Below are 461,373 nucleotides of genomic sequence, written 5' to 3'. Positions count from 1 at the left end.
CGGCCCGCTTTGATCCGACGGGCCCCGTGCCCCGCGGGTCGGGCGCCGTCGCGCGCGCGTTCTCGACATTCGCCGCGAATGTCGTGACCTCGAAGCCGGCGGGCACGACCCACTGTGCAGCCGGCCGGACGGCAGGCCGCGCGGGAGACTGCGCGTGCAAACGCCCCAATGTGCCCAGCGGGGAAACGAGCGCGAGCCCCAGTAGTGCCGGGAGCACGGCGGATGTTGTAGTCGACGTCGTGCGCATCATGGGCACAAGAGATGTGGAGGTGCAACAGGAAGGAGCAGCCGCGTGCCGGCGTCTTCATCGGTCGATCATCCGTTGCGAGGCCTCGGAGTACCGGTCACCCTGCACCCGGATCGTCGCGGTGGCCGCGTCGATCTCGCGCAGCTCGTCCAGCGTCAGCGCGACGTCCGCCGCGCCCGGGTTTTCCTCGAGCCGATGACGCTTCGTGGTTCCGGGGATCGGCACGATCCACGCGCGCTGCGCCAGGACCCAGGCGAGGGCGAGCTGGGCGGGGGTCACCCCCTTCCGAGCCGCCAGGGCACGCACCACGTCGACCACCGCCTGATTCGCCTTCCGGTTTTCGGGGGCGAAGCGCGGCACCGTGTTGCGGAAGTCGCCGGCGTCGAACGCGGTTGTCTCGTCGATCTTTCCGGTGAGAAAGCCCTTGCCTAACGGCGAGAACGGGACGAAGCCGATCCCCAGCTCCTCGAGCACGGGAAGGACCTCCTGCTCGGGCTCGCGCCACCAGAGCGAATATTCGCTCTGCAGCGCGGCGACAGGCTGCACCGCGTGGGCGCGCCGGATGGTCCGCACCCCCGCCTCGGAGAGGCCGAAGTGCTGCACCTTCCCCTCCGCGATCAGCGCCCGCACGGTGCCTGCCACGTCCTCGATGGGAACCGCGGGATCGACACGGTGCTGATAGAGCAGGTCGATGCGCTCGACGCCCAGGCGCCGGAGCGACCCCTCAGTCGTTAGGCGGATCGATTCGGGGCGGCTGTTCAGTGCACCGGTCGGCTTCCCGTCCGCATCGAAGTCGAAGCCGAACTTGGTGGCGATCACGACCCGGTCCCGGAAGGGGGCGAGCGCCTCACCGACGACCTCCTCGTTGGTGAATGGACCGTAGATCTGTGCGGTGTCGAAGAAGGTCACACCGCGCTCCGGCGCGCGCGGAGGCGCACCGCGTCGCCGCGGTCGGTGGCGGGGCCCAAGCCGAAGCTGAGTCCCATGCAGCCGAGTCCGAGGGAGGATACGTCGGGGCCGAAGCGACCCAGCGTTCGGGTCTTCATCTCGTACGCTCCTGCTCGTCGTTAGGCCCGCGCCGGTCGATGTGCGCCGTCCAGAACCGGACGGCGTCGGCGAGCCACCCTTCCGCGCTCGTGCCTACGCCAAGTCCGAAGCCGTGTCCGACACCGGGATACCGGTGGAACACCACGTCGGTCCCGGACTGCCGCAGCAGCTCGACGCGGCGTGCCTGGCCGCCGGCGGCGCAATCCCGTCGTCCTCGCCGACGGCGACGAGAGTCGGCGGCTCCTGAGGCGCGACGTCCGCGTGGCCCGTGTAGAGCAGCACGACGGCAGCAGGCCGCGGCATCGCCGCCCCGCCGAATCGGGCCGCACCGTGCGACGCGACGGCGGCCGCCATCCGCGCTCCAGCGGAGCTCCCCCAGAGCGAATAGCCGGCGGTCGACACGTCGAGCGCGCCGGCGTTCCTGTCGATGTACGTCAGCGCCGCCGCCAGGTCCTCCGTCGCGACGCCCGCCCTGCCCGGCGCGGTACTTCAGCACGAACGCGTGGTAGCCGCGCTTGGTGATCTCGTCCGCGTACGGGAAGCCCTCGTGCACCGACCCGACATAGGCGAAGCCGCCGCCGGGTGCGATCACCGCGAACGGCGCGCCGGGTTTGCCGCGGAAGTGGAAGAGCCCCGCGTTCCCGGCGCGATGGCTCCGCTTCCTTCTCGGCAGCGGTGTAGAAGTCATGGAACACCACCCGCCCCGCGGCCGCGTCGTCGACCATACGGTTGAGGGACGACACGACGGCCGCTGGATCGTTGTGGGTATGGTATGGAGGGAGTGCGCCGATGTTGCGAAGCCGCATCGTCGGGTCGGCGCGGCGGTCGTCCCACGGCAGGAGCAGGCGCCCGAACCCGGCGAATGCGGGGTGTCGAGAGGTCGCCGACGGTGTCGTCCACGCGGAGCTGCCGCCCCTGCGCCGCGGGCTTCTGGCGCGCCTCGGCCACCGACGCCGATGCCTCGGCCCCGACGCCGCACGCCGCCGCGACCACGCACACGGTGACCTCTCGGCCGACCCGCGACGCGAGCGAACGCCCGACCGTTCGGACCGTCCTGCTCATCGCTTCGGCGGCGCCTCACGCCCGAGAAGACCAGCACGGCATCCGGCAGGCGCTGCCCACGGACCTCGACGGCGCGCACGGCCGCGTTCAGCTCTGTCAGCTCACCCGGCGTGAACCGCACGTCCGCGGCGCCCGCGTTCTCGACCATGTGGGCCATCTGCGTCGTCCCCGGGATCGGGACGATCCACGGCTTCTGGGCGAGCAGCCATGCGAGCGCGATCTGGGCAGGAGTGGCCTGCTTGCGCTCGGCCCACCGCCGCAGCAGCGCGACGAGCTGCAGGTTGTGCGGCAGGTTCTCGGGTGCGAAACGACCCTCGATCCCGCGGATGTCACCCGGCGCGAAGCGCGTCCCGGCGTCGATGGCGCCGGTGAGGAACCCGACGCCTAACGGGCTCCACGGCACGAAGCCGATGCCGAGTTCCTCGCACGTCGGAATCACCTCCCGCTCCGGGCCGCGCCACAGCATCGAATACTCGCTCTGCACGGCGGTGACCGGCTGCACGGCGTGCGCGCGGCGGAGCGTCCCTCGCCCCATTTCCGAGAGCCCCCAATGCAGCACCTTCCCCTGCTGCTTCAGCGCCTGCACGGCGCCGGCGACGTCCTCGATGGGGACTTCGGGATCGACCCGGTGCTGGTAGAGCAGATCGATGCGGTCGGTGCGGAGCCGCTTGAGCATCCCGTCGACGACGCGCGTGATGTGCGCCGGCTTGCTGTTGAGCCCGGGCCGTCGCGCGCCGGTGTCCTGGTCGATGTTCCAGCCGAACTTCGACGTGAGGACCACCTTGTCGCGGAACGGCGCGACGCCCTCGCCGAGGATGCGCTCGCACTCGTGCGGGCCGTAGGCCTCGGCGGTGTCGAAGAACGTCACGCCCCGGTCGTAGGCGGCGCGGAGGATGCGGATCATCTCCGGGCGGTACGGCACCGTGGTCTCGTATCGGCGGGCCATGTTCTGCACGCCGATCCCGATGCTCGACACCTCCAGCGTGCCGGGAGCGCCGACGCCGGCCGGGGCCACGGCCGCCGCCGTCCCGCCCGGGTTCGTCGGCTGGGCGAGCGCAGGCAACGCGATCCCGCCAAGGAGGGTGTGGCGGCAGGCGCGCTCGCTGACTGGAGGAAGCGGCGTCGGTCGATTTCGTGTCGCGTATGGTCGCTCATAGCAGCTCCTGGCGTGTAGGCGGAAAGGGGCCGGAAATGGTCCGCACGTCGTTCATGCTTCCGGAATGGGAATGCCGAACGCATCGAGCGTGATGACGTCCGGCTCCGGCCCGCCGCGCACGCCGGTCTCCAGCGCGTCGATGGCCGCCATCTGCTCAGTCGTTAGGGTAAAGTCGAACACGTCGAAGTTCTCCGCGATGCGCGCGGGCTGGACCGACTTCGGAATCGCCGAGCGCCCCTGCTGCACGTGCCAGCGCAGCATGACCTGCGCGGCGGACTTGCCGTGCTGCCGCGCAATCGCAAGGAGCGTCGGATCGTCGAAGCTTCGCTTCTCCATCCCGCGGTACGACGTGATGCCGCCGATGGGCGACCACGCCTGCGTGGCAACTCCGTGCGCGGCGTGCGGGCGCTGCAGTGCCGCCTGCTGGAAGTAGGGGTGCACCTCGATCTGGTTCACGGCCGGAACGACCTTGGCCACGGCGAGCAGGCGCTCCAGGTGCTCGGGCATGAAGTTGCTCACGCCGATGGCGCGCACGCGGCCGTCGACGAGCAAGGTCTCGAGCGCGCGATACGCCGCGAGCGTCGGTCGAACGCCGAGGAGCGGCTGGTGCAGGCAGGAGGAGATCGAGCTGCTCGACGCCCAGCTTGCGCGCGCACTCTTGTCGAAGGCGTGCAGCGTCTGGTCGTAGCCGTAGTCGCTGATCCAGACCTTCGTCTCGACGAAGACCTCGTCGCGTGCGACGCCCGCGCGGCGGATCCCTTCCCCCACCTCGCGCTCGTTGGCGTACGCGGCCGCCGTATCGATGAGGCGGTAACCGCTACGCAGCGCCGCTTCGACCGCGGCAGCGGTCTCCGCCGGCGGGCTCTGGAAGACACCGAGCCCGAGGATCGGGAGCTCGACGCCGTTGTTCAGGGTGACGTGCGGTAGGACAGTGAACACGGCGACACCTGCGCGCTGGGTTGCATCGCAAGGTGCCCCGGCGTCGCCGAGCCATCTACTTGCCATCGGCGTCCACCTGGTCACCATTCCGTCCAATGAGCGACGAACTGGACGGGATGGCGACCTTCATTGCCGTTGCCGAGGCGAAGGGATTCCGCGCCGCCGGCGAGCGGCTCGGCATGAGTCACTCGGCGGTCAGTCAGGCGTTGCGACGCCTCGAGACGCGCCTCGGCGTGGCGCTCGTGCGCCGCACCACGCGCAGCGTGCACCTGACGGATGCCGGCGAGCGGCTGTACGTCCTGGTGCGTCCGGCGCTCGACGAGGTGCGTTCGGCGGCGGCGGCCGTGGGCGAGCTGGGCGACCAGCCGCGCGGCACGCTGCGCATCCACACCTCGAGCGCAGCCCTCACCATGATGGGGGAGTCATTGCTCCCCACCTTCCTCGCCGCGCATCCGCACGTGCGCCTCGATCTCACCGTCAGCGAGTCGCCCGTCGACATCGTGGCCGCGGGCTTCGACGCCGGTATCCAGCTCGGCGAGACCATCGACAAGGACATGATCGCCGTTCCCGTCACGGGCGATCTCCGGATGGCGGTCGTGGGAGCGCCGGCCTACTTCAATCGGCGGGGTGTGCCGCAGCACCGAAGGAGCTCGTGGACTACGGAGTGCCTGAACTGGCACCCGGCGACCGATGCCCCGCCGTATCGCTGGGAGTTCACCGAGAAGGGGCGGCACATTTCACGGTGGCGGTGCCCGCGCGTGCTCTCGACCGCCTCAGCGATCAACCGGCGCCTCGCCGCCGCGGGGTTGGGCGTGACGATGGCCATGGACGCGTACATCCTCGAGGAGCTGGCGAGCGGTGTGCTCGTGCGCGTGCTGGAGGAGTTCTGCGAACCGTTCCCCGGCTACTACCTGTATTACCCGCAGAGGCAGCACGCGTCGCGCGCGCTGCGGGCGCTGATCGAGCAACTGCAGCAGTCGCGAAACGTGCGGCGGGGGCGACGCGCGAAGCGTTAGGCGCCGTGCGGGAGCGGGCTCCTTGTCATCGCATTGACGAGTATCGTCGATCCCGATGGCACGGGCAGACGCTCGCGCAGCATCATGTTTTTGCGCGAGAACGCGGGGATGGCGTACGACCTGAGTCCGTGAGGGGGATCTACTTGGTGCGGGCGTCGGGGGCGGGAATCGCATTCGAGCGCGTCGCGCTGAGGGAACGCGCGCGGAGGAGAGCGAAGCCACAGGTTGGGAAGCGGCACGTACTCCCCCGCCTCGTGTGTGTGGCCGCAGGGCACGAGGACCTCCCGGTTCGGGCAACGCGTAGCGATATCGAGCAGGACCTCGCCTGTCACCTGAACGCGAGGAATGGCCGCCACGCCGGCGCCGATGACTGCCCATGGAAGACGCTCCGTACGCGCATCGGCGGATGGGGCGCCGTTCTGGTTCGCCGACCGGACGTCCACGATCTGCAGCAAGAGTCGCTATGCCGTCGCGCGCCCACGGAGAACCTAGTCGTCGAGCGGACTCTCCACCCAGGGCCCTCCCACGGCGATGCGTTCAGCTTGGCGACGTTCCGCGAGCCGCGGCAGACTCGCGAGCGTTGGGTCGTGCTCGACTAGGTGATTGAAGCCCGCGACGCGACAGGAGTCTGCAGTGTCGGGTGCACGGCACCGCAAAGGCACATCAGCTCGCCGTCCTCCACGAACGCGAAGAGGACGGGACGGCTGCGCTCGTATACGTGCACGCAGATGATTGCGCGAGACTCGAAGACTGTCACAGAACGTGGCTCAGTTCGGCATCACTGTGTCTCGGCAGTCTGCCAAACGTTTGTTCGCCCTGCAAGTCGGCTTTGCCAGTCTCGCGAGCACGATTTCGCCATGCTCGCGCGTGCGGCGGCCCCGCCCGCTGGGAACGCCGGTGGTGCCCCCGGCGGGCGGGGTGGTGCCATGGACCGCGACCACCCCCCTGCCCCGCATCCAAACCGGGTGACACCCGCCCCCGAGGCGCAAGCGCGCACGGGGCTCCTGCGCCCGACCCCAGAACGCCAGAACGGCCCCATGAGGTGGGGCCGTTCGGTCAGCGTCTCAGTGTCGAGCTGTCGGTGGAGCGTCGGAGATTGTCGAGGGTCCGCGAAAGCCTGTCGGAGCGTCGGACCCAACATTTACCTGTGGGAGGAGGGCGGGAGCAAAAAAAAAAATTCCCCCTCCCCTCCCGCCACCCTGCACGCGTTGATCATGTCGAAGATCGGCAGGTACATCGCGACCACCATGCCGCCGACGACCACACCCAGGAAGACGATCATGATCGGCTCGAGCAGCGCCAGCAACCCGCCCACCGCCGCGTCCACTTCCTCATCGTAGAAGTCGGCGATCTTGCTCAGCATCTCGTCCAGGCCGCCCGTCTGCTCACCGACCGCGATCATCGAGATGACCATCGGGGGGAAGACGGCCGACTTCTGGAGCGGCGCCGCGATCGTGTCGCCGCCGGCGATCGAGGCGCGCGACTGCATGATGGCGTCCTGGATCACGCGGTTGCCCGCGGTCTTGGCGGTGATCTCGAGGCCGTCGAGGATGCTGACGCCCGACGAGATGAGCGTGCCGAGCGTGCGGGTGAAGCGCGACACCGCCGACTTGCGCAGCACGTCGCCCAACACGGGGAAGCGCAGCATCATCCGGTCGATCACCAGCTTGCCGTTCGGCGTCGCATAGTACCGCTTGCCCAGCACGCTCAACCCGAAGATGCCGGCGCCCAGCAGCCACCAGTACGCCTTCAGGAACTGCGACATCGCGATGACGACGCGCGTGGGGAGCGGGAGCGGCAGGCCAACCGAGGCGAACATCTCCTCGAACACCGGGATGACGAAGATCAGGAGGACGATGATCGCGATGCCGGCCACGCTCATGATGACGCCCGGGTAGATCATCGCCCCCTTCACCTTGCGCACGAGGGCGTCGTTCTTTTCCATGAACGTCGCCAGGCGCATCAGGATGGTATCGAGAATACCACCCGCCTCACCGGCCGCGACCATGTTCACATAGAGTTCGCTGAACGCATTCGGGTGCCGCGCCAGCGCATCGGCGACGGTGTGCCCCGACTCGACGTCGAAGACGACCGCGCGCGTGACCTCGGAGAGCACCTTGTTCTCGGACTGCTTGGCCAGGATGTCCAGCGCCTGCACGAGCGGCAAGCCGGCGTTGATCATCGTCGAGAACTGCCGCGTGAAGATGACGATGTCGCGCATCTTCACGGAGCCCTTGGCCTTCTTGGGCTTCGCGTCCTCGTCGACCTTGACCACCGACAGGCGCTGCCGGCGGAGCTGCGCGACGACGTCCTCACGCGACGGTGCATCGATCGTCGCGGTCTTCAGTTCGCCGTTGGCGGCGCGCGCGGTGTACGTAAATGCAGGCATTGTACTCTACGGGAAGACGAGAGGACGAGAAGACGGGAAAACGAGATGTAGACCCTTCATCTCGGGCACTCGGTGATGAGCGCGTGCCAGCCCCGGCCAACCGCCCGTTCTTGCTGTCCGACGAATCGTCGTCCAGCGGCGAGCGGCCGATCATGCGCAGGAACTCGTTGGGGTCGCTCGAGGTGCGGAGGCACTCGTCCTCGGTCACCTCGCGCGCCACGTACAACTGGTACAGGGCGTCGTTCAGCGTCTGCATGCCGAACTTCTTCCCCGACTGCATCAACGAATAGATCTGGTGCACCTTGTCGTCGCGGATGAGCGCGCGAATGGCCGGGGTGATCACGAGGATCTCCGCCGCCATCACACGACCACGCCCGCGGGCCCGCGGCAGCAGCGTCTGCGTCACGATCCCCTCCAGCACGAAGGCGAGCTGTGCGCGCACCTGCGACTGCTGGTGACTCGGGAACACGTCAATAATACGATTGATCGCCTCGGCCGCCGAGTTGGTGTGCAACGTGGCGAAGACGAGGTGCCCGGTTTCGGCGATGGTCAGCGCCGCCTGGATGGTCTCCAGGTCGCGCATTTCGCCGACGAGGATCACATCGGGATCCTCGCGCAGGGCGTACTTCAAGGCGTTCGCGAAGGTCTTGGTGTCGGTCCCGACCTCGCGCTGGTTGACGATGCACCCCTGGTGCCGGTGGATGAACTCGATGGGGTCTTCCACCGTGATGATGTGCCCCTTTCGCTCGCGATTGATCTTGTCGATCATCGCCGCCAGCGTCGTCGACTTGCCCGACCCGGTGGGGCCGGTGACGAGCACGAGCCCGCGCGGCTTGTCGCTCATGCGCGCGATCACCGGAGGGAGCCCAAGGTCCGCAAACGTCTTGATGGTGAACGGAATCTGCCGGATCACCATCGACACACAGCCGCGCTGCTTGAAGCAGTTGCCGCGGAAGCGCGCCAGGTTCTGGATGCCGAACGAGAAGTCGAGCTCATCCTCCATCTCGAAGCGCTTCTTCTGGTTCTCGGTGAGGACCGAGTAGGCCAGCTGCAGCGTGTCCTTGGGGGAGAGGACGTACTCCACGTTGGAATTGACGATGTCACCGTCGACGCGGAGCTTGGCGCGCTCTCCCGCCGTGACGTGCAAGTCCGACGCTTCCCGCTCGATCATCTCTTCGAGCAGGGCGCGGAGGTTCACGTTGGGTGGTGCGGCGGGACGCGTCATGCGATTCGAGAGGACGGGAAGACGGGAAGACGGGAAGACGAGATGGGGGGGCGCAGCATACGGCGTGTCACCTGCGGTGCTCTCATGTACTCATCCCCTCCCTTCCCCGATGGGAATTACCAGTATGTAGACGTCCGCCGAAGCGGCAGCGTCACTATGTAATGCTGCGCACATTCGTCGTGCGCGTCGAACCTCGTCTTCCCGTCTTCTCGTCTTCCCGTCTTCCTGAGCGAGACGGCCGTTACACGGCCGTCTCGCGAATGACCTGTTCCAACGTCGTGATCCCCTTCAGCACCTTGAGCCACCCGTCCATGCGCAGCGTCAGCATCCCTTCCTCGATGGCGGCGTCGCGGATTTCCTGGGCGCCGACGTTCATCAGGATCAGCTTGCGCAGGTGCGGGGTCATGAACATGACCTCGTAGAGACCTTGCCGCCCCTTGAGCCCCGTCCCGTTGCAATCGTCGCAGCCGCGCCCCTTGAAGAACGGGATGTCGCCGATGCACGAGTCGAGCGAGAGGTTGGCCAGGTGCGGCAGCGCGTCGGGGAGGGCACGCGACTTCGCATTCTCCAGCGCTTCGGTCGTGAAGCGAAGCTCGCGAAACGTCGTCTCCGCCTTGACCTTGGCACCGCCGAGTTCGACCTCGTCGGGGATGTACTTGTGCCGGCAGCGCGAGCAGATGCGCCGCACAAGTCGCTGCGCCAGCACCAGGTTGAGCGCCGACGCCACGTTGAAGGGCTCGAGCCCCATGTCGAGCAGACGGGTGACCGTCTCAGGGGCCGAGTTGGTGTGCAAGGTCGAGAGCACCAAGTGACCGGTGAGCGCCGCCTTGATGGCGATGCCGCCGGTCTCGAGGTCTCGCACCTCGCCGACCATGATGATGTTCGGGTCCTGGCGCAGGAAGGCCTTCAGCGCCGCGGCGAAGGTCATCCCGATCTCGGTGCGCACCTGCACCTGGTTGATCCCGAACAGGTTGTACTCGACGGGATCTTCGGCGGTCATGATGTTGACGTCGATGTTGTTGACCTTTGACAAGGCCGAATACAACGTCGTCGTCTTGCCCGACCCGGTCGGGCCGGTGACGAGCACCATGCCGTACGGATTGGACACCGCCTCCATCAGTTCGCGCTCGGCGCGCGGTTCGATGCCGAACTTCTCCAGGTCGAGCGTCAGGTTCCCCTTGTCGAGGATTCGGAGCACGACCTTTTCGCCGAACAGCGTGGGGAGGGTCGAGACGCGATAGTCGATGACCTTGTTCCCCATCTTGAGCTTGATGCGCCCGTCCTGCGGGACGCGTCGCTCGGCGATGTTGAGCTGCGCCATGATCTTGAAGCGCGAGATCAGGGCGGCCTTGAGCTTGAGCGGCGGCTTCATCACTTCCTGCAGCGCACCGTCGATGCGGTAGCGCACGCGCAGTTCGTGCTCGAAGCACTCGAAGTGAATGTCGGAGGCGCCGCGCTTGACCGCGTCGGTGAGGACGGCGTTGATCAGCTTGACGACCGGAGCGTCGTCGACCTGCGCCGCGAGTGCGGCGGCCGAGACGTCTTCTTCCCGCTCCTCCACCACCTCGACGTCGCCCATCTCGGCGATGTCGTCGAGCAGCGTCGACATGGCGGAGTCGCCGGCGTCGTACTGCTTCTCGATGACGGTCCGCAACGTGACTTCACCCGCCAGGACGGGGAAGATGTCGTAGCGGGTGATGAACTTGAGGTCTTCGAGGATCCCGAGGTTGGTGGGATCGGCGATGGCCACCGTCAGCGTGCGTCCGTCGCGCTTGAGCGGGAGGACGAGGTGCTTGGTGGCGATGTCGGCGGGGACGAGCTTGATGATGCGGGTGTCGACCTCGAACTTCGAGAGGTCGACCGCCGGCATGCGCGCAACCCGAGCGATGATCTTCGTCAGCTCGAGCTCGTCGATCGCCCCGGTCTTGATGAGGTTGTACGTGACCCCAAGGTTGTTCGACTTTCCCTCGCGAACGGCGCGTTCGAGCTGCTCACGCGTGACGTAACCTTCGCGCAGGAGGAGCTCGGGGATTCGTTCGGTCTGCGGGGCGGGAGGCGCGGCCATTCGGGTAGAAAGCGGCGAGGTCTTCGGCGCCTCAGCGTAGCCAAGGCTTGGCATGTCAGGGACGCCCTGTAGGACCAAACGTCACGTGCCCTTGCAGTTGCCTAGCGACGCCGGGGCCAACCCCTCGCACCCGCTGCAGCCCCTCGAGCGAGCCGAACGGCCCGTGCGCGGCGCGGTCCTCGACGATCCGGCGGGCGAGCGCCGGACCGATCCGCGGCAACCGCTCGATTTCCCGCGCGGAGGCCGTCTCGAGATCCACGAGTTCGGCAGCCCGACCGTCGCCTGCGAGCGGGGCCGACGAGGGGCGCCGCGCCCGCCGCGAGCCTCCCTCTCCCCCGCTCCCGCCGCCGCCCTCGCGCCTGGCCCTGCCGGCACGCCCCTTCGACTCCTCGGCGGCCAGCTCCGCCTCCCGTCGAGCGAGGAAGCCCGGGGAGACGGCCCCGATGGGGGTCCTTTCCGAACGAATGGCGCGAGGCAGGGACGAATCGGACTGCGCCGGCCGCCGCGCCGCCCCTCCGGTCCCGGCCGACGGGTTGCCTCCGTTGCCCCCCTTTGCCCGGCGCCGAGGCACCGCTGGTCCGGCCCCCTTCTGGCGTCCCCGCCCCCTTCCCGCCCCGCCTGGCCCTCCCGCCCGCTCTACCTGGGCGAGCTGCGAGTCGAGGGCGACCCGGGCGAGCGGGGTGTCGCCTGGCGGCGCCTGCTCCCCACGCAGCCAGCGCCCCCCAACCCCGAGCAGGATGACCAGCGCCAGGAGGAGCGGCGCACGATTGGCGGAGGCGTTGGACATGGACGGATGCTACCCGCCGCCCGCCCCCTGATCGTCATCATTCCACGTCGGACCGTACCAAAAGTGCGATCGACCGGCGGTTCACCGCTGCAACAACGCCCACGCCACGTCGCCCACGATCTTGAGCGATCCCGCCGAGACCTTGTCGATGGTGTCGTCCGGGGTGTGGTGCCAGGGGTACTCGAGGTCGATGACGTCGATCACGCGGAGCCCGCGCTCGAGGAGCGGGATGTGATCGTCGGTGATGGCCAGCCCCTCGACATTGACGAAGGTCTTCCCGTAGCCGAGGGCGCGCGCCGTCTCCCAGACGAGCGTGACCACTTCCGGCGCCTGCCGCAGCGAGTTGGACTCCTGGTCGATCCTGAGGTCCCGATCGCCCACCATGTCCCACAGCACGCCGAACAGGGGCTGATAGTTGGGGACCAACAGGTGCTCGGCGAAGTAGCGCGAGCCGAGCAGGACGTCGACCTCCGGTGGCCCAAACTCGCCGTAGTCTTCCCCGTCGACAAAGAGGAAGTCGACCCCGATGCGCGGCGGCGTCGCCTTGAGCAGGTCGCCTAACGCCACCAACATGGCCGTCCCGCTCGCCCCATCGTTGGCCCCGGGAACCGGGAGGCGCCGCCGCGCCGTGTCGCTGGCACTCTCGGACCTGGGGCGCGAGTCCCAGTGCGTCACGTAGAGCACGCGCTCGGTGGCCTCGGGGCGAAAACGGGCGAAGATGTTGCGCAGCGGGAGGACCGTGCCGTTTGCGGTGCGGTGTTCCCACTGCTGCTCGATGACGGTGTCGGCACGCGCGCGCATCATGCGCACGATCCAGTCGCCCCCGGCGCGATGCTCCGCGGTTCCCGGGACGCGCGCGCCGAGGGCGAGCTGTTCGCGCACGTAGCCCATCGCCACCTCGCCATCGAACGGCCCTGGGGCGAGCGTGGTGGTCGCGGGCTCCTCCTTTCCTGCGCACGCGGCGAGCCCGACGAGCATGGCGACGACAAGGGAGGTCCTCACTTTCCCACTCCGGCGAAGAATTGCAGCTGGAAGACGGCGGTGATCACCGTCTGCACGAACCGTCGGTTGAAGTTGCGATCGAAGGTCACGACCCGCGATCCCTGCAGGCTGAAGGTCATGTTCTCGGCCACGTCGGTATCGGCGTTGAAGTTGAAGGCGCGGCGCCCGTTGTCGGTCAGGCGGCTGCGCGCCCCCTCGGCCTGCGAGTTGGCGATGAAGCTCTGCGTGAGCGTCTCCTGCCATGAGACCCGCGTGCGCACCGGGTTCTTCACGCGCCAGGATTCGGGGAGCGTGAAGCTCTTGCTGATGTCGGCGGCCAGGTCGCTGGCGCGGCGGCGCGCCACGCTCCCCGGGAGCGAATCGACGCGGCGGGTGATGGCGTAGGTGGCCGACAGCGCCACCTCGCCGTACGCGGTCACGGCGGTCGCGGTGAAGGGATACGAGGCCTGCCGCGACTCGCGCATCTCGGTGAGCAGGGCGGCGGCATCGCCGGGGATCGTCCATGCCTGACGAGACTGCAGCGCGCGCGCGGTGGCGCCGAGCTGGCTGAACAGGAGGCGCACGAGCGACGGGCGCCCGCTCCAGCGCAGCGCCACGTCGGGATAGACCAGCGCCTCGCCGGTCACCTGCGCCAGCCCCGCCGCCTCACGACGGCTCCAGTGCCGCGCATCGGTTCGCTGCACGCGGTTTGTCACGGTGAGCCCGCCGGGGAGGGCGAGCGCGTTGGCGACCACCAGGTCGCTGCTCGCCCCCGCGCTCGAGGCGTTCTCTCCCCCGACCGACCGGAAGTCGTCGATCCCGCCCACGCCGAACTGGAAGCCGATCCCGGGGGTGAGGGCTATCCCGTCGAAGGAGGCCAGCTGGTTGCGGCTGAACGAGACGTCGATGGGGCGCAGGACGCCGATCACGCGCCGCCAGCGCGAGCCGTCGCTGGTGATCGCCGAGATCCCCTGCAGCGGGTCGAGCGTGGTCGCGGCGGTGAGGACCTGCGTGTTGCCGACGCGTCGACTCAGGCGCGGGTCGATCGCCCCCAGGTCGTCCTCGGTGACGACGGCGCGATTGTTCGGGTCGCGCAGCATGCTGTAGGTCGAGGCGAGGGCGACGCGCGGGCGGAACCACCCCTGCGCGACCGGCGCATAGGTGAGCGTCGCCGCCATCGAGCGCTCGCGCTCGAGCCCGATGTCCATCCCGGCGAGCGCCGAGCGCTCGTTGGTCGCCGCGAGCGCGTTGGCGGTGGAGTCGCCGTAGTGGCGCAGGTCGTGCACCGTGCTCGCATCCCAGCGGGCGGTCACGTTAGGCAACGGCTGGAACTCGAGCGTGCTCACCGTGCGCCAGACGTGCTGCAACCCGTTGACGATCTTGACCGAGTCGCTCGCCGCAAAGGCCGGCTTGAGGTACGATGCGCGCGAGTCCTCCGTGCGCACCATCGCGCTGGTGACCCGCAACATCGTCGGCGCCAGCTGCAAAGCCGTCCCGCCCTCGGTCGTCCACGGAAGCGCGAGGCTCCACCCGCGGCGCGACGACGGCGCGGCCGCATCGCGCATCGGCAGCCCGCCGAGCAGGCCGGCGGAGGAGAAGTCGATCCCGACGTTGAGGTCGCGCACCGTGCCGTTCTGGAACTCGGTGCGATTGCCGAAGGCGCTCACCGCCCCGTCGACGACGAGGTTGTTGACGATCGGCGCGTACCAGTGCCCGGTGAGCGGCGACGCACGCCGGGCGGTGAGCGTGTAGGTCGTCTGCTCGGCCTTGGGGGCGCGCAGCCCCGGCACCGACGCCCCGGGGATGTCGGAGCGCGAGAGGAACTCGGGGGCGGCGCCGCTGGCGCGATGCGACACCGTCAGCGGGAGGGCGTACCCCCACGACGCCGGGAGGAAGCGGTCCAGGCGCCACGTCGCACTCATCTCCAGGTCGTCGTTGGTCAGGAACGACGGCGCCTCGTTGATCTGCCGGAAGTTGGGGTCGCGCCGCCGCACGCCGATGTGCACGCTCCCGAAATCGCCGGCGTTGAGCGTGGCCGACACCTCGCCGGCGAAGCCGGTGGTATTCACCACGTCGGCGAGGCGGATGTCGTCGACCCACAGCTCGAGCGTGTCGCCGCTGATGGGCGGGTCGATCCCCTTGAGCGAGTCCACGCGCACCATCCCCACCGCGAGTTCCTGCACCGCCGCCAGGTTGGGCGGGGTGACGCTGGGGTCGATGGTGTAGACGATGTAGCCGTCCTCGCAGGCCGCATAACGGTCGATGCGCCCGCCCACCGGGAGCCCGCTGCGCACGATGAGCGCGGAGTCGAGCGCCGTGCAGCCGAGCAGGCTGCGCCGGTTCTGCAGGAAGGCGTTCTGCAGGCGGGAGCGCAGTTCGTAGAAGCGGTCGAAGCGCACGCGGACCTCGGGATCCCAGGCGTCGCGCGTGTTGCCGCTGCGCGCCTCGCGGCGGTACAGGTAGAAGTTGTCGACGTCGCGCCCGATCTTGACGAAGACCTGCAGGTCGCCGCCCGGCCCCCACCCGCGACCGCGCCCGCGCGCCCACAGGCGCAGCTCGCGGTATCCCATCACGTTCCGCTGCCCTTCGGGGAAGCGGAAGTACGCCTCGGCACGCGCGCCTAACGGGAGCGCGGTGGCCAGCAGGCGGAGCGAGCGCTCATTGATTTGCACCTGCTGGCCGCCGAAGACCGACGACGCCTGGTCCGGCACCTCGACGACCCCCGGCGGTGGATCGTAGAAGACGCCGCGCGTGGAGTCGCGATCCTGCGTCCCGATGAGCGAGGCGATGACCGTGCCGCCGCCGAGCGACGGCTGCGCCCCGGCGATCCCGTCGATGGTCCGGTCGGAGCGCTTGAGCCACGACGCCCCCACCACGCGCAATCGCGCGACCGGGGTGAGCGAGAAGGCCTGGTCACCGAGCGTGACGCCGGAGACGACCGTCAGGCGCAATGCGCGCACACGCCGGATGAGCGGGCCGCCACCGGTGGAGTCGTCGGGGGCGTTGAAGGGGAGGCGCACCTGCACCCAGCACAGGCGCGACGTGGCCGGGACGGCGCCGTTCACGTCGGGGACGGTGATCCCGCACTTCCCCACGCGCGCGTAGCTGCGCTTGTCGGAGAGGTCGACGACGAAGCGCCGCACGCGCTCCAGTTCGCGCTCCCGCGAGGTGAAGTTGAGCGCGTTGTCCTGGTCGATGTCCTCTTCGTCCAGCCGTCCGTTGCGCACCGTGCAGTCGTCCTGCGCATCACCCAGCGCCCGGCTGAAGCCCCGCCCGAGCGAGCAGATCGGGACCGCATAGTCGGTGAACGGCGGCGTGCCGCCAAAGACGGTGAGCGAGTCGACGACGTCGCCGGGGAGCCCCTGGTCGTTGACGTCGGCGTTGAAGGCGCGCGAGAAGGGGTCGCGTTCACTCCCCAACCGGTTGAACCCCTGCACCTTCTTGCCGCGATAGGTCGAGTCGCCGCTCGCCACCGAGAGCGTCTCGGGGGCAAAGGTGACCGAGTTCTCGGAGACGTCGCCGAAGTCGAGGACAAGGGTCGGGTTGCGCTGGCGCCGGATCCCTGCGGTGTCGACCAGCGTCCAGAACTCGAGCTGCTCGCCGCGCGACAGGTCGATCCCCGCCCCGCCGCTCGTCGACCCCAACACCGTGTGGATCGAGCGCCAGCGGCGCCCGGCGATGCGCTTGCCCGTCTGCCAGCGGTAGCGATCGCCCGCGGCGTCGTACAGCCCCCCGATGCCTAACGGGTACAGGGTGAGCCAGAGCATCGGCTCGGCGGAGGCAAAGCCGACCCCGGCGAGGGTGGCCTGCGGGTCCATGTCTCGAAAGGTGAACTGCACCAGCTTGCCGTCGCGCCCGAGGCCAGCGTTCTGGTAGGCCATCGTCGTCGCGCGCGTGGTGTCGAAGGTGGACGGTTCGAAGCGGGCGGCGAGCGCCTTCCCCAGCGCGGGCTGCGACGAGAACTGCCACTGCGCCTGCAGCAGGTTGATGTTCGTCCCGCCGTCCCCCTCGAAGCTCTCCACGTACGCCTGCTGCGACGAACTCTGCCGGGGCCGGCTCACCGCGAACTCGGCCTGCACGTCGAGTCGCGCCGGCGCGCCGTTAGGCACGGCGCGCGGGGAGCCGCGGTTGGCCGGGAGCCCATCCAGCGCCCGCGAGAGCGAGGGGAGTGCCCAGCCGAAGTTGGCCGACATCCCCGCCACCACCGACGCCTGCGGCTCGAAGCCGAGCGGAGGGCGGTTGAAGGTGCTGCGCTGCGTCTGCGAGATGGCGATGAGGTTCACCTGGCCGTCGCGCAGCTTCCACTGGGAGCTGAGGCCGACGACCGAGGTGGGGACGGTCGCAAACAGCGGAGTCTCCTCGTACCGCGCCACCACGCGTCGCTCGCGGGCGATCAGCGTGTCGGCCGAGAGGAGCTGCACCCGCCCGAGTTCGTAGTCGATGTCGTAGTCGACCCCCTTCACCAGGGGGCGCCCATCCATCGTCAGGCGCTCGCTCCCCGGACGGATCTGCACCGCGTTGAGGGCGATGGTCCCCATCGCCCCGCCGCCGTCGGTCTGGTACTTCACGCGCAGCCGATAGTACGACTGCGGTCGCTGCGGCGAGTACAGGTACTCCGACGGGGTGCGATAGATCGTGTCGTTGGCGGCGACCTCGCCGGGGCGAGCGAGCCCGCGGCGCGAGAACGGCTCCAACGACGGAAAGACGATGAACTGGTCGCGGAAGATCCGGGCGCCCGGGAGGTTGGCGACCAGAAAGTTCGGGTCGTTGGGACGCGGCCAGATCCGGTTTTCCCAGTCGAACGTCGTCGCGTTGGCCAGCTGCGCGAGGCCGAAGAGCTGCAGGTAGCTCCCCGCGCTCCCGCCGGGGGGCTTCTCCTGGTCGGCGCTCGTCCCGGCAACAATGCGCACCTGCACGCTCTCGCGCCGCACGTCCTCGCCGCCTAACCGGTAGACGCTGCGGATCTCCTGGCGAAAGGCCGGGTGCTGCGGCGTGACCTGCGGATCCCAGAGGAGGTTGGCGTACTGCGGGCGCTCGTTGGTGAACTCGAGGTCGGGGGTCCCGCCGAGGTTGGCGATGACCGTGTCGCGCCCGCCCACCTTGAGCGAGTAGGCCACCACCAGCCGCTCGTTGTTGAGCGCCAACGGGCGGACGAGGGCGATCCAGAGCAGCGACGGATCGACGTAGTAGTCGATGTTCTCCCGCAGCAGTTCATACACTTGCCCCGGCCGCGACAGCGGGTCCCCGAGCAGCTGGAAACGCGGCCCGTTGGGGTTGGGAGGCTGCCCGCCCAGGATGAGGCGGTAGACGAGGAGGCGGGCCGGGCGCTGCGTCTCGGGGAGGGCGGCCGCCAGCGATTGCATCTGGCGGGCATTCAGGATGTCGATGTTGGGGTAGGCCAGCCCGAAGCGCTGCGGGTCGACGGTGAAGAAGAAGCGCCGCGGCTCGACCTGGTAGTCCTCGATCTCCCGCTCCTGCGCCTGCGTGGTGCGCCGCCCGATGGAGAAGACCTGGTCACGCACCACGTTCCCCTTCTGCTGCGCGGCGATCGCCGTCAGCTGCATGTTGCCGAACTTCCCCACCGCCTGCACGCCGAAGTTGCCGCTGGGGATGCCGGCCGAGATGAAGCGCGACGCCGGTGGCTCGAAGAAGACGTTCCCCACCTCCAGCTTCTGCAGCCGCGACGTGGGGGTGCCGCGATACGCGATCGAGATCTGGTTGGAGCCGTCGAACTCGCGCTGCGTGTCGTAGTCGACGTCGAGCTTGACCCGGTCGGCGATCCCCCCGTTGGTCCGGAGTCCGAACTGGGCGTCGAACGCCGGGGTGAAGGCCGAGCGACAGGTGAAACCCACCGAGAAGAGCTGGCTCGCCGAGCAGCGGTCATTCTGTGTTCGCTCGGCCTTGGTCTCGAGGCGGGCGGTGAGGGCGATGTTGAGGTCGGCCGCCGACTTGAGGAAGGGACGCATCCGCGCCGCCAGCGAATCGAGCCGGGCGAGGGAGTCGCGCCGGGCCTTGGCCTGGGCCAGGGTGTCGCCCGGGGCGCCGCGACCACCGCGCAGCGTATCCCGCTCCGGGACCGCCACCCGCGCCGAATCGCGCCGGGGCGACTGGGCGTGCCCCGGCCTTCCCCAGCCCGCGAGGGTGAGGAGGAGGAGGATCGCACCGCGCACCATTGCAGGGCGGGAGGGTATCAGCCGGTCGTTCCTCGTTCGGAAGCCAAGCTCTGCCGGGTGGGCGAGGGGCTATATTACGCCGACTTTTGCGATGACGGGAACCGGAGGAATCCCCCTCGGGATCTGACGGCAAGCCATCGCACCGATGGTCGCCGATTCGTCGGCGCCGAGCGCCGCCGGGAGCCGTCGACCATTCGCAAGATCGCCTGTAGTACGGGGGCCCACGTCCCGGGTTCCGTTCATCGACCGGAGAACCAGCCGCGCGCGTGAAGATAATCCACAAGTACGTCCTTCGAGAGCACGTCGGCCCCCTGGTCTTCGCCCTCTCGGCGCTCACCTCCCTGATGCTGCTGAACTATGTGGCCAAGCAGCTCGGGAATCTCGTGGGCAAGGGACTTCCGTGGACGGTGATCATGGAGTTCTTCCTCCTGTCGCTGCCGTTCACGGTCGCCATGACGCTCCCGATGGCGGTGCTGGTGGCGGTGCTCTACGCCTTCTCGCGCCTGGCGTCGGAGAACGAGATCACGGCGCTCAAGGCCAACGGGGTGAGCATGGGGCGGCTCTTGGTCCCCGTCGTCATCGGCGGGGCCCTGCTGTCGATCTCGATGATCGTCTTCAACGACCAGGTCCTCCCGCGTACCAACCACCGGCTTCGCACGCTGCAGGGCGACATCGCCCGCAAGAAGCCGACGTTCGCCATCAAGGAACAGATCATCAACGAAGTCGCGCCCAACAGCTACTTCCTGCGAACCAACCACCTCAATCGCGAGACCAACGGGATGCGCGAGGTCACGATCTACGACCTCAGCGACCCGATGCGCCGCCGGACCATCTACGCCGACAGCGGGATGATGGCCTTCACCGAGGATGGCTCGGACCTGCAGCTCAAGCTGTACTCGGGCTTCATGCAGGAAGTGCCGAAGGACACCCCCTCACAGCTGCAACGCCTGTATTTCAAGGTCGACCTCATTCGCGTCCCGGGGGTGGCCAACGCCTTCGAGCGCGACTCGAGCGACACGTACAAGAGCGATCGCGAGATGTCGGTGTGCGAACTGCAGAGCGAAGTGGCGCGCTTCGAGCGTGACTACTTCCGCTCGTTCGACGACTTCAAGCGCGCCGCCGATGCGGCCAAGAAGGACCCGCGCGCGACGGTCATGCTCACCAACTCGTACCCGACCGACGCCCCCGGCGGCTCGGCGGGGCGCTCGCGGGTACGCTCGCTCGGCCGTTCGTACTGCGACGCGATCGCCTACGTGCGCCGCGTGGCGGCTGGCGGCGCCGTGATGGCGCAGCAGTCCGGGGTGATTCCGGCGGCGCTGGCGTTGGTGACGCCGCGCGAAGCCCAGGCGGCGCCGGTCCGCCAGATGCAACAGGCGCAGCAGGCGCAGCAGGCGCAGCAAGGGCAGCAGGCACCGCCGCAGAAGGGGGCGGCGCCCCCCGTGCAGAAGGCCCCCGAGCAGAAGGCGCAGGACCCGAAGCCGCCCGTGCAGAAGGTCGACACCGTCCGAACCGGGGCGGCGCGCGACACGGTCAAGCGCGACAGCGCGGTGGCGCCGGTGCCGCAACCCGCGCTCCCGGCGCTCGACTCGCTGGGCCGGGTGACGGCCGACAGCGCGCGTCGTCGCGATGAGGCGATGCTGCGCGCTGCGGCCGGCGGTCCTCCCCCAGGCGACAGCGCCGCGGCGGCCGCGGCGGGGACCAACCCGGCGATCGTCGATCCGGGGCGCATCGCCCCCTCGGCCGGTGGCGGACTGGCGCAGCCCGCCAACGTCGTCATGGAGACGGCGCGCAGCCAGATGCTCACGGCGCGCTCGCAGATGAACCAGTTCGCCGTGGAGATCCAGAAGAAGTTCGCGATCTCGATGGCGTGCGTGATCTTCGTCCTGTTGGGGGCGCCGATCGCGCTGCGCTTTCCGCGCGGCGGCGTGGGGCTCGTGATCGGCGTGAGCCTTGGTGTCTTCGGGCTGTACTACGTGGGCCTGATCGCCGGCGAGTCGCTGGCCGATCGCACGATCCTCACCCCGTTCTGGGCCATGTGGTCGGCCAACATCCTCTTCACGCTCGTGGCGATCGTCCTCCTGTCGCGCATGGGGCGCGAGACGGCGACATCGCGTGGCGGCGACCTCTCCGAGATCGTCGATGCGCTCAAGGGGCTCTTCCGGCGCCGCCGGGGCGGGGCCGCATGATGCGCTGGCTCCTGCGCCCGCTCGACCGCTATGTCGCGGGCGAGTGGACGAAGATCTTCTTCAGCACCGCGTTAGGCTTCCCGCTGATCGTCACGATCTTCGACCTCACCGACAACATCGACAAGTACTTCAACCGCAATCTGACCCCCAAGGCGATTGCGATGAGCTACCGTACTGGATCCCCGACTCGATGTTCATGGTGATGCCGGCGGCCGTGCTCTTCGCCACCGTCTTCTCCATCGGTGCCTTCACGCGCCACGCCGAGATCACGGCGGCCAAGGCGTCGGGGATCTCGTTTCACCGCCTGACCCTCCCGATCTTCTTCGGCGCGCTGGTCGCGACGGGGCTCGCCCTCGCCCTGGGCGAGGTGGCCCCCTCGACCAACAAGCGACGGAGCGAGTTGCTGCAGGAGACGCGCTTCACCAGCGGCAACGAGCGCTTCAACTTCACCTTCGCCGCCGAGTTGGGGCGCGTGTACAAGGCGTCGCTCCTCAACGTGGAGCGGCGGTACATGGAGGGGATCGAGGTCGAACGGAAGGGGAACGAGGGGTCCGACAAGTACCCCACGTACGTCATCGCCGGGCGCGAGGCCTCGTTCACGCCGACCGGGTGGAAGATCACCGACGGGACGCTGCACGTGATCCCGGGCGCGGGGCGCGACGTCGCCTTCAAGTTCGAGTCGATGCAGGACAAGCACATGGTCGAGACGCCGGTGCAGCTCATGGCGTCGTCCAAGGCACCGGGCGACATGGGCTATGAGGAGCTGGGACGCTACATCACCGCGCTCGAGCGCTCGGGGAGCGACGTGAACGTCCTGCGCGTCGACCGCGCGCTCAAGATCGCGATCCCGGTCACCTGCCTCATCATCGCCCTGTTCGGCGCGCCGCTCGCCACCAGCAACCACCGCGGCGGCGCGGCCTACGGCATCGGGCTCTCGCTCGGCACGACCGTCGTCTTCCTCATCATGATCCAGCTGACCAAGGCGGTCGGCGGCAAGGGCGTCTTCTCGCCCGAGATGGCGGCCTGGGTCCCGAACGTCGTCTTCGGCATCATCGGATTCATCATGCTCATGCGAGTGCGCACGTGATCACCTCCCCGATGCACGGCACGCATCGCCCCACCGAGGAGTTCCCGGTGGTGCAGCGGACGGGGATTCGCGTCTTCCGCTCGATCGGGCACCTGGGGCAGGGCCTGCTCGCCGACGTCGGCGAGCGCACCTACTTCCTGCGCGACATGCTGCGCGCCTTCGCGACCGAGTGGCGCACCTACTTGCCGCTGACGTTCGCGCAGATGCGGCGCATTGGCGTCGACTCGCTCCCGCTCACGGTGATCGTCGCGGCCTTCATCGGGTCGGTCATCGCGCTGCAGACGCGCTACCAGCTCTTCCCCGGCGTGCAGCTGTCGGTGGTCGGGCTGATCTCGCGCCAGATGATCATCCTCGAGTTGGGGCCGCTCCTCACGGGGCTGGTGCTCACCGGGCGCGTGGGGGCGCGCATGACCGCCGAGATCGGGACGATGCGCGTGACCGAGCAGATCGATGCGCTGGAGACGCTGTCGTACGATCCGGTGGCGTATCTCATCGTCCCGCGCTTCATCGCCGCGACGCTGATGCTCCCGTTGCTCGTCATCTTTGCCAACGCGGTCGGCGTGACGATGGCGGGCTTCACCTCGCTCACCGCGACCGACGTGTCGTGGCAGCAGTTCTCCGAAGGGCTGCGCATGTCGTACACGTTCTTCCAGATCGCCTACTCGTTGATCAAGGCCACGATCTTCGGGGCGGCCATCGCCTTTCTTTGTTCGTATGAGGGCTTCGTGACCGATGTCGGCGCCGAAGGCGTCGGGCGCTCCACCGCAAAGGCGGTGGTCGTCACCTCGGTTGCGATTCTCGTGCTCGACGCCCTCACGGCCTCACTCCTCGCCAACCAGCTCCAGGGATGAAACGGCGCGACGAAGTACTCGTGGGCATCTTCACCACGGCGGCCATCGCCGTGATCATCGTGGGCGCCCTGTGGCTGGCGCGCGGGGGGCTGACGTCGGGCTACCCGCTGTACTCGCGATTCCCGTGGGGATCGGGGCTCAAGCAAGGGCAGCCGGTCTGGCTCGCCGGCGTCACCGCCGGCTTCGTCGACGATGTCTCGCTCGACCCCAAGGGGACGGTCGTGGTGACGTATCGCCTGCGCGACGAGTACAAGGTGCCGCGCGGGACGACGGCCACTGTCGTCCCGAACGGCTTCTTCGGCGACATGGCCATCGCCCTCACCCCCACCGGGGCGACGTCGGAGTCCTATGCCCCGGGCGATACCGTCCCGTTAGGCATCCCGGCCGCCGGCCTGGCGATGCTCACCGCCCGCGCCGACACCATCACGCAAGGGGTCAACGCCATCCTCGGCTCGGCCAAGCAGCAGTTCGTCGACTCGGGCGGCATTCGCGAGATGCGGCAGACACTGATGTCGACCAACAAGCTCGTGTTGCAGCTGGCCGAGATCGCCGCGCTGCAGTCGCGCGAGCTGCAGGCGACGCTCGTCACGGTGCGCTCGCGCGCCTCCGCCATCGACTCGCTGCAGGTGGACTCAACCGTGCGCTCGCTGCGCACCGCCAGCGCCAACATGGCCACCTTCACCGGTGAGCTCAAGGCGACGACTGACCGCCTCAACGCGGTGCTGGCCAAGGTCGAGAAGGGAGACGGGAGCGTCGCCCTCCTGCTCAACGATCCGGGACTGTACAACGACCTGCGCAGGGTCCTGACGCGCGTCGATTCGCTGACGGCCGACTTCAAGAAGAACCCGAAGCGGTACATCAACCTCGAGATCTTCTAGGCCGAGCGCAGCCTCAGCGGCTTCGTGCTCGAGACGACGATGGGCCGCCCCCCATACGGGAGGCGGCCCATCGTCGGTGCGGGGGATGCCTAGTTGAAGTTGTACCGCAGCCCGAGCTGGAACCGATACACATCACCGATCCCCACCGTCTGCTCGTACGTCTTCGAGATCAGGTTCGTCCCGATGTTGCGCAGGCGATAGAGCGCCTTGCCATCGGAACCCACCGGACGCGCGATGAGCGGGGTGTTGGTCACCAGGCGCTCACCAAGCCCCCAGTCCTTGTTGAGCAGGTTCCCCACGTTGAGGATGTCCATGCGCAGCTGCAACGTATTGCGCTTGCCCCCGAGGTCGCGGAAGAGGTCCTGCGTGATGCTCATGTCGGCGCGCAGCGCCTGCGGGAGGAAGACCGCCCCACGCTCGGCGTACTTGCCGCGACGGGTCTTGAGGTACGGATCCTGGGCGATGAACTGGTCCCAGGCCGCCGCCTGCTCGGCCGCCGTGAAGGTGCGCGTCCCTGAGGTGAACTGCTCGAAGTTCATCTCGCTCACGCCGCGGGGAACGTAGATCAGGTCGTTCGACGTCCCGCCGTCGCCGTTGAGGTCACCCGAGAAGGTGTAGCTCGTGTTGCCTAACGTGAAGCGTTCGGCGAAGATGGAGATCGCCGTCGCCCCCATCTTGAAGTACTCGCGACGGTAGGTCGCGGCCAGGAACGAGCGGTGCCCCGGCGAGGTGAAGGCGTAGCCGACGCCCGGGTTGTTCGGGTCGCCCGCCATGGCGTTGCCGGTGTACGAGCCGCCGGCAATGGAGCCCGGGTCGATCGTGTTGCGCGCCACGCCGTAGTTGTAGCCGGCCTTCATGAAGAAGCCGCCGCTGAACGACCGCTCGAGCGAACCGCCGATGCTGTACGAGTAGCCGACGTCCTGGTTCTTGAGGACGTACGCGGCGGTGATGTTCGGGTTGATGCGCGCGTTGGTCCACCGCGGACGCGTGTCGGCGCCGGTGAAGGCGGCCTGCGCGGCGGGGAGGTTGGCGTTGATGTAGTACGCGCCGTTCACGTCCTTGCCGTACAGGAACTCCAGCGTCCCCGTGAAGCCGTACGGGAGCTTCTGGTCGACGGCGACGTTGGTGCGCCACAGCTGCGGGAACTTGTAGTCCGCGTCGGTGAAGTTGAGCTCGTACGAAGCCGCGGGCGTCCCGTTGACGCTCTTGGGCATGTACGTCGTCGGGTTCGGATTGAACGGGCGGGCCGTGGTGTTGTTGAGCTGCTCGAAGCCCGTCAGGATCCCGTTCTGACCGATCTGGTTGGAGATCCAGACGTACGGCGGGCTCCCCGTGAAGATCCCGGTGCCGCCACGCACCTGCGTCGAGCGGTCGCCGAACACGTCCCAGTTGAAGCCGAAGCGCGGCGACCAGAGGAGGTTCGCGTCGGGGAGCTTCTGCGTCTGGTACTTCACCGACGCGCCGCTCTCGTCGCGGAAGGACAGCGCATTCGCCTGCGGATTGGTGTAGCCCGTCTCCTTGAACATCGGGACGTCGAAGCGGAGCCCGAAGGTGAGCTTGAGCCGGCTCGTCGCGCGCCACTCATCCTGCGCATAGGCGCCGGCGTACGTGACCTCGAGCGGCTGCATCGGTTCGGTGAGCCCCTGGATGTTCATGTAGCGCACCTCAAAGCGCCGCAGCGAGACCGGCGACGTGGTGCGGTTGGGGTTGGCCACGTAGCCCTGCGCGTCGGCATAGAAGTCGGCGAGCGAGTTGTACACGTACACGCTCTGCGACCCCGGATAGAAGACGTTCTCCGAGCGATAGTGCTGCGCCGCGGCCCCGAAGGTGAGGTCGTGGTTCGCCGTGTAGATGGAGAAGTTGTCCTGCACCTGGAACGTCTTGTAGCGCAGCTGGTTGGCCGGCGTGAACGGCTCGAAGCCGAACGACATGTAGGTCACGCCATCCTTGAGGATGTCGACCGTCGGGAAGATGTCGCCCTTGTACTCGCGGCTCTCGTCGTTGGTGGTGTAGCCGATGATGAAGTTGTTGGACTTGTTGACGCCCAACTGCGAGTTCACCTCGCCCACGATGGAGCGGATGTTCTCCTTGATGGCATACGCCGAGTTGGCGAACGCCATCGAGTTGGTGTTGTCACGACGATTTCCGAAGCCGAGCGATCCCGAGTTGGACATCGGCTGGTCCGACTTGGAGTCGAGCTGGATGTAGCGCAGGCTCACCTTGTTGTTCGCGTTCGCGTTCCAGTCGAACTTGGTGATGAGGCGCTGCGACGGGACCTTGAGGTTCCACCCCGTGTAGCCGCCGGCGTCGTACTGCAGCGAGTTCTTGAGGAAGGCCTGCATCGCGTCCATGTCCGACTTGAGGACGCGCGTCGTGGTCCCCTGCACCGCCTGCGACCCGGTGTTGGCGAGGAAGGTCGTCCCCGGCTGCTCCAGCCCGTCGTTCTCGTAGTTGACGAAGAAGAAGAGCTTGTTCCTGAGGATCGGGCCCCCCAGCCGTCCGCCAAACTGGCCGAAGCTGAACGTCCCCGGGTTGAAGGGGAGCGCCCCCGCCTTGGTCCCCACGTAGTCCTCGTTGCGGCGCACGCCGTACAGCGACCCGGAGAACTCGTTGGTCCCGCTCTTGGTCACCGCGTTGATCCCGGCGCCCACGAAGTTCCCCTGCCGCACGTCGAACGGGGCGATGTTGACCTGCACCTGCTCGATCGCGTCGAGCGGGATCGGCGCCACGCCGGTGCGCGCCCCCGGCTGCCCCTGCAGGCCGAAGGAGTTGTTGAAGAACGAACCGTCGACCGTCAGGTTGTTCAGGCGATTGTCCTGGCCGCCGAACGAACTCCCCACCGATTGCGGCGTGAGGCGCGTAAAGTCGCCGATGGTGCGCGTGATCGTCGGCAGCGACTCCAGCGCATCCTTCCCCACCGCCGTGGAGGCGCCGGTGCGCGTGGAGCTGAACGGACCGGCGGTCGCCGTCACCGCCACCGCCTCGAGCTGCGTCGCCGCCTGCTCGAGCGTGAACTGCAGGTCGGTCGAGACGCCGAGCGACAACGTCAGGTCTTCGCGCGTGCGGGGCTGGAAGCCGAGCGCGCGCACCGTCACGCGATACGGCCCGCCTACACGCATGCCCGGAATCGTGAATCGGCCGTCCGAGCGCGTGGTCGCGCGATAGGCGGTGCCCGATGGAACGTGCAGGGCAGAGACGGTACCGCCAGCAACCGCCACGCCGTTGCTGGCGACGACGGTCCCTGTCATGGATGCCGTCGTCACGCCCTGTGCCGCGGCGCGCGACGGGGCCACCCCAGCCGCCACGGCAATCGCGGCGAACAAGGCGGCGAGGGAACGCAGGACTTTCATGAGAATCGATCGGGTGTGAGGGAAGGACAGCAGCGCCCGCTTCGGGAAGCAGCCACTGCGGCTCATGGACGGCCCCGCCGCCACGAGGCGCCTCAACCTGCCCGCTCAGGTGCAACGGGTCAAGCAGACTTTGCACCAAGTTCCCATCGCGAAACGCGCGCGTGACCGGACGGTGGTACGGTGCTTCGCGGCCGCCCTGTCCCGCGTGCATCCGGCGTGCATCCGGCGTGCATCCCTCCTCCCGCCGCGTCGCCCGCCCTCGGCGCCTCCGGCGCTACCGCGCCGGCGTGATCCCCAACCAGCGCGTCACGGCGCGCGCAATGTCGGGTTGGCGCTGTACTCCCGCGCGCGCTGCACCGGTCGCGCCCGGCAACCAGCTGCACGACGCGGAGTGCATGTCGCTCGAGGTCGAGGGAAAGCCGTGGCCGCCCGTTGCATGCGACGCATCCCCGACGACCGCCCCCTCGGCGTCCGACAGCCAGGCGTACCCGTCCGCCAGATCGTAGTACACATCCCCGCCCGTGGCCCCGCCAATGCCGAGCGCGTGTGCCTGCGGGTCGCGTCGGTCGATGACGCGCGTCACCACGGCGCGCCCCCACTCGTCGCGCACCGCGAGGAGCGCGCGCCGCACCTCATCCATCACGGCGCCAACCTGCGTCTCGGGGACGATCCCGCCACGCCTCCCCCTGCGATTCACCGAGATCCAGTACCCGTTCGCCGACGCCGCCCGGCTCTGCGACAGGTCGATGTGCCCCGCTCGGTCGAGCACGAGGAGCCCGGCCTCGCGCAGCGCCGCGTTGGGACGAAAGGTCCGCCACTCCGCGCGCATCCCATGGTCCCCCGCCACGTACAACCGCGTGCGGCCCTGCTGTCGTGCCAGCGCCATCAGCCCCGCCAGCCGCAAATCCACGAGTTCCCACATCCGGTCGCGCACCGCGCGTGCGCGCGCGGCCACCGTGGTGTCGTACCCCGGGGCACGCGAGTCCAGCAATCCCCACAGCGCATGATCGGTGTCGTCGCCCAGCGGGAAGTAGTCGAGCATGAGGTCCGGCGACATGGTGCGCCACCCCCACGCCGACCCCTCCAGGTAACCGCGCGCCAGGAGTTCCGCGCTCTCCAGCCACCGCCACTCGGCCACCCCATCGCCTCCCTGCATCAGCGTGCGCCCCAGCCCCCCCGTTTCCCAGAGAGAGATCGCCGAATTGCCGACCCACCCCGGGACCGCCGCGTCGTAGTCGCCGGTGAGCGTGGCGCGGTTCGCGTCCGCCAGCTGCATGCCGGGGACGAACAGCGTGAACGACGTGTCGCGCGCCGACAGGGCAAACAGGCGCAACCGCATCGAGGCGCGCCGGCCGTCGGCAAGCGGGACCACGACCGGCGCCGAGAACCAGCGCGCCAACGCACGCCCGCGCACCGGCGCACGCTCCTCCGCGTGTGGCAGCACGCGCACCGCCGTCGTCAGGTCGCGCTCGGCCCCCACGAAGAACTGGGCGCTATCGCCCGACGGCCAGCGCCGGATCAACGCATACAGGGCCCCACCCCGCACCAGCGAATCGCTGGACAGGTCGATCGTGAACTGCAGCGCCTCGCTCCCCGGCACGGGCGACAGGCCACGCCAAGCACCGGGAGCCGTCAGCTGCACATCGCCCCGCGTGAGCAGGCGCGGGGCCAGCAGCACGCGGTTGTATCCGTTGAGCACCGACAGTCTCGGGAGCGCGAGCGCCTCGCCCGCGCGACGACGCGCCACCGCGAAGGTGTCGGCGGGTTCGCCGTCGTCGACCGGATATCCGGGGGGCTGCGGCGCCTGCGTGACATGGTGGGCGAAGACCGTGCGCCCCGCGAGCGCCGCCGTGATCCAGATCGGCTCCGCACGCAGCGCCGGCGCGCGGAAACCGTCCGTCGTCTCGAGGATCGTGAAGCGCGAGGCGGGGAGGCGCAGCACCGTGTTGGCGGCGATCCCGTTCTCGTTGCCGTACGCCCCCGTCCAGATGGCCGCGTGGCCCGCCGCCGTCACGCTGGGGAACGCCGGCTGCAACGAGGCCGCACACTCCCCCTCCGCAAAGAGGGCGCGAATCGCCGGGATGCGCGCCGGATCGACCGTCTCCACCACGCGCCGCTCGTTGAAGGCGTCGAACGAGACGACGATGGCTCGCGGGCGATCGGGGAACGACGCACTCGCCGGATCACCGACGCGCGGCGTCGCGGCGCGACAGCCGACGACGGCCAGCACACCGGCCAGCGCGACGATCGGGAGGCGAACGCTGGTCGACCTGAGGTAGCGTGTCATGCGTGGGAGCGGTCGGATCGTGGGACGACGGGCGGACGGATGTGAAACGGGCCCGGTCTCGCGACCGGGCCCGCCTCATGTCTCAGACCGCGCGGGACATCAGAACGAGTACCGGAGCTGCGCCTGCAGCTGGTAGTTCGAGCGGATGTTCTGCGCGTTCCACTTCTGGAAGTTCGGGTCGAACTTGAAGATCGGGATCGCGCCGGCGTTGAGGTTGCCGGTGGTCTTCGTGCGATACGTGATCAGGTTCTGCGAACCGAACGCCGCCGTGTTGACCTGCCCCCAGTCCTTGTTCAGGAAGTTGGCGAAGTTGAAGATGTCGAGCTGGAACGACACGTTCTGCGCGCCGATCGTCTTGAGCGACTGGCGGAGCGACAGGTTGATCGTGTTGGACCACGGCGCGTTGCACTGATTACGCGGGGCGAACGAACCGCGATTGTCGTTGAGGCAATCGAGCCCGTTGATGAACTTGTCGAACGCCGCCGCCTGCTCGGCTGCCGTCACCACCGTGGTGGTCCCGGCGCGCGTGAAGTTCTGGAACTGGATCTCGTTCGGATCGGTCGCCGACTTCGGGATGTAGATCGGGTCGTTGCTCGCGAAGCCGTCGCCGTTGACGTCGCCGCTCACCGTGTACGTGAAGGCCGCGCCCGTCTCGCCGACGTAGGTCAGCGTGAGGTCCGTCTTGGTCTTGAACGCGTACGAGAACTGCCCCACGAGCCGGTGCGGCTGGCGGAAGACCGAGTAGCCGAGCGTCGGATCGTCCTGGCGCGTGGCCACCGGGCGACCGAACTGGTACTGCGAGTTGGCCGTCGAGGAGGTCAGGCTCTGCACGTCACGCGCATCCGAGTAGGTGTAGAACAGCGACCCCTCGAAGTTGTTGCGCCAACGGCGCGCCAGGCCGGCGGTGAGCGAGTACGAGTAGTCCTTCGACTGGTTCTGCACGTCGAGGACCGCCGTACGACCGGTCACCTTGAGCACCGGGGCGTTCACGTTCGGGCCGTACATGACGCGCCCCTTGTAGTCCACACCCTGCGGGCCGGCCAGCGCGATGTTCTGGTAGAACAGGTTGTTCACGCCCTTGGTGTACATCGCCTCGAGCGTCCCCACGAAGCCGCCCATGAGCTGGCGGTCATAGCCTAACGTGGCGCGCATGTTCTGGGGGAACTTGAGGTCCTTGTCGAGCAGGTTGATCTCGGCGCCGGCCGCCGCCGTCGTCCCGTTGGCGCAGGCCGTGGCAGGTCGCGACGGCGCCGGTCGTCATGCGCGGAGCCGCGAGGGCGTTGCACGTGAGCTGCGCGACGCCGGAGAGCCCCGAGTTCTGGAAGGCATTGGCCAGCCAGACAAACGCCGGACGGCCGGTGAAGAGGCCGAGGCCGCCGCGGAGCTGGTTCTTCTGGTTCCCCGTCACGTCCCAGTTGAAGCCGAGGCGCGGCGACCACTGGATGTTCCCGCTCGGCACTTCGGACGTGTTGCGGGCAAAGCCGCACGTCGCCGAGGGCTGCCCGGTGCCGGCGCAGATCGGGTTGGCGATGAGCGGGTTCTGCGGCGGCTTGTCGCCGAAGACCGGCATGTCCATGCGAAGGCCGGCCGCCAGGTTGAACGTCGGCGAGACGGTCCACTCGTCCTGCACGTAGAAGGCGTGCTGGCGCGCGTTGAAGCGCACAGCGCCGTCACCCGACACCGGGACGCCCACCGCAAACTGCCGCGGCGCGCCGAGTTCGAGCGAGTCGAGCGATCCGAAGATCCAGCGCCCAAAGCCCTGCTGCTGAAACAGGTTGCGGACATCGTAGAACTGGTTCTGCGTCCCGATCGTCAGGCGGTGCGCCGTCCCGATCGGCATCGAGAAGTTGTCCGAGATCTCGAGCACATCCTGGTCGAGCTCATTGCGGTGAGACGAACGCTCACCGCCGCCGACCAGCAGGCCGACCGGCGTGTTCACCTCGACCTGCGCGAAGCTGATGTTCGGCTTGCGGCGGTCGCGGATGCTGTTGCGGCTGACGAGCAACTCGTTGAAGGCGCCGCTCGCGAAGTTCGTGCGGAGCTGCGCCGCAGTCGATTGCGACTTCGACGTGAAGAAATAGCCGTTGTTGTCGAGGTTGAACGTCGACGTCGAGCGGCTGAAGATGTTGTCCTCGGCCTGCGCATAGTTGTGGCGCAGCACCAGCGACGTGTTGTCGGTCAGGTTGAAGTCGAGGCGGGCAAAGACGTTGGTGAGCGGGTTGTCGTTGTTCACCGCTGCCCCGGACCCCGACGGGATCCCGTACTTGTTGAGCGCCGCATTGAAGCGGTCCACCAGCGCCTGCGACACGTTGGACGACGACGTCCCCGAGCTCCCGATGAACGGGCCGCCCGCAGGAACGGTGCGCTGCTGGAATTCCGGGTTCAGGAAGAACAGCACCTTGTTCTTCACGATCGGGCCGCCGACGGCAAAGCCGTACTGCGACTGCTTGAAGTCCGTGAGGTACGGCTGGCTGCGCGTGAAGTCCTGGTTGCGCGTCACGCCGTACACCGAACCATGGAACTCGTTGGTCCCGCCCTTGGTCACCGCATTGATCAGCGCACCGGAGAAGTTCCCCTGGCGCACGTCGTACGGGGAGAGCAGCACCTGGTACTCCTTCACCGCCTCGATCGAGATCGACTTGCCCCCCGCCTGGCCGCCCGGCTGCCCGGTCGAGCCGAGGCCGAAGAGGTCGGAGGAGACGGCGCCGTCGATCTGGATGTTGTTGAAGCGGTTGTTCGTGCCACCGCCGGAGAGGCCGGGGCCGGAGTTCGAGACCTGCGGCGTGAGCGCCACGAAGTCGGTGAAGTTGCGGTTGAGCGACGGCAGGCGGCGCAGCGCCGAGTCACCCACCGTGGTCGATGCGCCCGTGCGCGTGGGCGAGATGATCGCGTTGGTCTCCGAGACCACCGTGACCGCTTCCAGCTGCGTGGCCTGGCGCTCGATCTTGATGTCGGCGCGCGTCGTCTGGCCTAACGAGACGACGACGTTGTCGACCGTGGTGGGGCGGAAGCCGATGCGGCGCGCCGTCACCGAGTACTGGGCCCCGACTTCGAGCCCCTGGATCACGTAGCGCCCGCTGGCACTCGTGAGGGCGCCGCGCGTGAGCCCGGTCGCCTTGTTGATCATCTGGATCTGGGCCGCCTCGACCGGCTGCCCCTGTTCGTCGGTCACCGTTCCGGTGATGGCACCGGTCGTGACCTGGGCGCTCACTCGCCCCGAGACCGCGCTCAGCGCGGCGACGAGGGCGAGCCCGAGGGCCCGTGTCAGACGAGTCATGCGCATGGTTCGCCTTGTGAGATGTGATACAAGCGGATCGGCACCGTGCGTCGTTGGTGCCGGGGGACACACACTCCCGAGTTGGATCGGGAAGCGGAGGGTTGATGCCCTGGCGTCACCCGCGCGCAAGCTAGGAGCGCACGCGCCTGTGACGCACGCAACAAATGTAAACGCTAAGTCACGTTGGCTCGCCCCTCTCCGTGCCCTCGCGACGGGTGCCCAGTGATCGCGATTGGCCCGCCGGCCAGCAGTCGGGGGAGGCCCGGCAGAAAGGGGAGGAATCTGCCGCTGGCAACCGTGGCGTCGACGCGACGCCCCCGCATCGAAACGATGCGACCGGTCACGCGCGCCACCCCGCTGACGGCCGGGGCGGGCCCCGACGAGCGCCGTCCACACGCCGCAGCACGACCCCGGCCCGGCCCCCACCTCCGCCCCGAGCCCCGCCCGAGGGGGCGAGGCGGGGCTACTTCCGCTTCACGAAGAGCAGGTACACCGGGATGCCGGCCAGCAGCACCGCAAAGATTCCCGCCGTCCACACGCGACTCCCCTCGTCCATCAGCGCATTCACCAGCAGAATCACGACGGAGAGCAGGAAGATCATCGGCACCACCGGGTAGCCCGGCGTCCGGAACTTGGGCACGTAGCCCGGCCGCGCGCGCAGGCGATAGACCGCCGCCACGCCCAGCGCGTAGAACGGCAGCATCGCGATCACGAAGGTGTCGGCCAGCTTCTCGAAGGTCAGGAAGAGGACGTACACCAAGCCGAGGAATGCCACCAGCGAGATCGCCACATACGGCGTCTTGAACTTCGGGTGGACGGCCGCCACCGGCTTGAAGAGCATCCCGTCGTCGGCCATGGCGAACAGCACCCGCGGTGACGTCAGCAGCACGGCGCTCAACGTGCCGAACGTCGACAGCATGACGGTCACCGAGACGAAGATCACCCCGGGGCGCCCGAGCACGATCTCGGCCACGTCGGCCGCCACCAGCTTCGAGGTCCGGATCTTCTCCACCGGGAGCACGGCGAGGTACGCCAGGTTGGCCAGGCAGTAGATCGTGATCACCGCCAGCGTCCCGCCGATCAGGGCACGGGGGAGGTTGCGTTGCGGGTCGGTGACCTCGCCCGCGACATAACTCACGTCGCCCCATCCATCGTACGCCCACAGCACCGAGACCAGCGCCAGCCCGGCGCTCCCCAGCGCAAAGCTCCCCTCGGGGACGAGCGGGGAGAAGTTGCCGCCCGTCTTCGGCATGCCTAACGCCAGCGCGGCCACGATGATGAAGGCCAACCCGCCGAACTTGGCGACCGTGGTGATGTTGGTGATCAGCGTCCCCCAGCGCACGCCGACGATGTTGAAGACCGCCGTGATCGCGATGGCCCCGGCCGCCACGTAGCGCGCGTACTGGTCATAGGGCGCGATCGTCGGATCGAAGCCGATCACCCGCATGAAGTACTCGGCGAAGGTGATCGCGATCGCGCCTAACGCGGCGGCGCGCACGATCGTCAGCTGCCCCCACCCGAAGAGGAAGGCGTAGAGACGCCCCCACCCCTCGCGCAGGAAGGCGTAGAAGCCCCCGGTCTGCGGCAGGTACGAGGCGACCTCGGCCAGCGTGAGCGCTCCGCACAGCGCAAACGCCCCCCCCACCACCCAAATCGCGAGCAGCGGGAGCGGGCCGGGGATCTTGTCGGCGATCCCGGCCGGCGAACGGAAGATCCCGGACCCGATCGTCGATCCGATGCACACCGCAACGGCGCTCCAGAGGCCGATGCGTCGCGGCAGGGCACCGCCGCCTGCGGCGGAGGCGGAGTCAGAAGCGGGAGAAGAAGAGGGGGGTGTCGGCATGGTCGGCAATGCTACCCCCGGGGGGATGTTTCGGGGAGTGGGAGCGATGTCCGCCCCCACCGCGTTCATGGGTCAGGGAAATGCGAGGGAGCCATCGACTCCAGACGCCGGGACTCCCCCTTCCATATAGTTGAATCCCCGCCCCCCGCCGTACACCTTTCCCGCCGGGGCGCCGCCCCCACTTCCCAAGCCGGTCCGTTCGTGTCCCCTGCGTCCATCTCCGAGCTCTTCTTCTGGCTCGCGACCGCCCTGTGTGCCGTCGCCCAGGTGGCCGTGGTGCGCGCGGCCCTCGCCGGTAGGACCCCCGGAGCCTCCCTCTCGCCGGTCTCCAAGGCCCGAGAGCTCTTCTGGGTCGTCCTCCCCGCCGCCCTCCTCGCGCTCCTCCTTGTCTGGACGTGGCGCTCCCTTCCCGGTCGCGCCGCCACCGGCAATGCCTCCTCGAACGCCCCGCCACGGGCGACCGTCGCCGCAGAGTTCCGGATCACCACGTGAGCACCACCACGATGAACGATCGCGAGGTGAGCCCGATGCGTGACTTCGTCTCCCTGACGAAGCCCCGCATCATCTCGCTTCTGCTCGTGACCACCATCGCACCGATGTACGTCGCCGGCTCCCCCTCCTGGCTCGACGTCCTCATCGTGTCGATCGGCGGCTACATGATGGCCGGCGGGGCCAACGCGGTGAACATGTACATGGACCGCGACATCGACGACGTCATGTCGCGCACGCGCCTGCGCCCCATCCCGTCCGGGCGCATGCACGCGATCTCCGTCCTCGCCTTCGGCGTCGCCCTCGCCGTCTTCGCCACGTGGCTGCTCGGACACTTCGTCAACGTGCTCACCGCGGCGCTGGCGTTAGGCGGCTTCTACTTCTACGTCTTCATCTACACGCGCTGGCTCAAGCGCACGTCGCCCCAGAACATCGTCATTGGCGGCGCCGCCGGTGCCTTCCCCCCGCTGGTGGGGTGGGCCGCCGTCACCGGGCGCGTCGACCTCCCCGCGCTGTATCTCTTCCTCATCGTCTTCTACTGGACCCCGCCGCACTTCTGGGCGCTGGCCCTCCTCAAGCAGAAGGACTACGGCAAGGCCGGCGTCCCCATGGCCCCGCTTCTCTGGGGCGAGCGCGAGACGATGAACCAGATGCTCTGGTACACGCTGATCCTCCTCCCGCTCACCCTGCTCCCGGTCGCCTTCGGCGCCTTCGGGCTCGTCTACCTCGCCTCGGCCACCGTGCTCGGCGCACTCCTCCTGCATGGCGTGCTGCGCGTGCGGCGCGAGACGATCTGGACCAAGGCGGCCTGGTGGACGTACAAGTACTCCCTGCTGTACCTCGCGCTCCTGTTCGTCGCCATGGTGGTCGACCGACAGTTCAGGACCTGACCTGGAGCCCGACGTGGACCTGCCTGACGATTTCCCGGTCGAGACCGACGAGTTCCTCTCGGTGCAGATCGCTGGTGGTTCGGGAACAGCCGAACGCTTTCTCCTGATCGGGCGACCGAGCGAGGGTCGGGTGCGGGTGCGTGAGTGGAGCACGCACACGTACAACTCGGTCGGTGCCGACTTCGACATCTCGCCGGCCGAACTGCTGGAGGACATCGAGACGTCGTATGCGGCCGGACTCGGGGTCCGTCCGGAGCTCTACCGCATCCGGCTCTGGCTCGCCTGACCGCTGCCGGAACGCACGTCGATCTGGCGGTAATCGAGACGGGCGTCGGCGCCTAAGCGAAAGGTGTCGGCATCGACCGCCGCCTTCCCTCACGCGACCGGAACCATCATGCGCCGCTCCCTCTCATTGGCCGCTCCGGCTATCGCAGCCCTCCTCATTGCCGCGGGCTCGGCAACGGCGCTCTCGGCGCAGGCGGCGCGAAACGTGGCGCGCCCCTCGGGATGGCGCGTTGTCATGGATCGCCAATCGTCCGACACCGTCGCGCACGAAGCCATGCCGCCAGGATGGCACATGACGACGGGACCGGGGGCCCTGCTCTTCGACCCGGCCTATCACGCGGTCGGCCGCTACTCCGTGGAGGCCGAGCTCTTCCTCTTCCCGGGGACCAGTCAGTCAGGATACGGACTCTTTGCCGGCGGTCACTCCCTGGATGGCTCGGCGGCGAGTTACCTGGCGTTCCTCGTCCGGCGTGACGGTCAAGCCTCGCTGGAGTACGTCGCCGGGGACAACCGCACGGCTCTCATCCCGTGGAAGACGTCACCGGCGGTGAAAGCGCACCCGGGAGGCGATGAGACCGTGCTCAACGCTCTCACCCTCACCGTCGATCGGGATTCGATTCTCGTCGAGGCGAACGGCCAGCGAGTTGGCGCAGTGGCGCGAGGGGCGTGGGATCTCGACGGTACGTTCGGATTCCGCGCGGGACCCGACGTGAACCTGCACGCCAGCCGGCTCGACCTTCGAACGCGTTTCGCGCCGGTTCCCGAGCCGAAGAAGAAGTAGGATTCGTTACTGATCGAACGAACAGCTTCGAACGAAACAGGGGGCGATCCGTCGGATCGCCCCCTGTTCATATGGACAGCATGCTTGCTGACCGATCGGATTTAGAATCGCCCGCAGCCGCAGTTGCCGGGACCACAACCAGGGCCGGCCTGCGGCAGTGTCGCAGTTCCTCCCGACTTGGACATCAGCCCGAAGCCTCCGGAGATGACTCGTCGAACCGGCGCGCCCGTGGTCGGGTGGCGCTCCAGCGGCGGGTCATTGAACCCCTGTCGCAGTTCAAACTGCTCCGCAGTCTCGCCTTGCGAGCTCGGGACGGTCTCGTAGAGGTATGTCGGCATCGATACTCCTTGCGGTTGATTCTCTCGCTCGTACCCTACGAAACCAACGAGTGGTTTTTCAAGAGCCATTTCCCCGACCGTACGGTCCGCACAATCGATAACCGTTCGATCAGTTGACGGCCGGCTATCGCGAGTCGCGATCGATCCTGTTGCTGAACCATCGGTGAACGAATACCCCGATCACCAGCATGGCGGTCCCCGCGAGCGAGGTGACCGGCGCGGCGACGTAGGCGCTCAACACGCCGCCTGCGGCCGCGACGACGAAGATCGCCGGGACGATCGGGTAGCCCCATGCCCTGTAGGGACGACGCGCGTTCGGCATCTGTCGCCTCAACGCGAAGACCGATGCCGCCCCGAGGCCGAAGAAGATCCAGTCGGCGAAGACGACCCCGCTCAGTAGCGAGCCGATTGCCCCCTTTGTCGCGAAGAGCAGGACCAGCGCCCACCCGCCGCACAACAGGATGGCCACGTGAGGGGTCCCGAAGCGCGGATGCACTCGCCCCACCGCCTCGAAAAAGACGCCGTCGCGAGCCAGCGCATACGGGAGGCGCGAGTTCGCCAGGATCGCGACGTTGACGAAGCCGAGGATCGAGATCATCGCCGAGATGCTGATGAAGGTCGCCCCAGCGGGACCGACCATTCGGGACGCGGCATCCGCCGCCACCGCCGCGCTCGCCGCCAGGCCGTCTCGCCCCAACGCGCGCAGGTAGACGGCGTTCGCTCCGAGATAGATCGCGACGACGATCAGGATCCCGATCAGCAGCGCCCGCGGGATGGTCCGCTCCGGGTCGCGAATCTCCCCGGCCACCATGTTCATCTGCTGCCACCCTCCGATGGTGAAGAGGACGGCGACGAAGGCAGCGGCAAATCCCGCAACCAGCGACTCTCGTGGCGGCGGCGCGTCCGGGACCGGAAGAGGGGCCCCCATTCGTACCCAGAGCGCCAACCCGCCCACGACGAGCGCCGAAAGCGCCAGGATCTTGGCGCCGGTCAGCAGGTTCTGGAGCGCGGCCCCCGGTCTGATCCCGAGCACGTTCGTGAGCGACAGCAGGACGATCGTCGCGGCCGCGACCCCTATGGGCCCACCGACCGGCGCGAGGTCGACGAAACGCGCGAGGTAGCCCGCGAAGCCCATCGCCACGGCAGCGATCGCGCCTGAGGCGATGCTGAGCAGCGCCATCCACCCATACAGGAAGGCGGGGAGCGAGCCAAAGGCGTGGCGGATGTAGACGTACGGCCCCCCGGCATCGGGGAGCATCGCGCCGAGTTCGGCATAGGTGAGCGCCCCCGCCAGGGCGAGGAAGCCGCCGAGCACCCAGACGGCGATGATCGTGGCCGCATTGGGGAGGGCGCGCGCAACCTCCGCGGGGGTGAAGAAGATCCCGCTCCCGATGATCCCCCCGACCACGAGGAGGGCCGCCGAAAAAACGCCGAGCTCGCGTCGGAGCTCGTGCGTCGCCTCAGGCAACGATCAGGTCCCGCTGGATGTCGACCGGGGTGATGATCAGTGCGCCATCGCCGATGTAGCCGTTGACCTCGGTGCGGAGCCCGATCTCGCCCGGGAAGTAGATCCCGGGCTCGATGGAGAAGCCGACACCGGGGATGAGGAGGCGTTCGTCGCGCGTCTCGAGATTGTCGAGATTGGGGCCCGACCCGTGGATCTCGCGCGCGTCGATGGAGTGGCCCGTCCGGTGCGTGAAGAACTCGCCGTAGCCTGCCTTTTCGATGACCGCGCGCGACGCGTCGTCGACGTCGGCGCCGCGCACGTCGTGCCCGGCGGCGATCCGGTGCTCCAGGAAGTCGATGGCCGCGTCGCGCGCGTCCCGCACGACGTTCCAGAGCTCGACCGCCCGCGCGCTCGGCGCGCCGATGATGGCCATCCAGGTCTGGTCGGCGTACGGGCGCCCGGGCTCGCGGGCCCACAGGTCGATGAGCACCAGGTTGCCGACGGTGATGACCTGCGCATGGTCGGCGGAGGGGACGTAGTGCGGATCGGCGGCATTGGCCCCGACCGACACGTTAGGCGGCGAGTACGTCTCCAGCCCGGCGCGGGCGAAGGCCTCCATCATGCGCTGCTGCAGCAGGTGCTCGGCGATCGGCGTCCCGGCACGCGCCTGTGACCCGGCGTGCAGGAAGGCCTCGTGCGCGATGCCGGCGATGTGTTCGGCCGCGCGCCGGTGCGCGAGGAGGTCATCGTTGCTCCAGGTGGCGTAGAAGCGCGACACGAGTTCCCCCGACGACACGACGGTGGCGCCGGTGGCGCGGACCATCTCCAGCATCCCGGCCGGGATGCGATCGAGGTACGGCACCGCATCACCCGCCGAGTACTCCATGGCGATGCGCTTGCCGCCAACGATCTCCTGCAGGTATGCCTCGAGCGCACGCCACGACGAGTAGCGCTCACGTCGCCAGCTGCTCGGCCAGCCCCGCCAGGCCCCCTGTTCGATGTTGTGCGTGATGGCGACCGGGGGGCCGACGCGCGGGATGAGGACGAAGATCCGCCGCGAGAGGTGCACGTCCTCGAAGCCGAGGAAGTCGCGGGCGATCGGGTTGGTCCCGCGAAAGTCGTACAGGAGCCAGCCGTCGAGCCCTGCGTCCGCGATCGCGCGCTGAATGTCGGGCAGCGACTGGGGGCTGAGGCGGGGCATGGCTACTCCTGCTGTGCGGAGGTGGGCTTCCATTCGGCGCGCCAGGCGCACGTCCCTTCGCCGCGCGTGGCGCAGCGAACGTGCTCGACGGCGCCAACGCTGTTGACGAGGAGGCGCAACAGTTCCTTGAGGCTTGCCTCATAGTACGTGCACCCGACGGAGCGCGGCGCCGTGTCGAGCGTGACCGATCGTTCGACTTCGAGGTAGACCTGCGCCCCTACACGGGAAATGCGCCCTCGCAGGTAGCGCCGGGCGATGCGGCGCGAGTGCGACAGCGCGAGCGGTCGGGCCATGAAGGCGGGGAGGAGGCGCATCATGCGCCGGGCCACCACGCCGATGGTGCGATACGACTCGGTCGCCATGTGGCGGCCAGCGGCACGAAAGACCGCCTCGGCGTCCGGACGACGGCCCAGGAGCCGCGCGAGTCCGACGGATTCGTCGAACGTCGCCCGCTGTCCACGCTTCACCGCGTCATTGAAGCGCCGGATCTGCATGTACACGGTGTCGCTGAGCCCGAGGCGCTTGTTGCGCAGGTCGCCGACGAGTTCCGCCTCGAAATCCTCGACGGGGCTGTCGACGTTGCGGACGGCTTCGAGGAAGGAGAGCGGGAGGAGGGCGTCGACCGTGTCGGACATATGGATCGAGCGAAGCTAACGGCCGCTGTGACCCCATTCAAGTAATTCCTGTGTCTTGCGGCACGCCTTGCGTCGATCACGCGCACGCGCACATTGCCTCTCGCGTCCATGACCCTCCCCCTGCGCACCCTGACCGGACTGGCGCTCGCCGTCGCGATCGCGCTGGTGGCGCGGCGTGCACGCTCGCTCGCCCCCTCGGGGACGTGGGGAGCCATCGCAGTCGGCACCGCCGCCACCAGCGCGGGGTGGGGATGGTGTGGGGTCCTCCTCGCCTTCTTCTTTTCTTCCACGCTCCTGTCGCGCTGGCGCCGCGAGCGCAAGGAACGCGTGACCCGCGCGATCGTCGACAAGGGTGGCGAGCGCGACGCGTGGCAGGTGATGGCGAACGGCGGCGTCTTCACGCTGTGCGCGCTTGGGGCGATCGTCGCCCCCTCGCCCCTGTGGGCCGTCGCCGGCGTCGGCGCCCTTGCCGCCGCGACCGCCGACACCTGGGCCACGGAGATCGGCACCGCCCTCGGCGGCGTCCCGCGCAGTATTGTTGGATGGCGCCCCGTCCCCATCGGGACGTCGGGGGCGGTCACCGTCGCCGGCACGGTGGCGATGTGCGCCGGCGCCCTCTGCATCGGAACCGTCGCGCGTGCCACCGGCTTCGATCAAGGAGTGATGTGGCCGGCGGTGGTCGGTGGCATCGGCGGCGCGATGGCCGACACCTGGCTCGGGGCCACGCTGCAGGAGCGACGCTGGTGCGGTCACTGTCGCGAAGCGACGGAGCGGCGGCTGCACGACTGCGGGCGCGAGACGGCGCGTCGCAGCGGATGGGCGGGGTTGGACAACGACGTCGTGAACCTAACGAGCTGCGTGGTGGGCGGGGCCGCTGCCCTGCTCTGGCGCGTGGTGACGGCGCGCGTCGCCTCGTGATGCGACACACCGCGCCCTGATGTGCGATGACACAACGGCACGCGAACACGGAGTGGACGATGTCGCAGATGCAACCGATGCACGAGCCGAGGGCCGCACGCGGGGAGACGGCGCACGTTGATGCGCCGCTGCCGGTGCGCGCGCGGTGCTTCGCGCGACGCGTCGCGCGGCGCCAGGCCCCGTGGTGCGTGGCCGCCCTGCTGCTTGCGGTCGGCTGTGACGGTCCCGGCGTCGTCTCGCCCGGGCGAGTCCGGATCGCCACGACCGGCGGCGTCTCGGCGTCGCAGGCCATTGTCGGGACCTGGCGGCGCACGGTCTATTTTGTCGATGACTTCGGCTTCTCCCGCTCCACGGAGACCTCGTGGCAGTTCGGCGCGGATGGCACGGCCGCCCGCGCACAGATTGCACGCAACTACACCGTCGGCCTGGTCGACGTCCTGGTGAGTGCCGGACGGTACCGTGTGGAAGGGACGCGCGTGGTCATCGACCTCGTCTCGCCCACCCCAACGCAGCTCGCCTACGAAGTGCGTCGCACCGGGAACGAGCTCGAACTCGCGGGGCAGGTCTACGTCCTGGTGGGCGGGTGATCCGGTGAGCGCCCCGCGCGACGCCGAGGTCCTGGTGATCGGTGGCGGCCCCGCCGGGGCGGCCAGCGCGTTCTTCCTCGCGCGCGCCGGCCTCGACGTCTGTATCGTCGACCGCGCCCGCTTCCCCCGCGACAAGCCCTGCGCCGAGTACCTGAGCCCGCAGGCCTCGCGCATCCTGCACGAGATGGGGGCGCTCGGGGCGATCGAGCGCGCGGGGGCGGCGCAGCTGACGGGGATGCGCGTGCGCGCGCCTAACGGCGCCATCATCCACGGCGAGTTCGCCTCGACGCACGGCTTCCGCGGCTTTCGGGACCGCGGGCTCGCCCTCCCCCGGCGCGTGCTCGACGCCCTCCTCCTCGACCGGGCGCGCGACGCCGGGGCGCGCGTGCTGGAGGGGGCGACCGTCCGCGACCTCGTGCGGGCCGGCGATGGGCGCGTCACGGGGGTCGAGGTCGACGTCGACGGCATGCGCCGCACGCTCCGGGCCCCGCTCGTGGTGGGGGCCGACGGGCTGCGCACCGTCATCGGACGACGGCTCGGCCTAACGAGCACCGGGCGCTTCCCGCGCCGCGTGGCCATCGTCGCCCACTATGGGGGCGTCGAGGGGATGGGTCGCTGCGGCGAGATGCACGTCGACGCCGACGGGTACCTCGGCCTCGCCGACGTGGGACACGGGATGACCAACGTCGCCGTGGTCGTGCCGGCGCGCGAGGCACACCGCATCGGGGGCGATCCCGCCGCGTTCCTCCAGCGGTGGCTGGCGACGCGGGCGCACCTCGCCCCGCGCTTCGCCCACGCCGAGCGCCTAACGACCGCCCGCGCGACGGGACCCTTCAACGCCCGCGCCCGGCGCGCCTGGGCCCCCGGCGCCGCCCTCGTGGGTGACGCGGCCGACTTCTTCGACCCGTTCACCGGCGAGGGGATCTACGCCGCGCTGCGCGGTGGCGAACTCCTGACGAGCTACGCCTTCGAGGCGGCGCGCGCCACCACCACGCGCCGCCAGGACATCGCCCTCGCCGCCTACGATCGCTGCCTGCGCGACGCGTTCCGCGGCAAGCGCCTCGTGGAGCGCGCGGTGGGCACCGCCGTCGCGTTTCCGGCGTTACTCAACCGGGCAGCGTCGGTCCTGGCACGACAGCGCGACATGGCCGACCTCCTCGTCGGGGTCACCGGCGACTTTGTCCCACCCCGCGAGGTCCTGCGCCCGAGCTTCCTCTGGCGCCTCCTCACCGCACGACACGCCCCGCTCCCCGCCGACCCACCCGCCCCCGCCGTCGACCCGGCGAGGGGGCAGGCCGGCGGACGCGCCTAACGCCTCACGCCCGCGCCCCACCAACGCTCCAGCATGCCCCTCGACTCCGACCTCTATCGCAGCGTCCTCGGCCGCTTCGCCTCCGGCGTCACCGTGGTGACGGCCCAGGGCGCCGATGGCCGCGACCATGGCATGACGGTCAGCGCCTTCTCGTCGCTCTCGCTCGCCCCCCCGCTGATCCTCGTGTGCATCGATCGCGGCGCGTCGGTCTACGCCGCCCTGCGCGACGCCGAGTGGATCGTGGTCAACATCCTCAGCGCCTCGCAGGAGGCCCTGTCGCGGCGCTTCTCGCACAGCGACGCCGAAGCGCGCTTCGACGGGATCGGCTTTACCCGCGCCCCGCACGGCGCCCCGATCCTCGACGACGTCCTCGCCCACCTCGAGTGCCGCATCACCGCACGCCATGACGAAGGCGACCACACCATCCTCGTCGCCGAGGTGGAGATGGGTGCCGCACGCGACGAGCGTCCGCTCCTGTACTATCGGGGGGGCTACGCGCAACTCGAGCGGTAGGGGCCACGCGTGCTGACCCCCCGCCGCCACCGCGGACACGAGATCCTCGACGGGGACGACGTCCCGTTGCAGCTGCGGGCCCGCTCGCACCGGGACATCGCCGTCGCCAACACGGTCTTCGGCGGGACGCGCGCCCTGCTCGCGGCGCTGGGCGAGTGCACCGAGCGCCTCCCCCGTGAGGCCACCTTCCTCGACGTGGGGACGGGGACGGGCGAAGCGACCGCGCACGTCGCGCGCTTTTGCGCCCGGCGGGGGATCGCGATGCGCACCCTGGCCCTCGATCTCGATCCCGCCCTCGCCGCCGGTGCCCGGCGCCACGCCGATCACGGGATCTGCGCCTCGGCGTTGCAGCTCCCTCTGGCCGATCGCAGTGTCGACGTGGTCGCGTGTGCGCAGGTCGCCCATCACTTCGAGGGGGCGGCGCTCGCCGGGCTCCTGCGCGAAATGCACCGCGTCGCCCGCCACCGCGTGATCGTGAGCGACCTGCGACGCAGCTGGCTGGCCGTCGCCGGGCTCTGGCTCGCCTCGTTCCCGCTGGGATTTCACGCCGTGAGCCGGCACGACGGGATCGTGTCGATCCTCCGCGGCTTCACGGTGGCGGAACTGGAGGCGCTGGTGTATGACAGCGTCGGTGCACGCGCCGACGTGCGCCGGCGCGCCGGCTTCCGCCTGACCGCCGCGTGGGATGCCCCTCCCCTCGCCGACACGACCTTCTCCCGCCCCACGCCACACGCCGCATGCGCGAACCGTTCTCGTTAGGCCCCCTCCCGGTCGGCACGGCCATGGAAACCGTCGACGAACGTGTCGTGCGCGCCAGCGTCGCCGACATCTTCGCCCTCGTGCGCACCGTCGAGCACTGGCCCGCCTACCTGCCGCACTATCGCTTCGTACGCTTTCGCGAGCGGGCGCGTGACGGCGGCGGCATCGTCGAGATGAGCGCCAACCGTCCGTTCGGCCTCGTCAACTGGCCCACCTGGTGGCTCTCGGAGATGCAGGTGGATCCCGATCGCCCCGCCGTCCGCTTCCGGCACATCGGAGGCATCACGACGCGCATGGACGTGGAATGGGCCTTCGAGGCGCTCCCCAACAACCAGGGGACGCACGTGCGCCTCGTCCACGTGTGGGACGGGCCGCGCTGGCCGCTCATCGGCGTCTTTGCTGCCACGATCGTCATCGGCCCGATCTTCGTGCACGGGATCGCCTCGCGCACGCTCGAAGGGCTGGCACGCGTGGCCGAAGGCACCGCCGGTGCCCTCGCCGCACGCGTCGCCCCGTCGCACTCCCCCTCGCACCCCCCGTCCGCATGAGCAGGCGTCGTGTCGTCATCACCGGGATCGGAGCCATCACCCCGATCGGAGTCACCCGCGACGGCCTCTGGTCGGGGCTGCAGGCGCGCCAGTCGGCCGTCCGCGCGCTCACGCGCTTCGACCCGTCCATCTTTCGCTCGCATAACGCGGCCGAGGTCCCCGACTTCATCGCCACCGACCACGTCGACGCCAAGCGCGCCAAGCGACTCGATCGCTTCGGGCAGTTCTCGGTCGCTGCGGCCCGCATGGCGGTGGAGGATTCGGGGCTCGACCTCGCTCGGGAGGATCGCGAGCGCGTGGGGGCCATGATGGGAACGGCCCTCGGCGGCGTGGGCTATGCCGAGGAACAGCTCGGCGTCTTCCTGCGCGAGGGGCTGCGCGCCGTGGACGCCACGCTCGCCCTCGCCGTCTTCGGCGGTGCGTCCAGCTGCAACATCGCCATCGAGTTCGGCGTGCAGGGCCCCAACAGCACCAACGCGATGAGCTGCGCCTCGGGGACGATCGCCATCGGCGACGCCTTCCGGCAGATTCGCGACGGATATGCCGACGTCATGATCGCCGGCGGTGCCGAGGCCCCGCTCGCCCCGCTGTGCTTCGGCGCCTTTGCCCTCATTCGCGCGATGTCCACGCGCAACGACGACCCGCGTCGCGCCTCACGCCCGTTCGATCGCGACCGCGACGGCTTCGTGATGGGCGAGGGCGCGGCGGTGCTGATCCTCGAGGAGCACGAGCGCGCCGTGTCGCGTGGCGCCCCCATCTACGCGGAACTCCTGGGGTTCGGCCAGACCAACGACGCGTTCCACATGACCGCCCCACGCCCCGACGGAAGCCAGGCGGCGCGCGCGATGAGGCTTGCCCTGTCCGACGCGCGGCTCGGGGCCCACGAGTTGGGCTACGTGAATGCGCACGCCTCGTCGACCCCGCTCAACGACCCCACCGAGACGCTGGCCATCAAGGAGGTCCTGGGGGAACGAGCGTCGACGATCCCGGTGAGCGGCACCAAGGGTTACTACGGGCATGCGTTAGGCGCATCTGGCGCGATCGAGGCCGCCATCTGCGCGCTCGCGCTGCAGCGGGAGTGGCTCCCCCCGACCGTGAACCTCGATGCCGCCGACGACGCCTGCGACCTCGCACACATCGCACGCGAGGGGAGCGCGATGCGCGTCGACCACCTCATCAGCAACTCCTTCGGCTTCGGTGGGATCAACGCCGCCCTCGTCATGCGGCGCTGGCACTAGGCCGCGACGACGCACGTCTCGCCCTCGGCGCGGCGCAACAACCACGCACCATGTCTCCGTGGTGCGCTGGCCGGGCCGGCGGTGCGATCGACCGGTCGAGCGGGTGGAGGGGACGTGTACCGCGAGGCCAGGAGGACGACCGGCTCCCGAGGACTCGTCAGGCGAGGGCGCCGCGGAGGGCAGGCCACGGAGGAAGGACCTCCGTCACGTCCGGCCAGCTGCGTCGCCAGCGCGCCGACGCCTCACGCGCCGCCTCGGCCAGTGTATGCAGGGCGGTGTCGCCGGTGCAGCGTACGGCGAGGCGATCCAGGGTGCTAAGGACCGCCTGGCGCGCACTCCACGCGTCCACCCACGGACAGTCCCGCTCGCGCGCCTCGCGCGGGAGCCACGCCAGCAAGGCAAGGGCGCGGTAGGCCACGACGGCGACGTACGAGTCGTCGTCGGTCGACACGGGCCAACCGAGCGCGGCGCGCGCCGCGGCATACTCCCGGGTCAGCCCCTGCACGAAGTCGTTGGGGAGTGGACAGAGGACGTCCCATGCCGCGAGGTCGTACGCCGGATGACGCGCCGCACCGTACTCGAAGTCGACCAGGCGGGCCTCGCCGCTCTCCGGAAGGAAGAGCACGTTGCTCGGCGCCGGATCGCCGTGCGTGAGCGTGAGGGCCCCGCGGTCGGCATACCAGGCGGTGACGATGCGCGTGAGCGCCCGCCGCACGCGCGAGTCCTCGTCCGACAGCTGCAACCATTCGAGGGCCCGCGGCAGACCGTCGGTCCAGTCGCCGAGTTCACGGGTGAGGCCACCGGAGCGCAGCGCCTCGGTCCTGGCGACGAGGGCGCGCCCCTCCACGTGAAGGCGGGCATACGCGCGGGCCATGCGGGCCAGGCCCTGCTGTACCTCCCCCGGGGTCCCCTGCTCGAGCACGCGCGTGAGCGTGTCGTCGCCGGCGTCCACCATCGCGAAGCCGCGCGCCTCGCCGTGTTCGGCCACGACGTCCGGCACGACGCCGAGCCCGGATAGCGCCAGCATGTGCCGCAGGTCGGCATCGGCGAGGTCGGCCTCGTCTCCCGCCAGCTTGAGCACCAGCGTCGGCGAGCCGTCGACGGCGACGCGCGCGCGCACCACGACGTTCCGGTGGCCGCGCCGCAGCACGGTGAACGGATGCACACCACGCCACGCCTCGCCGACCGACGCGAGCCCATCGACGAAGTCGCGCGCCTGGCGCAGCAGCGCGGTGGCGTGGACCGGAAGAGGGGGCGTCGTCTCCTGTCGTCCGGGCAGGTACGGATGCTCCATATCGTTGGTCGGCAGGAGGCCGTACCGGCGGAGCACACCACGGTTAGGGGTGGCGCTCACGGGCGCGGCCTCGGTCCTCGTGCGACGGGGTCCCCGATGGCGCGATCATCTTCGCCCTCGCCGCGCGGATGGGCAAGCCCATCTGAACGAATGGGGACCGACCTCGGCTTCGCCAACGAAAAAGGCGGCGCTCGCTAGGACCTCGGTCCTATTGAACGCCGCGTCTCGAACCTTTTGCCTAACGGGTTTTGTTATCGGTCGCCGAGCGCCGCGCCAGCCCCGGACCGGGGCGGGTTACGGCCCCTCCGTCAGGTACCGCGCCGCATAACGGGCGATCGACTCCTGGATCACGCGCATGGCAACCTCGCTCTTTTCCCATCCGACGATCTGCATGCGCTTCCCCTCCAGATCCTTGTAGATCTGGAAGAAGTGCTCGATCTCGGCCAGGTAGTGCCGCGGGAGGTCGGCGATGTCGTAGTATTCGTGATGCAGCGGGTCGTGCGACGGGACGGCGAGGATCTTGTCGTCCGGCTCCCCGCGGTCGAGCATCTTGAGCACGCCGATGGGGCGCGACTGGATCTGGCACCCGGGAAAGGTCGGCTCGTCGATCCGCACGATGATGTCGAGCGGGTCGTTGTCCTCGTGCAGGGTGCGCGGGATGAAGCCATAGTCACCCGGGTAGTGCACCGCCGAGTAGAGCACGCGGTCGAGCTTGAACAGCCCCGACTCCTTGTCCAGCTCGTACTTGTTGCGGCTCCCCTTGGGGATCTCGATAACCGCCGTGACCTCGTCTGGCGGGTGGGGGCCAGGCGGGAGATCGCGCCAAGGATGAATCATGCCGGAGGGCTTCGGTCGCTAGGGTGTCGTGGACGGAGGCGCCGATGTGCGCCCCTCTGCCAAACATAACGACGACCGTCCGGTCGGTGTAACGGAGTCGCCCCAAAGCCGCGCAGTGTCCCGCTCGATCGTGCCCCCGAGAGCAACGCCCGAGGTGCTCCGGGGCGCGTCGTGGCGCCGCCCCGATCAGCGCCCCGATGAACGCTCCGTCAGCCGCTCGGCAGCGCCCTCCGCCGGGCGCTGGGCGAGACGCTCCACGGGACGCTCGGCAGGCCGTTCGGCCAGAAGGCGAGCGGTGAAGCGCTGCCCCTCGGAGATACGCTCCACTTCGATCGCCATCGAGTCGATGGCCTGCTCCATCCGCGCCAGGCGATCGTCGAGCTGGCCGAGCTGGCCACTCCCCAGCGCCGATGGCTCTCGCTTCGACGACAGATAGCGCAGGACGCTCACGATCAGGGTGACCGTGATGCCGCCTCCGGTGAGAATGGCGGTCATCGCGAGTATGAATTCAGACTGGTCCATGCGGTCGCTCCGACGAGAGAGGGTAGGCGTCGTCCCCGTACGCCGAGACGCAGCCGCGAGTGTCAGCGAGGGATCCGGGCGCAGCAAGGCCTCCGCCGAGGCGACGAGCGCCGCCCTGCTACTCTCGCGGAGGAGCCGCGCACGAGGAGCGCACCACGAGCCGCGTCGGCAGGCGCTCGTGTCGCCGCTCCGACACGGGTTCCCCCTTGAGCGCCGCAATCAGGCGCGTGACGGCACGCTCACCCATCTCGAAGACGGGAACGTGCACCGACGACAGCGGCGGCGACATGTAGTGCGCCAACGGAATGTCGTCGAAGCCCACCACCGTCATGTCCTCGGGAACGCGAAGCCCGGCGTCGTGCACCGCGGCAAGCCCACCGATCGCCATCGAGTCGTTGGCGCAGAAGATCGCCGTCGGTCGATCGGGGAGGGCCAGCAATTCCTGCACGGCGCGGTGGCCAGAGGCCTCGCTGAAATCGCCCTGTGCCTCGTAGCGCTCGTCGGGGGTGATTCCCGCCTCGACCAGCGCATGCCGATACCCCTGCAGGCGCTCGGCGGTGTCGAAGTGCCCCTTCTCTCTCCCATGACCATCGCGATGCGTCGGTGCCCGAGCTTCACGAGATGACGCACCATGGCCTCGGCACCGCCCACGTTGTCGATCGCGATCACCTGATAGTCCTCGTCGCGCGCTTCGCACGAGAGCAGGATCACTGGGAGCGACGGTGGCAGGTTCTCGACCAGGGTCGCCGCGTCGAAGTGCGGGGACATCGCGATGACACCGTCGGTGCGACCGCGCATCGCGCGCATCGCGGCCTCCATCTCTGCCTTCCTGTTGTGTGATCCCGAGAGGAGGAGATGGTAGCCGTGATGTTGCGCCGTCTGGTCGATGCCGCGGATCATCTCGGAGAAGAAGCCACCGTAGAGATCCGGGAGGAGGACGCCGATGGTGCTCGTCTTCGACGTGATGAGCGACCGTGCTCCGCCGTGCGGAACGTAGTGCAGCGCGTTCGCCGCCTCGTGAATGCGCTCGGCGGCTTCCGGACTGACCGGACCGCTCTTGTTGAGCACACGTGATACCGTTGCCACCGACACACCCGCCCGCTTCGCGACGTCCTTGATCGTGACCATCTGAGGGGAAGAAGTACCTCGAAACTGGGTGCCGGCCATTCGCCGGACACGGGGGAAGCGATCGAATAGGAATTTGGTCCGTTTACCAGCAGATGAGAACCCGGAACAAAAAGAACGGGTAAGAGCGACGCGCCCGACCCTGGAGTGGGGCGGGCGCGTCTGGGGCACCTGACGGCGCCGGACCTGCAAGATCGGTCAGACGAATTCGAACAGCCCTTCCAGCTTGGTCAGGGCGAGGAGCGACCGGATGTTGTGCTGCGTGTTGAGCAGTCGGGTCGACAGCCCGCGCTCGCGCGCGCGCTTCTGGACCAGGACGAGGATGCCAAGGCCGCTGGCGTCGACGTCGCGTGTCTCCCCCATGTCGATGGCCAGAAGCGGTGAGCCCTCGTCTCCCGCCCGTTCGAGAGAATCGAGCGCCGCGCAGCGAAAGTCGACTCTCGTTTCGGCAACGAGGCGTATGGGCGCCTGGATCATGTTCGCTTCGGCGACTGCAGGCATGGCGTCGATTGAAAGAGAGAGGGAATTCGCCGCGGACCGCGTGGCGTTGGCACCGACGGTCGGTCTGGTCGACGATGACTATGGCGAACGGCGTGCCAGCGCGCAGCGGCGTGGGTGAAGTCGTTGCCCCACCGTGACTTGGTCGTTGGCAGGCGGTCGTTGGCGGCCGGCGGGCTGGCGGCATTTCGCGGCACGCTCCCCACTCTGCCGCACCAGCGGGTCGCGCAGCTGCCGGCACGCATTCCGGGGTCAATCTCCGGTTGCAGAACGTCGCGCGACGCCGCAGACTCGGGGCGCCCCGGGGGCGCCAGGTGCTGCGTGCGTCCCCGCCGCGCGCCGCGGCCACCGGCCGATCGGTCGCATGCTCACCGCCTTCGCCACTCCGCCGTCATGTCCGACATCGACGTCCTGCTGCAGGAGAATCGCAAGTTCCCGCCGAGCGATGCCTTCGCCCGCGCCTCTCACGTCAACTCCACGGAGATGTACGAGCGCGCAGCGCGCGACTACGAGGGGTTTTGGGCTGAGCAGGCCGGATCGCTCGACTGGTTCACCCGCTGGCACACGGTGCTCGACTGGCAGGCCCCGCGCGCGAAGTGGTTCGAGGGAGGCACACTCAACGTCGCGTACAACTGCGTCGACCGGCACATCAACACGGCGCGGCGCAACAAGGCGGCCATCATCTTCGAAGGCGAGCCGGGTGATCGTCGCACCCTGACCTACTGGGACCTGCACATCGAGGTTCAGAAGTTCGCCAACGTCCTCAAGAAGCTCGGCGTCACGCGCGGCGACCGCGTGGGGATCTACCTCCCACTCGTTCCCGAAGCCGCCATCGCCATGCTCGCCTGTGCGCGCATCGGCGCCATCCACTCCGTCGTCTTCGGCGGCTTCTCGCCCGAGTCGCTGCGCGACCGGATGAACGACGCGCAGGCGAAGGTGGTCATCACGGCCGACGGTGGCTATCGCCGCGGGCAGATCATTCCACTCAAGCGCAACACCGACAAGGCGCTGGAAGACGCCCCCTCGGTCAAGCACGTGGTCGTGGTGCAACGCCGCACGTCGGGACCCATCGGCGAGGCATACGTCGAGATGCAGGAGGGGCGCGACCATTGGTGGCACCGCCTCATGCAGCAGGCGGACGCCTCCTGCCCGCCGGAGCCGATGGAGTCCGAGGACGTGCTGTTCATCCTCTACACATCCGGAACGACCGGCAAGCCCAAGGGGATCGTCCATACCACGGGAGGCTACCTCACCGCGGTGGCCTATACCACCAAGTACGTCTTCGACCTTCGCGACGAGGACGTCTTCTGGTGCACCGCCGACGTGGGGTGGGTGACCGGTCACTCGTACCTGGTCTATGGCCCGTTGGCCAACGGCGCCACCTGCGTGATGTACGAAGGGGCCCCCGATTGGCCGGAGAAGGACCGCATGTGGGAGATGTGCGCGCGGCACGGCGTCACGGTCTTCTACACGGCGCCGACCGCCATTCGCGCCTTCATGAAGTGGGGGCACGACTGGCCGGACGGCCATGACCTGTCCCGCTTGCGACTGTTAGGGAGTGTCGGAGAGCCGATCAACCCCGAGGCGTGGATGTGGTACCACACCCACATCGGCCAGGGGCGCTGCCCGATCGTTGATACGTGGTGGCAGACCGAGACCGGGGCCATCGTCATCTCACCGCTCCCCGGCGTGACGCACACCAAGCCCGGCTCGGCCACGCAACCACTGCCGGGCTACTCGGCCGAACTGGTCGACTCGGCCGCCAAGCCGATCCCCGTCGGCGGTGGGCTGCTCACCCTGACGCGCCCGTGGCCCTCGATGCTGCGGACGATTTGGGGCGACGACCAGCGCTACGTCGACACGTACTTCTCCAAGTGGCCCGGGCGTCCCGACCTCTATTTCGCGGGAGACGGCGCCAAGCGCGACGACGAAGGCTACTACTGGATCCTCGGACGCGTGGACGACGTCCTCAACGTCGCGGGGCACCGCATCGGGACGATGGAGGTGGAGAGCGCCCTGGTCGAACATCCCTCGGTGGCCGAAGCGGCCGTGGTGGGCAAGCATCACGAGCTCAAGGGTCAGGCAATCGCTGCCTTCGTCACGCTGCGCACGGGATTTCACCAGAGCGGCGAATTGCGCGACGAGCTGCGCGACTTCGTGGCCCAGAAGATCGGGGCCATCGCCCGCCCGGACGACATCCTGTTCAGCGCCGACCTGCCCAAGACGCGTTCGGGGAAGATCATGCGCCGTCTGCTGCGCGACATCGCGGAGGGGCGTGCGTTAGGCGACACGACGACCCTGGCCGATCCCCATGTGGTCGCGAGCCTCAAGGACCAGTACGAGTCGCAGGAGTCGTAACTGCGGACGGGAGACGGGAGACGGGAGTGTGCCCTGCGGGTACGGTGTGCGTTCTGGCAGGGGGCGGCTGGTGCTGCTTGGCGCGATGGCGCCGAGCGGGCATTCGCCCGGCGTGAGACGCGCGCTCGCCTGCTGCGGGACCCAGCGCACAGACGTTATCGTTGTGACGTGACAAGATGACGCGCACGACCGACGACGAGTTCGCTTCCGGACTCGCGTCTTCCGTCTCCCGTCTCCCGTCCCTCCATGCCCTCCCTCCTGCGTCGCATCTTCCCTGAGTCGCTCTTCCCGCGTCGTCTGGACGAGGGGGCGGAGCGGCGCATGCGGTTGGCGCAGGCGAGAGCCGAAGAGGCGATCATCGAGACGCACGTGCGGAACGCGTTGATGTTCATCGACACGCTGTCCGAGGACATGGCGTTCGACCGAGCCATCGACACCTACGTGCGAGTGATGGGGGTGCCGGAGCCGCTGGCTTCGCTGGTGGCGACGCGCGTGCTGGTCGAACTCGGCGAAGAGCTGGTCCCGCGTCGGGCGCTCCGCCCGAAGGCCTCGCGCGACGTCTCCGTGGAGATCGAGGGTGACGGTGCCGACGCCCCGACGTTGGTGGACCGCCCGGCCCTGCGGCTCAGCGACTCGAGCGCGGCGATCGATCGATAGCGCGCGTTCGCGGGGTGCCGGCGCTCCTCGCGCGGCGAGTCCTGCTGGGTGGTTGGCGCCCGGGCGTCTCTCGAAGGTCGACGGCGTTCACCGTGGCGACGGGACCGGATGGAATCTGGGTATTTGGGGTCCCCGCAACGGCGAAACCCCCGGACCCTATCGGGGCCGGGGGCGAAAGACAAATCTCGCGTGATTTACTCGGACGGACGCGGCTTCTGCCGGGCGCGGCGACGCGCCGCAGCCGACTTGAGCTGACGCGCTTCGCTGGGCTTCACATAGTGACGCTTGCGGCGCAGCTCCTTCAGGATGCCGGACTTCAGGACTTTCTTCTTGAAAGCCTTGAGGGCCCACTCCAACCGATCGCCTTCGTCGAGCTTGACTTCAATCATTTTGGATTACTCGATGGGGACGCCGCAGCTGCGGCGACGGATGAGTCGTCTTTCGCGAAACGACGGGTCGGCCTACTCTCGAGGCCGACCCGTCGCCGTGGAGTCGCAGTATAACCGCGACTCCGGGCCGTGCTAGCGGCCGAGCTTCACGACGTTCTCGGCGGCGGGGCCCTTCTGGCCCTGCACAACCTCGAACTCCACGCGCTCACCCTCGGCGAGGGACTTGAAGCCCTTGCCCTGGATGGCGGAGTGGTGCACGAAGCAGTCCTTCTGCCCGTTCTCAGGGGTGATGAAGCCAAAGCCCTTGGCGTCATTGAACCACTTCACGGTGCCGGTGATACGCATTGCCGTACTCCTAAGTGTTGTTGTGGTCGGAGTCCGGTGATGCCGTACGTCCCGACACGCAGGTGATTCGTGGACCTACGCCCCCACGACGGGCCGCATCTCGGGACCGAGGGACACGCCATCGATTCCGGGGATACGCCAAACTGAAAAGGGACCACCGCGAGAGCGAGGTCCCATGGTCTTTACAAACTACACGCAAAATCGCGTTACAACGGAAGGGTGAAGGTACGATACGAACCCCGATCTGTCAATAACGCCGATTGCGACTACCTTCCGTCATGACCCCACGCTCCCATTCTACTCCACCGACTCCCCCCGACGCGGGCGACTCGGCTGATATAAACGCACTTGGCGGCTTCTCCGACCTCGGCCTCGACGAGCGGATCCTCTCCGCGCTCACGGCCCTCGGCTACGAAGAGCCGACCCCCATCCAGCGCGCTGCCATCCCCGCCCTGCTGGCCGGCGGTGACGTGCTCGCGCAGGCCGCCACGGGGACCGGCAAGACCGCTGCCTTTGCCCTCCCCCTCCTGCACCGGCTCTCCCCCGACGCCCCGGCGCGGCAGCGCACCGCCGCCCTGATCCTCGTCCCCACGCGTGAGCTGGCGATGCAGGTGGCGGAGGCGGTGCACCGGTACGGGAAGGTCATGCACGTCGTGGCCCTCCCCATCTACGGCGGCGCCTCCATGGAGACGCAGATCCGCGCGCTCAAGCGTGGCGTCGACGTGGTCGTCGCCACCCCCGGGCGCGCGCTCGACCACATTCGCCGCGGAACGCTGCAGCTCGACTCGGTGCGCACCGTCGTCCTCGACGAGGCCGACGAGATGCTCGACATGGGCTTCGCCGAGGACCTGGAAGCGATCCTCGAGGCCACGCCCGAGGAGCGCCAGACGGCGCTCTTCTCCGCCACGCTCCCGCCGCGTATCGCCGCGATCGCCGGCAAGCACCTGCGCGACCCGGAAACGATCAAGATCGATCGTGAGCCGGTCGCCGCCGGCAAGTCGGCCAAGGTCCGTCAGGTCGCCTACATCGTGCCGCGCGCCCACAAGATGGCGGCCCTGGCGCGCGTGCTCGACATCGAGCACCCGACGTCGGTCATCGTCTTCTGCCGCACCCGCACCGAGGTCGACGAACTCACCGAAACGCTCAACGCGCGCGGGCACCGCGCCGAGGCGTTGCACGGCGGGCTCTCGCAGGACCAGCGCGACCGCGTGATGAAGAAGTTCCGCGCCAACAAGGCCGACCTGCTCGTCGCCACCGACGTTGCAGCTCGCGGCCTCGACGTGCAGCACGTCTCGCACGTGGTGAACTACGACGTGCCGTCGGCGTCGGAATCGTACGTGCATCGCATCGGGCGCACGGGGCGCGCCGGGCGCGAGGGCGTGGCCATCACGCTGGCCGAGCCGCGCGAGCATCGCCTGCTGCGGAACATCGAGTTCCTCACGAAGCAGAAGATCGAAATCGCGCAGGTCCCGACGGTGGCCGACCTGCGCTCACGACGCCTCGAGTTGACGCGCGCCTCGCTGCGCGAGACGATCCTCGCAGGGGAGCTCGACACCTTCCGCGGGATCGTGGAGGCGCTGGCCGACGAGTTCGACCTCATGGACATCGCCGCCGCCGCGGTGAAGCAGATCGAGTCGCGCGAGGGGACGCCGGACGAGGAAGAGGAAATCCCGACCGCGCCCACCCGCCGCGAGCGCACCGCCGACAATCGCGCCAAGCGCGAGGGGAGCTACGAGCGTCGAGAGGAGACGACGCGCGAGCGCCCGCCGCGCCGGTCGGCTGGCGACGAGGAGCGTCCGTCGCGCAGCGCACGCACCACCGAGCGTCCGTCGCGCAGTGCGCGCACGACTGAGCGACCGGAGCGCGCGACGCGCCCCGTGTCCGACGAGGTGCCCGCTCGTCGCGCCCCGCGGCGTGAGGAGGGGATCGCCGAGAGCGAGTCGAAGCGTCCCGCGTTCGCCCCGTTGCGGGACAAACGCCCCCGTGCGCAAGGCCCGGCCTGGGACGTGGCGCGGCTGTACATCGGCGCCGGCCGTACCGCCAAGGTGCGTCCCGGTGACCTGGTCGGGGCGATCGCCAACGAAGCCGGGATCGACGCGCGCGCGATCGGTGCAATCCAGATCGCCGACCGATTCTCGATCGTCGAGGTCCCCGAGGAGATCGCCGACGATGTGGTCGATGCCCTGCGCAACAGCACCATCAAGGGGAAGAAAGTGCTGGTGCGACGCGATCGCGCGTAGGGCGCGCGCCCGACGCGGGGACGACGGGAAAACGCGTGAACTCGTGCACGGGGATGGAGCGTTGAGCAGTAATGGCTCCTGACCCGTCGTCCCCACTCGTCCTCGTCACCGGCGCCACCGGCTACATCGGCGGACGGCTGGTGCCGCGATTGCTGGCGGCGGGGTATCGCGTGCGCTGCATGGTGCGCGATCCGTCGCGGCTCGAGGGGCGACGGTGGCGGCGTGAGGTCGAGGTCGTCGCCGGGGATGTGTTGCACCCCGAGACGCTCGCCTCCGCCCTCGCCGGCGTGGACACCGCGTTCTACCTCGTGCACAGCATGGCGGGCGGGCACGAGTTCCACGAGAAGGACATGCAGGGGGCGCGCAACTTCTCGCGTGCCCTGCGTGACGCGGGCGGGAGGCGAATCATCTACCTCGGCGGACTGGGAGATCCCGCGGCGGAGCTCTCCGTCCACTTGCGTTCACGCCAGGACACGGGCGATGCCCTGCGCGAGGCCGGACTCCCGGTCACGGAGTTCCGCGCCGCGGTGATCGTCGGGTCGGGGAGCCTGTCGTTCGAACTCGTCCGCTATCTCACCGAGCGCGTCCCGGTGCTCATCTGCCCGCGGTGGGTCTTCACCCGCGTGCAGCCCATCTCGACCCGCAACGTGCTCGAGTATCTCGTCGCGTCGTTGTCGACGCCGGCGAGCATCGGCCAGACAATCGAGATCGGTGGGGCCGACATCCTCACCTACGCCGACATGATGACGGGCTATGCGCGCGTGCGCGGGCTGTCGCGGCGGGTCGTCTCCGTACCGTTTCTCACCCCGGGGTACTCGGCGGGGTGGGTGCACCTGGTCACGCCGGTCCCGAGCCAGATCGCCAAGGCGTTGATCGAGGGGCTGCGCAACGAGGTGGTGATGCACAGCGACGCGGCGCGCCGGATCTTCCCCGCCATGCGCCTGCTGAGCTACGAGGAGTCCGTGAAGCTGGCGCTGGAACGGCTCGACGCGGGCAAGGTGGAGACGATCTGGAGCGACGCCCTGTCGACATCGGTGGGGGACGCCGCGCCGGTGTTGCTGACGACGCGTGAGGGGATGGAGATCGAGCGGCGGCAGCGCGTCGTCCGCGCCTCGCCGGCGGCCGTGTTCCGGGCCTTTACGTCGTTAGGCGGCGAGCGCGGGTGGCTGTCGATGAACTGGGCCTGGCAGGTGCGCGGCATCCTGGATCGCATGGTGGGCGGCGTCGGGATGCGGCGCGGGCGACGTCACCCCAGCGAGGTGCGCGCGGGCGACGCCATCGATTTCTGGCGCGTGGAACGGGTGGAAGACGAACAGCTGCTGCGCTTGCGCGCCGAGATGAAGGTCCCGGGGCGCGCGTGGCTGGAGTTCACCGTCACGCCGCACGAGTCCGGCGGATCGTTGTTGTCGCAGTCGGCGCTCTTTGCGCCCAAGGGGCTCCTGGGCTGGGCGTACTGGTACGCCATGTCGCCATTCCACGCGTGGATCTTCAGCGCCATGATCCGCCAGATCGGGGGGATCGCGGAGCGCGACGGCCGCTGAACGCGGCGGCCGCTGCGCGCGACGGCCGCTGCATGTGACGGCCGCCCGGCGGGGGCGCGTGTCTTTCGCAGCAGGTGGAGGGGGCGAACGCAAACGCCCGGCGGCGCCAGGATCGGCACCGCCGGGCGGCGGCCAGGGAGGAGCGGCCGCGTGAGGGCTACTTCTTCGCGGCGGGGACGTGCCCGATGTCGTAGAGCATCATCGTCTTGTCGTCCCAGCCAAACTTCATGCTGCCGGATTCCTCGAGGTCGGCAATCATCTCCTTCGACGAGTCCAGCGAGGCATCGATCGAGACCTTGCGCTCCATCAGCGCCTGATCCGACGGCACGAGGGCGATGCCGTACCAGCGCCGAGTCTGCTCGAGCGCCTGGCGCAGCGTGCGATTGACCACCACGAGGCGACCGCTCGTCCAGGCGAGCGCTTCATCCTGCGCGCTCTTGTCGGCCTCGCTGAAGGCCCCCTTGGCATCCACCATCATCGCCTGACCGGCGGCGACCGGCTTCACCACCTCGCCAAAGCGGAAGTTGACCGAACCTTCCTCCACCCGCACGAGGGAGACGTGGGTCGCCGTGTCGTAGTTGACGGCGAACTTGGTCCCCGTCGCCACGACCGACGCCTCACCGACGCGCACCTCGAAGGCCATGAGGTCCTGCTTGGCGATCTCAAACGACGCGGTGCCGGTCACCCGCACGGCGCGCACTTCCTTGTTGAAGCCCGGAGGAATCAGGAGCTTGGAGTCGGCACCGATGGTCGCCTTGGTCCCGTCGTCCAGCGTCATCGAGCCGATCTGTCCGAACTTGGACATGATCTCCTGCGAGTCGGGATGCTTGAGGAAGCGCGTCACCTTCTCATCGGGCGATTCCCGGAAGATCGTGAAGAGGAGCCCGGCCACGACGGCGACGGCGGCCAGCAGGTACGCCAGCGTGATCAGCGGCGACCGACGCTTGCCGACGGCCGCCATGTGCTCCGCGGCGTTGTGGCGCGACATCTCGGCCTTGGCCGCCATGCTGGCGGCATCGGGCGGCGGCGCATGCAGGGTGTTGGCGATGTGCTGCCAGGCCTCGTCGACCGTCGCGGCGGCGTGGCCGTTGGCGCGATTGACGTGCACCCCCTCGTGCGACTCGAACCGATGCAACGCCGCGCGCCGCGACTTCTCGCGAATGGCCCCTTCGTGAACCGCATGGTGCAGGAACTCCTCCAGCGACGCGGTCGTCTCGAACGACTCGTGCTTCTCCCACGCCCGCAGGACCGCCGTTTCCACGACGCGCGGGGCAAGGGTGGCATCATCGAGGTGTGCTTTCGCTTCCTCGACGAGTGCATCGAAGTGACTCCGGAAGAGACGTTCGAGTGTCTTCTCGTCTCCCCGGCGTACACCGTCCAGCACGTCGTTCGTGAGAGGGGTAAACGTCGCGGGCATGGCGACCTCCGTTCGCAGGTATGTGGAAATGCTGTTACTAGGGTCCGTCTTTGCGCCAGAGGGTGCAACACGGGTTTCTCCCCTGCTGGGCTCGGGTGATCCCTGACGGGGCCTCCTGAGCGCGGGGGTAGCTCGCCGCTGTCGGCCCGGGGGGTAGATTGGCCCGGATGTTCGTTGCCCTCGCTCCGTGTCCCGCCGATGCCCACTGACCGCGTCCGCTCCGAGTCGGCCGCCGCCGTGCTGGCGGGGGATCCCGACTTCCTCGTCCTGCGGCGCCTGCCGCGCGTGGATCGGTACGCGGGGCCCGACGGCGAGACGCTCAAGCGCGCCTTCTTCGTGGACGTGGAGACGACGGGACTCGAGGCGTCGTCCGACGCGATCATCCAGTTCTGCGGCGTCCCCTTCGACTATGCCCCTGCGAGCGGTCGTGTCTACGGCATCCATCCGGCCATCACCTGCTACGAGGATCCGGGGCGCCCGATTCCGCCATTCGTGGTGGAGAAGACGGGGATCACCGATGCGATGGTGGCCGGACAACGCCTGGACGAGGCGGCCATCGGCGCCGCGTTAGGCAGTGCGGTGCTGGTGATCGCCCACAATGCCGCCTTCGACCGTGGCTTCCTCGATCGTCGGCTCCCCGCGTTTGCGGAGAAGCACTGGGCCTGCTCGCAGGTCGATGTCCCGTGGGCCAGCCACGGCTACGACTCGGCCAAGCTCGAGTTCCTGCTCTACAAGCATGCGCGCACGTTTTACGAGGCACACCGCGCCGACGAGGATTGTTACGCGGGGATCCACCTGCTGGCGACCCCGCTTGCCGACGGCGACCTCCCGATGCGCCTCCTCCTGGCGAGCGCGCGCCGCACGATGTGGCGTGTAGCGGCGACCGCGGCCCCCTTCGAGTCGAAGGACCTCCTCAAGGGGCGCAGCTATCGCTGGAACGCGCAGAAATCGGTGTGGTGGCGCGACGTCGCGGATGGCGAGAAGGAGGAGGAGTTGCGCTGGCTCCGCGAGACGGTGTACCGCCGCGCCGACGCGACGCCGCTGGTGGAAAAGATCGACCCCAAGCGTCGCTTCGCGAACGATCGCGGGTAGGTCCGGCCGGGGGACGCGTGCCCGATGCTCCAACGACAGGCCCCGTCGCACAAACGCGCCGCCCCCTGTGAAGGGAGCGGCGCGCAGGACACACTCGGAGCGCAGGTCGAGGCGCTACGGCTTCGCGGCGGTATCGGCGGCCGGTGCGGCGGCGGCCGGCGGCAGTTCGGCCTTGGCGCTGTCGACGTACGCCTTGAACTTGTCAAACGAGATGCTGCCGGGGACCATGCGCGACCCGATGATGAAGGTCGGCGTGGAGCCGACCATGCGACGCTCGGCCTCGGCGCGGTGCGACTGGATGTTGCGCAGGAACTTCTGGTCGTCGAAGCACTGCTCCCACTTGCCGACGTCGAGACCGATCGTCTCGGCGTAGCCCTTGAAGACCCCCTTCGGGCGCGACGTCGCTTCGCCGTTCCACTGGTCCTGTCCCTGGAAGATCAGGTCGTGCATCTGCCAGAACTTCCCCTGCTCGTTGGCGCAGGCGGCGGCGTGCGAGGCCGGCCAAGTGTTCTTGTGCCCGGGAAGCGGATAGTCGAAGAAGCGGTAGCTGATCTCTCCCGTCTCGATGAGGCGCTGCCGGACATCGGGCTCGGTGAGGACGTAGAACTGCCCACACGCGGGGCATTCGAAGTCGGCGAATTCGAGGACCTGCACCGGTGCATCCTCGCGTCCGAGCAGGTATCCCGACGCCGTGGGGAGCGGGATCGACGGATCGACGCGCGTGCTATCGGGGGTCGCGGACGGCTGCGTGACGCGATAGATGATGAACACGCCGACGAGGGCGGCGACGAGCCCCAGGATGGCGTAGAAGTTCCCCTGGCGACCCTTGGCGCTCTTCTTCACCACGTTGGGTCCGCGTCCTCGTCCGGCATCCACTGGTTGCTTGGCCATTGCTCCTCTGTCGGCTCCTTCGCATCGGCGACGATGCGTTTGTGTTCGGCGATCTCGGGGGTGTCGTACGTGCAGCGCACTTCGTAGTGGAACAGCTCGCTGCGGATGTCCCCGAGGAGCTTCTGCAACTCTGCCGCATTGTCGAGCAGTGCTCCGCGCTGGTCGAGAAAATGAATCCGCTCGGCCAGCGCGCGCAGCAATTCCTGCAGGTTCCTCGACCGCCCCTCGTCGTACGTCTGCTCGGACATGGGTTCCTGCCTCGGTCGATGGGACTCCGTGCGCGTATGCTGGTGACCGGCGCGCGCGCAACGAGGGAATTCTAGGAGCAGGAGCGAGTTCGAGGGAGTAGGGCGCGCCTGCGATTACCGGGCGATTCGCCGCGGCGCGCCGTTGCACACCGCCGGGGTGGACCGCGGTGCTTAGATTCCCCCTCGCCTGCTCGAGCTGATGGCGGGCGACCGTCCTGTCCGCTGCCCTCACTTTCCCCGGCGTGAGCGTCCCCTCCGATCCCGACATCTTTCGCGTCCCGGTTGGCCCCGGGGCGATGCACGTGGAGCGGTTCGGCTTCGGGGGGACCCCGGTGGTCCTCCTGCACGGATTCGGGACGTCCGCCTTCCTCTGGCGGCACGTCGCGCCGATGCTGGCGGTTCGACAGATGACGGCGTACGCGGTCGACCTCTTTGGCTATGGGGAGTCCGATCGCCCGTTCGACGCCGACTTCGGGGTGCGGGCGCAGGCCGACTACCTGGACCGCGCCCTGACGGCGCTGCAGCTCCCCACGGTCACCGTGGTGGGGGTCGACGTCGGCGCGATCGTGGCGATGACGCTGGCGACGGTTCGTCGTGACCGCGTGGCCAAGCTGGTGCTGATCGGGGCGCCGCCGCTCGGCGACATTCAGGGGCCGGCGATTCGCGAGCTGCAGCGTGACACCGCCAAGCACGCCCTGCGGCTGTCGCGCGGGCTCTTTGGCGCCTCGTCGCTGCTGACTCCATTCCTCGAGGAATCGGTGGATGCGCCGCGGCACATGCCGGCGGTCCTGATCGGACGCTACCTCGCCCCGTACCTCGGGCGCGACGGCGCCAATCACCTGCTCGCACTGGCCGGGGCGCTGGAGGAGGAGGAGCTGGAGGAGCTGTCGCCGCCCGGGATTCGGCAGGAGACGCTGGTGGTGAGGGGGACGCGGGACCGCTGGTGCACCAAGGCGATAGCGGAAAACCTTGCCGATCAGCTCCCGAGCGGCCGATACGAGACTGTAGATGAGGTCGGCCACCTGGTCCCGGAGGAGGCTCCCGAAGTCCTGGCCGAGCTGGTGTGGCGGTTCGTGCACGGGGGTTCGGCCGCGCGAGAACGTTCACCAGATGCTGCGCGTAACTTTGGCGGACGCAGCTGATCGATTAGCTTTCCATCCTGTACACACCTTTCAACCCGAGGACATGGCGAAGAAACCCGTCCGTCGTCACACGCCGTCGGCCTTGCCGACACCGTTCGATGAAGCCCGTGACGAGCTGTTCCAGCACATCATGCAATGCGGAGTCATCGGTTCCGAGCCCGATCATCAGGGCGAGTGGTTCGCGGAAACGATGAAGTACCTCGCCGAGCGTTTTCACGAGCTGTCGCCTGAGCAGTTGCAGCAGATTCGCCTGCTTGGTGAGCGCTTTGTGCAACCGCCGAAGCAGAGCCGGAGCAACGAAGCGATCACCGCGGCGTAGCACGATCGACCCCCTCGACCTTGAGGGGGTTTTGCTTTTCGTGCGGTAGCCGGTCGGGGGTGCCTAACGCCCATCGGCGCGGGCGTGCCTAACGCCCGCTGCGCCGCGCGCGTCGAACGGCCACGCCCATCCGCACGCCGCCACCGAGCGAGAGCTCGGCCGCGATGGCGCGTCCGCTCCGCACGCGCGACTCGACGCCGACGCCGACCATCACGCGCGGGCGCCACCCTTCGAACGGGTCATGCATCGCACTGAGTCCCCCCAGGCCATACAGGCCGAGGGGGAACTCGCGATACGGGTCGAGCAGGAAGCGCGCGACGAGGTCAGCGCGTGCGGCGCCGTGGGTGACGTCATCGCGGTGCGCGACCCCTCCGGCGACGATGGCGGCCACGCGCACGTAGATCCCCGCGGGGATGTTGAGCCCCAGGCCGAGCTGCAACGAGGGGGTGTCCGCGGCGACGAGGTCGACGCGCCCTTCGAATTGCCGGCCGGTCGGGCGCTGCGCCGCCAGGGGCGCCGCGACGGCCACGATCGCGAGCGTGGCGAGCCACCCGCGGTGCATCAGGTTCATGCGGTGCGCGCGCGCTCCCGCCAGAGCATGAGCGTGTAGTCGACGATGGCCCAGAGCGAGGCAACGCCGACGAGGTTGATGAAGAGGGTGGCGCGATGGGGTTGCATGAGGAGCGCAATGAGCGCCGCCAGCTGCAGCGTGGTCGCGACCTTCCCCGACAGGCGAGCGCGGAAGGTGATGGGCCGCAGCCACGAGACGGAGCGGGCGACGAGGAAGCCGACCGCAGTCATGAAGTCGCGCGAGATGAGCGTGAAGTACTGCGCCGTGTTGATCATCCCCTCGAACAGGAAGACGCAGACCGCGGTGAAGACGAACATGCGGTCGGCGATCGGGTCGATCAGCGCCCCCCAGCGGGTGGTGAGGTTGGCGCGGCGTGCGAGCCAGCCATCGAGGAAGTCGGTGAGCGTCGCGGCCAGGACGAGCCAGACGCGGACGGCCGGGGATGGGACCATGACGAACGCCGCCGCCATCACGAGTCGCGTCAGCGAGATGAGGCTGGGGATGTAGAGCAGGGGGCGTCGGTCCATGGCGAAGAAGCTAATTCTGGGGATGCGGAGCGGGGATAGGCGCGGCCCGTGCCGGTGCGGGAGCTCCGCCGCGCGCCGCTCCTCGCTTCCCTTCCGCCGTGGGTCGCGCTTGCTTGTGCGGGTGGACCGCCCGATGGGAGATTTCTGCGCGATCGCGCGACCGGCGATCCCCCGTCACTTCTCGCTCCCTCCCCCGCCGTGCCCCTCTCGACTCGTTATGCGCCGCGGCGCGGCACGCCCGCCTTGCGGGAGGGCTGACCCATGGTGTGGCGTACGGAGTGGACGCTGGCCGCCTATGCGGCGCTGTCAGCGGCGGTCCTGCTCTGGGACGTCCTGCTCGCAGGCCAGATCGCCAAGGCGCGTCGGCAGTCTCGCCTCTTCCTCGCCCTCACCTCGATCTGCGGACTGTTCATCGTCCCGGGGGCGCTCATCGTGCTCGCGGCGAACACGACGCTCACGGGACGCGTGGTGCACTTCGTGGCCGGGCTCTGGCCGCTCGTGCTCCTGTTCTTCGTGGCCCAGAGCGGCTACGCGCTGCTGCGCGGGCTCGTGACCCCGCTGTTCGCAATTCCGATCTTCGTCTTCAACTGCACGTTGTTTGTCGCCGCCCTCGCGCGATTCGCCGCCGAGTGGGTGGCGGAGCTCCCGTCCCCGCTCATCGGGGCGGCGGTCGCGCAGACCGGGGCGCTCGGCCTCGTCTTCGGGCGCGCCGCGCTGGCCTCGCCGTGGCTCGTCGTCCTCCCTCTCCTGTCGCCCGCCTACCCGGCGCGCTGGAAGGTGAGCAAGTCGGTGCGCGCGGTGCTGGCGCTCTGCGCAGCCGCATCCGTGGTGGTGACGGCCACGGAGTTCCCGCGCGCCGTCTACGCGGCCGAGTCGTTTTCCGGCTTCGGCGATGAGCGCCTGCAGGAACGCCCACGCGGCGACTTCACGCTCGGGCTGCACATCTTTCCAACGCTCGACGCCCCACCCCCGCCGTTGCCGCTGGCGCGCGACCTCGCGCTGGCCGATACGCTCGACGCGGGGGTGGTCAGTGTCACGCTGGCCACCGACGGGGTTCGGGCGCTGGTACTCGACTCGCTGGCCTCGTCACTGGAAGACATCCGGCGCGACTCCGTCTTGCTCGTGGTCACGCTCGGCTACAGCGTGCGCGACGCGGAACGCTACCAGCGCAGCCCGAGCGACTACATGGCCCAGCGCCTGGCGTTGATCGAGCAGATTGTGCGGCGCGTTCGCCCCGACATTCTCGTCCCGGCGCTCGACCCAGGCGAGGCCGGTACGATGGCGCTGGGGCGCGTGAAGCCCGCGTGGTGGCACGACTACCTCGAACGGTCGGCCGCGCTCGCGCACCGCCTGCGCCCGCGCACACGCGTCGCGCTCAGCGCGTCGTCGTTCACCGCCGGTGACTCGGCGCTCTACTTCTGGGGCGATCGCCGCCGGGACATCGACCTGCTCGGCTTCTCGCTGGCGCCGTCGTTCGGCGGCGGGGCATCACTGTCGGCGCGTTTGCGGCTGGCGGATCGCTGGATGCGCCGGTCGACCAAGGAGCAATGGATCTTCTCGGCGCGCGCCTTTCCGCGGACCTTCGGCGAGGGGAACCAGGAACGGGCCATCTGGGGAATCGTCGCCTGGGCGACGAGTCAAGCCAAGGTCCGCGCCGTCATCGTCGACGGGGCGGGCGACTACGAAGCGGTGGTCGGGCTGCGGGCGCCGGGAGGGCGCCTGCGCCCCGCCGCCACCACCGTGGCCCGCGCCCGAGCGGCACTGGCCGAGACCACCGAAGGACGATAGGAGCGCCATGACGATCTTTCCCGGCTTTGCGCCCGAGGCGTTGAAGTTCCTCAAGCAGCTCAAGCGCCACAACGAGCGCGAGTGGTTCAAGGCGCGGAAGGAACAGTTTGACGAGCTGCTGCTCGAACCGATGAAGCTGTTCGTGGAGGAGATGGACGTGCGGTTGGCGCGCACGGTCCCGGAAATCTCCGGCAGCCCCAAGCGTGCGATCTTCCGCATTTACCGCGACACGCGGTTCTCCAAGGACAAGTCGCCATACAAAACCCACGTGGCCTGCTGGTTTTCGCACGTTCGTGCGTCTCACGGAGTAGGAGGCGAAACGCACGGTGCCGGGGCCGGGTACTACTTCCACCTGGAGCCGGGGGAGTCGATCGTTGCTGGCGGCATCTGGATGCCGGCGCGTCCGACGCTCGCGGCGATTCGCGACGGGATCGCCGAACGTGGCGGAGAGTTGAAGAAGCTGCTGAAGGGACGAGCACTGGCGAGCCGCTTCGGCGCGCTGAGCGAGGAGGGGAAGTTGACGCGCACGCCGCGCGGCTACGATCCCGCGCACGAACACGCCGAGCTGTTGCGGCACGCCTCGTTCACGGTCTCGGCGCCGCTGGACGATGCCATGGTGGTATCGGGCAAGCTTGCGCAGCAGGTCGAAAAGGACTTCAAGGCGATGGCGCCCCTGGTGCGGTGGATCAATGACACGCTGGGGTACCCGCCGTCAGCGCAGCGTTAGGGGCTAGCCCGACCGGGACCACACGGACACAAGAGAGCGCACCATGAGCACGAGATACGCGGCGGTCGTCGGAACCCTTCTGCTCCTTGCCACGGCGTGCAGCGATCCGTCGGCGCCGGGAAAGACGCCGCAGGAGATCAAGGCGCTGCCGCGCGCGCTCTCGCCGGCCGAACAGGGGATCATCACGGCCGCCAACAGCTTCGGCTTCCGGTTGCTGGCCAGGGTGAACGCCGACACGCCGGCGGAAAACATCTTCATGTCGCCGCTGTCGGCGTCGATGGCGCTGGGGATGGCGATGAACGGGACAGCCGGGGCGACGCAGGATGAGATGCGTACGACGCTCGGCGTCGGCGCGATGGCGCGCCCCGACGTGCTGGCGGCATACCGCGACCTGATCGCCATGCTGCGCGGCCTCGACGCGCGCGTCGACTTCCGCATCGCCAACTCGATCTTCTACCGCAACTCGTTTGGTCCGGCGATCGAGCCGACGTTCCTCAGCGAGTCGAAGTCGTTCTTCGACGCCACGACGGCGCCACTCGACTTCGCCGCGCCCTCGGCGTTGGCAACGATCAACGGGTGGGCGAAGACGGCGACCAACGGCAAGATCGAGAAGGTGCTCGACGCGCTGAGCCCCGAGCTCGTGATGCTCCTCATGAATGCGATCTACTTCAAGGGCGACTGGCGCGAAGCCTTCGACCCGAAGCAGACGGTCCAGATGCCGTTCAGGCTGGAGTCCGGCTCAACGGTGCAGGTGCCGATGATGCGCCGGACGGACACGATGCGCGTGGCGGCCGTGGACGGCCGCACGTTGGTCGATCTCGGCTACGGCGGTGATGCGTTCTCGATGACGGTGATCCTGCCACGTGAGGGGGAGACGGCGCAGGCGCTGGTGAACTCGCTCAACGCCGCCACCTGGTCGACGGCGATCGCCGCGTTCGCGACCTCGGAGGTGGAGCTGAGTCTCCCGCGATTCAAGATGTCGTGGGAGCGGACGCTCAACGCTCCGCTGCAATCGATGGGGATGAAGCTCCCCTTCGCCGCCGGGCAGGCCGACTTCACGCGCCTCTCCTCGTCGATGGGACGCGAGCTGTACATCTCGTTCGTGAAGCAGAACAGCTTCGTGGACGTGAACGAGGTGGGGACCGAGGCGGCGGCGGTGACGACGATCGGCATCGGTGTGACCTCGCTCCCGCAGCGCACGATGGTACGCGTCGACCGCCCGTTCGTGTTCGCACTGCGCGAGCGGCTGAGCGGGACGATCCTGTTCGTGGGGAAGATCATGAACCCGCCGGCGTCGTGAGAAGACGGGAAGACGGGAAGACGGGAAGACGAGTTGGGTGTGTCGCGGCGCCGAGTCTGGCGCTCCAGCGTCGCTTTCTCGTCTTCTCGTCTTCTCGTCTTCTCGTCTTCTCGTCTTCTCGTCTTCCTCCTCAATCCTTCCGTCTCCCTCGCACGATCCCTTCGACGCGTCGTTCGGGCACGAAGTACTCCCGCGCGAGCTGCTGCATCGATTGCGGGGTGACGGCGAGCAGCTGGTCGGCGAAGCGGTCGAGTTCTTCCAGTCCGGTCCCGTACATCCAGGCATCGACCAGCTCGGCCAGGACGTTGCCCCCCGACTGCTGGGCGATGGCATGCGTGCCTAACGCATAGGTGCGGGCGCGCGCCAGTTCGGCGTCGGTGACGGGCGTCTCGCACAGCTTGGCGAACTCGCGCAGGAGGCCGGCGCGCGCGACCTCTTCCTTCTCCGGCGAGCACGCGATGTACGAGAGAAACATGCCGGCGGCGAGCCGGTCGCTCGACGTGGCGTGCACGGTGTACCCCAACGACTGCTTGTCGCGCAGCTCGTCGAAGAAGCGCCCCCCGAGCCCGCTGGCCACCCCCGCGATGAGGTGCGCGGCAATGCGCGCGTCGTCGCGGCGTGAGGGACTCGGGAAGGCGAGGGCGAGCCCCGTCTGCGACTTGTCGCGCGTGTCGGCGCGCTGCTGCACGCCGTCGGGCCACGTGGGGTACACGAGGGGGGAAGCGTCCCGGTACTCCAGCGACGCAAAGGCGGAGCCGAGCACCTCGGCGATCTGCGCCGGATCCACGTCGCCAACGACCGCCAGGACACACGGTGATTGCCGCACGTTGGCCCGATGCCATCCGAGGGCGTCGTCGACCGTGACGGCGCGCAGCGTCTCCTCGTTCCCGAGGATGCCACGGCCATACGGATGCGCGCCGAAGGCCGCCTCGGTCGCCAGCCGCACGGGATAGCGCATCATGTCGTCCCGAAGCTGCGCGAGCTGCGACAGAGCCACGCTTCGCTCCGTCTCGAACGCCGCCGCCGGACACGTGGGGGTGAGCACAACGTCGGCGAGGAGGTCGATGCCGGCCGCCAGGTGCCGGGGGGTGACGGAGAGTGTCCACCCGATGCCGTCGCTCGTGACGGTCGGTGCGATGCTCCCGCCCAGCAGCTCGGTCTCGAGGGCGATGACATCGGAGGATCGGCGCGCAGTGCCCTTGAGCGTGGTGCGGGCGAGGAGCGTGGCGATGCCGGCGTGTGTCGCCGTCTCATCCAGCGCCCCGCCGAGCGCGTAGAGCCCGAGATGCACGATCGGTGTCCCGGCCTTGCGTCTGACGAGAATCGGCACGCCACGCGCGGTGCGGAAGACACTCACCTGGCCGTGCGTGCGTTCGGGCGCCGTCCCCTGGACGAGCGCTGGCGCCGAGGGCGCGGTGGGGAGGGCGATGGCCTCGAGCGTCGAGGTGGGGGCGTTGTCGAGCGCGGCGAAGGCCTCGACCACGCCCGAGGCGAAGACGGGGGCCGACGATGGGCGATAGACCATCATCGAGGCCTGCGCGGGGTCGAGGTAGCGGCGCGCCGCCTCGGTCACCTCGGCGGGGGTCGCGGCGAGCATGCGCGCGGCGTATTCGTCGGCCCAGCGCCAGTCGCCTAACGCCTCCCACTCGGCGAGGAAGTTGGCCTGCCCCTCCATCGTCTCGAGCCGGCGCAGCCAGCGCGATTCGAAGAGGCGCTTGGCGCGCTCCAGGTCGCCGCTGGCGACGCCGCCGTCGAGCAGCGCCTGCAGCTCGCTCCACATCGCGCGCGCGGCCTCGGGGGCGCGCTCGGCGGGGCCGTCGGCGTGCAGGACGAAGACGCCCAGGCTGGTGGGGGTGTAGTTGTAGGCTGAGACGCTCGAGGCGAGGCGCTGCTCGCGCACCGCGCGATACAGGCGCGACGAGCGACCCGAGGCAAGCACCGCGGCAGCGAGGTCGAGCAGCGGCGTATCGGCGTGTCGCGTCCCGGGGGTGCGCCATCCGATCGCGACCTGCGTCTCGGCGATGTCGCCGTCGCGCTCGCGATAGCGTCGCCCGGCAGGTGCAGTCTCCTCGTCGCCGGGGACGCGCGCAATCTCGCCGTCGGGAAGCGCGCCATAGAGCTCGGCGACGCGCGGGATCACGGCGGCGGGGGTGACGTCGCCGGCAATGACCAGCACCGTATTGGAGGGGCGATAGAAGTTGCGATAGAAGCGCACGAGCTGGTCGCGCCGCAGCGCGCGCAGCGGCTCCTCGCGGCCGATGCGCCAGCGGCGGATGCGATGGCGATCGTGGAGGAGTTCGTAGAGCGTCTCCGTCGTCACGGCCCCCGGGTTGTCTTCCTTGCGCTTGGCCTCCTCGATGATGACCTCGAGTTCGCGGCGCAGTTCCTCCGCGTCGATGAGCGAGTTGGCGTAGGCATCGGCCTGGATGGCGAGCCCGGTGTCGAAGCCTTCGATGGGGAGGACGGCGTAGTACGACGTGTGGTCGTAGATGGTCGCTGCGTTGAGGTAGCCCCCGCTGGCCTTCGTTTGTCGAGCGATCTGTCCGACGCCTCGCGTCGGCGTTCCCTTGAAGAACATGTGCTCGAGGACGTGGGCAATCCCCACGACGTCATCGGTCTCGTCGAAGTAGCCGGCCTTGACGTAGGTGACGACCGCGGCCACGGGGGCCGAGTGGTCCTCGTGTACGAGGACGGTGAGTCCGTTGGACAGGACGGTGCGGTGCACTCTCTCGGGGGCGAGCGAGCGAATCATGACGAAACCTGGCACAGGTGAGGCGGCGGGGACGGCTGGATGGCGTCCCCGCGACGGTCAGCGCGGCGGCGCCGAGGGGCCCGGCGCTGCAGCTGCCGGGAGTGGGAGCGGGCCGGGCGGGGTGGCCTTGCAGCTGTCCCACTCGCCCGGGCCGGCGCGCTGGAAGAAGCGCACGGCGAGGTCGGTGCGCCCAAGGCGATGGAGCGCGCAGGCCATGTACCCCAGCGACACCTTGTCGGCAGGGTTGAGCTCGATGGCCCGCTGGTAGAACGACCGGGCGAGCTCGGCCTGTCCGGTCGACAGGAGGTAGGCGGCGAGCTCGCGGTGGGCGAGGTAGTTCGCGGGCTCGAGTTCGACGGCGCGCCGCAGCTCGGCGCTCGCCGTGGCGCGATCGCCCTCGTCACGCGCGATGCGCCCGAGGTAGATGTGCGGCTCGGCGAGTGCGGGCGCCTCGCCCGCGGCCGAGGCGAAGGCGTTGCGGGCGGTGAGGCGGTCGCCAGCCGCAAAGGCGGCGCGTCCGGTACGCAGCGCCGACGACTCGCGATTGAAGGTGAGGGCGTAGTAGCCGACGGCACCGAGCACGGCGAGGACGGCCACGAGCACGAGCGCCGCGGCCAGCGTGTTGCTCCTGGCGGACGGCGGGATGGGGGGCGGCGGCGGGAGCGGGTCGACGGCGGGGCGCGGCGTGACCGGGGTGGAGATGGGGCCGGAGTACGGCGCCTGCCTCGGCGCTTCGCCCCCGGCGTCGCGTGCCAGCACGCGCGTGAGGTGCTCCCGCGCGGCGCGCGCCGACTCGACGTCGGCGGCGGAGGCGACGTACCCCTCGCTCGCCGCGCGCTCGGCGGCGGCATGAAAATCGACGAGGGCGTGCGCATCGTCGAGGGCGAGCAGGTTGCGCTGGCGCAGCTCGCGCACCAGGGCGACCCCGCCGAGCACCTGCGAGCCGGCGAGGGCACGCAGCGCGTCCTCCGTGCCGGCCCACGCCTCGGTGAGCGCACCGCCGATCTCGCCCGGCTCGACCGCCCTCGCGAGGCGGTCGAACGAAACGCGGGCCGCGTCGAACGCGGCCCGCGCCGTCCGCTGGCCATCTGTCGCCATGTGATCGCGGTGGTCTACGTGAGAATGCGCAGGAGCCCGGCGTCGGCACTGCCGCGAATGAAGCTCTCGGCGTCGCCGGTCGGGATCACGATCCCGGTGAGCGAGTAGCCGCGCCGGGCCTCGTTGAGCATGAAGTCCTGCACCGAGCGGCCGGTGAACGTGGCGTTGCCGTCACGCATCTGCCGCACGATCTCGTCCCAGCTGCCGTTGAAGGCGCGTCCATCGCGCGTCATCACGCGGTGTTCGCGCCCTTCGCCCTTCTGGTCCACGAGACCGCTCAGCATAGACCCGAACAGCTCGAGCTGCTGCTTGACGTCGTGCTGGTCCTGTTCCATCGCGCGCTGCTCGATCTCGGCGAGCATCTCGTCGATGTCGTCGGGCTCGCCGGCCAGCTCCGCCAGGCGCTCCTCCCACTTCTTGAGTTCCGGATCGTCGTCGGGGAGGCGGTGGATGGTCCGCTTGAGCTCCATCAGGCGCCAGATCCCGAGCTCGTCCCAGTGATCCTCGGGCTTGGAGCGATCGAGGTGGTACAGCGCGGCCTCGTACTCGCCGCGGTCGTACAGGATGTTGCCGAGGTAGATGCGCGCCTCGGTGTGGTCGGGGTCGAGCTGGAGCGAGCGTCGCAGCGTGGTGATGGCCGCCTCGTCGTCGCCGAGGCGATGTTGCGAGTAGCCCACGAGGGCCACGGCCTCGGCCGAGTCGGGGGCCTGCCGCATCGCGACCTCGAAGAACTCCTTGGCGTCCTCGATGAGTCCTTCGCGGAAGAGGGCGCGCCCGATCTGGAGCATGAGCTCCAGGTCATCCTCGTAGCCTAACGCGAGCGTCGTCTGGAACGCCTTCCGGGCCGCGTCCTCCTGCCCGAGCTTGAGCAGGACCTCGCCGAGCCCGGCGAGCGCGTCCTCGTGCTCGGGATCGAGGATGAGCGCTTCCTCGAAGCTGCGGCGCGCCCACGCGAACTCGTCGCGGGCGAGCCGGGCATAGCCGACGCCAACGTGCAGCTCTACCGCGTGCGGATAGAGCGCGAGCCCCTCGCGAAGGACGTCGAGCGCCTCATCATAGTGCCCCTCGTTATAGAGCTGATGGGCGCGCTCATCGTACTCCTCGGAACTCAGGAATGGAGTCGGCATCTCTCGCACTACCTCCCGTTCGAGCGTGCTGGCCTATTGTACCATTCCGAACGCGGGTGGTTCAATACTTCCCGCCGTGACGCGTGTTGCAGCGGGCAGGACGACGCGCCGGCACTCGCTCCAAAGCTAGCCACTGACATGGCGCCGTGCCCGTTGGCGCCCACGCTCAAGACGCGTGGATGCGCCCCGACGGCACGGGCGGGATGTCGTCCCGAACGAGCGCGGCGGCGATCTGCCCGGCGAGCAGCGCGTTGGCCTCGAGCAGCGCCAGGTTGGTGCGACGGGACCGCCCCGCTGTCGCCCGCTCAACCGCCGCCAGGAGGAACGGGGTGACGGCGGCGCCACGCACGTGCTGCGCAGCCGCCTCTCGTAAGGCACCCTCGACCGCCGCCTCGATCTCGTCGCGCGGAATGGCGGCATCGATCGGCGGTGGCTGTACGATGAGGAGCGCCTCATCCCGACCGAGCCGTCGGTGCGCCCGCTCGATGGCCGCGATCTCCTCCGGCGACTCGGCGACGGCGGTGACCGGGAGCCCGCTGGAGGTGGAGAAGAAGGCGGGGAACTCGCGGCAGCGATACCCGATCACGGGAACGCCCAGCGTCTCGAGGCGCTCGAGCGTCGCCGGGAGGTCGAGGATCGACTTGGCACCGGCGCAGACGACCACGCGGGGGGTGCGCGCCAGTTCGACGAGGTCGGCCGACTCGTCGAACGCCGGCTCGCGGTGCACGCCGCCGATGCCGCCAGTGGCAAAGACTCGGATGTCGCTGCGCGCGATTAGGGCCAGCGTGGCCGCCACCGTCGTCGCCCCCGACTGGCGCTGCGCCACGGCGACCGCCAGGTCACGCGATGACACCTTGCGGATCCCATCGCGCGCCAGGAAGCGCTCGAGCTCGTCGTGCGTCAGTCCGAGCGTTGGCGTCCCGTCGATCACCCCTGTGATGGCCGCCACCGCCCCGCCCCGCGCCACGGCGAGCGTCATGCGCTCCGCCGCCTCGCGATTGGCCGGGATCGGGAGCCCCTGCGCCAACACGGAACTCTCGAGCGCCACGACGGGGCGCCCGTTCAGGAGGGCGTCGGCGACCTTTGGCGTGATGCGGATCATGGCGTCTTGGGCGGGAGTCCCCACGCCATCACGATCGCCTCGCCCATCCGGGCCATCGTGAGCTGTGGTTCGGAGTCGAGGACCCACCGCTGATCGACGTTGTCCCGGGTCAGGACACACGCCACCACCCGGTGGCGCAGGGAGAAGAGCGCGCACTCGGTACGCACCGCATCGGTCGCCCCGGTCTTGTGCGGCGCATGCACCCCGTTCGCATAGCGCTGCAGCAGCTGGCCGTCCTCGTTATGCGCGAGGATGTCGAGCATGACCGAGTCGGCCGCGGGCGACACCGCCTTCCCCTGCGCCAGGAGTTCGAAGAGGCGCGCCATCTCGGCCGGGGTGGTGACGCCGAGCCCATACTTCACCGACGAGTCCATCGCAACGCTCGAGCTGCGCAGGAACGTCTTGGAATGGACCTTGGTGTGCATCAGCCCCAGCGACTCCATCTTGTCCCAGACGCGCCGGATGATGATCCGGTCGAGGAGGACGTTGGTCGCGGTGTTGTCGCTGATGGTGGTCATCAGCCAGGCCGCGTCGCGCACGGTGATCTCGATCCCGTCGTGCATGAACTGCAGCGTCCCGGCCCCGGGCACCTTGTCGATCTTGAGGACGGTCAGGCGATCGTCGAGCGACAGCATCCCCTTCTCCACCAGGTCGAACACGGTGACGAGGATGGGGACCTTGATGAGCGATGCCGTGGGAAACGTCTCGTCGCCGCGGCGTGCGATCGTCGCGCCGGTCTCGAGGTCGCGCACCAAATAGCCGACGATCCCGTGATGGGCGTCGGCCAGGGCATTCAGCGATGTGCGAAGGGCCGCGGTGTCGGCGCGGACGGGGGCACCGGCCGGCGACTGGGCGCGGAGCGCCCCAGCCGCCAGCACCAACGGAAGCAGGGCTGCCGTAGCCGCCCTGCGGATCACGCCACTGCGTCCGGGAACTGCTCGGCGCGCAACGTGTCGACCTTCTCGCGCTCCGCCGACGTGGGATCGTACTTCGCGAGGATCTTGATCCGCTCGCCCTCGTAGCAGTCGAACGACTTGGTATGCCCCTTGGGCACGTGGATCTCGTGGCCGTCCTCGAAGCGCAGGAGGACCTCGGGATACTCGGTGTTGCTGTACTGCTTGCGGATCTTCTTCGGCGGGGTCGGCATTCCGTCTCTCGTCAGGCGTTGAGGGGACTAAAATAGCGCGCGGTCGCTCGGGGCCGCCAGCGACCGCGCCGCGGGAAAGGTGCACCGTTGGGGCGCGTTGGAGCGGGGAGGTCGACCGGGCGCGCCAGAAGCGGATCGGACACGCAACCCTCGAGGGGACGGGGGGGCTGGATCGGCCACGAGGCCGTGGCGCGAGGGAGGCCACCGACGGCGGACCGGACGCGTTGGTGGCAAGGTATCACCGCCGTAGCTTTCCTGCCCATCCAGTCGACTCGGCCGTCGAAACTCCTCACCCCGATCTGTCATGACCGCGCGCACCCTGTTGCTCCAGCTCGCCCTCGGCGCCTCGATCGTGGCCGCCGCCCCCAGCGTCTCCGCCGCCCAGTCGGGGGGGACCTCCCTTCGTCAGCCCGCCACGACGCTGCCGGCGGCCCCTGCGGTCGGCCCGCGACGAGACGCCGCCGTCTCCGGCGTCCGATTGCAGGTGACGGATGCGCCGCTGACGCCGGCAGTCGTCGCCCCGAGAGCGCGCGGTCGCGGCCAGACGCTGGCGATCGTCGGTGGTGCCGCCTTCCTCGGCGGGCTGATCATCGGCGACGACGTCGGGACGGTGATCGCGGTTGGCGGACTCGGGGTCGGGATCTACGGGCTCTGGCTCTGGCTGAGTAACTAGCGCCCGAGCCCCTCGCGCTCGAGCGCTCCGATCGCGATTCGTTCGTACGCCGACACGGCCTCGGCGAGTTCCTTGATCGAGACGTGCTCGTGCGCGGTGTGGGCCACGTGAATCGAGCCCGGACCGAAGAGGTACGGTGTCCCCCAGTTCGTGAGGGCGGGGATATCGGTGGCAAAGGCGGCCACGCTCGTCGGGAAGCCGTCGAGCGTGCCGAGCCGCACGGGGGGAACGGTCACGCCGCGTTCGACCGCCGCGCGTCCCGCCGCCCATCGCTCGAGGATCGGCCACACCTCTTCCACCGGCGTCACGAGGCGCAGCATCAGGCGCGCCTCGGCCGACGGCGCCATCACGTTGTCGGCGACGCCGCCGCTCAGCATCCCGATGTTGACGGTCGTCGCCCCAAGCACCGGATCGCTGGGCCACTCCACGGCGTCGAGCGTCGCGAGCAGGTTGACCAGGTCGCGCGTCGCCGAGTGCCCCAACTCGGGATAGGCGGAGTGGGCGGCGCGCCCCTGCGTGCGGACGAAGGCGCGCATCGCCCCCTTGGTCCCGACGGCGAGGGTGCTCTCGGTGGGTTCGCCATTGATGAGAATGCGCGACGTCGTGGGGCGCGCATTGGCCGCGTGCGCCCCGTCGTGCGTCGTTTCCTCGCCGACGACCAAGAGCAGGGCCACGGGGACGTCGCGATCGCGCAGCCGGTCCGCGGCGAGGATCATGGAGGCAGCGATCCCCTTGGCGTCGCAGGCGCCACGCCCGTGCAGCGTGTCACCGTCGAGGTGGGGCGGCATGTAGGGTGGCACCGTATCGAGGTGCGTCGACAGCGTCACGAGCGGAGCGGGGGCCGACGTCGCGAGGATCGCATCGCGACCGTCGCCGACCGGAATGCGCTCGGTGTTCCAGCGTCGGTCGGCGAGGAGCTGTTCGGCGACCGTGATCACCGCCGCTTCATGCCCGCTCGTCGACTCGACTTCCATGAGGCGGATGGCGAGCTCCGCGACCTGCCGTTCGATCGACATCGTGAGGCCAGGGTGAGGGGACCGAGGCCGCACGGACAGAACGCCAGGCCGTCGGGACCCAATTCGGAGCGCGGAGCGGGCCGCGCGTCCGCGTCGCGTCCCGAGGACCGAATCTACCGCCGCGGGCGAGGCGCGGCGCGGGCTCCCCCTTTCCCCCTGCCCCCCGGCGGGGGGGGTCCCGGCGTCAGCGCACTCGAAGGCGGCCGTCACGCTGGTCGGCGACGAGGTCGTCGACGCCTCGACGATCCGACCGTCGAGCGAAGGCGCGGTGCGTGGCCAGCCCGGCCAAGCCCCTCGCCGACGGTGCCCCGCGGGCGCGGCCCCTATTCGGGCACCTGGGACCAGTCCACTTCGTGGCCACGCGTCGGACAGGAGTTGGCCCGCGTTTGCCGAAACGCCAGCCCCCGCACTGGGGTGCCCGTGAGGCAGGAGGGCCCGCGGGTGACGGCGCCAGAGTCCGAGCAGTGGACGGCGTGGTGCGGGGGTCGGAGTGCGGGAACGGGTGCGTCTGCTCCGATACTTGGGGGACTGTCACTACATTAGGCGCAGCCTGGCGGGGGCCGTGAGCCGCCGCCAGTGGCTCCGCGACTCACTGCGCCGCGGCCTGCGGCGCCCTCATCTGCGTGATGAGCTCATGACCCATCCGAATTCCTTCGGCAGCAAGGCCACCCTCACCGTTGGCCCCCGGTCGTACACCATGTTCCGACTCGACGCGCTGCGCGCGCTGTCGGGCGGGAAGGTCGACCGCCTCCCCTTCTCCCTCAAGGTTCTGCTCGAGAACCTGCTCCGTGGCGAGGACGGCGCGTTCGTGAAGAAGGGGGACATCGAGACGCTGGCCACGTGGGACGTGAAGCACCCGGTGGACAAGGAGATTGCCTTCCGCACGGCGCGCGTGCTGTTGCAGGACTTCACCGGCGTGCCCTGCGTGGTGGACCTGGCGGCGATGCGTGACGCGATCGCCACGCTGGGGGGCGATCCGACGAAGATCAACCCGTTGCAGCCGGTGGACCTCGTCATCGATCACTCGGTGCAGGTCGACGAGTACGGGACCGAGGCGGCGTTCCTGCTCAACGTGAACCTCGAGTACGAGCGCAACCTGGAGCGCTACCAGTTCCTGCGCTGGGGGCAGGAGGCGCTGCGCAACTTCCGCGTGGTGCCGCCGGGGACGGGGATCTGCCACCAGGTGAACCTCGAGTACCTCGGGCAGGTGGTCTTCACGGCGACGAGCGACGGCGAGACGGTGGCGTATTGCGACTCGCTGGTGGGGACGGACTCGCACACCACGATGATCAACGGCTTGGGGGTGCTGGGCTGGGGCGTCGGCGGGATCGAGGCCGAGGCGGCGATGCTGGGGCAGCCGGTGTCGATGCTGATTCCCGAGGTGATCGGCTTCAAGCTGACGGGGAAACTTCCGCCAGGCGCAACGGCGACCGACCTGGTGCTCACCTGCACCGAGATGCTGCGCAAGAAGAAGGTCGTGGGGAAGTTCGTCGAGTACTATGGTGACGGGCTGTCGTCGCTCGCCCTCGCCGACCGCGCGACGATCGCCAACATGGCGCCGGAGTACGGCGCCACGATGGGCTTCTTCCCGGTGGACCACGAGACGCTCAAGTACCTGCGCCTCTCGGGGCGCAGCGAAGAGCAGGTGCAACTGGTCGAAGCGTACACGAAGTCGCAGGGGCTCTTCCGCGAAGACGGGATGGCCGACCCCGAGTACACCGACACGCTCGAGCTCGACCTGTCGACGGTGGTCCCGTCGCTGGCCGGCCCCAAGCGTCCGCAGGATCGCATCCCGCTTACCGCGGTCAAGGCCAACTACACCGAGTCGCTGCGGGCGCACCATGAGCAGCAGCAGGCGGCGGCGAAGGCCAAGGCGGAAAAGTCCGCGGTCGCGGTGATGGAGAACGAGGGGCCGACGCACGAGAGCGCCGGCATCGCGTGCGAGTGGCGCGGCCAGTCGTTCACCCTCAAGGACGGCGCGGTCGTCATCGCCGCCATCACGTCGTGCACCAACACGTCCAACCCGAGCGTGATGCTCGCGGCCGGCCTGCTCGCCCAGAAGGCGACGGCCAAGGGGCTCACGAGCAAGCCGTGGGTCAAGACGTCGCTGGCGCCGGGCTCCAAGGTGGTGCGCGACTACTTCGACAAGGCCGGCGTGCAGCCGGCGCTCGACGCGTTAGGCTTCCAGATCGTCGGGTACGGCTGCACCACGTGCATCGGCAACTCCGGCCCGCTCCCCGACCCGATCGTCAAGGCGATCGACGACGGCAAGCTGACGGTGGCGGCCGTCCTCTCGGGGAACCGCAACTTCGAAGGGCGCGTCAATCCGCAGACCCGCTTCAACTACCTCGCCTCGCCGCCGCTGGTCGTGGCCTACGCCCTGGCCGGGCGCATGGACATCGACTTCGATCGCGAGCCGATCGGCGTTGGGGCTGACGGCCCGGTCTTCCTCCGCGACATCTGGCCGACGGCGCAGGAAGTGGCCGATGTCGTGCTCTCGTCCGTCAAGCGCGAGCAGTTCGAGGCCGAGTACGGCGACGTGTTCGCCGGCGACGCGCAGTGGCAGGCGATCCGCATCCCCACGGGATCGCGCTACGCCTGGGACGACGCCTCGACGTACGTGAAGCACCCGCCGTACTTCACCGGGATGACGATGACGCCGCCGGGGGTGCAGCCGATTGCCGGGGCCCGCGTCCTCGGGATGTTCGGCGACTCGATCACCACCGACCACATCTCGCCGGCCGGTTCGATCGCCGAGAAGAGCCCGGCCGGGCAGTGGCTCCTGTCGTTAGGTGTTCCCAAGAAGGACTTCAACTCGTACGGTGCCCGTCGCGGCAACCACGAAGTGATGATGCGCGGCACGTTCGCCAACATCCGCCTCAAGAATGAACTGACGGCGGGGATGGAAGGGTGGTGGACGCGCACGTCGCCCGACGCGCCGCCGACCTCGTTCTACGAGGCGAGCGAGTCGTACAAGGCGGCGGGGACGCCGCTGATCATCATCGCCGGCAAGGAGTACGGGACCGGGTCGTCGCGCGACTGGGCGGCCAAGGGGACGATGCTGCTCGGCGTACGCGCGGTGATCGCCGAATCGTTCGAGCGCATCCATCGCTCGAACCTGGTCGGGATGGGGGTGATCCCGCTGGAGTTCGCCGACGGGGCCACGCGCCAGTCGCTGGGGCTCACCGGCTTCGAGACGTACACCCTCGAGGGGCTGTCGGACGCGATGACGCCGCGCGCCACGCTCACCGTGGTGGCCCGTGCCGCGGACGGTACGGAGACGCGCTTTGCGGCACGTTCCCGCATCGACACGCCGGAAGAGATGCAGTACTACCGCAACGGGGGGATCCTCCCGTACGTCCTGCGGCAGCTGGTGGGCGGGCGGTAGCGCCGGCGCGGGTTCCACGCGCGCGGCGGCGGCGCCATTCCCTCGGGAGTGGCGCCGCCGTTTCTTTGGGGGCGCATGTCCACCCCATCGCCCCTCCCCCTCGCGATCATCGCCAACCCCGCCGCCGGGCGCGGGCGGGCGTCGCGCCTCATCCCGCGGCTCGAGCAGGCGCTGGGACGCGGGCATCCGCACACGTTGCATCTGACGACACGCGCCGGCGAGGAAACGGCGCTGGCCCGCGCGGCGGCCGAGGCCGGCGCCGGGACGATCCTGGCGTTAGGCGGCGACGGCACCTGGGGCAACGTGGTGCGCGGGATCATCGCCAGCGCCCGGCGCCCGCGACTGGCCCTGTTGGCCGCTGGGACCGGCAACGACCTCGCCTTCGCCACCGGCGTCCCTGCGCACGACCTCGACGCGGCGCTCGCCATTGCCCTCGGCGCGCGGGAGCGCGCCATCGACGTAGGCGAAGTCGACGGGGTGCACTTCGTGAACTGCGCCGGCTTCGGTTTCGACGCCGAGGTGCTGCGCGGAACGCAGGGCGTGACGTGGCTGCGCGGGCACGCCGTGTACCTCCTGACCGCCGCGCGCAAGCTGTTCGCCTACCGCGGCTTCGAGGCAGCGCTGACGTACCCGGCCGAGGGCGAGGGGGCGCCGGCGGTCTTTCCGCGCGCGCATCACCTCGCGGTCGTCGTCTCCAACGGCCCGCGTTTTGGCGGGGGCTTCCTCATCGCGCCGGGGGCGACGGTGGAGGACGGGCTGCTGGATGTGGTGCGCGTGGCCGATGGCCCGGCCTGGCGGCGCATCGCTGTCTTTGCGGGGGCCACGCGCGGGACGCACATCGGCGCGCCCGAGGTGAGCCGGCGCACCGTGCGCGAGGTGACGCTCACCTTCGACGCCCCTCCCCTGTTCGATGCCGACGGGGAGCTGCACCAGGCGCGGGAGTCGACCCTCACGGTGCGCTGCCACCAGGGGGCGTTGCGGCTGGCGGTGGGCACCTGAGCGCCGGGATCGGGTGGTGGCGAGGGGGGACGCACGACGGCGGGGGCCACGATGGCCCCCGCCGCCCCGGTCGCTCGTACGCCCGGTCCGTGCCGCGAGCCTAACGCGGACGTCGCACGTCGATCTTCTCGCCGACCACGGCGCCGAGCAATCCGCCAGCCGCCGCGCCGATGATCGCCCCCTTGAGCGTGTTGCGCGTGCTGGCCACTCCAATGGCCGCCCCGGCCGCCGCGCCGATGATGGCGTCACGCTTGGTATTCTTGATGACCGGTTCCTCGCCACCGTACACCCCGCCCGCACTCGACCCACTGTAGACGGGCTCGCTCGCCGGCGCGCGGCGAATCACGCGCGGTGCAGGTGCCTGACGATAGACCACCGGCTGCGGACGCGGCTGGTAGTACGGCTGCGGGTAGTACTGCGGCGGGTATTGCGGCTGCGGGTAGTAGCCCTGCGCACCGTACGCATACCCCTGCTCCTGCGGCGAGACGTACATCTGCGGCTGGTAGGGCTGCGCCTGCGAGGCGAGGGAGAGGTCGTTGCGAAGCGCGGTGTCGAGCGCCGGTGTCTCTGCCTTCTGGCACGCGGCGAGCGTGGCGAGCGACGCGACTACGACGACAAACAGGGAAGCACGCGAGATCGTCATGGGGCCCTCCAATGGGGGTGGTGCGGGTGTCCCCATGCAGGGCACGCGTCGTGCCGAACTCCGTCGCGATGCAGCGCAACGACTTACGCGATGGGTGCCGGCCCGGGTGTCCCCGTCACGGACAGCGCAGTGTCCATTCGCGATTGCGCGGAGCCGGTGGGGGGTACGCCTCGCGCCCGCGGCGCGTGTTGCGAAAGTCGACACCGCGCTCGCACTTTTCGCGCACACCTGCCAGGACAATGGACATGCGATTCACGTCGGTCAGGCTCGGGACGATGGCAGCGGCCGTCGCACTGGCCATCGGGGTGCCGTCGACTGGTGGCGCACAGCAGGCGGAGACGGGGCCCAAGGTTGGCGACATGGCCCCGGACTTCACGCTGCGAGGCGTCACCCGGGACGGCCCGATGCGCGAGGCGATCAAGCTCTCGTCGTACAAGGGCAACACGGTGGTGCTCGCCTTCTTCTTCAAGGCGCGGACCAAGGGTTGAACGATCCAAATGGAGGCGTACCGTGATCAGTACGCCACGCTCTTCAATGGGGGGAAGAAGGTGACCCTCATCGGGATCAGCGTCGATCCCGACACCGCGCTCGTGGCGTGGATGAAGGACGCGAACTTCCCCTTCACGTTCGCATCGGACGGGGACGGGGCAGTGGGAACGCTCTACGGGGCCTACCTGCCCGCCAACAAGCTGGACAACCGGTCGCTGTACGTGATCGGTCCCGATGGCAGGATCGCCTACAAGGCGCAGCCCTTCCGGCAGTCATCCGCGGAGGCCTACACCGAGTTGGGCGAAGTGATCGACAAGCTGTCGCCGCCCGCGGGCGGTACGCCCTGACAGGTGCAACGCCCCGGCAACCACCGCCGGGGCGTTGTACGTTTCTCCCATGACCGCTACGCGACAAATCGCCGAGCAACTCTTCGCGGCCGCCGTGCGCAGCGCCGATCCACGCGCCGCGACCCGGGCTGCGCTCGAGGGCATCACGTTAGGCGCCCGCCCCTGGATCATCGCCGCGGGCAAGGCCGCCGTCCCGATGGCGCACGCGGCCCTCGACACCCTCGCCGCCGCGACGCGGACCCCGGAGGGCGGGGTCGTCGTGACGGCCAGTCGTGACGAAGCGGTCGATCCGCTCCTCGTCGTGACGGGCGACCACCCGGTCCCCGGCCCCGGCTCGCTGGCCGCGGCCGACGCCGTGGGCGACGTGGTGCGCCTCATCCAGCCGGGTGATGACGTGATCGTCCTCATCTCCGGCGGCGCCTCCTCGCTGATGGCCGCCCCAACCGAAGGGATCTCGGTCGACGGCATGCTCGAGCTCTTTCAGGGGCTGCACCGCGCCGGCGCCCCGATCGAGGTGATGAACGCCTTTCGCAAGCGCGTCATGCGCTGGGGGGCCGGGCGGCTCGCGGTCGCCCTTCAGGGGGCACAGGTCACGGCGCTGATCGCCTCCGACGTCATCGGCGACGATCCGTCGGCGATCGCCTCCGGACCGTGCAGCGGTGATCACTGGCACGTCGCCGACCTCGTGGAGCTGGCGCAGGCGCAACGCCTGTGGCCGCACATCCCCGACGAGGTGCGCCAGTACATCGACCGCACCCTGCTCGGCGAGGTGGCGGAGACGCCCAAGCCCGGGAGCGCGCTGCTGCACGGCGTGACGCCGCGCATCATCCTCGGCAATGGCGACGCACTCGCGGGAGTGGCGCAAGAAGCCGCCTCGCTCGGGATCGATGCGCGGGTCGCCCCGACGCCGATCCGGGGTGGGGCGCGTTCCACGGGCGAGGCCATCGCCCGCGCCGCGATCGCGGCGCGCAGCGACCGTGGGCCGCGCGCGAGGACGCCCACACCTCTAACCACGCCCTGCCGCTTTGCCCTGGTGTGGGGCGGCGAGACGACCGTCTCGCTCGGTGGCCACCCCGGGCTCGGCGGGCGGGCGCAGGAACTCGCACTCGCCGCCGCGCAGGCGTTGCACGAGGCGGGGGCGGCGGGGCGCGGCATCACGATCCTCTCCGCCGGGACCGACGGACGCGACGGACCGACCGACGCGGCTGGCGCGATCGTCGATGGCCACACGTGGTCACGCATCGCGCTCGCGGGTCGCGACCCGCAGCGCGACCTCGATGCGCACGACGCGTACCCCGCGCTCGACGCCGCCGGGGCGCTGCTGCGCACCGGGATGACGGGGACCAACGTCAACGACGTGGTGGTCGCGCTGCTCGAGTAGCGGGGCGCGACGCCAACGGCGGCGGCGCGCCCTCGTCGCGGGACGTTGGAGGTTCGCGCCGTGGCCAGTAGTTTCCGCGCATGCCAAACGCCCCGTTCACCGTCGGTCTCGTGCAGGAGATCGCCGGCTCGCGCGACCTCGAGGAGAACGTCGCCCGCGCCATCGCCGGCGTCCGCAGCGCACACGCGCGCGGCGCGCAGGTGATCTGCCTGCAGGAGCTGTTCAACGCCCCGTACTTCTGCAAGTCGCTCGACATCAACTGGTTCGACCTGGCGGAGCCGATTCCGGGCCCCACCACCGAGCGCATGCAGGCGCTCGCGCGTGAGCTCGCAGTAGTCCTCGTCGTGCCGATCTACGAGCGGCAGGCCGCCGGGCTCTATCGCAACTCCGCCGCCGTGATCGACGCCGACGGCTCGCTGCTGGGCGTGTATCGCAAGATGCACATCCCGCACGACCCGCTCTTCGAGGAGAAGTACTACTTCACCCCGGGTGACGCCGCCGACACCGCGATGCGCGATCCCGCGCGCTCGGCCGATTCGAACGGCTTCCGCGTGTGGAAGACGCGCTACGGCACCATCGGCGTCCTGATCTGCTGGGACCAGTGGTACCCCGAGGGAGCGCGCATCACCGCGTTGTTAGGCGCCGACGTCCTGTTCTACCCCACGGCCATCGGCTGGCATCCGGGCGAGAAGGCGACGTTCGGCGACGCGCAGGTCACGGCGTGGCGCACGATCCAGCGATCGCACGCGATCGCCAACGGCGTCTTCGTGGCGGCCCCCAATCGCGCCGGCTTCGAGGCGCACCCCGGGACCGAGGGCATCGAGTTCTTCGGGCAGTCGGTCATCTACGATCCGTTTGGTCGCGTGCTCGCCGAGGCGGGGACCGACCCGTCGGTGCTCGTGGCGCGCTGCGACCCGGCGCTGATCGAGGAGACGCGGCGCAACTGGCCGTTCCTGCGCGATCGACGGGTGGATGCGTATGGCGGAATCCTCTCGCGATACCTGGGAGCGTAGCGCCATGATCACTCCCGACTCCCGTCTCCCGTCTCCCGTCCCCCCGTACCGCATGCCCGCGGAGTGGGAGCCGCACCGCGCCACCTGGATCGCCTGGCCGCACCACGAGCCGGATTGGCCGGGCAAGCTCGAACCCATTCCGTGGGTCTACGCGGAGATCGTGCGCGCGCTGCACACGCACGAGCGCGTGGAGATCCTGTGCCACAACGAGGACGTGCGCGAGGACGCGCGCGCCAAGCTCGCGGCACACCACTGCGACCCCGCCGGGTACGGCCTGCACGTCGTGCCTAACGACCGTGTCTGGCTGCGCGACTCGGCCCCCACCGCGGTGCACGACGCCAACGGCAACGTCGCCCTGGCCAACTGGCAGTTCAACGCCTGGGCCAAGTACGACAACTACGCCCTCGATGCCAAGGTCGGAGCGGCGGTCCAGTCCATCACCGGGCTTGCTCGCTTCGAGCCGCAGCGCCCCGACGGCGCGGGACGCGTCGTGCTCGAGGGCGGGGCGATCGAGACCAATGGTGCCGGGCTGTTCCTGGTGACCGAGGAGTGCCTGCTCTCACCCGTGCAGGAGCGCAACCCGGGGCTCACGCGCGAAGGCTACGAGCAGGTCTTTCGCGAGACGCTCGGGGTGCGGGAGACGATCTGGCTGGGCGAGGGGTGCGTCGGCGACGATACGCACGGGCACGTGGACGACATCGCGCGTTTCATCGACGAGGGGACGGTCCTGCTCGCCTACGAGACCGACCCGGCGGACGACAACCACCTCCGCTCGTCGGACAACCTGCGGCGGCTGTCCTTGGCGGCCGGCGGCGAGCTGCGCGTGGTGACACTCCCCTACCCACGCGCGGTCGTGATGGACGGGCAACGCCTCCCGGCGAGCTACGCCAACTTCTACGTCGGGAACGGGGTCGTCCTGGTCCCCACCTTCAACGACGTCAACGACCGGGTGGCGCTCAATATCCTGTCCGAGTGTTTCCCCGACCGGGCCATCGTCGGGATACACGCGGTCGACCTCGTGTGGGGGCTCGGCACCCTGCACTGCCTCAGCCAGCAGGAGCCGGCGCCGGCCCGGTAACGCAGGTCACAATCGCACGGGGGGCGAGGCGTTGCCCGCACCCCCATGGGGGCGTCCATCGCATGTGGGACGCCCTCTGCATTTTTCCGGATCGCTCCGCCGGGTCTTCGCGACCGCGGCGCTCACGGCATTGACTGCCTGTGCCTCGTCGGCCGACGGGGTGCTGATTGCAGCTGCCGGCAATTGGGACGCCGCCTACGGCGAGATGAACAAGCGAGGGATCGACCTCGCCATCGAGCAGATCAACCAGGAAGGCGGGGTGCGTGGGCGACCGCTGCGCATCGTGCTGCGCAACGACAAGGGCGACGGGACGCGCGCCGTGGCGATCGCGTCCGAGTTCGTGGGCGACCCGAAGGTCGTCGCCGTGGTCGGGCACGTGAACTCGGGGACGATGATCGCCGCCGCCCGCGTGTACGATGGCGGGCTCCCCGCCGTCTCGACGACGGCATCCACCCCGGACCTCACCGGCGTCTCGCCGTGGGTCTTTCGCGTCATCTCCAGCGACTCGGTCAACGGGCTCGACCTCGCGCGGCACGCGCGTGCGCAGGGCTTCCGAAAAGCGGCGATCCTCTACGAGAACAATGCGTACGGACGCGGGCTCGCCGAGTCGTTCGAACGCAACTTCGGCGGACTCATCGTCGCGAACGACCCGATCCCCTCGGAGGCCAGCAGCAACGTGGAGCCGTTCCTCGCGTGGATCGCCCAACGCTCCCCTGACGTGGTCTTCGTCGCCGGAACCGAAGCCTCGGGGCTCGCCGTCCTGCGCGAGGCGCGCCGACAGCAGGTGAAGGCGGCCTTCCTGGGGAGCGACGGCTGGACGGGGATCGTGCGCGACACCGCGCTCGCCGAAGGGGCGATGGTGGGGGCGCCGTTCACGGCACAGGACCCGCGCCCCGAGGTTCAACAGTTCGCCGCGACGTTCCATCGCCGCTTCGGGGTCGCCCCGGACGGCAATGCTGCGTTGGCCTACGATGCCACGCGCCTGGTCGCGCGCGCGATTGCCGAGGGCGGAGCCTCCCGTCGCGAGGTGCGGCAGTGGCTCGCCTCGCGGACGCGTGAGACGGCCTTTCCCGGCGTCACCGGGCCGATCTCGTTCTTCCCCACCGGCGATGTGGTCGGCAAGGGTTACGTGATGACGCGCGTGCGCAGGGGCACGCTCGTCATCGACGGAGGGAGCGGCGCATGATCGATCGCGTGGTGCGCTTCCAGAGCATTCGCCAGCGACTGCTGGTGAGCTTCTCGCTGCTCGTCGCGCTGTTCTGCGCCGCCGGCCTCGCCGGGCGCGCCGCCATCATGCGCATGTCCGACGTGATCGGCGAGACGCTGGAGACGGTGCAGCAGGACGCGCAGCTGTCGTCGCGACTGTCGGGAGCGGTGACCCAGGAGCTCGCGGCCGCGCAGCGTTACCTCGAGACGCGCGACACCCTGGCTCGCGGTGACTTCCTGCGCCTCTCCCGCGAATCGCACGCTGCGCAGCGCGCCATGAACCTGCTGCACGGACAGGGAGCGCGCGAGATGTCGCTTGTGGCGTCGATCGATGCGCGGCTGTCCGACATCGAGGTGCGCTATGCCCGCGCCCATCGACTGGCCGATCTTGGGCGCCGCGACGCGGCGTTCGCCGAGGGGAATGCGGCGCGTGCCGGCGTCGATCCGCTGCTCGCGGACGTGCGACAGCTGGCCACGCTCAAGGCACGCGGCGTCGATGCGGCGTCGCTCAAGCTGCGTCGCGATGCGCAGCAACGAGGGACGTGGGTCTTGCTGATCATGGGCGTGGCGGTGCTGCTGGGGCTCCTCGTGGTGTTCAGCACGGTCACCTGGATCGCGCGTCCGCTTCGGCAGCTCGCGCAGCAGGCGCGGGCGCTGAGCGCGGGGGACTTTGCCAATCGCGTGGATGGCGACCTTCCGGGCGAGTTCCGCGAGCTCGCGGACGCGATGAACTCGACGTCGGCCTCACTGTCGCGCGTGGTCTCCGTCACGACGAACACGGCCAACGACGTCGCCCACTCGGCGCGCGACCTGGCCAACGTTTCGGAGCAGATTTCGGCGTCGTCCAACCAGATGGCGTCGTCGATGACCGAGATCTCGACTGGCGCCGAGAGTCAGGTGCGGCAGCTACGCGCCATCGATGATGCGTTGCGTGCCATTCGCACCAACGCCGACGACGTCGTGCTCAGCGCCGAGGAACTGACGGCGCTCGCCGCCGCGATCGAGGAGACCGCGCGCGCCAAGCGGCTCGAGCTCGCCCGCTCGTTAGGGATCCTGACGACGGTGCGCGAGACGGTGCGCGAGGCGGCGTCGGAAGTGGATGCGCTCAACGCGACGGCGGAGGACATCAACAAGCTGGTCGCCTCGGTGGGACGCATCGCCGAACAGACCGACTTGCTGGCGCTGAACGCGGCCATCGAGGCGGCGCGCGCCGGCGAGGCGGGGCGCGGCTTTGGGGTCGTGGCCGACGAGGTGCGCAAGCTGGCCGAGCAGGCGCAGGTGGCGGCCGACGACGTGGTGCGCCTCACGCGCGTGGTCACCGCGCGCGTCGGGTCGACGACGCGCGCCATGGAGGCCGGCGTGTCGCAGGTGGAGGAGATCGAGGGCGTCTCGCGCAACGTCGACGCCGCGCTGGACAGCATCACCGACGCGGCCGGACGCACGCGCACCGCGGCGGGCGGCGCCGCCGAGAAGGCGGAGCGCAACGCGCACATCGTGGCCTCGGCCGCGCGCAGCGTGCAGTCGGTGGCCCGCACGGCCGAGGGGTATGCGGCCGCCGCGCAGCAGGTGAGTGCCTCGACGCAGGAGCAGAGCGCGGCGTGCGAGCAGATGAGTTCCGCCTCGACGCAGCTCTTGCAGGGAAGCATGCAGCTGCGCGAGCTGGTGGGCGCGCTGCGCGCCGACGCGGCGTAGGTAGACGCAGCCCAGCCAGACGCCGCGCACGCAGGCGCGGCCTGGGCGAACGGGCGTGGCGAGTGCGCGGGGCGAGTGCGCCCCGCCGTCGCGTGGGGCGACTGCCTAACGCTTGAGCTGCGAGGTGGCCCAGCTCTGGGGTTCGAAGAGCTCCACCGGGAGCCGCTCGCCTTCCCGCACGTTGCTCGATTCACCGCGGAAGTAGAGGCGGCCGTCGCGATAGGCGCGCATGCTGTGGGCCACCGGGTAGCCGGCGACGGCCTTGAAGTTGAGGTAGCGCGTCTCGTTGACGGTGGTGCGTCCGGCGCGCGTCTCGCGCACGAGGATGCGGCGCACGAGGAGCGAATCGGTATCGACCCAGAACTGCGAGCGGGTGCTGTCGCCCGCCGCGGCGCCGACGACCCACATCTCGCGCCCCTCCCATCGATCCTTGCGGGCGATGGAGAGGTCGAAGCCCAACGAGTCGAGCTGCATCGCCGTCGTGTCGACCATCTGCGTGTAGGCATCGCCGGTGAGGACGAGGAGCGGATGCCACCCGGGCTGCGTATTGGCCGGCTTGCCGTTGGTGAACGAGTAGAGCCGGCCGTCGGCGTACAGCACGCCGCTTTTGGAGGTGAGCGGGACGTAGTCGATGCGCTGCCGGCCCGGCAGGGTGACGTACTGGTTCCACACCTGCCGCGTCTCACGCCCGTTCTGGCCGATGATGCTGACGTTCTGCTTGTACGTGAGCGTCATGTACCACTTGCCGATGTAGCGATCGTTCATCGCCTTGAGCACGGTACGCCCATCGGGGGCAGCGGGGGGGCGACGACGGGGGCGGCGGGGGGGGCGACCGCTGGCTTGGCGCAGCCGGTGCCGACGACCGCGGCGAGGAGCGAGAGGGCGGCGAGGGCGAGCGAGGTGTGGCGGCGGGGTCGGTGCACGATCAGGCTCTCGCGGCGTGGAGACGGAGGGGACGAGCAATGGCGGGGATCGCACGAACGGTCGTCGGCGCGTCGGGGTCCTGCGCCGATCACGCGCCGTCGACTATTCGTGAGATGGCTTCTAGCTTCGAGAGATTAACACCGCCGTCATCACGTGCCTAGCCAATCCTCGCCTCGCGCCGTCCTCCTGTTGAGTGGCGGCCTCGACTCCACCACCCTGCTCGCCCTGGCGCAACGCGAGGGGTACGCCGTGCATGCGCTCTCGTTCCGCTACGGGCAGCGGCACGGCGCGGAGATCGCCGCGGCGCAGCGCGTGGCGCAGCAGTACGGCGTGGCCGAGCACGTGATCGCCGAGATCGACCTGCGCATGTTCGGCGGCTCGGCGCTGACGTCCAACGTGGCGGTCCCGAAGGATCGTCCGCTCGACGACGGCGGCGCCGACATCCCCATCACCTATGTCCCGGCGCGCAACACGATCTTCCTCTCGTTTGCGCTGGCGTGGGCCGAGGTGCTGGAGGCCGGGGAGATCTTCATCGGGGTGAACGCACTGGACTACAGCGGCTATCCCGACTGTCGCCCGGCGTACATCGCGGCGTACGAGCGCATGGCCAACCTGGCAACGCGCGCCGGCGTGGAAGGGACGCGCCCGGTCACGATCCGCACGCCGCTGATCGACCTCACGAAGCGGCAGATCATCGAGCTGGGAAAGTCGTTAGGCGTGGACTATGCGCTCACGACCAGCTGCTACGATCCCTCGCCCGACGGCGCCGCCTGCGCCCATTGCGACGCCTGCCAGCTGCGGATGAAGGGCTTTGCCGAAGCGGGGATCCCCGACCCCACCCGCTACGCCGATGGTCGCGCGGAAACATCGCCGCCCGACGACCCGTCCGCGCTCTCCCGCATCCCGTCCTGAGCGCTCATGTACACCGTCAAGGAGATCTTCTACACCCTGCAGGGCGAGGGGGTGCACGCCGGGCGACCGGCCGTCTTCTGCCGGTTCGCCGGCTGCAACCTGTGGACCGGGCGCGAGGAGGACCGTGCGACGGCGGCCTGCCGCTTCTGCGACACCGACTTCGTGGGGGTGGGCCCGGACGGCGGCAAGTTCGCGACGGCGGCCGCGCTGGCCGAGGCGGTGCGCCGCCACTGGCCGGCGGGGAGTGGCGGGCGCCCGTACGTGGTGTGCACGGGCGGCGAGCCGTTGTTGCAGCTGGACGAGGCGGCGGTGCGCGCCTTTCACGGCGCCGGCTTCGAGGTGGGCGTGGAGACGAACGGCACACAGCCCGCGCCGCCGGGGGTCGACTGGATCTGCGTCAGCCCCAAGGGCGAAACGCCGTTGCTCCTGGCGGCAGGGAACGAGCTCAAGCTTGTCTACCCGCAGCCGGATGCCCCGCCCGATCGGTTCATCCACTACCCCTTCCGCCACTTCTCGCTGCAACCGATGGACGGCCCCGCCGTGCAGGAGAACACCGCCGCGGCGATCGCCTACTGCCTCGCGCACCCGCAGTGGCACCTGAGCATGCAAACGCACAAGTCCCTGGGCCTGCGGTAGCGAGACGCGCAGGGTTTCTCGGACGTCTGATGTGGTGTCCGGTGTGGTGTTTGGTGCGGTGTCCGGCGTAGTGTCCGGTGCAGTGCGTGGTTTCCACCAGGGCGTGCGCCGGCTGAATCGTCGAACCCCTCCGACGTCGAGCTCCCCGCCTGCACGTCTTCCCGTCTTCCCGTCTTCCCGTCTTCCCGTCTTCCCGTCTTCCCAAGATGCTGGTCTTCAAGGAATTCAGCTTCGAGTCCGCGCACCGGCTTCCCAACGTCCCGCCGGGGCACAAGTGCGCTCGGCTGCACGGGCATTCGTTCCTCGTGCGCGTGACGGTCGAGGGGGCCATCGGCGACGAGTCGGGGTGGGTCATGGACTTCGCCGACATCAAGCAAGCGTTCTCCCCTATCCACGACCGGCTCGATCATCGCTATCTCAACGACGTCCCGGGGCTGGAGAATCCGACCAGCGAGGTGCTCGCCCGGTGGATCTGGCGTGCGCTCGTCCCGACATTGCCCGGCTTGGCCGAAATTCAGGTCCGGGAGACCTGTACCTCGGGGTGCATCTACCGCGGGGAAGACGAAGTGCGCCCCTGACGCACGCGCGCTGACCACAAGGCCAGCGCGACGAGGGGTGGTGTGACTTGGGTCCTCTTACGCTCGCGGGACACAGGGGTAGTTTCCGCTTCCGCCTCATCCGGAATTCACTCAGAGGAACCCGCGCCGCCGCATGCATCGCTTCCTTCGCCTGATCGCCCTCACGCTTACGCTCTCGCTCGTGCTCTCGCACGAGGCGTCGGCGCAGCGGGGACGACGGACGCGAAAGAAGCCGTTTGCGGCCTTCAGCGAGTCGGCGCAGCGCCTGCGGGATTCGCTCACCGCGCGCACCTCGGCGCCGAGCGCGTTCGCCCGCACGCCGGTCCTCACGGCGGCGACGACGTTCGACCAGTCGCTCCTGCGTGACTCGGTGCTCACGATCGCCCGCTCGCAGATCGGGGCGCGGTATCGGCTGGGGGCCGAGACCCCGGGTAAGGCCTTCGACTGCAGCGGGCTGATTCGCTACGTCATGGGGGCGCTGAGCTTCTCGCTCCCCCGCACGGCACACGAGCAGTCCAAGTTCGGGCGTGAGGTTGCGCGCGATACCTCACAGCTGCGTCCGGGCGACCTGCTCACCTTCGGTACCTCGCGCCGGATCACGCACATCGGGATCTACGCGGGCGACGGCAAGGTCATTCACGCCAGCACCTCCAAGCGCCAGGTCATCGAGACCTCGCTGGCTTCGCTGGGGCCGTCACTCCTTCGCAAGTGGCAGAGCGCGCGGCGCCTCATCACACTGGCCGACAGCGCGGGCGAATCGCAGTAGCGCAGAGTCCCGGGAGTCATCGTTCACCAGCACGTCGTCAGCGGCCCGATCGGCCGCTTTTTTGTTGCCCGGCGTGATCTCCGCGGTACTCGTTCCACGCGCGGCGTTCCGACCGCCGCCCTGTTCGTTTTCGGACACCGCGTCCCACGATCGCACAACCGCGGCGGGGACCGAGCGCTCGGTGCAGCGCCTAACGCCTTCCTGTGCAACGACTTGGAGAAGTCGACCAGACGGCACGGGTCTTCCCTAGGATTCGAGTGAAACGCCGCATCGCATCGCGGCTGTCCAATCCGCCGAACACCCCGACGATCGAGCTTTCGTGGACATCAAGCGAGAACCTCCCAAGAAGACCAAGCGCAACGTGCTCATCGCTGGCGGCGTGGTGGCCGTGGTGGCGACGACGATCGCGCTGAGCAACCTCGAGGCACGCCCCCCCGGCGTGTCGCGCAGCGAACTGTGGGTCGATTCGGTGCAGCGCGGAACGATGATCCGCCAGGTGCGGGCACCGGGAACGCTCGTCCCCGAGAACATCCGCTACGTGGCGGCGGTGACGGCGGGGCGCGTGGAAGCGCGCCCGCTGCGCCCGGGGTCGCGCGTGACGGCCGCGACGATCCTCCTCGAGCTCTCCAACCCGGAAGTGCAGCTCCAGGCGCTCGAAGCGCAGCGCCAGCTCACGCAGGCCGAGCAGGACCTCGTCACGTTGCGCACGACGCTGGAGACCAACCGCCTCAACCAGGCGTCGCAGGTGGCGCAGATCCGGACGCTGCGCGCCAACGCGATGCGTGACGCGTCGGTGACCGAGGGGCTCGATGCCAAGGGGCTGTCGTCGAAGAACGAGGTGGACCGGGCCAAGGACGTGAGCAAGGAGTTGGAGACGCGCCTGGAGCTGGAGATTCAGCGCCTCGACATCATGACCTCGGCGATGTCGGAGCAGCTGTCCAAGGCGAGGGCCAACCTCGAGCAGATGCGCGCGGTCGCTCGCTTCCAACAGGAGCGGGTCGCCTCGATGCGCGTGGCGTCCGGACTCGATGGCGAGCTGCAGACGTTGCCGCTGGAGCTGGGGCAGTGGGTGGTGCCGGGGCAGACGCTGGCAACGGTGGCACAGCCCGGTCGGCTCAAGGCGGTGCTGCGCGTTCCCGAGACGCAGGCCAAGGACGTCGTGCTGGGGCAGAAGACGACGGTCGACACGCGCAACGGGGTCATCAATGGCAAGGTGATGCGCGTCGATCCGATCTCGACCAACGGGACGGTGACGGTGGAGGTCGCGCTCGAGGGGGAGCTCCCCAAGGGGGCGCGCGCCGATCTCTCGGTCGACGGCATCATCGAGTTGGAACGGCTGGACAGCGTGCTGTACGTGGGGCGCCCGGCGTATGGGCAACCGGAACAGGCGATCGGCTTGTTCCGTATTGAGGCCGACGGCAAGAGCGCCACGCGCATCAGCGTGAAGCTGGGGCGCGCGTCGGTGAGCACGATCGAGGTCCTGCAAGGCCTCCAGACCCGCGACAGCGTCATCATCTCCGACATGTCGCGCTTCGACAACGTCAACCGGGTGAGAATCGAGCGATGACCATGCCTAACGACCTGCCGGCGGCCGAGCCCCTCATTCGCATGACGGGGATCCAGAAGATCTTCTACACCGACGAGGTGGAGACGCATGCCCTGGCCGACATCCACCTCGACATCCGTCCGGGCGAGTACGTGGCGATCAACGGCCCCTCGGGGTGCGGCAAGACGACGCTGCTGTCGATCCTGGGGCTGCTCGACACGCCCACGGGCGGCACGTACATCCTCAGCAACGAGGACGTCTCGAACCTCTCGGCGGCCGACCGCGCGCGCATTCGCAACCGGCAGATCGGCTTCATCTTCCAGGCGTTCAACCTCATCGGCGACCTCACGGTCTACGAGAACGTCGAGCTCCCGCTGACGTATCGCGGGATGGGGGCGGCCGAGCGCAAGAAGCGCGTGCACGACGCGCTGGAGCGCGTGGGGATGTCGCACCGCGTGAAGCACTATCCGTCGCAGCTCTCCGGCGGTCAGCAGCAGCGCGTGGCCGTGGCGCGTGCGGTGGCCGGCGACCCGGCGATCCTGCTGGCCGACGAGCCGACGGGGAACCTCGACTCGACGAACGGCGAGGCGGTGATGGAGCTGCTGCGCGAGCTGCATCGCGGCGGGGCGACGATCTGCATGGTGACGCACGATCCGCGCTACGCGCGCCATGCCGACCGTTCGATCCACATCTTCGACGGGCGGGTGGTCGACGAGATGGCGGGCTCCCCCACATGAGCCCATCGGCCCGCGTCGCGCGCGCGGCGGGACGCACGCCGCCGGCGACGCGCCACCTGGCGCTGGTGGCCCCCGAGTCGGGGGCCCCGGGGCACGCGCCGCGCGTGCCGAGTGCGCGCGGGGCGGTCGTGCTCATCCTGGCGTTAGGCATGCTGAGCCTCGTCGCCCTCGTGGCCACGCTCCTGGCGGTGCTTCCCCTGGCGTCCCTGCCGGCGCGCTGACCGGTCGCAGCGGCCGGGTGGCATCGATCCGCGCCTGATCGCGACCCGTCGTTCCCCGAGTTTCCCCGACTGCCCCCGACGGCCCTCACTGCCATGGATACGCTCCGACAGGATGTAGCCTTCGCGCTGCGCGCCCTGGCCAAGTCGCCGGGGTTCAGCGCCATCGCCATCGCCTGTATCGCGTTAGGCATCGGCGCCAACGTCTTCGTCTGGTCGCCGATCAACGCGATCCTGCTGCGCCCGCTCCCTTACCACGAGTCGGAGCGGGTGATGCAGTTGAGTGGGTACGTGACGACGGAGCAGCGGGGGACCTACGGGTCGTGGTCATTTCCCGACTACGTGGACGCGAGCACGGAGCTGCGCGACGTCTTTGCCAGCGTGGCCGTGCATACCACGCGCAGCTTCAATGTCGGCGGCGGTACGGAGCCCGAGCGACTGCGGGGGGCGCGCGTCTCGCCGTCCCTGTTTCCGCTGCTCGGCGTGCGCCCGGCGCTCGGCCGCTTCTTCCGTCCCGACGAGGATGGCGATGCGCGCGTGGCGGTGATCGGGTATGGCGTGTGGGAGCGCAAGTTCGGTCGCGCCCCCGACATCATCGGCCGCACGATCCCGATCGATGGGGCGCCGTACGAGGTCATCGGGGTCATGGCGCGCGGGATGCGCATTCCCGAGCGCGAGGACCTCTGGCTCCCGCTGCATCCTGGAGAGGCGCGCGCGCACCGGGACTGGCGCTTCTACCAGGTGTCGGCGCGGCTCGCCCCCGGTGTGAGCGTGGAACAGGCCGACGCGCGCCTGTCGACCTTCATGCGCGGACTGGAGCAGCGGCATGGCGACACCAACCGCAGCCAGTCGGCGTGGGTCGTTCCCATGAACGACCTCATCGCACGCGAGGTCCGTCCGGTCTTCCTCACGATGCTGGGCGCCGTGGGCTTCGTGTTGCTGATCGCCTGCGCCAACGTGGCCAACCTGCTGCTGGCGCGTGGCTCGGCGCGGCAGCGCGAGGTGGCGGTGCGGCTGGCGATGGGGGCCTCGCGGCTTCGCATCGTGCGGCAGTTCCTGACGGAGAGCTTCCTGCTCGCGGTGGCCGGCGGCACGCTGGGACTCCTGCTCGGGACGTGGACGATCGAGCTGTTCATGACGCGCATGATCCCGACGACGGTGCCCTACTGGATGACGTTCGACGTCGACCGGACGATCGTCCTGATCACGATCGGCACGACGCTGATAACCGGCCTCGTGTTCGGCGCCGTGCCGGCGTTGCAGCTGTCGCGACCGTCGCTCACGGAGACGCTGAAGGACGGGGGGACGCGCGGGGCGAGCGCCGGCACCGCGACCGGACGCACGCGGCATGCGCTGGTGGTCACCGAGCTTGCGATGTCGATGGTGCTGCTCGTCGGGGCCGGCCTCATGGTGCGGAGCTTCCTGGCCACGCAAGACGCGCCGCTGGGCTACGGCACGCGTGACGTGCTCGGCTTCGAACTGGCGCTGGCGGGCGACCGCTACGGCAGCGACACGGCGCGTGCCGCCTTCTCGCAGCGCCTGGCCGAGCGCCTCACGGCGATTCCCGGTGTGCGTCGTGTCGGGATGACCACCCAGCTTCCGGTCGCCAGCTGCTGCCGGACCGACGTGTATTTCCCCGAGGGCAAGACGTATCCGCAATCGTCGGGACCGTACGCCTGGTACACCGCGGCCGACCCCGGCTTCCTGCCGGCGATGCAGATCCCGCTGCTCGACGGGCGCGGCTTCGAGCCCAACGACGCGCTGCCGACTGCGGCACCGGTCGTCATCGTCGACTCGGTGCTCGCGGCGCGCGAGTGGCCGGGGGAGCGCGCCGTGGGCAAGCGCGTGCGCCTGGGGACCGAAGGGAGCCCGCTGGCGACGGTGGTCGGGGTGATCCCGCACGTCATCATGCGCGACGTGGCGGAGATCACGCAGCCCCAGGCCGTCGTCCCGATGCCCGCCGGCACCGGCGGCACGCGCTGGTATGCCGTGCACGTGAACGGAGACCCGGCCGCGTTGATCCCGGCGGTGCGCGCCGCGGTGCGCACGCTCGATCCCGACCTCCCGCTGGCGCAGGTGGCGTCGATGGAGGCGGTGGTCAAGGATCGCATGTTCCAGCCGCGCGTCTACGGCACCATGTTCGCCCTGTTTGCCGCGATCGCGTTGCTGCTGGCGATGATCGGGCTGTACGGGGTGATGTCGTACCTGGTGGCGCAGCGCACGAGTGAGCTGGGGATCCGCATGGCGCTGGGGGCGACGGCGCGCGACGTCACGCGCCTGGTGCTGGGCGGCGCCGTCCGGCTCCTGGTCGTTGGACTCGGGCTCGGCATCCCCGCTGCGCTGGGGCTCGCCCAGCTGTTGCGCGGGGTGTTGTACGGCGTGAGCGCCACCGACCCGCTCACCATGCTGGGGATCCCGCTCTTCCTGTCGCTCGTCGCGCTGCTCGCCAGCGCCATCCCCGCGCGGCGCGCCGCGCGGGTCGACCCTGCCATTGCCCTGCGCCGCGAATAGCCGCGACGCCTCGTCGCCGGTGCGACCACCCTGCCGCCCTCACGGCCCATGTCCTCCCCCCTGTCCGTTGCCCTGCGGTCGCTGCGGCGATCGCCCCTCACCGCTGCCGCGGCCATCCTCACCATCGCGTTAGGCGTCGGGGCGACCACGACCATCTATGGCGTGGTCGACGCCACGATGCTGCAACCGCTGCCGTGGGCCGAGGCGGCACGCCTGATGGAGCCGGTCATCACCGTGCAGGAGGCGGGCGAGGCCACGTCGCGGGAGATGACCTGGTCGTACCCCAAGTTCGAGACGCTGCGCGAGCAGCAGCGGTCGTTCTCCGACCTCGCCGGGTACACCTCGTTCGACGTCCTGCTGGACGGCGGCGACGGGAACGAACGGGTGGAGGCGGAGATGGTGACGGGGAACTACTTCCGCCTTTTGCAGCTGCCGATGGCCCTCGGGCGCGGACTGCAGCCGACGGACGATGCCGCGGGAGCCCCCCCGGTCACCGTGTTGAGCCACGCCACCTGGATGCGACGCTTCGGCGGCGATGCCGGTGTGGTGGGACGCACCCTCTCCGTCGGGGCCGTGCGCGCCGAGGTCGTCGGGGTGGCGGCCGAGCCGGCGCGCGCACTCAGCGGACGTGCCGCGCTCTGGGTGCCGATGTCCGTTGGCGTGATCCTTTCGTATCCCGAGCTGCTGCAGGAGCGCTGGAATCACTGGTTCGATGCCGTGGGTCGCCTGCGCCCGGGGGTCACGCCCGAGGCGGCGGTCCGTGAGCTGCAACTGCTGGGACCGCGCATCGACGCCGCCCATCCCTTCCCCGAGGCCGGCGGCGGCCGCTACGGCGCCACGGGACACACGCTGCGCGAGGCCCGCCACGATCCGGCGCTCGCGCGGGCGGTGCTCATCCTCCTGGGCGCCGTCTGCTGCGTCCTCCTCATCGCCTGCGTCAACGTCGCCAACCTGCTCCTGGCGCGCGCCAGCGCGCGCGACCGGGAGTTCGCCGTGCGCATGGCCATCGGCGCGCGCCGCGGACAGCTGGTTCGGCAGATGCTCGCCGAGACGATGCTGCTATCGCTGGTGGGGGGGGTGCTGGGCGTGGTGATCGCCGCCTGGTCAGTCGACGCGCTGCACGGGCTCGAGGCGATGACGTCGGGCGCACGCGGGACCCAGGCCGCCCAGTTCCTCGACTTCGGCGACATCCGCCTGCATCCCGGCGTGCTCGCCTTCGGGCTGGCGCTGTCGTTAGGTACGGGGCTCCTGTGCGGGATCCTCCCCGCCTGGCGCGCCTCGCGCCCCGTGCTCACCGAATCGCTCAAGGACGGCGCCGGCTCGACGACCGAGGGGAGCCTCTCACTGCGCCGCGGACGGTCGCGTGCACTCTTGATCGTCGGCAACGTCGCCCTCTCGCTCCTCCTGCTGGTGGGCGCCGGGCTGTTCACCCGGAGCTTCGCCAAGGCGCGCGGCATCGATGGCGGCTTCACGCCAGCACACGTGCTCACCTTTCGCGTGCAAGCGCCAGATGATTCCGCGTACGCGGGGGCCAGTCGCGCGATGATGAAGGAGGCGATCCTCACTCGCCTCACCGCACTCCCCGGCGTGGAGGCGGCGGCGATCGGCAACTGCGCGCCGCTGGCTCAGGCGTGCGACGGCACGATCGTGCTCAGTGTCGACGGCGTCGCGCTTCCGGAGTCGGGCGAGCGCCCGGAGATCGGGGTGCACCTGGCCAGCGCCGGCTACCTCAAGGCCATCGGGGCCCGCCTCATCGCCGGTCGGTTCATCGAGGATACGGATGACGCCAGCGCCCCGACGGTCGGGGTGATCAGCGAGACGACGGCCAAGCGCCTCTTCCCCAACCAGAACCCGCTCGGCAAGCGCATGGGCATCGGCTTCAGCCGTTGGAAGGACGCGGAAATCGTCGGCGTGGTGTCGGATGTGAACTACGGCGCGGTGGGTGCGCCGCCGGCGCTGGCGTTCTATGGGTCCTACAAGCTGGCCCCGCGACCGTCGGCGCTCGTCTTCGTGCGCGCGGACGCGGCCCCGTCGACGTTCTTCGTGGCTGCCAGACAAATCGTCCGAAGCGTGGGTCCGGCGCTCGCGGTGTACGACGAGCGTACGCTCGAGGAGCGCGTGGGTTCGGCGCTGGCCCGCCTGCGGTTCGGTGCGGTCCTGCTCGGGGCTTTTGCCGGGCTGGGGCTCCTGCTCGCGGTCATCGGCATCTATGGCGTGCTCGCCTATTCCGTGGAGCAGCGGACGCGTGAGCTCGGCATTCGCCTGGCCCTCGGCGCCCTGCAGCGCGAAGTCGTCGCGGCCGTGATGCGCCGCGCCATGCTCCTGGCCGGCATCGGGGTCGCGGTGGGACTGGCCGCCGCCTGGGGCGCGTCGCGCTTCGTGCGCGGACTCGTCTTCGGGATCTCCCCGACCGATCCCGTCACCTTCGTGGGGCAGACGCTGGCCCTCGTGCTCGTCTGCGCCGTGGCGAGCTACATTCCGGCGCGACGTGCCGCCCGCCTCGACCCGGTGCGCGCGTTGCGCAACGAGTAGTCCGCCGCTCCTACCCGCCACTCGTCCCAGCCCCGGTTTCCACACCGATGTCCTTCTTTCGCGCCAGCAAGCCCGCGCCCCCGCTCGAAGACGAGGTCCTCACCGGCCCGCTGGTCTCGATGCGCGGCGTGGAGAAGTCGTTCGACCTGCCGATGGGGAAGTCGTACGTGCTGCGTCGCGTGACGCTCGACATCAAGGCCGGCGAATTCGTCACGATCATGGGGCCGTCGGGGGCGGGCAAGTCGACGCTCCTCTCCATTCTCGGGATGTTCGACGGCGCGTGGCAGGGGGAGTACCTCTTCCGCAACACGCCCGTGCACGCGCTGGCCAACAAGGACCGCCTAACGCTCAACCGGAAGTACATCGGCTTCGTCTTCCAGCAGTACCACCTGCTCGACGACCTGACGGTAGCCGAGAACCTCGACGTGCCGTTGTCGTACCGGGACGTCCCGCGCGACCGGCGGGCGGCGATCGTCGCCGACACGCTCGACCGCTTCCAGATCGTGGGCAAGAAGGACCTGTACCCGCGCCAGCTCTCGGGCGGCCAGCAGCAACTCGTCGGCGTCGCACGCGCCGTGATCGCAAAGCCGGCGCTCCTGCTGGCCGACGAGCCCACGGGGAACCTGCACTCGTCGCAGGCGCGCGACATCATGGAGCTCTTCGTCGCGCTCAACCAGGCGGGGACGACGATCGTGCAGGTGACGCACTCCGAGGAGAATGCGCAGTACGGCAGCCGGATCGTGACGGTGCGCGATGGCTGGGTGGTCTCGGACGAGCAGACGGGCGAGGGGCGACGAGACGGGCGGGGCGTGTAGCCCTTTCCCCCTCCGCGCGCACATCTTCCACGGGAGCCGATCGACGCTTCCGTCTCCTACCTCCCGTCTCACGTGTCCCGCCCCTCCCGCCTCCTCCTGGCCGACGACCAGCCCGACGTCCTCGAGGCGTTGCGCCTGCTGCTCAAGGGTGAGGGCTACCAGGTCGAGACGGCCCGTTCGCCGATGGAGGTGCTCGAGGCGGTGCGGTCGCGCGAGTTCGACGCCGTCCTCGCCGACCTGAACTACACGCGCGACACGACGTCGGGGCGCGAGGGGCTCGACCTCCTGCAACAACTCGTTGGGCTCGACGCCACCCTCCCCATCATCGTGATGACGGCATGGGCGAGCATCGACACGGCGGTGGAGGCGATGCGCCGCGGGGCGCACGACTACGTCGAGAAGCCGTGGGACAACGCGCGCCTGGTCGCCATCGTCCGGAACGCGGTGGAGCTCGGGCGCGCGCTGCGCCGCGCACAGCACCTCGAGCACGAGAACTCGGCGCTGCGTTCGGCGGCCGCGACGCTCCCCACGCTCATCGCCGAGTCGCCGGTGATGCGCCCGGTATTGCAGCTGATGGCCCGCGTGGGCCCCAGCGATGCCAACGTCCTCATTACCGGGGAGCACGGGACGGGGAAGGAGCTGGTCGCCACCTGGCTGCACGCCTCCTCGCCGCGGGCCCAGCGCGGCTTCGTGGCGGTGAACATGGGCGGGCTCTCCGACGGCGTCTTCGAGAGCGAACTGTTTGGCCACGTGAAGGGGGCCTTCACCGATGCGCGCAGCGATCGCGTGGGGCGATTCGAGCTCGCCGATTCGGGGACGATCTTCCTCGACGAGATCGCCAACATCTCGATGGGACAGCAGAGCAAGCTGCTGCGGGTGCTGCAGGGGGGCGAACTGGAGCGCGTGGGGTCGTCCAAGGTGCGGCGCGTCGACGTGCGCGTGCTCTCGGCGACCAACGCCGACCTGCAGGAGGACGTGCGCGCCGGGCGCTTCCGCGAGGACCTCCTCTTCCGCCTCAACACGATCGAGATCCACCTCCCGGCGCTGCGCGAGCGACGCGACGACATCGCCCCGCTGGCGCGCGCCTTCCTGCAACGCCACGCGCACCGCTATCGCAAGGCGCTCGAGGGCTTCGAGCCCGGCGCCATGCAGGCGCTGCTCGAGCACGCGTGGCCCGGCAACATTCGCGAGTTGGGGCATGCGGTCGAGCGCGCGGTGCTGATGGCGCAGGGGCCGGCGATTCGCGCGGTCGACCTGGGGCTGCGCGTGACCGGACCGTCATCGCCGCGCTACGAGGACCTGTCGCTCGAAGAGGTCGAGCAGATCCTCATCCGGAAGGCGTTGGCCCGACACGGCGGCAACGTCTCACAGGCGGCCAAGGCGCTGGGGCTGAGCCGCAGCGCCCTCTATCGGCGACTCGAGCACTTCCGCATCGAACCGGGGAGTGCCTCGTGACCTCCACGGGCGTGAGGGGGCGGTGACCGACCCCGGGTGGCCTGTCGAACCCGAGCAGCGCCGCCGCTTTTCGCTCACCCACGAGCGTCGCGTCTTCCTGCTCGCGCTCGGCGCCGGGCTCCCCGGCGTGGTGGCCACGCTCGTCCTCCTGTGGACCGGGAGCTACTCTGCCCGCGCCGCCTGGACGCTCGGCGGGTTGGTGGCCGGTGTGTGGCTCATCATCGCGATCGCCCTGCGCGAGCGCGTGGTGCGCCCGCTGCAGACGCTGTCCAACATGCTGGCGGCGCTGCGCGAAGGCGACTTCTCGCTGCGGGCGCGGCTGGGGCGCTCCGACGACGCGTTAGGCCTGGCGCTGCTCGAGATCAACATGCTGGGCGACACGCTGCGCACGCAGCGGCAGGGGGCGATGGAGGCGACCTCGCTGCTGCGGGCGGTGATGGCCGAGATCGACGTCGCCATCTTCACCTTCGACGACCACGATGCGTTGCGGCTGGTGAACCGCGCCGGCGAGCGGCTCCTGGACCAGGGGGCCGAGCGCCTGGTCGGCAAGCAGGCCGCCGCGCTGGGGTTGGGGGCGCTGCTGCGCGGGGGATCACCGCAGGTGTACGACCTCACCTTTCCCGAGCGCGCGGGGCGATGGGAGGTGCGGCGCACGACGTTTCGCCAGGACGCGCGCCCACACACGCTGTTGGTGATTGCCGACGTGACCAAGAGCCTTCGCGAGGAGGAGCTGCAGGCATGGCAGCGCATCGTGCGCGTCTTGAGCCACGAGATCAACAACTCACTTGCCCCCATCAAGTCGCTGGCCGGGTCGCTGCAGGTGATGGTCGAACGCGGGGTGACCGGGAGCGACGGGAGCGAGGCGAGTGACGACATGCAGCGCGGGCTGGGGATCATCGCCAGCCGCGCCGATGCGTTGTCGCGCTTCATGAGCGCCTATGCGCGCCTGGCGCGCCTCCCCGCCCCGCAGCGCACGCAGGTGCGCGTGGAGGAGCTCGTGCGGCGCGTCGCCGCCATCGAGCAGCGCCTCGCCGTGCGCGTGGCCCCCGGCCCGGACATCACGATGCACGCCGATCGCGACCAGCTCGAGCAGGCGTTGATCAACCTCGTGCGCAACGCCGTCGATGCGGCGCTGGAGACCGGCGGGAGCGTCGACGTCACCTGGCGCCTCGATGGCGCGCGCGTCGAACTCGTGGTGCGTGACGAGGGGCTCGGCCTGCCGGCGACGGCCAACCTCTTCGTCCCGTTCTTCACCACCAAGCCGCAGGGCACGGGGATCGGGCTCGTCCTCTCGCGACAGATCGCCGAGGCGCACGGCGGGATGCTGTCGCTGGAGAACCGGCGTGACGTGCGCGGGTGCGTGGCGTCGCTGACGATCCCGCTGGCCGACCGTTAGGCGAGGGGCGCGAGGCCCCACGCGCCTGTCGTCAGTCCCGCGGCGGTGCCTCGATGCGCCGCAGCTGCCGCAGCGCCGGCACCCGCCACGCCGTTGCCGCCACCACGCCTAACGTCATGGTCCCGCCGATCACGACGGAGGCCACGGTACCGAAGAGGCGCGCCGCAACCCCGGACTCGAAGGCGCCCAGTTCGTTGCTGCTCCCGATGAAGATCGCGTTGACCGCCGAGATGCGCCCCAGCATGTGGGCGGGGACGAGGACCTGGATGAGCGTCGCGCGAATGACGGCGCTCACATTGTCGGCGGCGCCGCTGATGACGAGGAGCGCGAGCGAGAGCGGGAACGACGTGGAGAGCGCGAAGCCGATCGTGGCCACGCCGAAGATGGTGACCGCGACCAGCAGCGCACGCCCCGCGCGCTGGAAGGGGGGGCGGTGCGCGACGACGATCGCCATGAGCACGGCGCCCACCCCGGGGGCGGCCTGCAGCATCCCGACCCCGCGCGGACCGACGCCGAGGATCTCGGTGGCAAAGACCGGCATCAGCGCCACCGCGCCGCCGAAGAAGACGGCCAGCATGTCGAGCGTGAGCGCCGCCAGGATGATGCGCTGCGATCGCACGAAGCGCACGCCGTCGGCCAACGTCTTGCGAATCGACTCCGCCCCCACCGACAGGCGCGTGGGGGTGTGCCGAATCCCCACCATCGCCCACAACGCCACCAGGTTGAGCGCGACATTGACGGCAAAGGTGACCTTGGCCCCGACCGCCGCGAAGGCCACACCGCCTAACGCCGGACCGAGGACCGTGCCGAGCTGCCAGGTGGAACTGCGCCAGGTGGCGGCGTTGGCGAAGTGCTCGCGGGGGACGATCTCGGAGACGAGCGCCGAGCGCGAGGACTGCAGGAACGACCGGGCCACTCCGCAGGTGGCGATGACGGCGTAGTACGGCCAGATGCGCCCGGGAACCGACGACAGCAGGGTGAAGGTGAGGAGTGAGGCCGAGGCGAGCGCCAGGACCACGAGCGCCAGGACCGAGATGCGCTTCCGGTCGTTGCGGTCGACGACGTAGCCGGCCACCAGGGCGACGCCGATGTAGGGGATGACCTCGGCGAGGCCGATGAGGCCGAGGGCCAGCGGGTCGCGCGTGGACTGGTAGATGAGCCACCCGACCACGACCGCCTGCACCTGCGTGGCGACGGTCATGGTCAGGAGCGAGACCACGAAGCGGCGGAACGCGGGGATGGCGAGGGCGGCGTACGGGTCGTGTCGCGGCGCGGCGGGGGGCGCGGCGGGCGAGGGGGTCATGACCGGGAGAATGTAACGGCCGGGGGGCGTCGCGGCCCTGCCCCCCCTCGCGCAGCGGCGCGCGGCGGCACAGCGTATGGCGACATGGCCCCGCACGACGCGTCGGGCGCCGTCAGTTGCACCCTCGCCCCCGGAGGTCCGCATGCCCCACTCGCGCTACGCGCGCCGTGCGCTCGTCCTGTCAGTGCTCATGGCCGCACCGGCGCTGGCCCAGCCGGCCCGCGACCGCATCACGCTCGACCAGTACCTCGACTGGGAGGACGTGCAGACGCCGCGCCTCTCCCCCGACGGCAAGCAGGTGATCTACACGCGACGGTGGGTCGACAAGCTCAACGACCGGTGGGAATCGTCGCTCTGGATCATGGGCGTCGATGGGGCGAAGAACCGCTTCCTGGTCAACGGCGGCGCGGTCGAGTGGTCGCCCGACGGTCAACGCATCGCGTACATCGCCCGAGGCGAACCGGCCGGGGCGCAGATTTTCGTTAGGTGGATGGACGCCGAAGGGTCGATCTCGCAGGTCACCCGGCTTACCGAAGCGCCGAGCGACCTCCAGTGGTCCCCCGACGGCAAGTCGATTGCCTTCCGTATGGCGGTCCCGTATCGCGAGTCGTGGAGCATCCCGGTCCCGGCGGCGCCCAAGGGGGCCAAGTGGGTCGAGCCGCCACGCATCGTCACCAAGCTCGATTACCGCCAGGACCGGTTGGGCTTCAACGACGACGCCTACCAGCACATCTTCGTCGTCTCGGCCGAGGGGGGGACGCCCCGCCAGATCACGAGCGGCAGCTGGGATCACGGCGCGCCGCAGTGGATGCCGGACGGCAAGACCATCGTCTTTGCCGCCAACCGCGTCGCCGACGCCGAGTACTCCTGGCGACAGAGCGATGTGTACGCGGTCGACGTGACCGGCGGGGCCATCAAGCAGCTGACGACACGCAGCGGCCCCGATGGGCAGCCCGCGCCGTCGCCGGACGGCAAGCTGATCGCCTACACCGGCTTCGACCACACGACCGATACGTGGCGCGACCAGCAGCTCTACGTGATGAATGCCGACGGCTCGAATGCGCGGTCGTTGACGCCACAGCTCGACCGTTCGCCGTCCGGGCTCATCTGGGCCGCCGACGGGAGCGGGATCTACTTCAACGTGGAGAACGAAGGGGCGCGCAACCTGTACTTCGCCCCGCTCACCGGCGCGGTGCGCCAGGTGACGAAGGGGGCGCAGGTCCTCACGGTCACCGACATCGGCAAGACGGGGATCGCGATCGGGACCTCGAGCACAGCCTCGCGCCCTAACGACGTGGTGACGTTCGCCCTGCTCAAGCCGGAGCCCCGCGCGCTGACGGCCGTCAACGACGACGTGCTCACGGGGAAGAAGATCGGCGAGCAGGAAGAGCTGTGGTACACCTCGGTCGATGGCTACAAGATCCAGGGATGGATCGTGAAGCCCCCCGATTTCGACCCCAAGAAGAAGTACCCGCTGATGCTCGAGATCCACGGCGGACCGCACTCGATGTACAACGTCGGCTTCAACTTCTCGCGTCAGAACCACGTGGCCGAGGGGTACCTCCTGCTGTACACCAACCCGCGCGGTTCCACGGGCTACGGCAGTGCCTTCGGGAACGCGATCAAGAACGCGTATCCCGGCAAGGACTTCGACGACCTGATGGCCGGTGTGGACACGGTCATCAACCGCGGATACGTCGACACCAATCGCATGTACGTGTTCGGGTGCTCCGGCGGCGGCGTGCTCACGGCGTGGATCGTCGGGCACACGAATCGATTTGCGGCCGCCAGCTCCAACTGCCCGGTGACGAACTGGATGAGCTTCGTGGGCACCACCGACAGCCCGGGGTGGTACCGCAACTTCGAGAAGCCCTTCTGGGAGGATCCCAGCGAGCACCTCAAGCGCTCGCCGATCATGTACGTGGGCAACGTGAAGACGCCGACGATGCTGATGACCGGGGTGCAGGACCTGCGCACGCCGATGCCGCAGACGGAGGAGTTCTACTCGGCGCTCAAGTACCGCAAGGTTCCCACCGCGATGATCCGCTTCAACAACGAGTGGCACGGGACGTCGTCGACGCCGTCGAACTTCCTGCGGACGCAGCTCTACCTGCGCAGCTGGTTCGAGCGGTGGCCGCAGAAGGTTGCGGCGCAGTAGTGGCGGCGAACTGAGGACGCCCCGATGAGCTTTCGTACGCTCGACGCCACGCACATCATCGCGACGATCGAGCGATTGGGGCAGCGGATCGAGGAACGCTTTCCCGGCGCCGGGCTCTCCGGCGTCGGGCGCGACCTGCTTGGCCTCGCGCGCGACTGTGCGCGTGAGGCCGAGTCGTTAGGTCGCCCGCACTGGCCCATCCGGGCCGGGGTCGGGCTGGCGATCGTGCTGATGGTGGTCGCGGTGATCGCCGCCGTCGTCGGCGTGGTGCAACGCCTGTCGTCGCCCACGCAGGTTTCGGGGTTGGCGGAGTTCGTCCAGGGCGTCGAGTCAGGGGTCAACGATCTCGTCTTCCTCGGGATCGCCGTCTACTTCCTGATCTCCATCGAGACCCGGCTCAAGCGGCGGGTCGCGCTCCGGCGCATCCACCAGCTGCGCAGCATCGCCCACATCGTGGACATGCACCAGCTCACCAAGGATCCGGAGCGCCTGCTGGCCACGCACCAGGACACGGCGTCATCGCCCCAGCGCACGATGACGCGCGCGGAGCTGTGGCGCTACCTGGACTATTGCAGCGAGCTGTTGTCGCTGACGGGGAAGATCGGCGCGCTCTTCGTGCAGCGGATGGACGACGCGGTCGTGCTGCAAGCCGTCAACGAGATCGAAGATCTGACCAACGGCCTGTCGCGCAAGATCTGGCAGAAGATCACCCTGCTGGAGCGCACCGGGGACGCCGGGGGCACGTCGTAGCGCCGGGTCGGACGCCCTAGCCGGACTTCATCCCGGCGACGGCGCCGGCCAGGAACTCTCCCTTCCACTTCTCCAGCACGGTCGAGGCGATCCCCAGCTCCGACGAGACGGTGGCCACCGCCTCGCCGCGCAGGAGTCGGAGGACGGTGTCGCTCTTGAAGGTCACCGAGTACGCCGGCGTCGCGCGCAGCACCGCCTGCACCCCGGTTGCCGTCTGCCGCCCGGGGGTCGGCGCCGCCTGCCGCGCCTCGATCCCCTTCACCGCCCCTTCGCACAGCTTGCGCACGTAGGCCAGCGTGGTGCGGTCGGGGAGGCGGGAGTTCCAGGGACGATCGCAGTAGACGCAGCCCACCAGGCGCGTCCCGACCACCACCGGGAAGACGCCGAAGCACGACGCCCCTAACGATTGGGCGAAGCGCAGCTCCTGCGCGGTGAAGTCGCGCTCCACCGGGACGCAGACACTCTGGCGGCGGAGCATCGCCACCGCCACCGGCCCTTCGCGCGGGCTCAGCTCGAAGGTGAACTTCTCCAGGAGCTGCTCCACGCCGGTGCCGAGCCCGTAGCGTGCCTTCACGCCGCTGCGGTCGGGGGTGATCATGCAGAAGACGACGCGATCGAACGGCCCCCCGCGGAAGATCCCCTCCAGCACCATCAGGATCACGCGGTTGAGGTCCTCGCCCGACGTCGGCTGGGCGATGCGGATGACCTCCGACGCCAGCTCCTCACGCAGGCGCGCCTGCGCGATCGCCGCCTCCACTTCGGCCACCTGCTCCGGCGTTGCGCCTGCCGACGTGCCTTCGGCCGGGAGCTCGTCCGCCGGCGGTCCCCACGAGCCCAGCTGCGCCATCGCGGCCTTTTGCAGCCGGCGGAGCTTGAGGTCGTCGAGCGTGACCTTCGCGCTCGCGAAGACCTCCTTCGTCTCCGAGAGCGAGGCCTCGAGGACGCCGGCCACCTCTTCCCGCGTCAGGTTGAGGCGGCGCGCATAGCGCGTGAGCACCTCGGCCACGCCATCGCGCTTGGGATCGAACTCGCGACGGTAGACCGCGGCCGTGAGGTCGTGCGCGAACGCCGTGATGACCCCCACCTCGGAGACCGCGAGCGGCCCATCGGCGCGAATGCCGATGATCACCGATTCGGGCATCCCCCAGTGCCGGGCCATCGACTCGCCCAGGTCCTCGAAGCGGAAGCCCAGCACCTCGAACGCCGCGATCCCCTCACCGCGCGCCTTGGTCTCCAGGTGCTGCAGGATGCGGGCGTACTCCTTGGGGAAGTAGCCGGCGATGAGCACCTCGCCGAGGTTGCGGAACATCCCGCACAGGTGCGCCTCCTCGGGGTCGGGGAGGTTGCGCCGCATCGCGATCTCGCGCGCATGGTTCGCCGTCAGCAGCGAGAGGAGCATCAGCTCCTTGAGCCCGGGCGAGCGCTTGCGATAGTGCTCGAAGACGAGGAGCGAGGCCGCCAGGTGCCGCACCGTCCGCGCCCCCAGGAGGAGCATCGCGTGCGTCGCGCTCTGGATGGTCTTGTCGGAGCGCTTGTAGTAGGCGCTGTTCGCGGTGCGCAACACCTTGAGCGTGAGCGCATACTCGCGGAGCACGATGTTCGCCAATCGCTGGATCGACGCATCGTCCTCGGGCATGTGCTTCAATGCGTCGAGGGCGTCCTTCGAGATCGCGGGAAAATCGGCCTCGGACAGGATCATCCGCATCTTGATCTCGAGCGGCGACCGGTCGTCCGTATTGTGTTGCTCGCGTTTGCCCGGGTATTCTTTGGCGTGATTCTGCACGATAGGGCGCGTCGATGAAGGCAGGACCATCGCTAGGAGTATCGGCCGGGTGACGCAGTTCCTTCTGCTTCTCCTGCTGGTCCCCCCAGCGGCATCGCGCATGCGCGCCACTGAGGCCGAGTCGAGGGTGACGGGGCGCACTTCCGGGCCTCTGGCGCGTGCGATCGCCCCCGCTCCAGCGACCTCGGCCGGGCGCCGTGAGCCGGTGCCGGAGCCGCTCACCCCGGCCGCCACGCGGAAGGCCGAGCTCCTGCTGCGAGATCACCTCCCCTGCCTCGGCTGTCACACGCTCAACGGCTCCGGGGGGAAGGTCGGCCCCGACCTGACCACCGTCCGCACCCGCCGATCGGCCGACTACGTCGCCGCGATCGTCGCCGATCCGGCACGCGTGGTCCCGGCAGCCGCAATGCCGCGCACCCTCATGCTCCCGGCCACGCGCGACCTGATCATTCGCTATCTCCAGACGCGCCCGGGCAACGCGGCGGGAGGAGTGCCGGCCCCCGCGTCGGCCCCCGTACCCGCCCCTCCCGCCACTGCGGACGGCGCGGCGCTCTACGCCAGGTGGTGCGCCAGCTGCCATGGAGCCAAGGGACAGGGCGACGGCCCCAACGCCGCTGCCCTCCCCATCAAACCGGCGGCGCACGCCGACAAGGCGACGATGTCTCAGCGCCCCGACGACACGCTGTACGACACCATCGCCGGCGGCGGTGCGATCATGAACCGCTCGGCGCGCATGCCGGCCTTCGGGGCCTCGCTCAGCGCGGGCGAAATCCGCGCGCTCGTGGCGCACATCCGCTCGCTCTGCCGCTGCGAGGGGCCGGCGTGGTCGCGCGACCCCAAGGGAGGGGCGTAGCCGATGGCGCGCCCGCCCAAGGGAAAGGGGAGCGGAAAGGGGGGGCGGAGCGGCCCTCCGTCCGAGACGCCGGTCACCCCGCTCCCCCCCCGATTCCCCCGCTCGCGCCTCTGGCTCCTGCTGGCGATCGTGGTGGCGCTGGCGATCGCCGCGCTCCTCGTCGTCTTCCGGCCGTGGTCTGGGGACGTGGGCGACGCGGAGGGGGCCGGCGCCTCGCGCGAGGCGCTCCCTCCCCCGACCGCCCGCCTCACCGCCGCCAGCGTCACCTCCGACGACTTCCTCGGCTCTGACGCCTGCGCCGACTGCCACCGTGCCGAGTTCGACGTCTGGCGCCGCTCGACGCACGGCACCGCAGGGGGAGCGCCGTCACCCGCGACGATCATCGCGGCCTTCAACGGGGCGCCGATCCGCTTTCGCGACGCCGAGGTGCTGGCCACGGCGTCGGCGGGGGCATATCGCTTCGTGGTGCGTCAGCAGGGGCGTGCCGAGCGGGTCTTCACCGTGGACGGCGTCATCGGGCGCGGGCACATGGTGGGGGGCGGCACGCAGGGCTTCGTCTCGAAGTTCCCCGATGGAACGTGGCGCTTTCTCCCGTTTGACTTCCATCGCATCGACGGGAAGTGGTTCTGCAACACCGAGGCGCGCGGCGGGAAGGGGTGGCAACCGATCACGCCATCGATGTCGCTCGCCGAGTGCGGGGACTGGCCCCCGATCCGTGTCCTGGGCGACGAGGTGCGCTACACCAACTGCCAGTCGTGCCACGGGAGCCAGATCGCGGTCTCGCTGGACTCGGCGGCGTCGCGGGTGCGCACGCGCTTCACCGCGCTGTCGATCAACTGCGAATCGTGCCACGGGCCCGGCCGGCGCCATGTGGCGCTGGTGAAGGATGCGGCCGCGATTGCATCTGGCGAGACGGGAATGTCCGCGCTGGCCACGCGCTCCAAGGACGGCTCGCTCGAGACCTGCTGGAGCTGCCACGCGCTCAAGGACCGGCTGCGCGGTGGGTATCTCCCGGGAGAGTCGCTGGAGGCGTATTACGCGCTACGCACGCCGCAGTTGGGGGATCGGGCGCACCTGGCCGACGGCCGCGTGCGGACCTTCGCCTACCAGCAGGGGCACCTGTACTCCGACTGCTATGTGAACGGGGGGATGACCTGCACCTCGTGTCACGACCCGCACTCGCAGGGGTATCGTACCGTGACGGGGGAAGCGATCCCCGGGCGGTTCGACGACCGGCAGTGCACGTCGTGCCACCAGGCCAAGGCGGCCGCTCCCACGCTCCACACGCGACACGCCCCCGCCTCGGAGGGGAGCCGCTGCGTGAGCTGTCACATGCCCTACCTGCAGGAACCCGAGGTGGGGACGACGCTCCGCTACGCTCGCTCCGACCACGCCATCCCGATCCCCCGCCCCGCCGCCGACGGCGCCGCGGGGATCACCAGCGCGTGCAAGGGGTGCCACACAGACCAGAGCGAGGACGCGCTCGACCAGCAGGTGCGGCGCTGGTACGGGGAGCTCAAGCCCGTTGCGCCGGCCATCGCCGCCGCGCAACGCCTCCCCGGCATGACCAGCCGCACGGAGGCGGCGGCGCTGGTGCTGCGGCCCGGCGAACGGCACACCGCGGCCCTCTACGCCGGCATCGCACAGTTTGCCGAGCAGTTCCTCGCGGCCGACATGCCCGACCTGGAGCGCGGGGTGATCGACCGGCTCGACGCGCTCGGCCGCCATCCCGACCTCGACGTGCGCGCCACGGCGCTGGCATCGTTGCACCTGGCCGCCGGCGACCGCTCCGGTGTGCGCCGTCGACTGGCGACGCAGCTGCGCACCCTCGGCGCCGACGAGGCGCGTGTGCGCGCGCGCTGGACGCTCGTGTTGGGATGGTTTGCCGACGTGGCGCGCACGCGTGGCGACGCCGGGACCGCGGTGCGCATCTACCGCAAGGCGCTCGAGATCGAGCCGGAAAACCCGCGCCTGCACCTCAACCTCGGGGTCTCGCAGTCCCAGTCGGGCGGATTCGCCGACGCGGTGGTCAGCCTGCGCCGAAGCCTCGAGCTCGAGCCGCGACAGCCCCTGGCGCAGGTGAACCTCGGGATCGCGCTCTCGTCGCAGGGGGACAAGGCGGGGGCCGAAGCGGCGTACCGTCGGGCGTTGCAGCTGAACGCGCACGAACCGCTCGCCTGGTTCAACCTGGGCAACATCTACTTCGAACAAGGGAAGGCGGCGGAGGCCCAGGACGCGTACGAGCGGGCGGTGGCGAGCGATCCGTCACTTCCCGTCGCGCACTTCTACCTGGCGCGCATCCTCGCCTCGCGCGGGGAGCTCACGCGCGCGCTGGAGGAGGTCAACGCCGGACTGGAATTCGCCCCGGGCGATCCCGACGCGCTGGAGGCGCGCGAGAAGCTGCGGCAGGTCATGGGCGCGCGGGGCGCGTCGGGAGGGGGCGAGCGGTAGCGCCCGCCCCCGGCTTCGTTGCGGCTGGTGATTTCGCCTTCGCCGTCTTCTTTGCAGCCTTCGACGGTTTGGCTTTCACAGCCTTGGGCGGCGTCGCCGCCTTCCGCACGAGGCGTACGAGCGTGGAGGCCTCCGACGGCTCCAGCAGCTGACGCAGCGGATCGAGTTCGGCGTCGTCGATGAAGAGCAGGAAGGAGCGCGTCCCTGCGCTATCGACGCGGGTGAGGACGAAGCTCCCTGCCCCGACGCCAGGCTCCTCGAGGATGGCGCGCGCCCGTTGCACGGACGGCACACTGTCCTTAGGGGTCGTGCCCCGCCCGCGGCGCGGGCGCGGTGGCGGCACGAGCAATCGCGCGGCCGAATCGGCCCACCGACGTGCGTCGGAGGCCCGCACGCTGAGCGAGAGCGTTCGCCGGGGCCCGGCGGCACCAAGGGCGAGCGTCCCCTCCCCATCGAGGCGCATGACGAGGGCGATGTCGCCCATCAGCGTCCGGACCACGGGTGAAGGCGCCGGAGCGCTCGACTGCTGCGCCCGCGCGGCCGAAGAAAGCGGGAGCACGCAGGCAGCAATCGCGAGCAGCCGCCCGACGACACGTGTCACCGCCCGCCGGGGGAGGTCGACAGGCGCATGGCGCGGACGCAGTCCTCGCGAGGGGAGTCGGTGCGAACGCTTCATGCGTGGATGAGTCGCCTAGGTGCGACCGGTTCGCAAGGCTCCCCCTCGTGCGAATGGCAGGGCGTGGCGGGCCAAGAGGCGCGGCGCCACGCGGGGACGCGTGCGAGGCGATCCATGCGAAATCAGGGGGAATGGGATATGGCGAACGGTCGAGGTCGAGCCCTATCTTCGGGGCGTCTTGACAGACCATTTACACCAACCCCACCGAGGTGTTGATGTTCGCTACTCGAGTTCGTCGATTCGCCGTCCTGTGTTGCCTGGCCCTCGCGGCGCGCCCCGCGCTTGCGCAGGGCGGCTCCATCGGCGGCAAGGTGACCAACGACGGCGGCGCGCCGCTCAGCGGAGTGCGCGTGCAAGCCATCAATGCCAGCGGGCAGATGGCGGCGTCGGTGCTCTCGCGCGAAGACGGGACGTACCGCGTCGCCAACGTGGCGGCGGGGACGTACGCCGTCGTCGCGACGCGCATCGGCTACCAGTTGGTTCGCACCGAAGGGGTGACGGTCACGGCCGGCGGCAGCGCCACCGTCGACGTCACCATGAAGGAATTCGCCACCGAGCTCAATCCGGTGGTCACGACCGCCTCGCGTCGTCCCGAGAAGGTGCTGGCGGCGCCAGCGTCGGTCTCCGTCGTGGACGTGCGCGACATCCAGGAGCGCACATCGGTCACGGTGACCGATCACGTGCGCGGCGTCCCCGGGGTCGACGTGAACCAGGGCGGCATCGCCCAGAGCAACGTCGTGGCGCGCGGCTTCAACAACGCGTTCTCGGGCTCGATCCTGATGCTGCAGGACTACAAGTTCGCCGGCGTCCCGTCGCTGCGCGTGAACGTTCCCTTCCTGATGACGGGGACCAACGAGGACGTCGAGCGCATCGAAGTGCTGCTCGGCCCCGCCTCGGCGCTCTACGGCCCCAACTCGGCAAACGGCGTGTTGCATGTCATCACCAAGTCGCCGTTTTCCTCGCAGGGGACGACGATGACGGTCGATGGCGGGACGCGCAACCTGTGGCGCGGCTCGCTGCGTCACGCGGGCGTCATCACCCCGAAGGTCGCCTACAAGCTCTCGGGCGAGTACTTCAGCGCCACCGACTGGAGCAGCGCCTCGGCGCGCGACACGCTGGGGAACATCCTCCCCAACTTCGATCCGGGTGAGCCCGACGTCTTCCCCGCCCAGGCCCCGGCCGCGCGCGCGGGAAAGCCGAACATCCGTGACTTCAACCTGCGCCGCTTCACCTCCGAGGCGCGCCTCGACGTTCGTCCGTCGGAGAACGCCGAGTTCGTGACGACGCTCGGGTATACCGACGTGGGCAGCGGTCTCGAACTCACCGGCGCCAACGGCACGTCGCAGATCAAGAACTGGACGTACAAGAGCCTCCAGCAGCGCGCGCGCATCGGGCGCCTGTTCGGACAGGTCTTCGCCAACCTGAGCGACGCCGGCAACGACGACTCGCTCTCCACGACCGGCACGTACCTCCTGCGTTCCGGCCAGCCGATCGTCGATCAGTCGCGCGTCTTTGCCGCCCAGCTGCAGCACGGGCTGTCGCTCGGCAAGAAGCAGGACTTCGTGTATGGGCTCGACTGGATCAAGACCAACCCGCGCACCGGCGGCACGATCAACGGGCGCAACGAGGAGATCGATGACGTGACGGAGGTGGGCGGCTACATCCAGTCCACCACCAACCTCACGAGCAAGTTCGACCTCATCGCGGCGCTGCGCCTCGACCACAACTCGCTCATCGACGGCTACCAGACGTCGCCGCGCGTCGCGGTCGTCTTCAAGCCGAGCGAGACGCACAATTTCCGTGCGACGTACAACCGCGCGTTCTCGACGCCGGCCAACTTCTCGTACTTCCTGGACCTCATCCAGGCGCGCAACATCGGCAACTCGGGCTACAACATCCGCGCGCTGGGCAACCCGCCCAAGTCGGGGTGGAACTTCAATCGTTCGTGCGGCACGCTCAACGGCGGGCTGTGCATGAAGTCGCGCTTCACCGGCGGCAACGACTGGGTCGCCTCGTCGTCGGCCGGCGTGTATCGCGGCGTCATCGCCGGGCTCCGCCCGAACCTCATCGCGCTGCTCACGCCGTCGCTCGGCGCCCAGCTGGCCACGGCGCTGGTGAACGGGCTTGGCAACTTGCAGCCGACGGACAACCAGGTGGGAAGCCGCGTCGCCTACCTCAACCAGGCCACCAACCCTGCCCGCGACATCCAGGGGGGGAACCTGGCCGACATCGGCGCGCTCGACGCGTCGTACAACAAGACGTACGAGATCGGCTACAAGGGGATCATCGGCAACAAGCTGCGCCTGGCGGTCGACGGCTGGGTGCAGAAGCGCGGTGACGTCGGGAACCCCGCCGGCATCGCCACGCCGAACGTCTTCTTCAACGGCCAGCAGCTGGGCGCCTTCCTCGGCCCCAACATCGCGCAGATCCTGATCCAGGCCGGCGTCCCGGCGGCGCAGGCCGCGGCGGCCGCGCAGCAGATCGCCCCGCAGATCGCGACGGCGGCGGCCTCACTCCCCGTCGGCATCGTGCAGTTCAACAACGGCACGTTCGCCAACGGCACCGACGTCTACGCGACCTACACCTCCAGCACCAACAAGGAGATCACGGTCAAGGGCGTCGACATGGCGGTGGACTACGTCGCCAACGAGTACATCACCCTCGCTGGCACGTACAGCTGGGTGAGCGACCTGATCTTCAGCGACATCGTGAGCTCCAACTCGTCGCCGCTCATGCTCAACGCGCCGGACGGCAAGGCGTCGCTGACCATGAAGCTCCGCGATGAGCCCAACAAGTACGGGATGGAGTTCCGCTGGCGCTACATGGCCGCGTACCCGGTCAACTCGGGCGTGTACGCCTCGGGTCCCGACGTCTCCGGCCGCGACATTCGCTTCCAGCGCCCCGGGTCGACGCAGTTCTACGTGTACGACGGTGTGCCGACCAGCAATCTCTTCGACATCGGCTTCAACTACCGCCTCCCGTTCGGCGCCAAGGAAGTCCTCTGGTCGGTGAACGGCACCAACATCCTGGACAAGAAGATCCGCTCCTTCCCCGGCTCCCCGCAGATCGGGCGCATGGTGGTGACGCGGTTGCAGTACAGCTTCTAGAAGGGCAGACCATCGCGAACGCCCGGGGGCCTCTGGCTCCCGGGCGTTCGTGTCTTAGGGGGAAGACGGGAAGACGGGAAGACGTGAGAACGGGTAAGGGGGGCGCGGTGGACGGCGAAGGAGGCCCGCACCTGCGTGCCCGCGATTGCGGTAGCTTTCACTCGTATTCTCGTCTTCCCGTCTTCCCGTCTTCCGCCCCTTGAACCCCCTCCTCGACCTGCGCGCCCGCCCCGTCATCGGGCATCGCGGCAACTGCGCGCATGCCCCGGAAAACACGCTGGAGTCGTTCCGGCAGGCCGTCGCCCTCGGCGTCGACGCGCTGGAGTTCGACGTGCGACGCACGCGTGATGGGGCGATCGTCGTCTTTCATGACGCCACGGTCGCGCGCACGACGGGCAGCGCGGGAGAAGTCGCCGCGCTCACGCTCGCCGAACTGCGCGCGTTCGATGCAGGGGCGACGTTCACGACCGATGGCGGGCGCACCTTTCCGTATCGTGGGCGCGGGATCGGGATCTCGACGCTCGAAGAGGTCCTGCTCGCCCTCCCCGACATACCGGTGCTCATCGAGATCAAGACCGTCGAGGCATCGGCCGGGACACGGGCGGTGATCGAACGGCTGCAGGCTACTGGGCGCTGCGTCGTGGCGTCGTTCGACCAGCGTGCCGTCGCGCCCTTTTCCGGAAGCCGCATCGCGACCGGGGCGTCGACCGCAGCGATCGCGCGGCGATGCCTCCCCGCCCTGCTGGGTTGGCGCTTCCGAGCGCTCCCGTTTCAGCTCATGTCGCTGCCGCAAGTGCATGAGCACATTCCGGTCCCGTTAGGCGCGCTCGTCAGGGCGGCGCGCCCCGCCGGAGTTCCGCTCCACGTCTGGACGGTGAACGACGCCCCCACCGCGCACGCGCTCTGGCAACTCGGGGCGCGCGGCATCATCTCCGATGATCCGGCCGTGATCCTCCGGGCACGCGACGCGTGGGACGCGCGCGCGGGGACGTCGGCGTGACCCGCTGAAAGCAGCACGGGCGCGCCACAAGGCGCGCCCGTGCATGGTTCCGGTGCGAGCAGAACCGCGGTGGGCTATTGCCCCACCGCCAGCATCGACAGCGGCTGCAGCGAGCCGCTGGACACCGCGAGCGTGTTGGTTCCGGCGGTGCCACCCAGCGTCCAGCGCGCCGTGACCTCACCGAGCGCGTTGGTGAGCCCGGACTGCGGCGAGATGAGTCCGCCGCCGCTGACGACCTGGAAGGCGACGGCGATCCCCTTCATTGGGACGTTGCCGGGCCCCACGATGCGTATCACGATCGGGTTGGGGAGCGCCGCCCCGGCCTTGGCGATCTGGTTGTTCCCCTGCGCCACGATGATGTCCGATGGAAGGAGGGCGAGGGCGATGACGTTCACCGCCTCGACGCCGGGGACCGTGGCGCGCAGCATCTGCGCGACTTCGTTGGGCCCCACCGTCCACTTCACCTTCACTTCGCCGTTCTCGTCGCTGGGGGCACTCCCGGGACTCACCGATCCACCGCCCTGCACCACCGAGAAGCCGACCGGAATCTTGGCCACCGGATTGCCGTCGGTCCCGAGCACCCGAATGATGACCGGGTTGGGAAGCTCGGCACCGCCCTGCACCTGCTGGTTGTTCCCCTGCACGAGCACGAGGGAGCCCGGTGACGGGGCCTCGACGACCTCCTTCTTCCCGCAGCCGGTCAGGGCAAGCGGGGCGAGGAACGCCACGAAGGCGAGCACGGCGCGGGGCGCGTGCGCGCGCCCTCTCGAGTGGGAGTGTGGAGGCATGTCTGGATCGACCAAGGGCATTCCGAACCCCGGCGTCCGGGACGCATCGCGCGCCCCGACGGGGTTCTCCACTGAGGAGTATCGGCGCGTCGCGCCCAACCCTGAGCACCCCCGACGCTCCGCCGTGCGCTCCGGGGTCCGCTCGTGGCCCCGCCGACGGCGCCCCCCCGCAACGCGAACGGGCGCAGCCAGTTGGCTGCGCCCGTCCGTTGGCGAGTTGCCGTTCTTTCTACCCTACGTACTGCCGATCGAACTGCCGATCGAACAGCCGGTGCGACGTTACGCCTTGCGACGGCGCCGCGCCCGGATGCCGCCGAGTCCGGCCAGTCCGAGACCGAGCAGCGTCATCGTAGCCGGCTCCGGGGTGACCGTCGCCTGACTGGTGGTGAACAGGACTTCCGAGAACTGTCCCTTCCCCAGTTCCGCTCTCCACGCGTAGGCATCGCCCCCGGCATACTGCCCCGCGAACGCGCTGGGTACTGCCCCGTTCACCGCCTGAAGCCCGATAGCCTGCGGCCTGGCGACGGCGCCCGAGTAGTACCAGGTGTTATTCGGGAGCAGCATCCCAAAGATGAGCGGCTGTCCCGCCTTGAAGAGCCCGAGCGTCGTGGAGTTGCTGCCGGCGACCCAGGTCGCCGACCCATCCCCGAACGCCGACGGTCCGATCGCCACGCGCTTGTGCGGGGCAAACTGACCGGTCACCGGGTCGAACGGATCGGGGAAGAAGTAGAGCTGCGTGCCGGTGAGCGCCTGCAAGGCGCCGAGCACCGTCACGGTCACTCGCTGCAGCCCGTTCCCGTTCCCGACCTTCACGGTCGTGGAAGCGGGGAGGTTCTTGGCTGCCTTCCCCTTGTTCTGTGCCGACGCCACTGCCGGGGTGCTCGCGAGGCTACCGACTGCCAGCGAGAGCACGAGCGACGTCATGGCGAACTTCTTCATCGCTTTCACGTTCTCCTTCCCAGGCCAGGGATGGTGACCTCGTCTAGGTGACTGGACCGGCCCACCGCGGGAGCGCCTGCTCCACGACGGGAACCAACCCGGCCGCCACACGCGACGCGAGGTCGTCGGCGTGTGCCTGTCTCTCCTTCCATTCCGTTGCATTGAACTGCTTCGATGGCGGGATCGGTACCATGATCCGCACCAGCGCCTCCTCTGTCCGCCCACGCGTTGCCGCGTCGCGCAACAGGTCCCACTTGACGGCGTACTCGTTCCAGGCCACGCGACCGCGCCCCTGATACCAGTAGTACACCATCGCCTGCATCGGACCGTTTGCCAGGATGTACCGGTTCACGGTCACCGACTTGCCTTGCACCTGCACAATGCGCGTCCCCGACTCGACCGTCTGCCACCCGGCCCCCGGGAGGCAGTTCTTGGGCGAGTGGATCGTTCGCCCGGTCGCCTGCGACTCGTAGTATCCAACGTAGATCGAGAACGCCTTGGTGGAGTCGTCCGGTGCCCCGAAAATGCGGAAGACATAGTCCGACATCCCCGCGACCCGACGCTCATCCTCGCCGATCGTCCGACTCTCGCCTGCAAATCCCGCAAACTCGAGCGGGATCTTCTCCAGCGGTCCCGGAAGCGTGGCGACCTCCTGTCGCCGTGCCCCCGCCAGCAACACCGCACCGACCGCGAGAATCATGGCCGGTAGATACACACGCCATCCACGCCACGCGCGCTCACTCATGGGCCACGCTCGCCGTTGCACGGCTCACCGCCCGCTCCTCGATCGCCAGCACCACCCAAGTGATCGCCCCCAGGATGGCAAAGGCCACGAGAAAGAGGAGCCACCCCTCCGTCATGTGCGAGAATCCCTCGGCGAGCTTCGGATCGACGAAGGCGACCAGAAACCCGGTGATGAACACCCGCACCCCGTTCACCACCACCGCCACTGGAATCGACAACGCCACGATGGCGACGCGCGACGCCGGCTTCTTCAGGAGCAGCCCGCCTAACAAGACCCCGAGACTCAGGAGCGCCGTCAGCGAGCGAAGTCCACTGCATGCCTCGGTCACGAACAGGTCGTGCCCGGGCAGACGAATCACGTTGCCGTCGAGATGCACGGGGATGCCCCGAGTGGCGAGCATCGCCGCGCCCATCTGTGATGCCTTGAACTGCAGCGGGAGGGCCAGCGCGCCCATCACCATGTCAGGGAGCGGCACCGACAGCGCCAGAAGCGCCACGGGCAGCCACCAATGCATGAGTTGGCGAACTCCCCACCCCCACACCACCAGCCCCGCGAGCGCCAGGAACATCGACGCCCGGCCCACAAAGGCCTCCGCCGCCAGTGCCGACACGTATCGGAACACGACGGCCATCACCAGCATTGCCACGCCTACCAGCGGGAGCGGCTTGGCGTTCGCCGCTCGACCGCGCTGCCATGCCAGCCAGAGGGCCAGCGGCGCCAACAGCAGACCATGCCCGGCCTCGGGATCCGACCACCAGGTCCGCATCGTGTTGATGAGCGGATCGGCGAACACGACCAGAAACGCCACCGACGTCGCCAGCGCGACCGTCGTTCGTTCCTTGGCCGGTAAGTCGGAGATCGTACCGGACGACGGAGTCATCACGTTGCCTGCGAGAGCCATTCTAGTACGTCACCGTGTTCACCACAAACGGAAAATTCTGCCCAAATGAGATCGCGCAAGCCTCAGTCTGGCAAGGAGATCGGCAGAGTCCGCCTCCCACAATCGCCTTCTCGACCGTACCGCATTTCGCCTCGCGACCGCCCACGTCGCCGCATGCTCGGACGAAGGCGAAATCGCTGCACGGTGTTCGGGGGCGAAGTGCCGATACTCACCCCCGACCTTCCAGCTGTCGGATGTGAGCATACTTCGGTCCAACACCTCAAACATCTCGCCGCGCCCTTCGGGTCCCGGTGATGACTCCTTGCCAAAGCCCAACGGCACACCCCCGTTCGTCGTTGGGGTGCCGTCAGGACGTGAGGCGTCGCACCCCGGCGTTCGTGGTACCCGCGGCACGGGTGCACGGCTCGGCGTAGCCCTCCTCGCCTACATGATGGGGGTGACGCTGATCATCACCCTCCTCCCGTTCCAGTTCGACTGGCCGTCGCGCTGGCGCATCATGTTCACAGGCGGCGCGGTCGACATCGTCGCCAACGTCCTCCTCTTCCTCCCCCTGGGCTTCCTCTTCCAGCTGGCTCGGCGGGAGGGGTTCCGGCACTCCACGCTCACCGTCCTGTGGGTGGGGGCGCTGTTGAGCATGGCGATCGAATCGGCGCAGCTGTTCGAAATGGAGCGCTACACCTCGGTGCTCGACGTGGCGACCAACGCGGTCGGGGCCTGGCTGGGCGCCATCGCCTTCGAGCGCGTGGCCCCGAAGGCCAAGGTCGACGGGGCGCTCATCGGTCGGCTCTCGCTCGAACTGCCGCTGATGGGGCTCGTCTACCTGCTCGTGCCGCTTCTCTGGCTCAACTCGCTCGCCTCGGGGAGTGAGATCGAGCGGGGAATCCTCGCGCTGCTACTCGGCGTCTTCGGCGCGTCGCTGCTGGGGGGGATGCAACGGTATCACTTCGGCCCGGCGCGAGCGCTGGGGGCGCGGGCCACCGCCGTGGGGGCCGCGATCTGGTTCATGGCCGGGACCTTTCCGTCGCTGCCGATGCGGCCGGCGATCGTGATCGGCGGCTCGGTAGTGGTCGCGGCGCTGGCGTTGATCCAGGGGACGCGTGAGTTCATCCCCACCTCGGCCAACCGTCGATTCGAGGTACCGCTGCTGATGTCGGCGGCTCCTGCCTATGCCGCGTACATGGTGCTGCTCACGCTCGCGCCGCTGTTGGGCGGAACCGCATCGTGGCAGATCGGAGCCGGATTCCCAGGGGTCGCGTCGGAGTGGACCAAGGTCGAGATCCTGCGCTTCCTCGAGCAGGTCGCCTCGTTCACGCTGCTGGGCTACATGGTGGCCGAGTTCCGCGGTCGTATCGTGCCGAGCTATCGGCGGGCGCTCCCGCGACTGCTGTCGTGGGGGAGCACGGCCGCCCTGTTGGGCGAGGGGGTCCGTGGCTTCCATGCGGGGCACGGTGCCTCGGTCGCGCGCGGCGTCGTGTTGCTCACCGCCGCGCTGTACGGCGGGTGGCTCTATTACCTGCAACGCGCGCACGTGATGCGCCTCATCGCCGAGCCTTCGGCCGATCGCCTCCCGGGTCGGGCCGAAGCAGCCGACCGCGTGACGCGCGTCGACGCCGCCTAGCGAGTCGCGCGACCGCGCATGGGGAGTCGGGCCGGTTCGCGCTGGCTCCCCTCGATGACGCCACGTACATTCGCCGCCGTTCGTACGCTTTCCACCTGAACGGCCGACGGCAAGGAACGACGTGGCAGCACAGAGCAACGATTCCGCGCGCACCGTGCGCGTGGCAGTCCTCGGCGCCGGCGCATGGGCGCGACTCGCGCACATCCCCGGCTTCAAGCGCGATGCGCGGTGCGAGGTCGTCGCCATCTGCGACCCGCAGCGCCACATGGCCGAGGCGCTGGCGGCGGAGTTCGGGATCCCGAGCGTGTACAGCGATCATCGCGAGGTGCTGGCGCGCGAGGATATCGACCTGATCGACGTGTGCACGCCATCGGCGACGCACTTCGAGCTGTCGTGGGCCGCGCTGGAGGCGGGGAAGCACGTGCTGTGCGAGAAGCCGGTGGCCTTCGACTTCCGCGACACGATCCGCGCGGCCGAGCTGGCGAAGTCCAAGGGGCTCAAGACGAAGCTCGGCTTCACGTTTCGTTATGCGCCGGCCATGCGGTACATGAAGCACCTCATCGACACGGGGTTCATCGGGACGCCGTTCATCTTCAACGGCTACGAGCAGAACTCGCAGTGGCTCGATCCGATGAACCCGCTGCGCCAGGTGGACGTGGACGCCGACCAGTCGGTGCTGCAGGTGTCGTCGCTCGAGGGGTACGGCGCGCCGATCATCGACATCGGGGCCTGGGCCGTGGGCGCCGACTACAAGGAAGTGGTCGGGACGATGCGCAACTTCATCCCCGAGCGGATGGTGCGCGCCACGGGGCGCGTGATGCGGATGAACATCGACGACGGCGACATCTTCATCGGCGAGTTTGCCAATGGCGCGTTAGGCTCCATCCAGACCTCATTCGTGACCGTGGGGAACTATCCCGGGATCGAGGCGCGCATCTACGGGAGCGAGGGGGCCTTGATCTGCCGCCTGGTCGAGGAGTTCGGCGTGTGCGAGTCGCTCAAGGCCGCCAAGCCGAACGACGTGGAGTTCAAGGAGATCCCGGTCCCGCCCGAGTTCTACCCGCCGGGCGGGACGAAGGAGGAGTCGTGGCGCACGCTCTTCTACGCCAACCTCACGGCGTCGTTCATCGGGGAGATCCTCTCCGACGGCGATGAGAACGAAGGGAGCTTCATGGATGGGGCGCGGGTGCAGGAAGTGATCAACGGCGTGGAAGCGTCATTTCGCGAGCGTCGGTGGGTGTCGTTGCCGCTGCCGCGGTAGGTCCACGTATCGTGGGAGAAGACGAGAAGACGAGAAGACGGGAAGACGAATACGCGCGCGGCGAGGCCGCGCGCGTCACCCCGTTACAGGCGGCTCCCGTCACGCCGCCACCGGGGGAGGCGATGGCGGCCTTTCTCGACGCGTACTACGCCGCCCGGCCGGTGAATGCGACGTTCACCGGCATGCACGCGCATGACCATCGGTTGCCGGATTGGTCGCCGGCGGGAGTGGCGCGGCTACAGTCGCAGATGCGCTCACAGCGGGTGCAGCTGACGGCGCCCGTCGGGGAGGCGCTCGAGGGCGCGATCGCCGCGCGCGATTGGGACGCGATCGATCGGGCGCTGGCCGATTCCTTTCTCGAGATCCAGCTCGCGGAGCTCGACGGGCGGCAGTTCCAACGGGGGAATCCGTCGCTGGTGATCGGGGAGGCGACGTTCGCGATCATCGCACTGATGATCCGCGACTTTGCGCCGGTGGAGCAGCGCGCGCGCATGGTGCGCGCCCGGCTGTCGCAGCTCCCGCGCTTCCTGGCGACGGCGCTGGCCGTGGTGGCCGAAGCGCCGGTGCCGTCGACGTGGGCCGACAAGGCGCTCAAGGAGTGCGACGGCGCGCGGTCGCTGCTCGGCGCCGGGCTCGACCAGTGGCGCGCCGCACCCGAGCTCCCCGAGGAGCTGCGCGACGCGCTGCGGCGTGAGGCGGACATGGCGTTAGGCGCCGTCGAGGCGTTCGCCGCCGAAGTGGCGGGGCTGGCGCGCGATGCCGTGCCCGCGCGCGCGTGCGGGCGTGACCTGCTCGACCTGCTGGTGCGGCGCGGCCACTGGTGCACGCGCTCCGTCGACGACCTGCTCGCCGAGGTGCGCGACGCGTTCGCCGCCGAGCGCCAGAGGCTGGACGAGATGGCGCGGGCGATCGACCCGGCTGGGCTCGTCGCCGTGCAGGAGCGCCTGGCCGCCGCGCACCCGACGCCTGACGAGTACTACGGCGCCTTCCAGCGGACGTGGGACGCGTGCTACGCGCTCTCCGCCGGACGAGGGCTCGTGACCTGGCCCGAGGCGCCCATCCGCTTCGTCCCCTACCCCGAGGCGACTCGTCAGGCGGCCCCGTCGCTCTACTACCTGTTCTACCGATCGCCGGCGCCGCTGGAGTGGCCGGCGGTGCACGACTACGTCGTGGCGCCTATCGAGGGGCTGGCGGGTGAGGCGCTGGAGCGTCACCTGCGGGGGTGGAACGACAGCGTGATCAAGCTCAACCATGTCGTGCATCACGGCGCGCTTGGGCATCACGTGCAGAACCGGAAGGGGGCGCGCGCCCCGCTTCAGGTCGGGCGCATTGCCGCCGTCGACTGCGCCTCACGCATTGCGATGTTCCTTGGCGGGACGATGGCCGAGGGGTGGGCGTGCTACGCGACCGACCTCATGGACGAGTGCGGCTTCCTGACGCCGGAAGAGCGGGTGTCGGAGCAGCAGACGCGGGTGCGCATGTTGGCGCGCGCGCTGGTGGACCTGGAGTTCCATTGCGGGATGCGCAGCTTCGAGGAGGCGGTGTCGCTGTACGTCGACCAGGTGGGGATGCCCGCCGCGGCGGCGCACGGCGAGGCGGTGAAGAACTCGATGTTCCCCGGGACGGCGCTGATGTACTGGTTAGGCACGTCGCAGATCCACGCCCTGCGCCAGCGGGAGCATGCACGACGCGGGGAATCGTTCGCGCTCCGCGCGTTCCACGACACGTTCCTTTCGTACGGCGCGATCCCCGTGGCGCTGGTGGCCCGGCTGATGGCGGCCGCGCCGCACTCCTGATCGATTGCGGGGGGCGCCAGACGGTGCCGTCCGCTTGTCCCTTCCTTTCGGTGCAGAACTCGATGTCGCGATTCGTCCGGTTCCGGTCGTCCCTCCAGCGCCGTGTCGTGGCGCCTATTCGTGCGGCGTCGCTGATGATGCTCACAGTCGCCGCGTGCGCGCGAGACGGCGGACCAGGCGGCACGGCCGGCGGCCCGTCGAACGACCTGCTGATCATCGCCTACGACCGCGAACCCGACACGCTCAATCGCTTCAGCACGCACATCCTCGAGGACGTGCAGACCTGCGTAGTGGAGGGGCTGGTGACGACCGACGAGAAGATGAACGTCGTCCCGCTCCTGGCGACCGAGGTGCCGACGCCGGAGAACGGCGGAGTCGTCATGCGCCCCGACGGTGGGATGGACGTGACGTGGAAGATCCGTCCCGGCGTGACGTGGCATGACGGCGTCCCGTTCACCTCGGCCGACGTCAAGTTCACGGTCGACGCGATCAACTCGCCCAACTACAACCCGGAGAGCACCGACGGCTTCGACCGCATCACCTCGGTCGATACCCCCGACTCGCTCACCGCCGTCGTGCACTACAAGGAGGCGTACGCGCCGTACGAGATCCAGTTCATCCGTGGTGCGCTCCCGAAGCACGTGCTGGAGGGGAAGGACATCGACACGGCCACCGAGTACAACCGGAGCCCGTTAGGCACGGGGCCGTACAAGGTGACCGAGTGGAAGACGGGTGAGTACATCCTGCTCGACAAGGTCGACCGCTACTGGCGCGGCGCCGAGTACCCGAAGATCAAGCGCATCCTCTTCAAGTTCATCGCCAACACCACCACCCGCATCAACCAGCTCAAGAGCGGTGAGGCGCACGTGGCCGCCCTCGTCCCGTGGGACAAGTACCGCGAACTGAAGGAGGTCCCCGGACTCACGATCCACCAGATGATGGGGAACTCGTACGAGCACATCACGCTCAACCAGCGCAGTGTCGCCGCGTTCAAGGACGTGCGGGTGCGGCGGGCGCTGATCCATGCGATCGACCGCGAGTTGCTCACCCGGACCGTGCTCGACGGATTGGCGCCGGTGATCGACGGGGCGATCCAGCCGCTGTCGTGGGCCTACACCGACAGTGTGCGGAAGTACCCGTACGACGTGGCGACGGCCAAGTCACTGCTCGACGAGGCGGGGTGGACGGATGCGAACAACGATGGCCTGCGCGAGAAGGACGGAACCCCGCTCGCGTTCACGTTGATGACGCAGGCCGGCTTTGCGATCCGCGAGAACATTGCACAGGCGGTGCAGAAGCAACTCAAGGACGTGGGGGTCGACGTGAAGATCCAACTGGTCGACGGCACCTCCATCTCCTCGCTCTGGTTCGAAGGGAAGTTCGACGCGATGCTGCACTGGTGGCACATGCCGAGCGATCCGGAGATCACGCTGTTCTTCGCCTCGGACCGAACGCCGCCCGCCGGGCGCAACATCAACTACGTCGCCGACGACTCGCTCGACACGCTGCTCTACGCCTCCGACCGGACGGTGGCGCAGGGGCCGCGGCGGGCGTTGCTCGTGGCGGCGCAGCAGCGGCTCGCGGAGCTCGCGCCCGAGATCCCGCTGTACAACGTGACGCGGCTGGACGCGGTGCCGGCAACGCTCAAGCACTTCAAGGGGAACCCGACGAACACGGGGATCTTCTGGAACGTGTGGGAGTGGGAGGTGGAGGGCGGGGCGAAGCAGTAGGCGGAGGTCCGCGGGCCCCGCGCGGCCGCCGCGCGGCGCGGCGGGGCGGGGAGCGGGCAACCCCGCCCCCCCGACGCGCCCCGGGGGAGGTTCGGGGGGGGTCCTGTGGGCCTCCGCTGATCTTCGCCCCCGCCCTCGACTTCGGCCAGGGCACCCCCCGAAACGTGGGGCGCGCGCCCGCGGGGCAACACGGTCGGCAACGGTCGACTTGCACCACCTGACACCTCACCCATGGCGGCGCACGCATCACCGCGGTGAGCGGGGGCGATCGGGCGCATCACCACGCCGCCGGACGGGTCGCGACTCCCCTTCATCGTCGTCTTCCCCTTCGGCGGAGCGCCGAGCCTGAGCATCAGCTTCACCTTCGAGGGGACGCTCACCGGCGACGCGGGGACGTCGTGCACCTTCAGGCGCAACTTCATCGTCACGGCGGTCCCGGGTTCGGCCACCATCGCCCAGGTGGTGCTCGATACGCTGCCGCTCCCCGCGCGACAGCGCGCCGAGATCGTGCTGGTGCAGCACGTCGGGCGACAGGCGCTGCTGCAGGCGCACACGCCGTATCGCGGCGCGCATTCGCGGAGCTGGGACGTGAGCGCGGGAACGCTGTCGGACTCGTCGTCGTCCTCCGTGACGTGGACGCTCCCCGCCGAGCCAGGGATCTACGCCGCGGAGCTGGCGCTCGACTACGGGGACGACGGGCTGGCGTTCGACACGCTCATGCTCGAGGTGCTGCCGGAGTCGCCGGAGTAGACGCTTCAGGAAGGGTCGGCGGCGCGGTGACGTGCCGCTCATCCGCTTTCCCACTCGCGCCTCCCCGAGCCACGGCGGTAAGATCCTCGCGTGCTGACCGCCGTCGCCCGCCGCCTTGCCCAGGCGCTCCCGCTCCTGCTCGTCATCTCGGTCCTCGTCTTCGCGCTGCTGCACGCGGCGCCCGGGGGGCCGCTCGCGATCTACCTGGAGAATCCCAACGTCCGCCCCGAGGACATCGAGCGACTCAAGCGCTCGTTAGGGCTCGATCGTTCGCTCCCGGTCCAGTACCTGGCCTGGCTCCGGGGATTCGTGGTGGGCGACTGGGGCTTCTCCTTCGCCGACGGACGCCCGGTCACGGTGCGACTGGCGGAACGCATCCCGGCGACGCTGGAGCTCATCCTGGCGTCGCTCGTCCTGGCCTTCGTCGCCGCCCTCCCCATCGGGGTGCTCGCGGCCGCGCGCCAGCGCAGCCTGTTCGACCGCACGGTCACGACGCTCACGCTCGCCGGGATCTCGCTCCCGACGTTCTGGTTCGGGCTCCTGTTGCAGCTCCTGTTCGCCGTTTCGTTAGGCTGGCTCCCGTCGTCGGGTCGGAGCTCGATCCTCGGCGGCGACCTGCTCGACCGCCTGCGGCACATCATCCTCCCGGCCACGGTGCTGGCGACGGTGCATGCGGCCGTGTGGACGCGCTACCTGCGCAGCGGGATGCTCGCGGTCCTGGCGCAGCGCTTCATCCTCTCTGCACACGGACGCGGCGTGCCGGAGCGCCAGGTGGTCTTCGTGCATGCCCTGCGCAACGCCCTCCTCCCCTTCGTCACCATCGTCCTGCTCGACGCAGCGATCATGGTGTCGGGCGCGGTGGTGACCGAGAGCGTCTTCGCCTGGCCGGGGCTAGGCGGGCTCTTCACGGAAGCGCTCGCGCGTCGCGACTATACGGTGCTCATGGCGTTCCTGATGGTCTCGTCGACCGCCGTGATCGTGCTCAACCTCGTCGCCGACCTGAGCTATCGATGGCTCGATCCTCGGGTACGTGGATGACGGCGCCCGCCGCATCGCTCTCCACGTCGCCGCCCGGCCGGTGGCGGGCACTCCCGCCGGGAGTGCGCGCGGCGCTGGTCGTACTCGCGGCCATCGCACTGGCCGCGGTGCTCGCCCCGTGGCTGGCCGCGACCGCGAGCGAAGCGATGGACCTCACGGCGCGCCGAGCCGCCCCCTCGATGGCGCACTGGTTCGGGACCGACGAACTCGGGCGCGACGTCCTGGCGCGCGTCCTTTCGGGCGCCCGCGTCTCCCTCGCCATTGGCTTCCTCTCGGCCCTGCTCTCTGTCGCGTTAGGCTCGGCGGTCGGGGCGGTGGGCGGTTTCGTGGGGGGATGGGTCGACGCGTCGCTCATGCGCCTCACCGACGCGATGCTGGCGATCCCGCGACTCCCGTTCCTGATGATCGTCGCCGCCATCCTGCAGCCGTCCATTCCGCTGCTCATCGTGCTGGTGGGCGTGGCGGGGTGGATGGAGACGGCGCGAGTCGTCCGCGCCGAGGTGCTCTCGCTCGCGCAGCGCGGCTTCGTGGAGGCGGCGCAGGCCACGGGCGTGGGTGCCGTGCGCATCCTCGCCGGCCATATCCTCCCCAACGTGCTGGGGACGATCGCCGTCTCGGCGACGCTGTCGGTCGGACGCGGCATCCTCCTCGAATCCGCGCTCTCCTTCTTTGGCGTGGGCGTGCAGCCCCCGGCGGCAAGCTGGGGGAACATGCTGTACCAGGCGCAAACCACGCTGACCTCCGAACCCTGGCTCGCCGTCTTTCCCGGCATGGCGATCTTCGTGACCGTGCTCTCGGTCAACGTGCTGGGGGAGCACCTCGCGCGCGTGGGCGGCGGCCAGCGCGACTAGTCTCCTCGGGCGGTCTCGAGGGCGGTCGCGCCGTGCGCACGCCGCGCCGCCGCGTCAGGCTTCGCCCTCCCCCGCTGTCGGGGAGAAGGGACTGGGTTCGAGGGCGTACCGGGTGAAGGTTGCATCGGGCGGCCAGCATTGGCGCCGCACCGCACGAGCAGTGACGGCGTCGTACCGCGACGCCGATACTGTGGTATGTCCCAGCTCCCCACTTCGGCACACGTCATGAGCGCCAAACGCAAGAAGACCACCCCCGCGAAGGCTGCCACGTCCACCGCCACGCCGTCCGAGCGGGCGACGTCGCGTGACAACGCACCGTCAGCTGCGACGAGCGGCGCGAGCGCCCGCGGAAAGGCCGCGGGGAAGTCCCGCGGGACACCTCGCGAGACGCCACGCAGGAAGTCACGCGGGACATCGGCCAGTGCGGCGCGCCGCCGTCGCGCCGTGTCCACCAAGCGTGGAGGCGATCGCGCCATGACAGCGGGCGACATCGCCCCCAGCCTGTCATCGCCCGAGGCGATCGAACAGTTCTCCGTGGGCGAAGCGGTGGTGGCCGCGCGCACGTCGAAGGAGACGGCGGTGAGGGACATCATCGCCTCCTCGCCCCCGGGGAAGATCGCCACGCTGATCGACTCGCTCGACGCGATCATGCACGGCGCCTCGCCCGATGACGTGACCGCCCTGCGCGATGCGATTCTCGCGCACGGGCGGCAGGCCGAGCGCACGCACTCCGAGCACGCCGACGCCTTGCTGGCCGACGACTGGCGCTCCGGGGGCTATCCGTACAAGAACCTGATGTCGCGCAAGAACTACGAGCGGCACAAGTACGGATTGCAGGTGGAGCTGCTCAAGCTGCAGCAGTGGGTGAAGGCCACGGGGCAAAAGGTGATCATCCTCTTCGAGGGGCGCGATGCCGCCGGCAAGGGCGGAGCGATCAAGCGCTTCATGGAGCACCTCAATCCCCGCGGTGCGCGTGTCGTCGCCCTCGAGAAGCCGAGCGAGGTGGAGCGCGGCCAGTGGTACTTCCAGCGCTACGTGCAGCACCTCCCCACGGCGGGGGAGATCGTGATGTTCGATCGCTCGTGGTACAACCGCGCCGGCGTGGAGCGGGTGATGAGCTTCTGCTCGCCTGACGAGTACACGGAGTTCATGCGCCAGTGTCCCGAGTTCGAGCGCAACCTCGTGCGCAGCGGCGTGCACCTGATCAAGTTCTGGTTCTCGGTGAGCCGCGAGGAGCAGAAGCGCCGGTTCAAGGAGCGCAAGTCGCACCCGCTCAAGCAGTGGAAGCTCTCCCCCGTCGACATGGCCTCGATCGACAAGTGGAGCGAGTACACGAAGGCGAAGGAAGCGATGTTCTTCTACACCGACACCGCCGACTCGCCGTGGACGGTGATCAAGTCCGACTGTAAGAAGCGCGCGCGCCTGAATGCGATGCGCTACGTGCTTCACAAGCTCCCCTACAAGAGCAAGGTGCTCGAGGCGATCGGTCCGCTCGATCCGCTCCTGGTGGGGCGCGCGAGCGTGGTGTACGAGCGCGGTGAGCACCAGGTGATGGTCCCCGCGATCTGATCACCGGCGGGCCGGCGAGCGCCGGCCCGCGGGCGGACGAAGGGAAGGCGGTGCACGCGCGTTGAACTGGCGGCGCGCCGTGCAGGCGCTAGGTTAGCGCCGCCATGCAACTTCTCGACCTGTTCGACCTCTCGCTCCTCGGGCGCCGCGACGTCCCCGCGCTCGAGCACGAGCGCGCCGATGGCACCGTCGAGACGCTGACCTTCGGTGCGCTCGACGCGCGCAGCAACCGCCTGGCGCGCCTCCTCGAGCGTCGCGGCGTGCAGCCGGGAGATCGCCTCGCGCTCTACCTCCCCAATCGCGCCGAGTTCATCGATCTCTTCCTGGCCTGCGTGAAGCTCGGGGTGATTGTCGTCCCGATCAACATCCTGTACCGGGAGCGCGAAATCGCCCACATCGTGAGCGACGCCGAACCCGTGGCGGTGGTGGTGGCCGGCGACGAGGGGGCCTCGCTCTTCCCCGCCTCGACGGCGGTGTGGGAGATCGCGGCCCTCGTGCGCGATGCCGCAGGGGAAGAGGACTCGACCGTCCGCCGGGCGATCGATGGCGACGCGGCGGCGGCCATCGTCTACACGTCGGGAACGACCGGGCGCTCGAAGGGGGCAGTCCTCTCGCACAACAACTTCCTCGCCAACGGAGTCTCGCTCGCCGCGTGCTGGCGCATAACGAGTGACGATCGCTACCTCGCCGTCCTCCCGCTCTTCCACGTGCACGGGTTGGGCAACGGGATCATCGCGTGGCTCATCACCGGGTGCCGGATGCGGCTGGCGGAGCGCTTCGACGTGGCGCGTGCGGCGGCGCTGTTCGAGGCGTTCCAGCCGACGCTCTTCTTCGGCGTGCCGACCGTGTACGTGCGCCTGCTCGAGCTTCCCGCCGACGTGGCGGCGCGCATCGGCCGGCGCATGCGACTCTTCGTCTGCGGCTCGGCGCCGCTCTCGGCGGCGACGCTGGAGGCGTTCCGCACGCGCTACGGGCACACGATCCTCGAGCGCTACGGGATGAGCGAGACGCTCATGAACATCGGCAACCCGTATGAAGGGGAGCGGCGCCCCGGGGCGGTGGGGCTGCCGTTTCCCGGGGTGTCGGCGCGCATCGTCGCGGCCGACGGAGGCGAGGTTGCGGTCGACGACGTCGGCGAGTTGCTCGTGCGCGGCCCGAACGTCATTCGGCACTACTGGCGCCGCCCCGATGCCGACGCCGAGGCGTTCGTCGACGGCTGGTTCCGGACCGGCGACCTCGCCCGGCGCTCCGCCGATGGCTACTACACGCTGTGCGGGCGCCGTTCGGACCTCATCATCTCCGGCGGCTTCAACATCTACCCGCGCGAGATCGAGGAGCTGCTCCTGGAGTGCGCGGGGGTTCGCGAGGCCGTCGTGGTCGGCGTGCCGGACGAGCGCCGCGGCGAGCTCCCCGTGGCCTACGTCGTCGCTGACGACGAGGGGGCGCTCGCGGGGCTGGGTGAGCAGTGCCGCCGGCAGCTGGCGAGCTTCAAGGTTCCGCGCGCCTTCGTGCGGGTGGACGCGCTCCCGCGCACGGCGTTAGGCAAGGTGCAGCGGCACCTGCTCCCGCCGTGGACGCCAGGCGCGCCGTGACCCCGGCCATCCTGTCGCTCCTCGCACTCGTCGTCGCGCTGGCGCTGTCGATGACGTCGCGCATCAACGTGGGGCTGCTGGCGGTCGCCCTCGCGTGGGTCATCGGCGTGTACGCCGCCGGGCTCAAGCCCGACGTGGTCATGGCGGGCTTCCCGATCACGCTCTTTCTCACGCTCACCGGCGTCACCCTGCTGTTCGCGATCGCCGACACCAACGGGACGCTGGAGCGACTCGCGCAGCACGCGGTGCGCGCCGCGCGCGGCAATGCGCGGGTGCTCCCGGTCCTCTTCTTCCTCATCGCCTTCGCCATTTCCACGGTGGGGCCCGGCGCCATCTCCAGCGTGGCGCTGGTGATTCCGCTGGCGATGGCCATCAGCGAGCGCACGGGCGTGTCGCACTTCCTGACCGCGCTGATGGTGGCCAACGGGGCGAACGCCGGGAACCTCTCCCCCATCTCGTCGGTGGGCGTGATTGCCAACAACGCGATGGCGAAGGGCGGGTTGGGGGGACACGAGTGGCGGGTATGGGCGGCCAACTTCGCCGCGCACGCGCTCGTGGCACTGGCGGCGTACCTCGTGCTCAGCGGCCGGCGCGAGGTCGCGCCCGCTGGCGAGTCGCGCGCGGCGACGGCGGTGGCCGCGACCGATGTGGCGCTCAGCGGACACCAGCGCCTGACGAGTCTCCTGATCCTCGCGTGGATCGTCGGCGTCGTGGGGTTCAAGCTCAACCTCGGGATGTCGGCCTTCGGGACGGCGGCGCTCCTCCTTCTGGCGCGGGCGGGCGATGAACAGGCCGCGATCCGGAAGGTGCCGTGGGGGGTGATCCTGATGGTGTGCGGCGTCTCGCTCCTGATCGCCCTCCTGGAGAAGACCGGGGGGATGGACCTCTTCACGACGCTGCTCGCGCGCCTGGCGACGCCGGTCACCCTCAACGGCGTGATCGCCTTCGTGACCGGGGCCATCTCGACATACAGCAGCACCTCGGGGGTCGTCCTTCCCGCCTTCCTTCCGACAGCCGCAACGTTGGTGGAAAAGGTCGGCGGCGGCGACCCGCTCGCGGTCGCGCTGTCGATCAACGTGGGCTCGGCACTGGTGGACGTGTCGCCGCTGTCGACGCTTGGGGCACTGTGTGTCGCCGCGGTGTCGAGCCCGCTGGCCTCGCGCGCCCTCTTCAACAAGCTCCTGGCCTGGGGGCTGGCGATGACGGTGGTGGGGGCGGTGCTCTGCCAACTGATGGCCGGCCTCTTCGCCCGAGCCTAACGGCCGGAGCGCACGCATCGCGAGCGCACGCATCGCGAGGTCTCCGCTGGCACGCCGCGATACAGCACTGCATCGCGTCACGGCACCGCTCGATGCGGTGCCGTTTTCGCAACTCCTTGCGGGACCGCCACTTGGGTTGCTGCGCACGCGGGCGCCGCACTTGCCATTCCTCGGGGCACGCCCGGCGATGCTGCAGACGCCGGCGTCGCACCACTCCGGATGCGAACCCTTCAGGCGCATCGTCGCGCCGCCATCACCCGAGGATGCCCCCATGACGTTCCGCCACGCCGCCCTTCTGCTCATCGCCACCAGCGCCCTCACCGCCTGCAGCACCGACAGCACCGGCCCTGCCTCGCCGCAGGCGATCGCGTCCTCGTCATCGGACAGCGCGGCGTCCAGTGCTTCGGGCTCGTCGAGCAGTTCGTCGAGCAGCTCGTCCAGCGCCAATCGCGTGCGCCTCGAGATCGCCCTCAAGGGAGTGTCGCCGTACGCCAACGCCAAGGGGAAGGCGAAGTGGTCGTCGAAGCCGAGCGAGCGTGAGCTGCAGATCGAGATCGAGAACGTCGCGGCCGGGACGTCGGTGAACTTCTTCGTGGGCGGGGCGAAGGTGGGGTCGACGCAGGTGACCAATACGCTGCGCCAGGCGAGCATCAACCTCAACTCCACGCTGGGCCAGTCGGTCCCGATGAGCGTGACGGGGCAGGTGGTCGAGGTGAAGACGGCGGCCGGCGTCCTGGTCGCCAGCGGCAAGTTCTAGCGGACGTCGTCAGGCGGCGCGGCGTTCGGGCGCGCGATCCGGGGAGGGATCGCAGCATTCGCCCGGACGCCGCGCCACGCGCGCCTCGCCGCTTCGCGCGACTCGCCGCTTCGCGCTATGGGGTGATCGGGCGCAGGTACTTGTCGTACCAGCCGAGATAGCGCTGGTATCGGTCGAGCACGAACGACGGGCGCGAGATGCCGTGGAACTGCCCGGGATAGACGACCAGCTGGGCATCCACGCCTAACGACTTGAGCGCCATGTACATCTGCTCGCTGCCGGTGATGGGCACGTTGGCGTCCTTCTCGCCCCCCATGAACAGCGTCGGCGTCTTGATCCGGTCGGCCTTGTAGAAGGGATACGAGAGCTTCTCCCACAGCTTCGGGTTCTTCCACGGAGCGCCGAGTTCGTTCTCGTACTGATAGATGTACTGGTCAGTACCGTACATCGTCGTCTGCAGTGCACTCCCCGCCCCACTGCTCGCCGCCTTGAAGCGCGTGGTGGTGGCGATGATGTAGTCGGTCAGGATCCCGCCGTAGCTCCAGCCGCCGATGCCCAGGCGCTCCGGATCGGCGATCCCTAACGAGATGACGTGGTCGACGCCGGCCAGGAGGTCCTGCACCTCCTTGTTGCCCCAGTCGGCGAAGATCGCCTTCTTCCACGCCTGCCCACGCCCGCTGCTCCCGCGGTAGTTCACCGCGAGCACCAGGTAGCCGTTGGCCGCGTAGAGCTCCCGCTGGAAGGCGAAGGCATGCTGGTCCTGCCCGTTGGGGCCGCCGTGAATCCAGAGGAGCAGTGGATACTTCTTCCCGACCTGGAACCCGGCTGGCTTGACGAGGAGCGCGCCAACGGTCAGCCCGTCCTTGTTCTTGAAGTCGACGTCTTCGGTGGTGCCGAGGGCGAGTTGCGCGAGGAGGGAGTCGTTGACGTGGGTGAGCGCGCGCAGCGCCCCTTTCTCGACGGCGAAGAGCTCCGGTGTCGTCGTCGCGGTGGCGGCGCGCGCGACGAGGCGCCCGTCGGGCGCGGCATCGTACGTCCAGATGACGCGCCGTCCGTCGATCAGGCGCGTCACCGCCCCGCCCTCGGCGGGGACGGTCGCCAGGTGCACGGCACGGTCATCCCCCAGAATGAAACGAATCGTGCGGCCGTCGGGGGTCCAGGAGAGGTCGCCGACATCGCGGTCGAGCGTGGCGGCGAGGAGGCGCGGCGTCCCGCCGGTGCTGGGGATCACCGCGATGGTCTCCTGCGCATACGCCGAGAGCTGCGGCTCGCCGGACTGCAGGTAGGCGATCCACGCCCCGTCGGGGCTCCACACGGGCTCCGCGTCGTCGCCCCGCCAACTCGTCAGGCGCTGCGGCGTCGACCCGGCGACGGCATCGACGACGTACACGTCGCTGTTGTTCTCGCGGTCCGGGTCCTTGCCCTCACGCCGGGAGACGAAGGCGATGCGCCGTCCGTCCGGCGACCAGCGCGGCATGCGGTCGTCGAAGTCTCCGGTCGTCAGCTGCACGCCCTTCTTCGTCGCGACGTCGACGATCCAGAGGTGATCGCGCTGCCGGTTGAGGTAGCCGGCATAGTCGCGCTTGAACGCGTACCGGTCGACGACGATCGGCTTGGGGTTCTTGTCCTTCAGCGAGTCGGGCTTGGCCTCCTCGGGGTCGGGGTCGTGCGAGGTGACGACGATGCGCGTCCCGTCGGGGGACCACTCGTAGTCGGCGACCCCACCCTTGAGGTCCGTCAGCCGCACCGCCTCGCCACCGGCACGATCGAGCAACCAGAGCTGCCCCCCCTTGCTCTCGAATCGTCCCGAGACAAATGAGAGATAGCGATTGTCGGGCGACCAGCGCGGGTTCGACTCGCCCTCGGGAGAGCTCGTCAGGCGCAGTGTCCGCGTCCCGTCCCAGCTCACCATCCAGACGTCGCTATCGGACTTGTCCTTGGCCGAGTCGGTGGTGGCGACGGTGTAGGCGACCCAGGCCCCGTCCGGGGAGATGCGTGGGGCGCCGACATCGCGCAGGTGGTAGAAGTCGCTCGCCTTGAGCGGGCGGGTCCCCTGCGCCGCAGCGGCGGCGGCGAAGCACGACGTGAGCGTGACGGCACTCGCGAGAACGAGACGGAGGCGCATGCGGGCAGGAGCGAAGGGATGACGGGAACAGTCGAGCGAAGGTCCGCTCACATTAGCCCGCCGGAGTGCACCATGCCAAGCACCCGGGACCGCCCTCGGCGCTCCCGCCCCCGGGGGGCGAGCGCAACGCGCCAGCCGGAATCCCATCCACCGGCCAGTGGCGCGGTGGCGGCTAGGCCGCCTCGGCGAGCGTCACGCGATTGCGCCCGCCCTGCTTGGACCGGTAGAGCGCGCGATCGGCGTGCTCCAGCAGTTCGGTCACGACGGTGGTGTGCGACGTGGCCGTGGCCGCGCCGACGCTGATCGTGATCGCACGCTCGGCCCACGGCGCCTCCTCGATCGCGAGGCGCAACCGCTCTCCCATCATCGCCGCGCCCTCGGGGTCGGTGTTCGGGAGCACGATCGCGAACTCCTCGCCGCCGTAGCGGACGGCGATGTCGGTGTCGCGGATGGCCCGGCTCAGGAGTCGGGCGACTGACCGCAGGACCTCGTCGCCGCGCGGATGGCCGAAGGAGTCGTTGAACGCCTTGAAGTGGTCGATGTCGAGCAGGAGCAACGAGACCGGCTGCCCGCTGCGCCGGATGCGTGCGAGTTCCTCGACCAGGCGCTCCTCGAAGGCGCGCCGGTTCTTGAGCCCCGTGAGGCCATCGTGCGAGGCGAGCGCCGCCAAGCGGGCATTCGCCTCGAGCAGGCTCTCCTGGTGCGTCTGCAGCTTGCGCCGCGCGTCCTCGAGCTGGCGCTCGTAGTCCTTGCGTTCGGTCACGTCGCGCGACGACGCCTGCAGCCTAACGACGCGCCCTTCGCCGTCGGCCACCGAGCGCCACATCATCTCCAGCCAGAGGTGCTTCCCCGTCTTGTGCAGCATGCGACAGGAGATCGCCGTCACGGGTGCCCCGCGCAGGAGGTCGTCGAAGTGCCGGCGCAGCCGGTCGCCGTCGTCCGGATGCACCATGGCGAACGGGCTCATGCGCATCACCTCGTCCGGTGTGAAGCCGAGGACGCGTTCGCACGAGGGGGAGATGTACGCCACCCGTCCCGACGGATCGTGCAGCGAGACGACGTCGCTCCCGTTCTCGGCGAGCAGCCGGAATCGCACTTCGCTGTCGCGCAGCGCGGCCTCGGCCCGGGTGCGGTCCACGTGCGTGTGATGCACCTGGGTCGCGTTCCACGCGATGAGCCCCACGAACACCAGGATCATCGCCACGACGAAGAGCATGATGACGAGATCGGGCTGCTCCGCGCGCGACGAGCTGCGCAGCCCCCAGATCGCGATCCAGCCGAATACGGCCGGCGCGAGGAAGCCGGCGGGGAGCAGGCCGCGCGCCATGGTCCCGCCAGGGCCATCGCTCAGCACCACCGCGAGGACTCCCGACTCGCGGCGCAGCGAGAGCACCCCGAGCGCCATCAGCGAGAACGCCACGCTCGTCGGCACGGCCATGCGATTGAAGTGCCCGATGGTCTCGAACCATCCACTGCGATAGGCGTGCGCGAGCAAGGCCACCTGCGACAGCGCGAGCACGACGATGGCGAGCACCTGCGCCAGCGCTTCGCGCGCCTGCACTCGGTGCGCGAGCAGGAGAATCGACGTCCCAAGCAGCGTGAAGTTGACGGCCGCGGCGACGGCCATGCGATTCGACCGCCCGTCGCCGGTTGCGGCCATCGCATCGTGGAAGAGGACCGTGTCGATACCGCCCGCCTGTCCCACCACGGCGCCGAAGAGTCGCACGCCCCCCGCCACGATGACCGCCGCGGCGAGCGCGCGCGCCACGAGCCAGCCACGACTTCGTTCGATCGAGGTTGCCATGAGCCACAGCGCCGCGCCGAGTCCAACGAAGCACAGCGCCGCGGTGGGATTGGTGGACGCGTTCGTCGCCGGCCCGAGCGCGCGCATCTCCGGGACGCGCATCGTCCAGCCCACCAGGATCAGGATCCCGATCGACGTCGTGATCCCGGCGCTGACGTGCGGAAAGACCGCGCCTCGGGTTGCCGATGCGCGCGAGGCGCCGGCGCCCAGGGCGGGCATCGGAACGGGAGGAGTCGGGCGGGTCAGGGATGTCATGTCGAACTCTGTCCAAGGACGTCACGAGCCGGAGGGGGGTCACGACCCGCGTGGTCGCTCGCCGCGATGCGCAGCGCCCGCGCCTTGCGCCTCCCTGATGCCGCACGCTGCGAAGGTGACGAGCGGCACAATCGGCCGCCGTGCACCGAAACGTCCCCGTGCGATCGGCAAGAAGTGCCTCGATCCGATCGCGACGGCGGGGAGCAGGGGCGATGGACGCGACGGGTGCGTGCCCCCGTCAGCTGCTCTAACCCGCCAGCGACGCACGACTTAGCACGGGACGACACGACGCCGGCAGCCCGCCGTTGCCGGGTGGCCCCCGGCTTGCCTTTCCCTCGTCGATGCGGCCCGGGTTCGCGAGCTCGGCATGCCGCCATCACCCAGGGGAACGTTCGTGCACGAGGCACCGATTCTCGTCACTGGCGGGGCAGGCTTCATCGGCTCCGCGCTCGTCAGGCACCTCGTCCTGGAGCGCGGCATCCCGGTCGTGACCGTGGACGCCCTGACCTATGCGGGTCACCTGACCTCGCTCGGTCACGCCGCCCGGTCGCCGCTGCACACGTTCGAGCACGGCGACATCGCCAATGCGGCGTCGGTCGAGGGCCTTTTCGTTCGGCACCGTCCACGCGCGGTGATTCACCTCGCGGCCGAGTCGCACGTGGACCGGTCGATCGACGGACCGGCCGCCTTCGTGCACAGCAACGTCGTGGGGACGTTCACCCTCCTCGAGCAGGCGACGCGCTACTGGAACGCTCGCCCGTCGGACGGGCGCCGCGACTTCCGCTTCGTGCACGTCTCCACCGATGAGGTCTTCGGCGCACTCGACGCCGCGGGGACCTTCACCACGGCCTCACCCTACCGCCCCACCTCACCCTACGCCGCGTCGAAGGCCGCCAGCGATCACTTCGCGCGCGCCTGGCGGCAGACGTACGGGCTCCCGGTCATTGTCACCAACTGCTCCAACAACTACGGGCCGTATCAGTACCCGGACAAGCTGATCCCCCTCGTGATCCGGAAGGCGTTGGCTGGCGACGCCATCCCGGTGTACGGGACCGGGCGGCAGGTGCGTGATTGGGTGCACGTGGAGGACCACGTGCGCGGCCTCGTGGCGGCGCTCGAGCGTGGGACGCCCGGGGCGACCTACCTGTTCGGTGGCGCGACCGAGCGCACGAATCTCGACGTGGTGCACGCCATCTGCGACGCCGTGGACGCGATTGCATCTGACGGCGGTACCCGGCGCCGCCTGGTGACGCACGTCGCCGACCGCCCCGGCCACGATTTCCGCTACGCCGTCGACGCCTCGCGCACGACCGCCGCCCTCGACTGGACGCCCCAGCGCGCCTTCGCGCAGGCACTCCCCGAAACGGTAGCCTGGTACGCGGCCAACCGCGCGTGGGTCACGGAGGTGATGGGCGATCGATACGACGAATCACGCCTCGGCCTGGGAGCGGCGGCATGACGGCGGGGGCCAGCGTCGGAGACTGCCGCCTGATCGGGCTCCCGCAGCACAGCGATGCATGCGGAAGCCTCACGGTGCTCGAGCGCGTCTCGGAACTCCCCTTCGACGTGCGTCGTGCCCTCGTGATCACCAACGTCCCGACGGGTGGCTCGCGCGGGCACCATGCCAACATGCTGACCTCCGAACTCATCGTCTGCGTCGCCGGGGCGCTGACGATTCGTGTAGAGGACGGACGGTCGTCGCGGAGCATCCCGATTTCGTCCATCACCGGCGCCGTCCTCGTGCCGGCGACGCTCTGGGTGGAACTGCGCGACTTCGCGCTCGGCACCGTGGTGCTCGTGCTGGCCGACACCGACAGTCGCGATGCACGGCACGCCTACATCCGTGAGCATGCGTCGTGGCTCGAGGCGCGCGGGGTGATTCATGCTGCCTAACGCGCCGTCCCGTGAGCGCACCCCCGCGCCGCCCCCTCCCCGGACCGCGCGGCACTTCGCGACGACGCGGGACCTTCCACACTCGCCCATCATGACATCCCACGACGTCGACCGGGTGATCGACGACGTGCTGTCCGACGCCAGACGCCCCGCGCATGCCTGAGCACGATACCATTGCCTCCTCGCCGCTGGCCCCCGCGATTCGTCGTCCCTCGGCGGACACGTCACTCGACGTCGCACTGTTGCAGGACCCGGGCGATCGCCTGGCCCCGGCGGCCGACATCTGCCGCTCGCCGGCCTTCTTTCGCTTGCACGCGGCGTCGTTCAACCGGGCGTGGTACGCCACCGCGTTGGATGCGTCGAACGGCGCCGTCCTCGCCACGGCCTGGTTTGCCGAGACGGCGCCGGGTGAGGCCCGCTCCGGGGCGCACGGCCCATACGGCGCCTACTACACGCCGTTCTCACCGCTTCCGCTCTCGCTCGCCACGCGCCTGATCGCGGTGACCGAGGCAGAACTGCGGGCGCGCGACATCCGCCACCTCCAGATCACGCTTCCGCCAGCTGCACACGAGGAAGCGGCCCACGCCGAGTGGATGAATGCCTACCTGCGCCTCGGCTACCGACCGTCAGCCCCTGATCTCAACTTCCATGTGTGGGTCGGCGACGAACCGCTCGCCAGCCGCATGACCGGCGCCAACCGTTCGATCGTGAAAGGCGCCGATCGGCTGGGGATGTTTGCCCGTGCGCTCCGCCCCAACGAGCGCGCCGATGCCTACAGCGTCAACGTGCAGAATCGCACGCGACTCGGCCGCCCGATGACCATGACGCTCGAGGCACTCCTCGAGTTGAGTACCGTGATCCCGGGGTCGGTGCATTGGTTCGGCGTCTTCCGCGGAGAGGAGATGATCGCCGCCAGCGTCTGCATCCGGCTCTCGGCGGAGGCACTCTACATCTTCTATCTGGGCGAGGTCGACGGCGTGGAGCGACTGAGCCCGGTCACGCTGCTCGTCGCGCACATCCACGACTGGTGCCGCGATCACGGCATCGCGCTGCTCGACTTCGGGATCGCGAGCCAGAGCGGTGTGCCCAACGAGCGAAAGATGTCCTTCAAGCGCAGCCTCGGCTTCGACGTCTCACCCAAGTACACCTTGGCCAAGGGACTCGACGCGTGACCACCATCGTCTACGGCGGCTCACTGGCGGCGCTCGTCGCGTGCGACCAGCTGACGGGGGCAGGTCACCCCGTCACGCTCGTCACGCCCACGTCGCGGCTCGGCGGGCACTTCGCCGGCGAACGACTCGGCGACGCGCGATTCGACCGTGGGCTGGTGGTCTTCGACTTCGGCGAGCCGAACGCCACCGGCTTCCCCGATCCCGTCACGTACGATCCCGACGCGAGGAACGACGGCGGGCGCTTCGGAAACCTGCTCGCCAGCTACACGGTGTCGCTCGGCATCTCGATCGGGCGCGCCCCGGGTTTCGTCATGTGGTCGGACGGTCGCTTGATTCCCGACTTCGTGTGCGATGCGCGCCTCGAAGGCGTTCGCGCCCTCCCCTCGTGGCTGCGCGCGCACGCGCGCGCCGAGCTGGAGGCGATGCTCGCCACCGACCAGCACGCGCAGCACGTCCAGCGTCAGCACCTCGCGCCGCGCGACGACAGCGCCTCGTACGAAGTGGCCTCCATCGCCAACCACGGCGCGGTGCTGCACCACAGCTGCTTCGAGCCGTTTGCGCGAAAGGTCACCGGCAGCCCGAGTTCCGAACTCCTCGCACGGCACGCGCGGTCGGCGTGGCTCCCGCTGTTCGGGACCGAAACGCTCGCCGCCGCCTTCGCGGGAGGCGACGAGCTGCTCTCCGAGATCCCGTTCCATGTCGTGCGCGGCGGCGCCGTCGCCGACCTGGTGCCAGCCATTGTCCGACGCCTCGAGGGATCACCGCTCCTGACGCATATCGTTCGACGGGCCTGTGGTGTGCACGCGGACTCGGCGGGGATCCGCGTAGAACTCGACGATGGCGCCGTGCGCGGGACGCGCCTCATCTGGGGGCACGACCTCGAAGACCTCGCGACGATCACGGGGAACGCCCCCGTCGCCCCGGTGGTGCGAACCCCGGTCGTCATCGTCCTCGCCCTGGTGTCGCGTGCCGAGATGGCTGCGCCCGACGTGGGGACGGTGATCGTCCCGGACGACCAGGCCATGCCATTCCGGATCACCAACCAGAGCGCCAACGCCGGCGTGCCGGACGAGGCGCTGGTGCGCCTCAGCGTCGAATGGGGTGGCGCCGACGCCCCGGCCGACGACGACGCGCTCCTGGCGCTCACGCAGGCCGCGCTCGCGCGGGTCGGGATAACCACCGGCGATGCCGGCTTCGTGGCGCACCGGATCATCAGGATTCGCCGCGCGCTCGTCTTGCCGAGCGCCGACAATCGCGACACCATCCATGACATGCGGCAGCGCATCGACGCGTGCGGTCTCCCGATCGTCCCGGTTGCACCTGCCGCGGGCTTCGGGGTGGCCTCACTCAATGACCAGATCGTGCAGGGGATGAAGGCGGCGCGTCTCGTCTTCGCGGCGACCGGACGGACGGTCTCTCAGGCCGACGGCGCCGACGGCGCCGGTGCGGTCGCGGCCTGACACGCCATGCTCACCGTCCGCCTCATCGTACCGCCTCGCGCCACCCGCGTGTCCGCTCGCGGCCCCCTCACCACCCTTTCCGCCGCGCGTTCCGCATGACCGCCGCTCCTCGCTTCCCCACACCGCCCAGCGCCCCGATCGCCCCTGCCGATGCGCTCGTGGCCCACGCCGAGGCGTTGCGCTTCGCCGGTCGCGTACCCGAGGCCGAAGCGGCGCTCCGCGATGCGATCACGATCGCCCCCGAGAACCTTGGCGCGCACCGGGCGCTCGCCCTGCTGCTCGCCAACGAGTATCGCGACCTCGAGGCCTTCGCCGCCTGCGCCACCATGCTCGCCCGCGCCGGGCACGGCGACGCCGAGACGTTGCGGCTGGCGGCGGAGCTCCTCCTCTTCCTGCACATTCGGCACGCCGCGCTCGTGAGCCGGCAGGACGAGCCGGTGCGCCTCGACTTCCGCGCGATCGGCGTCCCCGACGTCGCGCCGATGATGCTCGCCCCCGAGCTGCTGGGACGGGCGCGTGCCCTGGCACAGACCGCCGTCGCCCTCGCCCCGCACGACGCCGTGGCCGAGGCCACGCTCGCCGAATGCGACCTGCGCGCCGGCCACGCCAGCGCCGCCCGCAAGTTCGCCGAGCGCGCGGTGGCGTGCGAGGCAACCGCCGGCACGCTCATCACACGGGCGCTCGCCACCTTCGCCGACCAGGACGAAGCGGCCGCCCTCGACCTCCTCCGCCAGCCGCAACTCACCGAACTCGTCCCCGCGCTCGGGACGGGTCGGCAGGGCATCCTCACCGTCGACCCCGGCTTCGCCCCGGCCACGTCTGCCGCCGACCCAGCGCGGCGCGAGTGGTCGATCGCGTATCACGTGCACCACGCCGGCACCGCGCACGCGCGTCGCGTCACGGTGCGCACCGGCCCCTCAGAGGTGCGCATCATCACGGGGGCCCGGGTCGTGGGCGACCTCTTCTTCCCCGTCGATCGACGCGACCGCGCGTACGTGCATGGTGTGGTCGACGAGCCCGACGTGCAGTTCGGTGTCCCCCGCTGCCACGACCTCCCCACCGTCCTGTCGCAGGGACGAAACAGCGTCCTGTGGGCGACCGACGACCGGCGCCTCCTCCTGCACTCTCCGACCGCCGAGCGGGTGCGCGGCGGACGCGCCTTCCTGCTCGCGTCGAACTTCTCCGCCAACTACTACCACTGGATTGCCGATTGCCTGGGGCGCATCGCCGCGGTCCCGGAGGTCCTGACCGACCCGGACATCCGCTTCATCGTCCCGGCGCCGTTGCAGCCGTTCCAGGTGGAGACGATGGCGTGGCTGGGGATCACGCTCGATCGTGTGGTGCAGGTGGCGCCTGACGAGGTGGCGGAGTTCGATGAGGTCACGGCGGTGCACCACCGCAAGGACGGCGGCTGCACCGACGCCGGCACGTGGCAGTGGTTGTGTGGCCAGCTGACGATCCCCACCCTGGCCCCCACGCCGGCCCCCACGCGACGGCTCTACCTGCGGCGCCGATCGGGTGCCACCATGCGACGCCTCCTCAACGAGCCGGAGGTCGAGGCCGTCTGCCGGGAGTTCGGCTTTGAAGGCGTGGAGCCCAGCGCCCTGACCGTCTCGCAGCAACGCGACCTCTTCTCGGAGGCGGCACTGGTGGTCTCCCCGGTCGGGGCGTCGCTCACCAACCTCCTCTTCACCCCGTCAGGCGCACGCACGGTGCTGTTCGGGCAGCGGGGCTACATCGTCCCCTGCTACAACGCCCTTGCCGATGCGATGGGGCACTCGGTGCGCTACGTCCTCGGGACCGAGCAGCAATCGCCATCCGTCTATCCGCACTGGGACTTCCAGCTCGATACCAGCGAACTACGCCAGGCGCTGCACGCGGAACTCGCCTGACGACGCGACGCGGGCCGGACGCGTGAGCGCGTAGGCCGCGCACGCGCGGAGGCGGGCACGCGCCGACGTGCGCGCTACACCACGTCGGTGTCGGCCTGCCCCGTGATGCGCCGCGAGAAGTGCGACCACGACATCCCGACGCCGAGCACGATCGAGACGGCGATGAGGACGACGTTGGTGATCCCGCGTGAGCTGGTGGCGCTCACCAGGTGGCGATCGATGAGGAGCCAGATCACGCCGCCCGCGATCGCCGTGACGAGCAGTGCCCCCATCCAGCCGATGGAGCGGCGCGTCGCCTGGATGTAGACGACCCACCCGGCGAGCAGGACGGTCCCCGCGAGGAATTTCACCGCGCCGAACGACTTGATGTCCTGCAGCAGCGGGGCGACCGCCCAGTGATAGAAGGAGTAGCCTTCGGGGTTGTAGGTCGCGAAGACCAGGACGGCCGCGGCGACGACACGCGCGGCGACGCCGCCCCAGGAGACCGACTCGGCAGCCATGACGTATTGCGGGTAAAGGTGAGGGAACGAGCGCGGGGCGCGCGTCGCACGACACGGCCCGGCGCCGCCTGCGTCCCCGGGGCGAAACTACCCCGCTCGCCACAGCGGCACCAGCCGGACGGACGCCTTTCCTACGGGGCCAGCTCAGCCGTGGCCAGGAAACGCGGGGCGCGCCGGGCGCGCGTCGCCTGCTCGTAGGCGTACGCGAGCCTAACGAGCTTCCCCTCCTCCCACGCACCGCCGATGAACGACAGTCCCACCGGGAGGCCGAAGATCCGCCCGGCCGGCACCGTGATCGTGGGGTAGCCGGCGACCGCCGCCAGCTGCGAACTCCCACCACCGAAATGATCGCCGTTCACCAGGTCGATCAGCCAGGCCGGCCCCCCTGTGGGGGCGATGAGCGCGTCGAGGCGATGGGTGCGCAGCGCCAGGTCGATGCCGCGGACGCGTGACTGCTGTCGGCAGGTCGCGAGCGCCTTGCGATAGGCCGGCGCGTCGAGCCCGCCCTTCGCCTGCGCCTGCAGAAGGATCTCCTGGCCGAAGTAGGGCATGCTCTCGGCGCGATGGGCGTCGTTGAAGCGGATGACGTCGGCGATCGACCGGGGCAGTCCCTCACCCGACAGCCCGGCGAGATACGCATTGATCCCGGCCTTGGACTCGGTGAGCAGGACCTCGTACTCCGCGTCGCCGTACGACCCTAACGAGGGGATCTTGAGCGGATCGACGAGGATCGCCCCCGCCTCCCGGAGGGCCGCGAGCGCTTCCTCCATCACCGCGTCGACCGCCGGCCCGGCATTGAACAGTTGGCGCACCACGCCAAGGCGCGCGCCCTTGAGCCCCGCCGCGTCGCAGAACGCCGTGTAGTCCGGGGCGATATGTCCCGCGGCCGCTGCCGTCGCCCGGTCGCGCGCGTCGACGCCGGCCATGACCGTCAGCAGCGCCGCCGCATCGCGCACCGTGCGGCACATCGGCCCCGCCGTGTCCTGCGTGTGCGAGATGGGGATGATCCCCGCCCGCGACACCAGCCCCACCGTGGGCTTGATCCCCACCAGGCCGTTCGCGTTCGCCGGACAGACGATCGATCCGTCGGTCTCGGTCCCGATCCCCACGGCCGCCAGATTGGCGGCGATCGCCGCCCCCGTCCCGGCAGACGAACCACAGGCGTTGCGATCCAGCGCATACGGATTGCGCGTCAGGCGCCCGCGCCCGCTCCAGCCGCTGATGGAGCGCGTCGACCGCCAATTGGCCCACTCCGACAGGTTGGTCTTCCCGAGGAGCACCATCCCCGCCGCGCGCAGTCGTTCGGCAACCCCGGCGTCGCGAGCGGCGCGCGAGTTGGCCAGCGCCAGCGCGCCCGCGGTCGTGTGCATGCGGTCGGCGGTATCGATGTTGTCCTTGATCAGGATCGGGATGCCGTGCATCGGACCGCGCACCGTGCCGGCCGCACGCTCGGCGTCGAGGCGCTCGGCAATCGCCAGCGCCTCGGGGTTCACCTCGATGACGGAGTTGACCGAGGGACCGGTTCGATCGATGGCCTGAATGCGATCGAGATAGGCCTGCGTGATCGCCACGGCGGTGAAGCGCCCGCTCGCCATGCCGGACTGCAGTTCGGCGACCGTGATCTCGTCGAAGCGGAACTGCGCCGGCGTCGCGTGGGCGCCCGGCGCAGCGTTCGCGACGCGTGGACGGGCGACCGATGCCAGGCCCACGGCGCCAGCCACGCCGAGCGTCAACCCCCGCCTAACGAACTCACGGCGGTCGGGCGTGGAGGCGGCAGGGGTGACGGACGACGGTGCGGAATCGGACAGACCGGGGCGGACCATGGAAGCCTCTCACGCGCGGGGCGCGGACGTCGGTGGGGAGCGGAGCGGCCCATCGGGGCGAGCGAACGGCGGGATGGTACCTTGCCGAGCGGCGAAGGGGTAGGCGTCGATGGGCCGGCGGAGCATGTGCGCGGGACGGTCCGCCGACGGTGGCGATGCGGGGTGCCGCGCCGCCGTCGGCGGGTCGGCGCTCGGAGGCCTCGGCGATCGCGCGCGCCCCCTCGCGGCCGAGCGTGCACCGGAGTAACATCGCGCGGCTTCGCACCGGCGCTCCACCGCCACACGGATGTGGTGCGCCGGACGAAGGTGCGGCCCGCGAGTGCCCAGCGCCGACACGGGTACCGCCGTGCGCTGTGGCCTTGCTCCCCCGGCCTTTCCCCCTCACCGTCCCTCCGGAGGGTTCGTGTCCCAACCGCAAGGATTCTCCTCGCGCCTAACCATGATGCTGGCCATGCTGAGCATGGCCGTCGGCACCGGCAACATCTGGCGCTTTCCCCGCATCGCCGCCAGCAACGGCGGAGGCGAGTTCCTCGTCGCCTGGCTCGTCTGCCTGTTCAGCTGGTCGATTCCCCTCATCCTGATCGAGTTGGGGATGGGGCGCATGACCCGGCGCGGGTCGGTGGGCGCCTTCGTGATGACGCAGGGGAAGTCGTCGGCGTGGAAGGGGGGCTTCATCGCGCTCGTCGCCGCCGCCATCATGTGCTACTACTCGGTGGTGTGTGGTTGGACGCTGCGGTACTTCATTGCCTCCGCAGGCGGGGCGCTCACCGGCGACAATTCGGTGAGTTACTGGCGTGACTTCTCGACCTCGCTGGCCCCGGTGCTCCCGCACATCATCGCGATCCTGGGGGCCACATGGATCGTGGCACGCGGGGTCAAGGGGATCGAGCGCGCGACCACAATCATGATGCCGATCCTCATCGCCATCATCCTGCTGCTCACCGGACGCGCGCTGATGCTCCCGGGAGCGAAGGACGGACTCGCGTACCTGTACTCGGTCGACTGGCACCGCTTGAGCGACGCCAACATCTGGCTGCAGGCGCTCACGCAGAACGCCTGGGATACCGGTGCCGGCTGGGGGTTGGTGATCTGTTACGCTGCCTACATGCGGCACAACGAGGACACCGCACTCAACGGCTTCATCCTCCCGGCGGCGAACAACATCGTCTCGTTATGCGCGGGGATGATGGTCTTCTCGACGGTCTTCACGGTCGTCCCGCAGTTGGCCTCGCAGCTGGCCAGCAACCCGCAGGCGCTGGCCGACTTCCCTGCCCTGCAGGAGGCGGTGCAGCAGGGGCAAGTGCTCAACGCCGACCTCGTGCAGCGCACCATCTTCGGTGCCGGCAACGAGGGGGTGACGTTCATCTGGATCCCCAAGCTCTTCGCCACCCTCCCGGCGGGGCGGCTCCTGATGTCGTTCTTCTTCCTGGCGCTCTTCTTCGCCGCCTTCACCTCGCTCATCTCGATGGTGGAGCTCGGGACGCGCGTCTTCCTCGACATGGGTTGGCCGCGGGAGAAGGCGGTCTGGGTCGTCGGCGTGGCGGGACTCGTCCTCGGCCTCCCGTCGGCCTACTCGCTCGACTTCCTGCACAACCAGGACTGGGTGTGGGGGATCGGGCTCATGATGTCCGGGCTGCTCTTTGCGCTCGCCGTGATCCGGATTGGGGTGACCAAGTTCCGTGAGGAGCAACTCAACCACGAGCACTCCGACATCCGCATCGGGGCGTGGTGGGACATCCTGGTGAAGTACCTCGTCCCCTTCCAGGCCATCGCGCTCATGCTCTGGTGGAGCTGGCAGGTGCGCGGCCCCGGATCGATGAACCCGTTCGGGATCGAGAACATCGGGACGATCCTCTTCCAGTGGGCCATCGCGCTCTTCATCCTCTTCCTGTTCAACAAGAAGTTGGGCGTGCTCAAGGACGTCAGCGCGCCGGATCTCGAGGCCAACAGGATGCCGCCCAGCATCCCCTGATCGGCACGTTGCGCCCTGGCGCACCCGCCAGATGCACACGCGCCCGGCCAGCTGGCCGGGCGCGTGTGTTTCAGGCGTCGGGACGGCGCCATGAGGCGGCGCTCCGTTCCGTGGCAGGCGCCGCGTTAGGCGCCGCGGCCAAACTCGCGGTCGAGTGGCTCGAAGTAGCGCACCAGCATGTCACGCAACTCGCGCAGCAGCTGCGCGCGCGCCGCTGGCGGGAGCGCCCCCGACCGCTCACACGTGACCCCGACCGCCACCACCGACAGGCGCGTCGCGGCCATGCGCCGCTCGGCGCTCATGCGCGGCAGGCGCAGCTCCAGGAAGTGGCGCACCTGGTCGATGATCGCCTCGTCGAGCTCCTCTTGCACCGAGCAGCCGCCGAAGCGGCGATGGATCACGGCCTCCACCAGGGCGAACGATGGCGTGTCGTTCACGAAGCTCGCATGGGTCCCGATGATGCGATCGAAGAGTTCGGGAAGCGGCGCATCCAGCGACTCGAGCGACATCGCATGGGCGTTGCGCTCGCGAATGCGCTCGGCGAAGCGATGCCCGACGGCGAGGACGATCGCGTCCTTGTCGCGGAAGAAGTGGTAGAGCGACCCCATCGAGGCACTGGCGCGCTCCGCGATCGCGTTCGTCGTCGCGGCATCGACACCCACGTCGGCAAAGACCGCTTCGGCGGCATCGAGGATCTGCTCCACGCGACGGTGCCCGCGATCCTGCTGCGGCGCGCGCACCGGGTCGACGCCGTCGACGTGCGCGGGCTCCGCCGGCGAGACCGCCGGCGACCTCAACCGCTTCTTCGCGCCGGCCGCAGCCGTGGCCTTGCGCGGAGCCCCCTTGGCTTGTGCCGCGTCTCGGGCGCGCGGTCGTGCGTTGGTCTTGGCCATGTGTCCTCCGGTGCAGCGGGGGATGATACCGTCCGGCGACCTCGCCCGCATGGCTCCCGTATGCTCGTCCTCGTTACAAACTAGAGATGTTCGACTAGTATTGACAAGTGGAGCAAACCCTCTACTTTTATCGTCAAAGTAGAGGAGTTGCTCTAAAATGCCCGGTTCGTCTCGTCGTCCCCGTCCGACCCTTCCCGCGCAGCCCGGCGCGCACCGGCCTGCGCGCGGCCGCGTCGCAGCACTCGCGCGGCCGCGTGCCGCCGGCCGCACCGGTGCCCGCATGGCGCGCGCTGTCGCGTTCGTCGCGGGCCTCGCGGTCGCCCCGGCGCTGCTCGCGCAGGACGGCGCTCCAAAAAGCACCCCACTCGACGCACTGGTCGAGACGGGGCTGCGTCAGAACCTTTCGCGCCGCCAACAGCTGCTCGCGGTCGAGCAGGCCGATGCCGCGGTGCGCGAGGCGCGCGGACTCTATCTCCCATCGGCCACGCTCAACGCCCGCTATACCGAGCTGGCCGGCAACACCGTGGACCTCGGGACGCTCATCAATCCGGCGTTCGGTGCGCTCAACCAGCTCCTGCAGCGTCCGGCCTTCCCCACCAACATCGACATGCGGCTCCCGCTGCGGCAGGAGACGACGGTGCGCCTGGCGCAACCGATCTTCCAGCCGTCGATCATCGCGGCCAACCGCGTGCAGTCGGCGCTGGCCGATGCCCAGGGGGCACAGCGCGATGTGCAGGCGCGCCAGCTCACCGCCGACATCAAGTCGGGCTACCTCACGTTCGCCAAGGTGCAGCAGGTGGTCGCGCTGTACGACAGCACCCTCCCACTGCTCGATGAGCAGGTGCGCGTGAGCGAGCGCCTCGTGCAGGCCGGCAAGGCGACCCCCGACATGATCCTGCGCGCGCGCGCCGAGCGCAGCGACGTGCAGCAGCGGCGCGACGAAAGCGTGCAGCTGGCGGAGGCGTCACGCGAAGTGCTGAACCTCCTCCTCAACCGCCCGCTCGACACCGAGGTCGCCATCATTCCCGACTCGGCCCTCGGCTTCGACTCGCTCCCGGCGCTCGACGTGCTGCGGCGTGAGGCCGCGAGCGGGCGGGAGGAGCTGCGGCAGGTGGCGCATGCGCGACGCGCCGTCTCGGCGCAGGAGCGGCTGGCCCAGGGGAGCTTCCTCCCCAGCCTCTCCGTGGCGGTCGACTACGGCGTGCAGGGGAAGGACTACCGGCTGGACCGCTCGCGCGACTTTGCCGCGCTCACCGTGGCCGTCAGCTGGAACCTCTTCAACGGCGGGCAGGACGCGGCGCGCATCCAGCAGGCGTCGCTCGACGGGCGTCGGCTCGAGCTGCAACGCCAGGAGCTGGAACAGCGCATCGCGCTCGACGTCACCACCGCGTGGCAGGGGGCGGCGGTGGCGCGCAGCGCCATCCGCACCGCCGATGACCGCTTGCAGAGCGCGAAGCGCACCTTCGAGCTCGTCAGGCGCAAGCAGGAGGAAGGGGCCGCCTCGCAGCTCGAGTTCCTCGACGCCCGCACCGCGTTCACGAGCGCCGCCCTCAACCGCGTCATCACCCGCTACGACTACTACCTGCGCCGCGTCGCGCTCGAGCGTGCCGCCGCCAGCTACAACCTCACGCGCGGCGCGGGAGGGGTGGGACGGCGGTGATGCCGGGCGATGGCGCGTCCGTTCACGCGCCGGTCCCTCGCTCGCGCATCACCCCGCCCACCTCGCGCCGCTCGCCCCCTCGACGCCCTCTCCAGCACGCTCCGGAGTCCGACATGCCGACCGCCCCCCACCTGCTCCACCCGCCCATGTCACCCGCGCACGCGGGGCGTCGCCCCCTGCAGGCCGTCGTCGCCCTGCTCGCACTCGTCGGGGCGGCCGCCTGCGGCCGGAGCGATGCCTCGGCGGCCGACACCACGCCGCGCGCCATCCCGGTGGAGCTCGCACAGGTGCAACTCCGCGAGCTCGCCCCACCGGTCGTCGCCACCGGGGCGTTAGGCGGCAAGGAAGAGGTCGACCTCGCCTTCACCACGGGAGGGGTGATTGCCCGCATCCTCGTCGAGGAAGGGGCCACGGTCCGGGCCGGGCAGCTCCTGGCCGAGCTCTCGTCCGACCCGGTCTCGTCGGAGGTGGCCAAGGCCGAGCAGGGGACGCTCAAGGCGGCGCGCGACCTGGCGCGCGTGCGCGCCCTGCACGCCGACTCGATTGCCACGACCGAGCAGCTGCAAGACGCCACGACGGCGCTGGCCGTCGCCGAGCAGAACCTGCGCGGTGCGCGCTTCAGCCTCGCGCACGCCGTCGTCCGCGCGCCGTCGACCGGCGTGGTCCTGCGCCGCATGGCCGAGCCCAACCAGGTGATCGCCGGCGGGACCCCCGTCCTCACGGTGCGCACGGCGCAGCGCGGCGTGGTCCTGCGCGCCGGCCTCCCCGACCGCGACGCCGTGCGCGTGCGCCTGGGCGATTCGGCATCGGTCTCCTTCGACGCCCTCCCCGGCGAACGCTTCCGCGCCCGCGTCACGCAACGCGCCTCGGCCGCGTCGCCGATGAACGGGACGTACGCCGTTGAACTCGCCCTCGAGCCGAGGGCCGAGTCGCTGGCGTCGGGCCTCATCGGGCGCGCCGAGATCCGCACGCGCGCGCAGGGCCAGGTGGCCGCGCTGCCGCTGGAGGCGCTGGTCGAGGCCGACGGGGATTCGGCGACGGTCTTCGTGGTCGAGGCCGGGGGCGACCGCGGGACTCGCCGTCAGGTGCACATCGCGCGCATCGTCGGCGACATGGTGGCGCTTGCCTCGGGCGCCAAGCCCGGCGAATGGGTCGTGGTCCGGGGCGCCGCCTTCATCGATGAAGGGACGCGCCTCACCGTCCGCCAGCGCAACGGCGGCGACGGCGCGGCGACGGCGCGCAAGGAGGCCCGGTGAACATCGCCCGCTTCTCCGTCAGGAATCGCCAGTTCATGCTGGTGATCCTTGTCGCGCTCGTCGCCCTCGGCGTCTTCTCGCTGCGCACCATCCCGCGCGCCGAGGATCCGACCTTCCCCATCCCGGCCTACGTCATTGTCGCCGTCTACCCCGGGGCGAGCCCGATCGACCTGGAGCAGCTCGTCGCCGACCCGATCGAGAAGCGCATCAAGGAGCTGGACAAGCTCAAGGCCATCCGCACGACGGTGGAGGACGGGCTGGCGACGGTCGAAGTGGAGTTCGAGGCCAACGTCGATGCCGACGCGAAGTACGAGGAGGTCCTGCGCGAGTTGAACGCCCTGCGCCCCGACCTCCCCGACGACCTGCTGCGCCTGGAGACACGGCAGTTCGACGCCGGCCGCGTCAACATCGTGCAGCTGGCGCTGGTCTCTCCCACGGCGCCCTACGCCGACATCGACCGCGAGGCGCGCCGCCTCAAGGACCTGCTGTCGCGACGGGACGGCGTTCGCCAGGTGCAAGCGTGGGCGATCCCCGAGCGCGAGGTGCGGGTGGCGATCGACCTCGGCCGACTGGCGCAGCTCCGGATCCCGGTGACACAGGTCCTGCAGTCGATCCAGAGCGAAGACGCGAACATCCCCGGCGGGAGCGTCGATGCGGGCGGCCGCAAGTTCAACGTCAAGACGAGCGGGAGCTATCAGACGCTCGACGAGGTGCGGCAGACCGTCGTGGGCGGCGGTGGCGGGGCGACGGTCCGGTTGCAGGACGTGGCCACGGTGGAGTGGAGCTACGCGGAGGCCAAGCACCTGGGACGCTACAACGGCCAGCGCGCCGCGTTCGTCACGGCCAGCATGAAGAACGCGCGTAACATTTCCCAGGTCCGCGACGACATCTGGGGTGTCCTCGACGAGTTCGAGCGCGACCTCCCGGCGTCGATGACGCTCGCCCGCGGCTTCGACCAGTCGCGCAACGTCGAGGCGCGCCTCCGGAAGCTCGGCGTCGACTTCGCGCTGGCGATCCTCTTGGTGCTGGTCACCCTTCTCCCGCTGGGGCTGCGTGCCGCCGGGGTGACGATGGTCTCCATCCCGTTGTCGCTGGCGATTGGCGTCTCGCTGCTCAAGGCGACCGGCTACACGATCAACCAGCTGACGATCGTCGGCTTCGTGATCGCGCTCGGCCTGCTCGTCGACGACTCCATTGTGGTCGTCGAGAACATCGCCCGCTTCCTGCGGGAGGGGCATTCGCGCACGCGTGCCGCCATCCTCGCCACGCAGCAGATCACCGTCGCGGTGCTGGGGACTACGGCGACGCTGATGTTCGCCTTCCTCCCCTTGCTCATGCTCCCCGGCGCCTCGGGGAAGTTCATCCGCGGGATGCCGCTGGCGGTGATCTTCACGATTCTCGCCTCGCTCCTGGTCTCGCTCACGATCATCCCCTTCCTCGCCTCGGTCTTCCTCGAGGAGACAGCGGGACACGGGAACATCTTCCTGCGCGCGCTCAACCGGGCGATCGACGCCACCTACTCGCGCCTCCTGCACCGGGCGCTTGGGCGCCCGCGCACGACGCTGGCCGTCGCAGCGGGGCTCTTCGTCGGTTCGCTCGCCCTCATCCCGATCGTCGGCTTCTCCCTCTTTCCCAAGGCGGGGACACCGCAGTTCATGATCACCGTCGAGACGCCGGACGGCTGGTCGCTGACCGAGACCAACGGCGTGGTGCAGCAGGTGGAGCAGGCACTCCTGTCGCGACGCGACGTGACGTCGGTCTTCGCCAACGTGGGCCGCGGCAATCCGCAGGTCTACTACAACGTCGTGCCGGGCGGCGAACGCAACAACGTAGGCGCGCTCTTCGTCCTGCTCGATCACTACGACGGACGCCACACGCCGCTGATGCTCGATTCGCTGCGGCGACGCCTCGACGCCATCCCCAACGCCCGCATCCTCGTCAAGGAGTTCGAGAACGGCCCGCCCATCGAGGCACCGCTCGCGTTGCGCCTGACGGGAGAGCACCTGGACACGCTCCGCGCCGTGGCGGGGCGCATGGAGCGCCTCATCGCGACCACGCCAGGCACGCGCGACGTCGTGAATCCGCTCCGGGTCAACCGCACCGACCTCACGCTCGACATCGACCGCGCCAAGGCCGGGCTGCTCGGGATCCCGACGGTCGAGATCGACCGCACCGTGCGGCTCGGCATCGCCGGGCTGCGGGCCGGTTCGTTCCGCGACCTCGACGGCGAGGAGTACGACATCACCGTCCGGCTCCCGCGCGGCGAACGGCAGGTGCTCTCGGCGCTCGATCAGGTGTACGTCGGCTCGGTCACCGGGGCGCAGGTGCCGCTGTCGCAGGTGGCCTCGGTGCGCTTCGAATCGTCGCCGCCGCTCATCCAGCACCAGGATGCCGAGCGCGCGGTGACGGTGACGAGCTACGTCCAGACCGGCTTCAACACCGATCGCGTGACCAAGGCGGTGCTCGCACGCCTCGGGGAACTCAAGCTCCCGGCAGGCTATCGCATCATCCCGGCGGGCGAACTGGAGTCACGGCAGGAGAGCTTTGGGGGGCTCGGGACGGCCATTCTCCTCGCCACCTTCGGGATCCTCGCCATCCTCATCCTCGAGTTTCGCACCTTCAAGGGGATGGTCATCGTGGCGTCCGTCATCCCGCTGGGGATCATCGGCGGGCTCGCCGCCCTCCTCGTGAGCGGCTACACCCTCTCCTTCACCGCGGTCATCGGCTTCGTCGCGCTCATCGGGATCGAGATCAAGAACTCGATCCTCCTGGTCGACTTCACCAACCAGCTGCGCGACGACGGGATGGAGCTGCACCAGGCCATCGAGACGGCGGGGAAGATCCGCTTCCTCCCGATCGTCCTCACCACGCTCACGGCCATCGGCGGCCTCTTGCCGCTGGCCATCCAGGGATCGTCGCTCTACTCGCCGCTGGCACTGGTGATCATCGGCGGGTTGATCAGCTCGACGATCCTGAGCCGCCTGGTGACCCCGGTGATGTACATGCTCCTCCCCCCGGCGTTAGGCCGAGTGACCGCGGACGACGAGATCGACGTCCGTCACGGCGCCACGCTGGCACCTGCGGGACACGCGGTGGGGTGAGCCGCCGGCGGGTTGGTGCTGGTCGCGATGCGTGCCGCGCATCGCGACCGGCCGACGCGACCGACCGACGCGACCGACCGACGCGACCGGCCGACGCGACCAGTGCCGCGTTACCAGCGGGGATCGCGCTGCAGCAGCTCTTCGAGCGCGGCGGGCGGCATGGGGCGCGAGAAGAGGAAGCCCTGCCCATAGGGGCATCCCATGCGGCGTAGCAGGGCGAGCTGGTCGGCGGTCGCCACCCCTTCGGCGATCACCTCGAGCCCCATCGCCCCTACCAATGACAGGATCGCCTGCACCACATGCCGCGGACGCTCCTCCGTCTCCATCGACGTGGTGAAGGCGCGGTCGATCTTGATCGCGTCGAGCGGGAGGCGGTGCAGGTAGCTGAGCGACGAGTAGCCGGTGCCGAAGTCGTCCAGGTGGATCCGCACGCCGAGCTCGCGCAGTTCGGCGATGGTCTGCAGCGCCGGGTGCTGCTGGCCGATGATCGCGCTCTCGGTGATCTCGAGTTGCAGCTGGCCGGCCGGGAGCCCCGTCTCGTCCAGGATGCCCGCCACGGCGCGCACCAGGTCGAGCTGCGCGAACTCGCGCACCGACAGGTTGACCGATAGCCGCAACCCGCGCGCCGACGGGACGCGCGCCTCCAGTCCCCGCACCGTCTGACACGCCTCGCGTAGCGCCCAACGCCCCATCGGGACGATCAATCCCGTGTCCTCGGCCACCGGGATGAAGTCGTTGGGCGAGATGAGCCCGCGATCGGCATGCTGCCAGCGCACCAGCGCCTCGACGCCTTGCACCCGCCCGTCGGCGAGCGACACGATCGGCTGGTAGTGCAGGAGGAACTCCTGTCGCTCCACCGCGCGGCGCAGGTCGGTCTCCAGCTGCAAGCGCGTGAGCGCCTCGGCGTGCATGGCGCGGTCGAACATCTCGAAGCGCGAGCGCCCCTGGTGCTTGGCGCGGTACATCGCCATGTCGGCGCTGCGCAGCAGGTACTCGGGGCGCTCGCTCGCGGAGCTCGACAGCACCACCCCGATGCTCGCCGACGTCACCCACTCGTAGCCGCCGATCGTCATGGGCGCCTTGAGCGCGTGCTGGACCCGGTCGGCCACCAGCGCGGTGTCGCGCGCATCGATCACCCGCTCGAGCAGGATCGCGAACTCGTCGCCGCCCAGGCGCGCGACGATGTCCCCCCCGCGCACGCACTCCTCCAGCCGGCGGGCGACGGTCACGAGCACCTCGTCGCCCACATGATGCCCCATGCTGTCGTTGACCAGCTTGAAGTCGTCGAGGTCGAGGAAGAGCACGGCGAACAGGCCATCCCCATCGCGCCGCGCGCGGAGCGAGGCATCGGACAGGCGCTTCATGAAGAGCGCGCGGTTGGGGAGCCCGGTGAGCGCGTCGTGCAACGAGTCGTGCCGCAGCTGCCGCTCGCGCATCTCGCGCTCGGCAAGGGCGTGCCGCAGCTGCAACTCGGTCGAAGCCCCCTCGGCCAGGTCGCCCAGCAGTTGGAGGTCCTCCTCACCCCAGAACCGCGGTTCGTCGCTCAGGGCGAGCAGCGTGCCGAGGACGGTCCCATCGTGTCGCGTGAGCGCGGCCAGGGCGAGGCTGCGAACCTGGAGTTCGGTCGCTGCGCTGCGCATCGCCGGGTCGCTCCGCTCATCCAGGACGTCGTTCAGCGAGAGGACGCCGCCGTTGTCGAGGGCGCGGGAGATGAGCCCCGTGCGCACCAGGACCCCGGAATCGTGCGAGATCCACGGGCGGGCAAAGCCGCCAGCACGGAAGGTCCGGCGATCGGTGCCGAGCAGGGCGAGCGTCGCCGCAGGGGCGCCGAGGACGGTGACGGCGAGCCGCGCGACCCGCTCCATGGACGCGGCCAAGGTCCCGCTGAGCAGGGCGCGCTCAGCAGTCGTCGCGGGGGACGAGAACGGGGGGTCGGTCGGGACAAGTGACGCCGCCACGATACGAGGACGCTCGTTGGGTATGAGAGTCACTCAATGAGTGTCGGCCGGAATGGTGATCTGGTGCACCGGGATTGCCGCGATCCCGTCCCCTAGCGAGTCGCGGCGCTCCGCCGTATCACTGCAACGCGTCCCCCCGACCTCCCGAGGATCCTACCCCATGCGCCTCCCCCCCCGCTCTGCCTCGCTCGCGCTGGCCCTCCGCACCGCCTTGCTCCTGGCCGCCCACCTGACGGCCGCGTCGCTCGCCGCGCAGGCCGCACCGAAGAAGAAGGTCTACATCTCGGTCGACCTCGAGGGGATCGCCGGGGTGGTGGCCAACACGCAGACCTCGCCGGGGGGGCAGAACTACGAGTGGGCGCGCCGGCAGATGATCGCCGAGACCAATGCCGCCATCGAGGGAGCGTTCGCGGGCGGCGCGACGGAGGTCCTGGTGAACGACTCGCACGGGCCGCAGACCAACCTGCGTCCCGACGAGATCGACCGTCGCGCCATGCTCATCACCGGACAACCCAAGCCGTTAGGCATGACGCAGGGGCTCGACTCGACCTTCGACGCCGCGGTGTACATCGGCTATCACGCCCCCGGGTCGACCGCCGACGCCGTGCACGGCCACACCTTCTCCGGGGCGCTGAAGGTCGTGCGCCTGAACGGAAAGGAGGTCGGCGAGTACGGGCTCAACGCGATGGTCGCCGGCTACTGGGGCGTCCCCGTCGCCTTCATTTCGGGCGACAAGGCGGCGGTGCAGATGGCCAGCGACTTCATCCCCGGCGTCGACGGCCTGGTGGTGAAGGAAGGGATCGGCTACTTCGCCGCCAAGACGATGAACCCGCTCGAGGCGCGCGAGAAGATCTCGGCCGGCGTGCGGGCCGCGTTGGTGAAGCGCATCGCGCGCCGCCCGGTCACGCTCGCCGGACCTATCACGCTGGAGATCGAGCTCGACGAGCTCTCGCACGCCGACGTGGTGGCGCTCGTCCCCGGCATGAAGCGCAACGGGCGCACCGTCAGCTACACCTCGCCCGACCCGCTGACGATCTACAAGGTCGCCCGCGTGATCATGGCGTTGTCGCGCGACTGAGCGACCGAACGGGACACCACGGAGACCGCATGTCGTACGACGTGATCGTGCTGGGCGCGGGGGGGATGGGGAGCGCGACCGCCTACCAGCTGGCCCGCCGCGGGGCGCGCGTCCTCCTCCTCGAACGCTACGGCATCCCGCACGAGCAGGGGTCGTCACACGGCTTCACGCGCATCATCCGCCTGGCGTACTTCGAACACCCGTCGTACGTCCCGCTCCTGCGGCGCGCCTACGACTTGTGGGAGGAGCTCGAACGCGAGAGCCACGAGTCGCTGCTGCACATCACCGGCTCCATCGACGCGGGCGCCGCGGATTCCCGCACCGTCACCGGGTCGCTGCACTCGTGCCAGGTCCACGACCTCCCGCACGAAGTCCTGACGTCGGCCGAGCTGTCGCGCCGCTTTCCGGGCTATGGCCTGCCTGACGAGTTAGTCGCGGTCTGGCAGCCGCGCGGCGGCTTCCTCGTCCCCGAGGCCTGTATCACGACGCAGGTGACGCGGGCCGCGCACCACGGCGCCGAGGTGCGCGCCCACGAGCAGGTGCTGGACTGGGAAGCGACAGGATCCGGTGTCGTCGTCACCACCGACCGCGGGCGCTACGAGGCCGGGCGACTCGTCGTCGCCGCCGGCAGCTGGACGGGGGCCCTCGTCCCGGCGCTCCAGCGGTGGCTCGTCCCCGAGCGGCAGGTGCTCGCCTGGTTCGACCTGGCCGATCGCGACCTGTTCGCCCCGTCGCACTTCCCCGTCTTCAACCTCGACTTCGGCGGCGAGCACTGGTACGGCTTCCCCGAGTTTGGGGTCCCGGGCTTCAAGATCGGCTGCTACCATCACCTGCGCGAGGCGGTCGATCCCGACACGGTCGACCGTGCGGCCGTCACACCACGCGACGTGGAGCTCCTGCACTCGGTGGTCCGCGACTGCTTTCCCGCCGTGGGAGGCGAGGTGCTCCTCACGAAGACCTGCCTGTTCACCAACACGCCGGACGAGCACTTCATCCTCGACCGGCTCCCCGACACGCCACAGGTGGTCATCGCCCACGCCTGTTCGGGACACGGCTTCAAGTTCTCCTCGGTGATCGGCGAGATCGCCGCCGACCTCGCCCTCGACGGCGACACCCGGCACGACATCGCCCTGCATCGGCTCGGCCGGTTCGCGGCGGCGCGCTGAGCGCGCCCGTCCATCGGCCCGAGTGACCGCCTACACGCTTCCGGAGTAGCACGACATGCATGCCCCGTCCCGAGCGACCCTGGCCGCGATCGCCCTCGTGGTGCCGGGTGTCGTCAGCAGCAACGCCCTGGCGCAGCGCACACGCGCTGCCACCGCCCCGTCGGCGGCCACTTCCCCGAGCGTCGACAGCACGCGCTTCGCGTCGCTCTCGTACCGCCTGCTCGGGCCGTTCCGCGGCGGTCGTTCGACCGCGGTGACCGGCCTCGCCGATGAGCCGCACACCTTCCTGATGGGGAGCACGGGGGGCGGCGTCTGGAAGACCGACGACGCCGGCACCACGTGGAAGAACATCACCGACGGCTTCTTCGGTGGCAGCATCGGGGCCGTGGACATCGCCGACAGCGACCAAACGTGATCTACGTGGGCACCGGGTCGGCCGATGTGCGTGGCAACTCCTCGCAGGGGCGCGGGCTCTGGAAATCGCTCGACGCGGGGAAGACGTGGCAGTTCATCGGGCTCCCCGAGTCGGGCGCCGTGCGCCGCGTCGTCGTGCACCCGGGCAACCCCGACCTCGTCTACGTCACCGCGTTAGGCCACATGTTCGGCAAGAACCGGGAGCGCGGCGTCTACCGCTCGAAGGACGGCGGCAAGAGCTGGGAGCAGGTCCTCTTCCTCAACGACTCCACCGGGGCCGCCGACCTGGCGATGAATCCGCGCAACCCGCGCGTGCTCTTCGCCGGCATGTGGCGCACCGAGCGCAAGCCGTGGACGAACATCTCCGGTGGGCCGGAGGGCGGGATCTACAAGAGCACCGACGGCGGCGATACCTGGAGCAAGCTCGCCGGCGGCCTCCCCACCGGAATGGTGGGAAAGGTCGGCGTGACGGTCTCGCCGGCGAACCCCGACCGGGTCTGGGCCATCGTCGAGGCCGAGCCGGAGGGTGGCGTCTTTCGCTCGGATGATGCCGGGAAGACGTGGACGCGCACCAACGCCGAGAACAAGCTGCGGCAGCGCGCGTGGTACTACACGCGCATCGAGGCCGACCCGCAGGACGAGAACACGGTCTACGCGCTCAACACCTCGATCTATCGCTCCATCGACGGCGGCAAGACGTTCACCCCGATCGAGGTCCCGCACGGCGACACGCACGACCTCTGGATCAATCCACGCAACAACCGCCTCATGGTCATCGGCGACGACGGCGGGGCGCAGGTGACGCTCAACCGCGGGCGCAGCTGGTCCTCGATGAACAATCAGGCGACGTCCGAGTTCTACGACGTGGTGGTGGACAACCAGTTTCCGTATCGCGTCTACTCGTCGCAGCAGGACAACACGAGCATCTCGGTCCCGGCGTGGTCGGGACCCAACGTGCTGCACCCGATGAACGAGTGGCGCTACGCCTCCGGCTGCGAGACCGGGCCGGTGTCGTTGCACCCGGATCGCCCCGGCGTGGTCTGGGGCGGGTGCTACGGCGGGGCGATCAACCGGCTCGACGTGGCGACCGACGAGCGGCGCAACGTCGTCCTGTACCCTCAGCTGCAACTCGGGCAGGCGGCGAAGGATCTCAAGTACCGCTTCCAGTGGGTCGCGCCGATCCTGGTGTCGCGCCACGACCCCAACGTCGTGTATCACGGCTCGCAGTACCTCCACCGCACGCGCGATGGCGGGATGACGTGGGAGACGATCTCCCCCGACCTCACGACCAACACGCCGGCGCACCAGGAGGCGGCCGGGGGCCCGATCAACCACGACGTGACCGGGGTGGAGATCTTCAACACGCTGTTCGCCATCAGCGAGGACGCCAAGGATGCGCGCACCCTGTGGACCGGGAGCGACGACGGGCGCGTGCACGTGACGCGCGACGGCGGCGCGTCGTGGCGAGAGGTGACGCCGCCGGGGATGCCGAAGTTCGGGACGGTGGAGAACATCGACCTCTCGGCGCATCGCGATGGGCGCGCCTACGTCGCGGTGCAGCGCTTCCGCCTGGACGACTTCGCGCCGTACATCTTCCGCACCGACGACTACGGCGCGTCGTGGACGCGTGTCGCCGACGGGACCAACGGCATCCCCGCCGGATCGCCGGTGCGGGCCGTGCGCGAGGACCCGGTCAAGGACGGACTGCTGTATGCCGGGACCGAGCACGGCCTGTACGTCTCGTTCGATGGCGGGAAGCGCTGGCAATCGTTGCAGCTGAACCTCCCCGTGACGCCGGTGGCCGACCTGCGCGTGCATCGGCAGGACCTCGTCGTCGCCACGCAGGGGCGGTCGTTGTACGTGCTCGATGACCTGACGCCGCTGCACCAGCAGGCCGACATCGCCGCGGGCGCGACGGTGCACCTGTATGCCCCGCGCGACGCCTACCGCGTGCAGGTCGGCGGCGGCGGCGCCGGCGGGGTGGAGAACGCCCCCGACCCGCTGCCGCAGGGGGCGCTGCTCCACGCCTGGTTCGCCACGGCGCCGGATTCGTCGACGCGCCTCGAGGTCGTCGACGCCCGCGGAGAGGTGGTCCGTCGCTTCACGACCGACACCGCGCGCGCCCGCACGTTGGGCCAACCGGCGCTCAAGGCCGCGGCTGGCGCCCAGCGCCTCGCTTGGGACGCCACCTATCCCGGTCCGCGCCTGCTCAAGGGGCAGACGATCTGGGGATACACCGGCGGGGTGAAGGCCCCCCCGGGGACCTACACCGTGCGCCTTGCGGCTGGCGGCCAGACGCAGAGCCGCGCCTTCCGCCTCCTCGCCGACCCGCGCCTCCCCGACGTGACGGCCGCCGACTACGAGGCGCAGTTCCGGGCCTCCATCGCGGTCCGCGACTCGCTCAACGTGGTGAACGCGGCGCTGGAGACCATACGCGCGGTCCGCGAGCAGGCGACGCGTGCCGTGGAGCAGGCCGGGCGGATCAACCGCGCCAGCGAGGTCACGCCGGCCGCCGACGCGCTCGGTGCCTCGCTCGGCGGCGTCGAGTTGCAGCTGAATCAGGTGAAGAGCGAGAGCGGCCAGGACCCGATTCGCCACCCGGGGCAGCTCGACAACCAACTCATCGAGCTGTACACCAACCTCACGGGTGACGACTCGTACATCTATGGCGGGCCGGAAGGGCGCCCGACACGAGGGGCGCTGCAGCGCACCAATGACCTGATGCAGGCGTGGGCGCCGCTCTCGGCGCGCGTCCGGACCATCATCGAGCGCGAGGTCCCGGCGTTCAACGAGCTGCTCAAGCGGCTCGGGCTGGGGGCCATCGTGCTCCCGCCGAAGACGGTGATGTAGCCGCCGCCGGGGCGAGTGACCGGCCCAACGACGGACGGGCGGCCCCCACCGGGGCCGCCCGTCATGTCTTGGTACAGCAGGGAAGAGAATGATGTCGGCGCGCGTCGCCGCAGGTGGTATCTAGAGGTCGGGGGGGGGCCCCGCCCCGTCCCCGTCGTCCAACGCGTCGGCGGCCGCCCCCCCCGCCCCACCCACCGTCAGCACGATCGGCTCCTCCCCCGGCAACTCGAGCACGCCGCTCCGCAGCAGCAGGTCGACGTCGGCCGGCGCCAGCGGACGGCTGAACAGGTACCCCTGTCCGTAGTCGCACCCCAGGTCCCGCAGCCGGGCGTGCTGCCGCGCATGCTCCACTCCCTCGGCGATCGTGCGCAGCGTCAGCAGGTCGCCTAACGCGATGATGGTGCGTGCCAGCGCATCGTCGTGCGACCCGCGCATCAGCCCGTCGGTGAAGCTGCGGTCGATCTTGAGGATGTCGACCGGGAACTGCTGCAGGTACGACAGCGACGAATACCCCGTCCCGAAATCGTCGATCGCCAGCCGCACCCCGATCTGCTTGAGCTCGTGCAGCCGCTCCAGCGTCGACTCGGTCCGTTGCATCAGTGCGTTCTCGGTGATCTCGAGGACCAGGAGCGACGGCGAGAGCCCGGCCGTCCCCAACGCCTCCTCGACATCGGACACCAACGTCGGCGACTCCAGCTGCCGCACCGACAGGTTCACCGTCACCGAGAATGCCTTCCCATCCTGCCGCTGCGCGTTCCACTGGGCCGTGCGCTGGCACGCCTCGCGGAGCACCCAGCCCCCGATCCGCAGGATCAGCCCCGTCTCCTCGGCCAACGCGATAAAGTCGTTAGGCGGGATGTTCCCCTTGGTCGGGTGTTCCCAGCGCAGCAGCGCCTCGATCCCCAGCACCTCGTGCGACTCCAGGGCCACGATCGGCTGGTAGGCGACCCAGAACTCCCCGTCGTCCAGCGCCCGGCGAAGGTCGCCCTCCATCGTCACGCGACCGACCAGCGCCTCGTGCATCGACGCGTCGAAGAAGACATGGCTCCCGCGACTCCCGCCCTTGGCCGCGTACATCGCCACGTCGGCGTTGCGCAGGAGCTCCTCCACCCCGTCGTTCGGCGTCGCGCGGGCGATCCCGATGCTCGCACTCACCCGCACTGTCACCCCGGACGACAGCTCCACCGGGTTGTTCAGCGCGTGCGAGATACGATCGGCCACGATGCTCGCGTCTTCCTCGCCGCGCACGTTCTCCAGCAGGACCGCAAACTCGTCGCCCCCCAGTCGCGCCACCGTATCACAGCCGCGCGTCGCGTTGAGCAGGCGCGACGCCACCATCGACAGCAGGTCATCGCCCGCGGCATGTCCCAGCGTGTCGTTCGTCCCCTTGAAGTTGTCGAGGTCGAGGAACATCACCGCCACCAACTCACGATCCCGCGCCGCACGCGACAGCGCGTGTTGCACGCGGTCGCGGAAGAGTGCCCGGTTGGCGAGGCCCGTGAGCTGGTCGTAGAACGCCTGCCGCAGCAGCTCCTTCTCGAGCGACTTGCGGTGCGTGACGTCCTGCACCACGGCGATCAACCGCGCATCGCGGGCGTCGTCGGCGCGCGTGAGCGTGAGGCTCCCCCACACCATGTCGCCGTCGGGGCGCACGTAGCGCGTTTCCGTCGACGCCGTCTCGCGCGAACCGTTGGTGACCTCCAGCTCCATCGACGCCAGTTGCTCGGCGTCGTCGGCCGGGCAAAAGCCGTGCAGCGGCTCCCCGTGCAGCGCCTCCGCCGACGTCCCCAACAGCTCGGCCAAGGCACCGTTGGCCTCGACAATCTCGCCGGACTCGTTGAGGAGCGCCACCCCGACCCCCGACTGCTCGAACACCGCGCGGAAGCGGGCATCGGCACTGCGCCGAGCCGCGATCCCCTTGGCGAGTGTTCGCTCGATCCACCCCGTGGCATACGTCGAGATGATCCCCGCCACGATTAGCGTCATCACCTTCGACCCTTCGTCGAGCAGCGTCGTCCCGGTGGTCGTCCCGGAGAGCATCGGGTCGCGCAGCAGGGCGAGGCGTCCGCTCAGCAGCAGGTAGGCGACCAGCGCGGAGTATTGCAGGGGAATCAGCGTGGCGGCGAACGCGGCGCGGCGCGGCGACCCGGTGAACGGGCGCGTGGCCAGCACCACGAAGTACATGCTGAAGACCGGCGACTTCACCGCGAGGTTCGGATCGCCGAACAGCCCGTATCCCAGGAGGAGGAGCGACGTCGCCGTGACGTCGAGGACGAGGTTCGCGATGAACAGCCCCTCGCCTGCACTCCCCCGCTTGTGCGCCAGCAGGTGCTGCCCGATGGCCCACGCCAGCATTGGCGCGAGGATGACGAAGTTGGTCAGCGACAGCCGCGCCGAGAGGTGCGGGGCGTAGACCGTCGCAGCGATCGCCAGGATCCCGAGGACCGCGATCCGCACACCGTTCACGAGCAACTCGGCGTCCGCAAACTGGCGCGCGAGAAGGGTGGCGGTGTCGGAATCGAACGCCGAGCGGCGGTCCGGGGAGGCGACGGACATTCGGGGGTGGTCTGGCGGGGCGACGGGGGGACCTGCGGTGGGAGCGCGCAACCTGTGCGCCGACGGTCCCTTACAAGACGGATGGCGCAATCATGAGTCACGCCTCATCGCCCCCCAGCGCCGGAGTTCCCGGCCAGCGGGGGGTCGGCTGGCGTCGCCCCCGTCCCGGCGATACCGTTGCGCCCGACGCGCCCCCCTCCCGTCTCCCCCTCCCCGTCTCCCGCCCCTCTGTGAAGCGCCTCTGGCAGAACCTGACCTTTCGCGTCCTGTCCGCCGTCGCCCTCGGCGTCCTCGTGGGCATCCTCTGGCCCGAGTTCGGGAAGGCGTTGAAGCCGCTCGGCGACACCTTCGTGAACCTCGTCCGGATGGTCATTGCCCCGATCATCTTCCTCACCATCGTGGCCGGGATCGCGACGATCGGTGACCTCAAGCACGTGGGGCGCGTGGGGGGCAAGGCGTTCCTGTACTTCGAGGTCGTGACCACCTTCGCCCTCGGGATCGGGCTGATCGTCGTGAACGTCACCAAGCCGGGGGCCGGGCTCGACGCGAGCGCGATGGCCAAGGGCGACATCTCCCGCTATACCGCCGCGGGGGAGCAGATGAAGTTCGTCGACTTCCTCGTGCACATCGTCCCGTCCAGCGTGGTCGACGCCTTCGCCAAGGGGGAGATCCTGCAGGTCGTCTTCTTCGCCGTCCTCTTCGGGGTGGCGCTGACGATGTCGGGGGAGATCGGGCGCAACATCACCGACGGCTGCGAGCGGCTGGCGCAGGTCTTTTTCAAGATCGTCGGGATCATCATGCACGTCGCGCCGCTGGGAGCCTTCGGCGCGATGGCCTTCACGGTGGGATCGTTCGGGCTCAAGACGCTCCTCCCGCTGGGGCGCCTGATGCTCGACGTGTACCTGACGATGTTCCTCTTCGTCTTCGTCGTCCTCAACATCATCTGTCGGATCTACGGCTTCTCGCTCTGGGAGTTCATCAAGTACATCCGGGAGGAGATTCTGCTGGTCCTGGGGACGTCGTCGAGCGAGGCGGCACTCCCGCGCATGCTGGAGAAGCTGGAGCGATACGGTTGCGAGAAGTCGGTCGTGCGCCTGGTGATCCCGACCGGCTATTCGTTCAACCTGGACGGCACGGCGATCTACCTCTCGATGGCGCTCATCTTCATCGCGCAGGTCTTCCGCGTCGATCTCTCCATCGGGCAGCAGATCGGGATCCTGCTCGTCCTCATGCTCACCTCCAAGGGGGCGGCGGGGGTGACGGGGAGCGGATTCATCGTCCTTGCGTCGACTTTGTCGGCCATGCGGGTCGTCCCGCTCGAGGGGCTGGCCCTCCTGCTCGGCGTCGACCGCTTCATGTCCGAGGCGCGCGCCATCACGAACCTCATCGGGAACGGGGTCGCGACGCTCGTGATCTCACGGAGCGAGAAGGCCTTCGACGAATCCAAGCGGGCGGAGGCGTTGGAGCAGCAGCATCTCAAGCGGGTCGGGCTCGCGGCGTGACCTGTGTCACAGGCGGAGGGACGAGCGACGACGCTGCCGGTGGGGCGGTCGACGCTCCCCTACCATATGACAGCCGACGAATGTCGAGACGACTCGTCCCCGTAGCGGGCGCGAGGTAGTACTGGTGACGGAAAGGTGACCCCGAAGTCGCCTGGCGAGTCTTGCCTAACACACAGGTTCGCCCTAAGTTGCCCAACCCGGCCGGTGTGGCCGGTGGCAAGCAGGGTGTAGTCCACGTACGAATCGCTCGTTCCACCCAGGTCGACATCTCCGTGCTGCTCGCGTCGCTCCGACTTATTTCCCTTACGCTCATTACCGCAATTCTTCTTGCGGTAGTACTTCGCGTACGGGGGTCGGGCCACCTGCCAGCAGCGACATAGCGTCGCGCACGGATTCTCGCCGAACACGGCGACCGCAGCAGAGTGAGGCCCCACCCGACACCGGATGGGGCCTTTTTGTTTTGCCCGCGATGCCCGCGGCCGCCCCCAGCGCCTCGTACCCGAGCCCCAACGCACCACATGCGATCGGACACGATCAAGAAGGGCTTCACCCGCGCCCCCCACCGCGCGCTCCTCCGTGCCACGGGCCAGGTCCGTGACGCGGCGGACTTCGACAAGCCGTTCATCGCGGTCTGCAATTCGTATGTGGACATCGTCCCGGGGCACGTGCACCTGCCGGCGCTGGCGCAGGCGGTGAAGGAGGCGATCCGTGCGGCTGGCGGGATCCCCTTCGAGTTCAACACCATCGGGGTCGACGACGGCATCGTGATGGGGCACGAGGGAATGCACTACTCGCTCCCCTCGCGAGAGCTCATCGCCGACTGTGTCGAGACGATGGCCCGGGCGCACTGCTTCGACGGGATGGTCTGCATCCCCAACTGCGACAAGATCGTTCCCGGGATGCTGATGGGGGCGGCGCGCGCGAACCTCCCGACCGTCTTCGTCTCGGGCGGACCGATGAAGGCCGGGCGCGACGCATCCGGCCGGACGATCGACCTGATCTCGGTCTTCGAGGGCGTGGGGCAGCGCGCCGCCGGGGTCATTGACGACGCACGCCTCGCCGACCTCGAGGCGAACGGCTGTCCCACCTGCGGCAGCTGCAGCGGCATGTTCACCGCCAACTCCATGAACTGCCTGTGCGAGGCGTTGGGGATCGCCCTCCCCGGCAACGGGACGATCCTCGCCGTCGACCCCGCCCGTCGCGACCTGGTGATCCGCGCCGCCCAGGCGCTCATGCAGCTGGTGCACGACGGCGTCACCTTCCGCGACATCGTCACGGCCCAGGCGATCGACAACGCGGTGGCGCTCGACGTGGCGATGGGTGGATCGACCAACACGGTGCTGCACATCCTCGCGCTCGCCCACGAGGCGGGTGTCGACTACCCGCTCAAGCGCCTCAACGAGGTGGCCGAGCGCGTCCCGCACCTCACCAGGGTCTCGCCGGCCTGGGACGGGGACCGGCAGTGGCACGTGGAGGATGTGCAGCTGGCGGGCGGCGTCCCGGCCATCCTGCACGAACTCGCGCAGAGCCCGGGCCTCCTGCACCTCGAGGCGCACACCGTCAGCGGCCAGACGCTCGGCGCGCAGCTGGCGGACGTCCAGAACACCAATCCCGACTGCATCCGCCCCATCGATCGCCCGCATTCGGCACGCGGGGCGCTGTGCGTCCTCTTCGGCAACCTCGCCCAGCAGGGTGCGGTGATCAAGGTCGGGGCGGTGGACCAGCACGAGATGACCTTCCGCGGGCCCGCACGAATCTTCGAGTCCGAGGAAGCGGCCACGCAGGGGCTCGTGGACGGGGCCATCCGGCCGGGCGACGTGGTCGTGGTGCGCAACGAGGGGCCGCGCGGCGGGCCCGGGATGCGCGAGATGCTGGCCCTCACCTCGATGCTCAAGGGGATGCCGTTAGGCGCCTCGGTCGCGCTCATCACCGACGGGCGCTTCAGCGGCGGCACGCGCGGGCTGTGCATCGGCCACGTCTCCCCCGAAGCGGCCGAGGGCGGCGTGATCGGCCTGCTCAAGGATGGCGACGTCGTCCGCATCGACCTACAGGGGCGCTGCCTGGCCACCGAGGTCACCGATGCCGAACTCGCGCGCCGCCGCGAGCGCTTCACGCCACGCCAGCCGCGATTCGAGCGCGGGTGGCTCTCCCGTTATACCCGGCTCGTCACCAACGCCAGCACCGGAGCGATCCTCGCATGACCCAACACTCGCCGCACGACCCCGCGTCACGCACCGGGGCCCAGATCATGTGCGAGGCGCTCGTCCGCGAAGGGGTCGAGGTCATGTTCGGGATCCCGGGTGGCGCCATCATGCCGTTCTACCACGCCATGTGGGAGTACCGGGACCGGCTGCGCCACGTGCTCTGCCGCCACGAGCAGGGAGCCGGACACGCCGCCGAAGGCTACGCCCGGGCCAGCGGGCGCGTCGGCGTCTGCGTCGCCACCTCGGGCCCCGGGGCCACCAACCTGGTGACCCCGATCGCCGACGCCTTCATGGACTCCACGCCGATGGTGATCCTCACCGGCCAGGTGGGGAGCCACTTGTTAGGCACCGACGCCTTCCAGGAAACCGACTTCACCGGGATCACGATCCCGATCACCAAGCACTCGTACCTCGTCACCGACGCCGCCGAGCTCCCGCGTGTCTTTCGCGAGGCCTTCTACCTGGCCTCCAGCGGGCGACGGGGGCCGGTCGTGATCGACGTGACCAAGGATGCGCAGCAGGCGCGCGTCATTCCCGACTGGGAACCGGAGATGGAGCTCCCAGGCTACGCGCCGCGCGCCGACGGGGAATCGCGCAGCATCGCGCAGGCCGCGCGCCTCCTGACCAACGCCCAGCGCCCGCTGATCATGGCCGGCAACGGCGTGATCATGTCGGGCGCCCACGGAGCGCTCCTGGCGCTGGCCGAGCGTACCGGGACACCGGTGGTGACCACGCTGCACGGGCTGGGCGCCTTCCCCGAGGATCACCCGCTCGCGTTAGGGATGCCGGGGATGCACGGCTGGGTGCACGCGAACCGCGCGATCCAGGAGTGCGACGTGCTGGTGAACGTGGGCGGACGCTTCGACGACCGCGTGACCGGGAAGGCCTCGACCTTCGCACCGCGCGCGCGCGTCATCCACATCGACATCGACCCATCCGAGATCGGGAAGCTCATCCCGGTGACGGTCGGCATCGTCGGCGATGCGCGGCGCGTGCTGGAGGCGATGACGCGCCTCATCCCCGAACGCCGGCACGACGCCTGGGTGGCCCACATTCGCGAGATGCAGGCCACGCACCAGCCGCGTCAGGCGTACATGCGCCGGCCGGATACGAGCGCGCTGATGCCGCACGACGTCTTTGACGGCCTGAATGCGGCGCTGCACGCGCGCGGCCCCTACCGCGTGGTGACCGACGTCGGCCAGCACCAGATGTGGACCGCGCAGCTCCTCGACTGGCGCCGCCCGCGCACGCTCATCACCTCCGGCGGCGCCGGCACGATGGGCTTCGCCGTGCCCGCCGCGTTAGGCGCGGCGATCGCCGCCCCCGACGAGACGATCTGGGTGGTGGTCGGCGACGGCGGCTTCCAGATGACCAACCAGGAGATCGCCACCATTCGGCAGGAAGGGATCACCAACATCAAGATCGCCGTGGTCAACAACGGCTACCTCGGGATGGTGCGCCAGTGGCAGGAGCTGTTCGAGCAGCGCCGCTACTCCGGCACCCCGCTCTCCGGCCCCGACTTCGCCAAACTCGCCGAGGCCTACGGCGCGATGGGGCTCACCGTCACGCACGCCGGCCAGGTCGACGACGCGATCGACGCCGCCTACGCCACGCCGGACGTGGTCGTCATCGACTTCCGCGTCGAACGCGAGGTCAACGTCTTCCCGATGGTCCCGCAAGGCAAGTCCATCGGTGAGATGATCACCGACCAACCCGCCGCCTAGGTGCGGTCACTCGTCTTCTCGTCTTCTCGTCTTCCCGTCTTCTCGTCTTCCCGTCTTCTCGTCTTCTCGTCTTCCCACCAGGAGTTTCCCGTGCAGCACACGTTGATCGCCGTCATGCAGGACCGCCCCGGAGTCCTCAACCGCGCCGTCTCCCTCTTCCGCCGCCGCGGCTTCAACATCGACTCGCTGGCCGTCGCCTCCACCGAGGTCCCGGGGCTCTCGCGCATGACCGTCGTGGTCAACCGCGACGACGTCACACAGGTCGTCCAGCAGCTGCAACGCCTGGTGGACATCGTCTCGGTGCAGGACGTCACGTTCGACCGCGCCGTCGCCCAGGAGATGTGCCTCGTGCGTGTCGGGCCGCCGGGGAGCCGCCTGGCCGAGATCCTCGGCCTCGCCCGCGAGTTCGACGCCCGCGTCGTCGATGCCTCGCCGTCGGCGATGGTCCTGGCCATCATGGACGCCCCCGCCACGATCAGCGCCTTCCTCGAGCGCGTGCAGCGCTTCGGGATCGAGGAGATCACCCGCTCGGGCCGCATCGCCATGTCGATGACCACCCCCGCGCGCGGCGCCCGCCCCTCGCCTAACGCCAGCGCCGCGTCAGCCTCGACGGCCGCGGACTCCTTCCAGGCGCAGGCCGACGGCTTCGCCGACGAGGAAGCGGCGTAGATCGGACGAAGAACGTGGGAATGCGCGGGTGAAAGACGTAGGCTGTGCCCTCGCGAACCCTTGGTCGGACTGCTCGATGCTGAACTTGGCTTTCCTTACCGCACTGGATCCCAGCGTTCGCTGGGGTGCTCGCTTCGCTCGCACCTTCCTGTCTTCGCCAACATGACCCGACTCTACTACGACGCCGACGCCTCCCTCGACCAGCTCTCGTCGCGCCGCATCGCCATCATCGGCTTCGGCTCGCAGGGGCACGCCCACGCCCTCAACCTCCGCGACTCCGGGCTCGACGTGCGCGTGGGGCTCCCGGCGTCGTCGGCCAGTCGCGCCAAGGCCGAAGCGGCGGGGCTGCGGGTCACCAGCATCGCCGACGCGGCCCGGGAAGCGGACGTGATCATGGTCCTCGTCCCTGATCACCTGCAGAAGGCGATCTACGCCGAGCATATCGCGCCCCACCTGACCGCAGGCAAGACGCTCATGTTCGCCCACGGCTTCAACATCCACTTCGGTGCGATCCAACCACCGGCCGATGTCGATGTGAGCATGGTGGCCCCCAAGTCTCCGGGACATCGCGTGCGCGAGCTCTACCAATCGGGAGCAGGAGTCCCGGCGCTCTTCGCGGTGCACCAGGACGCCACCGGCCACGCCAAGGCCGACGCCCTCGCCTACGCGCGCGGGATCGGGTGCACGCGCGCCGGCGTCCTCGAGACGACGTTCCGCGAAGAGACGGAGACTGACCTCTTCGGCGAGCAGGCCGTGCTCTGCGGCGGTGTCTCGGCGCTGGTCAAGGCGGGGTTCGAGACGCTGACCGAAGCGGGCTACAAGCCCGAGCTCGCGTACTTCGAGTGCCTGCACGAGCTCAAGCTCATCGTCGACCTGATGTACCAGGGGGGCCTCAACTACATGCGCCACTCCGTCAGCGACACGGCGGAATACGGTGACTACGTCGCGGGGCCGCAGATCATCACCGACGAGACGCGCGCGACCATGCGAACGCTGCTCACCAACATCCAGGACGGCACGTTCGCGCGGAACTGGATCGCCGAGAACGAGACCGGACGCACCAACTTCGACTGCGCGCGAAAGAAGGACATCGACCATCCGATCGAGCAGGTGGGGCGCGACCTTCGGCGCATGATGCCCTTCCTGCAGCCCAAGGAGGTACGACCTGGCCAGGGGGGCGCATGAGCATCGAGCGCGAGGGAGCGATTTCCTCCCCCGCGGCGCCGGCCGCGGGGGAGTACGTACGAATCTTCGACACGACGCTGCGCGACGGCGAGCAGGCCCCCGGGTGCACGATGACGCGGGAGGAGAAGCTGCAGATTGCCCGCCAGCTGCAGCGCATGGGGGTCGACATCATCGAGGCCGGCTTCCCGGCCGCCTCGCGCGGCGACTGGGATGCGGTCAATGCGATCGCCGGGGAGATCGGCCAGGGAGAGCGCGCCCCGATGATCTGCGGGCTCGCCCGCGCCAATGAGGCCGACATCGACCGGTGCGCCAGCGCCATCGCCCCCGCGGCCCACCGACGCATCCACACCTTCATCGCCACCTCCGATATCCACCTGGAGTACAAGCTGCGCATGACGCGCGCGCAGGTGGTGGAGACGGCGTACGCGATGGTCGCCGTCGCCAGGGCGCGCTGTGACGACGTCGAGTTCTCCCCCGAGGACGCCTGTCGCTCAGACCCAGTCTTCCTGCATGAGGTCCTGGCCGCCGCGATCGAAGCGGGGGCGACCACGCTGAACATTCCTGATACCGTCGGCTACATCACCCCCGAGGAATACTCCGCGATCATCGGGAACATCCGCGCGAGGGTGCCCGGGGCCGCCCGCGTCACCATCTCCACACACTGCCACGACGACCTGGGACTCGCCGTCGCCAACTCGCTCGCCGGCGTACGCGCGGGGGCGCGCCAGGTCGAATGCACCATCAACGGGATCGGCGAGCGCGCGGGCAACGCGGCGCTCGAGGAGATCGTGATGGCGTTGCACACACGCCGCGCCTTCTTCGGCGTGGAGAGTCGCGTGTCCACGCACGAGATCGGGCGCGCGTCGCGGCTCGTGTCGCAGTGTACCGGTGTCCGCACGCCACCCAACAAGGCGATCGTCGGCGCGAATGCCTTCGCACACGAGGCCGGGATCCACCAGGACGGGATCCTCAAGAACCGCCTCACGTATGAGATCATGAGCGCCGACCTTGTCGGGCTCGAGGGATGTCGCCTGGTGCTCGGCAAGCACTCCGGGCGTCACGCGCTCCGCAGGCACCTCGAGGGCAACGGCCACTTCCTGACGGAAGACGAGTTCACGAACGTCTTCAATCGCTTCAAGGACGTCGCCGACAAGAAGAAGATCGTCGACGACCGCGACATCGAGGCGATCGTGGCCGGCGAGACGATGCGCCCGCTCTCGATCTATCGGTTGGAGCTGGTGCAGGTCTCGTCAGGCACGCACGCCATTCCGACGGCGACGGTACGGCTGAGCGGCCCCGATGGCGTCCCGCTCGTCGCCGCGGCACAGGGCGACGGCCCGGTCGACGCGGTCTGTGCCGCCATCAACCAGGTCGTGGGTGACGTGGCCGAGCTGGTCGAGTTCTCGGTCGATGCGATCACGGAAGGAATCAACGCAATCGGTGGCGTGACGGTGCGACTGCGCCCGACCCACGAGACGATCACCCACGAACATCCGCAGGACGACGCGCCGCGCGGGGTGCGCTTCACCGGCTTCGCGGTCCACACCGACATCCTCGTGGCTACGGCCGAGGCCTACGTGAGTGCCCTCAACTCGCTCCTGCGGGGCCGCGGGGGCGATAGCAGCGCGCTCCACACCTCGGCGCAGGGGGTGGCAGCGCTGTCCGCCGCGAGCCCCACATGAGCCGCGGCGCCACGACGCCGGCATCGCCCGTCTCCGTCAGCAGCAATGCCGCGGGGCGCCCCCCGCGCACGATGCTGGAGAAGATCTGGGACGCGCACCTGGTCCGGCCGGAGACGCCGGACACCCCCGCGGTCCTTTACGTCGACCTCCACCTCGTCCACGAGGTGACCTCGGCGCAGGCCTTCAGCGAGCTGCGGTCGCGCGGGCTCCGGGTACGCCGCCCGGGACGGACCATCGCCACGATGGACCACTCCACGCCGACCGCCCTCTCTGCGGGGACGCGGACGCTCACCGTCGCCGATCCGCAGGCGGCCGCGCAGCTCGACACCCTGCAGCGCAACTGCCGGGACTACGGCATCCCACTCTTCGACCTCGACCACCCGGCGCGCGGCATCGTGCACGTCATCGGCCCCGAGCAGGGACTCACGCAGCCGGGGATGACGATCGTCTGTGGCGACTCGCACACGAGCACGCACGGCGCCTTTGGGGCGCTGGCCTTCGGCATCGGGACGTCCGAAGTCGCCGACGTCCTGGCCACGCAGTGTCTCCTCCAGTCGCGCCCCCGGACGATGGAGGTCCGCGTCGACGGGCGACTCGGCCCCGGCGTGACCGCCAAGGACATCATCCTCGCCGTTATTGCCCGCATTGGCGTGGCTGGCGGCGCGGGACACGTCATCGAGTACACCGGATCGACCATCCGCGCCCTCGACATGGAGGGGCGCATGACGGTCTGCAACATGTCGATCGAGGCCGGGGCGCGCGCCGGTCTCGTGGCGCCTGACGAGACCACCTTCTCGTGGCTCGCCGGCCGCCCGCATTCCCCCACCGGCGCCGCTTGGCAAGCAGCGGTGGAACGCTGGACGTCGTATCGCTCCGACGAGGGCGCGTCCTACGACCGCACGATTGTCCTCGACGCCGAGTCCCTCACGCCCATGGTCTCGTACGGGACCAACCCGGGGATGACGATCCCGGTCACTGGACATGTCCCCGAACTCGCGGCCGTCACCGATCCCACCGATCGTGCGCAGCTGCAACAGTCGCTGCGCTACATGGGGCTCGAGCCCGGACAGCCGATCGCCGGCCAGCGCATCGACGTGGTCTTCATCGGCAGCTGCACCAACTCGCGCCTGGGCGACCTGCGGGCTGCCGCCGGGGTCCTTGCCGGGCGCCGCATCGCCCCGCACGTGCGCATGCTGGTCGTCCCCGGTTCGCAGGCCATCAAGTGGCAGGCCGAGGCGGAGGGGTTGCACCACGTCTTCCGCGACGCGGGGGCCGAGTGGCGCGAGAGCGGCTGCTCGATGTGCATCGCCATGAACGGCGACCAGATTGCACCTGGCCAGTATGCCGTGAGCACCAGCAATCGCAACTTCGAGGGGCGACAGGGCAAGGGAGGGCGAACCCTGCTTGCCTCGCCGCTCACCGCCGCCGCCAGCGCCATCCGCGGTGCCGTCGCCGACGTCCGATCCCTCGCCTGACGATGCCCCCACTCACTCGTATCGAGAGTCGCGCGGTCCTCCTGGCCACCGACGACATCGACACCGACCAGATCATCCCCGCCCGCTTCCTCAAGACGACTGAACGACGTGGACTCGGGACGCACCTCTTCGCCGACTGGCGCTACACCGCCGACGGAACGCCACGGAGCGACTTCATCCTCAACGCCCCCGGGGCGAGCGAGCGTCGCATCCTCGTGGGCGGGCGCAACTTTGGCTGCGGCTCCTCACGAGAGCACGCCCCATGGGCGCTCGCCGATTTCGGCTTCCAGGCCGTTGTCGCCCCATCGTTCGCCGACATTTTTCGCAACAACGCGCTCAAGAACGGGATCGTCCCGGTGCAACTCGACCGGGAAGCGCACGCCGCAATCGTCGAACACCTTGCCCTGCACCCCGACGTCGTTGCAGTCGTGGACGTCGCGTCGCAGCGACTGCTCGTCGGCCAAGACGCGTGGGGCTTCGCCCTGGCCCCGTTCGCCCGCCATTGCCTGCTGGAAGGGATCGACCAGCTGGGCTTCCTGCTCGGCGCCGACGACGAGATCGCTCGGTACGAACAGTCGCATCCGGCCGCCATTTCCACGATCGCCTAACCAGTCCTCACCCCTCCGTCGTGCACGCCCACATTGCCACGCTCCCCGGTGACGGGGTCGGTCCCGAGGTCATCGACGAGGCACTTCGCGTCCTCGCCGCGGTCGGCGACCGATTCGGACACCGGTTCGACATCGAGTACGGACTCATCGGCGGCGCCGCGATCGAGACCACGGGGCATTCGCTCCCCGTCGCCACGGCCAACCTCACGCACCGCGCCCACGCGGTGCTGTTAGGCGCCGTCGGCGGCCCGAAATGGGACGACCCCTCGCTCGCCGAGCGCCCGGAGCGCGGGCTTCTGGCGTTGCGGCGGATCATGGGGACCTATGCGAACATCCGCCCGGTGCGCGTCTCTGGCGTTGCACGCGACTTCTCGCCGTTGCGCCCGGAGCGGCTCGCGGGCGTCGACCTCGTGGTCGTGCGCGAACTGACCGGCGGACTGTACTTCGGAAAGAAGCGGCGGTTCACCGGGAAGGATGGGGGCGAGGTGGCCAGCGACGACTGCACCTACACCGCCGCAGAAGTCGAACGCGTGGTGCGCACGGCCGGCGAGCTCGCGCGCACCCGGCGGCACAAGGTCACGTCGGTCGACAAGGCAAACGTGCTGGAGACGTCCCGACTCTGGCGTTCCGTCGCGGAGGGTGTGATGCGCGACGAGTTCCCCGATGTCACGTACGACGTCATGCTCGTCGATGCCTGCGCCATGCACCTCATGATGAACCCGACGCGCTTCGACGTGATCGTCACCGAGAACCTCTTCGGCGACATCCTCACCGACGAGGCCGCGGTGATCGCCGGATCGATCGGGCTCCTGCCCAGTGCGTCGTTAGGCCATCCACGCACGGGAGGGCGGCGACGCGTCGGGCTGTACGAGCCCATTCACGGCTCGGCCCCCGACATCGCCGGCCAGGGGAAGGCCAACCCGGTCGGGACGATCCTGAGCGTCGCCATGATGCTCCGCACCTCGCTGGAACTTCACGACGAGGCCCTGGCGGTAGAACAGGCCGTCGACTCCGCGCTCGAGGATGGCTGGCGTACCCCGGACATCACCCTCCCCGGCCTGCGTGCCCACAGCACCGCCGAGGTGGGAGCCGAAATCGCCCAGCGCGTGCAACGCATGCGCTGACCGACCCCCGCGGGAGGCAGAACATCCGGGGCTCCCTTCACCCGCTGGACGCCGACAGGTCGGGGCGGAGCCCGCGCGCGTCGCGTAGGTACACGTGACGTACCGAATGTCCCGCCGTCAGCTCCACGTGTGCCAGCACCCGGATGCAGCGCGGCAGTGCCCCAGGGACGTCGATCTCCTGGGCACAGAGCATCGGCACCTCACCCCACCCCGCATCGCGCGCACCACGGGCAGGAAACTCGCTGCGAAGATCCGGCGTCGCCGTCAGCATCAGGCTCACGACGTGCTCGACACGGAGCGCGTTCTCCGACAGCATGGCGTGCAGCAGTTCGGCGGTGGCGACGCAGATCTCGCGCGCCGAGTCGACCGAGACCGTTGTCGCCCCCTTGATGGCGCGGATCGGCATGCTAGCTCCCGCGCCGCAGGATCGCGAAGGTCGTCGCGTTGTCGTCGCGGTCGCCGACGTCGCGGGCCAGCAGCTGCAACCCGTATCGCTCGGCGCACCCTTCCGAGGCGATCGCGGCCTCGTGACGCCGGCCGCGCGCCGCCACGTCGCGAGCGGCCCCCGCCGTGTCGTACGCCTCGCGCGGGACCATCGCCGGGTGGCGGGAGAGAAAGGCGCGGCACTGGGCGAGTGCGGCCGGGTGGGAGTAGACGGCGGAAATGTCGACGAGCGTGCTCCCGGGACTCCCGAGCAGGCAATGCCGGACAGCCTGCCGCACCTCGCCGACCTGCTCCAGCCCGGCCTCCTCGATCGCCTCGCGTACGCCGGGGATCGCCCCGATGATCTCGTTATGCACGGGGAGGACGGCATAGCCAGCGCTCCCCCGCTCCACCGCCGCGATGACGTCGCCAAAGCTCCAGCACGGCAGCACCCAGGCACGCCCACCCCAGAGTTGATCGATCGCCAGGTGTCCGTACGCCCCCCGCTCTCCCTGAAAGGCGACCACCGCTTGCTCTCCGCCCGTGGGACGAAGCCGTTCCTTGAGGTCGTCCGCGTCCGCTCGCCATCGCGCCGCCGTCATCCGAGGCTCCCCGCGCGAATCGCGCGCGTGCGCCGGGGGGGCGCACCGATCGGAAGGACGCGTGCCTCGTCGTGCAATGGCACGATCGGACGCTGCAGCGCCGTTGCGATCGTCGCCAGCTGCTGCATCATCGCGTCGAATTGCGCGAAGGACAGCGACTGGTCGGCGTCGGACCGCGCGCTCGCAGGGTTTGGGTGCACCTCGACGATCAACCCATCGGCCCCGGCCGCGAGCGCCGCGCAGGCCAGCGGCGCAACGAGATCGGCGCGCCCAGCGGCATGACTCGGATCGACGAGCACCGGGAGGTGTGTCTCCCGCTTGAGCACCGGGATCGCCGCCACGTCGAGCGTGCTGCGCGTCGACGACTCGAAGGTGCGAATCCCGCGCTCGCACAGGATGATGCGCGTGTGGCCGCGCACCGCGATGTACTCGGCCGCCGAGATGAGCTCGCGAATCGTGGCGGCGAAGGAGCGCTTGAGCAGCACCGGAAGCCCGAGTTCTCCGACAGCCGCAAGGAGTGGTGTGTTGTACATGTTCCGTGCACCAATCTGCAGGACGTCGGCGTAGCGCGCGACCAGTTCGACCTGTCGCACGTCGAGCACCTCGGTCACCACGGGGAGCCCGGTCGCGGCGCGCGCCGTCGCAAGCAGCTCGAGTCCCTCGGTCCCCAGCCCCTGAAAGGCATACGGTGACGTGCGCGGCTTGAACGCGCCACCGCGCAGCAGGCGGGCCCCGCTCGCAGCCACCGCACGCGCCGATTCGAGGATCATCGGTCCGTCCTCCACCGAGCATGGTCCCGCCGCCACGACAAAGGCGCCGCCGCCGATCGTCACGTCTCGGGCGTCTGGGTGAACGAGCCCGACCGGGACCTCGGTGGACGCGTGATCGCGCTGGTGCGACCGGGCGACAAGCGGTGTGTCGGACATGGATTCCTCGACGAAGGACGACCGTGTGGATCACGAACAAGAAAAAGGCCCCCGAGCTTTCGGGGGCCGCAGAATCGACGCTGGTGTCGGACCGTTACCGCCTGGTCACGCGCGTGATCTCCGCCCCCCGGTTTCCCGGAAGCCGAAATACCACGTAAAGGTAAAGAGCGGGGTCTTGGGCGCGTGCAGCATGGTGCAGCCAATCTTTGGCGAATGGCCGAGTCGCGCAAGGGGGGAGGCGAAAGTGCCCCAACCTCCGCCCGACCACACGGCACCGACAACACGTGAGATGCGATGCACGTCACACCACCTCTCCCATCACCGCGGCGGGATGGGGGCACGGACTCGGCGAGGGGAGTCTTCATCGCCCGTGCGAAAGACGAACGGAGCGGGATCGGACTCGACCTTCACTTGGGAGAACTCGCTCGCGGCCAGCCCCGCGAGGAGCTCGCCGATCGACACGACGCTGCTATCGAGTCCCGGCACGATTCCAGGGGCGCGCACGGCGAACAGCGTCGAGTAGAAGTCATCGAAGTCCTCGCGCGTGAAGGCCTGCCCGACCGGAGGGATCGGTGCACCGATGCGTGCACCGTGGTCACCATGCACGATGACCACCGCATCGCGCGCGCCCCGAGCCTCGAGCTGTCCGACGAGCGCCCCCACGCGCGCGGTGAGGCATCGCAGCTGCGGCCAGTAGCGCTGGTACAGCGCACGGCGCTGCGCCGAGACCTGCAGCTGCCGGAGCTCGCGTTGCGACGGCTGGTCGAAGAGCATCGGCGTGACGAGGCAGTCGGCATCCAGCATGTAGGGCGCGTGTGGCAGGAGCACGTGTCCAAAGAACGCCGTCCCGCGCACGTCGGGGAGCGTGTCGATGTCGCGCGCGATTGTCTGCAGGATCCGCAGCGCTCCGGCCGGGCCCAGGGGATACGTCGTGCGGGCCCAGTCCGGCGCCGGCAGGTGGCGCGCGATGAGCGCGGGACGCAGTCGTTCGTCGTAGAACGCATTGGCGAGGGCGTAGAGCGACGAATTGTTCGCCAGCCAGTGTTGCACGAGCAGGCGCGTTCGCACCGGCCACGCCAGCGACAGCGCCGGGAGGTTCCCCACCGAGTTCGCCGGGACCATGAAGCAGGCGACCGGCGCCGCCCCCTTAGTGCCGCAGTAGTCGATGAAGCCCGGCTGGTACGACCGCACATCGAAGCCAACGGCCGACAAGCGATCGAAATAGGCGTTCTCAGCAAGCGGCGCGGGGAAGTGGACCGTGCCGGGGCCTAACCACACCCCTCCGGTATCGCGCTGCGCGAAGTTGAGCGCATTCGGAATCGCATCCGCCGTCAGGTGATACGGCGAGTAGGCACGCGTGAAGAGTCGGAAGCCGTGCTCCACATAGAAGGCGATCAACGCCGCCTTGGCCTCGACACCACCGGGGATGTTGGTCGGGATTCCCTCGACGCCGATGTGTTCGTCGGCGATCAGGTGCAACAGCGGCGGCCGTGGGCCGCGGCGCGGCTGGCCCGTAGCCGGCTGCACCGCCGGGGCCTCGCGTCCGCCAGCGACAACGGTGGTGAGCAACACGGCGAGCAGGACCGTCAGGACGATTCCGTGCACGTGCACGCGCAACAGCCACGTCGCGACCAGGAGGACGCCAAACACGACCAGATGGTACCCACCGATGTCGGCGAACAGGTCGGCGCTGACGAAGAGCAGGCTCGCCGTGAGAAGGGCACGGGCGACGGCGGCGTGCGTCCGCACGACCACCGCGCCAATCAGTGCGCCAGCGAGCGCCAACGCACCAGCGACGGCCAGCGCATCCGACCCTATCGGGCTGTATCGATGAAAGTGCAGGTAGTTCCAGAACGGAACAACCAGCGCGAGTGCCGACGCCGCCATCCCAGTAGCGGCGACTCGTGCGGCCGGGCCCGCGCTCACTCCGGTGCGAGGCCGTGCCGTGGCCGGCACATGCGGCCCGTCAGCCGCAAGCGCTTGGCACCGCGCCGGCGCTCAGGAGGCCGGGCTACATCGGTCGCTCGTCGCACGCCGTTCAATCCTGGCGCGACGAGTCCTCCGCGCGACGCCCAAACGTGCGCAGCTTGAACCAATACAGCTTCACGATCGCGCCAATCCCGACGGCGCCGCCAACGATCGCCTGCACGAGGATGCTACCCGAGTTCTGGTCCAGATACATCTCGCCACCCCTGTTGTGCCACACCATGGTCACGAACACGTCACGACGCGGACCGGGAACATGTCACCACTGGGGCCGTTGTGCCAGCACGCAGATCACATACACGTAGCGACCTCGACCAGTACCACTCCTGCACAGCGGCACTTGTCGCGCAGCGCACGGCTCAGCTCGTCGTTCGGCCACGCCATCCCGTGCGTGAGCCCAGCGGATGGGGCCGTCAGCTGCGCGCCTCGCCCGCACCGTCAGGTGCAGACCATGTTGCACCTGCCAGACGAACGCGGTGCTGGCGACCGCCGGACTCGGCGAGCCACGGGCGCCGGATTCTGGCGCCCCCGGCTGCCGATGAGTCCGCCCCACCGCACGACCTGACGCCGACGAGCAGCGGACGAGCGACCGAAGCGTGGCGACGGCCCTTTTCCAGCCCGAGGCCTGTCTGATGACGGCCTAGTGACGGCGGTACCAGGCCAACAGGCGACCGGAGGTAGGCAGTCGGCAGCTCTCCACGATCTCGCCGCGCTCTTGCAGGACGTGCAGGAACCGTTCTTCGGCGTAGTCGTCGAAGATGTCGGCGCGCAGCCGCAGCAGCTGCTGCACCATCGGATCGGACTTCGGCACAAACTCGATGATGCCCGCAGGCGCGCGATCGATCAACCAGTGCAGGACAGCGGGAAGCGGAACGTTCCGGGCGATGGCCATGTGGTGGATGAGCGCCAATCCCAGCACCGCGTCCACCTCCATGCGCGCGGGAAGGCTCTGGCGCTCGCTCCCGGCCCACCCCTGTCCCGGGCTGGGGTTGACCGCGTCGCCCCAGAGCGGGAGGAAGCGAAGCCCGTCCTTGCGGGCCCGCAGGTAGGCAGCGTCGAGCGCGCCGGCGTCGGACTCCCACCCCACCGCGGCGCCTGCACCCGCCCGCAGCGCCACCGCGCTGTAGTCGCCGGTGTTGCACCCAATATCGAGCAGGACCTTGGGGCGCTCCGCCGCTGCAAAGCGCTCCACGAACGCGCGCTTGAGCGTCGCCTCCGGCGTGGTGTACGAGTTGTCCGAGGCATAGCCCGACCAGATGCTCGGGCGGTTGGGTGACGGCTGGAGTTCGGCGATCCAGCTGCGCAGGGAGCCGAGCATGCTTCGCAGGCTCGCCAGCGGGAGCTGCAGCTTCGACGCCGCGGCCGCCTTGTCGTTGGCATTGGGCCGCTCCATCGAGGCCTGCAGGATCACGTGCGTCATCACGCGCCACGACCATTTGCGCCTGACAGGGAGGACGTTGGCCAGCAGGGCCGGCGGAATCCCCTCCATGGCGCCGCGGTACCAGGGCTGGAAGGGGACGCCGGCATACGCCGTCAGGAGCAACGGATTGAGGTACTGCTCGCAGAACTGGCGGTGCCCCGCCCAGAATTCGCCCTCGCGGTAGCGCCGGAACGAGAGATAGTCGATGAAGACCGGCGTGGGACCATCGAACATGACGTTGTAGGCCGATGCATCGCTCAACATCACGCCGGCCGCCAGCGCCTCGAGCTGGATGTCCAGCTGCAGCAACGCGGCATCCTTGAGCGCCGGAAACGACCACTCATACGGATACGACTGGACCGCGAGACGCGGGTGCTCGAGCACGTAGGCGTGCGGCGTGCCATCCACAGGGACGGTATCGCGGGGAACCTCGGTCGCCGCGATCAGCCAGCCGCGCTCGGTGAGGCGCCGGGCCAGCCCGCTGTCGCGCACGAACTCGTAGTCGGCCACTCCCGCGGGGAGCACGGTGCGAAAGACCCGTCCGTCCTGCATGTACACGTGCCCGCTCGGGTCCCGATACGACGCCGGATGTCGCGACACGTTCACCTCGGCACCGATACGCCCGGCCACGCCGGCGCCCGGCGCAGCCACGGCATCCCGGAAGGACCAACTCCATGCAACATCTCGGGTGACGTTTCGGGGTCGGTGCGCCGATCCATGTGGTGATCCTCTGACGGGTGGTCTCCGACGCGTCGCGTCGGGGCGACGGCTGCGCCAACGATACTCACCGCAGCGCGCGCCTGCGAGGTGTCGTTCCCCAACTCGCCGCTGCGAGCCGCGCAATGTGATGCGCATCACCCGCGCACCCCGTTTTGCCGCCGTCAGCTGCACACACGCCTCGCGCACCAGTCTCGCCACCAGGACCTGATCCCACGGGCCTCGCCCGCGTGCCTCTCCCGTCCGCCTCACCCGCACGCCTCACCCGCACACCTCGCGCGCTCGCCGGCATCGCCCGTCCCGCCGCCGGACCCGGTGGGCCGGACGGCACGAGAGGGGATCGACGGCCACCTAACGAGATCACCACGCTCACCTTGACCTGCGATGCCGGACGGGCGAGCTTCGCCGACGTGCGCACCCCGCCGATTCACCTCCCGCCCCCTCCGCGACACCACGCCCTCCGCCCCCGGCGCCCCAACGGCACGCCCGGGCCGGAGGGACCGATGGGCCGCATCGCGCGGATGTTCCACACCCTCCGTCCGCCTGCGGCGCAGTGGCGACGTGCCATCCGCTGGTCTGCCTCCCTGCTCCTGGGAGTCGCCCTCCCCTGCGCCCCCCTCGACGCGCAGGGCGGGGACGCCTTCGCCGGCATCGAGACGAGGACCCTCCCCAACGGGCTCAAGGTCTGGCTCAAGCGCTTCGTGGACGAGCCGAGCGTCGACGTGACCCTCATCGTCGGCGGGGGCTCCTCGCTCGATCCGGCCGGCCGTGAGGAACTCGCGCACTTTGCGGAGCACCTCGTCTTTGGCGACCGCCCCGGGCTTTCCGAACGGGCGCTCAACCAGCAGGTCGAGTCGCTGGGCGGCAAGATCTCCGCCAACACCTCGGCCGACCGCACGCTCTTCCGGGTCACGATCCCTGCACAGCACGCCCCGGCGGCCATCGCCTGGATGGCCCGCCTCGTCGAGGAACGTCCCATCTCCCAGGCGCTGCTCGACCAGCAACGACCGCCGATCCTGCTCGAGATGGGTGCCACGCCGCGACGCGCGGTGGACTGGATTCGTGCCCTCTATCTCGATCCGCCATCCCTGCGCAGAGCCAGCAGCTGGATGCGCGATTTCGGGCTGGAGACGGTGGCCGATCGCGACTTCTATCCGTACCGCAGCCTCAATCGCACGACGCCCGACGACGTGCGGGACTTCATGCAGCGCTTCTATGTCCCCTCGAACATGACGCTGGTGATCGCCGGGGGGATGTCGACGGATTCAGCATGGACCGCAGTGAGCGAGCGCTTCGGCCGGCTGCCGGCGCGACCGGCAGCGACGCTGCCACGCGGCGTCGTGCAGGTACAGCCTCGCGACGTCACCATCTGGACTCCGCAGCGGGAGGCGCGGTACCTGCGCCAGCTGCGCGGAGCCGCGCTGTCGTCTCGGGACCGCGTGCTCGTCATGTTCCTCCGCGAGTTCCTCGACAAGCGACTGAACGATCGCCTGCGCTACGGGGCCGACAAGCTCGTGTATCATCCGTCCGTGCAGCTGGCGATGCTGGGCGATGCGGCGGTCGTCACGCTCTACGCGGCGACGGATGGCGCGCGCCTCGATGCCGTACGCGTCTTGATCGACGAGGAAGTCACGCGCCTCCGGGCTGGAGCGGAGGCCGACAGCGCCTTCGTGGCCGATCGTGACGCCATCGCGCAACGATTCCGATTGGGGGCGACCGGTGCCCGCGCGATGAGCGACGCCGCCGCCTCGTTCTTCTTCGCGACCGGGAGCGGGGGGACGATGCCCGACATGGTCGCGCTGTACGAGCAGGTCACGCCAGCGCAGCTGGCGGCGGTGCTGCGCGAGCGGTTCCCCACCGGCGGCGACAACGTGCGCCTGTTTCGACCGCTCGCTCTGTCACCGCTGGTCCTGGTCGCCATGGCCGCGCTGTTGGCCTGGGGGGTCGTCGCTCTCCTGCGTCGGATGATGCTGCGCCCCGCCGAGATGCGCCGGCTGCGCTACGTCGCGCGCATTCGCATCGACGCCCCCCTCGTCGCCGTTTCGCTGTTAATCGTTGGGGGAACCGCGGCGGTGGTCGCCCGTTTCCTCGCCGCCGCCGCCCGCCCGTTTCTCGAGGCAGTCGTCTTCCCACTGCCCGGTGCACTCCTGCAATGGGGGATGTACGTCGTGCTCCTGGCGCTGAGCATCGCGGTGGTGGTCGCCATCGGGGCGCACATCCCGCGCAAGGTCCTCGTCTTCGAAGACCAGGTGCGCGTCAAGTATCTCAGCTACCGCTCCGTGGTCTTTCCCACATCCGACATCCTCGAGTGCCGGCGGGCATCGTTCGCCGAGGTCTGGCTGGGGGGACGGCTGTGGCGCTGCCTGCCGCTCACCCTCGGGCTCCGGACCCCGGGACTGTACCTGCGACGCCGCGACGGGCGCGCGCTCTTCTGCCGCGTGCGAGATACCGGCGAGTTGGCGGCATCGATCGACGCGCTGCGCGGACGCCCGGCGTAGGGCTCGTCAGGAGGCTCGTCATCGACCGGTGCATCGGCGGTGCCTAACGACTACCCCGCCGACGCACCGCCCCCCGCTACGAGCGAACCGTCTGCCCCTCGGTGACGAACTCGCCCAACCGGCCGATGGCAATCGCCCCCTGCAGGCGCGCGACGAGTGCCGCCACCTGCGCACGCCCCAGCTTGGCGCCGGGGCCCAGGCGTTGCACCCGCTCGAGCGTGGCGCGGGCAAGGACGATTGGCAGCGCGGTCGACGCCAGCAGTCCGCGCTCGGCGCCAGCCGCCTCGAGGCGGGCGCAGTAGCGGGACGCCGCGTCCAGCCCATCGAAGGCGAGCTGGAAGATCCCGGCGCGATCGGCACCACTCGGGAGGAAGCGACGCCCCTCGGCCGCATCGGCGTCGGCGTCTTTCAGGATGTTCACCAGCTGCAACCCCTCGCCAAAGGCCGAGGCGTCGGCGCGCAGCTCCCCGGCAATCGCCGTCAGCTGCTTGCGCCCGAGGAGGAAGAGCTCCGTGAGCATCTCGCCGACGATCCCGGCCACCGTGTAGCAGTACGCGCGCAGGTCGGCGAGATCGCGCAGGTGCACCGGCCCGTCCGTCTCGCGCGAGACGAACGTCGCCATCCCGCGCGTCGTCCGTACCGCATGACGCGCGATGATGGCCCATGAATCAGGGGCGAGCGTGCGCGTCGCCCGCATCACGAAGGGCAACTCACCCAGCAATTCCAGGTACCCGGGCTCATCGAGCGGCGGCTCGGCCCCCCACTGCAGGGCGAGCGAGGAGGCCTGCATCGGATCGCGCGAGTCCACCAGCGCCGCAAAGGCATCGAGCTCCGCCAGCTTGCGGGGGGTGGACCAGCGGGTGGCGTCCTCCAGCGTGTCGGCGACCCGGAAGAGGAGATACGCGAGCGTCACCTCGAGCCGCGTGGGCTCGGGGAGGAGCGGGATCGTCAGCGCGAATGTACGACTCGACTTGGTGAGCAGGTCGTCGAGGCGCTGCCGCTCGCCCGCTTCCAGACGCGTACGAACCGAATCGTGCCGAGACATCTCCTCTCCCGTGTGGGACGGACCGCGCCGCGCATGGTGGCGCAGGCGACAAGATACCTACTAATCCCGGACGCCGTACGGTCGTGCCCAGTCACGGGTTACGATGGTTCGGACCCCAGTCTGCTCGGTCGCGGGGAGACGGCGGGCGCCGGGGGGGCGGGCACCCCACGCGGCCTCGCCCGCCGAACATTGGCGAAACCTAACGAAATCCCGCGACGCCTAACGCCCCGGGAGGCGTTTGGCGATCGGATGGTCGCCCGCCGCCCAGAGCCGGAGCCCCCCTTCCACCGCCCGCGTGTTGCCACCTCGTCGTGTGTGGGCAGGGAGCCGCCGCAGCTTGCTCACGTTGCCGCCGCCCAGGACGACGTAGTCGCAGAGCAGCGCCTCGCGAAGCAGCGCCGTCACGACGTCCACGTGGCGACTCCAGCGCTTGCGCCCGTAGGCCCTGAGTCCGCGCGTCCCCAGGTAGTCCTCGTAGGTCTTGTTGCGACGATAGGGGAGGTGCGCCAACTCCAGCGGTTCGAGTCGCCCCTCGTCGACGATGGCGCTCCCCAGCCCGGTGCCGAGTCCGAGGAAGAGCATACGCCCTCCCTCGAAACTGCCGAGCGCCTGCATGGCGGCGTCGTTGGCGATGCGAACGGGCTTTCCGAAGGCACGCCCGAAATCCATGCGCCGCCAGCCGCCACCAAGGTTGTGCGGCTCCTTTAGCGACCGCCCATCGCGGACCGGCCCGGGGAGGCCGATGGAGATGACGTCGTACTCCCATTCGGCGGTGAGCGCCTGCACCGCCTTCACCATGCGGCTGGCGGTAAGGGTCGGCCCCGATGGGATCTTGACCGGGGTGAGGCGCCACGACCCGGCGACCTTGATGTTCGTGCCGCCCACGTCGACGACGAGGATTTTCATCTGGCGGTGCTCCGGCGTTGACGGTCGGTCATTGCGGGTCGTTCCATCCTCCGATGGCGCCGGTGAGGCGCGCGGCGCTCGCGGGCCCCCAGGTGCCGGGTTGGTAATTCTCGGGTTCGACATGCGTGTTGATGAGAGGATCGACGATCTCCCACGCCGCCTCGACCGCATCCTGCCGGGCAAAGAGCGTCGCATCCCCCGTCATCGCATCACCGATGAGTCGCTCGTACGCGTCCATCTCGTCGGCGCTCTTGGGGCGGACGAGGGCCAGCTCGGTGGGCTCGCCACGCATCGCCTCCCCGGGCTTCTTCGCGCTGACGCCCAACGCAATCGACACCTGAGGACCGAGCCGGAATCGCACGTAGTTACCCATGGCCGGGAGCGCCTCCTTGAAGACGACCCGCGGCGGTGCCTGGAACTCGACGACCACCTCGGTCGCGGTACGCGCCAGCGACTTTCCGGCGCGCACGAAGATCGGGACACCGGCCCATCGCCACGAGTCGACGCGCAGCTGCATCGCGGCATACGTCGGGACGCGCGAGTCTGGGGCAACGCCGTCCTCCTGTCGATAGCCATCGAACTGGCCGAGGACGAGCTGGCCCGGGTCGAGCGGAGGGATCGAGCGCAGGACCTTGGCCTGCTCGTCGCGGATGGCCTCCGCGTACGCCGACGTCGGCGGCTCCATGGTGAGGAAGCCAACGACCTGCAGCAGGTGGTTCTGGATCACGTCGCGAATGACCCCGGTCTCCTCATAGAACTTCCCCCGCCCGGAGACGCCGAACGACTCCGCCATCGTGATCTGGATGTTCTCCACGTGGTGGCGATTCCAGATGGGCTCGAGGAAGGCGTTGGCGAAGCGGAAGTACAGGATGTTCTGCACCGCTTCCTTTCCGAGGTAGTGGTCGATGCGGAAGACCGCCGACTCGCCGAACTGCCGGTGCAGCGTGGCATTCAGGGCCTGCGCCGACGCGAGGTCGCGCCCGAACGGCTTCTCGACCACGACGCGCGCCTCGCCCGCACACCCGGAGGCCCCCAACCCCTCCACGACGTCGCCGAAGAGCGACGGCGGGACCGCGAGGTAGTGCAGCGGGTGCTCGGCTCCGCCAAGGGCCTCGTGCAACGCCGCGTAGGTCGCGCCCTCGCGATAATTGCCGCGCACGTAGCGCAGGTGGTCGCTCAGGATCGCAAAGGCGCGTTCGTCGACCCCACCCCCAAACTCTGTGATGCTGGCATGGGCGCGCGCGCGCAGCTGCTCCACGGTCCAGTCCGACGACGCCACGCCGATGACCGGGACGTCGAGCGCCCCACGCCGCGCCATCGCGTGGAGCGCAGGGAAGATCTTCTTGTACGCGAGGTCGCCGGTGACACCAAAGAAGACGAGCGCATCCGATCGCGGAGCGCTCACGTCGCCCCCTTCTCGAGGTGGCCACCGAACGCGAAGCGCATCGCCGAGAGCATGCGATTGGCGAAATCGCCCTCGCCGCGCGAGGCGAAGCGGGAGAAGAGGGCGGAAGCCAGCACATGCGCCGGGACCGCCAGGTCGTTCGCCGCGGCGAGCGTCCAGCGCCCCTCTCCCGAGTCCGACACACGCCCGGCGAACTGCGCCAGCGACTGGTCGGTGGCGAGCGCCTGCGCCGAAAGGTCGAGGAGCCAGGAGGTGATCACGCTCCCTCGACGCCAGAGTTCGGCGATCTCGCCGAGGTCGAAGTCGTACTGATAGTGCTCGGGATGCCGCAGCGGCGTCGTTTCGGCGTCGTGCTCCTGCACCCCGCGACCGGCCCCGGCGTGTTGGAGGAGATTGAAGCCTTCGGCGAAGGCGGCCATCATCCCGTACTCGATGGCATTGTGCACCATCTTCACAAAGTGGCCGGCGCCGTGCGGGCCGCAATGGAGATACCCCTCGTGGGCCGTCCCCTCATCTGCCGGGCGCTTCGGGGTCGGCGGAGCCGCCCCGACCCCCGGGGCGAGGGTGGCGAAGATCGGATCGAGGCGCCTAACGACTTCCCCGTCGCCACCGATCATCAGGCAGTAGCCGCGCTCACGTCCCCACACACCGCCGCTCACGCCGCAGTCGACGTAGTGCAGCCCCCGCTCCCGCAGTCGCGCCGCACGCGCGATATCGTCCTGGAAGTTGGAGTTGCCACCATCGACGAGGGTGTCACCCGGGGCGAGGAGCGGCGCAATGGCCTCGATCGTCGCATCCACCACTCCCGCCGGCACCATCAACCAGACGACGCGGGGCGCCGAGAGCGCGGCAACGAAGTCGGCGAGGGCCGTGGCCCCCGTCGCTCCCTCGCGCGCCAGCGCCTCGACGGCGTCCGGGGTGCGATCGTGCACGACGCACCGATGCCCCCCGGCCATCAGTCGGCGCACCATGTTCGCCCCCATGCGCCCCAGTCCGACCATTCCGATTTCCATGCGTCGCTCCACGTCGGTCATTGCTCCGCGTTGGAAGCGTCGCCCGCCCGATGCTCGAGCGGTAGCTTCCCCAGGCTGCAATATGCCATCCCAGAGACGCGCGCGCGAAACCGAACGAGGGCCCGCCGGCCGAATGACAACGAAGTGCGAGGTGGTCGTGGCGCCGCTCGCCACGTTGCAGCAGCAACTCCGCCATCTCGTGCAGGAGGCGGCGCAGCGCGCGTTGGCCGAGGGGCGACGCGTCAGTCTTGCGATCCCCGGAGGCTCGGTCGCCGCGCAGCTGCTCTCCGCGCTGCGCGCCGACGACATCGACTGGGGAGCAACCGACGTCTTCTGGTGCGATGAACGCGCCGTCGCGCCGACCCACCCCGACTCCAACTACGGGACCTCGGTCGCCGGCTGGCTGGGTGCGTTGGTCGTCAGCGGCGTTCGCCTGCACCGCATGCACGGCGACGCGCCGTCGCTCGATGACGCCGCCCGGCGATACGACGAAGAGTTGTCGTCGTCGTTAGGGTCGCCCCCCCGGCTCGACCTGGCGATCGTCGGGGTCGGTGAGGACGGACATGTGTGCTCGCTCTTCCCGGGCCACCCCGCGCTGCGCGAGGCGGACCGGTTGGCGGTCGCCGTGCGTGATGCGCCCAAGCCTCCCCCCGCTCGCCTCACGCTCACCCTGCCGTTCGTCGCCGCGTCGCGCCGCGTGGTCGTTGCCGCACTCGGATCGTCCAAGGCCGGCGCCATGCGAGCCGCCCTCGGCGACACGCCGGGCACAACGCCCGTCGCCCAGTTGTTGCAACTGACGGAACGCGCCGTGGTCCTGCTCGACCTCGAGGCTGCGCGCGACCTCGGTCGCTAGCGCGCCCAGTCCCGGACACGGGGAACGCGCCGCACACTTCCGTGCGCCGAGCGGAGGCGAGGCGCCGAGGCGTGCGCGCCCCCCTTACGACCCGCGTTGCGGATGGCGGGGCGGGACCGTCCAATGAGGGACCCGTCCGGCCCTCCTGCCCCGCTCGTTTCACCGTGCCGACTCCCCCGCACGACACCACGTTCCGTTCGTTCGCCCTCGCACTCGCGGCCGTCCCGCTCGTCGCCGCCTGCTCGCCCAATCCGGGCGACTGGGTCAAGGCGCGGTGGGAGCCGATGGCCGCCCTCACGCAGCGCTGCCCGAACCTCGAGGGGACATACACGATGGCCGGCGGCGCCCGCCCGCCGATGTCGCAGACCATCTTCGGCAGCTATGTGACCGGCGGCAACCGACGCTTCCCCTGGGAGACGATGACGATCGCCGGCCAAGGCGACGACTCGCTCGTCCTGACCCTGGCACGCAGCCAGCGGCAGCGCGACGCGTTTCGCGACGCCGTCTTTGCGCGCGGCGCGTACTACGAGCGCGAATACCGGCGCATGCACTCCCCATCGGTGCGCTGGTCGAGCGGTTTCGCCACCATGACCGACTCGGCGTACGGGGCCAACCTCGAAACGCTGTACCTCGCGCCCGTCCGTTCGTACACACTGCGCCGCGGCGAGCACCACACGTGCAAAGGCGGCTGGCTTCGCGTCGATCGCGTCGTGCATGACCCCGGCCCCGATCGCAACAACCCGCGCCCCGATACCGTCGTCGGCGAGGTCCTGCTGCGGAAGGGATGGAAGGGCGACCTGGTGGCGATGGCGAAGGTCCGCGAGGCGCGGGAGTTCACGGTCTGGTGCGGCGACGGCTGCAAGGGGATCCCACTCGGCACGTGGACCGCGCGCACGTGGGGACGCTGGCGGTCGTCCGCGGTGGCCTCGGATGGCCCGAGCCCGCGCCCATGGGCGGAGCCGTTCGAGGCGCCACCGCTCTCGCGCGCGCCGACCGCGGCTTCCACCCCGCCCGAAGCCATCGCCGATGCGCTGCGCCCGATGCTCCCGTCAGGCGCACGCCTGCAGACGATCGAGCGCGATGGGTCCGGCTATCGCGCGCAGATTGCCAGCCATTCGACCACGCCCATGGCGGCGTTGATCGCCTCCTTGCGCCGGGCGTACCGCTTCCGCGGCGAGCGCGTCCTTGGAATCTCCCGAGCGGCGGACGGGGGCTGGGTCATGACGTTAGGCATTGGCGACCTGTGGTTCGACTCCCCGGCCAATCCTCACGATCCCACGCGTGCGGCGTGGGAAGCCCTTCCCGCAGGCGTCAAGCTCGTCGGGGTGCAGGGTGGAGCGGCACGGGGGCTGGAACTCACGCTCGTGGCCGACCACCAATCGGCGATCGATGACGCGGTCCGGGCGATCGCGAGACAGGCGGCGTACGAGGCCGTCTCTCTCAAGAGCAGCATCCGCAGCAGCGTGGGTGACGTCGTAGCCATCGTCTACGTCCGCGAGCGTCCGCGCCGCTAGCGTCCGGCGCCTTTCCCTTCATCGGCACGCGACGCACGTTGGAGGGACCTCGAGCCCGCACCACTTTCGCGCCCCCCATTCCAGATGCGTCTCTTCCTCTCCGCTGCAGCAGCGACCGTCGTCCTCGGCGCGGTCTCACTGCCACAGCGCGTCGACGCTCAAGCGGCCCCCGCTGCCGTCACGATCCTGCGCGCCGCACGCCTCATCGACGGCACCGGAACCCCTCCCCTCATCCCAGGGATGGTCCGCATCGAAGGAGACCGCATCGCCGAGGTGGGGACGAACCTCCGCATTCCGCCAGGCGCAACGCTCGTCGACCTTGGCGACGCCACGCTCCTCCCCGGCCTCATCGACCTGCACACGCACCTCACCGGCGACGAGCGCGTGCACTGGGAGGATGCGCTGGTCAAGACGACGCCGGCACACGACGCGCTCTGGGGGGCGCGCAATGCGCGCGTGACCCTCATGGCCGGCTTCACCACCTGCCGCGACATGGGGCCCAACTGGCCGTACGTCGACGTCGAGCTGCGGCGAGCCATCGACGCGGGCGCCATCCCGGGCCCGCGCCTCCTCGTGGCCGGCAACTACGTCACGTCCACCGGCGGTGCCGGCGATGCGCGCCAGTTCTCGATCTACGTCGACGTGCCGACCGTGAGGACGCTCGCCGATGGTCCCGACGAAGTCACCAAGGCGGTGCGGACAAACCTCAAGAACGGCGCCGACTTCATCAAGATCCTCGCGACCGGCGCCGTGCTCTCCAAGGGGATCTCCCCGGGGGCGCAGCAGTACTCGGATGCGGAAATCCAGGCCGCGGTGACCGAGGCGCGGCGCTGGGGCAAACAGGTCGCCGCACACGCGCACGGCGCCGACGGGATCAAGGCGGCGATCCGGGCGGGGGTGCGCACGATCGACCACGGGTCATACCTCGACGACGAGGCCATCGCCCTTCTCAAGGCCTCCAACCGACAGAGCTTCTACGCGCCCACGCTCTACACATCCGCAGTAATCGAGCGGAACGACCCGGCAAACCCGATCCCCGAGTCGGAGCGTGAGCGGTCGCGCCAGATCCGCGCGGTCAAGGACGCCGGCTTCCGGCGCGCACTCGCCGCGGGGATCCCGATCGGCTTCGCGACCGACGCACTCGTCATCCCGCACGGCGACAACGCCCGCGAGTTCGCCGAACGCGTCCGACTGGGCGAGTCGCCAATGGCGGCCATCGTGTCGGCCACCGCGCTCAACGCCGAGATTCTGGGATGGCAGGACCGCGTGGGGACGATCGGTGCGGGGAAGCTCGCCGACCTCATCGCCGTCCCCGGCGATCCACTGTCGGACATCACGCGCCTCGAGCGCGTGGGCTTCGTGATGAAGGGGGGAACGATCTTCCGACACGATCTGGTGCCGCGCCGCTAACGGCGTGGCCCGTTCGCATGACCGCTGGTGTGGTGTTCACTCGGCTGTTGAAGCGGCAGGCCGGCGCGTAACGGTGGCGCGCCGCGCCTAACGTGGATGCGCGCGATCGAGGTGCCGACGCAGCAGGTGGAGGGCGACGGCGCCGACCAGTGCGCCGGCGGCGAGCACGGCCAGCAGTGGGGCGAGTCGCCGCTGGAGGAACTCCTGGCCGAGCCACACGGTGACCGCCGCGTACGGCGCCTCCACGAGGGCGAGCGCCGCCAGGTAGCGCGCCAGTGGATAGCGCGCGAGCCCCAGGACGTAGCCCGGGATCTCCGAGGGAAGGGCGAGCTGGAAGAGGAGGACGACCCCGAACGGCGTGTCGCGGGAGACGCGGCGTTCGTACTTCGCGAGAAACTCGACGGGGGCCAGGTGCGCCAGCAGGGGACGTCCGAGCCCGCGGGCCGACCCGTACGACAGGAGCCCGCCGAGCAGCCACCCTAACGACAGGAGCGCCGCCGTCGTCGGCATCCCCCACGCGACCACCCCCGCGGGGACGAGGGCCGCGCTGGAGAAGAAGGCGAGCATGGCCGATGCCGCCGCCAGCGCGACGAACATCGCGGGGCCGGCCACGGGGTGCGTCGCCAGGATGGTGCTCGCGGCATCGAAGACGCGGACCAGCGACTCATGCAGCGCCGCGGACGCCGAGAGCGCGGCGATGATGACGCCGAGGAGGATCGCCGCGGTGGCGCGAGGCGCCCCGCCGCGTTGCGGCGTCAGGATCGCGTCACCCTCCCAACAGCTTGCGCCTCCGTTCGACCAGGCGCATCACCATCGGCGTGAAGATCAGCTGCATGGCCAGCTCCATCTTGCCCCCCGGGCAGACGATCGTGTTGGCGCGCGACATCCACGAGTCGTGCAGCATGCTCAGAAGATACGGGAAGTCGAATCCGCGTGGATTCGCGAAGCGGATGACCACCAGGCTCTCATCGGCCGTCGGGATCGTGCGGGCGATGAACGGGTTGGACGTGTCGACGACCGGGACGCGCTGGAAGTTGATGTGCGTGCGCTGGAACTGCGGCACGATGTAGTGCACGTAGTCGGGCATGCGACGCAGGATCACGTCGGTCACCGCCTCGGTCGAGTAGCCGCGCGTATTGCGATCGCGGTGGATCTTCTGGATCCACTCGAGGTTGACCACCGGCACGACCCCCACGAGCAGGTCGGGGTGCTGCGCCACGTTGGCCGTCTTGGTGACGACGGCGCCGTGCAGCCCTTCGTAGAAGAGCAGCTCGCTCTCCGGGAGTGGCTCCCACGCGGTGAACGTGCCCGGCGGCTGGTGGTACGGCGCCGCCTCTTCATCGTTATGCAAGTACTTGCGCGCCGTCCCCTGCCCCGTCTCGGCGTAGTCACGAAAGAGTGACTCCAACTCGGGAAAGAGATTCGCCTCGTCGCCGAAGTGGGAGAAGCTCGAGTTCCCGGCCGCCTCGGCCTCGGTCATCTTCACCTTCATCTCCTTCCGGTCGTAGCGGTGGAAGGAATCGCCCTCCACCACCGCGGCCTTTACGCCCTCACGCCGGAAGATGTTCTCGAAGGTGCGGGTGACCGACGTCGTACCGGCGCCTGACGAGCCGGTGATGGCGATGATGGGATGCTTGGCGGACATCGAGACTCGTACGGGAGGGTGAGAGAGCGGATCTCGGCGCGGAGCCGGGGAGGGCAGGCGTGGTCGTCGTGGCGGAAACGGCGCGATCAGTCGGGGGCGGCGAAGAGACCGCGGCGGCCGAACAGCGGCGAGGCGTACGCATCCTGCGGCTCCTCGTTATGGTACCGCTCGATGCGTGCGACCTCCTCGGCCGAGCCGAAGACATAGCCGATGCGCTGGTGCAGCGCCGTGGGCGCGACCTCGAGCGCACGCCCGTGACCGGTGCTCGCCATCCCCCCGGCCTGCTCCACCAGGAACGCGATGGGGTTGGTTTCGTACAGGACGCGCAGGCGCCCCGGCTTCTTGCCGTCCCGCGTGTCGCGCGGATACAGGAACACGCCGCCGCGCAGGAGGATCCGGTGCGTCTCGGCCACCAGCGAGGCAATCCATCGCATGTTGAAGTCGGCACCACGCGGCCCCGACTGCCCCGCGAGGCATTCGTCGACGTAGCGCTTGACGGCGGGCTCCCAGAAGCGCGAGTTGGACGCGTTGATCGCGAACTCCCGCGCCTGCTGGGGAATGCGAAGGTCGGGATGACTCAGGACCCACTCGCCGAGCATGGGGTCCAGCGTGAAGGCGTGCGTCCCCTTGCCTAACGTCAGGACCAGCATCGTGCACGGGCCGTAGATCGCGTAACCGGCGCAGACTTGCTCCGTGCCCGGCTGCAGGAAGTCCTCGAGCGTCGGCGCCTCCCCCGGCCGCGGGGCCCGCAGGATCGAGAAGATGCTCCCCACCGAGACGTTCACATCGACGTTCGACGAGCCGTCGAGCGGGTCGAAGAGGAGGAGGTACTTCCCCTTCGGATACTCCGGGGGGATGACGTAGATGTCCTCCATCTCCTCGGACGCCATCCCCGACACCTGCCCTCCCCACTCGTTGGCCCGGAGGAAGATCCCGTTGCTGAGCACGTCGAGCTTGAGCTGCGCCTCACCCTGCACGTTGTGCGTCCCCGTCACCCCGACGACGTCGCTCAGGGCGCCGTACGCCACGCGCCGCGCGATCGCCTTGCAGGCGAGCGCCACGTTCGTGATGAGCGCGTTCAGCTCGCCGGTCGCCCCGGGGGCGCGCCGGCGTTCTTCGATGATGAACTGCGTCAGCGTGGATCGTCCGCCTGTCGGCATCGCGTCTGATTCCTCGTCCGTTGGGGGCTACACGCCCAGGTGCTGGCGCCAACCGGGGTAGAGCTGGTCGGCATCGCCAGGGAACGACTCGAACGCGCGCGCGAACTCGCGGTGCGACTTCGCCCACTGCACCGGATCGGCCCCAGCCTTCCAGCATTCGTACGCCTGCCGCAGCGAAATCGCCCCCGCCGCCGGCGAGTCGAGGTGCCCGTACGACCCACCCCCGGCGGTGTTGATCACGTTACCGTGCCCGAGGTTCGCGAAGTAGGCTGGAAGTCGCAGCGCATTCATCCCGCCGGAGATAATGGGCGTGGTGGGCTTCATGCCATACCATTTCTGGTAGTATGCCGGCCCCTGGTACTCGTCGCGCTCGATGATGTAGGCGATGGCACGATCGTCCTGCGCCCCTTCCATCTTCCCGTAGCCCATCGTCCCCACGTGGATCCCGCTCGCCCCCTGGAGGCGCGACAGCTTGGCCAGCACGTAGGCCGAGTAGCCGCGCTTCGCGCTCGGCGAGGTGATCATCCCGTGGCCGGCGCGATGGTAATGCAGGTACTGGCCGGGATACTGCCGGCGCGCCGTCGTGATCATCCCCGGCCCACCCACGAAGCCGTCGACGAGGAAGGCCACCTTGTCGGCATCCGAGCCGAACGTCTCGAGGATGAAGTCGGCGCGCGCACACATCTCGTAGTGATCGTCGGCCGTGATGTTGGCCGAGAAGAGCTTGGCTTCACCCGTCTCGTCCATGGCACGCCGCATCGCATCGGCCACCAGCGGAATCGTCTGCTTGAGCGGCGAGAAGACCTGGTTGCCCTGCGGCTCGTCGTTCTTGATGAAGTCGCCACCGAGCCAGAACTGGTAGGCTGCGGTCGCAAACGGCTGCGGGCGCAGCCCCAGCTTGGGCTTGATGATCGTCCCGGAGATATAGCCCCCGTCCTTCACCGGCCGCCCGAGGATGCGCCACAAGTCGGAGATGTCCTTCGACGGCCCGTCGAACAGCTGCAGGGCGCGATCGGGGACGTAGAAGTCATACATCTTGGCGTGCTCGATGTCGCCCATCCCCTGGTTGTTGCCGATTGCCAGGGTGAGGAACGACACGACCATCATGCGCCCGTCGGTGACGTTGCGATCGAACAGGTCGAGGGGATACGCGATGCGCATCTCCTCGGTCGCCTCGTCGATGTGATAGACCAGGGCATCGACGCCTCGCGTGAAGTCGTCGGTCGTCGACACATCGACGTTGGTCCCGGTTGACGACTCCGCGGCGAAGTGCGCCGCTGCGGCAAGGTAGGCATGGCCGGCCTTCGGCTTCATCTTGTAGGCCGCCAGGATGTGCCGTCCCTCGCGGATGAGCGTGGCCTCGTCGAGGCTGAGGTCGGCGTATCGCTTTGACTGATCCATGGGTCCGGGCGCAGGAAAGGACGCGAGAGTCGGCCCCTCGCCGTCTCCCAGTAGCAAGGTAGCGGAGCGGGTAGTCCCACCTGTCGGGGGAATGCCGTCCGACCGCCAGATAGGCGCCGTGTTCGACGACCAAACGCCGTCAGCGGCACGCGAATCCCACCCTATCGAGCGGCCCCCCTGCCCTCCCGGGTAGCGCACGCACGTAGCACCTTTCCGACGTGCCCGCCCCCCTCCTTCCCCTCGCCGCCGCCGCGCTCCTCTCGGCCGTCGCCCCCGATACGAGCCACTGCGTTGCGGCTGCCGACTTCCTTCGCGACCGGCAGCGTCTGGTCGTCGCGGTGGAACCCGACACGATCGACGATTGGCGTACCCGACGACGACACCCGGGCTGTCGTGTCACCGCCGCAGGGGCGAGCCCCCTCGGCGTGGCGCGCGCCGCGACCGGCCTCTATGAACGCCTGCGCGCCGCTGGTTGGACGCGCACCCCCGACCCGATGGACGCCCCCAACGAGGCCTCCCTCCGCTTTCGCCTCGATGGCGCCGACTGCCTGTTCAACGTGTACGAGGTGCCGCGCCTCTACACCGAGGCAGAGTTTCGCGTGAACGAGGCAGTCACGCCGGCGGCGGGCGAGGTACGCTACCAGGTCTTCGTGATGTGCATGCCGGCCCTCCCTGCTGCTACACGTTAGGGGGCGAGACCGCGGGCATCTCAGCCGCGCTCTGTACGGCACGCGTCTCACGCCGTCCTCGCGTTTCCCCGACGACGTTCAGGGTGTGCCTGACATCGCGCGCGGGAACGTCGGATAGACTGGCGCACTTCCATCTGCAGGCTCCCGGCCCCGCGACGCGCGACGGCCGTGCCCTCTTGCTCGTGGCAGGGCGGACGCGCGCTGTACCACGCCGCGTCTCCCTCCACTGCTACCGTGACGCCCGCGCTCGGCGCGCACGCGATTCGGCGTCCGGACTTCCCCGGCGTCGCGAGCCGCTGGCCGTGCGCCAGCAGGAGGTGCCGTATGGACGCCGTGATGACCGGGCTGTTGTACGCCATGCTGTTGGTCACAGCCCTCATGCTTCTCGCCGTAGTCGCCTCGGCGATGCATCGCATGCTCCGCGTGCTCTACCGCAAGCTGCACGATCACTCGGCGCACGCGCGGACCAGCACACCGTAGCGCACGCACACGCGACGCGTCGGCCGACCCGAGGTCGGCGCGTCGCGGTCAGGGCACATTCGGCACGACCAGGACGTGAGCACGCCGCGATCGGGACACGATCACGGCGACGCGTCGCGATGGTTGACCGCCCAGATGAAGGCCGCCGCATCGATGGCATCCTTTCGCGAGATGCCGTTGGGCAGCGGGACCATCACCGTCCGCAGCACGCCCTCGGTGATGACTCGGACCAACTCAGGAAAGGCGCCGTCCTTGGCCGCCCTCCATCCGGTCGACTTGCGATGCGGCGGAGCGATGGCCGTCCCCTCCATCCGCTCGCCGTGGCAGACGATGCACGCCCCCTTGCCACGGTAGATCACGCGCCCACGGTCGATCATCGCCTTCGTGATCGCGCTCGTATCGGGGAGCGGAGGCGGCGCCTTCACGCCCCGCTGGGCTAGCCCAGGTTCGCTCAGGATCAGTTCGGCCAAAACCAGAAACACCGCGGCGCGCGCCACACGACGCGACGTGGAGCGAGCGCTGCGCATGGGGCCGCGCAGGGGTGGCATCAGCCGAGAGGTCATGACGCCGCACAACATACCGCGCGTCAAGCGCTCCGCCAGCCACGGGTCGGCACGCACCGCGCGCCAACCCCATGGCCGGCTTCACCCAGCGCCGTCGCTCAGAACCCAGCCGCCAACATCAGCGTAAGCAGTCGGTTGCCGTCCGCCGGACGCGGTGTGAAGGCGTTGCCTGATCGCATGGTGTAGTTGAGTTGCAGCTGCACGTTCTGGTGCAGATGATACAACGCCCCCACCGTTGCACTGCGATCCTGGTGATTCGACTCCGCCCCGTTGTCACCGGTGCGGTACGCCAGCAACAGCGATGCCCCCTGCGTGGGGAGGATGCCGATCTGCGAGGCGATCGCCACGGCGCTGCGGTCCCGCGGTGCATCGTTGAACATGTTCGGGACGTCGCCGGTCTCCCCTGAACCGGCCGCCCGCGCGACCGATGCGTAGAGACTCAGCGGGTACTGGCCAACCTTGCCTTGCGCCTGACCGTCGACGGCCCACGCGCGCGTCCCGATCGCCTCCACCCGTGCGCGGCCAGAACCATCATCCAGGCGTGCCGAGCCATACCACTTCTGTGCGCCGATGCCGAGGTCCCAGCCGCCGACGTCCGGCGTCCACGCGATACGCGCATAGTTGGAGGTCGGCATCGGGCTCGCCTGCCCCTCGGCCGTCGCCATGTGCACCGGGCTCCAGCGGGTGACGTTGGCGAAGAAGTGGTGGTTCCCAACCGCGAAGGTCGCCCCGGATGCCGCCGTTGCCGTTCCGACGTACTGCTGGGCCGACATGTCCTCGCGATGCTCCATCGCCCGGATGTTGCGCACCGCGCCGGTGTTCATGAGTTCGAATCCGTACGAGGCGCCAAGTCCGTCGGTGGTGAACGGAATCACCGAGGCCCGCACCCCTTTCACGTTGTAGGAGAAGGGGATCTTGAACCCCGCCAGGACCGCCGCCCCATTGCTGGGAAGCTGTCCCTCGAGCAGGAATCCGATGTTCTCGCTGACGCGACCGGCGATGAGCAGCGCGAATTCATCGGGGAATTGCAGCTCGCCGGAGTTGGTCGTGCGCTCGCCGGGGCCGTCCTCGCCATTCGTCTTCTGCATGCGGATCTTGAAGAAGAGCGAGGCATTGAGGAAGGCCGGGAGCGAGAGGCGAGAACCTTCGACCTTTCCCTGGGCGCCGATGAGGGTATAGCCATCCATCTTGAAGCGGCGCCCGAACGCGTTGAGCGTCGGGTACTGCTGCGTATGACACCCGGAACACTGGAGCCCGGTTTGTCGGGCGAAGGCCGGGACCGCGTGGGCCGTTGCCGGCAGCTGCAACAGCGCGAGGACGACGAGTGGCGCGAATCGCATGGCGTGTGACGTGTTTGGGGAAGACGAACGAGGCGGATCAGGACGCTGCGGAAACACTCCGTGGCGATCGACCGGCCCTGGCGGTGCGAGTCCCCAACGCCGCCCGGGCGCCCGACCGCTAGGGTTTGGTGCCGCGATGGTTCACGGCCCAGATGTACGAGGCGACCAGCACCGTTTCACTCGGGGAGATGCCGTTGGGAAAGGCGACCATCAGCGTCCCCGGCACCCCGGTCGAGATCACCCGGACCAACTCGGGGAACGCGCCGTCCTTCGCGGCCTTCCAGCCGCTCGTCTTGCGATGCGCGGGTGCAACCGGTGTCCCCTCCAGCTTCGTCCCGTGGCAGGCGATGCACGTCCCCTTCCCGTGATACAGCCGTCGCCCCTTGTCGACCATCTCCGGCGTGATGGCACTCGTGTCGGGGAGCGCCGATGCGGCCGCGCCTCCCTGCCCCGCGGATTGGGTGGCCGATTGTGCCGAGACCGACTCGGCGACGCTAACGGTCCACAGCAGGCCGCCGATGGCCACGGCGTCCAGGACCCGGCGGGAGCGTGGCACCTGCTGAACAGCGTACGTCATGACAGTCGACGCCTGAAGTGTGAGTGTGCGGTGCGCGAACGGCGCACAACGTACTGCTTAGGACGGCAGCGGCAACTATCATGTTGGCTAGGTCACAACCAATCAATCGGCTACATCACGCACGCACGTCATAGCAGTACGCGTCATGCGGGAATCCCTAAGCCCTAAGTGCCAGCGGCAGGAAATCCCCGATGGGATTTACACTGTTCTGCTCATCGGTTTACCGGTGCAGCATGTCACCGCCCCCTCGTCCGATCGCCCCCGCCCCCACGTCACCGACGGCACTCGGCCAGACCAAGGCCGGCGCCCCCCGGAACGCCGGTAGCGCGGCAGTGGCGGACGGGCATAAACGAACGACGCGGCCCCCAATGCCAGCGGGGGCCGCGTCATGCGCGCAGCGCGCGGTGCGCGTGCGCGGTCGTCCTGCCTAACGCGTTGCGAGTCTCAGCGAATGCGGTCCGGCTCCATCACGCGCTCGCGCACCACGCCATCCACCACGCTCACGTGGTACACCTTCGCCCCGTCGCGAGACGAGACCACGCGCGCCACCCGGTTGTCCTCGAAGTAGATTCCCGCATCGTCGTCGCAGGCATACCCCGGCTTCATCTCCCCCGACCCCACCAGCTTGTGGTACAGCGGACGACGACCGGGTTCGGCATCGAAGTGCGGGGAGTGGCTCCCCTGCAGGAAGCCCAGGCACTTCACGATCGACAGCGCCTTCGGCCGTGAATCGGTCGTCCCCTCCTCGAACCAGCACAGCGAGCCGGCACTGGCCCCGCCCAGGACGATCCCCCGGTCCCCGCCGCCCGGAGGACCACGTCGATCCCCTGCGCCTTCCAGATCGCCTGCTGGTTGAGCGTGTTCCCGCCGGACACCACGATCGCATCCATGGAGAGCAGCACCTCGTCCCACCCCTCCTTCTGCGTCAGGCTCTCGATGAACGACGCCTGGTCGAACGGGTGCACATTGAGGGGGGCGCAGGTGCGATAGAACCAGATGATGCCGTCAGCCGCATCGGCCGAGGCGGTCGGCAGGTAGCAGATGCGCGGGCGCGACTTCCCGGTCAGCTCGGCCATGTAGCGAATGAATGGCGTACCAAAGCCTCCGCCCGCGATGAGGATCTTTCGGGTGGCGGCCGGAATCGAAGTCTCGGAATCCATGGCGGTAGTGGGAGCGGGAGAGAAGGAACCGGGCGTCTGCGGTGAAGGGCTCGCGCTGAGCGCCGAGGTGGCACCGAGCGTGGCGATCGCGGAGGCGGCGAGGAACTCGCGGCGTTGCATGGGAGAATGGGTCACCGGAAATGAAATGCGGCGCGCCGAGCTTCGGCGCGCCGCAGAAATGGGGCAATCGATCAGCGCCGCGCCACCGGCTCCAGCCTGACGACGTCGGTCGGCTTCCCCTCACGATTGTCGATCGCGATGTAGATGAAACCGTCGGGGCCCTGGCGCACGTCCCGGATTCGTCCGAGCCCGCGCACCACGTGCTCCGCCAGCTCCGCCTTCTGCCCGTCGACGGTGAAGCGCGTCACGCGCTCACCCGACAGCCCGCCGGCGAAGAGCATCCCCTTCCACGCGGGGAACTTGTCCCCCGTGTAGAGCATCAGCCCCGAAGCGCCGATCGACGGAACCCACACCTGCACGGGCTGCTCCATCCCCTGGCGCATCGTCCCGGCATGGATCGCGGCGCCGGTGCGGTAGTTCACGCCAAAGCCGATCACCGGCCATCCGTAGTTAGCGCCGGCCTTGATCAGGTTGAGCTCATCGCCCCCCTGCGGGCCATGCTCGGTCTCCCATACGTCGCCCGAGGCCGTGTTGACCACGAGCCCCTGCATGTTGCGGTGGCCGTAGCTGTAGATCTCCGGCAAGGCACCGGCGCGCCCCACGAACGGGTTGTCGTTCGGGACGCTCCCGTCTTCGTTGAGGCGGATCGTCTTCCCGTGGTGGTTGGAGAGGTCCTGCGCGGGGTGCGCCTCGAGGTTCCCCGACGGCGGGGCCATGCGATCGCCCACCGTAATGAAGAGGTGCCCCTTGCCATCGAAGGCCAGGCGCGAGCCGAAGTGCCCGATCGTGCCGTTGGTCTTGGCGACGAAGATGTCGGTGAGCCCCACGAGCTGGTCGTTCTCGAACGTCGCGCGCGCCACCGCCGTCGTCGTCTTCCCGCTATCGCCCATCGGCTTCGAGTAGCTCAAGTAGACGTGGCGATTGCTGGCAAAGTTCGGGTGCGGCACGACATCGAGCAGCCCCGCCTGCCCCGCCGTCGCCACGGTCGGCACCCCTGCGACGGGGGCGTCGAGCAGCTTCCCCTTGCGCACGATGCGCAGCCGCCCCGGACGCTCGGTGATGAGGATGTCGCCCCCGGGGAGGAAGGCGATGGACCACGGCTGTACGAGCCCGGAGGCAACCGTCGTGATCCGGAAGTCGTGCAGCGCCGACTTCTGTACGCTCCCCTGGGCAGGAAGCGATGCAGCGGCAACGCATGTCAACGCGACGACCGACAAGGCCTGACGAACCATGAAACGCTCCACGGAAGAGGTTCGAGACTGCGAGTGATGGTGCACGCGGTGCTACTTCACACCGAGCTGCTGCCTGAGAAACGCAAGCGTACGCGGCCATGCATCCTGCGTCGCGGCAAAGTTGGCCGCTTCCTCGGCTTCATCGCGCTTCTGCTTGGGATCGTTCTGTGCGCGCAGGAAGCCGTGCACGGCCCCTTCGTAGTTCACCCCTGTATAGGTCTTGCCGAGTGACTTCATGATGGAGTCGAGCTGCGGCATGGCCGCGGCGATGCGTGCGTCCTTGGATCCGTTGAGCAGCATCACGGGGACCTTGATCTTCGCCAGCGAATCGGCGTTGACGCGCGCGGGGACGGCGGCGGCCGTTTCCGTGGCCGGCGAACCACCGGTCATGTACGGCAGGCCGTAGTAGGCGACGCCGCCGGCGAAACCCTTCACGCCGCCATGCACGGCGTGCATGAACGTCGTCGATCCCCCCCAGCAGTATCCGAAGACCGCGTACTTCGCCAGGGCGGCCGGCTGCATCATCGCGTAGTTGGCCGCGGCGACGATCGCGCGATTGCGCTCGGCGGCGTCGACGCCGGCAATCAACCGGCGGGCGGTGTCCGAGGCGAGTTCGACCGAGCTCGGTCCGCCGCGCACGCGCGAGAGGAAGTCAGGGGCGATGGCGATGAAACCATCGGCCGCCGCCTGGTCCGCAACCGCGCGCACCCACGTTGAGAGTCCAAAGATCTCGTGCACCACTACGACCACGGGGGCCTTGGCCGACGACTTCGGATAGACGATCCAGGCCATGAGCGAATCGGCCGAGCCAGGCCCCCATGCGATCTGGACCCACTCGCCGTGTCGCGGTGTTGCCGCAAGGCGCGCGGCGGCGGTGGCAGCGCTCGCCGGCAGGCCGGCGGTCCCCTGCTGCGTGGCATCGCCCGACGACCGCGAGGGCGCGGGTGCCGCCCGGTCGGCCGCGCTCATGTGCGCCGTATGCTCGTCCATCCCGGCGGCGGAAGACGACAGGGCCGGCGTCGAACGCTGCAGCGTACATGCCCCCAGCAGGAACGTGGCAATCACGGACAATCGGCGCGTCATGGAGGGGATCCTCGGCGTGTGGGCTGGCGTGGGGAAAGTCGACCCGATGCCCGGGGCGCGGCAGGCAGGGCGCAGGGGCCGCCGCCCTCAATCGTGGCCATCGGTGGCGCGTTGGGGCGGCACCGCGCGACGGCGGGAGGATAGCGAGGAGAAAGGGAGAGCGCGAGCGGTCGCCATCTAGCGGCCTCAGCTTGCCATCGCCGCTCACGGGGACCATGCTTCCGCTCGCGTTCCCCCCGCACGTTCGGAGTCTGGTCCGATGTACTCCCCTCGCGGCGGCCTCGGCCTCCTTCCCGCCGGCCTGCTCCCTGCCGGCCTGCTCGCCGCCGCCCTCCTCGCCACCGCGACGCTCGCCGCCACCCGTCCCACGCGCGCGGTCGCCGCGGTCTCGCCTAACGACAACACACGCCCCGCCGGCGTGGTACGGCGTGACACCCTGCACCTCCGACTGGTGGTGCAGCTCGCCGACTGGACGCCGGAGGCCCCCGACGGCCCCGTCCTGCGTGTCGCGGCGTTCGCGGAGGAGGGTGGGGCGCCGCAAGTCCCCGCGCCGCTCATCCGCGTGCGCGCGGGGACCATCGTCTCCGCCTCCGTGCACAATGCGCTCGCCGATTCGGCCATCACGCTCTTCGGACTCACCACCCGCCCCGCCGCACGCGACAGCATCATCCTTCAGCCTGGCGAGGCGCGCACGCTGACCTTCGCCGCGGGCGCGGCCGGGACCTACTACTATCGCGCGCGCATCGGGAATCCGAGCGACCTGGTGGAGTACGACCAGGCCGGCGGCGCTTTCATCGTCGATCCTCCCGAGGGCTCCGTTCCCGATCGCGTCTTCGTGCTCAACATCTGGGGACAACCGCTCGATTCCATCCGCTACAGCAACGCGCTCACCATCAACGGCAAGTCGTGGCCGTGGACCGAGCGCCTCTCGGTCGTGGTGGGCGACACGGTACGCTGGCGCGTGATCAACGCGACGGGTCGCCCGCATCCCATGCACCTGCACGGCGCCTACTTTCGCGTCGACAGCAAGGGCACCTCGTTCAGCGACACCACGTATACGGCCGAGCAGCGCCGACTGGTCGTGACCGAGGCGATGTCCGCCCGCCAGACGATGCTCGTCAGCTGGTCACCGGTGCGCCCGGGGCGATGGCTCTTTCACTGCCACATCAACTTTCACGTGACCGCCTCCGACGCGCGCGTCGTTCCTCTGGCGCACGATGATCACGACGCGGAATCGACCGATCCCGCGCAGCACATGGCGGGACTGGTGCTCGGCATCGAGGCCACGATGCCGCCGGGGGTCACCGAACGCGAGGCGCGCGTCTCGCCACGCGAGCTCGACCTGTTCGTGCAGGAGGGAGCCAAACGCGGGCATGCCGATCGCACGCTGAGCTTCGTCCTACAGCGTGGCGCCACGCCCCCCGCGCACGACTCCACCGAGATTCCCGGCTCGCTGCTCGTGCTCACGCGCGGCCAGCCGACCGACGTGCGCGTGCACAATCGCCTCCGCGAGGCCACGTCGGTGCACTGGCACGGATTGGAGCTCGAGAGTTATTCGGATGGTGTGGCCGGGTGGGGGGTGACCTCCGGCATGTCGTCGCCCCCGGTTCTGCCGGGGGAGGTCTTCACCGCGCGATTGAGCACGCCGAAGGCCGGGACCTTCATCTACCACACCCACCTGCGCGACCAGGAGCAGCTGACCTCGGGGATGTACGGCCCGATCGTCGTCCTCGAACCGGGGACCGTCTTCGATCCCCGCACCGACCACGTGCACATCGTGGGGTGGGACAGCTATCGCGACCAGATGCGCCTGCTGGTGAACGGCGACTCGGCGCACTCGCCCGCCATCGAGATGCGCGTGGGCGACACGCATCGACTGCGCTTCATCAACATCGGGGCGGCCGAGGCGGCGCAGTTCACGCTCACGCGTGACAGCGTGCTCGCGGAGTGGCGCCCGATCGCCAAGGACGGCGCCGACCTCCCGGCTTCGCAACGCGCGGTGCGAAAGGCCGACGTGCTGGTCGACGTCGGGGAGACGTACGACTTCGCCTTCACCGCGCCATCGGCGGGTGAGTGGATCCTCTCCCTCCCCACAGGCGGCAACGGCGCACGGTGGAGTCGACGGATCGTCGTGCGCTAGGGGGTGATGGCCCCGCGCCCGTCACTTCCGCCGCCAGCGTCCCGCCATCAGGTTGCACGACGCGGGGGTACGCATCGCCCTCGCGTCGCGCCACTCGGCCGCGCCCATCCTCCCCTCCCAGATGAAACGCCTCGCTTCGGTCGTCGCCCTCGCCGTCGTCGTCCTCTTCGGCACCATGGCGGCGCGCGCGCTGCGCATCGCGACGCCCGCCGCCACCACCGGCACGGCGATCGCCATCCCGGCGATCGACACCGCGGCGGCGGCGTTGCATCTGGCGGAAGCCGTACGCTTCCCCACCGTGTCGCTCGCCTCGGGCGGCCCCATCGACACCGCCGCCTTTCTGGGGCTGCACCAGTACCTCCAGGCCGCCTTTCCGCGCGTGCATGCTGCGCTCACGCGAGAGCTCGTGGCCGGACTCAGCCTGGTCTACACATGGAAGGGAAGCGACAGCACGCTGGCCCCGGTCGTGCTGATGGGGCATGTCGACGTCGTCCCGGTCCCCGAACCCAACCTCCGCGACTGGGAGCACGCGCCGTTTTCCGGTGACACCGCCGGCGGCTACGTGTGGGGACGCGGCGCGATCGACGACAAGTCGACGGTCATCGCGGTGCTCGAGGCGGTCGAGGGACTGCTGCGTGCGGGGCACACCCCCAAGCGCACGATCTACCTCACCTTCGGACATGACGAGGAAGTGGGCGGGCGATACGGCGCCCGCCGTATCGTCGACCAGCTCGTGGCGCGAGGGGTCAAGCCGGCACTCGTGCTCGACGAAGGGGGGTTCATGGGGGCACGCATGATCCCCGGCCTCGAGCAGGTCGCGGCGATCGTCGGCATCGCGGAAAAGGGCTACGTGAGCTTGCGGCTGACGGCGACGGCGGAGGGAGGGCACTCCTCGATGCCGACCGACCGCACCGCCGTCGGCGCGCTGAGCCAGGCGGTCGCACGACTCGAAGCGAACCCGTTCCCCGCGTCCCTCGACGGCCCCACACGCGGCATGATCGAGGCCATGGCCCCCTACCAGTCGTTTCGCGAGCGTCTCGTGAGCGGCAACCTGTGGATCACCGCGCCCATCCTCACGCGCGTCCTGCAATCCAACCCGATGGGCGCCGCGCTCCTGCACACCACCATCGCGCCCACCATGCTCTCGGCGGGGATCAAGGACAACGTCCTGCCGCCCGAGGCGAGCGCCGTCGTGAACTTTCGCATCCGCCCCGGCGAGACCGTGACGACGGTGATGGCACGCGTGACGCAGGTCGTCGCCGATTCCGGCGTGCGCGTGGAGCGCCTGGACTCGGTCGGCGTCGACCCCTCGCAGGTCTCGTCGGTGCAGGATCCGGCCTACACGCTGATTGCGCGCGCCATTGGTGGCATGACCCCGGGAACGCAGGTCCCCGTGATCCCGTACCTCGTGATGGGCGGAACCGACGCCAAGTACTGGGGGCCACACAGCAATCGGGTCTATCGATTTCTTCCCATCCCCTTGGGGGACGGTGATCGCGCGCGCGTGCATGGTGTCAACGAACGCGTCGCGACGCGCGACTTCGCCGCGTCGGTGGGCTTCTTCATGCGGCTGATCGTGGGAAGCGACGGACTGTAGCCGATCGACCGGGCGGGGCGCAGCGCGTGCGCCACCGGCGCCAGCCGTCGCCTTGCGCCCCTGCCCACGCTGTCCGAGGTTACGAACCGTCTCCCCACGATGTCGACCTTCCCGACTCGTGTCCTCGCTGCATGCATCCGATCCCCGCCCACGCCTCATGTCCCGACTCGCGCGATCTCTCGTCCTCGCCTCGCTCTCCCTTGCGGCGGCCGTCTCGCTTGGCGCGCAGGCGCCGGCGCTGCACGGCAAGCGCAACGCCCGCCTGATCATCCGCAACGCGCTCGTGATCGACGGGATGGGGACACCCGCGTCGGGGCCGTGGGACATCGTGATCGACAACAACCGCATCACGCAGATCGTCCCGTCGGGTGACGACGCGATCCTCAATGCGATCGGGGGGAAGAGCAATCGCCCCACCGGCGGCGTCGAGATCGACGCCCGCGGAAAGTACGTCCTCCCCGGTTTCGTGAATGCGCATGCCCACGTGCAGGACGAGCGTGGCGGCACACCGCAGGAGCAGGAGTACGAACTCAAGATCTGGCTCGCCTCGGGCATCACCAGCGTGCGCGACGTCGGCAGCGACTCGCGCAAGACGATCCCCATGCGCGACCGGATCAACGCCGGGCAGATGGAGGGGCCGCGCATCTTCCACTATCCGATGTTCAACATTCCCCCGGCGCCTAACACGCCAGCCGAGGCACGCGCCAAGGTCCAGCAACTGAAGGCGATGGGAGCCGACGGCATCAAGATCCTCGGCACCAAGCGCGATGTGATGGAAGCGATGCTGGACGAGGCCCACAAGGTCGGGCTGCGCGTCGCACACCACTCGGCGGTCGAGGAGACCAACGCGTGGGACGACATCAAGTTCGGCACGACGACCATCGAGCACTGGTATGGCATCCCCGATGCCGCGATCGTCGACGGCGTGCAGCACTTCCCACCCGAGTTCAACTACTCCGACGAGGTGCACCGCTTCCGCTACGCCGGGCGCCTGTGGCGCGAGGCCGATCCGTCCCGCCTCAAGGAAGTGCTCGCCGGGATGGTGAAGTCGAACGTCGCCTGGGTCCCGACGCTCAACATCTACGAAGCGAGCCGAGACCTGCAGCGCGCGCAAACCACGCCGTGGTATCAGGACTACCTGCACCCCACGCTGGAGGAGTTCTTCAAGCCCAACCCGCTCAATCACGGCTCCTACTTCATCGGCTGGACGTCGGTCGACGAGGCCTTCTGGAAGGAGAACTACCAGATCTGGTTCCGCACGCTTCGCGACTTTGAGCGATTGGGCGGGACGATCGCCGTCGGCGACGACGCCGGCTTCATCTACCAGATGTATGGCTGGGGCTTCGTGCGATCGCTCGAGTTGCACCAGGAGGCGGGCTTCCAGCCGCTCAAGATCATCCAGCACGCCACCAGCAATGGGGCCAAGGTCCTGGGCAAGGAGATGGAGATCGGGCGCGTGCGGCAGGGGTGGCTCGCCGACCTCATCATCGTGAACGGGAACCCGCTCGAGGATCTCAAGGTACTGTATCCCACTGGGACCGACGCCGTGCGCAACGGCAAGATCGTGCGCACCGGCGGGGTGGAGTGGACTATCCGTGATGGCTTCACCTACCACGGCCCCACGTTGCTTCGTGAAGTTAGGGACATCGTGACGAAGGCGCGCGGCAAGGTGCGGGCGCAGTAGCGCTGGCAACCGCAGCCGTATGTCGCGAGGCGCAACGCCGGTGCGTTGGGAAACGGTGCCCTTTGCCGCCCTCGCGCGCCGCACCTAGCTTGCCCGAGGATCCCCGAGCCGTTCCCTCACCCTTTCGCTGGTCGATGCCATGCCGTCATGCCGCCTGCGCACCGTCGCGCGCCTCGCCTCCCTTGTCCTCGCGTCGGTCCTCCTCGCCTCGCTGGCGCCATTCGCCACCGCACGCGCCCAGGGCGGGCACATCGGCGCCATCGTCGGCGCCACGTTCTCCACGCTCCGCGGCATTGATGGCCTCGACTCGCGAACGGGCCTCATCGGTGGCATCTCGAACGTCAGCTCGTCGAGCGGACTCTTCACCATGCAGTCGGAGCTGCTGCTCGTGAGCAAGGGGGCCAAGGGGACCAACAGCACCGCCGAGGGATTGCAGCTGGACTACATCGAGGTCCCGATCATGCTGCGGTTGCAGCCGAAGACCGAGGGGACGGTGCACCCGCACCTGTACGCCGGTCCCTACCTCGGCTTCAAGATCGACTGCAAGGTGAAGGGGACCTCCGGAAGCTGCGACGACATCCCGGGCGTCAGCACCAAGACCGTCGACGTGGGCGGAACCATGGGGGCGGGGCTCGACTTCGACCTCGGACCGCTCGTCCTGAGCGGGGGGGCGCGCTACAGCTTCGGCGTCTCCAACGTCGCCGACTTCGACATCGCCAACGTGAAGCAGTCGGCGAAGAACGGCGTCTTCGCGCTCTACGCCGGCGCAGCCATTCGCGTCGGCGGATCCCGCTAGCCCCCACCACTCGTCGCCCGCCCCGCCGTGTGCCGCAACATCAAGACGCTGGCGAACTTCGAGCCGCCCGCCACGCCTGACGAGATCCGGGCGTCGGCGCTCCAGTTCGTGCGCAAGCTCAGCGGAACCACCAGGCCGTCGCGCGCAAACGAAGCGGCGTTCAACGTGGCCGTCGACGAGGTGGAGGCGGCGGCGCGCCGGTTGATCCAGGCGCTGCGCACCACGGCGCCGCCCCGCACGCGCGAAGAGGAGGCGCGGAAGGCGCGCGTGCGTGGCCAACGGCGCACGGCGCGTGAGGCGCGGCTCGCGCCGACGGCGAGCTTACTGGCTGAGCCGGGCCATCGCCCCCTCGAGGAACTCGCGGCGCCAGACGTCGAGCGTCTCCGCCTCCACGGCGAGTGACGTCGCCACGTCCTCGAGTCGGTCGCCGGCGAAGAGGCGCAGCACCGCGTCGCGCTTGAACTCCGCCGTATGGAACCCGTGGCCGTGCGCGTCGGCGTTGCGCGCGGTGATCCCGCGCTGCACCCCCTCGCACACCGCACGCACGTAGCCCACCGTGGCCGCATCGGGAACGGCGTCGCCTGCGACGCGGTCGCAGTACAGGCCACCGATCGCCTGGCCGGCCACCACCAGCGGCACCACGACGTAGCTCGCGGCCGCGAACGTCTGGGCGAAGCGCCACTCGGTCGGTGAGAAGTCCCGCTCCAGCGGGAGGCACACACCCACGCGCCTAACGACCGCCAGGGCGATCGGGCTGGACCGCGAGTCGAGGTCGCAGGTGAACTTGTCGAGCATCGACTCGACCCCGGCGCCGAGTCCGTAGCGCGCCTTCAGCTGCCGGTGATCGGTCGTCATCAGGCACAGGACGACGCGATGGAAGGGTCCTCCGCGAAACGCCGCCTCGAGGGCCATGAGGATGACTCGGCTCAGCTCTTCACCCGAGCCGGGCATCGCCATCCGCTCGACTTCGCCGCGCAACTCGAGGCGGAGCTGCGCGAGCGGAACGATCGAACTCGCGGTGCTCGCCTCGCGCACGCTGTCCTCGACTGCCCCCGCTTCACCACCACGGTCGGCGCTCGTCTCCTCGTCGGTGCCGGGATGGTCAGGCGTGCCGAGCGCCGCGAACGCCGCGAGTTGCTGCGTGCGCAGCGTGAGTCCGTCGAGCGTGACGTTGGCACAGGCGAAGGTCGCCTTGGTCTCGCGCAGCGCCGACTGCAGCACCCCGGCGACCTCGTCGCGACCAAGCTTGAGGCGCCGCGCGTAGCGGGCGAGCACCTCCGAGACACCATCGCGAGACGTGTCCACGTCGCGGCGATAGACCGCCGTCGTGAGTTCGTGCGCGAACGCCGTGATGACCAGCGCGTCGTCCGACGCCTGCGGCCCCGCCGACCGGATCCCGGCCACCACGCGATCGGGCATCCCCCAGTTGCGCGCCATGGCCTCCCCGAGGTCCTCGAACGGGAACCCCAACACATCGAATGCCGCGGCCGCCTGCCCCGAACCGCGCTGCTCCATCTGTTGGAGGATCCGCGCGTATTCGCGAGGAAAGTAGGCGGCCACCAGGACCTCGCCCAGGTTGCGGAACATCCCGCACAGGTTCGCTTCCTCAGGATCGGGAAGGTCACGCAGCATGGCCACTTCCCGCGCGTGATTCGCCGTCAGGAGCGAGAGCAGCATCAGCTCCTTCAGCCCCGGTGAGCGCTTGCGATAGTGCTCGAACAGGAGGAGGCTGGCGGCCAGGTTGCGCACCGTCCCTGCCCCCAGCAGCAGCATCGCGTGCGCCGCACTGCGAATGTGTTGGTCCGAGCGACGATAGTGCGCACTGTTCGCCGTGCGCAGCACTTTGACCGTGAGCGCATACTCGCGCAGGACGATGTTGGCGAGGCGCTGGATCGAGGTCTCGTCGTCCGGGACCTGCTTGAGTGCCTCCAGCGCCTCGGTCGAGATCGCAGGAAAGTCGACATCGGCAAGGATCTGCTTCAGCCGGATCTCGACCGGCGACGGCTCCGCGGGGACTGGCGCGGAGGGCGGGGCCGGTGGCGGCGAGTCGGAGGCTGGAGGCAGTGGCGCTTTCACGAAGGCGACAGGTCGGAGCGGGGGCCGGGGCCTCAGGGAGAGTATCGGCCGGAGTTCGCGATTCCCCGAGACTCTGCCGGGTCTCCACCGCTCGGCAACCGGTCGCACAGGTGCCATCGTGCGAGGAAAGGACGAAGTCGCCCCCATCTCTCGCCCGCGTTCGATGCCTCGCGCCGCCGTCGGCCGTGACCGGAGGGCCCGGCGTTGCCCCCCGCCCGACCCGCTCCCGATGTCGATCCTCGTGACGCCCGCCACCCCCGACGACGTGCGTGCCATCGCCGAGGTGCGCACCGCCGCCGCCGCGCACCTAACGACAACGTTCGGCGGCGGGCACTGGTCCACGCGCACGTCGGAGGCCGCCGTGCGCGATGCGCTGCGCACGCCGCTGGTCCTCGTCGCGCGCATCGCGTCGTTGGTGGTGGGGACCCTTCGCCTGCAGACGCGCAAGCCGCGCACGATCGACATCACCTACTTCACGCCAGTGCGTCGTCCGCTCTACGTCGTCGATGTGGCAGTGCACCCCGACGTGCAACGACAGGGGATCGGGCGACAGCTCATGGCGGCGGCGGCCGACGCCGCCGCCCGGTGGCCGGCGAACGGCATCCGCCTGGATACCTATGACGACCCGGCCGGGGCGGGCGGCTTCTATCGCGCCTGTCGCTACCGCGAGGTCGCCCGCGTGACCTATCGCGATGTCCCGCTGCTGTACTACGAGCTGCTCCTGCCGTCACCGAGGGGAGCGCGGCCCGGCGCCGGCTGACCTCGCCGCGCTATCGCTGCGACACGCCCACACGGCGGTCCACCCATGACTTCGCCTGACGAGTCAGTCGGTCAGGCGCACGCCGCTCTGCGCTATTGGTACTGGATGTACAGCGGGGCCGGCCACAAGCGCAGCAACTCGGGCTTGCTGGTCGGCGGCGAATCGTTGCGCGGCTTGGTGAACTGCTTCCATCCGGCAAACTGCACCGGCTCCTTCTTGACGTACGAGTAGTAAGAATCGCGCTTGAGCCAGGGAGCGCCGAAGCCGTCCATGTGCATCACGACCTGCACCTTGGGATCCAGGCGGATGTCGCGCGCATTGGTGACCCCCTTCTGGGTGAAGCGATGCACCACGAGCAGCTTGGGCGGAAGCTGGTACTTGTCGACCAACCCGGCCAGGAAACGCGACGCGTAGTTGATGTCGCTCGCATCATAGGTCCCGATGCGCTTGCCCGGACGACCGCCGTTCTTCATCGAGAACTCCGGATCGATGCCGAGGTGCACGTCGGGTCTCTTGAGATAGCGCTCGAGCAGCGGCAGCTCCGCCTGCAACGTGCTGAGCCCCACCTGCACGTCGAGGAAGAGGATCGCGTTTCGGCTCTTCGCCCAGGCGTAGACCTTCTCGACCATCACGCTGTCCATGCGCGCCCGGTACTTCCCGTCACTCCCTGCCCCCGCCTGCGCGACCACCGCGATCAGGTGCAACGCCGGCTGCACCGGGTGTTGCGGATCGAGGCGGTTCCACTCCGCCACTTCTGCATCAAGGCGCCTGAGCATCTCGGGCGGGTCGAACTCGCCGAGGATTCCCATGCGACGCGACAGCGGGTTGCCGTAGAAGGCGATGACACGCTTGGCGGGGAGAATCGCCCCGGGGAGCGGCGCCGGCATCTTGGGCGGCCATAACGAGTCGAGGTCGCTCCCCGTCTCCCGATACGCGAGGTGTCGATCGCCCGCGTTGCGCCCGAGGGCGCCGACGGAGGCTCGGCGTGCGGTGTCGCCCTTGGCCGTGTCGCCCTTGGCCGCGCGCTTGGTCGTGGACTTCGCCTTCGGTTTCGCGGTCGCCTGCTTCTTCCCCTGGTTGCTGTTCCGGCGCGCCGCGCCTGGCGCGGCGGCCCGTTCGGCCGTCTCCTGCGCCTGGGCCAGCGGCGTGAGCGGCAAGAGTGGCGCGAGCGAGAGCACCGCGAGCGAGAGCACCGCCGACGCGACGAGCGCGCGCACGATCGGCTCGAGGCGCGCGACGAGAACGGGCGCAGCGCCGGGGACGGGGCGTCGGTGCATCGGGGCCGGGAGAAACGTCATTCCGTTGAGGCGAGAAGGGGAAGTGGTATTTATGGGGGATCGCGCCACGCGCACAGTGGGACATGGTGCAGCGCGCGTGCGGGTGCAGGGTGCCGCGAGCGCGGTGGGACATCGTGCCGACGGCGCGGGTGGCGCTGGAAGCGTACACCCGAGGACACAATCTGGCACGAGACGCAACGTGCGTGCACTCCCTCACCCATCGCCGCGGTCGCGAGGCATCGCCCGCCGCCTCCGCCGGCAACGTCACACGAGGGACGTTGGCGCCGTCGTGCGCTCCCCGTAGCTTGTCCGATCAGGCCAGTCCCCCAACATCCGGAGCGTCCTCACGTGCGGATCGGTCGTGTCGCCCCCTCGCGCTCGCTTTCGATGATAGACGCTCGCGCTCGCTCGCGATGATCGGCGCTCGCGCGCGCACGCGAGCGCAGAGCGGCGTCCCCGCGCGCCTGCTGTTCTGCGCCCTGGCACTCGCCGCGGCGATCGCACGCCCTGCGGCGGCGCAGGCACCGCGCTTCCCCGACGACTGGCTCGGCGACTGGTCAGGAACGCTCACGACCGTCAGCGCCCCCGACAGCGTGCGCAATCGCATCCCGCTCACCCTCCGCATCGCCCGCGAGGACACCGGGAGCGCGCTCACATGGCGCACGGTCTTCAACGCCGACACGGTCCGCGGACTGCGCGACTACCGACTGATCGTGCGCGACGCCGCGCGCGGCCGGTATGCCACCGACGAACGCAACGCCATCCTGCTCGACGAGACCCTCATCGCCGGGTCGCTCATCAGCGTCTTCCAGGTCGGGGAGCGCATGCTGGAGAGCCGGTACACGCTGCGCGGTGACACGCTGACGCATGACGTCACCTGGTGGAGCACGACCCCCACCTCGGTGCATCGCGGCGCCGGGGCCAACGCCGAGGAAGGGGCGGAGATCCGGACGTTCCGGGTGGAGGGGCGCCAGCAGGCGGTGATGACGCGCGTGCGCGGAACCCGAGCGCCCTAACGATCGCGCGCGCTGCGCGGGCTCCCTAACGATCGCGCACGCCCGTCACGTCGACCTCACGGGACGCAGGCCAGCGCCTCGCTATTGAAGAAGTTGGTGACCGCCCGGAGTTGCGCATCGGTCGTGGCCAGGCGGCGCGCGCTGCGCAGCGGCGCACACGCGCGATGCGGATCGCCGGAGAGCCCATAGGCGCTCACCAGGGCGAGGTACGCCCACGTGCTGTCCGAGGCGCTCCCCAAGTCGCGCAGCAAGCGCTGCAGATGCGGAATGGCGGCCTTCGCCTCGCCCTCGCCCGAGTTGTCGTCCTCCAGCACCCGCCGAACGCTATCGACCCCGCGACGCGCCGCGACGGCGGCGGCGGCGCTCGCCGGCGCAGCCGCACCGCCGATGGGCACCCCCTTGCCCGCGAGCACCGGAGGCGCAGCCGTGGGAGGCACGACACTGTCGGCGCGCGGCCTACCACTGGCGATGTCGTTAGGCGTCGTGGGAGCGGCCGGCCCCCCACCCTTCGCGGCGGCATCGTCGCGCGCCGGTGCGGCACTCGCCTCCCGTGCCGCGGCGGGCGGCGCAGGAACCGGCGGCGCCACACCCTCTGGCGACGCGGTCGGCGACGCGGCCGGCTGCGCCGGCGATGCGCCATCGCCCCGGCCGAACGCCGCCCACGCAGCGGCCGCCACCAGCGCGACCCCTCCAATGAGCAGCGGCAGCCGGGACGGACGCGACGCTGCAGCTGCCGGGACGCTGGCAGCGCGCTCGACGGCGGGCGCCGCCGTGGTCGCCGCGTTGGCCGCCGCCGTGATCGATGCGCCCGTCCCCGCCCCGACCGGCGGGCGCGGCGGCTCCGCGATCGCGACCGCACCCGTCGGTGGCGTCGCCGACACCGCCGCCGTGCTCATCGGCGTGCGCCCGCGGAGCACCGGCGCTCCCAGCCACCCCTCGACGGCAGCCACCAACGCATCCGCGAAGTCGAGCGCCGACGCCGTGCGAGTCGCCACCTCGCGATCCAGCGCCCGTGTCAGCACCGCCTGTACCGCCTCGGGCCAGTTCACGTCGGGAGCGGCGGCGGCCAGCGTCTGCGGATCTTCCATCAGACGCGACATCAACGCGCGCTCCGGCGTCGCCCCGGTAAACGGCAACACCCCCGCCAGCATCTGGAACGCCACGAGCGCCAGCGCGTACACGTCGCTGCGCGCATCCAGCGGCTCTCCCACCACCTGCTCGGGACTCATGAACTCGGGAGTCCCGACGATCATCCCCGTGCGCGTCAGCTGCGTCCCCGTGGTGTCGGCCGCCTTGGCGATCCCGAAGTCCACCACCTTGCACCGGTCCACTCCCTGGTCGTCCGTGACGATCAGGATGTTGTCGGGCTTGAGGTCGCGATGCACGATCCCGATGCGATGCGCCGCATCCAGCCCCTCGGCCACCTGGTAGGCGATCCCCGCCGCCCGCGTCGGCGAGAGCCGCTTCTCGTCCTCGAGCAACGAGCGCAGGGTACGCCCCGGGACGTACTCCATCGCCAGATAGACCATTCCTTCGGCCGTCTCACCGAAGTCGAAGACGCGCGCGACGCGCTCGTGCTCGATGCGCGCCGCATTCGCCGCCTCGCGATTGAAGCGCGCCACGGCGTCCTGGTCTTTCGCCATCCCCGCGTGCATGACCTTGATCGCCGCCTGCTGCGGGAGCCGCACGTGGCGCGCCAGGTACACGCGCCCCATCCCCCCCTCGCCCAGCAGGGCGCTCACGAGGTAACGATTGGCGATCACGCTCCCGACTAGGTCACCGGAGGCGCTATCGGACAGGAGCGTCGTCCCATCCGTGGGACAGAAGGCGTTGCTATCGGCGTAACTGCCGCCGCACACGGGACAGGTCTTGGCCATGACGTCGGAACGAATGCGCTATTGACGAGGCTGATGACGAGCGGCGACGTTAGGAGCGTGTTGTCAGGTGATCACTTTCGCAAAGAGAGCCGCATGCTCGCATTGCCTTTACGCAGGCGCAGAACCGTTAGTCTCTCGTGCGCCGCGATGCTCGCCACAAGTCTCACCGCGTTGCTTCCGGCCCCCGTCTCGGCACAGGCATCCGACAGTCGTCCCACCCTCGCCGTCCTGTACATGACCAACGGCGCGATGGTCGATCACGCGTCGTACGCCCCGCTCAGCAAGGGGATGGCCGAGATGCTCATCACCGAGCTGGCCCAGAACGGCGCCGTCCGCGTGGTCGAACGCGACCGACTGCAGACCCTTCTGGAGGAGCAGAATCTGCAGGGGAGCGAACGGGTGGACAAGGAGACCGCGGTGAAGCTCGGGAAGATCCTCGGTGCACGCCACATGCTCATGGGAAGCTTCGTCGTCGATCCCAAGCAGAACATGCGCATCGACGTCCGCGCCGTGAACACCGAAACGTCGACCATCGACTACGTACAGACGGTGAGCGGCAAGTCCGAGAAGCTCCTGGAACTGGTGATGGAGCTGGGGACGAAGCTCAATGCAGGGCTCAAGCTCCCCGCCGTGCGCACGGCGAGCACCAACGCCCCCGCCGCCAAGAACCCCAACCAGTTCAAGGCGCTCCTGGCGATGAGCCGCGCACTCGAAGCGGAAGACGGGAAGGACTACGAACAGGCCAAGACGCTCTATCGCAGCGCCATCGCCCTCAACCCGGACTTCGAGCACGCACGCGTGAGACTCGCGTCGGTCGAACGCGGACGCTGACACCGGCACCATTCCAGGCGTCCGAGGCACGCACGACGAACGGCGCACGCAACCCGCGTGCGCCGTTCTCTTTCGCGTTCACCGGCGGCGTGCGCGCACCGGTCGCACCGAGCGACGAGGACGACTCCCGCCGCCGACGCTAGGGGATCTTCGAGAACGCCACGCCCAGTGTGACGTCCTTGCTCAGCGTCAGCGTGCAGCTCGTGCCCACGGCCTGCGCGCACGCGCCGGTCCACGCTTCGATGCGCGACTGGGGACCCAGCGTCGCCGTGAAGGTGACCGTCGCCCCCACCACGAAGTTGGCCGAGCAGGTGCCAGAGGTCACCCCACCACTTCGCACGCAGTCGATCCCCGCGCTCGAGGAGCGCACGCTCCCAGACTGCTTGCCAGACAAGGTGACGTTCACGGCCACTGGAATCGACTGGACCGCCACATCGAAGCGCGCCGACACCTGCCGCGCGTCGGACATGACGGTCATGCAGGGAGCGGCACCGTTGCAATCACCGGCAAATCCCGCGAATCGTCCTCCCTGTGCGGCGACGGCGCGCAGCTGCACGGTCGTCCCCACGTCGAACGACACAGTGCACGTCACGGACGATTGCCCCGCGCGCAACGAGCACGCCGGCACGCCGTTGACCTCGATCGTGCCAGCACTCGCCCCGGAGATCGTGAGCTTCAGCGGCTCGCGGCGCAACGAGAAGGTGGCCGAGACCGTCTGCGCTCGCGTGGCGGTCGTCGTGCACGTGGTCCCCGCCGTCGACTCACATGCACCGCTCCACCCGACGAACGTCGAGGTGGGACCGGCGGTCGCCGTCAGCGTGACGAGTGCACCGAACGCCGCAGGGCGATCGCACACGCCGGTGGTCGCCCCGCTCGCACGCAGGCAGGCGATGCCGGCGCTCGTGGCGCTCACGCGCCCCGCACCGTTCCCCCCGAGTTCCACCCGCACGCGCGGCTGGTCGACGAAGCGCACCACCACGTCGCGCGAGGCGCCGTCGATGGTGAGCGTACACGACGGCGTCGACGCCGACACGCAGTCGCCGCCCCAACCCGCAAAAAACTGCGTCGTGGCCGCCGCCGCGTCAGGCGTCGCCACCAACGCGTAGCGCGCGCTGTCCGTCACGTCGACCGCACAGACGCCGCTCGTGACCGCATTCACCACGAGACAATCGAGCCCACCCGGCCCCGTCACGCGCCCGCGGCCGTCGCCAGCTGCAGCGCGCACCGACACACGACGCATCGCCGTGAAGGTCGCCTGCACCGTCCGCGCCTGCGACATCGTCACCGCACAGCGCACCGACGTCTCCGCCGTGCACGCCCCGCTCCAGCCAGCGAAGACCGAGCCCTCGTTGGGCACAGCGGTCAGCGACACCACGGTGCCATGCTTCAGATCGCGGTCGCAGCTCCCCAACGAGCGGCCGTTGGCACGAACGCACGACCGCCCGTCCGTCGCCACCACCTCGCCAGCGCCGGTCCCGCCGACGGCAACGCTCAAGCGACGAGCCGCGCGAAAGCGCACACCGACGTCGCGCGCATTGCCGCGAACGATCAGCGTACACGCCGCTCCCGTCGTCGCGGCGCACTCGCCTCCCCACCCCTCGAAGCTCTGCGGGGCGTCGATCTCCTCGGCGACGGCCGTGAGCGCGACGGTCGCCCCATCGGGCACGTCGACCGCGCATGTCCCCGTCGCCGCCGTCCCGTCCACCAGACAGTCGACCCCAAACGATCCGCTGACGCGCCCGCGCCCATCACCATCCTGGCCCCGCACGGTGACGCGGCGCAGCGCGGTATAGCTCAGGCGCGCCGTCCTCGGTTTGTCCATGGTGAGTTGGCACGTCACGGTGTCGCTCCCCACGGCGCCTCCCGCACAATCGTCGCCCCACGTCGGCGGGGTGCTCCCGGCATCGGCGGTCGCGGTCAGCACGACCCGCGCATCGCCGGCGAAGTCGCTGCGGCACGCGCCCGTCGTCGTGGTCCCGTCGATGCGGCAATCGATCCCCGCAGGGGTGGAGCGCACGCGCCCACTCCCGCTGCCATCACCCGCCGTAACAGACAACGCCGCCGGCGGGCGCACCACGCGCAGCGACAGCGATTGCGAGTGCGTCCCGATGTTCGCCGTGATCTGGCTCGTCCCCAACGCGATCGCGGTCACCGTTCCAGTGTTGGACGCGATGCTGGCGATGGTTGGGGTCGCGCTGCTCCACTCAACCGCGCGGTCGGTGACCTCGCCTCCGTCCCGGTCGAGCACCTTCGCCCGGAAGGGGACGGTCCCGCCCAACGCCACCACCACCGTATCGCCGGCAAGGCGCGTGGCGCCGGGACCGACCTCGAGTTGGATCCGGCTGATCTCGAACAGCGACACCGGCTGTGCGACGTTGGTCGTTCCGCCAGGCGCAAGGCGCAGCGGCCCGATCACCTGCCGGTCGAGCACCCCGCCGTTGACCACGAGCGAGAGCGTCAGCACGACCGGGCAGACGCGCTCCGTGGGCGTGGCAGCATCACGTTCGCTGTCGGCGAGGCAGCCACCGAGATCGATCGGGATCGGCACGGCCTGCGTCGCCCGCGTCGAGAGCGGGATGGAAGACGCCCCCATGCGCTGGCGCGAACCGTCACGCCGCACGTACTGGCTCACGACCTCTAGGGCGACGATGTCGGCGGCGCTCGTCGACGCGTGCACCGCCGCTTTGAGCGCCACCTGCGCCGGCAGCGTCTCGGCACGATCACCCGGGGTGACCCAGTCGGCGATGCCGCTGCATCCGGCCAGGGCGATCACAGGCACCGTCCGGCGCGCGACACGGCACCAGCGCGCCACCCGCGTGTGGGACCCGATAGGAGAGATCATGGAGAAGAGTCGCATCAGAAGCGCGAGACGAGGACGAGACCACCCGCGAGGCCCACGAACGACGGACGGACGTCGTCGCCGCTCCCGCGCTGGTGCAGTTGTCCGGCCTGTGCCCGAACGTACGGCTGCAACGACAGGAGACCGCGCCGGCCGTCGATGCCCAGCGTCAGGCTCGCGCTTCGCACGCCCGCCGTCGGCATCCCCTCATCCACCCCAAGTCCCGAATGCCACCGCCCCTCTCCTGCCATGATCACGTCACTCGTCATCGTCAAGGGCAGCGCTGCTCGCACGCCGCCCGCCAGGTACTGCCCGCTCGAGCCAGCCGCCGTGCGCCCATCCCGCGCATACGCGGCACGCCACAAGTACGAGGAGTACAGAATCAGGTCGCGAAACCGACGTGCCGCAAGGTGGAGTTGGGCGTCGCCGGAAAAGACCGGCCCCAGTCGCACCGTCGCGAGCGTGGGCAGGACTTCCCCGCTTTCCGCCTCTTGCGCCGACCCTCGGAGCTTGTCGTCCGAGAAGACGTCCGCCGCGGCCACGAGTCGCAGGCGATGCGCCCCGACCAAGCGATCAGCACCAATCGACGTTCGCACGACCGCACCAGGACGGAAATCCGCCGACGGCGCCCCCGCAATGAGCGCGGCCACCGGCTGGTACCGCCCGCGGTACTCGTACGACGCCCCCATGGCCAGCGACCACGGACCGGCCTCCCGCCCATACACCGCCCCGAACGTCCCGCTGAATCCCGCCCCGACCGGGGAGCTCCCCATCGCCAGCCCGGGGGCCGCCAACACACGCAGCGTCGACAGCTCCGTCGACGAGAGCGACGAGGTGCCGGTGGGGAGGTTGGCCCCCACGGTCAGCGTGATCGATTCGCGCAGGACGTGTCCCGACGCGCGAAGCCGCACGTCGCTCACCCCGCTCAGCGTTCCCGTGCGCTCCGCTCCCCCGCGATCGCCCTCTGCGTATGTCACCGTCCCACGCGCGTGAAACGCCGTGACGTCCAGTCGCCACCCGCCGCCAAGCGGGGTGGCCACGGTCACGGGGAGCAGCAACTGCGTGGCCCGTCGCACCCGCACCGTATCCATCCCGGCAAAGGCAACCTGCCGCACGCCGTCGCCACCGAAAACCACCGATTCGAAGTAGGCGCCGCCACCGATGGCGTGCGTCCCCAACAGCTTCTCCTGCGCCAGCGACGCCTCGCTCACCCCAACGAGCGAAAACAGGCACACCGTCGCCGCGACGATCGGCGTGACTCGCCCCTCGTGCCCCGACCGCCGACACATGCTCACGGCCGGCGCACGACGATGACCACGGTCACCATCGTCGTCGGGAACGACGGGTCGCCCGGCCCCGGAATCGGGCGCGACTGAAGCGTGATGAGGTCCAGCGGGCGGTTCAGCCGGTCGACCACCCCTGCCACCGGCGCGTCCAACCCGCGAATGCCGGGAATGAGCGTCGCCGACGCGGTCGTCGCGCGCCGCTGCACGTCGGCCGCACGCTCACCCGCCATCCGGAACGTCGGATCGAGGCGCAGGGCGCGCTGGAACTCCGTGCTCGCCCGCGGCGCATCGCCCGACAGCTCCGCCTGTACCCCGCGCCCGTACGCCGACACCGCCTCCACGCTCGCCGAGGGGCGCTTCTCGACCTGCGCACGCTCCGCAGGCGTCAGCGTCACCCCTAGCGCGTCAAACAGCCGAAAGGCGATCGCCTTCTCCGCCGCGAGGATGTCGGCCAGCGGCGCACGGGCGTCCAGCGCCTGCTCCACCCGCCCGCTCTGCACGTCGGCAATACGCACCGACAGGCGGAGTTGACCGTCTCCCATCGGGTCGAGCGCCCCCAGGACGAGCTGCTGCGCCTGCACGAGCCGTCCGACGCGCGGCGCCGTCGCCGAATCCACTCGGCCGGCGCTGGCGAGATCGAGTTCGCGCAGGAGTTCGCCGAGACGTGCGCGCTCGACCAGCCGGAGCCTGGCGCTGCGCGAGAGGTCCGTGGCCAGGAAGTCGGCGATCGCGTACGCCAGCGGCGCGAGCGTCGAGTCCGCGTCCCCCTGCCGAAACGGGGGGACGGCCAGTGTGCGACCACTCCCCGCCGCCATGCCGCGTTCGGCCCCGATCACCGACGCCGTCAGGGAGTCGGGGGTCGTCGCCGGAGCGATTCGCCCCCCACCCCCCGCTGAGGCACACGCCGCCGTCACCAGCAGGTGCCCCACACCGAGACGTCGGACGAACAGGGGGAGTGCCACGCGTCGCTGGCTACGGAAGGGGGGGTCGGAGCGCGTGACAGCCTGGTCAGGACCTCGGGCCACGCGATTCCTCGGCGTGGCCGACCAGGGTGCAAAAGCTGCGCATCAGCTCGGGCTAAACTGGCGAGCGGAACAGCGAGCGTCAACCGGAACCGGATGCCGTCTCCACCGCGCGCCTGCTCGTCCAACGCGCGGGGGCTAGGGGAGTTCCACCAGTTCGATGGCGAGGCCGTCAGGGTCCTCGATCATGAACGCCCGCGTGTCCCCGAACGGATGGATCGGCTCGATGATCCGCACCCCCGCGCGGCGCAATCGGTCGTGCATCGCCTGCAGGTCGCGAACGCCGAAGGCGACATGGTCGAGCACCTGCCCGCGCGAGGGTATCAGGGGCTGCGGAGCGCCACAGCGATCGCCGAGGCATTGGCGCGGATACCAGGCCATGCTCCCGTTCGCGTAGCGCACCCCACCCGAGGGCTGGCGAATCGTCCCCACCCGTTCGAGCGACGGCCACCCCGCCTCCCCGTGTGAGACCTCGCACGGGGAATACAGGGGGCGCGGCTGCTCGCCTCCCGCGCTGTCACGCACCGGCGGCAAGCCCATCCCCAGGTGCATCACGTACCAGTTGGCCGCGCACAGCGGCTGCTCATGGAAGAAGTGGAGGTGCGCGAACGCGTCGCGCGTCCCGGCTCCGCCCGTGAACTCGAACAGGGCTCCGTCAGGCGCAACAACGTAGGCGAAGCCCCCCTCGCGCGGCGGTTCCGCCGGGGCGGCGGGCGGCGCTGCCGCCAGCTGCATCGCGGTGCGCGTCCCGGCGTACGGCGCAAGCCCCGAGCGCCACACGCCGATCGTGTCGGTGGGCGATGTCCAGAGCGGGAGCGGCGAGACCCCGGTCCCCTCCAGTCGCGCGGGAAGGGTCGACGTGTTGGTGAACGCCCCGATGTGCCAGAACGGTGACTGCGCCTCGGGACGACGGAGGTCGTCGCGCCACGCGCCCGCCGGCGGCGCCCCCACCCGCTGGAAGAGCAGGAGCATCTCGGCCTGCACCCCAGGCTGTCCCGCCACCTCGGTTCGCGTGGCCGTCGGCCACAGGCGCAAGTACCAGGCGATCGCCCGCTCCGGATCGACCGAGTTGAGCCCCACGTGGTGCAACGTCGGGAGGACGACGGGCTGCGCCGCCGCCACACGCGGCGACAGCACCACTCCCGCCAACACGACGACGACGCGCCAGATGGTGGTGCCCAACATTTCCTTTCTCCGTTAGGGACCGTGCGGATCGCTGTCGCCGGGCCATGTGGCCCACAGGAACGGCTTCACGTGATGCCGGCAGCACGGCGGCACCAGGTCGCGCAGGATGCCCAACGCCTGCGCCGCCTTGGTCAGGAAGTCAGGCGTGGCATCCACGAAGAACCGCCGCGGGTGCGTCGACCATGACTCGGCGATGCGCGCGTCGATCGCCGCCGCCTCGTCGAGCGACTCGATGCGCAGCGGGTTCTCATGGCCGTACGCATCGGGCGACGTGGGCGTGCGCAGGTGGATCACCGCGTGGTAGCGCGCGATCTCCGCGTCCAGCGTCGTCCCGACCGCGCTCCAGAGCGTCCCCGGCCCCTGCCAGTAGGCGGCACCATCGATCGTCCCGCGGTCGCACAAGACGACCGCCGCGTGGTCCACATCGCCGGTCAACTCCAGCGAACGTTGCACGTGGTAAATGGCCTGCTGCGCCGCCTGGCGAAGCTCCCAGTGCTGGTTCCGCGGAAAGCCACCGCCAAAGACGATCCCCGCCGATTCTCGCAGCGTCTTCACGTGGACGCAGAAGAACAGGCGAATCAACTCCAGCACCGCCGTCTTCCCCGCCCCAGGCCCACCCGTCAGCACGACGCGTCGCGGCTCATGCCGCGCGTCGCAGTCGCAAGGCTTCATCGTTCCACGATCGGGTCGTCGGTCCGCGCCGGGACCGGCGACGTGGTGGTCGGCTTCACCATCGGCGCAACGCGAACGATGCATCGCCGCGCGCACGTTGCCTACTCCCGCGCGACGGGCACTCGGCTACGCCGTCAGGGCGCCGAGATCGAAGCGGGCGTCAATGCTCGTCGCGATCGCCGCGACGTCGCCCCCTCTCGTGCCCCTCGCCCCCCTCCTCGTCGCCGCCGCGATGGCACCGTACGCAGTCGTCGAGATTGCGCGTCGAGACCTCGCCGCGGTGCTGGGCCTGCACGCGGGCCGGCGAGTGCTCGTGGCAGTTGTAGCAGGTGTACGCCTTGTAGTCCTTCGGGTTCTCGTGGCACGTCTTGCAGGCGATGCGCCCTTCCTCGCCGTGGTCGAGCGGGAAGTCGTTGTGCTCCATCGTCGCCCCTTCCCACGATGCAGTGGTGTGACAGGCGGCGCAGTCGTCCCCGAACTCGCCCCGGTGATCGTCGTCGGCACGGTGGCAGCCCACGCACGTCGTCGGCCCTCCGCGGAAGCCCTCTAGCGTGCGCGTCTCGGTATGGCACGACACGCACGCGGTCGAGACGTGACCGCCATCGAGCACGAAGCCGGTGGTGTCGTGCGCGAAGGCGCCACCGGTGAATCGGTCAGCCCCATCGTGACACGACTGGCAGTCGCTCCCCCACTCCCGCACATGGCGGGCAATGAAGGCCTCCTGATAGTCGCGATGGCACGACTCGCAGCGCGTCGTCTCGAACGTGAACGACTCCGACCCGTGGCAATCGCTGCAGCCGAACGGCGTCCCGCCCGACGTCGTGCGATGCGCGGCCAGCGAGAAGCCGAACTCTCCATGCGCGCTGCCGAACCCCTCCACTCTCGTCAGCCCGGCGGTCGCCCCCCGATGCTCCGTGTGACAGGAGATGCAGGCCGAGGCGTCGGCCAGGTGCCCGTGGAGCGTCGACGTGTCGGACAGCGCGCGTCGTACGTCGCGGTGACAGTCGAGGCACTGCGCGTCCATGCGCGTCCCCGACCACGGGGCGGCGTGGCAGGCGCCGCACTGCCGAGAGAGTCCCGCGTGCGACGTCACCCCCTGCAGCATCGACGGCGTGCTGTCTCCGGCATGCAGGGCACCCGGGGAGAAGATCCCTCCCCCCGTCACCGTCGCCGCTGTCACGACGCCGACGACGGCCACCAGTGCCAGCGCCACGCCAAGCCGAGAGAGCGGGGTCCCGTCCAGGTGGGTCATGGAGATCGCCTAACGAGAGAGCGTGGCGTAGTACAGCGCCCCACCGGCGTGCGCGAGCGCCAGCACCCACAGCGCCATGCTCACAGGGACGTGCAGGAACCACCAGACGCTGAGCACCCGGCGCCAGCGCGCCGATGCACCGCGCACCCGCCACTCCCCGCGCAGGTGCTCCTGTTCGTGCCGCACGGAGACCAGTTCCGCGCGTAACGCATCGCGCTGCGCGTCGGGGGACGCCGGCATCGCGGCACCACCCTCCTCGCCCGCCCCCGCGCCCGCCCCCGCGCGCGCCTGCGCGCGCGACAGGTCGGCCATCGCCGCCTCGAGCCGCGCCTCCTCCGCCTCGAGCAGCGCCGCACGCACCGGGTCGGCCAGCCCGATCTGCCGCGGCACCGCCGTGAACACGGCGCGCCCCATGACGCCGCTCGCCACGACGAGGACCATGAGCAGCGTGAGGACCCCGGCCACGCCGTGAAAGGCAAAGCCGGAGTGCAGGATGACGAGGTACGGCCCCACCAGGCCGGCGATGATGTGGCCCTGCATCGCACCGCCCATCGACGAGTCGCCAGGCGCAACCCGCCGCTTGCGCCACGTATACGCGAACCCGGCCCACACCATCAATGCCATCCCGATGATCCCCAATGCATGGCCCGGGAGCGCGCTCGCCCAACGCGCACTCCCGCCACGCCAGGCGACGTAGGCCACGGTCGACAGCACCGCGGCGACGCCTCCTCCCACCAGCTCACCAGTGGCGCGCGGCGCGGTCGCTGACATGGGCGTGACAGAAGTCGAGCAGCAGGTCCATCGCATCCTCCGGCGACTGTTCCAGCGCCGGCCGCAGTGCCGAGATGTCCACCTCCTCACCGATGAGGTGCGCCAGGGGACGCGACAGCTCCTGGTCACCCATCACGAGCGCCCCCACGATCGCCCGACCGCTCACCACCACGCGCAGGCGGTCGCCGCGCCGCGCCCCACCCACGCTCCACGACTCCGGATCGGCGGCCCATCGCTCGCTTTGTCCCCGCGTGAGCGTCAGCAGGTCGGGATCGTCGGCGCCCCCCACCGCGCCGATGATCGTGGCCGTGATCCCTCCGACACGGGTCACGTTCATCGGCGGTCGCGTACGGTAGGCGACGTGCATCCCCGCCATGTTCATCCCCGCCACGCTCCCTTGCCGGCGCGCGCTTGCCCACAGCGTGTCGAGGTGCGCCTGACGAGTGACCGGGTCATGGACCTGCGCCACGTCTCCCGCAGCGAACACGTCGGGGGCACTCGATTCCAGGAACTCGTTCACCAGCACGCCACGCGCGGTCTCCACGCCTCCCGACGTCGCCAGCTCGAGCCGCGGGCGCACGCCGGTCGCCACCGCCAGGATGTCGCACTCGATGCGTCGCCCGGTGGTCGTCAGGATCGCGGTCAGTCGTCCGTCCTCACCCACCGCCGCCTCCACGCCGCAGCCGCGATGCAGCTGAATGCCATCCGCGAGCAGGCGCGACTCCACGATGGCCGACTCCACGCGGTCGAACACCTTGGACCAGTAGCGTTCGCCTCGCAGCAGGTAGTGCGTCGCCACGCCGCGCGCGTGCAGTCCTTCCACCAGTTCGAGCGCGGTGCTCCCGCCCCCCACCACGATCGCCGCCCTCGCGTCACGGCAGCGCGCGACCAGCGACCGCGCCTCCGACAGCGCATCGAGCTGCACGACGCCATCGAGGTCTCCCCCGGGAAAGGTCGGGCGAATCGACGACGCCCCCGTGGCGATGAGCAGCCGGTCGTATTCGAGCCGCTCGCCATCGTCGAGGATCACGCAGTGGCGATCGGAGAGGAGCACCGTCGCGGTGCGCGGGCGATGAATCAGCTGCAACGCCCGCACCTCCGCTGGCGTGCGGATCGCGAGGCGCGACTCCGGCACCTCGTCCGTCAGGAGGTAGGCCAGCCCGGGCCGCGAGTAGAACGGGAGCGGCTCGGGGCTGACCATCGTGATACGCGCCTGCGCATCAGCGTGACGGATCGACTCGGCGGCACTGAGGGCGGCAATCCCGGAGCCGACGATCACATGGTGGCGGCTCACGGGGCGTCCTCCAACAGTTCGAAGCGCAACGTCCCGCGGGGACAACGCGCGACGCAACTGCCGCACAGCATGCAGCGCCGATCGGTGATCGCGCCGCCGGCGCGCGCCACCGCGCGGACATCAATCCCATTGGGGCAGTTGTGGGAGCAAATCCCGCATTGCACGCAACGATCGCCTTCGGCGACCACCACACCGCGCGCAAGCAGCACGACGCGGTCCATGTCATCCGGGAGCCACCCGGTAGTGAGGCTCCGGGGGCGGGGCGTGCGGGTGTGCAGTGACATGAGTCCCTCCATGACCTGCACACAACATGATCACGGGGGGTGAACCGGCGATGAAGCGCCTGGTTCGGACGCGTATCGGCGTCCCGTCGCGGCGCGCGATCGGAGGATCCCCGACCGCGCTGTCAGCGTCTTACCCGCGGTACGACGTGCGCAAGCCGCGATCGCGCGTGGCGTTGCACACCATGCTCCACTTGAGCCAGGCCTGCGTCAGGGAATCGGGGCCGCGCAGCAGACTGTACGCACCACCTCGACGCTCCTTCTCGCTCAACTCCGCCTTGGAGAACGTCCCGTGCAATTCACGCTCGGCTTCCTGCAACTCGTCGTTTGACAGCGTCGAGATCCAGCGAGCGGTCACGCGATCGGGAATCGTCATGCAGCACTCCTCACTTGTGGCGGAACGTGATACGCCCGCGCGTCAGGTCGTACGGAGACACTTCAACGGTCACCCGGTCACCAGCGAGGATCCGGATGCGGAACTTCCGCATCTTGCCTGCAGTGGTGGCCAACAACTGGTGCCCGTTTTCCAGGTCGACGCGAAACATCGCGCTCGGCAGGACCTCCGACACCGACCCTTCAAACTCGATCATCTCTTCCTTCGCCATTCAATACTCCTCGCTATCTGGTCAACGCACACGCGCCCACGCGGAACGGGGATGGGGCAAGGAATCCTGCGCCATCCCGCGTCACCGCATGGGCCGATCGCCTTAGCGACCGCTGCGCGTCACGTTCTCCGCCGCCGGTCCCTTCTGCCCCTGCACGATGTCGAACTCCACCGTCTCGCCTTCGCTCAGCGTCTTGAAGCCGCTGCCCTGAATGGCCGAGTGATGAACGAAGCAGTCCTTCTCGCCGTTCGCCGGGGTCACGAAACCGAAGCCCTTGGCGTCATTGAACCACTTCACGGTGCCAGTCGTACGCATGGTAGTGCTCCTTCTCTGCTATGCTGTAGTCGGAGCACGCGCCCGCGAACAGGCCGAACAACAACCGACAACAACGTTTGCGTGAACGTCCCTCACGCGAGGTGCCGCCGGTTGGCGGCTCGACAGAACACAAAAGGGCCTGCTCGCATTGGCAGGCCCCTGGTCTGTCGGAACTTGTCCGCGCGCCGAGGCGCACGAATCGCTAAAGGAATAGTACTCCATTCGGAGAGATTTGGCAATCGACTCGCGCCCTCCCGGCGCCCGACTTGCGGTAAGTCCCCCCGCCCCCCCCCCCGCATACGTCGCCTCCGCAACCCACCGATCCAAGCAGGCGATTCGCGTCCGATTCGTCTCCGACTCCCCGCGGTGCAGGATCAAGGACCGCCGCATCCTCCCTCACGACGTCGCCTTCCGGCCCACATCCGTCGCGCCCCCACGACTGGTCACGCAGGTTCGGGGGGTGTTGGACGCGTCGCGCTTCACCTCCAGCGACCGTTCTCCCTGCCGACACCGGGGGTCCTGCCGCGGGACAAATGAAAAGCCCGGCCGCGTGCAAAGACGCGACCGGGCCTTCAAGTTGCCCCTCCAGGGCTCGAACCTGGACTCTCCTGATCCAGAGTCAGGCGTGTTGCCAGTTACACCAAGGGGCAGTTGGACCTTCCGACGAGCGGAAGGCGTACGAGAAAATACCCGGACGCCAATGCGTCGGGCAACCCCTCAACTCCGCATGATGCCCCGCCTTAGCTCCCTCGCGGTTTTGGTCGCACTCCTGCTGGGAGGCTGCCGCGCCGCCGTCCCCCCGTGGGGGAGCTCGCTCGACGTCGCCAAGCGAAACGCCGACAACGCCTTCGCCGCCTTCGCCTTTCGCTTCTACAACGTGCAGCGCGACGCCAAGTTCGGCCTTGCCCGCACGCGCATGGGACGCTTCGCACTCATCCCGTCGCGAATCTACGACGACTCCGCCATCTGGTCGGATGTGGCGCTGGACTCCGTGCGCGCCCTGTACGTGCAGGGAGCGATGACCGACCGCGGGTACCAGTTCGCGGCCCGTTCGACGGCCGCGTACCCCGATCATGTGGGCGACGAACGGCACGTGCTCCAGCTCACTCGACTCGGCGGGGATGACTACGAGTGGATCACGCACGTCGATCACGGCGTCGGTCCGGTTCGCGCCTCGCACGTGGCCGCCGCGTTCGGGACGCTCTTCACCGCCTTCGAGGGGCGCACTGGCGCGGCCGTCCTGGCCGACTCGCGTGGGCATTTCCCGCGAACGGCCCGGCAGATGGGACAGCTGCTCGCCATCGACTCGCTCCGGGCGACGCCACTGGCCGATGGGTCGACGACCCTGGCGTTGCACGTGTCGGTCACCCCGGACACGCTGCGCGGACGGTACCCGGCGTTCGCCGCGTACCTGGACAAGTACGTGATGCCGAGCCGCGCCCGGCTGCAGCTGACGGACCGCGCCGGTGCCCAGTTCCTCGACTTCGTCCTGGGCGATGGGCGGTTCGTGGTGCGACTCCGTTCCCGCGCCGGCCAGCTGGTGTCGTTGGCCGGCCCCCCACGCCCGATGCCCGACTCGTTGCGCATGCGTCTCGACGCCACGGCCCGCTTCATGATCTTCCGGGTCGGCTTTCACGAGTTGGTCGGTGACTTCACCCTCGAGCGCGGGGAACATGAACGCGCGTGGATGATGCGCTTTCGCCGCGAACCGAAATGGGACCTGCCGCTCGCCACCGAGCGCCTCATCCGCAGTCCGCTTCGCCGACCGTTCGAGGGCCGTGGGTCCGAATTGCGGCTGGCGGTGCGGGATGACCTCGGCAACCAGGCGATGAGCGTGCGACAGGTGCGCACCGCGGTGCGCGAGAGCGCCATCATGCGCTGGCTGGGCGGGCTCGGCGCCACCGCGTTCGGCGACTTCACGGGGCGCTCGGAGGCGGAGGAGAACCGATTTCTCTCCGAGCTGTTCGGGGCGCTGCGCCAGGACGTGGCGGCGCTCGGCGGGACACCCTGAAACGAAAAAGGCCGCCGAGTGATCGGCGGCCTACTTCATGTGGCGGTGAATCCCATCAGGGTTGCCAAGCGCGCTGCCATTGGAACTCTCCGTCCTACCGGACAACGGCTGGCCAAATGCCCTGCGCTGGAACTACCGCTTCAGTTTTCGGCGCGTTTGCACGCGCCTTGAGTCTTTCTGCCGACGCACGCATCGGCGTGTATGGAGCTGAGGGGGATCGAACCCCTGACCTCTGCAGTGCGATTGCAGCGCTCTCCCAGCTGAGCTACAGCCCCGGAATGCCAGACGAGCGCCACCTGATAGACGACGGTCGCACTCCGGCGTAACGACTCGGCCCCGCGAGGGCGGGGCCGGCGTTGGACGTAAACCTAGCCCCGTGCCCTTCGATGTCAAGCCAACCTGAGCTAACCGCTGGAACAAGTACAACTTGAGCCCTATTGACCACCACTGCGTGACGGTCCCGCTACGTTCCGGTCACACGTCCATTCGTTCTATTCTATCCCGCCGGGCCGCCGTGAGTTCCCCCCCGCACCTGCTCACCAGTCAGTATGTCCGCGACCAGCTCTCGCTCCGGGGCACGCGCGTCAACGACAAGCGCACGCAGCCGGAAGGGGAGTACGTCCTGTACTGGATGCAGAGTACCCATCGATTCGAGGAGAACTGGGCGCTCCGCTTTGCGGTGATCGAGGCCGACCGTCTGAACAAGCCACTGGTCGTCCATCAGGGGCTCGATCCCACGTACGAGCACGCGAACGACCGGATCCACAGCTTCATCCTCCACAACGCACGGGAACTCGCCGCCCGCGCCGAAGGGCTGGGGCTCCACTACCAGTTCGTCCTTCGCCAGCGCCGCGACGACGACCGCCGAGTGGTCGATCGGCTCGCCGCACGGGCGGCGCTGGTGGTCACCGACCGCTTTCCGACCTGCGGCATCGCCGAACGCACACAACGGTTTGGCGAGCGCGCGAACTGCCGCGTGGTGGCGATCGAGTCGCACGCGGTGGTGCCGTCAGGCGCAATCGAGAAGGAGGAATACGCTGCGCGCACCATCCGCCCCAAGCTGGCGAAGCTCATGGCGCTGGCGCTGGAGCCAGTGGAAGACCGGGGGGCGCGTGTCGCCGTGACGCCGTCGCTCGCGGCGTCGTTGCGCGACACCCTCGCCACGGCCACGCTCGACCTGGCGACGGTCGACCTCGGCTCGGCAATCGCCGCCTGCGAGATCGATCACTCGGTGCCCGCCGTGGCGATGCGGAGCGGGCTCACGGCCGCGCGCGCGCGCCTGCACGCGTTCTGCGACGGCGCCCTCGCGCACTACAGCGAACGCCGGTCCGACCCGACCGATGAGGAGGGATCGAGCCGGCTGTCGCCGTACTTGCACTTCGGCCAGATCGCCGCAGCCGAGGTGGCGCGCGCCGCCCTCGCCTCGCCGCACGCGGCCGAGACAGGGAAGTTCATCGATGAACTGGTCACGTGGCGTGAGCTGTCGCTCAACTTCTGCCTGCGCAACCCGAACTTCGGGACGCTCGCAGCTCTCCCCGAGTGGGTGCACCGGACGATGGCGAAGCATGCCGACGACCCTCGTGAAGCGACCTACTCGCTCGAGCAGCTCGAGCGCGCCGCGACGCACGACGAATTGTGGAATGCCGCCCAGCGCGAGTTGGAACTCACCGGCGTGATGCATAACGTGGTGCGCATGCTCTGGGGCAAGAGCGTTCTGCTCTGGAGCGCGCACTACGCCGATGCGCTGGCGTGGCTCGTACACCTCAACAACAAGTACGGTCTGGACGGCCGCGACCCCAGTAGCTACGGCGGAATCCAGTGGTGCTTCGGAAAGTTCGACCGCCCGTTCTATGATCGCCCCATCCTCGGAGTGATCCGGCCCATGTCACTCAAGCGGGCACGCGACAAGTGGGACACGGTGCGCTACGTGCACCGCTGGCTGCACGGCCCTACCGCCACGCAGCCTGAACTTCCCCTGCGACCCTAACGAGTTGCCTCACCCTGCGTCGGCGTGGCCTGGCTGCGCTCACCCGCCGCCCCGTGCCCCGGCATTCCCTCGCGCGTGATCGACACGATCGACTCGCGGTCGGCAAAGCCCGACTGACGCTGCCTGGCGGTCGAACGCCCACGCGCCTCGCCGCCTTCGCGGCCGATGGCTGCCATGTGCGCCCGATCACGACTCACGACCTCGCCGCCCTTGCGGCCGGCGGTGCGCGCTTCGTCACGTGACCACTCGTGCGCCGTTCCCTTCTGGTGCGCCGCACGGCCGCCCTTGCTGGCGATCTCGCGCTGCCGTTCCGGGTCCATCGACGCGAACCCGCGCTTGCTCTTGCTGCTCATGGTCTCCTCCCTGTCCAACGATACGGCGTTTGCCGCGCAGTCGAACCCGCACCTCGGCGCGGCAGGCGAGCAATCGTGCCCCGCTCCCTGTCCTAACGCACGAGAGCGAAAAAGCACTCCCACAAGTCGCACCGAACCCTCGGCCCAATCAAGCAACCTCGGCCGTAGTGGTGCCCGTCCGGTCATCCCCGGACAACAGGACGCTCGTGGTCGTGCCCGCTCGTTGCGCAGCGCGTGTGCTACGTTGACCCCGATCGCTGCCAACCTCAGCGAGCTACATCACACTTGCGGGGCCTAACGTCGCGCCTGTTCGGACACGCCCAAGCAATGTCCACGCCCGCGCCACAGCAGCCTCAGCCGCTATATTCCCGCCGCCATGCCCCTTTCTCTCCGATTCCTCGGGACCTCCGCCTCCCGCCCGACCGTCGAACGCGGCGTCTCCTCCATTGCCCTCGAACGGGAGGGAGAGACGCTCCTGTTCGACTGCGGCGAGGGGACGCAGCGCCAGATGATGCGATACGGCGTCTCGTTCAACTTCGGCGACGTCTTCTTCTCCCACTTCCATACCGATCACTACCTCGGGATCATCGGGCTCCTGCGCACGATGGCCCTGCAGGGACGAACCGACCTCCTGCGGGTGTGGGGACCGCGGGGCGCCGCACGGACCATGAAGAAGTGCGAGGGGCTGGGCGCCGACCGACTCACCTTTCCGCTCGAAATCGCCGAGCTGGCGCCGGGAGACGTGGTCCGGCGGAAGGACTATCAAGTGGAAGCGATCGGGGCCGAGCACCGCGGTTCGGTCGCCCTCGGATGGGCCATCGTCGAGGACATCCGGCGCGGGCGATTCAACCCTGAACGGGCCCGGGAGCTCGGGATCCCCGAGGGGCCGCTCTGGGGGCGGATCCACAAGGGGGATCCGATCACGCTCGAGGACGGGCGCGTGGTACAGCCCCACGAACTGGTGGGAGCCACCCGCCCCGGACGTCGCATTGTGATCACGGGGGACACCCGTCCCTGCGACGCCACCCGCACCGCCGCCGCCGACGCCGACCTACTCGTCCACGAGTCGACGTTTGGCGACGAAGACGCCGAGCGTGCGGTCGAGACGGGGCACTCCACGGCACGGGAGGCCGCGACGCTGGCCAAAGAGGCTGGGGCGCTTCGGCTCGTGCTCACGCACCTGTCGGCACGCTACACGCGCGACGTCAGCGACCTGGAACGTGAGGCAAGGAGCGTCTTTCCGCGAACGACGATCGCGCGCGATGGCATCGAGATCGATGTCCCCTTCCGCGACGCCGGCGACGACGACGCGGAACGCGCGTGAGGGCTCGCTAGGAAACGACGTACGTCGGACGATCCGCCTGGACGGCGATGGACCGACGGAAGAGGCGCGCGAGCTCGCGATCGTTGAGGCCGGCCAGGACGGCGTCGCCGTCCAGACGCGCGCGCGGGTCGTTGACCTGCGTCCCGTGCGCGTTGTGGATCGCGTAGCGATCGAAGCGGCTGTTGCCCGTCGGGTGCCCGAACAGCACGATGGCGCTCGAGTGACTCGGGAGTTGCACCGACACCGACCAGCCGGTGCCGTCGTTAGAACGGTAGTGCTTCATGAAGATTCGAGTGGCGAGGGGAGCGTAGGGCGGCGACTACGAGCGCGCGCGCTGGTCAACCGTGCGACGCGGTGGACACCTGCAGGAGCGCCTCGACCGGTTGCCGACCATTGAACCCGGCATCGAGCTCGTGCCAGTACGCGACGGACGCCTCGCCGTGCTTCCAGCACCAGCAGATACTGCGTCCCTCGACGTCGGCGGGAAAATCGACCAGTCCGAGTTCGAAGCCCTTGAACTCGAGCCCGAGCCGGGACAGCTCCCCGACGAACCCCTGAATGTCGCGCGCAAGCTCCTGCGCCCTGTGCTGCAGCGCTTCGGCCTCGGGGGTGGGCTTCTCCGAGCGACTCAGCGTCGCGGCGATCTCGAAGGCCTCGACGGTGCGCTGCCACTCGCGATAGTGATCGATGATGTCGCGCACGATGCGCGAGACCAGCGGCAGCATTCGGTTTGCTTCGTCAAGCGAGAACTTCCTGGTCATCACACTCTCCAAAATCACCGGGCCACGGCCGCGGCAGTCGGTGGCGGACACCGCCACGCCGGGCACGAGCACCCTGCCTGCAAGAACGCCTGACAGCGTCGCTGCATCAAGGGGAAGAAGATACCGTCCTTTCGATCACTTCGGTCAACCCGCGGCATTTCGTTCCTCGGCCTGCCGCTCTTCGAGGCGACGCCGGCGCCGGTCCTGCGCCGCCCCGGCACGGCGGGTCTCTTCCTCGCTCTCGGTCACGAGTTGTGCGATCTCCACGGGACGTCCGTTACGGTCGATCGCCACGAAGGTGAGGTAGGCCGAGTTGGTGTGGCGTCGCTGACCGGTGAGCATGTCCTCGGCTTCTACGCGCACCCCGACCTCCATCGAGGTACGCCCGACGAAGTTCACGCTCGCCTTCATCACCACGAGATCGCCCACGTGGATGGGCTCCCGAAAATCGACTCGATCGATGGATGCGGTGACGACCGTGATTCGCGCATGACGGATCGCGCTGACCGCCGCCGTGCGGTCCATCATCGAGAGCACGACCCCGCCGAAGACGTGCCCGAGGTTGTTGGCGTGCTGCGGCATCATGATCTCGGACGTCTCGTGCTGCGATGCACGCACGGGACGCGAGGGGCGAAGCTCCGGGTCTGTCACGGTGAGTCGAGGTGCGAGTGCGATACCCAGATGACGGGCGTGCGCGGGAAGGAGGGAAACGATGCCGTGCGCGTGTCGCCCGAGTAGAGCGCCGACTCGTCGAAGGCGCGACGCAGCCCATGGATCGTCGCCGCGTCGACGCGCGGATCGTCGAGGCGATGCACCCGCCGCACCGGCGTCGGGACGCGCCCCACCGGCCACTCGTTAGGCCCCTTGCGCAGCACCAGCACAGCCGACTCCCCCGCCGAATCGTCACGGGCGATCACGTCGTACCCGGCCCCGCGCCACGTCGCGCCGCCGGCTGGAGCGGTCGGGAGCCCCGCGCGGATCGACGCCCACCACGGCCCCTCGGTGATGCGCAGGGGTGGCAGCGGGAGGGCAAAGCCCCCCGCACGCGGTCCGCGCCCTGGAACGAGGAAGGCCACCGCCGGCGCCCCCTCGTCTTCGACGAGCGCAAACGACAGCGAGTCGAAGACGAAGCCAGTGAGCGCCGTCGCGGCCCGTCGCGCCCGCTCGTCGTTGGCGCGGCGGATGGAGTCCATGGCCATCGCGAGCAGGCGTTGCCCCTGACGGTGAATCTCCGACGCCTGCGCCCGGCCCACGAGGTCGGCCACCGCGACGGCGTGCCCGTCGCGCACGTCGAGCACCCCGCGCCGCGTCACGTGCTGGTCCCGCTCCCCGACGACGTCGAGATCGACGTGCTGCTCGTAGGTGAGGAACGGCCCGGAGACATCGAGCAGCTCCGTCTCCGTCGTCGCGTGCGTGGACGGCTCTTCGGCGACGTCTTCGTCCGGGGCCAGCGGCGACTCGCCGGGATGGCCGCGCGCGTAGTCTGCCGCCAGGCGCGCCAGCGTCGAATCCTCGAGGAGCAGCAGCGAGTCACCGGTGTTGAGGTCCCGCCGGAAGATGCGCTGGCCGAGGATCACCGCGTCGTAGTACGACTGGTCGTCGTCCGTCAGGTACAGCTCGTAGTAGTGCCCGGCATGCTCGGCGAGCAGCATCGGGGAGCGCCGCAGCGTGACGCGGTCGCCGTCGCTGTCGACCCAGAACGTCGAATCGCCGGCCGCCACGAGGAACGACGCCCTCGGCGCGGCCTCGGCCCGACGGGCGTCGCCGCAGGCCGTCGTGGCGAGCGCGAACGCGACGCTGGCCGCGACCAGCGCGAGGACGCTGACGGCGCGACGGCGCCGACGGATGGGGGCGGAACGGGGACTCATGCCCGGAGGAATATAGCCGCCCCCCGCGGGGTCATGCGGTCGTTCAGCGCGCGGCGACCTGCGCGACGCCGGCGACGAGCCGATCGACCTCCTCCTCGCTGGTGTAGCACGCGCACCCGGCCCGTACCACTCCGTCTGCCGACTGGCCGAGCCGTTCGATGACGGTCATGGCGTAGAAGTCACCATTCGACACGTACAGGCCGAGCGGGACGAGCGCCCGCGCCACTTCCGTGGAGCTCTTTCCCGCGATCGTGAAGATCACGGTCGGAGTCCGCGCCCCGCCCGGGGCCACGCCGTAGCGCGTGACCCCCTCGATGGCGGACAGCCCATGCCAGAGCCGTGCAACGAGCGCGTCGCCACGCACGTGGAGGCCGCCGAGGGAGTTCGTTAGGCGTTCGCGCCGCGTGGCACCGGGGGCGAGCGAGGCCAGGAAGTTCACCGCCGCCCCAGCGCCGACGATCCCCTCGTGGTTGAGCGTCCCCGTCTCGAGACGCTCTGGCGACTCGTTGGAGGCCGGCGCGAGGCGGGGGACGTCGAGCCCATCGATGAGCGCCCGCTTCCCGTAGAGAATGCCGACGTGCGGGCCATAGAACTTGTATGCCGAGCAGGCGAGGAAATCGCAGTCCCATGCCTTCACGTCGATGACGCCGTGCGCGGCGTAGTGTACTGCATCGACGAAGCTGAGCGCCCCATGCTCGTGCGCCAGGCGCGTCGCCGCGGCGATGTCGTTGATCGTCCCGAGGGCATTGGAGGCGGCACCGATGGCCAGGAGTCGCGTGCGCGACGAAAAGGCCCGCCGCAGGTCGTCGAGGTCGAGCGTCCCCGAGGCCGGGTCCATGCGCACGGTACGCACCGTGACCCCGCGTTCGCGCGCCATCTCGCGCCACGGGTCCACGTTGGCATGGTGATCGAGTTCGGTGACGATGACCTCATCGCCCGCCCCCCAGCGCCTGCCTAACGCGCGGGAGACGTGAAAGGTCAGCGTCGTCATGTTGTTGCCGAACGCGACCTCGTCGTGCCCGGCGTTGAGCAGGTCCGCGACCGCCGAGCGCGCCTCGGCGAGACACGCGTCGGTCTCCGCGGAGGTGGGATACGACCAGTGGGTGTTGGCGTTGTGATGGTAGAGATAGTCGACCACCGCCTCCACCACGTCGCGCGGCACCTGCGTCCCCCCGGGGCCGTCGAAGTACGCCACCGGGTGCCCTCCCTCCTGGCGCTGGAGGGCCGGGAAACGATCGCGAATCTCGGAGAGGCTGATCAGGGGGGCACCGGCAGGCGAAGCAGGCATAGGGCTCGGAAAGGCGGGATGACGGAAACGCGGGACGGGGAATGCGGGGCGCCGGGCGACGAACGTAGGGTCAGTCGGCGATGATGACGTCGCTCCACTGCTCGATCAGCTTCGCCGCTTCGACGTGATCGGCGTCTTCCCCCAACTCGTGCCGGGCGAGGCGGAAGAGTTCGGCCACCTGCTGGATCACGGTGGAGGGGACCCGCTGTTCCCGTATGAAGTCGGCGGCGATCGCGACGTCCTTCTCCAGCAGCGCGAGCTTGAAGGTGCGCGGGAAGGCGCGCGTCACCACGCGCTGCGGCACCAGGTTCTCTGACGTATTCGACCGCCCGCTCGAGGCGTTGATGACTTCCAGCGCCGCCGACGGCTTCACGCCGGCCTTGGTGAGGGCCGCGAGTCCCTCGGCGGCCGACCAGATGTGGACGGCGAGGAGCGCGTTGTTCACCGCCTTTAGGGCGTGGCCGGCGCCGATCGGACCGACGAGGACGATCTTCTTCCCGAAGGCTTCGAGCACGGGACGCGCACGCGCGAAGGTGGCGTCGTCGCCGCCGCACATGACGGTCAGCGCCCCCGCCTCCGCCCCGGAGACGCCACCGCTCACCGGCGCGTCGAGGAACGCGATCCCTCGCTCGGCCAGGCGTGCGGCGATGCGGCGCGAGGAGGCCGGGTCACCCGATGTGCAGTCGATGAGCAACGTGCCGTCGGCCATCCCGGCGAGCAGGCCGTCGGGGCCGTCGAGCAGCGATTCGACCTCGCGCGACGTCGGCAGGCAGGTGATGACGACCGGTGCCCCCCGCGCCGCCGCGGCGGGAGACGCTGCGAGGGTGGCGCCGAAGGCGGCCGCGAACGACTCGGCCTTGGCTGCGGTACGATTCCAGACCGTCAGTGCGTGGTGGGCGGCGACGTGCCGCGCCATGGGGGTGCCGATGGCTCCCAGCCCGAGAAAGGCGATTTGCATGGGCGAAATGTGGCCTCACCCATTCCCCGGCGGGAGTGGAGGCTATCTTCTCCCCCCATGATGGTCACCACGCTGCACATCACCGGGATGCGCTCCGTTCACTGCGCGCGCGCCGTTCACACCTCGCTCACGCAAGTCGAGGGCATCGTCGGCGCCGATGTGGTCATCGGGAAGGCGAGCCTCGACCACGACATCTCGCTGGACGAGCGCGCCCTCTCGGCGGCGGTCGAGGCGGTGGGCTACACGCTTCACGGGATCGTCACGGAGCGCCGCCTCCTCCCCCTGCTCCCGCTCGCGGGGGAGTCGACGGCGTGACGCGCCGGCGCCTAACGCCGCCGCTCGTTGGCTCGCGGGGGCGCGCGCCCTTCCCGCCCGCCCGCCGCGCGCCCCTGACGGTCACGCCGTCCTACATCGAGAACCAGTAGCTCGCCTTGACGAGAAAGGTGTTCTCGGGGTGCGCGCTGAACAGGTTGCGGTAGTCGCGCCCGAACCGGAACGACCCGGCATCCTCGCCGTCCTGCAGACGCCCTTGCGCCCAGACGAAGAACAGCGTCGATCCCGGGCGATACTCCCAGCGCAGCACCGTGTTGGAGCGGAACTGCTTGAAGTTGAAGCCGCCGGGATCGCCTTCCTGCGTGAACGGACGGAAGCGCTCCACGTAGGCGCGGGCCCGCGGCGCCTGGACCTCGCGCCAGTTGGAGTAGGCCCCACCGGTCACGAAGGGCTGGGCGTAGACCTGTAGCGAGAGCGTTGGCGAGGCCGTCCAGTTGATGCGCGTGGTCACGGCCAGGGTGCGCTGGTCGAGTCGGGCGACGGTGTAGTGCGTGGTGTCGCTCTCCACCTCACCGTAGTTGCCTAACCACTGCCGGTCGTCGACGTTGCGATTGAGGTTGGCACCGAGCGACGCCGAGAACGAACTCGTCAGGCGCCCTTCGAGGCGGGGGCCCACACTGTAGCTGTACGACCGACCGCCGTCGGTGCGACGGAAGAAGGCGTTGAAGCCGGGGATGAGCGGGCGGCGCTGGTCGCCGGTGAAGCCGGCCCATCCCTGCAGCGAGGGGTTCTCCCACAGCGCGGGGCCGCCGCGCAGGCAGGCGCCGCAGAAGCTCCCCGTCTCCCCGCCGATCCCCCAGTTCACGAACCACATGTTCCGGAGCTGGCCGTTCATGTTGATGTTGCCGCCATGCCCGGTGTTCATCCCATCGGGGAACCACGCGTTCCACTGGTTGAAGTTCACCTGCCACCGGCGGTAGAACCACCGGGGCTTCTGGAAGACGAAGGCGAACCAGTTGCTCTGCCCCATGTTGTTGGCGTTGGTCATGAAGCCGACGTCGTTGATCTCGAGGCCCGGCCCCTTGTACCAGACTCCCGTGTAGAAGCGGGTAAGCCCGCCGTTCTTCGAGAGCCCGATCCCCGAGCCCACGCCCGAGAGCGCGGTGCGGGTCGAGTCGTAGCGCAGGTCGTCGTCCGGACGCTGGTAGAAGTGGACCGCCGAGCGCTGCGTGCGGGCGATCGCTTCCTCCGAGCCGCGCACGAGCGAGCCGAAGAGCTGCCCGGTGATCTCGTAGTTGCCGTTGGCGCCGAAGCGGTGGCGGCCGTCGACGCCGGCCGTGTAGGCCTCGCGCCGCAGGTAGTCCTGCGTGTAACCGTCGAGTTCACGGTTGACGGCGGTGAGGATCACCCCCACGCCGCTGGCGCCGCCGCGCAGGTCCTGCTGGGCACGCGCGACGAAGTAGTTGGTCCGGGGTTCGACCGTGAGCGATTCGGCGACGCTCTCCCGCCCGGTGATCGCGTTGAGCACACCTAACGACAGGCCGTTCGACAGGCGACCGGTGACCTTGGCCGCGCCAAGGATGGTCGAGTTGAGCGGGACGGCGTTCTGGTCCTCGACCAGGAAGCCGGCCTGCGGCGAGCGCCCGATGCGACGCGAGTAGAACGGCCCCGTGCACTGCCCGTCGTTGCAGTCGATGTCGTAGCGGAAGATCCCCGTCCCCTCCAGGAAGAAGGGGCGCCGCTCCTCGAAGAACTGCTCGAAGGCCCCGAGGTTGAGGACGGCGGGGTCGGCCTCGACCTGCCCGAAGTCGGGGTTGATCGTCGCGTCGAGCGTGAGGTTGGAGGAGAGCCCGTACTTGAGGTCCGCGCCTAACGCCATCCGTTGCGAACGACCATACCCCTCGGCGCGCAGCCGGGAATCGTTGGCCTGCACCATGTAGGGCATGAGCTCCATGCGGCGGCGCGTGGAGATCCCCGTGAGCCCGCGCACCTCGCCCAGCTGCGAGACGATGCCGAACTGCGACCGACGCAGGAGCGGCCAGGCGACCCGCTCGTTGAGGCGCGCGATGTCGCGGCTCACCCCCATCCCGAAGACGTGCTCGTCACGTTCCGGATAGCGCAGTTGGCTGAGCGGAATGCGGAACTCGGCCGTCCACCCCAGCGAGTCGATGGCCGTCTTCGCATCCCACACCGCGTTCCACGTCACGTCCTCCTGGTTGTCATTGAAGTGGTAGACATCGATCTGCACCCCCGCGGGATTCACCATGAATTGGTAGCCGGTGCGCTTGTCGTGGTACGAATCGATGATGACGCGCAGGTAGTCGGACTGCGTGCGCATGTCGCGGCGCGACAGCAACGACATGATGCTGTCCGGGTGCGGATCGAAGGCGCGCACGAAGACGTACAGGTAGCGATCGTCATACGCGACACGGGCATCGGTTCGCATCGACGGATCACCGTCCTCGACGGGATCGAAGACGCGAAAGCCGTCGATGTGCGGTGCATCCCGCCACGCATCGTCAGAATCCTTCCCATCGATGGCGGGAGGCCTGGCCACACGCACCGCGTTGGTGGCGGCGACCGTCGCGGCCCGACGCGTGGGCGAACCGTTCGCCAACAAGCGCTGCGCCGTTCCCGGCTGCGGGAAGAGGGCGAGTGCAAGGAGGAAGGGGGCGAGGCGCATGATGGATACTCAGGCCAGCGGGGCAGGCGATTGTGCGGGAACGGCCGTTGGACAGCGTCCGGCGCCAGTGGAGCGATCATCGAGGACGAGACGCGCAAGCGCGCGACGAGTCGTGCAGGCACGAGACAGGGCGTTCACGCGTCGTCGATGAGATTGTCGTGACGTGGCCACTCTGTTCGACGCATCCTGTGACAGCGCGCGTCGTGCAAAAGGTTGGACACGACGCCCCACGCGCGCTTGTTCCCCCCATACGACGCCCGTAACTTGCGGCGCCGCGACGGCAGGCTCCGCCGCGTGCGCCTGTCGCATCTCGCCGGACGGCGGCCATGACGCCCTCACAACGCAACCAGGACAGCGAGCTCGCCGCGCTTCTCGCCCCTGACATCCTCGTCATGCTCGAGGAGTCACCGGGTGATGTTGCCGCGGAGACCGAGGAGCTGCATCCGAAGGACCTGGCCGATGTGGCCGAGGCGATGCCGACGGACCGGGTCGCCGAGTTCTTGCGCGCCCTGCCGGCCGCGCGCGCCGCCGACGTGCTGGAGTACCTCGACGAAGAACTGCGTTCGGAGCTGCTCGAGGCGATGAGCACCGAGCAGGCGGTAGCGCTCGTCTCCGAGATGACGCCGGACGATCGTGCCGACATCCTCGAGGAGCTCGAGGAAGAGACGGCCGACGAGATCCTGCAGGACCTGCCCGAAGCCGAGCGTCAGGAAACGGAGCGCCTGCTCCAATACGACGCAGACTCCGCCGGCGGCCTGATGACCACGGAGTTCGTCTCCGTGAGCCAGGACCTCACCTCGGAGCAGGCGCTCGTCCTCGTGCGGGTCGCCGCACGATCGGGACGCAAGGAAGCGATGCACGCCATCTACGTCACCGACGATCGTGGCAGCGTCGTCGGCGTGATGTCATTGCGCGAGCTGGTCGCTGCCGCCGAGGACAGCAAGGTGGCCGACCTCGCGTGGACAGAGGTGGTGAAGGTCCCTGCCACCGCCGACCGTGCCGAAGTCGCGCGCATCACCTCCGAGTACGACCTCGTCGCCGTGCCCGTTGTCGACGCCTTCGACCGGATCATCGGCGTGATCACGGTCGACGACGTCATCGACGCCATCGTCGAGGAACAGACGGAAGACGTCCAGAAGTTGGGCGCGGTGCAGCCGCTCGAGGAGCCGTACTTCTCCGCGGGCTTCTGGAGCGTGGCGCGCAAGCGCGTGGGTTGGCTCGTGGTGCTGTTCATCGGCGAGATGTTCACCGGGACGGTGATGCGTTCCTACGAGGAGACGCTCGCCGAGGCCCTGGCGCTCACCCTGTTCATTCCGCTCATCATCAGCTCCGGCGGCAATTCGGGGGCGCAGTCCTCCGCGCTCATCACGCGGGCGCTGGCGGTGGGCGACGTGAGCATCCGCGACGCCATGCGCGTGCTCTTGCGCGAGTTAGGCCAAGGGGTCGTGCTCGGCACCTGCCTGGGCACCATCGGTCTGCTGCGGGCGCTGATGTGGGGGAACACACCGACGCTGTCGATCGTGGTCGGGCTCACGCTGGTTGCCGTCGTGCTCGTGGGATCGGTGGCCGGTGCCATGCTTCCGCTCGTTTTCAAGCGCCTCGGCTTCGACCCGGCCATCGCGTCGTCGCCGTTCGTAGCCTCGCTGGTCGACGTGACGGGCCTGGTGGTGTACTTCAACATCGCCCGCCAGCTGTTGCACCTGCGATGACCGCTGGCCCCACCGGCGCGGAGCCCCGACTGCTCTCGCCCGGCGTCGCCACGATCGCGGTGCTGCTCGCGGCGCTCGGCTTCTCGAGCATCTCGATCGCCACGGTCATCGGGACGCGCGATGGCACACCGCTCCCGGCGATCGTCACGGGGCGATTCCTCATCTCCGCGCTCCTGCTGTACCCGCTGGCCGGTGGATGGCAGGGGCTTCGGCTGCCGCGGGGACACGTGCGCCGCTTGATCGTCCAGGGCGGGGTGGGGCAAGCGGCGGTGAACCTGCTGAGCCTGTCGGCACTGGCCTACATGCCGGCAGCGACCGTCGTCTTCCTGTTCTACACCTACCCCGCGTGGGTCGCCGTGTCGTCGGCGGTGCGCGGGACCGACCGCGTGGGGCCGCGGCGCCTCTTCGCCTTGCTCCTGTCGCTGGGCGGGATCGTGGTGATCGTGGGCGCGCCGGGGGCCGGTGCTTTCTCGGCGACCGGCGTGGCGTTCGCGTTGTCGGGGGCGCTCGTGTACGGCCTCTACTTCCCCCTCCTGCGCCAGCTGCAAGCCGGCACCACGCCGACGGTGGCGACCTTCTACATCGCGATCGGCGTCTGTCTCACCCTCGGGGTGTACCTCGCGGCGAGCGGACAGCTCACGTGGCGGCCGACCCTCAGCAGCGCCGGCGCGATGATCTGGCTCGCTGTCGTCCCCACCGTGCTCGCCTTCCAGCTCATCCTGCGGGGGATCGCCGCGCTGGGCCCCGTGCGCAGCGCCATCGTCTCCACGGCGGAACCGTTCTGCGCCGCGATTCTCGGTGCCGTCGTCCTCGACCAGCCGGTGACGGCGACGACGATGGCGGGTGGCGCCTTGATCGCCCTCGCCGTGCTCATCCTGCAGCGCCCCGAACGGGAACGCCTCGACGCCTAACGCGCGCCGCTTGAGGCTTGAGGAGCCGGCTGGCGCGGGCGCCGCGCCACCGCCGCGGTCCCGACCAGGGCGATCAGGGCGAAGGCGAACCATTGCACGGCGTAGCTGCGGTGCGACCCCTCGTCGAGCGCCGGCGGGTCGGCACGCATGAGGTGCTGCAGCGTGTCGCGCTGCTCGCTCCCGATGCGCTGCACGACGATGAATGGCGCCACGCGCTCGCCCAGTCGTGCCTCGATCGAGTCTCGCACGAGGCGACGCACCCCACGGGGCTGCGAGGTCGTCGAGACCATCCCCGCCGCGACGACGAACTCCTCGAGGAATCCATCGACGATGGCCGAGTCGCCTTCGTGCCACGCGGCGAGGTCGACGCTCATGCCGTCGGCCGCGTACGCCCATCCGCGATTGACCAGGATCGGCGGAGAACCGGCGACCAGCAACGGAGTGAGGACATGCACCCCAGGGGCGCCACTGCGTCCGCGCGACGTCAGGACGAGTTCGCGCGCGTAGTCGTAGCGTCCCGCCAGCTGCACACGTCGATAGCGCGCCCGTGCCGAATCGCGCACCGCCTCACCCCACGGCACCGCGGGCGCCGTCAGCCGCTCGGCAATGGCGGCGTTGCTGTCCCTCCGCTCGCCGAGGCGCGCCAGCTGCCAGAAGCCCAGACGCACGCACCCCGCCGCCACGATCAGGGCAAAGACGACGAAGGCAAGGGTGCGGCGCGGCATGCGAGCGGGGTGAGTGTCGGGGAAAGATAGTCGCGGGCGCGCCGGCGCCCTGCGCCGACCGGGCGACGTCGACCACACGCGCGATGGCTTCTAGTACGCCCAGCGATCGATCGTCGCGTTGCGCAGCGGGGTGAGCCCCTTGAAGACGTCGAGTGCGCGTGCGATGTGGCAGGCGTGGTACTGGGCGACGTACGGTCCGCTCAACTGGTCGGCGGACACGGCGGCGCCGAGCTTGGCGTTGAGGCCGGTCACGACCGCGCCCTGCACCGTCGCACCTCCCGGCACGAGGAGCGCTCCGCCCGACAGGAGAATGCCATCCCACTGACGCATCGCCGGAAGCGTCAGCGTCCCGGTCACTGCGAGGAGGCCGCGCCCATCGCTCGGGACCGTGTAGTCGCCATTGACCACGATGATCGGCCAGTAGTCGGGATCGGCCCACTGCGCTGGCGAGGGCCAGATCCCTCCCGGCAGCTGCACCGCTGCCGCCGCGATCCCCTGCGACACGATCGTCCCCCAGTCCACGGTCACCGTCTGGATCGCGAGCGGGACGGTTCCCAGGTCGAGCAGGTTCGGCGTCCCCACCGGGAGGAAGGGGCCCGGCGGCTGCGCATACCCCGGCGTCGCGGGGACGGCAACTCCCGCCACCGCAGTCGCGGCCCCGCACGCATCGATCCCGCTCAAGGTGCCGGCATTCCCCAGCTTGTTGATACCCCCGAGGCTCGTGTGCGCCGCCAGTACCTGCATGGCGGCGCGCTGCCAGCGCGCGTACTGGGCGATGGTCCGCTCGGCGAGCGGACGCGGGCGCGCCGAGCGATCGAGCAAGACGCCGCGGGAGCGCACGACGTACATCGCCGGCGAGGCCAGTCCGAGCTCGGCGCGCACCTGCTCCATCACGACATCGGCGTACCCGCCAGGGAGCGCCACGCGCACGCTCTCCACGGGGGCCGGCGGCACGCTGGTGAAGCCGAGCGAATCGCGCGCACTCAGGAAGCGATCCATACCCGAACGCGCGAGCGCGTAGGCGCGTGTCGCCCCGGCTTCGTAACCCACGACACGCCGCTCGGTCCCCACCAGCGTGATGGCTCCGGCCGCCATCACCGAGAGGATGGCGATGAGCATCAGGATGGTCGGGAGCGCGATCCCCCGGCGACGGCGCAATCGGCGCGACATCTCAGGGCTCCGGGCGATTGAGGAAGAAGACCGCGGATCGCTGGCGCGACAGCTCCGGGGTCGTCCGCCCCGGACGCGCGCGCTCGCTGGCCCCGATGAACTCGAGCTCCACCCCGCGCACGGTAGACAGGTCGGCCGGTGGTGCGGCCCGCGAGCTGTCGTCTCCAGCGGAGAAGAACCGGAAGGCCGACGACGAGTCGAACGGGACGGCGACCTCCTCGCGCGGCCCGCCCTGCACGGCGCGCCAGAGCGCCAGCCGCCCGGGGACGAGCACGGACGGGAGGAAGGCGTAGTCGATGCGCTGGAAGGCGAAGAGCGGCGTCCCCACGTGAAACGGCGGCGGAATGGGCGGCGTGAGCTGGAGCAGCGCGCCGCGAGCGAGCGTCGTGATGCCGTTTGCCGTGCACAGGCCCGAGGCCACCATGGGAAGGGCGGCTGCGGCGTCGACGTAGGTGTAGCCCGCACTGCCGAGGCGATAGGCGTACCCTGCAAAGGCCGCCGACGCAAAGAGCGCCGAATCCACCGGGAGGAGGCTCACGACCGTGCGTCCGCCGTCGGTGCCGCACGTCATGCCTAACGCGTACGGCACGCGAACCGAGAGCGAGTGCCGGTCCGCGGCAAGCACTCCGCCGCTGGCCTCGACGTCGCGCAGCTCCTGCAGCATCAGGTTGAGGGAGACGCGCGAGACCGTGCGCGCCGACCGCTGCTTGACCTGCTGGTCGACGAATTGGGATTGGGAGACGAACAGCCGGACCGCCGCCGTCCCGAGGATCCCCAGGATCGCCACCGACACGAGGAGTTCGACCAGCGTGACCCCACGGCGCGGGCGCACGGTCCGGGCGGCGCGCCCGTCCGTGCGCAGCCGCTCGCGCAGGCGACGGCGCGACGGTCGAGCGATCACTGCAGAGGACTGTAGGGCCGGGAGCGTGCGCGCTCGACCACGAGGGTATCGGGAACCAGCGTGCGCACCAACGGCGTGACCGTGAGGATCACGCGGCGATCGTTAGGCGACAGTTCCTCGACCCGCACACAGCGGATGTACGCGAATCCGCCGAAGGCGCGCTGCTCGCACCCGCGCGCGGCCGTGAGCTCATCGAAGGGGAGCAGCGCGAGTTGGTCCCCTTCCTCGGCGACCACCCCGGCCCGCTGATTGGCCATGCGCGCCACGCCGCTCCGCGTCCCGACCCAGAACGTCATCGCGGCGAGCCCGGTGGTCGCGACCCCGAAGATCATCACGGCGACCAGCACCTCCACGACCGAGAGCCCGGCCCGCGAGGGAATGGTGCGGCCGGTCGCGACCGGGCGACGCCGACGGCGCCACCTCATGGCACTAACCGCACGTAGCCGGCACGCGTCATCTGCACCTTGCGCGTGTACCCCTGCGTCGTGAGGTCGACCCGCATCGACGAGGACGCCATCCCCGACGGGAAGAACTCGACTTCACGCGGCTCGAATCGCATGGAGCGCACGCCGTACTCCGACGCCGCGCCTAACGTGCGGCGGAAGCGCACCGCCCCCGTCTTGACGTCACGAATGAGGTAGTCGGAGGTCCGCCCCTCGAACAGCATGGGGCGGCGATCGCGTGCGGCGAGCATCGAGGCAATCTCGATGTCAGCGGCCACCACGTGAGCCGCCTGATTGAGGCGCGTCCGGCGCAGCTGCGCCGCCAACGGCGGGTACCCGAAGGCGACGATGATCGAGAAGATCACCAGCACCAGCACCAGTTCCATCGCCGTGAATCCCGAACGCACACGCACCACGAGTCGCCACATCACCCGTTAGGGAAAAACGCAGCGCCCCGGGTGCCACACCGCTGCACCCCGGGCGCACGGGAAGCCCCACAACGCTACATCCCAACAGCCGCCAACGGAAGATGACGGGCCATGTCACGCACGGTCGCGGACGCCAGGGCGCACGACGCCGTCCAGGAGCCGTCCACCGTTCGTGCGCGGAGTCTAGAAGAGGTTCATCTGCTCGCCGAGATCCTCGGGAGGAACCGACGGCTGTCCCAGCAGCCGCTGCAGTTCGCGAAGCGACGCGGGGCTGTGCCCGGCAAAGTGGTTGTTGACGTAGCCGTAGACCGTGCGCACGCGCTTGGCCAACGCCGGCAGGACCGCCGCCCAGCTCGACAGTTCGCGCGAACGATCCACCTGGATGCGCGAATAGTCGACGAGATCCCTGTTGGGCCCCATCCATCGCACGTACGCCACGTCCGACGTCGGGCGTTCGGCGAGCGCGAGCATCGACTTGCGCGGGATCCATCGGGCATCGGTGAGCGCGAGCGCCACCCGATGCTCGGCCAGCAGCGCGATGATCCCGTCGTGGATCCACCCACGCTGCCGAAACTCGATCGCGAAGTCGAGGTCGTGCGGTAGCGTCGGGAGAAACGAGGCGAGCGCGGGGAGTTCGACCGGCGCGAAGTCGGGCCCCAGCTGAATCAGGATCGGCCCCAGCTTGTCGCCGAGCAGCCGGGCACGCTCGGCGAAGAGCGCGAGCTGGTCGGCCGAGTTCCGCAGCCGGTTCTCGTGCGTGATCTCCTGCGGGAGCTTGAGGGCAAAGCGAAAGCCAGCCGGCACGCGATCGCGCCACCCCTTGACCGTCTTGGCCGGAGGGATGGCATAGAAGGTCGAGTCGACTTCCACCGTGTCGAAGGCGCGGGCGTACGTCGTGAGGTAGTCGGCGCTCCGCGTCCCGGTGGGATAGAAGGGGCCGACCCAGGCATCGTAGTTCCAGCCCTGGGCTCCAAGGCGAATGGCAGCGCTCATGCGCGCAATGCTCGGGGTTGGACACCGGGTGTCAAGCGGGAGCACCGCCGCGGATCGGTCGGATCTGGCGAGTAGGGCGACCGTCGGCGTCGCGCCCTTCCGCCGGAGGCCTTGCGCGATGCGGTATCATAGTGATATCATCTCGATACCACTTTCTGGAGCCTTCGTTCCATGTTACGCGAGATCAACAAGCCGGGGACCAGCGGATTGCTCATGGTCTTCCTGGGGATCCTGCTCCTCGGCCTCGGAGTCTGGCGCGTCATCGTCGGAGCCGACGGCGGTTCCCCCCTCACGGCGATCTCGGGGGCTATCCTGCTCCTGACCGGGATCCTGACGTTGTCCGGGTTGTTCACCGTGCAGCCGAATGAGGGGAAGGTGCTGACCCTCTTCGGCAAGTACGTGGGGACGGTGCGCGAGTCCGGGCTCTTCTGGGCCAATCCCTTCTTCACCAAGAAGGCCGTCTCGCTGCGCATCCGGAACTTCGAGACCGCCAAGCTCAAGGTGAACGACAACCACTCCAACCCAATCGAGATCGGCGCGGTCGTGGTCTGGAAGGTGGTCGACACGGCCGAGGCGGTGTTCGAGGTCGACGACTACACGCATTTCGTGGTGATGCAGTCCGAGGCGGCGGTGCGGGCGCTGGCGCAGTCGTACCCGTACGACGCGCACGGAGTGGACGAGATCGCGCTGAGCACGCACCCGGCCGACGTCTCGAAGGCGTTGCAGCAGGCGGTGGCCGACCGGCTGCACAAGGCGGGAGTCGAGGTGATCGAGGCGCGCCTGAGCCACCTGGCGTACGCCCCGGAGATCGCCAACGCGATGCTGCGTCGACAGCAGGCCGCGGCCATCATCGCGGCACGCTCGAAGATCGTGGAGGGGGCGGTGGGGATGGTGGAGAATGCGCTGACGCTAATCAGCGATCGCGGGCTGGTGACGCTCGACGATGAACGGAAGGCGTCGATGGTGAGCAACCTGCTGGTGGTGCTGTGCTCCGACCGCGATGCGCAGCCCGTAGTCAACGCGGGGACGCTGTACCAGTGAGGACGATCCGGTGACGGGGGCGCGCCGGGCATCGGCAGGGCTCCTCCCCACCCCGCCAAGGGGTGGGGAGACCCTGCGCAGTCTCCGCACGACGTGAGGCGGCGATGACGGCGCGACGTTCCTTCCTCCTGCGGGTCGACCCCGAGGTCCTCGACGCGGTACAGCGCTGGGCCAACGACGATCTGCGCAGCCTCAACGGGCACATCGAGTTCCTCCTGCGCCGAGCGCTCAAGGATGCCGGACGCCTGCCACGCGGCGGTGCGCCGGATGCGCCACCACCTAACGAAGAGGAGTGATCATCATGCTCACGGCCTTCCTGCGAAAGCGCGGGCACCCGCCCATTCTCGTCGCCTCGTTCATCGGCGGTGCCATGGCGTTGCTCCTCGCCGGCATGTACCTCGCGCTCCGCTGACCGCATCGTCCCGTCACGACCGGAGTCACCTCGATGATCATCGTTCCGCAGCCCCAGCCGCAGCCGACGCCGCGTTCGCGCGCCCTCACGGATCGCGTGCGCGCGACGATCGCCGAGTTTCAGCGGCGGGAGCCCAGGATCACCCCGGAGGAAGTCGCGCAGGCGCTGCGCGACGCCATGCCGAGCGCGTCGACCCGCACCAATCCGAAGCCGGCGCTGATCATCGCCGTCCTCTCCGGCGTCATGACCGCCATCGGCATGGGACTCGTCGCCAGTTCGTCGTCGAACGCCGGTCGGCCGGTCCCGGTGGTGCCGATCGTCGCGCTTGCCGTCGCCGGCCTTGGCGTCGTGGCCGCCCTGATCCTGCGCTCGCGCAACGATCGGTAGGCGCCTAACGGTACGTCTCGAAGAAGCCGGTCCCTTCCCCGGCGACGACCTGTCCATCAATGCGACCCGACAGGCGCGCCACCCCCTTCATCTGCACGAACCACGGTCGCGGGATTTCCCGCGCCAGCCCGCTCTCGCCGCGCTCGACGAGGGCGCCGCGGGTGTCGGTCGCCACGGCATCCTCGATGGTGAGCTCGACACGCAGCGTGTCGGCGCCACGGATGTCGATCATCACCGCGCGCGACGGCACGCGCAGGGTGCCCTCCCGCGTCGCGATCAGCCGACCGTCCTCGTATTGCACCTGCCGGGGCCGGAAGACGGCCCGGAAGCCGACCGAATCGACGAGGTACAGAAAGATCGGGGCGTCGGCGACGAGCGAGTCCGGGGCCTGCACCCGTCCGTACAACAGGGTGTAGCTCCCCGCGCGCGCCGCCCCCCAGTCCCAGCTGACGCCGCGCCACGTCCCCCAGTTGTGGTCATGGTACCCCTGGGCCTCGTCGTAGCGCTCGCACCGTGCCCCCGCGCAGATCGTCCCCGTGGCCGACGCCCGGAGTCCCGCCACGACGTATCCCGAGACGAAGTCACCCGAGCCTAACGAGGTCCCCGGAAAGTACGCGCGTGGGGCGGGGGCGACGACCAGGTCGACCGTCGCCTCGGCGCCCCCTCCCTCCGCCGGGATGCGCGCCTGCACCGCGTAGCGACCATCGGGCAGGACGCGCACGAAGGCATCGTCCAGGGTGAGGTCGGCGTCCGTGGTCGAGTAGCGCACGCGCGACCGGTCGATGCGGCGCGAGTAGCGACGTTCAGGCTTCCCCGCCTCGTGCAGCGAGAGCAGCAGTTGCCCTCCCCACTCGCCGCGCGGGACGTCGCCGGCGAGCATGAAGGTGAGGAAGGCCCAGCGTTGGCGATCGGCGGAGATCACATTGAAGTAGTGCCACTCGGCCCAGCTCCCCGGGTTCCGTACCGTGGCCGGCCGCTCGTGGAACCGGTCGATGTCGTGCCGCAACTGTGCGTCGTTAGGCGCGGTCCAGCGCCGGTCGCCGTCGTCGTCGTGCCACGCACCGGCCACCAGCGTGGGCGCCGCCCCCACCGCCCGGGTCGCCGAGGGGATCTCGCCGCTCGCCCGCACCGCCAGCTCGCCGAGCCGCGCCCCGCGCAGGTACACGAGCTTTCCCTCCATCTGCGGGGCGGCGGCCGTGACGAGGGGGCGCAGGCGCGGCGCGGCCAACAGCTGCAAGAAGACGAAACGCGCGTTGGCGACCGAAAACCAGAGCCCACCCACCCCGCCGGTCTTGAGGACCTCGAGGTCGACGCCATCGGGGAGGACCGTGACCTCGCCGCCGCCCACGAGCCGCTCGTCGCGGGCCTGGATCACCATCGCCTCGCCGATCGAGAGGAGCGTGATCATGACGCCGACCCCCAGGCCGAAGCCGGCCAAGAGGAGGAGGGAACGCCAGGGGCGCAGGACGAGGTTGCGCAGCGCGAGTGTCAGGAGCATCGGGGGAGCGTCAGCGGGGATTCGTTGCCGGGTCGACCGACCGACGTCGGCGACCCGTGGCGAGGACCCGCGGGGTCCGTGGCATCGGGTGTCGTGGGCCGTGCAACGGATCAGCCCCGTGCGCGGCGAAATGGTGACGCATCGTCGTGCGCCGTCGGCGATACTGTCGTTCGGGGGGGGCCCCCCACTTCGGCAGGGGCATTCGGTTCATCCGACACGATCGCCCCATCCACCATGTGCACCACGCGGCGCGCCGCGCGCGCCAGCACCTCGTCGTGGGTCACCACCACGATCGTCATCCCGTCGGCATTCAGTCGCTCGAACAGGCCGATCACCTCGCGCCCCGTGCGCGCATCGAGCTCCCCGGTCGGCTCGTCCGCCAGCAGCAACGCGGGGCGATTGGCGAGTGCGCGGGCAATCGCCACCCGCTGCTGCTCGCCCCCGGAGAGCTGTGCGGGCCGGTGCCCGGCGCGCGCGTCGAGCCCGACGTACGCCAGCAGCTCGCGCGCCCTCGCGCGGCGCGCCGCCTTCGCCACCCCCGCCTCGGCCATCGGCAACTCCACGTTCTCGGCCGCCGTCAGCATCGGCATCAGGTAGAAGCGCTGGAAGACGAAGCCGATGTGGCGCAGGCGGAACTCGGTCGCCTCGCGGTCGCTCATGTAGGACACGTCCCGCCCGCGCAGCCGCACAGCACCGCGCGTCGGGCGATCGATGGCGCCTAACAAGTTGAGGAGCGTCGACTTCCCGCACCCCGACGGCCCGACGATCGCTGCGTACTCCCCCTCGCCCACCTCGAGCGAGACGCCACGCACGGCCTGCACCGGCACCCCGGCCAGCGCATACTCGCGCACCACGTCAACCGCCTGCAGCACGGGCCCAACACCGCTCCCCTTCATCACGTCCGCACTCACGACACCGCCTCCGTCCGCAGGGTGGTGGCGATGGGGAGCGACGCCGCGCGCCACGCCGGGAATGCGCCGGCGAGTACCGCCGTGACGATCAGCAACCCGAAGGACTGCCAGGCGGCGCGCGGCTCGAAGACGAAGAAGTCGATCGCCGCCGGAAGTCCGGGAAAGGTCCGCAGGATCCCGTTGAGATACTCGGCGGTGAGCAGGCCGAGCGCGAGGCCAAGCACCGCCCCCACGACGCTGATGGCCAGCCCTTCGAGCATGACCTGCTGCGCGATGTGCGGGCGCGAGATCCCCAGCGCCCGCATCACGGCCATCTCACCCACGCGTTCTTGCACGCTCACGGTCACCAGGGTGCTCACGAGGAGGAATCCGACGATCAGGCTCACCGTCCCGAGAATGAAGGCGAGCTGGCGGAAGTAGCTCAGTCGCTCCTCCACCGAGCGCACGGCATCGGCGGTGGCGATCGCCGTCACCCGCGGGAGCACGCGCTCGATGCCGGCGCGCAGCCCTTCAACGTCGCGCCCGGGGACGGTCTTGACCATGAAGAGCGACACCTCGTCGACGCCGCCAGGCGCAAGCATGGCCTGGAGCGCCCCGAGCGGGAGGGCGACGGCCGCCTGGTCGGCCGCGAGGTAGAGGAAGCGTCCACGGCCGGCCACGATCACGCGCCGCCGCGCCGTCCACGTGCGCAACTGCGCGTCATAGCCGGCCGCCAGCTCCAGCGTGTCGCCCACCACGGCGCCGGTGCGCGCCAGGAAGGTCGTATTGGCCACGAGTTGGTCGTCGCCCTCGGCGTCGCGCCCCTGCTCGAGTTCGTAGTCTCCCTGCACCGCCGGGCGGATACCTAACGCGAAGCACGCCTCGCTCGCCTCACCGCGCACCACGTGCAGCGTCGTCCCCAGCACGGGCGAGATCTCCCGCACCCCGGGCATGGCGCGCAGCGACGACTCGGCGCTCGCCGCCCGGGCAATGCGCGCTTCCGTGTCGAACGGGAGCGTCCCCTTCGGCGTCAGCCGAATCTCGAAGCCCTGGCGCATGAGCAGGGCGCGAAACGAGACCTGCATCCCGCTCGCCAGCATGACCATGTCCAGGAGCATCGCCGCCGAGACGGCAACGCCTAACACGGCCAGTGCGGTGCGCACCGGATGGCGAAAGAGCGACGACCAGGCGAGCGCGAGGCGCATCAGCGGCCAAAGAGCGAGAGCGGCGGCACGCCGGTGAGGCGGCGCGCGGCGAGCAGGCCCGCCCCGATCCCGAGGGCCAGCGAGAGCGCCACGGAGAAGGCCACCGTGCCGGGCGTCACCAGCGAGAAGGCCAGCGGCGTGCGATAGACGCCGCGATAGTACCAGTTGATGATGGCCGAGCAGACATACCCGAAGGCCACGCCGGCCGCACTCCCCAGCACCGCGATGCACGAGGCCTCGAGGACCACGGCGCCGGTCACCGTGCGCCGGGAGATCCCCAGCAGGCGCAACGCCGCCACGTCGCGTCGACGCTCCTCCACCTTGAGCAGCATGATGCAGAGGAGGAAGATGGCGCTGGCCACGATGGTGATGACCCCGATGGCCCGGTTGAAGCGCGACACGACGGCAAAGGTGCGCGACGTCTCGGCGGCCACCGCGCGCGAGGGGTGGGCGCGGAAGCCGAAGCTGCGCGCATTGATCGCTGCGACCGCCGCGTCGGTCGCGCCCGGTGTGACGGCCACCGCGAACCGGTCGACCTTGTCGCCGCTCCCGGTCAGCGCTTGCAGCTGGTCGAGGTGCAGTCGCACACGGTATTCCGCACGCGCCACCTCGGAGGGATCGGCGGCTCGCCTGACGATGGCCCCGACGAGGACCCGCTCGCCGGCCCCGCCGGGCGTGGCCGCCACCTCGAGCGTGTCGCCCAGCGCGAGCCCCTTGTCGCGCACGAGGCGTTCGTCGATGGCGATCGTGCGCAATGCACGCGGCGAACGGCGGTCGGGCGTCGGTGCCGTGCGCTGAGACTCGTCGGCACGACTAGTCTGCGCATGCCCAGTCCGTGGGAGCAGCGCGAGCGACAGGACGAGCGCGAGTGGGAGCGCGAACGCCAGCGAGCGCGGTGTCGGGCCGAGTATGGGCCGCGTGGTGCGAAGTCGTGGGGGGACGTGCATGGCCGTGGTGGTAAACGACCGCTGCGCACGAGGCGTTCCCCGCACGACTGGGCTCAATCGGGGAGCAGTTCCACCATGACGCGCGACGCCAGCGCCGGCCCCACCTGGCACGACGTCTTGCCGACCTGCAGGGTGAGTGGCCCGTCGAAGGGCGCGCGGTCCGTGAGCATCAGGACGACGCCGGGGCGGATCCCGATCCTGGCGAGGTAGCGCAGGAGCTCGGAGTCTTCGTCGCTCACGCGCTTCACGCGGGAGCGTTGCCCGCGCGCGAGGTCGGACAGCGTCCGGTGCCGCGTTTCGTCGATCACGCCGTCGCGCGTCGGGATCGGATGACCGTGCGGATCGGCCTCCGGCTCGCCGACGGCCGACGCCATCCGGTCGACGAGTTCATCACTCACGGCGTGCTCCAGCCGCTCGGCCTCCTCGTGCACGCGATCCCACGGATAGCCTAACGCCTGCGCCAGATACGTCTCGATCACGCGGTGTCGCCGAATCGTGCGCAGCGCGGCGCGGCGCCCCAGGTCCGTCAGCCGCACGCCGCGATAGCGCTCGTATGACACCAGCCCCTGATCGGCCAGGCGGCGGACCATCCCGCTCACCGACGCGGCGGCGATGGACAGCTTGGCGGCGATGTCGTTCGTCGCGGCGGCCCCCCCGCCCTGCTCGATCCCGTAGATCGCCTTGAGGTAGTCCTCGACCGGGGCGGTGAGCGGCGCGGGCGACTCCACCACGGCCCCCGCCTCGTCCGCGACGCGGGGGCGCGACGGTGGCGCCTTGGACTTGCGGGACGTCACGTGGCGGACGGGCGCTTCCCCTGGCCCGGGGCACGCACGAGGAGGACCGGAATCGACGTGTCGTGGCGCACCGTGTTCGCCACGCTCCCGTGAATCACGTCGCCGATGAACTTGTGGCCGTGCGTCGCCATGGCGATGAGGTCGCACTGCTCACGCGCCGCGGCCGCGCAGATCTCGCGCGCGGGCTCACCGTTGGCGAGCACCGCCTCCGCGCGCAACCCCTCGGCGACGAGGTCGCGGGCCACGCGCTCGATGTACTCGCGGTCTAGTCGCATCTCTTCCGATTCGCGCAGGTTGAGCGCCGCGAGGTTCCGCGCCGCCCATCCGTCGGCCACGTGAAAGAGGACGATCGACGCGCCACAGTGCCGCGCCAGGTCGCGCACGTGCGCCACGATGCAGCTGTCGGTTGGCGAGTGCTCGAGGGGAACGAGGATGCGTCGATACATCAGGCCATCCACCCGCCCACGGTCTGCACGAGGAGCCACACGTTGAGCGTCGCGATCACGGCGGCCACCAGGTAGGCGAGACTCTTGAGCCAGGCGGGGTTGACGAACTCCCCCATCTTGACCTTGTCAGACGTGAACATCACCAGGGGAAAGACGGCGAACGACAGCTGCAGCGACAGCACCACCTGGCTCAAGATGAGCAGGCGCGCCGTCCCACTTTCGCCATACAAGATGGCGGTGATCGCGGCCGGCACAATGGCGATGGCGCGCGTCAGCAGTCGCCGCAGCCACGGGCGCATTCGGATGTTGAGGAAGCCCTCCATCACGATCTGCCCGGCGAGCGTCCCGGTGAGCGTGGAGTTCTGCCCCGAGGCGAGCAGGGCGAGGGCGAAGACCGCACTCGCCGCGCCGACACCCAGCAGCGGCGAGAGCAGCTTGTATGCGTCCTGGATCTCGGCCACCTGCGTGTTGCCCGAGGTGTGAAACGTCGCGGCCGCCACGATGAGGATCGCCGCGTTGATGAACAGGGCGAGCGAGAGCGCGATCGTCGAATCGACGAAGGCGAAGCGCACCGCCTCGCGCCGCCCCTCGGACGACTCCTCGTACTTGCGCGTCTGCACGATCGACGAGTGCAGATACAGGTTGTGCGGCATGACGGTGGCCCCGAGGATGCCGATCGCGATGTACAGCATGTCGCGATTGCGCACGATCTCCGTCGACGGAATGAAGCCCCTGGCGACCGCGGCGAGTTCAGGGCGCGAAATGAAGAGTTCGAACAGGAAGCAGAGCCCCACGACCATCACGAGGGCGATCACCAGCGCTTCGAGCAGCCGGAACCCTTTGTGCTGCAGGAAGAGCACGATGAGGACGTCGAGCGCGGTCAGCGCCACGCCCCAGGGTAGCGGAATGTCGAAGAGCAGGTTGAGGGCGATGGCCGTTCCGATCACCTCCGCCAGGTCGCAGGCGGCGATGGCCAGTTCGCACAGCACCCACAGCATGAGGGCCACCGGCCGCGAGTAGTGATCGCGGCATGCCTGCGCCAAGTCACGCCCGGTGACGATCCCCAACTTCGAGGCGAGCCCCTGCAGCAGGACCGCCATGAGGTTCGAGATCAGGATCACGCTGAGCAGTCGGTATCCGAATTGCGAGCCACCGGCGAGGTCGGTCGCCCAGTTGCCGGGATCCATGTAGCCGACCGCGACCAGATATCCCGGTCCGGCGAAGGCGAGGAGCTTGCGCCACCAGGTCAGCCCGTGCACCGGAATCGTGCGGTGCACCTCGGCGAGCGACGGCGTCTCGCGGGCGCGACGCCACCCCGGATCGGCGCCGGGGGGCGACGACCGCTCGGGCGTGGGAGGCGTAACGGCGGGGGTGGCGCTCATGACGTCAGGGGATACCACACGAGGACGCCCGAATTTGTATCGGGCAACTTGAGATTTAGGTTGCGCTAAACCTAAACCCCTCCGCGGAGATCCCGCAATTCCCCCCACCGCCCCGACGGGGCGGCTACTTCATCCCGGCCTGCGCCTTCACGTACTCCGCCACCGCGCGGTGCGTCGCGAACCAGACCCCGGGCTTCGTCTTGATGTGAGCAATGAGGAGTTCGAGCGCCTTGATGCGCGAGCGATGCCCCGACACGTGCGGGTGCATCGTGTGGAGGAAGAGCGTCCCTTCCTCGTACGCCTTGTCGAACTCGTCGATCCAGACCTGGGCGACCTCGCGCGGCGACGCGTAGTTGTTGCCGCGGGGCGAGAAGAGCGGCGCGTCGTCCATGATCCACTCCACCGGGAGTTCGACGATGCCCGTGGGCTCCCCGTTCTGGTTGAGCTCATACGGACGTTCGTCGGCCATGAGCGACGACTCGTACGTGAAGCCCAGGTCCTTGACGATCGACATCGTGGCGGCGGAGAAGTTCCACGACGGCGCCCGGTAGCCTACCGGTCGGATGCCGGTGAGCGCGGTAAGGGTGTCGAGCGCCTGCTGGACGAGTCGCCGCTCGACGTCGGCGGGGACGGCGGTATTCATCTCGTGGATCCAGCCGTGCACCGCGAACTCGTGGCGCCCCGACTTCTTGATGAGCGCCACCTGGCTGCGATCGATCATCAGGCTCATCGCCGGGATGAAGAACGACGCCGGGATCGCGTGGCGATCGAGGAGCGCGAGGATGCGCGGGAGCCCGACGCGCGCGCCGTACTGCCCCTGTGACAGCTCACCGATCGTCGGCTGGCCGAAGCGCAGGTTGGGTGTCTCGTTGTCGACGTCGAACGAGAGCGCCACCGCGACGCGCGCCCCGTTCGGCCAGCGCTTGGGCTGCAACGAGCGTCCGGCGCGCACCGCGTGCACGACCTTCATCACGGTGTCGGTGGACCATTCCCAGCCCTGCTTCACGCTCGCCTGGGCGCGGAGGGGGAGCGGGGCCAGTGCGGCGACGACCGCGACGGCCGCCAGCAGCGACCGGCCCGGCGATGGACGTGAGCAGGGTGTCATGCGAGCAGGCTCCGAGGTGGGCGACGGGAACACGTGACGACGGGACTGCGGCGATGCCTAACGGCGTTCCGCGGGGACGCGGCCGAACGTCGCGCCACTGGCCCGCAGCTCCGCCACCTGTCCCGTGGCGTCGAGCGAGAAGGCGATGGCGTCGGGCGAGCTCCGACGGTCGTCCCAGCGGGCGAGGAAGGTGTCGTAGTGCCAGTGTTCCAGGGGACCGGTGAACCCCTTCCCCCAGGCGGCGTGCAGTCCCCCGTTGCGCATGCTGATGACGACCGTGCCATTGAGCGAATCGGCGTACGTGCCGACGTAGCGCGCGAGCGGGAGCGACGGGATCGTCCCCGGAACACGTGCGTTGACGAACGCCGCCTGCGCCTTCCGTCCCTGCGCCTCGAGGCCGTCAAAGAGCTCCATCACCTCGCGCGACCAGTCACGCGGCCGGCGCCCGTTGTACAGGTCGAAGGCGCGGTACATGAGCGCGTGGCGCACCTCGGCGTGATCGCGATTGGCCAGGATGTAGACACCCACGCGACGGTCGGGGAGGAGGCCCGCGATGGCGATCATCCCATCGATGCTCCCGGTGTGCATCGCCACATCGTCGCCGCCATAGCTGTGCAGGAACCACCCCAGCCCGTATGACACACGATGGACGGCCGCCAGGCGAGCGGCGGGATAGAAGTCCGAGAGCGGCACCACGACCTGCGGCGAGAGCCAATCGACGAAGCCGCGCTCCGACACCAGGCGCTTCCCCTTCACCCGCCCGGAGTCGAGGACGAAGCGCATCCACGTGGCCATGTCGGTCACGCTCGACCAGACCGATCCGGCAGGCGCAACGGGATCCACGGTGCGGTTGGCGATCACACGCAGCGTGTCGTCGATGACCATGTGCGGCGTCGCCACGTTGGGTTGCCCCTCGGTCGCGGCGACCGTGGGCAGCGTCTCACGCATTCCCAGCGGCTCCCACATGCGCGTGCGCAGCCAGTCGCTCCACCGGATCCCGGTGGCCTGCTGCAGGACCTCGCCCGCCATCGCGTACTGCACGTTCTGGTACGCGTACTGGTTGCGGAAGCTCGCCGTGGGCTTGAGGAATCGCATGCGACGGATGATCTCGCCGATGCTGTAGTCGTTGCCGGCCCACAGCTGGTCCGACCCCGGGAGCCCGGTGTGATGCGTGAGCAGGTCGCGGACGAGCAGTTCGCGCGTCATGACCGGGTCATACAGCTGCATCGTGGGGAGATGGCGCAGCACGGGCTCGTCGAGTCGGAGCTTGCCGTCGTCGGCCGCCTGGAGGAGCGCCAGCGCCGTCATCGCCTTGGTGGTCGAGCCGATGGCAAATCGCGTGTGGGCATCCACGGGCTCGGGGCGCCCGAGCGTGCGGACGCCGTACCCCTTGGCGAAGACCACGGAGTCGTTGGCCACGATCGCGATCGCGAGGCCGGGGACGTTCCACGCCTTCACCGCCTTGGCCACGTAGGCATCAAAGGCGGCGAAGTCGGGGCGTTGGGCCGCAGCGGTGCTGGCGGCAAGGCAGGGGGCGACGGCAGCCGCCAGGATCAATCGACGCATGGGCGCTCGGGGTGTTGGCGCGCCCAATCTACGGCGCGTCACTCGATGCGCGCGAGCAGCTGGCGAAGGATTCGCTCGGTCATCCCCCACACGATGTGCTCGCGCACGACGAAGCTCGGGACTCGCAACGTGCTGCCCCGCACGTGCACCGACGATTCGCGGGTCGTCGTCGGGTCGCGCAGGAGGCCGAGCGGGACCCAGAACGCCTCGGCCACCTCCTCGTTCAGGACGAGCGCGGCGGGCTGGTCGAGGGCGACGACGACGGGCGTGACGATGATGGCCGGGAGCGCGGCCGTGCGCGGCCGCAGCTCGTCGAGCGTCCCAAGAATCGTCCCGCTCGCGGCGAGGTCGATCCCGGTCTCCTCCCACGTTTCGCGCACGGCGGTGTGGAGGAGCGACTCGTCGTTAGGTGACCAGCGCCCACCCGGCAGCGCGATCTGACCGCTCCAAGGATCCCCCGCCCGCTCGGCTCGGCGGATCATGAGCAGTTCGCCCCGCGCGTCGTCTCCCGGACGCAGCGCCAGGGCAACCGCGGCACGTGCGGGCGCGCCGTCCGTCTCGGCGGCAGCGCCGGGGCGTTCGGTCAGCGCGGCGGCCAGCTGCCGGAAGAGCGGGTGGGTGAAGCGGGGATCGCCGGTCACGAGGATGGTCGCGCCGATCAGCCGTCGATGTCGCCCCCGGCATCAACCCAGCCGCGGAATCCACCGCTCATCGAGGCGACGTCGGCATAGCCCATCTGCTGCAGCGTCTCGACGGCGAGCGCCGAGCGGTTTCCGCTGGCGCAGTAGATGATGAGCTTGCGGTCGCGGGGGACGGCGGCCTCGATATTGGACTCGAGGATCCCGCGCGGAATGAACAACGCCCCCGGAACGCGCCCCAGGTTCCATTCGTTAGGTTCGCGACAGTCGAGGACGACCGTGCCGGGATGCTCGTCGCGGATGCGCATCGTCTCCTCGGGCGTGACCTGCGTGATGCGCGCCCTGGCTTCGTTGAACAGATCGGTCGCGGTCTTGTGCGGCATGCGGTGGGGCTCGAAGGGTGAAGGGGGGCGCGCGGGTGGTGGCCCCCGCGCCGTCCCGGTAGTTTGGGCGCGTGTCCCTCACAACGAAAGTCCTCATCGCCCTGGCCCTGGGCATGGGCGTCGGGATCGTGATCTCGACGTCCGCGCACCCGGCGCTCGCCTCCGTCGTCCCCCTCGTCGAGCCGCTGGGGACGTTGTGGATCAACGCGATCCGGATGACGGTCGTCCCACTGGTGGTCGGGAGCATCATCGTGGGCGTGACGTCGGCCCCCGACGCCCGAACGATCGGGCGCATCGGGACGCGGGCACTCGCATTCTTCCTGGTGCTCCTGGTGGCGGGCGGCATCTTCGCGGCGGTCGTGGCCCCGCCCCTCATGGCGCGCATCCCGCTGGATGCCGACGCCGTCTCGGCGCTGCGGGCAAGCGGTGCCACCGCCACGTCGGCGGCCGCGGAGAGCGTGAAGCGGATCCCGACCTTCGCGCAGTGGCTCACCGACCTCGTCCCGATCAACCCGGTCAAGGCAGCGGCTGACGGGGCGATGCTCCCGCTGATCGTCTTCTCGGTCTGCTTCGGGCTCGCGCTCACCCGCCTAACGGGAGAGACGAAGACGTTGATGGTGCGCTTCTTCCGCGGGGTGGCCGACGCGGCGCTGACGCTCGTGCGATGGGTCCTGGCGGCGGCCCCCATCGGGGTCTTCGCCCTCGCCGTGCCGCTGGCGGCCAAGCTCGGACTCTCGGCCGCCGGCGCCCTGCTCGGCTACATCGTCGTCACGGCACTGGTGCTGGTGCTCTTCTCCCTCCTCGTGCTCTATCCGCTGGCCGCCCTGTTCGGGCGCGGCGGGATCGCCGACTTCGCGCGCGGCACCTTTCCGGCGCAGGCGGTCGCCTTCAGCGCCCGTTCGTCGCTGGCGGCGCTGCCGGCCATGATGGAGGCGTCGCGCACGCGCCTGCATCTCCCGGAACAGATCACCACGTTCTTCCTGCCCCTGGCCGCGACGACCTTTCGCATCGGCGGCGCGTTAGGCATCACCACGGGCGTCGTCTTCATCGCGCACCTCTACGGCGTGACGCTCGGCGCCGCGCAGATGGCGACGATCGTACTCACCGTGGTGATGACGACGTTCTCCGTTCCCGGGATCCCGGCCGGCTCCATCATCGTGATGGTCCCGGTCCTCCTCGCCGCCGGGCTCCCCGTCGAGGGGATGGGGATCCTGCTCGGCGTGGACACGATCCCCGACATGTTCCGCACGACCGCCAACGTCACGGGCGACATGGTGGCGGCGTCGGTGCTGAGTCGCGGCGAGCGGGACGAGGCGCCCCCCGGCCCGGCCGCGGCATGACGCTGGGCGGGAGCCTCGCCGGGGTGGCGTGGAGTGCCCCCTGGTGGCTGTCGCTCGTCGTCACCGCGTGGCGCTGGCGCGGCACGCCGTCGTTGGATGACGTGGCACGTGAAGCGCCGCAGCCGGCGCCGCCCCTGACCGTGATCGTGCCGGCACGCAACGAGGCGGCGCACATCGCCAGCTGCGTACGGTCGATCCTGGCAAGCGAGTACCCGTCGCTCCAGGTGATCGTCGTCGACGACCACTCGAGTGACGGCACCGCGGCCCTCGCACGCGAGGCCGCCGCCGGCGATGCACGCCTCACGATCGTCGCCCCGCCACCCTTGCCCACCGGATGGCTCGGCAAGCAGTGGGCGTGTCATCACGGCGCACGGGCCACGCCCGGCGCCTACCTCCTGTTCACCGACGCCGACGTGCGCCACGCCCCCGACCTGCACGCGCGCCTGGTGAACGCGAGTGTCGCCCACGATGCGGACCTCGTCTCGGTCGCCGGCTTTCAGGAGACCCGGACCTTCTGGGAGCGCGTGATCCAGCCGTTCGTCTTCGCGATCCTCGCCCAATGGTACGGCGGCCCGGGGTCGGTGAACCGCTCGCGCTCGCCACGACGCAAGATCGCGAACGGGCAGTGCCTCCTCTTCCGACGGGCGGCCTACGACGCCTTCGGGGGCCACGACACGGTACGCGGCAAGCCCGCCGAGGACCTTGCCTTCGCGCAGCAGATGACCGCGGCGGGCCAGCGAGTCTTCCTCACGTTAGGCCAGTCCCAGATGTCGACCCGCATGTACGCCTCGCTGCGCGACATCGTCGAAGGCTGGGGGAAGAACGTCTACTCGGCCGGACGCGACACGCTCCCTGGCGGGCGCGCGGGGACGTGGCTGGCGCGGGTACTGATCCCGGCGCCGGCATTGCTCGCCCTCGCACCGGTCGTCGCCTGGGCCGCCGGCGTGGCCGGAGGAGCCGGGGCAGGCTGGACGGCGTTTGGGGCATCCGCGACGCTCTCGCAGCTGCTCTGGTTCGGCGCGATCGGGCGCGAGTTCCGCCTCGCGCCATGGTACGCGCTCACCTTTCCCTTGGGGGCGTTGGCCTACCTGTACATTGCCGCTCGGGCCGTGTGGCGCGGCGACCGGGTCCAGTGGAAGGGGCGCGAATACGACGTCTGCGCCTGACGGCGTGGGCGACTCACGAGCGCGCGCCCATCCCGCCCGTGCATCGGGCGATGGCCGCCCCGACGAGTGGAGCGGCCATCGCCGGAGCGAACGACAGGGAAAGCGTTAGGCGCCCGGCTTCTTCAGGCAGCCGTCGATGAAGGCGCGCTTCGCCTCGCCGGCATCGGCCGCCGTCTGGAAGAACGCGGAAAGGAACTCTTCCGCGTCGCGCACCTCGCCCCGGTCGAGCCCGGGGACCTTTGCGGGGAGCGCCATGATCGCCGGGCGCAACGCGGTGAAGCCCGCCACCGTCGGCGCGAGCTCGTCCCAGGTGCGGCAGGGGCCGCGATACAGGCGCTCGCGCACGCTGCGGATCTGCAGCTGGGGTGCCGGCCCAGCGTAGGGCGCATTCACGAGCCCGGAGAAGTCGAAGTCGTACGGAATGGGCAGGACGCCCACCGAGTCGGTCACGACCAACCGCACGTTATGCAGGGCGTAGATGGACCAGTCGGTGTTCCCGATCATGTACTCGAAGATCGCCATGCGGTCGAGCGTCTTGAAATCGACGTCATCGAAGAGGGCCCGGCGAAACTCGCGGACCTTGCCCCCCGCGCGCGCCGCCACGTCGTCCTCGTGCTCGATGAACATCGCGGCGCGTGTCGTCAGCTTCTTGCCGCTGGCGGAGTCGATGTAGCTCCCGCTCGCCAGGCGTGCGCGGAAGGAGCGCGGCGTGACCTCGTTGAGGATCTGGTAGGCGAGGTACTCGCGGCGCAGGAGCTGCTCGTAGCGGTCGTCGTCCTGGCAGTGTCCCCCGAGCTTGAGCGACTCCTGCCCCTCGAACGGCGTTCCGGCCAGCGTCTTCTTCCCCGGAAAGAGGACGAGCAGGTTCACGAAGCGGCAGGTGCTGCGCTTGAGGCGGAAGTGGCCGCGGGTCCGCAACTGCACGGGGATCTTGCGCTCGCTCCCGGCGCTGTCGACCACCACGAGCGTGGCCGGGTGGCGCACCTTGCTGGTGGAGTCGCGGTCCTTCGCGATGTTGCCGAAGTTGGCGATGAGCGTGAACGCGAGCGGCTCGCGCGTGGCGAACAGGGGGCGTGCGAGCGCTTCGAGGCTGTCCTTGGCGATCTTGGCGCGCGACGTCGCGGTCTCGCCCTTGTCGCCCTTGTCGCCATTCTCGCCTTTCTCGCCTTTCTCGCCTTTCGGGGCCTTCTCGCCTTTGGGCCCCTTGTCGCCCTTCTCGCCCTTCTTCCCCTTGGTCGACAGCGTGTCCTGCGCGGCGAGCCGCCCCGCGGTCGTCGCCGGGACGAGCGCCACCGCGCACGACACCGCCAGGAGCAATCCGATCCATCGCGAGCGATTCATCCGTCCTGTCCTCCGGTGGCTCACATCCACTGCTCCGCCGTGGCCTTCGCCACGTACGGGACCCCTTCCACCTGCATTGCCTGCGCGAGTTCGGCCAGCCGCTGTCCCTTCCGGGCGCGCACGGCATAGACGAGCGTCGTCTCACTGTCGGCCATCGAACTGCGGATCAGTTCGAACTTCCGGGCGTGCGTGGTGAGGATCGCCTCGAGCACCGGTCGCGCGTCGTCGGTTCCGGCGACGATGATCGTCAGGCGCCCGTCGAACTTCGGGCGGTCCTCCGCCGGCTCCTCGCCCGACACCGGGACCTCCTCGCGCCGCCGCCGCACGCGCTTCGCCAGCGCGTCGAGCTGCTCGGGGGCGAGCGTCTCCAGGATCTCGCGATCAAGCCGGGCGACAAACTGGCTCGTGCGGTTGGCGATGGCCATGGCCCGCACCATGTGCTGCTCCGCGCGCTTGCCCTCGAGCGCGGGCGGGGTGCGGGCGAAGTCGGTCTGCCAGAGGGCGAGGGCGACGATGATGTACAGCAGCGACAGCACGAGCGCGACCTCGAGCTGCACGCCGCAGGCCAGTCCCAGCGCACTCACCACGAAGACGTAGACGGCATCCTTGGAGTCCTCGAGCGACGTGCGGAAGCGCACCGCCGCGACGATGCCGGCGAGCGAGAAGGCCAGCGCCACGCTGTTGCGCACGAGGACCGCCACGGCTGCTACCACGGCGGGGAGGAGGACGAGCGTGTGCACGACCGACTGCGAGTATCCCTTCTTCTGCCGCGTGAACATGTACGTCCACGCCACGGGGAGGGCGAGGAGCACGGCGGCGATGCAGGCGACGGCCGCGAGCAGGGCGACCAGCCCGGGCGGCAGCGTGGCGAGGCTTCCGCCAGGCGCAATACCGGAGAGCCCCGGGATCCCGGAGGGGACCGGCGTGGCGACGCCCACGCCCAGGATCGGGGCGAGCGCCTCGCGCACCTGGTCGCGTGCGCTCACCGACAGGAGCATCCACGTCCCGCTCAAGGCCGCGGCGAGCCCTGCGTAGTAGATGACGAGGCGCGAGACGACGCCTTGGAACAGCGTGGCGATGCCAGGCCGAGTCGACGACATGACGGAGCGGTGGGAGGGGGGAGCGAGGCCCCCCGATACTACCGCGTCACACGCCGATCAGCGAGAGCGGGCCGGCAGGAGGTCGAGCCACTCGCGCATCGCCGCCACCTCCTCGACGGAGCCCAGGCGCTCCCAGATCGCAATCGCCTCCTCGGCGGCACCGCGTGCGGCCGGAAGGTCCCCCAGCGACGACTCCAACTCGGCGAGGGCCCGCAGGGACTCGGCCTCGACCAACGCCCCCTGATGCTGCCGCGCGAGCTCGAGCGCCTGCGCAATCTCCCGGCGTGCCATGTCGGGGCGACCATCGGCCAGGTGCGCGAGCCCCGACAGGCGCCGCGCATCGCCCTCGCGAATCGGATCGGTGAGCCGAGCGAAGTCCTCGGCGACGCGACGCGCACTCGCCCCGGCCAGCTGCGTGTCGCCGCGCCGGAAGGTGATCTCGGCACGCCCCAGACGGGCCAGGGCGACCAACCGTTCGCTGCCGGCGCCGTGGGCAAACTCGATCGCCCGCTGCTCGTACTCGTCGGCCTGCGCAAAATCGCGCGCGTCGCGATAGGTGATCGCCATGTTGTGATAGCACTGGGCGATCCCCACGGCGTGCCCCAATCGCTGGTACGCGGGGATCGCGAGGTGATACATGCCGAGCGCGTTCTCGCGCCGCCCGCGCAGGTTGGCGAGGGCGCCCAGGTTGTTGGTGGCGTTTGCCAGGAGGAGCGTGTCGCCGTCGGCCTGGGCGAGCAGGATCGCCCGATCCCACGCCGACTCGGCGTCATCGAGTTCGCCGAGCTCCCAGCAGGCGGCGCCCAGCATGTTGACCCCGCGCCGGAGCGCCGCGCGATCGCCGCGCGTCTCGAAGACGGGGATGACCTCCCCGAGCCAGAGGCGCGCGCGCTCCGGCAGCCCGAGGCGCAGCGAAGCTTCCGCCAGCAGCAATGCGGCGTCCGACAGCTCCCGCGCGACCGGCTGGCCGTCGAGCAGTTCGCGCACGCGCGCCCACTCCCCGCCCTGCGCGGCAGCGCGGGCGGTGGTCAGCGTGGGATCGGCGTCAGGCGCGAACATGGCGATGGACCTCAGTACGCGATGGCATAGCTGGTGAAGCCCGTGAGCTTGGCCTCCACCTCGTCGTTGCCGACCACCAGGGTGGTCAGGAGCTTGACCCACGGGAGCCCGAGCGACTCCTGCTTCCAGATGGCCAGGCGCGAGCGCACCGTGTCGTCGCTGGAGTCGCTGCGCCCGTCGTCATTGAGGTCGCCGCCGCGTTCCTTGAACGACAGCTTGAGTTCCGCGGGTTCGTTGGGGTCGAACTGCAGCCCGGCGGGGGAGAACTCCACCACCAGCGCCGCGGGATCGGTGACCCGCAGCGTGATCAGCAACGAATCGTTGGGGCCGAAGCTCGTCCCGTCCGGCCGCCGCAGGAGCGACTTGTTCTTGACGCGGAAGCGCAGGTACTCCGTGGAGTCGTTCCGCCCGGCCCGTGGCCGGTAGTACAGGCGCACCTCGCGATTGTCACCCACCCGCGCCCAGAACGACGTGGTGGTGGTGGCGAGTGCGGGCGTGTTGCGTCCCACCGGGACGAAGTTCAGCTGCGACGCCGGGACCGAGCTTCCCGGCGGCAGGTCGACGGGCGGCGACGTCGCGTCGTCGTCCGCGCAGGCGGCGGCCGCCGTCAGCAGCAAAGCCGCCGCGGTCGCGCGCAGGACACGGTGCAGCGCCGGGCGAATCCTACACGTCCCCATCGTCGTCTCCTCCAGTGTCGGCCGTGCCGTCGAGCAGCCGTTGCAGGCGCGGGCGCGAGATCCCGAGGCGCCGGGCCGCTTCGCTCTTGTTCCCGCCGCACAGCGCGAGCATTTCGCGCGCGGCCGCCTTCTGCAGCTCGGCGATGGTGGCGGGAAACGGGATGCCATCGGTGTGCACGGGTGCGCGCGTCGGCTCGACGAGGTCATCGCGATCGAGGACCCCATCCACGCTCAACAGCGTGCACCGTTCCATCAGGTTGCGCAGCTCGCGCACATTGCCTGCCCAGTCCCGATGCAGCAGCTCGCGCTCGGCCGCCGGCGTGAAGGTCGGGGCCGGGAGGCCGTAGTCGGCGGCGAACTTGGCCAGGAAGTGCCGCGCGAGCGGCAGGATGTCGTCGCGCCGCTGGCGAAGCGCCGGCAGCTCGATCGGCACCACGTTGAGCCGATAGAACAGGTCTTCGCGGAACTCGCCCCGCTTCACCGCGGCCGCGAGCTCGACGTGCGACGCCGCGATCACCCGCAGGTCGACCGCGATGTTCTTCGTCCCGCCCACGCGACGCACCACCCGCTCCTCGAGGGCGCGCAGCAGCTTGCCCTGCAGGCCTAACGGGAGATGGCCGATCTCGTCGAGGAAGAGCGTCCCGCCGTTGGCGAGCTCGAAGAGCCCGGGCTTGGCGGCGCTGGCGTCGGTGAACGCTCCCTTCTCGTGCCCGAACAACTCGCTTTCCAGCAGGTGATCGGGAAGCGCCGCGCAGTTCACGTCGACGAACGGCGCCTCGCGCCGCGGGCCGTTGTAGTGAATGGCGCGCGCGACCAGCTCCTTGCCGGTGCCCGTCTCGCCCGAAATGAGGACCGTCACCGCCGGATGCGGGATGACGCGTGAGGCACGCGCGAGCGCGCCCTTGATGGCCGCGCTCTCCCCCAGGATCCCGGTGAACCGGTACTTCGCCCGCTCGGCCTCGGCGAACTGCGCGCGCCGTTCCTGCTGCTTCGGACGCTCGGCACGTTCGCGCAGCCATGAGGCAAGCAGCGCGACATCGGGGGGGAGGGCGAAGTACTCGGCGGCCCCCGCACGAACGATCGTCGCCGCCGTGCGATGGTTCGGAAGCGAGCCGACCGCGACGACGTCGATGCCGCTCCCTGCCACGCGTCGCACGGCCCCCTCCATTTCCCCTTCCGCCCCACCGCCCGCCAGCAGCACGGCAGCCGCCGAACTCCCCGTCAGCTCGCGTGGATCGCTGAGCGTGACGAGGTCGAACCCGCACTCGGCCGCCAGACGGGGCCAGAGTTCGGAGAACGAATCGGAGAGGGCGAAGAGCGCGAGCGTCGGCACGGGCTGGGTTACGGCGAGTGGGATCGCTCCGACGATGCGCGCTGGGCCCTGTCGCAGCCTAGCGACGGCTGCAGACACGGCGGCATCCGATCGGCGTGGACGAGGCGAAGCGACACAGCACGGCGGGCGATTCCTTTCGGCGAGTGGTAACGGCGGGACTTCTCCTGCACGAGACCACTCTCCATGCATGGACGAGACCGAGAACTACTCGCCATGTAAAGCAACGTAAGTCATTGCTGAATTGTGACTTGCGATGCGGCGCGGCCCGTGCGCCCTCGCCGGCAGCCGATCGTCGCGATGCATCCGTGTATCGGCATGATACAGCACCACCCTCGCCGATGTCACGAAAATCGCCCAAGGTGCAATGATCCGGTACGAGAGGGCGGCCCCACCGCCGGTACGGTGCGAGTGTGCTTACACGACGCCTCGCCACCGACTTGCTGACCCGCTTTGCCGACGGGCAGCCACCGCGCGACCTGCTCGGCCTGCTCGGCTTCGCCGCCGATGCGCTCCCGATCGCGCCCTCCCTCCCACTGCTCGAGGGGCTCCCCATCGACACCGCGCGCGTCGCGGTTGGCGCGGGGGGACGACGCGCGCTGCTCGTGACCGCGACGCGGCACGCGGCGCTGCGCACCGTCGTCGCCTCGCTCGCTCAGCGCCTGCATCGCGACGCCCCGCATCATCTGTGGCTCGTGATCGCCGGCGTGGCGGGGGGGGCGAGCGGGGCTCTCGCGAGTTGGCGGGGCGACGGACCGCGCCCCCGCATCAGCGCGCTGCTCTTCCATCCGGAGCGGGTCCTGGAAAGCGATGCCGAGACGCTGATGGCGCTCGAGGCCGCGGCGAGCGGCGAAGAACTCGCGGTGCACGAGCGCTGGTGCGAGATCCTCGGGCGCGAGGCCCTGTCGCATCGTTTCTACCGCGCGCTCGAGCACCATGTCCTCACGTTAGGCGAGGGGGCGCGGGGGAGTGCTTCGTCGGAGGTGCGGCGCGAGTTCGCCCTGCTCACCACCTCGCGCCTGGTCTTCCTCGCCTTCCTGCAATCGCGGGGGTGGCTCGACGGCGACGCCGACTTCCTCGCGCGTCACCTCGATCGCACGATGGCCAGTGGCGGCGAGGCGCATCGTCGCTTCCTCGATCCGCTCTTCTTCGGGACCCTGAACACGCGGGTCTCGTCGCGGGCCGCGACGGCCCGGGCCTTCGGGCGCGTCCCCTTCCTCAATGGTGGGCTGTTCGCGCGTTCGCCGCTCGAGCGGCGGCACCGCGCGTTGCGCTTTCGCGACGACGACCTCGGGGCGCTCTTCGATGACATCCTCACGCGCTACCGCTTCACGGTGCGCGAGCAGCAGCGCGAGTGGAGCGAGAGCGCCATCGACCCCGAGATCCTCGGGCGGGCCTTCGAGTCGCTGATGGCGTCGCGCGAGCGGCGCGACAGCGGGTCGTACTACACGCCGCATGCGCTCGTGGCCCGGGTCACCGACGCCGCGCTCGCGCACGCGCTCGAGGCGGCGCAGGTCGTCCCCGACGCGCACGAGGCGCTGCGCGCGCCATCCCGGCTGTCCGATGCGGAACGAGACGCCGTCCGGCGCACCCTGCTGTCGTGGCGCCTTCTTGACCCGGCGTGCGGCTCGGGTGCCTTTCTCGTCCACGCGCTCGAGCGCGTCGCACACCTCGCATCGACCCTGGGCGATCCGCGCCCCGCCGCCGAGGTGCGACGCGCGGTGCTCACCCAGTCGATCTTCGGAGTCGACCTCAACCCGATGGCCGTCTGGCTCTGCGAGCTGCGGCTCTGGCTCTCGGTGGTGCTGGACCTCGACGTCTCCGATCCGCTCGAGGTCCCGCCGCTCCCCAACCTCGACCGCAACGTGCGCGTGGGTGACGCGCTCGACGGCGGCGTGGTGGTGATGGGAGACCCGCATCGGCAGGAGGCAGCGCGCGCACATCCGCACCCGGCGCCTAACGGGGCGGCGCTCCGCGAGCGCTACGTGCGCGCCACCGGGCGGCGCAAGGTCACGCTCGCCCGGGTCCTCGACCGCGAGGAGCGGCGCGCGGCGCGTGCCGAACTGGAGCGACAGCTCGAGCGCGCGTCGGTGGCGCGGCGCGCCCTGGTGCGTGCGGCGCGCGGGCGCGACCTGTTCGGCAACCGACGCGGGGCCGTGGGCGACGAACGGGCCGCCCTGGCCGAGTTGCGCACGCGCACGCGGGGCATCCGTCAGGCACAACGCACGCTCGCCCGCGGCGGCGCCCTCCCCTTCCGCTTCGCCTCGCACTTCGCCGATGTCGCGAGCCGCGGCGGCTTCGACCTCGTGGTCGGCAATCCGCCTTGGGTGCGCCTGCATCGCATCCCCCCCGACCGTCGCGACGCCTTCCGCCGCGAGTTCGTCGTCTTCCGGCAGGCGGCGTGGCAGGCGGGGGCCGCCGCCGCCGGGGCCGGCGCCGGCTTCGCCGCGCAGGTCGACCTCGCCGCGCTCTTTGCCGAACGCGCGCTGGACGTGCTGCGTCCCGGCGGCACGCTCGCCCTTCTCCTCCCGCTCAAGCTCTGGCGTTCACTGGCGGGCGGCGGCGTGCGTCGGCTGCTGGGGACCGCGCATGAGTTGCGCCTGCTGGAGGATTGGTCCGAGGCTCCGGCCGCCTTCGATGCCGCGACGTACCCGTCGCTCGTCGTCGTGCGTCGCCTGGCGCCCGCTGAGGCGCCTGCTATCGCGCTTGCCCAGGCGCCCGCCGAGACGCCCGCCCCGTTCGGGGCCTCCTCGCCGGCGCGCGCCACACCGACCGTGCAGCTGGCGGTGCACCGGCGCGACTTCGCCATCCAGTGGTCCTGCAGCTGGCGAGAACTTGCCTACGACGCGTCACCGGGCGCGCCGTGGCTCGTCCTCCCTCCCCCGGCGCGCGCCGCCTTCGCCCGACTCTCGGCCGCCGGCCCGTCACTCGCCGAGAGCGGACTCGGTCGACCGGCACTCGGCGTCAAGTGCGGGTGCAACGATGCCTTCCTCGTCGACGCGCTCGCCAACGGCGGCGTGCAGGCCGTCATCCGGGGCGCCGGACGCGAGGCGAGCATCGAGGCCACCCTGCTGCGCCCGATCCTGCGTGGCGAGCATGCCAGGGCATGGACGCCGACCGCCAGCGCCGAACGCATCATCTGGACGCACGACGAGGTGGGGCGCCCGCTGGCGACCCTCCCCCCGCTCGCGGCACGCTGGTTCGCGCGTTGGCGGGGCGACCTCTCGCGCCGGACCGACCTGCGCGGCACGCGTGCCTGGTGGTCGTTGCATCGCATCGACGCTGCGGGCAACTCGCGCCCGCGCGTCGTCTGGGCCGACATGAGTCGCGGCCCACGCGCCTGCATCCTCCCGGCGCATTCGCCGGTCATCCCGCTCAATACCTGCTATGTCGCCACGTGCCGCGACGATACGGATGCGGCCGCACTGGCGGCGCTCCTCAACTCGCCGCTTGCCGCCGCCTGGCTCGACGCGCTCGCCGAACCGGCGCGCGGCGGCTTCCGTCGCTACCTCGGCTGGACCGTCGCGCGCCTCCCCATCCCGGCCGACTGGGTCAGGGCCCGGGAACTCCTCGCCCCACTCGGGATGCGCGGCGTCGCCGGCGCATCGATCAGCAGCGACGAACTGCTCGACGCGGCGGTGTCGGCGTATCGCGTGCGCCCAGCCCTGGCGCGCGCGCTCGTGGAATGGACCTGGCGATGATCGACACGCCCGGCGCCTTCTTTCAGCACTGCCTAACGCTTTTGGGAGGCGTTGCCGTCGCCGAGGGCCCGGGGGAACGTGACGCGCGCGCCGGCACCGTCACGCTCCATCCGCACCAAGTCGAGGGGATGCACCGACTCCTGGCGATTCTCGCGCGCCACGGCGGTGCCCTCCTCGCCGACGAGGTCGGCCTCGGCAAGACCTACACCGCGCTTGCCGTCGCGCGCCGCCACTCCTCGGTGCTCGTGGTGGCGCCGGCCGCCGTGCGCGAGCTCTGGCGCGAGGCGGGGCGACGGTGCCAGGCCGAGATCACCGTCGCGTCGTATGAGCAGCTGAGCGCAGGGCGCGCGCCGAGGGCCGCAGGATGGGATCTCGTCATCCTCGACGAGGCCCATCGCGCACGCTCGCCGGCGACGCGGCGCTATCGTGCGCTCACGCACCTCACGCGCGGGGTGCGCGTGCTCCTGCTCACCGCCACCCCGATCCACAACCGGCGCGCCGACCTCGACGCACTGCTCGCGCTCTTTCTCGGTGCCGGCGCCGCCACGCTTGACGACGCCTCCCTGGGCGCGCTCGTCGTCAGGCATCGCGTCGGCGACGTGGGCGTTCGCCTCCCCGCACTCGGCGCGACGGTGCGCCACGACGTGCCCCCCGCCCCTGCCGTGCTGGCGGCGCTGCGCGCGCTCCCGCCGCCGCTCCCGCCCGCCGACGGCGGCGTGGCCGAGTCACTGGTGGTATTGCAGCTGACGAGAGCGTGGTGCTCCAGCGATGCGGCGCTGCTCGCCGCAATCCAGCGTCGCCTCGCCACCGCCACCGCCCTCGAGCACGCCCTCACCTGCGGCCGTCTCCCCGATCGGCGCGACCTCGTCGCGTGGACGGCAGCCGACGACGGGAGCGTACAACTCGCCTTCCCGCAGCTCATGGCGGCACCGGCGCCGGCGCCCGACACCGCACCTCTGCTCGACCTCGTGCGGCGACACGCCGAAGGGCTGCGCGCCGTGCGCACCCTGGTGCGCGGTGCCGCGGCACGGGACGACGCGCGATTCGGCAGGATGCGTGCGGTCCTGGCGTCGTGCGGCGATCGACAGGCGGTGGTCTTCACGCACAGCGCCGAGACGGCCGAGGCGGCGTATCGCGCACTCCGCGCCACGACCCGCGTGGCGCTCCTGACGGGGCGTGGCGCCTGCATCGCCAGCGGGCCGGTGACACGGCAGGAACTGCTCGCGGCGTTTGCCCCTGGCGCTCGAACGTCGCGCGACGACATCGCGCGGGTCGATGTGCTCGTCGCCAGCGACGTCCTGAGCGAGGGTGTCGACCTGCAGGGCGCATCCGTCGTGCTCCATCTCGACCTCCCGTGGACCGTCGCACGCTTCGAGCAGCGACTGGGGCGCCTGCGTCGCATGGGGTCCCCTCACGATGCGGTGGAGTCGCACCTCGTCGCCCCGCCGGTCGACGCCGACGAACTCGCCCTCACGCTGCATCACCTGGCGCGCAAGGCGCGCCTCGTGCTCGACACGGTCGGTCACTCCTCGATCCTGCTCGGTGCCGAGGCGTGGGGAGACGTCTCCGTCAGGAGCAACGCCCGCGCACCGCTCGCGGCGCGGCACCTTCTGCTGGACCTGCTGCGCCGGCTCGCCCGTGCCGTGTGCGAGGGACCGCCGCCGGGGATGGAGGCGGCGCGCGACGCTCGTGCCGCGCGCGGAGCGAAGGCCGCGCTCGACGACCGACGCGACCCGCACGCCGACCACGACACGCCGTTGCTGCGCTGGCACGTGCACGGTCTCTCCGCCCCCCAATCGTTGGCGATCGTCTCGGTCGGCCGAGATCCGCAGCTCGTCTCTGCCAGCGCAGCGGGGGTGACGATCGCCCCGGACGAAGTCGTCCCTCAGCTCGAGGCGCTCCTTCCGATCCTGACCTCGCCCGATCCCCGCCCATCCGCGCCGCCGACAGGCGTCAGCTGCAACTCGCGCGAGCCGTCGACCGCGAGGCTGCTCCCGGTCGAGCGCGCCCTCTTCCACTGGTGCGCACAGCAGGCCGCCCGGCACCAGCTAGCCCCCGACGCCGCACACACCTCGCGGGGACATCGGCGACTCCTGCGAGCCCTCGGGGCGGTGGTTGCCCGCGCGCCGCGGTCCCAGCGCCCGGCGGTGGCCCGTTGTGCAGCTGACGGTCGCCGACTCGTCATGGCCCGATCGGGCGCCGGCATCGAGCAACTCATGGAGGCACTTGCCGCAGAGGCCCCCCCACCGCCGCACGCCCGGGCGCCCGACGACCGCGCCTGGCTGGAGCGCGTCGTCTCCTCCCTGCGCGACGTGGCCCCCCCGGCCCCCCTCTCCCATCCGGTGTCCGCCAACCTCTCCGCTCCGGACCACGTTCGCCTCGAGGCCGTCCTCACCCTCCTTCCCGACGGCGCCGGCGCGTGAGCTATTCTTCGCCCCCATGTCCTCCCCCTCCACGCGGCCCACTCCGGCCACCGCACCCGACGTCTCCCCCCCGCGTCGCCACCCGGTCGTCCTCTTCGACCTCGACGGCACCCTCATCGACTCCCTCGAACTACTAGTCGGGGCCATGCAGCACGCCTTCGACTCACGCGAGGGACCACGCCCGACCGTCGAGCAGTGGGTCGCCACGATCGGACGCCCCCTCATGTGGCAGTTCGGCCAGTACGCGACCGGTGAGGACGACCTGCAGCAGCTGGTGCGCACCTATCGCGCCTTCCAGTACGAACACCACGACCGCCTCACCCGCACCTTCGACGGCATCCCCGCCCTGATCGAGCGCCTCCGCACCGCCGGCCACCCGCTGGGCGTCGTCACGAGCAAGGCGGACCACCTCGCCAACCGCTCGCTCGCCTACGTGGGGCTCGCGCCATCCTTCGATGTTGTCGTGGGCGCCGACCGCACCACGAAGCACAAGCCCGATCCCGACCCGCTCTGGTTCGCCCTCGCGGCGCTGGACGACCGCCCCGATCGCACCGTCTATATCGGTGACTCCCCCTTCGACGTCATGGCCGGCAACGCGGCCGGCACCGTCACGATCGGTGTCACCTGGGGGGCCGCGACGCACCACCAGCTCCTCGAGGCCTCGCCGACGCACGTGGTCTCCTCGGTCGGCGAACTCGACACCCTTCTGGCAAAACTCGGGAGCACCCTCGCCACGTAGGGGGACCAAGAGGGGGGACGCCATCCTCGGTCGTCCCGTCTTCCCCCCATTCAAACCTTCCGGCCGTCGCCGCTATCTCACCCAGTGAGCAAACGACGACCGGTTCGATCGTGACGGTGGCATCCCTGGAACCAACCCCCCTCCCCGTAGCGACCGACGCCTCCGACGTAGCCCTGGCTGCCCAGGCTGCGGCGGGCGACCGTCGGGCGTTCGAGCGGCTGTATCGCTCGCACGTGAACCGCGTCTTTGCCGTCTGCGCGCGCATGGTCCACGACCGCACGCACGCCGAGGAGCTCACGCAGGACGTCTTTGTCCGCGCCTGGGACAAGCTCTCCCTCTTTCGGGGAGACTCGGCCTTCGGCACGTGGCTCCACCGGCTCGCCGTGAACGTGGTCCTGAACGCGCGGAAGTCCGACGGACGGAAGCACGCACGCTTCGAAGACGATGGCGACGCAATCGACCAGCTCCCGCAAGGGAGCTCGGCCTCGACCCCCGGCGCCTCGATCGACCTCGAAGCGGCGATCGCCCTCCTCCCGCCAGGCGCACGAAAGATCTTCGTGCTGCATGATGTGGAGGGCTACAAGCACGAGGAGATTGCGGGGATGCTCGGCATCACCGCTGGTGGCAGCAAGGCGCAGCTGCACCGCGCCCGGCACCTGTTACGAGAGGCCCTGAACCGATGACCAACCGCAACCTGACCTGCGCCGAAGTCGACGAGCGCCTCGGGGACTACCTCGAGGGAGCGCTGGACGACGCGTCGGTCGCCGACCTCGAGTTGCACCTGTCGGGGTGTACCGCCTGCACGGCGCTGGTCCACGACTTCGAGCGCATCACCCGCGACGCCGCCACGCTCCCCGCGCTCACCCCGTCGCACGATCTCTGGCCGGCCATCGCCCAGCGTCTCGACACGCCGGTGGCCGACCTCGGCGCGCACGCCGCCGCGCGCGAGGCCGCACGCCCCGGTCGCCAGGCGCCATCGCGCTGGCATCGTCTCCGGCTCGGCGCCGTCGCCGCCGGCCTGATGGCGATCACCGCCCTCTCGACCTACGTCCTCACCAGCCGTCGTCAGGCGCCGACGCTGGCCGCGAATCCCGCGACCGACAGCGCCCCACGGACGCCCGACCAGACCACGTCGTCGCTCTCCCCGGCCGCGGCCGGCGTAGTGGCAGCCGATCCGGTCCTTGCCGCCACGCCGTCGGCGGCGTCCGCGACCCCGGTCAGCCGGGCCGAACGCCTTCCGGCGCGTGAGACCTACAACGCGGAGATCTCCACCCTCCGCGGCGTGCTGGCGGAGCGTCGGAGCGAACTCGATCCGCGCACCGTCGCCGTCCTCGAATCCTCGATCGCCACCATCGACTCCGCGATCGCCGAGGCCCGGCGCGCGCTCGAAGTCGACCCCGCCTCGCGTTTTCTTTCCACGCAGCTCAACAAGGCGCTGGAGAAGAAGCTCGGCCTGCTCCGCACCGCCGCCCTTCTCCCGTCCCGCACCTGACCACCACGCCCATGCCACGTTCTCCCGTTCTCCTCGCCCTCGCGCTGGCCACCGCCCTTCCGGCGACGCTCCACGCGCAATCGTCCGAGCGTTCCATCGAGCGCATGGCCGAGAACATCGCGGCCGCCGCCGAGCGCATGGCCGCCCGCGTCGAGAAGCACGCGACGCTGATGGCCGAGCGCATCGAGCGTGAGATCGAGCGCAAGCGCAAGTCGGATCCCAACTGGAACGGGGATGACGACACCCGCGACCGCGCGCGCCGCAACGACGACGTGCCGCAAGGTCGCTCGCGCGTCGACACCACGGTCGCCTTCTCTGCCGACGGGACCATCGACCTCTCCAACATCTCGGGTGAGATCGTCGTCACGGGCTGGAGTCGCCGTGAGGCGCAGATCAAGGCCAGCTCCGAACGCGGGCGCCTGGAGCTCGACGTGTCCTCGTCGCGCATCACGCTCGAGGAGGAAGGGCGCGGCTCGATGTGGGGCGGGAGCCGCCGCGGTGACTCGCGCTACGAAGTCTCGGTCCCGCGTGGTGTGCGCGTCATCGCGCGCAGCATCTCCGGCGACGTCATGGTGCGCGGCACCGGCGGCGAGGTGGAGGCCGGCTCCACCAGCGGCGACGTGCAAGTGGAGGATGCGGTGCGCCGTATCGAGCTCACCTCGGTCTCTGGCGACGTGACCGCGCGCCAGCTCAAGGGCACGGTCGAGGCGACCTCGGTGTCCGGCAGCGTCGAGTTGGACGCGGTCGATGGGGACCTGCACGCGAACACCACCAGCGGCGACATCACCCTCTCCGGGATCACCTCGCGCGACGTCGAGACCTCCACGACCAGCGGCGACATCACCTTCGCCGGCGACATGGCGACCGACGGGCGCTACGAGTTCCACTCGCACTCCGGCACCATCGAGTTGAGCATCCCCGGCTCCGCCAACGCCCGCTTCTCGGTGGAGACGTTCAGCGGGGAACTCGAGTCCGACTTCCCGATCACCCTGCAGCCGGGCGACCGTTCGTCGCGCCGCCCGCGCCGCTTCGAATTCTCCGTCGGCAACGGCGGCGCCCGCATCATCGCCGAGACCTTCAGCGGCGACCTCGAAATCCGCAAGCGTTAGGCATAGGAGACGCCCCGTGACCCTCGCCCTCAAGCACGCCCTGCTCGGCACCCTGCTGGCCGCCGCCCCACTCGCCGTCCCCGTCGCATCGCTCGATGCACAAGGGACGCCCGACTTCTCGTGGGAAGGGCGCATCCCGCGCGGGCGCTGGCTGTACGTCCGCAACCTCAACGGCGCCATCCGCGTCGACCGCGCCTCGGGCGACAAGGCCGAGGTGATCGGCGAGAAGCGCGTGCGACGCGGTAGCGGCGACGCCGTCCGTATCGAGGTGAAGAAGCTCGCCAACGACGACATCCTGATCTGCGCCATCTGGAACGAGAACACCACCTGCGACGAAGACGGTTATCGCACCCGCGGCAACGACGGGTGGAATCGCCGGAACGAGGTCTCCGTGGAGTTCACCGTACGACTGCCCGAGGGGGTCAAGCTCGTGAGCAGCTCGGTCAACGGCTCGCTCCGCATCGAAGGCGCCACGTCCGAGGTCGAGGCGAGCACGGTGAACGGTGGCATCCTCGCCTACACCTCCGGCGGTCCGGTGCGCGCCAGCACCGTCAACGGCGGCATCGAAGTCCGGATGCGTGAGACGGGGACCGAGGATCTCGACTTCGAGACCGTCAACGGCTCCGTCGAGATCGAGCTCCCGGCGGGGCTCAACGCCGACCTCGACATGCGCACCGTCAACGGACGCGTCTCCTCCGACTTCCCGCTCACCCTCACGGGGCGTATCAACCCGCGGCACATCCGCGCGACCATCGGGAAGGGCGGACAGCGCCTCAAGGTCTCGACGGTCAATGGCTCCGTCGACATCCGGAAGATGTAGGGCGGTCGGCCTCACGCCGTTTCGCCTCACGCGCGCCCCCAGCGCACGAACGCCGGCCCCCACTGGGCCGGCGTTCTTCGTTTCCCCAAGGGGCACTCGGGTGTCGCTGCCCGCCTTCCGATCGTCCCCGGGGGGGCGACCCGGGGGCGGACCGCTCATCGGCACGGGGGGTACCATCACGCCGAGCCCGCCACGCCGAGTCCGCGGCCTGATCACCCTCGCGCTACCTACTCGGGATCCTCGCACTATCTTTACGCCGTCCATTCCCTCTGCAGGAGACTGACATGGGCATTTCTGCCCGCCCGTATCCGGGCGTCGTAGTCCGCACCGGGGCCGAGCGCGCGACGCTCGTGCGCCGGACCTACAGCCTCGTCTTTGCCAGCATCCTGGTGACGATCGCCGGCGCCGCCTTTGCCATGTCGCAGCCCGCGATCATGCAGAGCGTCGCGCGGCATCCGTTCATCACGATGATCGGCATGTTTGCGCCGCTCATGCTGGCGCTCAAGTTCCGCGAGGCCTTCCCGGCGAACCTCGGCCTGGTCTTCCTGTTCACCTTCGTGGAAGGGTTGGCCATCTCGCCCATCCTGTACGTCTACGGGCGCAACAGCCCTGGGGTGATCGGCCAGGCGGGGATGCTCACCGCCAGCGCCTTCGGTGTCCTGACGCTCTACGCCTTCGTCTCCCGCCGCGACTTCTCGGCGATGGGGGCGTTCTTCACCGTCGGGCTGTGGGTCCTCATCGCCACGTCGCTGCTGAACCTCTTCTTCCAGAACCAGACGGCGTCGCTCTGGCTGGCTGGCGCGACGGTGCTCGTCTTCAGCGGGCTCCTGGTCTTCGACACCTGGCGCCTGCGGAACGTCTTCGGCCCCGAGGACTACGTCCAGGCCGCGGTCACGATCTATCTCGACCTGCTCAACATGTTCCTCGCGATCCTCAGCCTGCTCGGCGGGCGGCGCGAGTAAGCGGGACTGGCTCCATGTGCTGAACGACGACGGCCCCGGTCATTCGACCGGGGCCGTGCTGTTTGCAGCGGACGCGTGTGCGCGGCCTGGCGCTCAGAGCGCGTCGAGCGCGCGGGCCAGCGCGAGGTCCTTGGTGGTGATCCCGCCGCTGTCGTGCGTGGAGAGCGTCACGGTGATGCGGGTGTAGCGGATGTCGATGTCCGGATGGTGGCTCATCGACTCGGCCGCATCCGCGGCGCGTCGTATCCAGTCGATCCCGGCGGGAAAGGCAGGGAACGTGTAGGTCTTCACCAGCGTCCCTCCACGCCGTGCCCATCCCGGCAGGGAGCCGAGTTCGCGCTGGATTTCAATGTCGGAGAGCAGGGGTGACGCGGGCATGGCGGTCACTCACGGTGCGAAGGAAGGGGCAACACGGCTCAAAGATACAACGGCCGAGCGACGCGGCGGTTGCGATCACCGCGTCGCCGAGTGGGGGTCGCCTAGCGGGCGATGGGGGGGCGGCGCTGGTGCCAGTGCGTCTCGCGCTGGAAGGCCGAGGCCATGGTCAGCACCACCTCGTCGCCGCCTTCTGGGCCGAAGAACTGCAACCCGATCGGCAGCCCCTTGGCGAGGCCGCAGGGGACGCTGATGGCGGGGAGCCCGGCCAGGTTCTGCGGAGCATTGAAGCGGGTGAACGCTTCGACCGTGTTCTCCTCCTTGCCGTCGATGTGCACGAAGTCCTCGTCGACGCGCGGCGGGAGCGCGGGGAGCGTCGCGCCCACGAGGACGTCGACCTCGGTGAACGTCTGGGCGAAGGCCGCCCGCACCGCCTCACGCTTGGCCATCGCGTTGAGGTAGTCGAGCGCGCTGTGCTTGTAGCCCCCCTCGAGGCGCTTGCGCACCAGGGGGCCGTAGGCGGCCGGGTTGTGCTTGAGGTAACGATCGTGGTAGGCGATCGCCTCGGACGCCGTGATGATCCCCGACGCCTCCTGCGCCCCGTCGAGGGCGGGGATGTCGACGTCGCGGATGTCCTTCACCAGCGGGCGCAGCACCTTGAGCGCCTTGTCGATCGCCTTGCCGATCTCGCCGTCCAGGTCGCGCAGGTGGTACTCGGAGACGCCGAGCACGATCCCCTTGCTGCTGGTGCGGAGCGCCTTCACGAAGCGTTCGAGCCCCGGCTTGGTCCCGGTCATCACGGCGACGAGGAGCGCGGCGTCGGCGACCGTGTGGGTGATGGGTCCCACGTGGTCGAGCGACGGCGACAGCGGGACGATGCCGTCGTTAGGCAGGAGTCCGTAGGTCGGCTTGAACCCCGTCACCCCGCAGCAGGCCGCCGGGATGCGGATCGACCCGCGCGTGTCAGTCCCGATCGATGCGGCGCAGAGCCCGGCCGCCACCGCCGATGCCGACCCACCGCTCGACCCGCCCGCCACGTGCTCGGCGTTCCACGGGTTGCGCGCGGGGCCGAAGTGCTCGTTGGCCGAGGTGACGCCTAACGCCACCTCGTGCAGGTTGGTCTTGCCGATGATGATCGCGCCCGCCTTGCGCAGGCGCTTGACCACCGTCGCCTCGTCGCCCGCCGGGATCCCGTCGCCAAAGACCCGGGAGCCCGCCGTGGTCGGCGCGTCGCTCGTGAGGATCAGGTCCTTGATGGCGATCGGGACGCCGGCCAACGGGCCGGGGTCCTTCTTCGCCGCGACCAGCTTCTCCACGCGCTCGGCGGCCTCGAGGGCCGCCTCGCCGCTCACCGTGATGTAGGCGTTGAGCGAGGGATTGTGGCGGCCGATGGCATCGAGGATCTCGCGCACGAGTTCGACGGGCGATGCCTGTCGGTGCGTGACGGCCTTGGCGATATCCTGAAGGTCCGTGAAGGGCGTAAGTGCGGACATGCGGTTGTTGAGCGTCGGTGCGGGCAGCCGTACGTTTGGGGCGCGACCAGTGGGGTCGCGCACCGGCCAGGGGCGAGTGACTCGGTCCCGCGCCGGGCCACCCGCGAGGGAAGCACCGAGCCACGGGAGCCCGAAGCACCTGTCGAGGCGCGGGCCGCCCGTGAAAGATGATCGGTCCGCCTCGTTCCGGCGACTCATTTCCTCAATTTCTTCGCCCGCGCCGTGCCCCCTCTCCTCACGCACCAGGCGCCGGCGTACCTCCCGGCGCGGCGCGCCCCTCTCGCGTTCGCCCCGCCGCTCCGACGCGCACGCGCCGTCTTGCTCGCCGTCGCCCTCGCCGCACTGGCGGCTCCCGCCCAAGCACCGGCAGCTGCGCCCCCCCGCGACGTCGCCGCCCTGCACGCCCGGCACCTCCCCCCTCCCTCGGCCACGCCCCCGGCTCGGCCGGGGACGCCGATGCGTATCCTGTTCATCGGCAACAGCTATACGTACTTCCACAACCTCCCCGACGTGCTGGCGGCCCTGGCCGCCGGCGCCTCTCCCTCCCGTCAGCTGCACGTCGCGATGGAGGTGCTGGGGGGCGCCACGCTGCAGCAGCACTGGATGCGCGGCACCGCCCTCGCCCGCATCGAGGACGGGACCTGGGACGTCGTCGTGTTGCAGGAGCAGAGCATGCTTGGGGTACACCTCGTCGACGGTGCCCCGGCGATCAACGCCCCTCGGCTCTTTCATCGTTATGCACGCCTGTTCGACCGGGCCATCCGACGCGCCGGCGCGCGGACCGTCCTGTACTCGACCTGGCGCCGGCGGGAGGCCCCTGCGGCCCACCAGGCCGCGCTCGACGATGCCTATCTGACGCTGGGGCGCTCCATCGGCGCCGACGTCGCCCCCGTCGGCGATGCCTGGCAGCGCGTGCGGTCGGGGCGCCCGTCCCTCGAACTCTACGAACCCGACGGCAGCCACCCGTCGGCGGCCGGCACCTATCTCGCCGCCACCGTGCTCTGGGGGACCATCAGTGGCACTCCCCCAATCGCGTTCCCGTCGCGCGCCCGTGGGCGCGCGATTCGAGACCTGGGGACCGGGAGCGGCCTCGAGGATACGCTCTCCACACTCGTCGACCTGCCGGCCGAGGTTGCGCAGTACCTGCAGTCGCGCGCAGCCGAGGCGCTGCGCCAGCCTTCGCCTTCCTCGTCTCCGACGCCGGCGCCTCTCCCTGCGGACAGTGCGCACGGCGAGGCGCCGGCGCTCGACGCGCTGCCCGGGACCTGGACGGGGACGATGCGCCTCTACGATGCCCCGGTGGAGGTCACCCTGCGCATAACGAGTGCGGGGGGCACACTGCGCGCGACGTGGACGGAGCACTACCCACGCGGTGCCGGCAACCTCACCACGTCGCTGGCCGACCTCCGGGTCGAGGGAGGCGTCCTGCGGTTCACCATCGCCGACCCTCGCTTTCTCACCCCCCCGATCCGGCATCAGGGCGTGTGGCGCGCGGGGGAACTGGTTGGAGTTGCCGAGGTCGGAACCGAGGAGCAGCTTCCTCACCTGTTGGGACACTGGACGCTGCAGCGGCGCGCGCCAGACGCCGACGATCGCCGTCGGCCAACCGACCTGCCGTTGCCGTAACCGGCGCCTCGTGCGCCTCGCACTTCTCACGCACCTCGCGCGTCTCCCGCTCCTCCCCCGCTCCGCACCCGAGGTTCGCCATGCCCCGTTCGCTCCGGATCGTCTTCCCGGTGCTCCTCGCGCTCACGCAGTCCGCAGGACTCGCCGCGCAGGACCGTCGCCCCTCGTCGTTGTCGCCCGCCGACATTTTCCAGTTGGAGTACGCCGCCGATCCCGCCATTTCGCCGGACGGCGCGTGGATCGCCTACGTGCGCCGCTGGAGCGATCCGATGACCGATCGGCGCTACAGCAACATCTGGGTGGTGAAGCGCGATGGGTCGGGGCACCGTGCGCTCACCTCGGGGAAGTTCAGCGAGGACTCGCCCGCCTGGTCACCCGATGGCACGCGCCTCGCCTTCGCGTCCAACCGCGGCGGGAGCACCCAGCTCTGGGTACGCTGGATGGACACCGGTGATGCGATGGCGGTGACGAACGGTCCGCAGGCGCCCAGCGCGCCGGCCTGGTCTCCCGACGGAACGCAGCTGGCCTTCCTGCAACTCGTGCCGCGCCCGGCGCTGGTGATCGGGACGCCGTTGGCGCCGCCGCCAGGCGCCACGTGGTCGGCGCCCCCCAAGTACACCGACCGCCTCGTCTTCCGGCAGGACCAGGTGGGTGAGCTTCCCAGCGGTTTCGTGCACGCCTTCGTCGTCCCCGCCGAGGGCGGGACGCCGCGCCAGGTGACGAGCGGCGACTTCCAGCACGGCGGGCAGGTGTATGGCGGCGGCGCCGTGACGTGGAGCGCCGACGGCAACGAATTGCTCCTGGCGGCGCGACGCGGCGAGAATCCAGAGTGGACGGCACGGGAGACCGACCTGTTCGCCTTCAGCGTCGCCACCGGGGCGATGCGCCGCCTCACCGATCGTTTCGGCCCCGACCAATCGCCGGCGGCATCGCCCGATGGCGCGCTCATCGCCTGGGTCGGCTACGACGACCGCAAGCAGGGCTACCAGAACACGCTGCTGTACGTGATGAACCGCGACGGTTCGGGGAAGCGCGCCCTCTCCACCGCGATGGATCGCAGCGTGGGGAGCCCGACGTGGAGCGCCGATTCGCGCGCCCTCTACGTCACGGTCGACGACTCGGGCAACACCAAGGTCGCCCGCGTCGCCCTCGACGGGACGTGGCGCGTGGTCGCCCGCAACCTCGGCACCGGGACGTCGGCGTACAGCGGGGGATCGTACTCCGTTGCACGTGACGGGAGCATCGCCTACACGCTCAGCACCCCGTCGGTCCCGTCTGAGGTGGCGCTCGCGCCGATTGCCACCGGGGCCACGCGGCCGGCCGCGCGCGTCCTCACGTCGCTCAATGCCGACGTCCTCGCCGGCAAGACGCTCGGCGCCGTCGAGGAGATCTGGTACGAGTCGTCGAAGGACAAGCGCAAGATCCAGGGGTGGATCATCACGCCGCCGGGCTTCGACGCGAAGAAGAAGTACCCGCTCATCCTCGAGATTCACGGTGGCCCCTTTGCCAACTACGGCGACCGCTTCGATGAGGAAAAGCAGATCATGGCCGCCAACGGCTTCGTCGTGCTGTACACCAACCCGCGCGGGAGCACGAGCTACGGCGAGGAGTTCGGGAACCTGATCCACCATGCGTATCCCGGGGATGATTTCTTCGACCTCAACTCGGGGGTCGACGCAGTGATCGCCAAGGGATATGTCGACGAGAAGAACCTCTTCGTCACCGGCGGGAGCGGCGGCGGTGTGCTCACGGCGTGGATGATCGGCCACACCGATCGTTTCCGCGCGGCGCTGGCCTTCTATCCCGTGATCAACTGGGAGTCGTTCTCGCTCACCGCCGACATGGCGCCGTCGTCTGTCAACAACTGGTTCCCGGGGATGCCGTGGGACCACAAGGACAACTACGACAAGCGGTCGCTGCTGAGCGTGGTGAAGAACGTGAAGACGCCGACGCTGATCATGACCGGCGAGGAGGACTTCCGCACGCCGATGTCGGAGAGCGAGCAGTACTACAAGGCGCTCAAGATGCTCGGCGTGGAATCGGTGCTGGTGCGCGTCCCCGAGGAACCGCACGGCATTCGCCGTCGCCCGAGCCACGAGGCCTCGAAGCTCACGACGATGCAGGGGTGGTTCGAGAAGCACAAAGCACTCCTGCAGTAGAGCAGACGGGAAGACGGGAAGACGGGAAGACGGGAAGACGAGTGCGGGGAAGCGGAGCGCTTCCCCGCATTTTTTCGTTAGTAACCGGACCAGCGTTAGGCATTCACCGGGGAGGCGGCGGTGCGCACGACGGACGGCCGTTCGCTCTGCCGGTGGCACCGCCAACCAATTCCGCCCGCGCCGCGGCTCGTCCCACCCCCTCCGTCGCCCCTGCGCACCGCGGCACATGAACTGTCCGATTCCAAGCGTCGGCCAGCCAACGAGTTGCCGCTTCCGCTCCCCTCTCCCGCCTCCGGCCGCCCGTCTTCGTTCTTGCATTTTCGGGGTTTGTTCGGTATCTGTCATCGCCCCGGGGTCAGTCCCCCCACGGCACACGGTGGCACGATGCAACAGGCACTCTCCCTCTCCGAACTGCTCTCTCCGCCCCCCCGGCACCCGGTGGTGGGCGCGCAGAAGGACATCCGCTACTACGGCACCACCGCGACCGGAGTGCTCAACAGCCCCGAGAGCACGGGGATGCCCTTCTGGTCGATCAACCCCTACATCGGCTGTGCCTTTGGCTGCGCGTACTGCTATGCGCGCTACGCCCATCGCTTCGTCATGGAGCGGGCGGCCGCCGAGACGGGAGACGGGAGGCGGGAGACGGGCGTGGGTGAGGGGGTCGGCGCCGACCTGGGGCCCGGGAGCGAAGGGACCATCCTGCTCCACGGCGCCGCGGCGCTCCCCTCCCTCGCCCCATCGTCGTCCACCGCCGCACGCCCGTCGCTCGCCGCCCCGGGCGAAGAGCTCGAGGAACTCCCGCCGTGGCTCGCCTTCGAGCGGCGGATCTTCGTCAAGCGCAACGCCGCCCAGGTGCTGCGCCGCACGCTACAGGGGAGCCGCAAGTCGTTAGGCGCGGTGCGGCACGCGGAACCCATCGTCATCGGGACCGCCACCGACCCGTACCAGCCGGCCGAGCGCCACTTCCGCATCACGCGCCAGCTCCTCGAGGTCCTGGCCGAGTTGAAGCGGCTGCGCCTGGTGATCATCACCAAGAGCCCGCTCATCACCCGTGACATCGACCTCCTGGCGCGCATCGCCCAGCGCTCGCGCCTCACCGTCCACCTCTCGCTCATCACCCTCGACCGCGACCTCGCCCGTCGCATCGAGCCGCGCGCCCCAACGCCCGAGGCCCGCCTGCGCGCCCTGCGGCGCCTGCACGAAGCCGGAATCGACGTGGGGATCAACATCATGCCCGTCCTCCCCGGGATCACCGACCGCCCCGACGCCCTCGAGGCACTCGTCAGGCAGGTCGCCGCCGACGGCGCCTCGCACATCAACGCCTGCGCGTTGCGGCTGCGCGTCACCTCGCGCCGTCGCTACCTCCCGTGGCTCGACGAGGAGTTCCCCGACCTCGCCCCGCGCTATCGCAAGGCGTACGGGAACCGCTTCCAGATCACCGACCGCTATCGCGAGGGGCTGCGCCAGTTCCTCAAGCGTGCCTGCCGCCAGGCCGGGATCCGCTACGGTTCGCCGGAGGAGCGGGCCTTCGAAGGGCCGGCGGAGCCGCGCGCCGGCGCACCACAACCGCACGGCGCGACGCCCCAGCCAGACGCGGCGCTCCTGCCGGATCCCGCACTCGGCGCCCCGCGATGGGACGCCGGACGCTACACCCCGTCGGGACCGGCGCGCGCGGGCTCGGCGTGGGACGGCGCCACCCTCCCCGCCAGCCGCACGCGCCTCCTCCCGGTGATGGAAGCATCCCCGGCCTACGGGAGCTCCCCGGCAGCCGCCGCGCTGGATGAAGGCGTGGCCCTCGCCTGCGCGCCGACCCCGGTCGGCGCCCTCCCGCCCGTCACCCAGATCGACCTGGGACTCTGACGGTCGCAGTACCGCTGTCTCTCGTTTGGTATCGCAGGCTCCCTTTACCCACCTCCCGACCATGTCCACGTCCATTGCCACCGCCCTCGTCGCCGAGTTCGACCACGAGATCGCTACCACCCGCAAGCTCCTCGCACGCACGCCGGCCGCCGCCGCCAGCTGGAAGCCCCACCCCAAGTCGATGTCGCTCGGCCAACTCGCCGGTCACCTCGCCGAGATCCCGGGATGGGGCGGACCGATGCTGCAGCTGGCGGAACTCGACCTCGCCCCCGTCGGTGGCCCGGCCTACACCTCCCCGACCTTCGAGTCGGTCGAGGCGCTCCTCGCCCTCTTCGACAAGAACGCCGCCGAGGCGCGCCCCGTCCTGGCCGCGATGTCCGACGAGGAGTTCCAGCTCCCGTGGACGATGCTCATGGGCGGCGAGAAGGTCTTCACCCTCCCCCGCATCGCCGTCGTGCGCACCTGGGTCATGAACCACCTCGTGCACCACCGCGGGCAGTTCTCCGTCTACCTCCGCCTGCAGGACGTCCCTCTCCCCGGGATCTATGGCCCCTCGGCCGACGACCCGGGTACGATGTAACCGCACGGTCCACCGCCAGCCGCAATCCACCCTCCCGCCTCCCGTCGCATGGTTCGTCCCGTCACCCGCGCCGACGCCGCCACCTGGTGTGTCCTGCGCACCGCCCTCTGGCCCGAGGGAGGGGCGGAGGAGCACGCCATGGAGATCGAACGTTTCTTCTGGTCCCCCGGCGATCCGATCGCCTGCCTGGTGGCCGAGGCGGAAGGCGGGGTGGTCGGCTTCGCCGAACTCACCATCCGCAGCTATGCGGAAGGGTGCGAGACCGATCGCGTCGGCTACCTCGAGGGGTGGTACGTCGCACCCGCGTGGCGGCGGCGCGGGATCGGCCGGGCACTGGTGGCCGCGGGCGAACAGTGGGCCCGCGAGCACGGATGCCGCGAATTCGCCTCCGATACGCCGCTGGACAATACGGCCAGCCAGTCTGCACATCGTGCCCTCGGCTTCACGGAAGCGGAGCGCATCGTCTGCTATCGCAAGTCATTGTCCAGCGACCCGGCCCGCGCGTCGCCTCCCCGCCCCTGACCTAACGAGTTCGTCGCATGGATCCCGCGCTCCCCCGCGGGCGTTCGGTTGTCTCTTGAATGTTCGGTGTATGTTCGGTCTCGGATGGACGGAGCGGCCCCGCTGCCATCCAGGCAAGCGTTAGGCGCGCCTCGCGGCTTCTCGTCTCCTCGGCTTCTCGTCTCCTGTTGTCATGTCCCTGACCGCCCTCCGCGCGCAACTCGCAGCCGTCCTCGCGCCGCCCCCGCTCCCCGGGGGCGGGATCCGCACGGGGATCGCGGCGCTCGATGCGGTGCTCTCCGACGGCGGGCTCCCGTTGGGGCGGCTGACGGAGATCGTCGGCGGGCGCGGGAGCGGGAAGACGACGCTGGTGCGGGAGGTCGTCGCCCAGGCGCTCGCAGACAAACGGTGGGTTGCTTACATCGATGCCGGGCGCACGCTGGCCCCGGCCGACTGGGCCGCACTGGCAACGACCGAACGCCTCTGGATCGTGCGCCCGCCCCCCGGGGCACACGGCCCGTGGTGCGCCGACGTCCTGCTGCGCAGCGGCGCCTTCGGGTTGGTGGTGCTCGACGGTGGAGGGGGGCTGTCACGTGGCGTCGCGGTCCGCCTCACCCGACTGGCCCGCGAAAGCAACGCCGCCTTCGTGGTGCTGCGCGATGAGGGGGACGACGAGGGCCACGGCGACGGGCGACGGCGATTGCCCGATGCCGGGGGGGTGGGCGGCGCGGTACGCCTGCGCGTGCGCCGCCGCGCGCGGGAGGGGCGCCCGGCGCCTCCTGGCGAGGGAGGGCGTTCCCGGGAGACAGCAGGCCCCCCGCGGCACCCGGGTGCGCAGGAGTGGGAATCGTTCGGACGGCGCCTCGCCGGAACACGCGAGGACGAAACGCCGGAGAGGCGCCGCGGCTCGCCCCGCACGCCGGTCGTGTTGCAGGTGACGGTAGAGAAGGGTGGAACGCATCACGTCGTGGAGGTCGGCTGTGCAATCGAAGTGGCGCGTCGCCTGTGTGCGCATTCCCAGGTTCCCGATCGGCGCGGTGTGGCAACACGCAATCGCCGCGGGGAACGGGCAACTCCTGATGCCCCCGGGACCCGACGAACAGCTCCTCCTCCCGATGGGACTGGAGAACGTGGTGGTGCCACGACGCCCCCCGCCAGCGGCGCCACCCTCGCCCACAAGCGTCGTTGCGCCGAACCGGCCATTGCCCGCGACGAGTTCCTCCTCGGCCCCCGGTATGGCGTGGGGAACGGCGGGCGTGACACGCCCGTCCCCGACCGTCCCCTCGCTCCCTCCCCGCCCGACGCCCGGCGCAAGCCCCAGCGCTCCCCCCAGCGCACCGAGCCCGGGCAGCGCGCCTAACGCTTCTTCCATCTCCCGCCTCCCGCCTCCCAGCGCTCACTGGGACGCCATGCCCATCGTCCTCCTCGACGGCCAACGGGTGCGCTCGGCGACCGCAGCGGCGGGGGCGCTCCGCATTCGTGCCGGCATGACGATCGCCGAGGCGCGGTCGCGGTGTGCCACGCTCCGGGTGGCGCACTGGGACGAGGACTCGGTGGCGCGTGCGGTGACGCGGGCCACGGCGACCTTCGTGCAGGCGAGCCCGCAGGTCACGCCCGTGGGGGGGACCCCGGGCACGTGGTGGGTCGGGGCCAGCGGCCTCGAAGCGTTAGGCGGCGAACGCGCGCTGGCCCGGCGCCTCCTGGCGCTGGCCCGGCGCTGGCACCCCGGCGCACGGGTGGGGATCGCCGACTCGTGCGTCGCGGCACGGGCTGCCACATGGGCGACGACCGGGACGGGGCGCCAGGGACGGCCCGGGAGCGACGAGGGAGCCCCCATGGAGGATGGGATCGTCATCGTGCCACCGGGCGGATGCGCCGCCTATCTCGCGCCTGCCCCGTTAGGCCTGGTGCCGATGGACGAGGAACTGCGCGACACACTGCAGGCACTGGGACTTCGCACGGTGGGAGCCTTTGCCGCCCTTCCGACCGAGGACGTCGAGCGGCGTTGGGGGAGCGCCGGCGTCGCTGCGTGGCACCTGGCGCGTGGCGAGGACGAGCGACGCCCGGTCTTGGCCCGCCTCGACGCCCCGCGCGCGGTGGCCACCGACCTTTCGCCCAGCGTCCCATCGGTCGAGCCGATCATCTTCCTCGTCCGCGCAGCTCTCGATCGTTTGGTGCAGGACCTGGTGCAGGACGGACGCTCGGCAGCGGTGGTGGCCATCACCCTCGCCCTCGACGACGCGCGTGGCGCACTCCCCACGGCGACGCATGCCCACACCGTGACCCGCGAGGTGCGCCTCCCCCGCCCACTGGCGCGCGTCATCCCGTTGCTGGAGCGCTGCCGCGCCCTGCTGGAGGAATGGCGCCTCGATGCCCCGGTGTGCGGCGTGACGGTGGCCGTGACCGCCACCGCGCCGTTGCACGGGGCGCAAGGGGAATTGCTCGACCCGGCCTGGCGTGATCCAGCCGCTGCCGATGCCGCCTTCGCCCGCCTGCGCGCGACGTTAGGCATCGAGGCGGTCGTGCGTCCGGTGGTGCGCGACACGCACCGGCCGGAACGCGCCGGCGTGTGGGAGCGCGTCGATGACCCGTCGGGAAGCGGGAGGCGGGAGGCGGGAGACGGGAGGAAGGACGGTGCGGGGGATGGCGATGCGCGCGGCGATGCGCGCGGCTCGGCCCCCTCCCCGTCTTCGGCGGTCGCCTCTCACCACAGCCCGGGTGACGTCATGTCGCGCCCGCATGCGAGCGCCGCCGGGAGCGTGGGGAGCGGAGGGATCGCGCCACACGCGACATCCGTCCCCGCATCACGTTCGCTGGCGCTGGTGCGCGAGGTGCCGCCAGTTGCAATTCCTCGCCCCTTCGCGCGCCCGCTCCCACCCTCGCTCCTGCGCGCGCCGGCGCTGCGCCAACTCGAGACGCCGGAACGGGCCGAGGTGCGCACCGCCGACGGGACCGTCACCAGCGCGCCACGCACCATTCGCTGGCGCGAGCACGTCATCACCGTGGCCCGGGCCATCGGCCCCGAGCGCCTCACCGGCGACTGGTGGGAGTCGGGCTACGCCCGCGACTACTGGCGCTGCGAGGACTCCGCCGGCACCAGCCACCTGGTGCTCTACCGCGACTGCGCCGCCCCCGACCACGCCTGGTACATCCACGGCTGGTACGACTGAGGACACCCCTCACACACCGCCACTGAGCCCCAGCGTTCGCTGGGGTGCTCGCTTCGCTCGCATCTTCTCGCCTGCCGTGTTCGTAGAGTTGCATTGCCACTCCGTCTTCTCGCTCCTCGACGGCGCCTCCGAACCGGAGGCGCTGGTGGCGCGGGCCAAGGCGTTAGGCATGCCGGCGCTGGCGCTCACCGACCACGACGACCTCGGGGGCGCGGTGCGCTTCGCGCAGGCGGCGCGGGAGGCGGAGATCGGCGGGATCCTTGGCTGCGAGCTCACCCTGGAGGCCGACGGCGCGCCGTCGCACGTGGTCCTCCTGGCCGAGTCGCGGGTGGGATACGGGAACATCGCCTCGCTCATCACCCGCGGGCGCATGGACAACCCGCGCGGGAGCCCACTGGTCTCGCTCGATACGCTGGCACGGCATACCGAGGGCGTCTTCGCCCTCACCGGGTGCCCGCGCGGGTGGGTCCCGGCGCGCATCGCCGCCGGGGATGTCGACGGGGCGTGCGAGGCGGCGGCGACGCTGCTCGACCTCTTCGAGGGGCGCCTGGCGATCGAGGTGTGGGACCATCACCTCCCCGAGGAACGCGCCCTGGTCCGACAGCTCATCCCGCTGGCGAGGTCGTTAGGCATCCCCTGGGTGGTGACCAACGACGTGCACTATGCCCTCCCCACCGGGCGCATCGTGCACGACGTGCTCTCGGCGCTGCGGCACGAACGGACGCTGGACACGATGGGGAAGCGCCTGCGTCCCCAACGGGGAATGGTACCTCAAGGGACACGCGCAGCTGCAACACCGGTGGCGCGGCGACGACACCGGGCTTCGCGCCACGCTGGCCATCGCCGAGCGGTGTGCCTTCCGCCTGGAGGACCTGCGCCCGACGCTGCCGACCTTCCCCCTCCCTCCCGGCGTGAGCGCCGACGAGTACCTGGCGCGCCTGGTGGAACAGGGCGTGCGCGAGCGATGGGGCGACCGCTACTCCGACAAGCATCGCGCCCAGATCGCCCACGAGCTGGAGATGATCCGGAAGTTGGGGCTGGCGGGCTACTTCCTGATCGTCTGGGACATCGTCCGCTTCGCCAATCGTGAGGGGGTGCTGTGCCAGGGGCGCGGCTCGGCGGCCAACTCGGCCGTCTGCTACTGCCTCGGGATCACCGCCGTCGACCCGATCCGCCTCGAGCTCCTCTTCGAACGCTTCCTGAGCGAGGAACGGCAGGAAGCCCCCGACATCGACATCGACTTCGCCCACCGCGACCGGGAGAAGGTGCTGCAGTACGTGTACGAACGATACGGGCGCGAGCATGCGGCGATGGTCTGCGAGCAGATCACCTACCGCGGGCGCTCGGCGGTACGGGATGCTGCGCGCGTGTTGGGATTCTCGGTGCAGCAGTCCGACGTGCTGAGCGCGCTCAGCGACCGGTTCTCGGCCAAGGCGACGGCCGAAGCGCTGCGTGGGGGGGCGGCGCCGGCCGACATGCTGGCCCGCGAGTACGACCTCGACCCGCAGAGCGATCGCCCGGGGGTTCCTGACGACCCGCGCAAGAAGCGCGACGAATGGAGCGCGGAGCGCTTGCTCGCGGAGCGCGCGGCGGCCGAGCGCGCCCTGGCAGAACGCATGGGGCACGGGATGGTGCGGGGGACGGAAGCGACGACGCGGATGCGGGAGGCGAAGGCGGCGCATCGGGAGGGACTTGTCACGGGCGCGTCGGGGAGCGTTAGGCAGGTTGGGGATGGACGGGGACAGGACGGGAGGCGGGAGACGGGAGACGAAAATGCGGCGCTGCGCGCCGCGGCGGGGGGGCGGGAGGATGTGGTGGCGGCGGAGGAGGCGATAGACGCGACAACGCGCGGCAACGCGAAGCACGCGCGCGCGACGAACGCGAAGCGCAGCCGCGCGAAGCCGCACATCGTGCGGCGCGGGAAGCGGCGGCGCGCAGCGGACGGCCGGAGTTGAGCATACGGCGAAAGCATGCATGGGATGCGGGGAGCCGCACGCGCACCGACGGGGCGGACGGGGGCGAGGGGACTCAGGACGACGCCCGATCGGGTGACACCTCGTCCCCTGCATCGGACGGACGTCGCCTGTCGAAGGGATACGAACCGTTCGGCAACGCCAACGCCCAGGTCACGCAGCAACAGAACGTCCGCAACGAGGCGCTGGTGAGGCGACTGGAGGCAGAAAGCGCGTCGTTGCAATCCGTCGCGCACAATGCCTCCACCCTGCCGTCTCCCGTCTCCCGTCTCCCGTCTCAATTGGCGTCCACGATCCTGGCGCAGGCCGGCCTCGACCCCAACGACCGCCGAGTGCACGTCCTCCCCGACATCGTCGAGGGGCTGCACCAGGCGCCGCGGCACCGCTCGATCCACGTGGGCGGGTTCGTCCTCACCGCCGAGCCGCTGCGCACCGTCGTGCCGATCGAGCCGGCGTCGATGCCGAACCGCACGGTGATCCAGTGGGAGCGCGACGACCTCGATCCGGTGGGACTCGTCAAGATCGACTTGTTAGGCCTGGGGATGCTCACCGTCCTGCAGGACTGCCTCAAGTACATCCGCGCCTCGCGCGGGGTGACGCTCGACCTGGGGCAGCTCGACATGACCGACCAGGCGGTGTACGACGACCTGTGCGCCGCCGACACGATCGGTGTCTTCCAGGTGGAGAGCCGGGCGCAGATGAACACGCTCCCGCGCCTCAAGCCGCGCTGCTTCTACGACCTGGTCGTCGAAGTCGCGCTCATCCGGCCGGGGCCGATCCAGGGGGAGATGGTGCACCCGTACCTGCGGCGGCGCGCCGGCGAGGAGGAGGTGACGTACCCGCATCCGTCGGTCGAACCGATCCTCAAGCGGACGTTAGGCATCCCGCTCTTCCAGGAGCAGGGGATGCAGGTGGCGATCGCCGCGGCTGGGTTCACCCCGGGGGAGGCGGACATCCTGCGGCGGGCCATGGGGCACAAGCGCTCGCGCGAGCGCATGGCGGCGATCTGCGAGAAGCTGATCACCGGGATGGCGCGTAACGGGATCGCCGAGGACGTGGCACGGAGGATCTACAACCAGATCAACGCCTTCGCCGACTATGGCTTCCCCGAGTCGCACTCGGCGAGCTTCGCGCTGATCGTGTATGCGTCGGCATACCTGCGGCACTACTACGCGCCCGAGTTCACGGCGGCGATCCTCAACGCGCAGCCGATGGGGTTCTACTCGGTCGGAACGCTCATCGAGGATGCCCGGCGGCACGGGGTGGAGGTGCGACCGGTCGACCTGACGTGCTCGGCGTGGGACCACACGTTGGAGCTGGCGAATGGGGACGTGGTGGTGCCGCAGGGAGTCGAGGTGCGCGTGCGGCGGGGGAGTGGGGGTGAAGCTGGCGGTGGCGTTAGGCAGGATGCGGCAGGGGACGGGCGACGAGGGACGGGCGACCGGAGTGCGGCACAGGGCACCGCCGGGCGGGTGGAGAGCGATACGGGGAGGGCGCGGGGGGCGCGCGGGGGGGGCGAGGGAGGCGAGAGGGGCGCGAAAGGCGCGAGGGGCGAATCAGGCCACGCGGACGCAGTTGGACGAGGACGCGTGGCGGCGGAATCGTCGCGCGTGGGGCGTGGCGAGCGGGGGGCCCCCCCCAAACACCACGCTACCCCCACCCCCCCTCCCCCACCAAACCATTCCCTTCCCCACCGTACCTTTTCCTCTCCCACTCACACTCCCGCTCCCGCTCCCACCGTCCGGCTCGGACTCCGCCTCGTCCACGGCCTCGGCGCCGCCGCCCGTGAAAAACTCGAACGCGCCCTCCAGGACGGCCCCTTCCACGACATCCCCGACGTGGTCCAGCGCGCACGGCTCGACCAGCGCTCGCTGCGCGCACTCGCCGAAGCCGGCGCCTTCGACGCCATGGTCCCCGACGTCCCCGCCCGCGAACGCCGGCGCGTCGCCCTCTGGCGCGTCCTCGAAGCGCTGCGCGGCGACGCCGGCCCCCTCGCCCCGTCGCGCCCCCGCCCTGCACGCCCCCCGCTCCCCGCCATGTCGCGCCTCGAAACCACCGACGCCGACTACCGCCTCACCGGCCTCTCCCTCAATGGCCACCCCATGCGGCACCTGCGCGAGTTGCTGCGCCCCAACGGCGTCCGCACCTCCCGCGAGCTGCAACTCGACGGACGCGACGGCGAGCGCGTCGCCCACGCCGGACTCGTCATCTGCCGCCAACGCCCCGGCACCGCCAAGGGATTCGTCTTCCTCTCGCTGGAGGACGAAACGGGGATCCTCAACGTCGTCGTCACTCCCAAGCGCTTCGAACGGCAAGCCCTCATGATCTCCACCACCCCGCTCCTCCTCGTCCGAGGGACGCTGCAGGTGGAGAGCAACGTGGTGAACCTGCGCGCCGAGCAGTTCCGGGCCCTCCGTGCCGACGCCGGCGAAGCGTGGGCCCGCAGCCACGACTTCCACTGACACCGGCACCGGAACGCCACAGCACCACGCCGCGACGCGAGCGGCCGCCACCGCCACCCGCGAAGCGTGCGCAAGGGTGTAGCACTCGTGGCAGGGCGCGCGTAAAGTCCCAGCACACCGCGCACCGCCCTCGCCCCCGCCCCGAATGCCAGTGCACGTCCCGAACACCGCGCTGCTGCGCACGATCCTGCTCGCCGCACTCGCGGCCGCGCCGATCCCCGCCCTCGCACAACAGGCATCGACCGGCGCGGACTCGACGCGAGCGCCGGCATCACCGCGGCGAACCCGCGCCCGCCTCCGCCGCCATGCCCCCGACGGTCGCCGCGAACTCCTCGCCGTCCCTACCGGCGGCGCCATCCGGCTCGACGGCGTCCTCGATGAACCGGTCTGGCAGAAGACCGACCCCGCCGCCGACTTCGTCCAGAGCGAACCCCTCACGGGCCAGCCCGCGACCGAGGAGACCGACGTCTGGGTCGCCTTCGACGACGACAACCTCTACATCGCCGCCCGACTGCACGACTCCGCGCCCGACGCGCTCGTCGTCAACGACATCAAGAAGGACTTCAAGGAAGAGGACCAGGACGACTTCGAGGTCCTCCTCGACACCTTCGGCGACCGGCGCAACGGCTACGTCTTCAGCACCAACGTCGAAGGGGCGCGCCACGACCGGCAGGTCGCGCTCGAGGGACGCGAGGTGAACCAGAGCTGGGACGCCGTGTGGGACGTACGCACGCGCCGCGCCGCCGACGGCTGGACCGCCGAGATCCGCATCCCGTTCCGAGCCCTCCGCTTCGACAAGTCGGGGACCACCACCTGGGGGATCAACTTCTCGCGCCACATCCGGCGCAAGAACGAGGTCGACTTCTGGTCGCCGGTCCCGCGCGCCTTCAACCTCAATCGCATCTCGCTTGCCGGCAACCTCGCCGGACTCCAAACGGGGAAAGCTGGCCGCGACCTGCGCATCAAGCCCTACGTCGCCGCCAACACCATCCGCGACCTCGGCACCACGGCGCGCCCCAATCCGCGCTACAACAACGCGATGGATGTCGGCGCCGACCTCAAGGCCGCACTCACCCCGGGGCTCACGCTCGACGTCACGCTCAATCCCGACTTCGGGCAGGCCGAGGCCGACGAGCAGCAGGTCAACCTCACCCAGTTCTCGCAGTTCTTTCCCGAGAAGCGCGACTTCTTCCTCGAGAACTCCGGCGTCTTCTACGTGGGCGATGCCGCGCGCAACAACCGCGTGAACCCCACCCCCACGCCTGACGAGGACAACCTCCTCTTCTTCTCCCGCCGCATCGGACTCAGTCGCTCCGGCCTGCAGATCCCGATCGACGGCGGGATCCGCCTCACGGGCAAACTCACCGAGTCGTCACGCCTTGGGCTCCTCTCCATCTCCGAACGCGGCGACGAGGTCAATCCGCGCGCCAACTCCAGCGTCTTCCGCTTCCGACAGAACCTCGGCCGGTCGGGGAGCGACTTCGGCGTCTTCGCCATGCAGCGCCTCAATGTCAGCGGACCGGACACCGGCACGACGACGCGGCGCGGCGACTACTTCAATCGCGTCTACGGCATCGACAACAACATCCGCCTCTTCGGGAACCTCGACTGGAACTCCTACGTCGTGAAGACCGAGACGCCGGGGATCACCGCGGGCGATTACGCCTGGCGCACCACGCTCAACTGGGAAGGCAACTTCTTCCACGGGAAGGGGGGCGTCATGCAGCTCGGCCCCGGCTTCCAGAACGACCTGGGCTTCTATCGCCGCATCAACATGCGGAAGTACCTGCTCGACACCGGTCTCCGTCCGCGTTCCGCCTGGCTGCGGGCGCACGGCATCCGCGAGTTGCACCCGCACGTGGGGTGGGATTACCAGGAGGACCTGCAGGGTCGCATCGTGAGCAAGAAGCTGCACACCGGACAGTCCTGGTTCTTCAACAACGGGGCCGTCTTCGAGATCGCGGCCAACCCGTCCTTCAATCGCCTCGACGCGCCGTTCCGCCCCAACAGCAAGATGCGCGCACCGCTCGCCCCCGGTGGCTACTCCTGGAACGAGTGGTCGCTCTACGCCATCTCCGACCAGAGCCGCGCCATCTCGGCCAATGTGCGCTACCTCTTCGGTGGCCTGTACAACGGGACGCAGCAGACGGTCAACGGGTCGATGACCTTCCGCGCCAACTACAAGCTGCGCGCCACGCTCGGCGTGCAGCGCACGGCGGCCACGCTCACCGAGCCCAACCTCGCCTTCGTCAACAACCTCCTCACCGCGCGCGTGAACTACTCGTTCACCACCAACATGTTCATCGACGCGCTGTCGCAGTACGACGAGACGAGCAAGCAGTTCAATGCCAACGTGCGCTTCAACATCATCCACCACCCGCTGAGCGACCTGTTCATCGTGTACAACGACCAGCGCATCCTGACGCCCGACAGCCCCGTGCCGGGGCGCGCGCTGATCGTGAAGTTCACGCAGATGTTCGCCTTCTGACGTCCGGCCTCCGCCGCCAGCGCACGCACGCCTCAACGAACGCCGCACCACACGCCTCAACGCACGCGCGCCCCGCGGCACTGGTTGCCGCGGGGCGCGCGTCGGTTGCGGGGGTGCCTAACGGGCGAAGTCCTCGAACCGCTGGTTCCCGATCCGGTATAGGCGCCAGTCCTTGTAGTCGAAGTGCCACCACTCGGCTTCGTACACGCTGAACCCCTCGGCCTCCATCGCCGAGCGCAGGATCTCGCGCAAGGCGCGCTGCCGCGAGGTGCCGCCCGGATACTCCGGGTAGGAACGGTCCGACATCTCGTCGTAGCCGCCGGTCGTCACCACCGGCTCTCCGGTGCGCAGGTCGTACATCGTGAGGTCCACCGCACACCCGCGGTTGTGCCGCGACCCCTTGCTGGGATCAGCCACGAACTGGTGCTTGTCCACCGGCGTCCCGTCCCGGAACATCTTGGTCACGTACCACGGGCGATAGCCATCGTGGATCAGGAGCCCGTAGCCTAACGCCTTGAGCCGCCGGTGCGCCCGTACGAGCGCCTCGGCCGCCGGCCGCTGGAGAAAGGCGCGCGCCTGCGTGTAGACCGGTACGCTCAGGAAGTTGCGGTCGGTCGCGTAGCGGACGTCGAGGCGGATGGTCGAGTCCAGCAGCACCAGCTCGGCCAGGTCACTCGGCCGGAATTCCCCCGTCTCCACCGGCGGAGTGGCCGCCAGCGCCGCGGTCCGCAGCTCCTCGGCCGGCCTGACCGGGGTGATGCGGAAGACATCGCCGTCCTCGCCGACCCAGCTGCGACGCGGAAAGGCGACGCTCGCCGCCTCCACCTGCGAGGCGCGCCCCCTGGCGTCGCGCGTGAAGACGAGGCGTTCCCCCGCATACAGTCCGGAGTTGGGGAACGCGTAGACATCGTCCGAGATGCGCGTGAGCGGATACTCGAAGAACCACTCGATGAGCGCCGTGAGGCGCCCCCCCTTCTCCAGGATGTAGAGCACGTTGTGATCCCAGCCGTACTCGCCCACCAACCCGCGCCACGCCGCCGGTGGCGCCGGCGGGAGGCGACGTTCAGGCGCGCGCCGCACGTATGACACGCCGTCCACCACGAGGGCGCCGCCCCGGCGCCACACCCGGGTGCCGTACGACATGCCGTCGTCCGACAGGAGCGTATCGCCACGCCAACGGCGCAACCCCTGCTGGTGATCCAGCGCGGTCGACCGCAGGACAATGGTCGAGTCGCGCGCCACGACGTCGACGGTCACGTTGCCACGTACGTACGTCCCCGCCAGCGACGCGGCGAGCGCACGCGAAGGCAGTGCCGTGGTGTCGAGCGCCGGGAGCGGACGTCCCGCGCGTGCGGCCAGCATCAGGCGCAACGCTTCGTCGGCGATGCGGTCGGTGAGGGCGTTCATCCCATCCTTGGCCGCGCTCACCGCGACGCCGAGCTTCTCGTCAGGCAGCGCCGCCAGCTGTGTCGCAAAGCCGTAGATCGCGCCGCCGTGGCTTACCATGCGCCGGCCGTCGAGCGCCCCGACCTGGAAGCCGAGCCCCGCCCCGCCGCGCGCACCGCGCGGCGCGTACTGCGGTCGCCACATCGAGTCGAGCGTCGCGGCCTTCACGACCGCACCGCCTGGACCGCGCCCACCCGCAAACAGCACGCTCATGAACCGCGCCAGGTCAGGCATGGTGCTGTACATGCTCCCCGCCGGCGACATCCCGAGCTGGAAGTTCGGCGCGTCGAAGCTGCGGTCGTGCAGCGTCCACATCTCCCCATGCGCCAGGCGCCTGACGAGCGCCGGCTCCGGCTCGAAGGCGCTCGACGTCAACCCGAGGGGCTGCAGCACACTCCGCTTGAGGTACGCAGCGAAGGGCTCGCCGCTGCGACGCTCGAGCACATACCCCACCACGGCGATCCCCGCGTTGGAGTACTTCCGCTTCGTCTCCGGCGGATAGACGATCGACGTCGCGTTCAGCGAGGCCACCGTGGCCGCCAGCGTCGTCCCGCGGTCGTCGAAGTAGTGCCCGGCCGGTGGCTCGCGCACCAGCCCGGAGTAGTGCGACATCAACTGCCGCAGCGTGATCGCCTTGCCTGACGAGTTCTTTGGCGTGAAGTCCGGCACGTACCGGGACACCGGTGCATCGAGCTCAACCTCGCCACGCTCGACGAGCTGCATCACGCCGATGTCGGTGAACAGCTTCGACACCGAACCTACGCGATAGACCGTCGACGCATCGGCGGGACGATGGATCGCCCGATCTTCTTCGCCAAAGCCGGCACTCCACACCGTCCGTTGGTCGTCGACCAGCGCGATCGACAGTGCGGGAATCCGCTTGTCGCGCATCTCCCGTTCGATGAAGGTCGTGAGGGCGCGCGCCACGGGGGCGAACGCCGGCTCGGGACCGATCGCTGCGCGCTCCTGGGCATGTGCGGGAGTTCCCGCGAAACACCCGACGAGGATGAGGGTCCGCGTCGCGCGCTTCATGGACGCTTCACCCGGATCGGCGGCGGCGGCTCGACCATCGTCCGCACCGGCTGTGCTTGCAGCTGTCGGAGCGCCTCCTGCACGCCACGCTCGAGCTGTGGATCACGTCCGGCATTGACCTCCTTCGCCGTCATCTCCACCTCGACGTCGGGCGCGACGCCGACGTTCTCCACGTCCCACTCGCCGCGCGGGTTGATGAACCCACCGCGTGGATTCGTGATGATTCCACCGTCGACCAGCTGCTGCGTGTCCCAGGTTCCCACGAGCCCTCCCCAGGTGCGTGTCCCCACGAGCGGGCCAAGCTTGGCCTCGCGGAACATGAACGGCAGGAGGTCGCCCCCCGACCCCGCCATCTCGTTGATGACCAGCACCTTCGCCCCCCAGATCGCCGCCTGCGGCGTGCGGAAGAGCGCTCGGTCGCCCACGGGATTGTTGAAGTAGCCGAACAGCTGGCGCCGCAACACATCGATGACGTAGTCGGCCGCGGATCCGCCGCCGTTCCAACGCTCATCGATCACGACACCCTCGCGATCCTGCTGGGCGAAGAAGTAGCGGTTGAAGTAGGTGTAGCCGCCATTCCCCGTGTTGGGGAGCCAGACGTAGGCTAGGCGTCCGTTCGACAGCCGATCCACCATGCGACGATTGTCCTCGACCCAGGCGCGCGAACGCAACGCGTCCTCGCTCGCCACGGGGACGACCGTGACCTGCCGCGCCCCGACCAACGTCGGCTGCTGGTTCACCGTCAGCACGACCTGCTTCCCCGCGGTCCCCTCGAACCAGGCCGCTGCCTCGCGCGTCGGGCGCACGTCGACGCCGTTCACCGCCAGCAGGTAGTCCCCCTCGCGCACGTCCACGCCCGGGGCGCTCAGCGGCGCGCGAAGCTCCGGGTTCCAGTTCTCCCCCGAGAGGATGCGGCTCACCCGGAACCGCCCCTCCTGCACCGTGAGGTCGGCGCCTAACAAACCAATCGACGGTCGGTCGAACTCCGGTAGCTCGCCGCCAAAGACGAACGAGTGCCCAACCGACGTCTCGCCACCAAGGATGTCGAGCAGGTAGGTCAGGTCGGCGCGATGGCCGACGTGCTCCACCCACGGGGAGTACTTCCGCCAGACCTCGTTCCAGTCGGCGCCATGGATGTTGGAGACGTAGAAGAAGTCGCGCTGCAGCCGCCACGCCTCTCGGAAGATCTGCCGCCACTCGGCGCGCGGGTCGAGTCGCATGTTCAGCGTTACCGCCAGTCGCGGCGCGGTCGGTGGCACGGGCTTGTCGGCATCGACCAGCCGCCAGTCGGTCCCCTGCCGATAGAGCAGTTTCTTCCCATCGGCCGAGATGGCGTAGCTGCTCACCCCGGCGACCAGCGCCTGTGCCTTGCGCGTGGCGAGGTCGTGGCGCGACAACGAAAAGGTGGTCGGCTCGGCGTTGAGCGTGCCGGGCGATGGCGACGCCTGTGATGATTCGACGAAGAAGATCGCCCCTTCCGGGCCCGGGATCAGGTCGGCGTAGTTGCGGGCCGGCACGTCGACGGCGAGGACACGTTGCGACAGCCCGTCGAAGTCGATGGCGACGGTGGGCGGCGCAGGCGCCGCTCCAGCGGCCGGCGGCGCCGCAGGCTTTGCCGAGTCGGCCGACGCCTTCTCGTCATCGCTCTGCGGAAGGAAGGGCGACGGCTCGCCCTTCCTGAGGACCGCCAGGTACAACGAACGGGTGACCGGATGATCGTACGGCGCCATCTCCAGCCAGCTCGTGTTCAGCCCGAGGTCCGTCGAGGCCAGCCAGTAGAGGTACTTCCCGTTGCGGTCCCACGCGGGGGCCAGCGCGTCCGACAGGCCGTCGGTGATGCGTGTTGAGCGCTTCGCGCTGACGTCGTAGACAAAGATGGCGTGCAGCTGCGACGGGAGACGCTTGGCGTAGGCGATCCATCGGCTGTCCGGTGACCATGCCGCATCCAGCGTTCGCGTCGGCACCATCCACTGGTCGGTGTCCACCAGTGTCGGTGTCCCCGTCGCGACGTCCACCATCCACAGGTTGAGCCCGACGTCGGTGAAGGCGATACGCTTGGAGTCCGGCGACCACCGCGGGTTGAAGTACATCGACGGCTTGCCGAGGGCGATCTCTTTCCGCTCCCCAAGGCCGGTCTGCGGCGCAACGACCAGTTTGTACTCCCCGCTCGCATCGGAGAACCACGCGACCGACTTCCCGTCCGGCGACCACGCCGGTTGGCGGTCCCCCGCCCCCGGCGTGTTCGACAGGTTGCGCACGTCACCCTTGTCGGCCGGCACGGTCCACACTTCACCGCGCGCTTCGAAGAGCGCGCGCGTTCCGGTCGGGCTCAGTGTGGCACCGCTGATGTTCGCCGCGACGTTCTTCCACTGCTCGCGCGACCACGGCAGGTCGCCGCTCACCGTGATGGCGAGGGGCGAGTCGCGGTTCGTGGCGGGGTCGAACACGTGGACGTACCCACCGACTTCATAGGTGAGGACTCCCCCTCCCGCGCTCAGTTGCTTGGCGTCGAAATCCCGGTGGCGCGTGAGCTGCGCGACCTGGCGCGAGGCGGGATCGTAGCGATACAGGTTGACCGCGAAGTCGCGATCGGACAGGAAATACACCTGGTTGCCTAACCAGACCGGGTCGGTATCGTGGCTCCCAGCCCACGGCACCTTCTCCTCTTCCGAGCTGGCCAGGTCGATCAGTCGGATCGGCTGCGCCTGTCCCCCTCGATAGTTGCGCCACTCCACGTCCCACGGTGCCACGAGCTGGTACGCGACGCGTCGTGCATCGGCAGAGAACGCCCCCTTGTTGGCGCGCGGGATACGCAGCGCCTCCGGTGTCCCGCCGGCAGCCGGCACGGTCCAAAAGCGCGGATGCGGCACCGGCGCCGTCCCACGCTCCGACGCGAACAGGATGCGCGTGCCGTCCGGCGTCCACCCCTGCACGACGTCGTTGTGCGGGTGCCACGTCAGCCGGCGCGGTTCCCCGCCCTCGGTCGAGACGACGTACACGTCGGGATTGCCGCCGTACTCCCCGGTGAAGGCGATCCACCGGCCGTCCGGCGAGAAGCGTGGGTTCGACTCGACCCCCGGGTGACTCGTCAGGCGGCGCGCCGCCCCACCGGTGCGCGGCGCGATCCAGAGATCGCTCGCGTACGACACGACCACGTGGGTCGCGCTCGCGTTAGGCTGTCGCAGGAGTCGCGTCCCCTGTGCGGCCGCATCGGATCCCGACACGGCCAGCAGTCCGGCGACGAGCAGGGTCACTCGACGACTGGAACCGGGTCGCGTGATGCACCAGGGCCCATGGCCCGAGGATGGTCTGTCGCAGTGCGTTCGCATGAAACCTCGTGTCCTCTTCAGGTGTGGCTCACCGCAGGCGCCGCCGGCGCATCCGCTGCGGGTCAATCGCTCGTAACCAGAAGGGCCCGCACCCGCGCACGGCGGATGCGAGCCCCTCGTCCAGCGGCCGGCGTACTAGCCGCCGATGCTCGGGTTGTTCAACCGCTCCACGTCGGGAAGCGGGAGGCACTTGTTCGCGCCATATGTACCACCGCCGTTCGGGAACGCGGCCCCGACCGCCGGCTTGAGCGGCACATTGAAACGGATCGTGTCATACAACCGGTGCCCCTCGACGAACAGCTCGCGACGCCGCTCCTCCTGCACCTGCGCCTGGATTGCCGTTTCCACTGTGCTGGCGAATGGCGCGAGATTCACACCGGCCCGGGCGCGAAGCGCATTGATCAGCCCGACCGCCGTCTGGCCACCAGCGGCTTCGGCCTGGATCAGCCGCGCCTCGCGCCACGTGGCGATCGGCAGCACGTCGGTGAGCGCCTTGTACTTCTGCTGCGTCCAGAGGCGTACCGTGGGCATCGATCCACCACGCCCGGCGTCCACCACCGGGACACGGGGATCCGGGACGCCGTTCACCGTGAGGCCGCGGAACGTCGAATCGACCGTGATGGTCCCGTTCGTATTGTTGAAACGGAACAGCCGGTTCTCGGCCCGCCCTGCCGCTGCCGTCGTCTTCGCCGTGAACACGAAGCCATCAGGGACCTGACCCGCATCGGCCGCCGCCTCGGCTTTCTTGCCGAGGTTGATGCGCGCGCGCGCACGACCCACGAGCGCCATGGTCTTGATGTCGGACGGCACCCCTGGCGTGTCGATCGCCCGTGTGAAGCGCTGTTCGGCGAGGGCGAAGACTGCCGCCGGCTGCAACTCCGGTCCGAGATCGAACGCCGCGGAGCAGAACATCTCTCCCATCATGATGTACGAGTAGCCGGCGTATGCCGCGGCCCGGGCGATCAGCGTCGTGCGTCCCGTCACCTCGGCGTCCGTCCACTTCTCCAGCAGCTTGATGGCCTGGTCGGCCTGGAAGCGCGCGGTGGAGATCGGCGTATAGACCCCGAATCCGTTGCACGCGCCAGTCGAATAGAGTGCCGAGGACGGAATGTTGGTGCGTCGGTCAATGTCCCACGTGGCGGCGTTCGCTTGCGAGTCGGAGAACTCGTCGGCGACCGTCCCGCCCGTGAGGATGAAGTTTCCGAATGCGCACTCGAAGTCCGCCACGGCGCCGGCCACGATCACCGGGGCGTTGGAGGGGACAAGGAGCGTCGATTCGAGGATACGGCTCGGGGCGTCGGCCTCGAGCAAGGTGCTGCACGCGGTGAGGACTCCGCTACCGAGCGAGGCGGCCAGCACGGCCATCCCGGTTCGGGCGATCCGCCGCGCGCTCGACATGGAGCGATGGTTCGTCATGCGTATTCTCCTGGCATGTTCGGGCGGAAGGGGATCAGAAGCTGAGCGAGAGCGAGAACATCACCTGGGCCAGCGGCGGCACCTGGGCCTGCTCGGTGCGCGCGAACTGCTCGAGGGAGAAGAAGTTCTCCGGGTCGGTGCCGCCGTACGACGTCCAGAGCGCGAGGTTGCGCCCGGACAGCGTGAGCGAACCGCTCCGTGCCCCCACCAACTGCGCCCAGCGTGGCGCCATTTGATACGCCACCGACACCTCGCGCAAGCGCGTGAAGCTCGCGTCCTGGTAAACCCAATGCCGCAGGATGTTCGACGACTGGATCTGCGCCACGTAGACCGGGTCGTACTTCTCCGGTTCGAGGTTGGCGAGGCACTGCGCAAACACCTGGCAACGCGCGCGGTCGTTGTTGTTCAGGATGCGGTTGCCACCCTTGAAGTCGAACTGCGCGTACAGGCGCCACGAGCGGTAGAGCGTGACCGTCGAGTTGAACGACCCTTCGAGGCTCGGGTCAGGACGCCCGATGAAGACGCGCGGCGCATTGGGCTGGCCGAGCGACGTGAGGCAGGCCACCGTGCCACCCTTGCCGTCATCGCAGATCATGTTGATGGCGCGCTTGGTCGTCGCATCGAAGTCGGCCTTCACGACCTTGAGGTCGTAATACGACGCCACCGGCTTCCCGACGATGTGACGCTGCGCCCCGACCTGGATGTACTTGTTACCATTCTGGTCCACCGCCAGCGGCAAGTCGCCGAGGTCGGTCACCTGGTTGTCGTTCTTCGAGATGTTGAAGCCGAAGTCGACGTTGAGATTGTTGCTGGAGTAGGCATTCAAGCGCGTCGCCAGCTCGACCCCCTGGCTCTGGATCCCGCCGATGTTGATGAAGCGCGATCCCGAGAAGCCCGACGACGGCGCCACATCCTGCGACAGGATGCCGTCGCTGGTGTTGCGACGATAGAACGTGAGGTCGGCGCTCAGGCGCTCGTTGAGAAACGCGCCGTCGAAGCCGAACTCGATCTCGGCCCCGCGCTCCGGCTTGAGGTTGGCGTTACCAAGCGACTGCGGCGTGACCGCAGACGCGCCATCACCACCCGTCGTGGCCGAGTAGGTGCGCAGCGCGGAGTTCACTGCCGGTTGCTGCCCGGTCTGCCCATAGGCCGCGCGCAGCTTGAGCTGGTTGATCCACCCGAGCTTGAACCACGGCTCTTCGTTGATCACCCACGTTCCGGCAACTTTCGGGTAGGTCGTCCACGAGAAGTCCTCGCCGAACGCCGAGTTGTTGTCAACGCGAATCGCCGCCGTGAAGTACAGGCGGTCGTTCAGGTTGAACTGCTCCTGGCCGTAGAAGCCGAGCGTCGAGTTCTCGAAGAAGTCCTCGCCGCCAAACGTCGTCGCGGCAGCGTCGACCAGCGTCAGTCCGCCGGCCGGGAATCCCTCGCCGCGCGCGGCCAGCGCGTACGTCTGCCGCTTGAAGTACTGCGCGCCGAACGACGTCGACGTCTGGAAGCCGAACAGCATCTTCTTGGCCGTCGCGGCGTAGTCGACCGACGTCACCGCCAGCTCCCGGCGGCGCGTGAGCTTCGTGCCGTTCTGGTCCGTGGGGTTGCCGAAGAACTGGCGGAAGAACGGTCCCATCCGCTGCGTCTGGTTGACGTTGTTCTCCCCCGTGAAGTCGTTGCCGACGATGAGGCGCTGGCTGAGCCAGGTGCCCACCCGGTGGTTGAACGCAAGAGATCCCGTGGTGCGCTTCACGTCCTGATACTGCTTGAACGCACCCCAGAACGCTTCGGGCGGTGCCGAGTAGTAGCCGCGACGCAGCTTCTCGGCGTCGGTCACCGGCGTCTGGCCGAAGTACAGCGAGAACCAGGCACCGCCGCCGGCCTCCTGCGGAACGTTGATGCGTCCCTGAGAGGTATTGAACGAAGCCTGAATGTCGAGCGACTTGTACGGCGAGATCGAGACATTTCCCGCACCGCTCCACCGCCACAGGTGGTTGGTCGGCTCGATCCCCTTATCGTTGTCGTACGTGCCGTTGAAGTTGTAGCGAGCCATATCGGACCCGCCGTTGATCCCCATGTTGTAGCTCTGGGAGAGGCCATTGTTGAACAGGTCGCGCCCCTCCGCACGCTCCACCGCTACGGGATTCCACGCCGAGATCGAGCCGTCGGCAAGGCGGCGGTACGTCCTGCCAATGCGCCCCTCGGCTCCCTGGAACCAGTTGTTCCCCAAGCGCGTGTTGAGCGTGGTCACGGCGCGTCCGGCCTTGCCGCGCTTCGTCGTGATCTGGATGACGCCGTTGTTGGCCTCGGTGCCATACAGCGTGGCCGCCGACGGCCCCTTGATGACCTCGATGCTCTCGATGTTCTCGGGATCGAGGTCGTTCATGCGCGAGATGACGCCTGACGAGAAGAACTGCGACTGCGGCCCCTGCGACACGTCGTTGGGCACGCGAATGCCATCGATGTAGATGAGCGGCTGGTCGGAGAGCGACAGCGACGCGGCACCGCGCACGCGGATACGCGGACCGGAGCCGACCGCCCCCGACCCACCCATCAGCACCACCCCCGGCGCGCGGCCGTTGATGAGGCTGGAGACATCGGCCGCTGGGGCGATGCTCTGCACCGCTGCGGCGTCCACCTTCGTCACGGAGTTGCCGATCGATCGCTTCTCGACCGGCTCGGCCGTCCCGGTGATCACCAACTCGCTGAGCGTCGCCACCTGCTCCGTAAGCGTGATCCGGATGTCGGTTCGCCCGACGCGCACGACTTGGGAGGATGGACGGTAGCCGATGCGCCGCACCTGCAACGTGACCTGCGCACCGGTGACCCCCGCGATGCGGAAGCCGCCGCTGGCGTCGGTGAGGGCGCCCAGTGTCCCGCCTTCAACGGACACTTGCGCCCCATCCACGCCGCGAAGCGTGCGGGCGTCCACCACCGATCCGGCGACGACACCCGTCGCCTGCGCCCGTGCCGCGATCGGCGTGATGCCAATCGCCAGCGCGAGCGCGAGGGCCCACCGACGTCGTGTGCTTACGCCGGGGGCAGGCCCGGCTCGTCCCGTCAGACAGTTCCTCGTCATGAAGCGCCTCCAGATGCACTCGGGGGGAAAGATCCGCGCGGATGTGCCGCCCGCGCGGCGTGCTGCGAGGTACGCGAAAGTGTATACAAATACACGCGACGAAACGTTGACGCCGTGTCGCCGCGCTGTCAACGCCTGCGTGCAGTACCATGGCCCGCCAGCGCACGTCCCGCAAACCGGGCATTGCTTCACCCGTTACGCGACCGCCGGCGCGCCGCTAGCCGCGCGCGCCCGCCTCCTCACCTCCGCGCTGGCGCGAACGCCAGAACGCGAACGCCGGAACGCCCAGCAGGACCATCCCAATACCGATCGCCGACTGCATGGGTTGCTCGACAATGGTGTTGAGTACGATCGCCGCGGCCGCCAGGACGAAGATGAGCGGGGTGAACGGATAGCCGGGCACGCGGAAGGGGCGCGGCGCGTCGGGGCGCTTGATGCGCAAGGCGATGACCGCCGCGGCCCCGAGGGCATAGAAGATCCACCCCACGAACACCACGTACGTCAGCAGCTGCTGGAACGTCCCGGTCAAGGCGAGTACCGCCGCCCACGCGCAGTTCGCCGAGATCGCCAGCGCGGGGGTCCCGAAGCGCGGGTGGACTTCGGCCAGTCGCCGAAAGAACAGCCCGTCCTGCGCCATCGAGAAGTAGACGCGGGGAGCCGTAATCACCGTCGCGTGCGCCGCGCTGTACATCGAGATGATGATGGCGATCGCGATGACGCTCCCCGCCGCCGGTCCAAGGACCTGCGAGATCGCTTCGCTGGCCACACGATCCGACGCGGCGACTCGATCGGGGCCGAGCGCCGCGAGATAGGCGAAGTTCGCCAGCAGGTAGATCGCGATGAGCGTCAGCGTCCCGGCCACGATGGCGCGCGGAAGGCTGCGCTGCGGGTTGACCGACTCGCTCGCGACGAACGTGACATACTGCCATCCCTCGTAGGCCCAGAGCACCGAGATGATCGACAGCCCGACGGACGAGATGTTGGGGGTCGAGGGCGACGCCGGTAGCGAACCGCCCGATCCCAGCGTGAACAGGATGAGGCTCATCACCAGGATCGCCACCACCTTGATCCCGGTCGCCACGTTCTGGACCGAGGCGCTCTCGCGCGTCCCACGCACGTTGATCACCGCCATCAGCAGGATCAGCCCGATCGCGATGGCCTTCTTGGCCACGAGCGACAGCTCCGCGAACTGCCCCATGTAGTTGGCCGCGGCGACCGCGAGCGTTGCCACCGTGCCGCTCCCGATCACGAAGAAGAGCGTCCATCCATACAGGAAGGCGGGGAGCGCGCCGAATCCATCGCGAATGTAGGCGTACAGCCCCCCCGACCCCTGCTCCATCGCCCCCAGCTCGCCGTACGACAGGGCGCCAAGGAGCGAGAGGACGCCGCCGACCAGCCAGACCGCGCTGGCCACCGCGACCGAGCCTCCGCTCTGCTGCAGCACCGACGATGGAACGAGGAAGATCCCGCTTCCGATGACGTTTCCGATCACCAGGAGCGTGAGGTCAGTCGTGCCTAACGTTCGCTTGAGGGCGACGGCCATGAGTCGGGACGAGTGAGGGGAGGGGGAGAGACGCGGTAGCTTACGGGCGCGCCTGCCAGCGGGTAAGGTCTTCCTGCCCGACCGCGTTCGGCCCCGCGGCCAGCCGCACCCTCGGTGTCAGCCGCCCAGCGCCCGCAGGTCGTCCGGTGTGTCGACGTCGCGCGGTGCGTCCGCCTCGAGCGTGATCCGCACCACGCGGTCGCCCATGGCGTGCAACAGGTCGCGCGCCCCGGCGTCTCCCTCCAGGGACCGGAGCCGCCGGGCCATCGTCGAATCGAAGAGGACCGGATTCCCCCGGCCATCGCGGTACACCGGAACGACGGCCGCTGCGTTCGAGTCGCGCCAGGTGTCGATCAGGGCGCGCACGACCGTCACGTCGATGAGCGGCTGGTCTCCCAGCGCCACCAGGAAGGCGTCGCACTCCTCCGGGATCGCCTCGACGCCAAGTCGAAGGGAACTGCTCATCCCCTCCTCGGGGCGAGGGTTCTCGATGATCATCGCGTCGCTCCCTTCCAGCGCCGCGCTCACGGCCTCGATCGACTGGCCGGCGACGACGATCACCGGCGAGAGCCCCGCCAGCGACAACCGGTCGACCACGTGCCGCACGAGCGGAATGCCAAACAGCTCGGCGACCACCTTGTCCCCCCCGAAACGATCGCCGCGCCCGGCGGCCAGCACCAGCGCCGCGATCATGCCACCTCCGGCCGGGCCGACGCCCGGCGATGGAGGTTGACCGCCGCATGCATGACCGTCAGCGGCAATCGCACGCAGTTCATCCGCATCTGCGGGATGCGGGCGTCGAGCGAGCGCAGCACGTCGTCCACCAGCAGCGTTTCCACCTCATCCAGCGGGGCGTTGCGTACCAGGTCGGTCAGCATCGAGGCCGACGCCACACAGATGGCGCAGGCGTTCGCGGTGAAGCGCGCGTCGCGCACGATGTCGCCATCCAGCAGCAACTCGATGCGCACGCGATCGCCGCACAACGGATTCGTCCCTTCCTGCGAGATGGTGGGCGAGGCGAGCGTCCCCTGGTTATGGGGATTGCGAAAATGGGCGATGAGGACCGGACCATACGGTGTACTCATCGTCACTCCACGGCGCCGCGCTCGCGGGCCTGACGGTAGGGCGGAAAACGGAAGGCCATGTCTCGCGTAAGAAAGCCGCCATGGCCGAGCGCCGCCAGATCGTGCACGCCAAGCCGCTCCCCCGTGAGCAATCGCGGCAGGATGAGGTCGAAGACCGTGGCCTGGGAGAAGAGCCCGCAGGCCGGCATCCCCACGATCGGCGCCTCGCCCGCGCGCGCCAACCAGACGAGGGAGCCGGGGTGGGCGGGCACCCCTTGCCGCTCCAGATGCGCCCCGACGCGACGCAGCGCGTCGAACGCCGGGTCGAGCGGATCCATCGGACGCGATCCGGCGACGGCCACGACCCGCGCCCCGGCCGCGAGCAGCTGTTCGATCCCACTCGCGATCGCATCCGCCTCAGGGGGGACGAAGGCGGGGGGGAGGAGCGTCGAGCCGAACCACTCCACCTTCTCGCCGAGCGCCTCCTCGAAGCGCGCCATGGCGCGAGAACCTAACGATTCCTGCACGACCGCACCCACGCGCATCGCATGAAACGGGCGCACCGTGGCGACGCCACCGGCGTCGCGCGCTTCCCGCTCACCGCGGGCGAGCGTCGCCTCCTCGATCGCGAACGGGATGATCTTCGCCCGTGCCACGACCTCCCCGCGATCGACGACCTGACCGTCGAACAGGGTGTAGACGCAGAGTCCGTCCACCAGGTTCACGGCGTCCAGTGCGTCCCGGCGCACCTCGAGGATTCCGCGATGCGTGGACTCGAGGGGCCACGCCCCGGCCGCGAGCGCCCCGACCCGGACGCCGGCGCCGGCCGAGGCGGCGGCGAGCCGCTCGCCGGCGTGTCGTTCGTGAACGTCGTCTGCGCCCAGGGCGAGGAGGTGCAGTTCGTCCCACGCAAGCGCCGGCAGGAGGGCCACGGCCCCCGCGTCGAGACGCGTCCCCTTGGCGAGCGCTATGCGTCCCGCGGCGTCGCGCACGTCGTGCGCGAGCACCTGTCCGGCCGTCGGCGCGTCGCCGTCGCGCGCCCGCGCGTGCCGTATCGCCTTCACGCCGCGCCGTCGCTCGCGGCGCGCCGACGGTCGCGCATCGCCCCTCCCGCGCGCCCGCGTTCCACCGCGAGCGCCTCCGACAGCACGCTCAAGGCGATCTCGGATGCGCTCCGCGCGCCGATATCCAGCCCGACAGGAATGCGCACGCGCTCGAGTTGCGCCGACGGCACCCCTTCGTCGGCCAGGAACTCGAGCATCGCCTTGCCGCGGCGCGCACTCCCGAGGCACCCCACGTAGACAGCCTCGGACGCGAGGACGGCCCGCAGCACCGGCAAGTCGTATTTGTAGTCGTGCGACAGCAGCACGACGAGCGAGTGCGCGCCAAGCGGCAGGCGCTCGGCGATCTCGGAGGGCATCCCGACGATGAGTTCGTCGGCCGTCGGGAATCGTTCGCGGGTGGCAAAGCGCTCGCGCCCGTCGACGACGACCGTGCGCAGCCCGAGCACGCGCGCCATCTCGACCAACGGCATCGCCACGTGCGTCGCGCCGAAGACGACCAGCGTACTGGGTGGGGCGTGCACCTCGAAGTAGAGGCGTGTCGCTCCCGACGCCTGCTCGAGAGTGCTGGTCCCTGAGCGTCCACGCTCAAAATACGCCGTGCAGGCGGCCATGGCGGCTGCGTCGAGGGCGGGCTCACCCAGGGTCCCGGCCCGTTGCCCCCGCTCGAAGACGACGAGGCGCTCGGCGCGTCCGTCGAGCGGCGCGACGATCACGACACGGCGACCGGCGGTCATCTCCTCTTGCGCCAGGCGCAGCGCCCGCGCGATCGGGTCGGCGGGGGCCGCGGCATTCACCGGCTCGATGAGGACCTCGATCGATCCCCCGCAGGTCATCCCCAGCGCCCAGGCATCCTCGTCGCCTAACGACATCTCCAGCACCATCGCCCGGCCCTCGGCCAGGACACGCGCCGACTCCTCGATCACGCGGGCGTCGACACAGCCGCCGATCGTGACGGCCCCCACGATGGCCCCGGAGGCATCGACCCACATCTTGGCGCCGGCCTCCTTGGGCGACGTGCCCTCGGTGGCGATCAAGGTGGCGACCGCCGCCGGGCCGCTGGGGAGCGAAAACGCATCAGTCATCGTCGGAAGATGGCGGAGGAGGAACCGGCGGGCGAGTGGGGGCGGCGGACGAACGCTCAGACGGCGAGATGCCGCACCAGCTTCTGCAGCGCATCCATGTTGTGCCCGGGAGCGAGCACGTCGATGTATGGAAGCGCCGCCTGCATGCCACGCGTATCGGGCCTGTAGTCGGCCGCACCCATCAGTGGATTGAGCCAGATCACGCGCCCCGCGCGACGATGCAAGACACGCAGCGACTCGGCGAGGACCGCCGGGTCACCCACGTCCCACCCGTCGCTCATGACGAGCACGATCGTGCGACGATCGACCAGCTTGGGATGACGGTCGAGGAAGGTGCGCAGCGACGCGCCGATGCGCGTGCCACCAGAGAAATCCTGCACCTCACGCCCCAGGTCGCGCAGACTCTCGCGATAGTGCACCCCGCGCAGGAGTGGCGTGAGCCGGCTCAGCCGCGTCGCGAAGGCGAACGTCTCGACGCGCGCAAAGGTGTTCTGCAGCGCGTGCAGGAACTGCAGCAGGAAGCGCGCGTACAGCTCCATCGATCCCGACACGTCGCATAACGCCACGAGCGTCGTGCGCCGGATCTTCGGGGAGCGACGCTCCAGTCGGATCGCATCGCCCCCCGTGCGGAGCGACGAACGCACCGTACGCCGAAGGTCGAGTCGGCGCCCGCGACGCGCGGCCTTCCAGCGGCGTGACCGACGCAGCGTCAACCGACGCGCGATGCGACGGGCGAGCGCGGCAAAGGCCGCGTCGTCCTCGGCCGCGTACTGCGCGAAGTCGCGCGCCCCCAGCGACTCGTTGTCGCTGGCGGCCCGCACGGTGATGGGATCACTGCCCTCCGCCTCCGATGGCTTCATCCAGTTCTGTAGGGAGACCGCTGGCTGGCGCGGCGGGGCCGGGGTGGGCGGCTTGATCATCTCCCGGCGAGGACCGGGGAGCGGGATGGGCGACGGAATCCCCCAGGCCACGGACCACACCTCGGCGAATGCGGCGTCGAAGGCGTCGAAGTCGTCGCGCCGACTCACGAGGACCGAACGCAACGCGAGTCGCACGTCCTCACGGTCGAAGAGGTCGACGACCGCCAGCGAGCGCGTCGCATCGATCGACTCAGCGGGCGTCGCGGCGACTCCGCGCTCGCGCAACAGGCGACAGAGCGTGACGACCGTGGCCAGCAGGTCGGCCGGAGGCGGCGGGGCCACCCGCTCCGTCATACGCTCTCCCTAACCGGCGAAGGAAGCGAGCGCCGCGAGACGACCCGCGTCGAGTTCGTGCTCGAGCAGCCGGAAGTCTCCGTCATCCTTGAGAAAGCAGCCCATCGTCTCGCGAACCACCGTCTCGTCGAGGTGATCGGCGTGCAGGGCCACGAGCGCCGCTGCCCAATCCAGCGATTCGGCCACGCCGGGGTGCTTGGACAGTCGCATGCGCCGCAGCGACTGCAGCACCCCCGTGATTTCGCGGGCGAGCTGTTCGCTGAGTCCGGGAACCTTGGTCCGGACGATGCGCAGTTCCTTCTCGAACGACGGATAGTCGATCCACAGGTACAGGCAGCGCCGGCGCAGCGCTTCGGAGAGCTCGCGGGTGCGATTGGAGGTGAGCACCACCACCGGGCGCGTCTCGGCGCGAATCGTCCCCATCTCGGGGATCGTGACCTGGAAGTCGGAGAGGATCTCCAGGAGGAAGGCCTCGAACTCCTCGTCGCTTCGGTCCACCTCGTCAATGAGGAGGACGGGGGGCGTGCCGTGGTGCGTGATGGCGGCCAGCAGCGGGCGCTTGAGGAGGAAGGCATCGCTGAAGAGCGTCGCTTCCTTCTCCGCGAGCGATCCTGGTGCCGTCTCGCCGAGCTTGATGTGCAACAGTTGCCGCGGGTAGTTCCACTCGTACAGCGCGGTGGACGCATCCAGCCCCTCGTAGCATTGCAGCCGGATCAGCTCCGTGCCCAGCACCTGCGCCAGCACCTTGGCGATCTCGGTCTTGCCGACCCCCGGGTGCCCTTCGACGAGCAAGGGCTTTCCCAACGCGGAGGCGAGGAAGACCGACGTGGCGACCTGCCGGTCGGTGATGTACGCCTCGCGCTCCATCACGTCCTGGACCCTGCGAATCTCTTCTTTCACCGCGTCGATTCCTCGGAAGGTGCCGTGGCGTCCCGACGTCGCGCCGGGAGTTGCCGTCCCCCCAATGGTATTGCGCCCCTCACGCGCCGTGCGCCCGTCATCATCGTGTAACGAGTCCGTCACGGTCGCCGTTACGCGTTGGTCGCACGCCCTTTTGTAACAGATTTCCCCTCGAATTGTAACGGGAGATCTCCCTCCCGAGGGGGGTGCGCCGCCGGCCCACCCCATTCGTCTCGAAAGCCCAAGGCACATGCCTTCTCTTCTGCGGAACGCCCGCTGGCTCGCCGCGATCCTGGTAGTTCCCATCGTCGCCGTCGCCCAGGCGCCGCGCGACTCGGTCGCGCCGGCCTCTGTTGAACGCCCCACCGCTGCGCCGAGCGCCAAGCCTGCCGCCCAGCCGGCTCCCGCTCGTCCTTGGTACGACCGCATCTCGCTCCGCGGGTATGCGCAGCTGCGCTACAACCGCCTGCTCGAGACGAACCCCAGTCTCAACTGCTCGCAGTGTGACCGCTCGATCGGGAACAACGGTGGGATCTTCCTGCGGCGCGGCCGTCTCGTAATCAGTGGCGACGTGCATCCGCGCGTCTCGATCTACATCCAGCCCGACTACGGAACCGACGCCGCAGGCTCGCTGCACTACCTGCAGCTGCGCGACGCGTACTTCGACCTCTCGCTCGACACCAAGAAGGAGCACCGGCTGCGCATCGGGCAGAGCAAGGTCCCCTTCGGCTTCGAGAACCTGCAGTCGTCGCAGAACCGTCTCCCGCTCGACCGGAACGACGCCCTCAACAGCGCGATACCTAACGAGCGCGACATGGGCGTCTTCTACTACTGGGCGTCGACCAAGGCCCGCCAGCGCTTCAAGATTCTCGTCGACAGCGGGTTCAAGGGGACCGGCGACTACGGCGTCTTCGGCCTGGGCGTCATGAACGGCCAGACGGCCAACCGTCCCGAAGCGAACAACTCGCTGCACACGGTCATGCGCCTGAGCTATCCGTGGCGCCTGGCGAACGGCCAGTTCGTCGAAGCCGGGATCAGCGGCTACAACGGCCGCTTCGTCCTCCCGGCCAAGTCGGCCAACGTGCGTTCGCTCCCCGAGTACCAGGACGACCGCGTCGCGCTCTCCTTCACCTGGTATGCGCAACCGTTCGGCGTGGTGGCAGAGTACAACTGGGGGAAGGGACCGGAGTTCGTGTCGGGCACGCGCTCCATCGACGACCGCTCGCTTCAGGGTGGCTTCGTGCAGACGATGTACCGGTGGCGCACGCACGGGCAGGTGATCCAGCCCTTCGCCCGCTTGCACAGCTACCACGGCGGCAAGAAGGTCGAGCAGGATGCGCGGCACTATGAGGTGCACGAGGCCGAGGCCGGTGTCGAGTGGCTCCCGTTCAGCAACTTCGAGTTGACCGCACAGTACACGTCGTCGGACCGCGTCTTCGAAGACGCCGCCACGATCGGCAATCACCAGAAGGGGCGCTTCCTGCGGTTGCAGGCGCAGATCAACTACTAGGCCTTCGGCGGGAGCCGGGAGATCGTCGGCGCGGGATGCGAGGCTTGGGGGGGGCGGGTATGTTCCTAACCGCGCGTTGTACTCGACCGGCGCATGCTGGACGGATTGACTGTTTCGCGCGCCGCGCCTTGGCGTGCACGCCCGTCTCCCGTCTCTCGTCTCCCGCCTCTCATGTCGCTTACCCTCAACGAAACCTTCCGCGTTGCCGCGCCGCCTGACCGGGTGTGGCAGTTTCTCAAGAACCCGGCCGAGGTCGTCACCTGCCTCCCCGGCGCCGAGCTCACGGGGACAATCGACGCGCAGACGTACGCAGGGCGGGTGAAGGTGAAGGTCGGGCCGATCACCGCCGCGTACGCTGGCAAGGCCAGCCTCGCCAAGGTCGACGACGCCGAGCGGCGTATGCAGATCGTCGCCGAGGGGAAGGAGAGCGGTGGCCCGGGCTCGGCCCGCATGACGATGACGGGCCACGTCACGGCGCAGGCGGACGGTACGAGCGAAGTCAGCGTCGACGCGGCGATCGAGATCGCCGGGCGCGTGATGCAGTTCGGGCGCGGCCTTATCGAGTCGGTCAACAAGCAGCTGTTCAAGCAGTTCGCCGAGTCGGTCCGCGCCAAGCTCGAGGCGGCGCATGCGAGCGAGGTCGCCGAGGCCGCCCCTGCCGTCGTCGACGTTGCGTCGCCAGCCGCTCACGACGCGTTAGGCGCTCCACCGGAGACGCCGCCCGCTGCGAGCACCGCGGGCACCGCGGGCACCGAGAGCCCGGTCGCCGCGCGCGTGCCGACGCCATCGACGGCACCAGCGGTCGCGCACGGTGAGGAGCTGCGAGCGCTCCCCCTGTTGTGGAAGGTTTTCGTCTCCTGGCTCTCCGGACTGTTCGGGAAACGGTCGTAGGGGCGGGCACGACGCCACAACGACACGGCCCCCGGCGACACCGCGTGCGGTATCGCCGGGGGCCGAGTGCTACCGGAGGGCATTACGCCGTCGCGGCCGCCAGCGCCCGGGTGAGGGCGCGCCGGGTGAAGACCGTGGCGAGGTTGGCCTTGTACGCCGCGCTCCCCCTGGAATCATCGACGAAGACGAGACCATCGGCGGCATGCGCGGCGGCCGCCGCGACGGTCGCGGCCGTTGCCGGCTTCCCGGCGAGCGCCGCTTCCACCGCCGTCAGGCGCATGGCCTTGGGGCCCAACCCGGTCATGCCAATGCGGGCGGCGGCGAAGTTCCCGCCGCTCACCTGCACCTGCGCCGCAATCCCGACGATCGCGTAGCCGGACGCCGGATCGGGGTGCTTCTCGTACGCCCCGCCGCTCCCCGCCCCCTGCGCCGGCACCCGCACCTCCGTGAGGAGTTCGTCCGGGCGCAGGGCCGAGGTGAAGACGTCGGTGAAGAAGTCGTCAGCCGCAATCTGCCGCGCGCCGGCGGCGCCAGTCGCGACCAGGGTCGCGCCTAACGCCAGCATGGCGGCCGGCAGGTCGGCCGCGGGATCGGCGTGGGCCAGCGACCCACCGATCGTCCCCATGTTGCGGATGAGCGGATCGCCGATGTGCGAGGCGACTTCGGACAGGAGCGGCGCCTTGGCCTTGATCACCGCCGACGACACGACGTCGGCGTGACGGGCGGTCGCCCCGACATGCACGGCGTTCCCGCCGTCGGTGATGGCCGACAGCGCCGGGATGCGCGCGATGTCGATGAGGTGCGCCGGTGCCGCGAAGCGCAGCTTCATCACGGGGATCAGGGAGTGCCCCCCGGCCAGGATCTTGGCGTCGTCACCGTATTGGGCGAGCATGGCGAGCGCGTCCTGCACGCTCGACGCCGTGTGGTACTCGAAGGATGCTGGATACATGGTCAGTTCCCTCCCTTCGACGCGTGGATCGCCTGCCAGATCTTGGGAGGCGTCAGCGGCATGTCGAGGTGGGTGATGCCGAAGGGTGAGAGGGCGTCATTGACCGCGTTGGCAACGGCGGCGGTCGAGGCGATCGTTCCCGCCTCGCCAGCCCCCTTCACGCCTAACGGGTTGACGGGAGACGGCGTGCAGGTCGCGCCCGTCTCGAAGTTCGGGAGGAACTCCGCCTTGGGGAGCGCGTAGTTCATCATCGAGCCGGTCAGCAGCTGGCCGTTGGAGTCGTACTGCGCCCCTTCCCACAGCGCCTGCGCGGTGCCCTGCGCAATGCCGCCATGGAGCTGCCCCTCGACGATCATCGGATTGATGATGTTGCCGAAATCGTCGACGGCCACGTAGCGGAGCACCGTGACATGGCCGGTGTCGGCGTCGACCTCGACGACGGCGATGTGCACCCCGAACGGGAAGACGAAGTTCCCCGGGTTGAAGAAGGTCGTCGCTTCGAGCCCCGGCTCCATCTCCGGCGGCAGGTTGTGCGCGAGATACGCCGCCAGGGCGACCTCACCGAAGCCCTTCGAGCGCGACGGCGATCCCTTCACGAAGTAGTTGCCGCCGGCGAAGTCCACGTCCTCCGGCGCCGCCTCGAGCAGGTGCGCCGCGATGCGCCGCCCCTTCTCCTTGATCTTCTGCAACGAGTTGAAGAGCGCCGCCCCACCGACCGCGCCGGAACGCGACCCGTAGGTCCCCATGCCGAAGGGGACGCGCCCCGTGTCGCCGTGCACGATCTCGACGTCGTCGATCCCGCATCCCAGCTCCTGGGCCGCGATCTGCGCGAACGTCGTTTCGTGCCCCTGTCCGTGCGAGTGTGACCCCGTCAGTACCGTCACCTTGCCGGTGGGATGGATGCGCACCACCCCCGACTCGTAGAGCCCCGCCTGCGCCCCTAACGAGCCGACGATGTGCGACGGCGCGAGACCGCACGCCTCGATGTACGCCGAGAGGCCGATGCCGATGTACTTCCCCTGGGTGCGCCCGGTCGCCTGCATCGCGCGCAGCCCCGTGTAGTCGATCATCGCCAGCGCCTTGTCGAGCGCGGGCTCGTAGTTGCCGCTGTCGTACTGCAGCGCCACCGCCGTCTGGAACGGGAAGGCGTTCGCGGGAATCAGGTTGCGCCGCCGCAACTCGGCGGGGTCGATCCCCAGCTGCTTCGCCGCTACGTCCATCGTCCGCTCGAGCAGGTACGTCGCCTCGGGGCGACCGGCGCCGCGATAGGCGTCGACCGGTGTCGTGTGCGTGTAGGCCGCCGTCACGTCGACGTGGATCGCCGGGATGTTGTACTGCCCGGAGAGCAGCGTGCCGTACAGGTACGTCGGCACGGCCGGGGCGAAGAGCGTGAGGTAGGCCCCGAGGTTCGCGATCGTCTTCACGCGCAATCCGACGATCTTCCCGCCCGCATCGAACGCCATCTCGACGTCGGTGTCGTGGTCACGGCCGTGCGCGTCGGTCAGGAACGACTCGCTGCGCGTCGCCGTCCACTTCACGGGGCGGCCCAGCGTCTTCGACGCCCACGCCACCACGCACTCCTCGGGATAGATGAAGATCTTGGAGCCGAAACCGCCGCCGACGTCAGGCGCAATCACGCGGAACTTGTGCTCAGGCAACCCGAGCACGAAGGCCCCCATGATGAGGCGGTGCACGTGCGGGTTCTGCGACGTCACGTACAGCGTGAGCTCATCGGCCGCCGCGTCGTAGTTGGCGAGCGACGCCCGCGGCTCGATGGCGTTGGCGATGAGGCGCTGGTTGACGAGGTGCGTCTTCACCACCGTCGCGGCCCCGGCGATCGCCGCATCGGTCGCGGCCGCGTCGCCTAACGCCCACGTGAAGACGACGTTCCCCGGCGCATCGGGATGCACCTGCGGGGCCCCTGGCTTGAGGGCGGCAACGGCATCGGCCACCGCCGGATGATCGCTGTAGTCGACCATCACCTGGTCGGCCGCATCGCGGGCAAGCGTCGGCGAGTCGGCGATCACCACCGCCACCGCATTCCCGACGTGCGCCACCTTCCCCACCGCCAATGGACGGAACTCGGCGATCTTGATCCCCGGGTGCAGCCACCCGGGCGGGATCGGGTTCACTCCCGACGCCTTCATGTCCTCGCCGGTGAGCACCGCGTGCACCCCTGGCATCGCCAGCGCGGCGCTAGCATCGATGGAATTGATGGTCGCGTTGGCATGCGGCGAGCGCACGAACGCGGCGTACGTCTGACCCGGGAACTTCACGTCATCCGTGTAGCGCCCCTTCCCCGTGATGAACCGGGGATCCTCCTTGCGCCTGATGCTCGCGCCAATCAGCGAGGCGCCCGGTTCTGCTGTCGTAGCCATGTGTGATCCTCAGTCGGCGGCGACGGCAGAGCCGCCCGCCATGGTGTGCGCGGCCTGCTGCACCGCCTTCACGATGTTCTGGTAGCCCGTGCAACGGCACAGGTTCCCCTCGAGGGCGTGCCGGATCTCGGACTCCGTCGGATTGGGGTTGTGCGACAGCAGGTCCACGCTCGACATGATCATCCCGGGCGTGCAGAAGCCGCACTGCAACCCGTGCGCCTCGCGGAAGGCCGCCTGCAACGGGTGCAACTGCCCGTTTGTCTCGAGCCCTTCCACGGTGGTCACGCTCGCGCCGTTGGCCTGCACCGCCAGGACGGTGCACGACTTCACGCCGCGACCATCCAACAGCACCGTGCATGCGCCGCACTGGCTGGTATCGCAACCGACGTGCGTGCCCGTCAGGCCAAGCGCATCGCGCAGGAAGTGGACGAGCAAGGTGCGCGGCTCGACGTCGCGCGTATACGCACGCCCGTTCACCGAGACGTTGATCTCTGCCATGCTGAAGCTCCGGAAGGAGGGAGGTCATCCCGCGCCCGTCAACCGAGGCGCGAGACCGCTAGCATGGCGCGCAATCGCGGACCCGTCAAGCAACCACGTCACGCATCGCACCCCGACGCATCGGTGGGAGGGGCACCACACTCGCTCCCCCCCTCCCGCTCACCTCACCGCGACGGCACGTGCCGCAACACCTTCCCGGGACGGGCCGCCGTCATCGTTCCCCCCGACACGACCGGGACCCCGTTCACCAGCACGTCGCCGATACCGGCGGGATACTGGTGCGGATCGGCGAACGTTGCCCGGTCGGCCACGGTCGCCGCGTCGAAGACCACGAGGTCGGCCGAGGCCCCCTCGGCAATCACCCCGCGCCCCGTTAGGCCGAGCCGGGCGGCCGGCATGCCGGTCATCTTGTGCACCCCCTCCTCGAGCGTCAGCAGCCCGACCTCGCGCACATAGCGCCCCAGCACCCGCGGGAAGGTCCCGTACGCCCGCGGATGTGCCGCCCCTTCACCCGGGACGGTGAGCCGACCGTCAGACGCAATCATCGTCTGGGGATGCTGCATGATCCGCCGCACGTCGCCCTCGTCGATCACGTGGTAGATCATCGTCGCCCCCCCGTTGAGCTGCCCCTCGACGACCAGCGGCGCCGCCCCTTCGGGCGTCGTCGGGACGCCGCGCTGCGTCGCCCAATCGAACAGCGTCTTCCCCTCCAGCGCCGGCTGCCACGCCACCCGGCCGAACTGCACCCGACGGATGTCGCCCCCCCCACGGTCGTTGACGATGTAGTCGATCACCCCGCGCAGGATGCTGTCGCGCAGGACCGGGTCGCGCATGCGACGGGCGAGGGCGCTGTCGCCGTCGGCCAACGCCCACGGCGGGATGAGCACCGAGAGCCCGGTCTGGCTCGCCGTGTACGGATACTGGTCGATCATCACGTCGATCCCCGCGGCGCGCGCCGAGTCGACCATCGCCAGGGTCCGCACCGATTGCCCCCACATCGCCTTGCCGATCGCCTTGTGATGCGTGAGGACGATCGGGATGCGCGCCTCCCGCCCGATCCGAATCGCCTCGCCGACCCCCTCGAACAGCCCCAGCCCCTCCTCGCGCAGGTGCGACGTGTAGATCCCACCGCGCGCGGCGGCCACTCGCGAGAGCGCCACGACCTCGTCGGTCGCCGAATAGAAGCCGGGGATGTAGCGCAGCCCGGTGCTGAGGCCAAAGGCGCCGTCGCGCATCCCCTCCTCGACCAGCGCCTGCATGCGCGCCAGCTCCGGTGCGGTGGGGGCGCGATCGGCGAGCCCCATCACCCGCGTGCGGATCGCGTTGTGGCCGACGAGGTACGCGACGTTGATGCCGAGCCCGGCCCGCTGCGCCGAATCCATGTACGGCGCCAGCGGCAGTGGACTCCCGCCATCGGGGCCGCCGAGGGCCAGCGTCACCCCCTGCCGCACGTGGCTTTCAGCGGCCGGCAGGCGCAAGAGCGGTTCGAGGTGTGCGTGCAGGTCGATGAACCCCGGCGCCACGATGCGCCCAGTGGCGTCGATCACCCGGCGTGCGCCCGTCGGGTCGATCGGGGTCGTCGACACGCGCGCAATGCGATCCCCTTGCACGGCGACGTCGGCGCGGTATCGCGCGCGCCCCGTGCCATCGACGACGGTGCCGCCGCGAATCAGGAGGTCGTAGGGCGGCCCGCTTTGCCCCTGCGCGAGCCCGGCAGCTGCACACGAGAGGATCGGGACGGCGACGAGCACCGACGTCCACCAGCGACGAGAGGAGCGCACGAACACGAGCAGGCCTCGGGAAAGGGGACGCGAGGGAAGCTGTCGCCCCGCGCGCCCCTCGGCAAACTCAGCTGCCGCGCGTCTCCGGCTCCGTCACGACCGTCCGTGCCTCGTAGCTCACCCACCACCGGTGCTCGCCCCCCGGTTCGACCCATGCCGCGCTCTTCCAGTCGCCGAGGGCGTCGCTCAAGGCGTCGGGGGCGCCGATGCACGGGGCCAGCGAGAGGTTGAGATACGGCTCCTCGCGCCGAAACGGGGTCCACCCCTTCTTGTTGAGCCAGACGCCGACGTGGCTCACGAGCGTGGGATCGAATCGCATCGCCAGCTCCTGGTTCCCCTCGCGCAGCGTCGCCCACCCCTCGGGCATGTCGACGAAGAGCTTGCAGGCGTACCGCTTGGCGGCGGCGAACGGGTGGCTGAAGTCGTAGACCTTCCCGCTGCCGCGGATGAACGGCCAGCGATGCTCGGAGCGCACTTCGCCGAGTTCGATCTCGTGTCGCGCGAAGACGCGCAGCCGGGCGCCTTCCGGGAGGACCACGCGCGTCTCGGCGCTCATCGGGAACATCGGGTGCGCCGCCCAGAGGAACGGGAGGCGCTCAGTGCCGTCGTTGGCCAGGGCGTACTCCATGTGCACCGTTCCGTCAGGCGCAACCCTGATGTCCCGTTGCAGTCGGTACGGGAAGCGCACGCCGCGCCAGGTGAGGATGGCACGCTGTCCGTCGGCCCCGGTGCGCACGGTGAGCACCGGTTCCTGCGACCAGAGCTCGCCGTGGTCCGGCAGCTCGATGCCGCCGAAGGCGCGGACCCATCCGGGGACGCGGCACGCCGACACCGTCGGGAAGCACTCGTCGAATCCCCCGCTGTCGCCCGACTCCAGGTACGAGGTCCCGTCGATCCCCCGCGACAGCGGCACGATGTCGCTCGTCCACAGCCACTGCCGTCCGCCCATCTCCAGTTCGGTGAGCTTGCCACCTAACGACGGGACGATGACGACGCGCGAACCCCCGCCCCGCAGCTCCAGGAAGCCGAAGTCGGCGGCGGTCGGAAAGGCAGGGCGAGCCTTCGAGAGGAACGGGAACTTCACACGATCGAATCTACGGCGATGCCGCGCGTGGCGAAGATGCGCGCCACCGCTTCCCCGATCTTGTTGTTGGGCGTGCTGGCGCCGGCCGTCAGCCCCACGCGCACGGCCCCGCTCGGCGGGAGCCAATCGGTCGCGTCCGCTTCCACGTGTTTCACCCCGGCCACCCGATAGTGGAGCGAGCGCGTCGCCGGTTCGATCGCCTCCGCGTCCTCGACGTGGTACGAGGGGACGTGCTCGGCGCACAGCGCCGCGAGCGAGATCGTGTTGCTGGAATTGAACCCTCCGACCACGACCATCGCGTCGAGCGGCTCCTTCAGCAGTTCGTTGACCGCGTCCTGCCGATCCTGCGTCGCCGAGCAGATCGTGTCGAAGGTCCGGAAGTTCGCCGCGCGATACTCCGGGCCGAACGCTCGCGCCATCGCCTCGCCGGCCACCTCGCCGATCTCCAGCGACTCGCGGGCGAGCATCGTGGTCTGGTTGGCGACCCCGATGCGGCGCAGGTGCAGATCCGGGTCGAAGCCCGGGGAGGCGGCCTTGGCGAATCGATGGGCGAACGCCTCGCGCGCCGCCGCGTTGACCGCCCCGGCCCCCAACGACGTGATGTAGGCGCAGACCGCCTCCGCCTCCGACATGTCGCGCACGACCAGGTAGTGCCCGCCGGGATACTTGAGCACCTGAGACGCCGTGGCCCGCGTCTCCTCGTGGTAGTACTTCCCGTGGATGAGGGAGGTGAAGCCGTCACGCGCGTACGCTTCCACGCGTTTCCAGACGTTGAGCACGCTCCCGCAGGTGGTGTCGACCATCACCCCCCCGCGCTCGCGCAGCGCCGCGAAGTCGGCAACCGTCACGCCGAACGCGGGGAGGATCACGACATCTTCAGGAGCGACGACGGAAAAGTCGAAGCGCGGCTCACCGTCCCGCGCTCCCTCCAGCGGCTCGAGGATCTCGATCCCCATGCGCCGCAGGTTGTCGTTGACGTGGGGATTGTGGATGATCTCCCCCAGCAGGAAGAGGCGCCGGTCCGGGAACTTGCGCCGCGTCTGGTACGCATACTCCACCGCGCGGTCGACGCCGTAGCAGAAGCCGAATTCCTTGGCCAGCCGGACGGTCACGTCGCCCGCTGTCAACGTGTAGTCTCGCGCACGCAGGAGGTCGACGAGCCGTCCCGTGTAGTCGGCGGCCAGGTCGTCGCGGACTTCCGACCCCAGGCCGAATCCCTTGCGGTAGTAGCTATCGGGCGGAGTGGCAGGCGTGCTCATTGGACGTTCTCCAGGCGCGTCGCGCGCGCCTCGTCAACACGGAATCGAACCGGGGCGAGTGTCTCCAGGAAGGCCGGCGGCCAGCGCTTGACACGGATCGCGTCGCCGCGCTCCGGGCCGTCGTGCACGCAGACGAGGACGAGGAAGCCCTCCATGCGCAGCGCCCCACCGTCGCCGTACGCGTCGAAGTTGAGGCGCAACGAGCTCCCGCCCACTTCCGACACGTACACGTGCAGCTCCAGGAGCTCGTCCAGGCGCGGCGGCGACGGAAACTCGAGGTGCATCACCCGCCTCGGCAGCGTGATCCCGAAGCGTTCGGCAAAGGCGGCGTAGCCGATGCCGAGCGACCGGAACATCTCCGACTCGCCCAACTCGAAAAAGCGGGTGTAGGCGTCGTAGCGAATGATCCCCATGGGATCGCAATCGCCCCATCGCACGCGTTCGTGAATGATGAACGGCGCGCGCCGCATCAGGCCCCCGTCGCGGTGGCGGTGGCCACGTCCACGCCATCCCAGTAGTCGGAGGCGATGAGCGGCGACAAGGCGTAGGTCACGAGGATCTCGTACGCCCTCTGCCGGTCGATCAGGCCATTGGTCAGGATGCCCACCGCGCCGGCGCCATGCTTGGTATCCCGTCCGCCGGTGATGATGTCCATCGCGTGGCCGAGTTCGACGCCGCGCCGCACGAGTTCCGCGACCGCGGGCGGTAGCGGCATGGCCAGCGACCCGCCGATGAACTCGCGTCCGTCGCGCAACGCGACGGCGGCCCACGCACAGGTGTGCATCGTCACGCCGTCATCATCGACGACGCCACCCTCGATCCCGATCCCGATGTCCGCATCGAGCGCGGCGCGCGCGGCACGCGCGCGCGTGGCGGCGCCGCGGCGCGTCTCGTCGTCGCCGCGCGGCTGGTCGGGAACGCCGGACGCCACGGCCACGCCCTCGATGCGCGCCGCCGCCTGCCACTGCCTAACGACTTGCGTCACCGCCCCGACCTTGACCGGGTTGCGGGAGCCCACGGCGATGCGCGGCGCGTGCGGGAAATGCATGGACGACGACGAGGGTTCGGGGCACACCGGTCCGGTCGGACCGGCGGGGGAAATCTAAGGGGCGGCAGGGACCGACGGCGCTCCTTGCTCCCGTTCGGGGGGCGGGATAAGCTAGGGCGCCCATGCCATCCCTCCACGCGCACGCCCCGCTGCATGCTGTACGGCCGTCGCCCCACTCGCGCGCCGTGCCATCCCCGTTCATCCTCATCGGTGAACGGCTCTGGCTCGACTTCGTGAACACCGACGACGTGCGACGCAGCGCGCGCCTCGACCTGCTGCGGGACTTCGAAGCGCTCGTGCGCTTTCTCGAGGTGGTCGGGATTCTCGACGCGGAGCGTGCACTGGGGATGCGGCGACGCGCCCAGCAGCAACCGGCGGGCGCCGCGGCCGCACTGGTCGATGCGCGACGCGTGCGCGCCGCCATGCGAGCACTCGCCGAGCGGGGCGCCAACTCCGAACGAGTCCGGGGCGATGCGCTCGCCGAAATCAACCGCGTGCTCGGGCGCAGCGCGGGAACGCGCCGCGTCGAGAGCCGCGCCGATGGGTCGTTCGCGCGTGCCTTCGTGCCGGTCGGCGACGCCTTCGCCGGACTGATCATCCCCGTCGTCGAGTCCGCGGCCGACTCGCTCATCGCCGGCGAACTGCTGCGGGTGCGGCGCTGCGGCGACCCCCGCTGTTCGCGCGTCTTCTTCGACGCCACGCGCAACGGGCGCCGGCGCTGGTGCGACATGGCCACCTGCGGCAACCGCGCCAAGGCAGCGCGCTTTCGCGAGCGCGAGCGTCAGGGCGACGAGCTGCCCCGCGCGGGGAACGGCGACGCGCACGGCGATCCGAGCCAGGCCTGAACGGCAGCGGGGGCGGGGGCGCCATGCTGCGCTCCCGCCCCCGCCCGAATATCCGTCGCCTCGCCCTAGCCGTTAGGCAGGGCGCTCGTGCGGATGTATCCCATCTCCGTCGCGTAACTGCGCAACTTCTTCTGCAGGATCCGGCGCCCACGGAACAGGCGCGACTTCACCGTCCCCTCGGGGACGCCGAGGACCTGTGCGACTTCGGCGTACCGCATCCCCTGCACGTCGCTGAGCATCACCGCCGAGCGGTACTCGCCAGGCAGGGCCTGGATCGCGGCCACCACCTGCTCGTCGATGAACGAGTTGTAAAACGCCCCTTCGGGATCGGTCTCGCCGACCGGCTCGAACGGTGCGCCGCCATCGGAATCGTCCGGCGCCAGCACTTCACGCGCATCGATGCGCCGCTTGCGGCTGACGAAGAGGTGATAGAGGATCGTGAACAGCCAGGCGCGGATGTTGGTCCCCAACCGGTACTGCTCCCACCGCTCGAGCGCGCGTAGCATCGTGTCGGACACCAGGTCCTCGGCGTCGTCGCGCGAACGCGAGAGCTTGAGCGCGAAGCTGTAGAGGGCATCGAGATGCAGCATCGCCTCGCGCTCGAACTCCGCGCGGCGCAGCAGGTCGGCCCGGGAGATGCGCGCCGGACTGGGCGACGCCTCCGACGTCGGCTCATCGACGAGGTACTCGCTCGCGAGGTCGCCCTCATCCAGCGACCGCTCGGTCGGCAACCCTTCGATCTCCGCCAGCCGCGTCATGTCGACACCCCCTCGCGCATGTGCATCGCGACGAAGCGCTTGAGGTCGGCCGCAATTCCCCGCAGCATCTCGGCGTCGCGGCTGACCTTGGACATCATCAACGCCCCTTCGAGCGTGGCGATGATGAAGCGCGCGAGGCGCCCGGTGTCCGCGTCCTCGACAAGGAACGGACGCGCCTCCCACAGCAACGACTGGATCTGCGACGCCCAACGCTCGAAGACGAGCGTGAGGCGCTCGCGGAATCCCTCGTGCATGTCGGCCATCTCCGACGCGAGGTTCCCGAACGGCGAGCCGATACGGAAGCCGCGCTCCGTCTGCAGCGCCACCAGCGAATCGATGAACAGGTTGAGCCGCTCGATCGGTTCGATCATCGGCTCGCGAAGGATCGCCAGGCCGCGTTCGGCGAACTTCTCGAACTGCCGGCTCAGGACTTCGAGCCCAAGCTGGTCCTTGGACTTGAAGTAGTGATAGAAGTGGCTCTTGCCACTCAGGGAGGCGCGGTCGATGACGTCGTCGATCGAGGTTCGCTTGAACCCTCGCTCGGCGATCAGCACGGCGGCGGCGTCGATGATTCGAGATCTGGTTTCGTTCACGGCGGCAGTATAGGACCATAGAGTCCGATCGGCAAGAACGAAAAGGCGACAATTTCTGTATGCATTGAGGAGAGAATCGCGTAACCCTCACGGCTGATGGACCTTGCGCGGACACTCGACCGGTCTGACAACTCGCACCTCGGGACCGTCCGTCCGAGGGATCGCGGCGCCTTGCTTGGAATATGGGCGCCGAAGGACGGGCAGGCTCCGCGTGTCGAGCGCGATGGATGCTCGGCGTCTCGACCGGTAGCTTCCCGCGCATGCGCACCGTGACGGTCGAACGCACCTACCTCCAGCTCCTCGCGCCTGGCGCCGAGCGCGCGGCCCCGAAGCCGCTCGCGGACGCCAGCATCGCCGAGGAGTCGCCCTGCTCGGTGGAGACCTATCGCGAACTCTACCGCGAGGTGGGGCGAGCCTACTTCTGGCTGGACCGCCTGTCGTGGAGCGATGAGGTGCTCGCGACCTACCTCGCCCGGCCGGATGTCCGGATCTGGATCCTCCGCGATGCGGACGGGATCGGAGGGTACTTCGAGCTCGCGATGGGGACCGATCGCGCCGTCGAAGTCGCGTACTTCGGACTCGTCCCCTCTCGCCATGGGCGCGGGCTCGGCCGTGCCCTGCTCGCGCGCGCCATCGACGAGGGGTGGGAGTGGGGGGCGTCGCGCATCTGGCTACACACTTGCACGCTCGACGGCCCGGCCGCCCTCCCCAACTACCTCGCGCGCGGCTTCGTCCCGTTCAAGCGCGAGACGTACGTAGCCGTTCTCCCCGACGCGTGACCTCCGCGTCGCACCCGATGTGGCGGCGCTGCCGCTGCCATCGTGGCGGCGTGCATGGTGCCGGCACTGACGTCAGGCGACGCACACCGCGCTAGCGCCCGCGCCGTCCTCCACCGCCACGCCCCTTCCGGTCGTCGCGGCCGCGTCCGTCTCCCCCTCGTCCCCCACCTGGGCGTCCGTGCCGACGCTCACGCGCAAACTGTCCGCGCACGTCGGCGGCGTCTCGTTCACGACGACGCCGGTGACGCTCTTCGTCCCGTTCCTCTCGGCCGGCATGACGTTCATCGGGCGACCACGGGCGGTCGAGCAGTTCCTGCAACTCGCGCAGCGTCGCGGCGCGCACGCTCCCCCGCTGCCCTCGGTGCACGACGAAACGCAGCGGGCGATCCAGGCGCGGGAGTTCCTCGTCCACGAGGGTCCGCGCCAGCTTCTCGGGGAGGACCAGCCGCGCGACGCCGACCGTTGCCGGACGCCCGTCCTCGCCACCCCCCTCCTCCACGTCGTACTCGATCCCCACCGGCTTGTTGCGCAGGTCGAGGTGCCCGGGGAGCGCCAGCAGGCGCTCGCGCTCCTCCGGCGAGACCCACCCCGTCCGCGGCAATCGCAGGGGCGCCCCCCGGTACTCCCGGATCGATCGCACCTCGCCTAACGCCTCCTCGTACATCGCCGTCAGCTCGGCGAGCCCGAGTCGCGGCGTGGCCCCGGCGGAGCGCCGGTACAGCTCACGTGCTTCCTCGATGGCCGCACGATTGCGCTTGACGGCCACGTGCCGAGTCTCGCCTCGCGCCAGCGCCTCGGCGATCGCACGTCGCGCCGCCTGCTCCTGCCCCTCGGGGAACTCGTCGAGCACGTCCTCGTCGCGCTCGAGATCGAAGCCGAAGTAGGTCAGCCGCGACTCGCGAATGAGGGCGTCGCGCTTGCCGCGCCCATCGTACGTGAGGCGGGACTCGCCGCGCTGCGCGTACTTTCGCACGAGCCCCATCGGGACCTGCGTCCCCTCGATCGCCGCGCGCGGGACCCCATGACGGTCAGCGAAGTATCGCAGCGACCCCGCCACCGCCCCCCACGACCCGCAGACGCTGCTCTTCGAGACGCGGGCCTCCTGCCCGTCCACGGTCGCCTCGTCGATCACGAGGTCGAACGGCATGATGCGCGCGACGAGATCGCAGAACGCGCGACGGACCTCGTCGGTCACCAGCGGCATCACGTCGGGGAGCGGGAGGCCGACGCCACGATACACCGACGCCATCGCGAGGGCCGTATCCTCGATGGCCTTGACCAGCACACCGCGACGATCGGCCCAGCGATTGATCTCGGCCTCGTCGAAGAGCTGCCGCGGCAACCCGTACACTTCGCCCATGTAGCCGGCCTTCGCGAACGCTTCGGCATACACGTTGTAGGCCGTGAGGTGGTCGCTCCCCGAGACGATGAGCCCGCCCAGGTCGCGCTCGTCGCGCGTCATCCGGTGCAGCGACTCCACGCTGGCCATCACGGCGAGGTACGGCATCAACGTGTCCTCGCCGTGCACGATCAGCTCCGCCCACTCGCGCTCCACGGGGAGCTTCTCGACCAGGCGCCCGTACCGCGACAGGCGCCCGTTCTCGATGACGCCGCGCCCCTCGAGGTGCTGCAGCGCGCGCCGATAGGCGCCGCGGTCGAGCGGGACGGGGAGGTCGAGTTCATCGGCGCGGACCCCGAGGTCGGCACAGGTGAGCGCCACGCGCTCTGAATCACCCGCCAGCTGAAAATCGGGCTCGGTGGGCCGGAGCGACGACCAGTGCAGGTCGCGGTCGCTCAGGATGTAGACCTTCCCGTCGTCGACGCGCCCGTGCACGCGCCCCGCCATCTGCAAGATCTCGTTGTTCCCGAGATGCGTGCGCGTGAGGACGTTCTTCCCGCGCTCCACCACGTTCGTGAAGCGCGTGTCGTCGATGATGACGGTATCGAGTCCCTTGATGTTCAGCGCGCTCTGCCCCGCCGCGGTCATCGCCAGGAAGAAGGGCTTCTCCACCCCCTCCTCCAGGAATGGGCGGATGACGCGGATCGGCTCGCCGCCGTGGTAGAAGGCCGAGGTGATGCGCCGGAACCGGTCGGCCACCAGTCCCGCCACCTGCTCCACGGCGGCACGCGTGGGGAGGAACATCCCGACGCCACGCTTCTGCTTCATCACCTGCTGCAGGAACTTGTCGTCGAGGAAGTCGGATGGGTCCTTGCGCACGACGCGGACGTCCGCCGCCTTGCGCGGGTCGAAGGCCGTGGACTGGATCACCGCCGACGACTGCAGGTACTGTGCGTAGAAGCGCGGATCGACGGTGGCCGAGAGCCAGATGAAGCGGCAGCCGACCCGCTTGCCTAACGCGAGGCAGAGCTCGAGTTCGGCAGACGTCTGGTGGATCTCGTCGATGACCAGTGTATCGCGGGAGAGGATGTCGCCGTCCTGGAACCAGCGGCGCGCGATCCCCGTCGTCACCACGATCACGTTCCACGTGGGCGTCTCGGGGGTCGCCTCGCGCTCGCGATTGATCACGCCGATGCGCAGCGTCTCGGTGCGCAGGATCGCCTGCGCGATGGGACGCACCGCGAGCGTCTTCCCGGTCCCGGTGCCGGCCACGATGCCGAAGCCCGTCCCCGACGCCGCCAGCGCGCGCACTTCCGCGCCGTGCTCCCGCTCGATAACGGTGTCGAGATGCAGGCCTAACGCGATCTCGATGGTTTCGCACGCCGCCCGCGTCGGCGCGATGATGATGACCCGCCCCGTCGGCGGCTCGGCCGCAACGAAGGCGTCATGGTCCGGCGGGAGCGAGCGATCCTGGACGGCGCGAAGCACGCCGTAATCTACTCGCCGGGACGCCTCGGCTTGCTCCCCTTGCCGGTCGCTTTCTCGTCGCGCTCCGTCTTGTCTCCCTTTCGGGCCCGCGGGCCGTCCTCCGGGAAGATCACGCGACCGTTCGAGGGACGGTTCTTGATGGCGCTCGCGCAGTCGGTCGGGGCAGGCTGCTGCGACGGCGGGACGTTGTCGATCCAGATGCGGCACATCCCCTCGGGCGGGAGATACGACGCCGGGATCTCCTCGCGCCCCTCCGCCTTCGCCTTGATTGGCACGAGCGAGCGGACCGGCGGCGGCCCCTGCGCGTCGGCCTGCGCCGGCAGCAACGCCGCCCCCAACATCATCGTCACCGCCAAGCCGAGTCGAGAGATCACCGCTGCTCCATGCGAATCGGGAATCGAACTACCCGTGTGACGGTGCACGGAAAGTGCCTCGCCGTCGCCCCGTTCGGCAAGTCGACCTAACCACTTCACAGACAACACCTTAACGGAGGGGCCCCTCGCGAGGCGTCCGGAACCCGTCCCTCAGCGCAGACGATCGGGGAGGACACGGGGACACCCCGCTCACTCTTGGCGTCCCCCTCGCGCTCCGAGCCGCGGCGACCGCGCCACCCGCTAGTCGCCGAACGAGATCCCGGTGGCGCGCGCGGTCCGCATCAGGTCGTGGTCCAGCTCGACGCTGCGCGGGTGGTTGATCACGTCGACAAAGGGGACCGTGACGATGTGCGGGGACTGCAGGGCGACCATATGCCCCCACTTCTGTTTTTCCACCGCCTCGATGGCGGCGCCGCCGAAGCGGGTCGCCAACAGGCGATCGTAGCCGGTCGGCCCACCACCGCGCTGCAGGTGGCCCAGCACGAGCGAGCGCGCCTCCTTCCCGGTGCGGTTCTGGATCTCCCAGGCGAGGCGGCCGGCGATGCCACCCACGCGCTTGGCCTGCCCCGGAAGCGATTCGCCCAGGATCGACTCCTGCCCGCCGACCGGATAGGCCCCCTCAGCCACCACCACGATCGAGAACTGGCGCCCCGCGCGGTCGCGGGCACGGACCTTGGCGCAGACCTTCTCGATGTCGAAGGGGATCTCGGGGATGAGGATAACGTCTGCGGTGCCGGCCACCCCGGAGTGCAACGCGATGAAGCCGGCATGGCGTCCCATGACCTCCATGACGATCACGCGATCGTGGCTCTCGGCGGTGGTATGCAGCTTGTCGATCGCCTCGATGGCGGTGTTGACCGCCGTGTCGAATCCGAAGGTCGTGATCGTGTGGCTGACGTCGTTGTCGATGGTCTTGGGGACACCGACGATCTTCATCCCACGTTCAAAGAGGCGCTGGCCGATGGCGAGCGAACCGTCGCCGCCAATGGTGACGATGGCGTCGATCCCGAGGCGGTCCGCGTTTTCGAAGATCTCCTTTGACCGATCCACCTCGATGAACGACCCGTCGGCTTGGCGCACGGGGAACTCGAACGGATTGCCCCGGTTCGTGGTCCGGAGGATCGTCCCTCCCAGGTGCGCAATTCCGCGAACGGAGTCACGCGTGAGGGGGATGATGTCGTCCTCGCCGAGAAGGCCGTAGTAGCCACGGCAGATCCCGAGCACGTCCCAGCCGCGCGTGATGGCGGAGAGGACGGCGGCGCGGATGACGGCGTTGAGCCCCGGGGCGTCGCCGCCGCCGGTGGAGATCGCGATGCGCATCTCGTGAAGTGGAGAGGGAGGTCGTGTAGGAGGAGATCCTACGGGGAATTATCGGCCGCGCGACAGAGGCGGCCGATGCACCAGAAGGTGTCTCGGTCCCCCGCACGCACCGAAAAGTGGAGTTTTGTGAACCCGCCGGAAAGGTAAACGATTACAGCCCCGGCGCAGCCCGTCGGCCGCGGGGGAGTCACTGCGGGAGCTGCACCCCGGCGAGGTTCGCCAGCGTTCGAATGACCGAATCCTGCCGGACTACCACAGCTTTAAGCGAGTCGACCTGATCCTGCAACTCCTGCTGCGTGAGCCGCAGGTCATTGTAGGACTCGCCCAGCTCGGTCAGCGCCTGAGCGGTCTGCATGTCCTGCTGCGACGGCGGGGCGCAGGCGGCCGCCGCGACGGCGAGCACCAGAAGTGAGGCGACGGCGAGCCGCGCTCGAGGAGCGTTCGAGAACGTCATGGGCGGAGAGTATCGCGCGGGAACGCCGTTGGCGAAAGGCACCCGCGGGCGGCATCGGGACGCCCCGCCGCCGCCGCAATCCCGGGATACAACATGCGCAGAAAAGGTGAGGCCCTCGGTCGCCACCGCCGCGACCATGGGGCACCACGCCAACCGGAGGGCGCATGCGCCGCGGTTTCACGTTCCTGGAACTCACGATCACGGTCACGCTGATCGGCGTCATCGCCCTCATCGCGATCCCGTCGGTGGCGCGCGTGCGCGACCGTGCGGCGGTACACGGCGCCACCTCGCTCCTCGTCTCGGCGCTCGCCGACGCGCGTCATCAGGCGCTGCGCTGGCAACGTCGGACCGCGGTGCGCTTCGACACGCTCTCGGCGCACGCCACCGTGCACGCCGGACGCGATACCCTCTCGCGCGTGCCACTGGACTCGCTCTTTCGAGTGGCGATGCGCGCGAGCCGCGATTCGATCGCCTTCTATCCCTTGGGGCTGGGGTACGGCGCCGCGAACGCGCGGCTCATCATCACGCGCGGGGCGGCGGCGGAGACCGTGACGGTCTCTCGCGCTGGCCGGGTCAAGCGATGAGGCGAGACCGGCCGACGGGCGAGCGGCATCGGTCGCCGCTCGTCCGGGCGGAGGCGCCGCAGGCCGTCAGGTGGTCGCGGCGACCGTGCCGAAGTCGAAGCCGGGAATCGAGATGCGTTCGATCGGTTGTCCGAGGACGCGCTCGATGGTGCGGACCATCGCGATCTCGTCGGGCGACATGAAGGTGAAGGCATCGCCCGTCGACGCGGCACGACCGGTGCGCCCGATGCGGTGCACGTAGTCCTCGGCCTGTGCCGGCACGTCGTAGTTGATGACGTGCGAGATGCCCGAGATGTCGAGGCCGCGCTGCGCGATGTCGGTCGCCACGAGGACGCGGATGTCGCCGCTCTTGAAGCGCTCGATCGCCTGCGTGCGTTGCGCCTGCGTCTTGTCGGCGTGCATGGCCGTGGCCTCGACGCCGGCGGTGTGCAGGTCGCGCACGACGTGATCGGCCCCGTGCTTGGTGCGCGTGAAGACGAGGACCGAGTCCATCTCCGGACGTCGCAGCAGCTCGACGAGGAGATCGTTCTTTCGCCCGCGGGGGACGGGATACACCGCGTGCCGCACGGTGCTGGCCGCCGAGGAGCGGCGTCCCACCTGCACCACCACGGGACGGCGCAGGTACTTCCGCGCCAGCGCTTCGACTTCCGGGGGCATGGTGGCGCTGAACAGCAGCGTCTGGCGATACGGCGAGATACCACCGACGATGCGGCTGATCTGCGGCGCAAAGCCCATGTCCAGCATGCGGTCGGCCTCGTCGAGCACGAGGATCTCGAGCGCGTCGAGCGACGCGTTGCGCTTCTCCATGTGGTCGATGAAGCGACCGGGGGTCGCCACGATCACGTCGACCCCCTTCTGCAGCGCCTTTTCCTGGGGCTCGTACGCGACGCCACCGTAGATGGGCGCCACTTCGACATCGGTGAACTGCCCGTACTTGCGGAAGCTCTCGTCGACCTGCTGGCACAGCTCGCGCGTGGGCGTGAGGATGAGGCAGCGCAGGCGCTTCTCCCCCCCTAACAACCGGTGGATGATGGGAAGCGTGAAGGCGGCGGTCTTCCCGGTGCCGGTCTGGGCCAGCCCCATGACGTCGCGCCCGGACATGGCCAGCGGGATCGCGTCGCGCTGGATCGGCGTGGGGGCGCGATAGCCGGCAGCCGCAACCGCCTGCACGATGGGGGCGGCGAGGCCGAGTTCGGCGAAGGACGGGCCGTCGACGACGGCGTCGATGAGCGCTACAGGAGCGGCGGCTGACGCGTCGACCGTCTCGACGACGTCTGACTCTTCGCTGCTCGGGGTGCTTTCAGCCGGGCCGGCCGGAGCGTCCGGCCGGGCCTGGGTCTTCGCCGCGGGCTTGCGCTGCCTGGCCGCGGGACTTGAGGTCTTCATTCCGCCTGTTGTCTGAGTCGTTTTGGTCCCCGCAAGCTAAGCGGCGGCGGGCGGCACACGCCACCGCCCGATTGACCAGCTTCCCGGTGTCTTGCGTGCCCGGGTCATTGTGCTCGCGCCTCAGGGACGGCGCGATCGGCCGGTCGGGGGGCGCCCCATCGCTCCTGTGCACGACGCGAGTGTGCGGCGCGGTTCGAGAGGGTATCGCGGTCGGCGCACCCGCCCGCGTCATGTCACGGTGCGGCGAAGGGTGCAATCGACCGACCGACGAATCATGCCAGGCGCGAGGCGCATTCGGCCGGTACGTCTTTTCATGCGGCCGCGGGCCGACGCCGCGCGTTCGAGCGCCGAGTGCGGACTGCCGAGTGCCGAGTGGCGAGTGGCGCGCGACGCGTGCCGAGTACCGCGCGACGCGCGACGCGTGGCACGCCTAACGATCGACGCCCAAGTGGGGAAGCAGCTCGTCGAGCACCGTCTGCGGCACCTCCTCCGCCAGCACGTGCCCGGCGCGCGCCACGATGCGGGCTCGCCACCCGGGGAGCGACGTGACCCGTTGCGCCGACTCGGCCGCGCGCACCAGGAGGTCCTGCCCGCCGAGCAGGAGGAGGACGGGAGCGGTGATCTGCGCGAGTTCCTCGCGCGTGCGCGGTGCGAGGCGGTAGTGATGCAGCAGCGTGCGAAGCGCCCAGCCAAAGGCGGGATCGCGCGTCGGCGCCCAGTACTCGTCCACGTCACGGAAGGCGAAATCGCCCAGGGTACCGTTGAGGGCGCGCACCACCAGCGGAATGCTCCAGGGCGGGACCGCATACCGAACGAGTGGCGCGACCGCCCCGGGTGTCGCCATCCGCGCGAGCACGAGGAAGCGCACGGGGGCGAGTCCGACCGGGGCCAGCAGCGTGAGGGTCGACACGCGATCGCGCTGCCGACGCGCCACGTCGAGGGCGACACCACCGCCTAACGAATGGGCCACGATGTCGAGGCGATCGTACCCCAACGCGTCGATAACGCCCTCGACGTGGGCCGCCATGGCGTCGGCGGTGTAGAGCGACTCGTCCATCGGCTTGTCGCTGCCGCCGTGTCCGCGCAGGTCCATCGCGATCACGCGTCGCCCGGCCCGCAGCACCGCCGGGAGCAGCTTGCGATAGTAGTACGCCGACGCCCCCCACCCGTGAATGAAGAGGACCGGCGGATGCCGCGCGTCGCCACCCTCGACGACCCGCGCCTGCTCGCCGCCCGGGAGCCTCACGAGCCGCGCCGACAGGTCGGCTTCCAGCGCGGGATACCACTCGTCAGGCGAGAGTCGCCCGCGAAAGAGACTGACCAGCACGCGAGGGGGTGTGAGATGGCTTCGTAGGAGGCGCCATCGAAAGTTGCCGCTCCCCGCGCCCGAAATGAAGACACGGGAACTGGGGCGGACGTCATGCGGCGAGCCCCCGAGGTGCAGGGGCTCGCCGCATCGCGCGGGCTCGCGCCCACGCGCCGAGCGATGGCGACTACGTCGCTTCGTTCACCTCGATCTTGCGTCCCTTGGCCATCGCCGCCTCGGCCTTGGGCAGACGCACCACGAGCACGCCGTCACGGAACTGCGCCGTGATCTTGGTCGCATCGATGGTGCGCGGGACGACGAACGAACGAGCGAACGTGCCGTAGAAGCGCTCGAAGAGATGGAACTTCGCCTCCTCCTTGTCCTCGCGCTTCTCCTCGGTCTTCTCGCCGCGGATGGTGAGCACGTCGTCTTCGAACGTGACGTCGATGTGTTCCTTCGTCACGCCCGGCAGCTCCGCCGTGAGCATGAGTGCGTCGGGCTTTTCGACGATCTCGACCGGCGGCATCCACCCCACCGCCTCGGTGGTGAACAGGTCGTTCCCGGGCGTCTGGTTGAAGAACCGGCGCAGCCGATGCTGCATGTCGTCCAATTCGCGGAAGGCCGTCGTGAACGCCGGTGTCGTGCGCGGCATCAGGTGCCTGGTCATAACTCCTCCTTGCTGGAGTCACTTCCGTCGAGCGTTTCCTCGACACCTAGAAGGATGCCGACGCGCGCGCCCCGCGTCTGTCGGGCACGGACGGGAGATCGCGCCGGAGAAGGGACTACGCATGGATTGCAGGGCTCGCCGTTGCGCGCGTCGTGGCTCCGCACGGGGCGGCGAACCCGGCCGCACGCGGCGCTCAGGTGCCACGGAACCGGGCCGCGTCGTACCGCCGGTGCGGCCGGTGGGGCGGTGCCGACGGTCTCGCCGGTGCCGACTGCCGACGTTGCGCGACGTAAGTCGAGCAGGGCTGCCGCGGGGACGACGTGTGGGCAACGGGCACGCACCGGAACACCGGTGACGCCGAGGGGTCCCCTCGGGGCGCCGCGACAGCCAGGCGCGCGTCGCCAGCTCGGGTCGAGCGAGATCCACCTCGCAAGTCGTTCAAGCACAAGCGAATGAACCACCCGACCCGCACGTTCGCGTCGGCGATCGACGCGCGGCGCGGAAATGTGCCGCGCAGGTCAGTCGCGTGGCGCGGTGCGCTTGTCCTGCACCAAGGCAACGCCCAATTTGCCGTGGCGACACCCACACTTCCGACCATGCCTCGACTCCTCCTGCCCGACCCCCGTCTTCGCCGCGCAGCCCGTGCGCGGTGAGTTCGTCGATGTCGGGGGGGCTCGGCTGTACTACTACGCCGCCGGGTCGCGCGGAGGCGGCGAGCCGATCGTCTTCATTCACGGCTTTCCGACCTCGTCGCACCTCTGGAGCGACGTCGTCTCCCTCGTGCCCAAGGGGCACCGGGTCGTCGTCCTCGACCTGCTGGGATTCGGACGCAGCGATCCGCCCGGCACGGCCGACCTGTCGCTCCGGGCGCACGCCGACCGGGTGGTCTCGCTCCTCGACGCCCTGGGGATCAACTACGCGACCATCGTTGGGCACGACATCGGCGGGGGGATCGCGCAGTCGCTGGCGATCCGTCACCCCACGCGCGTCGCGCGCCTCCTGCTGATCAACTCCGTCGCGTTTGACGCCTGGCCGGGGCGAGAAGTGAAGCTCGTCAGGGCCACCATGCCGCTCACGCGTCACTTACCAGCCACGTGGATCCTGTCGGTCCTTCGCGCCGACCTGCTGCGTGGCTACGTCGTCTCGGAACGCGGGTCGCACTCCATCGAGCAGTACGTACGACCGTTCGCGTCGGAAGCGGGGCGGGACACGCTGGTGGCACACCTCGCGGCGCTCGACTCGGGGGAAACGAAAGCGCTCGAGCCGCGATTGAAGGACATCGTGGCGCCGACCGCGATCGTGTGGGGGGCAGAGGATCCGTTCCTGCCGCGCGAGATCGGGCAACGACTTGCCGATGCGATTCGTGGTGCCACGCTCGACGTCGTGCCGGACATCCGTCACTTTACGCCAGAAGAAGCGCCGGAGCGCGTCGCTCAGGCCTTGACCTCCCTCCTTTCGCGATGACGGCACCTCGACTCGACACCTTTCGCGCCATGGTCGCCAAGAACCCGGGGCACGCGCTCGCGCGCTTCGGGCTGGCGAACGAACTGCTCAAGGCGGAGCTGTGGGAGGAGGCCGCGGAGCAGCTGCGGTTGTACTTGGCCGCCCACGACGACGAAGGGAACGCCTACGGCCGCCTGGCCGATGCGTGCCAGGCGTTAGGCAGACATGAGGAGGCGCGGGACGCCTTACGGCGCGGCATCGCCGCGGCCGAACGATTTGGACACCCCGGCATGGCGAGTGAGCTGGCCGGGCGACTCGAAGACCTGGAGGATTCCGCGTGAACCGACTCGTGCGGGGCGCCCTGATCGCCCTCGCCTGGTGCTCCTTCGACGTCCCCGCCGCGCTCGCGCAGCGGGTCTCGCCCGTGGCGGCGCAGCCCGTGGGCGTGGGATCGCGGGTCCGCATCTCCGCCCCTTCCATCCGACGGGAGCTGTTCGTCGGGCGCGTCGACTCGCTCGACGCGAACGAAGTGACGCTCGACACCGCCGGGGTACGGCGCCGGCTCGGCTTCGAGATGGGGCCGGTCCTCGTGGAATCGTACCGACGGGTGAACGTGCGAACCTCGGCGATCGAACGGCTCGAGGTGAGCGCCGGGCGCACGACGCGCAAGGCGACGTTCAAGGGGATGCTGATCGGCGGGCTGGCCGGCGCGCTGCTGATCGGCTTCGGTCAGCTGCCGGAGGTCAATCCCAAAGCCTCGGACTTCCTGAAGGGAGCCCCGGTCGGGCTCGCCCTCGGGATGGGGGTTGGCGGGGTGGTCGGGTACGCGTTAGGCGGCGAACGCTGGGTGCCGGGCGAACTGCCGCGTTAGGCGGCCGGTCGGCGCTCCCGCACCTGCGGGAGCGCGCCGACGATCGTGCGACCGCCGGCCGGGGGGCGCGCTCCCCTCACTTCGCTTCGTACACGACCTTGCCGCCCAGCACCGTCAAGGCGACCCGCGCCGTCGGGATCTCGTCCTCGGGGATGGTCATGATGTTCTTCGTCATCACGACGAGGTCGGCGAGCTTGCCGACCGTGATCGACCCCTTCTCCTTCTCCTCGAAGGCCGCGTACGCGTTGTTGAGCGTGTAGGCGCGCAGCCCTTCGTCGCGCGTGACGCGCTGCTCGGGAAGGAAGACCGTCCCATCGATCGTCTTGCGCGCCACGCTCCCCCAGAAGCTCGGGATCGGGTCGATCCGTTCGACCGGCACGTCGGTGCCGTTGGTGACGATCACGCCGGCGTCCCAGAGCGAGCGCCACGGGTACGAGGTGCGACGCGTGCGCTCCGCTCCCAGCCGCTTGGCGACCCACGGACCGTCGGAGATGGTGTGAATCCCCTGCATCGACGCGATGATGCCGAGCGCCTTGAAGCGGGCGATGTCGGCGGGATCGATGTGCTGCGAGTGTTCGTCGCGCCAGCGCAGGTCGGTCTTGTCGGGGTGCGCCTTGAAGGTGCGCTCGTAGATGTCGAGCACCTCGCGATTGGCCCGGTCGCCGATGGCGTGCGTATTGACCTGGAAGCCGTGCTTGATGGCGACGCGCGCCGTCTCCTCGATGTCGGCCGGCGATTCGAGGGCGAGTCCGCTGCTGGAATGCAGGTCGTCGTACGGCTCGAGGAGCCACGCGCCGCGCGGACCGAGCGCACCGTCGATCTGTCGCTTGATGGAGCGCACGGTGAGGAAGTGACGCCCATAGCCGATGAGGCGGTAGCGCGGAAGGAGCGAGTCGAGGCGCGCGTTGCTCTCGCGCCGCACCATCGCGTAGAGGCGGACGGGGAGCTTGCCCTCATCAGCAAGCTTCTTGTAGGCATCGATGGTCGCGAAGCTGGCGCCGGCGTCGTGGAAGGTGGTGACGCCGCGCGAGAGCGCCTCGTCTCCCGCCAGCTGCACTACCTGGCGAAAGCGCGCCTCGCGGTCCGCCGCGCTCATGCGATCGTCGCGCGTGCGCGCCGCCCCCACCAGGCGCTGCGCGGTCTCCTTGAGGAAGCCGGTCGGCTCGCCGTTGGCATCCTTCACGATCTCGCCACCATCGGGATCGGGCGTGGTGCGCGTGATCCCGGCGAGCGACATCGCCCGGCCATTGGCGAAGCCGGCGTGACCGCTGGCGTGCGTCAGGATCACGGGATGCTCGGGGCTCACCGCATCGAGCGATGCATGCAGCGGGACGCCCTGGACGTTGGGCTGCGGCGTGCGCGCCCACTTCTCCTGGTGCCACCCGCGCCCCACGATCCACTCGCCCGGGCGCGCCGTCCTCGCCGCCTGGCCGACCATCGCCACGATGTCGTCCCACGTGCCGGCCGTCGTGAGGTCGAGCACGAGCTTGGATTCGCCGAGCCCGGTGTAGTGTCCGTGGCCCTCGATGAAGCCGGGAATCAGCAAGCGCCCGGCGAGGTCGATCACCCGCGTACCCGGACCGGTCAAGCGGCGTATCTCGGCGCTCGTTCCGACGGCGATGATTCGGTCGCCGCGCACCGCGACCGCCTCGGCGCGCGGACGCTGCGAATCGACGGTGACCACCGAGCCGTTGACGAGTACGAGGTCGGCGCGAGTCGGCTGGGCGCCGGCACGCGGCGCGGCAACGACGCCGGCGAAGGCGACGGCAGCCGCAAGCGTGCAGGAACGAACGTGGCGACGATCCATGGGTCGGCAGGGGTGGGGTCGCGCGAAGTTGCACCGCGAACCCGGAGAGCGGAAGCGTGCGCCTCACTCGCTGCCCGCGCCGGCGCTCGCCCTTTCGGCGAGCGCACCGACGTCCTTCGCTAGCGAACCTGCTTGGCCGCGTCGAGGACGTTGGCGATGTCGCGCGACAGCGCGCGCGCTTCCTGCGTCGCCGACGAAACGTCGTCCATCGCCGACTGCACCCCGGCGGAGCGCAGCGCGATCATGTCGAGTCGCATGTTCTGCAGCACGAGCGAGGCACTCTCGAGTTGCGTGCGCAGCGTCTCGTGCCGCGACAGGAGGTCGACCATCGTCGCGCGCTGCCGCTCGAGCAGCTGCAACCGCTGGTCGCGCTCGCGCGATTCGGCGAGCGCTCGTGCGGCCGCGATGCGACCATCGAGCTCCTCGATGGCGGAGGGGCGCACGTCCTCCTCGAGTCGGTGCAGCGCCTGCGCCAGCGATGCGACGCGCTCGGCGAGCGCATCGACCGTTGGCGCGACATCTGGGATGAGATCCTTGTCGGCCTTGGTCAGCTTTCCGAGCACCTCCTGGACCGCGAGACGATCGGCGGCCGCGCGGCGCACGTGATCGCCATACGGGCCGGCGAGGACGTCGGCGGGGGCCATCTGTCGCGCGACCTGCGACGCGGACGGCAGCTCAGCGCGTGGCCCACCAAGGTCGTTCTGCGCCTTGAGCGCCTTGGCCGCCTCGGCGCCGAAGATGTCCTTCACGCGAACGCCGTCAGCCCAGAGCGACGCGAGTCGCTGGGCCAGCGGGATCGTCATCGCGACCGCTGGAAAGAGGAACCAGAGGAAGTCAGGGGAGAACATCAGGTTGATGGCGCCGAGCATCCCGACGGTCACGGCGCTGCTCGCCGTGCGGCGCCGGAAGGCGCGAATGCGATCGGCGATGCTCAGCTGCCCGAAGGTCTCGAGGCTCTCCTTGCCCCGAAGGGCCGCGCGGGCGCCGCGCGACTGGGCGCGGCCCTCCCCGCGCGACTCGCCTCGTGCCGCGCGCGACTGTTCGCGCACGTCGCGCCACGAATCCGGCATCCAGGGGGGGACCGGCGGACGCGCCTGCAGTCCCTGGTTGGGGTTCCGCGGGGCGTTCGTACTCCAGCCGGCATTGGCGGCATCGACGGCGTCGCGCGCCATGTCCTCGGCGAGGCGCGCCTGCTCCATCGCGTGCTCCTGTGCGCCACGCACGATGGCGCGCACGTTGGCCGCGAGCCCTTCGGGGCGAGGGGCGGCGTGCTTCCAGGCGGACGAGAGGCGCGCGAGATCCTGCGGCGCCCGATCCGGGGGCTGCTCGGCACGCGGAGGCACCGACGCCGACGGTGGCGGCGGCGCGAGCGCGGCGGTCCCGCCCTCGATGGCGGCAATCGCATCGCGAAAGCCGGCGGCGTCGTCCCATCGGTCCTGCGGCCGCTTGGCCATCGCGCGCTCGATCGCCGCGACCAGGAGCGGCGGGAGGTCGCGGCGGCGTTCGCGGAGCGGGCGCGGCGTGTCGCTGATGTGCTTCATCAGCATCGACGGGGTGTTGGTCGCCTGGAACGGGAGCTCGCCGGCGAGCATCTGGTAGGCGACGATCGCCAGCGAGTACAGGTCGGAGCGTCCGTCGATCTCGCGCTCCCCCATCGCCTGCTCGGGCGACATGTACGCCGGGGTGCCGACGGCGATCCCGGTGACGGTGAGGCGCGCGTCGCCCTCGGCGGCGCGGGCGATCCCGAAATCGGTGACCATGGGCCGCCCGGTGGCGCGATCGATCAGGATGTTGTCGGGCTTGATGTCGCGATGCACGATGCCGCGGGCGTGTGCGTACGCGAGGGCATCGGCCACGCCGCGCAGGATGCGACAGACGTCGGCGACGGGGGGGCGGGTGTCGGTCGCCAGCCGCAACGCGAGTGGCTCGCCCTCGACCAGCGCCATGACGAAGCAGACCAGGCCGTCGCGTTCCTCGACCGCGTAGATCGGGACGATGTTGGGGTGGTTGAGCTGCGCCGCGGTCTGTGCCTCACGCAGGAATCGCTGCTTCACGTCGTCGCGGTACGCCAGCTCGGGCGGGAGGACCTTGATGGCCACCGCCCGGCGCAACTTGCGGTCGAGGGCGCGATAGACCACCCCCATGCCGCCACGCCCGAGTTCTCCCTCGATGTCGTATGCGCTTCCGAGCGCAGCGCCGACGCGTTCGCGGAGGGGATCGGACATGGATGCCCGGGGTCTGGCCCATGGGACGGCGGCGAACTGCGCCGCGTCCGAGGGTCGCTAGCCCCGTCCTCCTATCTTCAGTTTGGCCATCTCGTCGCGCGCGTAGACCGCCGCGTCGACCTCGCGCCCGAGCGCAATCGCCTTCTCGGCCACCGAGGTGATGGTCTGGAAGTTCTGCGGGCCGCTGCGCAGGCGCACGACCTCGAGCCGCATGTTCTGCAGCGCGAGCATGCAGCTCTCGAGCTTCTCGCGCGATTGCGACAGCCGGCCCCCGAGGTCGGCGACGGCGCGACGCTGGCGCTTGAGGTAGGCGAGCCGGCGCACCCGCTCTTCGCTGGCGCGCGTGTCGAGGGGGTTGGCCTCTCCCTCGAGTCGTGCGATTTCGGCATCGAGCTGCGCCGACGATTCCGCGGGGACGGTGCGCTCGAGCTCCTGCACCTGCAACGCCAGCGCCTCGACCTTCTGGTACAGCGCCATCGCCGACGACGGCACGTCGCCGAGGATCGACTTTTCCTTCTTGGGGAGCGTCTCGATGAGGCGGAGAATCTCATCGCGATTGCGGCGGGCATCCTGCACCGAGCGGCCGCTCGCCCCACCGAGGGATGCGACGGCATTGACCGGTGCCCCGGCGCCCAGCGCCCCGGCCGAGCCGGCGCGGTCGAAGAAGTCGCCACCGATGCTCGATCGCATGCGCGCGCGATCGCGGACCTCGCCACGCTTGGTGGGATCCCACAAGGCGCGCACGCTGTCGGTCCACTCGGCTACGACGTCGAAGAAGAGGCGATCCTTCGGCTCCTTCAGGATGTCGCGCCAGTCGTAGCCGTCGCTCCACAGCTTGGCGTACTTCCAGGCGATGTAGATGGAGTACATCCCCCACAGGCCGGCGAAGTCGGGGCCGCCGAAGGCGGCGACGACGACACTCACGCCACCGGCGAACATCCACGGGGCGAGCTTCTTCCGGAAGGCGCGGACCTCATGCGCGTTCCAGCGGGCCAGTTCCTCCGAGCTCGGGGCGGCGCCATACGCGGGCGCCATCGCACCTGCGCCGGGGCGCAGAGAGGACGCCTCGGTGGCCGAGCGCGGAGCGACGGAGCCTAACGCCAACGCGCCGCCGTTGCGCGGCATCGGGACCTCGCCCGTCTCGAGCGCCGTGGCCAGGGCCGCCGCGCTCGGGAAGCGATTGTCCGGGTCCTTCTCCAGCATCATCATCACGGCGCGCCCGAGGTCCTGTGGGACCTCCGGGCAGCGCTGGTGCAACGGAACCGGGTTCTCGGAGATGTGCTTGACGAGCAGCGCCGGGGTACTGGAGGCGTTGAACGGAAGCTCGCCACTGAGCATCTGGTAGGCGACGACACCTAACGAGTACAGGTCGCTGCGCCCATCGACCTCCCGCTCGCCCATCGACTGCTCGGGCGACATGTAGGCCGGGGTCCCGATGGCCATGCCGGTCGCGGTGAGGCGGGCGTCGGAATCGCTCACGGCGCGGGCGATCCCGAAGTCGGTCACCATCACCCGGCCATCCTCCTTGTTGATGAGGATGTTGTCGGGCTTGATGTCCCGGTGCACCACGCCGCGCTCGTGGGCGAAGGCGAGGGCGCGCGCCACCTCGAGCAGGGTCCGTCGCGTCTCGTCGTAGGCGAGCGCGCCGTTCTTGTGCAGCCGGACGGCGAGGTTGTCGCCGTCGACGTAGGCCATGACGAAGAAGACCAGCCCCTCGCGTTCGTCGACCGAATAGATCGGGACGATGTTGGGGTGGCTGAGCTGCGCCGCGGTCTCGGCCTCGCGAAGGAAGCGCGTGCGGATCTCGCCCCGGAAGGCGAGTTCGGGCGGGAGGATCTTGATGGCGACTTGCCGCTTGAGGCGGCGATCGCGCGCCAGGTACACGATCCCCATTCCCCCGCGGCCGATCTCCCGATCCAACTCGTAGTTCGCGCTGAGCACGCGTTCGACGTGCGCGCGAAGCTCTGAGTCAGATGATGAAGCGATGGGTTCTGGCACTCGAGGGGGGAGCGATAGAATCTGAGGGGGCGATCAGCATCGTAGTGTAGCATTCGTCCGGAAGAGCGTCTAGCGCGGCGCTCCGCCGCTACGGCGCATTCGCGAGGGCACTACGTCAGAATGGCCCGCGAAAGTTGCAAAGCCCGTCAGGGTGGCGTAAAAAGGTGAGCCCGCAGCGTGCATACAGGTGGAGGAGAAGACGGGAACGCGGGAGGGTGGGGGGAGCGGGTGCCGGCGTCCGGCCCAGGCTCCCACCGCCGTCCCCACTTCGCCTACCGGGGCCCCAGGCCACGTCTTCCAGCGACTCGTCTTCCGTTCTTCGCCCTCTCGTCATCTCGAAAATGGCCCAGCGACAGACACTCCCCGTCCTCCCTCTTCGCGGGACGGTCACCTTTCCGGGACTCACCTCCCCGATCGCGGCCGGGCGTCCAGGGACGCTCCGGGCGATCGAGGCGGCCCTGAAGACTGACCGTCTGGTCTTCGCGGTCGCGCAGCGTGACAACACCGACGAGCCCGCACCGGAGATTCTCTATTCGATGGGGGTCATCGCCCGCATCGGGCAGATTCAGCGCGGCCTCGGGGGGGTGCAGCTCCTCCTGCAGGGAGAGCAGCGCGCCACATCGCTCCAGTACGCCCTCAACGACGGGTACCTGACCGCGGTGGTGATGCCCACCGAGGAGATGGCGCCGCTCAACGAGAGCGACCCCGCCTTCGAGGCGCTCCACAAGGAGACGCGCGAGCGCGCCCAGGAGCTGGGCGAGAAGCGCGGGCTCCCCGAGGAGGTCGTGCACCAGGTCCTCGACTCGGTCGACGAGCCGGGGCGCTTTGCCGACCTCGTCGCCGGATACATCGAACTCCCCGTCCCCGAAAAGCAGGGGCTCCTGGAAACGCTGAGCGTGGAGGAGCGGCTTCGCCGTGTCCTGGTCCACGTGCAGCGCCAGATCGGCATGCTCGAGGCGCAGGAGGAGATCAAGACCCAGGTCCAGGAAGAGCTGGGCGAGCGGCAGCGCGAGATGTTCCTGCGCGAGCAGCTCAAGGCGATCCAGAAGGAGCTGGGGGACGACGACCAGTCCAAGGAAATCGCCGACCTCCGCGAGAAGCTCAGCAAGCTCGACCTTCCCAAGGAGGCGCGGAACGAGGTGGAGCGCGAACTCGGGCGCCTGGAGCGTTCGGGGCGCGAGTCCATGGAAGCGCAGGTGATCCGCACGTACCTCGAATGGATCGCCGAGCTGCCGTGGAGCAAGCGTTCGGACGACCATCTCGACCTCAATCGGGCGATCGGGATCCTCGACGAGGACCACTACGGGCTGCAGGACGTGAAGGACCGCGTCGTCGAGTTCCTGGCGGTGCGGCAGCTGCGCGCCCAGCAGATGGCCGAGGAAGTGACCAAGACCGGCGAGTTCCCGGTCGGGAAGCTGAAGGGGGGGAACGGTGACGTCACGCCCTCCGCCAGCAACGGCGACGGCGACGAGCGCACGATCACCGACGCCAAGGAAGCGAAGGCGCGGGCGATGGCGCGCGGCCCGATCCTCCTGTTCACCGGCCCGCCAGGGGTCGGCAAGACGTCGATCGCCAAGTCGATCGCCCGGTCGCTGGGGCGTGAGTACGTGCGCGTGGCGTTAGGCGGCGCGCGCGACGAGGCCGACATCCGCGGGCACCGGCGCACCTACGTCGGTGCGATGCCGGGGCGCATCATCCAGGGGATGAAGCAGGCGCAGAGCAAGAACCCCGTCTTCCTGCTCGACGAGGTGGACAAGCTGGGGCAGTCGTTCCAGGGCGATCCGTCGAGCGCGCTGCTCGAGGTCCTCGACCCCGCGCAGAACGACTCGTTCACCGATCACTACCTCGGGGTCCCGTTCGACCTGAGCGAGGTCTTGTTCATCGCCACGGCGAACTTCATCCAGAACATTCCCGGGCCGCTCCTCGACCGCATGGAAGTCGTGGAGTTCGCCGGCTACACCGAGCGCGAGAAGGCGGAGATCGCGAAGAAGTACCTGATCCCGCGCCAACTCGAGGAGTCGGGGCTGCAGGACAAGAAGGTGGCGTTCGCCGACGATGCGGTGATGTCGGTGGTGTCGAACTACACGCGGGAGAGCGGCGTGCGCCAGCTCGAGCGCGAGATCGGCCGCGTGTGCCGCAAGGTGGCGCGCCAGCTGGCCACGGGCGACACGTCGACGCTGGACGACAACGTGATCGACGCCACCGAGGTGCGCGAGTTGTTAGGCAGGCCCAAGGTGCACCCCGAACGTGCGCAGGAGAAGCACGAGGTGGGGATCGCCACCGGCATGTACTACACGCCCCAGGGCGGGGACATCATGTTCGTCGAGGCCTCGATCCGGCGGAGCGAGGCACGAGTGGCCGCGACCGAGGAGGGCAACACCCGTCAGGGACCGATCTCGCTGATCCTCACCGGTCAGCTGGGCGACGTGATGAAGGAGAGCGCACGCGCCGCGCTCACCTACGCCACGAACAACGCCGCCGAACTGGGAATCCCGGCCGATCGCATGACGGCCGCCAGCGAGGCGCACATCCACGTCCCGGCAGGTGCAATCCCGAAGGACGGGCCGTCGGCCGGCCTGGCCATCGCCACGGCGCTCGTCTCGGAACTCTCGGGACGCCCGGTGCGGCGTGACGTGGCGATGACCGGCGAGATCACGCTGCGCGGCCGTGCCCTCCCTATCGGCGGGCTCAAGGAAAAGGTGCTCGGCGCACACCGCGCGGGGATCAAGCACATCATCATCCCCAAGCAGAACGCTGCCGACCTCGAGGACGTCCCGGAGGAGGTGCAGAAGGAGCTCACCTTCCACCCGGTCGAGTCGCTCGCCGAAGTCCTGGCGATCGCGCTGGTGAACGAAGGGGGACGCCCCGACGTGAAGGCGGCGTAGTCGGACGACACGGAAACGAGACGCGGGCGCCGATGAGGCGCCCGCGTCGTTTCCGGTCACGCCAAGTTCATGGCCGTGGGACGACCTGCAACCGCGGTCGAATGGGTTGCACGCGCCCAAAGCGCGACACCTCGAACTGCGGCTCGAGCAGCTCTTCCCACGGCGCCTCCTGCGGAGCGGCGCGCCGCGGGGCCACGCGCGCGACTGGCGCCTGAAACGGATCGGCGGCCTTCTCGTTCACGACGAAGCCGTAATCCACCAGCGCGCCCAGCGTCATCACACTCAGCGGCATGTCGTTGGTCGACTCGGCAAAGCCGGTCATCAGTTCGCGGTCGAAGATCGACTCGCGCCAGTGCACTTCGGCGGTCCCGGCTCCACCAATGTTCTCCAGTGGAACTCCCGAGGCACACTGCGACCCGAAGCCGATGAGCAGGCAGCGCGCGGTGGCGGTGACGCCGTTGAAGCGCGGATCGGCCGTCCCCGAGCTGTCGACGAGCGCCTTGAGTCGCCACAGCGAGCCGATCCCAACCACGTGCAGCATCTCGTGCAGCACGATCGACTCGAACCGCTCCGACGTGATGAGCGCCTGCGCGTCGGCCTCGTCGAAGGTCATCTGACCAACGAGCGAATGAAGCGTCGACGTGCGAATGAAGCATGGGCCGGCGCGACCGAGGACGCGGCCGACACCGTCGATGGGCGAGACGCTCGCGTAGATGATGATGTCGTCGACGGTCTCGGTGAGCGTCACCCCTGCGCCAGCGCCGCACCGACTGGCGTCGAGTCCCTGCACGGGGATGTCCTCGAGATCTCCGATCACCGCCGTGCGAATGCGCTCCGCGGCGTTTCGAAAGGCCTCCTGCGCCTGCACGCTCGGAGTTCCCACGAAGCGCACGTCGATGGTGAAGTCCGAGCGGACACGCGCGGTGAAGTCGGTGGCGATCGGGAGGATCGCCGCTCGCACCGTCTGCGTGGCGAGTCGCGAGCCGAGCCGCCAGCGTACGCCGCTCGCGATGCCGTCGGCGCCGGTGACCGCCGTGGCAGGCGTGACCGTACCGCCGCCGAGAATGGGATCGAAGCGAACGGTCTGCTGCGGGACCGGATTGCCGAAGCGATCGACGACGAGCGCCCCGAGCGATTCCTCGACTTCGTCGCCGGCGAGGGCCACCTGGTTGTTGCCGACCGAGGCGCGAATCTCGGCGGGGGGACCGGGGAGCGCCGTCGCCTCGATGGTGGCTGGCGCGAGGTTGCCGACCGTGACGATCAGGGTGTTCCGTCCACTGCGCGTGCCAAGCGTCCACTGTCCGACGCTGGTCGGTCCACTGGCGGTGCGTGTGGGGGGATTTCGCAGCGTCCCCCCTCCCTCTCCGACGGCGATGGTGACGGCAATGCCACCGAGGGCCTTTCCACTCGCGTCACGCACGACGAAGGTCGGCGGTGAGAGCAGCGCGCTTCCCGCTTCTGCGGAGGGGAGGGTCGTGGTGGCCGCTTCGATGGCCTTCGGCACGGGGGCCGGGCCCCCGCCGTCGCTGCAGGCTGCGGTGACGATCGCGAGGGCAAAGAGCGCGAGACAGATGGCGCGGGGGCGGACTACATGTGACATGCGAGACGAAATCCGGACGGCGGTGCATCGAACATCCACAGGGTGGGCAAGCTAGCGACTCGCCATGGGGCGCGCATTAGCGGAACTTGAGACTTGCCGGCCCCGTAGGGGCGAGACACCAGACGCGACCATAATGCTCTCCTCATTCTCCACCGCACTCGTCGTCGCCTTCGACCAGCTGCGGGTCAACACGCTCCGGACGATCCTGTCCACGCTTGGCGTCATCATTGGCGTGGGATCGCTTGTCGCCGTCTTGTCGTTAGGCGACGGGATGGAGCGGTTCACGCGCGATGAAGTCGAGCGCACGACCGACGTGCAGTCGGTGTCGCTCGCGTCGCGCACGTCGGAGCGCGTCGACGGCGAGTGGATCCCGGTCCGCGACTATCCGGTCTTCACGCGCGACGACGCCGCTGCCATCGCGAAGGAGGTCGAGTGGGTGAAGGACGTGTCGCTCTCGGTCGCGGCGACGGTCCCGGTGGAGTCGCCACGCACGGGCACCCGGCGCGAAACCTCGGTGACGGCGGCCATGGCCGGCGTCGATCACTACATGCGCGCCGAGTTGGCGGCGGGACGGTTCTTCACGCGCGTGGAGGATGAGCGCAACGCCGCCGTCGTCGTCCTCTCCCACAAACTGGCGAGCGACCTTGCTCTCCCTCGAGCCCCCGAGCGCATGATCGGCGAGACGGTGCGGGTGAACGGCTCGCCGCGCCAGGTGATCGGCATTCTGACCTCGTACAAGGGGGAGCGTGGCTGGGCCGCGACCGTCCCGTACGCCTCGGCCCCGCTCCTCGCCATGGCCGGCGGACGCCGCCTGCTCCCCGGCATCTCCGTGCGCGCCACCCGCATCGAAGACGTGGATGCACTCCGGCGCGCGATCGAAGACTGGCTCGGTCGCCGTTACGGCGGGCGATGGGAGCGCCGCATCGAACTGGGGACGATGGAGAAGCGCCTCGAGCAAGCGACGCAGGGGGTGCGCGTCTTCAAGTGGTTCATGGGGGCGATCGCCGCGATCTCGCTGCTCGTGGGTGGGATCGGCATCATGAACGTCATGCTCGCCTCGGTCACCGAACGCACGCGCGAGATCGGGGTCCGCAAGGCGATCGGGGCGCGGCCGCGCGACGTGCTGCTCCAGTTCCTCTCGGAGTCGGTGGCGATTTCGAGCGTTGGCAGCGCGATCGGTGTCGTGCTGGGGGCGGTGATCGCGGCGCTGGCGATCCTCGTCATTCGCCAGCAGACCGGGGCCGATCGACTCGCCCCCAGCCTGTCGCTGTCGTCGGTGATGGTCGCGGCGGGATCGGCGGTGGCGATCGGGTTGATCTTCGGGACGTATCCGGCGCGCCGGGCTGCGCGACTCTCGCCGATCGACGCGATTCGCCACGAGTAGGGCGCGGGACACGCGCGCCGGCGCGCGACCGCCGCGGAGACGCGGGGCGCGCGAGGCCTACTGCGTCGGGCAATCCCCGATGCAGCTGTGCGGGTGAGGTGCCGACACCTGAGAGAACGAGGTGCGCCTCCGCCCCTCGCGTCCGTCGCCCGTCTCCGCGCCATGGCCATCACCCGCTCGCAGGTCGTCCCATCGGGACGAGAACGTTCGTTCGGTGAAGACGAGATCATCGTCTCCAAGACCGACCTTCAGGGGAAGATCACGTACGCCAACGACGTCTTCATTCGTGTCAGCGGCTACGAAGAGGACGAATTGCTCGGGGCGCCGCACTCCATCATCCGGCATCCCGACATGCCGCGCGCCGTCTTCAAGCTGTTGTGGGATACCCTGGCCACGGGGCGTGAGGTCTTTGCCTACGTGAACAACATGGCGCGCAACGGCGACAACTACTGGGTACTCGCCCATGTGACGCCGTCGTTCGACCACGCGGGGACGATCGTGGGCTACCACTCCAACCGCCGCGTGCCAGAACCGGCGAAGGTGGAGAAGGTGAAGCCGATCTATGCCGCGTTGCTCGCGGCGGAGCGTCGCCACTCCGACCGTCGCGATGGCCTGGTTGCCTCGGTTGCGCTGCTCGAGGCCACGTTGGCGCAAGCCGGCATCGCCTACGACGAGTGGGTCTGGTCCCTGTGATGTCGTCGCCCCTGCCGTCCCCGCACCGTTAGGTCTCCATGCCTCGCGCTACCACCGCCCGTCCACCACGCCGCCGCGCCGCGCCCGCTGCCCCCGCCCCGTCTGCCCTCGACGTAGAGGCGCTGCTCGACGAAGTCGAGACGCTGCGCGCCGAGCGTGACGCCGCGCGCGCCGAACTCGAGGAGTACCGCGCGGGGATCCTGCGCATCGCGAGCGTCTGCCGGGAGACGGCCTCCGGAGATCTCGAGCAGCGCATCCTTGGAATCCGTCGGGACGGCCCGCTCGGCGACCTGTCGCGGGCGATCAACCACCTGCTCGACCTCACCGACGCCTTCGTGCGCGAGTCGCGCGCGTCGCTGCAACACGCCAGCGAGGAGAAGTACTGGCGCCGGGTGCTGGAGCGCGGGCTGCTGGGGAACTACCGCGTGGCGGCGCGCCTCATCAACTCGGCGACCGACCAGATGGCGGCCAAGTCGCAGCAGCTGCGCCAGGCGGCCACGGACCGGTTGCGGCTGGCGGATGACTTCGAGGCGGCCATCAAGGTCGTGGTGGACAACGTGGCGGCCGCCGCCACCGAGGCCCGCGCCACGGCCGAATCGCTCTCCGGCACCGCCCAGCACACCTCCGAGCAATCGACGACCGTCGCCGCGGCCTCGGAGGAGGCGAGTCGCAGCATGGAGTCGGTGGCGGCCGCCGCCGAAGAGATCACGGCGACCGTGGGACACATCGAGCAGCAGACGAAGGTGTCACGCGACATGGCGCAGGTCGCGGTCGACGCCGCGCAACGCACGAACGACATCGTCCACGGGCTGACCAACGCCTCGGGGCAGATCACCCGCGTGGTGAAGCTGATCACCGACATCGCCAGCCAGACGCGGCTCCTGTCGCTCAACGCGGCGATCGAGGCCGCGCGCGCCGGTGAAGTGGGACGAGGCTTTGCCGTGGTGGCGGCCGAGGTGAAGAACCTGGCCAGCAAGACCGGCGATGCGACCACCGAGATCGGAGCGCAGGTGCTGGCGATGCAGTCGGCGAGCGAGCAGGCGGCCGAAGCGATCGGCGGGATCAGCGGGACGATCGCGCAGATGCACGACCTGACCTCGGCCGTGAGCGAGGCGGTGCACAACCAGCGCTATGCGACCGACGAGATCAATCGCAACATCCACGAGGCGGCGCTGGGGACGCAGCAGGTCACCGGGAGCATCGCGCGCGTCTCGGAGTCGGTGGAAGAGACGAGCACCGCCGCCGGGCAGATGCTGCAGGCGGCCGACGAACTCTCCCGCATGGCGGAGCTGCTACGCAGCGAGGTCGATCGCTTCCTGCACGTGATCCGGTCCACCTAACGACGCGCACGTGCCTGACGATGCGGGCGCGCCACCCGCGGCCCGTTCTTGCCGGCGCGCCGGCGTCGTTCAGTGCACGATCGGCCCCACGCGAAGGATCCGCCAGGCATCCATGCGCAGGAGTGGCGGCTCGGTGCCGGGAATGAAGTACTCGGGATAGCGCCGGTCGGCCGGGGTGTCGGCGGTTGCGACCATTCCGGTGACCCGGTCGAGCTCGGCCATCACGAGTCCCTCGGGGGGGAGCCAAGGCCCGCCCTCGCGTCCCACGCCCGCGAGCTGCACGAGGCGTCCGAAGATCGGTGCGGCCAGCGAGCCACCGGCGGCGCCCGGGGTGATCGTCTTCGGCTTGTCGAAGCCGAGCCAGACGCCCGCGACGAGATCGGGGGTCATGCCGACGAACCAGACGTCGGCGTTGTCATTGGTCGTCCCGGTCTTGCCGGCCACGGGAATGCCGGCGGGGACGTAGCGACGCACGGCAGAGGCCGTCCCGCGATCGACCGCATCGCGCATCATGTCGCGCACGATGAAGGCCACCTTGGGGTCGAGCACCGGTTGCGGTGCGGTGGCGCGCCCCTGCCAGACCGCCGTGCCGTTCCGGTCCTCGATGCTCGCGATGAAGCGCGGTTCGACGCGCATCCCCTGGTTGGCGAAGGTGGCATACGCGGCCACGAGGTCGAGCGGCTGCACCACCGATGCCCCGATGGCACTGGACGGATACGGGGCGATGAACGAGGAGATGCCTAACGCGCGTGCCATCGCGATGACCGAGTCCATGCCCACCCGCATCGCCAGTTGCACCGCGACCGGGTTGCGCGAGCGCGCCAGTGCCTCGCGCATCGTGATGGGCCCGAGGAACGTCCCGTCGGCGTTCTCGGGGCGGTAGACGGTGCGGTTGGAGCGCGGGATGGCCAGCGCGGTATCGGGGATGATCGTGTTCACCGCGATGCTCTCGGCCACCGCGGTGGCATAGACGATCGGCTTGAACGCCGAACCGGGCTGCCGCATCCCGTTCACGGCGCGGTTGTACGGCGACTCGATGTAGTCGCGCCCTCCCACCAGGGCGCGCACGTCCCCGGTGAACGGATCGAGGGCGACGACCGCCCCCTGCAGGTAGCCGGTCGTCCCCTTGGGCTTGTTGGCGTACGTCGGGTGCTTGTAGCCCGCGCGCCCCTCGACCTCGGCCGTTCCGTCGCGCAACGCATCGTTCGCCGCGCGCTGGATCGCCGGGTCGAGCGTGGTCGTCACGCGAAAACCTCCCTCCCCCACCTTGATGCCGGCACGTTCGGCCTGCACGCGCACGACGTCCACGAAGTACGGCGCCGGTGCCGCGAGTCCCGCGTTAGGTGCGGTGACGATCGGCTCCTTCTGCGCGGCGGACGCTTGCGCCGCGCTGATGTAGCGCTGCTGGGCCATGAGCGTGAGCACCAGGTTGCGGCGCTCGCGAGCCCGATCGGGGTGACGCGCCGGATCGTAGAGCGCAGGCCCCTTGGGCAGCGCCGCGAGCGTCGCCGCCTCGGCAATCGTCAGGCGGGCCGCGGCCTTGCCGAAGTAGTGACGCGCGGCCGACTCGATGCCGTAGTAGCGCGACCCGAAGTGAATGAAGTTGAGGTACGCCTCGAGGATCTGCTCCTTGGAATAGTGCTTCTCCATTTCGCGCGCCGCCGACTGCTCGCGGAGCTTGCGCATGGGACTGCGATCCGTGCGATCGATGATGTCGGGGTGCATGTTCCCGACGAGCTGCTGGGTGATCGTGCTGGCCCCCCGCAGTCGTCCGCCCAGCGCGTCCTTGAGCGCCCCGGCGACGCCGACGAGATCGACGCCGTCATGCTGGTAAAAGCGCTGGTCTTCCACGGCCACGAAGGCCTGCGGGACGTAGCGCGGCAGCGACTTGATCGGGACGATGGTCCGCCACTGGCGCCCGATCTCGCCGACAAGCGATCCATCGCGCGCCAGCACCTGCGACGATTGCGGCATGCTGACGATCTGCCACGGCTCGCCGGTCGAAGCGGGGCGCTGCGCCGCCAGGCGGGTCGGCGGCGCCAGCAGGAGCAGCGCGGCCCCCGTCCACCGCCAAACCGCCGACTGCCGGGCGGGGCTGTTTCGCCCGGCCGGCGATGACGTGCGGCGGATTCCGCGCGTCGTCAGGCGCATGTCGGTGCGCCGCGTTTCGTGATGCCCATCACAACCAGCTTTGCTCATGACCGTTTGATGCGAGGCGTCCGGCGCAACGGCCGAGTCACCGAGTGTAACGAATCGTACCGATGCTGCACCGTGGCGTAGCGAGTCGGTGCGGTAGCCGCCCGACGTGCGGGGCGAGCCAACTCGTTGTCTGGCATAGGCTAATACCCCGCGTGCCATGCGGGTTGCCCGCGGTTCCGGAGTTGCGAGTGGGTGGAGTGTCCTGATCGCACCGCCCCTCGCCCCGCCCGCCATGAGCGAACGCCATCTCCGCATTGCCCTCTACTCCCACGACACGATGGGATTGGGGCACATGCGCCGCAATCTCCTGCTGGCGGAAACGCTCGCCGCGGCACCCGAGCGCCCCGCCGTGCTGCTGATCAGCGGCTCGCGCGAGATCTCGCGCTTCCCGCTGCCGCGCGGCGTGGACTGCCTGAGCCTTCCGTCGCTGTACAAGGACTCGCAGTCGCGATATCACGCGCGATCGCTCGACGTCCCGGTGCAGGAGTTGGTCGCGGTACGCTCCACCGCGATCGCGGCGGCGCTGGAGGCGTTTCGCCCCGACGTCTTCATCGTGGACAACGTGCCGCGTGGGGCGCAGCACGAGTTGGACCGGGCGCTGGCGCGCTTGCGACAGGCGGGGCGCACCCGCTGCATCCTCGGGCTGCGCGACGTGCTCGACGAACCCGAGCAGGTGCAACGTGAGTGGACGCGGTCCGGCAACGTCGACGTGATCCGCCGTCACTTCGAGGCGATCTGGGTCTACGGAGACGCGCAGGTGAACGACGTGGCGCAGGAGTATGGCTTTCCCCGCGACATCGCCTCGCGCGTGACCTACACCGGCTACCTGGACCAGCGTGGGCGCTCCACCGCGGAGTTGCTCGCCCCCGAGGCGTCGCGCGACGAATCCAAGCTCGTGCTCTGCATGGTGGGCGGCGGGCAGGACGGCTCGGTGCTCGCCGAGGCGTTCGCCGCGGCGCCGTTTCCCGATGATCACCGGGCGATGCTGGTGACGGGGCCGATGATGTCGGACGCGTGTCGCGCGCGGGTGAACGCCCTCGCCGAACGCAATCCTCGCCTGGAGGTCGCCACCTTCGCCGACGAACCGTCGCACCTCATCCGCAGGGCGGCCGCCGTGATCGCGATGGGGGGCTACAACACCGTCTGCGACATCCTGACCTACGCGCCGCGCGCCCTCATCGTCCCTCGCGTGCATCCCCGCGAGGAGCAACTCATCCGGGCCGAGCGCCTCGCGGCGCGTGGGCTGCTCGACGTCCTGCATCCGTCGCATTGCACCCCCGAGGCACTCGCCCAGTGGGTGGCGGGGACGCCGCGTCCCGGCGACATCACGCCGGTGCGCATGCACACCGCCACCGAACTGCACGCGATGCTGTCGGCCATCCTGTCACCGTCAGCGGTCTCCCGCGCCTCCCGTCGCTCCATCCCCGAGGTGCGCTGTGCGTCGTGAACCCACACCGCGCGTCGGGTACGTAGTGAAGCGGTACCCGCGCTTTTCCGAGACCTTCATCGTCAACGAGATCCTGGCGCACGAAGCCGCCGGCCTCCCCGTCGACATCTTCTCGCTTTATCCGCCCAACGACACGCACTTCCAGGATACCCTGTCGTTGGTGAAGGCTCCGGTCACCTACCTGACGGCCGAGGGGGTGCGCGCGTTCGACTTCTGGAGCGCGATCGAGGGTGCCGCGCACGTCGTCCCGGCCATCTGGCAGTCGCTGGAGGCGGCACGCGGGCAGGAGGCGCGCGTCGTCTACCAGGCGGCGCGCCTCGCGGCGGCCGTTAGGCAGCGTGGCATCACGCACCTGCACGCGCACTTTGCGACGATGCCGGCGCAGGTGGCGCGCCTTGCCGCGCGCTGGGCCGGGATCACCTTCTCGATCACGGCGCACGCCAAGGACATCTACCACGACTCGGTGACGACCGACGCCCTGCGCGCCCTGTTGCGCGACGCCTCGGGGGTGGTCACGGTCAGCGACTACAACGCGCGCTACCTCGTGGAGACGATCGGCGTGGATGCGTCGCAGCTGCATCGCATCTACAACGGCCTCGACCTCGATCGTTTCGACGTGGCCCTGCGTAGCGATCGGCGCCCCACGATCCTGGCGGTGGGACGCTTCGTCCCCAAGAAGGGATTCGACGTCCTGCTGGACGCGTGTGCGCTCCTGGTGCGCGACGGCGCGCGCTTCACCTGCCGCCTGGTGGGCGGCGGGAGCGAGGAGGGATCGTTGCGGGCACGGGCCACCGCGCTCGGGCTCGAGCAGGTGGTGCAGTTCGACGGACCACTGCCGCAGCGCGAGGTCATGGCGGCGTTGCGTGAGGCCACCGTCTTCGCCGCCCCGTGCGTGGTGGCCGAGGACGGCGATCGCGACGGGCTGCCCACCGTGCTCGTCGAGGCGATGGCGCTCGGCACGCCGTGCGTCGCCACCGACGTGGTCGGCATCCCCGAGTTGGTGCGCCACCGAGAAACCGGCTTGCTGGTGCCCCCCCAGGATGCGCCGGCGCTGGCCGTCGCGCTGCGCGCCCTCCTCGAGGGGCCCGCGTTGCGCCTGCAGCTCGCCACCGACGCACGCGCGCTCATCGAGGCGGCGTTCGACGTGCGGCGCAACGCCGCCCTCGTCCGCGCACTCTTCCAGGCGGCGCCTGCCGCGTCCCCCATCGCCATGGCCTCGTGATGCGCATCGCCTACGTCTGTGCCGATGCGGGCATTCCGGTGTTTGGGACCAAGGGGGCCTCGGTCCACGTGCAGGGCGTCGTCTCGGCGATGCGACGCGAAGGACACGACGTGACGCTGGTCGCCGCGCGCGCCGGGGGCTCGCCCCCCGCCGCACTGTCCGAGCTCCCCGTCCTGCTGGTGGAGCCGGCCGCCGCCACAACCGCGGCCCAGCGGGAGCGCGCGATGTGCGCGGTCGATGCCCGCATCGCCGAGATCCTCACGCGACAGGGGCCGTTCGACCTGGTCTACGAGCGCTACTCGCTCTGGGGAACTGCCGGCATGTCGTACGCCCGTCGCCATGGCGTGCCCGGGATCCTGGAGGTCAATGCCCCGCTCATCGAGGAGCAGCGCACGCATCGCGAACTCGTCGATGTGGCCGGTGCCGAGCGGGTGGCCGCGAGCGCCTTCGCCGACGCGGCACTGTTGGTCGCGGTCTCGCAACCGGTCGCGCGCTACCTGCGCGACCAGCCCACCCGGCGCGCTCCGGTCCTGGTCGTGCCTAACGGGATCGATCCGACACGTTTCCCGACGCCGGCCTTTGCCGGGGGACGGGCCGGGCGCCCATTCACGCTGGGATTCCTGGGCACGCTCAAGCCGTGGCACGGCCTCGATGCCCTGGTCGAGTCGTTCGCCTTCGTGCGGGCGATCGACGGCCAGGCTCGGCTCTTGATCGTTGGGGACGGGCCGGAACGCGCGGCGCTCGCCGCGGACCTCGAACGACGGGGACTCACGGACGCCGCGACCATCACCGGGGCCGTGCGCCCCGAGGAGGTGGCGCATCACCTGGCGGCGATGGACGTGGCGCTCGCCCCGTATCCCGCCAGCGGCGATGCCTACTTCTCGCCACTCAAGGTCGTGGAGTACCTGGCGGCCGGCGTCCCGGTCGTGGCCAGCCGCACCGGCCAGCTGCCGGAGCTGGTGCGCCATGGCGTGACCGGACTGCTCGTGCCACCGGGCGACGCCCGCGCGACGGCGTCGGCGTGCAACCGACTTCGCCTCGACCGCGCGCTCGCGCTCTCGATGGCGCGCGAGGGACGGCGCGAGGCGCTGGCCACCCGCACCTGGGACGCGGCGGTGCGACGGATCATTGCGGTGGCGCGACACCCGCTCCCGCGCATGTCGTCGCTGGTGCGCCCCGGTGCCGGCGATGCGGTGGGGGTCCCGGCATGAGCCGCCGTCCGCGCCGTGGCGCCGGCACCTGGCGTCGCCTGGCCCCTCACCTGCTCCCCGCGCTGCGCGCGCAGCGGGCGACCATCGCCCTCGCGACGGCATCCCTGCTCGCCGAAGTGGCGTTGCGGCTGGCGGAGCCCTGGCCGCTCAAGCTCGTCTTCGATCGCGTGCTCCCGCAGGCCGGACGCACCGCCGGCGCCGCCGGGCTCGAGGCATCGCAGGTGATCTCCCTGGCGGCGATCGCGCTGGTCGCCGCCGTCTCGCTACGCGCCGTGGCGAGCTACATCCAGACCGTGGCCCTTGCCACGGTGGCCTCGCGGGCGCTGACGGGGGTGCGCGAGGCGCTCTTCCGCCAGATGCAACTCCTGCCACTGGGCTTCCACGCCCGCGCGCGCGCCGGCGACCTCACCGTCCGGCTCACCAACGATGTCGGCATGCTGCAGGACGTCGCGGTCACGGCGCTCCTCCCGCTGCTGGGCGACGCCACGATCCTCGTCGGGATGACGGCACTCATGCTCTGGATGCAGCCGGGGCTCGCCCTCATCGCGTGTGCCCCGCTCCCCTTCTTCCTCTTCCGCTGGCGCCGCACGCATGGACGCCTGCGCGAGGCCGCGCGGGCGCAGCGCGCGCGGGAAGGGGCGATGGCAGCCGCTGCCGCCGAATCGGTGAGCGCCATCCGCACCGTGCAGGCGCTGTCGATGCAGGACGCGATGGCCGGCACCTTCGGGCGCCAGAACGCCGGAAGCCTCAAGCAGGGAGTCCGCTCCAAGCGTCTGGCCGCCGGGCTCGAGCGGTCGGTCGACATTCTCATCGCGCTCTCGACGGCGCTCGTGCTCTGGCGCGGCGCGTACGAAGTCCTGGGCGGAGCGATGAGCGCGGGCGATCTCGTCGTCTTCGTCGCCTACCTCAAGGCGGCCTTCAAGCCGCTGCAGAGCTTCGCCAAGTACACAGCGCGACTGGGCAAGGCATCGGCCGCGGCCGAGCGCGTGCTGGAGATCCTGGAGACGCCGGTGGGGACCCCCGATGCCCCGGGGGCGATCGTTGCTCCACCCCTTCGTGGGGCCGTCCGCTTCGAGGTAGTCAGCTTCGGCTACGAGCCGGATGTCCCGATCCTGCGCGAGGTGTCGTTCAGCATTGCACCTGGCGAGCTCGTCGCCGTCGTCGGGCGCTCGGGAGCCGGCAAGTCTACTCTCGCATCGCTCCTCACCCGGCTGCACGAGCCAGTGAGCGGACGCATCGTGGTGGATGGCGAGGACATCCGCCACTACCGGCGCGAGTCCTACCGCGCACAGGTGGGCGTCGTCCTGCAGGATACCGTCCTCTTCGCCGGGACACTGCGCCACAACCTGCAGCTCGTGGCGCCTGACGCCGATGACACGCGACTGCTGGCGGCGCTGCGCGACAGCCACGCGCTGGAGTTCATCGCGCCGCTCCCGGATGGGCTGGATACCATGGTGGGTGAACGTGGGGTCACGCTCTCCAATGGACAGCGCCAGCGCCTCGCGCTCGCGCGCGCCTTTCTGCGTAACACGCCGCTCGTCGTGCTCGATGAGCCGACGGCCGGCCTCGATGAGGACAACGAACAGGCGGTGGCGGCCGCGATCGCGCGCCTGGCGCGCGGACGTACGACGATCCTCGTCACGCACGCGTTGCACCTGGCCGCTCGCGCCGACCGCGTCCTCGTCCTCGACGGCGGGCAGGTCGTGGAGCAGGGCGCCCCATCGGTGCTGGTGCGCGACGGTGGGCAGTTCGCCCGCTGGTATCGCGAGCAGGCAGCCCGTTCCGGCATCGCCCCGGCCCCGGTCCCCTATGCGGTGTCCCATGCTGGGTGAGGGCGACGCCGCCCTCGCGCAGCGCGATCGCGCGATTCCGGGACTCGCCACCGTGCTCAGCCCGGACGCACTGCTCGCCTTCGTGCACGGCGCCGACGATGCCACGACTACCGCTGGCATCTCGTACGTTCGCTACAAGGCCGGGCGATCCTGCCTGACGAGCCTCGACATCGCGTCGGCGAGCGGATGCCGTACGCACGTGGTGCGCGCGTACGCACGCGACACCGAGGGAGCAACCGCCTTCGCGCGCGACGCCGAGCGTGCCGTGCGCGACGGCGCAACCACCGTGATCGATCGTGCGCAGCGCCTGCTGTCCATCGCCTTCCCGCATGACCGGGCGTTGCCGGCGCTCGCACGCCTGCACGACGACACCGCGCGCCAACGACTCTACGACCGCGTCGGCCTCGCATCGCCCGACGACGATGGCCTGGCGCCGCGTCGACTGGTGTACAAGCCGTCGCGCCGCTACGTGGCGCGCGTGGACCGGTCCGGCACCCCCTACGCGGCCGTGAAGGGCTACACCCACGCGGATTTTCCCTCGTTGGGTCCCACGCCGGCATGGCTCGATGGGAGCAGCGACGTCCGCGCGGCTCGCGAGCTTGGCCGCCACGATCGCCGCTGCGTGCGTGCCATCGAGTGGCTCCCCGGGGAACTGCTCGCCGATCGCATCGCCCGCGGCGCAGCCACGCCGGAGCTACTGCGCCGCGTCGGGCGCGCCATCGCCGCACTGCACGCCGGCCCTCGTGATGGCTGGCCTCGGCGCAACGCCGCGCGCGACGCCATGTCGTTGCGCGCGCTGGCGTCGGATGTCGGGGCACTTCTCCCCTCCGAGCAGCAGCGCCTCGCCGCGATCACCGATGCCATCGCGCCTCGCCTGGCCGGCGCGCCCCGTCGTGCCGTCCCCACGCACGGCGACTGCTACGCCAAGCAGTTCCTCGTCGACGACCACCAGCTCGGGCTCATCGACTTCGATGAGGCCGCACTCGGCGACTCTCACGCCGACCTCGCCCTCTTCGTGGCGCACCTGCATCGCGACGCCGCACGCGGGGAGCTCACCGAGGCGCACGTCGCGGGCATCGAGGGGGACCTGCTGCAGGGATACGCATCGGCCGGCGGGGCGATCGATCGCCGATGGCTGTCGTTGCGGCTGGCGGAGGCCATCCTGCGCCTCACGCCGCACCCCTTCCGTCACCGTCACGACGAGTGGCCTACCCTCACGCGGGCGCTCCTCGATCGCGCCGAGCGCGCGCTGCGGGACGCGACCGTCGCGCCGCGGACCGGCGGCACGCCGTGCGGCACGAGCCTGCCCAGCGCGAGCCTGCCCAGCACGAGCGCGCCCAGCACGAGCGCGAGCGCGGCCAGCACGCCGCACTCGCCGGGCGCGCGCACCTACCTGCAGTTGGCCGCGGACCCGGCCCTCGCCTTCGCCGCCCCGCTCCTCGACCCGCCCGCCGCGCTGCTCGCCCTCCGCGCGCGCCGACTGGGAGACCCCTTTCCCATCCGCGACGTCCAGGACGTGTCGCTCATCCGTCACAAGCCAGGGCGACGGGCGGTGCTCGACGTTCGCCTGACGCGGGGCGACGGCGCTGCCGCGCGTTGGATCGGCAAGGTGCGCGCGCGTGGGACGGACGAGCGGTCCGTGATCCTGGCGCACGCGCTGCGCTTCGCCGGCCTCTCCGGCGACGGCGCCGCCTCCGTCGGTGTCCCACGCCCGGTCGGCGTCGTCGACGCGCACCACCTCTCGCTGTTCGAACGGGTCGCCGGCACTCCCGCCACCGCGCTGTTGCTCGCGGATGGTGACGCCGCACGCATCGGCACGCAGATGGCGGTCGCGATGACGGCGCTGCATCAGGCGCCGGTCACCTCGCGCCGCCGACGCACCGTCGATGACGAGCTGGACACGCTCGCCACGCGCCTGGCGACATGGGCGCGCGAGTCGCCCGCGCTCGCCAGCGCGCTGTCACTGGCGACGACACGCTGTGTTGCGCTTGGCGCCCCGCTGCGGGGGCGACTGCCACGCACGCTGCTGCATCGCGACTTCTATCCCGACCAGCTGCTGCTTGACGGCACGCGCACCTGGGTCGTCGATCTCGACCTTGCGGCTGACGGTGATCCCGCGCTGGATGCCGGGAACATGATCGGGCACCTGCTGGAGCTGTCGCTCCGGACGGCGGCGCGACACGGGGCGCTCATCGTGGCGGCACGCACCTTCGGCGACGGGGCCCTTGGCGCCCTACACACCCCCCTCACGTCGGACGCCGTCGCCCGATACGCGGTACTCACCCTGGCGCGGCTCGCCGAGATCGCCCGGCATCATGCCGACCGCCGTCCATACGCCGGCACGCTGCTCCACCACGTCCTGCACCTCACGCGTGGTGCGATCGGCCGTGAGCCGCAATCGCTCGACACACTGTGCGACCATTTCCTCGAGGAAGGCGCGTCATGAATCTCCGCACCGCGCTCCCCGTGCTGGCGCTGGTGGCCGGTGCCGCCGGGGTGCTCCCCGCGCAGTCGCGCCAGGCCCGGAAGCGACCCGTCGTTCCGCCGCTGACAATCGCCGCTCGGCCAGCCGTCGTGCCGCCGGTGGATTCGTTGCGCCTGACGGATGTCGCCTTGCGTTCCCGCACCGTGGCCGGCGCCGTCGGCAAGGGCGTCGATGCCCGCGCCAAGGCATCCCGGGAGCCGATGGCGCGCCCGGCCGACCGATGGATCTCCCTCGTCTCGTTCATGGGGTCGCGCTACGACAGCAACGTCAATCGTGACCTGGTGCCGACACGCTCGGTGGGAATGGTGAGCGGGCTCGGATTGCGCCTGCAGGCGGGGGGCGATCGCCCGTGGCTGGCCACGGAGTACGACGCCGCCGTGCACCGTTACTCGGCGACCGAGCGCTTCGATCGCGTGTCCCAACGGCTGCGCATCTCGGCAACCGCCCAGCTGGCGCGCGCGCTCGAGGTCGGGCTGGTCAGCGAAGGCTCGCTCAAGGGATCGGCCGAGGACCGCGACGTGGCCGACCAGGTGGCCGTGCTGCCGCGCGTGGACCTCAGGCTCTCCGATCGACACCGGCTGCGGTTGGTTGGAGCGCATCGCTGGCGCCGGTACCCCGATGCGCCCGAACAGCATGCGCGCAATGCGTACGGCGCCGTCGAACTCCGGCAGCGGTCGGCCGACGGTTCCACGTGGGAAGGGGAGGCACGCGTGGAACGCAATGCAGCCCGCGGCGACCGCTTCGACTACCGTCGCATCACCTTCGCGACGGCGTACAGTGCGCCGCTGGGACAGCGCTCGTTCCTCGACATCGAGCTGAAGTACCGGGACCAGCGCTACCCCAACCGTTTCGTCGAGGTGGAGGACGTGGACGTCCCACGCCACGACTTCCGATGGGAGCCGGCGCTCGGATGGCGATGGAGCGCCTGGGGGAACGATCTCGACGTGCGCTACGAACCGGAGCGCCGCGGCTCCAACGACCCCGACAAGCACTTCGTGCAACACCTCGTCTCGGTGGGGATTTCGCGTCGCTGGTAGCGTTGCTGTCCGGGGCGCGGGAGGCCAGCTTTCGGCATGCCGCGCTCCGTGACCATCGCCGTCGCCCAGCTGCACCCGCGCAAGGGCGACTATCAGGGGAACCTCGCCCGGCTGGGCGAACTGCTCGCCCAGCTCGCCGAGAGCCAGCCGAGACCGCAGGTCGTTCATCTCCCCGAGACCGTGCTGTCGGGGTACTTCGTCGAGGGCGGTGTGCGTGAGGTGGCCGTGAGCGCAGGCACGCTCGCGGCCGACCTCGACCGAGCGTATCGGGCCGCCGCGAAAGGCGCCCTGCGCCCCGTGGACGTGATCGCCGGCTTCTACGAGCGCTGGCGGGGGACACTCTACAATTCCGCAGCGTACGTGCGGCTTGGCGAGGGGGCACCGCGTGTCCTGCACGTGCACCGCAAGGCATTCCTGCCGACGTACGGGCTGTTCGACGAGGAGCGCTTCGTGGAACGCGGGCACGAGATCCGTGCCTTCGACACGCCGTGGGGGCGTGCCGCGATCCTGATCTGCGAGGACGCCTGGCACTCGCTCTCGGGGACGATCGCCGCGCTCGACGACGCCGAGGTGATCTTCGTATCGTCAGCTGCACCGGCGCGCGGTATCCATCCGCGCGACGACGGCCACCCCGGGCCGGCGACGGTCGCCCGCTGGGAGCGACTGATTCGCGAGATCGCCGAGGAGCATGGCGTCTTCGTCTCCCTCGCCAACCTGGTGGGGAGCGAGGGGGGAAAGGTCTTCGCCGGCTGCTCGGCGCTGCTGGGGCCGCACGGCGACCTGCGCGTTCGCGGTCCGGAGTGGGAAGAGGCGCTCCTGGTCACCACGCTCGACCTGGGCGACATCGGGCGCGCACGCGCCGATACACCGTTGCTGGCCGACCTCCGGACGGCGCTCCCGCACCTGCGCCGTTCGCTGGAAGGGGCCGAGCGTGGCGAACGCGCGGGGCTGACGCCGTACGACACCGATGAGTCGGCGGTGAGCGGCGAGGCATTGCCCGCTGCGAGCGGTGAGGCCGGTGCGCCGGTGCAGGCGACCGAGGTCGGGCTCCGCTCGAGCGGGGGGCCCCCCCCAACAACAAATCCTCACCCTCCCCGCCCCACCGCGCGTCATCAATTCCCCGCGGTTCGTATCATTTCCGCTGCCGACCCCCTCGACGGGATCGGTGGCCCGCCCCCCCTGACGATCAACGCCCCGCTCGTCGAAGCCTGGCTCACGCGCTTCATCCGGGACGAGATGGCGCGGCGCGGCTTTGCCAAGGCCGTCGTCGGCGTTTCGGGAGGGGTCGACTCCGCCGTCACCGCCTTCCTCGCGGCCCGCGCCCTCGGCGCCGAGAACGTGCTCGGGCTGCGACTCCCCTATCGCACCTCGAGCCCCGAATCGCTGGAGCATGCGCAGCTCGTCGTCGACGCCCTCGGGATCCCGTCGCGCACCCTGGACATCTCCGGCGCCGTGGACGGCTACCTGGCGCACGAACCCGACGCCGATCCCACGCGCCGCGGCAACGTGATGGCGCGCGTGCGCATGATCGCCTTGTTCGACCAGTCGGCGACCCTGCGCGGCGTCCCGTTAGGCACCGGGAACAAGACCGAGCGACTCTTCGGCTACTTCACCTGGCATGCCGACGATTCGCCCCCCATCAACCCGCTCGGCGACCTGTTCAAGACGCAAGTCTGGGCGTTGGCGCGACACCTCGGCGTCCCCGACGTGATCGTCAGCAAGCCGGCTTCGGCAGACCTCATCAAGGGGCAGACCGACGAAGGGGACTTCGGGATCAGTTACGCGCGCGCCGACATCATCCTCAACTGGCTCCTCACCGGCTTCTCGGCCAACGACCTGGTGTCGCACGGCTTCGACGCGGCCGAGGTGGCGCTGGTGCGCCGTCGGCTCGACGGGACGCACTGGAAGCGCAAGCTCCCGACCGTCGCCATGCTCTCGCAGACGGCGATCGGCGAATCGTACCTGCGCCCAGTCGACTACTAACGGCGAGGCGCCTGTGTCGTATGTGCTGAAGCTGCGCGACGTGATCGTCGGTCGCTCGGACCTGGCCCAGCGCGACGCCGACAGGCGCACGGCGCGTGGCGCCTTTCGTCCCGGGTTGGGATGGGAGCTCGTCGAGCCGATCTTCGCGCTCCTGCCCGTGGGCGACGTCGACGCGAGCGACGAGCAGCGGTCGCGCTACCGCCGCGCGCGCGACACGCTGGCCCTCGTCCTGTACGCCCCCAATGGGGCGCTGGTCGAGACATCACGCATCGACATCACCCCCGATGCGGCATCGTCCACCGGCCTGACCCTCGATGTCGGCGTGGTGGACGAAACGTTCTGGCGCCGCTAGGCGGCAGCTGGCGGTCGGGCGTTAGGCGGTCGGCGCGGACCGGACGGCGTACGTCGCCGACGCGGACCACCCGTGGGGCGTGACGTCGGGGCGGCGCGGTCGCCTAACGCCGTGCCTTGAGTCCCTGCCCGGGCTTTAGCACGATGTGCACTTCGTCGCGCGGCGCTGCCGCGCCCGCCGGGACCTTGATCACGTTGACGCTGGCAATCGCGGCCGGATCCACCAACTGGTCGAGCCGTTCACCCGCCCCACGACCGCCCTGGGCAGTGATCTCCTCGCGAAGGAGTTCCTTCCCCTCGCTGTTCATGACGATGGCGACAAGGGTTCGGGGAGGCGCCGCCGTCTCACTCCGCTCGCGAACGCTGACACCGGCCCCCGCACTCGCCGGGGCGGGCGATCGCTTCATGGAGCGATCGGCCTTGAGCGTCAGCCGGATCACTCCGCCCTTCGCCTCCGCCGGCAGGAACGATCCGTCCTTGATCACCTCGACGGTGGCGATCGCATCAGCCGGCACGGGGAGCGAATCGAGCATCAGCTGTCCCGTGGAGCTCCTCGCCCCGAGGCGCCCGGTCATGACCACCCGTCCCTCGGCATCGTAGACCATGACCAGCGGATCGTTCACGTTCCCCGAGAGCGTGGGGGCGGGGACGCGCTCGCGCACCTCGGTGCTCAACCGCACCTTGATCGAGTCGGCCTGCGCACCCGTGGGCGTCGATGCGGCCGTCACCTGGCCGTCGGCCACCGTGAAGGAGGTCACCGGGGCGACCGGGTCAGGGCGACGGGTCTCGCAGGCGGTGACGACGGCGCTGAGGGCCACGACAGCCAGCAGGAGCTGGCGCATGGTCCCCAGGTCGGGGCGGAGGGAGGTCATGGCGCGAATCCTTCGTTCGAGGGGAGAGGGAGAGGCGGCAAACGCCAGGTAGGCCGCAAGCCGAGGCGGGCGCCGCGTGGCGGCAACCGTCAGGAGCAACTCGCCATAGGTCCGCACGTCGGCACCACTGGCAAGGACACGGGCATCACAATCGAGCTCGAGCGCCGTGCGCAGGCGCTGCGCGATGAACCAGAGCGAGGGGTTCCAGGGCATCAGCGCGAGCGCGCCGAGTGACGCCAGGAGGAGATACGGATCGCCCGCGCGCACGTGCTCATCCTCATGGCGAACCAGGAGCGCACGGCGCGACACGTCGAGCGTCGCCAGCCACGCGGGCATCACGATGCGTGTGCCGCCGAAGCAGAGGGCTCCAGGCCCGGTGTCGGGGGTGAGGGCGACGCGCGCGCCGTCGAGGACGACCGCCGTGGCCCGTCGTCCTGCACGCCAGAGTTGGAACGCGCTGACCGCCAGCGCCAACCACATCGCCAGCGATGCCGCCATCCAAACGACCACGAGCCACCGCTCCCAATCCGCCCCCGCCGGAACGAGGATCGGGGTGCCCCCTCCGCTCGCCACGCGCGACGCTCCCACGGCCGTCGGCAGGGCGCCAGGGAGCGCCACCGGACGAATGGCGACCGCGACCGGCCCGAGGAAGGCAACGACGAGCGCCACCAACCAGCCCCCACGTCTCGCACCACCGCGCGCCACCACCAGCGGCTCGACCGCCAGCGCCGCGGCAGCGGCACACGCGCCTACCACCACGGTGTAGAGCATCCACGGGGCGATCACCGGCTCCCTCCGCTCTCCTTGAGGCGTTCATTGAGGATCCGGCGGAGGCGCTTGAGCTCTGCATCGTCGACGGACCGTTCCCCGACCAACTGCGTGAGCAGCAGTTCGCGCGAGCCACCGAAGATCTTCTCGACGATACGCCCCAGCGCCGAACGCCCGGCGGCATCTCGCTCCACCCGGGCCACGTAGCGATGCGCCTTGCCGTCGCTCTCGTGCGTCACGTGCCCCTTTGCCTCGAGCGTGCGCAACACCGTGAGCACGGTGGTGTATGCCAGCGCGTCGTCGAGGGACTCCTTCACTTCAGCGACGGTACTCGGGCCCCTGGCCCACAGCACCGCCATCACGTCCAGTTCGCGCCCGGTAAAGACGACCTCGTCCACGACTCGCTCCTACTAGATCTTTCGTAGAAGATGTCCCCCTCGCCAGATTCTGTCAACTAGTTTTTTAGTAGTCGAAACCGTTCCGCAGCGCCTGCGTTCCTTTTCAGGTATCGTTGTAGCACCGACCCTCGGCGATGGCCGGGCGGTCGCCAACCCTCACCACTGACACCTCGCACATGCCGACCCTGCTCCGTCGCCTGATGCTCGCGGCCGTCCTCGTCGCGGTCCCGTCCGTCGCGTTCGCCCAGAACGGCACGGCGCCGCGCAAGATTACCCCGGGCACCTATCAGGTCGTCCCCGACCAGAACTTCTCCGGGGGCATGGATGTCTCCGTCTTCACGACCCGCTTCGAAGGCGACTCGCTCCTCATCATCGAACAGGGCGGGGCGTTGATGACCCGCTCGCGCATGTCGTACGAAGGGGAGCACCTCGTGTGGACCGACATCGAGGGGCAGCTGATGTGCCCCGGCCAGGCCAAGTACAAGCTCACGATCTCCGAGGACGGCAAGACGGTGCGCCTGGCGCCGGTCGAGGATGGCTGCGGCGAGCGCTCGGCGATCATCTCGCAGGTGTCGTTCGTGCGAAAGGAGTGACCGCTCGCGGTCGCACGTATCGCCGTGACGAAACGCCCCCGTGCCGGTTGCCGGCGCGGGGGCGTTTCGATTCGGGCGTCCAGCGCGAGGCGGTCAGTCCTTCTCGCGTGGCAGCTGGCGGCGTCGGATGGCCTCGAGCTGCAAGTCACTCAGCTCCTCGCTGAGGGGAATCTCGGTCCCGTCGCACAGCACGTACCGCAGTTCGACGCGACGGTTGCGGGCGTGGTCACGGGCGGAGCCACCGGCGACGAGCGGCTGCAACTCGCCGCGCGCGTCAGTCTCGAGCCGCTCGACCGAGACGCCGCGCGCCGCCAGGTAGTCGCGCACCGCGTTCACTCGACGCTCGGAGAGCGCCTGATTGTACGCCTCCGACGCCCGCACGTCGGTGTGCCCCGCCAGCCGCACACGCACGTTCGGGAAGGGAGCGAGTGCCGCCGCGGCGCGATCGAGCACCTCGCGCGTGGCGCTGGACAGCATGGAGCGATCGAGGGCAAAGTGCACGTTGCCGGGAACGCCGACGAGTCGCTCAGGCCCGGCGCACCGAGTGGGGCGCTCGGGCAGTGGACGCTCATCGACAGGAACCGGCGCGGGTCGATCCGGGACGATGGGCGCACCGGCACGCGCCTCCATGCCGTTGAGCGTCTGCGCCCACGGCGACTGCGTCTCGGCGTAGCACGCCTTCCCCGCAAGGAAGGGGTGTGCCGCCTTGGCCGGCCCCGGCATGGGGACGGCGCTGGTGACGGTTGCCGCCGCCCCGCCTGTCAGCGACGCCAGGTCGGCCTGCGCCCAGGCGAGCGCATCGTCCGGGAAGGACGAGCGATCGTTGCGCTCGTAGGCATCGCGTGCGAGCGCGAGGTACTCAAGCGCGCGGCGCGCGATGCGCACGCGTTCCGTCGTGGCCGGTGCGACCGCTTGCATCACGCGCCGTTCCTGCGCGGCGATGAGCGCGAGGTCACGCGCGAACGACTCGTCCGAGAGTCGGTCGCTGACCGGCGTGAGGCGGCTCGAGGCGACGGCGCCACCGCGGGCGCAACCACCGAGCGAGATGGCCGCCGCAACGGTGCAGAGCGCGAGGGCGCGACAGGAGTGCGTCATCATGGTCAGTCCTCCTTGCCGCTGCGGCAGGCGTTGTCGCACGGCGCGGCGGGTGATCCGCCGACACCGAAGAGCGACTCGTCGAACTTGAATCCGAGCTCCAGATACGCCCCCTTTCGCGTCGTGCCGAAGGTGTTGAGGTCCTTGTCGGTGAAGCCGAACAGGTTGTAGCCGGCGGCCACACGGAGGTTCTTCATCACGAGGAGGCCAAGCTCACCACCCAGGCCGTACTGCCGTGACGAGAGCCCATCCGTGGCGAGGAGCGAGCCGATCACTCCCATGTCCAGTCGCCGATTGAGGTCGTAGATGCCGCGCCCCATGAAGAGCTGCGAGGTGTTTCGGCTGGAGAGCGGCCCCACGTCATCACGCGCCGACTTGGCGGCGTACCGACCCGAGAGCGTCAGGCGGTTCGTCGGCTGCACGTTGACCAGGGCGGCGAGGATGTGCGCCACCGACTCTGTCGCCGGCGTCGCGGCCAGCGCCCCGAAATGCTCGACCTTGTTCTCGTAGCGCATGACCGCATTCCAGCGATTGCGATCGGTCTCACGCCACGCGAAGCCCAACTGCGACCAGCCGCGCGTCTGGTTGTTCTGCACGTCGGCCACGTCCCACAGCGTACGACCGAGGAAGGTCCAGTCGCGCGTGAGCTTTCGGGCGTAGCCGAACGAGGCGAGCATGTTGTCGCCGGTGTCGGCGTTGCGGAACTCGAGGCGCGCGGTGCTCTTCCAGAGCGCCGGCTTGGTCCACTCGACCCCGCCGGTGATGGCGAGTGCATCGCTTGGTATCACGGCGTGGAGCGGCGAGACCCGTTCGAAGCTCGTGTTGACGATGAGCCCCGGCCCGAGCGCCCACCGGTTGCGCAACCCGATCGACGCCTCCGCATCACGCCCGCTGTAGGCGTCGCGCGCGCGGTACTCGCTGAACATGCGCGTGTTGCGGAGGTAGTCGGCGTCGATGCCGAACACCGTGTACTGCTGCGTGGTGCCGAGGTTGGTGGCGTAGGCTCCTTCCACTCCCGTAAGCCACTCGTGACGCCCGTACAGGCGCGCGCGATTCGAAAGGATGTACTCGCCGCCCACTGCGCCACGGTGCGAGGGATCGCGCACATCCTGCTCGTACTCAGCGAAGAGCGCGGTGCGCGTCTGCTGCGGGAGCGTCCACGTCAGGCGCCCGCGGATCGCGCTCACGTCGCGGTCGACCGGAGCGAGCGTCGACTGCCCCGGCGTCACGACCCCGGACTCCTTGGCGTAGCGGTAACCGAACTCCGCACGCCACGCGCGATTCAGCTGGCGCTCGAGGGCAAGGAGCATCCCGTTGCGCGAGGCATCGCGCATGGTGTCCTCGGTATGCAGCGCTTCGCCCACCAGGCGCGTGGCGCTATCGAGTCGTGCCGAGAAGCGTCCGCCGAATTCGGTACGTCCCCCGTAGAAGGTCGACGAGGTGTTGTTGAAGTCGGCATCGCTGCGCACCGCGAAGGCGCGTCCTTCGAGGCGCTCCGACTGATGGCGAAGCTCGACGCGCGCCGCGTTGCCATTGATGTCACCGACCCCCGTCCGCGCCCACTCGCCCATGAGGAAGGTGCCGGCCGCGAGCTTCGCCGTTGCGTTGATGCCGGCGAGCTGCGTGAGCTGCAGCGGGTTCTCGTCGCGGGCATACGTACCGCCCACTTCGAGGCGACTCGTCAGGCGCCACGACGCGTCGCCACCGTACACCCAGAACTTCTCCCCGCCCGCCGACTCGGCCTCGTACGTCACCCGAATCGACACCGGGTTGAGGTTGGCGTCGGCGCTGGGGATCGGATTGCGGAAGATGAGTCGGCCCGTGAGCGCTTCGATGGTGTAGTCGGCAAAGCGCGTGAGCACCGTGCGCGAGAGGATCACCGACGGCTGGTTGCGGTCGCGCGTGACGATCTCGACGCGTTCCGAGTTGACCAGCCCTTCGGCGCGCGTGAGCGCGTATGGCCCGGAGATGCCACGGCCGGGGAGCTCATCCACCACCTGGCGCCCGCGCCCCTGGCTGGCGAACAGCGTCGCCCGTCCGCGCCCGCCGTCGAAGTGCTGCACGGCACCGTTGAGCGTGCGGTCGTATGCCGAGATCACCCGACGCTCGTCGGCGCGTGCGGTCTGGAAGTCGCCGAACAGGGTGTACGACGTCCCGTTGTCCAGGCGAGCATAGAATCGGCGCCGCGACTGCGCATCGAACTCGCGCAGTGCGCCGTCGCCGTACGTCGGGTAGAAGTCGTCGGGACGGATGTCGCGGAAGTAGGTGCGGCCGCGATCGCGTTCCGAGTCATACGCGAGGGTGAGCAGGCGGTCGCCCGCGACGCGTCCCTTGAGGAAGAGGGCGCCACGCGCACCGGCGCGCACCTTTCCGTCGTTGTTCTCCGTGCTCCAGTCGCGCAATGCCTCCTCGAAGCCGTCGGCATCGCTGGCGAGCGCATTGCCCCCGGAGAGGAGCGCACGCAAGTCGACGCGCGCGTTGAGGAGCCCCGTCGCCGTGAGCTGGCGCGCCGAGGCGACAAACGTCAACGGAAGCGTCATCTCGCCGAGGTCGGTGGTGACGCGCAACTCGCCACGCCCCGGGTCGCCCGGTGCGACCAGGTAGAACGCCCCCTGGCCGTCCTTGAGCGTCACCTGCAATCCCTGATTGGCAACCTCCAGCGCGCTGGCATCGAGCCAGCGGCCCAGCGACGACTCCAGCGTGGCAGTCGCGGTCCCCTTCACCGGCTCGCCCGACGCATCGAGGATGCGCACGTACACCGGGACGAGCGTCTGACCGTCCGCCGGAATGGCGTTAGGCTCGACGGCGACTTCCAGGCGCCCCGGGGCCGCCGGGGACACCGTGCGACGATCACGCGCGTTGAGCGGCGTGACCGGCAACTGCGAGTTGCGATCGGTAAGTGTCCGATTGCCGAGCAGCGGGGAATACGACTGCGACTGTCCGCCATTCGGCCCCTTGGGATGCAGCGGGGTCGCGGCGAGCATCGTCGTGCCGGACGTCCCGCGAGTGTTGGCGAGGTCGTACGCCGCCCGGGCCTCGCCGCGCAGCGTATCACGCGGTGTCGTGGCGGCGAGCACCGCCCCTTCCGCTTCCGGATAGGTCGAGCTCACCGGACGCTCGCCCGCACCGTTCACTTCGCCGCCACGGCGGCGCTCGAGCACGCGCGCCAGCACCTCGGCCGATCCCGAGCCGTCGGCAAAGTCGGCCTTGTGTAGTTCGCCCATCTTCACATCCGCAAAGCGCGAGTATCCGTCGCCCGCGTTACGGTTGCCTAACGGCGTCAGCACCGCACCCTGCGGCAGCGACGCGCGATCGATCTTCACCACGTGCAGGCGCGACGCGACGTTGTAGAAGGAGTACTTCCCTTCCACATCGGTGACGACCGACGATCCATCCTCGAGGAAGACGCGGACGCCGGGGATCCCGACCTCACCGCCTTCCTGCAGCTCGCTGGCACAGTTGCACTGCAGGTAGATCTTGCCGACGATGGCCCCGCGCTCCTGAAAGAAGCCTCCGATGACTCGCGTCGACGCGTACCCCGGCGGCGATTTCGTCCCGCCGCCGGCGCTGCTGGCCACCGCCACATTGGTGTTCACGCCGATGCGAGCCCCGACGCCAATGCGCACGCGGTACGTCAGCGTGACCGAACTCCCGCGCGCGATGCGACCGAGGCTGAAGGCCAGCAACGGGCCTGGCGCCCCCGCCGGCTCTGCAGTCGACGACCGCCCCAGGCGCGCGGTGCGCGCTTCGTAGCTGAAGCCGACCGGGAGGGTATCGCTCACGACAGCGTCCGTCACGTCACCGGCGCCGGTGTTCTTCACCGTCACCGTGTAGTCGATCACGTCGCCCACCTGCGCCTCCGACTTGGAGACGCGCTTCTCGAGTTCGAGCACGCCGACGCCCGCGACCGGGACAGCCACGCAACTCGTATTGTTGATCAGGCTCCCCGTTTCGTTCGGCGCACTGACCCTCGCGCAGTTGTTGACGCCGGGGACGGCCTGCGCACTGACGCTCACGTTGAGGTCGATGGTCGACGTGACACCCGGCGCGAGCGGCGTCGAGCGCAAGCAGGTGACGACGTTGCCCACAGCGGCACACATCCAATCGTTGCCGCTGGCGGAGAGGAAGCCGAGCCCCGCGGGGAGTGTATCCACCACGGTGATGATGGGTGCGGCCGGCGCCGTCCCGACGTTGCGCACGCCGAGCGTGTAGCGCCCGGGTTGGCCGATCACCAGCGAACCGACGATGTCCTTCAGCATCACGAGGTCGACACCGCCGCTGATCCCCGTCGTCTGGGTATCGCAGTTGTTGGCTGCGTTGGCGTCAGGCGTCGTGGCGACGCAGGCGCGGTTGGTGACGGGAGCGCTCACGCCCGCGGTGACGAGTGCCGTGAGCGTTACGGTCGCCGTCTCGCCGGGCAGCAGCGGCGGCGTGGTGCGCGTGCAGGTGACCACCGCGCCGCTGGCGCTGCAGCTGAATCCACCGCCCGAGGCCGTCTGGAACGTCAGGCCCGGCGGCAGGGTGTCCGCAAGGGTGATCGCCGTGCTCGTGGGCAGCGTCCCGACGTTGCGCACGGCGAGCGTGTAGCTGGCGACTCCACCCACCGAGACGCTGTCAGGACCAACCTTGTCGAGCGCGAGGTCGACGGTTCCGCCGACCGGCGTCGTGTTGCTCCCCGTATTGTTGCCGCCGTTCGTGTCACCCGGGGTCATGACCGTCGCCGTGTTGGTCACCGATGGCGCCGCCGCCGCTGTCGGAAGCACGGTCAGCGTGATGGTGCTGGTGGCCCCCGGCGCCAACGGGCCGGGGTTGGTGCACGTGACCAGCTGCCCGGCCGCCGAGCAGCTCCATCCGGGACCGGCCGCCGACACGAAGCGCAGCGAGGCCGGAAGGTTGTCGGTGACGGTGATGACGCCGATCGTCGGGCCAGCTCCCGTGTTCGTCACGGTGAGCGTGTAGCTGGCGGGCTGCCCCACGCTGAAGGATCCGGTCGCGGCCTTCTGGAGCGACAGGTCCGGCGCCGGCGTCGTCGGGATGCCGCCCGTCGCGGCGCTGTTGTTGCCGCTGTTGCTGTCGCCCGTGGTGGCGACCGATGCGGTGTTCGACACGCTGGTGACCCCCGGGGCGACGGCGACCACCAGCTGCAACGTGGTCGCGCCTCCCGGTGCCAGCGGCCCGGCATTGGTGCAGGTGACGACCTGTCCACTCGCCTGGCAGCTCCATCCGGCCCCGCTCCCGCTCACGAAGGTCAGCCCCGACTGCAGGACGTCCGTGACGGTGATCGGCCCGGTGGTGCTCCCCTGCCCGACGTTCTGGACGCCGATGGTGAAGGTCGCGTTCCCCCCGGCGAGGATCGTCCCGTTCACCGCCTTGGTGATGGCGAGGTCCGGCGCCGGTGTCCCCACCGTGACCGGACCGACGGTCGCCGTGTTGTTCGGCAGGTTGCTGTCGCCCGGCGTGGAGACGGTCGCCGTGTTGACGATCGACGTGCCCGCGGTCGCGGAGACGGCGACGGTGATGGTGATGCTGGCGGACTGCCCGGGGGTGAGCACCGCGGTGCGCGTGCAGCTGACGAGCTGCCCGGCCGCAGAGCAGGTGAAACCGGCACCGCTCCCGCTCAGGAAGGTCAACCCGGTCGCGAGGTTGTCCGTGACCGTGATCGTCCCGGTCGTGCTCCCGGTGCCCACGTTCGTCACGCCGAGCGTGAAGGTCGCGTTGCTCCCGGTGGTCAGCGCACTCGCGACCTTGGTGATCGCCAGGTCGACCCCCGGCGCCACGGCGCTGGAGACACTCCCGGTGTTGTTGGCCGGATTGCCGTCGCCCGGCGTGGAGACGGTGGCCGTGTTGGTGACCCCCGGCGCCGCCGCGCTCCCCACCGCAACGGTGAGCGTGATCCCGATGCTCTGCCCCGCCGTCATCGGCCCCGGCGCCGTACACGTCACCGCCTGCCCGGACGCCGAGCAGGTGAAGCCCGCCCCCGTTGCCGAAAGGTAGGTCAGTCCGGCGGGGAGGACGTCGGTGACGGTGATCGCCCCCGTCGTGGCCCCCGCACCGACGTTCGTCACGTCGAGCAGGTACGTCGCGTTCGCGCCCACCACGAACGCGGAGGTCGCACTCTTGGTCAGCTGCAGGTCGATCGGCGACGCGACGGTCGTGGGATCGGAGGCGCTGTTGTTGGCCGGGTTGGAGTCGCCTGGCGTGGCGACGCTTGCCGTGTTGATGATCGAGGGGATCGCCGCGGCGTTGACGTCGACGACGAGGGTGATCGTGCTCGTCGCCCCGGTCGCCAGCGGACCGGCGTTGGTGCAGGTGACGAGCGCGCCCACCGCGCCGCAGCTCCACCCGGTGCCCGTCGCCGAGCGGTAGGTGAGTCCGGCGGGGAGGTTGTCGCTGACGGTAATCGCGCCGGTGGTCGGAATCGTGCCGACGTTGCGGACGGTGAGCGTGTAGCTGCCGCTCGCCCCCACCGCGAAGGTCCCGCTGTGGCTCTTGGCGATGGAGAGGTCGAGGACGGGGGCCGACGTTACCGGGGTGAGCGCGCTCGACGCGTTGTTGCCCGCGTTGGTGTCGCCCGCCGTGCTGACCGTGGCGGTGTTCGTCACGCTCGGCGCGGCCGGGGCACCGACCGCCACCGTGAGAGTGATGACCGGGAGCGCCGCCCCGCCGGCCACCGGGCCGGGGTGCGTGCAGCTGACGGTTCCAGCGGCGTGCCCGCACGTCCAGCCGGTTCCGGTGGCCGAGACGAAGGTCAGGCCGGCCGGGAGGACATCGCTCACCGAAATGCTCGCCGTCGTCGCCGTCGTCGAGACGTTCGAGACGGCCAGCGCGTAGGTCGCATTGCTGCCGATCGTGAAGGCCGACGACGCCGTCTTCGCAATCGTGAGGTCGGGGGCACCGACCGTGACCGGATCGCTGGCGCTGTCGTTGGCCCCGTTGGTGTCGCCGGCCGTCGCGACCGACGCGGTGTTGGTCACCGTCGGGAGCGCCGCGGCACCTACGGTCACCGTGAGCGTGATCGCCGTCGACGCGCCGGCCGCGATGGGGCCGGGGTTCGTGCACGTGACCGTGGCACCGGCGTTCCCGCAAGTCCAGCCGCTCCCCGTTGCCGAACTGTAGGTGAGTCCCGTCGGAAGGATGTCGGTGACCGTCACGGCGCCCGTCGTCGGCAACGTCCCGACGTTGGACACGGTGAGGGTGAAGCTGTTCGTCGTGCCGACGACGAAGGTCCCGCTGTGCGTCTTGGCGATCGCGAGATCGATCGAGGCCGGGGCACTCACCGGCGTCGTCACGCTCCCCGTGTTGTTGGTCGCATTGCCGTCGCCGGTCGTGGAGACCGTCGCCGCGTTCAGCACGCTCGGCGCGGCGGCCGCGCCCACGTCCACCGTCAGCGTGATGGCCGGGAGCGATGCCCCATTGGCGACCGGTCCCGGCGTCGAGCAGCTGACGGTCCCCGCCGCGTGCGAACAGGTCCACCCGGTCCCGGTCGCCGACACGAAGGTGAGCCCCGCCGGGAGGATGTCGGTGACCGAGATCGCCCCGGTCGTGGCCGACGTCCCCACGTTGGACACGGTGAGCGTGTAGCTGGCGTTCGCGCCGACGGTGAAGGGGCCGGTTGCCGCCTTCGCGAGCGTGAGGTCGGGAGCCGGCACGACCACCGGCGTGGCCTCGGACGCCGAGTTGTTGCCTGGGACGGCGTCGGGAACCGTCGTGGAGACGGTCGCGATGTTCGTGACGAGCGGAGCAGCCGCCGCCCCCACGCTCACCGTGAGCAGGATGTCCGGCAGCGAGGCTCCGCCAGCGAGCGCGGTCGGGTACGTACACGTCAGCGTCTGGCCGGCAATGCCGCAGCTCCATCCCGTCGCGCTGACCCCCACGTAGGTGAGCCCCGCCGGGAGGATGTCGGTCACGGTGATCGGGCCGATCGTCGCGTCGCTCGACACGTTGGCGACCCCGATCGTGTACGTCATGTTGCTGCCGACGGTGACCGATGCCGAGGGCTCCGTCTTGGTGATCGCGAGGTCGATCAGCGGGTCGACGACCGTGGTGAGGTCGGACGCGCTGTTGTTCCCCGTGTTGGTTTCGCCCCCGCCCGACACCGTCGCGGTGTTGGTGAGCGACGACGGGGCCGTGGCCGTGACGTCGACGGTGAGCGTGATGGGAGCCAGGCTCGCCCCGGCAGCGACCGGCCCGGGGTTGGTGCAACTCACGGTTTGGGCAGCGATGGTACACGACCACCCCGTGCCGCTCGCCGCCGTCGGCGTCAGGCCGGCCGGGAGGACGTCGCTGACCGAGATCGCGGCGGTGCTGCCGCCGTTGCCGATGTTCGAGACGGCCAACGTGTAGGTCGCGCTCTTGCCGCGCGTGAACGACCCGCTGTGCGACTTGGCAATGGTGAGGTCCGGGACGGTCACCGTGATGTCGGTCGGTTCGCCGGTCACGAGCCCCCCTACGGGGAGCGACTTCTGGTGAATCTCGAACTGCTTGTCGACCGTGTCGGTGTACGTGATCGTCGCGATGTTGCTGATGACCGTGCCCGGCGCCGTCGCGCCATTGATCGTGACGCGAAAGCTCAGCGACGTCGACGCCCCGGGTGCGATGGTGCCGTTCTTCGCGCCGGTCGCGCCCACCCCGAGCCGGAAGCGCACGCGTCGCGGGGCGACGTCGTACTGCGCCTGGTCGTCGTTGGTGGCGTCGGTCTTGGCCCCCGCGTTAGGCCCCGTCAGGATGCGCAGCGAGTTGCTCTGGTACGTCGTGTTGGCGGGGATCGTGTCGTACAGGATCGAGAAGAGCGCGTCGTGCGGCCCCGTGTTGGTCGCCGTGATGACGTACTCGAGGACGTCGCCCGGCATCACGTTCCCGCCGTTCAAGTCCGTCACCGTCTTGATCAGGCTCCCGCTGAAGAGCTGCGCGAAGAGCGCACGCTCCACTCGCCCCGCCGAGCGCCCCCCGGCCGGTGTCGTGGCGTCGGCGACCCGCGCGGCGCGCGCGGGGGCCCCCACGAACCCGGTAGCGGGATAGGCCATCGCCCGCACATTGCCGATCGCCGGTCCCTGCGGCGCGAGACGCTGGGCCGCCAGGGGACCGGCGGGAACGGCGAGGGCGACCGCCGCAGCGAACCAAAGGACGAAAGCCTGCGCGGACGCAGGGACGTTAGCGATCGGGAACATTCGGAATTGCGGTGGGGAGAGAGACAACACGGCGCCTAACTAGAAGAAAATCCCGTGCCATAGGTCACCACGGGCGGCACGTCTTCAGCAGCGCCCTGACGCGGCGCCTTCATGCCCTCCCTCCACGAGGGAGCGCAGGATCCGGACATCCTGCCCGACCCCGTCGGACAAAATGACCGAATGCGACGCCAGGGACCATCGGCATCTCCCGCACTTCCAGAAACGGGACCGAAGGCTGGAAGGGCGGCTGACGGGTCTCCGGGCACCCCAAACGAGGTGTGGCACGCGCGCGTCGCTTCGGCGGCAGTGATGCATACGCGGCGAAGCGGGCCGGAGCGGCCGCAAGGACCGTCCCCGGCCGAGCTCAGGAGGGGCGCCCCCTAACGGTGACCGCTCGGCACGACGCTCAGCGCGGCGGCTACTCAGCGCGGCGGCTGCTCAGCGCAGCTGCTAGGCGGCGTACGCCAGGCTCACCGCCCGCCGAGCCCCACGCTTGAGGGCACGGTGCACCGCGCGCGCGTAGCGGACGAAGTTGGCCCCCGCCCAGGGAAAACGGGCGAAGAACTCGTGCGGGAGCATGTCACCCTTGAGCCGATTGCACCTGGCACAGGCGGTCACGACGTTGCCGAAGGCGTGGGTCCCGCCGCGCGCCAGCGGGTAGACGTGGTCCAAGGTGGCTTCATCCAGGGCGAGCCGGTCGGCGCAGTACACGCACCGCCGTCCGCAGTCGCGCATTGCGGCATGCTTGAGTGCACGTTTGACGTCACGAAAGTGCAGGTGACGGGCGCGCGTGTCGTCGGGACGACGGCCGCGCGGCGCGCGAGGATGGACCACCCGGAGAATCCCACGTCGAGACATTGCACCTCGCCGGAAAAGACGACACCCCGCCCCGGGCTGGCCGGGGCGGGGTGTCGCGAGTGGAGGGGAGACGATGCCAGATGCCGCGATCGGTGTCGCGGCATGGTCGGTTCGCACGAAGCGTGTGAACACACTCCCGGCATCGTCCTCCCGTTATGCGGGGGTCGTCGGACCCGCGTTAGGGTACTTATGAGATACCGCGGCGCGGCGCGCAAGGTCCCGGTCGAAACTGCAACGCGCTCGAGACGTCGCCCCCTCCCCCCGACCACAGACGCGCGCAACGCAACGAGGCCGCCCCGGAGGGCGGCCTCAGTGTCGTCCGCGACGACCGAACACGTGCCTGACGTGTCGCGGCGCCCTAGGCGCTCATCACCGTGAGCCGCCGGGCGATCTGCTGGCGCACCGGGTCGCGCAGTTCGGCGATCATGCGGACGGCCATCGCGTCGAGCAGCGTGCGATCGGGCATCGTCGACCCCGGGAAGGGGAGCGGAATGTCGAATCCATCCCCGTTCTTTCTGGGGATGAGGTGCACGTGGTAGTGAAAGACGTTCTGCCCCGCCGCCGTCCCCGAATTCACCACCAGGTTCATGTCGTCGGCCCCATTGAGCCGCCGCACGACGGGCGAGAGGCGCAGCGCCACGTCAAAGAGGTGCATGGCCAGTTCTGGCGGAATGTCGCTCAACGACTCGAAGTGCTCGCGCGGAACGACCAGGACGTGCCCGAGATTGACGGGCTGAATGTCCATGAAGGCGATCGCGCTCGAGTCCTCGTAGCAGATCGAGACCTCTCCCGCCCCGTTGATCAGGTCGCAGAAGATGCAGGGCTTGCTGGGGGCGGGCATGCAGGGAACTCCTCAAAGTGGCGTGCAGCACATCGGAGCAGGACGGATGCCACGACGCACGTCCGGTCTCAAGCGGTTTTCCCCACCCTAATGGAGGGGAAACACCGTGGTTTTCGCAGCGCACGCGCCACATCGAGGCGCAAACGCATCCTACATCTTCACCAACTCGACACGTCGATTGTTCTGCCGCCCCTCGGGCGTGTCGTTCGGCTCTGCCGGCTTGGTGGCGCCGAGCCCCTTCGACGAGAGTCGCGCCGCGTCGATCCCCTGCTCGGTGATGAACCGTACGACCGCCGCCGCGCGCTTCTCCGAAAGGGATTGATTCGACTCGGCATTCCCGACGTTGTCGGTGTGCCCCTCGATCAGAAGCCGGAGATCGGCGTGTTCGTTGAGCATCGCCACGATCTCGCGCAGCGTCGGGGTCGATTCGGGGCGGATGCGATCGGAGCCCGTATCGAAGTAGATCCCCTGCGTCACCACGCGCCCCTTTTCCGCCAGGGCGTCGTACAGCTTCTTCCCACCGGCGGCGAGCCGGAAGGCCCCGAACATTGCCGGCTGCTCCTGGCTGCCATCGACGTAGAACAGGATCTTGCTGCCGCGCGCGGCGGTCCCGTTGGGGATGTTCGCCAGCCGCTGGTCGTTGATGTACAGCTTCACGTAGCGCCCATCGGCCATCACGCGCGCGCGATACATCTTGCCGCGGAAGGCCTCGACCCACTCGGTCCCCGTGTACGCGCGCCCATCCTCGTGATAGCCGATGCGGGCGCCGTTGTGGAACTCGAGACGCTGCAGGTGCTCGTCGTCCAGGGGCGAGATCCAGAGCGCGCCCGCGGGGACGGCGAGGTCGAATTCGAGCGTGTAGCGCGTGGCGAGCGGCTGCGGCAAGACGATCTGGAACTTCGCGTCGCTCATCGCCCGCAGATAGCGGGCCCCCTGCCATTCGACGATCTCCATCGAACCGCTGACGAACTCCAGCGAGCGCGGGAAGTCGCCGACTTCGTCCTTCATGAAGTCATCGGCGTAGAGGACACGTTCGCCCGGCTTGAAGTCGAAGTTGGCCCATGCCCCTTCACCCGGCTTGAGCGCATCGGCGCCCGTCGCCCCCTTCTCGCCAGGCGTTCCCTTCGCCTCCTCGGCCGCCTTCTTGGGGACCGTGTCCTTCGCCGGGACGACGTTGACCGTCTTCCCCTCGGACTTGGCCTTCTCGATGCACTTGGTGTCGCCCATGGCGCAGTCGACGGCCTTGTCGATCTTCCGCCCGACCGATTCCTCGGCCTTGCGCTTGATCCGGTCTTTGATGCTCTGCCCCGGGGCGGGAGTCGACACCGCAGCCGCGGCCAACATGATGAAGGAAAAGACCTTGCAGAACCGCTTCATAGAAGCCTCGCCACACTGGAGGGTGCGGCAGCGCTGTCGGGGCGCATCGGGTCGCGCAGGCGTTGCCGCGCCCTCAATGCTGGGGATCGCCCCCCGTACGGGTAAGAGTGGAACTACCCAGTCTTCGCTCTCCGGGTGACCGACGTATCTTTGGGCGATTGCCGCACCCCTCCTCCAGCACGCGATTCCAATGGCGACATCGACCAGAACCGAGCGTCCGCACGTCTCTGGCCTTTCGCGCGAGCAGTTACAGCGGGCCTATCGGGTCATGCTCCTGTCGCGCCGCATCGACGACAAGGAGATCCAGCTCAAGCGTCAGAACAAGATCTTCTTCCAGATCTCCGGTGCCGGGCACGAGGCAGTGCTGGCCGCGGCCGGGCTGCTCCTGCGTCCGGCCTACGACTGGTTCTACACGTACTACCGCGATCGCGCGCTCTGCCTCGCCCTCGGGATGACGCCCGAGGAGATGCTCTACGAAGCGGTGGGCGCCGCGATCGACCCTAACTCCGGCGGGCGGCAAATGCCGTCGCACTTCGGGCACAAGGCGCTCAACATCGTCAGCAACTCGTCGCCCACGGGGACGCAGTTCCTGCAGGCGGTCGGTTGTGCCGAGGGAATCCAGCGCCTCACCGCGCTGGGGCTGACCGAGGGGGTGCAGTCCGACGAGATCGTCTACGTGGCGTCGGGCGACGGGACGACCAGTGAGGGTGAGTTCTGGGAGAGCCTCAACACGGCGTCGAACCTGAAGCTCCCGGTCCTCTACGTCATCCAGGACAACCAGTACGCGATCTCCGTCCCGGTCGAGGTGAACACGGCGGGCGGGTCGATTTCCAAGCTGGTGAGCTCGTTCCCCGGGCTCTACATCCAGGAGGTCGACGGCTGCGACTTCTTCGCCAGCTACGAGGTACTGCAGCGCGCCATCCAGCACGTACGCGACCGCAAGGGGCCGGCGTTCGTGCATGCGCACGTCATCCGTCCGTACTCGCACTCGCTCTCGGACGACGAGGTGCTCTATCGTCCCCCCGAGGAGCGGGCGGCCGATGCCGCGCGCGACCCGCTCACCACCTTCCCGCTCTGGCTGGTGGCGAACGGCTTCGCGACCGACGAGGAGATCCAGCAGATCCGTGATGACGTCGACGCGCAGATCCTCGCCGCAACCGATGACGCGTTAGGCCAGCCGCAGCCCGACGCCTCCACGGTGCACTTCGCCGTCTATTCCCCCGATGTCGACCCGACGAGCGAGTCGTTCGACACCGAGGACGACCCGCAGTTCTCGGGCAACGCCACGACGATGGTCGACCTGCTCAACGCCTGCATGAAGGACGAGATGCGGCGCGACCCGCGCATCGTCGTGTTTGGCGAGGACGTGGCCGACGTCTCGCGCGAAGCGTATGCCGGGAAGGTCAAGGGCAAGGGGGGCGTGTTCAAGGTCACGCACGGGCTGCAGAAGGAGTTTGGCTCGACGCGCGTCTACAATTCACCGTTGGCCGAAGCGAACATCGTCGGCCGCGCCATCGGCATGGCGGCGCGCGGCTTCAAGCCGGTGGTCGAGATCCAGTTCTTCGACTACATCTGGCCGGCCTTCATGCAGATCCGCGACGAGCTGGCCACGATGCGCTGGCGCTCGAACAACCACTTCGCGGCGCCGGTGGTCATTCGCACGACATACGGCGGCTACATCCGCGGCGCCATCTATCACTCGCAGACCGGGGCGTCGCTCTTCACGCACAACCCGGGGCTGCGCGTCGTGTGCCCGGCCACCGCGCTCGATGCCAACGGGCTGCTGCGCACCGCCATTCGCTGCGACGATCCGGTCATCTTCCTCGAGCACAAGCATCTCTACCGCCAGACCTACAACAAGGCGGCGTATCCCGGGCCGAACTTCATGATCCCGTTCGGCAAGGCGAAGGTCGTGCGCGAAGGGAGCGACGTGACGCTTGTCACATACGGCGCGACGGTGCAACGCGCGCTGGCCGCCGCCAACCAGATCGCCGACGAGGGGATCTCCGTCGAAGTGATCGACCTGCGCACGCTCTCGCCGTGGGACCAGGAGACGGTCTACGCCTCGGTGAAGAAGACGAGTCGCGTCATCGTGGCCTACGAAGACTCGATCTCGTGGGGCTATGGTGCGGAGATCGCCGCTCGCGTGGCCGATGACTGCTTCGCGTGGCTCGACGCTCCCGTCAAGCGGGTCGCCAGCACCGACACGTTTGTCGGCTATGCCCCACAGCTCGAGGACGCGATCCTTCCACAGATCGACGACTTCACGCGCGCTTATCGCGAGATCGTGACGTACTAGGCGACGTCGAACGCATCACAAATGTCGGGCCGGTCACCGTGGATGGGTGATCGGCCCGACGTTCGTTCACCGGGCGCGGCCGTTTCAGTTCTCCCCCACGCGATGCCGACACTGACACGTGTCAGGAGACTTCGTGTCCGTTGGGGGAGATCATGTCAAAGCGTCCGTACGAATCCGGTGTTGGTCAGACGTCACGCGTCGTGCGCGTGGCGACGCTGCTGCTTGTCGGCGCATGCTCGGGCGAGAGCGGCAACGCGATCGCGCCCGACGGCGTGAACGCGCTCGTCGCCTCGCTGGCCGTGCGGGAGGTCGCCGCTCCGCTGTATGCGGGCGACACCATCCAACTGGTCGCCGACGCGCGTGACGCGACCGGTCGAGCGCTGGAGGGCGCCACCATCACCTGGTCCGTCTCCAGTGAGGCGCTGGCCAGTGTTGCATCTGGCGGCCGCCTCGTGGGCAAGGGACACGGTGCCGTCACCGTCACCGCGACCGCGGGCCAGGCCAGCGCCACCGTCCCGGTGACCGTCCGCCTGACGAGCGAGTCCCGGCGTCTCGCCTACGCATGGATCCACGACCCGTCGACCAGCACCATGTACGCCCCGACATCGTCCTACCAGCATAACGAGACCGGGGGCGGGATCCGCGTCACGCGCAGCAGCGCCGGTTCGTACCTCGTGTCGTTCGAACGGATGGCCAAGGTCGACAGCACCTTTCGCGAAACCGTCCTCGTGACTCCGTTCGGCTCCAACGGCGAGCGCTGTCACCTCAATGGCTGGGCCAATGCCCCCAACGGGCTCGACCTCGACGTCTCCGTCTCCTGCTACACCTTCGGCGGCGCCAGCATCGACACGCGCTTCTCCGTGCTCGTCGTCGGCTCTCGTTCGCTGCCGTCGCGGCTAGGATTCACGGTCGCGGGCGACGCCGCGTCGCAGTTCGCCCCCGAGCCGACCAACACCTTTTCGTCGTTTGCCGATGGGGTCGGGATCTCGCGCTCGACCGCGGGGAGCTACCTCGTCCAGATGAACGGTGCCCCGACCGACACGCCCCAGAACTACTTCGTGTCGACCTACGGCGGGGCCCCGGACCTCTGCAAGGTGTCGTCGTGGAACAAGGGGGTCTGGGCGAGCGTGATCTGCTACGCGCCGAGCGGCGCCCTGGCCGACGCCCGCTTCTCCCTCCTGATGATCGAGAGCGGGCGCCCGGGCAAGCGCTTCGGCTTCGCCTGGTCCAACGAGCCATCGACGCCGTTGGGCGGCACCTATACCCCCAGCATGCCCTACCAGCGGACGTCGTCGGGTGAGCCGGTGCGCATCACCCATCAGGCCACCGGGAGCTACCTCGTCTCGTTCCCCGGATTGGCCAAGGTGGGGAGCCGCCCGGAAACCGTGCACGTCTCTCCCTACGGCGGAGGGCTCTTCACCTGCCAAGTCCAGGGATGGAGCAACAGCGGCGATGGCAGCTCGCTCGACGCCACCGTTCGGTGCTGGAATCGCGGAAACGGCGACCCCGCCGACACCTACTTCACCATCCTCGTGCTCGAGTAACGCGTCAGGCGGTGAGCCGGCCCGGGGGCGGGGCGACCGTCGGCTCGGCGCGGCCCGCGAGTTGCACAACACATGAGACGATCCCCACCTCGGGCTTCCCCGAGTGTACTGGCGGCCGAGGGATCCGTTGATTGTAAGTCACGACCGGGAAGTGATTTGCGTGATCCCGGTCGCAGAATGTGTGGTCAACTCCCGGAGGGGCGATGCAGCAGATCTCCCACATCGAAGTGCGGCGTCATCCAATCTGGCAAAAGGAGTCGCATCATGAGCGACTCGTGGCGGGGCCCAATGGGGCCATCTCGCCGCGCGGGCGCATGATCCTCGTGACGGTCGCAGGGATGCTCCTCATGGCCCTCTGGCTCGTGCAGCTCGGATAGCCTCGCACGGTCGAAATCCCAGTCCGCAACCCGACGCCGCCGGTCCTAAGGACCAGCGGCGTTTTTCGCGCTCGGCGGGGCATCGAGCACCTCGCGCACCTTCCGCGCGAGTTCCATGGGCCCGAACGGCTTCTGGAGAAAGGCGGTCTCCGGAGCGAGCGTCCCGTGCCGGGTCACCGCCTCGCCGGAGTATCCTGAGAGCAAGAGTACGCGCATCCCGGGACGATCGGCGGTGAGCAGCTCGGCCAGGCGCGGCCCGCTCATGCGCGGCATCACGACGTCGGTGACGAGCAGATCGATCTTCCCCGGATGCTGACGGGCGACGACCGTCGCCTGTTCGCCGTCGCTGGCCTCCAACACCGTGTAGCCGCAGGACGAGAGGATCATCCGCGACAGCGATCGAACCGATCCCTCGTCCTCGGCAATCAGCACGACCTCCGCCCCCCGCGGCATCTCCGGCTGATCGACGGGCGGGCGATCGGACGGTACGGTGGAGTCGTCGCGCGGCAGGTAGACGTGGAAGGCGGTGCCGTTCCCCGGCTCGCTCTGCACCTCGATGTGCCCGCCCGACTGCGTGACGAAGCCGTACACCATCGCGAGGCCGAGCCCCGTCCCTTTCCCCTGCACCTTCGTGGTGAAGAAGGGTTCGAAGACGCGGGCGCTGGTGGTCGCATCCATCCCCACGCCGGAGTCTCGCAAGGTGATGCGCAGGTAGCGCCCCGGTCGCACGCCCGGGAACTCCGCCGCATACGCGTCATCCAACTCGGCGTTGCCGGTATCGATGCGAAGCCGTCCCCCGCCGGGCATCGCGTCACGGGCGTTCACGGCGATGTTGATGATCGCCTGTTCGAACTGCGCCGGGTCGACCTTGGTGAGCCCGAGGTCCGGGTCGAGGGAGAGCACGATGTCCACGTCCTCGCCGATCAGCCGGCGGAGGAGCTTGTGCAGATCCTCGAGCACCGCGTTGAGCCGCACCACCTGCGGCTGCAGCACTTGCTTGCGGCTGAAGGCGAGCAGCTGGCGAGTGAGCGTCTCGGCGCGTTCCCCGGCGTGGCGAATCTCGGCGATGAGGTCGCGGTCGGGATCGCCGGGCTCCAGCTGGTTGAGCAGCAGGTTGCTGTAGCCGTTGATGACGGTGAGCAGGTTGTTGAAGTCGTGGGCCACCCCACCGGCGAGCTGGCCCACGGCCTCCATCTTCTGCGCCTGGCGCAGCTGCCCTTCCATCCGCTTGAGTTCCGTGACGTCGCGCGAGATGGCCACCACGCCGATGACGTTCCCGCGGGCATCGCGGTACGGCCCCGTCGTCGTGAGCAGGGTGCGCGAATGCCCGTGCAGGCTCACCACGTGCTCGTACGTCTGCTCGCGAGCACTTGCCATCACCTCGAGCTCCCGCGAACGGTGGGCCTCGTCCATCCCGGCCGGGAGCAGCTCCTCGTCCGACTTTCCGGTCGCGTTTTCCGGGGCGCAGCCGAGCAGGCGGGCCGCGGCGGCGTTCATCATCAGGTACCGCCCGGCGACGTCCTTCACGAAGACCGCGTCCGACGTTCCCTCGATCACCGACTGCAGGAGCGCATGGCTCTCGCGCAGCGCCATCTCGGCACGCATGCGATCGGTGATGTCGCGCGCGAGCGAGACCGAGTGCAGCAGCCCTGACTCCTTGAACGGGCGCAGGCGAACCTCGACTGGGAAGGTGCTGCCGTCGCGGCGCCGATGGCGCGAATCGAAGCAGACCGTCTGCCCCGACAGCAGGCTACGGCCGAGGCTTTCGAGGTCGAGGAGGTGGAATTCGTCGTCGAAGATGGACGGGAGCTGGCCCACGAGCGCGTCGCGGGAGTAGCCCAACGACTCGCACGCTTGCCGATTGGCGTCGAGGATGCGACCGCCGGCATCGTGGAGGAAGAAGGCATCGGTGGCATGGTCCGCGAAGACGCGAAACCGCGCCTCGCTCCTGCGAAGCTCGCGCTCCACGTGTCGCCGGTCGGTGATGTCCTGGATCACCCCAAAAGTCCGAAGCGGCGTGCCATCGTCGGCGGCCCAGACGTTGCCCGCACAGGCCACGGTACGCAGCTCGCCGCTGGGGTGCACGAGCCGGTACTCGACTTCGTACGGGGCACCGGTCCGGATCGCGGCCTGGACGGCGTCTTCCCTGCGCGCGCCCGGTCGTCCGGATGAATCATGTCCGTCCACGCGGCCGCGGTCAGCTCAATCGTCCCCGGCTCGTGCCCGAAGATGCGGTAGGTCTCGTCGGACCAGGCCACGTGGCCCGTGACGAGGTCCCACTCCCAATGGCCGACATGGGCAATGCGCTGCGCCTCCGCGAGCCGCCCCTCGCTGGCGCGCAGGCGACGGAGAATGAGCAGGCGGTTGAGCCCATCCGAGATGCGCCGACCGATCTCCACGAACAGCCGCTGCTCGTGCGCGTTCCAGCTGCGCCCCTCCGAGCACTGGTGTATCCCGAACACGTACGGCCTGTCGGCAGCAGGATAGAGCGCCATCGTCATCTGCGACCGGATCCCGTAGCGGGATGCCCCCTCGTCCAGCGGCGGTTCGGTATTCGGCCCGAGACAGATGGCGCCGTCCGTCATCCGGGCGCGGAGGAAGTCGGCGGCGACCTCCGGCGTCATCGGAATGTCGACCTCGCTCGGGAGCGCGGGGGGAAACGCCGGCACGGTGCGCTCGACCACGCTGCGCCAGGTCGTCGACACCGGATCGCACGGATACACGAGCCAAGCGCGGTCGCTGCCGAAGATCGACAGCACCTCACCGAGGACGTCGCCGATCTCCTGCTCGAGGTCGTTGGCCCCGTGCATCGCCCGCTGCACGCGGTCCAGGCTCTCGAGGAAGTGGAGGTGGGCCTCCGTGTCGCCGAGTTGGTCCGTCCGATCGGGACGCGGCCCGACCGCAGCGCCGGGCTGATCCTGCGCGGGCGAGGGCTCCTGCTGCGTCATGATCGTGCCGTGGTGCTGGTCGCGTGGACCCACCCGGACGCCCGATCGCGCGGCGCCGCTGCGGTCGCGCGATGTTGCATCGGCCAGGGGGTGGACGCAATAGGGGCGTCGCCCTACACAGGCGACGCCCCTTCCTGATCGTTGCGGCTCACGGCTTCTTGAAGAGCCCCCGGAGCGCCTTCTTGGCGGCATCCTTGGGCGTGACCTTGGCGGTCGAGTCCCCGCCGGCCTCCCCCTGCATGGTGCACTTCTCACTCCCCTTCCCGTTCTTCGCCTCGCACTCGGCCTTGGCCTTCTCCATCTCCTCCGACAGCCCGGCCATCTGGGCCTTCATGTCGGTGACCTCGTAGCCGGCCGGGACCTCGAAGAGCGACGCATCGAGCGACGCCTTGGCCAACTCGGTCATCTCCATGGTCGTGGTCGTCGTGGTCGCGTTCCCCTTGTCGTCGGTGTCGGTGGACTGTTGCACCTGCTTGAGGACGATCCCCTTGATCTGGTTGGCCTGTTCGGCCTCCATCAGCTTCTTGAGGGCGTCGCCGGAGACGCTGCCGACGCCGCGCGTGAAGTTCTTCGCCCAGGCCTCGAACGCCTTGTCCTCGATGAACTGGTCGGCGATCCACGCCTCGGTGACCGACGCGTGCGTCGAGCTGTTCTTGCGACCGAAGACGGAGATGGTCATCACGTAGCCGCGCGTGATGCGGTACTTCGTGGTGGCGCGCCCCAGGAGGCGGTCGCCGGCGCCGAGCTTCTCCACCGAGACCTTCACGTCCTTCACGTCCATCTTCACCATGCCGCTCGCGCCGATGGCCCCCATCATGTTGCCTAACGCTGACGGATCCATGACGACGGCCTTCTTCTCCTTGGGGTCGACCATGGTCATGGTCCCCTTGTCGGCATCGAGGAGCATGTAGCCCCCCTTCTTCATCATCCCCTGTGGCTGGGCCTCGCCCTCGTAGTCCATGCGGGCCTTGCCGGGGATGAGCGCCACGGACATCGACGGCGACGCCGGCGTCCGGTCCTTCTTGTCCGTCTCGACGGTGACCTTCCAGCGAAAGCGCCAGCCGTCAGCGGCAACCGGGGCGGTGCGGACGGGGGCGGCGTCGGCGCGCGGCTGCACCGGGCGCGACGGGACGGCTGCAACGAGGGCGAGCGACACCAGCGGCATCGCCAGCGTGAGCGAGGACAGCATCGTCAGTCTCCAGAGTGCGAAGAAACGTCAGCGGACCATTCCGCCACTAGACGAGTCTAGGTGGGGCGGCGCCACGAAGGGACTGGGAGAACCCCGACCCCCGACCCCCGACCGCCGCCCCCCCGGCGCCCGGCGCGCCGCGCCGAGTCGGCCGCACGCCGGAGCCCGCTACGGCTTCTGGTAGACCGTCTTGCCCCCCACCACCGTGCGCACGACCTTGGCCTCCCGGATCGTCTCGGGGGCGATCGTCGTCAGGTCGCGGTCGATGATGACGAAGTCGGCGAGCTTGCCCGCCTGGAGCGTCCCCTTCTCCTGCTCGTCGAAGGCGGCGTACGCACTCCCCGCGGTGTAGGCGCGCAGCGCCTCCTCGACCGAGATCTTCTGCTCGGGGACCCACCCGCCGGGCTGCTTGTCGTCGAGGGTGCGCCGGGTCACGGCGGCGTAGATCCCTTCGAGCGGCGTCGGCGGGGCGACGAACCAGTCGGAGCCAAAGGCCAGCGTCGCCTTGGCGTCGAGGAGCGAGCGGAAGGCGTACGTCCCCTTGGCGCGCTCCGGACCAATCACCTTGTCGGCCCAGCGCCCGTCGTCGATGGCATGGTACGGCTGCATCGACGGAATCACGCCGAGCGCGGCGAAGCGGGGGAAGTCGGCCGGGGCGACATGCTGGGCGTGCTCGATGCGGAAGCGGCGATCGCGCGGGCCGTTCTCCTTGGCCACGCGCTCGAAGATGTCGAGCTGCGTGGCGATGGCGCGGTCGCCGATGGCGTGCACGAAGACGTGCAGCCCCGCCTTGTCGGCCCCCGAGGTCCACGCGTACAACGAATCGGGCGAGGTCACGAAGAAGCCGGAGTCGTTGGGGGCGTCGGTGAACGGGGCGTGCATCGCTGCGGTGTGCGAGCCTAACGATCCGTCCACGAATCCCTTCAGCGCACCGATCTTGAGCCAGGCATCGCCGCGTCCGTGCGCGGCCACCGTGTCGCGCAGCTGCTGCCAGGTGGAGAGCGGGACCGCGCTGTAGATGCGCGTCCGCAGCCGCCCGGCGGCCTGCGCCCGCTTGAAGACGACGAGATCGTTCCACGACCCGGTCTTGGCGTTGGCCGAACCCACATTGTGCACCGACGTCACGCCGTGCGATGCCACGTAGGTCATCGCCGTGTCGAGCGCGCGGTCCTCGAGCGCCGCCGGCGGATCGGGGACCTTGCCATCGACGAGGTCCATCGCGTTGTCCTTGAAGACCCCGGCCGGCTCGCCGTTAGGCAACCGGATGATCGTCCCGCCGCTCACATCCTTCGTCGCCGCGCTGATCCCGGCCGCGGCCAGCGCCGCCGAGTTGGCGAGCTTCATGTGCCCGTCGAGCCGGTTCACCCACACCGGGTGGTCGGGCGTCACCGAGTCGATCCACGCGCGCGTCGGGAGTTCGCCCCCCCACAGCTCGTGATCCCAGTCGCCCCCCTGGATCCACGTCCCCTTGGGCACGGTCGCGGCAAACGCCTTGATGCGGGCGATGAACTCGGCCGGCGTCTTCGCGTCGCGCAGCTGCACCGACGACAGGCGGAAGCCGCCATCGATGAAGTGCACGTGCGAATCGATGAAGCCCGGGACCAGCATCTGCCCCTGCGCATCGATCACCTCGGCGTCCTTGGCCAGCTTCCGGATCTCCGCGCTCGACCCGACAGCCGCAATGCGCTCCCCACGCACCGCGATCCCGTCGGCCCAGGGACGCTTGGCGTCGCCGGTCCAGATGCGGGCATTCACCACCGCGAGCGTGACGGGGTCGCCGGCTGACTCGGAGGACTTCATGGTGCAGGCGGAGAGGAGGGCGAGGGCGACCAGGGCGGGTACGCGCATGGACTTGCTCAAGTGGGGGACAGCAGCGGTCGCGCGGGGGCGGAGCAAAGGAAGACGGGAAGACGAGAAGACGAGAAGACTTCCCGTCTTCCGCGTTCGTCCTACCGCCGCTCCATCGCGTCGCGCACGTCGAGCAGGATCTCGAAGTACAGCTGCTCGCGGCGGTAGGCGAAGTCGAGCGATGCCATCTGCGACTCGTCGCCCGTGGCCTTGGCGCGTTCGAACGCCTCGCGGTACATGTCGTCGAGGTTGGCGAGGATGCGGTCGCGGGAGCGGGACATGCGGGTTCTCTCTATGGCTCGGGAAGTGAGTCGGGGAGCCTCGTCGACGGCGGGCGGGCGGCGCGTAGCGTCGCTCGTCTCGATCGCGTCGAGGAGGTATTTCTTGGCGGCACCCATGAAGAAGCGGCGCGGGTTGAGCGAGTCTGTCATGCAGCGGCGCAACGCGGGCGAGCGCGCGGGAACGAAGGCGCGGGGCGGAAACTAGCCCCCGGCTGCCCCGCTCGGGAACCTCTCCCCCCCTTCGCGGGTTCTTTATCGCAGAAGGGGAGTAGCTACGCGGGACGCACAACCCGCGCGTCCGAATCGTCAAGACTGTCCGGCAGCCTCACGCCGGACACGGTTCGGCGGATCTTCTGGATCAGGCGAGACTTTCGAGTCCCGGGCGTACGCGCCGGGGGTTCGAGGGTCTCTTTTTTTTGCAGAAGACGAGAGGACGGGAAGACGAGAAGACGAGATACCGGCCCACTGGCGCGTGACTCGACTCCTGGTCATCCCGATCGACTCCCCCACTCGTCTTCCCGTCTTCCGAGGTTCTGATGAACAACGTCAAAGTCTTCGTCTTGATGGCCGGCATGACCGCCCTCTTCATGGCCATCGGTGGGGCCGTGGGCGGCCAGGCCGGCGCACTCATGGCGCTCCTCTTTGCGGGGGCCATGAACGTCTTCATGTACTGGAACTCGGGGGCGATGGTGCTGCGGGCCTACGGCGCACGCGTCGTTACCCCCGCCGAGGCGCCCGAACTCCACGCGATGGTCGACCGGCTGCGGCAGCGCGCGGGGCTTCCGATGCCCACGGTCGCCGTCGCGCCACACGCCCAACCCAATGCCTTCGCCACCGGACGCGACCCCGAGCACGCCGTCGTGTGCGTGACCGAGGGGATCGTCCAGCTCGTGAGCCGCGAGGAGCTGGAAGGAGTCATCGCGCACGAGCTCGCGCACATCAAGAACCGCGACATGCTCCTGCAGACCGTCACCGCCACGATGGCTGGTGCAATCTCCAACCTCGCGATGATCGCCCAATGGGGGGCGATGTTCGGCGGCCGCGACGACGACGGGGAGTCGCCGATCGCCGGCCTGGCGATGGCACTCGTCGCCCCGATCGCCGCGTCGTTGATCCAGTTCGCCATTTCGCGCCAACGCGAGTTCAAGGCCGATGCGGTGGGCGCCGAGATCAGCGGTCGTCCGCTGGCGCTGGCCAGCGCGCTGACCAAGCTCGACCGGGCCGCGCATCGCATCCCGATGCAGGTGGCGCCGGCCGTCGCGCCGCTGGCGCAGGTCAATCCGCTTTCCGCCTTTGGCGGTCGGGGGATGGCCTCGCTCTTCTCGACGCATCCGTCGACGGAGGAGCGAGTGGCCCGCCTGCACGCGTTGGCGGCGTAGTGGAACGGGGCGGGCGTGCCCGTGTCGCTCCAGCGCCGGGGCGCCGAGGCGAGGTTGACGCCCCTACGCGCCGTCCCGCCGCCCGGACGGCGCGTCGTCTCCCAGGCGATGAAAGACGGCCTCGGCGACGACGCGCCCGCCCTTGAGGTGCTCGACCACGATCCGCTCCAGCAGCGCGGGCGAGACGTTGTGATACCACACGCCTTCGGGGTACACGCAGACGATGGGGCCGCCAGCGCAGACGCCGAGGCAGGGGGCCTCGCTGCGTTTCACGCGCGTGGGGCCGAAGAGCAGGTTCTCGCGCTGCAGCAACGACGCGAGGAGCGCATAAAGCGCCCGTCCCTGTCGGCTCGGCGAACAGAAGCCTCCCGTGCACACGAGCACATGACGGGAGTAGCGCTCCATCTGGGGCGAGCGGTCGTACGGCGACGCCATCACCGCACCATCGCCATGATGATCTCGGCCACGATGAGGAGCACGATCGCCACCTCGAGCGCCTCGGCGCGCGCCGCCTGCGCTTCGGCGTTCAGCATCTCGTACGTCTCGCGCACCAACGTCAGCTTGCGGTCCACGCCGGCGCGCCACTGCGCCCCGCGAAAGATGTCGAGTGCCGCGGAGTAGATGCGGGCCAGGTAGACGTCGTCGGTCACCTTGAGCGAGTTCTCGACGCGCTCGACCAGTTCGGTGGAGTCGGCGAAGAGGCGCTGCATGTCGCCTAACAAGTTCGAGAAGCGGCGCGAGAAAAGGCGGAGTCGGCTTCCACGCGCCGCCTCGATGCGATCGTACAGCTTGGGGATCTCGCCATCCAGGATCGCGTCGTAGTAGCGGAGCTCGAGCAGCTGCGCGTTGGCGAATTCGAGGATGTACTCCACGTCGGTCGCGCCCTCGGCCGGGTCGAGGATCAGCGCGTTGTCCCAGGTGAGGAGGGCGAGGTCATCGGTGAAGTAGGAGAACCGGTGGTGCAGCAACTCGTCGCGCGCCCGCTGCGACAGCGCCCGTCGTTCGTTGAGCAGGAGGGGGGCGACGTCGATGCGCTGCAGGAGGGCATCGCTCGACAGGCGCTGGCCGTCCTCCGTGCAGACCTCGTGCAGCCGGAACACCACGTAGTCCTCGCGCACCGGCGCCATGTTCGGTCGCTCGATGGCCGGGCTGATGCGCTGGAAGAGCAGGCGCGCGTGGTGTTCGAGCAACTGCGGAATGCCGGTGTCGGCGTCCACCGCGTTGCCGAACGTCGCGAAGTCGTCCCACGGGAGGTCGCGCGGGGCCTGCATGCGCAGCGAGAGCGAGACGACGCCAAAATCGAAGATGCGCGCGGTCACCTCGGCGTCGACCGCGCGGCCGGCGATGGAGACGCGTTCCCCGCCAAGGATGACCGCCACGGGGGGATTGGCGATCTGCAGCGCCGCCGCCTCTCCTCGCACCGGGCGCACGCGCTCAGGGGCGCTCGTCGCCAGGAGGTCGAGCGCGCGATCGAGCGAGATCGAGTAGCCCACGTCGAGCAGGCGATAGGCGTGCGCTCCGCCCCGCGTCACGATGGTCATCGGGCGACGGTGTGCGAACGAGAGGGTGACGGAGCGACCGCCATGCGACCCGCGCGCCTCAGTCCTCGTCCACGAGCTTGTTGTCGCCGGGCGGGGCCACGTAGCGCAGCGCGTCCACCGGCGTCCCCTTGACGAGGTGCTTGCGGACGATCGCGCGCGCCCCCTCCTCATCGACCCCGGCATACCAGGTGTCCTCGGGGTAGACGACGACCATGGGGCCGTGGCCGCACTGGTTCATGCAGCCGGCCTTGTTGATGCGCACGATGCCGGCGAGTCCGGCGTCCCTGGTCTCGCGCTTCAGCGTCTGGAAGACGGAGACACCGCCCGCCTTTTCGCAGGTCTTGCCGAAGGAGCAGACGAAGACGTGATGTTTGTACTGTCCCATGCGCCGGAAGCTATGCCCCCGCCCGACGGGACGGAACGGACTGTAGATTGCCGGCATTGATTCGTGACTGACCCAGGACCCGCCATGACGTCGATTCCGATTTCGCCTTCCATCCAGGCCAAGGGCTACGCGCACCCCGAGGCGCTGGTCAGCACCGAGTGGCTCGCCGAGCACCTGCACGACCCCACGCTCCGTATCATCGAGAGCGATGAGGACGTGCTGTTGTACGAGATGGGACACCTCCCGAACGCGCAGAAGGTCGACTGGCATTCCGACCTCAACGACGCCGTCGTACGAGACTACGTGTCGCGCGATGCGTTCCAGGCGTTGCTGCGCGCCAAGGGGATCGACGACTCGACGACGGTGGTCTTCTACGGCGACAAGAACAACTGGTGGGCGTGTTACGCGTTCTGGGTCTTCCAGCTCTTCGGCTTCGGCAACGCCCGCCTGCTCGACGGCGGGCGCACCAAGTGGGAGCTGGAGGGGCGAGAGATGACGACGGTCGTGCCGTCCTTCCGCGAGACGCGCTACGTCGCCCCGGAACGGAGCGACGCGCGCATCCGCGCCTTCATGCACGAGGTGCGTGGGCACGTGGACGCGGGAAAGCCCCTGGTCGACGTGCGCTCGACGCCGGAGTACACCGGCGAGCGCACGCACATGCCCGAGTATCCGCAGGAGGGGACGCTTCGTGGCGGCCATATTCCGGGGGCCCGATCGGTGCCGTGGGCGCGCGCGGCCAACGCGGACGGCTCGTTCAAGTCGGCCCACGACTTGCGCGCCATCTATGAGGAGGAGCAGGGGCTGCGCCCGAGCGACGACGTCGTCGCCTATTGCCGCATCGGCGAGCGCTCCTCGCACACCTGGTTCGTGCTCACGTACTTGTTAGGCTACCAGAGCGTGCGCAACTACGATGGCAGCTGGACCGAGTGGGGGAACGCCGTGCGCGCCCCCATCCGCATGGGAGGCCAGCCGTGAGCGACATCGAGACGATTCCGGGCATCGAGACGAAATCGACGAGCCTTGCACACGTGACCTGGACTGGCGCCCACAGCTTCGAGGCAGGACGTCCCGGCGGGGTCACGCACCGCCTCGACGGCAATGCGGAGGTCGGGCCCGGTCCCGTCGACGCCGTCCTCAATGCCCTGGCGTCCTGCATCTCCATCGACGTCGTGGACATCCTCGCCAAGCGGCGGACGCCGCTGCGGTCGCTCACGGTTGATGTGCAGGGGGCGCGCGCGGCAGCGACCCCGTCGCGCCTCATCGGGATCCACCTCGCGTTCCATCTCGCCGGCGAAGGGATCGAGCTGCCGCACGCCGAGCGGGCGATCGAACTCTCGGCCAACAAGTACTGCTCGGTTCGCGATTCGCTCGACCTGGCCATCCCGATCCGCTGGACGATCGACATCACTCCGTAGGCTCACGAAGGGGCGACCATCGCCCTTTTCGTGATGAGGGGGAGGCACGCGCCTAACGCGTGTGCCTCCCCCTCGCGCATTGCATCGTGGCGCGGCGTGGCTCGCCGCTCGAGCACCGCTACGGCACCGTCCGGCGCGAGGAACGGTGGATGCTGGTGATGCGCCACCCCTCGGCGCCGTGCAACACGACGACGAGCTCCGCCCCCGTGAAGGCGGCGGGGCGCCCGGCGAGCGTCCCGGTGGACGACGTCGTGGCCGTCACCCACGCCACATGTCCTTCGAGCCGTACGCGCACCGCGCGGCGCACCACGGGGAGGGCGCGGGCGCGCGCGATGTCCGGCGCCATCGCCCCGCGGCGATACGACGCCCTGGAGACGACGACGCCGTCGCCTTGGCCGGCGACGCCGTCGCTTGGGGTGGCGACACCGTCGCCTTGCATGACGACGTCGTCCGACAGGAGCGAAAGCACGCGCAGCGAGTCGCCAGCCGCAAGGGCCGCATGGAACGCCTCCACCGTGGCCAAGGCGCCGGCGCTGTCGGGCTCGGCCATCTGGTGCTCGGTGTGGACGACAGCAGCGGGCGCGACGTGCCCTGCGTGCGGATCGGGGGCGCGCCGGTTGGCGCTGTCTTCCTTTGGTGCCGCCTCGTGGCCCGCGTGTTCCCCGATCATGTTGCCATCTCGATCGTGCCGCATGACGAAGCCGCGCGGCACGGTGGGGGTGGGCAACGCGCCAAGCAACCCGGTCGCCGGCCCCCCCATGTTGTGCAGCCCCATCATCTCAGCCATCCGGCGCCATCCCGCAACCGACATGACCTCCGTGGTGTCGTCACGGAATCGTGCCGCCGCCAGCAGGATCTCGGCGCGCTTTCGGTGGCGCGGGACCTTCTCCGACACCAGGATGTCCGAGATGACGTCGTGCATCGAGTGCAAGTTGTCGAAGATGATGGCCAACTCGGGATAGCGCGTCGCGAAGGTCGGGGCGATCGCTGACGTCATCGGCATCTGGTACGGCAGCGTTGCGGGCGGGTCGCCCAGCATCTGGCGAAAGCGCGCCACCGCCGAGGCCACCCCTGCCTGTCGCGCTTCGCGCGTCTGCCCGGTCACCAGCGGCTCGTACAGTCCGACCTGCAGCCAGTGATACCCCCAGATCAAGCCATTGAACTTGGGATAGCGTTCACGAAAGGCGAGGGAGTAGTACTGCTCCTGCATCAGCGCCATGGTCTTGGGGCGCGTGCTGAAGGCCACGTCGCGGCGCGACCGGTAGTAGCGCGTGAGTTCCGCGAGGCGCGCGTCGCGAGCGGCGGCATCCAGGCGCTCGTCGGCCAGCACGTCGTAGACCTGACGGTGCAGGATGTGCGCCCACTCGAACATCTGCTTCGCCTCAGGCGCAAGACGCGTGTAGTGCGGCATGATCGCCACCTCCTTGAGCGGGAGGCGCGGCGGCGAGACGAGCAACCGCCGGGTGAGGACGTTGTACTCGTCCTCCTCGAGGATCCGCGGATCGGCGCCAGGGCGCGTGTACAGCAGTTCGTACAGGATCGCGTGGCCGTAGTCGAAGGCGTTGAACAGTCGATCGGCCGCCGGATACTGCGAGCGGAAGACCCAGTTGTCGCGCCCCGGATGGTAGAACTGCTCGTACGCCGTCGACCACTGTGCCGCGGCCGTGCCGGGGATGCACACGCTCCCCACGACGGCGGCGGCAAGGATGGCGCGCACGACGGCGCTCACCCGCTCACTTGCAGGGAGGCGGTTCATCGGACACCCCCAAAGCGATGGAGCAGGGAGAGCGAGACGGCCGAGCCGAAGGTGACAGACCATTCGCCGTCGGCGGACAGGTCGCGACCGACACCCGCGTCCAGTGCCAGTCGCGGCCCAACCTGGTAGCGCACCCCCGTGGCCGCGCTCCAGTCGACCGCGTCGGCGACGAGCGCGCGCCGGGCGACCACTTCGCCCCCGACGAGCATCGAACGAAAGACGAAGGTGTGATCGCCAGCGACCCCCACCTCCCAACGAGATGCCTCACCCAGACGGTCGCTGGATTCGTATCGTCCTGGTGTGAGCGACGCGTTGAGGTGCACGCGGCCGAAGGACGTCGTGCGCGTCGCGAGCGCCGTCAGTGTCGGGATCGCGCGCGACGGCCCCAGCGGGCCCGCGGGGAGCAGCGCACGCACGGCGATGGCCATCCCGGGCAGCGTCGTCGTTTCGGTGTTGAGCGCGTGGAGCACGGCGAGGTCAATGCCGGCGCCGCCGAACGTCTCGCGCCCACCCCGACGCCAACGCGCCATCGGGACGCCAAACTCCAGCTGCGTGCGCGGGGCAACGCCCCATGCCAACTCGGGTTCGACCTCGAGTGTGCTACCACGGCCACGCGCACCGCTCACCCGAAGCGGCGCGAGTTGCCACTCGATGGCGTGCCGTTCGATCGCCAGGGCGTCTTCGACACGCAGCGGCCGCCCGCGGTCCAGGTTGTAGTAGTCGGTCTGTGCCTCGGCCGCCTGCGCGGCGACGGCCATGGCGACGGCGATGGCGATGGCGATGGCCACGCCTGTTCGCGCGCGACGTGCGCGCCCTGGCGCACGTGCGCTGCCTGCTGCTCCCTTCATGATATCGAGCCCTCGATGACGAGTTCCTTCGCGTGCCGGCCGCGTGGGCGACCGGCGGGGAGTGAAGGCGCCGCGACGCACCGGCGTGCGTCGTCAGGCGCAACCCGGGCGCATGCCCGGGGAACTCGTCAGGCGCGTGGAGGGGGGAGCTCGGGGGCGAGTGACAGTGAGGCCAGCTGTGCACCGGGTTGGCGCGCCGGGCGCACCGGGCGCTGTCGCTCGGGCACGGAGGCGACACGCGGGGCGGCGTCGATCGCCACGCTGCATGCCGCCTGCGATTCGCAGCCGCCCGAGCCATGCTCCTGGCTCTTCGGCTGCGACGCGTCGTGCTCGCCGTGCGCGCCGTGCTCGGCGTGCGCGACCGGCTCGCCCTGTTCGCCATGGGCGACGGACCGGTCGTGCGCCGATGCCGAGTGGCTACTCGCCGCGTGGCCGGCCGCCGGTGCGCTCGACACCACCGGATGCGCCGTGGCGCTTCCGGCCATGAGGCACCACTGCCCTCCGGTGAGGATCATCACGATCCAGACCGGGAGGACGACGAGTGCGGTGCGCGCGCGACGGAGGAACGTCATGATGCGGTAGAGCCTAGCGAGGCGCGCATCCGTGGCACAGTCCCCCGGTCATCGCGCATGCCGGTACATCAGCTCGATCAGCTCGTCGTAGACGTCCTCGGCCGCCTCGGGCCCCGTCTTCACGGCTGCTGCCACGCAGTGACGCAGGTGGTTGCGCATGAGTTCGCGCCCGGTCGCCCGCAGCGCTTCATGCACCGACGAGATCTGCGTGAGGATGTCGGCACAGTAGCGGTCCTCTTCCACCATGCGCTGCAGGCCGCGCACCTGCCCCTCGATGCGACGCAGGCGCTTGAGGTTGCGCGCCTTGATGGCGGGATCGACCGCCACCGCCTTGCGCCCCTCCACGTCACCGTCGGCTGATCCTTCGGTCGCATCACCCACCCCGCAGCCGCACCCGCAGCGCTTTGCCCCGCCGCCGCCGATGTCGTCCTCGGCGGCGTGATGCGGCGCGCCGTCGGTCATTTCAGGCATGTGTCCTCGTCACGTGAGGGGGGCGCCAACTCCGCAGGCGCAGCGAGTTGCTCACCACCGACACCGAACTCATCGCCATCGCGGCGCTCGCGAGGATCGGACTGAGCAGCAGGCGAACGAACGGGAACAACGCCCCCGCTGCCACCGGAATCCCGACGCTGTTGTAGACAAAGGCCCAGAACAGGTTCTGTCGCATGATGCGAAGGCTCGCCCGGGCGAGAGCCAAGGCATCGACCACCGAGGTGGGATCGCCGCGCATCAGCGTGATGTCGCTTGCTTCGATGGCGATGTCGGTCCCGGTGCCGATCGCGATCCCCACGTCGGCCTGTGCCAGCGAGGGCGCGTCGTTGATCCCGTCGCCAACCATCGCCACGATCCGCCCGGCACGTTGCAGCCGGCGGATCTCCTCCACCTTGCCCTCGGGACGCACGTCGGCCACCACCAGGGCGATCCCCGCCTCGCGGGCGATCGCCTCGGCGGTGCGCTGCGTGTCGCCGGTCAGCATCGCCACCTCGATCCCCATCCGGCGCAGCGCCGCCACCGCCGCCGCCGACGTCGGCTTGATGCGATCGGCGATCGCCAGCGCGCCGGTGAGCGCGCCATCGACCGCCACGTACACCGGCGTCTTCCCCGACGACGACCAGCGCTCCACCTGCGCTTGCAGCGGCGTTACGTCGATGGCATGGTCGGCCATCAGCGCCGCGTTGCCCACCGCCAGCGCGTGGCCGTCGACCACGCCGACGACTCCCATCCCCGTCACCGAGTCGAAGGCCTCGGCCCGCACGAGCGTGCTGCCGCGCGCCGTGGCCGCCGCCGCGATCGCCTCGCCTAACGGGTGCTCGGACGACTGCTCGAGCGACGCCACCAGGCGCAACATCGCCGTCTCGGTCACCGCGTCCCCCCGGTGCAGCAGGTCGGTCACCGCCGGGCGCCCCTCGGTGATGGTCCCAGTCTTGTCGAAGACCACGGTGTTCACGCGCGACGCGCGCTCCAGCGCCTCCCCGCCCTTGATCAGGACGCCGAGTTGGGCCCCTCGCCCCGTCGCCACCATGACGGCGGTAGGGACCGCGAGCCCCATCGCGCACGGGCAGGCGATGATCAGGACCGCCACCGCCGCGGCAAAGGCGCGCACGAACGGCGCCGAGTCGCTGACGACGAACCAGACGACGAAGGTCGCCACGGCCAGCGACAGGACGATCGGGACGAAGATCCCGCTGATGCGGTCCGCCTGGCGCTGGATCGGCGCGCGTGACCCCTGCGCATCGCGCATGAGCGTGACGATCTGCGACAGCACCGAGTCGGCGCCTAACGTGGTGGCGGTGTACTGGAAGGCCCCGGTGCGGTTGACCGAGCCGCCGATGACCCGGTCGCCGGCCCGCTTGGCCACCGGCATCGATTCACCCGTCAGCATCGACTCATCGACGGCGCTCTCGCCGGTCGCGACCAGGCCGTCCACGGGGATGCGCTCCCCGGGACGCACGGCGATCTCGTCGCCGCGGCGCACGGCCTCGAGCGGGACCTCGACCGTCTGACCGTCGCGCACCACGCGCGCCGTCCCGGGTTGGAGGTCGATGAGCTTGCGCAGCGCCGATGACGTCTCGCCCTTGGCGCGCGCCTCGAGCGCGTTGCCCACGAGGATGAGCGCGATGATGATGATCACCGCCTCGTAATACACGTCGGGGGCCACGCCGCGACTCGTGAAGAAGGCGGGGGCCAGCGTCGCGGTCGCCGAGAAGAGGAAGGCCGCGCCGGTGCCGATCGCGATCAGCGTGTTCATATCGGCAGAGCGATGCGTGAAGGCCTGCCACGCTCTCGTGTAGAAGTGCCGCCCCGCCCAGCCCATGATGACGGCCGTCAGCAGCAAGAGCGCGTGGCTCAGCCCCGCCGCGGGGACGGCGTACGCCCACGGCATGAGTCGCTGCAGCGCCGGATCGAGGACCCGCATCGACCACTGCATGAACGGATCGCCGCTCCCCCCCATGCCGAGGTGCGCATTGGCCGCCATCAGTGGCATGGAGACGATCATCGCGATGACCCCGGCCACTCCGGCGCCGATCGCCTTGTGCCGGAGTTCGGCGAACTCCTGTCGGCGGGCCGCGTCCTGCGCCTCCTGTTCCTCGGCGGCGGTGCGCCCGGGGACCGGCAGGTCGGCGCCGTAGCCAGTGTCGCGAATGCGCGCGACGATGGCCGATGCGTCGACGACGCCAGGGTCGAAGGAGACGGTGGCGCTGTTGGTCATCAGGTTGACGTTGGCCTCGACCACTCCTGGCGTCTTCCCGAGCGTGCGTTGTACGCGCCCCTGACAGGCCGCACACGTCATCCCGCTCACCGGAATGACCACCTTCTCGACGGGCGACGGCGGCACCGGGCCCACGGCGTGAGGCACTGCGCGTGTTGTCACGACGGTTCGTCCACCACGAGCGTCCCGCGCCGCATGCCGAGTCCGCAGGTAAAGGAGAACGTGCCGGCGGCGCCAGGAACCAGTTCGACGACGGTCCGGGCGTGGGCTGGGAGAAAGCGGCGAATCCCGAAGTCGGGAAAGACCACCTCTTCCGAGCCGCTCGACTCCTCCTGCCGATCGAAGACGAGGCGCACCCGCGCCCCGCGCGGCACCCGCACCGTGCCGGGCGAGTAGCCGCCGCGCACCACGATCGGGATCTCGGCAATGCCCGAATCGGCCCCGACGATCGCGGTCGCCTCGGGCGACGAGAAGAAGAAGTACCAGTTGATGAGAGCGATCAGGGCGACGCCGCCCACGACCACCCCCCACTCCGCCGGGCTCACGTCACCTGCTGCGCGCCATATCCGGCGTCCGCCGCGGCATCGATGAGCGCCCCCACGTTCGTCCGGGCCGGGTCATAGGCGACCGTCGCCTCTCCGATCTGGACGTGCTCGGCGGTCGCACCATCCACCGCGGCCAACGCCTTCTCCAGAGCCTTGACGCAGTGTCCGCACGACATGCCGTCGACCTTGAGCGTGACCCGTTCCATGCCTCCCTCCGGTGTTGGCGTATGTGGGGGCGAGATACCCCCCACAGGTATCCAGCCTATATACCACCAGGGGGTATGTCAATCCGGGAAGGGGGATCAGCTCAACTTCAGCCCCGCCTCGCGCAGCTTGGCCATGACCTTGGCTCGTACCTCGCCCGGACAGCCGCAGTCGTCCTTGGTCTCGTGCAGCGCGCTGATGAAGCGTTCGGCGAACTGGGCGTGGGGGAGGCAATGGGAGCAATTCGCCAGATGGCGCCGCACCGCCTCCATGCGCTGCGTGGTGAGCTCGCAATCCACGTAGTCCCAGAGTTGCTGCATGGCCGAACGGCAGTCGAGCGTCGAGGTTTCGTTAGGCATCGTCGTGCTCCTTGGCGACCGCCACCGACGCGAAGCCGGCGTCGCGGGCGTATTCCCTGAGTTTCTCCTGCAGTTGCCGTCGCCCGCGAAAGAGGCGCGAGCGCACCGTGCCGACGGGGACCCCCAGCACCTCCGAGGCGGCGTCGTACGACTGATCCTCGACGTCGACGAGGATCACGGTCGACCGAAACGGCTCGGCCAGCTCGTCGAGCGCGCGGGTGAGCGCCGGTGCGAGATCGACCCGGGAGAGAATCTGGTCGCTCCCGTCCTGGCGCATCTCGGTGTGGGCCTGAACAGCGGCCAGCGTCTCGGCGTTGCTGTCGTCGACCTCGACTTCGCGCCGCAGCTTTTCACGCGAGCGCAGGAAGGCGTTGCGGCAGATGGTGAAGAGCCAGCGACGCGCATCGCTCCCGGGCTGGAACGTGTGCCAGGAGCGGTAGGCGCGCAGGTAGGTCTCCTGCACCAGGTCCTCGGCGTCGGCCGGGTTCCTCGTGAGGGAGTTCGCGAATCGATAGACGTCGTCCATGAACGGCAGCGCGTCGCGCGCGAACTCGGCGTCTCGCGTGTCGGGTCGATCGGGAGTGTCGTCCATACAGTGGCACCTAGCCGTGTGCGGTCCGCGGGGTTCCTCGCCCCGCGTCTTGGACGATAACCGCGCGCCAGGGAGGGGGCGAGCCGGACACCGCGCCGGCGGACGCCGGTGTAGATTCTGCCGCGCCGGACTGGATCCCTCCATGTCCCCTCGCCCGACCGACCGCCGATGACGATGCATTCGTCGCCCTCCCCCACCGTCCCACCGGCTTCGCGACCCTCCTGGAGCGATGCGGGGCTCGTCGGTGAGTTGCCGCTCGTGTTGATGCGCATCGACCGGGACGGACGGTTGGCCTCGCTCAGCCCGTCGTGGGAGCGCTTCAGTGGCTTCACGGTCGAGGAGACCATTGGGCGGTCATACCTCTCGTTCATCGACGCCGGCGACCACGCCGCGTGCCGCGCGACGGAGGCCTATCTCTACGCCGGCAACACAGGCCCCGGCGCCGGCAAGCTCCGCATGTACCGCAAGGACGGCACGGTGCGCGTGGCCGAAGTGCGCTTCTTCGTCATGTGCGACGCGGCGGGGATGGCGGCGGGGCTCGGCGGGGCGATCGTGGACATCACCGACCTGCGCAACGATCCGCGACACCAGGTGGACGCGTTGCGCCTGTCGGCCGGACGCACGCGCATGCTGATCGAACGCGCCAGCTTCGGCGTCTTTGGGTGCACCCCTGACGGGCGCCTGATCGACGCGAATCCGGCGCTGGCCATGATGCTGGGCTATGCCAACACGTCGGAGCTGCTGGCCGCCAACGCCTTCGACGTGCTCTGCCCCATCGGCGAGGTCCGGGATCACTGCATGAAGGCGCTCAGCGGCGACGCGCGCGAGGTGACGTACGACCAGCCGTGCCACCGCGCCGAAGGGCCGCCGGTCCGGTTGCGGCTGACGATGACAGCCGAGCGGGACGCGGGCGGGCGCATTCGCTTCCTGCAGGGGATGGCCGAGAACATCACCGAGCGCGAACGGCGGGAGGAGATCGTCCGGCGCGGCGAGCGGATGGCGTCACTCGGGCGCACGCTCGCCGGGGTGGCGCACGAGATCAACAACCCGCTGGCGGCCATCACCGGCTACACCCAGATCCTCCTCAAGCGCGAGCAGTCGGGCGACGACCGGCACGCGCTGGAGACGGTGCTGAGCGAGGCGCGTCGCGCCGCCCGGATCGTGAAGGACCTGCTGACGATCGCCCGTCGCGAGGAAGGGGGGGCGCGTGTCCGCGCCGACCTCAACGCGATCGTGCGCTACATCTTCGACACGCAGCGCTACGCCATGGAAACGCGCGGGATCCGCAACAGCATGCAGCTGGCGGACCGTACCCCGTTCGTCACGGCCGACGCGGCGCAGCTCGAGCAGGTGGTGCTCAACCTGGTGGTGAACGCGCGGCAGGCGCTCGAGGCGCGCCTGGACCAGCGCACCGCGAGCGACAGCTGGCGTCCCACGCTCGACGTCGCGACGCACACGGTGGACGGAACGGTCACGCTCACGGTCACCGACAACGGCCCGGGAATCCCGGCCCACGACCTGCCGCGCATCTGGGACCCGTTCTGGACGACGCGCGACGAGGGAGAGGGGACGGGACTCGGGCTCGCCGTGGTGCACAGCATCGTGGTCTCGCACGGCGGAACGATCGAGGTCACCAGCGTCCCCGCGCAGCGGACCCGCTTCACGATCACGCTCCCCATCGCGCCGGCGGTGACACCGCCCGACATTCGCCCGGGAGCAACGCGCAACACGCGACGCGTCGTGGCCACGCGCCCGCTCGACATCCTCGTCGTCGATGACGAGGCGGTGATCCGCGAGCTGCTCTCGCGCTACTTCACGACGCGCGGGCACGCCGTGGTCGCGGCCGTCGACGGCACGAACGCGTTGCGCCTGGCGGAACAGGGATCGTTCGACGTCGTCATCAGCGACCTGCGCATGCCCGGGATGGACGGCCACGAACTCATCCGCCGGCTGCGCCAGCTTCCGTCGTGTGCGAGCACCCGCTTCCTGATCTCCACCGGCGACGCGACCGCCGCCGCCCTCCACCCCGGTGATGACGCCATGGCCGATGTCGTCGTCGTCAACAAGCCCTACGACGTCGATGCCCTCGTCGACCTGGTCGAGGCGGGGTGAGCACCGCCCCGCATCCCTTTCCTGCGCCTTCCCATGAGCCTCGCTGACCTGCGCCGCGAGTACACCCTCGCCTCCCTCGACCTCACCGAAGTCGATCCCGACCCGATCGTCCAGTTCATGCGCTGGTTCGACGAGGCCCGCCGAGCCGAGATCCTCGAGCCTAACGCGATGACGCTGGCGACCGTCGACGCCGACGGGCGTCCGTCGGCGCGCGTGGTCCTCCTCAAGGAGGTCACGCCGCTCGGCTTCGTCTTCTTCACCGACTACCGCTCGCGCAAGGGGCGCGACATGGAGGCCAACCCGCGCGCCGGGCTGTGCTTCTTCTGGAAGGAAATCGAGCGCCAGGTCCGCATCGGTGGCACGGTGGAGCGGTTGGCCGTGGAGGAGTCGGCGGCGTATTTCGGCAGCCGACCGTTGGGGAGCCGGATCGGGGCGTGGGCCTCGGTGCAGAGCGCCGTGATCCCGGGGCGCGACTGGCTGGAGGCGGAGGTCGAGCGGGTGCGTGCGAGCTATCCCGACGGCGACGTCCCGCTCCCACCGCACTGGGGTGGCTATCGCGTCATCCCGGACGAGTTGGAGTTCTGGCAGGGACGCGAGAGCCGCCTGCACGACCGCGTGCGCTACCTGCCGAACGGCTCGGCCTGGCGCGTGGACCGCCTGTCGCCCTGATCGTCCGGGCGGCCGGCGGGGCTACCAGTCGCGGCTGTCGCCCTCGACTTCCTCGCGCAACTTGACGTAGCTCTCGTAGCGCGACGGCGAGATGCGCCCGGCGGCCAGGGCGTCGCGTACCCCGCATTCGGGCTCCGCGAGGTGGCGGCAGTCGGCGAAGCGGCACGACGCGAGCGTCGGGACAAACTCGGGGAAGCACTTGTCCAGCTCGCGCGCCTCGATCCCCCAGAGCCCCACTTCGCGCAGCCCCGGCGTGTCGACCACGTAGCCGCCATCCGGGAGCGGGTGCATGCGGGCGCCGACGGTGGTGTGCCGTCCCTTGTTGACCGACTCGCTGATCGCCCCCACGCGCAGGTCGACGCCGGGATAGAGTGCATTGAGGAGCGACGACTTGCCCACGCCCGATGGACCGGTGAGCGCGGAGATCCGTCCGCGCAGCGCCGCGTGCAGCTCGGCGAGCCCGGCGCCGGTGTGCGTACTCGTCAGATGCAACGCATACCCGATCTCGGCATACGGAGCGAAACGCCGCGCCGCCTCGCCCGGGGGGGCGAGGTCGACCTTGTTGATCACCACGCGCGCGGCCACGTCGTTCGCCTCGGCGATCACGAGAAACCGATCGAGCATCTTCTCGTTGGGCTCAGGCTTCACCATCGCGAAGACGACCACCACCTGGTCGACGTTCGCCACCACCACGCGCTCGCCGTGCCCACCGGGGGCGCGGCGCGCCAGCTGCGAGCGGCGCGGGAGGATCTCGGTGATGGCCCACGCGTCCGTGGTCGCGTCGTGCGCGAGCGACACGTCGTCCCCCACGGCCAGCTTGGTGACCGAGCCATGCTTCACCCGCCCGCGGAGGGCGGCAATCCGTGTCGTCCCGTCCGGCAGGCGCACCTGCCACTGCCCACCCGTGCCCTGCAGCACCACCCCGGGAACGCCGACTGGCATCAGGACTCGTCCTTCATGACGTCCCACCATCGGCGCGCCGGCGCGTCGCCGACGAGCGCCGCGATCGCGTCCTCGAGCGCCTGGCGCGTGTCACTGATGGACCACGCGCCTAACGCCTCACGCGCCACGCCGGGCGATTCGCCCCACGCGAGGAACGGCGTCTCCAGGTGCCCGTCGACCCCCTGTGCCCCGATCCGTCGCCAGCGCGGGAAGAGGAAGTAGGCGCCGAACGGGCGCGCCGCCTCGCCAGTGGCATCGACCTCGATCGACACGGAGTACGAGAGCCCGTCGGATCCCTCGAAAGCGGCGGGGCGCGCATGCACCCGCATGTACCCGCCGATCGTGTTGGCATCGCCGAGCGCGTGATCGGGTTGGAGCCACTGGCCGGACATGCCTAACGCCTCGGAGCGAACGTTTCCTTCATGATGCTCCCCGTCATGAAGGCCACGTTGGCCGGGCGCTCGGCGAGGCGACGCATGAGGTAGGGATACCACTGCGTGCCGTACGGGACATAGACGCGCATGCCGTACCCCTCGCGCACGAGCTGGTCCTGCAGGTCGCGCCGCACGCCGTAGAGCATCTGGAACTCGAACCGGTCGCGGGCGATCCCCTGCTCCGTGGCGTAGCGCTTGGCCTCGGCGATGATCGCCTCGTCGTGGGTGGCGACCCCGGGGTACTTGCCGCGCAACATGAGCCGCTTCATCTCGGTCACGTAGCTTGCGTCGACGTCACGCTTGTCGGGGAAGGCGACGGTGGCCGGCTCCTTGTAGGCGCCCTTGCACAGGCGCACGCGGCACTGGATGTCGAGCGCGTTGGAGACGTCGGCCGCGGTGCGGCGCAGGTAGCTCTGGAGGACGATCCCCACTTCCTCCGGGAAGCGCGGGAAGAGGTGCTCCTCGAACAGCTGCAACGTCCGCTCGGTGTAGGCGCTCCCCTCCATGTCGAGTCGGACGAACGTCTGGTGCGTGCGGGCCCGCTCGAGGACGCGGGTGATGTTCTCGATGCAGAGCGTGTCGGAGATGTCCTGCCCCATCGCCGTGAGCTTCACCGACACGTTCGAGTCGAGCCCCTCGGTGGCGATGCGATCGAGGAGGGTCACATAGTGATCGGCGGTGGCCCGTGCCTCGGCCGCATTGGTGACGCTCTCCCCGAGGAGATCGAGCGACGCCGAGATCTTCCTGGCGTTGAGGGCGCGCACGGCGCCGACCGCATCGTCGATGGTCTCGCCGGCGACGAAGCGCGAGGCGAAGCGCCTGGCCATCCCGTTGTTCCGAACGAATCGGAAGATGCCTTGCTGATGCGACAACCAGAGGAACGTCTGACGGAGCATGACGCGAGCGGAGTACGAGAACGGGCGCGCGGGGCGCGTGGGGCCGGTCGGCGACGCCCGAGGAGGGGGAGCGCGCGAGGGACGTGCAATTGCCGCGTGCGCGGTGGCGGAAATATAGGGGAGCCCGCAGGCTACGGGGCGCGTTCGCGCGCCACCGCCGGGGCGGTGGCGAGGCGCACGATCGGCGGCGGCGCGCCCTGCGGGGCGCTCACGCGTCCACCGACGTCCCAATTGGCGACACCGTCGTCGCTTTCGGGCTCGAGGAGGTACATCGCGACCGCGCCCAACGGCTGCGCGACCGGGACGAGGTACGTGCCGGCCGCGAGGCGTTGCGGCCCGCCCGGAGCCCAGTGGCCGAGGAGTCGCGCCTCGCGGCGTCCCTGGAACGGGCGTGCAGCGATGGACACCGAGTCGGTGACCCATTGCGGTCCCGCATCGCCCACCCACTCAGCCGTTAGGCGGTGCAGCTCGATCCCGTGCGCGCGCAGCAGGCGCAGCGTCCCCGTGTCGCCCGCGGCGACGGCGTAGCCGAAGGGCGGCGGGCGACGCACGGTCGCCTCGAAGCGGTCGAACACCGGCATCCGCTCAGTGCGATAACGGCCGGTGCGCCGCAGGCCGCGCCGCACGCCGGGCTCGCGCCCGACCGTGTCGGTGGAGGGCTCGAGTTGCTCGACGATGACGTCCGCGTCGAAGGGGCGCGTCGTTAGGCGCGCGCGCACCGGCACGTCGGCCACCCGCGCCGGATCCCACGCGCGTAACGTCCCCTCGGTGCGCCGGACCTGCGCCTGGATCACTCCCCCGCGCTCCGCCACCAGCGACAGGAGCTCGCGCACGAAGGCGTACGTCGCCTTCACGCGCACGTCGAACGGATCGTGCGAGTACGCCTCGCTGAGGATCGAGATCCCGCCGCGCAGGGCGTAGTAGTTGGTCCCGAAGCGGGGGCGATGGTCGTAGGTGAGCCATCCCTTGGGGACGCTGGCCGGCCCTTCGTCACCGGCAAAGTTCCCGTAGGGGAAGGTCGTGATGCCGTGGCGCTCGCGCGTCCGGCGCTGGACGTCGGGGAGGAGCGAGTCGCGCGCGTAGGCGCCGCCGAACGTCGCCCCGGGCAGTTCCGCCGCCGAATTGAGCGACGGCGAGTAGGTCAGGTTGTAGCCGTGGTACGACCCGTTGGTCGTGTGCAGGTCCACGAAGACGTGCGGCGCCCAGGCGGTGAACATGGCGAGCGACGCACGCGTCTCCGGGGCATCGACCTTCATGTAGTCGCGATTGAGGTCGAAGCCGCGCGCGTTGGGCCGCTGCCCCACCATCTCGGGACCGTTCTGTGCGCCCCGGTTGCGTGCCTGATGATCGAATCGCTCGTTGCCGTCGCCGTTGTAGATGGGGACGGCGATCAGGATCAGGGAGTCCAGGACGTTGCGCCGCGGCTCGGCGGTGAGGTCGCGCAGGAGCGCCTGCAGCGCCTCTTTTCCTTCCACCTCGCCCGCGTGGATGTTGCCCTGGACATAGACCACGGGGCGCCCGCTCCGCCGCGCGTCCTCGGGCGTGCGCACGAGCGGACGCGAGGCGATGACGTACGGAATCGTCCGCCCTTCGGTCGTCGTGCCAATCGAACCCATCGCGATGGCGGCGCCTGCCGCGCGCAGCGAGTCGAGAAAGGCGACCACGTCGGCGTGCGTCGACGTCTCGCGGAATGCGGTGCGCTCCGCGCGGGTGCGCGGGAGTGCGGCGCCGGCCACGAGGCGAGACGACGACGAAGTCGACGTCGTGGCGGTGTCGGTCGTCCGCGAGGCGGAGGCGCAGGCGGTGAGGGCAAGTGCCGCCGCGAACCTCGCGAAGGTGCGCAACGCGAGGGTACGGTGGGGACGATTCGGGTACCGCGTGTCGCGCGCGGTGGGGGTATGCTGTTGTTGGGGGGGGCCCCCCGCGGTGCTCACTTCGGTCATCGCATCCTCGCTCTCATGTGCACTGCCGTTCGACCCATCGTCCGTCCTTCCTACGCGCGCGCACCACGCAGTGCTCGCGCTGGAGCTCGACGACTCGGTCCGGTGCCTCTTCGGCAGGGGCGAAGCGCCCCCCGCGATGCGACACCGCCCGTACGTCGGCCTCACGTGGCCGGCCTCCATTCGCCGGCCCACGTCACCCACCGGGTCGAAGCCGCAGCTCCCTCCCCCACACCTCGCGATACAGTCCGGCGAAGACGAAGCGGCGCCCCGCCGCCCCCACCCCGACCTGCGGCTCGTAGTGCGCGCGCACGTCGGCCAGCGGGCGAATCATCCGCGACAGCGATCGCTCCACACCGTCCAGCAGGTACTCGCCTTCCCCGTCGCGAAAGGTCACCCACGCATGTCGCCCGATTGCCGCGTCGGGGAGGCGTCGCACCCCCACGACGAAGTCGGCCTCGTAGCGCGCCTCGAGGAGCTGTCGCCAGGCCCAGAGCGAGAAATCCTCGCAGTCGCCGCTTCGCAGCAGTTCGAACGTCGTCGGGTGCAACCAGTGGTCCGCCTCGCCGAGGAGGTGCGCATCGTCGGCATACCGGCAGTGCAGGAGCCACTCCGCCACCTCCGCTGGCGTCGCGCGCCGCACTCGGCACGTCCCCGACAGGTAGTCGCGAAAGTCGCCCGCCCCTGGCCCAAACGCCCGCAGCGGCGGTTCGAGGTCGAAGCGATGCCACGGATCGCGCGCGCCCAGTGCCACGCGCTCGGCGTGCGCGAGCCCCGTCGCCTCGCGCACCCACTGCACGATCGATACGAGCCCCGCCATGCCGTTAGCGTCCCCCGCCGGAGCGGTCGGTCGCGCGCCGAGCACGCCACGGCGCCCCGGTTCCTCGATCGGCGGCCGTCATCGGACGATGATCAGCCCGACGTCGCCGGTGAACTCGTCCTTCACCTTGGCGAGGTTCACCGGCACGTCGAACTCCTCGCGATTGAGCCGCAGGTTGATGCGGTGAATACCCGGCGTGACGTGGTAGTAACCGCGCCACTCGCCGTTGGGCTGGCGAATGAGTGGAACCGGGACCCACTCGGTGAAGTCGCCTAGGAGTTCGACGGTGCGGATCCCCGGCGCCCAGACGCGCACTTCGCGAAGCGAGAGAGAATCCAGCGGCGGGCCGATGACGAGCGCGAGCCGTTCGGTGATCGGCAGTTCCGGTCGCTCGGGCGGTGGGGGGGCCAGTGGGCGGGCGGGGCGCGCCCGCAGCGCCTTGAGTCCTCCCGTCGGGAGGCGGAGGGCGAAGGCGGCGTATCGTCCGCCGGGGAGTCCCTGGATCAGGTCGATGGGATAGGAGCCGACGCTGGCGGTCGCGAGGGCGCCGGCGCGCAGCGACCAGGTGGTCGTCAGCGAACCCCACCCTGCCGTCCCCTGCTGGGCTTCCCCCAGTCGCACGCCTAGCGAGGCGTCGTACGTCACCCGTCCGCGGCTCCACGACACCGTCGCCTCGTTGTCGCCCAGCACGTCGCCGTACTGGAGTTGCATGGGGGTCGCGGTGTACGAGACCACGGCGTCACCCACCCGGGCCCATCCGCCGGCGTCGCCCAGGACGGTGGTGCGCCAGGCGAAGCCATCGAAGGTTCGCGTGATCGCGGCACCGCCGCGCACCGAGTAGTCGTCGGCGAGGAGATGGAGGCGCGCCTGGCTCAACAGCTGCAACGTGGGCATGAACCCCTGTTGCGCCGTGCTGGTGGTGTTGAGCGAGAGTTCGCCGCGCACGGCGCGGAACCACGGGCGCAGGATCCCACCGGCGGCAATGGGGGCGGAGAAGCGCGAGCCGGTCAGCCCCCCCTGCATCGACCAGCGCCCGTCGTTGAACAGCGAGACGAGCCCGGTGGCGAAGAGCGAGCCCGAGGCGCGCTCAAGGGCCAGCGTCTCGGTGAGGGTGAGCGCGCCTAACGTCAACCCGTTGCTGTAGTCGACCGTGGCAAAGCCGACGTCACGCGTGCGCACCGGTGCCTGTGCACCGAGCGGCGAAACGGCGGAGACCAGCAGGCACCAAAGCAGTCGCGCGGCGGGGCAGAGCGCCCCGCCGCGCACGATGTGTGGCGGAATACGGCGTGGGGTTGGTTACGGGCGCTTTTTCGGCTTCCCGCGCGGCGCCGCCGGTGCCTCACCGGCACCAGAGACGTTGTTGCTCCCCTGCACAGCCCCGACCGCAGTCGGGTTGAGCGCTGGATCACCGGCGCGGGTGGAACCGCGCACCGAAGGTAACGCGCTCCCCGGAGCCCCGCCATTGGCCGCGGTCGTCGCGTCCGCGATCTGCCGCTCGAGCCCTTGGCCACGCAGCGACGCCGCGGTGGCCGCCGACATGCCGCCGGAGATGTCGCGCTCGACATCCTGACGCAGCCTGGCGAACTGGTCCTCACTCGCCGAGGCGAGCACCAGGTTCACGATGACCGGCGAGATGGTGTCGGCCGGGACGCCGCGATTGACGAGATAGTTCATGACGTCGAGCGCCATCGCGTAGCGCACGCCGTTCCTGGTGGCGCGCAACCGCTCGAGCTGACGCACATTGACGCCGTTGCGCAGCGCATGCGCTCCCGCCACCACCTCTGCATCGGGCGACCCGGGGCCTAACGCCTGCCGTGCCTTGCGCAGGTCGTCGGCCCATCCACGCACGACCGAGACGATCTGCGACCCCGTCGCCCGCTTGCTGGCCCCTTCGAGGGCACGATCGACGAGCGGCTCGGTCGGGACCCCCGACTTGCGCGCGCTCTCGATGATCGCGTCGACCGCATCACGCGTCTCGCGATCGAGGCGGTTCGTTAGGCGTGGATCGCTGGCTTGCGGAGTGAAGGCGTTGAGTGCCAGCGCACCCGTGAAGACGAACGCCAGGCGGGACAGGGAAGGCATGGATCAGTCCCGGTGCTCGACCGTGATGACCGAATTGGCCGAGCCGAAATCGCTCGACGTCTGCGGCCGTGTGGGATCGGTGATACGGAGCTTCCCGTCCACCTCGAACTGGTATTCGTAGCGTCCGGGCGGAAGCGGGACGGTGATCGACCATGCGCCGTCGTCCGACACACGTTCCATCTTGAAGCGCGAGGCATCCCAGTCGCTGAAGTCACCCACCAGCGACACGGAGGTCGCGTTGGGGGCGATGAGCAGGAACTGCTGCAGCTCGAGGGCACTGGGGTCACGCGTGACGTCCGCCACCGGCTGGAGCGCCGGCGCACTGTCCTGCTGCACCGCGACCGTCGCCGCTTCTTCCGCGCCCGGCTTCGCCGCCTTCATGGTCACGACGCCGACGAGCGCTGCGGCGGCCGCCAATCCGGCCACCTGCGACACGGAGAAGTTGAAGGTGCGCCGATACCACGGACGCGCCGAACGATGCACGGTGATCGGAATGACCGCCGGCTCGAGCGCCGCCATGACGCGCTCGTCGAAGCGCGCATCGATACTGACCGGGGCTCTGAGCTCCCGGGCAATCTCGGCAATGAATGGGTCGAAGTCGTCGTCGTGTGCCATCACCGTTGGACCTCCTGCAATAGCGCCCGAAGGCGTTCGCAGGCTCGCTTGACTCGCATTTTCAGCGCGGACACTCCCACCCCGGTGAGCTCCGCCATCTCTTCATACCCCAGCTCTTCCACATGCTTCAACAAGAAGGCCTCGCGCTGGTCCTCCTCGAGCATCAGCAGCGCTCGCTGGATTTCCTCACGCCATGCCGTCTGGTCTTCCGGGTGCTCCTCGGAGGCATCGAGCAACGCGACGTCGTCTCGCACGAACGTCCGTTCCCTGCGCCCCCGCCGAGTCCCCGCCGTTCGACAGCGATTTGCCAGGATGCGAAAGAGCCACGAGCCGAATCGCACCGGGTCATCGCACTTGGCCAACGACCGGTAGGCCCGAAGGAAGGCATCCTGCAACGCCTCCTCCGCGTCCTCCCGATTCCCGAGCATTCGCACGGCGTACCGTGTGAACTGCGCCCGGTAACGTCCGACGAGGATGGCGTACGCGGCGGTGTCACCCGCCACGACCCGCGCCACGATCTCGGCGTCGTCGTTGTCGCTCTGTAATGGAAGACCCTGCGATATCGCCATTGGTCAATATCAAGTAACAACGCGCCGGACTCTACTTCGTAAGTGGTTGTTTTACAAACACTTACGGTTGAAAACTCGCGCGGGATCCGTGCGCCCCGCACCGTCGCCGCGCCCTCCATCGGCCACGCCGGTCGGTGGCTCCCCGACAATCTGGCGGGTCGGCGCCCCGCGGGCGAGGGCGTATTGGGCGCGTGATCCCGGTCGTTAGGCGTTGGTGCGCTGGATCACAACGGCCGCGCGCCGGACGGGTGGAAACGCTCGCCCTTTCGCGCCATCCGCACCAACAGCTCGGCGGGCGCAAAGCGACCACTAAACCGGGAATTCAACTCCTCGAGTCGTTCCACCACGCGCGCCGCCCCTACCGCGTCGATGTACCGGAAGGGGCCACCGCGAAACGGCGGGAAGCCGATGCCGAACACGGCGCCGATGTCGCCATCACGCGCCGAGCGCACGATCCCCTCCTCGAGGCAGCGCACAGCCTCGTTCACCATGCTCAGCACGCATCGCTGCTGGACCTCCTCGGCCTCGATGGCGACGCGCTGCGCCCCGCCAGGGGTGAACGCATAGATCGAGTCGTCGACGCCGCCCTTCTTGCCGTCCTCATCGTACAGGTAGAAGCCCTTCCGCCCCTTGCGGCCGAGCCGGCCGGACTCGACGACCTTGCGCAGCGTGGTCGATGGCATGAGGCGTTCGCCAAACGCCTCGACGAAGATCGGGCCGGACTTTCCCGCGATGTCCAGGCCAACTTCGTCGAGCAGGGTGAGGGGACCCACGGGGAAGCCGAAGTCGAGGATGGCGTTATCGACGGCATCGATCGCCGCGCCGCCGTCCACCAGCCGGCCTGCTTCGTTGAGGTAGGGTGAGAGGATGCGGTTGACGTAGAAGCCGGGCGCGTCCTGCACCACGATCACCGTCTTGCCGAGCTGCTTGCCATAGGCGACCGCCGTCGCCGTGACCTCACGCGCCGTCTGCGGGGTCACGATGATCTCGAGCAGCGGCATCTTGTGGACCGGCGAGAAGAAGTGCATCCCGAGGACGCGCTCCGGCCGCTGTGACGCGGCGGCGATGCGGGCGATGGGGATGGTGCTCGTGTTGGACGCCACGATGGCGTGCGGCGGGATGACGGCCTCCACCTCGCGCACGACCTGGTGCTTCACGTGCAGGTCCTCGAAGACCGCCTCGATGACGAGGTCGACGTTGCCGAAGCCGGAGTAGTCGACCGTCCCTCCCGCCAGGAGCAACTGGTCGTCCATCTGCTGCCGGGTGATGCGTCGCTTGCTCACCGACTCCCGCAGTACCTCGCGGATCGCGGCGAGCCCCTTCCCCACGCGCCCGACATCGGCGTCCTTGAGTCGCACCATGGTCCCCTGCTGCACCGCGATGGTGGCGATCCCCGCCCCCATGAATCCCGCGCCGAGCACCCCCAGCTTGCGCACGGGCATCGTGCTCACCGGCGCATCGCCAACGCCGCTGTCCTTCTTGAGGGCCGTGCTGGCGAAGAAGATGCCGATCAGTTCGCGCGAGATGGCGGTCATCGCCATCTCGCCGAAGAGGCGCGCTTCCTCGCGGTACCCCCGTTCCCGATCCTGGTAGCCGGCGGCGACCGCCTCGATTGCCGCCAGGGGCGCGGGGTAGTTCCCGCGCGTCTTCTTGAGCGTCTGCTCGCGCGCCTGGCGAAAGACGATGGCGCGCCCGACCGGGTTGTCGTCGAGCAGGAGCGCCTTGGCGTCGTGCTTGCGCGCCTGCGGGTTGCGTTCGCGCGTCCCGTCGGCCAGCTCGCGCGCGCGCTGGATCGCGACGCGACGCAGCACCGCCGGGTGCACGAGTTCGTGCACGAGACCGATCTGCGCCGCCTTGCGCGCGCGCACGTTCTTCCCGGTCAGGATCATGTCGAGCGCCGCCTGCAGCCCGACGGTCTGGGGGAGGCGTTGGGTCCCGCCGGCGCCAGGGAAGATGCCTAACTGCACCTCGGGAAGTGCGAGCACCGTCTTCGGGTGTTCGGTGGCGATGCGATAGGCGCAGGCGAGCGCGGCCTCGAGCCCCCCTCCCATGCACGCACCGTGGATCGCCGCGACCACGGGGATCCGCAACCGCTCGAGAGCGTCGAGCATCGCGTGCCCATCGCGCGATGCCTTCTCCGCCTGCGCCGCGGTCGTCCAGGTCAGGAACTCCTCGATGTCGGCGCCGGCGATGAACGAGTCCTTCTTCCCCGACAGGAGCACCGCCCCGACAATGGTCTGGTCGTGCTCCAACGTCCCGAAGAGGGCAAGGAACTCCTCCTTCACCGCCTGCGAGAACTTGTTGACGGACTCCCCGGGGAAATCGAAGGTGATGATGGCGATGCCATTCTCAACGGTCAGCGAGAGCGCGCTCATGGGGCAGTCTCAGATGGGATGACGGGATGACGAGCAGTCAGGAAGACGAGTTCGGCGGCCGACGCAGGGAGCGGCGATGAGCGAGGGGGAGCGTAACGCGAGGGGCGATCAGCCGTCTCCCCGTCGTCGGCTCTCCATCGCTCAGCTTCGTTCGACGACCATCGCGAAGCCCAGTCCACCCGCCGCGCAGACCGTCATCAGGCCGAACTGCGCATCCCGGCGCGTGAGCTCGTGGCACAACGTGGTCGTGATGCGCGCGCCGGTCGCACCAAAGGGGTGTCCGATGGCGATCGAGCCACCCATCACGTTGAGCGTCGCGGGGTCGACCTCTCCCACCGGCTCGGCGAAGCCGGCGCGCGCCGCCCACTCCTTCGACGCCAGCCCCTTCATGTTGGAGAGGACCTGCGCGGCAAAGGCCTCGTGCATCTCGACCAGGGCCATGTCCTTGAGCGTGAGTCCGGCGCGATGGAGGGCGACCGGCGCCGCGAGCACCGGGGCCATGAGCAGCTGCTCGCCGGGATCCACGGCGGCATAGGCGTACGACCGGATGTAGCCTAACGCCGGGTACCCTAGGGCCCGCGCCCGGTCCTCGCTCATGAGGAGGACGGCGGCGGCACCATCCGTGAGCGGTGACGCATTGCCGGCCGAGACGCTGCCGTAGCGCTTGTCGAAGACCGGCTTGAGGGCGGCCAGCGCCTCGAGCGTGGTGTCGTCGCGAATCCCGTTGTCGCTGGTCAGCGCCGTCTCGAAGCGCGGCGGCACCCAGACCGGGGCGATCTCGCGCGTGAGGCGCCCATCGCGGCTCCCCTCGCTGGCGTTCCGGTGCGAACGCAGCGCGAACGCGTCCTGCGCCTCCCGCGTGATTCCGTTGAGCTTCGCCATCTTCTCGGCGCTCTGCCCCATCGTCTCGCCGGTGGTGGGCTCGGCGATGGCCGGCGTCACCGGGATCAGGTCCTTGGGGCGGATGCGGGCCAGCGCCTGCACGCGCTGCGAGAGCGACTTGGCGCGCGACGCCGCCACGAGGGCGTCGGAGAAGCCGCGCGAGTGCAGGATGGGGACGTTGGAGAGCGACTCGGCTCCGCCCGCGATCATGATGTCGGCGTTGCCTAACGCGATCTGGTCGGCCGCATCGGTGATCGCCTGGTTGGCGCTGGCGCAGGCGCGGCTCACGGAGTGCGCATCGACCCGCTTGGGGAGGTGCGGGATGAGCGACACCTCGCGCGCGATGTTGGGGGCGAGCACCGACGGGACCACCGTCCCGAAGATGAGGGCGTCGACCAGCTCACCGGAGAGGTTGGTGCGCTGCAGCAGTTCGGCCACGCACAGTCGCCCCAGTTCGATCGCCGAGAGCGACTTGAGTCCCGTCCCCGACCTGGCGAACGGGGTACGCACGCCGGCGACGATGGCGACACGGCGACCGATGCGAGAGGTCATGGCAAGACGGGAATCGGGAGACGGGAGACGGGAGGGGAGTCGGGGGGTGGGGGTCGACGCTCCCGTCGCTTTCAATATTGCGAGTGCCCACGACCGGCGCATGTTGGGGATCGTCGCCAGTCGCGCGGCGGCTCGTCAGCAGGTGCCGAGGGTCGCGCGTTGTTGTGACAGCACGGCCCGGAGCACGGCCAGTCGCCTGGCCGGTTTGCACAGCCAGTCGCCTGGCCGGTTTGCACGGCCAGTCGCAAAGCCGACCGTCTCGGCGGCGGCGCGCTGGTCATCAGGCGTTTCCCCCAACCTTCCCCTCCCACAATGCACCGTCTCGGTTCCCGACCGCTCGTCCTGCTCGCGCTCCTCTCGACGCCGCTCGCGGCGCAGCAACGGCCGCCGCAGGAGCGGCCGGCCCCCGCGAGCGCCGCTCCCGCAGGTGCGGCCCCCGTCGCAGCTCCCGCCCAGCGGGCGTCGGTCGACCCGGCGGGCGTCCGGATCATCGCCGACACGACCATCCGCTCGACCGACAACGTCACGATCAAGGGGAAGCCGGTCCCCTATCGGGTGACGGTGGGGACGCAGCCGGTGTGGGACGACAAGAACGTCCCGATCGCCTCGATGTTCTACACTTACTACGAACGCACCGACGTCACCAACCGCGACGCACGCCCGCTGGTGATCTCCTTCAATGGCGGCCCCGGCTCCGCCTCGGTGTGGATGCACATCGCCTACACCGGACCCAAGCAGCTGCGTATCGATGACGAAGGGTACCCGGTGCAACCGTACGGGGTGCAGGACAACCCCAACTCGATCCTCGATGTCGCCGACATCGTCTACATCGACCCAGTGAACACCGGCTTCTCGCGCATCATCGGCGACGCCAAGCGCGAGCAGTTCTTCGGCGTCAACGAGGACATCGCGTACCTCGCGCGCTGGGTCGATGCCTTCGTGACGCGGCAGGGGCGCTGGACGAGCCCCAAGTACCTGATTGGCGAGAGCTACGGGACGACGCGTGTGGCCGGCCTCGTCTCGCGGCTGCAATCGTCGCACTGGATGTTCTTCAACGGGGTGATCCTCGTGTCGCCGACGGGGCTCGGCGTGGAGCGCGACGGCCCGGTGTCGGCGGCACTCCGCCTGCCGTACTTCACGGCGACCGCGTGGTATCACAAGGCACTCCCGGCCGACCTGCAGGGGCGCGACCTGGAGCAGCTGCTTCCCGAGGTGGAGAGCTGGACGATCGACAAGCTCCTCCCGGGGATCGCGCGCGGCGGCTCGCTACCGTCGGCGCAGCGCACCGAACTGGTGAAGCAGTTCGCCCGCTACAGCGGGCTCTCCGAGGGCGCGGTGTCCGAGCACGCCCTGGCAGTCCCGACGCAGTTCTTCTGGAAGGAGCTGCTGCGCACGCGTGGGGTGACGGTCGGCCGTCTCGACTCGCGCTACCAGGGGCTCGACCGCACCGACGCCGGCGATGCCCCCGACTTCGATCCCGCGCTCACCGCCTGGAACCACGCCTTCGCGCCAGCCATCAACCACTACCTGCGCGACCAGCTCAAGTTCAGGACCGACCTGCAGTACTGGCTCTTTGGCCCGGTCAATCCGTGGAACCGCTCGGGTGAGCAGACGGGCGAGCAGCTCCGTCGCTCGATGTCGGAAAACCCGTACCTGCACGTGATGGTGCAGTCGGGCTACTACGATGGCGGCACCGACTATTTCAACGCGAAGTACTCGATGTGGAATCTCGATCCCGCCGGCCGCGTGCAGGACCGGATGACATGGAAGGGGTACCGGTCGGGGCACATGATGTACCTGCGCCGCGATGACCTGGCGACGTCCAACGAGGACATCCGGCAGTTCATCGCCCGCACGACGCCCAAGGCTGGGCAGCCGGCGAAGCGTTAGGGGACGCCTCGGGGGTGTTGCACGCCGTGGCCTCGACGTAGGCTACGGCGTGCCTTCGTCTCGCCCCGTCCCTGCCCCGCTACCTAACGGCAGCCACACGGCCTGCCCGCTGCGATGAGCGACGCCTCCTCGCGGCCGTGGCGCGACCACGCCGTCTCCGCCCTCGCCCGCGAGACCTTTGACCTGCTCGTCATCGGTGGCGGGATCGTGGGGTGCGGGGTGGCGCGCGACGCCGCGCTGCGCGGGCTGCGCGTGGCGCTGTGCGAGAAGGGCGACTTCGCCAGCGGGACGTCGAGCCGTTCGTCGCGCCTGGTGCACGGCGGGGTACGCTACCTCGAGCATGGCCACTTGCACCTGGTGTTCGAATCGAGTCGCGAGCGGCGCCGCCTGCTGCGCATGGCGCCGCACCTCGTACGCCCGCTCGAGTTCACGTGGCCCGTCTACGCGGGGGCGCGCGTGGCGCAGTGGAAGCTGCTGGCGGGGCTCACGCTCTACGATGCGCTTGCCCTCTTTCGCAACGTGGGAAACCACCGGCGCCTGACGCCGCACGGCGTGATCGCGCGCGAGCCCGAGTTGTCGACGTTGGGGCTGGCGGGCGGTGCGATCTACTGGGACGCCGCGACCGACGACGCGCGCCTGACGCTGGCCAACGCCCTCGGGGCCGCCGATGCGGGGGCGACGGTGCTCAACTACGCCGAGGTGACCACGCTAGTTCGCGGCAACGTGCACGGCCGGGGGCGCGCCACCGGGGCGATCGTCCGCGATGGCGTGGGCGGGGGCGAAGTCACCGTGCGCGCGCGGTGCATCGTGAGTGCGGTGGGTCCCTGGACCGACACCGTGCAGCCGCTCGAGGGGGGTGAATCACACACGGGCGTGCTCGGCTCGGCGGGGGTGCACATCGCGGTCCCGCGCCTGCGGGTGGGGAACCGAACGGCCGTCACACTGGTCGCGCCGCAGGATGGGCGCGTGATGTTCGTCCTGCCGGCCGGGATGCAGACGATCATCGGGACGACGGAGACGCCGGCCGCACGCGGTCCCGACGACATCCGCCCCACGCGCGAGGAGGTGCGGTACCTGCTCGCCGCGTGCAACGCGAACTTCCCGGCGGCCCAATTGGGCGACGACGACGTGATGTCGGCATGGTCGGGGATACGGCCGCTCGCGGCCACGCCCGGCGACCACGAGGCGGGGAGCGCGTCGCGGGAGCACACGATCGGCGAGGGGGCGCTTGGCGTCCTCTGGGTGACGGGCGGCAAGCTGACGACCTACCGGGCGATGGCGGAGGATGTCGTGGATCGCGTGTGCGCCGCGTTAGGCGAGACCGAGCGCCCCGGACGTCCACATCGCGAGGTCCTCCTCCCCGGCGGGGCGATGCAGTCGCTGGCGGCCACGGAACACGACGCGGAGGCCGCCATCGGCGACGCCGACGTCGCGCGCCGACTGGTCGGGGCATACGGGAGCGACTGGCGCGAGGTCTGGCGCCCCACGCGCGACGACGTGGCGCTGCGCGCACGCCTCGATGACGCGCTCCCCTACACGCTGGCCGAAGCGGTGCATGCCGTGACGCGCGAGATGGCCGTCACGCTCGGCGACCTCCTCATCCGCCGCACGCACCTGGCGTTCGAGTTGCGCGACCACGGCCTGGCCGCCGCGGTGCAGCTGGCGGAACGACTCGCGCCGCGTCTCGGGTGGGACGCGGCGCGGGTGACGCACGAACTGGGGCGCTACGAGCGCGAGGTGGCGCGGCTGTTCACGATAGAGTGACGCCGCGCCCGGGCCGACGACGCCCGAGCGCTACGACTGCTTGAGCCGAGCGCGCACCGCCCCGACGAAGCGCGCCGCGTCGGCCGGATGGAACTGCTCGAGGAGCGGCGTCTCATCGGTCTTGAAGTTGTCGAAGGTCCACGTCGGCTTCTCGACATAGTCAAAGCGAATCGCCCCGTGCTCGTACGCGATGCCGCGAAGAGCCGACACCGGGAAGCCACGCGCCTTGTCGAAGACCTCGGAGAGGCCGGCGGAGACGGACTTCTCGACCACCCCCTTCATCACCTCCGCAAACGCCCCTCCGTCCTTCTCGGACGAGTCCTTGGCCATCTCGTTCTTCAACTCCGCCTTCACGTGCCGGCTGATGGAGTCGGAGAAGGCGACGACCACCGAATCGTGGCGCAGCGACATGACGAGCGCGCCGTTGGTCGTGCGCATGGAGACGGCGCCGTTGGGCGCTTCCACGAACGAGGGCTTCGATTCGCCCGGGGCGCTGGCCGCCGCCGGCGGCGAGACGGCGTCGCCGGTGTCGGTCGAGACGGAGACGCTGACGGCCTCCCCTGCCACGGCGTCTCCCTCATCACGCTCCGACGAGCAGGCGACGACAAAAGTGCTTGCTGCGAAGAGGACGGCGAGCGGGCGAAAGGCTGACATGGCGTACTCCGGCGGGGTTCAGGATGAGGGCCCTACGTGGCGCGCGCGCCGGAGGTTCCAGCCCCGGCGCGCGACCTCACTCCCGTCACCATATAGTTGGGGCTACCGCGGCGAAAAGCGGCGCGTGTAGACGAGGACGGCGCCGAAGCGCGAGTTGTCGAATCCGCCGCGGCTGGTGGCGGCCACCCCCAGTTCCATATCGCGAAAGGCCACGATCGCCTCCACGTCGCTGGCCGAGATGGCGTCGATGCGCAGGTTGACCGGGATGCCGTCGAGGAAGACCTGGGCGCACCCCGACGAACCGGAGAAGCGAAGGCAGCCGCTGGGCGGGTTGTACCACTGAAGCCCGGCGAGCCGGCCATCCCGCACGAGGTCGCCGAGCGAGAAGGCGTGCCCGCGCAGCTCCTCGATTTCATCGGGGCCGAGGAACCGCTGGAACCCGGCCCCCGACGCCGAGCTGAAGACCCGGCGCACATCGAGGGCAATCACCTCCTTCACGCTCAGCTCCGCCGACTTGCCGGTGATATAGATCGTGTCGCGGCGCGTCTCGTCCTTGAGCAGCTCGAAGGTCTCGGTCACGACCGGATAGTAACCCTTGCGCCTGACGAGCAGCGCATACTTGCCGGGCTTCTTGGCGGTGAAGGTGAAGCCGCCGAAGACATCGGTGGTGGTGGTGTCGAGGACGACCTGCTTGCGATCGAGCAGGGCGAGCTTGGTGGTTGCCACCGGGCGCTGGTTGGCACCGATGACGACGATGCCGTCGATGGTCTGGGCCCCCGCGGTGCCAGCAGCTGCGAGGAAGGCCGAGCCAAACAGCAGCGTGCGGGTAGCGCGAGCGAGGGCGGACATGTGGCACCTGAGTGAAGGGTCGTGGCTCGTGGTACCCGGAAACCAATGGTGGGTGCCACTCGGCATGCGAGGTTCGCGCGCGACGTGCGACAGGGCAGTAGCATGAGTCCCGGTGGCGCCGAACGCCGAGGCGGCGGCTCCGACGGAACGAGGCGGCCCGCCGGAGCGAGACCGCCTCGTCATCATTGCCTGTTTTTCGCCCGCCGTCCACAGGCCCGCGCACAATCGGGCGACGGATCGTGTCTGGCGCCGGCGACCATCCGCGCGAGCGCGGCTTCGCGGTCGCGGCTAGTCGATCTCCTCGACCTGATGGATGGTCACGAGCTGGACGATCTTGAGCTTGCGCGTGCGCGCCGGGAGCTTGAGGAAGGCCACCTCGCCCACGGCCTTGTTGATCAGGGCGCGGCCGATCGGCGAGGACATGGTCACCTGTCCCTCGTCGAAGTTCTCGGAATCGCCGAAGACGAGCGTATACGACTCGGTGACCCGGGTGTCCTGGCATTCGACGATGACCTTGGAGCCGAGGCCCACGCGGTCGGAGGGAATCATGGACATGTCGACCTGCGCGAGCTTGCTCAGGCGCAGGCGCAGCTGCCCCAGGCGGGCCTGCACGAACTGCTGCCGTTCGAGGGCGGCCTTGTACTCCGAGTTCTCGCGCAGGTCGCCCATCTCGACGGCCCGACGGATCTCGTTGGGAAGCGTGACGTTGAGCTCGTACTGCAGCTTCTCGACCTCGGCGCCAAGCTTCTGCTTGAGGGCTTCGAGCATGGGAGCCTACCGGCAATAAAAGGGGAGCGCCCGGCCATGGAGGAGAGGCCGGGCGCGTCGCTAGCGGGGAAGCTAAGCGGCATGCACGGCGAATTCAATTCTCGGGGATGGCTGCCGAGGCTACACTTCGCCCCATGATCCGGACCGAGCGCCACGGCGACGTGGTTCGTGTGGAGATGTCGAATCGGCGCAGCCGCCTTGCCGGCTTCTCGGTGAGCGCCTTTCTCGTGCGCGGCATGCTCGTCGACACCGGCTTTCCCGGGGTTGGGGACGACGTCGAGCGCCTGCTTGCGAGTGAACGGCTCCAGGGGATCCTCGTGTCGCACTTTCATGAGGATCATGCGGGGAACATCGCGGCGGCGGCGCGTCGCGGGATTCCGATCGCCGCGCACCCCGACACGCTGGCGTACGCGCGGGCCCCCGAGCGGCTGGCCTTCTATCGACGCTTTGCCTGGGGGAGCGCCCCCCCACTCACCTCTCCGGTCACCCCATTCGACCCCGAGGGGTTGGAGATGATCCACACGCCGGGGCACTCGCCGGAGCACCAGGTGGTGTGGGACAGTTCGACCGGCACGCTGTTCTCCGCCGACCTGTTCATCGGGGTGAAGGTGCGCGTCGCGCACGAGTACGAGGAACCTCGACGGCTGGTCGAGAGCCTCCAGCGAGTGGTGGCCCTGGCGCCGGCGCGCGTCTTCGACGCGCATCGGGGGCTTGTCGCGGATGGGTTGTCGGCGCTTCGCGCCAAGCTCGCCTGGACCGAGGACCTCATCGGCCGAGTGGACGCGATGGCGCGCGAGCGGATCCCGCCGGCGCGCATCGTGCGCGAGGTGCTGGGCCCCAGCGACTGGACCGACCACATCTCGCGCGGCGAATACTCGCGGGCGAACCTCGTGCGGGCCATCCTGCGGGAGGGTGCCTAACGGCTCCCCCACGGCCCACATCGCACGAGATCGTTAGGCGGCGTCGTACCCCGCGCCACGCACGCCCCGACGCGCGGGCGGCGCCGCGGGCCGCAAGGCGCGCGGCCTCGCGTCCGGCCTCGCGGCGCCCCCGCTACGGCGTGTTGTCGAATCTCCCGCGCGCCGGCCGGTAGATGGCGACCTCCGGGACCGTGGGCGAGAAGAAGGCGACGAAGGCGATGCGCGCCCCCTCGTTCTCCCACGCGCGTTGCTGCGCGAAGGCCCGGCGGTAGCGGGCGTGGATGCGCCCGGTGAAGGGCGAGTGTTCGCGCCAAAGCGGGGGGAGCAGCCCCTCGGCGTTGGCGGTGGCGGCGATCGTCGCCGGGAAGTCGTTGCGGGCGAGCGCGACCTCGCCGCGAAGCGCCGCGGCCATCACCATCCCGAGGGCGGTGTCGCCGGCGATGGCGGGGAGCTGGTCGAGTGCCGCCGCCTCTGCCTTCACCCGCACGGTGTCGCCAAGGGCGGCGCTCAACAAGCCGATGGCGTAGGCGCGCACGTGCGGTTCCATGCCCCGGTGCGGGTGGAGCCAGTCGCGGGGGGCGTCGGCGGTGACGGTGGCCTTCCACTGCTCGAGCGCGGTGCGGAGCGAGGCGAGGGTGGCCGTGTCGGTCCCCGACGACAGCCAGGCCGTCCATGCCGCGAGCGGGAGGCCGAGCGAGGGATCGATCGCGGCCGCCGCTTGGAGCTCCTCCTGCGCCGACACCGTGCGCGTAACGGCAAAGAGCATCTGACCGCGCCAGGCATGGGCGGCGGCGACGATCGCCGGGGAGTGCTGCGAGGCGTCGGTGAGCGGGAGGAGGAGCTCGGCAGCGTGCCAGAGCGAGAGCGGATTGAGGATCCCGGACGAGGTGGCGAGGGCGCGTGACACCTCGAAGATGTCGCGTTCGGTAATGACCTCGGGCGGCGCGATCGCGCCGCTGTCCCCCGCGGCTGCGCGGGCCAAGGTACCAGCGCGCGCGGCGGCATCCGCCGTCAGGCGCAAGACGACCTTCCAGGCCGAGCTGTCCTGCTTGGCATCGGCAGCGATCGCGCGCATGGCGAGGCGCGTGGCAGGCTCGATCTGGTACAGCTCGGAACCCCACCCGATCCAGTTGGCCAGCCGGCGGTCGTCGTACAGGGCGGCGAAGCGCAGGAGCTCGAGGCGCGCCGCCTCGTGGAAGGGCGACAGCTGCAAGACACGCCAGAGCGCCGGGATCGCCCCCACGTGCGAGACGCGACGCGTCGGCTGGTCGACGAGCGAGCGCCCCACCGGCGAGCCGTAGGCGATGAGCGCCGAGTCGATGACGCCGCCGTCGTGGCGATGGACGAAGGCCGCCGCATACCAGAGCGTCGGGTCGTCGTTCACCTCCAGCAGGAGGGTGCGATAGACCGAGTCGCTGCCATGGATGTCGCCGGCCATCCAGCGCTGGTGTGCCTCGAGGAGGCGCCGCTCCGGCGGGGAGAGCCTGGCGCGCAGCCGCGAGGCGCGGGCCAGCGCGCGGCGCGCCCCCGCCTCATCGAGGCGCCAGGCCGCGAGGAGCGACGAACCTAACGCGACGCTGGCGTTGGCCGTATCACGCTCGGCCGCGGCGAAGGCACGACGCGCCTCGCCCAGGCGCCCCCGTCCCAGCGCGACCTGTCCGGCCCGCAGGAACGAGTCGGAGGGCGAGGCGCCGCCGATGGTGTGCCGGAGGGGGCGGGCGAGCGCGGCTGCTGCCCGCTCACGCTCGCCCGCGGTGTCCTGCACGATCGCCGGAGCGGTGCGCCGCAGGCTGTCGGCCAGCTGGGCCAGCGAGGGGAACGGCTTGGGGATGACGCGGGTGCGCAGGCGGTGCGTGATCTGCACCGCGAGGAAGATCCCCCCGGCCACCGTGACGACGGCGCCCAGGTTGGACGCCCACATCATCCACTTGGGCGTGGCCATCATGAGGCCGTCGCGCCCCGGGGGGCGACGCGCGGGGGGGCCCTGGGGCTCGGACGGTGGGGGGGCGGGCGACTCCGGGGGGGAGTCGGGGGAGGACGGCGTTGGCGTGTCGCTGTTCACAGGGATACGGATGCGGAAGTCGGCCCAATGTGCAGCGGCGTGCGGGGTTGCCGCGAGAGTTGCGGGTCACTTGCTTGTCCTGAGTATCCCCGATACCGAATCCCTCCGATGCCGCAGACCGACTCCCGACCGACCCCGCGCGCACACCGGAATGCGCTGCAGCGCGCCACGCACAGCGTTACGCGCTGGCCCTCGCGGCTCATCGCCGCCCTGCTTCTCACCGCCTGCGGCTCCGACATCGGGGTATCGACCACCGAGCCGGTGACCGGCCCCGGGACGGTCTACACCCTCGCCAGCGCGAACGACATCTCGATCCCCGCGACCTTCACCGTCGACGGCACGAACGTCGAGATCCGGAAGGGGGCGCTCACGCTGGGAACCGACTCGAGCTACATCTTCTCGATCGCGATCCGCAGTTCGGTCAACGGATCGACGCCGTCCAACGGCACGACGACGCTGCGCGGCCCCTTCCACCGGAACGGGACGACGCTGGTGCTCGTCCAGCAGTCCGACACCATGTTTGTGGGGACGTACACCCCGAACAACATCAGCCTGCTGCGGGGCGCGGCCGTGGTGACCGGCAACCGCTTCGTCTTCTCCCGTTAGGCAGCGTACGGAGACGGCGACCGCGATGCTTCGCCGCACCGCGCTGGTCTCCTCTTCCGGCCCAGGCCGGCGCGCGCGAACCGCCCTCCTGATCGTCGCCAGCGCGCTGGCGGCGGGCCGGGGGGCGGTGGCACAAGGGAGCGCTGCCGCCGGCGCCACGCCACTTGGCACCCTCCCGCCGGGGATCACCGACGGCTACGCCGCCACCCTGCGCGGCGAATCGTTCGGCTATCACTCCGCGCACCCCACGGCCCGCGCGTCGCTTCTGGTGCGGTCGCTGGACAGCACCAATGCAGCGCGGTGGACCACGGCGCCGGTGGTGGCGAGCGGCGACGCGCCTCGGCAGGTGAGCTTTCTGGCGGCGATGGATGTCGCCGACCCCGGTCAGTCGCCGGTGCGCTTCTGGGTGACGGTGAACGGGGCGCACCGATTCGCCCTGGCGCAGCCCACCACCGACGCCGACACGTGGAGCGTGCGGGGAAGCGACGGCGTGGCCCTGCGCTTCCGGCGCCTCCTGACCGACAAGTTCGGCGACGTGCACGGCGTCTTCACGCTCGACCTCCCGGCCGGTATTGCACCTGTCGGACAGCCGGTGACGCTGCAGGTCCAGGGGGAGAGCGTGGGGCGGATGAGCTGGTTCATCCTCTACACCGTGTCGATGCAGCCGACGGTCAGCGCGCACGCGGAGCAGATGCTGACGCGCGAGGATGGCGGGCTACGACAGACGGTGCGCCTCGATGCGTGGCACCCGTTCCACGCGACGACCATGGCGATCGCCGTCGACGGGAGCTTTCGCGTGAGCGCACGACTCGAGGCGGGGCGCGCGACGGTGCGCGTGAACGTCCCGGCCGTGACGACGCCCACGACGGTGCGCATCGTGGCCACCACCGCGACCGCGCGCGCCGACCTGGGCGCGGTGCCCATCGAGCCGGTGGTGCCACGCGAGGTGCACCTCATCAACCACTCGCACCTGGACATCGGCTACACCGACGTCCACGCGCGCGTGCTCGACAAGCATTGGCGCGGGCTCGACAGCGCGATGGTGTACAGCGAGCGCTCACGCGCCAACCCCGACTGGGGGCGCTTTCGCTGGAACGTGGAAGGGCTCTGGCCGCTCGAGGGCTACCTCGCGACACGGCCGGCGGCCGACACCGCCCGCCTGCTGGCCGCGGTCCGCAACGGCGACCTCACGCTCAACGCGCTCTACGCCAACCTGATGACCGGGCTGTCGGGAAGCGAGGAGTTGTTGCGCCTGACGGAGTACGCGCGGCGGCTCCGGCGGGAGCACGGCCTGGCCATCACTACGGCCACCAGCAGCGACGTCCCCGGCTTCACCTGGGGGATGGTCCCGGCACTGGCGCAGGCGGGGATCCGGTACCTGTCGAGTGGCCCCAACTACATGCCCGGTCCCTCGTACGACGGCGACCGCATCGGGCACACGCTCGCGGCGTGGGGCGACCGGCCGTTCTGGTGGATGGGGCCGAGCGGTCGTGACAGCGTGCTGGTGATGGTCGCGGGACGGGGCTACTCGTGGGCGGGGGGGTGGCCGTCGGGACGCATCTCGCTGGATGATGCGAACCTGATGAGCGAGTACATGGAGACGCTGCGGTCGCGCGGCTACCCGTACGAGATCGTGCAGGTGCGCGTCTCGATCGGCGGCGACAACGGCTTCCCCGACGGCCGTCTCGCCGACGTGGTACGACAGTGGAACGAGCGCTTCGTCTCGCCACGTCTGGTGATCTCGTCGCTCCCGCAGCTGTTCGCGACGATGGAGCGCCGATACGGTGCCACGCTCCCTCGCCTGCGAGGCGACCTCACCGGCTACTGGGAAGACGGGGCGATGAGCACCGCCGCCGAGCAGGTCATGACGCGCGCGAGCGCTGCGCGGATCGTGCAGGCGGGGACGCTGGCCTCGCTGCGCGCCGTGCCACTCTCGTCGCGTGACGTCTCGGCCGCGTGGCGGAGCGTGCTGCTGTGGAGCGAGCACACGTGGGGGGCCGACCGCAGCATCAGCGAGCCCGATTCGCCGGAGACGCTGGCGCAGTGGGCGCTCAAGCGGCAGTTCGCGCTCGACGCCGACTCGGCGAGCCGCGCCCTGCTCTCGCGCGCCAGCGGCGCTGGCGAAGCGGGCAGCGCTGGCGAAGCGAGCGGCGATGCGGGCGGCGCAGCGAAAGCGCGCACGGACGGCGGCGACGGCGCGACGACGCCGGGAGTCGGCGTCGACCTGTGGAACACGCACGAATTCACGGTGCGAGGGGTGACGCTCGTGCCGCCGTCGTTGCAGCTGCAAGGCGCCGTGGTGACCGCCAGCGGGGCGCCCGTGTGGTCGCAGCGACTGCGCGACGGCTCGGTGGCGGTGCTTGTCCCGCTGGCCGCCATGGGGGCGACGCGCCTCTCGGCGCAGCGCATTGGAGCGAGTTCGTCAGGTGCAACTCCCCCGCCGACGCTGGCCGGCCCGACGGCGCGCCCCCAGCCTCCCCGGCGCGCCCACGAGGCGGCAACGCCCGCCCGCGCCGACGGCGACTCGTTATGGAACGGTCGCGTCGTCGTGCGCATCGACAGTGTCACCGGCGCGGTGGCCAGCGTGCGCTGGCGCGGACGCGAACTGGTCGATCGCGCGCGCGGGGGGTGGAACCGCTACCGCTACGTCGCGGGACGCGACACCAGCGCCGCGCGCGATGCGGCGCGCCCGCGCCTCGACGTGCTGGACGACGGCCCGCTCGTCGCCACGCTGCGCGTCACGAGCGACGCCCCGGGGGCCGAGTCGCTGGTACGCGACGTAACGCTGCACGCGGGCGATGACGCAGTGCGCGTCGTGACCCGCATCGACAAGCGACTCGTGCGGGACAAGGAGGCGGTGCACCTCGCCTTTCCGCTGGCCGTGCCGGGTGGCGTGGTGCGCATGGAGCAGGGGTTGGCCATCGTGCGACCGGACGTCGACCAGGTCGATGGCGCCAACCGCAACGTGTATCCGGTGCAACGCTGGCTCGACGCGAGCAACGCCGACTTCGGGGTGACGCTCGTGACCCCCGACCTCCCGCTCTGGCAGCTGAACGGGCTCACCGCCGAGGCGTTCAAGCAGCCCGACGGCCGTGAAGCGTGGCTGCGCCGGGCGCTCCCCGGTACGGAGTTGGTCGCGTATGCGATGAACAACTACTGGCACACGAACTTCAAGGCCGACCAGCCCGGGCCTGTGACGTTCCGCGTCACGCTCGTTGCGCATGGCCCGTTCGATGCCGCCGAGGCAACAAGAGCGGGATTGCAGGCGAGCGAGCCACCACTGGCCCTCCCCGCTTCGGCGGCGACCACGCGCCTGCGCTTCACGCTCGACAACCCGCGGGTGATCGTCTCGAGCATCGTGCCCGCCGCCGACAGCCGCGCCGACCTCGTGCGCCTGTGGAACCCGACGCACGAACCGCAGCGCGTGGCGCTGCGGTTCGGCGACCGAGGTCAGCGGCGCATCTGGCGCAGCTCCCCCGACGAGGAGCGCGGTCCCCTGGCACCGACGCACGTCGCGCTCCCCGCGATGGGGAGCGTGACGCTGCGCATCGAGCGCCGCTGACCGCTACTTGGTCTTCTCGTACTCGCTGCGCAGGCGTGCCATCATCGCCTCGCGCTTGTCGTACAGGCGGCGCAGCGGACGCTTCTTGCGCTTGGCGAGCGCGTACGACGTGAGCAGCGGGAGCGCCACCGTCGAGTCGAGGTAGCAGACCACGGCGTCGGGGAGGCGATCGGGGTCGATCTTCCCCCAACTCACCGCCTCGGCGGGTGTTGCACCTGACAGGCCACCGGTGTCGGGGCGTGCGTCGGTGATCTGCAGGAAGTAGTCGTGCCCCTTCTCGTCGATGCCTAACACTTCCTGGATCTGCGGCTCGGTCTGCAGGGCGAAATTCTTGGGGCTTCCGCCGCCGAGGATGCAGATGGCGCTGCGCCCGCCGGAGCGCTTGGCATTGAGCACGATCGACGCCGTCTCGTTCACGTCGAGGTTGGGATCGATCGTGCACTTGTTCCCGTCGAGCGAGAGCGCGGCGATGTTCATCCCGATCGACGAGTCACCCGGCGACGAGGTGTAGATCGGGACGCCGCACTTGTAGGCGGCGCTCAAGAGCGACTTCTGCCCGATCCCGAGCTTGCGCTCGCGCTCCCGCACGTACTTCCCGCAGAGATAGTGAAACTCGGCGCTCGACATGGGGCGCTGGAACTCCGGCCCCTGCACCACCGCGCGGAAGAAGGCATCGGTCGAGAGGAGGACGTCGTAGTCGAAGAAGATGTCGTAGATGCGCACGACGCCTTCCTCGCGCAGCATCACGTCGGAGGTCTGCGGGTTGCCGCGGTGCATGGCGAGCCCGAGCCCGAAGTGCGTGTCGTGATAGAGATTGGCGCCGGTGGAGATGATCCAGTCGACGAAGCCCGCCTCGATGAGCGGGATGACGGCGGCCATGCCGAGCCCCGCCGGGGTGAGCGCGCCGGTCATGGTGAGGCCGATCGTCACCGTGGGATCGAGCATCTTCTCGGTGAAGAGCTGGCACGCCTCGCGCAGGCGCCCGCCGTTGTAGGCGAGATACGTCCCGTCGATGAGGTCGACGACCTTCTCCTTGCCGTTGATCTTGCGCGGATCGATGCGCCCGCCCTTGAGGAAGCGCGACGCCGGGCCGGCGCCGTGCGCCTTCCCCGCCTGCTCCCGCGCTTCGGCAGCCTTCTTCTGCGACGATTTAGGCCCGGAGGCCGAGGCCCGCTTGACCGTCGCCCCAATGCGCGACGCCTTGAGCCCAAGCGACCGTCCCTCTCTCGTCTTCCCGTCTTCCCGTCTTCCCGTCTTCTGCTTCTTGCTAGCCAAGATGCTCCTCCAGCCGCGTGCGCGCGGCGCTGAGTTGTGCTCCGTAGGCCGCGATCACCGCCTGCGCTGCTTCGTGCGGGTCGTCGGTCACCAACAGCAGGTCGAGGTCGCCCGGCGAGATCTTGCGCTCGACCAGGACGCGCGAGTGGAGCCAGCGCATGAGCCCGGCCCAGTAGTGGCGCCCGAACAGGACGACCGGGAACTGGTAGATCTTCCCCGTCTGGATCAGGGTGAGCGCCTCGAACATTTCGTCGAGCGTCCCGAAGCCGCCGGGAAAGATGACGAAGGCGTTCGAATACTTGATGAACATCGTCTTCCGCACGAAGAAGTAGCGGAAGTTGATGAGCGTATCGACGTACGGATTGGCCCCCTGTTCGAAGGGCAACTCGATGTTGCAGCCGATCGAGCGCCCGCCGGCGAGCTTGGCCCCCTTGTTGGCCGCTTCCATGATCCCGGGGCCGGCGCCGGTGAGGATCGCGAAGCCCGCCTCGGCGAGAATGCGCGCCGTCTCCTGCGCCGCCCCGTACTGCGGATCGTCGGGCCCCGTGCGCGCCGAACCGAAGATCGTGACACCCTTGGTCACGTCGGCCAGGGTGTCGAAGCCTTCCACGAACTCGCTCTGGATGCGCATCACGCGCCACGGATCGGTTCGCGTGAACGCCTCGCCGGCCACGGTGGGCTGCAGAAGCTTGGCGTCCTCGGTGAGCGGGAGCGGATCGCGAATGGAGGCGTCGATCACTCGGTGCGCGCCGCTGGTGCGAGCGGTGGACGTCTCCGACGGGGGCTTCCGGCCGGCGGCGCGATGCCCGGTCTCGGTGCGCTCCTTCAGCCCTTCCAGCGCCTCCTTGCCGGCATCCAGCAGGCGCTCGGGATCCATCGCGCGCCCCGACGGCGTGCTTCCACGGCGCCGAGGTTGCTTACGAATGGGCATCGGGTGGTTAAGATCGTGGAAGGTGAACGTGCAACACGCGCATGAGCTTAGCGTATCACACCGGGGGGCGGAACGGCCGCAGCTTCCCGTGACCGTTCCCCTCTCCCGTTCCCTTACCGCAGGCGCCGCCGTTGTCGGTCATCGTCCTCGTCGCTGATGGAGCCCGGCCCGACACGCTGCGTGCCGCGATGGACAGCGGGGCGTTGCCACACCTCTCGCGCCTGCGCGCGGATGGGGGGATGCACACGGTCACCACGGTGTGGCCCTCCGTGACCGGCGCCGCGTACACGCCCTTCCTGATGGGGCGCTACCCCGGGGGCGTCGGCCTCCCCGGGCTCCGCTGGTTCGATCGCTCGCGATCGATCGCGCCGTGGTCCGGGCACGCGCGCAGCTACGTCGGCATGGGGATGCGGCACATGGACGGGGATCTCGATCCTGACGTCCCGACGGTGTTCGAGCGTGTGCCTTCCTCGCTCGGCGCGCTGGCGGTCATCGAGCGCGGCCTGCCGGCGGCGCAGCGCGTGGGACGCGGCGTGCGCTTCGTGGCGCAGGTCGCACGCACGCACTTTCGCGGCGACGTGCGCGGATGGTTGGCGATCGATCGCCAGATCGGGACGGAAGTCGTGCACCGCGTCCGACGCGACGCCCCGCGCTTCGTCTTCGCGGCCTTCACCGGGATCGACAAGACGTCGCACGCGTGCGGGCACGGCGGGGCGCTGGTACGCGAAGCGATGACGACGCTGGACGACGTCGTCGCCGAGCTGCGGCACGACGCCGAGCGCGCCGGACGCTGGGAGCAGACGCACCTGTGGATCGTGAGCGATCATGGGCACTCGCCGGTGACGGCACACGATGACCTCGCCGTCCTCCTTGCCGAGACGTGGGGCTTTCGCACGCTGGCACACCCGTGGACCATCGGCGCGGGACACGAGGTGGCGGTGATGGTGAGCGGGAACTCGATGGCGCACGTCTACCTCGAGCTGGAGCGCCGCGAGCGTCCCTACTGGCCGCAGCTCGAGGGGCGCTGGCGCGGCGTCGCCGACGCGTTGCTCGCCCGCGACTCGGTGGACCTGCTGATCCTCCCGTACGCCCCGCATGTGGCACAGGTGCGCAGGCGCGGGATGGGGTCGGCGATGATCGCGATGGACGCCAGTCGCGACCATCACCGCTACAGCTACCGCCCCATCGATGGCGACCCGTTAGGCATCGGGGCACTGGAGGGGGTCAGCGCCCGCGACGTCTTCGATGCGTCCATCGACAGCGAGTATCCCGACGCGGTGGTGCAGATCGCCCACATGGCGGCGGCGTCGCGTTCCGGCGAGCTGATGCTGTCGGCGGCGCGGGGGTGGGATTTCCGAGACCGCTACGAACCGATTCCGCACTGCTCGTCGCACGGCGCGCTGCACCGCGACCACATGCTCGTCCCGTTGCTGCTCAACCAACCGGCCGGGCAGCTGCCGCGGCGCACGGTGGACGTGATGCCCAGCGCGTTGAGCGCGCTCGGGCTCGGCGTTCCGGACGGGCTGGACGGCGAGAGCTTCTTGGCCGACGCCGGGAGCCTTGCGCTGACCGCCGTCGAATGAGAGGATAGCGCGGGCACGCGGCGTCGGTTGGTTCCGCGGCCGTCACTTCAGACAACGAGGATGCCACGATGCGACGCGGAGCCTACCTGCTCGGCGCGATGGTGCTGCTGGCGGGGTGCGGGGGAAAGAGCGCGACCACGGGATCGGGAGCGACCAGCGGCGGTTCGGTCAGCACGGCGGTGGCGCCGGCCCGCGGCAACTCGAACCTGATCCTCGAGAACGAGATCGCTGCGTCGGGGTCGTCGAACGCGCTCGAGGCGATCCAGCGCTTGCGGCCGGCGATGCTGCGCGGGCGCGGGAGTTCGCAGATCGGCGAGGGGAGCGGGAGCGACCAGATCATGGTCTACGTCGATGGAGTTCCCGCGGGCGGCCTTTCGGCGGCGAGCGGCATCACCGCGTTGACGGTCAAGGAGATTCGCTACATCAACGCCAGCGACGCCACCACCCGGTTCGGGACGGGGCACGCGATGGGGGCGATTCTGATCACGACGAAACGGCGTTAGGCAAGACTGGTGCTTTGAAGACGGGAAGACGGGAAGACGGGAAGACGAGATAACGACCCTGGGGGAGCCGGCACTCGAGTGCTGGCACCCCCAGGGTTTTGATCTCACTCGTCTTCTCGTCTTCTCGTCTTCCCGTCTTCTCCGGCGGTCCTGCCTACGGCACCACCGCCGGCTTCGGCTCGATCTTCACGATCCACAGCCCGTTGTACATGTCGTTCACGTAGGCGAGGCCGTCCTTCACCACCACGCCCCACGTCATGGCCGCGTTCTTCACGCGGCCGTCCATGTCGGCCGTGTTCAGGTGACCGATCTCGCGCCCCTGCGCCCGCAGGTCGCCGCGCAGCTCGCCCGAGATGTCGAAGGTGCGGAAGCCGCCGTTGTAGGCGCCCATGTAGAGCGTGTCGCCGGCGATCCACACGTTATGCACCCCGCCGAACTCGGGCTCGTAGTACGCCACCGACTTGGGGTTGGCGATGTCCGAGACGTCGATCACCTGCATGCGACCGTAGGCGCGGCCGGCGGCGGCATCCTTGGCTCCCTTCACCCCCGATGACGGGAAGACTTCGTCGGCGATGAAGACGTAGTTCTTGTGGCGCCACGCCGTGTGCGTCCCGCGGATGAAGCCGGGGCCACCCACCGCCTCGACATCGCGGTACAGGAAGTTGAGGTCGTACTTGTACTGCGAGACCACCTGCGGATTGCTCGGCGTGCCCCCCTTCATCCCGTTGCCGACATCGAGGATGACCAGGCCATCGTTCCAGTAGCTGGCGTACAGCAGCCCGTTCTGCACATCGATGTCGTGCAACGTGCGTCCCGCATCGCCGTGAATGCGGGGGGTGCGCCACTGCGCCACTTCCTTCGGCTTGTAGGGGTCGTTGATGTCGATGACGTGCAGCGCGCCGGTGCCGTCATTCGTCAGGTAGATGTGCGTCCCGTACTTCTCCTGCTGGAAGATGAACGCCGAGTGGACGCCGGCCGTGACCCCTTCGGTGAACTCGGAGATGACCTTGGGGTGCAGCGGATCTTCCAGCGAGCAGATCACGATCCCGTTCTTGCGATCGCTCGCCCCTTCGCGCGTGAAGACGAGGTACTTCCCGTCGGGCGAGGTCATCACGTCGTTCACACGCCGCGTGTTGCTGACGATGGAATCGGTGATGACCGGCTTGGACGGATCGGAGATGTCGATGGCGACCATCACGTCGCCGCCACTGCCCGAGCCGAGGTAGGCGACCTTGCCGTTGGGGTGAATCCAGACCTCCTCGGTGGTGAAGCGGGTGCGCGACAGGCGGCCGACGACGGTGAGCGGGCGCCGCACTTCGCGCGCCCCCACGCGCACCACCGCCTGCACCGACCGCGCCCCCTGCGAGGCGGTGACGACGTATTCACCCGGCGTGTAGGCCGTGAAGGCGCCATCCTGTTCGATGAGCCCTTCGCCCGGGGAGAACGACCACGAGGTCGACAGCCCGCTCATGGCGTTGCCGCGCGCATCCTTGGCGTTGACGCGGAAGCGCTGCACGTCGCCCTGGCGGGCGTCGACGCGCGCGGGGAAGATCTCCAGCGAGGCGACCTGTGCCCCGACGACCTCCACCGGGACCTTCACCGTTGCCGCCCCCGACGTCCCGGTGAGCGTCGCCTTGCCGGCGGCCGCGCCGGTGATCATGCCGTCCTGGTCCACCCGCGCCACGTTAGGCGCCGACGAGGCCCAGCTGATGCGGTCGCCCGCCCGCAGATCGTTGGTACGGGAGAAGACCTGCCCGCCGATGCGCAGGCGCTGCGTGAGCGCGAGCTTGATGCTGGCGTGTGAGGGCTTGATCGACGCCGCCGGGCCGGCGACCATGCGCACCTCGAAGCGCTCGATCTTGGGGCGCGCGCCGGGGATCACGGCGACGGCGACCACGGGCAACGTCCCGGTGGCGCCCGACTCCACGAGCCCGAGCGAGTCGACCGTCCCCTCGAAGCGCCCGCCCTGCGCCCGGAAGCGGATCTTCACGCCGTCGACCGGCTTCCCCGAGGCGTCGAGTGCCTGGGCGGAGAGTCGCAGCGTATCCCCGGCCACCATGGTCGGCTTGGCGGGGGTGATGGCGATGCGTGCGACCTCGGGGGTCTGCGCCGCGAGCGGGCTCGTCGCGACGAGCAGCGATAGTGCAACGAACGAACGTGATCGCATGGGTGTGGGGGGTGAGGGGACTGTTTGTGATCTCGTGCGAAGTGCTCAAGAGCTGGACACGGAGGTTCACGGGGTAGCACGGGGGTTCACGGAGGAGATCAATCGTACGCGGAGCCCTCCGTGAACCCCCGTGTTCCCTCCGTGAACCCCCGTGTCATGCTCTTGATGTTGAAGGCGAAGGACACTGCACTGGTTTCTACATCCGCGAGCGCTCGAAGACCACCCGCCCCCCGACGATCGTGATCACCACCTTCACGTCCTTGATCCGGTCGGGCGGAATGGCGAAGAGGTCCTGGTCCAGCACCACGAGGTCGGCGAGCATTCCCGGCATCAGCTTGCCGCGCGACGCTTCCTCGCCCATCGCGTAGGCGTTGTTCGCCGTGTACGACGTGAGCGACGTCTCGAGATCGAGCTTCTGTTCGGGGCGCCACCCGCCTTCAGGCTTGCCGTCGAGCGTCTTTCGGGTCACCGCCGCATACAGGATCTTCATCGGGTCGGCGGTATACCACGAGGCGTTCGTCCCCGGCCAGTCCGAGCCGAAGGTCAGCATCACCCCCGCGTCGCGCAGCGTCTTGAAGGCGTACGCCCACTGCGCGCGCGCCCCGATGCGCTCCTCCATCCATCGCATGTCGTCGATGGCGTGGTACGGCTGTACCTCGGCGATGATCCCCAACTTCGCGTAGCGTTTCGCCACCTCGGCGTTGCGCAACACCTGCGAGTGGATGATGCGGTAGCGGCGGTCGCGCGCCGGGTTCTCGGTCATCACCTTTTCATACAGCGTGAGCAGCGTGTCGATCGCCTCGTCGCCGATGGCGTGCACCTGCGGCCAGAGCCCCGCACGGTCGGCGCCGGCCAGGTTCTTCAGCATGTTGCCCGCCGGCTCCATCCCCGACCCGGGGCCGCTCGTCGCCGCGGTGTTGGTCGAGTCGCGCCACTCGCCGCGCTTTCCCGAGTGCAGCTGCGGTTCATAGAATCGCGCCGTCGAGTTGCCCTGGATCCCGTCGACGAAGCCCTTGAGTCCACCGATGCGCAGCCAGTCGTCGCCGAAACCGTGCGGGATCCCCACCGCCGTGAGGTCGTCCCACTTGTCGAGCGTGGGGCGCGCGTACACACGCACCGTGAGCTCGCCGCGCTGCTTGAGGGCGTGGTAGACCGGGAGCTGTTCGGGCGGGGTGATGTCGTTGATCCCCGTGACCCCCAGCTCGTTGAGATGCGCGATGGCGGCGCGCGCCTCGCGCAAGCGCTGTTCGAAGCTCTTGGGCGGGATCGCGGCGCGCACACGCTGCAGCGCGGTGCCGCTCACGCGCCCCGTCGCCCGCCCCCCTGCGCACTCGAGCCCTTCCACCGGCTGTGCGCAGTCGAGCCGCGCCGCGGCAAGCGCCGCTGCATTGGCAAGGTAGGCCGAGCGGTCCCAGCGCTGCAGAAGGACCGGCGTAGCTGCCGTCACCGAATCGACGATGCTGCGGTCAGGGGAGAAGCGCGTGGCGCGTGTCTGCTGCTGGGTGCCGGCACTGCCGGCGTTCCAGTCCTCGTAGGCCCCCCAATCGCCCCCCGTGATCCACGCCCCCTGCGGCAGCCGCTCGCGCGCTGCCTTGACCCGCGCGGCGAAGGCCGCCGGTTCGGCGACATCGAGCAGGTTCACCCCCAACAGCAGGGCCCCGGCCTGGTTGAAGTGCGTGTGATTGTCGATGAAGCCGGGCGTGACGAAGCGTCCCCCGAGGGCGATGACGCGCGTCGTCGCCGTGCGGTGCGGGGCGACGTCGGCGGCGCTCCCCACCTTCAGCAGCTTGCCATCACGAATCGCCACCGCCTCGGCATACGGCCGCGCCGCATCCCCGGTCCAGAAACGACCGCCCGTGAGGACGAGGTCGGCCTCCTGGGCCGCGATGGAAAGCGGCGCGAGGATGAGGGCAGCGGCGAGCAGGCAACGCATGACGGCGTGGGCTTGGGGTAGGGGGTGTATTCTGACCTCAACACGCAGCAGGCGACAGGGTGCCCAGCCGGGCCATGTTGCCGATGGCGCGCGCGGCACGTGATTGTTCTCCCGGGCGGACCCTTTTCGGTGCGCCAGACGTACAGGTAGCAGGATCCGCCGTCCCCCTCCGAGACTCATGCGCCCCTCCGCGCCACTCGCCCGACTCGCCGTCGTCGTTCCGTTCGTCCTCGCCGCCCCGCTCACCGGTTCGGTCGCTGGGGCGCAGGTGATGCAGGTTCGCCCGGTCACCCCCGAGGCGGCCGCACCGCGCATCGGCGAGCTGCGCGACAAGCAGGGGCTGTTCGAGGCGTTCCGGCGGAACAACCTCCCGCGCATGGACTTCAACCGGAGCGGGCCCAAGGCGTGCGACGAGCAGGTCGGGCGCTTCTGCTACTGGTACGACGAACGCGAGGCCAAGGCGCCGGACGAGCCGCGCTCGATTGCCGAGGCGCGCGACCGGCTCGTCGCGGTGCTCGATTCGGCATCGCGCGACTTTCCCGACGATCGCTGGACCTCCGGACAGCTCGTGCGCTACCTGGCCGAGTCGGAGCGCATGGACGATGCGGTGAAGGCGGCGGCCCGCTGCCGGGTGGGTGGCTGGTGGTGCGACGCCCTGCAGGGTTTCGCGTTGCACGTGGCGGGGCGCTTCGCGGCCAGCGACAGCGCCTGGGACCGCGCCCTGGCCGCCATGGACGAGAAGCAGCGCTGCGACTGGCGCGACCTCAAGCTCCTGCTCGACGACGCGATGCTGCGTGAGTACCGCGAGTCGAACTGCGCGAGACGCGCCGCGATCGAGGAACGCGTCTGGTGGCTCGCCCGCCCGATGTTGTCGCTGGCGGGGAGTGATGCCCGCTCGGAGTTCCTCTCGCGACGCCTGTACACGGCCTTCGTCGAGGATGCCCCGTCGGTCTACGCGATGGGGTTCGACGTGGACGAACGCGAGCTCCTGCTGCGCTACGGGTGGCCGCGGGCCTGGTCGCAGCACATGGTCTACGCGTACGGGCAGGGACAGCAGAAGGTGATCACGGGGCACGAGCCTGCCCCTGCCCCGCCGATGCTCCCCGTCGCCGCCACGGTGCGCAACCCCGCCCTCAGCGACTCGGTGGGGTGGCGCGGCAAGGGACTCCCCGGCGTCCGGGCTCGTTATGCGCCCGACGTCGCGCGCGCCCTCCTCCCGCTCACGCACCAGTCGGGCATCTTTCGCCGTGGCGATTCGGCGCTCGTCGTCGTGGCCTACGACGTCACGACGACGCCGGCGCTGGCGGGGGCGGCCACGCGTCCCGGTGAGCTCGCGGCGGCGCTTGTCCTCACCAAGGGCGAGGAGGCTGACGCCTCGATCGTTAGGCTCGCGACCCCCGGCGTGCGCGGGACGATCACTGCCTCCACCTCGTGGGGCCCGATGCTCATGAGCGCCGAGGTCTCGGCGCGCAAGCAGCGCACCCTGGCGCGGGCGCGCTACGGGATGCGCGCCACCGAGAACCCGGGGTCGCGCGTCAGCATCTCCGACCTGCTCCTCTTCGATCCGTACGACGGGATGCCACGCACGCTCGACGACATCCTGCCGCACGTGAGCTCGTCGCAGGTGGTGCGGGAGGGGAGCAAGGTGGGGATCTACTGGGAGACCTACAACACGAACCCGAGCGGCGAAGGGATCCAGGTGTCGATCACGGTCGCCCCCGAGGACAAGGACGAAGGGGGATGGCTGCGGCGCGGGCTCACCTCGTTGCGCCTGGTGCGTGAAGCCCAGCCGGTGACCGTCGGCCTGAGCGACGTCTCGGCGCGCGGGCGCGGCTACACACCGCGAGCAGTCGTGGTCGACCTCGCCACGCTCAAGCCGGGACGCTACCTCATGCAGCTGGAGATCACCGCCGAAGGGACGGTGCCGGTGCGCGGAGAGCGGGTGCTCACGGTGCGTGGAGGGCGGTAGATTGCCGGGGAGCCGTCTCCCCTTCACGTCGCCGCCATGACCGCCACCGCCACGCCGTCGTTCGACCTTCCGACCTTCGCCGACATCGAGGATGCCGCCCGCCACGTGGGCGAAGCGTGCATCGTCACCCCGCTGCTCGAGTCGGCGGTAATCAACGCACGTGTCGGTGGTCGGCTGCTGGTCAAGGCCGAGGGACTGCAGCGCACCGGGTCGTTCAAGATGCGCGGCGCCTGGAACCGGATGCGCCGCCTCACCGCCGACGAGCTGTCGCGAGGGGTGGTGGCCTACTCGTCAGGCAATCACGGGCAGGCGGTCGCCGCCTGTGCGCGGCGCCTCGGGACGTCGGCGGTGGTGGTGATGCCGGCCGACGTCCCGCTCACCAAGGCCGAGAAGACGCGCGCCTTTGGCGCCGAGGTGCTCTTCTACGACCGGCAGCGCGAGGATCGCGTGGCGATCGCCAAGCGGCTCATGCAGGAGCGCGGGTTGGTCATGGTCCCCCCGTTCGAGGATCGCTGGGTGATGGCGGGCGCCGGGACGGTGGCGCTCGAGACAGTGCAGCAGGCGGCGGCGATGGGGGCACCGCTCGACGCCATGATCGCCTGTTGCTCGGGGGGAGGGCTGGCGGCGGGGACGGCGCTGGTGATCCGCGCGCTGCTGCCTAACGCCGAGGTGCTGGCCGCCGAACCCGCGGGATTCGACGATACGGCGCGTTCGCTCGCCGCCGGACATCGCGTGGCCAACGAGCCCGGACTCACCTCCATCTGCGACAGCGTCCTGGCCCCGATGCCAGGGGAGCTCACCTTCGAGGTGAACCGGCGGAACCTCAGCGGCGCAGTGGCGGTCACCGACGACGAAGTGATCGAGGCGATGCGCACCGCGTTCCGCGACCTGGGACTCGTGGCCGAGCCCGGGGGGTCGGTCGCGCTCGCCTCCGTGCTGACCGGGCGCTTCCCGCTCAACGGTCGCACGGTGGCGGTGACGCTGAGCGGGAGCAACGTCGACCTCGCCTCCGCCCTGCAGTGGATGGCGGGTTAGGCCGAGGCGAGGGCCGCGTCAGGCATCCGCGGGTGCCCCGAAGCGGGCGACCACCACGCTGATGTTGTCGCTGCCGCCGCCGGCGAGCGCCGCCGCGACCAGCGCCTCACAGGCCGCGCGCGCACCGGTAGCCTCGCGCAGCAGGCGTTGCACCTGATCGTTGGCGACGTGCTTGGTGAGCCCGTCGCTGCAGAGGAGGAGCGTGTCGCCCGCCTCGAGGTCGATCAGGCCGACCGCGGGGTGTACCTCGGAGCTTCCCACCGCGCTGGCCAGCGTGCGCCCCATCGGCGAGTCGGCCACCTGCGCGTCGGTCATCGCGCCGGAGTCGAGCAGGTACTGGCCGAAGGTCTGGTCGCGCGTCAGCTGCAAGAGGCGCTCGCCGCGCAGGTAGTAGGCGCGCGTGTCGCCCACGTGCACGATGTACGCGCGCGGAGCCACGAGCATCACCATCGTGAGTGTCGTGGCGGGCGACCACTGCGTGTCGCCATGCTCGCCGCGCAGCGCCGCGTGCGCAGCCTGCACCGCCGCCTCCATCTTCTCGATGAACTTCGCCTCCTCATCGACGTCGAAGCGGTGGTAGCACCCGGTGGCCTGCCCGAGGTACTCGAGCGTCGTCTCTACCGCACGACTGCTCGCCTCGGCCCCGCCCGCACGCCCGCCCACGCCGTCGGCGACCGCCATGAGCCATGCCTCGCCGCCGTGCATCCGCTCGGCGAGCCGCGCGGTGTCGAGGTTGGTGCTCGTGACCTCGACGATCTTGCGCATGCGCGCGACGACGAAGTGATCCTGGTTCTCGGTCGGGACGAGCCCCGTATGCGAGAGGCCGTAGACATCGGTGAGCATCGCGTCGCGTGGGGTGCCTCGGTCGCGCGCGTCGTGCGCGTGCGGTGCACCACCGGGCGTGCCGTCGCCGAGCGGGGGAATGGTCATGCCCGGAATATGGTGCGCGTGCCGGCCCGCGCGCCTGTCGCGACCGCGGCCCGCGGCGCGACGGCTGCTACTCCTCGTCGTTCCACGGGTCGGTGGGCTTCTCGTACTCCTTGGTGGGGAACTTGAAGGCCTCGACCAGCGCGGGATCGCCCGCAAACCCCAGGACGCGCTGCGCCACGTACTCTCCCACCACCGGGCCGAACTTGAACCCCTCGGCCTGCCCCACGCCGGCGACCCAGGCGTTGCTCGCGTCGGGGAGGTGGTCGATGATGAAGTCGCGGTTGATGCTCGACTCGTAGTGACAGGCGCGCGTCTCGTTGAGCGGCATGTCGGCCAGCAGTGGAAAGCGGGCCTGCACGAAACGGCGCGAGCCATCGATGCGATCCTGGTTCATCCAGCGGTTGCTGATGTCCGGGTCGTTCTGCGACAGGTCGAGTGCCGCCTGGGCGGCGGCGCGTTCCTGTGCCGCCTTGCGCTCCGCCTCGGTCGGGGGAGCGGCGTTAGGCGGTGCGATGGCCCCGCGCACGCGAAAGCCGCGCAGGTCAACCGGGAGCGCCGGCCACCCCGTGACCCCGGGGAAGTTGTAGCTGGGAAGGTTGGGGAAGGTGAAGCGCCGATCGCCCTCGGGGACGCTGAAGTAGCAGACGTAGCCCATCGGGACGCGCATCCGGTTGTCGAGATGCTGCGGGAAGACCTTCCGCAGCCACGGACCGCAGCAGAAGACGTATTGGTCCCCGCGGACCACCGTCCCGTCTTCGAGCACGACGCCGTCCATCTTGCCGCTGACGATCGCTCCTGGGCGGGCCCGCGAGATGATGAGCTGCACCCCTTCGCGCTGCGCGATGGCGGCGACCGCCTGCGTGGCGGCGCGTGCCCGCGCGACGCCGGCGTCGGGCTCGGTGATGGCGATCGTGATGTCGCGCGCGTTGATCACCGGCCAGCGCTTCATCACCTCGGCGCCATCGATCACCTCGTGCGCGACGCCCTGCGCCGTCCAGAGTTCACGCGTCCGCTTGACGAACGGCTCGTCCTGCGCGCGACAGATGACGTCGCCGGTCTGGTGGAAGAACTTGGTCTTGAACTCCTTCGCATACTCGTCGTCGAAGGCCTTCCAGCGCCCGATCGCGGTGCGCGCCCAGGACGTCCACAGCTCGCCAGCCGTCGCACGATCGCCGTACGACGAGCGAATGCCGCGTGTCTCGTCGCCGCTCGATGCGCGCGAGTTCCCGGGGCCATACGCGTCGATCATCGTCACGCGTGCGCCACGCCGGCGAAGGTAGAGCGAGGTCCATCCCCCCCACGCGCCGCCGCCGACGACCACGATGTGGCCGCTCCCACGCGTCGCCCGCGCCGGGGAGATACCACGCGCCGGGACGAGCGCCGGCCCCCCGCTCCCCGTGGCGCACCCGGTCACGAGCATCGCCCCCGCCCCCACGCCAGCCACGCGCAGGAAGTCGCGGCGATCCATCGGATCGACGACCGCATCGGGGGCTATGAGAGGGGCGACCAGCGGGACGTTCGGGGTCGGTTCGTCGGACATGGCTCGTGACGGTCGAAGAAGGGGCGAAAATGCACGATGCCTCGGGGCATTGCCAGTCGCCAGATCCCCGCACACGTTGAGGCGCAGACCGCTGGACATATTGCAGCTCATCTGCAGCGATCGCTCAGCGCACGCCGTCCCACCGTCTCCCTGTCACGAGGATCCCCGATGTCGCGCACGCTCCTCTTCGCCGCCCTGCTGACCCTCACGGCGACCCCCGTGCTCGCGCAGAACCCGAAGCGCGAGGCCATCATCCCCGCCGGCACCTCCGCTTCGCCCACGCTCACCCCGGGGATCAAGGTCGGGAACCTCGTGTACGCCGCCGGCCAGCTGGGGACGCGTCGTGAGAATCCCGATACCACGATCCAGGGACAGACGCGCATCGCCCTCGAAAACACGAAGAAGGTCTTCGAGGCCGCGGGGACGAACATGGCGCACGCCCTCAAGTGCACCGTCTTCCTCATCGACGTGAAGGACTTCGGCGGGATGAACCAGGCGTATCGCGAGTTCTTCCCCGACACGCCGCCGGCGCGCACGACGGTAGTGGTCGCGGCGCTCGTCGTCCCCGGGGCCAAGGTCGAGATCGAGTGCCTGGCGGCGATGCCGGCCAACTAGTGCCCCGCGTCCCGGGCGGTGTCCGCGTGGTGGCACGCCCCCTCGGCACGGCGTTCGTCCTGAGGACGGCGCTCGCCGTGGTGGGCGGCATCGCCTGTGCCGGGGAACCGCAGATCGCGCAGCCATCACACGCGGTCGAGGTGCGCCGTGCCGTGCAGCTCGACACCTCGCCGCCGTTGGTGCAGCTGGCGGACGGCGGCGCTGCCGCCGCGCATCGCGACAGAGCACCGTACGCTGCAGCTGGCGGACGGCGGCTCTCGCCCCCCTCGACCGACGAGGCCGGGACCCAGGCGGGCCCCGCGGCGCGCGCCATCGCCGCAGGGGGAGCCGGCGTGGAGCAGACCGCCCCCGGGACGCGGCCGAGCGCCGAGATCGTCGCCGCGTTCGACGGGCTCGGCGCCTCGTTCACCGGACCACAGGGGAGCGCGACCTTGCGCAACCCGTCGGACAACTCGCTCGCCGTGGGTCCCGACCACGTGGTGCAGACGGTGAACACGCGCATGGCGGTCTTCACCAAGCAAGGCGGGCGCTTCGACAGCACCGGACAGGTCCTGTACGGTCCCGTCCCCACGAACAACGTCTTCCGCGGATTCGGCGGACCGTGCGAGGAGAAGAACAACGGCGACGCTGTCGTGCGCTACGACCAGCTGGCGCAGCGCTGGCTGGTGGTGATGCCGATCTTCTCGCGCGTGCGGAAGGGTGAGCGCCATGCGCCGGCGCCGGTGGCAGGTGCGGGGGCGCAGTTGAGCGAGATCGGGCAGGCGGGGCAGCCGGGGGCGGAGCAGGCGTTGTTTCGCCCGCCGTCACCTCCGCCAGCCGCAACGCCACTGCCGGCACAGGCCGCGCCGAGCGCCACCCCGCCCGCCGCGGCTCCCGTCGCCCCCGACACCCAGGGGGTCTACGCGATGTGCTACGCGGTGAGTACCAGCGACAGCCCGCTGGGGAGCTACTACCGCTACGAGTTCATCCGCCCGCTCTTCCCCGACTACCCGCGCCCGGCCGTCTGGCCCGACGGCTACTACGTCCCGTCGAGCACCGGCGACGACGTGATCCAGAAGCACGCGTGTGTCGTGGAGCGCGCGCGGCTCCTCGAGGGGGCGCCGGCCAGCGAGCAGTGCGTCGTCATCGACGACGTGAACTTCCTCAACAACGTCGACCTCGACGGCCAGACCCTCCCTCCCGCGGGGGCGCCTAACGTCATGCTGGCCGCCGGCGGGACGCAGCTCCGGAAGGACGTCGACGACGACGGGATCTACGCCTGGACCTTCAAGGTCGACTGGAAGGACCCGTCAAAGACGAAGGTCACCGGACCGGTGAAGATCGCTGTCGCCCCGTACCACTACCTGTGCGACGGCCAGCTCACCTCCTGCGTCCCGCAGCCAGGGACCGATCGGCGGCTCGACGCGCAGGGGGACAAGCTGATGGCACGCGTGGTCTATCGACGCATCGGGACGCGCGAGTCGATCGTCGCCGTGCACTCCGTCAACACCGCCGCCGGAGCCGGCGGGGTGCGCTGGTACGAGTTCCGCGTCGGCGCGCGCCGCCAGTTGCAACTCTTCCAGCAGGGGACCTACGCCCCCGATTCGTCGTACCGCTGGATGGCTTCTCCGGCGATGGACCGCGCCGGCAACATCGGGATCGGCTACTCGTTCGGCGGGACGCCGCACTTTGCCGGGCAGCGCTTTGCCGCACGCCTGGCCACCGACCCCAAGGGGATGCTGACGCTGCGTGAAGCGGTCCTCGTGGAAGGGGCGGGCGCGCAGGCCAACACGCTGCGCTGGGAGGACTACACGCAGACGGCGATGGATCCATCCGACGATTGCACGATCTGGTACGTCGGCGACTACCTGCGCGCCGGTGACGCCAACTACTCGACGCGGATCGGCGCCTTCCGGCTCCCCGGGTGCAGGCCGCCGAAGGCGCCCGCCAGACGCAACGCACGCCCGACGCCGCCCGCCACCACGGTGAAGCGCCCATGACGATTTCCGCCGAGATGCGCGCCGCCCGGCTCGACGTGGCCGCGCACCGCCTGACGGTCGAGACGGTCCCCGTGCGCCTCCCGGGGGCGGGCGAAGTGCTGGTCCAGGTGAAGGCGTGCGGCATCTGCCTGAGCGACGTGCACATCATCGACGGCTCGCTCCCGGTCCGGCTGCCGCAACTCACGTTAGGCCACGAAGCCGCCGGCCTCATCGCCGCCCTCGGCCCCCACGTCCCCGGATGGGCCGTCGGCGACAAGGTGGTGATGGCGGGCGGGCGGTCCTGCGGGCGCTGCCGCAACTGCATGCGCGGCCACCCGAACGAGCGCTGCCTCGCCTACGAGATCATGGGCGCCCACTTCGACGGGGCGTGGGCCGAGTACGTCGTGGTGCCGTACCAGGCGCTCTCGCTCGTCCCCGATCACGTCCCGTTCGAACAGGCCGCGATCCTCGCCGACGCGGTCTCGACGCCGTACGCCGGCCTCGTGGACCGCGCCGCGCTGCGCGCCGGCGAGTCGGTGGGGCTCTGGGGGATCGGCGGCCTCGGTGTGCACGCCGTCCAGGTCGCGCGCATGGTTGGCGCCGCGCCGATCATCGCGATCGATCCGCTCCCCGCGGCGCGCGAACGCGCCCTGTCGTTTGGCGCCGACGCGGCCTTCCACCCCACCGAGGACGACGTCCCCGCAGAAGTGGCCCGGCTCACGGGCGGACTGATGCTCGACCTCACCGTCGACCTGTTCGGTTCGAACGCGGCCCTGGCACAAGCGTCGCGCTGCACGGCGCGCTTTGGCCGCACGCTCATGGTGGGGCTGTCGCACGAAGCGATCCACCTGGGCCCGGGGGCGATCTTCGGCCTGCGCTCGCAGAGCTTGTTAGGCCACCTGGGCTACCGGAAGGAACACCTCGACCAGCTCGTCGCACTCGTCGCGTCGGGGCGACTCGACGTCTCGCGATCGATCAGCGACGTGATGTCGCTGGAAGACGTGGCCCGCGGGGTCGAGCAGCTGACGTCGAAGCGCGGGAATCCGATCCGGCTGCTCGTCGCGCCGTAGCAGGGCGCAAGAACATGCCATGGCAGGCGGGGAACCGCGCGCTTACACTGCGTGCGACTCCCCTGAGAATCGTTCTCACCTCTTCTGCCGCTTCACGATGATGGCGCGTTCGGCCAGCTCACGATCGCTCACGAGAACCGTCCTGTTCTGGGTTCACCTGGCCTGCGGTATCGCGGCGGGACTCATTATCCTCGTCATGTCGGCCACGGGGGTGGCGCTCACCTACGAGAAGCAGCTCCTCGCCTGGGCGGACCAGCGATCATTGCCGAGCGCGATCGAACCGGCGGGGACGGCGCTCCCGGTCGACTCGCTCGTCGGCCTCGCCGAACTGGCGACCCCCGGGAAACGCGCGACCGCCGTCATCGTCTCGTCCGCCCCGACGGCGCCGGTGAAGGTCGCCTTCGGTCGTGAGGGAGCCCTGCTCCTCGATCCCTATCGCGGCACCGTCCTCGGGAGCGGCGATCAGGCGATGCGCGCGTCACTCTCGACGATCACCGCGTGGCACCGCTGGCTTGGCGCGACCGACGAGGGGCGCGACACCGCCAAGGCGATCACCGGTGCCTCGAACCTCGCCTTCCTCGTGCTGGTGCTGACGGGGGCCATCCTCTGGTTTCCGCAACGCCTCACGTGGGTGCAGCTGCGTGCGGTGCTCTGGTTCCGCCGCTGGTCCACGGGGAAGGCGCGCGACTTCAACTGGCACAACGTGCTGGGCATCTGGTCGTTCGTCCCGCTCGTCTTCATCGTCGCGTCGGGGGTGGTGATCTCGTATCGCTGGGCGGGCGACCTCGTCTTCCGCGCGGTCGGTGAGGCGCCGCCGCCGCGCAGTCCGGCGCCACCGGCCGAAGCGCCGCGTGGGGGGACCGCGGGAGGAGCGGTGGGGGGACGAGCGGAGGCATCGTCGACGGCCGGGTCGCCCGGAACGCCTAACGCCAGCGCACCGCCCGCCATCGACTTCGCGGCGCTCATCGCGCGCGCGAGCACTCGCGTCCCCGACTGGCGCACGATCAACATCCCGCTCCCCGTCTCCGCGTCGCGCCC

At 69.6% G+C, this 461,373-nt stretch carries 367 protein-coding genes, 2 tRNA genes and 7 pseudogenes (2 of these 376 running past the window's edge); 174 read left to right on the top strand and 202 right to left on the bottom strand.

The genetic code is table 11. The features are described 5' to 3' along the window. The 5 genes and pseudogenes from IPN47_10250 to IPN47_10230 all read right to left on the bottom strand — a co-directional run. Nucleotides 1–247: pseudogene (locus IPN47_10250) on the bottom strand (PQQ-dependent sugar dehydrogenase); it reaches 944 nt to the left of the window's first position. A 57-nt stretch (nt 248–304) separates the two neighbouring features. After that, nucleotides 305–1,293 (bottom strand): annotated as a pseudogene (locus tag IPN47_10245) (aldo/keto reductase). Further along, nucleotides 1,290–2,100: pseudogene (locus tag IPN47_10240) on the bottom strand (prolyl oligopeptidase family serine peptidase). The pseudogenes IPN47_10245 and IPN47_10240 overlap by 4 nt, the downstream one beginning before the upstream one ends. Nucleotides 2,101–2,372: 272 nt before the next feature. Then, nucleotides 2,373–3,425: pseudogene (locus tag IPN47_10235) on the bottom strand (aldo/keto reductase). 138 nt (nt 3,426–3,563) lie between these two features. After that, nucleotides 3,564–4,517 (bottom strand): aldo/keto reductase, encoded by a 954-nt coding sequence (locus IPN47_10230; protein MBK9408414.1) that lies wholly within the window; start codon nt 4,515–4,517, stop codon nt 3,564–3,566. A gap of 29 nt (nt 4,518–4,546) precedes the next feature. Between IPN47_10230 and IPN47_10225 the strand changes: the two genes are divergently transcribed. Further along, the gene (locus IPN47_10225) at nt 4,547–5,467 is read left to right on the top strand and encodes a LysR family transcriptional regulator (protein MBK9408413.1); all 921 of its coding nucleotides are present in this window, start codon (nt 4,547–4,549) and stop codon (nt 5,465–5,467) included. Nucleotides 5,468–6,608: 1,141 nt separating this feature from the next. On the opposite strand, the gene IPN47_10220 is transcribed toward IPN47_10225, so the two are convergent. From IPN47_10220 to sprA, 6 genes are all read right to left on the bottom strand, one after another. Then, complete coding sequence (locus tag IPN47_10220) at nt 6,609–7,856, bottom strand: type II secretion system F family protein (GenBank protein MBK9408412.1); 1,248 nt, start codon at nt 7,854–7,856, stop codon at nt 6,609–6,611. Further along, nucleotides 7,780–9,081 carry a type IV pilus twitching motility protein PilT gene (locus IPN47_10215; GenBank protein MBK9408411.1) on the bottom strand — a complete coding sequence of 434 codons (1,302 nt, stop codon included), beginning with the start codon at nt 9,079–9,081 and terminating at the stop codon, nt 7,780–7,782. The genes IPN47_10220 and IPN47_10215 overlap by 77 nt, the downstream gene beginning before the upstream one ends. Before the next feature lie 241 nt (nt 9,082–9,322). Further along, nucleotides 9,323–11,200, bottom strand: a complete 1,878-nt coding sequence (tadA, locus tag IPN47_10210; GenBank protein ID MBK9408410.1) for a Flp pilus assembly complex ATPase component TadA — start codon at nt 11,198–11,200, stop codon at nt 9,323–9,325. A gap of 1 nt (nt 11,201) precedes the next feature. Continuing rightward, nucleotides 11,202–11,933: a helix-hairpin-helix domain-containing protein gene (locus IPN47_10205; protein ID MBK9408409.1), complete on the bottom strand. Its 732-nt coding sequence runs from the start codon at nt 11,931–11,933 to the stop codon at nt 11,202–11,204. 81 nt (nt 11,934–12,014) lie between these two features. Continuing rightward, a complete protein-coding gene (locus IPN47_10200; GenBank protein MBK9408408.1) occupies nt 12,015–12,935 on the bottom strand; it encodes a M28 family peptidase in 921 nt (306 codons plus the stop codon). Beyond that, nucleotides 12,932–19,087, bottom strand: a complete 6,156-nt coding sequence (sprA, locus tag IPN47_10195; GenBank protein MBK9408407.1) for a cell surface protein SprA — start codon at nt 19,085–19,087, stop codon at nt 12,932–12,934. The genes IPN47_10200 and sprA overlap by 4 nt, the downstream gene beginning before the upstream one ends. Before the next feature lie 266 nt (nt 19,088–19,353). Between sprA and IPN47_10190 the strand changes: the two genes are divergently transcribed. From IPN47_10190 to IPN47_10170, 5 genes are read left to right on the top strand one after another with little or no spacing between them, the layout of a single operon-like run. After that, the gene (locus IPN47_10190; GenBank protein ID MBK9408406.1) at nt 19,354–21,273 is read left to right on the top strand and encodes an LptF/LptG family permease; all 1,920 of its coding nucleotides are present in this window, start codon (nt 19,354–19,356) and stop codon (nt 21,271–21,273) included. Further along, nucleotides 21,270–21,476, top strand: coding sequence for a hypothetical protein (locus IPN47_10185; GenBank protein MBK9408405.1), 207 nt, complete (start codon nt 21,270–21,272; stop codon nt 21,474–21,476). Before IPN47_10190 ends, IPN47_10185 begins: the two co-directional genes overlap by 4 nt. Next, entirely contained in the window at nt 21,470–22,360 is an 891-nt protein-coding gene (locus IPN47_10180) for an LptF/LptG family permease (protein ID MBK9408404.1), read from the top strand. The genes IPN47_10185 and IPN47_10180 overlap by 7 nt, the downstream gene beginning before the upstream one ends. Beyond that, nucleotides 22,357–23,211 carry an ABC transporter permease gene (locus IPN47_10175; GenBank protein MBK9408403.1) on the top strand — a complete coding sequence of 285 codons (855 nt, stop codon included), beginning with the start codon at nt 22,357–22,359 and terminating at the stop codon, nt 23,209–23,211. Before IPN47_10180 ends, IPN47_10175 begins: the two co-directional genes overlap by 4 nt. Then, nucleotides 23,208–24,089 (top strand): MCE family protein, encoded by an 882-nt coding sequence (locus IPN47_10170; GenBank protein ID MBK9408402.1) that lies wholly within the window; start codon nt 23,208–23,210, stop codon nt 24,087–24,089. The genes IPN47_10175 and IPN47_10170 overlap by 4 nt, the downstream gene beginning before the upstream one ends. Before the next feature lie 89 nt (nt 24,090–24,178). Here the strand turns inward: IPN47_10170 and IPN47_10165 are convergent, their stop codons facing one another. The 5 genes from IPN47_10165 to IPN47_10145 all read right to left on the bottom strand — a co-directional run bounded on the left by IPN47_10165 (nt 24,179) and on the right by IPN47_10145 (nt 34,846). Continuing rightward, the gene (locus tag IPN47_10165) at nt 24,179–27,439 is read right to left on the bottom strand and encodes a TonB-dependent receptor (protein ID MBK9408401.1); all 3,261 of its coding nucleotides are present in this window, start codon (nt 27,437–27,439) and stop codon (nt 24,179–24,181) included. A 274-nt stretch (nt 27,440–27,713) separates the two neighbouring features. Then, the gene (locus tag IPN47_10160; GenBank protein MBK9408400.1) at nt 27,714–29,726 is read right to left on the bottom strand and encodes an alkaline phosphatase family protein; all 2,013 of its coding nucleotides are present in this window, start codon (nt 29,724–29,726) and stop codon (nt 27,714–27,716) included. Nucleotides 29,727–29,825: 99 nt separating this feature from the next. Continuing rightward, nucleotides 29,826–30,878 (bottom strand): hypothetical protein, encoded by a 1,053-nt coding sequence (locus IPN47_10155; GenBank protein MBK9408399.1) that lies wholly within the window; start codon nt 30,876–30,878, stop codon nt 29,826–29,828. After that, on the bottom strand, nt 30,856–33,003 hold the full coding sequence (locus IPN47_10150) for a TonB-dependent receptor (GenBank protein MBK9408398.1): 2,148 nt from the start codon (nt 33,001–33,003) through the stop codon (nt 30,856–30,858). Before IPN47_10150 ends, IPN47_10155 begins: the two co-directional genes overlap by 23 nt. A gap of 463 nt (nt 33,004–33,466) precedes the next feature. Continuing rightward, nucleotides 33,467–34,846 carry an amino acid permease gene (locus IPN47_10145; protein MBK9408397.1) on the bottom strand — a complete coding sequence of 460 codons (1,380 nt, stop codon included), beginning with the start codon at nt 34,844–34,846 and terminating at the stop codon, nt 33,467–33,469. 201 nt (nt 34,847–35,047) lie between these two features. Between IPN47_10145 and IPN47_10140 the strand changes: the two genes are divergently transcribed. From IPN47_10140 to IPN47_10125, 4 genes are all read left to right on the top strand, one after another. Then, complete coding sequence (locus tag IPN47_10140) at nt 35,048–35,338, top strand: hypothetical protein (GenBank protein ID MBK9408396.1); 291 nt, start codon at nt 35,048–35,050, stop codon at nt 35,336–35,338. Nucleotides 35,339–35,349: 11 nt separating this feature from the next. Continuing rightward, nucleotides 35,350–36,225, top strand: a complete 876-nt coding sequence (locus tag IPN47_10135; protein ID MBK9408395.1) for a protoheme IX farnesyltransferase — start codon at nt 35,350–35,352, stop codon at nt 36,223–36,225. Nucleotides 36,226–36,238: 13 nt separating this feature from the next. Beyond that, nucleotides 36,239–36,511: a hypothetical protein gene (locus IPN47_10130; protein ID MBK9408394.1), complete on the top strand. Its 273-nt coding sequence runs from the start codon at nt 36,239–36,241 to the stop codon at nt 36,509–36,511. 291 nt (nt 36,512–36,802) lie between these two features. Beyond that, the gene (locus IPN47_10125; GenBank protein ID MBK9408393.1) at nt 36,803–37,291 is read left to right on the top strand and encodes a hypothetical protein; all 489 of its coding nucleotides are present in this window, start codon (nt 36,803–36,805) and stop codon (nt 37,289–37,291) included. A gap of 462 nt (nt 37,292–37,753) precedes the next feature. Here IPN47_10125 and IPN47_10120 read toward each other — a convergent pair whose 3' ends face one another. The 3 genes from IPN47_10120 to IPN47_10110 are packed head-to-tail and all read right to left on the bottom strand — an operon-like array spanning nt 37,754 to nt 40,912. After that, nucleotides 37,754–39,097: an amino acid permease gene (locus IPN47_10120; GenBank protein MBK9408392.1), complete on the bottom strand. Its 1,344-nt coding sequence runs from the start codon at nt 39,095–39,097 to the stop codon at nt 37,754–37,756. After that, a complete protein-coding gene (locus IPN47_10115; GenBank protein MBK9408391.1) occupies nt 39,090–40,277 on the bottom strand; it encodes an aminopeptidase P family protein in 1,188 nt (395 codons plus the stop codon). The genes IPN47_10120 and IPN47_10115 overlap by 8 nt, the downstream gene beginning before the upstream one ends. Before the next feature lie 2 nt (nt 40,278–40,279). Next, nucleotides 40,280–40,912, bottom strand: coding sequence for a hypothetical protein (locus tag IPN47_10110; protein ID MBK9408390.1), 633 nt, complete (start codon nt 40,910–40,912; stop codon nt 40,280–40,282). A 108-nt stretch (nt 40,913–41,020) separates the two neighbouring features. Here IPN47_10110 and IPN47_10105 point away from each other — a divergent pair, with 108 nt between their 5' ends. The 7 genes from IPN47_10105 (at nt 41,021) to fabF (ending at nt 46,787) form a co-directional block, all read left to right on the top strand. Next, nucleotides 41,021–41,830, top strand: a complete 810-nt coding sequence (locus IPN47_10105; protein MBK9408389.1) for a DUF92 domain-containing protein — start codon at nt 41,021–41,023, stop codon at nt 41,828–41,830. A 68-nt stretch (nt 41,831–41,898) separates the two neighbouring features. Continuing rightward, entirely contained in the window at nt 41,899–42,417 is a 519-nt protein-coding gene (locus IPN47_10100) for a hypothetical protein (GenBank protein MBK9408388.1), read from the top strand. Nucleotides 42,418–42,421: 4 nt separating this feature from the next. Further along, nucleotides 42,422–43,729 carry an FAD-dependent monooxygenase gene (locus IPN47_10095; protein MBK9408387.1) on the top strand — a complete coding sequence of 436 codons (1,308 nt, stop codon included), beginning with the start codon at nt 42,422–42,424 and terminating at the stop codon, nt 43,727–43,729. A gap of 33 nt (nt 43,730–43,762) precedes the next feature. Then, entirely contained in the window at nt 43,763–44,242 is a 480-nt protein-coding gene (locus IPN47_10090; GenBank protein ID MBK9408386.1) for a flavin reductase family protein, read from the top strand. Nucleotides 44,243–44,251: 9 nt separating this feature from the next. Beyond that, a complete protein-coding gene (locus tag IPN47_10085) occupies nt 44,252–45,001 on the top strand; it encodes a methyltransferase domain-containing protein (GenBank protein MBK9408385.1) in 750 nt (249 codons plus the stop codon). Further along, the gene (locus IPN47_10080; protein ID MBK9408384.1) at nt 44,980–45,549 is read left to right on the top strand and encodes an SRPBCC family protein; all 570 of its coding nucleotides are present in this window, start codon (nt 44,980–44,982) and stop codon (nt 45,547–45,549) included. Before IPN47_10085 ends, IPN47_10080 begins: the two co-directional genes overlap by 22 nt. Next, nucleotides 45,546–46,787: a beta-ketoacyl-ACP synthase II gene (gene fabF, locus IPN47_10075; GenBank protein ID MBK9408383.1), complete on the top strand. Its 1,242-nt coding sequence runs from the start codon at nt 45,546–45,548 to the stop codon at nt 46,785–46,787. The genes IPN47_10080 and fabF overlap by 4 nt, the downstream gene beginning before the upstream one ends. A 157-nt stretch (nt 46,788–46,944) precedes the next feature. On the opposite strand, the gene IPN47_10070 is transcribed toward fabF, so the two are convergent. The 6 genes and pseudogenes from IPN47_10070 to IPN47_10045 all read right to left on the bottom strand — a co-directional run bounded on the left by IPN47_10070 (nt 46,945) and on the right by IPN47_10045 (nt 51,066). Beyond that, nucleotides 46,945–48,141: a hypothetical protein gene (locus IPN47_10070; protein MBK9408382.1), complete on the bottom strand. Its 1,197-nt coding sequence runs from the start codon at nt 48,139–48,141 to the stop codon at nt 46,945–46,947. 234 nt (nt 48,142–48,375) lie between these two features. Next, entirely contained in the window at nt 48,376–48,918 is a 543-nt protein-coding gene (locus IPN47_10065) for an inorganic diphosphatase (GenBank protein ID MBK9408381.1), read from the bottom strand. Between the two features lie 186 nt (nt 48,919–49,104). Then, entirely contained in the window at nt 49,105–49,440 is a 336-nt protein-coding gene (locus IPN47_10060; GenBank protein MBK9408380.1) for a hypothetical protein, read from the bottom strand. Nucleotides 49,441–49,558: 118 nt separating this feature from the next. Then, entirely contained in the window at nt 49,559–50,137 is a 579-nt protein-coding gene (locus IPN47_10055) for a substrate-binding domain-containing protein (protein ID MBK9408379.1), read from the bottom strand. A gap of 290 nt (nt 50,138–50,427) precedes the next feature. Then, a pseudogene (locus IPN47_10050) lies at nt 50,428–50,607 on the bottom strand (LacI family DNA-binding transcriptional regulator). 156 nt (nt 50,608–50,763) lie between these two features. Continuing rightward, a complete protein-coding gene (locus IPN47_10045) occupies nt 50,764–51,066 on the bottom strand; it encodes an STAS domain-containing protein (GenBank protein MBK9408378.1) in 303 nt (100 codons plus the stop codon). A 390-nt stretch (nt 51,067–51,456) separates the two neighbouring features. Between IPN47_10045 and acs the strand changes: the two genes are divergently transcribed. Then, nucleotides 51,457–53,421 (top strand): acetate--CoA ligase, encoded by a 1,965-nt coding sequence (acs, locus tag IPN47_10040; protein ID MBK9408377.1) that lies wholly within the window; start codon nt 51,457–51,459, stop codon nt 53,419–53,421. A 246-nt stretch (nt 53,422–53,667) separates the two neighbouring features. Further along, a complete protein-coding gene (locus tag IPN47_10035) occupies nt 53,668–54,078 on the top strand; it encodes a hypothetical protein (protein ID MBK9408376.1) in 411 nt (136 codons plus the stop codon). 194 nt (nt 54,079–54,272) lie between these two features. Here the strand turns inward: IPN47_10035 and IPN47_10030 are convergent, their stop codons facing one another. Beyond that, complete coding sequence (locus tag IPN47_10030) at nt 54,273–54,467, bottom strand: 30S ribosomal protein S21 (GenBank protein ID MBK9408375.1); 195 nt, start codon at nt 54,465–54,467, stop codon at nt 54,273–54,275. A 132-nt stretch (nt 54,468–54,599) separates the two neighbouring features. After that, nucleotides 54,600–54,812, bottom strand: coding sequence for a cold-shock protein (locus IPN47_10025; protein ID MBK9408374.1), 213 nt, complete (start codon nt 54,810–54,812; stop codon nt 54,600–54,602). 278 nt (nt 54,813–55,090) lie between these two features. On the opposite strand from IPN47_10025, the pseudogene IPN47_10020 reads away from it, so the two are divergent. From IPN47_10020 to IPN47_10010, 3 genes and pseudogenes are all read left to right on the top strand, one after another. Then, nucleotides 55,091–56,664: pseudogene (locus tag IPN47_10020) on the top strand (DEAD/DEAH box helicase). Nucleotides 56,665–56,689: 25 nt separating this feature from the next. Then, a complete protein-coding gene (locus IPN47_10015) occupies nt 56,690–57,052 on the top strand; it encodes a DbpA RNA binding domain-containing protein (GenBank protein MBK9408373.1) in 363 nt (120 codons plus the stop codon). 71 nt (nt 57,053–57,123) lie between these two features. Then, a complete protein-coding gene (locus IPN47_10010) occupies nt 57,124–58,593 on the top strand; it encodes an SDR family oxidoreductase (protein ID MBK9408372.1) in 1,470 nt (489 codons plus the stop codon). A gap of 157 nt (nt 58,594–58,750) precedes the next feature. On the opposite strand, the gene IPN47_10005 is transcribed toward IPN47_10010, so the two are convergent. Next, a complete protein-coding gene (locus tag IPN47_10005; GenBank protein ID MBK9408371.1) occupies nt 58,751–60,010 on the bottom strand; it encodes a FecR domain-containing protein in 1,260 nt (419 codons plus the stop codon). A gap of 198 nt (nt 60,011–60,208) precedes the next feature. Here IPN47_10005 and IPN47_10000 point away from each other — a divergent pair, with 198 nt between their 5' ends. Next, a complete protein-coding gene (locus tag IPN47_10000; GenBank protein MBK9408370.1) occupies nt 60,209–61,102 on the top strand; it encodes a hypothetical protein in 894 nt (297 codons plus the stop codon). Nucleotides 61,103–61,216: 114 nt separating this feature from the next. Here IPN47_10000 and IPN47_09995 read toward each other — a convergent pair whose 3' ends face one another. Together IPN47_09995 and IPN47_09990 are read right to left on the bottom strand one after the other, a co-directional pair. Next, on the bottom strand, nt 61,217–61,993 hold the full coding sequence (locus IPN47_09995) for a DsbA family protein (GenBank protein MBK9408369.1): 777 nt from the start codon (nt 61,991–61,993) through the stop codon (nt 61,217–61,219). Further along, on the bottom strand, nt 61,942–62,241 hold the full coding sequence (locus IPN47_09990; protein ID MBK9408368.1) for a hypothetical protein: 300 nt from the start codon (nt 62,239–62,241) through the stop codon (nt 61,942–61,944). Before IPN47_09990 ends, IPN47_09995 begins: the two co-directional genes overlap by 52 nt. 242 nt (nt 62,242–62,483) lie before the next feature. Between IPN47_09990 and IPN47_09985 the strand changes: the two genes are divergently transcribed. Then, nucleotides 62,484–63,383 carry an alpha/beta hydrolase gene (locus IPN47_09985; GenBank protein ID MBK9408367.1) on the top strand — a complete coding sequence of 300 codons (900 nt, stop codon included), beginning with the start codon at nt 62,484–62,486 and terminating at the stop codon, nt 63,381–63,383. 43 nt (nt 63,384–63,426) lie between these two features. After that, nucleotides 63,427–63,702: a hypothetical protein gene (locus tag IPN47_09980; GenBank protein MBK9408366.1), complete on the top strand. Its 276-nt coding sequence runs from the start codon at nt 63,427–63,429 to the stop codon at nt 63,700–63,702. 88 nt (nt 63,703–63,790) lie between these two features. Here IPN47_09980 and IPN47_09975 read toward each other — a convergent pair whose 3' ends face one another. Beyond that, nucleotides 63,791–64,273: a hypothetical protein gene (locus IPN47_09975; protein ID MBK9408365.1), complete on the bottom strand. Its 483-nt coding sequence runs from the start codon at nt 64,271–64,273 to the stop codon at nt 63,791–63,793. Further along, a complete protein-coding gene (locus IPN47_09970; GenBank protein MBK9408364.1) occupies nt 64,270–64,800 on the bottom strand; it encodes a CDP-alcohol phosphatidyltransferase family protein in 531 nt (176 codons plus the stop codon). Before IPN47_09970 ends, IPN47_09975 begins: the two co-directional genes overlap by 4 nt. 261 nt (nt 64,801–65,061) lie before the next feature. On the opposite strand from IPN47_09970, the gene IPN47_09965 reads away from it, so the two are divergent. Genes IPN47_09965 through IPN47_09955 form a run of 3 tightly spaced genes read left to right on the top strand, consistent with a single transcriptional unit; the run spans nt 65,062 to nt 68,615 of the window. Next, nucleotides 65,062–66,588 (top strand): hypothetical protein, encoded by a 1,527-nt coding sequence (locus IPN47_09965; GenBank protein ID MBK9408363.1) that lies wholly within the window; start codon nt 65,062–65,064, stop codon nt 66,586–66,588. 7 nt (nt 66,589–66,595) lie between these two features. Further along, a complete protein-coding gene (locus IPN47_09960) occupies nt 66,596–67,315 on the top strand; it encodes a DUF2461 domain-containing protein (protein ID MBK9408362.1) in 720 nt (239 codons plus the stop codon). Between the two features lie 43 nt (nt 67,316–67,358). Beyond that, nucleotides 67,359–68,615: a serpin family protein gene (locus IPN47_09955; protein MBK9408361.1), complete on the top strand. Its 1,257-nt coding sequence runs from the start codon at nt 67,359–67,361 to the stop codon at nt 68,613–68,615. A gap of 130 nt (nt 68,616–68,745) precedes the next feature. Here IPN47_09955 and IPN47_09950 read toward each other — a convergent pair whose 3' ends face one another. From IPN47_09950 to IPN47_09925, 6 genes are all read right to left on the bottom strand, one after another. Further along, nucleotides 68,746–71,367, bottom strand: a complete 2,622-nt coding sequence (locus tag IPN47_09950; GenBank protein MBK9408360.1) for an insulinase family protein — start codon at nt 71,365–71,367, stop codon at nt 68,746–68,748. 57 nt (nt 71,368–71,424) lie between these two features. After that, entirely contained in the window at nt 71,425–72,465 is a 1,041-nt protein-coding gene (locus IPN47_09945) for a hypothetical protein (GenBank protein MBK9408359.1), read from the bottom strand. Between the two features lie 14 nt (nt 72,466–72,479). Continuing rightward, nucleotides 72,480–73,592 carry a tetratricopeptide repeat protein gene (locus IPN47_09940; GenBank protein MBK9408358.1) on the bottom strand — a complete coding sequence of 371 codons (1,113 nt, stop codon included), beginning with the start codon at nt 73,590–73,592 and terminating at the stop codon, nt 72,480–72,482. A 166-nt stretch (nt 73,593–73,758) separates the two neighbouring features. Further along, the gene (locus IPN47_09935; GenBank protein ID MBK9408357.1) at nt 73,759–74,694 is read right to left on the bottom strand and encodes a pseudouridine-5'-phosphate glycosidase; all 936 of its coding nucleotides are present in this window, start codon (nt 74,692–74,694) and stop codon (nt 73,759–73,761) included. After that, nucleotides 74,691–75,611, bottom strand: coding sequence for a serine hydrolase (locus IPN47_09930; GenBank protein ID MBK9408356.1), 921 nt, complete (start codon nt 75,609–75,611; stop codon nt 74,691–74,693). Before IPN47_09930 ends, IPN47_09935 begins: the two co-directional genes overlap by 4 nt. Next, a complete protein-coding gene (locus IPN47_09925; GenBank protein MBK9408355.1) occupies nt 75,608–75,841 on the bottom strand; it encodes a hypothetical protein in 234 nt (77 codons plus the stop codon). Before IPN47_09925 ends, IPN47_09930 begins: the two co-directional genes overlap by 4 nt. Before the next feature lie 304 nt (nt 75,842–76,145). On the opposite strand from IPN47_09925, the gene IPN47_09920 reads away from it, so the two are divergent. Continuing rightward, the gene (locus IPN47_09920; GenBank protein MBK9408354.1) at nt 76,146–76,514 is read left to right on the top strand and encodes a hypothetical protein; all 369 of its coding nucleotides are present in this window, start codon (nt 76,146–76,148) and stop codon (nt 76,512–76,514) included. Here IPN47_09920 and IPN47_09915 read toward each other — a convergent pair. Further along, on the bottom strand, nt 76,511–77,530 hold the full coding sequence (locus tag IPN47_09915; protein ID MBK9408353.1) for a M20/M25/M40 family metallo-hydrolase: 1,020 nt from the start codon (nt 77,528–77,530) through the stop codon (nt 76,511–76,513). The genes IPN47_09920 and IPN47_09915 overlap by 4 nt on opposite strands. Before the next feature lie 634 nt (nt 77,531–78,164). Here IPN47_09915 and acnA point away from each other — a divergent pair. Continuing rightward, complete coding sequence (acnA, locus tag IPN47_09910) at nt 78,165–80,918, top strand: aconitate hydratase AcnA (protein MBK9408352.1); 2,754 nt, start codon at nt 78,165–78,167, stop codon at nt 80,916–80,918. Nucleotides 80,919–80,993: 75 nt separating this feature from the next. Beyond that, nucleotides 80,994–81,917 (top strand): diacylglycerol kinase family lipid kinase, encoded by a 924-nt coding sequence (locus IPN47_09905; GenBank protein MBK9408351.1) that lies wholly within the window; start codon nt 80,994–80,996, stop codon nt 81,915–81,917. A 100-nt stretch (nt 81,918–82,017) separates the two neighbouring features. Here IPN47_09905 and IPN47_09900 read toward each other — a convergent pair whose 3' ends face one another. After that, nucleotides 82,018–82,410 (bottom strand): glycine zipper 2TM domain-containing protein, encoded by a 393-nt coding sequence (locus IPN47_09900; protein ID MBK9408350.1) that lies wholly within the window; start codon nt 82,408–82,410, stop codon nt 82,018–82,020. Nucleotides 82,411–82,805: 395 nt separating this feature from the next. On the opposite strand from IPN47_09900, the gene IPN47_09895 reads away from it, so the two are divergent. The 7 genes from IPN47_09895 (at nt 82,806) to IPN47_09865 (ending at nt 89,766) form a co-directional block, all read left to right on the top strand. Continuing rightward, nucleotides 82,806–83,048, top strand: a complete 243-nt coding sequence (locus IPN47_09895; protein MBK9408349.1) for a redoxin domain-containing protein — start codon at nt 82,806–82,808, stop codon at nt 83,046–83,048. A 9-nt stretch (nt 83,049–83,057) separates the two neighbouring features. Next, nucleotides 83,058–83,396 (top strand): peroxiredoxin family protein, encoded by a 339-nt coding sequence (locus IPN47_09890; GenBank protein ID MBK9408348.1) that lies wholly within the window; start codon nt 83,058–83,060, stop codon nt 83,394–83,396. Nucleotides 83,397–83,445: 49 nt separating this feature from the next. After that, nucleotides 83,446–84,777 carry a DUF4147 domain-containing protein gene (locus IPN47_09885; protein ID MBK9408347.1) on the top strand — a complete coding sequence of 444 codons (1,332 nt, stop codon included), beginning with the start codon at nt 83,446–83,448 and terminating at the stop codon, nt 84,775–84,777. 80 nt (nt 84,778–84,857) lie between these two features. Then, nucleotides 84,858–85,790 carry a carbon-nitrogen hydrolase gene (locus IPN47_09880; GenBank protein MBK9408346.1) on the top strand — a complete coding sequence of 311 codons (933 nt, stop codon included), beginning with the start codon at nt 84,858–84,860 and terminating at the stop codon, nt 85,788–85,790. A gap of 4 nt (nt 85,791–85,794) precedes the next feature. Then, on the top strand, nt 85,795–86,868 hold the full coding sequence (locus IPN47_09875) for an agmatine deiminase family protein (protein MBK9408345.1): 1,074 nt from the start codon (nt 85,795–85,797) through the stop codon (nt 86,866–86,868). A 64-nt stretch (nt 86,869–86,932) separates the two neighbouring features. Next, nucleotides 86,933–88,054 (top strand): ABC transporter substrate-binding protein, encoded by a 1,122-nt coding sequence (locus IPN47_09870; protein ID MBK9408344.1) that lies wholly within the window; start codon nt 86,933–86,935, stop codon nt 88,052–88,054. Further along, nucleotides 88,051–89,766 (top strand): methyl-accepting chemotaxis protein, encoded by a 1,716-nt coding sequence (locus IPN47_09865; protein MBK9408343.1) that lies wholly within the window; start codon nt 88,051–88,053, stop codon nt 89,764–89,766. Before IPN47_09870 ends, IPN47_09865 begins: the two co-directional genes overlap by 4 nt. Before the next feature lie 105 nt (nt 89,767–89,871). Here IPN47_09865 and IPN47_09860 read toward each other — a convergent pair whose 3' ends face one another. After that, a complete protein-coding gene (locus tag IPN47_09860) occupies nt 89,872–90,543 on the bottom strand; it encodes a hypothetical protein (protein ID MBK9408342.1) in 672 nt (223 codons plus the stop codon). Nucleotides 90,544–90,843: 300 nt separating this feature from the next. Here IPN47_09860 and queC point away from each other — a divergent pair, with 300 nt between their 5' ends. From queC to IPN47_09800, 12 genes are all read left to right on the top strand, one after another. Next, complete coding sequence (queC, locus tag IPN47_09855) at nt 90,844–91,602, top strand: 7-cyano-7-deazaguanine synthase QueC (GenBank protein MBK9408341.1); 759 nt, start codon at nt 90,844–90,846, stop codon at nt 91,600–91,602. 6 nt (nt 91,603–91,608) lie between these two features. Then, nucleotides 91,609–92,238: a 7-carboxy-7-deazaguanine synthase gene (gene queE / locus IPN47_09850; GenBank protein ID MBK9408340.1), complete on the top strand. Its 630-nt coding sequence runs from the start codon at nt 91,609–91,611 to the stop codon at nt 92,236–92,238. A 206-nt stretch (nt 92,239–92,444) separates the two neighbouring features. Continuing rightward, nucleotides 92,445–92,816: a 6-carboxytetrahydropterin synthase QueD gene (gene queD / locus IPN47_09845; protein MBK9408339.1), complete on the top strand. Its 372-nt coding sequence runs from the start codon at nt 92,445–92,447 to the stop codon at nt 92,814–92,816. A gap of 133 nt (nt 92,817–92,949) precedes the next feature. Further along, the gene (locus IPN47_09840; GenBank protein ID MBK9408338.1) at nt 92,950–93,582 is read left to right on the top strand and encodes a C40 family peptidase; all 633 of its coding nucleotides are present in this window, start codon (nt 92,950–92,952) and stop codon (nt 93,580–93,582) included. A 319-nt stretch (nt 93,583–93,901) separates the two neighbouring features. After that, nucleotides 93,902–95,149: an HlyD family efflux transporter periplasmic adaptor subunit gene (locus IPN47_09835; protein MBK9408337.1), complete on the top strand. Its 1,248-nt coding sequence runs from the start codon at nt 93,902–93,904 to the stop codon at nt 95,147–95,149. 2 nt (nt 95,150–95,151) lie between these two features. Then, on the top strand, nt 95,152–95,865 hold the full coding sequence (locus tag IPN47_09830) for an ABC transporter ATP-binding protein (protein ID MBK9408336.1): 714 nt from the start codon (nt 95,152–95,154) through the stop codon (nt 95,863–95,865). Further along, the gene (locus IPN47_09825) at nt 95,862–96,086 is read left to right on the top strand and encodes a hypothetical protein (protein ID MBK9408335.1); all 225 of its coding nucleotides are present in this window, start codon (nt 95,862–95,864) and stop codon (nt 96,084–96,086) included. The genes IPN47_09830 and IPN47_09825 overlap by 4 nt, the downstream gene beginning before the upstream one ends. Nucleotides 96,087–96,179: 93 nt before the next feature. Beyond that, nucleotides 96,180–98,594: an ABC transporter permease gene (locus IPN47_09820; protein ID MBK9408334.1), complete on the top strand. Its 2,415-nt coding sequence runs from the start codon at nt 96,180–96,182 to the stop codon at nt 98,592–98,594. 48 nt (nt 98,595–98,642) lie between these two features. Beyond that, entirely contained in the window at nt 98,643–101,126 is a 2,484-nt protein-coding gene (locus tag IPN47_09815) for an ABC transporter permease (GenBank protein ID MBK9408333.1), read from the top strand. Nucleotides 101,127–101,173: 47 nt separating this feature from the next. Then, on the top strand, nt 101,174–101,941 hold the full coding sequence (locus tag IPN47_09810; protein MBK9408332.1) for an ABC transporter ATP-binding protein: 768 nt from the start codon (nt 101,174–101,176) through the stop codon (nt 101,939–101,941). A gap of 72 nt (nt 101,942–102,013) precedes the next feature. Continuing rightward, nucleotides 102,014–103,396, top strand: a complete 1,383-nt coding sequence (locus IPN47_09805; GenBank protein MBK9408331.1) for a sigma-54-dependent Fis family transcriptional regulator — start codon at nt 102,014–102,016, stop codon at nt 103,394–103,396. A gap of 22 nt (nt 103,397–103,418) precedes the next feature. Beyond that, nucleotides 103,419–104,792: a PAS domain-containing sensor histidine kinase gene (locus IPN47_09800; protein ID MBK9408330.1), complete on the top strand. Its 1,374-nt coding sequence runs from the start codon at nt 103,419–103,421 to the stop codon at nt 104,790–104,792. Between the two features lie 31 nt (nt 104,793–104,823). Here IPN47_09800 and IPN47_09795 read toward each other — a convergent pair whose 3' ends face one another. After that, nucleotides 104,824–106,095 (bottom strand): MFS transporter, encoded by a 1,272-nt coding sequence (locus tag IPN47_09795; GenBank protein MBK9408329.1) that lies wholly within the window; start codon nt 106,093–106,095, stop codon nt 104,824–104,826. A gap of 76 nt (nt 106,096–106,171) precedes the next feature. Here IPN47_09795 and IPN47_09790 point away from each other — a divergent pair, with 76 nt between their 5' ends. After that, nucleotides 106,172–108,253 (top strand): S9 family peptidase, encoded by a 2,082-nt coding sequence (locus IPN47_09790; protein ID MBK9408328.1) that lies wholly within the window; start codon nt 106,172–106,174, stop codon nt 108,251–108,253. Between the two features lie 24 nt (nt 108,254–108,277). After that, nucleotides 108,278–109,003: a hypothetical protein gene (locus tag IPN47_09785; protein MBK9408327.1), complete on the top strand. Its 726-nt coding sequence runs from the start codon at nt 108,278–108,280 to the stop codon at nt 109,001–109,003. A gap of 16 nt (nt 109,004–109,019) precedes the next feature. Here the strand turns inward: IPN47_09785 and IPN47_09780 are convergent, their stop codons facing one another. Then, complete coding sequence (locus tag IPN47_09780; GenBank protein MBK9408326.1) at nt 109,020–110,702, bottom strand: HDOD domain-containing protein; 1,683 nt, start codon at nt 110,700–110,702, stop codon at nt 109,020–109,022. A 133-nt stretch (nt 110,703–110,835) separates the two neighbouring features. Here IPN47_09780 and IPN47_09775 point away from each other — a divergent pair, with 133 nt between their 5' ends. Further along, on the top strand, nt 110,836–111,639 hold the full coding sequence (locus IPN47_09775; protein MBK9408325.1) for a c-type cytochrome: 804 nt from the start codon (nt 110,836–110,838) through the stop codon (nt 111,637–111,639). Nucleotides 111,640–111,642: 3 nt separating this feature from the next. Continuing rightward, entirely contained in the window at nt 111,643–114,090 is a 2,448-nt protein-coding gene (locus IPN47_09770) for an ammonia-forming cytochrome c nitrite reductase subunit c552 (protein MBK9408324.1), read from the top strand. Here the strand turns inward: IPN47_09770 and IPN47_09765 are convergent. After that, nucleotides 114,050–114,766, bottom strand: a complete 717-nt coding sequence (locus IPN47_09765) for a hypothetical protein (GenBank protein ID MBK9408323.1) — start codon at nt 114,764–114,766, stop codon at nt 114,050–114,052. The genes IPN47_09770 and IPN47_09765 overlap by 41 nt on opposite strands. Before the next feature lie 215 nt (nt 114,767–114,981). Here IPN47_09765 and IPN47_09760 point away from each other — a divergent pair, with 215 nt between their 5' ends. Next, entirely contained in the window at nt 114,982–117,873 is a 2,892-nt protein-coding gene (locus IPN47_09760) for a TonB-dependent receptor (protein MBK9408322.1), read from the top strand. Nucleotides 117,874–118,072: 199 nt separating this feature from the next. Further along, the gene (locus tag IPN47_09755) at nt 118,073–118,873 is read left to right on the top strand and encodes a glycerophosphodiester phosphodiesterase (GenBank protein MBK9408321.1); all 801 of its coding nucleotides are present in this window, start codon (nt 118,073–118,075) and stop codon (nt 118,871–118,873) included. Nucleotides 118,874–118,947: 74 nt separating this feature from the next. Here the strand turns inward: IPN47_09755 and IPN47_09750 are convergent, their stop codons facing one another. The 4 genes from IPN47_09750 to xrt all read right to left on the bottom strand — a co-directional run bounded on the left by IPN47_09750 (nt 118,948) and on the right by xrt (nt 122,225). Further along, nucleotides 118,948–119,661, bottom strand: a complete 714-nt coding sequence (locus IPN47_09750) for an Ig-like domain-containing protein (GenBank protein ID MBK9408320.1) — start codon at nt 119,659–119,661, stop codon at nt 118,948–118,950. A gap of 279 nt (nt 119,662–119,940) precedes the next feature. Next, entirely contained in the window at nt 119,941–120,600 is a 660-nt protein-coding gene (locus tag IPN47_09745) for a PEP-CTERM sorting domain-containing protein (GenBank protein MBK9408319.1), read from the bottom strand. 43 nt (nt 120,601–120,643) lie between these two features. Continuing rightward, nucleotides 120,644–121,300 carry an EpsI family protein gene (gene epsI, locus IPN47_09740; protein MBK9408318.1) on the bottom strand — a complete coding sequence of 219 codons (657 nt, stop codon included), beginning with the start codon at nt 121,298–121,300 and terminating at the stop codon, nt 120,644–120,646. A 37-nt stretch (nt 121,301–121,337) separates the two neighbouring features. After that, nucleotides 121,338–122,225: an exosortase gene (gene xrt / locus IPN47_09735; GenBank protein MBK9408317.1), complete on the bottom strand. Its 888-nt coding sequence runs from the start codon at nt 122,223–122,225 to the stop codon at nt 121,338–121,340. 361 nt (nt 122,226–122,586) lie between these two features. Here xrt and IPN47_09730 point away from each other — a divergent pair, with 361 nt between their 5' ends. From IPN47_09730 to IPN47_09680, 11 genes are all read left to right on the top strand, one after another. Continuing rightward, on the top strand, nt 122,587–123,864 hold the full coding sequence (locus IPN47_09730; GenBank protein ID MBK9408316.1) for a VanZ family protein: 1,278 nt from the start codon (nt 122,587–122,589) through the stop codon (nt 123,862–123,864). Nucleotides 123,865–123,985: 121 nt separating this feature from the next. Then, a complete protein-coding gene (locus tag IPN47_09725; GenBank protein MBK9408315.1) occupies nt 123,986–125,125 on the top strand; it encodes a Gfo/Idh/MocA family oxidoreductase in 1,140 nt (379 codons plus the stop codon). An 11-nt stretch (nt 125,126–125,136) separates the two neighbouring features. Further along, entirely contained in the window at nt 125,137–126,921 is a 1,785-nt protein-coding gene (locus IPN47_09720; GenBank protein MBK9408314.1) for a DUF885 family protein, read from the top strand. A gap of 134 nt (nt 126,922–127,055) precedes the next feature. Continuing rightward, nucleotides 127,056–128,651: a peptide ABC transporter substrate-binding protein gene (locus IPN47_09715; GenBank protein MBK9408313.1), complete on the top strand. Its 1,596-nt coding sequence runs from the start codon at nt 127,056–127,058 to the stop codon at nt 128,649–128,651. A 459-nt stretch (nt 128,652–129,110) separates the two neighbouring features. Next, a complete protein-coding gene (locus IPN47_09710; GenBank protein ID MBK9408312.1) occupies nt 129,111–129,401 on the top strand; it encodes a hypothetical protein in 291 nt (96 codons plus the stop codon). A 90-nt stretch (nt 129,402–129,491) separates the two neighbouring features. Further along, the gene (locus IPN47_09705) at nt 129,492–130,439 is read left to right on the top strand and encodes an ABC transporter permease (protein MBK9408311.1); all 948 of its coding nucleotides are present in this window, start codon (nt 129,492–129,494) and stop codon (nt 130,437–130,439) included. Beyond that, nucleotides 130,436–131,290, top strand: a complete 855-nt coding sequence (locus IPN47_09700) for an ABC transporter permease (protein MBK9408310.1) — start codon at nt 130,436–130,438, stop codon at nt 131,288–131,290. The genes IPN47_09705 and IPN47_09700 overlap by 4 nt, the downstream gene beginning before the upstream one ends. Nucleotides 131,291–131,515: 225 nt before the next feature. After that, nucleotides 131,516–132,859, top strand: coding sequence for a polyphosphate kinase 2 (gene ppk2 / locus IPN47_09695; protein MBK9408309.1), 1,344 nt, complete (start codon nt 131,516–131,518; stop codon nt 132,857–132,859). A 104-nt stretch (nt 132,860–132,963) separates the two neighbouring features. After that, entirely contained in the window at nt 132,964–134,451 is a 1,488-nt protein-coding gene (locus IPN47_09690; protein ID MBK9408308.1) for an AMP-binding protein, read from the top strand. Further along, nucleotides 134,448–135,710, top strand: a complete 1,263-nt coding sequence (locus tag IPN47_09685) for a C4-dicarboxylate ABC transporter (GenBank protein MBK9408307.1) — start codon at nt 134,448–134,450, stop codon at nt 135,708–135,710. Before IPN47_09690 ends, IPN47_09685 begins: the two co-directional genes overlap by 4 nt. Nucleotides 135,711–135,981: 271 nt before the next feature. Continuing rightward, nucleotides 135,982–136,467: a hypothetical protein gene (locus tag IPN47_09680; GenBank protein ID MBK9408306.1), complete on the top strand. Its 486-nt coding sequence runs from the start codon at nt 135,982–135,984 to the stop codon at nt 136,465–136,467. Between the two features lie 115 nt (nt 136,468–136,582). On the opposite strand, the gene IPN47_09675 is transcribed toward IPN47_09680, so the two are convergent. Both IPN47_09675 and IPN47_09670 read right to left on the bottom strand, forming a co-directional pair. Next, a complete protein-coding gene (locus IPN47_09675; protein MBK9408305.1) occupies nt 136,583–138,592 on the bottom strand; it encodes a S9 family peptidase in 2,010 nt (669 codons plus the stop codon). 172 nt (nt 138,593–138,764) lie between these two features. Continuing rightward, the gene (locus IPN47_09670) at nt 138,765–140,615 is read right to left on the bottom strand and encodes a diguanylate cyclase (protein MBK9408304.1); all 1,851 of its coding nucleotides are present in this window, start codon (nt 140,613–140,615) and stop codon (nt 138,765–138,767) included. Nucleotides 140,616–141,018: 403 nt separating this feature from the next. Between IPN47_09670 and rfbB the strand changes: the two genes are divergently transcribed. The 5 genes from rfbB to IPN47_09645 all read left to right on the top strand — a co-directional run bounded on the left by rfbB (nt 141,019) and on the right by IPN47_09645 (nt 147,068). Then, nucleotides 141,019–142,110, top strand: a complete 1,092-nt coding sequence (rfbB, locus tag IPN47_09665) for a dTDP-glucose 4,6-dehydratase (protein ID MBK9408303.1) — start codon at nt 141,019–141,021, stop codon at nt 142,108–142,110. Further along, nucleotides 142,107–142,544: an FdtA/QdtA family cupin domain-containing protein gene (locus tag IPN47_09660; GenBank protein ID MBK9408302.1), complete on the top strand. Its 438-nt coding sequence runs from the start codon at nt 142,107–142,109 to the stop codon at nt 142,542–142,544. The genes rfbB and IPN47_09660 overlap by 4 nt, the downstream gene beginning before the upstream one ends. A 155-nt stretch (nt 142,545–142,699) precedes the next feature. After that, nucleotides 142,700–143,716, top strand: a complete 1,017-nt coding sequence (locus tag IPN47_09655; GenBank protein ID MBK9408301.1) for a GNAT family N-acetyltransferase — start codon at nt 142,700–142,702, stop codon at nt 143,714–143,716. Further along, the gene (locus IPN47_09650; GenBank protein MBK9408300.1) at nt 143,713–145,176 is read left to right on the top strand and encodes an NAD(P)/FAD-dependent oxidoreductase; all 1,464 of its coding nucleotides are present in this window, start codon (nt 143,713–143,715) and stop codon (nt 145,174–145,176) included. The genes IPN47_09655 and IPN47_09650 overlap by 4 nt, the downstream gene beginning before the upstream one ends. A 95-nt stretch (nt 145,177–145,271) precedes the next feature. Further along, complete coding sequence (locus tag IPN47_09645; protein MBK9408299.1) at nt 145,272–147,068, top strand: glycosyltransferase family 61 protein; 1,797 nt, start codon at nt 145,272–145,274, stop codon at nt 147,066–147,068. A 74-nt stretch (nt 147,069–147,142) separates the two neighbouring features. Here IPN47_09645 and IPN47_09640 read toward each other — a convergent pair whose 3' ends face one another. Together IPN47_09640 and IPN47_09635 are read right to left on the bottom strand one after the other, a co-directional pair. Then, nucleotides 147,143–147,568 carry a hypothetical protein gene (locus IPN47_09640; GenBank protein MBK9408298.1) on the bottom strand — a complete coding sequence of 142 codons (426 nt, stop codon included), beginning with the start codon at nt 147,566–147,568 and terminating at the stop codon, nt 147,143–147,145. A 131-nt stretch (nt 147,569–147,699) separates the two neighbouring features. Then, nucleotides 147,700–149,391: an amidase gene (locus tag IPN47_09635; GenBank protein ID MBK9408297.1), complete on the bottom strand. Its 1,692-nt coding sequence runs from the start codon at nt 149,389–149,391 to the stop codon at nt 147,700–147,702. A gap of 403 nt (nt 149,392–149,794) precedes the next feature. Between IPN47_09635 and IPN47_09630 the strand changes: the two genes are divergently transcribed. Continuing rightward, entirely contained in the window at nt 149,795–151,363 is a 1,569-nt protein-coding gene (locus IPN47_09630) for a sodium-dependent transporter (GenBank protein ID MBK9408296.1), read from the top strand. A gap of 125 nt (nt 151,364–151,488) precedes the next feature. On the opposite strand, the gene IPN47_09625 is transcribed toward IPN47_09630, so the two are convergent. Next, complete coding sequence (locus IPN47_09625; protein MBK9408295.1) at nt 151,489–152,256, bottom strand: TetR/AcrR family transcriptional regulator; 768 nt, start codon at nt 152,254–152,256, stop codon at nt 151,489–151,491. A gap of 280 nt (nt 152,257–152,536) precedes the next feature. On the opposite strand from IPN47_09625, the gene IPN47_09620 reads away from it, so the two are divergent. The 3 genes from IPN47_09620 to IPN47_09610 all read left to right on the top strand — a co-directional run bounded on the left by IPN47_09620 (nt 152,537) and on the right by IPN47_09610 (nt 158,273). Then, nucleotides 152,537–153,916: a TolC family protein gene (locus IPN47_09620; protein ID MBK9408294.1), complete on the top strand. Its 1,380-nt coding sequence runs from the start codon at nt 152,537–152,539 to the stop codon at nt 153,914–153,916. A gap of 113 nt (nt 153,917–154,029) precedes the next feature. Further along, nucleotides 154,030–155,172, top strand: a complete 1,143-nt coding sequence (locus IPN47_09615) for an efflux RND transporter periplasmic adaptor subunit (protein MBK9408293.1) — start codon at nt 154,030–154,032, stop codon at nt 155,170–155,172. Beyond that, on the top strand, nt 155,169–158,273 hold the full coding sequence (locus IPN47_09610) for an efflux RND transporter permease subunit (protein ID MBK9408292.1): 3,105 nt from the start codon (nt 155,169–155,171) through the stop codon (nt 158,271–158,273). Before IPN47_09615 ends, IPN47_09610 begins: the two co-directional genes overlap by 4 nt. A 110-nt stretch (nt 158,274–158,383) precedes the next feature. Here IPN47_09610 and IPN47_09605 read toward each other — a convergent pair whose 3' ends face one another. Next, on the bottom strand, nt 158,384–160,231 hold the full coding sequence (locus tag IPN47_09605) for an EAL domain-containing protein (GenBank protein MBK9408291.1): 1,848 nt from the start codon (nt 160,229–160,231) through the stop codon (nt 158,384–158,386). A 160-nt stretch (nt 160,232–160,391) separates the two neighbouring features. On the opposite strand from IPN47_09605, the gene IPN47_09600 reads away from it, so the two are divergent. From IPN47_09600 to IPN47_09585, 4 genes are read left to right on the top strand one after another with little or no spacing between them, the layout of a single operon-like run. Next, a complete protein-coding gene (locus IPN47_09600; GenBank protein ID MBK9408290.1) occupies nt 160,392–161,309 on the top strand; it encodes a M55 family metallopeptidase in 918 nt (305 codons plus the stop codon). Between the two features lie 29 nt (nt 161,310–161,338). Then, nucleotides 161,339–162,475 (top strand): N-methyl-L-tryptophan oxidase, encoded by a 1,137-nt coding sequence (solA, locus tag IPN47_09595; protein ID MBK9408289.1) that lies wholly within the window; start codon nt 161,339–161,341, stop codon nt 162,473–162,475. Nucleotides 162,476–162,530: 55 nt separating this feature from the next. Further along, entirely contained in the window at nt 162,531–162,890 is a 360-nt protein-coding gene (locus IPN47_09590) for a hypothetical protein (GenBank protein MBK9408288.1), read from the top strand. Then, the gene (locus IPN47_09585; protein MBK9408287.1) at nt 162,887–165,739 is read left to right on the top strand and encodes a glycosyl hydrolase; all 2,853 of its coding nucleotides are present in this window, start codon (nt 162,887–162,889) and stop codon (nt 165,737–165,739) included. Before IPN47_09590 ends, IPN47_09585 begins: the two co-directional genes overlap by 4 nt. 120 nt (nt 165,740–165,859) lie before the next feature. On the opposite strand, the gene IPN47_09580 is transcribed toward IPN47_09585, so the two are convergent. Continuing rightward, a complete protein-coding gene (locus IPN47_09580) occupies nt 165,860–168,295 on the bottom strand; it encodes an EAL domain-containing protein (GenBank protein ID MBK9408286.1) in 2,436 nt (811 codons plus the stop codon). A gap of 230 nt (nt 168,296–168,525) precedes the next feature. On the opposite strand from IPN47_09580, the gene IPN47_09575 reads away from it, so the two are divergent. The 9 genes from IPN47_09575 (at nt 168,526) to leuB (ending at nt 180,468) form a co-directional block, all read left to right on the top strand. Next, nucleotides 168,526–169,797 carry a dicarboxylate/amino acid:cation symporter gene (locus tag IPN47_09575; GenBank protein MBK9408285.1) on the top strand — a complete coding sequence of 424 codons (1,272 nt, stop codon included), beginning with the start codon at nt 168,526–168,528 and terminating at the stop codon, nt 169,795–169,797. A gap of 518 nt (nt 169,798–170,315) precedes the next feature. Beyond that, entirely contained in the window at nt 170,316–171,998 is a 1,683-nt protein-coding gene (gene ilvD, locus IPN47_09570) for a dihydroxy-acid dehydratase (GenBank protein ID MBK9408284.1), read from the top strand. 47 nt (nt 171,999–172,045) lie between these two features. After that, entirely contained in the window at nt 172,046–173,725 is a 1,680-nt protein-coding gene (ilvB, locus tag IPN47_09565) for a biosynthetic-type acetolactate synthase large subunit (protein ID MBK9408283.1), read from the top strand. Between the two features lie 90 nt (nt 173,726–173,815). Next, nucleotides 173,816–174,394 (top strand): acetolactate synthase small subunit, encoded by a 579-nt coding sequence (gene ilvN, locus IPN47_09560; GenBank protein MBK9408282.1) that lies wholly within the window; start codon nt 173,816–173,818, stop codon nt 174,392–174,394. Between the two features lie 162 nt (nt 174,395–174,556). Further along, on the top strand, nt 174,557–175,579 hold the full coding sequence (gene ilvC, locus IPN47_09555) for a ketol-acid reductoisomerase (GenBank protein MBK9408281.1): 1,023 nt from the start codon (nt 174,557–174,559) through the stop codon (nt 175,577–175,579). Further along, on the top strand, nt 175,576–177,261 hold the full coding sequence (locus IPN47_09550) for a 2-isopropylmalate synthase (protein MBK9408280.1): 1,686 nt from the start codon (nt 175,576–175,578) through the stop codon (nt 177,259–177,261). Before ilvC ends, IPN47_09550 begins: the two co-directional genes overlap by 4 nt. Further along, the gene (gene leuC / locus IPN47_09545; protein MBK9408279.1) at nt 177,258–178,736 is read left to right on the top strand and encodes a 3-isopropylmalate dehydratase large subunit; all 1,479 of its coding nucleotides are present in this window, start codon (nt 177,258–177,260) and stop codon (nt 178,734–178,736) included. Before IPN47_09550 ends, leuC begins: the two co-directional genes overlap by 4 nt. 2 nt (nt 178,737–178,738) lie before the next feature. Beyond that, entirely contained in the window at nt 178,739–179,344 is a 606-nt protein-coding gene (leuD, locus tag IPN47_09540; GenBank protein MBK9408278.1) for a 3-isopropylmalate dehydratase small subunit, read from the top strand. Between the two features lie 20 nt (nt 179,345–179,364). Then, nucleotides 179,365–180,468 carry a 3-isopropylmalate dehydrogenase gene (leuB, locus tag IPN47_09535; GenBank protein ID MBK9408277.1) on the top strand — a complete coding sequence of 368 codons (1,104 nt, stop codon included), beginning with the start codon at nt 179,365–179,367 and terminating at the stop codon, nt 180,466–180,468. Nucleotides 180,469–180,505: 37 nt separating this feature from the next. Here leuB and aroH read toward each other — a convergent pair whose 3' ends face one another. The 6 genes from aroH to IPN47_09505 all read right to left on the bottom strand — a co-directional run bounded on the left by aroH (nt 180,506) and on the right by IPN47_09505 (nt 186,476). Next, entirely contained in the window at nt 180,506–180,874 is a 369-nt protein-coding gene (gene aroH / locus IPN47_09530; protein MBK9408276.1) for a chorismate mutase, read from the bottom strand. 1 nt (nt 180,875) lies between these two features. Beyond that, nucleotides 180,876–181,493 carry a hypothetical protein gene (locus IPN47_09525; GenBank protein ID MBK9408275.1) on the bottom strand — a complete coding sequence of 206 codons (618 nt, stop codon included), beginning with the start codon at nt 181,491–181,493 and terminating at the stop codon, nt 180,876–180,878. Beyond that, nucleotides 181,490–182,419 carry a 3-deoxy-7-phosphoheptulonate synthase gene (gene aroF / locus IPN47_09520; protein ID MBK9408274.1) on the bottom strand — a complete coding sequence of 310 codons (930 nt, stop codon included), beginning with the start codon at nt 182,417–182,419 and terminating at the stop codon, nt 181,490–181,492. Before aroF ends, IPN47_09525 begins: the two co-directional genes overlap by 4 nt. A gap of 318 nt (nt 182,420–182,737) precedes the next feature. After that, entirely contained in the window at nt 182,738–184,306 is a 1,569-nt protein-coding gene (locus IPN47_09515; protein ID MBK9408273.1) for a hypothetical protein, read from the bottom strand. Nucleotides 184,307–184,457: 151 nt separating this feature from the next. Then, nucleotides 184,458–184,628, bottom strand: a complete 171-nt coding sequence (locus tag IPN47_09510) for a hypothetical protein (protein MBK9408272.1) — start codon at nt 184,626–184,628, stop codon at nt 184,458–184,460. A gap of 417 nt (nt 184,629–185,045) precedes the next feature. Then, the gene (locus IPN47_09505) at nt 185,046–186,476 is read right to left on the bottom strand and encodes a class I SAM-dependent methyltransferase (GenBank protein MBK9408271.1); all 1,431 of its coding nucleotides are present in this window, start codon (nt 186,474–186,476) and stop codon (nt 185,046–185,048) included. Between the two features lie 587 nt (nt 186,477–187,063). Here IPN47_09505 and IPN47_09500 point away from each other — a divergent pair. Next, nucleotides 187,064–189,040: an insulinase family protein gene (locus IPN47_09500; GenBank protein MBK9408270.1), complete on the top strand. Its 1,977-nt coding sequence runs from the start codon at nt 187,064–187,066 to the stop codon at nt 189,038–189,040. A 76-nt stretch (nt 189,041–189,116) separates the two neighbouring features. Here IPN47_09500 and IPN47_09495 read toward each other — a convergent pair whose 3' ends face one another. From IPN47_09495 to gnd, 4 genes are all read right to left on the bottom strand, one after another. Beyond that, nucleotides 189,117–190,085, bottom strand: a complete 969-nt coding sequence (locus IPN47_09495) for a squalene/phytoene synthase family protein (protein ID MBK9408269.1) — start codon at nt 190,083–190,085, stop codon at nt 189,117–189,119. 219 nt (nt 190,086–190,304) lie between these two features. Beyond that, a complete protein-coding gene (locus IPN47_09490; protein MBK9408268.1) occupies nt 190,305–190,991 on the bottom strand; it encodes an ROK family protein in 687 nt (228 codons plus the stop codon). A gap of 28 nt (nt 190,992–191,019) precedes the next feature. Next, nucleotides 191,020–192,396, bottom strand: a complete 1,377-nt coding sequence (zwf, locus tag IPN47_09485; GenBank protein MBK9408267.1) for a glucose-6-phosphate dehydrogenase — start codon at nt 192,394–192,396, stop codon at nt 191,020–191,022. Beyond that, nucleotides 192,393–193,409 carry a decarboxylating 6-phosphogluconate dehydrogenase gene (gene gnd, locus IPN47_09480; GenBank protein MBK9408266.1) on the bottom strand — a complete coding sequence of 339 codons (1,017 nt, stop codon included), beginning with the start codon at nt 193,407–193,409 and terminating at the stop codon, nt 192,393–192,395. The genes zwf and gnd overlap by 4 nt, the downstream gene beginning before the upstream one ends. Nucleotides 193,410–193,542: 133 nt before the next feature. Between gnd and pgl the strand changes: the two genes are divergently transcribed. The 3 genes from pgl (at nt 193,543) to IPN47_09465 (ending at nt 197,186) form a co-directional block, all read left to right on the top strand. After that, complete coding sequence (pgl, locus tag IPN47_09475) at nt 193,543–194,262, top strand: 6-phosphogluconolactonase (protein MBK9408265.1); 720 nt, start codon at nt 193,543–193,545, stop codon at nt 194,260–194,262. A 164-nt stretch (nt 194,263–194,426) separates the two neighbouring features. Next, complete coding sequence (locus IPN47_09470; GenBank protein ID MBK9408264.1) at nt 194,427–195,776, top strand: hypothetical protein; 1,350 nt, start codon at nt 194,427–194,429, stop codon at nt 195,774–195,776. A gap of 84 nt (nt 195,777–195,860) precedes the next feature. Continuing rightward, nucleotides 195,861–197,186, top strand: coding sequence for an amidohydrolase family protein (locus IPN47_09465; GenBank protein ID MBK9408263.1), 1,326 nt, complete (start codon nt 195,861–195,863; stop codon nt 197,184–197,186). Between the two features lie 87 nt (nt 197,187–197,273). On the opposite strand, the gene IPN47_09460 is transcribed toward IPN47_09465, so the two are convergent. The 4 genes from IPN47_09460 to IPN47_09445 all read right to left on the bottom strand — a co-directional run bounded on the left by IPN47_09460 (nt 197,274) and on the right by IPN47_09445 (nt 201,392). Further along, nucleotides 197,274–197,945: a VTT domain-containing protein gene (locus tag IPN47_09460; GenBank protein ID MBK9408262.1), complete on the bottom strand. Its 672-nt coding sequence runs from the start codon at nt 197,943–197,945 to the stop codon at nt 197,274–197,276. A 7-nt stretch (nt 197,946–197,952) separates the two neighbouring features. Continuing rightward, nucleotides 197,953–198,831: a phosphoribulokinase gene (locus IPN47_09455; protein ID MBK9408261.1), complete on the bottom strand. Its 879-nt coding sequence runs from the start codon at nt 198,829–198,831 to the stop codon at nt 197,953–197,955. Nucleotides 198,832–198,917: 86 nt separating this feature from the next. After that, nucleotides 198,918–199,991 carry a class 1 fructose-bisphosphatase gene (locus IPN47_09450; GenBank protein MBK9408260.1) on the bottom strand — a complete coding sequence of 358 codons (1,074 nt, stop codon included), beginning with the start codon at nt 199,989–199,991 and terminating at the stop codon, nt 198,918–198,920. A gap of 27 nt (nt 199,992–200,018) precedes the next feature. Next, nucleotides 200,019–201,392 (bottom strand): ribulose-bisphosphate carboxylase, encoded by a 1,374-nt coding sequence (locus IPN47_09445; GenBank protein ID MBK9408259.1) that lies wholly within the window; start codon nt 201,390–201,392, stop codon nt 200,019–200,021. A 218-nt stretch (nt 201,393–201,610) separates the two neighbouring features. Between IPN47_09445 and IPN47_09440 the strand changes: the two genes are divergently transcribed. Both IPN47_09440 and IPN47_09435 read left to right on the top strand, forming a co-directional pair. Continuing rightward, nucleotides 201,611–202,081, top strand: coding sequence for a hypothetical protein (locus IPN47_09440; protein MBK9408258.1), 471 nt, complete (start codon nt 201,611–201,613; stop codon nt 202,079–202,081). Nucleotides 202,082–202,405: 324 nt separating this feature from the next. Beyond that, nucleotides 202,406–202,561: a hypothetical protein gene (locus IPN47_09435; protein MBK9408257.1), complete on the top strand. Its 156-nt coding sequence runs from the start codon at nt 202,406–202,408 to the stop codon at nt 202,559–202,561. 101 nt (nt 202,562–202,662) lie between these two features. On the opposite strand, the gene IPN47_09430 is transcribed toward IPN47_09435, so the two are convergent. The 7 genes from IPN47_09430 to IPN47_09400 form a co-directional block, all read right to left on the bottom strand. After that, nucleotides 202,663–202,986 (bottom strand): cytochrome c, encoded by a 324-nt coding sequence (locus tag IPN47_09430; protein MBK9408256.1) that lies wholly within the window; start codon nt 202,984–202,986, stop codon nt 202,663–202,665. A 236-nt stretch (nt 202,987–203,222) separates the two neighbouring features. Further along, nucleotides 203,223–204,464 carry a hypothetical protein gene (locus tag IPN47_09425; protein MBK9408255.1) on the bottom strand — a complete coding sequence of 414 codons (1,242 nt, stop codon included), beginning with the start codon at nt 204,462–204,464 and terminating at the stop codon, nt 203,223–203,225. Between the two features lie 118 nt (nt 204,465–204,582). After that, nucleotides 204,583–205,041: a cytochrome c gene (locus IPN47_09420; protein MBK9408254.1), complete on the bottom strand. Its 459-nt coding sequence runs from the start codon at nt 205,039–205,041 to the stop codon at nt 204,583–204,585. Between the two features lie 444 nt (nt 205,042–205,485). Continuing rightward, complete coding sequence (locus tag IPN47_09415) at nt 205,486–205,746, bottom strand: hypothetical protein (protein MBK9408253.1); 261 nt, start codon at nt 205,744–205,746, stop codon at nt 205,486–205,488. Next, the gene (locus IPN47_09410; protein ID MBK9408252.1) at nt 205,743–206,201 is read right to left on the bottom strand and encodes a Type 1 glutamine amidotransferase-like domain-containing protein; all 459 of its coding nucleotides are present in this window, start codon (nt 206,199–206,201) and stop codon (nt 205,743–205,745) included. The genes IPN47_09415 and IPN47_09410 overlap by 4 nt, the downstream gene beginning before the upstream one ends. A gap of 191 nt (nt 206,202–206,392) precedes the next feature. Then, nucleotides 206,393–207,553, bottom strand: a complete 1,161-nt coding sequence (locus IPN47_09405; protein MBK9408251.1) for a PQQ-dependent sugar dehydrogenase — start codon at nt 207,551–207,553, stop codon at nt 206,393–206,395. A gap of 51 nt (nt 207,554–207,604) precedes the next feature. Beyond that, a complete protein-coding gene (locus IPN47_09400; protein MBK9408250.1) occupies nt 207,605–208,636 on the bottom strand; it encodes a dienelactone hydrolase family protein in 1,032 nt (343 codons plus the stop codon). A gap of 259 nt (nt 208,637–208,895) precedes the next feature. Here IPN47_09400 and IPN47_09395 point away from each other — a divergent pair, with 259 nt between their 5' ends. The 5 genes from IPN47_09395 to IPN47_09375 all read left to right on the top strand — a co-directional run bounded on the left by IPN47_09395 (nt 208,896) and on the right by IPN47_09375 (nt 215,255). Next, on the top strand, nt 208,896–210,776 hold the full coding sequence (locus IPN47_09395; protein MBK9408249.1) for a multicopper oxidase domain-containing protein: 1,881 nt from the start codon (nt 208,896–208,898) through the stop codon (nt 210,774–210,776). A 121-nt stretch (nt 210,777–210,897) separates the two neighbouring features. Beyond that, nucleotides 210,898–212,373: a M20/M25/M40 family metallo-hydrolase gene (locus IPN47_09390; protein ID MBK9408248.1), complete on the top strand. Its 1,476-nt coding sequence runs from the start codon at nt 210,898–210,900 to the stop codon at nt 212,371–212,373. A 157-nt stretch (nt 212,374–212,530) separates the two neighbouring features. Beyond that, the gene (locus IPN47_09385) at nt 212,531–214,057 is read left to right on the top strand and encodes an amidohydrolase family protein (protein MBK9408247.1); all 1,527 of its coding nucleotides are present in this window, start codon (nt 212,531–212,533) and stop codon (nt 214,055–214,057) included. Nucleotides 214,058–214,196: 139 nt separating this feature from the next. Then, entirely contained in the window at nt 214,197–214,853 is a 657-nt protein-coding gene (locus tag IPN47_09380; GenBank protein ID MBK9408246.1) for a PorT family protein, read from the top strand. 27 nt (nt 214,854–214,880) lie between these two features. Continuing rightward, nucleotides 214,881–215,255: a DUF2277 domain-containing protein gene (locus tag IPN47_09375; protein ID MBK9408245.1), complete on the top strand. Its 375-nt coding sequence runs from the start codon at nt 214,881–214,883 to the stop codon at nt 215,253–215,255. Here IPN47_09375 and IPN47_09370 read toward each other — a convergent pair. Further along, complete coding sequence (locus IPN47_09370; GenBank protein ID MBK9408244.1) at nt 215,175–216,929, bottom strand: HDOD domain-containing protein; 1,755 nt, start codon at nt 216,927–216,929, stop codon at nt 215,175–215,177. The two genes, IPN47_09375 and IPN47_09370, sit on opposite strands and share 81 nt — an antisense overlap. A gap of 229 nt (nt 216,930–217,158) precedes the next feature. On the opposite strand from IPN47_09370, the gene IPN47_09365 reads away from it, so the two are divergent. Beyond that, the gene (locus IPN47_09365; protein MBK9408243.1) at nt 217,159–217,689 is read left to right on the top strand and encodes a GNAT family N-acetyltransferase; all 531 of its coding nucleotides are present in this window, start codon (nt 217,159–217,161) and stop codon (nt 217,687–217,689) included. Nucleotides 217,690–217,781: 92 nt separating this feature from the next. Here IPN47_09365 and IPN47_09360 read toward each other — a convergent pair whose 3' ends face one another. After that, nucleotides 217,782–218,987 (bottom strand): hypothetical protein, encoded by a 1,206-nt coding sequence (locus IPN47_09360; GenBank protein ID MBK9408242.1) that lies wholly within the window; start codon nt 218,985–218,987, stop codon nt 217,782–217,784. A gap of 392 nt (nt 218,988–219,379) precedes the next feature. On the opposite strand from IPN47_09360, the gene IPN47_09355 reads away from it, so the two are divergent. Next, nucleotides 219,380–219,982, top strand: coding sequence for a hypothetical protein (locus IPN47_09355; GenBank protein ID MBK9408241.1), 603 nt, complete (start codon nt 219,380–219,382; stop codon nt 219,980–219,982). Between the two features lie 56 nt (nt 219,983–220,038). On the opposite strand, the gene IPN47_09350 is transcribed toward IPN47_09355, so the two are convergent. Further along, complete coding sequence (locus IPN47_09350; protein MBK9408240.1) at nt 220,039–221,859, bottom strand: serine/threonine protein kinase; 1,821 nt, start codon at nt 221,857–221,859, stop codon at nt 220,039–220,041. A gap of 147 nt (nt 221,860–222,006) precedes the next feature. Between IPN47_09350 and IPN47_09345 the strand changes: the two genes are divergently transcribed. Then, a complete protein-coding gene (locus IPN47_09345; protein ID MBK9408239.1) occupies nt 222,007–222,690 on the top strand; it encodes a hypothetical protein in 684 nt (227 codons plus the stop codon). Between the two features lie 2,113 nt (nt 222,691–224,803). Here IPN47_09345 and IPN47_09340 read toward each other — a convergent pair. The 13 genes and pseudogenes from IPN47_09340 to IPN47_09280 form a co-directional block, all read right to left on the bottom strand. Further along, a pseudogene (locus IPN47_09340) lies at nt 224,804–225,547 on the bottom strand (Ig-like domain-containing protein). Next, nucleotides 225,547–226,824: a hypothetical protein gene (locus tag IPN47_09335; protein ID MBK9408238.1), complete on the bottom strand. Its 1,278-nt coding sequence runs from the start codon at nt 226,822–226,824 to the stop codon at nt 225,547–225,549. Before IPN47_09335 ends, IPN47_09340 begins: the two are co-directional and overlap by 1 nt. Further along, nucleotides 226,821–227,777, bottom strand: a complete 957-nt coding sequence (locus tag IPN47_09330) for a hypothetical protein (GenBank protein MBK9408237.1) — start codon at nt 227,775–227,777, stop codon at nt 226,821–226,823. Before IPN47_09330 ends, IPN47_09335 begins: the two co-directional genes overlap by 4 nt. 198 nt (nt 227,778–227,975) lie before the next feature. Beyond that, nucleotides 227,976–229,022, bottom strand: coding sequence for a VOC family protein (locus IPN47_09325; GenBank protein ID MBK9408236.1), 1,047 nt, complete (start codon nt 229,020–229,022; stop codon nt 227,976–227,978). A gap of 12 nt (nt 229,023–229,034) precedes the next feature. After that, nucleotides 229,035–229,694 carry an ATP-binding protein gene (locus tag IPN47_09320; GenBank protein ID MBK9408235.1) on the bottom strand — a complete coding sequence of 220 codons (660 nt, stop codon included), beginning with the start codon at nt 229,692–229,694 and terminating at the stop codon, nt 229,035–229,037. Nucleotides 229,695–229,854: 160 nt separating this feature from the next. Further along, nucleotides 229,855–230,946, bottom strand: a complete 1,092-nt coding sequence (locus IPN47_09315) for a hypothetical protein (GenBank protein ID MBK9408234.1) — start codon at nt 230,944–230,946, stop codon at nt 229,855–229,857. Between the two features lie 9 nt (nt 230,947–230,955). Then, nucleotides 230,956–231,717, bottom strand: coding sequence for a hypothetical protein (locus tag IPN47_09310; GenBank protein ID MBK9408233.1), 762 nt, complete (start codon nt 231,715–231,717; stop codon nt 230,956–230,958). Further along, the gene (locus IPN47_09305; GenBank protein ID MBK9408232.1) at nt 231,686–233,011 is read right to left on the bottom strand and encodes an FAD-dependent oxidoreductase; all 1,326 of its coding nucleotides are present in this window, start codon (nt 233,009–233,011) and stop codon (nt 231,686–231,688) included. Before IPN47_09305 ends, IPN47_09310 begins: the two co-directional genes overlap by 32 nt. Beyond that, a complete protein-coding gene (locus IPN47_09300; protein MBK9408231.1) occupies nt 233,008–233,232 on the bottom strand; it encodes a 4Fe-4S binding protein in 225 nt (74 codons plus the stop codon). Before IPN47_09300 ends, IPN47_09305 begins: the two co-directional genes overlap by 4 nt. 193 nt (nt 233,233–233,425) lie before the next feature. Further along, nucleotides 233,426–233,668 carry a hypothetical protein gene (locus tag IPN47_09295; protein ID MBK9408230.1) on the bottom strand — a complete coding sequence of 81 codons (243 nt, stop codon included), beginning with the start codon at nt 233,666–233,668 and terminating at the stop codon, nt 233,426–233,428. Nucleotides 233,669–233,678: 10 nt separating this feature from the next. After that, nucleotides 233,679–233,897: a translation initiation factor IF-1 gene (infA, locus tag IPN47_09290; GenBank protein ID MBK9408229.1), complete on the bottom strand. Its 219-nt coding sequence runs from the start codon at nt 233,895–233,897 to the stop codon at nt 233,679–233,681. A 102-nt stretch (nt 233,898–233,999) separates the two neighbouring features. Next, nucleotides 234,000–234,212: a cold-shock protein gene (locus IPN47_09285; protein ID MBK9408228.1), complete on the bottom strand. Its 213-nt coding sequence runs from the start codon at nt 234,210–234,212 to the stop codon at nt 234,000–234,002. A 577-nt stretch (nt 234,213–234,789) separates the two neighbouring features. Continuing rightward, a tRNA-Gln gene (locus tag IPN47_09280) sits at nt 234,790–234,862 on the bottom strand. A gap of 77 nt (nt 234,863–234,939) precedes the next feature. Here IPN47_09280 and IPN47_09275 point away from each other — a divergent pair. Beyond that, nucleotides 234,940–236,223 (top strand): hypothetical protein, encoded by a 1,284-nt coding sequence (locus tag IPN47_09275; GenBank protein ID MBK9408227.1) that lies wholly within the window; start codon nt 234,940–234,942, stop codon nt 236,221–236,223. 202 nt (nt 236,224–236,425) lie between these two features. Here IPN47_09275 and IPN47_09270 read toward each other — a convergent pair. Next, nucleotides 236,426–236,498 (bottom strand) — tRNA-Ala (locus IPN47_09270). Nucleotides 236,499–236,737: 239 nt separating this feature from the next. On the opposite strand from IPN47_09270, the gene IPN47_09265 reads away from it, so the two are divergent. Continuing rightward, nucleotides 236,738–238,210, top strand: a complete 1,473-nt coding sequence (locus IPN47_09265) for a deoxyribodipyrimidine photo-lyase (protein ID MBK9408226.1) — start codon at nt 236,738–236,740, stop codon at nt 238,208–238,210. Here the strand turns inward: IPN47_09265 and IPN47_09260 are convergent. Beyond that, nucleotides 238,207–238,563, bottom strand: coding sequence for a stress-induced protein (locus tag IPN47_09260; GenBank protein ID MBK9408225.1), 357 nt, complete (start codon nt 238,561–238,563; stop codon nt 238,207–238,209). The two genes, IPN47_09265 and IPN47_09260, sit on opposite strands and share 4 nt — an antisense overlap. 376 nt (nt 238,564–238,939) lie before the next feature. On the opposite strand from IPN47_09260, the gene rnz reads away from it, so the two are divergent. Then, nucleotides 238,940–239,887, top strand: a complete 948-nt coding sequence (gene rnz, locus IPN47_09255) for a ribonuclease Z (protein ID MBK9408224.1) — start codon at nt 238,940–238,942, stop codon at nt 239,885–239,887. A gap of 7 nt (nt 239,888–239,894) precedes the next feature. On the opposite strand, the gene IPN47_09250 is transcribed toward rnz, so the two are convergent. From IPN47_09250 to IPN47_09225, 6 genes are all read right to left on the bottom strand, one after another. Next, the gene (locus IPN47_09250; GenBank protein ID MBK9408223.1) at nt 239,895–240,170 is read right to left on the bottom strand and encodes a hypothetical protein; all 276 of its coding nucleotides are present in this window, start codon (nt 240,168–240,170) and stop codon (nt 239,895–239,897) included. 55 nt (nt 240,171–240,225) lie between these two features. Beyond that, a complete protein-coding gene (locus IPN47_09245; GenBank protein MBK9408222.1) occupies nt 240,226–240,705 on the bottom strand; it encodes a DUF2203 domain-containing protein in 480 nt (159 codons plus the stop codon). A gap of 87 nt (nt 240,706–240,792) precedes the next feature. Continuing rightward, entirely contained in the window at nt 240,793–241,233 is a 441-nt protein-coding gene (locus IPN47_09240) for an acyl-CoA thioesterase (protein ID MBK9408221.1), read from the bottom strand. 62 nt (nt 241,234–241,295) lie between these two features. Further along, a complete protein-coding gene (locus tag IPN47_09235) occupies nt 241,296–242,516 on the bottom strand; it encodes a hypothetical protein (protein ID MBK9408220.1) in 1,221 nt (406 codons plus the stop codon). A gap of 43 nt (nt 242,517–242,559) precedes the next feature. After that, a complete protein-coding gene (locus IPN47_09230) occupies nt 242,560–243,804 on the bottom strand; it encodes a cysteine desulfurase-like protein (GenBank protein MBK9408219.1) in 1,245 nt (414 codons plus the stop codon). A 70-nt stretch (nt 243,805–243,874) separates the two neighbouring features. Beyond that, on the bottom strand, nt 243,875–244,762 hold the full coding sequence (locus tag IPN47_09225; protein MBK9408218.1) for an NAD(P)-dependent oxidoreductase: 888 nt from the start codon (nt 244,760–244,762) through the stop codon (nt 243,875–243,877). A gap of 57 nt (nt 244,763–244,819) precedes the next feature. Here IPN47_09225 and IPN47_09220 point away from each other — a divergent pair, with 57 nt between their 5' ends. After that, nucleotides 244,820–245,077, top strand: coding sequence for a cation transporter (locus IPN47_09220; protein MBK9408217.1), 258 nt, complete (start codon nt 244,820–244,822; stop codon nt 245,075–245,077). A gap of 91 nt (nt 245,078–245,168) precedes the next feature. Here IPN47_09220 and IPN47_09215 read toward each other — a convergent pair whose 3' ends face one another. Continuing rightward, nucleotides 245,169–247,718 carry a carbohydrate binding family 9 domain-containing protein gene (locus IPN47_09215; GenBank protein ID MBK9408216.1) on the bottom strand — a complete coding sequence of 850 codons (2,550 nt, stop codon included), beginning with the start codon at nt 247,716–247,718 and terminating at the stop codon, nt 245,169–245,171. Nucleotides 247,719–248,044: 326 nt separating this feature from the next. Between IPN47_09215 and mgtE the strand changes: the two genes are divergently transcribed. Beyond that, on the top strand, nt 248,045–249,427 hold the full coding sequence (mgtE, locus tag IPN47_09210; protein ID MBK9408215.1) for a magnesium transporter: 1,383 nt from the start codon (nt 248,045–248,047) through the stop codon (nt 249,425–249,427). Further along, nucleotides 249,424–250,338 carry a DMT family transporter gene (locus tag IPN47_09205; GenBank protein MBK9408214.1) on the top strand — a complete coding sequence of 305 codons (915 nt, stop codon included), beginning with the start codon at nt 249,424–249,426 and terminating at the stop codon, nt 250,336–250,338. Before mgtE ends, IPN47_09205 begins: the two co-directional genes overlap by 4 nt. Here IPN47_09205 and IPN47_09200 read toward each other — a convergent pair. The 6 genes from IPN47_09200 to IPN47_09175 form a co-directional block, all read right to left on the bottom strand. After that, the gene (locus IPN47_09200) at nt 250,335–251,063 is read right to left on the bottom strand and encodes an SURF1 family protein (protein ID MBK9408213.1); all 729 of its coding nucleotides are present in this window, start codon (nt 251,061–251,063) and stop codon (nt 250,335–250,337) included. The two genes, IPN47_09205 and IPN47_09200, sit on opposite strands and share 4 nt — an antisense overlap. A gap of 90 nt (nt 251,064–251,153) precedes the next feature. Beyond that, entirely contained in the window at nt 251,154–252,233 is a 1,080-nt protein-coding gene (locus IPN47_09195) for a hypothetical protein (protein MBK9408212.1), read from the bottom strand. 1 nt (nt 252,234) lies between these two features. Further along, a complete protein-coding gene (locus tag IPN47_09190) occupies nt 252,235–253,134 on the bottom strand; it encodes a type II secretion system protein (GenBank protein MBK9408211.1) in 900 nt (299 codons plus the stop codon). Further along, complete coding sequence (locus IPN47_09185) at nt 253,131–253,559, bottom strand: hypothetical protein (protein ID MBK9408210.1); 429 nt, start codon at nt 253,557–253,559, stop codon at nt 253,131–253,133. The genes IPN47_09190 and IPN47_09185 overlap by 4 nt, the downstream gene beginning before the upstream one ends. Next, complete coding sequence (locus tag IPN47_09180; protein MBK9408209.1) at nt 253,556–253,984, bottom strand: prepilin-type N-terminal cleavage/methylation domain-containing protein; 429 nt, start codon at nt 253,982–253,984, stop codon at nt 253,556–253,558. The genes IPN47_09185 and IPN47_09180 overlap by 4 nt, the downstream gene beginning before the upstream one ends. 204 nt (nt 253,985–254,188) lie before the next feature. Then, nucleotides 254,189–254,998: a DUF72 domain-containing protein gene (locus tag IPN47_09175; protein MBK9408208.1), complete on the bottom strand. Its 810-nt coding sequence runs from the start codon at nt 254,996–254,998 to the stop codon at nt 254,189–254,191. Nucleotides 254,999–255,169: 171 nt separating this feature from the next. On the opposite strand from IPN47_09175, the gene IPN47_09170 reads away from it, so the two are divergent. From IPN47_09170 to IPN47_09160, 3 genes are all read left to right on the top strand, one after another. Beyond that, nucleotides 255,170–256,039, top strand: coding sequence for an SPFH domain-containing protein (locus tag IPN47_09170; protein MBK9408207.1), 870 nt, complete (start codon nt 255,170–255,172; stop codon nt 256,037–256,039). 104 nt (nt 256,040–256,143) lie between these two features. Continuing rightward, on the top strand, nt 256,144–256,335 hold the full coding sequence (locus IPN47_09165) for a hypothetical protein (GenBank protein ID MBK9408206.1): 192 nt from the start codon (nt 256,144–256,146) through the stop codon (nt 256,333–256,335). A 149-nt stretch (nt 256,336–256,484) separates the two neighbouring features. Continuing rightward, nucleotides 256,485–256,838: a hypothetical protein gene (locus IPN47_09160; protein ID MBK9408205.1), complete on the top strand. Its 354-nt coding sequence runs from the start codon at nt 256,485–256,487 to the stop codon at nt 256,836–256,838. A gap of 4 nt (nt 256,839–256,842) precedes the next feature. Here the strand turns inward: IPN47_09160 and IPN47_09155 are convergent, their stop codons facing one another. The 11 genes from IPN47_09155 to IPN47_09105 all read right to left on the bottom strand — a co-directional run bounded on the left by IPN47_09155 (nt 256,843) and on the right by IPN47_09105 (nt 267,692). Further along, nucleotides 256,843–258,336 (bottom strand): hypothetical protein, encoded by a 1,494-nt coding sequence (locus tag IPN47_09155; GenBank protein MBK9408204.1) that lies wholly within the window; start codon nt 258,334–258,336, stop codon nt 256,843–256,845. A 110-nt stretch (nt 258,337–258,446) separates the two neighbouring features. Continuing rightward, nucleotides 258,447–259,232, bottom strand: coding sequence for an ABC transporter ATP-binding protein (locus IPN47_09150; protein MBK9408203.1), 786 nt, complete (start codon nt 259,230–259,232; stop codon nt 258,447–258,449). An 11-nt stretch (nt 259,233–259,243) separates the two neighbouring features. Further along, nucleotides 259,244–260,431 (bottom strand): FtsX-like permease family protein, encoded by a 1,188-nt coding sequence (locus tag IPN47_09145; protein MBK9408202.1) that lies wholly within the window; start codon nt 260,429–260,431, stop codon nt 259,244–259,246. Then, a complete protein-coding gene (locus IPN47_09140) occupies nt 260,431–261,186 on the bottom strand; it encodes an FtsX-like permease family protein (GenBank protein ID MBK9408201.1) in 756 nt (251 codons plus the stop codon). The genes IPN47_09145 and IPN47_09140 overlap by 1 nt, the downstream gene beginning before the upstream one ends. Before the next feature lie 245 nt (nt 261,187–261,431). Beyond that, nucleotides 261,432–262,106 carry a metal-dependent transcriptional regulator gene (locus IPN47_09135; protein MBK9408200.1) on the bottom strand — a complete coding sequence of 225 codons (675 nt, stop codon included), beginning with the start codon at nt 262,104–262,106 and terminating at the stop codon, nt 261,432–261,434. Between the two features lie 62 nt (nt 262,107–262,168). Then, nucleotides 262,169–262,618, bottom strand: a complete 450-nt coding sequence (locus IPN47_09130) for a universal stress protein (GenBank protein ID MBK9408199.1) — start codon at nt 262,616–262,618, stop codon at nt 262,169–262,171. Next, on the bottom strand, nt 262,618–264,000 hold the full coding sequence (locus IPN47_09125) for an Nramp family divalent metal transporter (protein MBK9408198.1): 1,383 nt from the start codon (nt 263,998–264,000) through the stop codon (nt 262,618–262,620). The genes IPN47_09130 and IPN47_09125 overlap by 1 nt, the downstream gene beginning before the upstream one ends. A 124-nt stretch (nt 264,001–264,124) precedes the next feature. Next, nucleotides 264,125–265,105 carry a polysaccharide deacetylase gene (locus tag IPN47_09120; GenBank protein MBK9408197.1) on the bottom strand — a complete coding sequence of 327 codons (981 nt, stop codon included), beginning with the start codon at nt 265,103–265,105 and terminating at the stop codon, nt 264,125–264,127. 57 nt (nt 265,106–265,162) lie between these two features. Then, entirely contained in the window at nt 265,163–266,671 is a 1,509-nt protein-coding gene (locus IPN47_09115) for a serine hydrolase (protein MBK9408196.1), read from the bottom strand. A 38-nt stretch (nt 266,672–266,709) separates the two neighbouring features. Then, entirely contained in the window at nt 266,710–267,312 is a 603-nt protein-coding gene (locus IPN47_09110; protein MBK9408195.1) for a CoA pyrophosphatase, read from the bottom strand. Nucleotides 267,313–267,329: 17 nt separating this feature from the next. Then, nucleotides 267,330–267,692, bottom strand: coding sequence for a sulfurtransferase (locus IPN47_09105; protein MBK9408194.1), 363 nt, complete (start codon nt 267,690–267,692; stop codon nt 267,330–267,332). 71 nt (nt 267,693–267,763) lie between these two features. Between IPN47_09105 and IPN47_09100 the strand changes: the two genes are divergently transcribed. Together IPN47_09100 and IPN47_09095 are read left to right on the top strand one after the other, a co-directional pair. Further along, nucleotides 267,764–269,032, top strand: coding sequence for a dicarboxylate/amino acid:cation symporter (locus IPN47_09100; protein MBK9408193.1), 1,269 nt, complete (start codon nt 267,764–267,766; stop codon nt 269,030–269,032). Continuing rightward, nucleotides 269,029–270,198: a glycosyltransferase gene (locus tag IPN47_09095; GenBank protein MBK9408192.1), complete on the top strand. Its 1,170-nt coding sequence runs from the start codon at nt 269,029–269,031 to the stop codon at nt 270,196–270,198. Before IPN47_09100 ends, IPN47_09095 begins: the two co-directional genes overlap by 4 nt. Before the next feature lie 105 nt (nt 270,199–270,303). On the opposite strand, the gene IPN47_09090 is transcribed toward IPN47_09095, so the two are convergent. From IPN47_09090 to IPN47_09070, 5 genes are read right to left on the bottom strand one after another with little or no spacing between them, the layout of a single operon-like run. Next, nucleotides 270,304–271,539 carry a hypothetical protein gene (locus tag IPN47_09090; GenBank protein ID MBK9408191.1) on the bottom strand — a complete coding sequence of 412 codons (1,236 nt, stop codon included), beginning with the start codon at nt 271,537–271,539 and terminating at the stop codon, nt 270,304–270,306. 20 nt (nt 271,540–271,559) lie between these two features. Continuing rightward, a complete protein-coding gene (locus IPN47_09085; GenBank protein MBK9408190.1) occupies nt 271,560–272,639 on the bottom strand; it encodes a DUF4956 domain-containing protein in 1,080 nt (359 codons plus the stop codon). A gap of 57 nt (nt 272,640–272,696) precedes the next feature. Then, entirely contained in the window at nt 272,697–273,698 is a 1,002-nt protein-coding gene (locus IPN47_09080) for a tetratricopeptide repeat protein (GenBank protein MBK9408189.1), read from the bottom strand. An 11-nt stretch (nt 273,699–273,709) separates the two neighbouring features. Continuing rightward, a complete protein-coding gene (locus tag IPN47_09075; protein ID MBK9408188.1) occupies nt 273,710–274,375 on the bottom strand; it encodes a hypothetical protein in 666 nt (221 codons plus the stop codon). Then, nucleotides 274,362–275,708 (bottom strand): sigma-54-dependent Fis family transcriptional regulator, encoded by a 1,347-nt coding sequence (locus tag IPN47_09070; GenBank protein MBK9408187.1) that lies wholly within the window; start codon nt 275,706–275,708, stop codon nt 274,362–274,364. The genes IPN47_09075 and IPN47_09070 overlap by 14 nt, the downstream gene beginning before the upstream one ends. A gap of 410 nt (nt 275,709–276,118) precedes the next feature. Here IPN47_09070 and IPN47_09065 point away from each other — a divergent pair, with 410 nt between their 5' ends. The 8 genes from IPN47_09065 (at nt 276,119) to IPN47_09030 (ending at nt 286,951) form a co-directional block, all read left to right on the top strand. Beyond that, nucleotides 276,119–279,406, top strand: coding sequence for a hypothetical protein (locus IPN47_09065; GenBank protein ID MBK9408186.1), 3,288 nt, complete (start codon nt 276,119–276,121; stop codon nt 279,404–279,406). Continuing rightward, entirely contained in the window at nt 279,403–281,829 is a 2,427-nt protein-coding gene (locus IPN47_09060) for a DEAD/DEAH box helicase (protein MBK9408185.1), read from the top strand. Before IPN47_09065 ends, IPN47_09060 begins: the two co-directional genes overlap by 4 nt. Nucleotides 281,830–281,845: 16 nt before the next feature. Next, nucleotides 281,846–282,568, top strand: a complete 723-nt coding sequence (locus IPN47_09055) for an HAD-IA family hydrolase (GenBank protein ID MBK9408184.1) — start codon at nt 281,846–281,848, stop codon at nt 282,566–282,568. A gap of 125 nt (nt 282,569–282,693) precedes the next feature. Then, entirely contained in the window at nt 282,694–283,251 is a 558-nt protein-coding gene (locus IPN47_09050) for an RNA polymerase sigma factor (protein MBK9408183.1), read from the top strand. Beyond that, complete coding sequence (locus IPN47_09045; protein ID MBK9408182.1) at nt 283,248–284,060, top strand: zf-HC2 domain-containing protein; 813 nt, start codon at nt 283,248–283,250, stop codon at nt 284,058–284,060. The genes IPN47_09050 and IPN47_09045 overlap by 4 nt, the downstream gene beginning before the upstream one ends. Nucleotides 284,061–284,071: 11 nt before the next feature. Beyond that, entirely contained in the window at nt 284,072–285,169 is a 1,098-nt protein-coding gene (locus tag IPN47_09040; GenBank protein ID MBK9408181.1) for a DUF4097 family beta strand repeat protein, read from the top strand. A 16-nt stretch (nt 285,170–285,185) separates the two neighbouring features. Further along, nucleotides 285,186–285,989: a DUF4097 family beta strand repeat protein gene (locus IPN47_09035; GenBank protein MBK9408180.1), complete on the top strand. Its 804-nt coding sequence runs from the start codon at nt 285,186–285,188 to the stop codon at nt 285,987–285,989. Nucleotides 285,990–286,273: 284 nt separating this feature from the next. Next, nucleotides 286,274–286,951, top strand: coding sequence for a Bax inhibitor-1/YccA family protein (locus IPN47_09030; GenBank protein MBK9408179.1), 678 nt, complete (start codon nt 286,274–286,276; stop codon nt 286,949–286,951). A gap of 93 nt (nt 286,952–287,044) precedes the next feature. Here the strand turns inward: IPN47_09030 and IPN47_09025 are convergent, their stop codons facing one another. Further along, complete coding sequence (locus IPN47_09025) at nt 287,045–287,329, bottom strand: 4a-hydroxytetrahydrobiopterin dehydratase (protein MBK9408178.1); 285 nt, start codon at nt 287,327–287,329, stop codon at nt 287,045–287,047. 101 nt (nt 287,330–287,430) lie between these two features. Next, on the bottom strand, nt 287,431–288,819 hold the full coding sequence (locus tag IPN47_09020) for an amidase (protein MBK9408177.1): 1,389 nt from the start codon (nt 288,817–288,819) through the stop codon (nt 287,431–287,433). A 222-nt stretch (nt 288,820–289,041) separates the two neighbouring features. Here IPN47_09020 and IPN47_09015 point away from each other — a divergent pair, with 222 nt between their 5' ends. The 10 genes from IPN47_09015 (at nt 289,042) to IPN47_08970 (ending at nt 305,638) form a co-directional block, all read left to right on the top strand. Then, entirely contained in the window at nt 289,042–290,445 is a 1,404-nt protein-coding gene (locus IPN47_09015; protein MBK9408176.1) for an SGNH/GDSL hydrolase family protein, read from the top strand. A gap of 80 nt (nt 290,446–290,525) precedes the next feature. Next, nucleotides 290,526–292,604 carry a S9 family peptidase gene (locus tag IPN47_09010; protein ID MBK9408175.1) on the top strand — a complete coding sequence of 693 codons (2,079 nt, stop codon included), beginning with the start codon at nt 290,526–290,528 and terminating at the stop codon, nt 292,602–292,604. 384 nt (nt 292,605–292,988) lie between these two features. Next, nucleotides 292,989–294,464, top strand: a complete 1,476-nt coding sequence (locus IPN47_09005) for a radical SAM protein (protein ID MBK9408174.1) — start codon at nt 292,989–292,991, stop codon at nt 294,462–294,464. Between the two features lie 61 nt (nt 294,465–294,525). Beyond that, entirely contained in the window at nt 294,526–295,044 is a 519-nt protein-coding gene (locus IPN47_09000) for a DinB family protein (protein ID MBK9408173.1), read from the top strand. Nucleotides 295,045–295,092: 48 nt separating this feature from the next. Further along, the gene (locus tag IPN47_08995) at nt 295,093–295,566 is read left to right on the top strand and encodes a GNAT family N-acetyltransferase (GenBank protein MBK9408172.1); all 474 of its coding nucleotides are present in this window, start codon (nt 295,093–295,095) and stop codon (nt 295,564–295,566) included. A gap of 172 nt (nt 295,567–295,738) precedes the next feature. Further along, nucleotides 295,739–296,905: a hypothetical protein gene (locus tag IPN47_08990; protein MBK9408171.1), complete on the top strand. Its 1,167-nt coding sequence runs from the start codon at nt 295,739–295,741 to the stop codon at nt 296,903–296,905. A gap of 49 nt (nt 296,906–296,954) precedes the next feature. Then, a complete protein-coding gene (locus IPN47_08985) occupies nt 296,955–298,715 on the top strand; it encodes a hypothetical protein (protein ID MBK9408170.1) in 1,761 nt (586 codons plus the stop codon). A gap of 662 nt (nt 298,716–299,377) precedes the next feature. Then, nucleotides 299,378–300,670 carry a hypothetical protein gene (locus tag IPN47_08980; GenBank protein ID MBK9408169.1) on the top strand — a complete coding sequence of 431 codons (1,293 nt, stop codon included), beginning with the start codon at nt 299,378–299,380 and terminating at the stop codon, nt 300,668–300,670. Further along, nucleotides 300,667–303,150, top strand: a complete 2,484-nt coding sequence (locus tag IPN47_08975; protein MBK9408168.1) for a hypothetical protein — start codon at nt 300,667–300,669, stop codon at nt 303,148–303,150. The genes IPN47_08980 and IPN47_08975 overlap by 4 nt, the downstream gene beginning before the upstream one ends. A 145-nt stretch (nt 303,151–303,295) precedes the next feature. Beyond that, on the top strand, nt 303,296–305,638 hold the full coding sequence (locus IPN47_08970; protein MBK9408167.1) for a carbohydrate binding family 9 domain-containing protein: 2,343 nt from the start codon (nt 303,296–303,298) through the stop codon (nt 305,636–305,638). A 117-nt stretch (nt 305,639–305,755) separates the two neighbouring features. Here IPN47_08970 and IPN47_08965 read toward each other — a convergent pair whose 3' ends face one another. From IPN47_08965 to IPN47_08915, 11 genes are all read right to left on the bottom strand, one after another. Beyond that, complete coding sequence (locus IPN47_08965) at nt 305,756–308,116, bottom strand: serine hydrolase (GenBank protein ID MBK9408166.1); 2,361 nt, start codon at nt 308,114–308,116, stop codon at nt 305,756–305,758. Then, complete coding sequence (locus tag IPN47_08960) at nt 308,113–311,445, bottom strand: PD40 domain-containing protein (GenBank protein ID MBK9408165.1); 3,333 nt, start codon at nt 311,443–311,445, stop codon at nt 308,113–308,115. Before IPN47_08960 ends, IPN47_08965 begins: the two co-directional genes overlap by 4 nt. A 135-nt stretch (nt 311,446–311,580) precedes the next feature. After that, nucleotides 311,581–312,861 carry a RagB/SusD family nutrient uptake outer membrane protein gene (locus tag IPN47_08955; GenBank protein ID MBK9408164.1) on the bottom strand — a complete coding sequence of 427 codons (1,281 nt, stop codon included), beginning with the start codon at nt 312,859–312,861 and terminating at the stop codon, nt 311,581–311,583. Nucleotides 312,862–312,895: 34 nt separating this feature from the next. Further along, entirely contained in the window at nt 312,896–315,931 is a 3,036-nt protein-coding gene (locus tag IPN47_08950; protein MBK9408163.1) for a SusC/RagA family TonB-linked outer membrane protein, read from the bottom strand. Between the two features lie 217 nt (nt 315,932–316,148). Next, nucleotides 316,149–317,474 (bottom strand): amino acid permease, encoded by a 1,326-nt coding sequence (locus IPN47_08945; GenBank protein MBK9408162.1) that lies wholly within the window; start codon nt 317,472–317,474, stop codon nt 316,149–316,151. A 117-nt stretch (nt 317,475–317,591) separates the two neighbouring features. Then, complete coding sequence (locus tag IPN47_08940; protein MBK9408161.1) at nt 317,592–318,167, bottom strand: nucleotidyltransferase family protein; 576 nt, start codon at nt 318,165–318,167, stop codon at nt 317,592–317,594. Continuing rightward, nucleotides 318,164–318,559, bottom strand: a complete 396-nt coding sequence (locus IPN47_08935; protein MBK9408160.1) for an iron-sulfur cluster assembly scaffold protein — start codon at nt 318,557–318,559, stop codon at nt 318,164–318,166. Before IPN47_08935 ends, IPN47_08940 begins: the two co-directional genes overlap by 4 nt. Nucleotides 318,560–318,561: 2 nt before the next feature. Next, nucleotides 318,562–319,602, bottom strand: coding sequence for a hypothetical protein (locus tag IPN47_08930; protein ID MBK9408159.1), 1,041 nt, complete (start codon nt 319,600–319,602; stop codon nt 318,562–318,564). Continuing rightward, on the bottom strand, nt 319,599–320,684 hold the full coding sequence (locus IPN47_08925; GenBank protein MBK9408158.1) for an XdhC family protein: 1,086 nt from the start codon (nt 320,682–320,684) through the stop codon (nt 319,599–319,601). The genes IPN47_08930 and IPN47_08925 overlap by 4 nt, the downstream gene beginning before the upstream one ends. A gap of 56 nt (nt 320,685–320,740) precedes the next feature. Beyond that, on the bottom strand, nt 320,741–321,886 hold the full coding sequence (locus IPN47_08920) for a VWA domain-containing protein (protein ID MBK9408157.1): 1,146 nt from the start codon (nt 321,884–321,886) through the stop codon (nt 320,741–320,743). Nucleotides 321,887–321,907: 21 nt separating this feature from the next. After that, a complete protein-coding gene (locus IPN47_08915) occupies nt 321,908–322,765 on the bottom strand; it encodes a MoxR family ATPase (protein ID MBK9408156.1) in 858 nt (285 codons plus the stop codon). A 283-nt stretch (nt 322,766–323,048) separates the two neighbouring features. Between IPN47_08915 and IPN47_08910 the strand changes: the two genes are divergently transcribed. Both IPN47_08910 and IPN47_08905 read left to right on the top strand, forming a co-directional pair. Continuing rightward, a complete protein-coding gene (locus IPN47_08910) occupies nt 323,049–324,308 on the top strand; it encodes a porin (protein ID MBK9408155.1) in 1,260 nt (419 codons plus the stop codon). A gap of 171 nt (nt 324,309–324,479) precedes the next feature. After that, entirely contained in the window at nt 324,480–325,199 is a 720-nt protein-coding gene (locus tag IPN47_08905; GenBank protein ID MBK9408154.1) for an SRPBCC family protein, read from the top strand. Nucleotides 325,200–325,281: 82 nt separating this feature from the next. On the opposite strand, the gene IPN47_08900 is transcribed toward IPN47_08905, so the two are convergent. The 8 genes from IPN47_08900 to yjjX form a co-directional block, all read right to left on the bottom strand. Continuing rightward, nucleotides 325,282–326,148 (bottom strand): xanthine dehydrogenase family protein subunit M, encoded by an 867-nt coding sequence (locus IPN47_08900; protein ID MBK9408153.1) that lies wholly within the window; start codon nt 326,146–326,148, stop codon nt 325,282–325,284. Nucleotides 326,149–326,150: 2 nt separating this feature from the next. Then, nucleotides 326,151–328,526, bottom strand: a complete 2,376-nt coding sequence (locus IPN47_08895; protein ID MBK9408152.1) for a molybdopterin-dependent oxidoreductase — start codon at nt 328,524–328,526, stop codon at nt 326,151–326,153. Nucleotides 328,527–328,535: 9 nt separating this feature from the next. Then, complete coding sequence (locus IPN47_08890) at nt 328,536–329,024, bottom strand: (2Fe-2S)-binding protein (GenBank protein MBK9408151.1); 489 nt, start codon at nt 329,022–329,024, stop codon at nt 328,536–328,538. A gap of 164 nt (nt 329,025–329,188) precedes the next feature. Then, nucleotides 329,189–330,817, bottom strand: coding sequence for a D-aminoacylase (locus tag IPN47_08885; GenBank protein ID MBK9408150.1), 1,629 nt, complete (start codon nt 330,815–330,817; stop codon nt 329,189–329,191). Between the two features lie 55 nt (nt 330,818–330,872). Further along, nucleotides 330,873–331,889: an aldose 1-epimerase gene (locus IPN47_08880; GenBank protein ID MBK9408149.1), complete on the bottom strand. Its 1,017-nt coding sequence runs from the start codon at nt 331,887–331,889 to the stop codon at nt 330,873–330,875. Then, nucleotides 331,886–333,148, bottom strand: coding sequence for a 4-hydroxy-3-methylbut-2-enyl diphosphate reductase (locus IPN47_08875; protein MBK9408148.1), 1,263 nt, complete (start codon nt 333,146–333,148; stop codon nt 331,886–331,888). The genes IPN47_08880 and IPN47_08875 overlap by 4 nt, the downstream gene beginning before the upstream one ends. Beyond that, nucleotides 333,145–333,618, bottom strand: a complete 474-nt coding sequence (locus IPN47_08870; protein ID MBK9408147.1) for an acyl-CoA thioesterase — start codon at nt 333,616–333,618, stop codon at nt 333,145–333,147. Before IPN47_08870 ends, IPN47_08875 begins: the two co-directional genes overlap by 4 nt. Further along, nucleotides 333,618–334,196, bottom strand: a complete 579-nt coding sequence (gene yjjX, locus IPN47_08865; GenBank protein MBK9408146.1) for an inosine/xanthosine triphosphatase — start codon at nt 334,194–334,196, stop codon at nt 333,618–333,620. Before yjjX ends, IPN47_08870 begins: the two co-directional genes overlap by 1 nt. 185 nt (nt 334,197–334,381) lie before the next feature. Between yjjX and IPN47_08860 the strand changes: the two genes are divergently transcribed. Then, nucleotides 334,382–335,041, top strand: a complete 660-nt coding sequence (locus tag IPN47_08860; protein MBK9408145.1) for a CGNR zinc finger domain-containing protein — start codon at nt 334,382–334,384, stop codon at nt 335,039–335,041. A 65-nt stretch (nt 335,042–335,106) separates the two neighbouring features. On the opposite strand, the gene IPN47_08855 is transcribed toward IPN47_08860, so the two are convergent. Both IPN47_08855 and IPN47_08850 read right to left on the bottom strand, forming a co-directional pair. Beyond that, nucleotides 335,107–335,799 carry a sigma-70 family RNA polymerase sigma factor gene (locus IPN47_08855; GenBank protein ID MBK9408144.1) on the bottom strand — a complete coding sequence of 231 codons (693 nt, stop codon included), beginning with the start codon at nt 335,797–335,799 and terminating at the stop codon, nt 335,107–335,109. Beyond that, the gene (locus IPN47_08850; protein ID MBK9408143.1) at nt 335,796–336,392 is read right to left on the bottom strand and encodes a TetR family transcriptional regulator C-terminal domain-containing protein; all 597 of its coding nucleotides are present in this window, start codon (nt 336,390–336,392) and stop codon (nt 335,796–335,798) included. Before IPN47_08850 ends, IPN47_08855 begins: the two co-directional genes overlap by 4 nt. A gap of 227 nt (nt 336,393–336,619) precedes the next feature. On the opposite strand from IPN47_08850, the gene IPN47_08845 reads away from it, so the two are divergent. Further along, nucleotides 336,620–337,171 carry a GNAT family N-acetyltransferase gene (locus IPN47_08845; GenBank protein MBK9408142.1) on the top strand — a complete coding sequence of 184 codons (552 nt, stop codon included), beginning with the start codon at nt 336,620–336,622 and terminating at the stop codon, nt 337,169–337,171. Between the two features lie 91 nt (nt 337,172–337,262). Here IPN47_08845 and IPN47_08840 read toward each other — a convergent pair whose 3' ends face one another. The 4 genes from IPN47_08840 to IPN47_08825 form a co-directional block, all read right to left on the bottom strand. Then, nucleotides 337,263–339,917, bottom strand: a complete 2,655-nt coding sequence (locus IPN47_08840) for a DEAD/DEAH box helicase (protein MBK9408141.1) — start codon at nt 339,915–339,917, stop codon at nt 337,263–337,265. 89 nt (nt 339,918–340,006) lie between these two features. Further along, complete coding sequence (locus IPN47_08835) at nt 340,007–340,372, bottom strand: hypothetical protein (protein ID MBK9408140.1); 366 nt, start codon at nt 340,370–340,372, stop codon at nt 340,007–340,009. Nucleotides 340,373–340,612: 240 nt separating this feature from the next. After that, the gene (locus IPN47_08830; protein MBK9408139.1) at nt 340,613–341,692 is read right to left on the bottom strand and encodes an ATP-dependent 6-phosphofructokinase; all 1,080 of its coding nucleotides are present in this window, start codon (nt 341,690–341,692) and stop codon (nt 340,613–340,615) included. Nucleotides 341,693–341,879: 187 nt separating this feature from the next. Further along, complete coding sequence (locus tag IPN47_08825) at nt 341,880–342,146, bottom strand: hypothetical protein (protein ID MBK9408138.1); 267 nt, start codon at nt 342,144–342,146, stop codon at nt 341,880–341,882. Between the two features lie 164 nt (nt 342,147–342,310). Here IPN47_08825 and IPN47_08820 point away from each other — a divergent pair, with 164 nt between their 5' ends. Beyond that, nucleotides 342,311–342,730 (top strand): prepilin-type N-terminal cleavage/methylation domain-containing protein, encoded by a 420-nt coding sequence (locus IPN47_08820; protein MBK9408137.1) that lies wholly within the window; start codon nt 342,311–342,313, stop codon nt 342,728–342,730. 66 nt (nt 342,731–342,796) lie between these two features. On the opposite strand, the gene IPN47_08815 is transcribed toward IPN47_08820, so the two are convergent. The 3 genes from IPN47_08815 to IPN47_08805 all read right to left on the bottom strand — a co-directional run bounded on the left by IPN47_08815 (nt 342,797) and on the right by IPN47_08805 (nt 346,089). After that, on the bottom strand, nt 342,797–344,116 hold the full coding sequence (locus IPN47_08815; GenBank protein MBK9408136.1) for a DEAD/DEAH box helicase: 1,320 nt from the start codon (nt 344,114–344,116) through the stop codon (nt 342,797–342,799). A 430-nt stretch (nt 344,117–344,546) separates the two neighbouring features. Further along, on the bottom strand, nt 344,547–345,443 hold the full coding sequence (locus IPN47_08810; protein ID MBK9408135.1) for an alpha/beta hydrolase: 897 nt from the start codon (nt 345,441–345,443) through the stop codon (nt 344,547–344,549). Between the two features lie 166 nt (nt 345,444–345,609). Continuing rightward, nucleotides 345,610–346,089, bottom strand: coding sequence for an Hsp20/alpha crystallin family protein (locus IPN47_08805; protein ID MBK9408134.1), 480 nt, complete (start codon nt 346,087–346,089; stop codon nt 345,610–345,612). Between the two features lie 642 nt (nt 346,090–346,731). Here IPN47_08805 and IPN47_08800 point away from each other — a divergent pair. Genes IPN47_08800 through IPN47_08790 form a run of 3 tightly spaced genes read left to right on the top strand, consistent with a single transcriptional unit; the run spans nt 346,732 to nt 348,403 of the window. After that, a complete protein-coding gene (locus tag IPN47_08800) occupies nt 346,732–347,553 on the top strand; it encodes an alpha/beta hydrolase (protein ID MBK9408133.1) in 822 nt (273 codons plus the stop codon). Further along, the gene (locus IPN47_08795; GenBank protein ID MBK9408132.1) at nt 347,550–347,873 is read left to right on the top strand and encodes a tetratricopeptide repeat protein; all 324 of its coding nucleotides are present in this window, start codon (nt 347,550–347,552) and stop codon (nt 347,871–347,873) included. The genes IPN47_08800 and IPN47_08795 overlap by 4 nt, the downstream gene beginning before the upstream one ends. Beyond that, nucleotides 347,870–348,403: a hypothetical protein gene (locus tag IPN47_08790; GenBank protein ID MBK9408131.1), complete on the top strand. Its 534-nt coding sequence runs from the start codon at nt 347,870–347,872 to the stop codon at nt 348,401–348,403. The genes IPN47_08795 and IPN47_08790 overlap by 4 nt, the downstream gene beginning before the upstream one ends. A 76-nt stretch (nt 348,404–348,479) precedes the next feature. On the opposite strand, the gene IPN47_08785 is transcribed toward IPN47_08790, so the two are convergent. The 3 genes from IPN47_08785 to IPN47_08775 form a co-directional block, all read right to left on the bottom strand. Further along, a complete protein-coding gene (locus IPN47_08785) occupies nt 348,480–350,210 on the bottom strand; it encodes an amidohydrolase (GenBank protein MBK9408130.1) in 1,731 nt (576 codons plus the stop codon). A 119-nt stretch (nt 350,211–350,329) separates the two neighbouring features. After that, the gene (locus IPN47_08780; GenBank protein ID MBK9408129.1) at nt 350,330–352,435 is read right to left on the bottom strand and encodes a protein kinase; all 2,106 of its coding nucleotides are present in this window, start codon (nt 352,433–352,435) and stop codon (nt 350,330–350,332) included. A 57-nt stretch (nt 352,436–352,492) separates the two neighbouring features. Next, complete coding sequence (locus IPN47_08775) at nt 352,493–354,376, bottom strand: serine/threonine protein kinase (GenBank protein MBK9408128.1); 1,884 nt, start codon at nt 354,374–354,376, stop codon at nt 352,493–352,495. 398 nt (nt 354,377–354,774) lie between these two features. Between IPN47_08775 and lon the strand changes: the two genes are divergently transcribed. Beyond that, nucleotides 354,775–357,318 carry an endopeptidase La gene (gene lon, locus IPN47_08770; GenBank protein MBK9408127.1) on the top strand — a complete coding sequence of 848 codons (2,544 nt, stop codon included), beginning with the start codon at nt 354,775–354,777 and terminating at the stop codon, nt 357,316–357,318. Nucleotides 357,319–357,385: 67 nt separating this feature from the next. Here lon and IPN47_08765 read toward each other — a convergent pair whose 3' ends face one another. After that, nucleotides 357,386–358,918, bottom strand: a complete 1,533-nt coding sequence (locus IPN47_08765) for a hypothetical protein (protein ID MBK9408126.1) — start codon at nt 358,916–358,918, stop codon at nt 357,386–357,388. A gap of 133 nt (nt 358,919–359,051) precedes the next feature. On the opposite strand from IPN47_08765, the gene IPN47_08760 reads away from it, so the two are divergent. From IPN47_08760 to IPN47_08750, 3 genes are all read left to right on the top strand, one after another. Continuing rightward, nucleotides 359,052–360,302 carry an ABC transporter permease gene (locus IPN47_08760; GenBank protein ID MBK9408125.1) on the top strand — a complete coding sequence of 417 codons (1,251 nt, stop codon included), beginning with the start codon at nt 359,052–359,054 and terminating at the stop codon, nt 360,300–360,302. A gap of 168 nt (nt 360,303–360,470) precedes the next feature. Beyond that, nucleotides 360,471–360,995: a PAS domain-containing protein gene (locus tag IPN47_08755; GenBank protein MBK9408124.1), complete on the top strand. Its 525-nt coding sequence runs from the start codon at nt 360,471–360,473 to the stop codon at nt 360,993–360,995. Nucleotides 360,996–361,033: 38 nt separating this feature from the next. Then, nucleotides 361,034–362,335, top strand: coding sequence for a methyl-accepting chemotaxis protein (locus tag IPN47_08750; protein MBK9408123.1), 1,302 nt, complete (start codon nt 361,034–361,036; stop codon nt 362,333–362,335). A gap of 69 nt (nt 362,336–362,404) precedes the next feature. On the opposite strand, the gene IPN47_08745 is transcribed toward IPN47_08750, so the two are convergent. Continuing rightward, nucleotides 362,405–364,534 (bottom strand): PBP1A family penicillin-binding protein, encoded by a 2,130-nt coding sequence (locus IPN47_08745; protein MBK9408122.1) that lies wholly within the window; start codon nt 364,532–364,534, stop codon nt 362,405–362,407. A 232-nt stretch (nt 364,535–364,766) separates the two neighbouring features. Between IPN47_08745 and IPN47_08740 the strand changes: the two genes are divergently transcribed. From IPN47_08740 to IPN47_08705, 8 genes are read left to right on the top strand one after another with little or no spacing between them, the layout of a single operon-like run. Beyond that, a complete protein-coding gene (locus IPN47_08740; GenBank protein MBK9408121.1) occupies nt 364,767–365,981 on the top strand; it encodes a glycosyltransferase in 1,215 nt (404 codons plus the stop codon). Beyond that, nucleotides 365,971–367,203 (top strand): glycosyltransferase family 4 protein, encoded by a 1,233-nt coding sequence (locus IPN47_08735; GenBank protein ID MBK9408120.1) that lies wholly within the window; start codon nt 365,971–365,973, stop codon nt 367,201–367,203. The genes IPN47_08740 and IPN47_08735 overlap by 11 nt, the downstream gene beginning before the upstream one ends. Beyond that, on the top strand, nt 367,203–368,414 hold the full coding sequence (locus tag IPN47_08730; GenBank protein MBK9408119.1) for a glycosyltransferase family 4 protein: 1,212 nt from the start codon (nt 367,203–367,205) through the stop codon (nt 368,412–368,414). Before IPN47_08735 ends, IPN47_08730 begins: the two co-directional genes overlap by 1 nt. After that, nucleotides 368,411–370,246, top strand: coding sequence for an ABC transporter ATP-binding protein (locus tag IPN47_08725; protein MBK9408118.1), 1,836 nt, complete (start codon nt 368,411–368,413; stop codon nt 370,244–370,246). The genes IPN47_08730 and IPN47_08725 overlap by 4 nt, the downstream gene beginning before the upstream one ends. Then, a complete protein-coding gene (locus IPN47_08720; protein MBK9408117.1) occupies nt 370,236–372,692 on the top strand; it encodes a phosphotransferase in 2,457 nt (818 codons plus the stop codon). Before IPN47_08725 ends, IPN47_08720 begins: the two co-directional genes overlap by 11 nt. Next, on the top strand, nt 372,689–373,768 hold the full coding sequence (locus IPN47_08715) for a hypothetical protein (GenBank protein MBK9408116.1): 1,080 nt from the start codon (nt 372,689–372,691) through the stop codon (nt 373,766–373,768). The genes IPN47_08720 and IPN47_08715 overlap by 4 nt, the downstream gene beginning before the upstream one ends. A 36-nt stretch (nt 373,769–373,804) precedes the next feature. After that, a complete protein-coding gene (locus IPN47_08710; protein ID MBK9408115.1) occupies nt 373,805–375,751 on the top strand; it encodes an NAD+ synthase in 1,947 nt (648 codons plus the stop codon). A 13-nt stretch (nt 375,752–375,764) separates the two neighbouring features. Continuing rightward, the gene (locus IPN47_08705) at nt 375,765–376,103 is read left to right on the top strand and encodes a hypothetical protein (protein ID MBK9408114.1); all 339 of its coding nucleotides are present in this window, start codon (nt 375,765–375,767) and stop codon (nt 376,101–376,103) included. Nucleotides 376,104–376,206: 103 nt separating this feature from the next. Here the strand turns inward: IPN47_08705 and IPN47_08700 are convergent, their stop codons facing one another. Both IPN47_08700 and IPN47_08695 read right to left on the bottom strand, forming a co-directional pair. Continuing rightward, complete coding sequence (locus IPN47_08700; protein MBK9408113.1) at nt 376,207–377,760, bottom strand: M56 family metallopeptidase; 1,554 nt, start codon at nt 377,758–377,760, stop codon at nt 376,207–376,209. Then, nucleotides 377,757–378,101, bottom strand: coding sequence for a BlaI/MecI/CopY family transcriptional regulator (locus IPN47_08695; protein ID MBK9408112.1), 345 nt, complete (start codon nt 378,099–378,101; stop codon nt 377,757–377,759). The genes IPN47_08700 and IPN47_08695 overlap by 4 nt, the downstream gene beginning before the upstream one ends. 215 nt (nt 378,102–378,316) lie before the next feature. Here IPN47_08695 and IPN47_08690 point away from each other — a divergent pair, with 215 nt between their 5' ends. Then, on the top strand, nt 378,317–378,733 hold the full coding sequence (locus tag IPN47_08690; protein ID MBK9408111.1) for a hypothetical protein: 417 nt from the start codon (nt 378,317–378,319) through the stop codon (nt 378,731–378,733). 93 nt (nt 378,734–378,826) lie between these two features. Here the strand turns inward: IPN47_08690 and IPN47_08685 are convergent, their stop codons facing one another. The 5 genes from IPN47_08685 to IPN47_08665 all read right to left on the bottom strand — a co-directional run bounded on the left by IPN47_08685 (nt 378,827) and on the right by IPN47_08665 (nt 392,071). After that, nucleotides 378,827–379,831 (bottom strand): OmpA family protein, encoded by a 1,005-nt coding sequence (locus tag IPN47_08685; GenBank protein MBK9408110.1) that lies wholly within the window; start codon nt 379,829–379,831, stop codon nt 378,827–378,829. A 2-nt stretch (nt 379,832–379,833) separates the two neighbouring features. Then, nucleotides 379,834–388,995 (bottom strand): DUF11 domain-containing protein, encoded by a 9,162-nt coding sequence (locus IPN47_08680; GenBank protein ID MBK9408109.1) that lies wholly within the window; start codon nt 388,993–388,995, stop codon nt 379,834–379,836. 450 nt (nt 388,996–389,445) lie between these two features. Continuing rightward, nucleotides 389,446–389,853, bottom strand: a complete 408-nt coding sequence (locus tag IPN47_08675) for an HNH endonuclease (protein MBK9408108.1) — start codon at nt 389,851–389,853, stop codon at nt 389,446–389,448. A 358-nt stretch (nt 389,854–390,211) separates the two neighbouring features. Continuing rightward, entirely contained in the window at nt 390,212–390,694 is a 483-nt protein-coding gene (locus IPN47_08670; GenBank protein MBK9408107.1) for an HIT family protein, read from the bottom strand. Nucleotides 390,695–390,844: 150 nt separating this feature from the next. Continuing rightward, the gene (locus tag IPN47_08665) at nt 390,845–392,071 is read right to left on the bottom strand and encodes an OmpA family protein (protein ID MBK9408106.1); all 1,227 of its coding nucleotides are present in this window, start codon (nt 392,069–392,071) and stop codon (nt 390,845–390,847) included. 190 nt (nt 392,072–392,261) lie between these two features. Between IPN47_08665 and IPN47_08660 the strand changes: the two genes are divergently transcribed. The 3 genes from IPN47_08660 to IPN47_08650 all read left to right on the top strand — a co-directional run bounded on the left by IPN47_08660 (nt 392,262) and on the right by IPN47_08650 (nt 396,291). Next, a complete protein-coding gene (locus IPN47_08660) occupies nt 392,262–394,370 on the top strand; it encodes a dehydrogenase E1 component subunit alpha/beta (protein ID MBK9408105.1) in 2,109 nt (702 codons plus the stop codon). A gap of 152 nt (nt 394,371–394,522) precedes the next feature. After that, nucleotides 394,523–395,914 (top strand): Ig-like domain-containing protein, encoded by a 1,392-nt coding sequence (locus IPN47_08655; GenBank protein ID MBK9408104.1) that lies wholly within the window; start codon nt 394,523–394,525, stop codon nt 395,912–395,914. A 203-nt stretch (nt 395,915–396,117) separates the two neighbouring features. Next, complete coding sequence (locus IPN47_08650) at nt 396,118–396,291, top strand: hypothetical protein (GenBank protein ID MBK9408103.1); 174 nt, start codon at nt 396,118–396,120, stop codon at nt 396,289–396,291. A gap of 45 nt (nt 396,292–396,336) precedes the next feature. Here IPN47_08650 and IPN47_08645 read toward each other — a convergent pair whose 3' ends face one another. The 4 genes from IPN47_08645 to IPN47_08630 form a co-directional block, all read right to left on the bottom strand. Further along, complete coding sequence (locus tag IPN47_08645) at nt 396,337–398,478, bottom strand: PAS domain S-box protein (GenBank protein MBK9408102.1); 2,142 nt, start codon at nt 398,476–398,478, stop codon at nt 396,337–396,339. Between the two features lie 909 nt (nt 398,479–399,387). After that, the gene (locus IPN47_08640) at nt 399,388–400,428 is read right to left on the bottom strand and encodes a DUF4412 domain-containing protein (protein MBK9408101.1); all 1,041 of its coding nucleotides are present in this window, start codon (nt 400,426–400,428) and stop codon (nt 399,388–399,390) included. A 168-nt stretch (nt 400,429–400,596) separates the two neighbouring features. Continuing rightward, complete coding sequence (locus IPN47_08635; GenBank protein ID MBK9408100.1) at nt 400,597–402,276, bottom strand: amidohydrolase; 1,680 nt, start codon at nt 402,274–402,276, stop codon at nt 400,597–400,599. Between the two features lie 101 nt (nt 402,277–402,377). Further along, a complete protein-coding gene (locus IPN47_08630) occupies nt 402,378–402,557 on the bottom strand; it encodes a hypothetical protein (GenBank protein MBK9408099.1) in 180 nt (59 codons plus the stop codon). 533 nt (nt 402,558–403,090) lie between these two features. Here IPN47_08630 and IPN47_08625 point away from each other — a divergent pair. Continuing rightward, nucleotides 403,091–403,936 (top strand): zinc metalloprotease HtpX, encoded by an 846-nt coding sequence (locus IPN47_08625; GenBank protein MBK9408098.1) that lies wholly within the window; start codon nt 403,091–403,093, stop codon nt 403,934–403,936. A 63-nt stretch (nt 403,937–403,999) separates the two neighbouring features. Here the strand turns inward: IPN47_08625 and IPN47_08620 are convergent, their stop codons facing one another. The 3 genes from IPN47_08620 to IPN47_08610 are packed head-to-tail and all read right to left on the bottom strand — an operon-like array spanning nt 404,000 to nt 405,862. Further along, nucleotides 404,000–404,371 carry a (2Fe-2S) ferredoxin domain-containing protein gene (locus tag IPN47_08620; protein ID MBK9408097.1) on the bottom strand — a complete coding sequence of 124 codons (372 nt, stop codon included), beginning with the start codon at nt 404,369–404,371 and terminating at the stop codon, nt 404,000–404,002. Further along, nucleotides 404,371–405,477, bottom strand: coding sequence for a hypothetical protein (locus tag IPN47_08615; GenBank protein ID MBK9408096.1), 1,107 nt, complete (start codon nt 405,475–405,477; stop codon nt 404,371–404,373). The genes IPN47_08620 and IPN47_08615 overlap by 1 nt, the downstream gene beginning before the upstream one ends. A gap of 58 nt (nt 405,478–405,535) precedes the next feature. After that, nucleotides 405,536–405,862: a (2Fe-2S) ferredoxin domain-containing protein gene (locus tag IPN47_08610; protein ID MBK9408095.1), complete on the bottom strand. Its 327-nt coding sequence runs from the start codon at nt 405,860–405,862 to the stop codon at nt 405,536–405,538. Nucleotides 405,863–405,946: 84 nt separating this feature from the next. Here IPN47_08610 and IPN47_08605 point away from each other — a divergent pair, with 84 nt between their 5' ends. Together IPN47_08605 and IPN47_08600 are read left to right on the top strand one after the other, a co-directional pair. Then, nucleotides 405,947–406,837, top strand: coding sequence for a sulfurtransferase (locus tag IPN47_08605; protein ID MBK9408094.1), 891 nt, complete (start codon nt 405,947–405,949; stop codon nt 406,835–406,837). Continuing rightward, nucleotides 406,834–407,277 (top strand): OsmC family protein, encoded by a 444-nt coding sequence (locus tag IPN47_08600; GenBank protein MBK9408093.1) that lies wholly within the window; start codon nt 406,834–406,836, stop codon nt 407,275–407,277. Before IPN47_08605 ends, IPN47_08600 begins: the two co-directional genes overlap by 4 nt. Nucleotides 407,278–407,395: 118 nt before the next feature. Here IPN47_08600 and IPN47_08595 read toward each other — a convergent pair whose 3' ends face one another. From IPN47_08595 to IPN47_08555, 9 genes are all read right to left on the bottom strand, one after another. Next, nucleotides 407,396–409,033 (bottom strand): DUF4440 domain-containing protein, encoded by a 1,638-nt coding sequence (locus tag IPN47_08595; protein ID MBK9408092.1) that lies wholly within the window; start codon nt 409,031–409,033, stop codon nt 407,396–407,398. Beyond that, nucleotides 409,030–409,821, bottom strand: coding sequence for a hypothetical protein (locus IPN47_08590; protein ID MBK9408091.1), 792 nt, complete (start codon nt 409,819–409,821; stop codon nt 409,030–409,032). Before IPN47_08590 ends, IPN47_08595 begins: the two co-directional genes overlap by 4 nt. Nucleotides 409,822–410,009: 188 nt before the next feature. Continuing rightward, on the bottom strand, nt 410,010–410,453 hold the full coding sequence (locus tag IPN47_08585) for a hypothetical protein (GenBank protein MBK9408090.1): 444 nt from the start codon (nt 410,451–410,453) through the stop codon (nt 410,010–410,012). 48 nt (nt 410,454–410,501) lie between these two features. Further along, nucleotides 410,502–410,915 (bottom strand): metal-sensitive transcriptional regulator, encoded by a 414-nt coding sequence (locus IPN47_08580; GenBank protein ID MBK9408089.1) that lies wholly within the window; start codon nt 410,913–410,915, stop codon nt 410,502–410,504. Between the two features lies 1 nt (nt 410,916). Then, nucleotides 410,917–413,244, bottom strand: a complete 2,328-nt coding sequence (locus tag IPN47_08575; GenBank protein MBK9408088.1) for a copper-translocating P-type ATPase — start codon at nt 413,242–413,244, stop codon at nt 410,917–410,919. Between the two features lie 77 nt (nt 413,245–413,321). Beyond that, nucleotides 413,322–413,708 (bottom strand): cupredoxin domain-containing protein, encoded by a 387-nt coding sequence (locus tag IPN47_08570; protein ID MBK9408087.1) that lies wholly within the window; start codon nt 413,706–413,708, stop codon nt 413,322–413,324. After that, nucleotides 413,705–413,914 (bottom strand): heavy-metal-associated domain-containing protein, encoded by a 210-nt coding sequence (locus IPN47_08565; protein MBK9408086.1) that lies wholly within the window; start codon nt 413,912–413,914, stop codon nt 413,705–413,707. The genes IPN47_08570 and IPN47_08565 overlap by 4 nt, the downstream gene beginning before the upstream one ends. A gap of 96 nt (nt 413,915–414,010) precedes the next feature. Further along, complete coding sequence (locus tag IPN47_08560; GenBank protein ID MBK9408085.1) at nt 414,011–414,271, bottom strand: zf-HC2 domain-containing protein; 261 nt, start codon at nt 414,269–414,271, stop codon at nt 414,011–414,013. Further along, nucleotides 414,264–414,863: a sigma-70 family RNA polymerase sigma factor gene (locus tag IPN47_08555; GenBank protein MBK9408084.1), complete on the bottom strand. Its 600-nt coding sequence runs from the start codon at nt 414,861–414,863 to the stop codon at nt 414,264–414,266. Before IPN47_08555 ends, IPN47_08560 begins: the two co-directional genes overlap by 8 nt. A gap of 264 nt (nt 414,864–415,127) precedes the next feature. Between IPN47_08555 and IPN47_08550 the strand changes: the two genes are divergently transcribed. Together IPN47_08550 and pdxH are read left to right on the top strand one after the other, a co-directional pair. Then, nucleotides 415,128–416,975, top strand: coding sequence for a response regulator (locus IPN47_08550; GenBank protein MBK9408083.1), 1,848 nt, complete (start codon nt 415,128–415,130; stop codon nt 416,973–416,975). 33 nt (nt 416,976–417,008) lie between these two features. Next, nucleotides 417,009–417,644 (top strand): pyridoxamine 5'-phosphate oxidase, encoded by a 636-nt coding sequence (gene pdxH, locus IPN47_08545; protein ID MBK9408082.1) that lies wholly within the window; start codon nt 417,009–417,011, stop codon nt 417,642–417,644. Nucleotides 417,645–417,665: 21 nt separating this feature from the next. On the opposite strand, the gene rsgA is transcribed toward pdxH, so the two are convergent. The 11 genes from rsgA to fadI all read right to left on the bottom strand — a co-directional run bounded on the left by rsgA (nt 417,666) and on the right by fadI (nt 429,751). Continuing rightward, on the bottom strand, nt 417,666–418,586 hold the full coding sequence (gene rsgA / locus IPN47_08540; GenBank protein MBK9408081.1) for a ribosome small subunit-dependent GTPase A: 921 nt from the start codon (nt 418,584–418,586) through the stop codon (nt 417,666–417,668). Beyond that, nucleotides 418,586–418,978 carry a hypothetical protein gene (locus IPN47_08535; GenBank protein MBK9408080.1) on the bottom strand — a complete coding sequence of 131 codons (393 nt, stop codon included), beginning with the start codon at nt 418,976–418,978 and terminating at the stop codon, nt 418,586–418,588. Before IPN47_08535 ends, rsgA begins: the two co-directional genes overlap by 1 nt. A gap of 2 nt (nt 418,979–418,980) precedes the next feature. Continuing rightward, nucleotides 418,981–419,916: a proline dehydrogenase family protein gene (locus IPN47_08530; GenBank protein ID MBK9408079.1), complete on the bottom strand. Its 936-nt coding sequence runs from the start codon at nt 419,914–419,916 to the stop codon at nt 418,981–418,983. A gap of 131 nt (nt 419,917–420,047) precedes the next feature. Continuing rightward, complete coding sequence (locus tag IPN47_08525) at nt 420,048–421,859, bottom strand: M14 family metallopeptidase (GenBank protein MBK9408078.1); 1,812 nt, start codon at nt 421,857–421,859, stop codon at nt 420,048–420,050. A gap of 193 nt (nt 421,860–422,052) precedes the next feature. Further along, on the bottom strand, nt 422,053–422,676 hold the full coding sequence (locus tag IPN47_08520) for a transglutaminase-like cysteine peptidase (protein MBK9408077.1): 624 nt from the start codon (nt 422,674–422,676) through the stop codon (nt 422,053–422,055). Between the two features lie 78 nt (nt 422,677–422,754). Next, nucleotides 422,755–423,855, bottom strand: a complete 1,101-nt coding sequence (locus tag IPN47_08515; protein MBK9408076.1) for a hypothetical protein — start codon at nt 423,853–423,855, stop codon at nt 422,755–422,757. A 117-nt stretch (nt 423,856–423,972) separates the two neighbouring features. Then, nucleotides 423,973–424,758: a hypothetical protein gene (locus IPN47_08510; GenBank protein MBK9408075.1), complete on the bottom strand. Its 786-nt coding sequence runs from the start codon at nt 424,756–424,758 to the stop codon at nt 423,973–423,975. A gap of 3 nt (nt 424,759–424,761) precedes the next feature. Next, nucleotides 424,762–425,373: a glycogen-binding domain-containing protein gene (locus IPN47_08505; GenBank protein MBK9408074.1), complete on the bottom strand. Its 612-nt coding sequence runs from the start codon at nt 425,371–425,373 to the stop codon at nt 424,762–424,764. Then, a complete protein-coding gene (locus tag IPN47_08500) occupies nt 425,373–425,942 on the bottom strand; it encodes an RNA polymerase sigma factor (protein MBK9408073.1) in 570 nt (189 codons plus the stop codon). The genes IPN47_08505 and IPN47_08500 overlap by 1 nt, the downstream gene beginning before the upstream one ends. Before the next feature lie 224 nt (nt 425,943–426,166). Beyond that, nucleotides 426,167–428,317, bottom strand: a complete 2,151-nt coding sequence (gene fadJ / locus IPN47_08495) for a fatty acid oxidation complex subunit alpha FadJ (protein ID MBK9408072.1) — start codon at nt 428,315–428,317, stop codon at nt 426,167–426,169. Between the two features lie 141 nt (nt 428,318–428,458). After that, nucleotides 428,459–429,751 carry an acetyl-CoA C-acyltransferase FadI gene (fadI, locus tag IPN47_08490; GenBank protein ID MBK9408071.1) on the bottom strand — a complete coding sequence of 431 codons (1,293 nt, stop codon included), beginning with the start codon at nt 429,749–429,751 and terminating at the stop codon, nt 428,459–428,461. 312 nt (nt 429,752–430,063) lie between these two features. Between fadI and IPN47_08485 the strand changes: the two genes are divergently transcribed. Then, a complete protein-coding gene (locus IPN47_08485) occupies nt 430,064–431,641 on the top strand; it encodes a carboxypeptidase (protein ID MBK9408070.1) in 1,578 nt (525 codons plus the stop codon). A 114-nt stretch (nt 431,642–431,755) separates the two neighbouring features. Then, a complete protein-coding gene (locus tag IPN47_08480) occupies nt 431,756–433,405 on the top strand; it encodes a glycerol-3-phosphate dehydrogenase/oxidase (GenBank protein ID MBK9408069.1) in 1,650 nt (549 codons plus the stop codon). A 30-nt stretch (nt 433,406–433,435) separates the two neighbouring features. Here IPN47_08480 and IPN47_08475 read toward each other — a convergent pair whose 3' ends face one another. The 3 genes from IPN47_08475 to IPN47_08465 all read right to left on the bottom strand — a co-directional run bounded on the left by IPN47_08475 (nt 433,436) and on the right by IPN47_08465 (nt 435,676). Further along, nucleotides 433,436–434,059 carry a hypothetical protein gene (locus IPN47_08475; protein ID MBK9408068.1) on the bottom strand — a complete coding sequence of 208 codons (624 nt, stop codon included), beginning with the start codon at nt 434,057–434,059 and terminating at the stop codon, nt 433,436–433,438. 102 nt (nt 434,060–434,161) lie between these two features. After that, entirely contained in the window at nt 434,162–434,908 is a 747-nt protein-coding gene (locus IPN47_08470) for a carboxypeptidase regulatory-like domain-containing protein (GenBank protein MBK9408067.1), read from the bottom strand. 288 nt (nt 434,909–435,196) lie between these two features. Beyond that, entirely contained in the window at nt 435,197–435,676 is a 480-nt protein-coding gene (locus tag IPN47_08465) for a GreA/GreB family elongation factor (protein ID MBK9408066.1), read from the bottom strand. Between the two features lie 134 nt (nt 435,677–435,810). Here IPN47_08465 and IPN47_08460 point away from each other — a divergent pair, with 134 nt between their 5' ends. Beyond that, complete coding sequence (locus tag IPN47_08460; protein ID MBK9408065.1) at nt 435,811–436,596, top strand: MBL fold metallo-hydrolase; 786 nt, start codon at nt 435,811–435,813, stop codon at nt 436,594–436,596. A gap of 133 nt (nt 436,597–436,729) precedes the next feature. Here IPN47_08460 and IPN47_08455 read toward each other — a convergent pair whose 3' ends face one another. After that, the gene (locus IPN47_08455; GenBank protein ID MBK9408064.1) at nt 436,730–438,541 is read right to left on the bottom strand and encodes a hypothetical protein; all 1,812 of its coding nucleotides are present in this window, start codon (nt 438,539–438,541) and stop codon (nt 436,730–436,732) included. 225 nt (nt 438,542–438,766) lie between these two features. Between IPN47_08455 and IPN47_08450 the strand changes: the two genes are divergently transcribed. Together IPN47_08450 and IPN47_08445 are read left to right on the top strand one after the other, a co-directional pair. Further along, nucleotides 438,767–439,264, top strand: a complete 498-nt coding sequence (locus tag IPN47_08450; protein ID MBK9408063.1) for a hypothetical protein — start codon at nt 438,767–438,769, stop codon at nt 439,262–439,264. Between the two features lie 25 nt (nt 439,265–439,289). Further along, on the top strand, nt 439,290–442,826 hold the full coding sequence (locus tag IPN47_08445) for a hypothetical protein (GenBank protein ID MBK9408062.1): 3,537 nt from the start codon (nt 439,290–439,292) through the stop codon (nt 442,824–442,826). Between the two features lie 3 nt (nt 442,827–442,829). Here the strand turns inward: IPN47_08445 and IPN47_08440 are convergent, their stop codons facing one another. Next, entirely contained in the window at nt 442,830–444,017 is a 1,188-nt protein-coding gene (locus IPN47_08440) for a deoxyhypusine synthase (protein ID MBK9408061.1), read from the bottom strand. A 76-nt stretch (nt 444,018–444,093) separates the two neighbouring features. Next, nucleotides 444,094–444,978: a TIGR00730 family Rossman fold protein gene (locus tag IPN47_08435; protein MBK9408060.1), complete on the bottom strand. Its 885-nt coding sequence runs from the start codon at nt 444,976–444,978 to the stop codon at nt 444,094–444,096. 185 nt (nt 444,979–445,163) lie between these two features. On the opposite strand from IPN47_08435, the gene IPN47_08430 reads away from it, so the two are divergent. Together IPN47_08430 and IPN47_08425 are read left to right on the top strand one after the other, a co-directional pair. After that, entirely contained in the window at nt 445,164–446,615 is a 1,452-nt protein-coding gene (locus IPN47_08430; GenBank protein MBK9408059.1) for an alkaline phosphatase family protein, read from the top strand. A gap of 68 nt (nt 446,616–446,683) precedes the next feature. Then, complete coding sequence (locus IPN47_08425; protein MBK9408058.1) at nt 446,684–447,118, top strand: hypothetical protein; 435 nt, start codon at nt 446,684–446,686, stop codon at nt 447,116–447,118. 154 nt (nt 447,119–447,272) lie between these two features. Here the strand turns inward: IPN47_08425 and IPN47_08420 are convergent, their stop codons facing one another. Both IPN47_08420 and IPN47_08415 read right to left on the bottom strand, forming a co-directional pair. Next, nucleotides 447,273–449,285 carry an Ig-like domain-containing protein gene (locus IPN47_08420; GenBank protein ID MBK9408057.1) on the bottom strand — a complete coding sequence of 671 codons (2,013 nt, stop codon included), beginning with the start codon at nt 449,283–449,285 and terminating at the stop codon, nt 447,273–447,275. Nucleotides 449,286–449,481: 196 nt separating this feature from the next. Further along, on the bottom strand, nt 449,482–451,218 hold the full coding sequence (locus IPN47_08415; protein ID MBK9408056.1) for an amidohydrolase: 1,737 nt from the start codon (nt 451,216–451,218) through the stop codon (nt 449,482–449,484). 178 nt (nt 451,219–451,396) lie between these two features. Between IPN47_08415 and IPN47_08410 the strand changes: the two genes are divergently transcribed. Next, nucleotides 451,397–453,187 (top strand): hypothetical protein, encoded by a 1,791-nt coding sequence (locus tag IPN47_08410; GenBank protein MBK9408055.1) that lies wholly within the window; start codon nt 451,397–451,399, stop codon nt 453,185–453,187. A gap of 36 nt (nt 453,188–453,223) precedes the next feature. Then, on the top strand, nt 453,224–454,222 hold the full coding sequence (locus IPN47_08405; protein MBK9408054.1) for a threonine/serine dehydratase: 999 nt from the start codon (nt 453,224–453,226) through the stop codon (nt 454,220–454,222). An 18-nt stretch (nt 454,223–454,240) separates the two neighbouring features. On the opposite strand, the gene IPN47_08400 is transcribed toward IPN47_08405, so the two are convergent. Beyond that, the gene (locus tag IPN47_08400) at nt 454,241–455,152 is read right to left on the bottom strand and encodes a serine/threonine-protein phosphatase (GenBank protein ID MBK9408053.1); all 912 of its coding nucleotides are present in this window, start codon (nt 455,150–455,152) and stop codon (nt 454,241–454,243) included. Nucleotides 455,153–455,219: 67 nt separating this feature from the next. Next, nucleotides 455,220–456,692: an FAD-dependent oxidoreductase gene (locus IPN47_08395; GenBank protein ID MBK9408052.1), complete on the bottom strand. Its 1,473-nt coding sequence runs from the start codon at nt 456,690–456,692 to the stop codon at nt 455,220–455,222. 168 nt (nt 456,693–456,860) lie between these two features. On the opposite strand from IPN47_08395, the gene IPN47_08390 reads away from it, so the two are divergent. The 4 genes from IPN47_08390 to IPN47_08375 all read left to right on the top strand — a co-directional run. After that, nucleotides 456,861–457,307 carry a RidA family protein gene (locus IPN47_08390; GenBank protein ID MBK9408051.1) on the top strand — a complete coding sequence of 149 codons (447 nt, stop codon included), beginning with the start codon at nt 456,861–456,863 and terminating at the stop codon, nt 457,305–457,307. A 26-nt stretch (nt 457,308–457,333) separates the two neighbouring features. Continuing rightward, nucleotides 457,334–459,286: a hypothetical protein gene (locus IPN47_08385; protein MBK9408050.1), complete on the top strand. Its 1,953-nt coding sequence runs from the start codon at nt 457,334–457,336 to the stop codon at nt 459,284–459,286. Beyond that, on the top strand, nt 459,283–460,335 hold the full coding sequence (locus IPN47_08380; GenBank protein ID MBK9408049.1) for a zinc-binding dehydrogenase: 1,053 nt from the start codon (nt 459,283–459,285) through the stop codon (nt 460,333–460,335). Before IPN47_08385 ends, IPN47_08380 begins: the two co-directional genes overlap by 4 nt. Nucleotides 460,336–460,432: 97 nt before the next feature. After that, a protein-coding gene (locus tag IPN47_08375) for a PepSY domain-containing protein (GenBank protein MBK9408048.1) crosses the window boundary here: on the top strand, nt 460,433–461,373 show its 5' portion. It continues 307 nt past the right edge of the window; 941 of the gene's 1,248 nt are visible here — the first part of the coding sequence; the start codon lies at nt 460,433–460,435; its stop codon lies beyond the right edge, outside the window.

The sequence above is a fragment of the Gemmatimonadota bacterium genome (assembly GCA_016719105.1).
In the GTDB taxonomy this organism is placed as follows: Bacteria; Gemmatimonadota; Gemmatimonadetes; order Gemmatimonadales; family Gemmatimonadaceae; genus SCN-70-22.
The sequence above is the reverse complement of the archived record's forward strand: the minus strand, read 5'-3'. Positions and strand labels throughout refer to the sequence as shown.

Excerpts from the sequence above, each read along its gene's own strand:
- IPN47_10230 (MBK9408414.1), bottom strand. The coding sequence starts at position 4,517 with ATGGCAAGTAGATGGCTCGGCGACGCCGGGGCACCTTGCGATGCAACC.
- IPN47_10225 (MBK9408413.1), top strand. The coding sequence starts at position 4,547 with ATGAGCGACGAACTGGACGGGATGGCGACCTTCATTGCCGTTGCCGAG.
- IPN47_10220 (MBK9408412.1), bottom strand. The coding sequence starts at position 7,856 with ATGCCTGCATTTACGTACACCGCGCGCGCCGCCAACGGCGAACTGAAG.
- IPN47_10215 (MBK9408411.1), bottom strand. The coding sequence starts at position 9,081 with ATGACGCGTCCCGCCGCACCACCCAACGTGAACCTCCGCGCCCTGCTC.
- tadA (MBK9408410.1), bottom strand. The coding sequence starts at position 11,200 with ATGCCAAGCCTTGGCTACGCTGAGGCGCCGAAGACCTCGCCGCTTTCT.
- IPN47_10205 (MBK9408409.1), bottom strand. The coding sequence starts at position 11,933 with ATGTCCAACGCCTCCGCCAATCGTGCGCCGCTCCTCCTGGCGCTGGTC.
- sprA (MBK9408407.1), bottom strand. The coding sequence starts at position 19,087 with ATGGTGCGCGGTGCGATCCTCCTCCTCCTCACCCTCGCGGGCTGGGGA.
- IPN47_10185 (MBK9408405.1), top strand. The coding sequence starts at position 21,270 with ATGATGCGCTGGCTCCTGCGCCCGCTCGACCGCTATGTCGCGGGCGAG.
- IPN47_10180 (MBK9408404.1), top strand. The coding sequence starts at position 21,470 with ATGGTGATGCCGGCGGCCGTGCTCTTCGCCACCGTCTTCTCCATCGGT.
- IPN47_10170 (MBK9408402.1), top strand. The coding sequence starts at position 23,208 with ATGAAACGGCGCGACGAAGTACTCGTGGGCATCTTCACCACGGCGGCC.
- IPN47_10165 (MBK9408401.1), bottom strand. The coding sequence starts at position 27,439 with ATGAAAGTCCTGCGTTCCCTCGCCGCCTTGTTCGCCGCGATTGCCGTG.
- IPN47_10160 (MBK9408400.1), bottom strand. The coding sequence starts at position 29,726 with ATGACACGCTACCTCAGGTCGACCAGCGTTCGCCTCCCGATCGTCGCG.
- IPN47_10155 (MBK9408399.1), bottom strand. The coding sequence starts at position 30,878 with ATGCGCGCCACGTTAGGCTATGACCGCCAGCTCATGGGCGGCTTCGTG.
- IPN47_10150 (MBK9408398.1), bottom strand. The coding sequence starts at position 33,003 with ATGACTCGTCTGACACGGGCCCTCGGGCTCGCCCTCGTCGCCGCGCTG.
- IPN47_10145 (MBK9408397.1), bottom strand. The coding sequence starts at position 34,846 with ATGCCGACACCCCCCTCTTCTTCTCCCGCTTCTGACTCCGCCTCCGCC.
- IPN47_10135 (MBK9408395.1), top strand. The coding sequence starts at position 35,350 with ATGAACGATCGCGAGGTGAGCCCGATGCGTGACTTCGTCTCCCTGACG.
- IPN47_10125 (MBK9408393.1), top strand. The coding sequence starts at position 36,803 with ATGACGACGGGACCGGGGGCCCTGCTCTTCGACCCGGCCTATCACGCG.
- IPN47_10115 (MBK9408391.1), bottom strand. The coding sequence starts at position 40,277 with ATGCCCCGCCTCAGCCCCCAGTCGCTGCCCGACATTCAGCGCGCGATC.
- IPN47_10110 (MBK9408390.1), bottom strand. The coding sequence starts at position 40,912 with ATGTCCGACACGGTCGACGCCCTCCTCCCGCTCTCCTTCCTCGAAGCC.
- IPN47_10105 (MBK9408389.1), top strand. The coding sequence starts at position 41,021 with ATGACCCTCCCCCTGCGCACCCTGACCGGACTGGCGCTCGCCGTCGCG.
- IPN47_10100 (MBK9408388.1), top strand. The coding sequence starts at position 41,899 with ATGCAACCGATGCACGAGCCGAGGGCCGCACGCGGGGAGACGGCGCAC.
- IPN47_10090 (MBK9408386.1), top strand. The coding sequence starts at position 43,763 with ATGCCCCTCGACTCCGACCTCTATCGCAGCGTCCTCGGCCGCTTCGCC.
- IPN47_10080 (MBK9408384.1), top strand. The coding sequence starts at position 44,980 with ATGCGCGAACCGTTCTCGTTAGGCCCCCTCCCGGTCGGCACGGCCATG.
- fabF (MBK9408383.1), top strand. The coding sequence starts at position 45,546 with ATGAGCAGGCGTCGTGTCGTCATCACCGGGATCGGAGCCATCACCCCG.
- IPN47_10065 (MBK9408381.1), bottom strand. The coding sequence starts at position 48,918 with ATGATTCATCCTTGGCGCGATCTCCCGCCTGGCCCCCACCCGCCAGAC.
- IPN47_10060 (MBK9408380.1), bottom strand. The coding sequence starts at position 49,440 with ATGGACCAGTCTGAATTCATACTCGCGATGACCGCCATTCTCACCGGA.
- IPN47_10045 (MBK9408378.1), bottom strand. The coding sequence starts at position 51,066 with ATGCCTGCAGTCGCCGAAGCGAACATGATCCAGGCGCCCATACGCCTC.
- acs (MBK9408377.1), top strand. The coding sequence starts at position 51,457 with ATGTCCGACATCGACGTCCTGCTGCAGGAGAATCGCAAGTTCCCGCCG.
- IPN47_10035 (MBK9408376.1), top strand. The coding sequence starts at position 53,668 with ATGCCCTCCCTCCTGCGTCGCATCTTCCCTGAGTCGCTCTTCCCGCGT.
- IPN47_10030 (MBK9408375.1), bottom strand. The coding sequence starts at position 54,467 with ATGATTGAAGTCAAGCTCGACGAAGGCGATCGGTTGGAGTGGGCCCTC.
- IPN47_10025 (MBK9408374.1), bottom strand. The coding sequence starts at position 54,812 with ATGCGTATCACCGGCACCGTGAAGTGGTTCAATGACGCCAAGGGCTTT.
- IPN47_10010 (MBK9408372.1), top strand. The coding sequence starts at position 57,124 with ATGGCTCCTGACCCGTCGTCCCCACTCGTCCTCGTCACCGGCGCCACC.
- IPN47_10005 (MBK9408371.1), bottom strand. The coding sequence starts at position 60,010 with ATGCCCGCGACGTTTACCCCTCTCACGAACGACGTGCTGGACGGTGTA.
- IPN47_10000 (MBK9408370.1), top strand. The coding sequence starts at position 60,209 with ATGCCCACTGACCGCGTCCGCTCCGAGTCGGCCGCCGCCGTGCTGGCG.
- IPN47_09995 (MBK9408369.1), bottom strand. The coding sequence starts at position 61,993 with ATGGCCAAGCAACCAGTGGATGCCGGACGAGGACGCGGACCCAACGTG.
- IPN47_09990 (MBK9408368.1), bottom strand. The coding sequence starts at position 62,241 with ATGTCCGAGCAGACGTACGACGAGGGGCGGTCGAGGAACCTGCAGGAA.
- IPN47_09980 (MBK9408366.1), top strand. The coding sequence starts at position 63,427 with ATGGCGAAGAAACCCGTCCGTCGTCACACGCCGTCGGCCTTGCCGACA.
- IPN47_09975 (MBK9408365.1), bottom strand. The coding sequence starts at position 64,273 with ATGAACCTGATGCACCGCGGGTGGCTCGCCACGCTCGCGATCGTGGCC.
- IPN47_09970 (MBK9408364.1), bottom strand. The coding sequence starts at position 64,800 with ATGGACCGACGCCCCCTGCTCTACATCCCCAGCCTCATCTCGCTGACG.
- IPN47_09965 (MBK9408363.1), top strand. The coding sequence starts at position 65,062 with ATGGTGTGGCGTACGGAGTGGACGCTGGCCGCCTATGCGGCGCTGTCA.
- IPN47_09960 (MBK9408362.1), top strand. The coding sequence starts at position 66,596 with ATGACGATCTTTCCCGGCTTTGCGCCCGAGGCGTTGAAGTTCCTCAAG.
- IPN47_09955 (MBK9408361.1), top strand. The coding sequence starts at position 67,359 with ATGAGCACGAGATACGCGGCGGTCGTCGGAACCCTTCTGCTCCTTGCC.
- IPN47_09950 (MBK9408360.1), bottom strand. The coding sequence starts at position 71,367 with ATGATTCGCTCGCTCGCCCCCGAGAGAGTGCACCGCACCGTCCTGTCC.
- IPN47_09945 (MBK9408359.1), bottom strand. The coding sequence starts at position 72,465 with ATGGCGACAGATGGCCAGCGGACGGCGCGGGCCGCGTTCGACGCGGCC.
- IPN47_09940 (MBK9408358.1), bottom strand. The coding sequence starts at position 73,592 with ATGCCGACTCCATTCCTGAGTTCCGAGGAGTACGATGAGCGCGCCCAT.
- IPN47_09935 (MBK9408357.1), bottom strand. The coding sequence starts at position 74,694 with ATGATCCGCATCACGCCAAAGGTCGCCGACGCCCTCCTGAACGGGCGC.
- IPN47_09925 (MBK9408355.1), bottom strand. The coding sequence starts at position 75,841 with ATGCCGACCCCGCCGAAGAAGATCCGCAAGCAGTACAGCAACACCGAG.
- IPN47_09920 (MBK9408354.1), top strand. The coding sequence starts at position 76,146 with ATGACCGCGCGCACCCTGTTGCTCCAGCTCGCCCTCGGCGCCTCGATC.
- IPN47_09915 (MBK9408353.1), bottom strand. The coding sequence starts at position 77,530 with ATGTCGATCGAACGGCAGGTCGCGGAGCTCGCCATCCGCCTCATGGAA.
- acnA (MBK9408352.1), top strand. The coding sequence starts at position 78,165 with ATGACCCATCCGAATTCCTTCGGCAGCAAGGCCACCCTCACCGTTGGC.
- IPN47_09905 (MBK9408351.1), top strand. The coding sequence starts at position 80,994 with ATGTCCACCCCATCGCCCCTCCCCCTCGCGATCATCGCCAACCCCGCC.
- IPN47_09900 (MBK9408350.1), bottom strand. The coding sequence starts at position 82,410 with ATGTACGTCTCGCCGCAGGAGCAGGGGTATGCGTACGGTGCGCAGGGC.
- IPN47_09895 (MBK9408349.1), top strand. The coding sequence starts at position 82,806 with ATGCGATTCACGTCGGTCAGGCTCGGGACGATGGCAGCGGCCGTCGCA.
- IPN47_09890 (MBK9408348.1), top strand. The coding sequence starts at position 83,058 with ATGGAGGCGTACCGTGATCAGTACGCCACGCTCTTCAATGGGGGGAAG.
- IPN47_09885 (MBK9408347.1), top strand. The coding sequence starts at position 83,446 with ATGACCGCTACGCGACAAATCGCCGAGCAACTCTTCGCGGCCGCCGTG.
- IPN47_09880 (MBK9408346.1), top strand. The coding sequence starts at position 84,858 with ATGCCAAACGCCCCGTTCACCGTCGGTCTCGTGCAGGAGATCGCCGGC.
- IPN47_09875 (MBK9408345.1), top strand. The coding sequence starts at position 85,795 with ATGATCACTCCCGACTCCCGTCTCCCGTCTCCCGTCCCCCCGTACCGC.
- IPN47_09865 (MBK9408343.1), top strand. The coding sequence starts at position 88,051 with ATGATCGATCGCGTGGTGCGCTTCCAGAGCATTCGCCAGCGACTGCTG.
- queE (MBK9408340.1), top strand. The coding sequence starts at position 91,609 with ATGTACACCGTCAAGGAGATCTTCTACACCCTGCAGGGCGAGGGGGTG.
- queD (MBK9408339.1), top strand. The coding sequence starts at position 92,445 with ATGCTGGTCTTCAAGGAATTCAGCTTCGAGTCCGCGCACCGGCTTCCC.
- IPN47_09840 (MBK9408338.1), top strand. The coding sequence starts at position 92,950 with ATGCATCGCTTCCTTCGCCTGATCGCCCTCACGCTTACGCTCTCGCTC.
- IPN47_09830 (MBK9408336.1), top strand. The coding sequence starts at position 95,152 with ATGCCTAACGACCTGCCGGCGGCCGAGCCCCTCATTCGCATGACGGGG.
- IPN47_09825 (MBK9408335.1), top strand. The coding sequence starts at position 95,862 with ATGAGCCCATCGGCCCGCGTCGCGCGCGCGGCGGGACGCACGCCGCCG.
- IPN47_09820 (MBK9408334.1), top strand. The coding sequence starts at position 96,180 with ATGGATACGCTCCGACAGGATGTAGCCTTCGCGCTGCGCGCCCTGGCC.
- IPN47_09815 (MBK9408333.1), top strand. The coding sequence starts at position 98,643 with ATGTCCTCCCCCCTGTCCGTTGCCCTGCGGTCGCTGCGGCGATCGCCC.
- IPN47_09810 (MBK9408332.1), top strand. The coding sequence starts at position 101,174 with ATGTCCTTCTTTCGCGCCAGCAAGCCCGCGCCCCCGCTCGAAGACGAG.
- IPN47_09795 (MBK9408329.1), bottom strand. The coding sequence starts at position 106,095 with ATGACCCCCTCGCCCGCCGCGCCCCCCGCCGCGCCGCGACACGACCCG.
- IPN47_09790 (MBK9408328.1), top strand. The coding sequence starts at position 106,172 with ATGGCGACATGGCCCCGCACGACGCGTCGGGCGCCGTCAGTTGCACCC.
- IPN47_09785 (MBK9408327.1), top strand. The coding sequence starts at position 108,278 with ATGAGCTTTCGTACGCTCGACGCCACGCACATCATCGCGACGATCGAG.
- IPN47_09780 (MBK9408326.1), bottom strand. The coding sequence starts at position 110,702 with ATGATCCTGTCCGAGGCCGATTTTCCCGCGATCTCGAAGGACGCCCTC.
- IPN47_09770 (MBK9408324.1), top strand. The coding sequence starts at position 111,643 with ATGGCGCGCCCGCCCAAGGGAAAGGGGAGCGGAAAGGGGGGGCGGAGC.
- IPN47_09765 (MBK9408323.1), bottom strand. The coding sequence starts at position 114,766 with ATGAAGCGTTCGCACCGACTCCCCTCGCGAGGACTGCGTCCGCGCCAT.
- IPN47_09760 (MBK9408322.1), top strand. The coding sequence starts at position 114,982 with ATGTTCGCTACTCGAGTTCGTCGATTCGCCGTCCTGTGTTGCCTGGCC.
- IPN47_09750 (MBK9408320.1), bottom strand. The coding sequence starts at position 119,661 with ATGCCTCCACACTCCCACTCGAGAGGGCGCGCGCACGCGCCCCGCGCC.
- IPN47_09745 (MBK9408319.1), bottom strand. The coding sequence starts at position 120,600 with ATGAAGAAGTTCGCCATGACGTCGCTCGTGCTCTCGCTGGCAGTCGGT.
- epsI (MBK9408318.1), bottom strand. The coding sequence starts at position 121,300 with ATGATTCTCGCGGTCGGTGCGGTGTTGCTGGCGGGGGCACGGCGACAG.
- xrt (MBK9408317.1), bottom strand. The coding sequence starts at position 122,225 with ATGACTCCGTCGTCCGGTACGATCTCCGACTTACCGGCCAAGGAACGA.
- IPN47_09715 (MBK9408313.1), top strand. The coding sequence starts at position 127,056 with ATGATGCTCACAGTCGCCGCGTGCGCGCGAGACGGCGGACCAGGCGGC.
- IPN47_09700 (MBK9408310.1), top strand. The coding sequence starts at position 130,436 with ATGACGGCGCCCGCCGCATCGCTCTCCACGTCGCCGCCCGGCCGGTGG.
- ppk2 (MBK9408309.1), top strand. The coding sequence starts at position 131,516 with ATGAGCGCCAAACGCAAGAAGACCACCCCCGCGAAGGCTGCCACGTCC.
- IPN47_09690 (MBK9408308.1), top strand. The coding sequence starts at position 132,964 with ATGCAACTTCTCGACCTGTTCGACCTCTCGCTCCTCGGGCGCCGCGAC.
- IPN47_09680 (MBK9408306.1), top strand. The coding sequence starts at position 135,982 with ATGACGTTCCGCCACGCCGCCCTTCTGCTCATCGCCACCAGCGCCCTC.
- IPN47_09675 (MBK9408305.1), bottom strand. The coding sequence starts at position 138,592 with ATGCGCCTCCGTCTCGTTCTCGCGAGTGCCGTCACGCTCACGTCGTGC.
- IPN47_09670 (MBK9408304.1), bottom strand. The coding sequence starts at position 140,615 with ATGCCCGCCCTGGGCGCCGGCGCCTCGCGCGCATCGGCAACCCGAGGC.
- rfbB (MBK9408303.1), top strand. The coding sequence starts at position 141,019 with ATGCCGCCATCACCCAGGGGAACGTTCGTGCACGAGGCACCGATTCTC.
- IPN47_09660 (MBK9408302.1), top strand. The coding sequence starts at position 142,107 with ATGACGGCGGGGGCCAGCGTCGGAGACTGCCGCCTGATCGGGCTCCCG.
- IPN47_09655 (MBK9408301.1), top strand. The coding sequence starts at position 142,700 with ATGCCTGAGCACGATACCATTGCCTCCTCGCCGCTGGCCCCCGCGATT.
- IPN47_09645 (MBK9408299.1), top strand. The coding sequence starts at position 145,272 with ATGACCGCCGCTCCTCGCTTCCCCACACCGCCCAGCGCCCCGATCGCC.
- IPN47_09640 (MBK9408298.1), bottom strand. The coding sequence starts at position 147,568 with ATGGCTGCCGAGTCGGTCTCCTGGGGCGGCGTCGCCGCGCGTGTCGTC.
- IPN47_09635 (MBK9408297.1), bottom strand. The coding sequence starts at position 149,391 with ATGGTCCGCCCCGGTCTGTCCGATTCCGCACCGTCGTCCGTCACCCCT.
- IPN47_09625 (MBK9408295.1), bottom strand. The coding sequence starts at position 152,256 with ATGGCCAAGACCAACGCACGACCGCGCGCCCGAGACGCGGCACAAGCC.
- IPN47_09620 (MBK9408294.1), top strand. The coding sequence starts at position 152,537 with ATGGCGCGCGCTGTCGCGTTCGTCGCGGGCCTCGCGGTCGCCCCGGCG.
- IPN47_09615 (MBK9408293.1), top strand. The coding sequence starts at position 154,030 with ATGCCGACCGCCCCCCACCTGCTCCACCCGCCCATGTCACCCGCGCAC.
- IPN47_09600 (MBK9408290.1), top strand. The coding sequence starts at position 160,392 with ATGCGCCTCCCCCCCCGCTCTGCCTCGCTCGCGCTGGCCCTCCGCACC.
- solA (MBK9408289.1), top strand. The coding sequence starts at position 161,339 with ATGTCGTACGACGTGATCGTGCTGGGCGCGGGGGGGATGGGGAGCGCG.
- IPN47_09590 (MBK9408288.1), top strand. The coding sequence starts at position 162,531 with ATGCATGCCCCGTCCCGAGCGACCCTGGCCGCGATCGCCCTCGTGGTG.
- IPN47_09580 (MBK9408286.1), bottom strand. The coding sequence starts at position 168,295 with ATGTCCGTCGCCTCCCCGGACCGCCGCTCGGCGTTCGATTCCGACACC.
- ilvD (MBK9408284.1), top strand. The coding sequence starts at position 170,316 with ATGCGATCGGACACGATCAAGAAGGGCTTCACCCGCGCCCCCCACCGC.
- ilvB (MBK9408283.1), top strand. The coding sequence starts at position 172,046 with ATGTGCGAGGCGCTCGTCCGCGAAGGGGTCGAGGTCATGTTCGGGATC.
- ilvC (MBK9408281.1), top strand. The coding sequence starts at position 174,557 with ATGACCCGACTCTACTACGACGCCGACGCCTCCCTCGACCAGCTCTCG.
- IPN47_09550 (MBK9408280.1), top strand. The coding sequence starts at position 175,576 with ATGAGCATCGAGCGCGAGGGAGCGATTTCCTCCCCCGCGGCGCCGGCC.
- leuC (MBK9408279.1), top strand. The coding sequence starts at position 177,258 with ATGAGCCGCGGCGCCACGACGCCGGCATCGCCCGTCTCCGTCAGCAGC.
- leuD (MBK9408278.1), top strand. The coding sequence starts at position 178,739 with ATGCCCCCACTCACTCGTATCGAGAGTCGCGCGGTCCTCCTGGCCACC.
- aroH (MBK9408276.1), bottom strand. The coding sequence starts at position 180,874 with ATGCCGATCCGCGCCATCAAGGGGGCGACAACGGTCTCGGTCGACTCG.
- IPN47_09525 (MBK9408275.1), bottom strand. The coding sequence starts at position 181,493 with ATGACGGCGGCGCGATGGCGAGCGGACGCGGACGACCTCAAGGAACGG.
- aroF (MBK9408274.1), bottom strand. The coding sequence starts at position 182,419 with ATGTCCGACACACCGCTTGTCGCCCGGTCGCACCAGCGCGATCACGCG.
- IPN47_09515 (MBK9408273.1), bottom strand. The coding sequence starts at position 184,306 with ATGGCGGCGTCGGCACTCGCGCTGGTTGTTCCGTTCTGGAACTACCTG.
- IPN47_09510 (MBK9408272.1), bottom strand. The coding sequence starts at position 184,628 with ATGGTGTGGCACAACAGGGGTGGCGAGATGTATCTGGACCAGAACTCG.
- IPN47_09500 (MBK9408270.1), top strand. The coding sequence starts at position 187,064 with ATGTTCCACACCCTCCGTCCGCCTGCGGCGCAGTGGCGACGTGCCATC.
- IPN47_09495 (MBK9408269.1), bottom strand. The coding sequence starts at position 190,085 with ATGTCTCGGCACGATTCGGTTCGTACGCGTCTGGAAGCGGGCGAGCGG.
- IPN47_09490 (MBK9408268.1), bottom strand. The coding sequence starts at position 190,991 with ATGAAAATCCTCGTCGTCGACGTGGGCGGCACGAACATCAAGGTCGCC.
- gnd (MBK9408266.1), bottom strand. The coding sequence starts at position 193,409 with ATGGAAATCGGAATGGTCGGACTGGGGCGCATGGGGGCGAACATGGTG.
- pgl (MBK9408265.1), top strand. The coding sequence starts at position 193,543 with ATGACAACGAAGTGCGAGGTGGTCGTGGCGCCGCTCGCCACGTTGCAG.
- IPN47_09465 (MBK9408263.1), top strand. The coding sequence starts at position 195,861 with ATGCGTCTCTTCCTCTCCGCTGCAGCAGCGACCGTCGTCCTCGGCGCG.
- IPN47_09455 (MBK9408261.1), bottom strand. The coding sequence starts at position 198,831 with ATGTCCGCCAAGCATCCCATCATCGCCATCACCGGCTCGTCAGGCGCC.
- IPN47_09450 (MBK9408260.1), bottom strand. The coding sequence starts at position 199,991 with ATGCCGACAGGCGGACGATCCACGCTGACGCAGTTCATCATCGAAGAA.
- IPN47_09445 (MBK9408259.1), bottom strand. The coding sequence starts at position 201,392 with ATGGATCAGTCAAAGCGATACGCCGACCTCAGCCTCGACGAGGCCACG.
- IPN47_09435 (MBK9408257.1), top strand. The coding sequence starts at position 202,406 with ATGGACGCCGTGATGACCGGGCTGTTGTACGCCATGCTGTTGGTCACA.
- IPN47_09425 (MBK9408255.1), bottom strand. The coding sequence starts at position 204,464 with ATGCGATTCGCGCCACTCGTCGTCCTCGCGCTGTTGCAGCTGCCGGCA.
- IPN47_09420 (MBK9408254.1), bottom strand. The coding sequence starts at position 205,041 with ATGACGTACGCTGTTCAGCAGGTGCCACGCTCCCGCCGGGTCCTGGAC.
- IPN47_09410 (MBK9408252.1), bottom strand. The coding sequence starts at position 206,201 with ATGGATTCCGAGACTTCGATTCCGGCCGCCACCCGAAAGATCCTCATC.
- IPN47_09405 (MBK9408251.1), bottom strand. The coding sequence starts at position 207,553 with ATGGTTCGTCAGGCCTTGTCGGTCGTCGCGTTGACATGCGTTGCCGCT.
- IPN47_09400 (MBK9408250.1), bottom strand. The coding sequence starts at position 208,636 with ATGACGCGCCGATTGTCCGTGATTGCCACGTTCCTGCTGGGGGCATGT.
- IPN47_09395 (MBK9408249.1), top strand. The coding sequence starts at position 208,896 with ATGTACTCCCCTCGCGGCGGCCTCGGCCTCCTTCCCGCCGGCCTGCTC.
- IPN47_09390 (MBK9408248.1), top strand. The coding sequence starts at position 210,898 with ATGAAACGCCTCGCTTCGGTCGTCGCCCTCGCCGTCGTCGTCCTCTTC.
- IPN47_09385 (MBK9408247.1), top strand. The coding sequence starts at position 212,531 with ATGTCCCGACTCGCGCGATCTCTCGTCCTCGCCTCGCTCTCCCTTGCG.
- IPN47_09380 (MBK9408246.1), top strand. The coding sequence starts at position 214,197 with ATGCCGTCATGCCGCCTGCGCACCGTCGCGCGCCTCGCCTCCCTTGTC.
- IPN47_09365 (MBK9408243.1), top strand. The coding sequence starts at position 217,159 with ATGTCGATCCTCGTGACGCCCGCCACCCCCGACGACGTGCGTGCCATC.
- IPN47_09360 (MBK9408242.1), bottom strand. The coding sequence starts at position 218,987 with ATGACGTTTCTCCCGGCCCCGATGCACCGACGCCCCGTCCCCGGCGCT.
- IPN47_09355 (MBK9408241.1), top strand. The coding sequence starts at position 219,380 with ATGATCGGCGCTCGCGCGCGCACGCGAGCGCAGAGCGGCGTCCCCGCG.
- IPN47_09350 (MBK9408240.1), bottom strand. The coding sequence starts at position 221,859 with ATGGCCAAGACCTGTCCCGTGTGCGGCGGCAGTTACGCCGATAGCAAC.
- IPN47_09345 (MBK9408239.1), top strand. The coding sequence starts at position 222,007 with ATGCTCGCCACAAGTCTCACCGCGTTGCTTCCGGCCCCCGTCTCGGCA.
- IPN47_09325 (MBK9408236.1), bottom strand. The coding sequence starts at position 229,022 with ATGTTGGGCACCACCATCTGGCGCGTCGTCGTCGTGTTGGCGGGAGTG.
- IPN47_09320 (MBK9408235.1), bottom strand. The coding sequence starts at position 229,694 with ATGAAGCCTTGCGACTGCGACGCGCGGCATGAGCCGCGACGCGTCGTG.
- IPN47_09315 (MBK9408234.1), bottom strand. The coding sequence starts at position 230,946 with ATGACCCACCTGGACGGGACCCCGCTCTCTCGGCTTGGCGTGGCGCTG.
- IPN47_09310 (MBK9408233.1), bottom strand. The coding sequence starts at position 231,717 with ATGTCAGCGACCGCGCCGCGCGCCACTGGTGAGCTGGTGGGAGGAGGC.
- IPN47_09300 (MBK9408231.1), bottom strand. The coding sequence starts at position 233,232 with ATGGACCGCGTCGTGCTGCTTGCGCGCGGTGTGGTGGTCGCCGAAGGC.
- IPN47_09295 (MBK9408230.1), bottom strand. The coding sequence starts at position 233,668 with ATGACGATTCCCGATCGCGTGACCGCTCGCTGGATCTCGACGCTGTCA.
- infA (MBK9408229.1), bottom strand. The coding sequence starts at position 233,897 with ATGGCGAAGGAAGAGATGATCGAGTTTGAAGGGTCGGTGTCGGAGGTC.
- IPN47_09285 (MBK9408228.1), bottom strand. The coding sequence starts at position 234,212 with ATGCGTACGACTGGCACCGTGAAGTGGTTCAATGACGCCAAGGGCTTC.
- IPN47_09275 (MBK9408227.1), top strand. The coding sequence starts at position 234,940 with ATGATGCCCCGCCTTAGCTCCCTCGCGGTTTTGGTCGCACTCCTGCTG.
- IPN47_09260 (MBK9408225.1), bottom strand. The coding sequence starts at position 238,563 with ATGAGCAGCAAGAGCAAGCGCGGGTTCGCGTCGATGGACCCGGAACGG.
- rnz (MBK9408224.1), top strand. The coding sequence starts at position 238,940 with ATGCCCCTTTCTCTCCGATTCCTCGGGACCTCCGCCTCCCGCCCGACC.
- IPN47_09250 (MBK9408223.1), bottom strand. The coding sequence starts at position 240,170 with ATGAAGCACTACCGTTCTAACGACGGCACCGGCTGGTCGGTGTCGGTG.
- IPN47_09240 (MBK9408221.1), bottom strand. The coding sequence starts at position 241,233 with ATGATGCCGCAGCACGCCAACAACCTCGGGCACGTCTTCGGCGGGGTC.
- IPN47_09235 (MBK9408220.1), bottom strand. The coding sequence starts at position 242,516 with ATGAGTCCCCGTTCCGCCCCCATCCGTCGGCGCCGTCGCGCCGTCAGC.
- IPN47_09230 (MBK9408219.1), bottom strand. The coding sequence starts at position 243,804 with ATGCCTGCTTCGCCTGCCGGTGCCCCCCTGATCAGCCTCTCCGAGATT.
- IPN47_09225 (MBK9408218.1), bottom strand. The coding sequence starts at position 244,762 with ATGCAAATCGCCTTTCTCGGGCTGGGAGCCATCGGCACCCCCATGGCG.
- IPN47_09220 (MBK9408217.1), top strand. The coding sequence starts at position 244,820 with ATGATGGTCACCACGCTGCACATCACCGGGATGCGCTCCGTTCACTGC.
- IPN47_09215 (MBK9408216.1), bottom strand. The coding sequence starts at position 247,718 with ATGCGCCTCGCCCCCTTCCTCCTTGCACTCGCCCTCTTCCCGCAGCCG.
- mgtE (MBK9408215.1), top strand. The coding sequence starts at position 248,045 with ATGACGCCCTCACAACGCAACCAGGACAGCGAGCTCGCCGCGCTTCTC.
- IPN47_09205 (MBK9408214.1), top strand. The coding sequence starts at position 249,424 with ATGACCGCTGGCCCCACCGGCGCGGAGCCCCGACTGCTCTCGCCCGGC.
- IPN47_09200 (MBK9408213.1), bottom strand. The coding sequence starts at position 251,063 with ATGCCGCGCCGCACCCTTGCCTTCGTCGTCTTTGCCCTGATCGTGGCG.
- IPN47_09195 (MBK9408212.1), bottom strand. The coding sequence starts at position 252,233 with ATGTCGCGCCGATTGCGCCGTCGCCGGGGGATCGCGCTCCCGACCATC.
- IPN47_09185 (MBK9408210.1), bottom strand. The coding sequence starts at position 253,559 with ATGAGGTGGCGCCGTCGGCGTCGCCCGGTCGCGACCGGCCGCACCATT.
- IPN47_09175 (MBK9408208.1), bottom strand. The coding sequence starts at position 254,998 with ATGAGCGCTGCCATTCGCCTTGGAGCCCAGGGCTGGAACTACGATGCC.
- IPN47_09170 (MBK9408207.1), top strand. The coding sequence starts at position 255,170 with ATGTTACGCGAGATCAACAAGCCGGGGACCAGCGGATTGCTCATGGTC.
- IPN47_09165 (MBK9408206.1), top strand. The coding sequence starts at position 256,144 with ATGACGGCGCGACGTTCCTTCCTCCTGCGGGTCGACCCCGAGGTCCTC.
- IPN47_09160 (MBK9408205.1), top strand. The coding sequence starts at position 256,485 with ATGATCATCGTTCCGCAGCCCCAGCCGCAGCCGACGCCGCGTTCGCGC.
- IPN47_09155 (MBK9408204.1), bottom strand. The coding sequence starts at position 258,336 with ATGCTCCTGACACTCGCGCTGCGCAACCTCGTCCTGCGCCCCTGGCGT.
- IPN47_09150 (MBK9408203.1), bottom strand. The coding sequence starts at position 259,232 with ATGAAGGGGAGCGGTGTTGGGCCCGTGCTGCAGGCGGTTGACGTGGTG.
- IPN47_09145 (MBK9408202.1), bottom strand. The coding sequence starts at position 260,431 with ATGCGCCTCGCGCTCGCCTGGTCGTCGCTCTTTCGCCATCCGGTGCGC.
- IPN47_09130 (MBK9408199.1), bottom strand. The coding sequence starts at position 262,618 with ATGTATCGACGCATCCTCGTTCCCCTCGAGCACTCGCCAACCGACAGC.
- IPN47_09125 (MBK9408198.1), bottom strand. The coding sequence starts at position 264,000 with ATGAGCGCCACCCCCGCCGTTACGCCTCCCACGCCCGAGCGGTCGTCG.
- IPN47_09120 (MBK9408197.1), bottom strand. The coding sequence starts at position 265,105 with ATGACACCCTGCTCACGTCCATCGCCGGGCCGGTCGCTGCTGGCGGCC.
- IPN47_09115 (MBK9408196.1), bottom strand. The coding sequence starts at position 266,671 with ATGCGTCGATTGATCCTGGCGGCTGCCGTCGCCCCCTGCCTTGCCGCC.
- IPN47_09105 (MBK9408194.1), bottom strand. The coding sequence starts at position 267,692 with ATGCCGCACAAGACCGCGACCGATCTGTTCAACGAAGCCAGGGCGCGC.
- IPN47_09095 (MBK9408192.1), top strand. The coding sequence starts at position 269,029 with ATGACGCTGGGCGGGAGCCTCGCCGGGGTGGCGTGGAGTGCCCCCTGG.
- IPN47_09090 (MBK9408191.1), bottom strand. The coding sequence starts at position 271,539 with ATGAATCGCTCGCGATGGATCGGATTGCTCCTGGCGGTGTCGTGCGCG.
- IPN47_09085 (MBK9408190.1), bottom strand. The coding sequence starts at position 272,639 with ATGTCGTCGACTCGGCCTGGCATCGCCACGCTGTTCCAAGGCGTCGTC.
- IPN47_09080 (MBK9408189.1), bottom strand. The coding sequence starts at position 273,698 with ATGTTCGCGCCTGACGCCGATCCCACGCTGACCACCGCCCGCGCTGCC.
- IPN47_09075 (MBK9408188.1), bottom strand. The coding sequence starts at position 274,375 with ATGGGGACGTGTAGGATTCGCCCGGCGCTGCACCGTGTCCTGCGCGCG.
- IPN47_09060 (MBK9408185.1), top strand. The coding sequence starts at position 279,403 with ATGATCGACACGCCCGGCGCCTTCTTTCAGCACTGCCTAACGCTTTTG.
- IPN47_09055 (MBK9408184.1), top strand. The coding sequence starts at position 281,846 with ATGTCCTCCCCCTCCACGCGGCCCACTCCGGCCACCGCACCCGACGTC.
- IPN47_09045 (MBK9408182.1), top strand. The coding sequence starts at position 283,248 with ATGACCAACCGCAACCTGACCTGCGCCGAAGTCGACGAGCGCCTCGGG.
- IPN47_09040 (MBK9408181.1), top strand. The coding sequence starts at position 284,072 with ATGCCACGTTCTCCCGTTCTCCTCGCCCTCGCGCTGGCCACCGCCCTT.
- IPN47_09030 (MBK9408179.1), top strand. The coding sequence starts at position 286,274 with ATGGGCATTTCTGCCCGCCCGTATCCGGGCGTCGTAGTCCGCACCGGG.
- IPN47_09025 (MBK9408178.1), bottom strand. The coding sequence starts at position 287,329 with ATGCCCGCGTCACCCCTGCTCTCCGACATTGAAATCCAGCGCGAACTC.
- IPN47_09020 (MBK9408177.1), bottom strand. The coding sequence starts at position 288,819 with ATGTCCGCACTTACGCCCTTCACGGACCTTCAGGATATCGCCAAGGCC.
- IPN47_09010 (MBK9408175.1), top strand. The coding sequence starts at position 290,526 with ATGCCCCGTTCGCTCCGGATCGTCTTCCCGGTGCTCCTCGCGCTCACG.
- IPN47_09005 (MBK9408174.1), top strand. The coding sequence starts at position 292,989 with ATGCAACAGGCACTCTCCCTCTCCGAACTGCTCTCTCCGCCCCCCCGG.
- IPN47_09000 (MBK9408173.1), top strand. The coding sequence starts at position 294,526 with ATGTCCACGTCCATTGCCACCGCCCTCGTCGCCGAGTTCGACCACGAG.
- IPN47_08995 (MBK9408172.1), top strand. The coding sequence starts at position 295,093 with ATGGTTCGTCCCGTCACCCGCGCCGACGCCGCCACCTGGTGTGTCCTG.
- IPN47_08990 (MBK9408171.1), top strand. The coding sequence starts at position 295,739 with ATGTCCCTGACCGCCCTCCGCGCGCAACTCGCAGCCGTCCTCGCGCCG.
- IPN47_08985 (MBK9408170.1), top strand. The coding sequence starts at position 296,955 with ATGCCCATCGTCCTCCTCGACGGCCAACGGGTGCGCTCGGCGACCGCA.
- IPN47_08980 (MBK9408169.1), top strand. The coding sequence starts at position 299,378 with ATGCCCTCCCCACCGGGCGCATCGTGCACGACGTGCTCTCGGCGCTGC.
- IPN47_08970 (MBK9408167.1), top strand. The coding sequence starts at position 303,296 with ATGCCAGTGCACGTCCCGAACACCGCGCTGCTGCGCACGATCCTGCTC.
- IPN47_08965 (MBK9408166.1), bottom strand. The coding sequence starts at position 308,116 with ATGAAGCGCGCGACGCGGACCCTCATCCTCGTCGGGTGTTTCGCGGGA.
- IPN47_08960 (MBK9408165.1), bottom strand. The coding sequence starts at position 311,445 with ATGCGAACGCACTGCGACAGACCATCCTCGGGCCATGGGCCCTGGTGC.
- IPN47_08955 (MBK9408164.1), bottom strand. The coding sequence starts at position 312,861 with ATGACGAACCATCGCTCCATGTCGAGCGCGCGGCGGATCGCCCGAACC.
- IPN47_08950 (MBK9408163.1), bottom strand. The coding sequence starts at position 315,931 with ATGACGAGGAACTGTCTGACGGGACGAGCCGGGCCTGCCCCCGGCGTA.
- IPN47_08945 (MBK9408162.1), bottom strand. The coding sequence starts at position 317,474 with ATGGCCGTCGCCCTCAAGCGAACGTTAGGCACGACTGACCTCACGCTC.
- IPN47_08940 (MBK9408161.1), bottom strand. The coding sequence starts at position 318,167 with ATGATCGCGGCGCTGGTGCTGGCCGCCGGGCGCGGCGATCGTTTCGGG.
- IPN47_08935 (MBK9408160.1), bottom strand. The coding sequence starts at position 318,559 with ATGAGTACACCGTATGGTCCGGTCCTCATCGCCCATTTTCGCAATCCC.
- IPN47_08925 (MBK9408158.1), bottom strand. The coding sequence starts at position 320,684 with ATGACTGATGCGTTTTCGCTCCCCAGCGGCCCGGCGGCGGTCGCCACC.
- IPN47_08915 (MBK9408156.1), bottom strand. The coding sequence starts at position 322,765 with ATGGAGCGCGAGGCGTACATCACCGACCGGCAGGTCGCCACGTCGGTC.
- IPN47_08910 (MBK9408155.1), top strand. The coding sequence starts at position 323,049 with ATGCCTTCTCTTCTGCGGAACGCCCGCTGGCTCGCCGCGATCCTGGTA.
- IPN47_08905 (MBK9408154.1), top strand. The coding sequence starts at position 324,480 with ATGTCGCTTACCCTCAACGAAACCTTCCGCGTTGCCGCGCCGCCTGAC.
- IPN47_08900 (MBK9408153.1), bottom strand. The coding sequence starts at position 326,148 with ATGTATCCAGCATCCTTCGAGTACCACACGGCGTCGAGCGTGCAGGAC.
- IPN47_08895 (MBK9408152.1), bottom strand. The coding sequence starts at position 328,526 with ATGGCTACGACAGCAGAACCGGGCGCCTCGCTGATTGGCGCGAGCATC.
- IPN47_08890 (MBK9408151.1), bottom strand. The coding sequence starts at position 329,024 with ATGGCAGAGATCAACGTCTCGGTGAACGGGCGTGCGTATACGCGCGAC.
- IPN47_08875 (MBK9408148.1), bottom strand. The coding sequence starts at position 333,148 with ATGAGCACGCCTGCCACTCCGCCCGATAGCTACTACCGCAAGGGATTC.
- IPN47_08870 (MBK9408147.1), bottom strand. The coding sequence starts at position 333,618 with ATGCGGCGCGCGCCGTTCATCATTCACGAACGCGTGCGATGGGGCGAT.
- yjjX (MBK9408146.1), bottom strand. The coding sequence starts at position 334,196 with ATGCATTTCCCGCACGCGCCGCGCATCGCCGTGGGCTCCCGCAACCCG.
- IPN47_08855 (MBK9408144.1), bottom strand. The coding sequence starts at position 335,799 with ATGACGCGGCTGGCGGAGATCGAAGGGTTGCCGACCGAGCGGTCGCTG.
- IPN47_08845 (MBK9408142.1), top strand. The coding sequence starts at position 336,620 with ATGCTCGGCGTCTCGACCGGTAGCTTCCCGCGCATGCGCACCGTGACG.
- IPN47_08830 (MBK9408139.1), bottom strand. The coding sequence starts at position 341,692 with ATGCGCATCGCGATCTCCACCGGCGGCGGCGACGCCCCGGGGCTCAAC.
- IPN47_08825 (MBK9408138.1), bottom strand. The coding sequence starts at position 342,146 with ATGACGTTCTCGAACGCTCCTCGAGCGCGGCTCGCCGTCGCCTCACTT.
- IPN47_08820 (MBK9408137.1), top strand. The coding sequence starts at position 342,311 with ATGCGCCGCGGTTTCACGTTCCTGGAACTCACGATCACGGTCACGCTG.
- IPN47_08815 (MBK9408136.1), bottom strand. The coding sequence starts at position 344,116 with ATGAAGACCTCAAGTCCCGCGGCCAGGCAGCGCAAGCCCGCGGCGAAG.
- IPN47_08805 (MBK9408134.1), bottom strand. The coding sequence starts at position 346,089 with ATGACCAGGCACCTGATGCCGCGCACGACACCGGCGTTCACGACGGCC.
- IPN47_08795 (MBK9408132.1), top strand. The coding sequence starts at position 347,550 with ATGACGGCACCTCGACTCGACACCTTTCGCGCCATGGTCGCCAAGAAC.
- IPN47_08785 (MBK9408130.1), bottom strand. The coding sequence starts at position 350,210 with ATGGATCGTCGCCACGTTCGTTCCTGCACGCTTGCGGCTGCCGTCGCC.
- IPN47_08780 (MBK9408129.1), bottom strand. The coding sequence starts at position 352,435 with ATGTCCGATCCCCTCCGCGAACGCGTCGGCGCTGCGCTCGGAAGCGCA.
- lon (MBK9408127.1), top strand. The coding sequence starts at position 354,775 with ATGGCCCAGCGACAGACACTCCCCGTCCTCCCTCTTCGCGGGACGGTC.
- IPN47_08765 (MBK9408126.1), bottom strand. The coding sequence starts at position 358,918 with ATGTCACATGTAGTCCGCCCCCGCGCCATCTGTCTCGCGCTCTTTGCC.
- IPN47_08760 (MBK9408125.1), top strand. The coding sequence starts at position 359,052 with ATGCTCTCCTCATTCTCCACCGCACTCGTCGTCGCCTTCGACCAGCTG.
- IPN47_08750 (MBK9408123.1), top strand. The coding sequence starts at position 361,034 with ATGCCTCGCGCTACCACCGCCCGTCCACCACGCCGCCGCGCCGCGCCC.
- IPN47_08745 (MBK9408122.1), bottom strand. The coding sequence starts at position 364,534 with ATGAGCAAAGCTGGTTGTGATGGGCATCACGAAACGCGGCGCACCGAC.
- IPN47_08740 (MBK9408121.1), top strand. The coding sequence starts at position 364,767 with ATGAGCGAACGCCATCTCCGCATTGCCCTCTACTCCCACGACACGATG.
- IPN47_08730 (MBK9408119.1), top strand. The coding sequence starts at position 367,203 with ATGCGCATCGCCTACGTCTGTGCCGATGCGGGCATTCCGGTGTTTGGG.
- IPN47_08725 (MBK9408118.1), top strand. The coding sequence starts at position 368,411 with ATGAGCCGCCGTCCGCGCCGTGGCGCCGGCACCTGGCGTCGCCTGGCC.
- IPN47_08720 (MBK9408117.1), top strand. The coding sequence starts at position 370,236 with ATGCTGGGTGAGGGCGACGCCGCCCTCGCGCAGCGCGATCGCGCGATT.
- IPN47_08715 (MBK9408116.1), top strand. The coding sequence starts at position 372,689 with ATGAATCTCCGCACCGCGCTCCCCGTGCTGGCGCTGGTGGCCGGTGCC.
- IPN47_08710 (MBK9408115.1), top strand. The coding sequence starts at position 373,805 with ATGCCGCGCTCCGTGACCATCGCCGTCGCCCAGCTGCACCCGCGCAAG.
- IPN47_08695 (MBK9408112.1), bottom strand. The coding sequence starts at position 378,101 with ATGGCGGTGCTGTGGGCCAGGGGCCCGAGTACCGTCGCTGAAGTGAAG.
- IPN47_08690 (MBK9408111.1), top strand. The coding sequence starts at position 378,317 with ATGCCGACCCTGCTCCGTCGCCTGATGCTCGCGGCCGTCCTCGTCGCG.
- IPN47_08685 (MBK9408110.1), bottom strand. The coding sequence starts at position 379,831 with ATGATGACGCACTCCTGTCGCGCCCTCGCGCTCTGCACCGTTGCGGCG.
- IPN47_08680 (MBK9408109.1), bottom strand. The coding sequence starts at position 388,995 with ATGTTCCCGATCGCTAACGTCCCTGCGTCCGCGCAGGCTTTCGTCCTT.
- IPN47_08675 (MBK9408108.1), bottom strand. The coding sequence starts at position 389,853 with ATGTCTCGACGTGGGATTCTCCGGGTGGTCCATCCTCGCGCGCCGCGC.
- IPN47_08670 (MBK9408107.1), bottom strand. The coding sequence starts at position 390,694 with ATGCCCGCCCCCAGCAAGCCCTGCATCTTCTGCGACCTGATCAACGGG.
- IPN47_08665 (MBK9408106.1), bottom strand. The coding sequence starts at position 392,071 with ATGAAGCGGTTCTGCAAGGTCTTTTCCTTCATCATGTTGGCCGCGGCT.
- IPN47_08660 (MBK9408105.1), top strand. The coding sequence starts at position 392,262 with ATGGCGACATCGACCAGAACCGAGCGTCCGCACGTCTCTGGCCTTTCG.
- IPN47_08655 (MBK9408104.1), top strand. The coding sequence starts at position 394,523 with ATGTCAAAGCGTCCGTACGAATCCGGTGTTGGTCAGACGTCACGCGTC.
- IPN47_08650 (MBK9408103.1), top strand. The coding sequence starts at position 396,118 with ATGCAGCAGATCTCCCACATCGAAGTGCGGCGTCATCCAATCTGGCAA.
- IPN47_08640 (MBK9408101.1), bottom strand. The coding sequence starts at position 400,428 with ATGCTGTCCTCGCTCACGCTGGCGATGCCGCTGGTGTCGCTCGCCCTC.
- IPN47_08635 (MBK9408100.1), bottom strand. The coding sequence starts at position 402,276 with ATGCGCGTACCCGCCCTGGTCGCCCTCGCCCTCCTCTCCGCCTGCACC.
- IPN47_08630 (MBK9408099.1), bottom strand. The coding sequence starts at position 402,557 with ATGTCCCGCTCCCGCGACCGCATCCTCGCCAACCTCGACGACATGTAC.
- IPN47_08620 (MBK9408097.1), bottom strand. The coding sequence starts at position 404,371 with ATGGCGTCGCCGTACGACCGCTCGCCCCAGATGGAGCGCTACTCCCGT.
- IPN47_08615 (MBK9408096.1), bottom strand. The coding sequence starts at position 405,477 with ATGACCATCGTGACGCGGGGCGGAGCGCACGCCTATCGCCTGCTCGAC.
- IPN47_08610 (MBK9408095.1), bottom strand. The coding sequence starts at position 405,862 with ATGGGACAGTACAAACATCACGTCTTCGTCTGCTCCTTCGGCAAGACC.
- IPN47_08605 (MBK9408094.1), top strand. The coding sequence starts at position 405,947 with ATGACGTCGATTCCGATTTCGCCTTCCATCCAGGCCAAGGGCTACGCG.
- IPN47_08595 (MBK9408092.1), bottom strand. The coding sequence starts at position 409,033 with ATGAACCGCCTCCCTGCAAGTGAGCGGGTGAGCGCCGTCGTGCGCGCC.
- IPN47_08585 (MBK9408090.1), bottom strand. The coding sequence starts at position 410,453 with ATGACGTTCCTCCGTCGCGCGCGCACCGCACTCGTCGTCCTCCCGGTC.
- IPN47_08580 (MBK9408089.1), bottom strand. The coding sequence starts at position 410,915 with ATGACCGACGGCGCGCCGCATCACGCCGCCGAGGACGACATCGGCGGC.
- IPN47_08575 (MBK9408088.1), bottom strand. The coding sequence starts at position 413,244 with ATGACGTGTGCGGCCTGTCAGGGGCGCGTACAACGCACGCTCGGGAAG.
- IPN47_08565 (MBK9408086.1), bottom strand. The coding sequence starts at position 413,914 with ATGGAACGGGTCACGCTCAAGGTCGACGGCATGTCGTGCGGACACTGC.
- IPN47_08560 (MBK9408085.1), bottom strand. The coding sequence starts at position 414,271 with ATGCCTAACGAAACCTCGACGCTCGACTGCCGTTCGGCCATGCAGCAA.
- IPN47_08555 (MBK9408084.1), bottom strand. The coding sequence starts at position 414,863 with ATGGACGACACTCCCGATCGACCCGACACGCGAGACGCCGAGTTCGCG.
- IPN47_08550 (MBK9408083.1), top strand. The coding sequence starts at position 415,128 with ATGCGCATCGACCGGGACGGACGGTTGGCCTCGCTCAGCCCGTCGTGG.
- pdxH (MBK9408082.1), top strand. The coding sequence starts at position 417,009 with ATGAGCCTCGCTGACCTGCGCCGCGAGTACACCCTCGCCTCCCTCGAC.
- rsgA (MBK9408081.1), bottom strand. The coding sequence starts at position 418,586 with ATGCCAGTCGGCGTTCCCGGGGTGGTGCTGCAGGGCACGGGTGGGCAG.
- IPN47_08535 (MBK9408080.1), bottom strand. The coding sequence starts at position 418,978 with ATGTCCGGCCAGTGGCTCCAACCCGATCACGCGCTCGGCGATGCCAAC.
- IPN47_08530 (MBK9408079.1), bottom strand. The coding sequence starts at position 419,916 with ATGCTCCGTCAGACGTTCCTCTGGTTGTCGCATCAGCAAGGCATCTTC.
- IPN47_08525 (MBK9408078.1), bottom strand. The coding sequence starts at position 421,859 with ATGACCGAAGTGAGCACCGCGGGGGGCCCCCCCCAACAACAGCATACC.
- IPN47_08520 (MBK9408077.1), bottom strand. The coding sequence starts at position 422,676 with ATGGCGGGGCTCGTATCGATCGTGCAGTGGGTGCGCGAGGCGACGGGG.
- IPN47_08510 (MBK9408075.1), bottom strand. The coding sequence starts at position 424,758 with ATGCCTTCCCTGTCCCGCCTGGCGTTCGTCTTCACGGGTGCGCTGGCA.
- IPN47_08505 (MBK9408074.1), bottom strand. The coding sequence starts at position 425,373 with ATGGCACACGACGACGACTTCGACCCATTCATTGCCGAGATTGCCCGG.
- IPN47_08500 (MBK9408073.1), bottom strand. The coding sequence starts at position 425,942 with ATGGCGATATCGCAGGGTCTTCCATTACAGAGCGACAACGACGACGCC.
- fadJ (MBK9408072.1), bottom strand. The coding sequence starts at position 428,317 with ATGAGCGCGCTCTCGCTGACCGTTGAGAATGGCATCGCCATCATCACC.
- fadI (MBK9408071.1), bottom strand. The coding sequence starts at position 429,751 with ATGACCTCTCGCATCGGTCGCCGTGTCGCCATCGTCGCCGGCGTGCGT.
- IPN47_08485 (MBK9408070.1), top strand. The coding sequence starts at position 430,064 with ATGCACCGTCTCGGTTCCCGACCGCTCGTCCTGCTCGCGCTCCTCTCG.
- IPN47_08480 (MBK9408069.1), top strand. The coding sequence starts at position 431,756 with ATGAGCGACGCCTCCTCGCGGCCGTGGCGCGACCACGCCGTCTCCGCC.
- IPN47_08475 (MBK9408068.1), bottom strand. The coding sequence starts at position 434,059 with ATGTCAGCCTTTCGCCCGCTCGCCGTCCTCTTCGCAGCAAGCACTTTT.
- IPN47_08470 (MBK9408067.1), bottom strand. The coding sequence starts at position 434,908 with ATGTCCGCCCTCGCTCGCGCTACCCGCACGCTGCTGTTTGGCTCGGCC.
- IPN47_08465 (MBK9408066.1), bottom strand. The coding sequence starts at position 435,676 with ATGCTCGAAGCCCTCAAGCAGAAGCTTGGCGCCGAGGTCGAGAAGCTG.
- IPN47_08460 (MBK9408065.1), top strand. The coding sequence starts at position 435,811 with ATGATCCGGACCGAGCGCCACGGCGACGTGGTTCGTGTGGAGATGTCG.
- IPN47_08455 (MBK9408064.1), bottom strand. The coding sequence starts at position 438,541 with ATGATGGCCACGCCCAAGTGGATGATGTGGGCGTCCAACCTGGGCGCC.
- IPN47_08450 (MBK9408063.1), top strand. The coding sequence starts at position 438,767 with ATGCCGCAGACCGACTCCCGACCGACCCCGCGCGCACACCGGAATGCG.
- IPN47_08445 (MBK9408062.1), top strand. The coding sequence starts at position 439,290 with ATGCTTCGCCGCACCGCGCTGGTCTCCTCTTCCGGCCCAGGCCGGCGC.
- IPN47_08435 (MBK9408060.1), bottom strand. The coding sequence starts at position 444,978 with ATGGATCCCGAGCGCCTGCTGGATGCCGGCAAGGAGGCGCTGGAAGGG.
- IPN47_08425 (MBK9408058.1), top strand. The coding sequence starts at position 446,684 with ATGCGACGCGGAGCCTACCTGCTCGGCGCGATGGTGCTGCTGGCGGGG.
- IPN47_08420 (MBK9408057.1), bottom strand. The coding sequence starts at position 449,285 with ATGCGATCACGTTCGTTCGTTGCACTATCGCTGCTCGTCGCGACGAGC.
- IPN47_08415 (MBK9408056.1), bottom strand. The coding sequence starts at position 451,218 with ATGCGTTGCCTGCTCGCCGCTGCCCTCATCCTCGCGCCGCTTTCCATC.
- IPN47_08410 (MBK9408055.1), top strand. The coding sequence starts at position 451,397 with ATGCGCCCCTCCGCGCCACTCGCCCGACTCGCCGTCGTCGTTCCGTTC.
- IPN47_08405 (MBK9408054.1), top strand. The coding sequence starts at position 453,224 with ATGACCGCCACCGCCACGCCGTCGTTCGACCTTCCGACCTTCGCCGAC.
- IPN47_08400 (MBK9408053.1), bottom strand. The coding sequence starts at position 455,152 with ATGACCATTCCCCCGCTCGGCGACGGCACGCCCGGTGGTGCACCGCAC.
- IPN47_08395 (MBK9408052.1), bottom strand. The coding sequence starts at position 456,692 with ATGTCCGACGAACCGACCCCGAACGTCCCGCTGGTCGCCCCTCTCATA.
- IPN47_08390 (MBK9408051.1), top strand. The coding sequence starts at position 456,861 with ATGTCGCGCACGCTCCTCTTCGCCGCCCTGCTGACCCTCACGGCGACC.
- IPN47_08380 (MBK9408049.1), top strand. The coding sequence starts at position 459,283 with ATGACGATTTCCGCCGAGATGCGCGCCGCCCGGCTCGACGTGGCCGCG.